This window comes from Stenotrophomonas sp. ISL-67, assembly GCF_018612915.1.
GTDB lineage: Bacteria > Pseudomonadota > Gammaproteobacteria > Xanthomonadales > Xanthomonadaceae > Stenotrophomonas.
Genome location: NZ_JAGGRL010000001.1, coordinates 1 through 448584 on the forward strand (window position 1 = coordinate 1; position 448584 = coordinate 448584).

A 448584-nucleotide genomic window follows, 5' to 3' on the forward strand; every position below is an offset into this window, starting at 1 on the left:
GCGCTTCGCGATTCGTGAAGGTGGCCGTACCGTCGGCGCCGGCGTGGTCTCCAAGATCATCGCGTAATCTGCTAGACTCTGCGCCCCGATGTTGCCTGGGTAGGGCATCGGGGTTGCAAAAAAACGGGAAAAGAGGCGCAGGACGCACCTCGTGTTCCCCAGACCAGGAAGGGTCGCGCCATTCAGGCAGTGTCAACAGGTCCCCTGTTGACCGCCGCGTTGTATGCGCGCTATACTTTTTGTCTGGGCAGATCGGGAGACCGGTCTGCCTCGATTTTTGAGGTCTACGGAAAGATCTTGTCGCCGCGCAGGAATGTGCGGCGTCTGCATTCAGGATTTTCATGGGACAAGGCAACCCAGAGGCCTTGTCCGTCGCTCTTTTAACGAAGGAACCTACCGCCATGGCGGACCAAAAGATCCGGATTCGGTTGAAGGCGTTCGATCATCGTTTGATCGACCGTTCGGCCAGCGAGATCGTTGAAACGGCAAAGCGGACCGGCGCGCAAGTGCGTGGCCCGATCCCGCTGCCGACCAAGATCGAGCGTTACACCATTCTCGTCTCGCCGCACGTCGACAAGGACGCGCGTGACCAGTACGAGACCCGCACGCACAAGCGCGTGCTCGATATCGTCGATCCGAACGACAAGACCGTGGACGCGCTGATGAAGCTCGAACTGGCTGCCGGCGTCGACGTTCAGATCAAGCTGACCTGAGGACTACGACCATGACGAAGAAATATTCGTTGGGCTTCGTGGGCCGCAAGGCTGGCATGAGCCGCGTGTTTACCGAAGATGGCCAGGCCATCCCGGTGACCCTGATTGAAGCCACCCCGAACCGCATCGCGCAGATCAAGACCGTCGAAGCTGACGGCTACAGCGCCGTGCAGGTGACTGTCGGCGCGCGTCGCGCTGCCCTGGTCAACAAGCCGGAATCCGGCCACTTCGCCAAGGCGAAGGTGGAAGCGGGTCGCGGCTTGTGGGAATTCCGCGTTGAAGACGCGCAGCTCGGCGATTTCGCCGTTGGCGGCGAAGTCAAGGCGGACATCTTTGAAGTTGGCCAGAAGGTCGACGTCCAGGGTGTCACCAAGGGTAAGGGCTTCCAGGGCACCATCAAGCGCTACAACTTCCGTATGGGCGATGCAACCCACGGTAACTCGCTGTCGCATCGCGCGCCGGGTTCACTGGGCCAGCGCCAGACCCCGGGTCGCGTTTTCCCGGGCAAGAAGATGTCGGGCCACATGGGTGCCGTGCAGCAGAGCACGCAGAACCTGGAAGTTGTCAAGGTCGACGTCGAGCGCGGTCTGATCGCGATTCGTGGCGCCGTGCCTGGCGCTGCAGGTGGTGACGTGATCGTGCGTCCGGCTAGCAAGGCATAAGGAGAGATGACGATGGAACTCGTTATCACGGGTAGCAACAACAAGGTCTCGGTCTCCGATGCCGTGTTCGGTCGCGATTTCAGCGAAGATCTGGTCCACCAGGTCGTCGTCGCCTATCGCAACGCCGGCCGCGCCGGCACCAAGGCACAGAAGACTCGCTCTGAAGTGGCTGGTACCACCAAGAAGTCGAAGAAGCAGAAGGGCGGCGGTGCGCGTCATGGCGCGCTGACGGCTCCGATCTTCGTCGGCGGCGGTGTCACCTTCGCGGCCAAGCCGCGCAGCTTCGAGCAGAAGGTCAACCGCAAGCAGTACCGTGCCGCCATGTGCGCGATCCTGTCCGAGCTGAACCGTCAGGGCCGTCTGACCATCGTGGAGTCCTTCGATGTCGAAGCGACCAGCACGAAGGCTCTGATCGCCAAGCTGGCCGGCCTGGAAGTGGGCAAGCGCCCGCTGATCGTCACCGAGGAAGCCACCGAGCACCTGTACCTGTCGGCCCGCAACATTCCCTACGTGGAAGTGCGTGACGTGCAGGGTCTGGACCCGGTGTCGCTGGTCGGTGCCGACACGGTCGTCATCACCGCTGACGCGGTCAAGAAGGTCGAGGAGTGGCTGGTATGAACAGCAACGAAAAAATCTTCAGCGTGCTGCGTGCTCCGCGAGTCTCCGAAAAGACCGCGCGCCTGCAGGAACATTCCAACCAGTATGTCTTCGAGATCTCGAACGAAGCGACCAAGGCCGACGTGAAGGCCGCGGTAGAGCAGTTGTTCGACGTCAAGGTCGAAGCGGTCAACGTGCTGAACGTGAAGGGCAAGAACAAGTCCTTCCGTAACCGCACCGGCCGCCGCGGCGATTGGCGCAAGGCGTACGTGCGTCTCGCCGATGGCCAGTCCATCGATGTAACGGCCAAGGCCTGAGGTACATCCCATGCCATTGATGAAATTCAAGCCCACTTCCCCCGGCCGCCGTTCGGCCGTGCGCGTGGTTACGCCCGATCTGCACAAGGGCGCACCGCACGCAGCGTTGCTGGAGCCGAAGAGCAATACCGGTGGTCGTAACCACCACGGTCGCATCACCACCCGTCACGTGGGCGGTGGTCACAAGCAGCATTACCGTCTGATTGACTTCAAGCGCAACAAGGAAGGCATTCCGGCGCGCGTGGAACGCATCGAATACGATCCGAACCGCACCGCCCATATCGCCCTGCTGTGCTACGTCGACGGCGAGCGCCGCTACATCATCGCACCGAAGGGCCTGAAGGCCGGTGACCAGGTGATCGCGGGTTCGGATGCGCCGATCAAGACCGGCAACACCCTGCCGCTGCGCAACATCCCGGTCGGTACCACCATCCACGGCATCGAACTGAAGCCGGGCAAGGGTGCCCAGATCGCGCGTGCCGCCGGCGCTGCCGTGCAGCTCGTCGCTCGTGAAGGCGTCTTCGCCACCCTGCGCCTGCGCTCGGGTGAAATGCGCAAGGTGCCGGTCGAGTGCCGCGCCACCATCGGTGAAGTCGGCAACGACGAACACAACCTGGAAAAGCTGGGCAAGGCTGGCGCGAAGCGCTGGCGCGGTGTCCGCCCGACCGTTCGTGGTGCTGCCATGAACCCGGTTGACCACCCGCACGGTGGTGGTGAGGCGAAGGCCGGCCAGGGTAATCCGCATCCGGTCACCCCGTGGGGTGTTCCGACCAAGGGTTACAAGACGCGCAAGAACAAGCGCACCCAGCAATTCATCGTCCGCGATCGTAGGGGCTAATCGACCATGGCACGTTCACTCAAGAAGGGCCCGTTCGTCGATCACCACCTCGTCAAGAAGGTGGAGGCCGCTGCGGGTAGCAAGAAGCCGATCAAGACCTGGTCGCGCCGTTCGATGATCCTGCCGGAAATGGTAGGCATCACCATCGCCGTTCATAACGGTAAGAACCACGTTCCGGTGCTCGTCAACGAGAACATGGTCGGCCACAAGCTCGGCGAATTTGCCATCACCCGGACCTTCAAGGGTCACGGTGGTGACAAGAAGTCGGGCAAGTAAGGAGAGATGACAATGGAAGCGAAAGCAATCCTGCGCTCCGCGCGCATCTCTGCGCAGAAAGCCCGCCTGGTCGCTGACCAGGTGCGCGGCCTGCCGGCCGAGCGTGCGGTAAACCTGCTGAAGTTCTCGGACAAGAAGGCTGCCCACCTGATCAAGAAGGTGGTGGAGTCGGCTATTGCCAATGCCGAGAACAACCAGGGCGCCGACGTCGACGAGCTGAAGGTTCAGACCATCATGGTAGATGAAGGTCCGACCCTGAAGCGTTTCATGGCGCGGGCGAAAGGCCGCGGCACCCGCATCCTCAAGCGCACCAGCCACATCACTGTGGTTGTGGGCGCCGGCAAGTAAGCGGAAAGGAAAACACCATGGGTCATAAAGTTCATCCGATTGGTATCCGCCTCGGCATCTCCAAGGACTGGAACTCCAAGTGGTACGCCAACAAGGCCGAGTTTGCTGGTTATCTGGCAGCCGACCTGAAGGTGCGGGAAATGCTGCGCAAGAAGCTCGCGCAGGCCGGCATCAGCAAAATCCTCATCGAACGTCCGGCGAAGACCGCCCGCGTGACGATCCACACCGCCCGTCCGGGCGTGGTGATCGGCAAGCGTGGTGAGGACATCGAGAAGCTGCGCAAGGAAGTGAGCGAAATGATGGGCGTCCCGGCGCACATCAACGTCACCGAAGTGCGCAAGCCCGAGCTGGACGCACAGCTGGTTGCCGAGTCGATCGCGCAGCAGCTGGAGCGTCGCATCATGTTCCGCCGCGCCATGAAGCGCTCGGTCGGCAACGCGATGCGCCTCGGTGCCCTGGGCATCAAGGTCAACGTGGGTGGCCGCTTGAACGGTGCTGAAATCGCCCGTTCGGAGTGGTACCGCGAAGGCCGCGTGCCGCTGCACACGCTGCGTGCCGACATCGACTATGGCTTCGCTGAAGCCAAGACGACCTACGGCATCATCGGCATCAAGGTCTGGATCTACAAGGGCGAGGTTTTCGATTTCTCCCAGGTTGGCCAGGAAAAGCAGGACGACTCCCCGTCGCGCAACGATCGTAACGATCGCGGCGACCGCGGTGACCGTCAGCGCCCGGCTCGTGAAGCGAGGTAACGACAATGTTGCAACCCAAGCGAACCAAGTACCGCAAGGTACACAAGGGCCGTAACGATGGCCTGAGCTGGAGCGCCAACGCTGTCAGCTTCGGCGAGTACGGCCTCAAGGCAACCGCCCACGGTCAGCTGACCGCGCGCCAGATCGAAGCGGCTCGCCGTTCGATCAGCCGCTACGTCAAGCGCGGCGGCAAGATGTGGATCCGAGTGTTCCCCGACAAGCCGATCACCAAGAAGCCCATCGAAGTCCGAATGGGTTCTGGTAAGGGCAACGTGGAGTACTGGGTAGCCCAGATCCAGCCCGGCCGCATGATCTATGAAATTGAAGGTGTGGGCGAAGACGTGGCACGCGAGGCGTTCCGCCTGGCAGCTGCCAAGCTCTCCGTGACCACCACTTTCGTGACCCGGACGGTGATGTGATGGATATCAAACAACTTCGCGAAAAGTCGGCTGACGATCTGAAGTCCCACCTGACCGATCTGCGTAAGGAGCAGTTCTCGCTCCGCATGCAGCAGGTCACCGGGCAGCTGCCGAAGACTCACGAAACCCGCCGGGTCCGCCGCGAGATTGCTCGCGTCAAGACCCTGCTCGGCAGCAACAAGTAAGGATGGCCGCGATGAGCGAAACTACTGAAAACAAGACGCTGCGCACGGTCCAAGGCCGTGTCGTCAGCAACAAGATGGACAAGACGGTCACCGTGCTGGTGGAACGCCTGGTCAAGCATGCCCTGTACGGCAAGTACCTGAAGCGTTCGACCAAGCTCCACGCGCATGATGCCGATAACGCCTGCAACGAAGGCGACGTCGTGCTGGTGACCGAGATTGCTCCGATGTCCAAGACCAAGAACTGGCGCGTGGTGGAAGTCATCACGCGTGCGGCTCAATAAGGAGATCTGAATCATGATCCAGATGCAGAGCTACCTCGAGGTCGCGGACAATTCCGGTGCCAAGGAAGTGATGTGCATCAAGGTGCTGGGCGGCTCCAAGCGTCGCTACGCGCACATCGGTGACATCATCAAGGTCACCGTGAAGGATGCAATTCCGCGCGGCAAGGTCAAGAAGGGTGAAGTGTTCGACGCCGTCGTGGTGCGTACCCGCAAGGGTGTGCGTCGCGCCGATGGCTCGCTGATCCGTTTCGACGCCAATGCCGCTGTCCTGCTCAACAACAAGCAGGAGCCGATCGGCACCCGCATCTTCGGACCGGTGACGCGTGAACTTCGCAACGAGAAGTTCATGAAGATCGTCTCGCTCGCTCCCGAAGTGCTGTGAGCGACAGGAGATAATCATGGCTAACCGTATCAAGAAGGGCGACCAGGTCGTCGTCAACACCGGCAAGGACAAGGGCAAGCAGGGCGAAGTCGTCCGCGTCGACGGCGATCGTGTGATCGTTGCCAACGTGAACATCGTCAAGCGCCACACCAAGCCGAACCCGCAGGCAGGCGTTGCCGGCGGCGTGGTCGAGCGTGAAGCGTCGATCCATATCTCCAACGTGAATGTGCTCAACCCGGCTTCGGGCAAGGGCGAGCGCGTTGGCTTCAAGGTGCTGGAGGATGGACGCAAACTGCGTGTGTTCCGCTCCAGCGGTGAGGCGCTCGACGCCTGAGGAATGAGAAGATGAGTTCCCGTCTCGAAAAGTTCTACCAGGAAGAAGTGGTGCCGGCGCTGATGAAGCAGTTCGGCTACACCAATCCGATGCAGGTCCCGAAGCTGGTCAAGGTCACCCTGAACATGGGTGTCGGCGAAGCGGCGACCAACAAGAAGATCCTGGAAAATGCCGTCGCCGACATGGCCAAGGTCTCCGGCCAGAAGCCGATCGTGACCAAGTCCCGCGTCTCGGTGGCTTCGTTCAAGATCCGCGATGGTTGGCCGATCGGCTGCAAGACCACGCTGCGTCGCGCCAAGATGTATGAGTTCCTGGATCGCCTGATCAACGTCTCGCTGCCGCGCGTGCGCGACTTCCGTGGTGTCTCGGGTCGTTCCTTCGACGGTCGCGGCAACTTCAACATGGGTGTGAAGGAACAGATCATCTTCCCGGAAATCGACTTCGACGCTGTCGACGCGATCCGCGGCATGGATATCGCCATCACCACCACCGCCAAGACCGATGCGGAAGCAAAGGCGCTGCTCGCAGCGTTCAAGTTCCCGTTCCGTAACTGATACGTCGAGGAATCCGAAATGGCAAAGACCTCCATGGTCAACCGCGACCTGAAGCGTGCGAAGCTGGCCGTCAAGTACGCCGGCAAGCGTGAAGAGCTGAAGAAGATCATCTCCAGCGCGACCGCTTCGTACGACGAAAAGGCCGAGGCAGTGGTCAAGCTGCAGAAGCTGCCGCGCGATTCGTCGCCGAGCCGTCACCGCAACCGTTGCGAGCTCTCGGGCCGCCCGCGTGGCGTGTACAGCAAGTTCGGCCTCGGTCGCAACAAGCTGCGTGAAGCCACCATGCGTGGCGACGTGCCGGGCCTGCGCAAGGCCAGCTGGTAAGGGATTCGTCCCTGCAGCACGGGGTGGGCCTGTTCAGGTCACCCCGACGTGAAGAGTCCGACCCCGGTCGGGCTCTTTTTGTCGTATACTCCCGCGTCTCACCCGGCGGCAAGGGGTGGGGTAGGGCGCTGTAATAACTAGAACGTCGGGCCGCAAGGCCCATTCCAAAAAGCAAGATTTTCGCGAAAGCGGATATCGGTGCACTCAAAGGTATCGACTATGAGCATGACTGATCCCATCGCCGACCTGCTGGTACGCATCAAGAATGCGGCCGCGGTTGGCAAGCAGACGGTGAAGGCACCGTCCTCCAAGATCAAGGTTGCAATCGCAGAAGTGTTGAAGGCCGAAGGCTACATCACCGACCTGCGCGTGACCCCGATCGAGAACAACAAGGCCGAGCTTGAAATCGTCCTGAAGTATTTCGAGGGCAAGCCGGTCATCGAGACCCTGAAGCGCTTCTCGCGTTCGGGTCTGCGCCAGTACCGTGGCAAGTCCGAGCTGCCGAAGGTCCTCAACGGCCTGGGCATCTCCATCATTTCCACCTCCAAGGGCATCATGACTGATGCGCAGGCGCGCCAGTTGGGCGTCGGCGGCGAAGTCCTGTGCTTCGTGGCCTAAGGCGAGAAGGAGAAACTTATGTCCCGCGTAGCCAAGAAGCCGGTCAACCTGCCCAAGGGCGTTGAACTGAACATCCAGCCGGAATCCGTCAGCGTGAAGGGCCCGAAGGGCACCCTGGTGCTGCCGAAGGTTGCTGGCGTTGAAATCTCCGTTGCAGACGGCGTTGCAAGCCTGTCCGCCAGCAATGACGACCTGCTGGCCCTCACCGGCACGGTGCGCGCCATCCTGGCCAACATGGTCAAGGGCGTCACCGATGGCTTCGAGCGCAAGCTTGAGCTGGTTGGCGTGGGTTACCGCGCTGCCATGCAGGGCAAGGACCTGAACCTGTCGCTCGGGTTCTCGCATCCGGTTGTTTACGTGGCGCCGGAAGGCATCACGCTGTCGACCCCGACCCAGACCGAAATTCTGGTCCAGGGCACCGACAAGCAGCTGGTGGGCGAAGTTGCCGCCAAGATCCGCGCTTACCGCAAGCCGGAGCCCTACAAGGGCAAGGGTGTGAAGTACGCCGGCGAAGTCATCATTCGTAAGGAAGCCAAGAAGGCGTAAACGCGAGTCCCTCGCAAGAGCCCGCACATCCATGTGCGGACTTTCAACGGGAAAAGCCAAGCCTTCAGCTTTCAAGGAAAAAGATCATGAACAAGAACATTGCTCGCCTGCGTCGCGCCAAGTCCACCCGTGCACACATCCGTGTCCTCGGCGTGCCGCGTCTGTCGGTGCTGCGCACCGGTCAGCACCTGTACGCCCAGGTCTTCACCGCCGACGGCTCCAAGGTGCTGGCTGCCGCCAACACCACCCAGGCCGACGTCAAGGAAGGCCTGAAGAACGGCAAGAACAGCGACGCCGCCGCCAAGGTCGGCAAGCTGGTTGCCGAGCGCGCCAAGGCTGCGGGCATCGAGAAGGTCGCTTTCGACCGCTCGGGCTACCGCTACCACGGCCGCATCAAGGCACTGGCCGATGCAGCCCGCGAAGGCGGCCTGCAGTTCTAAGGGATAAGGAAGCGGGGCTGGTCCCCGCTTCCGCCTGCCTGCCGGCACGGGTTGTGCCGGGCGACGTCCCTCTTCTGCAGGGGCTCTCGATCCACCGCGTCATTCCACAGCTATAAGCGGCCCTGAGCCGTACATACCCAATCAATCAAGGAATCAACATGGCAGAAGAACGTCAGCAGCGGGGTCGCGATCGCGACCGTAACCGCGAAGAGAAAGTCGACGACGGCATGATCGAGAAGCTGGTCGCGGTAAACCGCGTCAGCAAGACCGTCAAGGGTGGTCGTCAGTTCACCTTCACCGCACTGACCGTGGTCGGTGACGGCGCAGGCAAGGTCGGTTTCGGTTACGGCAAGGCGCGTGAAGTGCCGGTCGCCATCCAGAAGTCGATGGAGCAGGCTCGCAAGAACCTGGCCGACGTCGATCTGAACAACGGCACCCTGTGGCACCCGGTCAAGTCCGGCCACGGTGCAGCCCGCGTGTTCATGATGCCGGCTTCGGAAGGTACGGGCGTCATCGCCGGTGGTGCCATGCGCGCCGTGCTGGAAGCCGTTGGCGTCAAGAACGTGCTGGCCAAGGCCGTCGGTTCGCGCAACCCGATCAACCTGGTTCGCGCCACGCTGAAGGGTCTGTCGGAAATGCAGTCGCCGGCCCGCATCGCGGCCAAGCGCGGCAAGAAGGTGGAGGATCTCAACCATGGCTGATGACACCGTCAAGACCGTCAAGGTCCGTCTGGTTGGCGGCCTGCGTGGCACCCAGTCGCGTCACCGCCTGTCGGTGCGTGCCCTGGGCCTGAACAAGCTCAACGATGTGCGTGTCCTGAAGGACAGCCCGCAGGTTCGCGGTCTGATCAACAAGGTCCACTACCTCGTCAAGGTTGAGGAATAATCCAATGACCCTGCATCTCAATGAACTGAGCCCGGCACCGGGCGCGCGCAAAGAGCGCACCCGCGTCGGCCGTGGTATCGGCTCCGGCCTGGGCAAGACCTGTGGCCGCGGCCACAAGGGTTCTTTCGCCCGTAAGGGTGGCGGCAAGATCAAGGCAGGCTTCGAAGGCGGCCAGACCCCCATGCAGCGTCGTCTGCCGAAGGTCGGTTTCCGTTCCAAGATTGCCAAGGACACTGCCGAAGTGCTGTCGTACCACTTGGATCGCCTGGAAGCTGGCGAGATCGATTTCGCCGCGCTGCGCGCTGCGAAGCTGGTCCCGAGCACGGCCAAGCAGGCCAAGATCGTCATGAAGGGTGGCCTGACCAAGGCCTTCACCCTGAAGGGCATCGCAGCAACGGCCGGTGCCAAGGCCGCGATCGAAGCTGCCGGCGGCAGCGTACAGGAGTAAGACATGGCGCAAGCTGGCATTGGTAACCTGGGCGGCGGGCTCGGCAAGTTCACGGAACTTCGCCAGCGTCTGCTGTTCGTCGTCGGGGCGTTGATCGTCTACCGCATCGGCTGTTATGTGCCGGTGCCGGGCGTCAATCCCGATGCCATGCTTGCGCTCATGCAGGCGCAGGGCGGCGGCATCGTGGACATGTTCAACATGTTCTCGGGCGGCGCCCTGCACCGTTTCAGCATTTTCGCGCTGAACGTGATGCCGTACATTTCGGCATCCATCGTGATGCAGCTGGCGGTCCACATCTTCCCGGCGCTCAAGGCGCTGCAGAAGGAAGGTGAGTCCGGCCGTCGCAAGATCACCCAATATTCCCGCATCGGCGCCGTGTTGTTGGCGGTGGTGCAGGGCGGCAGCATCGCGCTGGCGCTGCAGAACCAGCTGTCCCCGACTGGCGCGCCGGTCGTTTACGCGCCGGGCATGGGCTTCGTGCTCACCGCCGTGGTCGCGTTGACCGCCGGTACCATCTTCCTGATGTGGGTCGGCGAGCAGGTCACTGAGCGCGGCATCGGCAACGGTGTGTCGCTGATCATCTTCGCCGGCATCGTGGCGGGCCTGCCGACTGCGGTCATCCACACCTTCGATGCCTTCCGCGAAGGCAACCTGCAGTTCATCCAGCTGCTGCTGATCGCGCTGGTGGTGTTGGCCTTCACCTTCTTCGTGGTGTTCGTCGAACGCGGCCAGCGCCGCATCACGGTGAACTACGCACGTCGCCAGGGTGGCCGCAACGCGTACATGAACCAGACCTCGTTCCTGCCGTTGAAGCTGAACATGGCGGGCGTGATCCCGGCCATCTTCGCCTCCAGCATCCTGGCGTTCCCGACCACGCTGGCCATGTGGTCCGGCCAGGCCAGCTCGGCCACCTGGCTGCAGAAGGTGGCCAACGCCCTGGGTCCTGGCGAGCCGCTGCACATGATTGTGTTCGCTGCGCTGATCAGTGGTTTCGCGTTCTTCTACACCGCGCTGGTATTCAACTCGCAGGAAACCGCCGACAACCTGAAGAAGTCGGGCGCGCTGATTCCGGGCATCCGTCCGGGCAAGGCTACTGCCGATTACATCGACGGCGTGCTGACCCGCCTGACCGCAGCCGGCTCGGCCTACCTGGTGATCGTCTGCCTGCTGCCGGAAATCATGCGCACGCAGCTGAACGCGTCCTTCTACTTCGGCGGCACCTCGCTGCTGATCGTGGTGGTGGTGGTGATGGACTTCATTGCGCAGATCCAGGCGCACCTGATGTCGCACCAGTACGAGAGCCTGTTGAAGAAGGCCAACCTGAAGGGCGGCAACCGCGGCGGTTTTGCCCGCGGCTGATTGGCCTGTTACACTATCGTCTTCCTGACGTGATGGTCCTCCGCTTCGCGGACCTGGCCACACAAACGAAGGGCGGCCCCCGCAGCGGTTCCGGGTGGGGGTGAGATCGGGTCGTCCCGCGCGGGAGTAGCGCGGGCGGCGCCGGAAGAAGGCTCGAAAGGGTCGTTTTCCGGAGTCAACCTGATCCGGCGCCGGAGCCTGGGCACACTCCCTGGGCCGGGTCCATGAAACCTTTCAGGTTTCACGGGCTTCCATGTAAACCGGAACCTTGTTAGTATCGCTAGTTCACTTTTTTGATCCATCCTGCCGGATCGGCGCGCCTTGGGTGCGCTGTCGGCCATCACTCAGCTGGAGAACCGCGTCATGGCGCGTATTGCAGGCGTCAACCTGCCAGCCCAGAAGCACGTCTGGGTCGGGTTGCAAAGCATTTACGGCATCGGCCGTACCCGTTCGAAGAAGGTCTGCGACGCTGCAGGCGTGACCTCGACCACCAAGATCCGCGATCTGTCGGAGCCGGAAATCGAGCGTCTGCGCTCGGAAGTGGCCAAGTACATCGTGGAAGGCGATCTGCGCCGTGAAATCGGTATCGCGATCAAGCGCCTGATGGACCTGGGCTGCTACCGCGGTCTGCGTCACCGCCGCGGCCTGCCGCTGCGTGGTCAGCGCACCCGTACCAACGCCCGCACCCGCAAGGGCCCGCGCAAGGCGATCAGGAAGTAAGGGACCTAAGAAATGGCTAAGCCCGTCGCTAAGACCAAGAAGAAGATCAAGCGCGTCGTCACTGACGGCGTTGCCCACGTCCACGCTTCTTTCAACAACACCATCGTGACCATCACCGACCGCCAGGGCAACGCTCTGTCGTGGGCGACGTCCGGTGGCGCTGGCTTCCGCGGTTCGCGTAAGTCCACCCCGTTCGCTGCCCAGGTGGCTGCCGAGAAAGCCGGCCGCGCCGCGCTGGATTACGGCGTCAAGTCCCTGGAAGTCCGCATCAAGGGCCCGGGTCCGGGTCGTGAGTCGGCCGTGCGCTCGCTGAACAACGTGGGCTACAAGATCACCAACATCATCGACGTGACGCCAATCCCGCACAACGGGTGCCGTCCGCCGAAGAAGCGTCGCGTCTAAAGGAGCGATAAGAAATGGCTCGTTATATCGGTCCTACCTGTAAGCTCGCCCGCCGCGAAGGCGCCGACCTTTCCCTCAAGAGCCCGGCCCGTGCGCTGGACTCCAAGTGCAAGCTGGAGCAGAAGCCCGGCCAGCACGGCGCGACCGCCCGCAAGGGCAAGCTGTCCGACTACGCCACCCAGCTGCGTGAAAAGCAGAAGGTCAAGCGTATCTACGGTCTGCTGGAGCGTCAGTTCCGCAACTACTACAAGAAGGCCTCGACCAAGAAGGGCAACACCGGCGAGAACCTGCTGCAGCTGTTGGAAACCCGCCTGGACAACGTCGTCTATCGCATGGGCTTCGCTGTGACCCGTCCGGCTGCGCGTCAGCTGGTCTCGCACCGCGGTGTCACTGTGAACGGCAAGTCGGTCAACCTGGCTTCGTACCAGGTCAAGGCTGGCGACGCTGTCGCTCTGTCCGAGAAGGCTGCCAAGCAGCTGCGCGTTCAGGAAGCCCTGACCGTGTCCAAAACGCATGACCTGCGCCCGACGTGGATCGAAGTGGATGCCGACAAGTTCGCTGGCATCTTCAAGGCCGTGCCGGATCGTTCGGACCTGCCTGCGGATATCAACGAAGCGCTGATCGTCGAGTTGTATTCGAAGTAATTCACATTGGAGAGCCCCCGGCGACGGCCGGGGGTTCACTAGGAGAACCCGCAACATGACGGTTACCGCCAACCAGGTTCTGCGTCCTCGTGGTCCGCAGATCGAACGCCTTACCGACACCCGCGCCAAGGTCGTTATCGAACCCTTGGAGCGTGGTTACGGGCATACGCTGGGCAACGCCCTGCGTCGCGTGCTGCTGTCGTCCATCCCGGGCTTCGCCATCACGGAAGTTGAGATCGACGGCGTACTGCACGAGTACACCACGCTCGAAGGCCTGCAGGAGGACGTTCTCGAAGTCCTGCTCAACCTGAAGGACGTGGCAATCCGTATGCACACCGGTGACAGCGCAACCCTGTCGCTGTCCAAGCAGGGTCCGGGTGTCGTGACTGCTGCCGATATCAAGGTCGACCACAACGTCGAGATCCTCAACACGGATCATGTCATCTGCCACCTGACCAAGGACACGGCAGTCAACATGCGTTTGAAGATCGAGCGTGGTTTCGGCTATCAGCCGGCGGCTGCGCGTCGTCGTCCGGATGAAGAAACCCGTGCCATCGGTCGTCTGGTCCTGGACGCCTCGTTCTCGCCGGTCCGTCGCGTCGCCTATTCGGTGGAAGCGGCCCGCGTCGAACAGCGTACCGACCTGGACAAGCTGGTGCTGGACATCGAAACCAACGGCACGATCGATGCCGAGGAAGCCGTGCGCACCGCCGCCGACATCCTCAGCGATCAGCTGTCGGTCTTCGGTGACTTCACCCACCGCGACCGCGGTGCAGCCAAGCCGGCCAACAACGGTGTGGATCCGGTGCTGCTGCGCCCGATCGACGATCTGGAACTGACCGTGCGTTCGGCCAACTGCCTCAAGGCCGAGAGCATCTACTACATCGGCGATCTGATCCAGAAGACCGAAGTGGAACTGCTCAAGACCCCGAACCTCGGCAAGAAGTCGCTGACCGAGATCAAGGAAGTCCTCGCCCAGCGCGGTCTTTCGCTCGGCATGAAGCTGGAGAACTGGCCGCCGGCCGGTGTCGCCCAGCACGGCATGCTCGGCTGATCCAGCGCCACAGTTTTACCCCGCACCTTCGGGTGCGGGGGCTTTACCCGCAGTACCTCGCATCGACAGGCGCCAGCCTGCGGTGACGGTCGGCCAGGAGGGCCGGCACCGGACCATCCGCAGTCCAAGCAACAACGCCGGGAAGGCGACAGCGATACCCAACCGATCCAACATTCTTTCAAGGAACATCCGTCATGCGTCACATGAAATCCGGCCGCAAGTTCAGCCGTACCAGCGCTCACCGCGAAGCAATGTTCAAGAACATGGCCGCGTCGCTGTTCAAGCACGAGCTGATCAAGACCACCCTGCCGAAGGCCAAGGAACTGCGCCGCGTCGCCGAGCCGCTGATCACCCTGGCCAAGGTCGACTCCGTCGCCAACCGTCGTCTGGCCTTCGCGCGCCTGCGTGACAACGAAGCCGTCGGCAACCTGTTCACCACCCTGGGCCCGCGTTACGCGAACCGTCCGGGCGGCTACCTGCGTCTGTTGAAGTGCGGCTTCCGCGCCGGCGACAACGCGCCGATGGCCTACGTCGAACTGGTCGACCGTCCGGCCGCCGTGGCTGAAGCCGTCGAAGAATAATCGACGCGCTTTACCAGAGATTCTTCAGAGAACCCGGCCTTGTGCCGGGTTTTTTGTTGGGTTTGGTTTGGCATCCACGTCAACGTCAACGGCGCAGGTTGCTCGCTGCTCACTGCGGGGCCCCGGCCGGTGTGGGTTTGCGGGGGGCGCCGTGAACCCGTCCATGGGGGCTCTTACCAAACATCCATGTTTGGTAAAGCCCCCGCAAACCCACCCCGGCCGGTGCCCCCGACACCGGGTCGGTGGCCAAAGGGCCCATCGGCCGGGCGTGGGAGGCTGGCGCCTGAGATAGGCCGGGCACGCCCGGCCCGGCTTCGCCAACGGTAGAGCCGGGCCTTGCCCGGCTGCTGTTGCCCCCATGCGCACCGACCCACCGTCGGGGTCGCGACGGGGGCGGGTTTGCGGGGGCTTTGCGAAACATGGATGTTTCGCAAGAGCCTACACGGACGTATTCACGGCGCCCCCCGCAAACCCGCACCCGGCGCGGCCGGGCAGTGGACGTCTCAGCCGTGCAGCTGTTAGCGCAAACCCTGAAACACACCATATGGCCTACTAAGCCGATGTACGGCAAACGGCCGCAGCCAACACCGCACGGCTCCCTGTTAATCTTGGCGCCTGGACTAACAAGAGTGTTGGCAATGAATCCATTGCGCTGGAATTACCGCGCCCAGTTCCTGCTGGGGTTCCTGGTGTGTGCTGGCCTGCTGGGCTATGCGATCTTCCTGCAGCTGAAGATGGGGCTGGAGCCGTGCCCGCTGTGCATCTTCCAGCGCATCGCCTTCGCCGCCCTGGGCTTGTTGTTCCTGATCGGCGCGCTGCATGGCCCGCGGGATCGGCCCGGGCGGATCACCTATGGCGTGCTGGCCTTCATTGCCGCCGCCGTGGGCATCGGCATTGCCGGGCGCCATGTGTACGTGCAGCTGCTGCCGCAGGACATGGGCTCCAGCTGCGGCCCGCCGCTGTCGTTCCTCAGCGAGACCATGGGACCGTTCGAAGTGTTCCGTACCGTTCTGACCGGTACCGGCAACTGCGGCAACATCGACTGGCAGTTCCTGGGCCTGACCATGCCCATGTGGAGCCTGGTGTGGTTCACCCTGCTGGGCCTCTGGGCGCTGGTGGTCTCGTTCCGCCGTCCTGCCCGTCGCTACTGATCTTTTTTCTGCTGATTTACTGGATATTCCGATGACTGCCTCCGACCGTGCCACCCCCTCTGCCTCGCTGCCGACCGACTGGTCGCCGGAGAGCTGGCGCGGCCGGCCCGCGCTGCAGATGCCGACGTATCCCGATCCGGTGGCGCTGGATGCGTCCTTGCACGAGCTCAAGCGGCTGCCGCCGCTGGTGACGTCCTGGGAGATCCTTTCGCTCAAGCAGCAACTGGCCGACGCCCAGGAAGGCAAGCGTTTCCTGCTGCAGGGCGGCGACTGCGCCGAGAACTTCAGCGACTGCGAATCCGCCACCATCTCCAACCGGCTCAAGGTGCTGCTGCAGATGAGCCTGGTGCTCGTGCACGGCATGCGCAAGCCGGTGATCCGCGTCGGCCGCTTCGCCGGCCAGTATGCCAAGCCGCGTTCGGCCGATACCGAGACCCGCGATGGCGTGACCCTGCCCAGCTACCGCGGCGACGTGATCAACGCGCCCGAATTCACCGAGGCCGCGCGCCTGCCCGATCCGCGCCGCATGCTGCAGGCCCACGCGCACTCGGCCATGACCATGAACTTCGTGCGTGCCCTGATCGACGGTGGCTTCGCCGACCTGCACCATCCCGAGTACTGGAACCTGGAGTGGGTGCGGCATTCGCCGCTGGCCACCGATTACCAGAAGATGGTGTCGTCCATCGGCGATGCGGTGCGCTTCATGGAAACCCTGTCCGGCGCGCAGGTGTACAACCTCAACCGTATCGATTTCTATACCTCGCACGAGGCGCTGCTGCTCCCGTACGAGCAGGCACTTACCCGCCAGGTGCCGCGCCAGCATGGCTGGCTGAACCTGAGTACCCATTATCCGTGGATCGGCATGCGCACCGCCGCACTGGATGGTGCGCACGTCGAGTACCTGCGCGGCGTGCGCAATCCGATTGCGATCAAGGTCGGTCCTTCCGTGCAACCCGACCAGTTGCTGCGCCTGATCGACGTGCTCAACCCCGACGACGAGCCGGGCCGCTTGAGCTTCATCCATCGCATGGGCGCGGCGCAGATCGCCGACAAGCTGCCGCCGCTGCTGGATGCGGTCAAGCGCGATGGCCGTCGCGTGCTGTGGGTGTGCGACGCCATGCATGGCAATACCGAAAGCACCAGCAATGGGTACAAGACGCGGCGCTTCGACAACGTGCGCAGTGAAGTGGAGATGTCGTTCGACCTGCATGCCGCGGCCGGTACGCGGCTGGGCGGCGTGCACCTGGAGCTCACCGGTGAGGATGTCACCGAGTGCACCGGCGGCGCGCGCGAGTTGACCGAACGCGACCTTGAGCGCGCCTATCGTTCTTCGGTCGATCCGCGCCTGAACTATGACCAGTCGTTGGAGATCGCCATGGCGATCGTACGCAAGCAGGGCGGGGCGACCTGACAACCGTCGCGCAGGGTGTGGCTCTACGCCATGGTCATGTCGCCTTTGGCATGCTGGAACTCCTTTGTGATGAACACGGGAGCGTGCATGCACGTGGACTGGCAGATGGCCGCCGCCTACCTTTGGCCGATTGGAATCGCGCTTGCGATAGGCATTACAGGCTGGTGGGCGTTGATGGCGCTCACCCATCGTCTCAAAGGCCGCGATTACCGCCGCGCCCGCATTGCGCGCGTCATCAGCCGGCCGCTGGCGTTCGCGCTGCCGATGCTGGTGCTGATTCCCGCACTGGAAGCCACCCCGCTGGATGGGCGCTGGCTCGACCAGTCGCTGCGCCTGCTGCATATCGGCCTGACGGCGTGCTTCGTCTGGCTGCTGGTGCGCGCGGTCGCCGCCGGCGAACAGGCCATCCTGCGCGACAATCCGATGGAAGTGGCCGACAACCTGGCCGCGCGCCGCATCCAGACCCAGACCCGTGTGCTCAGCCGCGTGCTGATGGGCGCCATCATCCTGGTCGGCGCCTCGATGGTGCTGCTGACCTTCCCGATGGTGCGCCAGATCGGTACCGCGCTGCTGGCCTCGGCCGGCATCATCGGGCTGGTCGCCGGCATCGCGGCCAAACCCGTGTTCGGCAACCTGATCGCCGGCCTGCAGATTGCGTTGACCCAGCCGATCCGGCTCGATGACGTGGTGATCGTCGAAGGCGAATGGGGAAGGGTGGAGGAGATCGGCAGCAGCTACGTGGTGGTGCGGATCTGGGATGAGCGGCGGATGGTGGTGCCGCTGACCTGGTTCATCGAGAACCCCTTCCAGAACTGGACCCGGCGCAGCGCCGATCTGCTCGGTACCGCGTTCCTGTGGCTGGACTACCGCGCGCCGATCGTGGCGATCCGGGGTGAGCTGGAGCGCATCTGCAAGGGTGAAGCGCTGTGGGATGGTCGCGTCTGCGTGACCCAGGTGACCGAAACCACCGAGCACACCCTGCAGGTACGGCTGCTGGTCAGCGCGCGCAATTCAGGCGATGCGTTCGACCTGCGCTGCATCGTGCGCGAACGCATGCTCGACTTCCTCGCGCGCGAACATCCACAGGCGCTGCCGCGTACCCGCGCCGAACTGCTCGAGCGCTCCGATCCGCCGGCCCGCACCCCGCGCTCGCAGCCGGCCGACGACGTGCGCTCGCCCGGCGCAGAGGATGGCCCACCCGCGGTGGTGCCGGTCGACGACCCCGGGCAATCCCAGTAATGCCTGGGCCGGCCAACGGCCGGTGCTACCGTCAGGCATGCGAAGCCCATGGTTGATTGATCCGGATCCCGATGGGCCTGTAATAATTCGTAGCCCCGGCCGTTGGCCGGACACCGCGCGCAGCGCGGCCCAAGCATCCGGAACCGGTTCTTCAACGCTCGCGACCAACACCCCGGCGTTTACACCCAACCGAAGCCAACCCCGCCTACGGCAACAGCGCCTCGGTCCCGAACCGGGGCGGGCGGCGTGCAGCGGTGCGCTGCTCGTAACCATAGGCCAGCTCGATCAACTTCGGCTCGCTCCACGCAGTGCCCATGAACAACAGCCCCAGCGGCAGCCCGTTCACGTGCGCCATCGGCACCGTCAGGCTCGGGTAGCCGGCCACGGCGGCGGCGCTGTAGCTGCCACCCGGGAAGTCATCGCCCTTGCCGGTACGGATCGCCCATGCCGTGCCCGTGGTGGGTGCCACCAGTGCGTCCAGGCGCTCGGCCTTGAGCACCGCGTCGATCCCTTCGGGGCCAGCCAGGCGGCGCGCCTGGGTGCGTGCAGCGATGTACCCGGGGTTGCCCAGGCCGTCTGCCTGCGCGGCCGTTTCCATCAGGTCCTGGCCGAACAGCACCAGCTCCTTGTCGGCATGGGTGCGGTTGAAGGCGATGATCGCGTCCAGGTCGCGCACTGGCGCCTGGTGGCTGGTGAGGTAACGCTGCATGCCGGCCTTGAACTCGTGTAGCAGCACCACGCGTTCGGCGTCTTCCCATTGCCCCTGGGTGGGCAGTTCCACCGGCACTACCACGGCACCGGCATCGCGCAGCACGCCGATCGCGTGCTGCAGGGCCGGGGCCACGCCCGGCTGCTGGTCCAGGGGGCCGTGCAGCACCCCGATGCGCGCGCCGCGCAGGCCGTCCGGGTTCAGGCGCGAGGTGTAGTCATACACGGCCCGCCCGGGCATGGTCGCGGTGGCCGGGTCGGCATCGTCGCGCCCGGCCATCGCGGTCAGCAGGGCGGCGGCGTCTGCCACGTTGCGGGTGATCGGGCCGGCGGTGTCCTGGCTGAAGGAGATCGGCACGATGCCATCGCGGCTGACCAGCCCGACCGTGGGCTTGAGCCCGACCACGCCGTTCACCGCCGCCGGGCAGACGATGCTGCCGTCGGTTTCGGTACCCACTGCAGCGGTCGCCAGGTTGGCCGACACCGCCACCGCGCTGCCGCTGCTGGAGCCGCAGGGGGTGTGGCTGAGCCGGTACGGGTTGCGGGTCTGGCCGCCACGTGCGCTCCAGCCGGAGATGGACTGGCTGGAGCGGAAATTGGCCCATTCGCTGAGGTTGGTCTTGCCCAGGATCAGCGCACCGGCGGCGCGCAGGCGGGTGACCAGGAACGCGTCATCGGGGCGGAAACCGGCCAGCGCCAGCGAGCCGGCGCTGGTGCCCATCGGGCGGGCGCCGATGTTGTCCTTGAGCAGCAGCGGGATGCCGTGCAGCGGGCCTCGCAGTTGGCCGCGGCGGCGCTCGGCGTCCAGCGCTTCCGCTTCCTTCAGCGCATCGGGGTTGAGTTCCAGTACCGCGTTGAGGCGCGGACCGGCCCGGTCCAGCCGGGCAATCCGCTCCAGGTAGGCGCGGGTGAGGGTGACGCTGTCCAGTTCGCCGGCGGCCATCGCGGCCTGCAACTGGGTGATATCGGCTTCGGCGTAGGCGAAGGGGGTGTCGCGCGGAGCCGCACGGGCAGCCGCCTGGGCCTGGTTGAACAAGGGCACCGGCGAAGGCGTGCAACCCAGCAATGCGAAGGCCAACACGAGCGTTGTCAGTGGCGCGCGCATCTGTGTATCCCCGGAACGAGCGCTCAGGCTAACCAGCGCCGCACACGCTTGGCAACTCACGCCGGCGGTTGGGCCGGGCCGTGGCGCTTGCGGATGTCGCGGGCGAGTACGCCGACCACGATGAGGTTGATCACCAGCACCGACCACGAGGCCCAGCCCGGGTGGCGGATGATCGCGAAAATGTCGAACGGCAGGTAGATGCCAGCGGTGACGCAGCCCAGCCAGGAGGCCCAGGCTTTGGCGCGCCAGAGGCCCCAGGCCTCGAACAGATGCAGGATGCCGTACGCCACCATGGCCGCAGCGGCCAGGTGGACGGCATCGGGGCTGATCATGTTGAGCAGCGAGGGCAGGGTGCCGTGATCCGGGTCCAGGCTGAAACGCCGGATCAGGGCATTGACCCCATCGCGCAGTGGCTGCGGGCCGAGCACTTCCAGCCCGGTGGCTGCCAACAGCGCCAGGACCGCCTTGCTGGCTTCCAGCAAGGCGATCAGGTGAAGCCCCGGATGCTTGTGAGGATCCGGGTTGTAGGGCGTGTCGGTCACAAGGGTCCGATCAGCCGCCGCGCGAAGCCTTCTTGCGATCGCTTTCGGTCAGCCCCTTCTTGCGCAGGCGGATTTCCTTCGGGGTGATCTCGACCAGCTCGTCGTCTTCGATGAAGTCCAGGGCCTGTTCCAGCGAGTACTTGATCGCCGGGGTCAGCTGGATCGCGTCGTCCTTGCCCGAAGCGCGCATGTTGGTCAGCGGCTTGGTCTTGATCGCGTTGACGGTCAGGTCGTTGTCCTTGGAATGGATACCGATCAGCTGGCCTTCGTACACGTTGTCGCCTTCGGCGGCGAACAGCTTGCCACGCTCCTGCAGCGGCCCCAGCGAGTAGGCGGGGGTGGCGCCCGGGGCATTGGCGATCATCACGCCGTTCTGGCGCTTGGCGATGGCGCCCTGTTCCTTCGGGCCGTAATGGTCGAACACGTGGAACAGCAGGCCCGAACCCTGGGTCAGGGTCTTGAACTCGTTCTGGAAGCCGATCAGGCCACGGGCCGGGATCTGGTATTCCAGGCGCACACGGCCCTTGCCGTCCGGTTCCATGTTCTTCAGCTGGCCTTTGCGGGTGCCCAGCTTTTCCATCACGCCGCCCTGGTGCTGTTCTTCGATGTCCACCACCAGCTGTTCGATCGGCTCCATGGCCTGGCCGTCGATCTGCTTGATGATCACTTCCGGACGCGACACGGCCAGCTCGTAGCCTTCACGACGCATGTTTTCGATCAGCACCGACAGGTGCAGTTCGCCACGGCCCGAGACCAGGAACTTGTCGGCGTCTTCCAGCTGTTCGACCTTCAGGGCCACGTTGTGGACCTGTTCGCGGTCCAGGCGGTCCTTGATCTGGCGGCTGGTCAGGAACTTGCCACCGGACAGGTCCTTGTTGCCGGCGAACGGCGAGTTGTTGACCTGGAAGGTCATCGAGATGGTCGGTTCGTCGACGGTCAGTGCCGGCAGTGCTTCCGGGGTTTCCGGGTGGCACAGGGTGTCGGAGATGGTCAGTTCCTGGATGCCCGAGATGGCGACGATGTCGCCGGCTTCGGCCGTGTCCTGCTCGATGCGTTCCAGGCCCAGGAAGCCCAGCACCTGCGCGACCTTGCCGTTGCGCTTCTTGCCTTCACGGTCGATCACCGCGACCTGCATGTTCTTCTTCAGGGTGCCGCGCTGGATGCGGCCGATGCCGATCACGCCCACGAAGTTGTTGTAGTCCAGCTGGCTGATGCGCATCTGGAACGGACCTTCCGGGTCCACTTCCGGCTTCGGCGCGTGCTGCATGATCGCTTCGTACAGCGGGGTCATGTCGCCGTCGCGCACGCTGTCTTCCAGACCGGCGTAGCCGTTCAGGGCCGAGGCGTAGACGATGGGGAAGTCGAGCTGTTCATTGGTGGCGCCGAGCTTGTCGAACAGGTCGAAGACCTGGTCGATCACCCAATCCGGACGCGAGCCCGGGCGGTCGACCTTGTTGACCACCACGATCGGCTTGAAGCCCATCGCGAAGGCCTTCTGGGTGACGAAGCGGGTCTGCGGCATCGGGCCGTCCATCGCGTCGACCAGGATCAGCACGGTGTCCACCATCGACAGCACGCGCTCCACTTCGCCGCCGAAGTCGGCGTGTCCGGGGGTGTCGACGATGTTGATGCGGTTCTTGACGCCGGTGCGCTTGTCTTCCCAGGTGATGGCCGTGTTCTTGGCCAGGATCGTGATGCCACGCTCCTTTTCCTGGTCGTTGCTGTCCATCACGCGCTCGGCGAGCACGGTGCGCTCGGAGAGGGTGCCAGACTGCTTGAGCAGCTGGTCCACAAGGGTGGTCTTACCGTGGTCGACGTGGGCGACGATGGCGATGTTGCGAAGATTTTCGATAGACATGCGAAAGGGGGCCAGTCGGCGCCGGATTTGGAAAAAGAAGTCCATCATTATACGGCCAACATGTCCAAACGCGAAAACTGCGGTTGGCGGGAGGCAAATGCCCATTCAGCGAAGAGGCGGTAGCGCCGAGGAGAACGGCCTGGAGCTGTTCTCAACGTCGCCTGGCGACGGCCCGGAGGGTGCCTGCCAGGACGGCCAGGCATAACGTTGGCCGCACGGGATCCTGAGGGCCGGCCAACGGCCGGCGCTACTGGAGGTCTGCGGCCATGGTCGAAGCCTCGTCTCCGGCAGGGGAGGTGTATCCTTATCGGCTGACAACAACCCCGTATAGCAAGGATCCACATGTCCCTCATTGCCACTTTCGACACCACCCAGGGCCCGATCAAGGTCGAGCTGTTCGCCGACAAGGCGCCGCTGACCGTGGCCAACTTCGTCAACCTGGTCCAGAAGGGCTTCTATGACGGCCTGATCTTCCACCGCGTCATCCCCGATTTCATGATCCAGGGCGGTTGCCCCAAGGGCCAGGGCACCGGCGGCCCGGGCTACAAGTTCGAAGATGAAAAGAACGGCGTGAAGCACCAGATCGGCTCGCTGTCGATGGCCAATGCGGGCCCGGCGACCAACGGCAGCCAGTTCTTCATCACCCACATCAAGACCGACTGGCTGGACGGCAAGCACACCGTGTTCGGCCAGGTCCTGGACGGCCAGGCGATCGTGGATTCGGTCAAGCAGGGCGATGTGATCCATTCCATCACGCTGGAAGGCGACGCCGACGCCGTATTGGCTGCACAGGCCGACCGCGTGGCCGAGTGGAACAAGATCCTCGCCGCCTGATCCCCCTCCAACGGCCTCCTGTCATGGGAGGCCGTTTCGCGTTTCCGGCCGCCCCGCCAGGTTTCTCCCCGCCCGGTGGCCACTCCCACACCGCTTCTAAGCAGAGGAAATCCCCATGAAAGCACCTGTTCGTGTTGCCGTGACCGGCGCCGCCGGCCAGATCGGCTACGCCCTGCTGTTCCGCATCGCCTCCGGCGAAATGCTGGGCAAGGACCAGCCGGTCATCCTGCAGCTGCTCGAGCTGCCGGTCGACAAGGCCCAGGCCGCGCTGCGCGGCGTGATGATGGAACTGGAAGACTGCGCGTTCCCGCTGCTGGCCGGCATGGTCGGCACCGATGACGCCGAAGTGGCATTCAAGGATGCCGACATCGCCCTGCTGGTCGGCGCGCGTCCGCGCGGCCCGGGCATGGAGCGCAAGGACCTGCTGCTGGAAAACGCCAAGATCTTCACCGCGCAGGGCGCGGCGCTGAACAAGGTCGCCAGCCGCAACGTGAAGGTGCTGGTGGTCGGCAACCCGGCCAACACCAATGCCTACATCGCCATGAAGTCGGCGCCGGACCTGAACCCGCGCAACTTCACCGCCATGCTGCGCCTGGACCACAACCGTGCGCTGAGCCAGCTGTCGTCCAAGCTGGGCAAGCCGATCGGTGGCATGGAGAAGCTGGTCGTGTGGGGCAACCACAGCCCGACCATGTACCCGGATTACCGCTTCGCCACCGCCGACGGTGCGTCGATCGCCGATGCGATCAACGACCAGGAATGGAACGCCACCACCTTCATCCCGACCGTGGGCAAGCGCGGCGCGGCGATCATCGAAGCCCGCGGCTCGTCCTCGGCCGCGTCGGCCGCCAATGCCGCCATCGACCACGTGCGTGACTGGGTGCTGGGCAGCAACGGCAAGTGGGTCACCATGGGCGTGCCGTCCGACGGTTCCTACGGCATTCCGGAAGGCGTGATCTTCGGCTTTGCGGTGACCACCGAAAACGGTGAGTACACCCTGGTCAAGGACCTGCCGGTGGACGACTTCAGCCAGAAGTACATCGACAAGACCCTGGCCGAGCTGGAAGAAGAGCGCGCCGGCGTCGCCCACCTGCTGGGTTGATCGCGCACCGTGACAGGTAGGTGTCGACCGCTGGTCGGTACGTATTGAAAGACGCCGGGCTTGCCCGGCGTTTTTTTTGCTCTTCGATCCCCCTCATTGCGAGCGTTGAGGGCCCCGCCGCGGCCGGCAGGCCCCTGCGCAAATGTCCCCCGGCCGACGCCTCGCGGCGACGGCCTCCTCCTTTACTTTGCCAGGAGCCTACCGGCCGCGACGGGGCTCGGCTTGCGGTTCGCGATGGAAAAACGGAAGTCAGGGGCGACGCCGGTGGATCGAGTGCCGGGGCGCCATACCCTTGAAGGCGAAGTAAAGGAGGAGGTGTCGGCCACAGGCCGACGCCGGGGGACATTCGCCGGAAAGGGTATGGCGCCCCGGCGCTCGATTCATCGGCACCCGCGTTTGGTTCACAGCGCGCGCTCCGTACGACCAAGGTCGGACAGTTCGGCCGCCGCCATCGGACTATGCTCGAAGGCATGATCTTGTCTGGGAGGGCTGTCATGCGTTACGAAGATGTCTACCGGCGATCGGTGGAGGAACCCGAAGCGTTCTGGGCCGAGGAAGCGCACCGGATCTATTGGCATGTACCGCCGCAGCAGATCCTGGATTACAGCAACCCGCCGTTCCGCCGCTGGTACGTGGGTGGCCAGACCAACCTCTGCTACAACGCGGTGGACCGGCACCTGGTCGACCGCCCCGACCAGCTGGCGCTGGTGGCCATCTCCACCGAAACCAATGTCACCCGCGAAATCACCTACCGTGAACTGCATCGCGAGGTGAACGCGTTCGCCGCGGTACTGCAGCGGCTCGATGTGCAGCGTGGCGACCGCGTGGTCATCTACATGCCGAACATGGCCGAAGCCGTGTTCGCGATGCTGGCCTGCGCGCGCATCGGTGCGATCCATTCGGTGGTGTTCGGTGGCTTTGCCGCGCACAACCTGGCGCTGCGCATCGATGATGCCGCGCCCAAACTGCTCATCGCCGCCGATGCCGGCAAACGCGGTGGCAAGGTGATTCCGTACAAGGCCATGGTCGATGCGGCGTGCGCCGAAGCGCAGTCGCCGCCCCCGCACGTGCTGATCGTCTCGCGCGGGCTGGACCCGGCCGAACCGAAGGTGCCGGGCCGCGACGTCGACTACGCCACGATGCGCGAGGAGGTTGGCGACCAGGATGTACCGGTGGTATGGCTGGAATCGAGCGAGCCCAGCTACCTGCTGTATACCTCCGGCACCACCGGCAAGCCCAAGGGCGTACAGCGCGATGTGGGCGGTTACGCGGTGGCCATGGCGCAGTCGATGGTAACGGTGTTCGACTGCAGACCCGGCCAGGTGATGTTTTCCACCTCCGATGTGGGCTGGGCGGTCGGGCATTCGTACAACGTGTACGGCCCGCTGATCGGCGGCTGCACGTCGCTGTTGTACGAGGGCCTGCCGACCCACCCGGATCCGGGCATCTGGTGGGCGTTGTGCGAGCAGTACGGCGTACGCACGCTGTTCTCTTCGCCGACCGCGATCCGCGTGCTGAAAAAACACGACGCCGACTTCATCCGTCGCCACGACCTGGATTCGCTCAAGTACGTGTTCCTGGCCGGCGAGCCGCTGGACGAACCGACCGCGCACTGGATCAACGATGCGCTGGGCAAGCCGATCATCGACAACTACTGGCAGACCGAAACCGGTTGGCCGGCGCTGACCTTGTTGCCCGGCGTGGACCTCAAGCCGGTGCGCTTCGGCTCGCCGGGCTTCCCCAACCTCGGTTACCGCATGAAGGTGATCGACGAGAACACCGGCGCGGAAGTACAGGCCGGGCAGAAGGGCGTGCTGGTGATGGTGCCGCCGCTGCCGCCGGGTTGCATGAGCACCGTGTGGAATGACGACGAGCGCTTCCTCAAGAGCTACTTCAGCCACTTCAAGGAGCTGCTGTACAGCTCGCTGGACTGGGCGATCCGCGACGAGGAGGGCTACACCTTCATCCTGGGCCGCACCGACGACGTGATCAACGTGGCCGGGCACCGGCTGGGCACGCGCGAGATCGAGGAATGCATTTCCGGCCACCCGCTGGTGGCCGAAGCGGCGGTGATCGGGGTCAAGGACGAACTCAAGGGCCAGGTGCCGCTGGTGTTCGTCACCCTCAAGCAGGCGGTCGAGGGCGACGGCAGCGCGGTGGTGGCGGAGATGATGCAGCGGGTGACCCAGAGCCTGGGCGCCGTGGCACGCCCGGCGCACATCCACCTGGTCAACGCGCTGCCCAAGACCCGCTCGGGCAAGCTGATGCGCCGCTCGCTGCAGGCGCTGGCCGAACAGCGGGACCCGGGCGACCTGTCCACCCTGGACGACCCGGGCGCGTTGGACGAGATCCGCCGGGCGCTGGGGCGGTAGCTATCACCGGGTGTCCGGCTGCCGTCTCCCATGCTGCAGTGCATTACCCGGCGCAGGAGACCTCGGTTAAGCTGCGGGGGTGATCGTTGTGGGCCAGATGCGCGCCGCGCCGGGGATGGCGCGCGCGGGCGGGGCCGATGTCTGGACGAACGCAAGGGGCGTACGCGTTCCGGTTGCTGCCGGGGCGTGCGTGCAGGGGGACCAGGTAACAGGGGGAAACACATGGCGTACATCCATGCCAAGACGGCCGCTGGCCGTCAGGAAATCGAAGACCGTGCGCGGCGGCTGCCGCCGGGGTTGCGCTCCATTCTGCTGATGGTCGATGGTCAGCGCGATGACAATGAATTGACCGGGATGTTGCCCGGGCTGCGCGCGCCGGACGACGCGCTGGCGCAGCTGGCAGAGATGGGCCTGATCGAAGTGGTTGGCGGGGCGCTGGCGCCGTCGGCGCCGCGCGCGTTCACCTCGGGCCGCGAACAGGATCCGGTGCTCTACAAACAACTGTACGAATGGATGAGCGAGTCGGTCCGGAAGTACCTCGGTCTGAAGGGCTACTTCATGCAGCTCAAGATCGAGCGCTGCACCGATGCGGCCAGCCTGGAAAAGCTGTGGCCGGAAATGGCCACGGCGGTGTCCAAGGCGAAGAGCCCGGCGCTGGCCACCCGCTGGCTGGAGGAAACCCGCGCGCTGCTGGCCAGCCAGCCCGAAACGGTCTGACCACCTTCGGGCGGGTGGGCAATCGTAGGGCCACGCCCTGCGTGGCTTCGCGGTGCTGGACGAAGAGCAGCCACGCAGGGCGTGGCGCTACGTCTGGCCGGGCAGAGCCCGGCGCTACGCCATTCTCAATTCAGGCCTTCGGCCTTTAGTGCCGCCTGCACGCCGGTGTCGGCTTCCATTCGGGTCTTGAATGCGGCCAGGTTGTCCAGGCCGCTCAGGTCGAGCTTGGCACCGGCCGCCCAGCGCAGGGTGATGTAGAAGTACGCATCGGCGTAGCTGCGGAAACCGGCCAGCCAGGGCTTGTCGGCGAGCTGGCGGTTGGCCGTTTCGAACAGGCCACGCAGGCGCTTGCGGGCAGCGTCGCGGATCGCGTCGTACTGGCTTTCGTCGGCGATGAACTTGGCCGGCGCGAACAGCGGCGAGAACGCCGGGTGCAGGTCCGAGTTGACGAAGGCCAGCCAACGGTTGGCTTCGGCGCGCTGCTGCGGGCTGCCGTCGCCGCCCAGGCCGGCCTGCGGGTAGCTGTCGGCGATGTAGCCCATGATGGCCGCGTTCTGGGTCAGCACGAAGCTGCCGTCGACGATGGTGGGCACCGAGCCGGCTGGATTGATCGCAAGATACGCCGGAGCCTTCAGGGTGACCTTGTCGAGCAGTTCCACTTCGTACGGCTGGCCGGTCCACTGCAGGGCGATGTGATCGGCAGTGGAGCAGGCACCGGGCTTGCTGTACAGCTTCATGGGGAACTCCGTCGGGATGGAAGTAAGGTGAGCCACCCACTATCCCAGAGCCGGCCCCGCATCCTCAACGGTATGGCCGTAACAGATCGTTACGACGCGCGTGGCTTGAGTTTCTGCACGCGATAGAACGTGTGGTCGCCGATGGTGGCCACCTGATAGGCATTGCGCCAGCTGGGGCTGGCGATGGCCAACGCGGCGAAATGGCTGGCGCCCGGCACGATTTCCTTGCGCTCGCCTTCCGGCAGCGCCCAGTTGCGCTCGGCGTCGAAGGCCACCGTCATGGCTTCTTCCCAGGCATCGGTGTTGCCCAGCTGGGTGCCGGGCGCCACGATGGTTGGCGCGAACTGCTTGCGCGCGGTGACCACCTTGCACATCGAGTCACCCCACAGCCCACTGTCCAGGCGGCGCAGCGCCACTTCCGCAACGGCTTGCTGGCCGCGCAGGGTCTGGTCACGCGCTTCGAGGTAAACGGTCGTGCTCAGGCACAACGAATCGGCGGCCGGCTGGGGCAACAACTGCGACAGCCAGAGTATCCAGGCCAGTTTCATAAATCTCCTTGCTCCGTATGGGCCGCACCTGACTGCTCCGTCCGATTGTGGGGACGGGGGCGTGAAGGCACTGCTTGGCGTCATGGGGAGGCGGCCATCGGGGCCGCCCGGGAGCGGCACCCGAAAGACGTGGGGGCCGCGCGCTCACTCGAACTGGGTGGTGAGCGGGAAAGTTGGCGCACGATAGGGGGGGATTTCGCAACGCATCCTGAACCGGAGAGCTTGACATTCAGCTTCGCTGGGAGGTCGGGAAGCCGCATTCAGGTGTCTTCGGCGGCACTGTCTGGGCCGGCCGTTGGCCGGCACTCCGGTTACAGGGCAGCCGCGAGGCGGCTGCCCTGCTTGATGGCGCGCTTGGCATCCAGCTCGGCAGCCACATCGGCGCCGCCGATCAGGTGGGCGTCCACGCCGGCTGCAAGCAACGCGGCGTGCAGGCCGCGGCGCGGTTCCTGCCCCGCGCAGACCACCACGTGGCTCACCGGCAGGGTCTGCTCCTGGCCATCAATGCGGATGTGCAGGCCATCGTCGTCCACGCCGAGGTACTCCACGCCGCCAAGCATCTTCACACCCTTGGCCTTGAGCGTGGCGCGGTGGATCCAGCCGGTGGTCTTGCCCAGCCGTGCGCCCGGCTTGCCCGGGCTGCGCTGCAGCAGCCAGACCTTGCGCGCGGGGGCTTCGGGCTGCGGCCGTGCCAACGCGCCGCGTGCCTCGAAGTGGGGGTCCACGCCCCATTCGGCCATCCAGCGCGCCGGGTCCAGCGCGGGCGAAGGGCCTTCATGCACCAGGAACTCGCCCACATCGAAGCCGATGCCGCCGGCACCGATGATTGCCGCTTCCGCGCCCACCTCCACCCTGCCCAGCAGTACGTCGAGATAGCTGACTACCTTGGGATGGTCGGCCCCGGGGAAATCGACCTGGCGCGGGATGATGCCGGTGGCGACCACCACCGCGTCGAAGCCGGCCAGCGTGGCAACGTCGGCCATCGTGCCGAGCTTCACGCTGACGCCGGTTTCCTCCAGCTTGTGCCGGAAGTAGCGCAGCGTCTCGTGGAATTCTTCCTTGCCGGGAATGCGCTTGGCCACGTTGAACTGGCCGCCGATCTCGCTGCCGGCATCGAACAGGGTGACCGCATGGCCGCGTTCGGCGGCAACGGTGGCGCAGGCCAGGCCGGCCGGACCCGCGCCCACCACCGCGATCTTTCTGGGGGCGGTCGTCGGACGATAGACCAGCTCGGTTTCATGCACGGCGCGCGGATTGACCAGGCAGCTGGCGGTCTTGTTCTCGAACACGTGGTCCAGGCAGGCTTGGTTGCAGGCGATGCAGGTGTTGATCGCGTGCGCGCGGCCGGCGCGCGCCTTGTTGGCCCACTCCGGATCCGCAAGCAGCGGACGGGCCAGCGACACCATGTCCGCGCCGCCGCCTGCCAGGATGTGTTCGGCCACATCGGGCATGTTGATGCGGTTGGTGGCGATCACCGGTACGCGGACATGTGGCTTGAGCTTGGCGGTGACCCCGGCGAATGCCGCGCGCGGTACCGAGGTCGCAATGGTGGGCACGCGCGCTTCATGCCATCCGATACCGGAATTGATCAGGGTTGCGCCGGCTGCTTCGATCGCCTTGGCCTGCTGCACGATTTCGACCCAGTTGCTGCCGTCCTCGACCAGATCAACCAGCGACAGCCGGTAGATGATGATGAAATCCGGTCCGCAGGCCTCGCGGATGCGGCGGACGATTTCCACCGCGAACTGCATGCGCTGGGTGGCGTCGCCGCCCCAGCGGTCGCGGCGCAGGTTGGTGCGCGGGGCGATGAATTCGTTGATCAGGTAGCCTTCCGAGCCCATGACTTCCACGCCGTCGTAGCCGGCCTCGCGAGCAAGCCGCGCGCTGCGCGCGTAATCGGCGATATGCCGTTCCACGCCGCGCGCCGACAGCGCGCGCGGGGTGAACGGATTGATCGGCGCCTTCTTCTTCGACGGCGCCACCGACAAGGGGTGGTAGGCGTAGCGGCCGGCATGCAGCAACTGCAGGCAGATCTTGCCGTCATGGGCATGCACCGCCCCGGTCAGCTGGCGGTGCGGGCCGACTTCCCACGGCCAGGACAGCTTGCCGCCGAACGGCTTGAGCCAGCCCACCACGTTGGGCGCGTAGCCGCCGGTGACGATCAGCCCGACCCCGCCCGCCGCGCGTTCGGCGAAGTACGCCGCCAACCGCGGGAAGTCGCGCGCGCGGTCTTCCAGCCCGGTGTGCATGGACCCCATCAGGATGCGGTTGCGCAGGGTGGTGAAGCCCAGGTCGAGCGGGGCGAACAGATGGGGGTAAGCGGGGGAATCGGCGGCTGGCGACATGAAGATACGCTTGCGTACGGTAGGTGTGAAGGGTGCCGCGTATCGCCTTTGCACGCAAGGGTCACCGCAGGGCGGGCGCCGGCTCGGGTTTGCGGACACCAAAGAGGGGGAGGGTATAACCGCAGAGGGGGCCGATCAGCAGGGCGAAGGCGAGGGTGCCCAGGCCGACGTTGCCGCCCAGGTACCAGCCGATGACCAGCACGGTGCCCTCGATCAGGCTGCGCACCAGCCAGATCGGCCAGCCGGTGCAGGCGTGCAGGCCGGTCATCAGCCCATCGCGCGGGCCCGGCCCGAACCGGGCGCCGATGTAGAGGCCGGTGGCCACCGCCACCAGCAGCAGCCCCAGCACGAACATCGGTACCTGCCACACAAGCCCGTGCACCTCCGGCAACAGCCACAGGCCGAACTGCGCGCTGGGGCCGATCAGCAGCACGTTCAATACCGTGCCCAGGCCCGGCTTCTGCCGGATCGGCCACCACAACAGCAGCACCAGCGCGCCGATCACATTGGTGGCCACGCCGAACGACAGCGGCGTCTGCAGCGCGATGCCCTGGGGGAGTACGTCCCAAGGCGCCACGCCGATCGCGGCGCGGATCATCACTGCCGCGCCCATGCCGTACAGGAACAGGCCGATCAGCAGTTGCAGCAGGCGCAGGGGCAACGAGGTGGGCATGGCGGCGTCATCGACAGGGCGTTTGACTGTAGGGCGTGCGCTGCCGCGCCGCCAGATGCAGATACGCACGAAAGCGCGCGCACCCGGCGCGCCCTGGCGTTCAATCCCAGCCGGACAACACCAGCTTGCCGGTGACCCCGCCACCTTCAAGCAGGCGATGGGCCTGCCGCAGGTTGGCAGCATTGATGCTGCCCAGCGAGGTATGCGCGGTGCTGCGCAGTTCACCGGCGTCGACCAGGCTGGCCACCCGGCTGAGGATGCGGTGTTGCTCAATCATGTCCGCCGTCTGGAACCGCGAACGCGCGAACATGAATTCCCAATGGATGCCGATGCACTTGGCCTTGTAGGGGTCGCCGATGCGCAGCGGCCCGCGCGGCTCCACGATGAGGCCAACATGCCCCTGCGGTGCCAGCAGCTCGCCCAGCACTTCCCAGTAGTAGTCGGTGTCGGCCAGGTTCAGCGCCACCTCGACCTGGGCGATGTCCAGCGCCTGCAACTGGGCCGGCAGGGGTTGGCGGTGATCGACCACATGATCGGCACCCATCCGGCGACACCATTCCGCCGAGTCCTCGCGCGAGGCGGTGGCCACTACGGTGAAGCCGGCATGGCGTGCCAATTGAATCGCCATGGAACCCACGCCACCGGCGCCGCCGATGACCAGCAGGGTCTGGCCAAGGTGGCGACGATCGTCGAAATGCAGCGGCATGCGCTCGAACAGCAGCTCCCATGCGGTCAGCACCGTCAGCGGCAGGGCGGCGGCCTCGGCGAAATCGAGCGTGGCCGGCTTGCGTCCCACCAGGCGTTCATCGACCCATTGCCGCTGCGCATTGCTGCCGGATCGGGTCACATCGCCGGCGTAATACACCTCATCACCGGGCGAGAACGCGGTCACCTGCGGGCCCACGGCCTCGACAATCCCGGAAGCGTCATAGCCCAGGATGCGCGGCGGCGACACTTCGCCCGCGCGTGGCGCGCGTTGCTTGGCATCGACCGGATTGACGGAAACGGCCTGTACACGCACCAGCAGGTCGGTTCCCTGCGGCGCGCCCGGTTCTGGCAACTCAAGGTCACGCAGTGAATCGGGGTCGTCGATGGGCAGGTAGTGAGTGAGGCCTACGGCTTTCATGGCGGCTCCTGTGGAGGTGAACACCTTCATCATAAGGTCGCTTCTGAACCTGTTCTGCAGCTGAATAACGGCCTGCGACAAACTGCATCAAATACTGTGGCGAAGCCTTGGAAACTCTGGGAAAGTGCCGAAAACCCTTGTCATTGTTGGGTCTTGCGGAAGTTCACCAACCTGTATAGGGTTCGTCCAGCTGGACCCGGTGGAGGTCTGGTCGCCGATTTCACATGTTACGTGACCGTTAACATCGCCTTCACTCGCCTGAGCATAATGTTCGCGGCGGTGGCGTGCTGAATCGGCAGTCTTAAACGACGCAGTAGTGCTGGCCCATGCCTCTACCGGTTTCATACCCCCGAAATAGGAGCTGTATTACATGAACAAGAAGATCCTCACTGCCGCGCTGCTGGGCGGCCTGGCCATGGCCCAGGCAGCTTCGGCGCAGGAGTTCGATGACCGCTGGTACCTGACCGGTTCTGCCGGCTTCAACTTCCAGGATAGCGACCGTCTGACCAACGACGCTCCGTTCGTTACCCTGGGTCTCGGTAAGTTCATCAGCCCCAACTGGTCGCTGGACGGCGAGCTGAACTACCAGAACCCGAACTTCGACGCCAACCAGGACCTGAACTGGAGCCAGTACGGCGCGTCGATCGACCTGCGTCGCCACTTCATCCAGGAAGGCCGTGGCTGGAACCCGTACATCGTCGGCGGCCTGGGCTACCAGAAGTCCGAAGAAGAGTTCGACAACAACCCGTCGCCGAACAGCCCCGGTGAGCGCAAGGACGGCAACTTCGCCGCCAAGCTCGGCGTCGGCCTGCAGACCACCTTCGAAAAGCGCGTTGCCGTGCGTGCCGAAGTGGCCTACCGCGGTGATTTCGACGACAAGAGCTACCACGCTCCGGACGAAAGCTGGTTCGGCGACGTGCTGGCCTCGGTCGGCGTCGTGATCCCGCTGGGCCCGCCGCCGGCTGCCCCGGTCGTTGCTCCGCCGCCGGTTGCCCCGAGCTGCGCAGACCTGGATGACGACGGTGACGGCGTCAACAACTGCGACGACAAGTGCCCGGATTCGCAGCCGGGTCAGACCATCGGTCCGGACGGTTGCCCGGTGCCGGTCTCCATCGACCTGAAGGGCGTCAACTTCGACTTCGACAAGTCGAACCTGCGTCCGGACGCCGTGGCGATCCTGCAGGAAGCCTCGCAGATCCTGGTCCGTTACCCGGATATCCGCGTCGAAGTCGCTGGCCACACCGACCTGTGCGGCAAGGACGACTACAACCAGAAGCTGTCCGAGCGTCGTGCGACCGCCGTGTACAACTATCTGACCCAGAACGGCGTGGATGCTGGCCGTCTGGCCGGTCCGATCGGTTATGGCGAGAGCCGTCCGCTGGAGCAGACCCCGCAGACCTTCCCGGCCTGCAAGAGCGAGAAGAACCGTCGTACCGAGCTGAACGTCCAGAACTAAGCCGTCTGGTAGTACAGCCTCAGAACGGGGCCCGGCATTGCCGGGCCCTGTTTTTTTGTGCCTTCTGTCCGAAATCGGCAATAAATCCAACAAGTTGCCGTATTCATTGAATGTGGGATCTTGAAAGCCGTTGTGGCGCTGTTAAACTCGGCGCGTCGACCTCTTTCCTGGATGCATCCCATGCTGCGTATTGCACTGGCCGCCGCGCTTGGCCTGGCCCTGGTTCCCACCGCCTACGCAGCCGTGGATTGCTCCGCTTCGGCCACCAGCGTCAAGCCGCTGCCGTTGCCGGCCACCGCGATCGCCCCGGTCGCGTCCGAGCTGTACATCCGCAATGTGCAGCTGGGCATGCCTGCGGGCGTGCTGACCTCCAATTTCGACCAGCAGCAGTCGCTCGACCGCGTGCTGCAGCGCCTGCGCATCGACGGCTGCCAGAACATCGCCAAGGCGATGCCGGGCACCCCGGCGATCAAGCCCAACGATCCTGCCGCGTACAAGCCGCAAACCGAGTTCGACAACACGCCGTGGCGTTTCGACATGAGCCAGAACGGCAAGCGCATGACGGCCGATGAGTTCGACGCCTGGATGAAGTCGCGCGGCGTGCGCGTGGTCAAGGCGCGTCCGGCAGCGGCTGCTGCACCGGCGCCTGCCGCCGAAGCACCGGCTGAAACCAAGCCGGGCGGCAAGAAGTAAGCAACGCGCGCGGCGCCCGATGAGTACCCGTCGCCCCCCAGCCGCGCCATCCACTCGACCACGCCGCGATCCGCGGCGTGCGTCTGCTGCCGCCAAACCCGCTGGCCAAGCTGCCGATGCGCCGCGCCATGGGCTGGCGCGCGTGCTGTCCAAGGCCGGCCTATGCTCACGCACCGAAGCCGCGCGCTGGATCGGCGAAGGCCGGGTCACGGTCGACGGCCGCACCATCAACAACCCCGAATTCCCGATCATCGACGGCCGCCACGTGGTGCGCGTCGATGGCCAGCCGCTGGATGCACCGCGGCGCCTGCATATCGTGCTCAACAAGCCGCGCGGCCTGGTCACCACCGCGCAGGATGAGCGCGGCCGCGACACGGTGTACCGGTGTTTCGATGGCGCCGGCTTGCCGTGGCTGGCCCCGGTCGGGCGACTGGACAAAGCCAGCGAAGGGCTGTTGTTGTTCAGCAACGACCCGCAGTGGGCTGCACACCTGACTGACCCGGTCACCGGGCCGGACAAGACCTATCACGTGCAGATCGACGCCATTCCCGATGCCGCGCAGCTGGCCGCGCTGTGCGCCGGCGTGGACGACGCAGGCGAATTCCTGCGTGCCCGCCAGGCACGCCTGCTGCGCAGCGGCGACAAGACCGCCTGGCTCGAAGTGGTGCTGGAAGAAGGGCGCAACCGCCACATCCGCCGGTTGCTGGCCGCGTTCGACATCAACGTGCTGCGCCTGGTGCGCGTGGCCATTGGCCGCTTGCCACTGGGCACGCTGGCCAAGGGTGCCTGGCGCGAACTGGAGCCGCACGAACTGAACCTGCTGACCGCCACGGCCGACGCGGCCGCGGCCGATACCTGAGACTGGGCAAGGGATGGCCTGCTACCGAGATTTCGTCCACTACCGGGAGTAATGCCATGCACGCCCACCCGTTCCCCCGTTCCCTCCTGCGCACGGCCTGGCTGCTGCTGCCGGCCGCATTGCTCAGCGCCTGCGGTGGCCATAAGGAGGTCGCGAAGTCGACCCCGCCGGTGACCGACAAGGTCGTGGAAATCAAGCCGGCCGAGCGCGATGGGCGCGGCGCCTATCGCTTTCATATGACCAACGGCGAAAAGCGCATGACCGCCGACGAGTTCGACGCGTGGATGAAGGCCAACGGCATCCGCGTGGCCAAGGGCAATCCCAATGCAGCGCCTGCGGCCAAGCCGGTGGTGGTGGCGAGCAAGGGCGAGGCGAAGGGCAAGAAGAAAAAGAAATGACGCGCGGCGCGCGTCATTCCGGATGTTGCATCGTGAACGTCAGCGGGGCAGAGCCCCGCTCTACGCTTTGATGACGCCCAGCTCAAGGCCGATGCGGGTGAACGCATCAATCGCGCGGTCCAGGTGCTGGCGGGTGTGTGCGGCGCTGATCTGGGTGCGGATGCGCGCCTGCCCCTTGGGGACGACCGGGAAGAAGAAGCCGATCGCGTAGATGCCTTCCTCGAGCAGGCGTTCGGCGAACTTCTGCGCCAGCGGCGCGTCGTACAGCATCACCGGGCTGATCGGGTGCACGCCCGGCTTCACGTCGAATCCGGCAGCGGTCATCTTTTCGCGGAAGTAGGCGGTGTTGTTGGCCAGCGTGGTGCGCAGGTCGTCGGCGCTGGCCAGCATGTCGAACGCCTTGATGCCGGCGGCGACCACGTGCGGCGGCAGCGAGTTGGAGAACAGGTACGGGCGCGAGCGCTGGCGCAGCAGCTCGATCACTTCGGCGCTGGCGGTGGTGAAGCCACCCAGCGCGCCGCCCATCGCCTTGCCCAGGGTGCCGGTGATGATGTCGATCCGGTCCAGCACGCCCTTGACCTCGGCCGAGCCGCGGCCGGTGGCGCCGAGGAAGCCGGTGGCATGGCATTCGTCGATATGCACCAGCGCGTTGTACTTCTTCGCCAGCGCCGTGATCTCGTCCAGCGGGGCGATGAAGCCATCCATCGAGAACACGCCGTCGGTGGTGATCAGCTTGGTGCGGCAGCCGGCAGCATCGGCCGCCTGCAGCTGGGCTTCCAGGTCGGCCATGTCGCAGTTGGCGTAGCGGAAGCGCTTGGCCTTGCACAGGCGCACGCCGTCGATGATCGAGGCGTGGTTGAGCGCGTCGGAAATGATCGCGTCGTTCTCGCCCAGCAGCGGTTCGAACAGGCCGCCGTTGGCGTCGAAGCAGGCGGCGTACAGGATGGTGTCCTGCTTGCCGAAGAAGCCGGCGATCTGCTGCTCCAGCTGCTTGTGCAGGTCCTGGGTGCCGCAGATGAAGCGCACCGACGCCATGCCGAAGCCATGGCTGTCCAGCGCGTCCTTGGCGGCCTGGATCAGGTCCGGGTGGTCGGCCAGGCCCAGGTAGTTGTTGGCGCAGAAGTTCAGCACCGTGCGGCCGTCGTCCAGGGTGATCTCGGCCGACTGCGGGCTGGTGATGATGCGCTCGGACTTGAACAGGCCCTGGGCGCGGATCGCCTCCAGTTCTTCAACGTAGTGCTGGGTGAGCGGGGCGGTCTGGGCGTTGGTCATGGCAGGCGGTCATCGGCACGGGAAAACCGGGATTTTACCCGTCGCGGCCGGCCGCAGGGCGCCCCTGCGAGCGGCGGGCCATTACGGGGCACGGAAACGGTTGCGCATGAGATTGTTGCATCGCAATATCAATCAGGTTAAAAAACCGTAAAACCCGCGTTGCATCCACCCCCACGTCCGGAGACCCCGCATGAACCACGCCACGCGCTGTACCGCCGCCGCTGTGCTCTGCGCCGCCCTGCTTGCCCCGTTTGCCGCCAGCGCCCAGGACGAGGCCGAATCGCCGTTCAGCTGGAACGTCACCGGCGTATCCGACTACGTGTTCCGGGGCGTTTCCCAGACCGACGAAGATCCAACCCTGCAGGCCGGCTTCACCTATACCTCGCCCGTGGGCCTGTACGCCGGTGTCTGGGGCTCGGGCGTGGATTTCGGCGACGGCGGGCCGGATGCCGAAGTCGATTACTTCATCGGCTATGGCGTGGACGTCACCGACAGCGTCAACGTCGACGTGATGCTCAACCACTACAGCTACCCCGGTTCCAGCGAACTGGCCTACACCGAGCTGATCACCAAGACGAGCTTCGCCGAGCACTACAACGTGACCGTGGCCTACACCAACGATGTCTGGAACACCGACACCGATGGCTGGTACTTCGCCGCCGGCACCGAGTGGGCGCTTCCGCAGGACTTCGTGCTGACCGCCAACGTTGGCCGCAACACGTTCAAGGATGAGGTCGCCAAGGATTACACCGACTGGAACATCGGCGTGAACCGCACCTGGGGCCTGTTCACGCTGGGCCTGGGCTACTACGGCACCGACGGCAACGGCCGCGACAACAGCGGCAAGCTGGCCGACAACCGCGTCGTTTTCACCGTCGCGGTAGGGCAATAAGCGGCGCTCGCGCCGCTTCTGCCCACGCATTCCACCTTAACCCCGCGCCGTTGGCGCGCCCCCTTCAACAAGAAGGGGGCTCTCCTCCAGGCAGTGCCGGAACGAAGAAGGCGCCCAATGGGCGCCTTCTCTTTAATTCCAGCTCAGGACCACCTTGCCCGCCTTGCCCTGTTCCATCAGGTCGAAGCCCTTCTGGAACTCGTCGATCGGCAACTGGTGGGTCATCACCTTGCCGAGCGGGAAGCCGGACAGCACCAGCTGGGTCATCTTGTACCAGGTCTCGTACATCTTGCGGCCGTAGATGCCCTGCACGGTCAGGCCCTTGAAGATGATCTTGTCCCAGTCGCAGCCGGCGCCGCGCGGCATGATCCCGAGCATGGCGATCTTGCCGCCGTGGTACATGCAGTCGAGCATGTCGTTGAACGCGCGCGGGTTGCCGCTCATTTCCAGGCCCACGTCGAAGCCCTCCATGTGCAGTTCCTTCATCACGTCCTTCAGCGAGGTGTTGGCCACGTTGACCACGCGGGTGGCGCCCATGTCGGCGGCCAGCTTCAGGCGGAAGTCGTTGACGTCGGTCACCACCACGTTGCGCGCACCGATGTGCTTGCAGATGCCGGCGGCGATGATGCCGATCGGACCGGCACCGGTGATCAGCACGTCTTCGCCGATGACGTCGAATTCCAGCGCGCAGTGCGCGGCATTGCCGTACGGGTCGAAGAAGGCGGCCAGTTCCGACGGGATCTGGTCGGGGATCGGCCACAGGTTGCTGGCCGGCATCACCATGTATTCGGCGAAGGCGCCGTTGACGTTGACGCCGATGCCCACGGTGTTCGGGCAGAGGTGCGGACGGCCGCCACGGCAATTGCGGCAGTGGCCGCACACGATGTGGCCTTCGGCCGACACGCGCTGGCCGATCTCGTAACCGGTCACGCCCGGGCCGATGCCGGCAATGCGGCCGACGAACTCATGGCCGATGGTCAGGCCCGGCTTGATCGTGCGCTGGCTCCATTCGTCCCACAGGTAGATGTGGAGGTCGGTACCGCAGATGGCGGTCTTTTCCAGCTTGATCAGGACCTCGTTCGGGCCCGGCACCGGCACCGGCACTTCTTCGAGCCAGATGCCCTTGGCGGCTTCGCGCTTGACCAGGGCCTTCATTGTTTGCTGCGCCATCGGGGTGGAACTCGTCTGGGGGAAAGCGGAATTATAGGGCCCGCGGGGAGTTTTCCATGTTGCGGTGCCGTACCTGCCGGTAGCGCCGGCCGTTGGCCGGCTGCTCTTCGTTCAGGGGTCATGAACGCCTGACGGTTGGCTTCGGTGGGTCTAAACGTCGGACGGATGGCGTTGATCGGGTGGAACGCGGTTTTGGACGCTTGTGCCGCGCTGCGCGCGGTTTCCGGCCAACGGCCGGGGCTACGAACCGTTACGGGCCCATCGGGATCGGGATCAATCAACCATGGGCCCATCGGATCGGGATCAATCGACCGTTGGCCCATTGGGATGTGGATCCGCTGGCGTCCATCCCGGTAGCGCCGGCCGTTGGCCGGCCCTCGTGACTTCCGGGGGGGCGGGGGGCGTCGGGTTGCCGGTACACTCGGCGGTTCTTTCACCAGGGGCCGCTCATGCGCTCGAACCTGCTTGCTTTCTCCGTCGTCGCCAGCCTTGGGCTGGTCCAGGCCGCCCATGCCGCTGAGGGCATGTGGGTGCCGCAACAGCTGCCGGAGATTGCCGGGCCGCTCAAGCAGGCCGGCCTGAAGCTGTCCCCTGAACAGATCTCGGACCTGACCGGCGACCCGATGGGCGCGGTCGTGGCGCTGGGCGGCTGCACCGCCAGCTTCGTCTCCCCGCAGGGCCTGGTGGTGACCAACCACCACTGCGCCTACGGTGCGATCCAGCTCAATTCCACCGCCGAAAAGAACCTGATCAAGGACGGCTTCAACGCGCCCACCCTGAAGGATGAACTGAGCGCCGGCCCCAACGCGCGCGTGTTCGTGCTCGACCAGATCACCGATGTCACCGACCAGGCCAAGGCCGCCATCGCGGCCGCCGGCAAGGACCCGCTGGCCCGCACCCGCGCGCTGGAAGCCTTCGACAAGGCGCAGACCGCTGCATGCGAGGCCGATGCCGGCTTCCGCTGCCGCCTGTACAGCTTCTCCGGTGGCAATACCTATCGCCTGTTCCGCAACATGGAAATCAAGGACGTGCGCCTGGTCTACGCGCCCCCGGGCAGCGTGGGCAAGTTCGGCGGCGACGTCGACAACTGGATGTGGCCGCGCCACACCGGCGATTTCTCCTTCTACCGCGCCTATGTGGGCAAGGACGGCAAGCCGGCCGCCTTCTCGGCCGACAACGTGCCGTACCAGCCGAAGCACTTCCTCAAGTTCGCCGACCAGCCGCTGGGCGCCGACGACTTCGTGATGGTGGCCGGCTACCCGGGCCGCACCAACCGCTACGCGCTGGCCGGTGAGTTCAACGAAACCGCCAGCTTCACCTACCCGACCATCGCCCGCCACTACAACGCGGTGCTGGACCTGATCGACAAGGCCGGCAAGGCCGATGCGGACGTGAAGGTGAAGTACGCCGCCACCGCCGCCGGCATGAACAACGTGGCCAAGAACTATGCCGGCCAGCTGGAAGGCTTCAAGCGCATCGACGCGGCCGGCCAGAAGCAGGCCGAAGAAGCGGCCGTGCTGGCCTGGTTGAAGAAGCAGGGTGCCGCCGGCAAACCGGCGCTGGCCGCGCACGCGCAGCTGGTCAAGCACCTGGACACCAGCAAGAGCACCCGCGAGCGCGACCTGTTCGTGGGCCAGTTCAACAATACCTCAGCCGTGGGCGCCGCCCTGTCCCTTTACCGCCTGTCGATCGAACGCGCCAAGCCCGACGCGCAGCGCGAAGCCGGTTACCAGGAGCGCGACCTCACCACGATCGAAGGCAGCCTGCGCCAGATGGACCGCCGCTACGTGGCGAAGATGGACCAGCAGTTGCAGCAGTACTGGCTGAACCAGTACGTGGCGCTGCCGGCGGAACAGCGCAACAATGAGGTGCTGAACCAGTGGCTGGCCGGCAGCGATGCCGCTGCCGTGGATGGCCTGGTGAAGAAGCTGTCGGGCACGAAGTTGGGCAGCCTGGACGAACGCCTGAACTGGTTCAAGGCCGACCGCGCCGCGTTCGAAGCCAGCACCGACCCGGTCATCCAGTACGCAGTGGCGACCATGCCGGCGCTGCTGAAGCTGGAAGAGCAGAAGAAGACCCGCGAAGGCGAATCGCTGCTGGCGCGCCCGGCCTACCTGCAGGCGCTGGCCGACTACAAGAAGAGCAAGGGCGAATTCGTCTATCCAGACGCCAACCTGTCGCTGCGCATCACCTTCGGCAACGTGATGGGCTATGGCAAGGACGGCGTGAATTACACCCCGTTCACCACGCTGGAAGGCGTGGCGGCCAAGGAATCCGGCGAAGACCCGTTCGATTCGCCCAAGGCGCTGCTGGATGCGGTCAAGGCCAAGCGCTACGGCGGCCTGGAAGACAAGCGCGTGGGCTCGGTGCCGGTGAACTTCCTGTCCAACCTGGATATCACCGGCGGCAACTCCGGCTCGCCGGTACTGGATGCCCATGGCAAGCTGGTTGGCCTGGCCTTCGACGGCAACTGGGAATCGGTCAGCTCCAACTGGGTGTTCGACCCGATCATGACCCGCATGATCGCGGTGGACAGCCGCTACATGCAGTGGATCATGCAGGAAGTGGCGCCCGCGCCGCAGTTGCTCAAAGAGCTGAACCTCACGAAGTGAGGCGCGGTTCCTGATTGCCGGCCATCGGCCGGCGCTACCGTTAACGAACCCCGCGGCAATGCTGCGGGGTTTTTTGTAGGCTCATCTCTCATCTGAGGGGAGCGCCCGCTGCAGCAGACGCAGCTGCCGGTGGATCGAGCGCCGGGCCCCATACCCTTTCCGGCGAATGTCCCCCGGCGTCGCCCTGACTCCCGCTTTTCCGTCGCGAACCGCAAGCCGAGCCCCGTCGCGGCCGGTAGGTCCCTGGCAAAGTAAAGGAGGAGGGGGCGGCCGCAGGCCGACGCCGGGGGACATTTGCATAGGGGCCTGCCGGCCGCGGCGGGGCCCCACACGCTCGCGATGAACCTGATCGAAGACCCTGCACCAAGCTTCCAAGGCCCTCGAAATGAAACGCTTCACTCCGACGGAAGAAGAACCTTTTGTTTGGCGAGGTATGATGGCCGCTTCCCCCCGATCATTCACATCACGTGAACGATTGCGACTGTTCTCCTCTCCCCCAAGGACCTCTAGTTCGCATGCGCATCCTGCTTGCCCGTCACGGTGAAACCCCGTGGAACGCCGAAGGCCGTTACCAGGGCCAGATCGATATCCCGTTGTCGCCGATCGGCGAAGCCCAGGCCCAGGCCCTGGGTGAGCGCTTGAAGTCGGTGGACATCACCCGTGCCGTCGCCTCGCCGCTGTCGCGCGCGCAGCGCACCGCGCAGCTGGCACTCGGTGCCGGCCGCGCCGACATGCTGCTGACCGAACCGGACCTGCAGGAAATCGCCCACGGTGAATGGGAAGGCCTGCTGGCCAGCGAAATCAATGACAAGGACCCGTCGCGCCTGCAGGCGTGGCGCGACGAACCCGATACTGTGCTGATGCCGGGTGGCGAATCGCTGCGGCTGGTGCTGGACCGCAGCTGGCGCGGCCTGGCCCGCGCCGCCGAAGGACTGGGCGAACACGACACGCTGCTGGTGGTTGCCCACGACGCGGTCAACCGGGTGATCCTGTGCCGGATCCTGGGCCTGCCGCTGTCGCGGCTGTGGACCTTCCGCCAGGCGCCGACCACGTTGAACCTGCTGGAAGGTGCCGATCTGGACAGCCTGGAGGTGGTGCGGTTGAACGATTGCGCGCATCACACGCCGTTTTTTGGTGAGGCGAAGCATCGGGCGTTGTGATTCTTCCTGCGGTTGCCGACTGACAGTCGGCACTACACGTCGGCCGCTACCTCGTTTTCATTGTTCCGCTATTACCACTTTTTTTGCCATGACGAACATCCGCCCGCGCTCATTTGCCGACTGGCTCACCTACATCGAGCAGCAGCACCCGGCCACCATCGACATGGGGCTGGAACGCGTGCGCGCCGTCGCCACCGCGATGGGCCTGGGCCAGCCTGCGCCGCACACCATCGTGGTCGGCGGCACCAACGGCAAGGGTTCCACCGTGGCCTTCATCGAGGCCATCGCGCGCGCGGCCGGCTGGAAGGTGGGCGCGTATACCTCGCCGCACCTGCTGCGCTACAACGAGCGGGTGCGCATCGACGGTGAAGAGGCCTCCGACGAGGCGCTCGTCGCCGCCTTCAATGTCATCGAAGGCGCACGCGGCAGCACCACGCTGACCTACTTCGAGTACGGCACGCTGGCCGCGCTGCACCTGTTCGCGCAGGCGGGGCTCGACCTGGCCGTGCTGGAAGTGGGGCTCGGCGGGCGCCTGGATGCGGTCAACATCGTCGATGCCGACGTCGCGGTGATCACCACCGTGGACATCGACCATGCCGACTGGCTGGGCGAGGACCGCGAAGCGATCGGCGTGGAAAAGGCCGGCATCATCCGTGGCTGGAAGCCCGTGATCCTGGGCGAGACCGATCCGCCGTCTAGCGTACTGGCGCGCGCCTACCTGCTGGGTGCCAACGCGATCCGGGGGGGCAGCGATTTCTTTGCCGACATCATCGATGGCCAGCACTGGGCCTGGCGTGACGTGGGCTTCCATATCGAATTGCCGATGCCGGCGCTGCGTGGCCCGATCCAGCTGCGCAATGCCGCTTCGGCCATTGCCGCACTACGCGCGCTGGACAAGCCGTTGCCGCGCGCGGCCATCGTCGATGGCGTCGCCCAGGCCCGCATCCGTGGCCGCCTGCAGGCATTCGAGCGCGATGGCGTGGAGGTGCTGGTCGACGTGGGCCACAATCCGCAGGCCGCCCGCGAGCTGGCCGCTGCATTGAAGGCAACGCCCATCGCCGGACGCACGGTGGCCGTGTTCGCCGCGCTGCAGGACAAGGATGCCGCCGGCGTCGTCGAGGCGCTGGCCGAGCGCGTCGATGGCTGGCACCTGGCCGGGCTGGAAGGGGCTCGTGCGCAGAGCGCGGCGGCGTTGCAGGCGCGCCTGTCCGGCACCGCCGCGGCCGACGTGCCCGCCCATGCCGATGTGGACACGGCGCTGCAGCAGGCGCTGTCGGCCGCCAAGGCCGGCGACCGCGTGCTGGTCTTCGGGTCCTTCCATACCGCCGCGCAGGCCTTGCTGTGGCTGGAAAGCGCCCGCTGAGCCGGGCAGCAAGCGACAACGTTCAGCCGTCTTCGACGCCGCACGCGCGCGCGCCCGTATAATCGCCGTGGCATTCCGCCGCGCCGCCCTGCCTGCCTTCCGTGGATACTCCTCTGAAACAGCGACTGATTGGTGCCATCGTCCTGGTGGCGTTGGCCGTGATTTTCCTGCCCATGCTGGTCAAGGGTCCTGCCCCTGACAGTGGCGTCGCCAATGTGCCGATCACGGCGCCGGACGCACCGGCCGACGGCCAGTTCCAGACCCGTGAACTGCCGCTGGTCGCCCCCACCGGTGGCGCCACCGGCCTGCAGAGCGGGGTGTCCACCACCCAGCCGCTGCAGCAGGACGCGGCCGCACCGGCTGAGACCGGCGTTGCCGATCCCTCGCCGGCCGTGGCCGCCGGCAACTACGCGGTCAGCTTTGGCGCCTACGGCAGCCAGGCCGACGCCAGCGCCGTGATCGCCTTCCTGAAGAAGGCCCAGCTGCCGGGCTTCAGCGAGCCAGCCACGATCAACGGCCGCCAGGCCTGGCGCGTGCGCGTGGGGCCGTACGCCGATCGCGCCCAGGCTGAAGCGGCACGCCTGGAAGCAGTGAAGGTACGCAACGACGTCAAGGCCGAAGTGGTGACCCTGGACGCGCGCGCCGACACTGCCGTGGCCGCCGCCCCGGCGCCGACCCGGGCTGCGTCCACGCCCTCCACCACCTCCAGTGCTGCCGCCGCGCCGGCCGCTGCCACGATCAAGACCGAAGCGCTGCCGCCCGAACCGGTGGCAGCGGTCAAGCCGGCGCCGAAGCCGGCGCCGGCCAAACCCGAACCGGCCGCCACCGCCGCTGCGGCCAAACCGGTGGCAGTGCCGACAGCACCGGCCGCCAGCAGTGTCGGCTTCGCCGTGCAGCTGGGCGCATTCGGCCAGGCGACCGAAGCCAACGCCTTGCGCGACAAGGTGCGCGCCGCGGGTTTCAGCGCCTTCGTGGAGCAGGTACGTACCGACAAGGGCACGCTCAACCGCGTGCGCGTCGGCCCGGTCGCCAACCGTGCCGAGGCGGAGAACCTCAAGGCCCAGGTTGCGTCCAAGGTCGGCGTGGCCGGCATGGTCCGGCCGCATCCCTGATGCGGCCGCCCGCACATGATTGATTTCGTGCTGCTGGCGGTGATCGGCATCTCGACCCTGCTCGGGGTGATGCGCGGTTTCGTCAGCATCATCATCAGCACCTTGTCGTGGCTGCTGGGCGGCTGGGCCGCGCTGATGTTCGGGCGCAGCGCCGCCGCCTGGTGGTCGGCCCCGGCCGCGCCGGGCACCGGGCACTACTTCGCCGGCTACCTGACCGTGTTCCTGCTGGTCATGGTCTCGGTCTGGGCGATCGGCCTGGTGATCCGCCAAGCCGTGCGTTCCACCAGCCTGAACGGCGCCGACCGCATGCTGGGCGGCGGCCTGGGCCTGGCCCGTGGCGGCCTGATTGCCTGTGCGCTGCTGTTGCTGGGCTCGTACACGCCGCTGACCCGCGAAGCGGCCTGGCGTGACTCGAACCTGCGCGCCATGCTCGACCCCGGCGTGGGCTGGATGCAGGCCAGGATGCCGCGCATGCCCGACCTGCCGCAGATGCCCAACCTGAAAGACATGCAGGGCCTGCAGGGCATGCCGATGGCATTGCCGGAGGTGAACATGGCGCAACTGCCCATCGGAGAGTTGGGCAAGCCGGGCGCGACAGGCGATAATGGCGTACTTGGCCAGTTGCTGGGTGGGCGCGGATGGCCGCGACCGCTGGATGAGACCCCGCAGCAGGCGGTGGACCCCGCCGATGTGTGGGCCAACCAGGCACGGCCAGGCTCCCCCCAGACCATCGACCCGGCGCTCGTGCGCCCGGACGACCCCGCTCCGGCACGGAACGGTTCCCCCGGCCAGGCACGGCCACCTTCACAGTAGATGGGCCCAGCCCAGCGGAGATTCGCACCATGTGTGGCATCGTCGGTATTGTCGGCAACCAGAACGTCGCCGGGCAGTTGTATGACGGCCTGACCGTCCTCCAGCATCGTGGCCAGGACGCGGCAGGCATCGCCACGGCCGATGGCACCCGGCTGCGCGTGCAGAAGGCCAACGGCCTGGTGCGCGACGTGTTCGACGCCAAGCGCATGTCCACCCTGGAAGGCCGCGTCGGGATCGCCCACGTGCGCTACCCGACCGCCGGTTCCGAAGGCATGGACGAAGCGCAGCCGTTCTACGTCAATTCGCCCTACGGCATCGCGCTGGCCCACAACGGCAACCTGATCAACACCGAGGCGCTGCGCCAGCAGGTGTTCGAACAGGACCGCCGCAACGTCAACACCGATTCGGACAGCGAAGTGCTGTTGAACGTGTTCGCCTTCGAACTGGACGCGCAGCGCCAGCTGACCCCGGAGGCGGCGATCCGCGCCGTGGCCGGCGTGCACCGCCGCTGCAAGGGCGGCTATGCGGTGATCAGCGTGGTGCTGGGCCTGGGCCTGGTCGCCTTCCGCGACCCGCACGGGATCCGCCCGCTGGTGCTGGGCAAGCGGGCCCATGCCGAGGGCGATGAATACATCGTGGCCTCCGAATCCTCGGCGCTGGACGTGCTGGGTTTCCAGCGCGTGCGCGACGTGCGCCCGGGCGAAGCGCTGGTGATCACCGCGCGTGGCGAACTGTTCTCCGAAGTGTGCGCCGAGCCGGCCGAGCACAGCCCGTGCATCTTCGAATACGTGTACTTCGCACGCCCCGATTCGATGATCGACAACGTGTCGGTGCACAAGGCGCGCATGCGCATGGGCATCAAGCTGGGCGAGAAGATCCTGCGCCTGCGCCCGGACCACGACATCGACACCATCATCCCGATCCCGGATACCTCGCGCGACGCCGCGCTGGAAATCTCCAACGTGCTCGGGGTGAAGTACCGCGAAGGCTTCATCAAGAACCGCTACATCGGTCGTACCTTCATCATGCCGGGGCAGGGCGAGCGGGTGAAATCGGTGCGCCGCAAGCTCAACCCGATCCACCTGGAGTTCCGCAACCGCGTGGTACTGCTGGTGGACGATTCGATCGTGCGCGGCACCACCAGTCAGCAGATCGTGCAGATGGCGCGCGACGCCGGTGCGCGCAAGGTGTACCTGGCCAGCGCGGCACCGCCGGTGCGTTACCCCAACATCTATGGCATCGACATGCCGGCGGCCGAAGAGCTGGTGGCGCACAACCGCAGCGTGGAAGAAATCGAGGCGCACCTGGGGTGCGACTGGTTGATCTACCAGGACATCGAGGACATGGAAGCGGCGGTGCGCGAAGGCAACCCCGAGCTGAAGTCGTTCGATTCCTCGTGCTTCAACGGCGTCTACCCGACCGGTATCGAGCCGGGCTATTTCGAACGCATCCAGCAGCTGCGTTCGGACGATGCCAAGCACAAGCGCCGCGCCTGAGGCCTGCCGGTGAGCGCGACGTTGCCGCAGGATGAAGCGGCCGGTGACCTGCTGCGCGCCGCGCAGCAGTGCATGGCCGAAGCGGATCCGCTGCGCAAGGTCGCGCTGACCCGGCATTACGCTGCGCAGTACCGCGCCGGGCAGTTGAAGGTGCGTCCGGATGCACCGCCGCCGGAGCCGATCCGCATGCCGGGGCGGCCGCCGCAGTTGCAGCTGGTCCACCCGCGGGATGTGCCGCGGCGCGGGTTGGGCAATGCGGAAGGGCGCGCGGCGTTCATCCACGCGATCGCGCATATCGAACTCAATGCAATCGACCTGGCGTGGGATGCGGTGTACCGCTTCCGCGGGTTGCCGGCGTCGTTCCATGCTGACTGGGTAGGGGTGGCCGATGATGAGTCGAGGCACTTCCTGCTGCTGCACGGACGCCTGCAGGCCCACGGCCACGACTACGGCGATTTCGCCGCGCACAACGGGCTGTGGGAAATGTGCGAGAAGACGGCGCACGATGGTCTGTCGCGGATGGCGTTGGTGCCGCGCGTGCTTGAAGCGCGCGGGCTGGATGTCACGCCGGGGATGATCACCAAGCTGCGCTCGGCCAACGATCATGCGACGGCCGATGTGCTGGAGATCATCCTGCGCGAAGAAGTCGCGCACGTTGCCGCAGGCACGCGCTGGTACTGCGAACGCGCCGGCGTTGAGCCGCGCGCACGCTTCATCGCACTGTTGAAGGAATACGCCAACGGCTTCCTGTATGGCCCGTTCAATCTCGAAGCGCGCCTGTTGGCCGGCTTCGAGCAGGACGAGCTGGCAGACCTGATCGAGCAGGCGGGTCGGTGCGGCCCCCATCGCGGTAGGGTCGAATCCCAATCGACTGCCGATACCGGTGAAACACGCGATGGCGCATGGAAATGAACCAGATCGCCGCAACGCGAAACGCCGTTACACGTTCCGCAACACCACGCGCTTCCCGTCTTCCGTTGGCCGGTTGATGTAAAACAACCCCGGCCCCGGCCGGTACGGCAATTCGCGCGTTGCATCATCGGCGGCATACAACAACGCGGTGTCGCCGAGCGCATCGAAATTCCAATGCGCCGATTGCATCAGGTAGCGCTGTCGCAGCAGTAATTCCTGCGCTGCATCGAGTGCTTGGCCTGCCACCAGGCGCGCCGCGATCGGCTGCAGCTCGTCAGGCACCGCCATCGCCGGATCCGCATCTGGCGTGCGTGCCCACATCACACCTGCGGCCGCCGCGCGCTGATGGATCAGCCGCAGTGCCACCAGCTGGTAGCGCCAGTCGATCTCGCGTTTCAGCACCACCGCTGCGTGTGCGAACAGCACCCACTGTGGCAGTACGCTGTCGCTGCCAGCCACGCGCAGCTGCTGCCAGCGATGCCATACATCGACCCAGACGTTGTGTTCGCCCAGGCCCAGTGCGGCTTGCCATTGCCGGCAGGCGGCCTGCGCGCGAACGTAAACCTCGGTGCTGCGCAGCAGCGCCAGCGGCGGGGTGGCGGTGTCGGGCACGTCGTGCCTGCGAATGCGCTGGCCCTGCGGGCGGGTCAGCAGCTTGGGTCCTTCGATGCGCTGGTCGTAACCACCGCCGATGTTGGCGTGCACGCCGGGCAGTGCGATTTCTTCATACTCGGGCGCAACAGTCGTCAGTGCGAAGTAATGCCGGTGTTCGTCGCGCGCCACGACCTGCACCACCTTGTCGGCGCAGCCCGCTGCCAGTTTGATCTCGGGTAGTTCATCGCGCTGTCGCGCATCGATGGCCACCACGGTGTCAAACAGGCCAACGAAGCGCACCGGACGGATCGCAGGTGCCGACGCCAGCGTCCAGCCAGTACGACGCAGCTGCTCCTGCAGCCAGAGTCGCCCATCGGCTGCGTTGAGCCGGTTGATCGCATCGCGCGCCGAGGCCGCGCCGCGCGAGAAGCCGAACAGGTCCAGGCGAACCTCGGTCAGCAGGTGCGGCGGCAGGGTGCGTGCCAGCGCCCGCAGCGCCTCGGGCAGGCGTACATCGAGCGCGCCGTGGACCTTCGCCTTCACCCCACTGGGCCCGATGCCGAACGCCAGACCCATCAGGTCGTCTTCCTTGCCGGTGCGGGTACCGGCCCCTTCGATGTAGATCGCCAGCGACTGCCGGCCCGGAACCGGCGGTACGGTCCGCCGGTGGTCGGGGTAGAGCGCGTGCAGCCGCGCGATGTTGGTCAGCCCGTTGTTGAAACTGCTGGTCAGGCGGCTCTGGTAGGGTGAGGCATCGTCGGCCAGCACTGCCGGTGCGGGGCGGCGTGGTGTCGGCGTGGTGCTGCCGGGCGGGCGCGCGGCATGCAGCAGGTTGTCCGCGTTGTTGCGCGTGCCGTCGAAAAACAGGCCGATCTGCAGCGTCACCGGCACTATGTTGGTCGGAGTGAGCTGCCCTGCCATGACCCCGGTTCCCTTGTCGATGCGCGTTCAAGGTAGCGCGAAACCGAGGCCGATTCACTACCTGGTCATTCCCGCGCCAGCGACTCCAGCGTCCAGCCCTGCGGGGTGACACGCAGCACCGACCCCTGCTCGTACCAGTCGCCCAGAACGATGCGCGTACAGGTGCGGCCACCGGCCTGCAGGCTGTGGATGGCCGGACGATGGGTATGGCCATGGATCATCGTGTCAACGCCGTGGCGAACGAACGTGGCGCTGACCTCGTCCGGCGCGACATCGGTGACCGTCTCGAACGTGGCGCGGTCGCCCTGTTTCATTTCCGCCTGGCGTGCCTGGCTGGCATCGCGCGCCTTCTGCGCGAAGGCGATGCGTGCGGCCAGCGGCTGCGCCAGGAACTGGGCCTGGAACACCGGGTCGCGGGTCTGCGCGCGGAACTGCTGGTAGGCCACGTCATCGGTACACAGCAGGTCGCCGTGCTGCAGCAGCACCGGCGTGCCGTACAGGTCGATCACGCTCGGGTCGGGCAGGATGCGGAAGCCGGCGCGGCGGGCGTAGTCCTCGCCCACCAGGAAATCGCGGTTGCCGCGGATGAAGTACACCGGCACGCCAGCGGCAACGACCGCCTTGAGCGCATCGGCTACCGCATCGGCGGCGGGCGCGGGGGTGTCATCGCCGATCCAGGCCTCGAACAGGTCGCCCAGGATGTACAGGGCATCGGCCTGCATCGCCTCGCGGCGCAGGAAATCCAGGAACAGATCGGTAATGGCTGGACGGCTCGGGTCCAGGTGCAGGTCGGAGATGAACAGCGTGGTCATGCCCGCATTGTATTCGGTTCGTCCGGAGACCGCGTGGACACGCATGGCGTGTCCCAACGCATCGGGCACCCCGTGCCCCATCCCGCGCGCGCCCATCCCGGGCGACCAAGGATCGTAGTGACACGCCATGCGTGTCAAAGCCATGATCCTGTGCACGTAAACCGCCATGCGTGTCCCACCGGTACCCGCAGAAAACCATCACACCGGCAGGGGCAACCATTGCAGGCTGGCGCCTGCCAACGCCGTGGCAATCGCCGTTGCCGCCAGCACATCGGTCGGATAATGCAGTCCCAACACCACCCGCGACACCCCGACCGCCATCGCGAACGGCACCAGCACCGGGGCCAGCCACGGGTAATAGGCCAAGGCCACGATGGTGAACGACACCGCATGCAGGGTGTGCCCGGACGGGAAGCTGAATTCGTCCAGCGGCGCCACCCAGGCGCGGATGCGCAGGTCCGCCGCATACGGGCGCGGGCGCCGCGTCCAGCGCTTCAGGCCCTTGTACAGCAGCAGCGCCATCAACCCGGTGGCGGCCATGTGCAGCGACGCGCGCAGGCCATCGAAGCCATCCAGCAGCACCAGCGCGCCCATCAGCGCATACCAGAACACGCCATCGCCCAGCCGGCTGACCACGGAGAACGCGCGGCGCACGCGGCGGTGCCGGCAGTAGTGATTGGCGCGCCGGCACCAACGGGTTTCGCGCCCGCGCAAGGCATCAAGCGGCGTGGTCCGCATGGGCCCTCCGGGCATTGGCCAGTTCGGCAAGCAGGGTGTCGAATTCGGCGACTACCTGCTGCGGGTGCAGGCGTTTCATCGCCACGGCCGCATTGCGGCCCAACCGCTCGCGCGCCGCGTCGTCGCCGGCCAGGCGCACCGCCGCATCAATGAAGGCGGTGTCATCGTCCACGGCCACCCCGTTGTCATCGGTGCGCAGGTGCTCGCGTGCCGCGCCGTAGTCGAACGCCACGGTGGTCACGCCGCTTGCCATCGCTTCAAGCGTGACATTGCCGAACGTCTCGCTGCGGCTGGGGAACAGGAACAGGTCGCCGCTGGCGAAGTGGCGGGCCAGCGCATCGCCGCGCTGTACGCCACAGAAGATGAAATCCGGGTTCTCATGGGCCAGTTTTTCGCGTGCCGGGCCATCGCCCACCCACACGAAACGCGCCTTGGGCCGCACCTGCTGCAGCCGGCGGAATGCTTTCACCGCCAGTGCCAGGTTCTTCTCGGCGGCGATACGGCCCACGTAGATTGCCGCGAAACCGGTGCCGTCGATGCCCCATTCCTCGCGCAGTGCCGGGTCGCGCCGCAGGGGTTCGAACTGGCTGCTGTCCACCGCGCGCGCCAGCAGGCGCACGCGGTCGAAGCCCTGGCCGCTGAGGAACTGCTGCAACTCCTGGGTGGGTACCAGGGTGGCATCGGCCTGGTTGTGGAAGCGGCGCATCCAGCGCAGGGCGGCGGCCTGCAGCCAGGCCACGCCGTAGTCGGGCAGGTATTCGTCGAAGCGGGTGTGGAAGCCGGTGGCCACCGGGATGCCCAGGCGCCGCGCGGTGCGCAGCGCCGACCAGCCCAGCGGGCCTTCGGTGGCGATGTAGATGGCATCCGGGCGCTGCTGCTGCCACTGCCGAGCCAGCCGCTTGGGTGCAGGCAGGCCGAAGCGCAGGCCGGGGTAGCGGGGCAGCCCGGCGCCCTGCACCAGCAGCGCGCCACCGGCGTCCATCTCGTCGGCCTGGCGCGGGCGGACCAGGTCCACTGCATGCCCGGCCGCGCGCAGTCCCTGTTGCAGCCCCTGCACGGTCAGGGCAACGCCGTTGACTTCGGGGGGGTACGTTTCAGTGACGATGGCATAGCGCATGGCGGGCCTCCGGTTTGCACGCATGCTAGGGGCTGGCGATGTAGCCGACATGACGCAGGTATGACGCCGGGATGACGCCGCCCCCGGGCACAAACGAACACGGCCCCGAAGGGCCGTCGCGGTGGACCGGGCAGGCGCGGCGGCTCAGGCCACGAAGGGGCGGAACTGCACGCCAAGCCCGGCCATGCCATCGGTTTCGCCGATCAGGTCGGCGCGCAGCAGCGGGCGGGCATCGATATAGGCCTGCGGCAGGATCAGCGACAGGCGGCTGTCGTCGGCGCTGACTTCCAGCGGCGGTACGGGGGTATCTTCATGGGCACGGTTGAGCAGCACCGCCAGGCGCAGCAGGGCGGTCATGCGCCGGGCTGGCAGCAGCAGGCGCTCGGGCAGGGCCTCGAACGCGGATTTGGAGACATTGCGGCGATGGCTGCGCACCAATGCGGCCAGCAGTTGCTGTTCCTGGCGCGAGAAGCCGGCTATGTCCGAGTTCTCCAGCACATAGCTGCCGTGCACGTGGTACCCGCTGTGGGCGATCATCAGCCCCAGCTCATGCAGGCGCGCGGCCCAGCCGAGCATCCGGGCATCGTCCGGGTCCAGCGTCCAGCTGCCTTCGACCTGGGCGAACAGGTCCAGCGCGGTGTGCTGCACGCGTTCGGCCTGGACGGTATCGATGCCGTATCGCAGGGTCAGCGCGTCGACCGATTCGTCGCGCAGGTCGTTCTCGCTGGCGCGGCCGAGGATGTCGTAGAGGATGCCCTCGCGCATGGCTGCCTTGCTGACCAGCAATTTCTGCAGGCCCAGCGCCTGGAACGCCGCTTCCAGCACCAGGATGCCGCCAGCGATGATCGGGCGCCGGTCCGGCGACAGGCCCGGCAGGTCGATATCCTCGATGCGCTTGGCCTTGAGCAGCTCGTCGCGCAGCTGCGGCAGTGCTTCGGCAGTGATCGCGCCCTTGCTCAGCTTCATGGTGGCGCAGATCTCGCTGATCGCCTTGTGCGTGCCCGACGAGCCCAGTGCCTCGTGCCAGCCCAATGAACGGTACTTGGTGGCGAACTGCTGGAACTCGGCGCCGATTTCGGTCAGCGCGTCCTTCCAGCGCCGCTTGCTCAGCTTGCCACCCGGGAAGAAGCGTCGCGTGCTGGCGATGCAACCGGCCTGCAGGCTTTCGCGTTCCAGGGTCTGCATGCCCTGGCCGATGATGAACTCGGTGGAGCCGCCCCCGATATCGATCACCAGCCGGCGCTGGTCGGGCTTGGGCGGCTGCGCGTGGGCCACGCCCAGGTAGATCAGGCGGGCCTCTTCGCGCCCGCTGACCACTTCAATGGCATGCCCCAGCGCGGTTTCGGCCGGCATCAGGAAGGCCTGCGGCGAACGCAGCTGGCGCACGGTGTTGGTGGCCAACGCGCGCACGCGCACCGACGGAATGCCGCGGATGCGCTGGCCGAAACGGGCCAGGCACTCGAGCGCGCGCTGGCGCGCCTCCGCCGACAGGCCACCCATGCCATCCAGGCCATCGGCCATGCGCACGGTTTCCCGCAGGCGGTCGACCACACGCAGCTGGCCGAGCGTGTAGCGCGCGATCACCATGTGGAAACTGTTGGATCCCAGGTCGATGGCGGCGAGCAGGTCGCCATCCTGCAGGGCGGGCGGAGTCGTGGAGTTCTGCGGCATGGGCGAATGGTAGCCGAAGCGGGGTTGCGCTCGTCACCGCAAAACGTTCACATCCCCCTACAGACCCCGCATCAACGCCATCTGTGCCGAATGCGGGGGTTCGCCATGGCCGGGCACGCACTTGCGATACTCGCCGTTGGCCTGCAGTTCCCAGGCGTTGAGGTTGTCGTCCAGGTAGTTCTGCAGCACGTCTCGGTAGACCTTGCGGGCCAGCTCCGGGTCCAGGATCGGGAAGCAGGTTTCCACCCGGCGCAGCAGGTTGCGCTCCAGCCAATCGGCGCTGGCGCAGTACAGCTCGGACGCGCCGTCGTTGCCGAACCAGTACACCCGGCTGTGCTCGAGGAAACGGCCCACGATCGAGCGTACCCGGATGTTGTCCGACACCCCGGGTACGCCTGGGCGCAGCGTGCACGCACCGCGCACGATCAGGTCGATCTGCACGCCGGCCTGTGATGCGGCATACAGCGCACGCACCACCTGCGGTTCGTTGAGGGCGTTCATCTTGGCGATGATCCGCCCCGGGCGGCCATCGCGGGCCAGGTGCATCTCGCGCTCGATCCGCTGCAGCAGCCCATCGTGCAGGGTGAACGGCGACTGCAGCAGGCGCTTCAGGCGCGTGCGCGGGGCCAGCCCGGACAGCTGCTGGAACAGCAGGTGCACGTCGTTGCCGATGTCCGCGTCAGCGGTGATCAGGCTGAGGTCGGTGTAGGCCCGCGCGGTGCCGCTGTGGTAATTGCCGGTGCCCAGGTGCACGTAGCGGCGCAGCTTGCGGCCTTCGCGGCGCACGATCAGCAGCATCTTGGCGTGGGTCTTGTAGCCCACCACGCCATACACCACCTGCACGCCGGCCTCCTGCAGGCGGTCGGCCAGGCCCAGGTTGGCTTCTTCGTCGAAGCGTGCGCGCAGCTCCACCACCACGGTGACATCCTTGCCGTTGCGTGCCGCCTGGATCAGTGCATCGACGATCAGCGAATCCTTGCCGGTGCGGTACAGGGTCTGCTTGATCGCCAGTACGTTGGGATCCACCGCGGCCTGCCTGATCAGGTCGAGCACGGCGGTGAACGCGTCGAACGGGTGGTGCAGCAGCACGTCCCTGCGTGCCACGACCTCGAAGATGCCGTCGCTGTCGCGCAGCGTGCGCGGGTTCATCGGCGGGTACTTCAGCTCCGGTCGCGCCAGCAGGTCGTACAGCTGGATCACCCGGTTGAGGTTGACCGGGCCGTCGATGCGGTACACCGCGTTCTCGGTCAGGCCGAAGTTCTGCAGCAGGGTGCGCACGATGTCACGCGGGCAGTCCTGCGCGATCTCCAGCCGCACCGCCGGCCGGTAGCCGCGGTCGACCAGCTCGTCGCGCAGCGCAAGCGCCAGGTTCTCCACTTCTTCCTCGTCCACCACCAGCTCGGAATTGCGGGTCACCCGGAACTGGTAGGCGCCCTGGACTTCCATGCCCGGGAACAGCTCGCCGACGAACGTGGACAGTACCGAGGACAGGAACACGAACGTCTGCGGGCCGCCCAGTGTCTGCGGCAGCTGGATGATGCGTGGCAGCGAACGCGGCGCGCGCACGATCGCCAGGTGACCGGCACGGCCGAACGCATCGGTGCCCTTGAGCACCACCACGATGTTCAGCGATTTGTTGAGGATCTTCGGGAACGGGTGCGACGGATCCAGGCCCAGCGGCGACAGCACCGGCATGATCTCGTTGCGGAAGTAGGCGCGCAGCCAGCGCTTCTGGCGGTGGTTCCAGGAGTGCCGGCCCAGCACGTCGACGCCGGCCTCGTGCAGCGCCGGGCGCAGCGTCTCGTTCCAGCAGCGGTACTGCTGGTCCACCAGCTCGGCGGCGCGGTCATGGATGGCGTTGAGGATGGTCTGCGGGGTCATGCCGTCCGGCGCCGGCGGCAGGCCGAATTCCTGCGCGTGGCGCACCGCGGCGGCGCGGATTTCGAAGAACTCGTCCAGGTTGGTGCAGGAGATGCACATGAAGCGCAGCCGCTCCAGCACCGGTACCTGGGGGTCCATCGCCTGGGCCAGCACGCGGAAGTTGAAATCCAGCTGCGACAGCTCGCGGTTGATGTACAGGGCCGGGTCGCGCAGCGGATCGGTTTCCGCCGGCACGGCGATGGGAACAAGGGTGCTCATGCGGAGGAGTCTTCTGCAGAGGAAAGGGTGGCAACGTCGGTGCGCTCGCGCACGTGGTCGGCGTCGAAGTGGCATGAGAACACACTGCCCTTGCCGACCTCGCTCTGTATCTCCAGGCGCGCGTGGTGCAGGCCCAGGATGTGCTTGACGATCGACAGGCCCAGCCCGGTGCCGCCGCTTTCGCGCGAGCGGCTGCTGGAGACGCGGTAGAAACGTTCGGTCAGGCGCGGCAGGTGGGTGGCGGGAATGCCGTAGCCGGTGTCACGCACCGCCAGCACCACGCCCTGGCCTTCGCGGGCCAGCTCCACCTCGACCCGGCCACCGGCCGGGGTGTAGCGCACCGCGTTGGTGACCAGGTTGGAGAAGGCGCTGTGCAGTTCCTTGTTGGACCCCTGCAGGTCCACCCCGGCGCTGTCGATCACGTTGATCTGGTGGCGGCCCTGGCTGTGCGCTTCGGCTTCGCGGCGCAGCGTGGCCAGCATCGGTGCCATCGCCACGGTTTCTTCCTCGGTATGTTCCTGCGACTCCAGCCGCGACAGGGTCAGCAGGTCTTCAACCAGCTGCGCCATGCGCTGCGACTGTTTGCGCATTTCCTCCAGCATCGGGCCGGTGCCGGGGAAATCCTCCGGCTCCATCATGTCCAGGTAGCCGTGCACCACGGTCAGCGGGGTGCGCAGCTCGTGCGAGACGTTGGCCACGAAGTCACGGCGGACCTGTTCCAGCCGCAGCAGCTTGCTCACATCGCGTGCGATCAGCAGCCAGTAGTCGGGCGAATAGGGAATCAGCCGCAGGTTCAACCGGATCGCCGGGTCGACCGGCGAGGGCACGTCGAGGATCGGTTCGGCATTGCGGCCGCCGGCCAGCCAATGGGCAAGGGGCATCGGTTGCAGGCGCGTGACCAGCGCTTCGCCAAGATCGCCGGGGTGGTGCAGGCCCAGCAGCGTGGTGGCCGATTCGTTGAACCATTGCACGCGCTGGCTGTTGCGGTCGACCACCACCACGGCATCGGGCAGTGCGGCCGCGGCGGCGCGGTAACTGCGCAGCATGTCGAGCAGGCGCCGCTTGCGCGTGCGCATTTCCAGCTGGTTGCGGTACAGCAGGTGGTCCAGTTCGTTCCAGACGCCGTTGCCGCCGCTCATGTCCCAGCGCTGGCGCGCGGTGAGCCTGCGCAGCACCTTGCGCAGCCGCCAGTAGTGCCAGGCCAGCGCGCCGATGGACGCCAGTGCGATGCACATCCACACATGCCCGATGGCAAGGCCCACCAGGCCGGCCGCGAGCAGCAGCACCGCGAGGGCGGCAAGGGTTTTCAACCAGGCGGAGCGGATGTGGCGCGGCATTGCGGTCTCATTGAAAATGCGTAGAGCGGGGCTCTGCCCCGCTGACGTTCAAAGCGAGGTAGAGAACCGGTAGCCGGCACCGCGCACGGTCTGCACCATGTTCTCGGCGCCGAAGGGTTCCAGCGTCTTGCGCAGGCGGCGGATGTGCACGTCGATGGTGCGCTCCTCCACGTACACGCTGCCGCCCCACACATGGTCCAGCAACTGGGTGCGGGTGTACACGCGTTCGGGGTGGGTCATGAAGAAGTGCAGCAGGCGGTACTCGGTCGGACCGATCGGCACCGGCTGGTCACCGGCGAACACCCGGTGCGCGGCACCGTCGATCCGGATCTTGCCGACCGCCACGCTGCCATCTTCATCATCGTCGCGCGCCCGGCGCATCACCGCGCGGATCCGGGCCAGCAGCTCGCGTGCCGAGAACGGCTTGACCACGTAGTCATCGACCCCGGCTTCGAGCCCGCCGACGCGGTCATTCTCTTCGCCGCGCGCGGTCAGCATGATGATCGGCACCTCGCGGGTGAGGGCCTCCTTGCGCCAGCGCCGGGCCAGGTCCAGCCCGCTGGTGCCCGGCAACATCCAATCCAGCAGGATCAGGTCCGGCACGCGGTCGGCGATTGCCGTCTGCGCTTCGCGGGCGTCACCGGCGTGGATCGGGTCGTAGTCACCCTTGCGCAGGGCAAAGGCGACCATTTCGCGGATCGCGGGTTCGTCATCGACGATCAGGATGCGTTTCTGCACGTGCCCACCGTATTGCTCATCAGACCGGGATTGAGCCCAGTAGACTACGGTTTCATGACACGTTTGTGACTATGTCGCCGGCGGGTTCCCTGGAGTGTCGTCTTCATGTCATCTCCCCCCAGCGCCTGGGCCGGCCAACGGCCGGCGCTACCGATGATTGCGGGTGCGTAGCACAGGGGGTAGCGCCGGCCGTTGGCCGGCCCAGGCGGTGCCAGGCCGCACGTACCCTCACCGCCGCTCGAGCTCAGGGTCATCGATGCCTTGCCGACGCATTTCCAGCACCAGCGGGGTGATGGTCTCGATCCGGGCGTCCACCCGGGCCCGGCCCACGTAGTCCAGCGCGGGCTGCTTCTTCAGCGCCTGCAGCTGCATCAGCGCCTGTTCCGGCCGGCCGTTCAGGAACGCGGCCTCGGCATAGGCCTCGCTGGCACGCAGGGTGTCGCCGGCCAGCTCGCTGGCGCGGGCGTAGCGTTGCTGGAACACCGGATCATTGCCACTTTGCGACAGCAGCGGGCGCAGCATCGCCTGGGCGCGCTGGCCGGCCTCGCGCCCGCCCTGTTCGTTCAGGATCTCGGCGTAGGTCAGCGCCACCGGGCGGCTGCCGGGGTGCTGGCGCAGCAGGGCGTCGAAGCGGGCATTGGCCTGGGCCGGCTGGCCCGAGCGCGACTCGGACTCGGCCAGCGCCAAGGCCACCCAGAGGCTGTCCGGGTGGTCCTTGAGCAGCTCGGTGAGGTCGCGCCGGGCCTCGGCCGCGCCGCTGTTGCGCAGGCGGGCCAGGGCCAGCCCATAGCGCTGGGCATCGTTCAGGCCGCTCTTCTGCGCGCGCTGCAGGTTCTGGTACTCGGTGGCCAGCTCGCCCGGGGTGTCGGCGCTGAGCACGCGCAGGCGTTCGCGCGCCCACTCGAACTGGCCGGTGCCGCCCCGGCTGAGCGAATTCACCGAGATCTGCATCGAGGCTGGCAGCAGCGGGTTGGTGCGGCGGACCAGCGGGTCGGACAGGGCCGGGTCGGCCGGGTCCACCCGTTCCTGGCGTACCCCGCCGGGCACCTCGGTGGTGAGCAGCACCGTGTCTTTCTTCATCTGCTCGGTGCGGGCCTTGGCTTCGCTGATGCGGGTGGTGTTGACCGGGTGGGTCTGCAGGAAATCCGGTACCGAATACCCACCGGCATTGCCTCGCATCGAAGCGGACATGCGTTCGAAGAAACCGGCCATCGCATCCACGTCGTAGCCGCTGCGGGCCAGGGTGCGGATGCCCAGGCGGTCGGCTTCGGATTCATTGCTGCGCGTGTAGTTGATCTGGCGCTGCTGCATCAGCCCCATGCCGGAGGTGATCGCGGCCATGGTCGCATCGCCCGACGAGTTGCCGCCGGCCTGCTGCGCGGCCACCACGGCGGCCAGCATGCCCAGCAGGATCGGGATCTGGTCGCGCTGGGCTCGTTCCACCCCGCGCAGCACGTGCTGCTGGGTAACGTGGGCGATTTCGTGGGACAGCACTGCCGCCACCTCGTCTTCGCGCTCGGCGGTCAACACCAGCCCGGCGTTGACCCCCACGTAGCCGCCCAGGGTGGCGAAGGCGTTGATCTGCCGGTCCCTGAGCATGAAGAACGTATAGGACTGGCGCGGCTGGGCGCTGTTGGATCCGAGCCGGGCGCCCATGGTCTGCAGCCAGTCGTCCACCAGCGGGTCATCCAGCAGGAAGCCGTAGTTGCGCAGCTCGCGCAGCATCATGCCGCCGTACTCGGCCTGGCGCGCCGGGGTCAGCAGTTCACCGGCCGACGAACCGATGTCCGGCAGCTTGCTGTCCTGGGCCGATGCCAACGGCGCGGCCAAGGCCAGGGTCAACGCGGCAGAGAGCAGCAAAGGGCGCAAACAGGAACTCCTGGGGGCTGCGGGTGATCCGCAGTGTTGCGGTGATGACATGGAAAATCCAGCGCAGGGCTACCATATACAGACACTCGTTCCGCTGTGGAGTTTCCCGTGAGCCAAGATGTCGCTTCCAACCCGGGTGGGAAGCCGCCCATCACCATCTATTCCACCGCCGTGTGCCCGTACTGCGTGGCGGCCAAGAACTTCCTGAAGAGCAAGGGCGAGAGCTGGACCGAGGTCCGCATCGACCTGGACCCGGTGGAGCGCGAAAAGATGATGGCCAAGACCCGCCGCACCAGCGTGCCGCAGATCTTCGTCGGTGAAGTCCACGTGGGTGGGTACGATGACATGATCGCCCTGCACCAGGCCGGAAAGCTTGAGCCGCTGCTGAACGGGCAGGGCCAGGCATGAGCGCGTCGGACGACGGCAGTAAAGACCGGATCGCCGAGTTCACCGAGTTCCGCCAGCGCATGAACCAGCGCATCCTGGGCGAGCCCAACCAGGTGGTGCGGCGCTTCTTCGCGCTCGACACCCAGACCTACCAGGCCGGCGCGCTGGATGTGAAGACCAAGGAACTGCTGGGCCTGGTCGCCTCGATGGTGCTGCGCTGCGACGACTGCATCAGCTACCACGTGGCCCAGTGCAAGGACGCCGGGGTGACCCGTGAAGAGTTCTTCGAGACCTTCTCGGTGGGCCTGGTGGTCGGCGGCTCCATCGTCATTCCGCACCTGCGCCGGGCCGTGGATTTCCTGGACCAGCTGGAAGGCGGCGCCGAGGCCCCGGCCGTTCACGAACATTGATACCCGGTAGCGCCGGCCGTTGGCCGGCCCAGGCGATCCGTGGGCCGGCCAACGGCCGGCGCTACCTTGGTCTATTTGGGGTCCGGGGACTGGCTAAGGCATAATTGCGGGTGAAACTTCCCTTGCGCCGGTGCGTTGTGCACCTGGTTGACGGCGCTCCCCCTCGGTTCGGAAACAGATCAAATGACGCAGAAAATCACGGTCATCCGCGGTGACGGCATCGGCCCGGAGATCATGGACGCTACCCTGTTCGTGCTCGGCAAGCTGGACACCGGCTTTGAATACGAAGATGCCGACGCTGGCCTGGTCGCACTGGAAAAGCACGGCGACCTGATGCCGGCGTCCACGCTGGAATCGATCGCACGCAACAAGATCGCCCTGAAGAGCCCGCTGACCACGCCGGTCGGTGGTGGCTTCACCTCGATCAACGTCAGCCTGCGCCGCCACTTCGACCTGTACGCCAACGTGCGTCCGGCGGTGTCGTTCCCGAATACCAAGTCGCGTTTCGGCGACGGCGTGGACCTGGTCACCGTGCGTGAGAACACCGAAGGCGCGTACCTGGCTGAAGGCCAGGAAGTGTCGGCCGACGGCGAGACCGCCTTCTCCGGCACCCGCATCACCCGCAAGGGCTCCGAGCGCATCGTGCGCTACGCCTTCGAGCTGGCCCGCAGCACCGGCCGCAAGAAGGTCACCGCCGTGCACAAGGCCAACATCATCAAGTCGACCTCGGGCCTGTTCCTGGCCGTGGCGCGCGAAGTGGCGGCCAAGTACCCGGACATCGAGTTCCAGGAAATGATCGTCGACAACTGCTGCATGCAGCTGGTGATGCGTCCGGAACAGTTCGACGTGATCGTCACCACCAACCTGTTCGGCGACATCATCTCCGACCTGTGCGCCGGCCTCGTCGGCGGCCTGGGCCTGGCCCCGGGCGCCAACATCGGTGAGAACGCGGCGATCTTCGAAGCCGTGCACGGCACCGCACCGGACATCGCGGGCCAGGGCAAGGCCAATCCATGCGCGTTGCTGCTGGCCGCCGCGCAGATGCTGGACCACGTCGGCCAGGCCGACAACGCCGAGCGTCTGCGCAAGGCCATCGTGGCCACGCTGGAAGCCAAGGACTCGCTGACCGGCGACCTCGGCGGCACCGGCAACACCATGGGCTTCGCCCAGGCCATCGCCAGCCGCCTGTAACCGCGCGGGTCAATGTGCAGAAAAGGCACCCGGGAGGGTGCCTTTTTTTGTGGGCGATCCGCGGGGCCCTCCTGCGGCGGCGTCTGCGACGTTGGTAGCGCCGGCCGTTGGCCGGCCCTCGGGACCGACTGGGCCGGCCAACGGCCGGCGCTACCGGTAGCCGGGCTGAGCCCGTCTACGCAACGTCGATGCCACGCATCAACGTTGCTGGATCTTCGACAGCAAACGCAGGAACTCCACGTACAGCCACACCAGCGTGACCATCAGCCCGAACGCGCCGTACCACTCCATGTACTTGGGTGCGCGCGCTGCCGCGCCGTTTTCGATGAAGTCGAAGTCCAGCACCAGGTTCAGCGCAGCCACCACCACCACGAACAGGCTGAAGGCGATGCCCAGCCAGCTGGCCTCATGGATCACCGGCACGTTGATGTTGAAGAACCCCAGCACGAACGAGGCCAGGTACAGCAGCGCGATGCCGCCGGTGGCAGCGACCACGCCCAGCTTGAAGTTCTCGGTGACCTTGATCAGCCCGCTGCGGTAGGCGAACAGCAGTGCGAACAGGGTGCCGAAGGTGAGCAGCACGGCTTGGAACACGATGCCCGGGAAGCGCGCTTCGAACACCGCCGAGATGGCGCCCAGGAAGAAACCTTCCACCAGTGCGTACATCGGTGCGGTCACCGGCGACCATTCCTTCTTGAACACCGTCACCAGTGCCAGGATCAGTCCGCCGATCGCGCCGCCGATCGCGTAGATCATCGCACCCGGTGCGATCTGGCCGTCGGCGCCCAGGGTCTGGCTCCAGGCGAAGGCAGCGGTGATGACGGTCAGCAACAGCAGGAGGCCGGTCTTGTTGACCGTGCCGTTGATGGTCATCACCTGGTCGGGCGAGCTCACGACCGAGCCGCTGGCGAGGTCGAGGAACGTCGACTCCGAAAGTGCGGGATTGCCGCTGCGCATTGCCAATCTCCTTGAAGGGGTAGGGTCCGGCCGATCCGGCCGCTGAACAAGAGCATAGCGTACGGCAACAAACCGTCTGCGCCGTGGGCAACGTCGGAACACGAATGTGAAAAACCCTGTGAAAAGCGTTGACAGACGCCTCGCTGATTCCCACAATAGGCGGCTCTTTCGGGGGGAACCTCGAGGGTTGAAACCACCGGGGTATAGCGCAGTCTGGTAGCGCGCCTGCTTTGGGAGCAGGATGTCGGGGGTTCGAATCCCTCTACCCCGACCATGTCCCGCTGCTCAAACCGGGATGGGAATGCGACAATCCGGTCAGAGCGCCCGTAGCTCAACTGGATAGAGCACCGGCCTTCTAAGCCGGCGGTTACAGGTTCGATTCCTGTCGGGCGCGCCATCGGCGCAAACGCCAGGGGATTCAACATTTGCGACGTAGGGACACGCCATGCGTGTCCAGATGTCTGAAAGGTTTCAGTGGTGGCTGTAGCTCAGTTGGTTAGAGTTCCGGATTGTGATTCCGGAGGTCGGGGGTTCGAGTCCCCTCAGCCACCCCACTGATTGAAGGAACCGGGTTCGCCGAAAGCGGGCCTGGGGTTGCAAAAAGAGGCGCAGACGTTACACTTGCCGCCTGGATTTTCAGGGCTGTTAGCTCAGTTGGTAGAGCAGTTGACTCTTAATCAATAGGTCGAAGGTTCGAATCCTTCACAGCCCACCAAGACAGAAGCCATCCGGGAAGCCGGGTGGCTTTTTTCTTGCGCGCGATCCACTGTTGCGTGGGACACGCGTGGCGTGTCGCTACCGGTGCGCCGGGCAGCCACGCAGGGCGTGGCTCTACGCATGTGCGCCGGCAGCCACGCAGGGCGTGTCTACGCTGTGAGGCCCGTGCAGAAAATGCTTGCGCATTTGTGCGGCGTTGCGTCATAATTCGCCTCCCGATTTTCGGGCTGTTAGCTCAGTTGGTAGAGCAGTTGACTCTTAATCAATAGGTCGAAGGTTCGAATCCTTCACAGCCCACCAAGACAAAAGCCATCCGGTTCGCCGGGTGGCTTTTTTCTTGTCTGCGATCGGGCGCCGCGCCGCTATAATGCTGCCCAGCGCGAAAGTGGCGGAATTGGTAGACGCCCTGGATTTAGGTTCCAGTGCCGCAAGGCGTGGGGGTTCGAGTCCCCCCTTTCGCACCAGCTGTCGGGGCAGGGGACTCCCCTGAACACGCCCCGGATTGACGTTCCCGCCCCCCTGCTGGCGGCGCTGGCCGTTATCGGCCAAACTACAGGGCTGCGGCGGGCAGGCGCGTCCACGACCCCGCGTTCTCAACCCGTTTCATCCAATCACATCGTGCCGGGGGCGTCGCCACCGGTTGGCAGGAGTCAACATGCAAGCTTCGATCGAATCCACCGGCAATCTGGAACGCCGCCTGACCTTCTCGCTGCCGGAAGACCGCCTGCAGACCCACATCAGCGGCCGCCTGGGCGAAATCGCCCGTACCGCGCGCATCAAGGGCTTCCGCCCGGGCAAGGTGCCGGCCAAGGTGATCGAGCAGCGTTTCGGCCAGCAGGTCCGCAGCGAAGCCGTCGACGGCCTGCTGCGTGAGACCTTCGATGCCGCCATCCGCGAGCACGAACTGCGCATTGCCGGCGCGCCGCGCATCGACAAGGGCGACAACGGCGAGTTCTCGTTCGTGGCCACCGTCGAGCTGGTGCCGGACTTCGGCGACGTCGACGTCAGCACGCTGACCGTCGTGCGCCACGTCGCTGAAATCAATGACGCCGACATCGACCAGATGATCACCAACCTGCGCGAACAGCGCCGCAGCTGGAGCCCGGTTGAGCGTGGTGTCCAGGACGGCGACCTGGTCGCACTGGAAACCTGGTCGCAGGCCGGCGATGAGCGCCTGCCGGCCGAAGGCACCGAGAAGGGCAGCGTGGTGGTGGGCCAGGGCATGATGTTCGAGCAGATCGAGCAGGGCCTGGTCGGCCTGTCCAAGGGTGAGGAAAAGACCCTGGACGTCGAGTTCCCGGCCGACTGGCGCGTGCCGGCGCTGGCTGGCAAGCAGGTCAAGGTCACGGTCAAGGCGGTGGACGTGTCCGCGCCGGTGCTGCCGGATGTGGATGCCGAGTTCATCAAGAGCTTCGGTGTGAAGGGTGGCGATGAGGAGCAGTTCCGCAAGGACATCCGCGCCAACCTGGAGCGTGAGCTCAAGGGCGCGCTGATGAACCGCCTGCGCCGTGAAGTGGGCGAGCAGCTCATTGCCGCCTACGCTTCGGTGGAAATGCCGCCGCGCCTGGTCGACAACGAGGCCCGTGCCATGCTGGCCCAGCAGGTCGAGCAGATCCGCCGCAGCGGCCGCAACCCGGGCGACATCCCGGCCGACGCCCATGAAGGCTTCAAGGACGCCGCCGCCAAGCGCGTCCTGGTCGGCCTGCTGGTCGGCGAAGTGGCCCGCAGGAACGACCTGCGCCTGGACCCGAAGCGCCTGAACGAAACCATGCGCCTGATCGCGTCGACCTATGAAGAGCCGGAGCAGGTCATTGAGATGTACCGCAACGACCCCCAGCTGATGAGTGGGCTGCAGAACCGCGTGATGGAAGAGCAGGTGATCGACTGGATCGCCGAGCGCGCCCAGCACACCGAGCAGTCGTTGTCGTTCCAGGATGCCATCCGCCAGTAAGCGGGCGGCGTTTCATGCCCCGCGCCCCATGGCGCGGGGTGGTTTCCCCCAAATAGGTGCCTCAGTAATGGACAACCAAACCAAAGCCCTGAACATGGTTCCGATGGTGGTCGAACAGACCAGCCGCGGCGAGCGCGCCTATGACATCTATTCGCGCCTGTTGAAGGAGCGCCTGATCTTCCTCGTGGGCCCGATCGATGATCACATGGCCAACGTGGTGGTGGCGCAGCTGCTGTTCCTGGAAGCGGACAACCCGGAAAAGGACATCAGCATCTACATCAACTCGCCCGGTGGCGTGGTCACCGCCGGCATGGCGATCTACGACACCATGCAGTACATCAAGCCGGACGTGAGCACCATCTGCGTCGGCCAGGCCGCCTCGATGGGCGCACTGCTGCTGGCATCCGGCGCGGCCGGCAAGCGTTATGCGCTGCCGAACTCGCGCGTGATGATCCACCAGCCGCTGGGCGGCTTCCAGGGCCAGGCCACGGATATCGACATCCACGCCCGTGAAATCCTGACCCTGCGTTCACGCCTCAACGAGGTGCTGGCCAAGCACACCGGCCAGTCGCTGGAGACCATCGCGCGCGACACCGAGCGCGACAACTTCAAGAGCGCGGCCGATGCGGTGGCCTACGGCCTGGTCGACTCGGTCCTCGAGCGCCGTCCGGAAGAGTCGATCACCCCGGCCTGATAGTGCCGCCAGGCCGGGAAACCGGCCTGTTTCCGCAGGGTCGGGCTGGACTGGCGTCCTCCCGACCCTGTGCTATTCTCGAATCGAACCCCCGTTCAGCGGGTGGGGTAACTGGGTAAGCGAAGCATGAGCGAAGACCGCCAAGGTCGTTCCACGGAAACCGGCAAGATCCTCTACTGCTCCTTCTGCGGGAAGAGCCAGCATGAGGTGCGCAAGCTGATTGCTGGGCCAAGCGTTTTCATCTGTGATGAATGCGTGGAGCTGTGCAACGACATCATCCGTGAAGAGCTCGAGGAAAAGGCGCAGTCGGCGCGCAGTTCGCTGCCCAAGCCGCGCGAGATCCTCGACGTCCTGGACCAGTACGTGATTGGCCAGAACCGGGCCAAGCGCACGCTGGCCGTGGCCGTGTACAACCATTACAAGCGCATCGAGAGCCGCCAGAAGAACGACGAAGTCGAACTGGCCAAGTCGAACATCCTGCTGGTCGGTCCGACCGGTTCGGGCAAGACCCTGCTGGCCGAAACCCTGGCCCGCCTGCTCAACGTGCCGTTCACCATGGCCGACGCCACCACGCTGACCGAAGCCGGTTACGTGGGCGAGGACGTGGAGAACATCATCCAGAAGCTGCTGCAGAAGTGCGATTACGACGTCGAGAAGGCGCAGCAGGGCATCGTCTACATCGATGAAATCGACAAGATCTCGCGCAAGAGCGAAAACCCGTCGATCACCCGTGACGTGTCCGGCGAAGGCGTGCAGCAGGCGCTGCTGAAGCTGATCGAAGGCACCGTGGCCAGCGTTCCGCCGCAGGGCGGCCGCAAACACCCGCAGCAGGAATTCCTGCAGGTGGACACCAAGAACATCCTGTTCATCTGCGGCGGCGCGTTCGCCGGGCTGGACAAGGTGATCCAGGCCCGTTCCAACGACTCCGGCGGCATCGGGTTCGGGGCCAAGGTGAAGAGCTCCGAGCGCAAGCAGGAAGTGGGCAAGGTGCTGGCGGAAGTCGAGCCGGAAGACCTGATCAAGTTCGGCCTCATCCCGGAATTCGTCGGCCGCCTGCCGGTCGTGGCGACCCTGGAAGAGCTGGACGAGGCTGCCCTGGTCAGGATCCTGACCGAGCCGAAGAATGCCATCACCAAGCAGTTCAAGAAGCTGTTCGAGATGGAGCACGTCGAGCTCGAGTTCCGTCCGGACGCCCTGTCGGCCATTGCCCGCAAGGCGCTCAAGCGCAAGACCGGTGCCCGTGGCCTGCGCACCATCGTCGAATCGGTCCTGCTGGACACCATGTACGACCTGCCCTCGGCCGAGAACGTCAGCAAGGTGGTGGTGGACGAATCGGTGATCGAGCACAAGTCCGAACCGTACCTGATCTACCAGACCCCGCCGGCCCCTGAACAGAAGGCGGCTGGCGCTGAATAATCCATCAAGTATTTGAATTGATGGATGTTTTTCAGAGCATCTTGCATCTGGACGCCGATGGCCCCATAACGGGGCCATCGGCTTTTTTGTATCCGGGTGAAGCTGCCCGGAGGCCATCCACACTGCTCAACTGGAGCCCACATGGCCCGTTCCCCAACTGAGACTCTCGACCTGCCGGTACTGCCGCTGCGCGACGTGGTGGTGTTCCCGCACATGGTCATTCCGCTGTTCGTCGGCCGCGACAAATCCATGCACGCGCTGGAACAGGCGATGGAAGCGGACAAGCGCATCCTGCTGCTGGCGCAGAAGTCGGCCGAGACCGACGATCCCACCGCCGCCGACCTCTACCAGGTCGGCACCCTGGCCCAGGTCCTGCAACTGCTGAAGCTGCCCGACGGCACCATCAAGGTGCTGGTTGAAGGCCTGTCGCGGGTCAACGTCACCCAGGTCAGCGAGCGCGACGGTTCGCTGCACGGCCTGGCCGAAGAAATCGAATCGGACGAATCACGCGAGCCGCGCGAGATCGAAGCCATTGCGCGTTCGCTGATGTCGCTGTTCGAACAGTACGTCAAGACCAACCGCAAGCTGCCGCCGGAACTGCTGCAGACCCTGGCCGGCATCGATGAACCGGCACGCCTGGCCGACACCATCGCCGCGCACATCAGCGTGCGCCTGGCTGACAAGCAGCGCCTGCTGGAAACCCTGCAGATCGGCGACCGCCTGGAAATGCTGGTCGGCCTGGTCGACGGCGAGATCGACGTGCAGCAGATGGAAAAGCGCATCCGCGGCCGCGTGAAGTCGCAGATGGAAAAGAGCCAGCGCGAGTACTACCTCAACGAGCAGATGAAGGCCATCCAGAAGGAACTGGGCGACCTGGACGATGCCCCGGGCGAGCTGGAAGAGCTGGCGCGCAAGATCGCCGACGCCGGCATGCCCAAGCCGGTGGAAACCAAGGCCAAGGCCGAGCTCAACAAGCTCAAGCAGATGTCGCCGATGTCGGCCGAAGCGGCCGTGGTCCGCAACTACCTGGATTGGCTGCTGGGCGTGCCGTGGAAGAAGCGCACCAAGGTGCGCAAGGACCTCAAGGCCGCCCAGGACACCCTGGATGCCGACCATTTCGGCCTGGACAAGGTCAAGGACCGCATCCTGGAGTACCTGGCGGTGCAGTCGCGGGTGAAGCAGATGAAGGGCCCGATCCTGTGCCTGGTCGGGCCGCCGGGCGTGGGCAAGACCTCGCTGGGCCAGTCCATCGCCAAGGCCACCAACCGCAAGTTCGTGCGCATGAGCCTGGGCGGCGTGCGCGACGAAGCCGAGATCCGTGGCCATCGTCGCACCTACGTCGGTTCCATGCCGGGCCGCATCGTACAGAACCTCAACAAGGTGGGCAGCAAGAACGCGCTGTTCGTGCTCGATGAAATCGACAAGATGTCGATGGACTTCCGTGGCGACCCGTCTTCGGCGCTGCTGGAAGTGCTCGACCCGGAACAGAACAACGCCTTCAACGACCACTACCTGGAAGTGGACCTGGACCTGTCCGAAGTGATGTTCGTGGCGACCTCCAACTCGCTCAACATCCCCGGTCCGCTGCTGGACCGCATGGAAGTGATCCGCATCCCCGGCTACACCGAGGATGAGAAGCTAAACATCGCCATGCGCTACCTGGTGCCCAAGCAGCTCAAGGCCAACGGCCTGAAGCCGGAGGAACTGGAGATCGAGGCCGACGCCATCCAGGACGTGGTGCGTTACTACACCCGCGAATCGGGCGTGCGCAACCTCGAACGCGAAGTGGCCAAGATCTGCCGCAAGGTGGTGAAGGAAATCGCGCTGGCCGGTCCGGTCGCACCTGCAAGGCCGGCCAAGGCAGGCAGGAAGACCGCGGCGAAGAAGAAGACGCTGGTGGTGGTCAACGGCAAGAACCTGGGGAAATACCTGGGGGTGCGCCGCTTCGACTTCGGCCGTGCCGAGGAACAGAACGAAATCGGCCTGGTCACCGGCCTGGCCTGGACCGAGGTCGGTGGCGAGCTGCTGCAGATCGAATCGACCCTGGTCCCGGGCAAGGGCGCGCTGATCCTGACCGGCCAGCTCGGCAACGTCATGAAGGAATCGGCGTCGGCCGCGCTGTCGGTGGTGCGTTCGCGCGCTGAGCGGCTGGGCATCGATGCCGAGTTCCTGCAGAAGCACGACGTGCACGTGCACGTGCCCGACGGCGCCACCCCGAAGGACGGCCCCAGCGCCGGCATCGCCATGGTGACCTCGCTGGTGTCGATGCTGACCAAGGTGCCGGTGCGCGCCGAAGTGGCCATGACCGGCGAGATCACCCTGCGCGGGCGGGTCACCGCCATCGGTGGCCTGAAGGAGAAACTGCTGGCGGCGCTGCGCGGTGGCATCACCACCGTGATCATCCCCGAAGAGAACCGCAAGGACTTGGTCGACATTCCCGTCAATGTCACCCGCGACCTCAAGATCATTCCGGTGAAGTGGATTGAAGAGGTGTTGGACCTGGCGCTTGAAACGCCGCTGAAGGCGCCCAAGCCCAGGAAGGATGGGCAGCGCGTCACAGTGCGGGGCAAGAGCAAGCCAGCATCCACCACGCGCGTCAAGCACTGACGCGCATGGTGGAATTGCCTGAAACCCGCGTCGCTATTGGCTTTTCAGCTTGCGCGGGTAGGGGTGCGCTGGTATAAAAGCAGCACTCGCACGTCAACAGAATGCTGACGGCTGCGAATCGAGAACTTCACTGGCATCCGGTCACGTCGCGGGTCGGATGCTTCACTGTCGAACATGCGGAATCCCCGCCAAAGGAGCTGTACAGAATGAACAAGACCGAATTGATCGACGCCGTTGCCGAAGCCGCTGACCTGACCAAGGCCGAGTCGAGCCGCGCTGTCGATGCCGTCATCGCTTCCGTCACCAAAGCCCTGAAGGGCGGTGATGCGGTGACCCTGGTGGGCTTCGGTACGTTCCAGGTGCGCGACCGCGCTGCCCGTACCGGCCGCAACCCGAAGACCGGCGACACCATCAAGATCGCTGCGTCGAAGAATCCGTCGTTCAAGGCTGGCAAAGCCCTGAAGGATGCCGTAAACTAAGCGGCTTGCTGGGGTGCTTAGCTCAGCGGTAGAGCGTCTCCTTTACACGGAGAGGGTCGGGGGTTCGAAACCCTCAGCACCCACCAGGCACCGCCAGTAAATGTTTGAAATGTGGAGCGGTAGTTCAGCTGGTTAGAATGCTGGCCTGTCACGCCGGAGGTCGCGGGTTCGAGTCCCGTCCGCTCCGCCAATTCTTGAAGGCCCCTGGTGCAAACCAGGGGCTTTTCTTTTTGGTTGCCGCCATGCCCCTGTTGGGGAGTGGCGCGAAGCGGGGTACACTGCCGGATTCGCCAATCGGGCCTTGATTTCTCCATGCTGCAGAAACTTCGCGACAAGACCTCGGGCTGGATCGTTACCGTGATCCTGGGGCTGCTGATGATTCCGTTCCTGTTCGTGATCGACTCCAGTTATCTGGGTGGTGTCGGTGCGCAGAACGTGGCCAAGGTGGCAGCGCCGCCGACCTGGTGGCGCTCGGCGCCGTCGTGGTGGCCGGTGTCCTTCCTGTGGCAGCACCATGAAATCAGTGCGGAAGAATTCCGTACCCGTTTCGAGCAGGCGCGCCAGCAGGCCCGCCAGCAGCAGGGCGAGAATTTCGACCCGCGCGAGTTCGAAAGCGTCGAGAACAAGCGCGCCGTGCTCGACCAGATGATCGACGAGCAGGTCGTGCGCCTGGCCGGCGAACAGTCCGGCATCGTCATCGGCGACGCCGCCGTGCGCGAAACCATCGCCTCCATCCCGGCCTTCATCGGCGCCGATGGCACGTTCAACCAGGACCAGTACCGCCTGGCGCTGAGCACCGGCAATCCGCCGCGTACGCCGGCACAGTTCGAAACGCTGGTGCGCGAGAGCCTGCAGCAGTCGATCATCCCGCAGGCCCTGCAGGAGTCGGGTTTCGTCACCAGTGCAGAGGCCGAGCGCCTGATGAACCTGCTGGGTGAAACCCGCGACGTCGAGATCGCCGCGCTGCCGGAACTGCCGGCCGATACCGCCGAAGTGACCGACGCGCAGATCAAGCAGTGGTACGACAGCCACCCGAAGGACTTCCGCCAGCCGGAATCGGTGTCGCTGGAGTTCGTGGAAATCAATGCGGCCACGTTGCCGCCGGCCGTCGCGGCCGATGAAACCACCCTGCGCAAGCGCTACGCCGATGAAAAGCCGCGGTTCTCCACGCCTGAAGCACGTCTGGCGTCGCACATCCTGATCGCCGCCGACGGCAGCGATCCGGCCAAGCTCAAGGCCGCCGAAGCGAAGGCCACTGCGCTGGCCGCGCAGGCCAAGGCGCCGGGTGCGGACTTCGCGGCGTTGGCCAAGGCCAATTCGGACGACACCGGTTCCAAGGACACCGGTGGCGACCTGGGCTGGGTCGAACGCGATGCAATGGTCAAGCCGTTTGAAGACGCGCTGTTTGGCATGAAGGCGGGCGAAGTGAGCGCGCCGGTCAAGACCGAGTTCGGTTACCACGTGCTGCAGCTGCGCGAGGTCCGTGGTGGCCAGCAGCGTCCGTTCGAGGACGTCCGCGACCAGCTCGCCGCCGAGCAGCTCAAGGCCGACAACGAAGGCGCGTTCTCCGAACTGAGCGGCCGCCTGGTCGACCAGGTCTACAAGAATCCGACGTCGCTGCAGGGCGCCGCGGATGCGCTGAAGCTGAAGGTGCAGACGATCGGTCCGTTCACCCGCGACACGGCCAGCGGCATTGCCGCCAACCCGGCGGTGCTGCGTGCGGCGTTCTCCGACGTGCTGGTGCAGGACGGTACCGTGAGCGATCCGATCGCGATTACGCCCGACCACAGCGTGATGATCCGCGTGACCGACCACAGCCCGGAGCAGGCGCTGCCGCTGGACAAGGCCCGCGACGGGGTGATCGCCGCGATCCGTGCCGACCGCAACCGCCAGCTGTCGGCCAAGGCCGCCGATGCGCTGCTGGCCAAGCTCAATGCCGGGCAGACCCTGCAGGCGCTGGCCGCCGAAGAGAAGCTGCAGGTCAGCCCGCTGCCGGGCCTGCCGCGTACCCAGCCGGTGCCGACCCCGGAAATCAACCGCGCGGTGTTCGCCGTGAAGGCGCCGGCGGAAGGCAAGCCGAGCTATGGCAAGGTCGCCCTGCAGGATCGCTACGTGGTGTTCGCGGTCAACAAGGTCACCCCGCCGACCCTGGCAGACGTGCCGGCCGAGCAGAAGCAGCAGTTCAAGGACCAGCTGGACCAGGTCGACGGCATGGCCTCGGCCAAGGCCTTCATCCAGGCCATGCGCAAGCACTACAAAGTGCAGGTCGAGGAGGCCAACCTGTAAGGTTGGCCCGGTAGCGCCGGCCGTTGGCCGGCCCTCGTTGAAAACGCAGAAGGCCCGGCAATTGCCGGGCCTTCATTTTCTGGTGCGCCGCTGGATACCCAGCCCGCCTCAATCCTCGACGCGCAACACCGCACCCGGCTTGAGCACGCTGCTGCCGCTGAGGTTGTTCAACGACAGCAGTGCCTTCAACGGCATCCCGTAGCGCTTGGCAATCGTCCACGCCGACTCGCCGCTGCGCACGGTGTGCCGACGCACCTTCGGCCGGTCGGCGCTGGCCACGCTGCGGCGGGACACCTGCGTGTCCGCGCGCGGGCTGGCCGTCCCGGTCACGGGCACATCGGCCTTGGCCACCATCACCGACGCATCCACCGGCGCATGCGTGGCCGGGGCCAGCACGGTCACCTGGCCACTCGGGCGGCCCTTGCCGCTCGCCAGGGCCGGATTGAGCCGGGCGATGCGCGCCGGATCCAGCGAACGCTGCGCGGCCCACTGCTGCACGCTGGTGCCGGCAGGCAGGGGGTGGCCCTTCAGCACCGGCACGGTGCGGTCCAGCGAGGCCATCACGGCCGGGGTGGTTTCAGCGTCTTCCAGCACGCAGGCCAGCGCGTGCAGCTTCTCCACATACGCATAGGTCACCGGTGACAGCCCCGGCAGCTCGGCCGGGCGCGCGTTCTGTGCGTTCATGCCGGCCTTGCGCAGCGACTGCAGCACCCGGTACTCGCCGGCGTTGTAGGCCATGGTGGCCAGGCGCCAGTCGCCGCCGAACATCCCGTGCAGGGTCTTGAGGTAACGCACCGCCGCCTGGGTGGAGTCGGCCGCCGACAGCCGGCCGTCATAGCCGCTGGTCATCTGCACGCGGTGGTTCTTCGCGGTGGTCGCGATGAACTGCCACAGCCCGGCGGGGCCGGCGCCATTACGCGCGTTGGGGCGGTAGCCGCTTTCCACGAACGGGATCAGTGCGAATTCGGTAGGCAGGTTGGCGTTGCGCAGTTCTTCGACCACATAGCCGAACAACACCAGCGCATCGTCATCCTGGTTGGCCAAACGCGAAGGCGCATGCGCGAACTGCTTCCGCCAGCGTGGGCTGGCCGCCTCGACATCGCAGGTGGGTTCGGCCAGGCCATCGCGGAAGCTGGCGAAGATATCCTGGCCGTTGCGGACCGAGACCGGGGGCAGGGCAGCGCCATCCAGCGGCAGCTGCGACAGCCCGGCCACGTTCTGCGACATCCCCGCACTCAACGACTGGGCGCCCGCAGTGCCGGCCAGGGCAATCGCCAGGCCTGCCGCGAGCGGCAACCATCGCCGACTCATGTTCGGAATCCGTCTTTCCAGCCCCGCAGACCTGCAAGGACATCGACTTCATCGGTGACGGGACGACCGAGGTGCTGGCTGACAGCAGCGCGGACAGCGGGAGTATCGGTTCGCAGGAACGGGTTGCATTCCAGCTCGCTGGCCAACGTAACCGGCAGCGTGGGGCGTTCATCGCGGCGCATGGCCAGTGCCTCCTTTTGGCGTCGCGCGAGCGCGGCGTTGGCGGGGTCGACATGCCGCGCGAAGACGGCATTTGACGCGGTGTACTCATGGCCGCAGCACAGCAACAGGTGCGGCGGCAGGGACGCCAGCTTGTGCAGTGAAGCCAGAAGCTGGGGGGGCGTACCTTCGAACATCCGGCCACAGCCCAGGCTGAACAACGCATCGCCGCTGAAAAGATGTTCAGCGCTGTGAAATGCGATATGCGACCGGGTGTGTCCGGGCACGGATACTACGTCCATCTCCAGCCCCAGTGCCTGAATTCGTTCACCTTCGCCGACACGGCGGGTCGCCCCGGGAATGCGCGGGTCGTCCGGGGCGATCACCGCAAGCCCCGGAAACCGGGCCTGCAGCTCGGCCACACCGCCGATGTGGTCGTCGTGGTGATGGGTGAGCAGGACCGTGTGCGGTCGCCAGTTGTGCTGCGCTGCGGCGGCCAGCACCGGGGCAGCTTGGCCGGGGTCGACCACGATGACCTGGCCGTCGTCGGCGACCAGCGCCCAGATGTAGTTGTCCGCGAATGCGGGTAGGGCGGTCAGTCGCATAGAATTGGACCATGCCCGCCGCGCCGAGCCCCCGTCAAGTTTCCGTCGCATCCTGGTTTGATACTGAACCGGCGCAAGCGCTGCGTGAGCTCGAGCGGAAAGCCCTGGAGCCGGTGCTGGCGTCGCACCCGCTCAACCCCTGGTTGTGGATTGCACCGAACCCGGCCTGGCTGGACGCGGCTGCGCTGCCAGGGCAGGGCGTGCGCCTGCACCGCAGCGAGGGCGGCTATAGCGGCGATGTCACCTGCGCGCTGCCGCTGCCGTTCCAGAGCGAGAGCCTCAACGCGATCGTGCTGCAGCATGTGACCGCCCGCGACGCCGAACAGCTCATTGCCGACTGCGCCCGGGTGTTGATGCCGGGTGGCCGCCTGTGGCTGTCCACGCTCAATCCGTTCAGCCCGTTCCGCCGCCAATGGCGCCGGCATGGGCTGGTGGTGCGCACCCCGCAGCGGCTGCGCCACATCCTGGAGCGGGCCGGACTGGCCTGCGATGACCTGGCCTGGCTGGGACCGATGTGGCGCGACCGCGCGCCCGAGCGCGGCAGTGTGGCCGCCCTGCGCGCGGCGTGCCTGTTCACCGCCGAAAAACGCACCCTGGCCCTGCCAGGACCTACGCCACTGCCGGTACGCCGTTGGCACGGCACCGTGGCGACCTGATCTGGAGTTGTATTGAAAACCATTGAAATCCACACCGACGGTTCCTGCCTCGGCAACCCCGGCCCCGGCGGCTGGGCCGCGTTGATGCGCTACAAGGGGCACGAGCGGGAGCTGAGCGGCGGTGAAGCGCACACCACCAACAACCGGATGGAGCTGATGGCGGCCATTTCCGGCCTGGAATCGCTGACCGAGCCGTGCGAGATCGTGCTGTTCACCGATTCGCAGTACGTGCGCCAGGGCCTGACCCAGTGGCTGCCGGGCTGGATCCGCAAAAACTGGAAGACCGCCGGCGGCGACCCGGTCAAGAACCGCGACCTGTGGGAGCGGCTGCACGCGGCCACCCAGAAGCACAGCATCGACTGGCGCTGGGTGAAGGGCCACTCCGGCGACCCCGACAACGAGCGGGTGGATACGTTGGCGCGCGACGCCGCGATCCGGATCCGTGCCGCCGGCCCGGTACACTGAGCCCATGCGTCAGATCATCCTCGACACCGAAACCACCGGCCTGGAATGGCGCAAGGGCAACCGCATCGTCGAAATCGGCTGTGTGGAACTGCTGGAGCGCCGCCCCAGCGGCCACAATTTCCACCAGTACCTCAAGCCGGACTGCGAGTTCGAACAGGGCGCGCAGGAAGTCACCGGGCTGACCTTGGAATTCCTGGCCGACAAGCCCGTGTTCGCGGAGGTCGCCGAAGAATTCCTGGCCTACATCGACGGCGCCGAGCTGATCATCCACAACGCCGCGTTCGATCTGGGCTTCCTGGATTACGAGCTGTCGTTGCTGGGCGACCAGTACGGAAAGATCACCGACCGCTGCACCGTGATCGATACGCTGAAGATGGCACGCGAGCGCTATCCGGGCCAGCGCAACTCGCTCGATGCGCTGTGCAAACGCCTGGGCGTGGACAACGCGCACCGCCAGCTGCACGGCGGCCTGCTCGATGCCCAGATCCTGGGCGATGTGTATATCGCGCTGACCTCCGGCCAGGAGGAGATCGGCTTTGGTTCAGCCGACGACGCCCGCCCCGGCACCGCCCACGCCCAGGCCTTCGACACCAGCCGCCTGCTGCCGCGTCCGCGCGTGGTGGCTACCGCCTCGGAGCTGGAAGCGCACGAGGCGCGCCTGGCCAAGCTGCGCAAGAAGGCCGGTCATGCGATCTGGGATGGGCCGAAGGCGGAAGAGGCGGTGGCCTGATGCCGCGGCTTCGGCGGGCATAACGTTGGCCGGCCCACGCAATCCCGCTAATGGCAGCGGACCAGAATCACCGTGATGTTGTCGGAGCCGCCGCCATCCAGCGCGGCGGCCACCAGCGTATCCACGCATTCCTGCGCGCTGGCGTCGTCGTAGGCGAGGGTGCGGGCGATGCCCGTGTCTTCCACTTCCTCGGTCAGCCCATCGCTGCACAGCAGCAGCTGCATGCCCGGGCGCAGCTCGCCGGCGGTGGTCGCCACGTTCAGGTGCGCCGGGTCGGTCACCCCCAGCGCCTGGGTCACCACGTTGCGGTGCGGGTGCGCGCGGGCCTCTTCGGCCGTGAGGTTGCCCTGCGCCACCATTTCCTGGACCACGCTGTGGTCCTGGCTCAGCTGTGCAAGCTTGCCATCGCGCCACAGGTAGGCGCGGCTGTCGCCAACCCAGGCCACTTCATAGCGATTGCCCTGCACCCGCGCGGCCACGACCGTGGTGCCCATGGGCAGGCTGTCATTGCGCCGGCGCGAGGTGCGGATGATTTCCTCATCGGCCACCCGGATCGCGTGCGCGAGCGTCGCGCCCTGGCGGATCTCGCGCACGATGGTCTCGCGCGCCAGCGCACTGGCCACCTCGCCACAGGCGTGTCCGCCCATGCCATCGGCCACCAGCCACAGCGCAAGCTCCCCGTCCCCGTAGTAGGTGTCCTCGTTGAGGTCACGGCGCAGGCCAGGATGGGTCAGGTGTCCGAATTCGATCATGAGTGGTGCGTTGGCCGGGAGTGTCGCTGGGGAATAACGGCATGATCGCGGCCCTGCGGACATCCGGCAAGGCGTCGATACAGAAGAAATTCATCGGAAGCCGGGGAATGGCTTGCCGTCTGCGTCTCCTGACCGTATTATTCGCTCCCCGGTTCGCCGGGGACCATCTGGAGAGGTGGCAGAGCGGTTGAATGTACCTGACTCGAAATCAGGCAGGCGTTTATAGCGCCTCGGGGGTTCGAATCCCCCCCTCTCCGCCAGACACGCAAAAAGGCCACCCATTGGGTGGCTTTTTTGCGTGTCTGGCGGAGAGGGGGGGATTGCAACGGCGCTTTGCGCCGTTGCCCCCGCGTGTTTCCTCTCCCCGCCCCTGTCGGGGCAGCCCCTCAACAGAGGGGCTTGTCCTCCCCGACGGCGTAAAATCACGCCCGCATGGCTGAGTGTTGGCCGGCATCGTGAACCACGCTACCTGGCGACGCGCTCAAGGGTGCGGCGCACACTTTTCATGCGGCGCGGCGTGGCTCTACGGCTAAACTGAGTGCAACAGAACAGTGGTGTGCCCCCATGAGCGCAGAAATCCAAGTCCCCGTGTCCTTTGGCGAGCTACTGGACAAGATCTCCATCCTGCAGATCAAGTCCGAGCGGGTCAGCGATCCGGGCAAGCTGGTCAACATCCGCGCCGAATTGAGCGCGCTGGAGAAAACCTGGATGGTGCACCCGGCCGGGGGCAAGGACATCGCCAAGCTGCGCACCGAGCTCAAGGACGTCAACGAAAAGCTGTGGGATATCGAAGACAACGTCCGCCTGAAAGACAGGGCAGGGGAGTTCGATGAGGCGTTCGTCGCCCTGGCCCGCAGCGTTTACCAGAACAACGATGAGCGGGCGCGCATCAAGAAGGACATCAACAAGGCGCTGGGTTCGCTGTACATCGAAGAGAAATCGTACAAGCACGCCTGACGGTAGAGCCGGGCTCTGCCCGGCTGCTGTCCGTGGCGGTCCCGCATCGCCTGGTTGCCGGGCAGAGCCCGGCACTACCGGTCATGCGTTATCGGCAACGTAGCGCTCGAAGGCGGCAATGCCGTCTTCCACGGCAATCAGCTGCATCACATCGTCGAACTCGATCTTGGTGCCCCATTTGAGTTCGCTGGCCGGCTTGCCCAGGAACTTCCGCGCGGCATCGTCATAGCGGTCCACGCAGTAGCGGCGGTCCGAATAGGGGCCGCTGCGGTGTGGGTTGCTGGCCGCGTGCAGGCCCAGCACCTTGGTGCCCATCGCGTTGGCGATGTGCATCGGGCCCGAATCCGGGGTCATCACCAGCGCCGCGCGGGCCAGCAGGGCCGGCAGCTGCTTGAGCGTGTCCTTGCCCACCAGGTCCAGCGCAGGGGTGTCCAGCTGTGCCTGGATGGCGTCGGCCATGCCACGCTCCAGCTCGCTGCGGCCGCCGCACAGCACCACCCGCCAGCCGCGCGCTACCGCGTGGTTGGCCACCGCGGCATAGCGGTCGGCATACCAGTTGCGGCGCACGTGGCTGGAGCAGGGCGAGATCATCAGCACCGGCCGGCCATCGTCCTGCCACTGGGCCTGCGCCCATTCCACGGCTGCCGGCGGCACCGCCAGGTCCCAGCTGACCTCGGTCTGGCGGATTCCCAGCGGTTCGCAGAAGCTGCCCATCGCATCGAGCACGTGGATGCCGGGCCGGTCGGGGATGCGTTCGTTGATGAAAAGGCCGTGCAGGTCCTTGGAGCGCGCCTTGTCGTAGCCAATCCGGCGTACCGCCGGGACGAACGCCGACAGCACGTTGGCGCGGAAGGCTACCTGCATCTGCAGCAGCGCCTCGAAGCGCCCCGGGGGCAGCGAAGCGCGCAGGGCGCGCATGCCGGCCAGCCCGGTCTTCTTGTCGTAGGCGTGGAACACCACCCCCGGCAGGCCGTCGAGCAGCTTGTGCCCGGCCTTGTCGATGATCCAGTGCAGTTCGGTGCCCGGCCGTGCCTGCTGCAGCGTGCGCACCAGCGGCACCACGTGGGTGACATCGCCCAGTGCGGACAAACGCAAAAGACACAAGGAAGAGGACGCTGATGCCATGGTGTTGTTAGACTCGAAGGAATGGTCGCATTCGACGCCACTGAAGCGCTGACGCCCTGCCGCGATGGACGCGGCATGGGTGCCATTCTGTTCGACCGCGAACGCCTGCGGCAAGCCGAGATGAGCCTGTTCTCCCCGGCCCACTGGGGCGACCGGGCGCGCCCGGTCGGCGATGGCGGGCGCGGCGGGGCCTGGTTCGTCGATGCGCCCTTCGGCCATTGCGTGCTGCGCCAGTACCTGCGCGGCGGCATGGCGGCCAAGCTCAGCCACGACCAGTACCTGTGGCGCGGTGCCAACCGCACCCGCAGTTTCGCCGAGTTTCGCCTGATGCGCGCCCTGCGTGCGCTGAAGCTGCCGGTGCCGCGCCCGATCGCTGCGTTCTACATGCGCGATGGCCTGCGCTACCGTGCCGCGATCCTGATGGAGCGCCTGGAAGGCGTACGTTCGCTGGCCGACCGTGCGCTGGTGGCCGGTCGCGGTGCCCCCTGGGAAGAGGCCGGCCGGCTGATCGCGCGCTTCCACCGCGCCGGGCTGGACCATGCGGATCTCAACGCCCACAACATCCTGTTCGACGCCAACGGCCACGGCTGGCTCATCGATTTCGACCGCGGCGTGCAGCGCATTCCGGCCACCGCCTGGCGCGAGCGCAACCTCAAGCGCCTGCACCGTTCGCTGGTGAAGCTGCGCGGTGAGCGCAGCCACGATGAGGTCGAGAAGGACTTCGCACGCCTGCGCCGGGCCTACGACCTGGCCTGGAACCGGGGCTACTGATGGACTGGGCACTGCGCTTCATGGGGGTCGGCAATGCGTCGGCCGTACAGCTGGGTTCGCCGATGGCGGTGATCGAGCGCGGCGGCCAGCCGTGGCTGACCATCGACTGCGGCGGCGAGGGCCTCACCGCGTTCCTCGCCCAGTACGGGCGCATGCCCGAAGCGCTGTTTGTCACCCATGTGCACCTGGATCACGTGGCCGGCTTCGAGCGCCTGTTCGTGGATGCCTATTTTTCGCCGCAGCGGCGCGGCCGCATCCGCGTGTATGTACCCGCCACGGTGGTGCCGCTGCTGCACCGGCGCGTGGCCGATTACCCCAACGTGCTGGCTGAAGGCGGCGCCAATTTCTGGGATGCCTTCCAGCTGATCGTGGTGGGCGATGCGTTCTGGCATGACGGCGTGCGCCTGGAAGTATTCCCGGTCCGCCACCACTGGCCGGAAACCGCCTACGGCCTGCGCCTGCAGGGCGCGCTGGTGTGGAGTGGCGACACCCGTCCGATTCCGGAAATGCTGGTGCGTTACGCCGCCGACAACGAACTGATCGCGCACGACTGCGGCCTGCACGGCAACCCCTCGCATACCGGCGTGGACGATCTCGAGCGCGAGTACAGCGCCGAACTGCAGGCGCGGATGATGCTTTACCACTATGCGAGCGAAGCCGACGGCGAAGCACTGCGGCAGCGTGGGCACAGGGTCGCGCTGCCGGGCGAGTGCGTGGCGTTGTCGGACCCGACGTCCCCTGTAGCAATCCCCCCGTAGAGCCACGCCGCGCCGCATGAACGGTGCGCGCCGGTCCGTTGAACGCGTCGCCACGCGCCTTTGCGCTGATCGCATCGTGACGTAGCGTGATTCAGTGCGTGGCTGCGCGGTACCGCCGAAGCCTCTTTCGCAAGCCCAAAAAGGTGGCGGCCCCGCCGGCTGACCTCGGCGCCCGCGTCGATCGATACCGTTGCTGCCTTCCGGCCCTGGCGGGATTTTCGACCTAGCGTCGCGAGGGGCCGACGGGGCCGCCATAGAGACGTGCGCAGGCAGGACAAGGTCCCGCAGTGCAGCCACGCATTCTAGCCCAACCGCGGCCAGCAACGCCAGCGTAGCGACACGCCACGCGTGTCCCACGGATAGCTGAATCCCGTGTAGCCCCAAACGTTCACCTCACGCCACCCCAACCCCCAGCGGCTAGAATGCCCCCACATCTGGAGGAACGGCCTCCCCCGCATCGGGCATCAACGACCAGGACGGCCTGGCCTCATCAAAGGAGGCCTTATGGCCTGGATCTATCTACTGGCAGCCGGTGTACTGGAAATCGTCTGGGCGTTCGCGATGAAGCAGTCCGACGGTTTCAGCAAGCTCACCCCCTCCATCATCACCATCGCCGGCATGATCGCCAGCTTTTGGCTGCTCGCCCTGGCGATGCGCACATTGCCCCTTGGCACCGCATACACGATCTGGACCGGCATCGGCGCGGTCGGCGCGTTCGTGATCGGCATCGTGTTCCTGGGCGAACACGTCAGCGCGATGCGCATTGCCGCGGCGGTGTTGATAGTGAGCGGGCTGGTGCTGATGAAAGTGTCGAGCGCGTAACTGCGGAAGGGAGCGGCGGGTTCACCCCTGAATCCGCATCTCCCGCCACGCCGAACGCAGCACCCGCGCCGTTGCGGAACGGATTCAGCAGCCACAGGCACACGCCATTGGCCGCCAGGTTCAATGCACCGGCAATGCCCATGCCTTCGAACAGTGGCACGGTCGGATGGGTCAATTGTAGAGCCACGCCCTGCGTGGCTTCGCGGTGCTGAACGGAGGGCAGCCACGCAGGGCGTGGCTCTACCCAAAGGGTCGCCCTTCGGGCGGCGTTGCTTATCTGGCAGGTTGGTCGTGCGTGGCGGGCTGGTGGCCGCTTCATTGCCGGGGATTGCGGGGCCCATCCATGGGCCCCGTCCGGTGTTTCTCGTCCCCCTCTCTCCGCCAGACAGACGCAAAAAGGCCGCCCAGTGGGCGGCCTTTTTGCGTCTGTCTGGCGGAGAGAGGGGGATTCGAACCCCCGAAGCGCGGTTTAGACGCTTACACACTTTCCAGGCGTGCTCCTTCAACCGCTCGGACACCTCTCCGGACCTGCTGCGTTAACCCGCTGCAGGGGCGCAGATTCTAGCCGGGGAATGCGATCTGCACAAGCACCGCGATGCCGGGCAGGGTGGGGCTGGACAGGCGTGGCACAATGGACGTCCCGATGAAGACGGTGGCCTGATGTCCTATCTCGTCCTTGCCCGCAAGTGGCGTCCGAAGCGTTTTGCCGAGCTGGTAGGCCAGGAACACGTGGTCCGTGCGCTCAGCAATGCGCTGGACAGCGGCCGGGTGCACCATGCATTCCTGTTTACCGGCACCCGAGGGGTCGGCAAGACCACCATCGCGCGCATTTTCGCCAAGTCGCTGAACTGCGAGCAGGGCACCAGCGCCGATCCCTGTGGCCAGTGCCCGGCCTGCCTGGATATCGATTCCGGGCGCTACATCGACCTGCTGGAAATCGATGCCGCGTCCAATACCGGCGTGGACGATGTCCGTGAGGTGATCGAGAACGCCCAGTACATGCCCTCGCGCGGCAAGTACAAGGTCTACCTGATCGACGAAGTGCACATGTTGTCCAAGGCGGCGTTCAATGCGCTGCTCAAGACGCTGGAAGAGCCGCCGGAACACGTGAAATTCCTGCTGGCCACCACTGACCCGCAGAAGCTGCCGGTCACGGTGCTGTCGCGCTGCCTGCAGTTCAATCTCAAACGCCTGGACGAAGACCAGATCCAGGGCCAGATGACCCGGATCCTGGCCGCCGAAGACATCGAATCGGACCCGACCGCGATCGTGCAGCTGGCCAAGGCCGCCGACGGCAGCCTGCGTGACGGCCTGTCGCTGCTCGACCAGGCCATCGCCTATGCCGGTGGCGCGCTGCGCGAAGACGTGGTGCGCACCATGCTGGGCACCGTCGACCGTACCCAGGTGGCGGCCATGCTCGATGCCCTGGCCGACGGCGACGGCGTGCGACTGCTGCAGGTGGTGGCTGCGCTGGCGGAGTTTTCGCCCGACTGGAGCGGTGTGCTCGAAGCGCTGGCCGAAGCCCTGCATCGCATCCAGGTGCAGCAGCTGGTGCCCGGTGCCCAAGCCGATGGCGACGGTATCGATGCCGCCACCTTCGCCCAGCGCCTGCGCCCGGAAGTGGTGCAGCTCTGGTACCAGATGGCGCTCAGTGGCCGTCGCGACCTGCACCTGGCCCCCAGCCCGCGTGCCGGCTTTGAAATGGCCGTGCTGCGCATGCTGGCGTTCCGCCCGGCCGCCGCGGTTCCGCCGGTGCCGCGTGACCCGGGCACCGGTACAGAGATGGGCAGCGGTTCGCGTGGCGCCGAACAGGGCGGCATGGCCGCCGCACCGGCTGCGGTGGCTGCGCCCGCCGCCGCCGCGCCGGTGGCCGCAGCTGCAGGGCCTGTAGTCGCCTCGGCTCCGGCCCCGGCAGCCCCCGTTGCCGCTCCCGCTGCGCAGACGCCGAAAGCGGTGCCGGTAGCGGAGGAACCCGCTGCCGACGACGATCTGCCACCGTGGCACCAAGCTGGTAGCGACGACCGCGACGAGGCCCTGGCCGTGGAACTGGCCAGCCCCGACGCCGCCATGGCCGCGCCGTGGGAAGCCCCGCCGGAACGCCCGGCCGTCGTCCAGGCTGCTGCGCCCGCGCCGCGCTCGCAGGGCATCGCCATCGGCCCGTCGCCTGCTGCCGCCACCGCCGCCCCGGTCGCGCTGGCGTCGGCTGAAACCTGGCTGGAACTGGTCGCCCAGAGCCAGCTGAATGGTCCGTCGCGGCAGCTGGCCGCGCATGCCGCCTTCATCGGCTTCCAGCACGGCGTCTTGAAACTGGCCGTATCGCCCGGATTTGAGTACCTGTGTTCGGACCGTTCGCTGGCGGCCCTGACCGAGGCGCTGTCCGGCCCGCTCGGGATGACCCCGCGTATCGTGATCGAACATGGCAACGCCGACGCCGAAACGCTGCACCAGCGTTCCGACCGCCAGCGTGGCGAACGACAACAGGCGGCCGAAACCGCCTTCCTGGCCGACCCGTCGGTGCAGCTGCTCATCCAGCAGCATGGCGCACGGGTCGTGACCGATTCCATCCGTCCTTTTGATGAGTAACACGACATGCGTGGCAACATCGCCCAACTGATGCAGCAGGCCCAGAAGATGCAGGAAAACCTGCAGAAGGCCCAGGAAGAACTCGCCAATCTCGAAGTGACCGGCAGCGCCGGCGGCGGCATGGTCAGCGTGACCCTGACCGGCGCCAAGGAGTGCCGCAAGGTGCGCATCGACCCGTCGATCCTGTCCGATGCGGAAATGACCGAAGACCTGGTCGCGGCCGCCTTCAACGACGCCTCCAACAAGATCGATGCCGAATCGAAGAACCGCATGGGCTCGGCCACGGCCGGCATGCAGCTGCCGCCCGGCATGAAGCTGCCGTTCTAAGCGTGAGCCTGCCCCTGCTCGAACAGCTGATCGAGGCCTTTCGGGTGTTGCCCGGGGTAGGCCAGAAGACCGCCCAGCGCATGGCCTACCACGTGCTGGAGCGCGAGCGCGAAGGCGGCAGGAAGCTGGCCGAGGTGCTGGCCAAGGCGATTGAACGCATCGGCCATTGCGCGCAGTGCCGCGATTTCAGCGAAACCGAGATCTGCGCGTTGTGCGCCAATGGCAGCCGCGAACGCCAGCAGCTGTGTGCGGTGGAATCGCCGGCCGACCGGCTGGCCATTGAAACCGCCACCGGTTTCCGTGGCGTGTACTTCGTGCTGCAGGGGCGTCTTTCGCCGCTGGATGGCATCGGTCCGCGCGAACTCGGGCTGGACCAGCTGGAAGCGCGGCTGGGGCAGGGCGAAGTGCAGGAGCTGATCATCGCCACCAGCGCTACGGTCGAAGGCGAAGCCACCGCGCATTACCTGGCGCAGCTGGCGCGTGCGCACAAGGTGCGGCCCAGCCGGTTGGCGCAAGGGTTGCCGTTGGGCGGTGAGTTGGAATATGTGGATCGCGGTACGTTGTCGCATGCGTTTGGTACGCGTACCGAAGCAACCTAGCAACCGGTAGCGCCGGCCGTTGGCCGGCCCACGCGGATTGCCATCATTCGGGAAGCCGGCCAACGGCCGGCGCTACCGGACAAACATTGAGGTGATGCAATGACCCAGGACACCCTGTTCGGAAAGATCATCCGCCGCGAAATTCCGGCCACCATCGTCTATGAAGATGACGACGTGCTGGCCTTCAAGGACATCGCCCCGCAGGCACCGGTGCACGTGCTCTTCATCCCGAAGAACGAAGCCATTCCCACGCTGGATGACGTGCAGCCTTCGCAGGCGCACCTGATCGGCAAGCTGGCATTGGCCGCAGCGGAGTACGCGCGCCGCGAAGGCTTCGCGCAGGATGGCTACCGCATCGTCATGAACTGCCGCGAGCATGCCGGGCAGACCGTGTTCCATATCCACCTGCACCTGTTGGCAGGCGCGCCGTTGGGCCACTTCGGTACGTCTCCGTAAAGCAAAAAAACCGCCCGAAAGGGCGGTTTTTCTTCAAGGAGTACCGACCGACGGTCGGTACCTACCTACCACCAACCCCAACCGCGGTAGCCCCAGCCGGGACCCCAGCCCGGGCCCCACGGCCCGTAGGGATAGACCGGCACCACGTCCACCTGGCGCTGTTCCGGCCACAGGTAGATCACGTCGGCCTCGAGCTTGGGCAGGCGGTAGTCGTAGTCGCCGATGCGGGTGTTCTCGTAGCCGGCGATCTTGCCGATGAAGGTCACGTCGCGGCCTTCCTCGAACACGGCCGGGTCGTAGAAACCGGCGCGGCAGGCCACGAAGCGGCCATCGCTGGCGTCATTGGAGGTGGTGTTCGGGCGGCCGCTGCCATTGAGCGGGCGCGACAGCAGCTGGAAGCAGGTCTGGCCCTGGCCCGGGGTGGTTTCGATGATGCGGCCCCCCCAGCGGACCGGCGTGCCTACCTGCTGGGTGGCGACAGAGTCGCGCGGGCTGACCACGCTGAACTGCCCCTGCAGCGGTTTGGGGGCCGTGGCACAGGCGGCCAGCGCCAGCGACGCGGCAAGGGGAAGCAGGATCTTGACGTTCATGAGGTTGCTCCGGTGGACGGGCGGTGCCTGTGCAGGTCGCGCACGAGTGAAGGGTCGAGCTCGGCGCCAGCGTAGCGCGCCTGAACGAAACGGTGGCTGAGCGAAATCAACGTCGGGTCGGGACGTTGCCGATGGACGCGCCGGGCCCAGTCCGTTGCGGCCTCCGCAGGGTCCCGGGCAAGGCCATGCCGCGCGTAACGCCGCCCAAGGCGGTGCCAGGCCCGCAGCAGGGGGTCGCGTTCGCGTTCGCCACGGGCCAGCAACCATGCCATCCAGCCTAGCGCGCCGCCCGCGAAGGCAATGAAAATGGCGACCAGCTGTGCCGGCTCCAGCGCGTCGATGCCGAAGGGGCGCAGCAGTTGCTTCTGGCGGTTGGAATCGAACGACAGCACCAGGTCGTTCCAGCCCCGGCGCAGCAGATCGCCCACCTGGCCGACCTGCAGCCAACGGCCTTCCAGCGTCGTGCCGGCGCCTTCGCCGAGGCGGTCTTCCAGGGTGTCGTAGATGCGCTCGGGCGCTACCGCTGCGGTCGGGTCCACCCGTACCCAGCCGCGCTGCGGCAGCCACACTTCGGCCCAGGCATGCGCATCCATCCGGCGCACGACGTAGTAATTGCCATAGGGATTGCGCTGGCCGCCGGCGAAGCCGGTTACCACGCGGGCGGGAATGCCGGCGTTGCGCATCAGGACCACGAACGACGAACTGAAGTGCTGGCAGTAGCCTGCCTGCTGGTCGAACAGGAAGTCGTCCACGCTGTTCCGGCCCGGTTCCGGTGTGTCGAGCGTGTAGGCAAAGCGCGAACGGATCCAGTCCAGCGCGCGTGCCACGACGGCCGCATCGTTGCTGCCCGCGTCCTGCCGCCACTGCCTGCCCAATGCCGCTGTGCGCGGGTTGAGGTTGGGGGGCAACTGCAGCGCCAGTTGGCGTTGGAACGCGCTGAGGGGTTCGGTGTACGCCGCTGCAGGTGCCGATTGCAGGCGCCAACGGGTCAGCGCCGACAGGCTGCGTTCGCTGCGCAGGCTGTAGGTGCCATCTAGGGTCGTGCCGGCCGGTGCCAGCAGCGGCAGGTCCAGCGCCACCAGCTGGCGGCGGTCGGTGGGCTCATAGTCGATCTGGTACTCCCAGCGCGTCGCCGCGCGGGTCACCTTGGGAGGCGCGCGCCGCTCGGTGTAGGGATCGCGGTCCCAACGCCGGCCATCGAAGCGGGTCATCACCGGGCCACGCCAGTAGCGCTGCTCGGGCGGCGGCGCCGCACCGAAGAAGCTCACGCGCAGCGCGGGCGCGTCATCGGCCATCAGGTCCAGCCACTCGGACGGGTCCATGTGGTCGGACAGGCCGGGCTTGCCCACGGCGCGTTCCGGCAGCCCCCACAGCGGCTCGCTCAGCCGCGGGAACAGCCAGAACGCGGCCAGGGCCAGTGGCAAGCCCAGCGCCACCAGCTTGCCCACGCCGCGCACCTGTTCGGTCAGCGTGACACCGGGGGCATGCCCTTCGGCGCGCGCCAGGCGCTGCAGCGTGAGCAGCGTGGCCAGTGCGGCCAGCACCGCCAGGCCCATCGTCAGCGGGCCCTGGTCGAGCAGGAACGCCGAGAACGGGGCAAACAGCGCAAAGCCCAGCAGGCTGCGTGCATCGCGCAGGCTGCGCAGTTCGCTGGATTTCAGCGCCAGCATTGCCGCCAGCAATGCACAGCCGGTGTCGCGCCCCGGGCGCATGCCCATCTGCCAGTAGATCGCGGCCAGCATGCCCAGTACCAGCAGCACCCGGATGGGACCGGGCAGCACGCGTTGCCCGGACACCAGCGCGGTGAGCACCGCCGCCAGTGCGAATACGCCGGCCAGCAACGGTGGCAACTGCAGCAGCAGCGGCAGCAGTGCCAGCGCAGCGCTGGCCAGGGTCCAGTGGCGGGCGGCGGGGGAAAGCAGGGAAGCGGAAAGGTCAGCCATGCGGCATCAGCGCCAGGGCGCGTTGGCAGAGGTGGTGGTGGCTGCTGCCCTGGCCGGGACCCAGCAACGGTTGGCCGGGGAGCTGCAGCGTGTAACGGCGACCCTCGCGTTCGGCCATGTCGACCCAGCGCGCCAGTCGGGCGATCTTCACTTCGCCCGGCAGCGAACCCATCTGCCTCCAGTCGAGCAGGACGTCCACGCCCACCGGCTTTTCGTACTCGCGCACCAGCAGCGTGTCGCGGCGTGCGGAGTGTTTCCAGGAAATGCTGCGCTGCGGATCGCCAGGTCGATAGGAGCGCAGTTGGTGCAGCTCATCGCCGCTGGCATGCACGCGCGTATGCAGTGGGTCGCCATCACCCTCGGGAAGCGGTGGTGGCTGCGGCTCCGGCGCGGCGTAGACCAGCAGTGGCGTATCGGGCCACACCCATGACCATGCACGCACCAGGCCCAGCGGCTGGGTGGTGGAAATGCGGATCCGCTCCAGGTCCAACCAGCCGCGACGCGTGGTCGGCAGGGACAGATCCACTTCGATCTGGTCGGTATCCACCAGGTGTCCGTACCCCTGGCTCTCGCCCAGCGCCAGCACCAGGCCGCGACGCGTGCGCGTATCGGCACGCGAAAGGTTGATGCGCAGCCTCAGCGTGGCCCCGGCCACCACGGGTTCGGCCGACACCGCATCGACCTGCAGCCCCGACAGCTGCAGGTGCGCGCTGAGCGTGCTGGCAATGGCCACCGTGGCCAGCAGCAGCGCCAGCAGCAGGGCAGGGTTGTTGTTGTAGTTCAGTGCGCCCAGCAGCATCGCGCCCAGCACCACGGCCACGAACAGGCCGAAGCGGGTCGGCAGCACGTAGATGCGGCGGCGGTGCAATCGCCGCGGCAGGCTCTCCGGCTGCCGTGGCCGGGCCATCAACGCCAGCGTGCGCCAGCGGTCTCCCCAGCCGCTGCGCACTCAGTCCACCGGAACCGTCTGGAGGATCGCGCGGGCCAGCGCCGGCCCGGTGCTGGCTTCGGCCTCGGGCACCAGGCGATGCCCGGCCACCGCGATGAAGAGGGTCTGCACGTCTTCTGGCACCACGTGGCTGCGCCCCAGCAGCAGCGCATGCGCCTTGGCCGCGCGCAACAGCGCCAGTCCGGCCCGCGGCGACAGGCCCACCCGCACGCCGGTGTGCTGGCGGCTGCGCGCCAGCAGCGACTGCACGTACTGGATCAGCGCTTCGCTGGCATGCACCTGGCTGACCGCTTCGCGCAGGGCGCGCACCTGGTTGTCATCCAGGCAGGCGGTGGCCTGCGCGATCAGGTGGCGGCGATCGGTGCCGCGCAGCAGCTCGCGTTCCGATTCGGGATTGGGGTACCCCAGTGCCAGCCGCAGCAGGAAGCGGTCCATCTGCGAATCGGGCAGCGGGAACGTACCGGAGAGGTCCACCGGGTTCTGGGTGGCGATCACGAAGAACGGATCGGGCAGCGGATGGGTCACGCCATCAAGGGTGACCTGCTGTTCGGCCATCGCCTCCAGCAGCGCGCTCTGCGTACGTGGCGGCGCGCGGTTGATTTCATCGGCCAGCAGCACATGCGTGAAGACCGGGCCGGGATGGAACTGGAACTGGCGGCTGGTGGCTTCGTAAACCGAAACGCCGAGCACATCGGCGGGCAGCAGGTCAGAGGTGAACTGCACGCGCTGGAATCCCAGCCCGAGGCTGGATGCCAACGCATGCGCCAGGGTGGTTTTGCCCAGGCCTGGCAGATCCTCGATCAGCAGGTGCCCACCGGAGAGCAGCGCAACGAACGCCAGGCGGACTTCATGGGCCTTGCCCAGCACCAGCCCATTGACCTGATCCTGCGCGTTGCGCAGGGACTGTCGCAGTTCTTCGGGTAGCATGGCGGGCACGCGGGGCGAAGTATCCATGTTCGTCTCGTGTCGATGATTCCTTCGATTCTATAGAGCAATGCAGGGCGAACAACGCGCACGCACCATTTTTTTGCTGTTGTGGACGCTCATCACGGCCGTAAAGCTCGTGGTGGCTGCGCGTCTGCCCCTGTTCGTGGACGAAGCGTTCTATTGGCAGGAAGGCCAGCACCTGGCCGCCGCCTACTCCGATCTGCCCGGTCTGACCGCGTGGCTGGCACGCCTGGGTGTCGAACTCGGCGGCAACCACGTATTGGCGCTGCGCCTGCCATTCCTGGCCATCGGGGCCATGTTGCCGTGGCAGGTCTCACGCATCGCCACCCGCTGGTTTGGCGCCGTGGCGGGCTGGCAGGCGGGCAGCCTGACCCTGTTGATGCCGCTGTCGGCCACCCTGGGCATGCTGGCCGTGCCCGATGTGCCGTTGGCGCTGGCCGCCGTGTTGTGCCTGGACGCCGGTGCACGCCTGCTGCGCAACGTCGATGCCGCGGCCGCGGTGAAACTGTCGTTGGGGCTGGTGATCGGCGCGCTCAGCCACTACCGCTTCATCGGTGTGATCGTGGTCGGTTTCATTGCCCTGCTGCTGTTGCCGCAGGGGCGGCGCACGCTGCGTGATCCACGCGTGTGGGTGGCGCTGGCAGTGGGCGTGGTGGCGTGGTTGCCCTTGCTGGCGTGGAATGCCGACAACCAGGATGCAGGCCTGAAATTCCAGGTGGTCGAACGCCACCCGTGGGCGTTCCAGTGGAGCGGCCTGTGGTTCCTGGTGATCCAGCCAATGCTGGTCACCCCCATCCTGTGCATCGCGATGTGGAAGGTGGCCTTGGCCGGCACCCGTTCCGGTGGTGGCGCGCGTGCGCAGTGGCGCTACTTCGGCCTGGTGGGGGCGGTGTCCACGCTCGCGATCTTCGCGCTGGGCTTCTTCACCGATGTGGAACGCATCAGCTTCCACTGGCCACTGCCCGGCTACCTGGCCCTGCTGGTGGCGGTGCCGGTGGTGCTCAACGGCTGGCCGCGCTGGCTGCGACGCACCGGCTGGTGGCTGGCGGGGACAGGGCTGGCGCTCGCGTTCTCCTATTACCTGGTGGCCTCCACTCCAAGCCTTCGCGGACAACTGGCTGGCGACAAGTACTACCCGCGCAATTTCGCCGGTTGGGCGCCATTGGCCGATGAGGTGCGTGCGGAACTGGCCGGCATGCCGCCGGGCACGCGCGTGCTGGCCGGCAACTTCAAGGTAGGTGCCGAACTTGGCTTCCAGCTGCGTGATCCCCGGATTGAAGTGCTGCGCCATCCGCTCAATGACAAGCACGGCCGCACCGCGCAGCTTGGGCTGTGGGGCCTGCTGCACGATGGCCAGCGCGATGCGCCGATGTTGCTGGTGCTGTCGCCCAGCGACCAGCGCTACCGCGACCTGCTGGAGCGCTACCATGACATCTGCAGGCAGGTGGGGCCGTTGCCGCCGCCGCGCGTGGTCAGCCAGGACCATGGCTACCAGCGCTTCCTGTTGTTCAAGTTGCCGGCGCAGCGCGTCGAAGGCCCCTGCGTGACCCCGGCCATGGCCTGGGTGGATGCTCCCCTGCAGGATGCGAAGGTAAGCGAGGGCATGGAAGTGCGCGGGTGGGCGTTCAAGGACGGCGTGGGGCTTTCGCGCGTCGAACTGCTGATCGATGGCCGGCCCGTGGGCGATGCGGTCTACGGCCGCGCCTATGACATCACGGCCGCGTGGAAGATTTCCACCGATCCGCAGCACCCGCACGTGGCCTTCGATGCCACGCTGGACACCCGCACGCTCGCCCCCGGCAAACATTGGTTGGGTATGACGCTGTACGGCAACGATGGCAGCGTGGAGCAGTGGCAGGAACAGTCCTTCACCGTTCCCGCGCGCTGACCGCACCGGCATTTCCGGGTGCGCTGCAGCTGCGCGGAGGGCTCAGGGCAGGGTGTAGCCGGCCTGGCGCAGCAGCCCGCTGAGCGCGATCAGGGGCAGGCCGACCAGCGCGGTGGGGTCGCGGTTGTCGATCGCCTCGAACAGGGTGATGCCCAGCCCCTCGCACTTGAAGCTGCCGGCGCAGTCCAGCGGCTGCTCGGCCGCCACGTAGCGGGCAATCTCGTCCGCATCCAGGACCCGGAAACGCACCTCGGTAAGATCGCAGGCCTCCAGCACCTGGTCATCGCGGACCAGGCAGGTCGCGGTATGGAAGGCCACCGTCTGCCCTGACATCGCCGCCAGCTGCGCGTTCGCCCCTGCTACATCGCCGGGCTTGCCCAGCGGGGTCCCGTTCAGGTCCGCGACCTGGTCCGAGCCGACCACCCAGCGCCCCGGGTGCCGGCTGGCCACCTCGGCGGCCTTTGCCCGCGCCAGCCGGATCGCCAGCCCGCGCGGCGCTTCGCCCGGGGCAGGGGTCTCGTCCACGTCCGGCCGCGCCGTCTCCAGGGGCAGGCCAAGCCGCTCCAGCAGTTCACGGCGGTAGCGGGACGTAGAGGCCAGCAGCAGGGGAAGCATGCGACAATACCGGGGTGACAGGGGTGGGGCGCACTCTACCGCACGTCTTCGTATCGCGGTAATTGACAACGGCCGGTGGCGTCCTTAACATTCAGCGGCTTATGTCCGCGAACGTGCCCGAATTGCTGGATGCCTGGCGGATGGTCGCAGCACGAAGGTGCTTCGACGGTCAGGTAGAACTGGCAGAAATGACCCGCCTGCAAGGCCTTGTTGCCGATACCGAGGGAAAGTGCACCTTTGCGCTTGAATTCGGCCACGACGACATCCTGCGGGTATCCTATGTGGACCTGGCCATCGATACCGAGCTGCCGCTGATCTGTCAGCGCAGCCTGCAGCGTTTCCTGCTGCCGGTGTCGGTCAGGCAGCGGCTCGGCCTGATCCGCAGCGAAGACGAAGAGTCGTCGCTGCCGGAGGAGTACGAAGCCATGCTGGTGCCCGAAGACGGCAACCTGCGTCCGCTGGACCTGGTCGAGGACGAACTGGTCCTGGCCGTGCCGGTGGTGCCGCTGTCGCCCGAGGGTGAAGCGGTGGACCGGGACTGGGCCCCGACCGAAGAAGAACAAAGCAAGGCCAATCCGTTTGCGGCATTGGCGGCGCTGAAGAAACAATAGCAGCCGGATTGTCGTCGGCGGCTGCGGCGAAAGCGAAGACTGTGCTGGGCGCTGGCGTCCTGCGCGACGATACGACGAAGCAAAAACGAACCGAGTTTGGAGCAATCCCATGGCTGTGCAGAAATCCCGTGTTACCCCGTCCCGCCGCGGCCAGCGCCGTTCGCATGACGCCCTGAGCGCCAAGCAGCTGTCCACCGACCCGACCACCGGCGAAGTGCATCTGCGTCACCACATCACGGCTGACGGTTTCTACCGCGGCAAGAAAGTGATCGCGACCAAGTCGAATTCGGCCGTCGAAGAAGATTGATTTGTGAGGGCCGCTGCCCGGTCGGGCAGCGGCCTTTACCCCTTTCTTCCTGGCCGCCGTTCCCGGTGGCCGCGTTACAGGAAATGCAATGAGCAAGCGGATCTACTCGAGGATCGCGGGCACCGGTAGTTATTTGCCCGAGAAAGTGTTGACCAACCAGGATCTGGAGAAAATGGTCGACACCAGCGATGAGTGGATCCAGACGCGCACCGGTATCCGCGAGCGGCACATCGCCGCCGACACGGAAACCACCAGTGACCTCGGCTATCACGCCGCGGTACGTGCGTTGGAAGCGGCCGGTATCGACGCCTCCCAGCTCGACATGATCGTGGTGGGTACCACTACCCCTGATCTGATCTTCCCGTCCACCGCGTGCCTGATCCAGGCCAAGCTCGGTGCGACCGGCTGCCCTGCCTTCGACGTCAACGCCGCCTGTTCGGGCTTCGTGTTCGCGCTGGGCGTGGCCGACAAATTCATTCGCTCCGGTGATGCCCGCCACGTGCTGGTCATCGGTGCGGAAACCCTGACCCGTATCGTCGACTGGAACGACCGCACCACCTGCGTGCTGTTCGGTGATGGTGCCGGCGCGGTGGTACTCACGGCCGACGAAGACACCGGCATCCTGAGCACCCACCTGCATTCGGATGGCAGCAAGAAAGAACTGCTGTGGAACCCGGTGGGCGTTTCGGCTGGCTTCGGCGAGGGTGAACAAGCCCGCGGCGCGATCCTGATGAAGGGCAACGACGTGTTCAAGTACGCCGTCAAGGCGCTGGACTCGGTCGTGGACGAAACCCTCGATGCCAATGGCCTGACCAAGGCCGACCTGGACTGGCTGATCCCGCACCAGGCCAACCTGCGCATCATCGAAGCCACCGCCAAGCGGCTGGACATGTCGATGGACCAGGTCGTGGTGACGGTCGATAGACACGGCAACACGTCCTCGGCCTCGGTGCCGATGGCGCTGGACGTTGCCGTGCGCGCGGGCAAGATCCAGCGCGGCCAGCTACTGCTGCTGGAAGCCTTCGGTGGCGGCTTCACCTGGGGTTCGGCGCTGCTGCGTTATTGATGGTGTGTTGATCGATTCATGCAGAACGGCCCCGATGGGGCCGTTCTGCATTTGACCCCTCAATACGCGCCAGTACAGACGAAGCGCGGTATTCCCCCTTATCATTCGCCGTTCGATTTTTGCAGGCGGATCTCCGCGTGACCGATTCCAATCTCGCTTTCGTGTTCCCGGGCCAGGGCTCCCAGTCGCTGGGCATGCTGGCTGAACTGGCTGAGCTGCACCCGCAGGTGCGTGACGCCTTCACCGAAGCCTCCGATGGCGCCGGCGTGGACCTGTGGGCGCTGTCGCAGGGCGGCCCGGAAGAGATGCTCAACCGCACCGAGTACACCCAGCCGGCCCTGCTGGCGGCCAGCATCGGCGTATGGCGCGCGTGGAATGCCGTGCACGGCGCCCAGCCGGTCGTGCTGGCCGGCCACAGCTTGGGCGAGTACACCGCCCTGGTCGCTGCCGGCGCCCTGTCGCTGCGCGACGGTGCCCACCTGGTGCGCCTGCGTGGCCAGCTGATGCAGGACGCCGCCCCGACGGGCGTCGGGGCCATGGCCGCCGTGCTCGGCGCCGACGATGCCGTGGTGAAGGACGTCTGTGAACAGGCCTCCGGCAGCCAGGTGGTGGTGCCCGCCAACTACAACTCGCCCGGCCAGATCGTCATCGGGGGCGATGCCGCCGCCGTCGACCGCGCCTTGGCCCTGCTCGCCGAAAAGGGCGTGCGCAAAGCCGTGAAGCTGGCCGTCAGCGTGCCCTCGCACACCCCGCTCATGCGCGAAGCTGCCAACCGGCTGGCCGAAACCATGGCGGGCCTGGATTGGCGCGTGCCGAGCCTGCCGGTGGTGCAGAACGTGGATGCCCGCGTGCACGACGGCATCGATGCCATCCGCAGCGCACTGGTCCAGCAGCTGTACCTGCCGGTGCAGTGGACCGGCTGCGTGGAAGCCCTGGCCGCGCGCGGCGTCACCCGTGTGGCCGAATGCGGCCCCGGCAAGGTGCTCAGCGGATTGATCAAGCGCATCGACAAGGGCCTGGATGCGCGCACACTGTCCACGCCCGCCGACTTCGAGACTGCCCGCGAGACCTGGGCCGCCTGATGACTTTCGATCGCGTTCGCCACGTGCCAGCCTCCGGGCCGGCGCTGCGGACCGGTCCCGTTCGAGGAAACTGAACATGAGCAAGCCCCTTCAGGGTGACATCGCACTGGTGACCGGTGCCAGCCGTGGCATTGGTGCCGCGATCGCCGACGCACTGGCCGCGCAGGGCGCGACCGTCATCGGCACCGCCACCACCGAATCCGGTGCGGCCGCCATTGGCGAACGCCTGGCTGCCGTGGGCGGCCATGGCCGCGCGCTGAACGTGACCGACCCGGCCGCGCTCGAGGCCGTGCTGGACGGCATCGCCAAGGAGTTCGGTGCCATCACCATCCTGGTCAACAACGCCGGCATCACCCGCGACAACCTGCTGCTGCGCATGAAGGAAGAGGACTGGCAGGCCATCCTCGACACCAACCTGACCAGCGTCTACCGCACCTCCAAGGCCGTCATCCGCGGCATGATGAAGGCGCGCAAGGGCCGCATCATCAATATCGCCTCGGTGATCGGCGTGACCGGCAATGCCGGCCAGGCCAATTACGCCGCAGCCAAGGCCGGCATCATCGCCTTCTCCAAGTCGCTGGCCAAGGAAATCGGCTCGCGCGGCATCACCGTCAACGTGGTGGCGCCGGGCTTCATCGACACCGACATGACCAAGGCGTTGCCGGAAGAACAGCGCACCGGCCTGGTCAAGTCGATCGCCCTGGAACGCCTGGGCGAGCCTTCCGACATCGCCAATGCGGTGGCGTTCCTGGCCGGTCCCTCGGCAAGCTACATCACCGGCGAAACCCTCCATGTGAACGGCGGCATGTACATGCCGTAAGCATGTGGTGCAGGGACTGCACCGCAAGTGGTTGATCCAAATGGAGTTTTGCAGCCATGCAAGGCCCCCGCGGTTTCCACTACACTATCCCACGGCCATCGCTATTTGATGGCGTCACTTTTTGAACCACTACTCCATCTGGAGCGATATCCAATGAGCACCATCGAAGAACGCGTCAAGAAAATCGTCGTCGAACAGCTTGGCGTCAAGGAAGAAGAAGTTGTCAACACCGCATCGTTCGTCGATGACCTGGGTGCCGACTCGCTGGACACCGTTGAACTGGTGATGGCGCTGGAAGAAGAATTCGAGTGCGAAATCCCGGACGAAGAAGCCGAGAAGATCAGCACCGTCCAGGCTGCAATCGACTACGTCACCTCTCACGTCAAGGCGTGATGTCAGGCGGCTTGCGCGCGGGTGTGGCCAACGCCGCCACCGCGTGCAGCAAACCCATGGGGCCGCGCTTGCGGCCCTGTGCTTTTGAGCGTTACACCGCGTCAACCCCGCAACACCCGGGTCAGGAGAATCTGCAATGAAACGTCGCGTCGTCGTTACCGGCATGGGCATGGTCTCGCCGTTGGGCAATGATATGGCCACCAGTTGGAAAGGCATCACCGAAGGCCGTTCCGGCATCGGCCCGCTGACCAACGTTTCGCAGGCTTACCTGGACCGTTTCACCACCAAGATCGCAGGTGAGGTCAGGGACTTCGACATCACCGCCGACAACGAACAGTTCGGCAGGTTCCGGGTCAGTGGCAAGGATGCCAAGAAAATGGACCCATTCATCCATTACGGCCTCGGTGCCGCCTTCATGGCCCTGCACGATTCGGGCCTGGAGATCACCGATGGCAATGCCGAACGCATCGGCGCCATCGTGGGCGCGGGCATCGGCGGCCTGCTGGGCATCGAGGAACAGACCATCGACTTCCACGAGGGCAAGAAGATCTCGCCCTTCTACGTGCCCAAGACCATCATCAACATGCTGCCCGGCCAGCTGAGCATCATCACCGGTTTGAAGGGCCCGTCGTTCTCGGCGGTGTCGGCCTGCGCCACCTCCAACCACTCCATCGGTACCGCCATGCGCATGATCCAGTACGGCGACGCGGACGTGATGGTGGTGGGCGGTGCCGAGCGCGGCTCCTCGCCGACCGCACTGGGCGGCTTCTGCGCCATGAAGGCCATGAGCACCCGCAACGACGCCCCGGCGGAAGCATCGCGCCCGTGGGACAAGGAGCGCGACGGCTTCGTGCTCGGCGACGGTGCCGGCATCCTGATCCTGGAAGAATACGAACACGCCAAGGCACGCGGCGCGCGCATCTACGCCGAGCTTGCCGGCTTCGGCGCCAGCTCGGACGCGTACCACATGACGGCCCCGAGCGAGAACGGCGAAGGCGCTGCCCGCTGCATGACCATGGCCCTCAAGGATGCGGGCGTCAGCCCGGACCAGGTGGGCTACCTCAATGCACACGGCACCTCCACGCCGCTGGGCGACCTGGGCGAAACCATGGCCATGAAGACCGCCTTCGGCGACCACGCCTACAAGATGATGGTCAGTTCCACCAAGTCGATGACCGGCCACCTGCTCGGCGCTGCCGGCGGCGTGGAAGCCATCTTCTCGGTGCTGGCACTGCGCGACAACATCATTCCGCCCACCATCAACCTGCACGAAGCGGGCGAGGGCTGCGACCTGGATTACGTGCCCAACACCGCACGCGAGGCCAAGGTGGATGTGGTGATGTCCAACGGCTTCGGCTTCGGCGGCACCAACGGCACGCTGGTGTTCAAGCGCGTCTGAGTTCCACGCCGCGACAGACGTCAACCAAGGCCGCCCACCGGGCGGCCTTGGCACATCTGCGCAATGTGCGTGATTTCATCGCCCGCGACACCCGGTAGCGCCGGCCGTTGGCCGGCCGTCACAATGTTCCCCCGGCCCCGGCCGGCCCAGACCCCTGCCGGTATCCCGATGTTCCAGACCCGCCTGCTACCCGCCACCACCGACCTGCTCGCGCTCCAGCGCCTGGCACCGCAGCGTTACCCGCTGCTGATGGAATCCACCGCCTCGGGCACCGCCCAGGGCCGCTGGGACCTGCTGCTGATGGGCAACGGTGAATCACTGGCGCTGCATGCCGATGGCGTCGTGCGCGACCACGGCGGCGCTGCGCATGAAGGCCGCTTCCTGGACGTGCTTGACGCGCACTGGCACGCACTTCGGTTGCCGCGCGAGGGCACGCCTGATTCGCCTTCGCCAGTTCCTGGCGCAGGGCCCGGCCTGCCGTTCCGCGGCGGCTGGGCACTGATGCTCGATTACGAACTGGCGGCCCAGATCGAAACCGTGCTGACGCTCCCGGCACGCGCCGACGGCCTGCCCAGCGCGCTCGCGCTGCGCTGCCCGGCCGCGGTGCTGCACGACCGCGTACTGGGCCAGTTCCACGCGGTATGCGAAACCGGCCATGCCGCCCAGCTCGACACGCTCCTGCAGGACCTGGACGCCACCGCCACGCTGCCGGCGCTGCCGCAGTGGCAGCCACCGGCCGAGATGGAAGAGGATGCGCCAACGCGGTTCACCGACGGCGTGGGCAAGGTCATCGACTACCTGCGTGCCGGCGATGTGTTCCAGGTGAACCTGTCGCGCCGCTGGGTCGCGCACTTCGATGACGCGCTCGCACCGCAGGCGCTGTACGCCCAGCTGCGCGTGGCCAACCCGGCGCCGTTTGCCGGCCTGTTCATCGCGCAGGGCAGGGCGGTGGTGAGCTCTTCACCGGAGCGCCTGGTGTCGGTGCATGGCGACGACGTGCAGACCCGCCCCATCGCCGGCACCCGCCCGCGCTTCGCAGGCGATGACGATGCCGAACGCATCCGCGAACTGGTCGGCCACCCCAAGGAACGCGCCGAACACGTGATGCTGATCGACCTGGAGCGCAACGACCTGGGCCGCATCTGCACCGCCGGCAGCGTCGAAGTGGACGAACTCATGAGCGTGGAAAGCTACGCGCACGTGCACCACATCGTGAGCAACGTGCGTGGCCGCCTGCGCCCCGGCGTGAGCCCGGGCGAAGTGATCGCGGCCACCTTCCCCGGCGGCACCATTACCGGCTGCCCCAAGGTGCGCTGCATGCAGATCATCGCCGAGCTCGAACAGACCGCACGCGGCGCCTACACCGGCGCGTTCGGCTGGTTGAACCGCGATGGCGACCTGGACCTGAACATCCTCATCCGCACCGCCGAAGTGGCCGGCACCCACGCCGCCTTCCGCACCGGTGCCGGCATCGTCGTCGATTCGGACCCGGTCAAGGAACTGGACGAAACCCGCGCCAAGGCCCGCGGCCTGATGCGCGCGCTGGGCCGCCACGACTGAGCCAAGGTATGCTGTCGGGCGGGCCGTATGTGCGGTTCGGACACCGCGGGGACACGCATGGCGTGTCTTTACCGGTCGGCGCGGACTGTACCAACGCGTAGCGACACGCCATGCGTGTCCCACGCGGAAATGAACGAAACCGTAGCGCCACGCCCTGCGTGGCTGCACCACCCCACCGAGGTACCCATGGCAGGCGTAAAACGAGGTTGTCTCACCGTTCTGGGTGTGCTGCTGCTGGGCGCACTCCTGCTGGCCGCCGCAGGCGCATGGTTCTGGCACAGCCAGAGCGGCTTCGCCGACACGCCCATCAGCCCCGAACAGGAGAGTGTTGTGATCGCCCCCGGCGATGGCCTGCAGACGGTCGTGCGCAAACTGCGCGACGCCGGCGTGGACGAAGGCAACGACACCCAATGGCAGCTGCTGGCCCGCCAGCTCGACGCCGCAGGCAAGCTCAAGGTCGGCGAATACGCGCTGGATGCCACGCTCACCCCGCGCGAACTGCTCACCCGCATGCGCCAGGGCCGCACCCTGCAGCACCGCGTCACCATCGTCGAAGGCTGGAACATCCGCCAGCTGCGCGCGGCACTCAAGCGCGCCGATCCGCTCATCCACAAGACCAACGAACTGGACGACGCCGCGCTGATGAAGGCACTTGGCTTCCCCGGCCAGCACCCGGAAGGCCGCTTCCTGCCTGAAACCTATGTCTACCAGCGCGGCGACACCGACCTGGACGTGCTCAAACGCGCCCACGCCGCCATGGAAAAAGAGTTGGCCGCCGCGTGGGAAAACCGCGCCGACGACCTGCCGCTGAACTCGCCGTACGAGCTGCTGATCCTGGCCTCCATCATCGAAAAAGAAACCGCGCTGGCCAGCGAGCGGCCGCAGATTGCCGGTGTGTTCGCGCGCCGCCTGAAGATGGGCATGCGCCTGCAGACCGACCCCACCGTCATCTACGGCATCGGCAGCAGCTACGACGGCAACATCCGCAAGCGCGACCTCACCACCGACACGCCGTACAACACCTACACCCGTGCCGGGCTCACCCCCACGCCGATCGCCCTGCCGGGCCGCGACGCCCTGCAGGCCGCCGCACGTCCCGCAGCGGGTGATGCCCTGTACTTCGTGGCCGTGGGCGATGGCAGTGGCGCGCACGTGTTCTCGGCGACCTACACCGACCACAACACGGCCGTGGCGCGGTACCTGCAGCAACTGCGCCAGCGGCGCAGCCAGGCGGCCCCGCAATGAGCCCCGCACTGCGCCGCCACCCGCGTTTCATCAGTCTGGAAGGCGGCGAGGGCGCCGGCAAGACCACTGCCCTCAATGCCATCCGCAGCGCCCTGCAGGCGCAGGGCCATGAGGTGGTGCTCACCCGTGAACCCGGCGGAACCCCGCTGGCCGAGCGCATCCGTGCGCTGTTGCTGACCCCGGACGCGGAGATCGCCGCCGAGCCGCTCAGCGCCGAAGCCGAGCTGCTGCTGGTGTTCGCCGCCCGTGCCCAGCACGTGCGCCAGGTGATCGAGCCGGCCCTGCGCCGGGGCTGCTTCGTGCTCAGCGACCGCTTCACCGATTCCAGCTACGCCTACCAGGGCGGCGGCCGTGGCCTGGAGCCGGCGTGGATCGCCGACCTGGAACGCCGGGCCGTGGGCCTGCTGCCCGGCCTGACCCTGCTGCTGGACGTGGACGTGGCCGTGGGTCGCGCCCGCGCCAACGGCCGCGACCTGTGGCCGGACCGCATCGAAAGCGAGCAGGACGATTTCTTCCAGCGTGTGCGTGCCGTGTTCCGCGAGCGCGCCACCCAGGACCCCACGCGTTTCCGCCTCATCGACGCCAGCCAGGACCAGGCCGGCGTGGCCGCCCAGGTGGTGGCCGCCATCGATGCGTGGCTGGCGCAGGAGCCGGGCAATGACTGACACGTTTTCCCCCTGGCAGCAGCGCGCCTATGACCAGACCATCGCCGCGCTCGACGCCGGCCGGCTTGGCCACGGCCTGCTGATCTGCGGCCCGGCCGGGCTGGGCAAGCGCGAGGTGGCGCTGCGCATGGCCAGCCACGTGCTGACCCGCGGCGAGCCGGCCGCTGCCCAGCGCGCCGCCCAGCTCATCGCTGCCGGCACCCACCCGGACCTGCAGCTGCTCTCGTTCATTCCGAACAAATCCGGCGACAAGCTGCGTACCGAGATCGTCATCGAGCAGGTGCGCGAGATCTCCCGGAAGCTCTCGCTCACCCCGCAGTACGGCATCGCCCAGGTGGTGGTGGTGGATCCGGCCGACGCCATCAACCGCGCCGCCTGCAACGCCCTGCTCAAGACCCTGGAAGAGCCGCAGCCCGGCCGCTACCTGTGGTTGATCAGCAGCGACCCGGCGCGGCTGCCGGCCACCGTGCGCAGCCGCTGCCAGCGCCTGGAATTCAAGCTGCCGCCGCGCGGGGAAAGCCTGGCCTGGCTGCAGGCCCAGGGCCACAGCGAAACCAGCGCCCGCGAGGCCCTGGACGCCGCGCGCGGCCACCCCGGTCTGGCTGACGACTGGCTGCGCAACGACGGCCTGGCCCTGCGCCGGCAGGTCGCCAGCGACCTGGAAGCGCTGGTGGCCGGGCGCTCGGGCGCGGTGGAACTGGCCCAGCGCTGGACCCAGGATGAGCACGCAGCGCTGCGCCTGCGCCATGCCGCCGATCTGGCGCTGGCCCAGGCCACCGGGGGTGGCTTGACCGAACCCGAGCGATTGCACAAGCTGGGCGCCTGGTTCGACGCCGCCAACCGTACCCGCGATCTGTTGCGCACCACCGTGCGCGCCGACCTGGCGGTGGTGGAATTGTTGTTGGCCTGGAACAAGGTCAACGAGCGGCACGCAAAGGGGAATAGAGCATGAGCGCCACCAACGCCCGCCAGGGCATCCTGTCGCTGGCCGTCAAGGACAAAGCGGCGCTGTACAGCGCCTACATGCCGTTCGTGAAGAACGGCGGCATCTTCGTGCCCACCCCCAAGCGCTACTTCCTGGGCGATGAAGTGTTCCTGCTGCTGAGCCTGCCCGATTCCAGCGAGCGCCTGCCGGTGGCCGGCAAGGTGGTCTGGGTGACCCCGGCCGGTGCCCAGGGCAACCGCGCGGCGGGCATTGGCGTGCAGCTGGCCGACGGCCAGGAAGGCGAGAACGTGCGCAACAGGATCGAGACCGCGCTGGCCGGCACCCTGAACTCGGACAAGCCCACGCACACGATGTGAAGAAATTCACGCAAACCCGTTGACGCGAAATTTCGCCGCCCTATAATGAGCGGCTCAGCAGCATCGGGCGGTTAGCTCAGCGGTAGAGCATTGCCTTCACACGGCAAGGGTCACAAGTTCGAACCTTGTACCGCCCACCATATAGAACCCTGATTTTTAAGGGTTAACGTCAAAGCCGGCCTTGAGCCGGCTTTTTCGTAAGCGCAGGGTAAGTGCGTCAGCCGCCAGCCGGGATGTGCTTCTCGATCCAGCCTTCCACGTCGCTCTCGAGCCAGAAGACGCTGCACCCGATCTTGATCTGCGCTGGGAAGAGACCGCGCTTCACGTGGTCGTAGATGGTGTTCTTTGGCAGGCCTGTCCGTTCGCTAACTTGGGCTCGCCGTAGCAGACGCCGAGGTTGGGGCTCGCTGCGGTTGATCAAAGGCTGCCGGACCGGCGGTGAAGCGGGTTTGGCCGTCTCGGCCTTCGCAATGGCCGTCACGACTCTGGCTGTGATGTCCTCTGCGAGGATGTCGATCAGCTCATGGATGGCGAACTGCAGGCGGGCGGCGCGGTTAACGGTCATGGGACCTCCTTGGTGAGTGGAGGTCCAGATTAAGCCGCGTTTGTAGCTCTGTTGTCAGCCTGGGGTGCCTTCGTCTTCGCGACCCTCGTTGGCCAAAAAATCATCGTGGGCGGCTTGTCTGGCTTCATTTTTCGCCTGATACGCTGCGTGCCTCTCGCGCAGCAGGCTCTCCGCGCTCCATCTTTCATGTGGCTTAGCAGGCATTCGAGTTTCCTTGCGAAGGTCCGAGGCTATGTCTGCCGCTCTCACTCCGATCTCAGCGAACCTCTCTTGTCGCGCGTCCATGTAGTCGCTGCCGTCGAAATCTCCCATCTCTGCAACGTGGTCAAGATACCCTTCCGCGTTTCGAAGCAGGAGCGGTATGGAGTGAATCGAATACATGAGTTCTGGAGAAATTGATCTCCACTCAACGTTCAGATCTGCAATCTGAAATTGGGGGGCCTCGGTCTGGGGGAAGTAGAACTCTTCGCCGCTATCACGTCTACCCGCCGCTTGGCCGAGAACAGTTCCGTTGTCTACTACCACGGCATAGCTCTCAGAGATAAATCTCTCCAGGCGCACCAGCACCAGAACCCCAAGGTGGGACGCGTCATGCTTTCTGGCGGCCTCCGATTTTCTGCGCTCACTGAAGTAAGTGGTTACCCAAACCACCAATGCACCCAGAACTGCTGCAAATACCTCCGACATGCGATTCTCCCTGTTAACGGGTGAAATATCGCATATCTGCATGCCTTCAGATTTACTGCTGATCCTCCGCCAAGGTGCCGCCGCTGATCACCGCGGAGCCCACCAGCATCCCGAGCTCGTCATGCCCGCCGAACGCATACGGCACAGGGTTTCCCTGGGCCTGCGTGTTGACGGTGCCGTTCATGCTGAAGTTTGGGCAATTCTCGACCGCGTCCTGAGATCCAAGTCCCTTAGGCTGTGGGGACAGCATTTGGCCCCCCCCGATTGCCATCGCAGCACCCATTTGGACGAAGCCGACACCAGAGCCGGGGGCCACGATGTTCATCCACACGCCCACGACTATCAGGATGATCCCCAGCACCGTCTGCAGCACACCACCGCGCTTCGCCCCGTCAGCACTGTAGGGCACAGCCGCGCAGCGGGGGGCAAGTACCGCGCGCGTGGGATATTGGCGGCTGAGCCCTTGGGGCCTAGGATGGCGGTGCGACCCAACCATCCAATCCCAAGGGGCCAACCATGAGCGATAAAAGCCAACGTCCGTCCAGTCCTCCAGGCGGCGACCACAAGCACAGCCATACGCCGCCGCCTGCGCGAAACCCGCCGCCGCCACCGCCCCCACCGCCGAAGAGATGACCCGATGACCGCTGATGCCGACTACCCGCGCTCGCTCTATGAAGTCCGGATGGATATTTGCTACTACGCAAAGCTCCACGTCCTTCACGAGCGGCTCTACGCGCGTCTGGACAAGGGCATCAAGGCAATTGAGCTGATCGCCGGCAGTGGCGCCTTCTACGCTGTCACTGCCGGCTACACCGGCGCGACCAAGATCTGCGCGCTGGTCGTGACCACTTTTGCGCTGCTGAGCCTAGTGTATGACTACGGTGGACGCGCACGCGAGATGCGCGGGGCGGTACGCAACTACCTGCAGCTCCTGTCGGAAGTGGATCGAAAAGGGGCTACCGTTGCATCGCAGGACAAGCAGCTGGCCCAGGTGGGCAAAGACGCGCCCACCACCATCAACGGTTTGGCCAAACCGGCCTACAACCAGAATCTGGCCTCGCACGGCCGCTACAGCTACGCGCTGCCGCTCAGCCGTTGGGAGCGTTTCCTGCAGGCTGTTGCCTGAGATTCGAACGGTGCTCATGCGCTGAATACCCAGCACTTGATTGGCCTTGCCTGATGCGGGCTGTTCACCGCGCGGCTGCGGTGCAGCAACCGGGGCAGGCGAGCAGTGTCCAGGTCAGCCCAGTCGATGCCGGCAGGGCTGCGCCCTGCAGCTCAGCTACGCGCCGCACCTCAGGTAGGTTGAGGGCGGCCATGCCGGGTTGCGGGCGTGGCTGTGCAGCTGCCCGGCGGCGATGCCGGCGTCGACCACGCTCCAGAAGTCGGCCAGCACACCCTCGACCCGCGAATCAGGGGCGCTGGGTACTTCTGGTACCGGCAGGCCCAGACCGAGCGACAGCTGGACGGCCTGGGCATGCAGGGCTCGACCTCCCCGCGGTACAGACGATTGACCACGCGGGCGTGGGCGTTGTGCAGGGCGGCCGAGGTGCTGACGTGTGCTGCAGGCTGGGCCTGGCCGGTGACCAGGGCGTCGTAGGCGTCGATGACGGCTAGGTGGAACTCGGACGAGATCCACATTGCGTAGGCGTAGACCAACGGTTTGACGACGAAGGTGGATGGCGTGACGCCGCCGCGCTGGCTGACCAAAGCCGGAATTCCGGCTTTGGTCATTGCGATCTTTGCCATCTCAATGGTCTTTGAGTTCTCCGCCCATCGAGATGGCCTATGCCTGCTGCTACAGGCCGGAGGCTTGGTGAAGGTCGTTCAGACAGCAGCGCCCGACCGCGTCTCGGCGGATCTGCAGGTTTCCGATGAGCAGCGGTGCGGCGGCGTTCATGCGAGGTTCCTCGGCTGGAGATTGGGTGCGGGCAAGGCGGGGTGCCGCTGGGGCTGCGATGTCAAATTAATGTGCATACAATAAATGCCGTGGAAATCACCTACGACGCCGCCAAGAACGCCCGCAACGTTGAAGAACGCGGCCTGTCCTTCGAGCTGGTGCATGCGTTCGATTTCCAGACCGCCTTGTTCGTCGTAGATGACCGAAAGGAGTACGGCGAGGTGCGTTACCGGGGGCTTGGGCTGGTAGGCGAGCGGGTACATGCGCTGGTCTTCACCGAGACCTCCAAGGGCATCATGGTCATCAGCTTCCGCAAGGCGAACAAACGAGAGGTCAAAAGCTATGAACAAGAACAAGAACAGCGACGCGCCTGACAACGACAACCCGGAATGGACCCACCGCGACACAGCACGTGCGGTAGCGTTCACTGGGTTGCCGGCTGGGCTGCAGGGCAAACTGCGTGGCCGGCCCAAGGCGGCGGAAACGAAGGAACGCATCACCATTCGGCTGTCGCCAGATGTGCTGGAAGCGTTCCGCGAAACCGGTGCCGGCTGGCAGACCAGGATTGACGCGGTGCTGAAAGATTGGGTGGTCGCTCGCCATGGCAAGCTGTCGACGACTGTCGCGAAGCGTTCGACAGTCGCAAAGCGTGCGACTGTCGCAAAGCGTCCTATGGCGGCCAAGAGATGATGCCCGGCGCGAAGCCGGGCGCACCCTTGCTGCAGGGCTTCGACGTTGGGGATCACCGGGAGATCGCCATCCGACGGCGGCCGGATCATCGCGACAGCTCAGTAGGCGGCGCCGATGAATGCCGGAAGAAGAGACAGAACTATCGATTTCCCATCTGGCTCGTCATCCGGCAGGGTGCTCCTTCCATCGCGCGATAGGGGTACATCATGATCAGCCTGTCTGGTTCAGAAGATGCGTACAGCGCTCTGGTCGAAAAGGGAGCGGAGGGCTGGATCCATGGTCTGGTGGCTTTTGCTGTTTTCGAAGAGCAGCGGTTCGAGTGGATGCGGCACATCGAGTTGAAGTCAGGTTGTCTTCCCAGCGATGAGCAGATTCGGGAATGGTACGAGCAGCAGCCTGTTTCGGCTCTGATCCGCGCGCGAGAGACTGCGAACACCATGTTGAGTGAGCATGTCCAAGCGACCCTCAAGATGCCCCGTGATGGCTCAATTGGCCGGAAAGCGACGTTTGCTTCGAGCCTGGATTCCTCTCAGCTTCGATCAAGCGGGGCGGACCATTCGCCAACAAGGTCCGCTGCATCTCGAATCCTCTGGGATTCTTCGAGAAGCAAGGCGGCCATGATTGCAGCGGAGCTTGCGCTGGGGCCACGCCCGAAGCGGTAGTTTCCGACATGTCCCCCGCGACGTACTCGATGCCTTTACGCGTGTTTGACGTGCAGCTTGAGCACTGAAGTGTGAGCTGCATTCACTGATCAATGAGTAGGCGTGGTCGCATGCGTCATCCATTAGGTTTCGTTAACCAAGATCGTTAGATCAAGAGATACAAACGATTTCCCAGCTTCCGCATCATCCTGCATGGTGTTCTACAGAGCCTAGAAACTCGAAAAAGCCACACAATGCTGGACGTTCCTTTGTCGGGAGGGCGGCTAATACAAGACCCTCGTGGAAATACGCCCGCCGGTTTCTGTGGCTTTACGGTTTCTAGCCTCCCGACGCTCTTGTCATCTCGACGAGAGCCACACGTGCCGGAGGTCCAACATGTTCAGATCGCGGGCTAACACGCCCTACGAGTACGAAGTGCGCTCCAAGCGCAAACCCTATTCCCGCCCGCCACGCACCTACAGGGTGGGTGCGCAGTGGTACGAACTGCACGCCGGAATGGGGCGCTACGAGCCCGTTCCTGGCCTCAGGCTGAGTGGCCGCTGGTTGCGGGACGCTGGCTTCGTCATCGGCGCCAAGGTCGCGGTTGAGGTGAAAGAAGGGTCCATTACCCTCACGGTGATCGAAACGCCCGCACCGGTGGCTCCAAAGGTTCCCCGCAAAGTGCAGCAAGAGCTGGCCCGCCTGGGGAGGGTGTCATGAGCAGGCGCGTACTCATGCGGGCGAAGATGGAAGACACGTTGCGGGCCAACTTCCAGGCTGCGGCAGCGCGCGACTTCCAGTCGGCAGCCACGGTGCTGCGGCAACTGATGCAGGCTTACGTAGTGGTGCAGAGCGCCCCTGCCGATTCAGTGGCAAGGCGGCCTGGCAACGCCGTGCCGGTTGCTGCTGAGGCGGTAGCTAGACTGACGCGGCCGCCGCGCGTGCAGGGCGATGAGCGGGATGTCGAAGCGCTGTTCCAGCGTCAGTATCGGTGGAAGAACAGCGTATTTGGCGCGGGCGCGGGAGGAAACACCGATGGCTGATCACGCGCGTCATGCACCTCACGTAACGCAGGCGCGAAGAGAGGCATTCCGCATCTGCGCCGGCATGCTGGTCAGGACAGTGGATGTGGTGGAAGGGTGCCACCGCCTCGCGTCGCTGCGGCGCGAGGCAGGTGTTGACGAATGGGATAAGGACTTCGCCATGTTCGCTGACATATCAAGCGAAATCGACCGCCTGTCTGCCCGGGAAGGTCGCAGGTATTGGTCGGAAGAAGAGCTTGATAGGGCGGTGCCGAACGGCAAGGACATAGCCGCTTGGGCCCGGATCATGACAGCAGACGAATGTTGGTCGGTGGTGGGGCGATTCAAGCCGAGGGTGCGTTGCTGAGTCTCGCAGGTACTGGCCCGCAGAAGCTCTCGAAGGCTTGAAGCCGGATATCCAGGCGGCCGCCGCTTGGGCAAGGGCCATGGCAACGGCCGCCTGCAGGTCGGTCGTAAAGCGGTTCAGTACTCAGATGAGCTCCTGACGGCGCTGGTCACGGAGCGCCTGTCCACGCCCAGCTTCTCAGTCAACCCGTCGCCATACGGAGATGGGCACGCTGCCATCCGCGCGCGGCGGCACGGTGTACCGCAGCTCCGCGCCATCCTGTGTGTACTTGCGCCGTTGGGTCGTGCCTTCCCAATTGGGGAAGGATGCCCCGTCGATCGAGAACACCAGTTCGCCTGCCTGTTCGTCGATGGCCAGCGCACCATAGTGGGTGCTGCTGCCCATGACCGCGGCGCGGAATTCGTCGGCGCTGGCATCGGCCTTGCTGTCGCTGCCAAACCGCTGGCGGTCGGACCGGAAGATCTGCAGCGAGTACTGCCCCGTGGCGTCTACCATCAGCGTGCCCTTCGGCTGTTCTCCATAGTCGCGGGTGATCTCGCCGTTGGGCAGCCGCTTGTCGGCGGCCACCAGTATCCAGGTTCCCTGCAGCGGAAAGGTGCGCGGCTGCGCCTGTGCATCGCGTGCACCCAGGCCGGCCAGCAGGGCGAACAGGGCTCCAGTCAGTAACTTCATCAGGTGGGTCCTCATGGCGTGGGTGGATGCGCCAAGCCTGGACCGCTTGAGTCATGCAATAAAGACATCTATAAGGATATCTGTCATTTCACAATCGAATGGTTGGACATGAGAGCCATGGACGTGGAGGCGGTCAGGGCGTTCCTGCTGGCCGGTGACCTGAAAAGCTTCACCCGGGCCGCAGAGGTGATGGGCACCACGCAGTCTGCGATCAGCCTCAAGCTGCGGCGGCTGGAGGAGCAGCTTGGCCGCCGCCTGCTGGAGCGCACCCCGCGTCATGTGCGCCTCTCGGCCGAAGGGCTGGCCTTTCTCGGCGTCGCGCGCGAGCTGGTGTTGTCCCACGACCGCGCGGCGGCGGCCTTCACGACCGAACAGCGCAGGTTGTCGATCGGGATCAATCAGCAGCTGGTTGGCAGCGAGCTGCCGGTGCTGCTGGGGAAGATGCGCGACCACGACCCCAACCTGCTGGTCGAAATACGCATTGCCGGCACGCACGAGCTCATGCAGGCCCAGCAGCGCGGGGAGCTGGATGCCGTGATGGTGCTGCGCCCTGAAGAGGGTGGCAAGCGTGGCCGGATCGCGTTCCAGGAATCCTTCTCATGGTTCGCCGCGCCGGGTTGGGAGCGGTTCGCGGGCCAGCCGTTGCCGTTGGCAACGCAGGGAGAGCCATGCCGCATCCGCCTTGAGGCCGTGCGCGCGCTCGACCGCGCAGGCATCGAGTGGCGCGAGGTCTTCATCGGCAAGGGTGCCGCGATCCTGGGTGCCGCGGCGGTGGCAGGCCTGGCGGTGGCTGTACTGGCGCGGCGCGCGGCGCCACCAGGCACGGTGGACGTGGGCGGGCCACTCTCGCTGCCGCCGATACGAGCGCAGGACGTGATGCTCTACAGCAACCTGAGCGACAGACGCACCCGTGAAGCGCTGCGCATCGTCACCTTGGCCTTCCAGTGAGATGGCTGGCTGCGACCCGCCGGCATGGACTGGCAAATGCCATCCAGGTGCTCGCCCTCAGTGGGATGAAACATAGGTTGCGCCGGGCCAGGCCTGCGCAACCGCAAAGCTGTCGCGCATGCGCCGTGCTTCCTTTGCTGGTGTCAGCCCGAACAGGCGTTTGAACTCACGGCTGAACTGCGAGCTGCTTTCGAAACCTACCGCGTGGCAGGCGGCAGCGGCCGTCATGCCTTCCCGCACCATCAGCAGGCGTGCCTGGTGCAATCGCGTTGACTTGAGGTACTGCATGGGCGAGGTGCAGGTCACGGCCTTGAAGTGACTGTGGAACGATGCTGGGCTCATGCCTGCCGCCTGCGCCAGGCGTGCAACATCCAACGGTTGGGCGTAGGTGGCATGGATGCGCTGAAGCGCTTTGGCGATCTTTCCGAACCTTCCCTGCAGCGACAGTGCCGAGCGCATGACCGGGCCCTGTGGGCCGGTAAGCACGCGGTAGTACAGTTCGCGAAGCAACTGAGGCCCGAGCAGGGCCGACTCCATCGGGTCGGCAAGCGCCCGGAGCAGGCGCTCCAGCGACATCTGCATGGCCGCGTCCAACGGGCTGGACAGCATGCTCTGTGGCTGGGCCGCGCTTGCGCTGCCGCCTTGGCGATCGATCTCCAGCGTCAGTTCGGCTGCAAGTGAAAAGTCCAGGTGCAGGTACAACGCGAGCAGTGGCGCGTCAGCCGATGCGTCCGTTTCCATGGTGAAGGGTACGGGCACGGAGACGGCCAGATACTGGTCTGCGTCATACACATAGGTGCGCGGACCGAAGTAGCCGCGCTTGCAGCCTTGGCAGACGATCACGATGCCGGGGTCGTAGAGGACCGGTGTCCGTGACAGTGGGCGGTCGGATCGGAGCACGCGGACGCTGGGCAGCGCGGTCGGGTTGTAACCCTCGACTGGCGCCAGTGCCAGCACGAGCGGTGCCAATGGAGACGGCCCACGGTCCTGAATGGTAGCGGTTGCGTCGGAGGAATTCATAGGAATAGGCAATTATCGGAGCGGAACGTGGCTTATCGGGGCGGGGTGGCAGAAGTACTGTGCACCCATCCCCATGTTGGAGTATTCCATGACGCACCCCAGGCACCTCTTCATTACCGGCGTGAGCAGCGGTTTCGGCCTTGCGCTGGCCCGCGAAGCCTTGGCTGATGGTCACAGGGTGACAGGCACGCTGCGCCAGGTTGACCGCATCGAGGCGTTCGAGGCGCTGGCGCCCGGTCGCGCCCACGCACGCCTGTTGGACGTTACCGACGAGGCGGCCATCGAGAGGGTGGTCCGCGAGGTCGAGGTGGAACGTGGTCCAATCGAGGTACTGGTCAACAACGCCGGGTATGGCCACGAAGGGGTGATGGAGGAATCGCCGCTGACGGAGATGCGCAAACAATTCGATGTGAACGTGTTCGGCGCGGTGGCGATGATGCGGGCAGTGCTGCCGGGCATGCGTAGCCGGCGCTCCGGGCGGATCCTCAACATCACCTCGATGGGCGGCATGATCACGATGCCGGGCATCAGCTACTACTGCGGCAGCAAGTTCGCGCTGGAGGGCATCAGCGAAGCGTTGGGCAAGGAAGTGCGCGACCTGGGCATTCATGTCACTGCGGTGGCGCCGGGCTCGTTCCGTACCGACTGGGCGGGGCGCTCCATGGTGCGTTCGCCGCGGTCCCTGAGCGACTATGACGCGTTGTTCGGCCCCATTCGCCAGCGTCGGCAGCAGGTCAGTGGAAAACAGCTGGGCGACCCAACCAAGGCCGCGCGCGCCATGCTGGATACCCTGGACAGCGACGCGCCTCCCGCGCATCTGCTGCTCGGCAGTGATGCCCTGACCCTGGTGCGCGAGAAGTATGTTTCCGCGCTGGATGACCTCGTGCGCTGGGAAAGCGTTACGTGCTCCACCGATGGCTGAATCAGTGCTGGCAGTGGCGAGTACCTCCAGCCTGTGGTTTCATTCGCAGCGCATGGACCTACAGAAGGAACTACTCAATATGGAAAAGCGGGTTTGCTTCGACTTTGAAATCGAGTTCAGCAATGGCGGCGGAATCCAGGGCCAGGAATTCCGGCTTGATATTGACGGCGACGACATCGCCGACGATGCGCTTGCAGACTACATCGTTCGGGACATGCGGCTGCTGATGGTGGGCGCGGTGCGCATCCTCAACAAGCGGATCATCGAAGAGCCGCACAAGCGCCCCGTGGATGCGCTTGACGGAGCGGAATGAGGACGCGGCGTTGCGGCGCAGCGAATGCTGCGGGCGGTCGCTCTCATGTACTGCCTTGCGCCCTTGGCGCTACCTCGGTACCACTGCGCTTTGGCTGAACCTGCAGACGAACTACGATCTGGAAATCGCCAGCCGTGGGCTGGTCAGTTCGATTGCACACATTCGCCCCCGGGCGACCTGACCCAACCCCGCGATGCGGCACCCGCATAAAAGGTTGCAATGACCAACGGCGGTTGCCGCCGTCCTGCGGGCAGGCCAGTATCCGGCACAGACAAGCATCCACATTGAAGGGGGCACTGTGATCGGACGCATCGGCAGTCTGTTGGTTCTGGGGCTGTGCACGGCTGGCGCACTCGCCGCGCCCGTCGGCCACACGCCCGATTTCCATCCGGACCGCCTCAAGGGGCCGCCAACTGGCCGTCCGAACGAGGTGATGGTGCTGGGTTCGCCGCACCTCTCCACATTGCCAGCTACGTTTGCGCCCGGCCAATTGGAACCTTTGCTGTCACGACTGGCAGCCTGGAAACCTGAGGTCATCGCGGTTGAGGCGGTATCCGGGCTGCAGTGTGACTTCATGCGGCGGAATCCCACGCGCTATGCGGAGAGTGTCAGCAGTTACTGCGGGGATACCGGCCCGGCGCAGCGCGCCACCGGATTGGATGTGCCGGCGGCGAACGCCGAAGCCGAGCGACTGCTTGCGTCATGGCCGACCACGCCAGGCGCGGCAGACAGGCGGCGGCTGGCGGCGGTGTTCCTGGCGGCCGGTGAGCGCAATTCCGCGCTGGTGCAGTGGCTGCGACTGCCGGAGCAGCAGCGCGTCGCCGCCGATGGACTGACACCAGAGCTGGTGGCCTACCTGGATGCGCGCTTGCAACGGCGTGACGAATCGGTGCTGGTCGCAGCGGTGCTGGCCGCCCGGCTGGGGCTGGAACGGGTCTGGGCAGTGGATGACCACACGGCGGATTCGCCCACGCCCAAGGACGCTGAAAAGGCCTCAGGCGAGGCGATCATGAAGGCTTGGGACAACCCGTATACCAAAGCGCGTGCGGATGCCGACGCTGCATTGCAGGCCAACATAGGTAAGCCCGACGCGATGTTGGCCATGTACCGCGACTACAACGCGCCCGGCACCGCTTTGCAGGTCTACCACAGCGATTTCGGCGCCGCCCTGACCGAGCCGTCGCCACAGGGCTTTGGACGCACTTACGTGGGCTATTGGGAAACCCGCAACCTGCGCATGGTCGCCAACATCCGCGACGTGCTGGGGCAGGTGCCAGGCAGGCGCCTGCTGGCCATTGCCGGCGCATCGCACAAGGGCTATTACGAGGCGTACCTCAACCTGATGCACGATGTGCAGCTGGTGGACACCGAACAAGTGTTGCGCTGACGCCCTTTTACTTCCCGGTATCGGGATCCTTGCCATGGGTTCCGGCCTGGCCACTCAGCAACAACCGCGCCTGCGACTGCCACCCGCCGATGAACAGGTCCGGCTTGCCATCACCGTCCAGATCACCACGGGCCATGCTCCAACTGCGGCCAACGGTTGCAGCGGGAATCACGCTGGCAGTGACGTCGGTGAAGTTTCCCTTGCCATCGTTCTGCCAGGCGCGGACCTGCAGCGGCTTGAAGCCGGGCACCTCGATCGCGCTCACCACCAGGTCGGGATGACCATCGTGGTTGAAGTCCACCACGGTGCCGCCCCAGCTTGAGAAGCGGTGGGCGGGCAGGCGCGCACGGGTTTCGTCCTTGAAGCGGGCGTTGCCCTGGTTGATCAGCAACCGCGTCTGCGGGTCCTTGTCCCAGTCCCGGTTGTTGCTGGTGAGGTTGAAGAACACAAGGTCCAGGCGACCATCGCCGTTGGCATCAAGGGCGTGCACTTCGCGGGTCTCGGTGGGTACTTGGGGGCCCAACCGGTCGGTGGCATCGGTGAAGCGTCCGCTGCCGTCGTTCAATAACACCCTGTTGATAGGATCCTGGCTCGCAATGGCCATGTCCAGGTCGCCATCGCCATCCAGGTCCGCCAGCACGATGCCCTGTGCCTGCACGTCGATGGCGGGCAGGTGGGTGGTGGTGGCATCGATGAACCAGCCCGGTCGCGCACGGTCATTGAGCCACAGGAAAGGCTGTGCCACCCCGTCCTTGCCCTCGGTGGTGTTGCCCACCACGATGTCGGGCAGACCGTCGCCGTTCACATCGCCGACCGCCACCGCGTTGGCCTGGCTGGTGGCGGGCAGGCGTTCGCTCACCCGGGTAAACCCGCCTTTGCCGTCGCCCAGGAACAGGTTGTGCTGTTCGGTGTCTTCGGCCACGAACACGACATCCATAGGGCCGTCGCCGTTGAAGTCGGCCACCCGCACATGCTCGTTGTCGCCGGCGATGGAACCGAATGCATCGGGCGTCTGGCTGAGCTTGCCGGTGCCGTCGTTGAGGTACAGCCGGTTGGCGCCGTTCTCCACCGCAACCGCGACATCCAGGTCACCATCTCCATCGGCATCCAGCAGGGCCGCATCCAGGGCGTGCAGTTCGGCGCCTGCAGGGACATGCGTCGCGGTCACGTCAGTGAAGACCTTGGCCGCAGGCCCGCTCTGGCCAGCGCAGGCAGCGGGCAAGGCAGCGGAAAGCGCGGTGAGCAGCAGGAACGGGGTGGATCTGGTCATGCTGAAGGACCTCCGGTCAGTCAACCAGCGCCAGCTGCCGTTTGAAACCCGGCCACAGCGCCAGCTTGTGGGTGACATAGGTGATCTTGCGCGTCGCGTCTTTCGAATCCACTTTGATGGACGACGTCGTCTTGCCCTGCCGCCACAGGCCGAACATCACGATGTCGGCACCCACCGGGAACGACTGCAGCCATGCCGCATCATCGTGCCCGACACTCACTTCGTAGAAGTCAATCTGGTCGGTGACGCCGGTGCGTTGGTACTGGGAGGTGCAGTTCAGGTAGGTGGCGCTGTAGCTGGCGCCGGGCTGCGGCGAGCGGTGCGACCGCACAGTGCCGACCAGCGCCATGGGCAGGTCCGTGGAAGAGGCACCAAGCCGTTCCCACGCTTCGTCGTAACGGTCCGGCTCGTAGAAGAAGTTGCTCCACTCGATCTTTTTCTTGCCCAGGCGCAGGGTGAGCTGCGCGGCCAGCACGGCGTCGTCGTCACACATGGCACGCAGGGTGAGCAGATCGGCGACGGTGCGCAGGTAGCTGTCCAGCCGTTGGCCGGTGCCCTGGTACGTGGTTGGGCGCCGGGTTTCCGAGGCGTTCGCGGTAGGCGCCGGTGAGGCGGGCGGATGATGGCTGCCGCGCTTCAGCCCCTGTTGGAGCAACAGCAGCCGCAGCTCATGTTTACCGTCGTCCAGCGCCTGCAGGAAATCGGGATCGGATCCAGCGGCCAGAATGGTCTGCAGGCGACCCGGGGCATCGTATCGGCAGCCACGGATATGCTCCACGCCCTTCTTCAACGCGATGTAGGCCGGCACATGGATGGGCGTGGTGCGGTCGGCGCGGGATCGGGTGTGTTCGGTCACGAACCTGACAGAAACGCCGCATCCGGGGCTGTCGCAAAGCAGCGTGGGAAGGGTCTGCTGCGCATCATGGCGCTTCTGCAGGTCCTCAACGCGATGCGGGGTGCCGAACGTTCCCAAGGCCCGGCGCATCTTGATTCCGCGACTCATCTTCGCATTCAGCCCGGATAGGCCGGGAAGCGCTCATCGGGGTGGTGCTTCTTCCACTCGGTATGCGCCACGGTGCCCTCCCACGCAAGGAAGGTGCCTGGCACGCGACCGCGACCGGACCAGGTTTCCTGGGTATGTGGGAGCCAGTAGCGCGGCGGCAGTTCTTTCCGTTCTGTCTTGGCAGGTTTGGCTCGCCTGGCCGGGCTGGCCGCTCCCTCGCTGCCCAGCAGGTCACGCAGCCTGCGCTGCTGTTCCGGGCTGAAATCGCCGAAGCTGGTGGTCAGCAGCAGGGTGACGCGCTCATACGCCTCCTTGGTGGCTGCCCGCAGCAGGGCGTGCGGGGCGGGGGAGGCGGATGATTTGCGGGGCATGGGATTCCAGAAAAAAAGGGCTGACGGCGGGCACGATAACAAATGCCGGTGTGATCAACCCGCTTTCGCCCAGCCTGTCCTCGTGTTCGACAGCCTGTGATTGACCGGGATACGGATACACCCCGCAGCATGAATTGTGAGGTGTCTCCCACTCTTGCGGCGATTACGTCGTAAAGTCGCCCCAACAGGACAGGAGGCCACGCCATGAGTGCACTGCCATCGCGCTGGTACAACGTGGCACGAACGGTATTCAGGGCCGGTTGTTGGCTGATCGTCGTGGTGGTATCGGCCGAATTCCTGCTTGCCGCCTACGGAAAGTACGGGCTTCTGGACAGCCCAGCCTATGGCCGCTTCGTTGATCGGCACGGCTGGTTGTGGCTGCACCTGGCCGGCGGCGTGGTCGCCATCGTGGCCGGGCCGGTCCAGCTGCTGGCGCGCTGGTGGTGGGAGCGTCCGGCACTGCATCGGCAGGTCGGGTACGTGTACTTTGGCGGAATCCTCACCGGCAGCGCGGCAGCGGCTGGATTGATCGCCACCACCCCCGCACCGCTGTCCATCAAGCTTGGCTTTGCGGGTACCGCGCTGGCGTGGTTGACCACGGCGCTGTTGGCAATGCTCGCAATCCACCGTGGTCGTGTGCAGCGTCACAGGACATGGATGCTCCGCAACTACGCGGTGACCCTGGCACCTGTCCTGTTCCGGTTGATGTTGCCCGTGGCCATTGCGGCGGGCCTGGCGCCAGGCGGCACGCTCATCTCATGCCTGCTGTGGGCAAGCTGGCTGGTGCCCCTGGCTGTGCTGGAGGCGTTCCGGCGGCGGCTCCCCGCCTCCACGCCTTCCCCCTACCGCTGGCGGACCGCACTCAGGCAACACCTGCCCTGGTGGTTGATCAACCGGGGCTTCGCCGGCAAAGGCAAGGATTGTGCGGCGCATGGGGGCGCGCATTCCTGGTACAACATCGACGGCGCGACGAGTGGGTGCTATCACTGCAGGGTGGTGGTGCGGCACGACCCATGACTGCGCGCTGCAGGGCATCAGGGCGAACACGCTGCATGGTGTGATACGAGGTCGGCGATCCGCCTGCCTTCCTCAACCGCCGCGACATAGCCGTCCGGACGAACCAGCACCCACTCGCCAGGCTCCAGCCCGTACGCTTGTGCGAAATGACCTTCGATGTCGCACAGGTCACCCTCCGGTCCGATGCGGTGTACGTGCAGGCCGGCGCGCGAGGGCGCAGCAGTGCGCTCGGGTGCATGGCCCAACAGCGTCCAGTGGGTGCCTCGAAGCACCTCGAACAAACGGATGGGCTGCCCTCCTGCGCCCTGCAGGGGCGCATCCGGCGCGCGATCACCGGGTACGATGCGGCCCCCGCGCGGTTCGGACGGCAGCGTAAGCGAAGACGCCCGATACCCGAGGTCGAGCTGCTGCACCTCACGTCCACGACGGTTGTCGCCGCGCTGGGCATGTTCGAGAAGTGTGGTGGCAAGGCCGAGCATCGCCGCCGCAATGGGCCTGCGTTCTTCTTCGTAGGTATCGAGCAGCACGTCCGGGGCGCCCTGCAGCACGGAGGCCAGCTTCCAGCCCAGGTTGTACGCATCCTGCGCGCTGGTGTTCAGCCCCTGGCCGCCGGTGGGCGGATGGGTGTGCGCGGCATCGCCGGCCAGGAACACCCGCCCGACGCGATAACGATCGGCCAGACGCGCGTTCATCTGATAGGCGGAGGCCCAGGAGACGCTTTCCAGGGTGAGGTCATCGCGCCCAGTCCGCTCATGCACCATGGCGGCCAGGCCTTCGACGGACAGATCCACCTCGCCCTCCAACGGCACCGGAGCCTGCAGCTGGAACAGTGCCGTGCCCATGAGCGGGCACAGCGACATGCGGCGCGTCATGTCGCTCTCGTTGAAGTTGTGCCATGCATCGCGCGGCAAACCTCGCAGCACGATGTCGGCGACCACGGCGCGCACGCCCAGGGTCTGGCCGGGGAAAGGAATCTGCAGCGTTTGGCGCACGAGGCTGCGGCCGCCGTCGGCACCGACCAGGTAGCGCGTCTGCAACTGCTGCTCGCCGGTGGGCGTGGCGATGCGGACGCAGACGCCATCGTCATCCTGATCGAAGCCAATCAACGCGTGACCAAATTCCACCGCGTGCCCCAGTTCGGCCAGCCGGTCGCGCATCACCCCTTCGGTCAGGAACTGCGGCACCATCAGCGATTGGCGATAAGGCTCGGTCGGGGTGGCCGGTGCACCTTCCAGCGTGGCGCTGTCGGTGCTGCTGCCATCGGCATGGTGGGTACGCGAAAGGGGATAGGCACCCCCGGTGGCAAACAGCCGGTTGAGCACGCCCATGTCCTCGAACATCTCCTGGCTTCGCGGCTGGATGCCCTTGCCCCGCGAACCATGGAAGGGATGGTCGCGCTGTTCCAGCAACCGGAACGTCACGCCACGGCGGGCCAGTTCGATCGCCAGGGTCAAGCCGGCGGCACCGGCGCCGCAGATCACTACATCGAGGGTACTACCCATCTCGCCATCTCCAGGTGTGTGTAATATGCACTTATATGGAGGAGATCCTATGCCTGCAAAAAAGAGAGTGCAAGATACACATATTTCGGCCGAGCTGAAGTCGCTGCACCTGTCCGTGGTCAGTCTGGTCAGCGTGATGAACCGGCCGCGCAACGACGAACGCCTGATCCAGGAAGCGGGGGTGAAGCTGGACCAGGCCCTGTTCCGGCTGCTGGTGGTGATCGAGCGGGTAGGGCCGATCGGGGTGGTCGAACTGGCAGACCGGCTGGGCCGCGATTACACGACCATCAGCCGGCAGGTGGCCAAGCTGGCGACGATGGAACTGATTACCCGGCAGGGCAACCCGCGGGACCGCCGGATTCGCGAGGCCACCATCGCGCCGAAGGGGAAGGAGATGACCGACCGCCTGGATGCTGCGCGCGAACGCATGGGCAGGACCATCTTCGAATCATGGGAGCCGCAGGAACTGTCGGACCTGGTGAGGCTGATGGCGAAATTCGCCAGCGCCATGGAAGCCGTCGAGCGCGGGCCGCCGGGGTAGAGCCACGCCCTGCGTGGCTGCGGAATGCCCGACGAAAGGCGTGGGTTCTTGTCCATTCTGGAGGTGTTACTTAAGCTTGCCGCTGCAACAGGCACATCAGCACGGAGCGTAATGCGGCCCTGCATTGCGCTACCGGTCCAGGGGGGACCATGTATTCAAAGGAATTTTTCGTAGCCCGCTTCCAGGACCTCGACACCGACGCGTTGGTGGAGAAGCTGGCGACGCAGGAGTTGACGGACGAGGCGCGCCAGGCCTTGGCCCAGGTGCTGCGCGACCGGGGCAAATGGGGCGAGGCGCTGGACGATGAGCTGCACCAGTCCCGGCGAAACCAGCACCTGAAGACCGGTGTGGACAATCGCTGCGATTTCTGCGGGAAATCCCTGCTGACCGGCGCGTTCACCATGGAAGGGCAGAAGTTCTGCGGCATCGACTGCTTCCACACGTCGCGGCTGCGCATGGTTGGCGAAGACATCAGCGACGAACGCGCCGCTGCGCATGCACATGCGCTCAAGGCTGGCAGTTGTCCGCGATGCGCCAAAGCGCAGCAGCAACCCGACATGTACAAGGCGCATTTCATTGCCTCGATGGTCTTCGTTGTCACTACCAGCACGGAAACCACGTTCTCGTGCCGTGCCTGTGCCAACCGCAGCAATCTCTGGGCCATGCTGTCGTGCGCAACGCTGGGCTGGTGGAGCTTCCCGGGCATATTCGCCACGCCGTATCGGGTGCTCTGGAACGCCAGTGAGATGCTGCGCCGCAAGCCAGCGCCGGAGCCATCAGCCGCATTGGTGGACTGGGCGCGCATGGCACTGGCGGATGTTGAATTGCGGGAAGCCGGTGCGGGTCGTTATGGGCTTCGGGCGTGAGGGCGCTGCACCGCAGGATGGCGCGGTGCTTGATCACCGCGGCTTCCTGCGCACCGCTCACGGCGCTGGCGACCAACTACACCGGCGTGTTGACGTCCGCGATTGGCATTCCTTTGCTGTTCTTCGCAGCCGGCATGCTGCTCACCTTGTTGATTGTCCGTGGGCACGGGCGAGCATGGGCCAGGTGGCTGGCGTCAATCATCGCGTGTGCACTGTTGCTGGCGGGCGTGTGGGTATTCCAGATCGATACGTGGAAGCTCTGGCCATATGCCAATGACAGCGAACGCGTAGCCAAAGGAGCGATGGTAGGCGTGTACTGCGTGCTCTGGTTGGCGGTGCTGGTGCAGACATGCCTGCTTTGGATCCTGCGACGGCCGCGGACGCATTGACTCTTCCAACTATCAGGGGCGCAATGCCCAATGCAACGAGGCAACCATGGCAGACCCCTACAACAGCGCTGCACGCCCGCCGACCGGGCCCCGTTTTGACGATTCGATGGTGACCACGGCGTTCGAGCTACCCGGCTTCCGGGTCGCGCGCAACCTGGGCGTGGTGCGCGGCATCACCGTGCGCTCGCGTTCCATCGTCGGCAACTTCCTGGGTGGTATCCAGACCCTGTTCGGCGGCAACATCACGATCTATACCGAGCTGTGCGAGCAGGCGCGCGAGGAGACCTACCGCGACATGGCCAAGCACGCACGGATGCTGGGGGCCAACGCCATCATCGGCATGCGGTATGACGCTACCGATATCATGACCGGGCTGACCGAAGTGTTGTGCTATGGCACGGCGGTAGTGGTGGAGCCGTTGCGATGAGAGAGGCACATGGCATGCGCGCCGTGCTGTCGCTGGGGGCGGTGGAGGAACGCATCTCGGTGGTGCCCGCCAGCATGGCCGGTTGATCAGCGCGTGCGTTTCACCCATGCACGCACCACCAGTCCGATCAGTGCGGCGAAGACCACCCACGACACTACGTCGAAAACGCCATCGCCGATCAGCGCGCTGACCAGGCCCAGCACACTGGCTGCCGCGATCCAGGCGGGTGCCGTGAACGGGCTGCCATTGGGCGCAGGGGTCCGGCTCATGCTTCACCCCCGGTCTTTTCGGCGCGCTCGATCTCGGTCACCCGCGCCTCGGTACTGCCGCGCTTGAACCACAGGTACAGGCCGCTGACCAGCACCGCGATGGTGAGCAGGTCCAGCAGGGCCCACAGGATCTTCAGCGGCAGCTTGCCGTAATCGCCGAAGTGCAGCGGCTGGCTGAGCAGCAGCACGCTCATGTAGGTGGGCAGCTGCGGCTGGGCGGTGAGTTCGCCGCTGGTCGCGTCGATCAATACCGGGCGATACAACCGCTCGGTGAGCGGGGTGTTGCCCTGCATGAACACGCCATAGTGGTGGTCGCCGCTGTAGCCGGTGCCGGGGAAGCTGACGAACGCCGGGCGCATGTCCGGTTCGGCGGCGCGCGCGGTGTCCACGGCGGCCTGCAACGAGGCCAGCGTGGTCGGACGCGGCTGGCCGGCGTAGCGCGCGGCAAATTCGCCCAGCTGCTGGCTCTGCCAGGCAGTTTCCAGGGGTTTGGCGATGGTGTTGATGGCCCCGGTGATGCCCACCACCAGCGCCCAGCCCAGGGTGACCACGCCGATCACGTTGTGCAGGTCCAGCCAGGCCAGCCGGCGGCTGCGGCCAGTACGCAGGGTGCCGAAACGCTGGCGGCGCATGAAGGGTCCGTACAGCACCAGGCCGGAGATGATCGCCACCGCGAACAGCAGGCCCATCGCGCCCATGAACAGCATGCCGGGCAGGCCCAGGAACAGGTCGGTGTGCAGGCGGTACAGGAAGTACATCACCCCTTCGTTGAACTGCGGCGCCGGCAGCACTTCACCGCTGCTGGCATCGAGCAGCGCGGTCTTCATCTGCGGCGGCGGCGTACCCGGCTCGGTGCCGGTGTTGACGTAGACGGTATGGCCTTCCCAGTCCCAGCCCACGAACAACGGCACGTTGCCCGGGTACTGCGCCACGGCGCTGCGTACCTGCGCATCCAGGTTGCGGTGCGCGGCTTCCGGTTGCGGGTTGTCCACGTGCGGTTCGCTGAGGTGCGCGATTTCCTCGCCGAACACCAGTGGCAGGCCGGTGATGCACAGCAGGAGCAGGAAGAGGGTGCAGATCAGGCTGGTCCACTTGTGGACCAGGAACCAGGCTTTGAGGGTGGTGCGTTGCATTGGGTTCTCTGGCGGCGGCTGGAGAAAGCTTGCCGGGCAGAGCCCGGCTGACGATCAGAAACGGTAGCTGATGGTGCCGGTCACCGTGCGCGGGTTGCCGGTGAAGCAGTCGCCGAAGTTGCGGCACGGCGCGAAGTACTTCTTGTCCGAGAGGTTGGTGATGTTCAATGCCATGGTCCAGTCGGTCACCTGGATCTCGGCCAGCGCATCGACCAGGGTGTAGCTCGGCGTGCGGATGAAACCGCCGAAGCCCAGCGATTGGGTGTTGCCGACGTAACGGCCACCCACGCCCACGCGCAGGCGCGAGACGTCGTCGATCTGGAAGCCCTTGGCCAGCCACAGCGAGGAAAGCTCCTGCGGGGTGTCGTTGAGGCGCTGGTTCACTTCCATCTCGAAGTTGCTCTTGGTCACCTTGGCACGGTTGCGCGAGTAGGCGGCGGTGAGGGTGAGGTCATGGGCGAAGGTGAACTGGCCTTCCAGCTCGACGCCCTTCGACTCGATCTCACCGGTCTGCACGACGTTGAGCGGATTTTCCGGATCATTGGTCTGGCGATTGGTTTCGGTGATGCGGTACACCGCGGCGGTGACCAGCATGTTCGCAGCAGGCTGCCACTTCACGCCGCCCTCCCACTGGTCGCCCTGCATCGGCTTGAACGCATGGCCGTAGATGTCCTGGCCGGTGACCGGCAGGAACGATTCGCTGTAACTGATGTACGGCGACACGCCAGCGCCGATTTCGCCGATCAGGCCGGCGCGCCAAGTGGTGGCGTTGTCGGTCTGGCTGGGCAGGCCTTCGGTCTTGCTGCGCGCGTGGTCGCGGCGCGCGCCGAGCACCAGCGAGACGCGGTCGGCCCAGCGGATCTGGTCCTGCAGGTACACGCCCAGCTGGGTGGTCTGCTGGTCAGGCAGGCGGTCCCAGCCGTTGATGGTCGCGCCGGCGGACACCGGGGTGTAGATATCGATGGGGGTCGGGGTGGCATTCAGTTGCAGTGCCTCTTCCCGGTAGTCGCTGTAGTCCACGCCGGCCAGCAGCAGGTGCTGGAACGCGCCGGTGGCGAAGTCGAACTGCAGCGCGTTGTCGCTGGTCAGCGACCGCACGTCCGGGCGCACGCCGTAGGCGTTGCGGTTGAGCACGCGCTTGTCGGCGTCGATGAACGGGTCCAGTGGATTGCTGTAGGCGTCCGGGTACAGCTCGCGGAACTCGGTCTTGCCGTCCAGGTAGCGCACCGACGAGCGCAGGCTCACGCTGTCGTTGAAGCGGTGGTCGAACAGCGCGGTCACGCTGTACACGCGTGAATCGAGCTTGTCGAAGTCCTTGTCGCCAAGGAACGTGGACGGGTCCAGACGCGGGCGGCCGGCCGGGGCGTTGAGGGTAGCCACCACCGGCAGGAACTGCTGGCTGGAAGCGGTCCTGTCGTGCTGGTAGCTGGTGAGCACGGTGAGGTTGCTACGCTCGCCGCGCCAGCTGAGCGAGGGCGCGATGTAGATCCGGTCGTCATCGATTTCGTCGATCTGCATGCCGCCATCGCGGACCAGGCCGACCACGCGGCCGGCCACGGTGCCGGCGTCATTCAAGGTACCGCCCACGTCCCCCTGGAACTGCTTGCGGTCGAAGCTGCCCAGCTGGACGCCGACTTCACCGCCGATCCCGGTGTAGGTGGGGCGCTTGGTCATGGCGTTGATAATGCCGCCGGTGGCACCGGCGCCGTACAGCACCGACGACGGGCCGCGCAGTACTTCCACCCGCTCCAGGCCGTAGATCTCGGTGCGCGCAAGCGGGCTGAAGCCATAGCTGCGGCGCAGGCCATCCACATACTGCACCGGGTCCAGGCCGCGCACGGTGCTGCCGTCGCTGCGGGTATCCAGGCCGTAGGCATCGGCGGTGACGCCAGCGCTGTAGCGCAGGGTTTCCTGCAGGTTGCGCGCGCCGCGGTCGGTGAACAGCTCGCTGGTGACCACGCTGATCGCCTGCGGGGTCTGGGTGAGCGGGGTATCGGTCTTGGTCGCGGTGCTGGCGCGGTCGGCGACCACGCTGACCGCGTCCAGGGTGCGGGCTGTGCCGGCGTCCTGGGCCTGGGCCTGGGCCGCGGCCAGCAGGGTGGGAACCAGCAGCAGCAAGGGCGAACGGCGCAACAGGGCAGACATGGCAAGGATCCCGGGAACTAAGGGCCCGGATTATCAGCAGATGAGGATGCGAACGCAAATGAATCTCAGGTGCAAGCCGCAACTTCCGGTTTTCATCCTTTTGCCACATCCCCTGCACGGGTCGTAGGCGCGGCCGGCATTAACGTGGACCGTCCCCACGCCGCAACTGGAGACACGCCATGAACACCCTGCAGACAGCCGCCCGGGCGGTGCGCAACGGCCTGGAGGAAATGGCGGCCCTGTTGGTGGGCGAACGCGCCGAGGACCTGCGCCGGGACGATACCGCCGCCCCCGGGGGCGGCATTCCGATGCCGCGGCGGTTGCCGCTGCGCCGCGCCCTGCCGCGCGCCCGCAAGGGCATGGCGCCCTGGCAGAAGGTGGGCGCGCCGCGCCGCTGATTGACCCTGAACAGGGGAACCTGAACGGAGGAACATGTCCCCCATACTGCAGTTATGGCTAACTAACGCCCAGACCAACCGACGGAACGATGTGTGAAGACAGCAGGACGATGGGGGCTGGCCGTATTGATGCTGGTCGCGGCGCTGTGGGTAGCCGGGCTGCTGGCGTATCAACTTCCCGGGCCGGGTTGGTTGAAGGGCGTGGTGCTGGTGGGGTGGGGCGCATTCGCGTTGACCACTGCCGTGGCTGTCGGGCGCGCCCGTGCCGGGCGTTGGCCGGGTCCGTTGTTCGTGGCCGCGCTGGTGGTGTGCGGCGTCTGGTGGCTGTTGCTCAGCCCGCGCCAGGACCGGGTCTGGGCCGATGATGTCGCCCAGCGGCTGAAGGTCCTGGAATTCGACGGCTCCAAGGTGGTGCTCGACAACGTGCGCAACTTCAGCTGGCGCACCGATGAGGACCACGACGTGCGCTGGGAGCGCCGCGAATACGACCTGGACCAGCTGCGCTCGGCCGACCTGGTGCTGTCGTACTGGATGGGGCCGATGATCGCGCACACGCTGGTGTCGTTCGGTTTCGCCGACGGCCGCCAGCTGGTGTTCTCGCTGGAGATCCGCAAGGAGCGCGGTGAATCGTTCTCGGCACTGGGGGGGTTCTTCCGCAAGTTCGAGATGACCCTGGTGGCGGCCGAGGAAAGCGACATCGTGCGGGTGCGCAGCAATGTGCGCGGCGAGGATGTGTACCTGTATCGGCTGAAGGGCATGACCCGCGAGCAGCTCAAGGGGCTGTTCGTGTCCTACCTGGGCGAAGCACGCAAGCTGGACGCCGCACCGGCGTTCTACAACACGCTGACCAGCAACTGCACCACCATCGTGTATGAGCTGGCCAGGCAGATCGCGCCGGGGCTGCCGTTGGATTACCGGCTGCTCGCCTCGGGGTACTTCGCCGAATACGCGCGTGACTTGGGCGTACTCACGCCGGGCGTGGACTTCGCCACGCTCAAGGCGCGCGGACGCATCACCGATCGCGCGCGTGCCGCCGGCGATGATCCGCGCTTCTCGCAGCTGATCCGCGCAGGCGTGCCTGGTATCGACGCGGAGGCGCAGCCGTGAGCCGGTTGATCTGGCGGAGCGCGTCGCTGTTGGCGGTGGTGCTGTCGCTGCTGCTGTCCAGCGGCTGCGCCATGGTCACCATGAAGCAGGTCTCGCCCACCGACTACCTGGCCAGCAAGCGTGGCGACGTGCTCACCTCGGGCAAGTTCAGCATGGCCTCGCAGGAAACGCTGAGCGTGATCGGGCTGGACGTATCGCTGTGCGAGAAGGATGTAGTCGCGTGCGAAAAGACCCTTAAAGACACCCGTGACCTGCCCGAGGAGCAGCGCCTGTCGGCGCTGTCCGAGCTGTGGGTGAAGAACGCACTGGCGCTCACCCCCAAGCCGAAGGACCGCGAGAAGACGCCGATGTCCGACGCGGCGCTGGATGCCTGGCTGGAAGTGGCGCGGTATGCGTATGCGTACCTGTTCTTCAGCGGCCGCACGCCCTCTGACCGGGCCTTCGAGGACCGCCAGACCCAGGTGCGTGATTACTACAACTACGCCGCCGAGCAGACCGCCACGGTGGTGTTCAAGCGCAGCCGCGAAAGCGCGCTGGAAGGGGAGGACTACAACGCCGCGGTGGCCGGTGAGCGCTGGACGCTGACCTCCGATTTCGACGAACTGCGCCTGAGCAGCATTCCCACCACGATGGTGTCGGCGTCGTCGGTGAGTTTCGCCGGCCTGCGCAGCACGTACCGCCGCGACGGCTTCGGTGCCGAGCTGGTGGTGGTGATGGACCCGCCCCGGTTGATCGCGCCGCCGGACGGTGAAAAGGCTGAGATTCCGCAGTACAGCGAGATGTCGGCGATCAATGCCACCGCGTTGCTGCGCTTCAAGGGCGACACCCTGCAGCAGGTGCTGGACACCACCCAGGTGCTGTTCGATGTGTATTCGCCCGAATCCACCGAAAGCGTGGACCTGCATGGCGGGAAGGTGCCGCTGGCCGGCAACTTCACCGCCGCCTACGGCATGTGGCTGGCCCAGTCCGGGTTTGCCAGGCAATCGCTGCGCACGCTGTTCGGGTTGAGCGAAGGCATTGCCGAGCCGCACATGTACCTGATGCAGCCGTGGGACCCGAACCGCCGCATCATCTTCATGCTGCATGGGCTGGGCAGCAGCCCGGAGGCATGGGTGAACGTGGCCAACGAGATCCTGGGCGACCCCGAGCTGCGCAGGCACTTCCAGGTATGGCAGGTGTATTACCCGACCAATGCGCCGATCGCACTGAACCGCTACGAGATCGACCAGGCATTCGACAACACGCTCAGGCATTTTGATCCGAAGGGAACGTCGCGGGCCTCGAAGGACATGGTGTTCATCGGCCACAGCATGGGCGGCGTGCTGGCCCGCCTGCTGGTCACCAGTTCCGGCGATACGTTATGGAACCAGCTCCTTGCCAACTACGATCTCAAGGGCGAGCGGCTCAAGCGGGTCCAGGCCAAGCTTGGGCCGCTGCTGCACTTTGATGCGGAACCGAACGTGGAGCGCGCGATCTTCATCGCCGCCCCGCACAAGGGCACCGATATCGCCGGCAACCGGGTAGGGCGCTTCATCGGCCGCCTGGTGCGCCTGCCGATCACGATCCTGGGCAAGTTCGAGGATGTGTTCCAGACCCTGCAGCAATCGGAAGTGCAGTCGGCGCAGGCCACCAAGCTGCAGATTCCCAACAGCATCGACAACCTCAAGGCCAGCGACCCGTTCGTCAAGGCGTCTTCCGCCCTGCCGATCATGCCTGGGCTGAAGTACCACTCGATCATCGCCCAGCGCAAAGCCAACGTGCCGTTGGAGCAGTCCGACGATGGCCTGGTACCTTATTGGAGCGCACACCTGCCCGGCGCGGTGTCGGAAAAAGTGATCATCTCCGGGCACAGCGTGCAGGAGACCCCGCAGGCGGTGCTGGAGATCCGCAGGATCCTGCGCGAGGACCTGGAGCAGGCGGAGGCGAAAACCCCGTAGAGCGGGGCTCTGCCCCGCTGCACGCGGTGCTGGCACCGCAGCCACGCAGGGCGTGGCTCTACACCCGCCGCGCCACCACCACGCTCGCGGCCGCCAGCAGCAACATGATCGCAAACGTCTGCAGGTAGCCCAGCGTCACGTCCACCGACAGCATCAGCGCAAACAGCGAACCGGAAACGGCCAGCGTGGTGGCCACGCCCAGCGCCTCGCTGAGCTGCAGCGCCGAGGTGTTCGCGCCCTGCTGCGCCGGCGGCGACAACGACAGGGTCAGCACCGACAGACTGGGGTAGATCAAGCCCATTCCCAGCCCGGTCAGCGTCCAGCCGCCCAGCGCCAGTGCCAGCGGCACGCCCGGCTGGATCGCCAGCGCGGTTCCGATGATGCCGGTGCACATCAGCAGCGCGCCGGCGGTGAGCAGCTGGCGACGCGACAGCCCCTGGCCGCCATGACCCTGGAACCACGACCCCCTGAACCAGCCCAGCGCGCCCAGGCTCAATGCCACGCCGGCCAGCAGCGGGCTCAGGCCACGCTCACGCTGCAGCAACAACGGCAGGAAGGCTTCGCAGCCGAAGAACGCCGACGCCGCGATGCCGCGCAGTGCAATCACGCTGGGCAAGCCACGCCGCAGGCGCAGGGTGCCGTGCGGAAGCAGCTTCCAGCTGCACAGCGCCAGCAGTGCCACCGCCGGCAACAGCACCGCCAGCGCCGGCCAGCCTGCCTGCTGGCCGCCGACGTACAGCAACAGCGCGCCCAGTGACGCACCCATGGCCCAGCGCACGACGGTACCGCCCGAACCGGAGGAAACCGCCAGCGGCGGCACCGCCCGCAACGCCGGGCGCAGCAGCAGCGCGGCCGGAATGGCCAACAGCGGAACGCCGAGGAACACCCAGCGCCAACCGGCATGCTGCACGATCAGGCCGCTGATGGCCGGGCCGATCAGCGAGGGCACCACCCAGCCGGCGGAGAACGCGGCAAACACACGGGGGCGCAGCGATTCGGGAAACGTGCGCCCGACCAGCACGTACAGCGCCACCGAAATCGCGCCCGCGCCCAAGCCCTGCAGCAGCCTGCCGATCACCAGCACCGGCATGTGCTGGGCCAGGCCGGCCACCAGCAGGCCGGCAATGAAGCAGCACAGGCCCAGCCACAACGGACGCGCCGGGCCCAGCCGGTCGCTCCAGCGGCCGGCCAGTGTCATGCCGATCACGCTGGTGGCCAGCGTGCCGCCGAACGCCAGCGCATACAGGCGCAGGCCATCCAGCTCACGCGCGACGGTGGGCATGGCCGCCGCCACGGCCAGCGCTTCAAAGGCGTGCAGCGAGACCAGGGCGACCATGCCGATGGTGGTGGCGCGGTAACGCGCCGAGAGGATCGACGCCGGTGCATCGGCGGGCAGTGCAGCTACATCGAAAGACATGCGGGTTCCAGGCAAGGAAGAAGCGAGGCGCTTGCGGCGCGCCGCGAGGTGTCGCAGGATGAGACCTTAACCATTGTTTAGGTCAAGCAGTGATCGCGCAGGAACTGAGTGTAGGCGACGTGGCACGTCGCAGCGGCGTGGCGGTATCGGCGCTGCACTTCTATGAGCGCAAGGGGTTGATCCGCAGCCTGCGCACGGCGGGCAACCAGCGCCGTTTCAGCCGTGACGTGCTGCGCCGACTGGCGGTGATCCGGGTCGCGCAGCGGGTCGGCATGCCGCTGGAAGCCGTGGCCAATGCGTTTGCCGCGCTGCCGGAGAACAAGACGCCGACCCGCGTCGAGTGGGCGAAGATGTCGGCGCTGTGGCGCGGCGAGCTGGACCAGCGCATCGAGGAACTGCTGCTGCTGCGCGACCAGCTCACCGATTGCATCGGCTGCGGTTGCCTGTCGTTGAAGCGCTGCCGGTTGGCGAACCCGGGCGACGCGTTGGGCGAGCAGGGCGATGGCCCACAGCGGTGGGGGTGATGCACCGCGCGAACGGCAGCCACGCAGGGCGTGGCTGAACCCACCCGACTCAATCGTTCGCCGCCGACAACGCCTTGCCACGCCGCGTCGCGGCATCGATGGCGCGCCCCACGATCGCCTCGAAATCTTCGCCCTGGAAGCTCTCGATCGCCGCCTGCGTGGTGCCGTTCGGCGAGGTTACCCGGCGCCGCAGCTCAGCGGGGGCCTCGCCCGACTCTTCGAGCATGCGACTGGCGCCCAGCAGGGTCTGCACCACCAGCGTGCGCGCGGCGTCGGCCGGCAGGCCCTGCGCGATTCCCGCCGCTTCCATGGCCTCGGCAAGCAGGAAAACGTACGCCGGGCCACTGCCGGAGACGGCGGTGACCGCATCCATGCGCGCTTCATCCTCGATCCATACCGTGCGCCCGGCGCTGGCCAGCACGGTGTCGGCCTGGGTGCGCTGTTCGGCGCTGACGCCTGCGGTGGCAAACAGACCGGTCACGCCTGCGCCCAGCAGTGCCGGCGTGTTCGGCATGGCGCGCACCACCGCGCCAGCGCCGCCCAACCAGCGCAGCAGTTGCGCACTGGTGATGCCGGCGGCGATGGATACCACCAGCGGGGCCTGGGCCTGGGCGATGTCGGCCAATGACGCACAGACATCGCGCAGCACCTGCGGTTTCACCGCCAGCACCCATACGGTGCCCTGCGCGGCCGCTTCGGTGGCGCTGGCGTAGGTCTTCACCCCGAACTCGGTGGTGAGCTGGCTGCGCAGCTCGGCAACCGGTTCTGCCACGTGGATGTTGCCCGGGGCAGTGCCCTGGCGGACCAGGCCGGCGATCAGGCTGCGTGCCATGTTGCCGCCGCCGATGAAGGTAATGGAATCGCTGCTCATGGGGTCTCCGGGTAGCGCCGGGCTCTGCCCGGCCGGTGGGTGGCAGCGGGGCAGAGCCCCGCTCTACGTGTTGCGTGCGCCAAACAAGGCGGTGCCGACGCGGACCATCGTGGCGCCGTGGGCGATGGCCTCGGGGTAGTCGCCGCTCATGCCCATCGAGAGGGTATCGGCCTGCGGGTAGCGGGTGGCGAGGTCGGCAAACAGCGCGTGCATGCGTTCAAAGGCCCGTGCACGGCGATCCGCGTCCGGCCACGGCGCCGGGATGGCCATCAGCCCGCGCAGGCACAGGCGCGGTTCGGCGGCGATGGCGGCAGCCAGCGCCTGGACAGCCTCTGGTGTGCAGCCGTGCTTGCTGTCTTCGTCATCGATATTGACCTGCACCAGCACGTTCAACGGCGGCAACGCGGCCGGGCGGTGCGCGGCAAGGGCGGTGACCAGCCTGGCCCGGTCCACGCTCTGCACCCAGTCGAAGCGCTGCGCGGCCAGGTCGGCCTTGTTGGACTGCAGGTGGCCGATCAGGTGCCACTCCAGCCCCAGTGCGGCCAGCGCGTCGATCTTGGCCACTGCTTCCTGCACGTAGTTTTCGCCAAAAGCGCGTTGGCCCTGCGCGGCCACTGCGGCCACGGCGTCGGCCGGCTGGGTTTTGGAGACCGCCAGCAGCCGGGGCGTTGGCCGCCCGGCAGCCGTGGCCGCGTTGTGCAGGTTCAGCAGGAGGGTGGACAAGGGCAGCGCGGTCACGGGCAGGGCACTCAAGGGGGCAGGGGCAGCTCTAGAAAGGGCGGTTCTAGAAAGGGATTTCCCGGTGGATCAGGGAGGCTATACTGCCGACCGGGGAAAGATCCTTCCAGTCGCAGCAGTCTATGGGGAGTAGCAGCGTATGGATATCGCCGAGCTGTTGGCGTTTTCCGTGAAGAACAAAGCGTCGGACCTTCATCTGTCGGCAGGCCTGCCACCGATGATCCGCGTGGACGGCGATGTCCGTCGCATCAACATTCCTGCCTTGGACCACAAGCAGGTGCACGCGCTCGTTTACGACATCATGTCGGACAAGCAGCGTCGCGATTACGAGGAATTCCTCGAAGTCGACTTCTCGTTCGAGATTCCCAGCCTGGCGCGCTTCCGCGTCAACGCGTTCAACCAGAACCGGGGCGCGGGTGCGGTGTTCCGTACCATTCCGTCCGAAGTGCTGAGCCTGGAAGACCTGAACACACCGCCGATCTTCCGCGAGCTGATCGACCAGCCGCAGGGCCTGATCCTGGTGACCGGCCCGACCGGTTCGGGCAAGTCGACCACGCTGGCGGCGATGATCGACTACATCAACAAGAACGAATACGGCCACATCCTCACTGTCGAGGATCCGATCGAATTCGTGCACACCTCGCAGAAGTGCCTGATCAACCAGCGCGAAGTGCACCGCGACACGCACGGCTTCAATGAAGCGCTGCGTTCGGCACTGCGTGAAGATCCGGACATCATCCTGGTGGGCGAACTCCGCGACCTGGAAACCATCCGGCTGGCGCTGACCGCGGCCGAAACCGGCCACCTGGTGTTTGGCACCCTGCACACCAGTTCGGCGGCCAAGACCATCGACCGCATCATCGACGTGTTCCCCGCCGGCGAAAAACCGATGGTGCGCTCGATGCTGTCCGAGTCGCTGCGTGCGGTGATTTCGCAGGCGCTGCTGAAGAAAGTGGGCGGCGGGCGTACCGCGGCGTGGGAAATCATGGTTGGCACCCCGGCCATCCGCAACCTGATCCGCGAGGACAAGGTGGCGCAGATGTACTCGGCGATCCAGACCGGCCAGCAGATGGGCATGATGACGCTCGACCAGCATCTGCAGGACCTGGTCAAGCGCAGCCTGATCACGCGCAACCAGGCCAAGGAATACGCCAAGGACAAGCGCATCTTCGAGTAAGGACAGCGCCGAAGAGAACGGCAGGAGCCGTTCTCAACGTCGCGAAGCGACGGCCCGCAGGGTGCCCGGCAGGATGCTGGGCATAACGTTGGCCGGCCCTCGGCAAGGCATCCGGAGCCCACCGCAATGAACACCACCAGCACCACCATCGACTTCACCTCGTTCCTCAAGCTGATGGCGCACCAGAAGGCGTCGGATCTTTTCATCACCGCGGGCATGCCGCCGGCGATCAAGGTCAACGGCAAGATCTCGCCCATCACCCAGACGCCGCTCACGCCGCAGCAGAGCCGCGACCTGGTGCTGAACGTGATGACGCCGTCGCAGCGCGAAGAATTCGAAAAAACCCACGAGTGCAACTTCGCCATCGGCCTGTCCGGCGTGGGCCGCTTCCGCGTGAGCTGTTTCTACCAGCGCAACCAGGTCGGCATGGTCCTGCGCCGGATCGAGACGCGCATTCCCACCGTGGAAGAGCTGAGCCTGCCGCCGATCATCAAGACACTGGCGATGACCAAGCGCGGCATCATCCTGTTCGTGGGCGCCACCGGCACCGGCAAGTCGACCTCGCTGGCCGCGATGATCGGCTACCGCAACCTGAACTCGACCGGGCACATCATCACCATCGAAGACCCGATCGAATTCGTGCACAAGCACGAAGGCTGCATCATCACCCAGCGCGAAGTGGGCATCGACACCGACAGCTGGGAAGCGGCGCTGAAGAACACCCTGCGCCAGGCGCCCGACGTGATCATGATCGGCGAGGTGCGTACCCGCGAAGGCATGGACCACGCCATCGCGTTCGCCGAAACCGGCCATCTGGTGCTGTGTACCCTGCATGCCAACAACGCCAACCAGGCGATGGACCGCATCATCAACTTCTTCCCGGAAGACCGCCGCAACCAGCTGCTGATGGATCTGTCGCTGAACCTCAAGGGCGTGGTCGCCCAGCAGCTGGTGCCTTCGCCGGATGGCAAGTCGCGCAAGGTGGCGATGGAAATCATGCTGGGCACGCCGCTGGTGCAGGATTACATCCGCGATGGCGAGATCCACAAGCTCAAGGAAGTGATGAAGGAGTCGGTGCAGCTGGGCATGCGCACCTTCGACCAGAGCCTGTTCGAGCTCTACCAGGCCGGCGAGATCAGCTACGAGGACGCGTTGCGGTATGCCGACTCGCAGAACGAGGTGCGCCTGCGTATCAAGCTCTCCCAGGGCGGTGATGCACGCACGCTGTCGCAGGGCCTGGACGGGGTGGAGATTTCCGAAGTCCGCTGAATCTGCGGAAGCGGAACCAGGGCGCGTACGGTGCAATGCCGGCGCGCCTTTGCTGTAAGTGGTGTTTCAAGGGGCCGGCACCGTGCCGGTAGCACTGTCACTGAAGAGAATGCACATGGAATTGCATGATCCGTACCGCGCACCGGCAACCATTCCGATGCCACCTGCTTTACCCGGCGCGCTGCCAGAGACGCGTCTCCAGCCGCAGGCGATCTCCGGCGCGGCCGAGTACTACTCGCCCTCCACGCTGAAACTGGTGCTGCTCTCACCCACCACGCTCGGGCTGTACCCGCTGTACTGGTTCTGGCGGAACTGGCAGGCGATCAAACGGGAGACCGGAGGCGACCAGTGGCCCTGGGCGCGCGCGCTGTTCTCGCCGATCTGGTCGTTCTTCTGCTTCCGCGAACTGAGTGACGCGGCCAGCAGCCGACGTCGGGAGCTGGCCTTCGCGCCGGGGCTGCTGGCGGTGACCTACTTCCTGCTCAACTTCGCCAGCCGCCTGCCCAACGCCGGCTGGATGCTGGCGCTGTTCACCTTCGTGCCGCTGTTGCCGGTCAACAGCCTGCTACGCCGCTACCACCAGGATGAGCGGGTCGACATGGGGCGCATGGACCGGTTCAACGTCTGGCACATCCTGGTGATCATCGCCGGTGGCCTGCTGCTCCTGTTCGCCCTGATCGGGACCGTGGCCGAAAGCTGAGGGGGGCAGATGGCGCCTGCCGGCGGCAGGCGCCATTGATGAAATCTGCTCATGACCACCAGCGTCTGCGCCGGTGCTATCTCCGGCGGTAACGGGCGTATCGTGGGGGACCCCACTGGAAGGAGCACCCCATGCAGACACGAACCCTTGGCAACAGCGGCCTGCGCGTTTCCGCGCTCGGGCTGGGCTGCATGGGCCTGAGCCACGCCTATGGCACCGCCCCCGATGTGAGCGACGGCGTCGCGCTGCTGCATGCGGCAGTGGAGCGCGGTGTGACCTTCTTCGACACCGCCGAGGTCTACGGCCCCTTCCGCAATGAGGAACTGCTTGGGCAGGCGTTGGCGCCGTACCGGGACCAGGTCGTCATTGCGACCAAATTCGGGTTCAAGGAGGCCAACGGGGATCTGGGGCTGGACAGCCGACCGGAGAACATCCGTGCCGTCTGCGAGGCCAGCCTGCAACGCCTCAGGACCGACCGCATCGACCTGTTCTACCAGCACCGGGTCGATCCGAACGTGCCGATCGAGGACGTCGCCGGTACCGTCAAGGACCTGATCGCCGAGGGCAAGGTGAAGCATTTCGGCTTGTCCGAAGCCGGCGAAGCCAGTATCCGCCGCGCGCATGCGGTGCAGCCGGTGGCCGCGCTGCAGAGCGAGTATTCGTTGTGGTGGCGCGAGCCGGAGCAGAGCGTGCTGCCGGTGCTCGAAGAGCTGGGCATCGGCTTCGTGCCGTTCAGCCCGCTGGGGCGTGGCTTCCTGACCGGGGCGATCACGGCCGATACCGAGTTCGCGCCCACTGACTTCCGCGCGAGCCTGCCGCGCTTTGCAGTGGAGGCGCGCCGCGCCAACCAGGCGCTGGTGGATGCCATCGGCGCAATCGCCGCCGCGCGCCAGGCCACGCCGGCCCAGGTCGCACTGGCCTGGCTGCTGGCGCGCAAGCCCTGGATCGTGCCGATTCCCGGTACCACCAGGCTGCACCGGCTGGACGAGAACCTGGCGGCTGTCGAGCTGACCCTGCGCGAAACCGATCAGCAGCAGATCTCCGCGGCGCTGGACGGTATCGCCATCGTGGGCGACCGCTACAACGCGGAGCGGCAGAAGCAGGTCACCCGCTGACGGGACGTCGATTTCATGCCCTGCCCATCGTCGTAGTGAATGTACCCATCTGCGAGGAAACGGTCATGAGCGACACCCCCCGGTCAAAGGCCCTGCGTCGTACTTCCCCTCCATCGAAAAGACCTATGGGCAGCCGGTCGGGCACTGGCTGGCCCTGTTGGCCACCCAGGGTGGGCTGAAGCACATGGCGCTGGTGGGCTACCTGAAAGACCAGCATGGCCTGGGACACGGTCATGCCAACGCGCTGGTGGCCCACCATCTGAGAGGGAGCTAGGCAGACACGCGGCGCATTCCTTGCGGGCTGAATCAATTTCACCTGCAACTGTCACGCCGATCGTGTCTAATACCGCTCCCCACGTGTCTGGCCCCACCCCCATGTCCCTTGAATCCCATGGCCCCGCGCCGTGCGACGACGCTGACGGCCATCTGGTCACCGCCGGTCCGCTGACCCCGCCGCCGGACAGCGCCGGTACCCTGGCCGATGAGAAGGCGCTGCGCCATTCCGTTGCCGAAGACGTACAGGGCATGGTCCTGGCCACGCTGGTGGCGTCGCTGGGCCTGGCGATCTTCGCCAAGGGCGGGCTGATGATCGGTGGCATGGCCGGGCTGGCCTTCCTGGCCCACTACGCGTTCGGCTGGAACTTCGGCCTGGTGTTCGTGCTGGTCAACCTGCCGTTCTACTGGGTGGCGGTGCGGCGCATGGGCTGGGAATTCACCCTGAAGACCTTCGCAGCGGTCACCGCCTGCGGCGTGCTGACCGACCTGCTGCCGCGCTGGGCCGATTTCGCCCACATCAGCTCGCTGTATTCAGCGCTGGTGGGCGGCGCGGTGGCCGGGCTGGGCATCCTGTTCTACATCCGCCACCGCGCCAGCCTGGGCGGCATTGGCATCTTGGCGGTGTACCTGCAGCGCACTCGTGGCTGGAGCGCCGGCAAGGTGCAGATGTCGTTCGATACGCTGCTGATGGGCGTGGCATTCTTCGTGCTTTCGCCGGACAAGGTGATGTATTCGGCGATCGGCGCGGTGGTGCTGAGCCTGGTGTTGATGTTCAACCATCGGCCGGGGCGGTATATGGGCGTTTGAGGCGCGGCGTACCCCGGTAGCGCCGGCCGTTGACCGGCCCAGGCGATGTCCGGCTTCACCGTACGCCTGCAGCCCACGGAGGGGCCAACTTCGCCAACCGCTTGTACACCGGGCAATCCTTGCCATGCGCCCCCGGCAGGTAGCCCAGGCTCATCAGGAACTCTCCGGTGATCTCGCCGCCGGTGAAGCGGAACGTCTTCTTGAACAGCTTCACCCAGTCAGCCTTGTCACGCGGGTGGTGCGCGTCCAGCCACGCGGCGAAACTTCCATGGCTGGCCCGCAGTTGCTGGATCACCTGCGCGTTGTGGATGGCCGCATGCACCTTGAGCCGGTTGCGGATGATGCCCGGGTCGTTGAGCAGCCGTTCCACATCGCGCTCGCCGTATGCGGCCACGGTGTCCACGTCGAACTGGCTGTAGGCCGCGCGAAACCCCTCGCGCTTCTTCAGGGTGGTTTCCCAGCTCAGGCCGGCCTGGTTGATTTCCAGCAGCAGGCGCTCGAACAGCTCGCGTTCGTCGCGCTGCGGGAAGCCATATTCGTGGTCATGGTAGTGACCGTGCACCGGGTGGCCCGGGGCGATGAGGCAGTAACCGCTCATGGGTGCGTCTTCGATGGAGGGTAGGTCGGCGCCCAGTTTACGGCCGCCGCGGCTGCGCCACAGCCCGGACTCACGCCGGTGCCTGGACGCAGCGGGTAGAATGGGCTCATGCCGATGCCGTCCATCTCTCTTGCCGATCACCTGCTGGTCGCGCTGCCGTCGCTGACCGACCCGACCTTTGCGCGCACGGTGGCCCTGATCTGCCAGCACGACGAGAACGGTGCCATGGGCGTGCTGGTCAACCAGCCGTCCGAGTACACGCTGGGCGATGTGTTGGCGCAGATGGAAATCCAGACCGACGATCCGGCCCTGCGCGACCAGTTGGTGCTCAACGGTGGGCCGGTGCATCCCGAGCGCGGCTTCGTCATCCATGACGATGCACGCGGCTGGGAATCGAGCCTGCAGGTGGGCGAGGGCGTGTACCTGACCACCTCGCGCGATATCCTCGAAGCCATGGCCCGCGGCGAAGGCCCGCGCAACACGCTGGTCACGCTCGGCTGTGCCGGCTGGACCGAGGGCCAGCTGGAGAGCGAGATTGCCGAGAACAGCTGGCTGACCGTGCCGGCCGATGCCGAACTGCTGTTCGCCACGCCGCTGGAACAGCGTTGGCAGGGGGCCGCCGCGCGGATCGGGGTGGACCTGTTCCGGTTGACGGACTACAGCGGCAATGTCTGAAGCGGCCACCATCCGCCGCGACGGTACCGTGCTTGGCTTCGATGTGGGCTCGCGCCGGATTGGCGTGGCCATCGGCAGTTCGTTCGGTACCCACGCCCGCGCCATCGCAGTGGTGGACGTGCACGGCAACGGCCCTGACTGGACCGCGGTCGAGCGCCTGATCAAGGAATGGCGGCCCGACGGCCTGGTGGTGGGCGACCCGCTCACCCTGGATGGCCAGGACCAGCCCAACCGCAAGCGTGCGCAGGGCTTCGCCCGCCAGCTGCGGGAACGTTTCAAGCTGCCGGTGGTGCTGATCGACGAGCGTTCGAGCTCGGTCGAAGCGGCCCGCCGGTTTGCCGTCGAGCGCGCCGAAGGTCGCAAGCGCCGCCGCGATGCAGCCACGCTGGATGCGGTGGCCGCGGCGGTAATCATCGAACGCTGGCTGTCCTCGCCCGACGACGCCACCCCTGTTTCCTGACCCCCAGACCCTGCCCATGACCGCCTCGCAACTCGATTCCGACGGACGCCTGCGCCACCTGCTGACCCTGGAAGGTCTGCCCCGCGAAACCCTGCTGCAGCTGCTCGACCGCGCCGGCCAGATCCGCGATGCGGCGGTGGGCCGGGTCGGCAACAAGCGCCATGTACTGGGCGGCTCGGCGGTATGCACGCTGTTCTTCGAGCCGTCCACCCGCACCCGCAGTTCGTTCCAGCTGGCCGCGCAGCGGCTGGGCGCGGACGTGCTGAACTTCGATGCCTCCACCTCGTCCACGCGCAAGGGCGAAACCGCCTGCGACACGCTGAAGAACCTGGAAGCGATGGGCGTGCGCGGGTTCGTGGTGCGCCACCCGGATGATGGTGCCGTGGCCGAATTGGCGGCGGCGGCGGGCGAGGGCACCGCACTGGTCAACGCCGGCGACGGCCGCAGCGCGCACCCGACCCAGGGCCTGCTGGACATGCTGACCCTGCGCCAGGCCAAGGGCAGCGATTTTTCCAGGATGAAGGTGGTGATCGTCGGCGATGTGAAGCACTCGCGCGTGGCCCGCACCGACCTGCATGCACTGCGCACGCTGGGCGTGGGCGAGATCCGCGTGTGCGGCCCGCAGTCGCTGCTGCCGGATGATGAGACGTTGAAGGGCTGCATCGTCGGCCAGGATTTCGACCAGATGCTGGAAGGCGTAGATGCGTTGATGATGCTGCGCCTGCAGCGTGAGCGCATGGAAGAAGGCCTGGTGCCGTCGATCGAGCAGTACCACGCCGAATACGGGTTGAACGCCGCGCGCCTGAAGCGCGCCGGCCAGGACGCGGCCGTGCTGCACCCGGGCCCGATCAACCGTGGCGTGGAAGTCACCGACGAAGTGGCCGACGGCCCGCAGTCGTGGGTGTTGCGCCAGGTGGCCAACGGTGTGGCCGTGCGCATGGCGGTGCTGGAGACGTTGTTGGGGTGAGGGGGCGGGCGGCTTCGGATGGTCTAAACGTCGGATGAAACATGGGGGCGGTGTTTTTGCCGTCTTCGGATGCTTGGGCCGCGCTGCGCGCGGTGTCCGGCCAACGGCCGGGGCTACGAATTTTTACGGGCCCATTGGGATTGGGATCAATCAACCGTTGGCTTCGGATGGTCTAAACGTTGGATGAAACATGGGCGGTGTTTTTGCCGTCTTCGGATGCTTGGGCCGCGCTGCGCGCGGTGTCCGGCCAACGGCCGGGGCTACGGATTTTTACGGGCCCATTGGGATCGGGATCAATCAACCAAAGGCCGGCATCCTGGTAGCGCCGGCCGTTGGCCGGCCCACGTAATGTCGGATCATGCCTACAGCGGCCAGCGACACCAGGCGTACTTGTACTCGCCAATGTGATCGGTCATTCCCGCGCGTATCGGGTTGCCAACGACGTAGCGCGCGTGGCGCAATAGCGCTTCGTCCGTACGCAGCGCATGATCGAAGAATCCGGGTTGCCACACCTTGCCCTGTCTACGGCTCAGGCGGTTCAGTGCCAGCGCGCTGGAAGATTTGAAGCGCCGCGCGACGTACGCAAGTGAAGGCGAGCGCAGTTCAAACATCCAGTGGATGTGGTCGGGCATGACGACCCATGCCAGGGTAAGGGTGCATCGGCTTCGGTCCATCTTTCGGAATTGGTCCACCACGATCTCGGCGGCCTCCGGACGCTCAAACCACCGGGCTTGCCCGGTGCAGCGCGTCGTCATGACGTAGATCTGCCCAGCGATGCTGTGACGTCCAATGCGGAGACGGTTGCTGCTCATCCGCCGATGGTGCGCGGATCGGCAGCAGTTGAATGTCAGGGGAACGCAGGCACGGGTATCGCCCGACACCCACACGCAGCGTAGGCAGGTTCGCGTGGGCCGGCCAACGGCCGGCGCTACCGCCATGCATCCGAAGCTCACGGTTGATTGATCCCAATCCCAATGGGCCCGCACCAATTCGTAGCCCCGGCCGTTGGCCGGACACCGCGCGCAGCGCGGCCCAAGCATCCGAAGGCATCAACATCATCGCCACCGATCATCCGTCCGGCGTTTACACGATCCGAAGCCGCCCATCAGACGTTCATGACCCCGAAACAGAAAGCAGCCGGCCAACGGCCGGCGCTACCGGGAAAACATCCATTTCCACATTGCCGCGTCCGCATACGTCGCGTCCCATGCGTTGTGGTTGCCCTGCGGGTATTCGGTATACCGCACGTCGCTGGCACCGGCGGCATCGAACGCTATCTTCAGTTGCCGGTCGTCTTCGGGCAGCACCACATCATCCAGCGCGCCATGGAACATCCAGATCGGTGTCGCCTTCAAGCGTGCGGCCATGGCCGCATACGGATCCGCTTGGCCCGCCACCGATTCCACGAACAGCGTCGCGCGCACCGCACGTGGGGCCAGCACCGCGCCGCACACCGGCACGATCGCGGCAAACCGGCCCGGGTGCTCCAGTGCGATGTTCCAGCTGCCGTAGCCCCCCATCGACATGCCGGTCAGGTACTGGCGCGAGGGGTCGGCACCGAATTCGGCGAGGGTGGCATCCAGCGCGGCCAGCGCGATGCGGTTGTTGATGCCCGACCACTCCTGGTCTTCCGGCACCTGCGGCAGCACCACCAGCGCCGGGAAATCGCGCGCGTGCGCGCGCAGGTGCGGTCCCAGCCCGGCCGTAGTCTGACGGCGCCCGTCGCTCCCACGCTCACCCGAGCCATGCAGAAACAGCACCACCGGCAGGCTCCCGCGCTGCGCCTGCGCGGCGCGCGGCACGAACACCTGGTAACGCGATTGGCGTCCTTCCACGGTGACCGTGCGCTCTACGAAGTGCCCCTTGTCGGGTGCGTGCGTTGAGGCGCACCCGCTCAGTGCGACCATCGCCACCACCCACACCCACCATCCCGCGCGCTGTCGTGCCATGTACCGTCCCCGTCTGAAGGCGTTTTCAGTCTAGGCACCGCAGGGCCGGCAGACATCTTGCAGTGCATCAGTCCGGGCGCGGCGCCGAGGCCAGGATTTCCAGCTGTTCGATCGCCTCCGGGTGCCCGTTGGCCGCAGCAGCCTGCACCTGGGCCAGGCTGGGGTGGACCACCAGCAGGATCGGGTTTTCGCATTGCGGGCAATCGAACTCCGCCTCGTCTTGGTGCAGTTCCATGCTCATCTGGCGCGCGCTGCCCCGCCATTCGCAGGCAGGGCAGGTGTGGATCTGGTCGCGCCAGCCGGCAGCGAAGTAGTTGTCGAGGGTCAAGGCCATGTTGAAGAACCGGTCAGTGCAGCAGGATCAGGGTGGCCAGGCCCAGGAAGCTGAAGAAGCCCATGACGTCGGTGACCGCGGTGACCACCACGGTGCCGGCCACGGCCGGGTCCACGTTCATGCGCTTGAGCAGCAGTGGCAGCAGCACGCCGGCCAGCGCGGCGGCGCAGAAGTTGATGATCAGCGCCAGGGTGATCACCAACGAGAGCAGGAAACTGTGGAACCACAGGTAGGCGATGATGCCGACCACGGTGCCGATCAATGTGCCGTTGATCAATGCCACCCGCGATTCCTTCCACAACAGGATGCGCGCATTGCTCTGCCCCACCTGGCCCAGCGCGATACCGCGCACCATCAGGGTCAGCACCTGCACCGCCGCGTTGCCGCCGACGCCGGCCACGATCGGCATCAGCACCGCCAGCGCGACCACCTTCTGCAGGGTCAGCTCGAACTGGCCGATCACCGTGGCGGCCAGGAACGCGGTACACAGGTTGATGCCCAGCCACACCACGCGGCCGCGCACGGCGCGCTTGATCGGCGAGAACAGGTCTTCCTCTTCGTCCAGGCCGGCCGCGCCCAGCGCCTGGTGCTCGGCCTGTGAACGGATGATGTCGACCACGTCATCGATGGTGATGCGGCCGAGCAGGATGTTGTTGTCGTCCACCACTGGCGCCGACACCCAGTCATGGTCGGAGAACTGCCGGGCTACTTCGTCGGCGCTTTCGCCCACGTCGATGGCCGGCTGCTCGTCGTCGATCAGCCGGTTGATCGGGGTGCTGTCTTCATGGGTCACCAGCGAGGCCAGCGACAACCGGCCCAGGTACTGGTGGCGGCGGCTGACCACGAACAGGTGGTCGGTGTGGTCGGGCAGTTCGCCGCGCAGGCGCAGGTAGCGCAGCACCACGTCGACGTTGACGTCGGCGCGCACGGTCACCACGTCCGGGTTCATCAGGCGGCCGGCGCTGTCCTCGGGGTAGGACAGGACCTGCTCAAGCCGTTCGCGGTTCTCGCGGTCCATCGACTTGAGCACTTCGTCGATGACCGTGTCCGGCAGGTCTTCGACCAGGTCGGCCAGGTCATCGATGTCCAGGTCTTCGACCGCGGCGATGATTTCATCCGGGTCCATGTCGGCCAGCAGGCTTTCGCGCACTTCCTCGCCGACGTGGACCAGCACCTCGCCATCGTCTTCCGGATCGACCAGGCCCCACACCACTTCGCGCTTGCCCGGCGGCAGCGATTCGAGCAGGTTGCCGATCTCGGCCGGCGCCAGCGTATTGACCAGCCGGCGCACCGGACCCAGCCGGCCGCTGTCCAGTGCATCGGACAACAGTCGCAACTGGCGCGCCGTCTTGTCGTGGCGTACGGCTTCGGCCATGCACAGCTCCCGCGGCAAAAAAGAAAAAAGGCCGCTATCCCGGACAGGATGCGGCAGTGGGGGTGGTCACGGCGTCATTATCGCTTGGATGCATGACAAACCGGTAGATCATGAAACCGGTAGCGCCGGCCGTTGGCCGGCCCACGGATCGCCTGGGCCGGCCAATGGCCGGCGCTACCGATCAGTGTTCACATGTTGTTTTCTATCCAGCGCTCGATGCCGCGCCGGTCGCGTGCGGCGAGAAGTTTCGGTGCGGCGGCCTGAAGTGCTTTCAGGTCGCTGTCGCGCACCGCACGGCGCACTTCCAGCAGCGTGCCGGGGTGCAGGCTGAACTCGGTCAGGCCGAGCGCCAGCAGCATGCGGGTCATGCGCGGGTCGCCGGCGATCTCGCCGCATACCGCCACCGGCACGTCGTGCTCGCGGCCGGTGCGCAGGATGTGCGCCAGCAGGCGCAGCACCGCCGGATGCAACGGCGAATACAGCTCGCCCACCGCTTCGTTGTTGCGGTCGGCGGCCAGCAGATACTGGACCAGGTCGTTGGTGCCGATCGACAGGAAGTCGACCAGGTCGATGAAACTCTCCAGCGCGATCGCCGCGGCCGGCACCTCGATCATCGCCCCGAACGGAATATGCCCGGCGACTTCATGCCCGTCGGCGCGCAGCAGCTCGGCCTGCTTGTTCAAGCGCCGGCGCACCGCCAGCAGTTCTTCGCGGGTGCTGACCATCGGCAGCAGGATGCGCAGCTTGCCGTAGGCCGACGCGCGCAGGATCGCGCGCAGCTGGGTATCGGCCACTTTCGGCCGCGCCAGCGACAGGCGCACGCCGCGCAGGCCCAGCGCCGGATTTTCTTCGTTGCTCAGGGTCAGGCCGGTACGGTCGGCCTTGTCCGCGCCCAGGTCCAGGGTGCGGATGGTCACCGGCCGCCCGCTCATGCCGAGCGCGGCGTCGCGGTAGGTTTCGAACTGTTCCTGTTCGTCGGGCAGCTCGTCGCGCTGCAGGAACAGGAATTCGGTGCGGTACAGGCCCAGCCCATGTGCGCCCAGGGCATGGGCCTCGGTGACGTCCTCGCGTGACTCGGCGTTGGCCAGCAGCGCGATGTCGACGTGGTCGCGGGTGCGGCTGGGTTTGCTGCGCAGCCGGCCCAGCTCGCGCTGCTCGCGGGCCTGGTCGCGCAGCCGCGTGCGGTAATCGCGCAGGTCCTGCGGTAGCGGGTTGACGGTGATCTGGCCGGTGCTGCCGTCGATGCCAAGCACGTCGCCGTCGGAGATCCTCTGCAGCAGGTTGGGAATGTTGACGATCAGCGGCAGGTGCAGGCTGCGGGCCAGGATCGCGCTGTGCGAGAGCGCGCTGCCGGCAGCGGTGACGATGCCGACCACGCCGTGCGCCTGCAGCTGGGCCAGCTCGGAGGGGGCGATGTTGTCGCAGACCAGGATTTCGCCGGCCAGCCCTTTCACGTCCGGTGGGCGCTTCTGCAGGAACGCGTGGATGCGCCCGATCACATGGTCCAGGTCGTCCATGCGGCTCTTCAGGTAGGCATCGTCCATGCCATCGAAGACCTTGGCCAGCCGGTCACGCTGCACACGCAGCGCGTAGCCGGCGCTGTACGGGCCGCTGCGGATCAGCTCATCCAGCCCGAACAGCAGCTCGGGGTCATCCAGCAGCAGGGCGTGCAGGTCGAGGAACTCGCCCGCCTCCCGGTTCAGGGCACCCTGCAGGCGCTGGCGCAGGTCGTGCATCTCGGCGCGGGCGGCATCCACCGCCTGGTGCAGGCGCTGCAGTTCCGCCCCTACCTGGGCCGGGGCGATGCGCTGTTCGGCCACTTCCAGCGCGTGCGGCAGGCGCACCCGGGCGCGGCCGAGCGCGTTGCCGCGCGAGGCACCGTGGCCGGACAGCAGCAGGGCGCCGGACGCAGTCCGTGCCGGCGTGCTGGAACCCGGTCGCGACGGTGGCCCCGGCATGCTCAGCTGTCCTCGTCGAAGCGTCGCTCGAACAGGGCCACCACGGCGTCCATGGCGGCCGCTTCGTCTTCGCCGGTGATGCGCACGGTGACCGGGGTGCCCTGGCCGGCGGCCAGCAGCATCACGCCCATGATGCTCTTGGCGTTGATCTCGCGGCCCTTGGCGGCCATGGTCACGTTGCAGCGGAAGGGGGCCAGCTCCTGCACCAGCTTTGCAGTGGCGCGGGCGTGCAGGCCCAGGCGGTTGGATACGGTGAGTTCACGTTCAAGCATCGTCGACAATCGCTCCATTGCGAGTGCCCGCCGCGGCAGTGGCGGGCAGTTGATCCAGTCCCTGTTCCGGATAATTCATCACTCGCAACAACATCGGCAGGCTCAGCGCCGAGACCCGGCGTGCCGGGGTGCCCAGGCGGGCCAGCTGCGCTGCCAGATTGCTCGGGCTGGCGCCATACAGATCGGTCAGGATCAGCACGCCCTCACCACTGTCGACCCGCCGCAGGGCGGCCGAGGCGAGCGGGAGCAGGGCATCCAGGTCTGCGTCGAACGGTACTTCGAAAGCGTCGGTCTTCAGCGGCAGGTGCCGCAGCAACCGGGTAGCCACGTCCAGCAGGGACGTACCTACACCGGGATGAGTTACAAGGAGAATGCCACAGGTCATTGTCGAACGTTAACATCCCAACATGAATTGGGGATACACCACGGTAGCAACGGACCGTTGGTCCGTTGGCGTCCGTTGACGCTAATCCAGCTCCCTGTGGAACGTGGCCACTTCCGGCCAGCCCTGGTCGCGCGCGTGCCGGGCCAGGCGCTCGGCCAGGTACACCGAACGGTGCTTGCCGCCGGTGCAGCCGAAGGCCACGGTGACGTAGCTGCGGGTGTCATTGCCCAGCCTGGGCAGCCAGGTATCGAGGAAATCGATGAGCTGGTCCACGTACTTCTGCACGTCCGGCTGGGTGTCCAGGTACTCGCGGACCGGCGCTTCGCGGCCTGACATCGGCCGCAGCTCGGGGTTCCAGTGCGGATTGGGCAGCACCCGGGCGTCGAACACGAAGTCGGCCTCGGCCGGTACGCCGCGCTTGTAGGCGAACGATTCGAACAGCAGCGACAGCTTGTTGCCATGGCTGAGCGCGAATTCGGTCACCACTTTGCGGCGCAGCTGGTGCACGTTGAGGGCGGTGGTGTCGATCACGGCGTCGGCGGCGCGGCGCAGCGGCGCGGTCAGTTCGCGTTCGCGCGCGATCGCTTCAGGCAGCGACAGCCCCAGCTGGCTCAGCGGGTGTCGGCGGCGGGTGTCGGCGTAGCGCTTGAGCAGCGCTTCATCGGTGGCGTCGAAGAACAGCAGCTGGGCGTCCAGCCCGGCGGCCTGGGCATCTTCGCGCCAGTGCGAGAGCTGGCTCAGGTCGCTCTGGCCACGCACGTCGATGCCCACGGCCAGGCGGCGCGGTGCGCCGGCATCGTGGCCGGCCAGCAGGCTGCGAACGAAGTCCGGCAGCAGGTTGATCGGCAGGTTGTCCGAACAGTAGTAGTCCAGGTCTTCGAAGGTCTTGAGCGCCACGGTCTTGCCGGAGCCGGACAGGCCGCTGACGATGATCAGGGTGGCGGCGGTCGGGGCGGGGGCGTTCATGGGGTACGGCGCTCCAGCAGGTTGCTGTGGCGGGCGATGAACATCGCGGCAGGATCGATACCCTTGGTACGCAGGATGTGCAGCCGGGTGGCCGCTTCGGTCAGCACCGACAGGTTGCGCCCGGGCATCACCGGCAGGGTGATCAGCGGCACGTCCAGGTCCAGCACGTGGCGGGTGCCGGAATCGCCGGTCAGGCGCTCATAGCCATGCGGGGTGGGTTCGGTCATGGGCTTGGTCAGGTGCACGATGAGCCGAAGGTACTTGTTCTTCTTTACCGCCGTGTCACCAAACATCTCGCGCACGTTGAGCACGCCCAGGCCGCGCACTTCCAGCAGGTCCTGCAGCAGTTCGGGGCAGGTGCCGTCCAACACGTCCGGGGCGATCTGGGTGAATTCAGGGGCATCGTCGGCCACCAGGCGGTGGCCGCGGCTGAGCAGCTCCAGCGCCAGCTCGCTCTTGCCCGAACCGGCTTCGCCGGTGATCAGCACGCCGATGGAATAGATCTCCATGAACACGCCATGCAGGATCACCCGGGGCGCCAGGGTCCGGGCCAGGTGGTAGGACAGGTGGTTGAGCAGCTCGTGGCCACGCTTGGGCGAGATCCACAGCGGCGTCTGCGATTCATCGGCCGCCGCGCGCAGGTCTTCGGGGCAGGGCTGGTTGCGGGTGATCACCAGCGCCAGCGGGTGCGACTGCATGATCCGCTCGATGGTTTCCCAGCGTTGGCGCGAATCCAGCGAATCCAGCCAGGACAGTTCTTCGGTGCCCAGGATCTGCACCTTGTTGGGGTAGATGGCGTTGAGGTAGCCGGCCAGCGATGGGCGCCGCGATACGGTATTGCCGGCCTCCAGTTCGCGCCGCTCGCCCTTCTGCCCCGCCACCCAGCGCAGGCTCAGGCGGTCACGCTGCTGTTCGAACAGTTCACGCGCGGTGATGCTGGTATTCATGCGGCGCTCGCCGGCGGGGAGAATTCGTCTATCACCTGGTGCAGTGCCGGGCCGTCGCGCGCGTCGCGCAGCGCCTGGCGGATGGCCGCTTCGGAAAACAGCTCGGCCAGCTCGGACAGCAGCATCAGGTGCTGATGGGTGTAGTGGCTGGGCACGGCGATGGCGAACACCAGGTCCACCGGTTCATCGCCGCCGAAATCCACCGGGGCCTCCAGCCGCAACAGCGCCCCGCGGGGGCGTTCCAGCTGGGGCGCGCGGCCGTGGGGAATGGCGATGCCGTGGCCGATGGCGGTACTGCCCAGCGTCTCGCGCTCGCACAGGTTCTGGTACAGCAGGTCGGCATTGGCTTCACGGCAGGCCAGCAGCCGGGCGGCTGCCTTCAGCACACTGTCGCGATCGGCGGCCGGCAGCACCTGGGTGCGCACGGCCGCCAGTAGATCAGTCAAAGGCATGGAAAGGGGAGGGCGGAGGCGTCAGACGCCATTGTCGCCTATCGGAACGCCCGGCGCGTGTTGCTGCCTTTTTTCCTTGTGCTTGACCACCAGGCGGTCGAGCTTGTCGACAAGCAGGTCGATGGCGGCATACATGGTCTGGCCGCCGGCTTCGGCGTGCAGGGTCTGCCCGGGAATGTTCGCGCTGGCATCTACGTGGTGTTCGTTCTTGCGTAGTTCCAGGGTCACCCGGATCTCGCAGTGCTGGTCGAAGTGTTTGCCGATCCGCTGCAGCTTGGTGTCCACATACTCGTGCAGGGCGGGGGTCACTTCCACGTCTTTGCCAAACGTCTCGATGCGCATCGGGTTTCTCCTTATTTCGGATGTGCCAATGAACCTTCCCGCCCGGCGCGGTGGAGCGTCAAGCGATTCGTACCCTTTCGTGCGAGGCGGAAATGTTCATGGCCTCACGATACTTCGCCACGGTGCGCCGCGCCACCGGTATTCCAGAGGTTTTGAGCAGGTCAGCCAGCTTGGCGTCAGAAAGCGGCTTGCGCGGGTTCTCGTCGTCGATCAGGCGCCGGATCATGGCCTGGATGGCGGTGCTGGAGGCTTCGCCGCCACTGTCGGTATCGATCCCGGAGGCGAAGAAGGCGCGCAGTGCGAGGGTCCCGCGCGGGGTGCGCACGTACTTGCGGGCAATGGCCCGGGAAATGGTCGATTCGTGCAGGCCCAGTTCCCCGGCCACCTCGCGCAGGGTCAGTGGGCGCAGCGCCTGGGCGCCAAACTCCAGGAAGGCGGCCTGCTGCTGCAGCAGGCAGCGCATCACCCGCAGCAGGGTCTCGCCCCGCGCCTCCAGGCCCTTGAGCAGCCAGCGCGCTTCCTGCAGGTGCGCGCGCAGGTAGCCGGCATCGCTTTCGCCACACCGGCGGATCATCTGTTCATAGCCGCGGTGAATGACCACCTTGGGGCCTGCATGGCCGGCCAGGGCGGCGCGCCAGCTGCCGTTCTGGCGCCAGACCACGCAGTCGGGCACCACGTAGCTGTCGTGGGCGAGCTCGCCGATCTGGGTGCCCGGGCGCGGGTCCAGCGAGCGCAGCAGCTGCACGGCGGTTTCTACCGCATCCACCGGCTCGCGCAGTTCATGCGCAATGCCGGTGACGCCGCTGCGCGGCAGGCGCTCCAGCGGGCCATCGGCAATGCGCCGGGCCAGGCCCAGCCCGGGGGTCTGGGGTTCCAGCACATCCAGCTGCAGCTGCAGGCATTCGCCCAGGCTGCGCGCGCCAACCCCGATCGGGTCGAAGCGCTGGATCTGGTGCAGCACGGTGAGGATCTCGGCTTCATCGGCATGAATGGCCGGCAGCAGGGTTTCGGCGATGGCCGACAGCGGCTCGCGCAGGTAGCCGTCGTCTTCGAAGGCGTCGATCAGGGCGGCGCCGATGCTGCGGTCGCGGCGCGACAGGTGCGACAGGTGCAGCTGCCACAGCAGGTGGTCGGCCAGGCTTTCGGTCTCGGCCACGCGCTCGGCGGCGCTGCCGTTGTCGTCATCGTCGAACGAACCGCCGCTGCTGCCGCTGCTCCAGTCACCTTCGCCGGGCGCCCAGTCGTCGGCGCCCGAGGGCTCGGCACCCCCTTCGCTGTTACCGTCGCGTTCGGTCGCCTCGGGCGGGCGTTCGTCCGTGTCCGGCGTGGCGTCCAGGGTCGGTTCGGCGTTCTCGGCCCAGTCCAGCAGCGGGTTGGTTTCCACCGCTTCGGCGATTTCCAGCTCCAGCTCGGCGCTGGACATCTGCAACAGCTTGATCGCCTGACGCAGTTGCGGCGTCATGACCAGTTGTTGCCCCAGCGATGTCTGCAGCCGTGCTTTCATGCCTGTGCCGAACGGAGGGAAGGCGCTGCAGCGGCCGGCGGTCAGAGCTTGAAGGTCTCTCCAAGGTACACGCGGCGGACGTCTGCGTTTTCCAGGATCGCGTCTGGTGACCCCTGCGCCAGCACGCTGCCTTCGTTGAGGATATACGCGCGGTCGCAGATTCCCAAGGTTTCGCGCACATTGTGGTCGGTGATCAGCACCCCGATGCCACGCTGCTTGAGGTGGGTGACGATCCGCTGGATCTCGCCGACCGAGATCGGGTCCACGCCGGCGAACGGCTCATCGAGCAGGATCAGGCGCGGCTTTGCGGCCAACGCACGGGCGATCTCGCAGCGGCGGCGCTCGCCGCCGGACAGGCTGGCGCCCAGCTGGTCGGCCACGTGGTTGATCTGCAGCTCGTCCAGCAGCGAATTCAGCTCCTTTTCCCGGCCGGCCTTGTCCAGGTCCTCGCGCAGCTCCAGCACCAGGCGCAGGTTGTCGGCCACGCTCAGCTTGCGGAACACAGACGGTTCCTGCGGCAGGTAGCCCACGCCCTGCTTGGCGCGGGTGTACATCGGGTCGCCGGTGATGTCCTTGCCATCCAGCACGATGCTGCCGGCGTCGGCCTCGACCAGGCCCACGATCATGTAGAAGCAGGTGGTCTTGCCGGCACCGTTGGGGCCGAGCAGGCCGACCACTTCACCGGCGTCCAGGGTCAGGCCGAATTCCTTCACCACTTCGCGCTGCTTGTAGCGCTTGCGCAGGCCTTTGGCGACGAGCATTACTTCCTGCTCCCGGCGGTGGGGACGGTGGCCTTGGCCGGGGTGGCCGGCTTGGCGGCCGGCGCGGCACCCTTGTTCTTGGGCGGGATGACGGTGCGCACGCGGCCGGCTTCGCCACCACCACCGCTGTTCATCTCGCCGGTCCGGGTGTTGTAGACCATCCGCTGGCCGCTGTTTGTGCCCTGGGCGCTCTTCACTTCGTAGTTGCCGGTGAGGGTGATGACCTCGCCCTTGATGTCGTAGTCGATCTTGTCGGCGCGGGCGTCCATCCAGCTGCCGTCATCCAGCTGCTGCTTGAGGGTGGCCTGGCTGCCGGTGAAGATGGCGCGGACGGCTTCGCCGTCCTTCATGTGGACGTCGGCCTTGGCAGCGCGGATCTCCAGCGTGCCCTGGGTGATGACCACGTTGCTGCTCAGCGTGATGACGCCGTCGCCAAGGAAAGAACCCGACTGCGCGCCGGACTCGATCGTCATTTCCTGGTTGCGGTCGGAGCTTTTCGCCTGCACGGCGACGGCGGGCACCATCAGGCTGAAGGCGAAAACAGCGGCGTAGAGAATCTTCATGACGTGGGGCTTTCCTGCCATATTCGGGGAAACGGCCAGTGCCGTCGTTGGAGTATCGGGGCGTATCATTGACGGGGCGTGTAACGCGTCTTGACCTGGCTCAGGAACTGGTAGGTCTTGTCGCTGGAATTCAGTGCGAAGCCGACGCCTGACTGGATCATGCCCGGGCGGGTCAACGTCACCAGGCCGTCGGACGTGGCGCGGTTCTCCTTCGGGAACACGTCCAGTTGTTCGGTGCGGAAGGTGGTCGGCGGAATCGCCGGCACGCGGGGGCTGTCGCCGCTGACATTACCGGTCAGGCGCAGCTTGTCGCCGGTGGCGCTGACCCAGCCGGTCTCGCTGCGCAGTTCCCAGTGGTTGCCGTCACGGTCGGGCAGCAGGAACAGCGGCGTCCGGATGGTCATGGTCTCGTCGCTGCGGGTGCGTTCGAGCAGGGGCGCGCGCAACGTGGTCGATTCACGGCCCTGCTCATCCAGTGCGATGATCTGGAAATCGTGCAGCACGTAGTCCTTGCTGGCGTCGTCGCCGACGGCCAGTGGCGCCTTGTCGCGCTCGCGCAGCAGTGACCAGCCGCTGAGCAGCGCGGCGACCAGCAGCAGGGCGCCCAGCGCGGTACGCCAGCTCATGCGCCGAACCTCGCCAGCACCGCATCCACATGGCCCTGCGCGGCCAGCAGCACGTCGCACAGCTCGCGCGCGGCACCGCGCCCGCCATCGGCACGGGTCTGCCAGTGCACGCGCTCGGCAATCCAGGGGTGGGCGTTGGCCGGCGCCACCGCCAGCCCGACCGCGCACAGCGGGGCCAGGTCGGGCAGGTCATCGCCCATGAAGGCCACCTGGTCCAGACCGATGCCGTGCTGGTCGCACAGCGCCCGCACGCTGGCCAGCTTGTCGCCGACCGCGATCTGGGTGTCGATGCCCAGGTCCGCGCCGCGCTTCTGGGCCGACAGGCTGTTGCGCGCGGTGATCAGCACGGGGTGGATGCCATGCTGCTGCAGCAGTTTCAGGCCAAGTCCGTCCTGCACGTAATACGCCTTGCTTTCGTTGCCATCACGGTCGTAGTAGAGCCGACCATCGGTGAGCGTGCCGTCCACGTCGAAACAGGCCAGCCGGATACGGCCGGCGACGGCATGCAGGTGGGACGGGAAACCGGGCAGCGGGGAATAGGGCATCAGGAGCGCAGGTTGGCTGAATGGAGGAATGTCACTGTGGTTTAAACCACCCGGGCCCGCAACAGGTCATGAATGTTGAGGGCGCCGACCGCGCGACCCTCGCCATCGACCACGATCAGGCCGTTGATCTGCTGGGTTTCCATCACCCGCGCCGCCTCCACGGCCAGCTGGTCGGCGCCGATGGTGCGCGGGGTGCGGGTCATCACATCGACGATGCGCGCGCTGCGCACGTCCAGGTCGCTGTCCAGGGCGCGGCGCAGGTCGCCGTCGGTGAACAGGCCCACCAGGCGCTGGCCGGCATCGACCACGGCGGTCATGCCCAGCCGCTTGCGGCTCATTTCGACCAGTGCCTCGCTGAGGCTGGCGTTCTCGCCCACCTGGGGCAGCTCGTCGCCGCTGTGCATGACATCGGTGATGTGCAGCAGCAGGCGCCGGCCCAGGCTGCCGGCCGGGTGCGAGCGGGCGAAGTCGTCGGCGGTGAAGCCGCGCGCGTCCAGCAGCGCCACCGCCAGCGCGTCGCCCATCGCCAGCGAGGCGGTGGTGCTGGAGGTCGGGGCCAGCGCCAGCGGGCAGGCTTCGGCCGGCACGCTCACGTCCAGGTGCACGTCGGCGGCCAGGGCCAGCGACGAACCGGGGCGGCCGGTCATGGCGATCAGCCGGTTGCCTTGGCGCTTGAGCACCGGCAGCAGCATCAGCACCTCGTCTGATTCGCCCGAATAGGACAGGGCCAGCACCACGTCGGCCTCGGTGATCATGCCCAGGTCGCCGTGGCCGGCTTCACCGGGGTGCACATAGAATGCCGGGGTGCCGGTGGAGGCCAGCGTGGCGGCGATCTTGCGCGCCACATGGCCGGACTTGCCCATCCCGGTGGCGACGACCCGGCCGCGGCTTTCCAGCACCAGCTGGCAGGCCTGGCTGAAGCCATCGCCAAGGCGCTGCGCTACTGCGGCAAGGGCATCGCGCTCGATCTCGAACACGCGGCGGCCGCTGGCAACCAGCGCGGCCGGGTCGGCAGAAGAGGGGGGCAGGGGCGATACAGCCATGCGGGCGCCACGCGGAAGAGTAGAATGAGCGCTCATTTTATTAGGAAAGCCCGTTGGACGCCGAGACCATCCGCAAATTGATCGAAGACGGCCTGCCGGGCGCCCGCGCGGACGTGCAGGGTGATGACGGCGCGCATTTCGAGGCCACCGTGGTCTCTGACGCCTTTGCCGGCAAGCTGCCGCTGGCGCGCCATCGGATGGTCTACGCCACCCTGGGCGATCTGATGGGCGGGGCGATCCATGCGCTGGCGCTGAAGACCGTGACGCCGGGTGAGATCACGGCAGCCGGTTAAAAGCAGCCGACCAACGGTCGGCTCTACCGGTTGCCATTACCCGTCTGCATCACCCCCCCCATTTTTTTTCAATCGTGGATTCCATGGCCAAGATCGTAGTGACCGGCGGCAAGCCGCTGCACGGTGAAGTGAACATCTCCGGCGCCAAGAACGCCGTCCTCCCCATCCTGTGCGCGACCCTGCTGGCCGAAGCACCAGTGGAAATCACCAACGTGCCGCACCTGCACGACGTGGTGACCACGGTGAAGCTGCTCAGCGAGCTGGGCGCCAAGGTCACCATCGACCAGGGCACGCTGTCGCACGGAAGCGCGATCGTGGTCGACCCGCGCACGGTCAACCAGCATGTGGCGCCGTATGAGCTGGTGCGCACCATGCGCGCCTCGATCCTGGTGCTGGGCCCGCTGCTGGCCCGCTTCGGGGCGGCCGAAGTGTCGCTGCCCGGTGGCTGCGCGATCGGCTCGCGTCCGGTCGACCAGCACATCAAGGGCCTGCAGGCGCTTGGGGCGGAGATCGTGGTCGAGAACGGCTTCATCAAGGCCCATGCCAAGCGCCTGAAGGGCGCGCACTTCACCTTCGACATGGTCAGCGTGACCGGCACCGAGAACGTGCTGATGGCCGCCGTGCTGGCCGAAGGCACCACGGTGCTGGACAACGCCGCCATGGAACCGGAAGTCACCGACCTGGCGCACTGCCTGATCGCGCTGGGCGCGAAGATCGAAGGCCTGGGCACCGCCCGCCTGGTGATCGAAGGCGTCGAGCGCCTGTCCGGTGGCCGCCATGAAGTGCTGCCCGACCGCATCGAAACCGGCACGTTCCTGGTCGCTGCGGCAATGACCGGCGGCAGGGTCACGGTCAACCGTGCCCGTCCGAACACGATGGACGCGGTGCTGGCCAAGCTGGTCGAGGCCGGTGCGAAGATCGACACCACCGACGACAGCATCACCCTGGACATGCAGGGCAAGCGACCGCGCGCGGTCAACCTGACCACCGCGCCGTACCCGGCGTTCCCCACCGACATGCAGGCGCAGTTCATGGCGCTCAACTGCGTGGCCGAGGGCGTGGGCGTGATCAACGAAACGATCTTCGAAAACCGTTTCATGCACGTCAACGAACTGCTGCGCCTCGGCGCGGACATCCAGGTCGAAGGCCACACCGCGATCGTGCGCGGGGCCGGGCAGCTCAGCGGCGCGCCGGTAATGGCCACCGACCTGCGCGCGTCGGCCTCGCTGATCCTGGCCGGGCTGATGGCCGAGGGCGATACCACCATCGACCGCATCTACCACCTGGACCGCGGCTACGAGAACATCGAAGAGAAGCTCTCTTCGCTGGGCGCCACCATCCGGCGCGTCGCATGATCCTGCGCGGCCAGTTCACCCGCCGCCGCAAGGCGCTGCTGATCCTGGTGCTGGTGGTGCTGAGCTGGCTGGGGTATGCCTGGTACGCCGGTATCGCCATCACCCAGGGCCTGGAACAGCAGGACATGGACTGGAACGGCGATGGCACGGTCAGCCGCAGCGAGGTGCTGCAGTCGTTCTACGCCGTGGGCGTGACCACGACCGAGGAAGGCAACCGCCACTGCAAGGCGTTTTATTGGCGTGGCAGTGGCGAACAGATCCGGATGGATTGCCGGACGGTGTTTGCGGAAGACAAGCCGGCGAAATGAACAACGCCCGCAGATGCGGGCGTATTTCATTCATCGCAGTGCCGACCCACGGTCGGCACCTGTCGGGGAGGTATCGACCGTTGGTCGATATGTCATTTGATCGATTTGATCGTCAGGTCCAGCGCGTCCTTGCCGCCTTCGCGCTGCAGCAGGCGCACCGGCACCGGCAGCTCCTTGGTCACCCAGGCGATCTGCTCCTTGTTGCCATCCACGCGCGACACCTTGGTGGCGTCGTAGGTCTTGCCGCCCACGGTGACCTGTTCCTTGCCCACCGTCTTGTAGGTCAGCGACTTGACGCGGCCTTCGTCCACCATGCGGTAGGTCAGCGGCTTGCCGTCGGCGAAGTCGCGTGCGATCGCAAGGTTGATCAGCAGGGCGTCCAGATCCCCTGTCTTCAGCGTGACCGGGCCGGCGCGCTCGGGCTTGATGTCGCCCTTCCACGTGGCCTGCTTCCTGCTCCAGTCATAGTTCGCCTGGACATTCTTCTTCTTCACGAACACCGCCGAGCGGTCCTCGCTGCTGAGCGGGCGCAGGTGGCCGTTGGCCTCATCGAACACGGTGTTCTGGGTCAGCTGCCCCAGTTGGTTCTGGACCTTGAGACTGTACTGCCACTTGTCGCCGTCCATCCTGGTCAGCGTCATCTGGCCCGGTGCCGCAAGGCCCATGTAGGTGGCCTGGTATTCCGCGGTGAACGGCTGCAGCGCCATGGCCGGCAGGCTGGTCAGCGCCAACGCGCCAGCGGCGGCCCACGACAGGGGGCGGTTGAGGATGCTCATGCTCAAACTCCTTGGTATTCGATCAGGCGCAGGTCGATCCGATCCTGGCCGTCTTCGCGTTGCAGGATGCGCACCGGGGTGGGAACCCCGTTGGCGATCCAGAGGATGGTTTCATCGTTGCCGCCGTTGGTGCGGTACACCCGCAGCGCGTTGTAGGATAGTTCGCCGACCTGGACGTTTTCGGTGTCCGACGCCGCCTGGTAGTCGTGCTGGCGTACCCGGCCCACATCGACGTAACGGTAATGCATCTGCCCGCCCGGGCGCGCGTCGCGCATGATCGCCAGGTTGATCAGCAGCGCGCTCAGATCGCCCGGCTGCAGCGGAATCGGTTGCCTGCGTTCCTTCTTCAGATCGCCCAGCCACTGTGCGGTACCCGCCTTCCAGTCGTAGGTGCCGGTGACCTTCTTGCCCAGGAACAGGCCCTTGCGCACGGTGGCCTGGCTCAGCGGCACGTACGTGGTGCCGTGCTTCTCGAACACGGTGCTCTGTTCCAGGTTCAGGCCCAGCACGCTGGCGAAGCCGCGCCGGCCCACTACCTGCATGTCCACGCGCCACTGGTCGCCACCGGCATGGGTGACGCGCATGGTCGCATCGCCCGCTTCCTTGCCCTTGTACAGGGCCTGGTAGGTGGCGGTGAACGGCTCCAGTGGCGGCGCCTCCCACGTGGTGGGCGGCGGCAGCACCGGCAGTTCGGGCGGCGTGGGTTCCTGTGCCTGCGCGATCGCCACCGTGCACAGCAGGGAGGCGATCAGCACCAGCGGTTTGGACAGAGTGGTTTTCATGCGCGCGCGGAAGCGGGGGAAGGAGGAGGATGCCAGCGGCCGGGTCAGCGGCGCGTGTGCGCCGTCGCCAGGGGGTTCAGCTGTCCGGCGCAATCTAGGCGCAGCGGACTGAACAGGGGGTGGCCGTCAACCTCCAGCTGACCGTCGCGTTCAGTTACACGGCCGGCCACGAGCCACTGCAGGCTGGCGATCAGCAGCGGGTGCTCCACCGCCAGCACGCGCTGGGCCAGGTGTTCCGGCGTATCGCCTGACAGCACCGGGACCCGCGCCTGGGCCAGTACGGTGCCGGCATCCAGTTCGGGCACCACGAAGTGCACGCTGGCCCCCGCTTCGGCATCGCCGGCTTCCAGCGCGCGGGCGTGGGTGTGCAGGCCCTTGTACAGCGGCAGCAGCGAGGGATGGATGTTGACCAGCCGGCCGCTGAAACGCTGCACGAACGCTTCGCCCAGGATGCGCATGTAGCCCGCGCAGACCACCCACTCCGGGGCGAAGGTGGCCAGCGCATCGCCGAGCGCGGCATCGAAGGCGGCGCGGTCGGCGAATTCCCTGGGCGACCGCGCCCAACGACGTTCGGGCGCGACTTTCTGCAGGGCCGACGCCTCGGGCTTGTCCGACAACACCGCTACCACCTCGGCATCCAGCGTGCCGGCGGCGATCGCATCGACGATGGCCTGCAGGTTGCTGCCACGGCCGGAGGCCAGCACCGCAATGCGACTGCGTGAGCTCATGCGGCGACGGTACCGTCTGCGGCGCTGAAGCTGGCCATTACTTCCGGGCGCAGCAGCACGATCAGGGCGTACACGCCCAGCGCGATACCGAGCGCGCCCGCCAGGCACGCCGCACCGGCGGCAATCTTGCACAGCTTGTGCGAACGGCGTTCGGCCATGCGCCGTGCACCGATGATGTTCAGGGTGCCCAGCGCGGCGAAGACCAGGCCGGCGCCGACCATGATCGCGGCCAGCAGGGCCGGCGCGGCGTCCGGGTTGGGGCTCCTGCTTTCGCTGATGTAGCCACCGGCGGCGCCCAGCAGGAGTATCGGCACCACCAACAACTCCAGCACACCCAGGATGTAGAACAGGATCTTCAGCGTATGCAGGTGCGAGGCGACCTGATGCGGTGTCCAGCCGCGCGGGAAATTCAGCGGCGGGGGCGTGGAAGACATCGGCAGGCCTCAGGTCAGCCGATCCGTACGCGTTCTGCGCCGTCGGCCGGGGTCACCTTGCCGATGGTCCAGTGGGCCAGGCCCTGGGCCTCGACGGCGGCGGTCACGCCGGCCACCTGGTCCGGGGCGACGATCAGCACGAAGCCGATGCCGCAGTTGAAAGTGCGCCACATTTCACTGTCGGCCACCGCGCCTTCGCGCTGCAGCCACTGGAACACCGGCGGCAGGGTCCAGGACGAGGCGTCGATGTCCAGCCCAAGGCCCTCGGGTACCACGCGGATGATGTTCTCGGTCAGGCCGCCACCGGTGATGTGGGCCATGCCGTGGATCGCGGCGCCGTGGGTCTTGAGCAGGGCCAGGATCGGCTTCACGTACAGGCGGGTCGGGGCCATCAGCGCGTCGACCAGCTTGACCCCACCTTCCAGTTCCAGGTCGGCCGGGCGGCCGGCGCGGTCGTAGATGCGGCGCACCAGCGAATAGCCGTTGGAATGCGGGCCGGAGGAGGCGATGCCGATCAGCACGTCACCTTCCGCCACGCTGGCGCCGTCCTTCAGTTCGCTCTTTTCCACGCCGGCCACGGTGAAGCCGGCCAGGTCGTACTCGCCCGGGGCATACATGTCGGGCATCTCAGCGGTTTCGCCACCGATCAGCGCGCAGCCGGCCTCGGTGCAGCCGTTGGCGATGCCGCCCACGACCGCCGCGGCGGTGTCGATGTCCAGCTTGCCGGTGGCGAAATAGTCCAGGAAGAACAGCGGCTCGGCGCCCTGCACCAGCACGTCGTTCACGCACATGGCGACCAGATCGATGCCGATCGTGTCGTGGCGGCCCAGCTGTTGTGCCAGCTTCAGCTTGGTGCCCACCCCGTCCGTGCCCGATACCAGGACCGGCTCGCGGTACTTGCTGGAGAGGTCGAACAGGGCGCCGAACCCGCCCAGGCCGCCCATCACCTCGGGCCGGAAGCTGCGCTTCACCAGCGGCTTGATGCGCTCGACCAGTTCATTGCCCGCATCGATGTCGACGCCAGCGTCGCGGTAGGTCAGGGGGGAGGGGTTGGACGGGGAATTGGTCACGGGCGTCGGCGCTGCGCTGGAGTGAAAGCGGGATTTTAACAGGCCACGTTGGCGCGCAGGCCCTATTCGGGCAACAATTCCCCCCGGATACGCTCAATGGAAGTCCTGATGCGCCGCAGCCTCTTTGTAATGACGATCCTCGCGCTGTGCCTGCCGGTGGCCACGATGGCCCAGAGCGGCATGCGCACCGAAGGCGACGTGGCCACGGCCAGCGGGGCCTACGAGGCCGAAGTGCCGGTCAACAGCCAGGGCGAGGCCGACCGCAACGGGGCCCTGGCCCGCGCGCTGGGCAACGTGCTGACCAAGCTGTCGGGCGACCGCAGCGTGCTGTCCCGCCCGGGCGTGATGCAGGCCCTGCGCGATGCGAAGAACTACGTGGCCAGCTATGACTACCGCCAGGACCAGAGCACCTCGGCAACCGGCGCCCCCAGCTACCGCACCATGCTGGTGGCGCGGTTCCGCCAGGACGACGTCGACGGTCTGATCGGCGCGCTGGGCCTGCCGCTGTGGCCGCAGCCGCGGCCCAAGCCGGTGGTCTGGCTGGCCATCGATGATGGTTCCGGCCCGCGGCTGGTCACCGTGCAGCAGGCCAATGCGGCCCGCCCGCTGCTGAACCGGGCCATCGAGCGCGGCTACAAGCTCGGCCTGCCCACCGGCAGTGCCGCCGAGCAGGCCGTGGTCGGCTCGATCTGGCGCCAGGACACCGCTGCCGTGGCCCGCGCCTCCTCGCGCTATGCCCCGCCGATGCAGCTGGTCGGCAAGCTCTACCGCGACACGACGGGCGGCTGGGTGGCCGACTGGGTGTTCGTGGACGGCGGCAAAGAGCTGAACAAGTGGACCGTCAAGGACAGCGACGCCCGCCGCGCGATGTCCAGCGGCGCCGACGGCGCGGCGGACGCGCTGGTCAAGCGTTACGCCAAGGCCGGTGCGGCCACCGGCGCGGCCGGCACCTACACCATCGCCGTGACCGGGGTGGACAGCGCCGAAGACTACATGCGCCTTGCCGCTGGCCTGCGCGAGAACCCGGTGGTGCGCAACATCACCCCGCTGCGCGCTTCGGGCAACCGCCTGGAGCTGTCGCTGGAAATGACCGCCGGCCTGGCCGGGCTGAACCGCATGCTGGGCGACAACGGCGTGATCGTGCCGCTGGATCCGCTGCCGGCGCCGATCGATGAGGACGCAGCACCCGGCACCCCGCCGCCGCCCGCCAGCAACGAGTACCGCCTGCGATGATCCTGACACCGGAAGCCGAGATCGCGCAGTTCCTGCGCCGCATCAAGTACATCCTGTTCGCGCTGGCGGTGGGGTGGGTGGTGTGGCTGCTGGCCCCGATCCTGACCCCGTTCGTGCTGGCCCTGGCGCTGGCCTGGCTGGGCGACCCGCTGGTGGACCGGATCGAGGCCACCGGCCGTTCGCGCAATACCGGCGTGGTACTGGTGTTCGTGGCGATGGTGCTGGTGATCACCGCCGCGCTGCTGATCCTGGTGCCGATGATCGAGCGCCAGATTTCGACCCTGATCGCGGCCGTTCCGCAGGCCCAGCTGTGGCTGATGCAGCACGGCATTCCCTGGTTCGAGCAGAAGACCGGGATGGAAATCATGCCGTGGCTGGAACCGGACCGCCTGATTGAATGGGTGCGCAGTCACTGGGAGCAGGCGGGCGGCTTCGCCAAGACCTTCTTCGGTTACGTCTCGCGATCGGGCTTTGCGATGGTGACCTGGGTGGTCAACATCCTGCTGCTGCCGATCCTGGCGTTCTACTTCCTGCGCGACTGGGACAAACTGGTCGAGCGCGTCGCCTCGACCATCCCGCGCAACCACGTGGCCACCATCACCAAGCTGGCGCGTGAGTCCAACGAGGTGCTGGGCGCGTTCATCCGCGGCCAGTTCCTGGTAATGGTCGCGCTGGGCCTGATCTACGCCATCGGCCTGTCGCTGGTGGGCCTGAAGCTGGGCCTGCTGATCGGCCTGATCGCCGGCCTGATCAGCTTCATCCCGTACCTGGGTGCGACCACCGGCATCGTCATGGCAGTGCTGGCCGCGCTGGTGCAGGCGCAGGGCTTCGACCTGAAGCTGCTGCTCCTGGTGGGCATGGTGTTCACCGCGGGGCAGTTGCTGGAAAGCTATGTGCTCACCCCACGCATCGTCGGCGACAAGATCGGCCTGCACCCGGTGGCGGTGATCTTCGCGGTGATGGCAGGTGGCCAGCTGTTCGGCTTCCTGGGCATGCTGCTGGCGCTGCCGGTGGCGGCGGTGAGCAATGTGCTGCTGCGATATGCGCACCTTCGTTATCGCGAAAGCGAACTGTATGCCGGCGAAAAGACCGCGATCGTGCTTGATTCATACATCGAGAAACCGACCCTGGTCGTCGATGCGCCCAAGGGCCCGGACCTGCAGTGAGCGTAGTGCCGCAACTGCCGCTTGCCCTGCGCTACCCGCAGGACGAGCGGCTGGAAACCTTCATCGGCGCGCCCGATGGTGCGCTGGCGCAGCTGCGCGCCATTGCCGTGGGCGAGGACCCGCATTGGGTGTACCTGGAAGGGGCGGCCGGCACCGGCAAGACCCACCAGGCGCTGGCGATGTGTTCGCTGGCCGAGCAGGTTGGGCGGCAGCCGACCTACCTGCCACTGAAGGCGGTGGTGGGGCGTGTGCGTGCGGCGCTGGAATCGCTGGAAGGACGCGACCTGGTGACGCTGGACGGGCTTGATGCCGTTGCGGGGCGGCGCGACGATGAAGTGGCACTGTTCGATTTCCACAACCGTGCGCGCAGTGCCGGCATTACCTTGATGTACACCGCGCAGCACGCGCCGGACCTGCTGGGCCTGGTGTTGCCGGACCTGCGCTCGCGCCTGCAGCAGTGCGTGCGCGTGGTACTGCAGCCGCTGGACGACGAAGGCCGCGCGGCGGTGCTGCGCGAGCGTGCGGCGCGGCGGGGGCTGTCGATCGACGAAGCGGCCATCGAGTGGTTGCTGACCCGCACCGGCCGCGAGCTGGGCAGCCTGGTCAGCCTGCTGGACTGGCTGGACCGCGAATCGCTCGCCGCGCAGCGGCGCATCACCGTGCCGTTTCTGAGGCAGGTGGTGGAAGAGGGTTCGCAAAGGTTGTGATGCTCTGACGGTAGGGTCGCATTCCGATCAACCGCCGATAACGGTGGCAACGTTCATTTGTGGCATGGCTCCGAATCGAAATCGGCTTCGGCGCAGGTCATGCGTTCGTCGCGCCGATCGGCAGGGTCGGCGGTTGATTGGGATCCAACCCTACCGGAGCGTTGCGTCGAGCGCTGCCAATCGTTCGGGTGTGCCTACGTCGGCCCATCTTCCGCGATGGTGCAGGCCGGTTACGCGGCCGTGTGCCATGGCGTGGCGCATCAACGGGGCAAGGCCGAACTGCGGCGGCGTCGTTGACGCGCCCTCGGTGTCGCCGATGACATCGCGCCATCCGTCGAGGATCGACGGACGAAACACGCCCACACCCGCATACGTCAGCCGCGGCGCATCGCCCGCATCGCTGACCGTGCCATCGCCATGCAGGATGAAATCCCCGCGCGGATGCTGCACCGGGTTGTCGACCAGTACCAGGTGCGCGTCGCCATCAGGCTGCTTCGGGAGAGCCGCAAAATCCACATCCGTCCACACATCGCCATTGACCACCAGGAACGGTGCGTCGCCCAGCAGCGGCAGCGCGTTGAGGATGCCGCCGCCCGTTTCCAACGGCACCGAACCTTCGTCGATGACGTGCAGGCGCAGGCCCCAGCGGCTGCCATCGCCCAACGCGGGTTCGAACTGATCGCCCAGCCACGAGGTGTTGATCACCACGTCGCTGAACCCCGCCGCTGCCAACTGCTCCAGGTGCCAGACGATGAGCGGTTTGCCACCCGCCACCAGCAGTGGCTTGGGCGTGGTGAGGGTGAGCGGACGCATGCGCTCGCCCTTGCCGGCGCTGAAGATGATCGCCTTCATGCGCGGCCGGATACCGGCAGCGCCAGCGCGGCCATCGCGGGTTTGATCCGCTCCTGCAGCAGGCTGTTCATCCCGGCCAGTTCCGGGTGGCGCGGCAGTACTTCATCGAGGTAGCGGATGAAACGCGGCGCGTCGGCGAAGTAGTGGCCCTTGCCATCGCGGTCGCGCAGGCGCACGAACAGGCCGAGGATCTTCAGGTGGCGCTGCACGCCCATCCAGTCGGCATCGCGCAGGAACTGCGGCCACGGCCGCACCGGCAGGCCGGCCGCCTGCGCCTGCGCGTGGTAGCGCGCCAGCCACGCATCCACACGCTCCAGCGGCCAGCTCAGGAACGCATCCTTGAACAGGCTCACCGGGTCGTAGGCGATCGGTCCGCGCACCAGGTCCTGGAAATCGAGCACGGCCGGGCCCGGTTCGACCGGCATCAGGTTGCGCGGCATGAAGTCGCGGTGGGTGAGCACCTGCGGCTGCTGCAGCGCGTTGTCCATCAGACGGCGGTGCGCCAACTGCAGCGCTTCAAGCTCACCGCAGTCCAGCTGCAGTCCCAGGTGGCGCTGCAGGAACCATTCGTCGAACAGGCCGGCGTCGCGCTGCAGCAATGCCTCGCCGAACGCCCCCATGCCCTCGGGCACCGGGATCGACTGCAGGCGGATCAGCTGCGCGAAAGCGGCATCGAACCACGCGTCGGCGTTGGCGTCGTCGATGTGCCGGGCCAGGGTCGGTCCGCCCAGGTCTTCGAGCAGCAGGAAGCCCTGTTCCTCATCGCGGGCCAGCACGCGCGGTACGCGCACGCCATTGGGTTCCAGCAGGTCGTGCATGCGCAGCCACGGGCGCACGTCTTCCAGCCCGGGCGGCGAATCCATCACGATGTGGCTGCCGCGCACGCTGGTGGCGCGCCAGTAGCTGCGGAAGCCGGCATCCACCGACGCGCGGTCCAGGTGCAGGTCGGGGTCATTCAACGCCGTGCAGGTCCACTGTCGGCGACGTTCGGCGCGCAGCGGGTCGGAAGCGGGATCGTTCATGGACAGGTACATCGAAACGGCGCCAGGTGGCGCTCGGGGAAAAGAGGGGGGAGGGTGTTCAGCGTTTGCTGCTGAAAAGGCGCAGCACGGCCAGCACCGCGATGGCCCCCAGGAGGGCGCCGATGAAGCCGGCCGGTTCACCGCGCGAGTACCAGCCCATGTACTGGCCGAACCACCCGGCGACCAGCGCGCCGACGATGCCGAGCACGATGGTCAGCAGGCAGCCCATGCGGTTGTTGCCGGGCATCACGAAGCGCCCGAGCAGGCCGACCACGAAGCCGACCAGGATGATGTAGAGCCAGCTGGAGCTGCCGAACAGACCATTCATCGCGTGATTCCTGCAGGTGATGGACGCAGCCTATCAAAAGGCTGCGTCCCTCGACGTAGCGCCGGGCTCTGCCCGGCTGTCGGCGGCCGGGCAGAGCCCGGCGCTACGCTACGCGTCCGTCAGCAGCAGCCGTGGCCGCCGTGGCGGGTGCCGCTGTCGGCAGCCACCGGCGAGCCGCTGGTTTCGCCGCGCAGGCTGGCCGCGTAATGCTCGCTGATCACCTTGGACACGCACGCGGTCACGCGCTTGCCCATTGGGATGTGCAGGAACTCGTTCGGGCCGTGCGCGTTGGAATGCGGGCCGAGCACGCCGGTGATCATGAACTGCGCACCCGGGAACTTCTCGCCCAGCATGCCCATGAACGGGATCGAGCCGCCTTCACCCATGTACATCGCCGGCTTGCCGAAGAAGGTCTGGCTGGCCGCGTCGATGGCCTGGGTCAGCCACGGCGCCATCGCCGGCGCGTTCCAGCCCGAGGAGGCCTTTTCCAGGTCCAGCTTCACTTCCGCGCCGTTCGGCGGGTCGCGCAGCAGGGCTTCCTTCAGCAGTTCGCCGCAGGCCTTGCCGTCGGCGGTCGGCGGCAGGCGCAGCGACAGCTTCACCGCGGTATGCGGGCGCAGCACGTTGCCGGCCGAGGCCAGCGGCGGCATCCCGTCCATGCCGGTCACCGACAGCGCCGGGCGCCAAGTGCGGTTGAGCACCAGCTCGGTGAGGTCGTCATTCATCGGCTTGAGCCCGTCGACCATCGGGAACTTCTCGAAGATCTCGGTATCCACCACCTCGGCGGCGCGCTTGGCCTGGGCCTGGCGCTCTTCCGGGATTTCAACGTGCATGCCGTCGAGCAGGATACGGCCGGTGTTCTCGTCCTCGATCCGCGACAGCAGCTGGCGCAGCAGGCGGAAGCTGGACGGCACCACGCCGGACGCATCGCCGGAGTGCACGCCTTCGTTGAGTACCTTCACCGAGAAGTTGCCGCCGGTCAGGCCGCGCAGCGAGGTGGTGCACCACAGCTGGTCGTAGTTGGCGCAGCCCGAATCCAGGCACACCACCAGCGACGGCTTGCCGATGCGGTCGGCCAGGTGGTCCACGTAGGCCGGCAGGTCGTAGCTGCCCGATTCCTCGCAGGCTTCGATCAGTACCACGCAGCGCGCGTGCGGCAGGTTCTGTTCCTGCAGGGCCAGCACTGCGGCCAGCGAGCCATAGATGGCGTAGCCGTCATCGGCGCCACCACGGCCGTACAGCTTGTCGCCGCGCAGCACCGGGATCCACGGGCCCAGGTCATCGTCCCAGCCGGTCATTTCCGGCTGCTTGTCCAGGTGGCCGTACAACAGGATGGTGTCGTCGCCGGTTTCGGCGCCGGTGGCGGGAATTTCCAGCAGCAGCAACGGCGTGCGGCCTTCCAGGCGCACCACCTCGACCTTCAGGCCCGGCAACGACTGGGCGTTGGCCCAGGTTTCCATCAGGGTGACGGCCTGCTCCATGTAGCCGTTTTCGACCCAATTGGCGTCGAACATCGGCGATTTGTTGGGGATACGGATGTATTCGACCAATTGCGGAACGATCTCGCTGTCCCACTTTTCACTGACGAATTGGCCGAGCTTGGCGCTGTCCATCTGGTACTCCGAGTGCATATGGCTGATCCCGCCATTCTACGCCTGCACCGGGGGTAGGGATTTCCCTACACCACGTCAGGTATTTAGCTGGCTGTGTGAAGGTGATGTGGACGATAGGCTGTGTGTATGTGGCGAGGGACACTGACTGCTCCGACGGGATGCCGGCAGGAGTCGGTCCAAAGTCACAGGGAGCTACACGGTGGGGCCTTGGTTTTCGTGGAAGGCGCTTGTGCTGGGACTGCTGTTGACCGGAACCGCCCTGGCGGCCGAACGGATCAACATCAACACCGCCGACGCGTCGACGCTGCAGCAGGGATTGGCGAACGTGGGGCCGCACAAGGCCCAGGCGATCGTCGCGTACCGGCGACAACACGGACCTTTCCTCCGGGTCGAGGACCTGGCACGGGTGAAAGGGATAGGGACAGCAACGGTCGAACGGAATCGGCGACGGATGACGGTGGGGGCCAGGGTGGCGCCCACGGCGGCACCGCCCAGGAGGGCAGTACCGGCACCCGTACCAAGGCGCTGACGTAAGGGATTCGGTCGCGACCGGCACGACGCCGGTCACGGTTGCAGGGCAGGAGCCGGCAACCACGGCAGCTGCACGGAGGCGGCACGCAGGGACGCAGCGCGGAAGGATTGGCGCGGATCCACCAGGACGGTGGCATCCAGACCCGGGAAGGGGAGGGATGGCGGAACAATATACGGCCGAGTGCATGGAGCATGGCCGGCACCCACACTGGGCAGGACGCACAGGGGGAAGGCGGGATGCCGACAAGGATGTAATGATTGCCCGGTTTTCACACGGAGGTGTGGCCGGGCAATTTTGTTTGTGGCTGTTTGGCTTCGGTGGGTTTCAACGTCGGCCAGGTCCGTGTCGCCGCGCGTGTTGCGGTGTTGGATGCTTGGGCCGCGCTGCGCGCGGTTGACACGCATGGCGTGTCACTACGAATTGTGACGTGCGCAGGACGATGGCGTTGGCCATATCGGGCATCATGCGTAGCGACACGCCATGCGTGTCCTCGACCCACCCGAAGGATGCCTACATGCTCTCGCGTCGCGCGCTGCTGACTTTCGCCGCCGGTTCCCTGATCGCCGGTTCGGCTCTCCCGGCATGGGCTGCCACAACGCCCACCAGCACCGCTGCCCCCGCCGGCCCCACCGACCTCAAGCCTGGCCAGTTCCTCTGGCATCCGGAAATCTCGCCGGCCGGTCCGATCGTGCTGGTGGTCAGTCTAGACGAGCAACGCGCCTATGTGTATCGCAACGGCATCGCGATCGGCCTGAGCACGATCAGCTCGGGCAAGGCCGGGCATGAAACGCCGACCGGGGTGTTCACCATCCTGCAGAAGGACAAGGACCACAAATCCAACCTCTACAACAGCGCGCCCATGCCCTACATGCAGCGGCTGACCTGGGATGGCATCGCGCTGCATGGCGGCAACCTGCCGGGTCACCCGGCCTCGCACGGCTGCGTACGCCTGCCGCAGGCGTTCGCGCAGAAGCTGTTCGGCGAAACCAAGCGCGGCGATACCGTGGTGGTGGCCGATGCCAAGTCTGCGCCGATGACGCTGGCCTACCCGGCGGTACTGGCCCCGGTCAACAGCACCGGCAAGACGCTGCTGGAAACCACCAACGCGCCGGACCAGTACTGGAATGACAGCGCCGCACCCTCGGGCCAGGTGGGCATCCTGGTCAGCCTGCACGACCAGCGCGTATACGTGCTGCGCGATGGCGTGCTGATCGGTGAGTCGCGACTGGAAGCCAAGGCGCTGCCGGCGTTCGAAGGCACCACCCTGTTCGTGATGCAGGACGGCTATGCGGACACCGCCAGCCCGCTCGATGCCACGCAGAAGCTGCACACGTGGACCGCCTACCCGCTGTTGGGCCAGAGCGCAGGCAACGCCAGCCCGGACCTGCTGGCCACGCCCAGCCTGCCGATGGCGCTGCCGCCGTCGTTTGCCGCGCAACTGTACAAGGCGCTGGTGCCGGGCACCACGCTGCTGGTGACCAGCCTGCCGGCGGTTCGGCCGGTCGCGGATGAACAGAACCTGCAACCTGTCTTGGAATCCGACTCGGGCGGGGCCACGTTGTAGCCATGGCTGGCCGCATTCCGCTTTCCCTGCTGATGGGTATCACCGCGCTCGCCCTCCCCGGGGGCGATGCGAGTGCCGGTAGCGCCGGCCGTCGGCCGGCCCAGGCGGTATCGGGGGTCGGCCAACGGCCGGCGCTACCGGCAGAACAGATGGTCGAGATGATGGCGCGCGCCGCGCCCAATGCGGACCGCAAGGTGCTGGAGTTGGCCGCCAACGCCATGACCTGCGCGCTGCGCCGTCCGGAGCTGGGGGTCGACCCGGGTCGCTTGAGCGTGATCGACTATTCGCGTCCCTCCACCGAGCAGCGCATGTGGGTGTTCGACCTGGCCCACCAGAAGCTCCTGTTCGAGGAGTGGGTTGCGCATGGCCGCAACAGTGGCGGCAACGCGACCGAGCATTTCTCCAACCGCGATGGCAGTTTCATGTCCAGCCTGGGCGCGTTCACCGCCAAGGAGACCTACATGGGCGGCAACGGGTACTCGCTGCGGTTGGAGGGGCTGGAGCCGGGCTTCAATGACAAGGCGCGCGACCGCGCCATCGTCATCCACGGCGCGCCGTACGTGAACCCCACCATCGCCCGGCTGCAGGGCCGGCTTGGGCGAAGCCTGGGCTGCCCGGCGGTGCGCCTGACGGTGGCGCGGCCGTTGATCGACAGCCTGCGGGGCGGGGCGATGGTATTCGCCTATTACCCCGACAATGACTGGCTGGCGCGCTCGCAGCTGCTCAGCAGCGACTGCGGCGGCAGCGTCGGCTGAGGCACAATGGTGGCATGTCGACCGCCACCGCACTGAGCGCTGCCACGCGCGTCATCCCGAGTTTCGAATACCGCCGCGAGCGTTGGCGGAATGGCCTGGGCTGGACGCGCGAGATCCTGCGCGTGCCAGACAGCGACGACTGGCAGGTGCGCTTGTCGATTGCCGAGATCGAACAGGATGCGGCGTTCTCGGTGTTCCCGGGCATCGAGCGCGAGCTGGTGCTGCTGCGCGGGGAAGGACTACGGCTGCGCTTCGCCGATGGTGCGGTGCATGCATTGATGCCGCCACACGATCGCCTGCGCTTTGCCGGCGAAGCGGAGGTCCAGGGCGAGCTGGTGGACGGGGTGACCCACGACTTCAACCTGATGTGGCGGCGCGACCAGGTGGATGCCGAACTGCTGCACCGCCCGCTGGTGGGCAGCATGTTCTTCTTCACCGAACCGGGCACGGCGTGGGCGATCCATGTGTTGGCCGGGCAGGCGCTGTTCGAAGGCGAGCCGGATCTGCCGCCGTTGCAGCAGGGAGATACCGCGTGGCTGGCGGCAGGACCGCGGCGTCGCTTTGCGTTGCGCGGTGGTGGCGAGCTGCTGGCGATTCGTGTGGACAAACGATGATGTCGACTTGCTGGTAGGGTCGCATCCCAATCGACGACGTGCATGGATGCACAAGTGGTGCGGCCGCAGGACGCGGAAGAGCACCGCCACCGATGGCGGTGCAACGTTCATTGGCGGCATTATCGTCGGCGAAAACCGTCTCCGGTGGAGGTCATGCGTTCGCCGCGGCGATGGGCCGTGCGTACGATCGATTGGGATCCGATCCTACCGGTGCGCGGCCGCTGGGGGTTCCGATGTACGCCGGTGCATGGGTGTTCCGGGATCCGCGTACATGCGGTGCGATCAATACACGTCGCGGCGGTAACGCCCGGCCACGATCAATGCTTCTTTTCCTTCGCGGCCCAGCGCCTGTTCGATCACCGCATCCACTGCCGGGGCCATGCCCTGCAGGCTGCCGCAGACCAGGATCGTGGCGCCGTCGCGGACCCAGTGGCGCAGCGTGTCCCGCTGCGCACGCAGGCGGTCCTGCACGTAACGGTGCTCGCCGCCGTCGCGGCTGAACACGGTATCCAGACGCTCGATCACGCCGTCACGCTGCCAACGCTGCAGGTCGTCGTTGAAGTAGAAATCATGCGCGGCGGTACGCTCGCCGAACAGCAGCCAGTTGCGCCCGGCGCCACGCTCGACACGTGCACGCAGGTGCGCGCGCAGGCCGGCGATGCCGGTGCCGTTGCCGATCAGGATCAGTGGCGCGCCCGGCGCCGGTGCGTGGAAATTCGGGTTGCTGCGGAAGCGAAGGTCGATGCGCCCGCCCAGCGCCGCGTGATCGCACAGCCAGCCGCTGCCCAGCCCCGGCGTGCCATCCGGGCGCAGCAGCCGGCGCAGCAGCAACAGCACCTGGCCTTCGGCCGGCATGCTGGCAATGGAATACTCGCGGTGCGGCAACGGCTTGAGCGCGGCCACCAGTGCCGCGTCGTCGGCCGGCACCGCATCGGGCAACACCGGCAGGTGCGAACGCGCCAGCCACGCGCGCAGCGATTGCCCCTCGACCACCACCGCGCCATCGCGTGCGTGCGTGGCCAGCCATGCATCGACATCGGCCGGACTGTGCTGCGGACCGATCTCCGCCACATCGCCGGCCTGCCACGCCGGCAGCACGCCATCGACCGGCACCAGGCTTACCCGCCACGTCGCCGCGCTTGGGCTGCCGGGGTTTTCCTGGCGGCGTGCGTGCAACTGCCAGGGCTGGTACTGCGCAGGCGCCCAGTCGGGCAGCTCGGTGGCATTCCCGCCGAGCTGGCCCAGCAGCTGCTGCCAGTGGCGCAGCGCGGCCGGGTCGGCGTTGTCCACCTCCACCGTGTCGAACAGGGGGTGGGCGCCGTGCTGGCGCAGCCACGCGTCGAGCTGGCGGCCAAAGGCGCAGTAATGACCGTAACTGCGGTCGCCCAGGGCCAGCACGCCGTAGTGCAACTGCGGCAGCGCCAGATCCTGTGGCATGACCCGCCGCAGGAACGGGAGGGTGTGGTCGGGTGGATCACCTTCACCGGTCGTGCTGGCGATCAGCAGTGCCCGGCTGGTCTGCTGCAACACTGCAGCGTCCACCTGGTGCAGACCGCGCACGCGCACCGGCATACCTGCCGCGCGCAGCACCTCGGCGCTGCGCTCGCACAGTTGCCGGGCGAACCCGGTCTGGCTGGCCCAGACCAGCAACAGGGGCGCTTGGCCGGATGCGCGGGCGGTATCGTCGCGGCGGCGGCCGCGCCACCCCAGCAGCGCGCACACTGCGGCGTAGGCGGCGAGGCTGCCTGCCGCCCAGCGCCAGTGCGATGCCAGTGGCGCACCCACCCACCAGTCTTCCTGCAGATGCAGGCGCAGCAATAGCCACGCCAGTATGGCCAGTAGCGCCATCACGGCGATATTGCCCAGCACCGCGCGCGAAGGGCCGCGCTTCATGTCGCGGCCTCGTGTTCGGCCAGCAGCCCGGCAAATGCCGTGCTCAGATGTTCTTCGATGCCGTGCGCACTGCGGGTGATGAAACGTGCGGCCAGGGCGTGTGCGTTGGCGAACGCAAGCCCTGCCTCCGCGCCCATCACGGTCAGTGCGGTGGCCCAGCCATCGGCGTGCATGGCGTCGCGCGCGACCACCGTTACCGCCGCCGCAGCGCGGCTGACCGGTGCGCCGGTGCGCGGGTCCAAGGTGTGGCTGTAGTGCGCGCCGTCATGGGTGAACTGATGCCAGCGGTCGCCGGAGGTGGCGATGGCCAGGTCATCCAGCGCCAGCACGCGCGGCGGATGCGAAAGCTGCGCTTCTTCTTCGGGACCGGCTTCGACCAGCACGCGCCACGGCTGCCCATCGGGCTTGCGGCCGTAGCCGTGCAGCTCGCCGCCGACTTCGACCAGTGCCGCGGCAATGCCTTGGTCGCGAAGCCAGCGGCTGACCAGATCCACGGCAAAGCCCTTGGCGATGGCCGAAAGATCCAGTTCCAGTCCACCGGGTTGCAGCAGGCAGCCGTGCTGCCAATGCAGACGTTGCCAGCCGCAGCGGGCCCGGGTCGCGGTGAGCAGTGCAGTGTCGGGCACGCGTTGCGCATGTGCCCGCGCACCAAAACCCCACAGTGCTACCAACGGGCCGACAGTGGGATCAAACGCACCATCGCTGCGCTGCGCGATATCGAGCGCGCAGTCGACGACCTCGGCAAACAGTGCGGGCAGCGGCAACGAGGTACCGGCCGCCGCGCCATTGAATACGGAGATGGCGCTGGCCGCCTCCCAGGTGCTCATCTGCGCCACCACGGCATCCAGTTGCGCCTGGATGCCCGCATGCAGCGGGTGCAGGTCGCGGCTGGGCACCACGGACAGTTTCACCTGCCAGGTGGTGCCCATGGTGTGGCCGCCGAGGCTGGCAATGTCGAGAACGGGAGCGGTCATGAGTGGGTACATTACGAAATGATCGTAGCGCCGGGCTCTGCCCGGCTGCTTTGCCGGGCAGAGCCCGGCCGATGGCCGGGCGCGCGGTTATTGCGGCAGCACTTCGAGGGTGGCGACGTAGTTCAGGCGGCGGTTCTTGGCCTGCTTGAGCGTGGTCTTCCTGTCTTCGCTGCTGGTTTCCAGCCAGTACATGCCGGCGTCGGGCCAGGTGACCGAGAACTCGCCCTTCTTGTCGCTGGTGACCTTGATCTCTTCCTGGGCGTTGCGATAACGCGTGCCGCCGCGGGTGATCTCGAAGGCCAGGCCGGCGCGCGGCTTGCCGTCGACCAGCACGCGGAATTTCGCTTCTTCACCGGCAACCAGGTCGTTGGGGTGGCCCACGGCCACCAGCTCGATGCCCGACTTGGTTGGCGCGAGCGCGGTGTCGTTGGGGGTGCCGTTGGTGACGAAGGTTTCGATGCGGTTGACCGACTGGCTCACCTGCAGCTTTTTGGCCTTCTTCGGCACTTCGGTGGCGAAGTTCGCCACGGTGCCGCGCCAGCGCTTGGGCTTGCCGTTTTCTTCCCAGCTGGCCGACAGGCCGTTGTTGACCGAGGCCAGGCGGTAGGTGCCCTGTTGGGTCAGTTCCACATCGAACACGCTGCGGAACTTGCCGGTGGAGGCGTTCTGCGGCTGCACGGTGGTGCCATCCGGCGCGGTGATGACCAGGCTTTCCAGGCGCAGCGGCACGTGGTTGAAGTAGAACAGGTCGTTGGACACCGCCGCATCGACGGTGATCCACGGGTGTTCACCGGCGATCACGGTCTGCGAGGGCTGCAGCCAGGCCTTGTGGGCCAGGGCGGAAAACGGAAGTGCGGCGGCCAGGGCGGCGGCCAGGACGAGCGAGCGCTTCATCAACAACTCCATGTACGGGTGAGGGGTGCCCTCGACGGGGAGGGCAGTGAAACATCAGGGCTTGGACGACAGCGTGACCAGGCCGAGTTCGGTGCTGCCCTGCGCCTTGCCGGTCTGCGGCGCGGTGGCCGGCCAGGTGAAGGGAATCTTGACCAGCTCACGGCCGCCGACTTCGCGCACCGCTTCGACCACCAGCGTGTAGTTGCCTGGTGCCAACGACTTCAGGGCTGGCTGCTGATCGGTGAAGGACAACGCATGGGTACCGGCCGGCTTGGTCGGCCCGGTCACGCCATCCACCGGCACCTTCAGTTCGCGGCCGCTCTTGCGCCACCACTGGCGCAGGTCGGGCAGCCACTTGGTGCCGTGGCCTTCGCTGTTGCCGGTCTGCTGGTACCAGACCGAGAGATTGGCGGCCACCTTCTGGTCGGCCCCTTCCAGCCACGCGGCCACATACGGGCGGTGGTACTCGGCCACGTTGAGCTTGGGCACCTCGACGTTGATGTCCAGGGTGGTGGCATAGGCCGGTGAGGTGGCCAGCAGGCCGCTCAGGGCGATGGTGAGGGTGACGCGCATGGATGCGGCTCCGGGAAGGGGGAAAATGAAAGGAATCAGTGGATCAGGATCAGGGCGATCAGCAGCGGCACCATCAGGCCCAGGCCGACCAGCGGCCAGGTCATGCGGCGCTGGCGGGCATGCAGGTGCAGCAGGAACAGGCCGGTGATGCAGAACACCAGGCAGGCCACGGCGAACACATCCAGGAACCAGCCCCAGGCAGGGCCCGCGTTGCGGCCCTTGTGCAGGTCGTTGAAGTACGAGACCCAGCCGCGCGAGGTGGCTTCGTACTCCACTGCGCCGCTCTCGCGGTCGATGCTCAGCCAGGCGTCGCCGCCGGGACTGGGCATGGAAAGATAGAGTTCTTCCGCGGACCATTCGGCCGGGCGGCGGCCGATGGAAATGCCCAGCTCGCGGTCCAGCCAGCGGGCGGCGGGGCGCGGCACCGGGGCGTTGCCATTGGTGCGGTCACCCAACTGGCCCAGCAACTCAGCCGGCAGTTCCAGCTGGCGGTTGACCACCTGCGGGGTGGCCTCGATCTTCGCTGCATGATTCAGGGTGATCCCCGTGGCGGCAAACAACAGCATGCCGATCAGGCACACCGCCGAACTGATCCAGTGCCACTGGTGCAGGGTACGCAGCCAGAAGCCACGGCGTTGCTGTTGCTGCACGGCAGAGGAGGGCGAAGGGGTGGTCACGGTCACGACGAAAGGAACGAATACCGAATTACACCATTGATGAGAATGGTTCGCAATTGTTGGTCGCGATGCCGTTCCACGAGGGCCGGCCAACGGCCGGCGCTACCGCTGTCTCCGGAGCCGTGTCGAGCTATCCGGATGTATCCGAAGTCGACACGACGTATCCGGATCCAAATGGGCACGTAACAATTCGTAGGTCCGGCCGTTGGCCGGACACCGCGCGCAGCGCGGCGCAAGCCCCCGAAGCCGGACATGCAATCGCCCGCACCCATCACCCCGGAGTTTAGACCCACCGGAGCCGTCCACCAGGTGTGCACACCCCAACCGGCACCCTACCCCATGGCCGGGCGCCGACAGCTCAGAACTTCGCGTTCAACGAAATCCAATGACTCCGCCGCTGATCCTTGGTCGCGTAATCATCCACACAGTTGAATTCGCTGTCGCTGATCAACACGCACGACTGCGAGACGAAATCCTTGTCGAACAGGTTGTTCACCCGCGCGTTGACAGTAAGCCACGGGTTGATGTCCCAGCTGCCGCCCAGATGGAAGATCGTGTAGTCGTCGTAATACCGCACCTGCGATGAACTCACCCCACCCACATTGCTCCCCAGCGTGTCGCGATACCGGTCATACCGCCCTTCGCCGATCAGCGACAGGCTCACCGCATCGCTGACCTGCCAGTTGAGGCTGGCATTGGCCATGTGCCTGGCCGGCGTGGTGGTACCGCCCACCGGCTTGCCCTTGTCCACGCCGCTGGTCTGCTCGGACTTCGTATACGTGTAGTTGCCACGCAGCTGCAGGCTGTCCAGCAGGTCCACGTGTGCGGCCGCTTCCACGCCACGGGTTTCCGCAGTGTCGATGTTCACGCTCTGACTGAAGGTGCTGTAGCCCAGCGCCGCCCAGCCCGGGCCGACGTCCACGCAGTAGCCGCTGCCGGCCGGCGCCACTTCGCAGTTCGGGAACGTGCCGCCGCTGGCGATCTTGTCGTCGAACCTGTTGAGGAAGCCGGTGAGGTTGAAGCCCCAGCGCTCGCCCTCGTAGTAGCTGGCGATTTCATGGTTGGTGCTGGTTTCCGGCTGCAGGTTGGGCGAACCCACCAGTGGCAGCACGCCCTGCCCACCGAAGCCGGTCACACCCGGGAACAGCTGGTCCGGGCGCGGGGTCTTGTAGCCGGTGCTCACGCCGCCCTTGAAGGTCCAGGCATCGCTGGCATTCCACACCAGGTACGCGCGCGGGCTGACGTGGCTGCCGAAGATGTTGTGGTCGTCGTAGCGCACCCCCAGGGTGGCGGTGAGCGCATCGGTCAGCGCCCAGTTGTCCTCGGCGAACACCGACCACATGCGGTGCTTCTGCCTGACGTTGTCGCGGTAACCGGCGCCGTCCATGCCGAACACGCCGTCGATCATGTCGGTGTCGGTGTACTGGCCGCCGACGGTCAGTTTGTGCGCGTCGAAGCTCATGTCCAGCATCGTGTCCAGCACGTAGCCTTCCAGCTCCATGGTGCGCAGCGGGCGTGGCAGGAAGGCTTCCAGCCGCGCCATCTCGGCCGGGTTGAGCGCGGTCAGCGCATTGGTCCGACCGGCGGCGCAGTTGTTGGCCGCGCCGGTACGCAGGCACACGTCGTTCCACAACGTCTGCAGGTCGGCGCGCTCGTCCAGGGTCAACGGCAGCGAGCGGCCCAGGTTGTTGCTCCTGGTCTGGGTCAGCGTGGTCTGCCAGGTGCCGAAGGAATAACGGCCCTGGTGGCTCAGCGCCAGCTGGTCGCGCTCGTAGCGCTGGTAGGCGGTGTAGCCCACGCGCGGCTGCACCACGCGGCGGGTGACCGTGCCGGTGCCGTTCGGGTTCGGAACGGTGGCAGTGCCCACGCGCCACAGGCTGGCCAGGCTGTCCAGGGTACCGGTCTGGCCTTCGCTGTTGTCGTACTTCTGGCGGGATACGTCGTAGTCCAACGACAGGTCGTGGTCGTCATTGATCGACCAGCTCAGGCGCACGCCGGTATTCCAGTGGGTGTTGGCCACCGCCTTGCCGCCGCCGCCGAAGCCGATGCTGCGCTCCCACAGGGTGCCGTCGGGCAGGGTCAGCGCCTCCCATTCCGGGTTGGACGCTCTGGCGTCGTAGTAGCTGCCGCGCACGGCTACGTCCAGCCGGTCCTTGACCAGTGGCCCGGTCAGGTACACGTCGGTGGTGCGCGCATCGCCGAACTGGTCGTCCTGCTGCACGGTGAAGCCCTGGGTAACCGAGCCGTGCCAGCTGTCCTGGTTGCGCCGGGTGATGATGTTGATGACCCCACCCATGGCATCGGAGCCGTACAGCGTGGACATCGGGCCGCGCACCACTTCGATGCGCTCGATCGCATCCAGCGGCGGCAGGTAGGCGAACTGGCCGCCGCCGAAGTTGTTCGGGTACAACTGGCCGACATTGCTCTGGCGGCGGCCGTCGATCAGCACCAGCGTGTATTCGGACGGCATGCCGCGCATGGAAATGGTGGCGCGGCCGTTCTTGTCGGTGGTTTCCATACCCACGTCGATGCCTTCCACGTCGCGCAGCGCGTCCACCAGGCTGGTGTAGGGGCGTTTGCTCAGTTGTTCGCGGCTGACCACGCTGATGCTGGCCGGGGCATCGGTGATCTTCTGCTCGAAGCCGGAGGCGGTAACCACCACCTGGTCCAGGGTCCGGGGGTCGCCGGCGACATTGCCTGCGGCGAAGGTGGGCGCGCTGATGGCAGTGAGCAGGGCGATGCTGAGCGTGCGGCGGGACAGGGACGTGCAACGACGATGGCGCTGGGCCATGGCGGGTTTCCTCGGAAAAGATGCGAATGCGGGAACGCCGTGGCAGGAGGCCGCAGCGGAATCAGGAAAGGGGTGGTCAGCCCGCAGCGCGGGCAGGGGCAATGCGGTCAGCCGGAACCGTGCGCGATCAAGGCGCAGGCGGTGACGCGGTCAGCCTTGCGGCGGGGCTTGTCCGCGTTGGATGCGAAGACCGGGCGGCGCGCGCAACGGCGTGGCGGGCGCCGAATCGACCGCAGGCAGCGTCTCTGGCGGCAGCTCGGTCAAGGTAGCCATCAGGGCACCGATGGCGTCCACCCGCAGTACCGGCTGCTCGCGCAGCGGTTCGACGGCAGGGCGCGCACTGGCCATGCGGCGTGGTTTCGCCGGTGATTCTTCCTGCAGCCGGTGTTCACCGGCGGGGCGTTCTTCGGCAGGCTGCTGCAGCACCAGTGCGGCGGTACCGGGCAGTTGCGCTTCAACCAACGGCAGAGTGCCGAACAGCATCGACAGCAGGGCCAGCCACGCCAGTACCGTAACCAACGCAGGCCGCTGCCCACGCATGGCGGGGGCAAAGCTGCGGTGGCGGTGCGGATGGCGCAAGGTGGGATTCCGATCCAAGGCGCGCCGGCAGGTCCGGTGCGGCGGGGATTGTAGATAGCGTTTGTCACAAACGCAAATAGGAATGATTTACAGGTGTGGGGATCCGTCAGGTCTCGCTCCAGCGCCGCAACAGGTTGTGATACACCCCGGTCAACTGCAGCACCGCCCCCGGATCGGCACCGGTCACGCGCAGCTTTTCGATCGCGCCATCCATCTCAAGCAACATCCGCCGAGCACTGTCGTCGCGGACCATGCTCTGCACCCAGAAGAACGACGCCAGCCGTGCGCCCTGCGTTACCGGGTTGACCTTGTGCAGGCTGCTGGACGGGTACAGCACCAGGTCGCCAGCGGGCAGCTTCACCTCATGCTCGCCGTAGGTGTCGCTGATGACCAGCTCGCCGCCCTCGTAGTCCTCCGGCGCGTTGAGGAACAGCGTGCACGACACATCCGAACGCAGGTGACTGCGCTGGCCGTCCGTCCCCGTGATCATCACCGCGCCATCCACATGGAAGCCGTATTCGCCGCCGCCCTGGTAACGGTTGAAACGCGGCGGCAGGATCCGCAGCGGCAGTGCGGCGGCGAAGAACAGCGGGTGCCGTTCCAGCGCCGCCAGCACGATCCGGCCCAGCTCGGCCTTCAGCGGGGACGCGTCGGGCAACTGCTGGTTGCGTTTGACCTGCGCGCCCTGCACGCCCACGGTCTCGCGGCCGTCGGCCCAGTCCGCCGCCGCAAGCGCGCGCTGCAGGTGGGCCAGTTCGTTGGCGGTGAGGACATCGGGAACGTGCAGGAGCATGTCAGGTCCTTGGCGGGTTCAGAAGCGGAAGTCCGCGCTGAACAGCACGCTGCGCGGGGTACCCGGGGTGTAACGGTAGCCGCTCTTGTTGATCGCGGCCACATAGTCCTTGTCGAACAGGTTGTAGGCGTTCAAGCGAAGCACCAGGTGCTCGTTGATCTCGTACGAGGCCACCGCGTCGTACACCGTGTACGACTTGGTGAACGCCGGGGTGCCCACCGCACCATCGGTGCCACGGTGCATCTGGCCGGCGTAACGCACGCCGCCGCCCACGGTCAGGCCGAACGGGAAGGTGTAGCTGGTCCAGCTGGTGAAGGTGGCGCCGGGGGTGTAGGTCAGGTTGCGGGTGCCGTCCGCTGCCACGTTGGCGCCTTCCTCCACTTCGGTATCCAGGTGGCTGTAACCGGCCGATACCGACCAGTTGTCGGTGATGCGGCCCACTGTGGACACTTCGATGCCCTGCACCGACTTCTTGCCGGTCTGGGTGGGGTTGCCGGCATCGTCCAGCACCTGGGTGTTGATCTCGTTGCTGACTTCGGTCTTGAACAGCGCCACGTTGAAGGCCAGCGCATCATCGAGGAACGCCCACTTGGTCCCCACTTCCAGCGTCTTTGCCTTCTGCGGGTCCAGGCTGGGGTTGTCGGCGCTGCTCACCGAACTGCTCAGCTGGAAGTTGCTGCCGCCCGGGGGCTGCTGGGACAGCGCATAGTTGCCGTACAGGCTGACGATGTCGCCGACCTTGTACACCGCGCCCAGCTTCCAGTTGAGCAGGGTGTCGGAATGCTCCAGCGACGGATTGGGAACCACGGTGCCCACCGGGTTGCTGCCGCAGGCCGGGCCGCGCCCGCCGCATACCGACGCGCTCTGGTACTCGGTTTTGTAGTGGTCTGCGCGCAGGCCGGCGGTGACCAGGAAGCTGTCGGTGAAGTGCAGGGTGTCGAACAGGTACACCGAGGAGGTGGTGGTCTTGCCGCGGCTGTCGGCGCCGTTGTGCGCCCAGGTCAGGCCGGTGGCGTTCCAGTCCGGGTTGTACAGGTTGGCCGGCGACCAGGTGGTGCCGTTGGTGGCGGCCTGGCCGAAGCTCTTGAGCTCTTCGCGGGTGAACTCCACCCCGGTGCTCAGGTTGTGCACGATGGCGCCGGTGCTGAAGTCCGCGCGCAGGTTGAGCTGGTCGGTGAGGATGGTGTTCTGCTGGTCCTTGAAGGTCGGCAGGCTGCGCGCGATGGTGTAGGTGGCCAGGTTGTCGGGGGCGGTATAGCGGATGTTGCCGCTGGGCGCGCCGTTGGCCCCGCGGGTGCCGGTGCCCATGAACGCGGTGAGCATGTAGTCCTGGTCGGTGCGGCCCCAGCGTGCGGTGTTGGTCAGGCGCACGTTGTCGTTGAAGTCGTGCTCGATGCGGAAGGTGGCCATCTTCGCGGTGACATCGTCATGGTCGGCGCGGGTGCCGTAGAAGTTCTCCGGGTTCACCGGATGGCCGGCCAGCTGTTCCAGCGAGGGCTGCGGCGTCCAGCCGGGCAGGCCCAGGGTCGGCACGCCACCGTCGGGCACATTGTCCTGGTCCACGTACAGCAGGTTGAGGATGTAGCGGGTATTGGTGCCCAGCCCGAACGCCAGCGACGGCGCGATGCCCCAGCGCGAGTTGTTGACGTGGTCACGGCCCGGCTGGTCGCTGTCCTGCCACATGGCATTCAGGCGCAGCGCGCTGGTGGCGCCCAGGGTCTGGTTCCAGTCGGCAGTGCCGCGCAGTTGGCTGTCGCTGCCGGCGGCCAGCGTGCCGCTGACCGCGTCATGCAGGTTGGCCTGCTTGCTCACCATGTTGATCGAACCGGTGGGCGCGGAGCGGCCGTTGTCGGTGCCGGCCGGGCCCTTTGAAACTTCCACCTGTTCGGTGTTGAACACATCGCGCGAGATCGAGCCGACATCACGCACGCCGTCCACGAAGATGCTGCTGGAGGTGTCGAAGCCACGCATGAAAATGCTGTCGCCGGTAGTGGTGTTGCCGTTCTCGCCGACGTAGAACGTGCCTACGCCCGGGCTGTTGCGCAGGGCGTCGGTCAGCGTGGTGGCGCCCTGCTGGGTGAACAGGTCGCGGCTGATGATCTGGATGGTCTGCGGGGTGTCCTGCAGGGACTGGGTGAACTTGGGCGAGGCGACCTTGTCGACCTTGAGGCCGCGCGAGGCCTGCACCTGCACCTGGTCCAGCGTGCGCGGCGTGTCGCTGCTCGACTCGGCCTGGGCGGCAACCGGCAGCAGGGCCAGGCTGAGGCCGGTGACAAGGCTGGCGGTGGCCAAGCTGGCGGCACTGCGGGCGGGGGAGGGATGCTTGCGGCTCTTGATCATGGTGGTGGAAGACCTGGGAACGGATGGGGAATGCAGCGGGCGCACAGGGGATGCGCGCACGCGGGAGGCATGGACGGTCGATCGGATATGGAAAGGCGTGGTGCGGACAGCGGTCAGCGGCGCGCGAGGTGGAAGACCCGCGCGGCAGCGAATGACGGTAAATTAACAGAAACGATAATGATTCGCATCCAGCAACCTGCGCTGGGCATCACAGAATCGACCATAGGCCCATTCAGGTTTTCTATCGCTTGTGCCGTGACTCAGTCGCGGTCGTCGCGGGTCCAGACCCCGCCGTGTTCCAGCTTCACCGGGAACTTCGGCACCGGTGAATAGGCCGGCGCGCACAGGGCGCGGCCGTCGCGCACGTCGAAGCGCGCGCTGTGCAGCACGCATTCGATGCTGCCTTCTTCGATATTGAAGGTGCCCGAGGACAGCTCGAATTCCTCGTGGCTGCACTGGTCTTCAAGGGCGTACAGATCGCCGTCCAGGTTGAACACCACGATCGGCGTGCCGGTGACCTCATCGAAGGTGCTCTTCATTTCGCCGGGCAACAATTCGGCCGTGGCGCAGACGAAGGTCCAGGTCTCGCTCATGCGTGGGCCGCCAGCGGCTTTTCCAGGATTTCAAAGCGCAGGTCGTCGCGCTTGGGAATGCCGAAGCGCTCATCGCCATACGGAAACGGCTTCTTGATCCCGGTGCGCTGGTAGCCGCGACGCTCGTAGAAGGCGATCAGCTCATCGCGGATGTCGATCACCGTCATCTGCATGACCGGCATGCCCCATTCGCGCGCGGCGTGGGCTTCGGCGGCCTGCATCAACTGCTTGCCGATGCCGCCGCCCTGCTGCGCCGGGTCCACCGAGAACATGCCGAAGTAGCCCTTGCCATGGTCGTCGGCGATGTGGGCACAGGCCAGCAGCTGGCCGTCGCGTTCAGCCAGCAGGACGGTGCTGCGCGGGCGCTCGATATCCGCCTGCAGGCCGGTTGCGTCAATACGCGCACCGTCCAGCATGTCTGCTTCGGTGGTCCAGCCGGCGCGGCTGGCGTCGCCACGGTAGGCCGAAGTGACCAGGGTGATCAGGGCGGGAATGTCGGCCAGCGTGGCCGCACGGAAGGTCAGGGTGGTCATGGCGTCATTCTAGAGCCGGGCGACGGTGGCGGGTAGCAGCGCACGGCCGTCGGTCGTGCGCTACCGGCAGTCAGCCCAGGAGCTTGCGGACCTTGGTCAACGCTGCGATGAACCGCTCGATTTCCGCATGCGTGTTGTAGAACGCCAGCGATGCCCGGCACGTGGCCGCCACGCCGTAGTACTGCAGCAGCGGGTGCGCGCAGTGCTGCCCCGAGCGGATGGCAACGCCTTCCAGGTCCAGCAGGGTGGCCAGGTCGTGCGCATGCGCGCCTTCGATCAGGAACGACACTACCGCTGCCTTGTCCGGCGTGGTGCCGAAGATGCGCAGGCCATCGATCCTGTTCAGTTCTTCGGTGAAGTGCGCGAGCAGTTCGCCTTCACGCGCTTCCACATGCTCCAGGCCAAGCGATTCGAGGTAGTCCACGGCTACGCCCAGGCCGATGAAGCCGGCGATGTTCGGGGTGCCGGCTTCGAACTTGTGCGGGGCGTCGTTGAACACGGTGCCGTCGAAGCTCACTTCCTTGATCATCTCGCCGCCGCCGAGGAAGGGCGGCATGGCATCGAGGTGCTCACGCCTGGCCCACAGCGCACCGGTGCCGGTGGGGCCGCACATCTTGTGGCCGGTGATGGCGTAGAAGTCACAGCCGATGTTGGCGATGTCGACCTTGCGGTGCGGTACGGCCTGCGAGCCATCCACCACGGTGACGATGCCGCGCTTGCGTGCTTCACGGCAGATCTCGCGCACCGGGTTCACGGTGCCCAGCACGTTGGAGACATGCGCTACGGCGAGCAGCTTGACCTCGGGGGTCATCGCCTTGCGCAGGGCGTCCAGGTCCAGCGCGCCTTCCGGGGTGATTTCGGCTACGCGGAGGGTGGCGCCGGTGCGCTGGGCGACCAGCTGCCAGGGCACGATGTTGGCGTGGTGCTCCATGCGCGAGACCAGGATGACATCGCCGGCCTTCAGGCGCGGCAGGGCCCACGAGTAGGCCACCAGGTTGATCGCGAAGGTGGTGCCGCTGCACAGCACCAGCTCGCTGGCGCGCACGTTGAGGAAGCGCGCCAGCTTGGTGCGCGCACCTTCGTAGGCATCGGTGGCCTCGGTGCCGAGTGCATGTACCGCGCGGCTCACGTTGGCATTGTAGCGGCGGTAGTACTCGTCCACCGCGCCGATCACCTGCACCGGCTTCTGGCCGGTGTTGGCGTTGTCGAAGTACACCAGCGGCTTGCCGTGCACTTCCCGCATCAGCAGCGGGAAGTCCAAGCGCACGCGGTCCCAGTCGGGGGCGGCGACGGTGTCGGCCACCGGGCGCGGGGTGGAGAGATTCATGCCACGCCTGCCTTGGCCAGCGCGATGTCCAGCTGGCGGCGCAGCTGCTCGGTCAGGCGCGCGTCGAGCATGTTCAGCGGCTCGTGGCAGAACGCGGCGCTGAGCAGCTGCTGGGCCTGCTGGGCCGGCAGGCCGCGCGAGCGCAGGTAGAACAGCGCATTGGCATCGAGCTGGCCGACGGTGGCACCGTGGGCGGCCTTCACTTCGTCGGCGTCGATCACCAGCGTGGGCTGGGTATCGATTTCGGCGTCGGCGGAGAGCAGCAGGTTCTTGTTGGACAGGTTGGCGTCGGTGCCATCGGCGCCGGCACGGATATGGATGCCGCCGTGGAAGACCACGCGGCTGCGGTTGGCGGCCACGCCGCGCCACACCATTTCCGAGGCGGTATCGCGCGCGATGTGTTCGATGCCCAGGCGGGTATCGACGTGGCGGCGGCCGTTGCCGAGCAGCACGCCATTGGCGGTCAGCTGGGCGTTGTCGCCTTCCAGGCGCACGTTGAGCTCGTGGCGGCTCAGTGCGGCGCCCAGCTCCAGGTCCACGCGGCGGTACTGCGCGTTTCGGGCCAGCACGGCGTCGGTGCGCAGCAGGGCGGTGGCGCGGCTGCCGTCGGCCTGCACGCGGGCATGCGAGAGCACCGCGTCCTGGGCCAGGTGCACGTGCACCAGGGTGTTGCCCAGGTGTGCGGCGTCGCCCGCATCCAGGTGATGCTCGACCACGCCGAGCGCGGCACCGGCACGCAGTTCGATCAGGTGGCGGTGATGCCAGGCCAGGTCGCTGCCACCCGCGGCGCTGATGAAGACCAGCTGCAGCGGGGTGTCGACCTGCACGCCGTCATCCACGCGCACCAGCACGCCTTCATCGGCGAGGGCGGCGTTGAGGCGGGCGAAGATCTCTTCGCTGCGCTCGAAGCGGCGGCCAAGGAAACGCAGGGCGTCGTCACCGGCGGCCAGCGCCGAGGACAGGGTCTGCACCTGCACGCCGGCCGGCAGCGCGGATACATCGCTGTGCGCGGCGGATGGGCGGCCGTTGACGAACACCAGCCGCGGCGACGGAATGTCGGCCAGCAGGGCAGGGTCGATCCCGGGCGCGGCCAGTGGCGCGGGCTGGAACGTGCGGCGTTCGAGCTGGCGCAGGGAGGTGTACTTCCAGGCTTCGCTGCGCGGACCGGGCAGGCCCGCCTGCAGGGCAGCATCGAGTTCGGCGCGGCGGGCGTCGCTGCCGCAGAAACCGGCGGCGAGGGAGTCGAGCAGGGCGCTCATCAGACCGCTGCCTCCGGCACCACGCGGTCCTTCAGGAAGTGGTAGCCGTGGGCTTCCAGTTCCAGGGCCAGCTCGGGGCCGCCGCTCTGCACGATTTTGCCATCGGCCAGCACATGCACCACGTCCGGCTTGATGTAGTCGAGCAGGCGCTGGTAGTGGGTGATGACCAGGAACGAGCGGTCCGGCGAGCGCAGCGCGTTGACGCCGTCGGCCACGCTCTTGAGCGCATCGATGTCCAGGCCGCTGTCGGTCTCGTCGAGGATCGCCAGCTTCGGCTCGAGCACGGCCAGCTGGAAGATCTCGTTGCGCTTCTTTTCGCCACCGGAGAAGCCTTCGTTGACGCCACGGTGCAGCAGTTCGTCCTTCAGGTGCAGCACGGCCAGCTTCTGGCGCACCAGCTTGAGGAACTGCATGGAATCGAGTTCTTCCTCGCCGCGCGCCTTGCGCTGGGCGTTGAGCGCGGCGCGCAGGAAGTAGGTGTTGTTCACGCCGGGAATTTCCACCGGGTACTGGAAGGCCAGGAACAGGCCGGCGGCGGCGCGCTCTTCCGGCGCCAGCTCCAGCAGGTCGCGGCCTTCGAACTGGACGCTGCCTTCGCTGACGTCATAGCCTTCGCGGCCGGCCAGCACGTTGCCCAGCGTGGACTTGCCCGCGCCGTTGGGGCCCATGATGGCGTGCACCTGGCCGGGCTTCACGTCCAGCGACAGGCCCTTGAGGATTTCCTTGTCGCCGATGCGGGCGTGGAGGTTTTCAATCTTCAGCATGGTTGTCAGTTTTCGTCGCTAATATTGGGATGGGGAGATGCGTCAGCGGTTTGCGCGGTACAGAGATCGGAGAGTCTCCTGATCGCGTCTTTTCGAGTGCTGAAGCAAAGGATGGGGCCCGTTAGAACAACAAAAGCGGAAGCAAATATGCCGACAATCAGAACGACCTTGAATTGCGGCAGTTCCAAATAGGCCTTCGTAAACGCAAACATCAATCCAAGCGCAGGGATCGAAGCGATGAATGTGCCTACCAACCACTGATTGCCTCTGGCTAAATCCACCTTGGCAAGCTCAAGCTGAACGTCGCGATTAAGATGGGTATATCGCTTGGCACGCGTCTCAATGAATCTCGCAATCATCCGACCGATCCTTCCAACGAAACGTCCAGCAGTTTCTTCGCTTCCACCGCAAACTCCATCGGCAGCTCCCGGAACACCTGCTTGCAGAAGCCATCCACGATCATCGACACCGCGTTTTCCTGGTCGATGCCGCGCGCGCGGCAATAGAACATCTGGTCATCGGAAATCTTCGACGTAGTGGCTTCGTGCTCCACCGTAGCGCTCGGGTTCTTCACCTCGATGTACGGGAAGGTGTGCGCGCCGGAGGTCTTGCCGATCAGCAGCGAATCGCACTGGGTGTAGTTGCGCGCGCCATCGGCATTGCGGTCCACCTTGACCAGGCCGCGGTAGGTGTTCTGGCCGCGGCCGGCGCTGATGCCCTTGCTGATGATCTTGCTTTTGGTGCGCTTGCCGATGTGGATCATCTTGGTGCCGGTGTCGGCCTGCTGGCGGTGGTGGGTCAGCGCCACGGAGTGGAACTCGCCCACCGAATCGTCGCCCAGCAGCACGCAGGACGGGTACTTCCAGGTGATCGCCGAACCGGTCTCGACCTGGGTCCAGGTGACCTTGCTGCGCGCGCCACGGCATTCGGCACGCTTGGTGACGAAGTTGTAGATGCCGCCCACACCGTTCTCGTCGCCGGGGTACCAGTTCTGCACGGTGGAGTACTTGATCTCGGCATCGTCCAGCGCCACCAGCTCGACCACCGCGGCGTGCAGCTGGTTCTCATCGCGCATCGGCGCGGTGCAGCCTTCCAGGTAGGACACGTACGCCTTGTCTTCGCAGATGATCAGGGTGCGCTCGAACTGGCCGGTGTGGCCGGCGTTGATGCGGAAGTAGGTGCTCAGCTCCATCGGGCAGCGCACGCCCTTGGGAATGAACACGAAGCTGCCATCGGAGAACACGGCCGAGTTCAGCGCGGCGAAGTAGTTGTCGCCGACCGGCACCACGGTGCCCAGGTACTGCTTGACCAGTTCGGGGTGCTCCTTGATGGCTTCGGACATGGAGCAGAAGATCACGCCCTTCTCGGCCAGTTCCTTGCGGAAGGTGGTGCCGACCGAAACCGAGTCGAACACCGCGTCCACGGCCACGCCGGCCAGCCTGGCGCGCTCGTGCAGCGGCACGCCCAGCTTGTCGTAGGTGTCCAGCAGTTCCTTGGGCACGTCATCCAGCGAGGCGTACTTCGGGCCCTTCGGCGCGGAGTAGTAGCTGAGCGCCTGCAGGTCGATGGCGGCGATCTGCAGCTTGGCCCAGTTCGGCATCGGCATGGTCAGGAAGTGGCGGTAGGCGTCCAGGCGCCACTGCGTCATCCACTCCGGCTCGTCCTTCTTGGCCGACAAGGCACGGATGGTGTCCTCGTCCAGGCCGGGCGGCAGCGAATCCGATTCGATGTCCGTGATGAAGCCGGCCGAATACTTGCGGCCGAGCTGCTCGTGGATCTCGCGGTTGGGGGTGTCGCCGGGGGCGACGGTGTCGAGGGTATCGGTGGCCATGGGGGCTGCCTGTGGATCAGGAGACGACATCCGCCGCGATCACGCGGCGGGTGGCATCAACAAGGGGAAGAGGGGGCAGGATCTGCGCCAGGGTGACCTTGCGCAGTGCGTCGGACACCACGTCGTTGATCAGCCGCCAGCTGCTGCGCGCGCCGCATTGCAGCTCGCGTCCGCACTGGCTGTGGTCGTGCGCGCACTCGGTCAGGCCCAGCGGGCCCTCCATGGCTTCGACGATCTCGAACAGGCTGATCTGGTCGGGGCGGCGGGTCAGCCGGTAGCCGCCGCGCACGCCGCGCAGGCCTTCCACCAGCCCGGCCTGCGCCAGCGGCTTGAGCAGCTTGCTCACGGTGGGCGGCTCGAGGCTGGCGAATTCGGCCAGTTCGGTCGCGCTGAGTACCTCGCCCGGGCGAGCGGCAAGGACGGTCAGGACGACGGTGGCGTAATCGGTAAGCTTGGTAACGCGGAGCATGGGGAGGGCAGAGCCATAAAGCGGACTGAAATTGTACGCTTTTATGCTGGCGCTTCCAACCCAGCCTGTTCAGCTGGTCACAATCACAAAGATTAAGCGAGAATCGACCATCCCAACGTAACGGCCAGCCAGATGCCCAAGAAGATCCAAGCCCGCAAGTCCACCATTCACGGCAACGGCGTGTTCGCGCTGGCGCCGCTCAAGAAGGGTGAGCGGGTCATCCAGTACAAGGGCCTGCTGCGCAGCCACGCCGACGTGGATGCCGATGATACCGGGGATGTGGAAAGCGGCCACACCTTCCTGTTCACCCTGAATGACGATTACGTCATCGATGCCAACTACAAGGGCAACGATGCGCGCTGGCTCAACCACAGCTGCGACGCCAACTGCGAGGCGGTCATCGAGGAAGCCGAGGGCGACAACCGCCGCGAGGACAAGGTGTTCATCGAGGCCATCAAGGACATCAAGCCCGGCGATGAGCTGACCTACAACTACGGCATCACCCTGGCCGAGCGCCACACCGCGCGCCTGAAGAAGATCTGGGAGTGCCGCTGCGGCTCGAAGAAGTGCACCGGGACGATGTTGCAGCCCAAGCGCTGAAGGCGCTTGGGCGGGTAGCGCCGGCCGTTGGCCGGCCCATGCATGAAATGCGTTTCCCGAGGGCCGGCCAACGGCCGGCGCTACCGATTATTTGCCCAGCACCCCGGCCGGCACCAGCGCGCCCAGATCCTGGTTGAAGGTGACCACCAGCTTGCCGTTCTGGACCTGGGCCGACTGCACCTGCAGCGCGCCGAGCAGGGCGCCTACGGTCGGGTCGATCTTGTAGATCGGCTCGCGCCGGGCGTAGTCGACCAGGAACGTGTTGAGCAGGCCGCGGGTACGCGAATCGAGCTTGCCGCCGTTGTTGGCCGGGGTGAAGTCGTCCACCGTGGGCTGGTCCAGGTGGAAGCCCTGGGTCTGCGCGTCGTAGCGCAGGCCGCTGCTCAGCTTCACTTTACCCAGCGGTGCGGGGGCGCTGCCGGCGGTGGCCAGTGCCACGTCGAAGCCAAGATCGAGGCGGTTGCCCTGTGGCAGGGTGAGCTTGGGGTGGCTCATGGTCATCGCGATCAGGCCGCCAAGGGCGTCCTGGGTGCGCGGGAAGCTGCCGTCCAGGTACTGCTGGACATCGGTGGCGCCGACCGACAGTTCGCGGCCGGAGATGCTCGGCGCCGCCTGTGCGCCGACGGCGGCGGCAATGAGAACGGTGCAGGCGGCAATGCGGGTGAGCAGGGGGCGTAGCTTCATGATGGCCGGGCGCTGGAGGGAGACGTTGACACGATAGCGCGTTGGGCTGAATCGGCGCTTCATGGGAGCGGGTACGGTTTGCGCTCAGCCACGCAGGGCGTGGCTCTACCGAGTGCGGCTGCCGCGGACGCGTAGCGCCACGCCCTGCGTGGCTGGCGCTAATCCAGCGCGGGTTGCAGCGAGGCGCTGAGTATTTCCCAGCCGCTGCCGTCGGGGCGAGGCTGCAGGCGGTACCAGCCCTGGACGCGGAAGGTTCCGGTAGCGGTGATGGCGCGGACGCGGACCGGCACTTCGCGCAGGCGTGAGGGCTGGGCAGTGTCGCGGGCAATGGGACTGTCGGTATCCACGCGCAGGTTGCGCAGGTCCTGGATGTCGCGCAGCACCGCGTCGTCGGGGCGGGTGCTGGTGCGTCCGCCGCTCCAGTAGGCGTCCGAAGCGCGGCGGTCGCTGTCCAGCAGGGCATACATGTAATTGCGTACCGTGGTTCCCTCATCGACCGCGCCCGGCGCGACCGCGCTCAGCACGGGTGTCGCCACGTTGGCCAGTTCGGCGGCCGTAGGCGACGCATCGTCGCCAGGCGGCGCGGTCGCCGTGGGCTCGGTTTCCTCATGCGCGCTGCTGGCGACCGGATCGGGCTGGCAGGAACACCCGGCAAACAGCAGCGGCAACAGGAACACGATTCGACGCATGGCACACCCTCCCCGGTGGAGGGAAGAGTGTAGCGGTGGTTCAGGGCGCGCGCTGGATCGCATCCAGGGCGCTGAGTACTTCGTCCAGTTTCGGCTGCAGTGCGGTCAGTGGGTGCGTGGGCTCTTCGGCATGGCGGCGCGCCAGGTCCTGCAGGAGCTGGGTGGCGACGATGGCCGCGGCGCGCTCGTCGCCGCTCAGGCCGGCGTGGCGGCGGGCGGCTTCCAGCAGCCGCATCCAGTCCTGCTGGGCGCGGTGTTCCAGTTCGATCGTGCAGCGTCCGCTGCACTGCAGCCCGTCCTTTTCGATCGGGGTAACGGTGATGCGATAGCGTTGCGAGGGGCTGGCCATGGCGGTGCACTGTGGGGGGATGGCCCACCTTAGGCGTGGCGACGGGGCCGGGCGACAGGCGCGGCCGCACGCAGTGTTCCACCCTGTGCGTTCCGGTGCTGGACGCACCGGCCGCGAGGGCCGTGGTGGCTGGGTTTGCGCGGGCAGGCGCGGCGCGGGGAGGGTTTGGCAACGCTGTGTTTCGCCGCCCGGGCGATGCCCAAAAAAGAACGGGACGGCCATGGCCGTCCCGTCCGGGTGCTGCAGGAAGCGCGCTGATTACAGCGCGGCGTCCTTGAGCTTCTTGAGCGGACGCACCTTCAGCTTGGTGGTGGCCGGCTTGGCGGCGAACCACTGCTCTTCCTTGGTGAACGGGTTGATGCCCTTGCGCTTCGGCTTGGCCGCAACGCTGACGGTGGTGATCTTCAGCAGGCCTGGCAGGGTGAAGCTGCCCGCGCCCTTCTTGTGTACCGAGGAGGCCACTGCGGTTTCCAGCGAGGCCAGCACAGCGCGGACGTCCTTGGCGACAACGCCAGAGGCTTCGACGATGTGTGCAACCAGGCCGGACTTGGTCAGCACTTCCTTGATCGGCTTCGGAGCTGCCGGCTTTGCGGCGGCCTTCGTAGCGACTTTCTTCACTGCCTTCTTCGGGGCAGCCTTCTTAGCGGTCTTTGCCATGGTTTCCTGTTCCGTGATCGGTTGGTTGGGTGGTCGCGCCGAACCCATCGGCAACCGAAATGTAGGGCAACAATGCGGCCGCGCCAATAGGCAATCGCATAAAAGTTCGGGTTTTCTGCGTTTTCGGTTACTGCAGTGCATCAGGACATGCCCGGAAATGTGGTCGCCGCGCACGCCCTGGACCGGGACCGGTCCGCCGGAGTCCCTGCCATCGGAGGCTGGAAATGGCTTGGAAACAGCCTCTTTCGGCGCGGCGGCGCGGAATGGCCAGGGGTGCTGCCGCGAACCGGCGCGTCCACTCGACGCAGTCCGGCCCGGCCAGACACGGTGCTAACGCCCGCCGGTCTAACCTGCAGTGGCCATTCACCCACAGAGGAAGAACCGATGGGCATTTCGCGTCACGCCACCGCGCACTGGGAAGGTGACCTCAAGACAGGCAAGGGACAATTGAGCACGCCGCAGAGCGGCCTGCTGGACAAGACCCGCTATGCCTTCAGCAGCCGCTTCGGCGATGAAAAGGGCACCAACCCGGAAGAGCTGATTGCCGCCGCGCATGCCGGCTGCTTCACCATGGCGCTGTCGGCCAAGCTCACCGAAGCCGGCTTCGTGCCCACCTCGCTGGACACCGAAGCCAAGGTCGACCTGTCGATGGAGGGCGGCCCGCAGCTTTCGCAGATCACCCTGAAGGTCAAGGCGGTCGTGCCGGGCATCGACGCCGCGCAGTTCCGCGAGATTGCAGACGACGCCAAGCAGAACTGCCCGGTGTCCAAGGCGCTGAGTGCGGTGCCGACCAGCCTGGAGGCGGAGCTGGCCGGTTGATGTCGGATGTCAGGGGGCGGGCTGCCCGCCCCCCGTAGCGACACGCCACGCGTGTCCCACGTGGTGTCATGGATCGCGCAGGACACGCGTGGCGTGTCCCTACCAGGTGATCTGCCCCGCTATCACCGTCTGCACCTGGCCGCCGGACCAGACCTCGCCTTGCGCATCCACATGCAGGGTCAGGCGTGCGTCGTGGCCTACCTCGCGACCCTGGCTGACCACATAGCTTCCATCGCGCCCGGGCAGGGCACCGCGACTGTCCAGCCACGCAGCCAGAACGGCATTGGCCGCACCTGACGCCGCATCCTCGAAGCGACGGCCATTGCCGACGAAGGCACGTACCGCCAGGTCGAACGCACCGCCCACGCTGCGCGCATAGGCGAACACGCCCATGCTGTCGGTGCCCTCGGCCAGTGCCGCGATGGCGTCCCAGTCCGGCGACAGCGCGCGCAACGCGGCTTCGTCGGCCAGTTCCACCACCCACCAGCTGCGGCCGCCGGCCATGCGTGCCGGTGGCAAGCCGCCCAGCGGCCAGCCGGCCAACGCGGCCTGCAGGCGCGGATCGCCCGCCGTAGTCACCTCGGCCACCGACGCGCGCGGTGTGCGGATGGCGATGCTGCGCGCGGCACCTTCACCCACCACCCGCAGCGGCAGGGCGCCGGCGATGCCGTCCTGCACCAACACACCGTCCACCGGCGCGGCCAGGCCGGCGTCCAGTACCGCATGCGCGGTGCCTACGCTGGGGTGGCCGGCGAACGGCACTTCCTTCTGCGGGCTGAACATGCGGATGCGGTAGCTGGCCCCTGGTGCCCGCGGGGGGAACACGAACGTGGTTTCCGGCAGGCGGGTCCAGCGGGCGATGGCCTGCATGCGCGCGTCGTCCAGGCCCTCCGCGTCCAGTACCACGGCCAGCGGATTGCCGGCGCCGGGATAAGGGGAAAACACGTCAAGCTGGAGGAAGCGGCGGGTGGTCATGGCAGGTCGGTCGGGTAGCACGGCCGGGCAGCTTAACAAGGGCGCGCCGGGCATTTCCGGCAGGGCAGCCATTGCCGCCGCGCAGGCCCTGCCGGGGCGTGGCTTGGCATAGAATCAGAGGTTCGGCCCGGCGTGCCGGGTCGATCCCCCCACTACCTACCCATTCTTACCTCCATGTCAGCTTCCCCCCTTGTCGATCGCTGGATCGTACTGAAGTTCGGCGGCACCTCCGTGTCGCGCCGTCACCGCTGGGACACGATCGGGAAGCTGGCGAAAAAACGTGCGGAAGAAACCGGCGCGCGCGTGCTGGTGGTGGTGTCGGCCCTGTCGGGGGTGACCAATGAACTGACCGCGATCGCCGATGGCGCCACCGACAGCCGCGCCCGCGTGGATGCGCTGGTGGCGCGCCACCGCGGGTTCCTGGCCGAGCTTTCGCTCGACGCCGGCGCGCTGGATGTGCGCCTGGCCGCGCTGCAGGGGCTGCTGGATGACCCGCGCGCCGCGGCGCGCCCGCTGGAATGGCAGGCCGATGTGCTGGGCCAGGGCGAACTGCTGTCCTCCACCCTCGGCGCGGCCTACCTGCATGCCAGCGGCCTGGATTTCGGCTGGATGGATGCACGCGAATGGCTGCAGGCGCTGCCGCCACAGCCCAACCAGAGCGACTGGTCGCAGCGCCTGTCGGTCAACTGCCAGTGGCGTTCGGACGCCGAGTGGGCCGCCGGCTTCCGCGCCCAGCCGACCCGGATGCTGATCACCCAGGGCTTCATCTCGCGCCACGCCGATGGCGGCACCGCCATCCTCGGCCGCGGCGGCTCGGACACTTCGGCCGCCTACTTCGGCGCGCTGCTGGGGGCCAGCCGTGTGGAAATCTGGACCGACGTGCCGGGCATGTTCAGCGCCAACCCCAAGGATGTGCCCGACGCGCGCCTGCTGACCCGCCTGGACTATTACGAAGCGCAGGAAATCGCCACCACCGGCGCCAAGGTGCTGCACCCGCGCTCGATCAAGCCGTGCCGCGATGCGGGCGTGCCGATGGCGATCCTGGACACCGAACGCCCCGAATTGCCGGGCACCAGCATCGACGGCAACGCCGCACCGGTGCCGGGCGTGAAGGCGATCAGCCGCCGCAACGGCATCGTGCTGGTGTCGATGGAAGGCATCGGCATGTGGCAGCAGGTCGGCTTCCTGGCCGATGTGTTCGGGCTGTTCAAGAAGCACGGGCTGTCGGTGGACCTGATCGGTTCGGCCGAAACCAACGTCACCGTGTCGCTGGATCCGTCCGAGAACCTGGTCAATACCGATGTGCTGGCCGCGCTGTCGGCCGACCTGTCGCAGATCTGCAAGGTCAAGATCATCGTGCCGTGCGCGGCGATCACCCTGGTCGGGCGTGGCATGCGTTCGCTGCTGCACAAACTTTCGGACGTGTGGGCGACCTTCGGCCGCGAGCGCGTGCACATGATTTCGCAGTCGTCCAACGACCTCAACCTGACCTTCGTCATCGATGAAGCCGACGCCGATGGCCTGCTGCCGATCCTGCACGCCGAGCTGATCGACAGCGGTGCGATGCCGGTGGAAGAGGGCGAGGTGTTCGGCCCGCGCTGGCGCGAAATCGCCGGCACGGTCCGCCCGCGCGAGACCGCCTGGTGGCGCGGCCAGCGTGAGCACCTGCTGCACCTGGCCCAGGCCGGCACGCCGCGCTACGTGTACAACCTGGCCACGGTGCGTGCCCGCGCCCGCGCGCTGGCCGCGATCAAGCCGATCGACCAGCGGTATTACGCCATCAAGGCCAACAGCCACCCCGCGATCCTGGAGTTGCTGGAGCTGGAAGGCTTCGGCCTGGAATGCGTGTCGCATGGCGAACTCAAGCACGTGTTCAACGTGCTGCCGACGCTGTCGCCGCGGCGGGTGCTGTTCACCCCCAGCTTCGCGCCGCGTACCGAATATGAAGCGGCGTTCGCGCTGGGCGTGACGGTCACCGTGGACAACGTGGAAGCCCTGCAGCGCTGGCCGGACCTGTTCCGCAACCGCGAACTGTGGCTGCGCGTGGATCTGGGCCGCGGCGAAGGCCACCATGCCAAGGTCCGCACCGGTGGCAAGGACTCCAAGTTCGGCCTGCCGATCGCCCGCGTGGACGAGTTCGTGCGCCTGGCCGAAGCGCTGGGTACCCGCGTGGTCGGCCTGCATGCGCACCTGGGCAGCGGCGTGGAAACGGCGCAGCACTGGCGGCTGATGTGCGATGAACTGGCCGGTTTCGCGCGCCGGATCGGCAGCGTGGAAACCATCGATATCGGGGGGGGATTGCCGATTCCGTACAGTGCCGACGACGAGCCGTTCGACCTGGACGCCTGGGCCGTGGGCCTGGCCGAGGTCAAGGCGGTACACCCGGCGTTCCGCCTGGCGATCGAACCGGGCCGTTACCTGGTGGCCGAATCGGGCGTGCTGCTCACCACCGCCACCCAGGTGGTGGAGAAGGATGGCATCCGTCGCGTGGGCCTGGATGCGGGCATGCACACGCTGATGCGCCCGGCGCTGTATGACGCCTGGCATGACATCGAGAATCTCAGCCGCCTGGGCGGATATTCCGAGGCATTGTTCGATGTGGTCGGGCCGATCTGCGAATCCAGCGATGTGTTCGGCAAGCGCCGCCGCCTGCCGGTATCCACCGCGCCCGACGACGTGATGCTGATCGCCGATGCCGGCGCCTACGGCTACGTCATGGCCAATACCTACAACCAGCGCGAGCTGCCGCGCGAGGACGTCATCGACGATGTGCCCTGAGCGCCTCCCGTTGGTTCCCTTATTGCCTCACCGGACACCCCATGACTGCTTTCGATAAACACCAGGTTGCCTGCTTCCGCTTCGTCCGCTGCGACTTCGCCGCGGATACCGGCGTGGCGCAGCTGGTCTACGCCTTCGACAACGGCCCGGAGCTGGTCGAGACGGTCAGCATTCCCGGCGCGCCGTTCGTGCTGGACGACGCCCGCGCCGACGCCGTGCAGCGGGCGCTGCGCCTGCTGCACCTGTTCGCCGGCGTCAGCTATTACAAGGCCGCCGTGCCGGAGCAGGTGCGGATCGACAGCTACAGCATCGATGCCGACACCGCTGCGCTGGTGGAAACGGTGTACCTCAACGGGCTGGGCGAATTTGCCTACCGCAACGGGCTGAACCTGCGCGGGCGGTTCCGCCTGCCGGTGGAAGGCGAGGCGGTCAAGGCGGCAGCCGTGGACCTGCGCGGGCACGCGCTGGTGGCCATCGGCGGCGGCAAGGATTCGCTGGTCAGCATTGAAGCGCTGCGCACGCTGGGCATCGCCGAAACGGTGACCTGGATCGGTGGCTCGCAGCTGATCCGCGCCTGCGCCGAGCGTACCGGCCTGCCGATGCTCAACATCGGCCGTACCCTGGCCCCGGAGTTGTTCGAGCTCAACCGCCAGGGCGCGTGGAACGGGCATATCCCGGTCACCGCGGTGAACTCGGCGATCATGGTGCTGGCCGCGCTGCTGCAGGGCGTGGACCAGGTGGTGTTCTCCAACGAGCGCTCGGCCAGCTACGGCAGCCAGATTCCGGGCACCGGTGAAGTGAACCACCAGTGGTCCAAGGGCTGGGCCTTCGAGCAGGCCTTCGGCGAACACCTTGAGAAGCATGTGGCGGCGGATCTGCAGTACTACTCCCTGCTGCGCCCGCTGTCGGAGCTGGCGGTGGCACGCCAGTTCGCCAAAACCGATTTCTACGACGCGCATTTCTCCAGCTGCAACCGCAACTTCCACATCCTGGGCGAGCGCCCGGTGAACCGCTGGTGCGGCGTCTGCCCGAAGTGCCACTTCGTGTTCCTGGCCCTGGCGCCGTTCATGCCCAAGACCCGGCTGGTGCGCATCTTCGGCCGCAACCTGCTGGACGACCTGGAACAGGCCGGTGGCTTCGACGCGCTGCTGGAATTCCAGGACCACAAACCGTTCGAATGCGTGGGCGAAGGCCGCGAATCGCGTGCGGCCATGGCGACCCTGGCCACGCGCCCGGAATGGAACGAAGACGCGCTGGTGAAGCGCTTCATCCAGGAGATCCAGCCGCAGCTGGACGGCGCCGAGCTGCAGATCGACCCGTTGCTGGTGCTGGAAGGCGAGCACCGCATTCCGGCGGCGATCTGGGAGCGCCTGCGTGCGAATTTCGCAGCTTGAAGGCAAGCGTGTAGCGCTGTGGGGCTGGGGGCGTGAGGGGCGTGCGGCGTTCGCCGTGCTCAGCCAGCGCCTGCCCGCGTTGCCGCTGACCCTGTTCTGCCCCGAGGCCGAGGCTGCCGTGGCGCGTGCCGAGGCCGGCAGTGCGCTGCAGGTGCGTTCAGATGTCACTGGCGATGCGCTGGCCGCGTTCGAGGTGGTGATCAAGTCGCCGGGCATCAGCCCTTATGGCGAGGCGGCCGTTGCGGCGGCCGGGCGCGGCACGCAGTTCATCGGCGGCACCTCGCTGTGGTTTGCCGAACATGCCGATGCCGAGGGCACCGTGCGCGACACCGTGTGCGTGACCGGCACCAAGGGCAAGAGCACCACCACTTCGCTGTTGGCCCACCTGCTGCGCGCCTCGGGTGCGCGCACCGCGCTGGTCGGCAACATCGGCCTGCCGCTGCTGGAAGTGCTGGATCCGCAGCCCGCGCCGGCGTACTGGGCGGTGGAGCTGTCCAGCTACCAGACCGGCGAGGTGGCCCGCAGCGGCGCGCACCCGCAGGTGGCGGTGGTGCTGAACCTGTTCCCTGAACATCTGGATTGGCACGGCAGCGAAGCGCGCTATATCGAAGACAAGCTGGCGCTGGTGACCGGCGCGGCACCGCGCATCGCGGTGCTCAACGCGGCCGATCCGCACCTGGCCGCGCTGACCCTGCCGGACAGCGAGGGGGTGTGGTTCAACCAGCCCGACGGCTGGCATATGCGCGGGGAGTGGGTGTATCGCGGCGGGCAGGCGGTATTCGACACGGCCCATACGCCGCTGCCGGGCCGGCACAACCGCGGCAACCTGTGCGCGGTGCTGGCGGCGGTGGAAGCGCTGGGCCTGGACGCGGTGGCATTGGCCCCGGCGGTGCAGGAGTTCCGCCCGTTGCCGAATCGGTTGCAGACCATCGGTTCGCGCGGCGGCGTGCGCTTCGTCAACGATTCGATCAGCACCACGCCCCATGCGAGCCTGGCCGCGCTGGAGTGTTTCGCCGGCCAGCGCATCGCGCTGCTGGTGGGCGGGCATGACCGTGGGCTGGACTGGCAGGATTTCGTTCAGCACATGGCGCACGACGTGCCGCCGGTGCAGATCGTCACCATGGGCGCGAATGGCCCGCGCATTCATGCGCTGCTGCAGCCGCTGGCGGATGCCGGGCGATTTGGGCTGCAGGCGGCGGCGGATCTGGATGAAGCGGTGCGCCTGGCCTGTGCCGCGCTGGGCGCGCAGGGCGGGGTGGTGTTGATGTCGCCGGGGGCACCGAGCTACGGCGTTTACCGCGATTACGTCGCCCGCGGCCGGCATTTCGCTGAACTGGCCGGGTTCGATCCGGACCAGATCACCGCGATTCCCGGCATCGGCATCGCCTGACCCATTGGACACGCATGGCGGTTCGTGGACGTGTCCGGCATGGCTTTGACACGCCATGCGTGTCAAAGCCATGATCCTGCGCACGTACACGAGCCATGCGTGTCAAAGCCACGCCGAACACGCCCGCGCACCGCCATCCGCCGGGCCCCCACGGCATCACATACCCTGTGCTTACATAAGGCCTCTTTCCGAAGGAGCAGGCGCATGAAGCAGCAATGGCAGTGGGGTGCGGCACTGGTGCTGGGCATGACGGCGTTGCCGGCGCTGGCCGCGATGCAGGCCAAACCGGTCGAATGGAAGCACGACGGCACCACCTTCAGTGGCGTGCTGGTCTACGACGACGAAGACAGCGACAAGCGCCCCGGCCTGGTGATGGTGCCGAACTGGAAGGGCGTGAACGAATCGGCCATTGCCAAGGCCAAGCAGCTGGCCGGCGACGACTACGTGGTACTGGTGGCCGATGTCTACGGCAAGGACGTGCGCCCGAAGACCGATGCCGAGGCTGGCCCGGTGGCGACCAAACTTCGGAATGACCGCCCGCTGCTGCGTGCCCGCGCGCTGAAGGCGCTTGAGGTGCTGAAGGCGCAGGCCGGCAACGCGCCGCTGGACGCCTCGAAGATCGGTGCGGTCGGCTTCTGCTTCGGCGGCACCACCGTGCTGGAACTGGCCCGCGCCGGCGCGCCGCTGGCCGGCGTGGTCAGCCTGCATGGTGGGCTGGGCTCGCCGCTGCCGGCCAAGGCCGGTGGCACGCATCCGTCGGTGCTGGTGCTCAATGGCGCCGACGACAAAGGCGTGAGCAAGGAAGACATTGCCGGCTTCGAGCAGGAAATGAACACGGCCAAGGTCGATTGGGAGTTCACCAACTACAGCGGCGCGGTGCACTGCTTCGCCGAAGCCGACGCCAACAACCCGCCGGGCTGCCTGTACAACGAGCGGGCGGCGAAGCGGGCGTGGAAGAGCCTGGATACGTTCTTCGAGGGGTTGTTCGACAAGCGGTAATCGGTGGCTGGGAATCGGTAGCGCCGGCCGTTGGCCGGCCCAGGCGGTACGTGGGCCGGCCAACGGCCGGCGCTACCGGAGGTCCCGCCTTAGTGCGAGCGCTGCACCGCGTAGCGGGCCAGGCCGCGCAGGGCGGCCACCGCATCGTTGTCGGCCAGGCCGTCGAGCGCGCGCTCGGCGGCATCGGCGTATTCCTCGGCGCGGCGGCGGCTGTATTCCAGCCCACCGGTGGCGTGGATGGCGGCCAGCACTTCCGGCATCGCCTCGGCCTCGCCGTTCTGGACGATGCCGCGCAGGCGCTCGCGGGTGGTGGCATCGGAATGGGCCATGGCGTGGATCAGCGGCAGGGTAGCCTTGCCCTCTGCCAGGTCGTCGCCCAGGTTCTTGCCCAGCTCATCGGCATTCGCCGAATAGTCCAGCACGTCGTCGGCGATCTGGAACGCGTAGCCCAGCTGCATGCCGTAGTCATACAGGGCCTGCTGGGTGGTCGCGTCCACGCCACTGGCCAGCGCACCCAGGCGGGTGCCGGCGGCAAACAGCACCGCGGTCTTGCGCTCGATCACCCGCAGGTAGGCCGCTTCGTCGGTATCCGGGTTGTGCACGTGCAGCAGTTGCAGCACTTCGCCTTCGGCGATGCGGTTGGTGGTGTCGGCCAGGATCTGCATGACCGGCATGCGGTCCAGTTCGACCATCAGCTGGAAGCTGCGCGAGTACAGGAAATCGCCGACCAGCACGCTGGGGGCGTTGCCCCACAGCGCATTGGCGGTGCTGCGGCCGCGCCGCAGGCTGGATTCGTCCACCACGTCGTCGTGCAGCAGGGTCGAGGTGTGGATGAACTCGATGATCGCCGCCAGCTGGTGGTGCTCCGGGCCGGCCTGCCCAACGGCGTGGCCGGCCAGCATGACCAGCATCGGCCGCAGGCGCTTGCCGCCGGCGGAGATGATGTGGTCGGCGATCTGGTTGATCAGCACGACATCCGAGGACAGTCGGCGGCGAATCAGCGCATCCACGGCGGCCATGTCGGGCGCGGCGAGCGACTGGATCTGGGGCAGGCCCAGCGCGGGGCGGGTGTCTTCGGTGATGGTCATGCGGTCTGACTTTCAGGCTTGGGCGGAATTATAGGCGGTGCGGACGTATTCCGCCCGCGAAGGCGTTCCGGGGGCCGGGCAGGGCGTGAATACGTATGCAAGCGGCGCCACCGCCGAGGGCGCGCCGCTAAGCTTGTCGGGTACGTTCTGGCGCCCTGGGAGGGCGCCCTGGAAGCCCGGAGGGGGGCCCTCGATGACGCAGACTCCATGGTGGCGCGGTGCCGTCATCTATCAGATTTACCCGCGCAGTTTCCTGGATGCCAACGGCGATGGCGTGGGCGACCTGCCCGGCATCATCGAGCGGCTGGACTACGTGGCTTCGCTGGGCGTGGACGCGATCTGGATTTCGCCGTTCTTCACCTCGCCGATGGCCGATTTCGGCTACGACATCGCCGACCACCGTGATGTGGACCCGCTGTTCGGCACGCTGGCCGATTTCGACCGGCTGCTGGCCAAGGCGCATGCGCTGGGCCTGAAAGTGATGATCGACCAGGTGTTCAGCCACACCTCGATCGAGCACGCCTGGTTCCGCGAGAGCCGCCAGGACCGCACCAATCCCAAGGCGGACTGGTACGTGTGGGCCGACCCGCGCGAGGACGGCACCCCGCCCAACAACTGGATGTCCATCTTCGGTGGCGTGGCCTGGCAGTGGGAGCCGCGCCGCGAGCAGTATTTCCTGCACAACTTCCTGGCCGACCAGCCGGACCTGGATTTCCACAATCCGGCCGTGCAGCAGGCCACCCTGGACTACGTGCGGTTCTGGCTGGACCGCGGCGTGGATGGCTTCCGCCTGGATTCGATCAACTTCTGCTTCCACGACAGGCAACTGCGCGACAACCCGGCCAAGCCGCTGGAAAAGCGCCTGGGCCGGGGCTTCAGCACCGACAATCCGTACGCTTACCAGTACCACTACTACAACAACACGCAGCCGGAGAACCTGCCGTTCATCGAGCGCCTGCGCGGGCTGCTGGACGAGTACCCGGGTGCGGTCAGCCTGGGTGAGATTTCCGCCGAGGATTCGCTGGCGACCACGGCCGAGTACACCGCGCCGGGCCGCCTGCACATGGGCTACAGCTTCGAGCTGCTGGTGAAGGACTACAGCGCCGCCTACATCCGCGACACCGTGTCGCGACTGGAAGCGACCATGACCGAAGGCTGGCCGTGCTGGGCGATTTCCAACCACGACGTGGAGCGCGCGGTGACCCGCTGGGGCGGGCATCCCGCGCAGCCGCGTCTGGCGCGCCTGCTGGTGGCGGTGCTGTGCTCGCTGCGCGGCTCGATCTGCCTGTACCAGGGCGAGGAGCTGGGCCTGGGCGAGGCCGACGTGCCGTTCGAGGCGCTGCAGGACCCATACGGCATCACCTTCTGGCCGAACTTCAAGGGCCGTGATGGCTGCCGCACGCCAATGCCGTGGCTGGATGCACCGCTGGCCGGGTTCACCAGTGGTGAGCCGTGGCTGCCGATTCCGCAGGAGCACCAGGCAAGCGCGGTGGCCGTGCAGGAACATGACCCGCACTCGGTGTTGAACGCGTTCCGCCAGTTCCTGGGGTGGCGGCGGACGATGCCGACGCTGTTGCGGGGCGACATCCGCTTCCTGGAGACGGCCGAGCCGGTGTTGATGTTCGAGCGCGTGCATGGTGGTGAGACGCTGCTGCTGGCGTTCAATCTGTCGGCCGAGGCGGTGCAGGTGGCGTTGCCGGAAGGGGAGTGGAAGGCGCTGCATGTGCCGGGGCCGGATGCGGGCACGGCCGAAGGCGCGCAGTTGCATTTGCCGGCGCAGGCGATGTATTGCGCGCGCCGCGCCTGATTCACGATTTCCGGTGGTGTTGATGGGCGGAGCCGTGAGGTTCCGCCCTTTTTTATGGGTGACGGTAAAAGCGGGCTGCGTTTCGGGGTCATGCCCTACAGGATGTGGCCACCGCTATCGGCGGTCGATCGGGATGCGACCCTACTGGCGCCGGCCGCTGTAGCCGCACGCCGACCGGGCGTCCGGGCGAACGTCGCCGCATGTCGACAGGCGCCTGGCTGATGCCCGGGCGAACGTCGCCGCATGTCGATAGGCGCCGGGTTGGTGCCCGGTAGTGTCGGATCATGATCGACCGCCGATAACCTCGCTACGCCCTTTAACGCATGGACGCGTGATCGAAGCGCGCTTGCGCACGTCGCCCAACAAAAAACCCGCTGCTCGCGCAGCGGGTTTTCGTTGGTGCCTGTTACACCGGGGTCAGAACTTGTAGTTCACACCCAGCATGTAGGTACGGCCCCACTCCATGTATTCCAACGGCCGATCCTTGGTGCCCGCGTAGGTGCGGTACGGTTCGTTGGTCAGGTTGCTTCCCTGCAGCAGCAGGGTCAGGCCATGCAGCGCGCTGTCGTCGGCAAAGGTGTAGCTCACCTGCGCATCGGTCACGTTCTCGCCCACCACGTAACGCAGCGTGCGGTTGCCGTTGAAGTTGCCGATTTCACCGATGAAGTCCGAACGACGACGTTGGCTCACGCGCGCTTCGAACCCATTGCGCTCGTAGTAGGCGGTGAAGTTGTACACGCGCTCGGACAGGCCCGGCAGGCTGATCGGATCGGTGCCCACGCTGGACGCGCTTTCCGGGTCCATGATCTTGATGTCGCTGTCGTTGAACGTCGCGCTGGCCTGCACGCCAAACCCACGCAGCGGGTCGGCGATCATTTCCAGCGGGAACGAGGCCGTCAGCTCCAGGCCACGCAGGGTGCCGCCTTCGCCGTTCTGCGGGGCCGAGAACGTGCCCGTGGTCAGCAACGGCGCGGTCATGCCCGGCGGGATGACGTAGCTGGCCAGCAGGTTGCTGAAATCATAGTCGTCCACCGACTGGGTGTAGACGTAGCTCTTCAGGTCCTTGTAGAAGATCGCCGCCGCCACGTACGCCTTCTCACCGAAGTACTTTTCGTACGACAGATCGATGGCGTTGGCGCGCCACGGGTCGAGCAACGGGTTGCCGCCGCTGCCGCCCGGCTTGCCGGTGGCGGTATCCACGCCGAATTCCAGGCCGGCACGCATCTGGTCGACGCGCGGACGCGCGACCTGCTTGGCCACCGCGAAACGCAGGGTCTGCTGGTGCGGGAACATGAAGGCCAGGTTCAAGCTCGGCAGCCAGTCGGTGTACTTCTTGCCTTCATCGATCGGCAGGATTTCCTGGCCGGCCGGGCGCGAACGGTCGAAGTAGTTCGACTGCGAGCTCTGGTCGGTGGTGATCATCTGCACGCCGATGTTGCCGCGTACGCCCACCTCACCGATATCGGTGTTGATGTTGGCGCGCACCCATGCGGTGGTGGTTTTCTCCTGCACCACCCACGACTTGGGAATCAGGTAGTCCAGGTTGGTGACCGGGTTGAATTCCATGTAGCGGTCGACCGCGGCCGGCACGTTCCAGGCCGGGATGTAGCCGATGCCGGCAAAACCCAGGTTGACCGGGGCGTACTGCAGGTCGTTGCCGACATTGGCGTCGCCCTGGGCGCCGAGCAGGATGTTGCCTTCGGCCTGGGTCTTTTCCTTGCGGCGGTCGGCGTAGTTCACGCCCACGTCCACGTCCTGGAACCACGACAGCGACTCGGGCATGTTGAACGTGCCCTGCAGGCGCGCGCCCTTCAGGCGGTCTTCCACCTGCGGCACCTTGCCGTAGCCCGAGCCGTAGATGGTGTTGGTCAGGTACAGCGCTTCGGGATTGGAGTAATCCAGGCCCGGGCGGATCTGCGAGAAGCCATTCGGATTGACGGTCAGCCCGATCGTATCCAGCTGCGGCATCGGGGTGAGCTGCAGGTTGTTCTCCAGGTTCAGCTCATCGCGGGTGGCCTTGGAGTAGTTCACATCGGCGGTGAGCTTGAAGCTGTCGAAGGTCAGCTCGTTGTTCCAGCCGAACGCGTCGATCTTGTCTTCGCGCTTGTTGTACATGCCGCGCACCAGCGGGTACACGCCGCTGGCGGTGCCGCCGGTGAAGGTGTTGTTGCCGTTGACCTGCGGGTTGCTGATGAACAGGCCCGGGGTGTAGCCGCCGTTGTAGTTGCTGAGGTTGACCTCGAACTGGTTGGCGGTGTCGATCTGCTCGGCGTCGGTGTGGAACAGGTCCAGGGTGCTGGTCCACACGTTCGACGGACGGAACTGCACGGTGGCCATGTAGCCGTCACGCTTGGCGTTGCCGGTACGGCGCAGCGCCTTGATGCCGTCGGAGAACGAAGTGCCCGGGGCCACGCCCGGACGGTTGCCCTGGTCGGTCTGCTCGGTGGTCCACGGCTCGTAGAGACCGACCTGGTTTTCCTGGATCGGCGTGTCGCTGTGCGCGTAGCCCAGCGCGATGCCCCAGGTGCCTTCGGCGAACTGGTCGATATAGCTGGCGCTGAAGCGGTTGCCGAAGGCATCCACGTCGGCGGCCTTGCCCAGCGAGTTCTTCGAATAGCGGCCGCTGACCGCGATCACGCGCTCGCCGAACGCCAGCGGGCGCACGGTCTGCATGTCGATGGTGCCCGACAGGCCCTGGCCGACCAGTGCCGCATCGGGCGTCTTGTACACGGTCACGCCATTGACCAGCTCGGACGGATACTGGTCGAACTCGACGCTGCGGTTGTCGCCGGTGCTGACCACTTCACGGCCGTTGAGCAGGGTGGTGGCGAAATCCGGCGACAGGCCGCGCACGCTGATCACCTGGGCACGGCCCGCCACGCGCTGCGCGGCCAGGCCGGGCAGACGGGCCAGCGATTCGGCGATGCTCACATCCGGCAGCTTGCCGATGTCTTCGGCCGAGATCACTTCGACCACCGAGGTGGCGTCCTGCTTGATCGCGATGGCGTTTTCGATACCGCGGCGGATGCCGGTGACCTGGACGGTGTCCAGGTCGGTGGCGGCGTTACCGGCCGGCGGCGCGGTGCCCGGATCAGTGGTGGTGCTCTGCGCCAACGCCAATGACGGCGTCAGGGCGACGGCCAGCGCGATACTCAGCGCGCTGCGCTTGCGATTCAACATTTTCCCCTCCCAGGCAATGTTGCCAAACATGTTGTGGTCAACGGCGATGCATTGCCGCAGGTGTCATGGCGCGGTGGCCGCTGACTGCGTGGCTATGGTAGGCAGCGCGCCTTCGCGGTGAATCACCCTGCATACGTATTCAATGGAATAGACGGTGGTTGAAAGCGGTTTCAGGCCGCCGCGTTTCCGGTAGCGCCGGCCGTTGGCCGGCCCGGGCGATCCGTGGGCCGGCCAACGGCCGGCGCTACCGAGGTGCAGCGCGCGTGTCATTTACAGCGGGATGAATCGGATCGCCTGGCCACCACCGGGTGCCAACACGATGTTCAACGTATCCGCGCTGGTCACTTCGCGGGTTTCGCGCTTGAACGCGAACGGGTTGCTTCGATAATCCGCGCCGTCGCCATCCCGGTAAATCTCGGCGCGGTAACGCACGCCCGGCTCCAGGAACGACAATGGCACGGGCAACGAACGCCCATGCTCATCGGTGATGCTGCCCAGGAACCAGTCGCGGCTGTTGCGGTCCTTGCGCGCGATGGTCACGTAATCGCCCACCTCGCCATCGAGCACGCGGGTGTCGTCCCAGTCCACGGCCACGTCCTCGATGAAGCGGAACGCTTCGCGGTGCTGTTCATAATGCTCGGGCAGGTCGGCGGCCATCTGGATCGGGCTGTAGATCACCACGTACAGCGCCAGCTGGCGGGCCAGCGTGCTGGGGATGGCCTGGCCGTGGCGGCCCTTCAGGCTGAGGATGCCGGGGGTGTAGTCCATCGGCCCGGACAGCAGGCGGGTGAATACCAGGTTGACCTCGTGCTCGGGCGGGTTCGGCGGCTGGCCCCAGGCGTTGTATTCCATGCCGCGCGCACCTTCGCGCGAGATCCAGTTGGGGTAGGTGCGGCGCAGCCCGGTGTCCTTGATCGGCTCGTGTGGGTTCACCGCGATGTGCCGCTTCGCTGCTTCCTGCACCACCTTGAGATGGTGGCGGGCCATGAACTGGCCGTCGTGCCACTCGCGCAACAGCGGGCCGCCCGCCGGATTGCGCCGGTCCACCTGGCCGTCGTCGCAGACGTAGCCGCTCTTGAACGAATCCACGCCCAGCCGCGCGTACAGGTCCAGCGCCGCGCCCAGCTGGTCTTCGTAATGCTCGATCGCGCAGCCGGTTTCATGGTGGCCGATCAGATGCACACCCTTCTTCGCGCCATGCGCCGACAACGCCTCGATGTCGAAATCCGGTGTCGCGCGGGTGAAGTCGAAGTCGTAGCCGTTGCCGACCCAGTTGCCATCCCAGCCCGGGTTCCAGCCTTCGACCAGTACGCCGCGGAAACCGTGTTTCGCGGCGAAGTCGATCACCTTCTTCGTCTTTGCGGTGGTGGCCGCATGCTTCGGGCCGGTCGCCCAGCTCTCTTCATCCAGGTGCATCGACCACCACACGCCCAGGTACTTGGACGGCTTCACCCAGCTCACATCGCCCAGCACGTTGGGCTCGTTGAGGTTGAGGATCAGGTTGGATTCCACCAGGCCCCCGGCGGTGTCGCTGATCTGCAGCGTGCGCCAGGGCGTGCTGAAGGGCAGGGTGCGGCGCACCTTCCAGCCTTCGGCCGACGGCGACAATTGCGCGCGCAGGCGCTGGCCCTCGGTGCGGCGCAGCCACATGCCGGCGTAGTCGACCAGCGCCGCTTCGTGGATCGCCACATGCAGGCCGTCATGGCTGCGCAGGGTGAGCGGGGTATGCGCCAGCGGCACCTGGTCCAGCGGCGTGCGCTGGTACAGGTATTCATAATGGATGGGCTCGCCGGCCGGAATCCACCACGCGGTGGATTCAGGGGCAATCGCGAACTCGGTCAGCTCGTCATCGATGATCGCTTCGCGCAGGCCCGGCTGCGCCGGAAAGTGGTAACGGAAGCCCAGGCCGTCATCGTAGACGCGGAACACCACGTCCAGCCGGCGCTTGGCGCCGCTGCGCTCGCCCAGGTGCACGGTGACTTCGTTGTAGTGGTTGCGCACGTTGCGGCGTTCGCCCCAAGGCTGTTCCCAGCTGTCATCGACACTGCGCGTGTCCTGCCCGAGCACCGTCAGGTCGCGGTCCAGCCGGCCGTCGCGCAGTTGGAAGCCCAGTTTCGAGTCCGCCACCACGGTCTGGCCCAGGCGTTCGACCCGGTAGCTCGGGTTGCCGCCATCGAGCTGCAGCGACACCTTCAGCACCTTGCCGGGCGAGCTGGCACTGGCCACGGTGACCGGTTCGGCCTGCACGCCGGCGGCGCCCAACAGCAATGACAGTGCCACCCACGCCAGCGGGCGGGGCGCGGCAATGGCGCGCAACAACGGCAAATCCAGTGGCATTTCCCCTCCCAGGGCAGCGCGTCTCTGCACCGGACTATAGCTACGCGTGCTGCGGCCTCACCGCGCCAGGCCATGAATACGTATGCAAGCGGGCATCGATGTTGCCCATGCGGTGCGACGGGCGACGGTCGTCGCCTACCATGGGTCCAGGCACCCTGGGAGGGGGCCGCGACGACAGCGCTCCGGCGCTGCCGAACCACACCGCGTGCAAGAAGGGAGGAAGGCCGACGGGCGCAAGCCGGTCCGCCGCTTTTCGATGCTGAAGACGATCTGCCTGACCGCCGCCCTCGGGGCGGCGCTGGTGTCCACCGCTGCGGCGGCGGACCTGACATTCGATGGCCGCACGGCGCGCGCCATTGCGGGCGCCGACGGCAGCTTCCAGCTGCTGGCCGATGGCAAACCGGTGGCGATCAGCGCCCAGCCGATGCACAGCCGCACCGACAGCGTGATGTTCGATGCGCTGTTCGCGCTGGCCCAGCAGGAAATGGCGGCCGACCGCGTGGACGCGATCCGCGACCCGGCCTTCAACTTCGGCAACCCGGTGGACTGCGAATGCTTCCAGACCGGTGAGCGCTGGCCCTACGTGTGGACGCGCGATGTGAGCTTCGCCGCCGACCTGGCGCTGGCCCGGCTGGAGCCGATCCGCACCCGGCAGTCGCTGCAGTTCAAGCTGTCCACCGCACGCGACGGCGTGACCCCCGGCCTGTTCGTGGCCCAGGACACCGGTTCGGGTGGCAGCTGGCCGATCAGCAGCGACCGCGTGGTGTGGTTCCTCGCCGCGCGCAACCTGCACGATAATTCCAGCTTCATGACCGAAACCTGGCAGGCGCTGCAGGCCACGCTGGAGCAGGACCGGGCGATGGTGTTCGACCCGCGCACCGGCCTGTACCGGGGCGAGACCTCGTTCCTCGACTGGCGCGAGCAGACCTACCCGGACTGGACCCGCCAGGACGTGCGCTTCATCGGCGAGTCCTTCGCGCTGTCCACCAACGTGCTGCATTACCAGGCGCTGCGCCTGGCCGAGACGTTCGCACGTGAGCTGGGCGATGAACGGGCCACCGGGTACGCGGCCTGGGCCGACGCGCTGGCCAAGCAGATAGACGCGCGCTTCTGGCGCGAAGACGCCGGCATGTACATGAGCTACATCGGCGAGGCCGCGCACCCGGTGCCTTACGCCAAGTACGACCTGCTGGGCATCTCGCTGGGCGTGCTGGCCAGCGTGTTCCCGGCCGACCGTGCGCGCCGTTCGCTGGCCAATTATCCCTACGTGGAGGGCGGCAGCCCGGTGGTGTGGCCGCAGGAAGCGCAGCAGCCGATCTACCACAACCGTGCGGTGTGGCCGTTCGTCAGCGCCTATTCGCTGCGTGCCGCGCGCAAGGTGGGCGATGCCACCCGCATCCAGCGCGAGATCGAATCGCTGATGCGCGGCAGCGCGCTGGCCGGCTCGAACATGGAAAACCATGAGATGCGCACGCTTGCCGTGCATGTCGACGAAGGCCCGCTGAGCGGCCCGGTGGTCAATTCGCCGCGCCAGCTGTGGTCGGTGGCCGGCTACCTGTCGATGGTGCTGGAAGGCGTGTTCGGCGTGGAGGCCGATGGAAAGGTAGACCCCAAACTTCCGGTAGCGCTGGTGCCGCAGCTGTTCGGCACGCGCACCAGCATCGAACTCAACGACGGCACCACCCGCTACATCCTCAAACGCCCGCGCAAGCTCGGCGGCGACCTGCTGGTAGCAAAGAAAACCACCCGTAAAGGCAACACCGTAACCGTCCAGCTGGAGCCGCACGCGCCGTCCGCATCGAAACCGGCGCCGGCGCTGGCACCGGCACCGGCGCTGGATCCTGGTAGAGCCACGCCCAGCGTGGCTGCTCTCCGCCCCGAAGTCGCGAACCCCAACGCGTTCGCACCCACCACCCCGGCGGCGCCGAAGCCCCTGAAACGCGGCAAGACCTGGACGTTCGCCATCCCGGCCAACCACCAGCTCTGGCAGGACGGCAACCCGGTAGGCAACGCCACCCACACCCACACCCTCACCGATGACGGCCATCAGCACTGCCTCAGCCTCACCCGCCGCGAAGGCGCACTGGAATCGCTGCACAGCCCGATGACCTGCGTCGGCCCGCAGCAACGCTTGGCCGGCGCGACCCAATGGAACTGGACGGCAACCACGCCCACCCGCGTGCGCATCCGACTGCGCTACGACAACCCCAACGGCCCGATCAACACCGGCGTCACTGCCGCGGTGAAGCAACTGGCGGTGCAGTGCCCCGGCGCACTGGCACAGCGCGCCACCGTGGTGATGCCACACAGCGTCGGGCCGCAGGACTCTACCGCCGCCGAATTCGACCTGCCCAAGGGCAACTGCCGTTTCACCCTGGAGCCGGGCTTCAACATGAGCGCACTGGAACACTTCGCCCAGTACAACGGCGGCAAAGGTGGGCGCGACGGCGTGCTCAACACGGCCAAGGTCAGTGCGCTGCTGGTCGCGCCGGTCGCCGGTGACGCGGAGGTCGCACAATGAGCCGCACCGCCAAGCCGACCCTGTCGTTCTGGCAGATATGGAACATGTGCTTCGGCTTCCTCGGCATCCAGTTCGGCTTTGCCCTGCAGAACGCCAACGCCAGCCGCATCTTCGAAACCCTGGGCGCCCCGATGGATGCCGTGCCCGGCCTGTGGATCGCCGCCCCGCTGACCGGCCTGCTGGTGCAGCCGATCATCGGCTACCTGTCCGACCGCACCTGGACCCGCTTTGGCCGCCGCCGGCCATACTTCATGATCGGCGCGGTATTCACCACGCTGGCGCTGCTGGTGATGCCCAACTCGCCCACCCTGTGGATCGCCGCCGGCACGCTGTGGGTGCTGGATGCCTCGATCAACATCTCGATGGAGCCGTTCCGTGCGTTCGTCGGCGACCAGCTGGCGCCGCGCCAGCGGCCCACCGGCTTTGCCATGCAGAGCTTCTTCATCGGCGTGGGCGCCATCGTCGCCAGCTTCCTGCCCTTCATCCTGGCGCACTTTGGCGTAGCCAACACCGCTGCTGCCGGCGAAGTGCCGCCTACCGTGCGCTATGCGTTCTACTTCGGCGCGGCGGTACTGCTGGCCTCTATCTGCTGGACCGTGTTCCGCACCCGCGAGTATTCGCCGGCCGAACTGGCCAGCTTCGACGACGTCGAACCGCCAGCCGTGCACCAGGGCGCAGCCGTTGGCGGGCCGCCGCCGCTGGCGCAGATCGTGACCTGGCTGCTGGCCGGTCTGGGTCTGGCCGTGGCGATCTTCCTGCAGCAGGGCGACAAGATGCTGTACGTGCTGGCGGGGCTGTGCGTCGCCTATGCGCTGCTGCTGGCGGTAGCCCGACTGGCGCCCGGCCCGAACATGCTGGCTACCATCGTGCACGATCTGCGCGCCATGCCACGCACCATGCGCCGCTTGGCATGGGTGCAGTTCTTCTCGTGGTTCGCGCTGTTCGCCATGTGGATCTACACCACCGCCGCCGTGGCCGGCACCCACTTCGGCTCCACCGATCCGGCGTCGGCGGCCTACAACGAAGGCGCCAACTGGGTGGGCGTGCTGTTCGGTGCCTACAACGGTTTTGCCGCGCTGGCCGCGCTGGTCATCCCGCTGCTGGTGCGCGCGCTGGGCCTGCGCTGGAGCCATCTGGTCAACCTGTGGCTGGGCGGGCTGGGTCTCATCTCGTTGATGTTCATCGACGATCCCAAATGGCTGCTGCTGTCGATGGTCGGCGTCGGCTTCGCCTGGGCCTCGATCCTGTCGCTGCCGTATGCGCTGCTGTCCGACAGCGTGCCGGCGGCCAAGATGGGCATCTACATGGGCCTGTTCAATTTCTTCATTGTCATCCCGCAGCTGGTGGCTGCCAGCGCACTCGGCTTCGCCCTGCGGGTGTGGCTGGGCGGCGAGCCGATGCACGTGCTGGTGCTGGGCGGGGTGAGCCTGTTCATTGCCGGCCTGTGCGTGCTGCGGGTGCCGTCCCATCAGGAGGTTGCATGATGCATCTGGTTTCCAGGCTGTCGTTGGGTCTTTCACTCGCACTGATTGCAGGGCAGGCCATGGCCGCGCCGCGCCCGGAGTACGTGGGCACGCTGGAGCCGTTCGCCAGTGATGCGGTGTACTTCGTGGTCACCGACCGCTTCGTCAACGGCGACCCGTCCAATGACCACCGCGACCAGGGCGGCAAGCACCGCACCTTCGACATTCCGGTGCCGTGCCCGGACAAGGTGGACGGCAACATCGGCTACCTCGGCGGCGACTTCAAGGGCGTGTTGAACAACGCCGACTACATACGCAACCTCGGTTTCGGCGCGGTGTGGATCACCCCGATCATCGACAATCCGGATGAAGCCTTCACCGGCAGCAAGCCGATCAGCTGCACCAGCACCCTGACCGACCGCGGCAAGACCGGCTACCACGGTTACTGGGGCATCAACTTCTACACGCTCGACGAGCACCTGCCGAGCAAGGACCTGAACTTTGCCGGGCTCACCCGCGGCCTGCACGATGCGAAGTTGAAGGTGGTGCTGGACATCGTTGGCAACCACGGTTCGCCGGCCTGGAGCATGCCGGTGAAGCAGCCGCAGTTCGGCCAGATCTTCGACAAGGACGGCACGCTCATCGCCGACCACCAGAACCTGCCGCCACAGCAGCTGGACCCGAAACACAACCCGCTGCATGCGTTCTACAACAACATCGGCCCGGTCGATGCGGCCAACGGGTCGATCTTCGACGGCAACCTGGCCGAGCTGGGCGATTTCAACCAGGACAACCCGGCGGTGATGGATTACCTGGTGGGCGCCTACCTGCAGTGGACCGCGCAGGGCGTGGATGCACTGCGCATCGACACCATCGGCTGGCTGCCGCACCCGTGGTGGCATGCGTTCGTCAACCGCATCCGTGCCGAGCACCCGAACATGTTCATGTTCGGCGAAGCATTCGACTACGACGCCGGCAAGATCGCCGAGCACACCTGGCCGACCAACGCCAACGTGAGCGTGCTGGACTTCCCGCTGCGCGGCGCGATGTCCAGCGTGTTCGGCCAGGAGCAGAAGGGGTTCGAAGCGCTGGCCGAACCGCTGCACCTGATCGGTGGGCCGTATGCCAACCCGTACGAGCTGATGAGCTTCTACGACAACCACGACATGGCGCGGCTGGACGCCACCGACGACGGCTTCATCGACGCCCACAACTGGCTGTTCACCGCGCGCGGCATTCCGGTGCTGTACTACGGGTCGGAAACCGGCTTCATGCGCAGCCGCGCCGAACATGCCGGCAACCGTGCCTACTTCGGGCAACCGCGCGTGGATGCCGCCCCGCAGAGCCCGATCTTCGGACCACTGCAGCGCATTGCCAAGCTGCGTGAGGCCACCCCGGCGCTGCAGCGCGGGTTGCAGGTCAACGAGCGCCTGCAGGGCGACCAAGCCGTGTTCTTCCGCGTACTCCAGCACGGCGACACCGCGCAGACCGCGCTGGTGGTGCTCAACAAGGGCGACACCGCCAGTACGTTCGAGATCAGCCGCTACCTGCAGCCGGGCATCTGGTGTGATGCGCTGGACGGTGGCAGCCAAGCGGTCAAGCGCAGCCTGAAGGCCGAGGTGCCCGCGCACGGGGTGAAGGTCTACCTGCTGGATGCGGCGGTGAACCAGAAGGCCCTGCAGGCCGAACTGGCCCGGGCAGTGGCCGACCAGCAGGCAAGGACGAAGCGATTGGACCGGTAGCCGGACGGGTAGAATGTGCCGTCTCCCACCGCACCGCCGTACCCCGCCGCATGACCGATCTGCCCCCACAAACCCCCATTGAAACGCTGCTCCAGTCCACAATGGACGGAACTACCCTGATCGGCGCGTTCATGAAGGCCTTCGTCGCCTCCGACGTGGTGCTGCTCACCGGCAGCCTGGTCACCCCCGACGGCAGCGGCTTCGATCCGCTGCTGTTCGACAAGCAGGGCACGCTGCATGTGGCGGTGTTCACCCACATGCAGCGGGTGGGCTTCCACAGCCAGCAGGCGCCGCATACGATCCGCATGCAGATGCTGGAAGTGCTCAAGCGCGTGCCCGGCGGCTACGGTGTCGTCGTCAATCCCGGCACGTCACTGGGCCTGGAGCTGTCACCCACAGGTATCGGCGAGATCCTGAAGGATTTTGCCTGAGCCCATGCGCCTCGACCGAGGGTGCGCTACACACCGCGCATTGCCTCCGACGGCGCTGCACGCTGCGCTGACCGACGCAGAGCAGGCGCTTCGGTAACGAACTCAGCGCCCGGCCAGCGACGATTCCCGCAGCACCTGCTTCACCGGAATGGTCTGGCTCTGTACCGGTTCGCCCTGGATCAGCGCCAGCAGCCGTTCCACCAGCAGCTGCCCGGCCTGCTTGGTATCCTGCTGCACGGTGGAGAGCGTCGGCGAGACAGACGCCGCCAGCGGAATGTCGTCGAAGCCGGCCAACGCCACGTCCTGCGGAATGCGCAGGCCGTGTTCGCGCAGGGCACGCATCGCGCCAATGGCGATCAGGTCGCTGGCCGCGAATACCGCATCGATGGTGTCGCCGCTGGCCAGCAACGCCTGGCAGGCGTCGTAGCCGGACAGTTCGGTGGTGATCGCATCGAACTGCAACGCCGGGTCGACCGGAACGCCGCGTTCGGCCATCGCGGCCACGTAGCCGCGGTAGCGCTCTTCGAACTCGGGGTAGTGGCTGGAGGCATGGCCGACAAAGGCGATGCGCCGGCAGCCCTGGTCGAGCAGGTGGGTGGTGATGTCGAAACCGCCCTGGAAGTTGTCGCTGCCGATCGATACCCCGGGCTGGTCGGGCAGGGCGGCCCCCCAGCGCACGAAGTGGGTGCCCTGTTCCACCAGCCGCTGCAGCCGCTCGCGCGACTCGTGGTAGTCGCCGTAGCCGAGCAGGATGATGCCATCGGCCTTGTTGCTGTCTTTGTAATCGGCCTGCCAGTCGGTGGACAGCTGCTGGAACGACACCAGCAGGTCATGGCCGCGCAGCGCGCAGGCGCGGGTGATCGAGCCGAGCATGGCGTGGAAGAACGGGTTGATCAGCGAATCGTCGTTGGTGGGGTCTTCGAAGAACAGCAGCGCCAGCGTGCCGGCATTGCGCAGGCGCAGGCTGGAGGCGTTCTTGTCCACCTTGTAGTTCAGCTCCCGGGCGATTTTCAGGATCCGCTCGCGGGTTTCCGGGTTGACCATCGGGCTGCCACGCAGCGCCCGCGACACCGTGGGCTGGGAAACCCCGGCCAGGTGGGCGATATCCAGGGAGGTGGCTTTGCCGCGGATGGTCATGAAGGGCAGGGCGGGGACGACAACATGCATGATGCCACGGCGATGCAAAGGCGGGCGCCCGTAGAGCCACGCCCTGCGTGGCTGGGGCCTTGCACGCAGACCCCGCAGACCACGCAGCCACGCAGGGCGTGGCTCTACCCGGGCCTCGGGTCCCCGCCTGAGGCCACGTCCCACAAGGATCTGGCGGAATCCTGAACCCCGTTCCCGGCATTTCCGACATGGGCCCGCCCGGCGGGGATGGTAGAATGCGCCGTTCTGCAATCCCACCCAGATCTCCCGCATGGCAGCCCCCGTATCGGCACCGAACAGAGTGTGATATCTGTCGGGCCTGCCCTCGGACAACGGAAGAGCAACCCTATGGCGCGCGGCATCAATAAAGTCATCCTGGTCGGCAACCTCGGCAACGACCCGGACGTGAAGTACACCCAAGGCGGCATGGCGATCACCCGCATCAGCCTGGCCACCACCAGCGTCCGCAAGGACAAGGATGGCAACCAGCAGGAGCGCACCGAATGGCACCGCGTGGTGTTCTTCGGCAAGCTCGGCGAAATTGCCGGCGAATACCTGCGCAAGGGCAGCTCGGTCTACGTCGAAGGCAGCCTGCGCTACGACAAATACACCGGCCAGGATGGCGTGGAGAAGTACTCCACCGACATCATCGCCGACGAAATGCAGATGCTGGGCGGTCGTGGTGAAGGCGGCGGCGGTGGCGGCGGCGAGCGCCCGCAGCGCCCGCAGGCCCCGCGCCAGGAATACGGCGGCGGTGGCGGTGGTCAGCGCGGCGGTGGCGGTGGTGGCTACGGCCAGCAGCAGCGCCCGCAGCAGCAGCCGCAGCAGTCGGCTCCGCCGATGGATGACTTCGCCGATGACGATATTCCGTTCTGACAGGCACCAATAGAAGATGTAAACAAGGGCTCTTGGCGCATTCGCCAAGGGCCTTTTTATTGTCAACGTTTTCAGCGGCGTCCGATTTCTCGTCTTGCCGATCAATCCCGGGGGGACGTCGAACCCTCACCGCGAGGCCGCACCAGGGCCACTCCGACTCCAGCCGTTCCCCTGCTTGATGAAGTTCACCATCATGTCCAGGTACCCGTTTGGCTGCCGTGTCGATACCCGCTCACCCTCCTTGTCCATTTCGAACTCGTACATGCCATGGTCGGCCTGCGGGAATACGGCCGTGGTGATGGGATGGCCGGCGCGTTTCAGCGCTTCCAGCCGACGCAGCGTCTCGAAGGGGGGCGCGTCGCGATCCTGTCCGCCGAAGATCCATAGCTGCGGCACGTCGAGGTTGGACAGCACCGGAATCGGATCGTAGTGCGCCGGCACGCCTTCCAGCAGCGATGGAAAGTCCCGGCGAGCCACCGCCTCGGGAGTGGAAAGCAGGTGCGAGGTGAAGTTTCCGCGCACGAACCGGAACCACGGCTCTTTCCCGTACTTCGTCTTCAGCGCATCGAGCCGGTCGAACCCTTCCGTGAAATTACTCTCGATGATGGCAGCCGTCGCTTCGGCCACTTCGCCAGCCTTGCGCTGCACGTCTGCACCGAAGCCGGCGCGCGTCATGTCGAACGCGATCGCCTCGCGATCTTCCTCGATCGGCGACACGGCCAAGCCGAAGCTGACGATCACGAAGTCAACGGGCTCGATCTTCGCGGCCAAAGGCGCCACCCAGCCACCCTGGCTGCCGCCTTGGTATCCGATGCGCCCGGCGCGCTTGCCGGCGAGACGACGGGCTTCGTGCATGGCGCGGATCGCGTCGGTCGCGAGAAGGAGGTAGTTCTGCGTGTAACGGCCCTCCGAGCGTCCGGTGCCTCGTTTGTCGTACGCGAAGACGCCGATGCCTTGGCTTGCCAGTTCGCGCTGCAGTGAATAGGTGTCCACCGCCGAAGTTCGTTCGGCACCGTGGATAAGCACGACGATCGGCACAGTTGCTTCCCCCGGCGGCAGCGTCAACCGCCCATTCAACATGACGCCGCTCCCCTCGAAGCGCGTGTCCCTCTGCACGAGCGACTGTCGGTGCCCCTCCACGTCGTCGAAGCGGATCTTGCCGCGGTCACACTCCATCACCGCCAATCGATGACCATCGGGACGGTCGGTCCAGCCCAGCGTGCTGACCCAGAGATCACCCCCCTGCGGCATGAGTGCCCCTGTTCGGCCATCGGGGCGTCGCCAGCGAAGTGCGCCCGGGGCGCCCGGGCCGATGTCGAGCATGCTCCCATCGGCCATGCGGTAGCTGCCTGTGTGGCAGGCGGGCACGTGTGAGCGCGGTACGTCGGGGCTGCCCGGGGTCGCCACCGCATGAAACGCGGACAGGGCAAGAATCGTGGCAAGCAAACGACTGCGCATGACCGCTCCAATTAGGTTACCATTTACGTAAATCCTGACGTAACAAGTCGGGTGCGTCAACGCTCAAGGGGACACATGAGATGAGCGACTTCATCCAGCAACAAGGCCCGGCCTTCCTTGCGCATCTATTGCGGCGACTTGCCGACGAACTGGTACAAGGTGCGGCTGACTGGTATCCATCGGTGGGTGTCACCGCTCCGCCACGCACGATATCGACGCTGTTGGCGCTCGATGAACACGGTTCGCTTGGGGTGACGGAACTGGCAGGACTGTTGCGGCAATCCCACCCACTTGTGATCGCCTGGATCAAGGAGCTGACGCGATTGTCGCTGGTGAAATCGAAGGACGACCCGGCAGACCGGCGACGAACCCTGGTGAGCCTGACGACGAAGGGACGAAGTGAGCTTGTGCGCGTGCGCAAGGCCCTGGTGACCATGGAGCGGGCCTCCACCGAACTGCTGGAGTTGGCCGGCACCGATTCCCTCCAGGTGCTGTGGGCGCTGGAACGCAATTGCCGGGCACTTCCTTTCCTGCAACGACTGCAGCAGCAGGCTTTGCACGACGAGGAGTAGATGCGCTGCGGTGTTTACAGGCCGAAAGGGCTTGGCGCATAGTGACTAGTGCCATGAATGGTCATTATTTGCTACCGCCGCCACATGACGATACAGTTGCCACATGAGCAATGCCGACATTCATGCGCCCGCACGCGGGCCAGGGGACCACAGCGTCCGCGACCAGATCGTGGCTGCGGCCACCGAGCACTTCAGCTACTACGGTTACGAGAAAACCACCGTTTCTGATCTGGCCCGCGCGATCGGCTTCTCCAAGGCCTACATCTACAAGTTCTTCGCCTCCAAGCAGGCGATCGGCGAGGCGATCTGCCACACCTGCCTGCTCGGCATCGAGCGGCAGATCGAGGCGGCCATCAGCAGTACGGATGGCGCACCGGAACAGCTGCGGCGCATGTTCCGGGCAGCGGTGGAGGCCAGCGTCGAACTGTTCAACCAAGATCGCAAGCTCTATGAGATCGCGGTCGCGGCCGCCTCCGAAGGTTGGCCCACCGCCACGGGCTACGAGGCCCGGGTGCGCGCGCACCTGCAGGCGATCCTGGAGCGGGGGCGCGCAGCCGGCGACTTCGAGCGCAGGACGCCGCTGGACGAGGCCGCACAGGCCGTCTATCTGGTGATGCGCCCCTACCTGAACCCGCTGCTGCTGCGGGAGAGCCTGCGCTACAGCGACCAAGCCCCCGGGCAGCTGTCCAGCCTGATCCTCAGAAGCCTGTCCCCCTGATCGGAGTGCGAAGTGACTGTTGACAGTTATGGTCACTAGATACAACAATGCCGGCCTGACCAGTCCCTTTGTGGGTGCGCCTCATGCTGCGGCATCGTTCTCCAGGTTTTTTCTCCCTTTCCGTTCTTTCCCTGGCCCTGACCGGTTGCGGCGGCAGCGCGCCGCCTGATCCGCGGACCGCGCCACCGCCGGTCCGGGTGGCGCTGGTCGACGAAGGCGCCGGCCAGACCCGGACTTTCACCGGCACCGTGCAGGCGCGGATCCAGAGCGACCTGGGCTTCCGGGTGTCCGGCAAGGTGCTGGAACGGTTGGTGGATGCGGGCCAGCAGGTGAAGCGCGGGCAGCCGCTGTTGCGGATGGACCCGGCCGATCTGGATCTGGCAGCGAGCGCGCAGCGGCAGGCGGTTGCGGCCGCCGAAGCGCGCGCGACCCAGGCGGCGCAGGAAGAGGTGCGCTACCGCAGGCTGGCGGCCAGCCAGGTGGTGTCGCGCTCTGCGTATGACCAGATCAAGGCGGCGGCCGATACCGCCCAGGCCGAGCTGCGCGCGGCCCGGGCGCAGGCTGCGGTGGCAGGCAACGCGAGCAGCTATGCCGTGTTGCTGGCCGATGCCGATGGTGTGGTGTCACAGACGCTGGCTGAGCCGGGGCAGGTGGTGGCCGCCGGTCAGGTCGTGGTGCAGCTGGCCCGATCCGGCCCGCGCGAGGCCGTAGTACAGCTGCCGGAAACCCTGCGCCCGGCGCTGGGTTCCACCGCCACGGCCAGCATCTTCGGTCGCGTTGGCGAACCGATCACTGCACACCTGCGGGTGCTGTCCAGCGCGGCCGATCCGGTTTCGCGTACGTTCGAGGCGCGCTACGTCCTGGATACGGCCGACGAGCCGGCGCCGCTGGGCGCCACCGTTGCGCTGGAACTTCCAACGCAGGGCAAGGCGGCAGCTGAAGGCGGCGTACGCGTGCCGCTGGCAGGAATCAACGACAGTGGCAAGGGCGCCGGTGTGTGGCTCATCCACGGGCAGCCGGCCATGGCGACCTGGCGGCCGGTGAAGGTGCTGCGCCTGGCGGATGACAGCGCGTATGTCATCGGCAACCTGAAGCACGGAGACCGCGTTGCCGCACTGGGCGCGCACCTGCTGCGCGAGGGCCAACGCGTGCGCATTCTCGACACCCGGGGCGCTGCCTCTGCCGGAGCACCATCGCCGTGAGTGGCTTCAATCTTTCCGCGCTGGCCGTGCGTGAGCGCTCCATCACGGTCTTCCTGATCCTGCTGGTATCGCTGGCCGGCATCGTCTCGTTCTTCAAGCTGGGCCGTGCGGAAGACCCGGCGTTCACCGTGAAGGTGATGACCATCGTGACCGCCTGGCCGGGCGCTACGGCCGAGGAAATGCAGGACCAGGTCGCCGAGAAACTGGAGAAGCGGCTGCAGGAACTGCGCTGGTACGACCGCAGCGAGACCTTCACCCGGCCGGGCCTGGCATTCACCACGCTGAGCCTGCTGGACAGCACACCGCCCGCGCAGGTGCAGGAAGAGTTCTACCAGGCACGCAAGAAGCTGCAGGACGAGGCGGCGACGCTTCCGGCCGGCGTGATCGGGCCCATGGTCAACGACGAGTACGCCGACGTCACCTTCGGGCTGTTCGCATTGAAAGCCAAGGGTGAACCGCAGCGGGTGCTCGCCCGCGATGCCGAAGTGCTGCGGCAGCGCCTGCTGCATGTGCCAGGGGTGAAGAAGGTCAACATCATCGGCGAACAGTCCGAGCGCATTTTCGTTGAGTTCTCGCACGACCGACTGGCCACCCTCGGCATCAGCCCGCAGGATGTGTTCGCGGCACTGAACGGACAGAACGCGCTGACGCCGGCAGGTTCGGTGGAGACCCATGGCCCGACCGTTTTCGTGCGGCTGGATGGCGCGCTGGATGAACTGGACAAAATCCGCAACACGCCGATCGTGTCTGGCGGCAAGACCATCAAGCTGGCCGACATCGCCACGGTGAAGCGGGGGTATGAAGACCCGGCCACCCTGCTCATCCGCAATGGCGGCGAGCCGGCGTTGTTGCTGGGCGTGGTGATGCGTGACGGCTGGAATGGGCTGGATTTGGGCAAGGCCTTGGACAGCGAAGTGGCGCAGATCAACGCCGAGCTGCCGCTGGGCATGTCGCTGGGCAAGGTCACCGACCAGTCGGACAACATCAGCTCCTCGGTCAACGAGTTCATGGTGAAGTTCTTCGTAGCCCTGGTAGTGGTGATGCTGGTCTGCTTCGTCAGCATGGGCTGGCGGGTCGGCGTGGTGGTGGCCGCAGCGGTGCCGCTGACGCTGGCCGCGGTGTTCCTGGTGATGGCGGCCACTGGCAAGAACTTCGACCGGATCACCCTGGGCTCCCTGATCCTGGCGCTGGGCCTGCTGGTGGACGACGCCATCATCGCCATCGAGATGATGGTAGTGAAGATGGAGGAGGGCTTCAGTCGCGTCGCGGCCTCGGCATATGCCTGGAGCCATACCGCCGCGCCGATGCTGTCCGGTACGCTGGTTACCGCCGTGGGCTTCATGCCCAATGGATTCGCGCGTTCCACCGCGGGTGAATACACCAGCAACATGTTCTGGATCGTCGGTATCGCGTTGATCGCTTCGTGGGTGGTAGCGGTGGTGTTCACGCCGTACCTGGGCGTGAAGCTCCTGCCGCAGCTGAAGCCGGTGGAGGGCGGTCACGAAGCGATGTACGACACCCCGCGCTACAACCGTTTCCGCCGCCTGCTGGGCCGGGTCATAGAACGCAAGTGGCTGGTGGCCGGTTCGGTGGTGGCGCTGTTCGTGCTGGCCATTCTCGGCATGGGCGCGGTGAAAAAGCAGTTCTTCCCGGTCTCCGATCGCCCGGAGGTGCTGGTGGAAATGCAGATGCCCTACGGCACGGCGATCGAGCAGACCAGTGCGACCACGGCCAAGGTGGAAGCGTGGCTGGCCAAGCAGAAGGAAGCACACATCGTGACGGCCTACGTCGGCCAGGGAGCCCCTCGTTTCTTCCTGGCGATGTCGCCGGAACTGCCGGACCCTGCCTTCGCCAAGGTGGTGATCCGCACCAACAGCCAGGAAGAACGCGAGGCCCTCAAACTGCGCCTGCGCGAAGCGGTCGCGGCCGGGCTGGCACCGGAGGCACAGGTACGCGTCAGCCAGTTGGTGTTCGGGCCTTATTCGCCATACCCGGTCGCCTACCGGGTCAGCGGCCCCGACCCTGACGTGCTGCGCGGCATCGCCGACAAGGTCGAGGTGCAGCTGCAGGCCAGCCCGATGATGCGTACCGTCAACCGTGATTGGGGCGTACGCACGCCCGCACTGCACTTCACCCTGGACCAGGACCGCCTGCAGTCGGTGGGCCTGAGCTCCAGCAGTGCGGCCCAGCAGCTGCAGTTCCTGCTCAATGGGGTGCCGGTCACCACGGTGCGCGAGGATATCCGCACTGTGCAGGTGCTGGCACGGTCATCCGGGTCTACCCGCCTGGACCCGGCGAAGGTGCAGGACTTCACCCTGGTCGGTGCCGCAGGTCAACGCATTCCGCTGTCGCAGATCGGGACGGTGGACGTGCGGATGGAAGAGCCGGTGATGCGCCGCCGCGATCGGGTGCCGACCATCACCGTACGCGGCGACGTTGCCGAGGGCCTGCAGCCGCCGGACGTTTCCGCGGCGATGACGGCCGCACTGCAGCCGCTGCGTGACACCCTTCCCAAGGGCTACAGCATCACCGAAGCGGGGGCGATCGAAGAGTCCGGCAAGGCAATGAAGGCGATGCTGCCGCTGTTCCCGATCATGCTGGCCATCACCCTGCTGATCATCGTGCTGCAGGTCCGCTCGATGTCGGCGATGGTCATGGTGCTGCTGACCAGCCCGCTGGGCCTGATCGGTGTGGTCCCGACCCTGCTGCTGTTCCAGCAGCCGTTCGGTATCAATGCGCTGGTGGGCCTGATCGCGCTGTCGGGCATTCTGATGCGCAATACGCTGATCCTGATCGGGCAGATCCACCACAACGAGCAGGAGGGCATGAGTGCGCGCCAGGCACTGGTGGAGGCCACGGTGCAACGCGCCCGGCCGGTGATCCTGACCGCACTGGCAGCGGTGCTGGCCTTCATTCCGCTGACCCATTCGGTGTTCTGGGGAACACTGGCCTACACCCTGATCGGCGGCACGATTGCCGGCACTGTGCTGACCTTGGTGTTCCTGCCCGCGATGTATTCCATCTGGTACAACATCCGCGCCGATGCGGCGCAGGGAGCAACGTAATGCACACCTCTGGATCGACGCGCGTGGTGGTTACCGGCATCGGCATCGTCTCTCCGCTGGGCACCGGTACCGACGTGGTGTGGTCGCGGCTGCTGCAGGGCGCCTCGGGCATCTCCACGCTGCCCGCCGACATCTGCGAAGGCGTGGAGGTGGCCGTCGGGGGCCGTGTACGCGGCGTGGACGAAGATCCGCTGAACGGCTACAACCGCCGGCGCAGCATCAGCGACAAAGATCTGCGCAAGATGGACCGCTTCATCGAGTTCGCGATCATCGCCGCCGAAGAGGCCCTGGCCCAGGCAGGATGGTCACCCGCGACCGATCTGGAGCGCACCCGGACCGCGACGGTCATCGCGTCTGGCATCGGCGGCTTTGGCGCGATCGCCGAGGCAGTGGAAACCACCGACAGGCGGGGGCCACGTCGCTTATCGCCATTTACCGCGCCGTCGTTCCTGGGCAACATGGCCGCCGGACACGTGTCCATCCGCAATGGCTTCCAGGGCCCGATCGGCGCGCCGGTCACTGCGTGCGCGGCCGGCGTGCAGGCTATCGGCGATGCGGCACGGATGATCCGCGCAGGCGAGGCGGACATCGCCATCTGTGGCGGTACCGAAGCCGCGCTGCATCGCGTATCACTGGGCGCGTTCGCTGCTGCCAAAGCACTGTCCACCGGCTATAACGACACGCCGCAATCTGCGTCGCGGCCTTTCGACCAGGGCCGGGATGGCTTTGTCATGGCAGAAGGGGCAGGCCTGCTGGTGATCGAATCGCTGTCGCATGCATTGGCCCGCGGGGCCCAGCCGCTGGCGGAACTGGTTGGGTACGGCACCAGTGCCGATGCCTACCACCTGACCGCAGGCCCCGAAGATGGCTCAGGCGCGCGGCGGGCGATGGAGCAGGCGCTGCGGCAGGCCGGTCTGCAGCCTGGCGATGTGCAGCACCTCAACGCACACGCCACCTCCACCCAGGTGGGTGACCGTGCCGAACTGGCCGCCATCCGGTCGCTGTTTGGCATGGCATCCGGGCTGCACATCACATCGACAAAGGGCAGCACCGGGCATCTGCTGGGGGCGGCCGGCGGCATTGAAGCGGCCTTTACCGTGCTCGCGCTGCGCGACCAGCGCGTGCCACCCACGCTGAACCTGCGGATGCCCGATGCCTTGGCCGAGGGTCTGGAGATCGTCGGCGGCCACGCGCGGCCATTGGCCATCGAGCATGCACTGTCAAACGGCTTCGGCTTCGGCTTCGGCGGCGTCAACGCCAGCGCACTGTTCAAACGCTGGCGCTAGAGCGAGGGGGTGGCAATGGCTCCCGAACCGCGAGCGCAACGCTGGGCACGCATCCGGGCCGAACGGCGTGAGCAGATCCTGGCCGGCGCGTCACGGGTGTTCGCCCGGCATGGCCTGGACGATTCCAGCATGGCGCTGGTGGCAGCCGAGTGCGAGTCCACGAAGGTGACCCTCTACGCGCACTTCCGCAACAAGGAGTTGCTTGCAGCGGAAGTGCTGCAGCGTTGGCTGACAGCGATTGAACATGGGGTGAGCCTGGTCGGCCTTGACACGGATGATCTCGGCGAGCTCCTCTGGTCAATTGCCGAGGGCCTCACGGCGGTCACCATGACCGATGACTACCGGTCGCTGTTCCGGGCGATTCATCACGGCAAGGGGGTTCCCGAGCCCATCCTTGCGCGATGGGAAAGGCGATTCAATCGACAGCGCACCACGCTCGCCAGCGCGTTCTCACCTTCCGGATCGCCAGATGCCGGCATACACGCCAGCGCCTTCCTGGCGTTGATCGACCAGGCCGGGTCTGCGCACCAGGCCGGCGCGATAGTCAGGCTGTTCCTCGCAAACTATCAGGCGCGAACGCGCTGACCTGGCGTGTGGGCTGCTGGATTCCACTTCAGCCACGAGACAAACGCTGAAAATGCTGGAGAGGGCTGCCGGCGGTTCGGGTAGTAGAGGTGATAGCCGGCAAAGGGTACGCACCACTTGTCGAGCACGGCAACCAGCCGGCCCTGCGCGATGTGCTCCGCCACCATCGGCTCTGGCGCATAGGCCAGGCCTAGTCCGTCCAGTGCGGCATTGATGACGTGGGTCATGCTGTTGAACACCAACGGGCCTTCGCCGCGCACGGTGAACTCCTTGCCCTTCTCCTCGAACTCCCAGGCGTAGATGGCACCGTTTGGACGATGCCGGATGTGCACGCAGCGGTGCTGGGTTATGTCCGCGGGCGTCTTCGGTTCTGGGTGTTTCTTGAAGTAGGTGGGCGAAGCCACTACTACCAGGCGCCAGTCAGGCCCGACCCTGACCCCGATCATGTCCTTGCTGAGCGCCTCGCCCAACCGGATGCCGGCGTCGAAGCGCTGTTCCACCACATTGGTGAAGCCGTAGTCGACGTAGAACTCAAGGGTGATGTCCGGGTACTCGGCAAGGAACCCCGCAAGACGAGGACGGATGATGGTTTCCATGGAATCGTCCGTGCAGGAGATCCGCAGGGTGCCTGCTGGGCGGTCGCGCAGGTCCCCCAGCGCCTCGACGCTGGCGCCAATGGCCTCGAAGTGCGGTGCGATGGAGCGCATCAGGCGCTCGCCCGCTTCCGTTGGAGAAACGTTTCGCGTGGTGCGGGCCAGCAGGCGGATGCCCAGGCGTTCTTCCAGCAGCCGCATGGAATGGCTCAACGCGGAGGGCGTGACCCCCAGGCGAGCGGCCGCCTTGGTGAAGCTCTGCTCCTGTGCCACCACCAGGAAGGCTTGCAGGTCATGGGTCTTCACAGTGCTCATGGGTCAAATTGTGAGCCAAACTCAATAATGCATCAACTTTCAGCTGGCTTATCGCGGAAGCGACCGGGGACTATCGTGGCGTCCTGAACCCCACAGAGGCCCTCCGCGCATGAAATCCACCACGCTGCTGCTGGCATTGGCCGCCAGCCATTTCGTTCCGCACGTTGCCTTGGCGGCTGACGCGCCGACGGCCGCGAGGCCTGTTGGTGCAGACAATTTCTACAAAAGCACCCGCGTTACGGGCGAGCGTGTCAGTTTCCGCAATCAATACCAGATGGAGGTGGTTGGCACGCTGTACCGCCCTCGGGGCCTGCCGCGTGATGGCCGCGCGCCCGCCGTGGTGGTTGGCCACCCGATGGGAGCTGTGAAGGAGCAGAGTTCACAGTTGTACGCCCAGAAGCTGGCTGAGCAGGGCTTCGTTACGCTGGCGATCGACCTTTCCTTCTGGGGTGAAAGCGCGGGTGCCCCACGGCACCTGGTGTCGCCGGAAATCTACGCCGACGATATCAGCGCGGCCGTGGACTTCCTGAGCACGCAATCGTTCGTCGACCCGGATCGAATTGGTGGCCTGGGTATCTGTGGAAGCGGCAGCTTTGTCATCAGCGCAGCAAAGATCGACCCGCGCATCAGGGCCATTGCTACGGTCAGCATGTATGACATGGGCGCGGCGGTGCGCCAGGGGCTGAACAACACGCAATCGTTGCAGCAGCGCAAGGAAATGATTCAGGCGGCAACGCAGCAGCGTCTGGTCGAGTTCAACGGCGGGCAGGCGGTGTATGTGCCCGGCACGGTAAACAAGCTAGGGGCCGATACGCCGGAAGTACAGCGTGAATTCTATGATTTCTACCGCACGCCCCGCGGCGCTTACGCGGCCGAAGGCGAGCGAAGCGAATGGACCACCCAGCCGCTGTTCAGTAGCTTGGTCAAGTTCATCAACTTCCATCCGTTCAATGATATCGAGACCATCTCGCCCCGGCCGATGCTGTTCATCTCCGGCGACGCCGCACACTCACGCGAGTTCAGCGAGGACGCCTACCGCAGGGCCGGTCGACCGAAGGAGGTCTACTGGGTGAAGGGTGCCGGTCACGTGGATCTGTATGACCGTATCCACCTGATTCCCTTCGACAAGCTGACGACGTTCTTCCAGCACGGCCTTGCAGGGAAATGAGTCGCTTCGACGCCACTGCAGGCCCCGCCAATTGGAGCGGTGTGCTCGCAATGACACTGTGTGTCTTCGCGTTGATCGCTTCTGAGTTCATGCCGGTGAGCCTGCTCACGCCGTTGGCTGCAGATCTTGGCGTGACCGAAGGGCTCGCCGGATATGGGATAGCCATCTCCGGCGCGTTTGCCGTGCTGACCAGCCTGTCGGTCTCCCGGTTGGCCGGGAACATCAATCGCAGAACGTTGCTTCTGACCCTGACCGGATTGATGGCGGTCTCTGGTTTGGTGGTGGCGTTGGCTCCCAACTATCCGGTCTACATGGGGGGCCGTGCGCTGATCGGCGTGGTGATTGGTGGTTTCTGGTCACTGTCCGCCGCAACGGCCATGCGGCTGGTGCCTGCGGCGCAGGTGCCACGTGCGTTGGCGATCTTCAACGGTGGCAACGCGCTGGCTACGGTTGTAGCCGCGCCGCTGGGCAGCTACCTGGGTGGCATCATCGGATGGCGCGGGGCCTTCCTGTGCCTTCTGCCGGTGGCTGGCGTTGCGCTGGTATGGCAGTGGATCTGCCTGCCGTCCATGGCGGCGGAGGGCAGGCCGCCGCAAGGCGGGGTCATTGCACTGTTCGGGCGGCGCGTAGTAGCGCTGGGCATGGTCGCGTGCGGTGCCTTTTTCATGGGGCAGTTCGCCTTGTTCACCTATGTGCGGCCGTTCCTGGAGCGGGTCACCCGCGCAGATGAATCTGCCGTCCCGCTGGTGCTGCTGGCCATCGGTGCAAGCGGCTTCGTTGGCACGCTCGCCATCGGGGCATTCCTCAGGCGCGGCCTCTACCGCACGCTCGTAACCATCCCGGCGTTGATGGCGGTCATCGCCGTGGCTCTGGTGCCGCTGGGTCCGCAGCTCTGGCCGACGGCCGCACTGTTTTCGGCATGGGGCCTGCTGGCCACGGCTGCACCGGTGGGCTGGTGGAGCTGGCTGGCACGCACCTTCACCGACAACGCCGAAGCGGGCGGGGGGTTGATGGTAGCGGTGGTGCAGTGCTCGATCGCGCTGGGCTCCACCGTCGGCGGGCTGCTGTTGGACAGCTTCGGCTTTGCCAGCACGTTCATGGCCGGTGCTGGCCTGCTGTTGATCGCGGCGCTGCTTGCCTATCTCACTGCCGCCGAATCTACGCCCGCGTGCGAGCCGGCCGTGGCTGCGCAGGCGCGTGGCTGATGGCACGCGTGACGTCGATCGTTCGGCAACTGCTATTCCTTTACCTTGCTTCTCTGGCCGTGCCCGCATGCTCTGGCGAGCGGAATGATCACACCGTCGCTCCTACAGAAGGAGCGTCCAATTCGGAGGTCCATCCCATGAAGATCAAGCTGATGATCAGCGAGCGGACGCTGTCGGCGACCTTGGAAGACAGCATCCCCGCACGCGAATTCTTCGCTCAATTGCCTCTCACGCTTCAGCTTGATGACTACGCCGCTACCGAAAAGATTGCGCAGCTCCCGCGCCGTCTCAGCGTGGCTGGCGAACCGGCGGGCATCACTCCGGTGGCTGGCGACATCACCTTCTATGCACCGTGGGGGAATCTGGCGATCTTTCACAAGCCGTTCGGCTATTCGAAGGGCCTGGTCCGGTTGGGACACATCGAGGGAGGACTGCAGGTCCTTCGTGCCAAGGGGCCGCTGGAAGTCCGTATTGAATCCGATTGATGTTCCTTATCCCGGTGTAGTGACACGCCACGCGTGTCATGCGTCCGTTCTCCAACACCTCCCACACCGCACCGTTGTGCCCTGCAACATGCATTTTCGTGCACTGCGACTTGCATTGGATCGATTTAGTACTCTATGGTGCAATCGATTGCATTGCGGTGAATTGTTGCGTTTGATACCGGTTGGGAGGCCGGAACGTGGATGTCCATCCATTCGAGCGGATCGTCCCCGGTCGCGGGGCTCACGCGGCGAGATGCGTTGCGCATGGCGATCGCCGGCAGCCTTGGCTTGGGCGTTGCAGGCGTGCTGCCTGCGGTTGCCGCCTCCGACGCGCCGCTCAAGGGCAACCTGAAGCATTCCGTCGCCCGCTGGACGTTCCCGCAGCAGTCGATCGCACAGCTCTGCCAGACGGTGAAGGGCATTGGTTTTGCCGCCATCGACCTGGTCGGTCCGGAGGACTGGCCCACGCTGAAGGCCAATGGCGTATACAGCTCCATGTGCAACGGCGCGGAGCTGGGCCTGACCAAAGGCTTTGCCGGTAGCCAGTTCCATGACCAGCTCGTGGACCGCTATACCCGGCACATCGACCTGGTGGCCGATGCCGGCTATCGCAACCTCATCTGTTTTTCCGGCAATCGCAACGGCATGGACCCGCAGGAAGGCATGGCCCATGCCGAAGCGGGACTCAAGCGCATCCTCGGGCATGCCGAGAAGCGCGGCGTCGTGCTGGTGATGGAGCTGCTGAACTCCAGGGTCGACCATCCCGACTATCTGTGCGACCACTCTGCCTGGGGGGTCGAGCTGTGCCAACGGCTCGGCTCGGATCATTTCGGCCTGCTCTACGACATCTACCACATGCAGATCATGGAGGGCGACATCATCGCCACCATCGGCAAGCACCATGCTTGCTTCAAGCATTACCACACCGCAGGCGTGCCTGGCCGGCACGAGATCGGAGATCAACAGGAACTCCACTATCCGGCCATCTGTCGCGCGATCCGCGACACCGGTTTCGATGGCTATCTGGCGCAGGAATTCATGCCTGCGGCGCCGGATCCCGTCGGCTCGCTGCGCGAGGCGATCCGCCTCTGCGATGTCTGAAACACTATCTACCCAGGTGAAGTGGAACCCATGGCAGACAATCACTATGACGCCATCGTCGTTGGCTCCGGAATCAGTGGCGGTTGGGCGGCGAAGGAACTGACCGAGAAAGGCCTCAAGGTCCTGATGCTGGAACGCGGACGCAACATCGAGCACGTCAAGGACTACGTCAACGCGATGAAGGAGCCGTGGGATTTCCCGCACCGCAACCGGCCGACCCAGGCGATGAAGGCCGACTTCCCGGTGTTGATGCGCGACTACGGTCTGGCCGAGAACCTTGAGGGCATGTGGGCCGACGAAAAGGAATCGCCGTATACCGAAACCAAGCGGTTCGACTGGTTCCGCGGCTATCACGTGGGCGGTCGCTCGCTGATGTGGGGGCGGCAGAGTTATCGCCTGTCCGACCTGGATTTCGAGGCGAACCTCAAAGACGATATCGCCACCGATTGGCCGATCCGTTACGCTGACATCGCGCCCTGGTACGACCACGTGGAGAAGTTTGCCGGCATCGCCGGCACCCGCGAGGGACTGGACGTGTTGCCGGACGGCCAGTTCCTGCCGCCGATCCCATTGAACATCGTCGAAAAGGACGTGGCCGCGCGCATCAAGAAGGCGTTTGGCGGCACGCGGCACATGATTCACTCGCGCACCGCCAACATCACCCAGCCCATGCCCGAGCAGGGCCGCGTCAACTGCCAGTATCGCAACAAGTGCATCCTGGGCTGTCCGTTCGGTGCCTATTTCTCGACCCAGTCGGCAACGCTGCCGGCGGCCATGAAGACCGGCAACCTGACCCTGCGGCCGTTCTCGATCGTCAAGGAAGTGCTCTACGACAAGGCCCGCAAGCGTGCGCGGGGCGTGGAAGTCATCGACGCCGAGACCGGGCAGACCTACCAGTACACGGCCAAGGTGATTTTCCTCAACGCGTCCTCGTTCAACTCGACCTGGCTGCTGATGAACTCGGCCACCGATGTCTGGGACGGCGGGCTGGGTTCTTCGTCCGGCGAGCTGGGACACAACGTGATGGACCATCACTTCGGTGCCGGTGCCTCCGGCCGGGTCGAGGGTTACGACGACAAGTACTACTTCGGCCGTCGCCCCTGTGGCTTCTACGTTCCCCGTTTCCGCAACGTCGCCGCCGACAAACGCGGCTACCTGCGCGGCTTCGGCTACCAGGGCGGCGCCAGCCGCAACGGCTGGTCGCGCGATATCGCCGAACTGAACATCGGCGCCGACCTGAAGGATGCACTGACCCTGCCGGGTGACTGGCGCATCGGCATGACCGGATTCGGTGAAATGCTGCCGCACCACGACAATACGATTTCCCTGGACCCGGACCGCAAGGACAAATGGGGATTGCCGGTGTTGGCGATGGACGTTGCCCTGCGCGCGAACGAAAGGAACATGCGCAAGGACATGGCCGCCGACGCCGCCGAGATGCTGGAGGCGGCCGGCGTCAAGGACGTGGAGATGCACGACAACGACTACGCCCCGGGCAAGGGCATCCACGAAATGGGAACCGCGCGCATGGGCCGTGACCGCAGCAGCTCCGTGCTGAACCAGCACAACCAGGTCTGGGATGCACCCAACGTCTATGTGACCGACGGTGCGTGCATGACCTCCAGCGCCTGCGTGAATCCCTCGCTGACCTACATGGCGCTGACCGCACGCGCAGCCGACCACGCGGTACGCGAACTGAAAGCGGGGAACCTGTGATGGAACGGCGCGACCTCCTGAAGATGATCCTCGCCGCCACGGGCGCGGCCATGGTCGGCCTGCCCGCGCTTGCGCAGGGAGCGGTTCCGGCTGCGGGCGCGAAGCACGGCTTCTCCGCCGCCGACGTGGGCACGCTGGACGACATCGCCGACACCATCCTGCCGCGGACCGGTACGCCGGGAGCGAAAGACGCCGCGACAGGGCTTTTCATGGCCCAGTTCGTCACCGACTGCTATACCGACAAGCAGCAGGCGACGTTCCGCGCCGGCCTGGCCGATATCAATACACGCGCCGGCGGCCGGTTTGCGTCGCTCACGCCGCAGGCCCGCACCGAGCTGCTGCGCACGCTGGATGCGGAAGCCAGGAAACGTGCCGTTGAGGTGGGTGAAACCGGCACCGCCGATGCGGGCGAAGCGATCCCACATTACTTCACGATGATCAAGCAGCTGGCCATTTTCGGCTATTTCACCTCGAAGGCCGGCGCGACCGAAGCGCTGCAGTACGTCGCCGTGCCGGGCCGATACGACGGCGACGTGGCCTATGTCCCCGGTACGCCCGCTTGGGCTACCGGCTGATGGAAAGGAACACGATGACCAGATCCCTCCTGATGACCGCCTGCCTGTTGGCTGCAGTACCTGTGCTCGCGCAGGCCGGTGGCGCCCCCACGCGTGATCCGACGAAGACAGAGGTGTGGAAGCCCGTGCCCGCGACCGTGGCCACGCCGCCGGGTGGCGCGCCCTCCGATGCGATCGTGCTGTTCGATGGCAAGGACGTCTCCGCGTGGGAGGCGGAGCAGGGCGGACGCGTGCCCTGGAGCGTTGCCGATGGCGCGCTGACCGTGGTGCCGGGGAGCAAGGGCATCCGCACGCGCCAGCGCTTCTGCGACATCCAGCTGCATGTCGAGTGGCGCTCGCCCACCGCGGCCCAGGGGTTTGAAGGCCAGAACCGCGGCAACAGCGGCATCTTCCTGCAGGACCTGTATGAGCTGCAGGTGCTGGACAGTTACAACAACCCGACCTATGCCAACGGCCAGGCCGCCTCGCTCTACAAGCAGGCCATTCCGCTGGTGAACGCCTCGCGGGCGCCGGGCGAGTGGCAGGCGTACGACGTCATCTGGAAGGCCCCGCGTTTCTCGCCGGGGGGCGGGCTGCTGTCACCGGCCCGCATCACCGTGCTGCACAACGGCGTGCTGGTGCAGGACGACACCGTCCTGTCGGGCAAAACCGAGTACATCGGTGCGCCTTCGTACGCGCCACACGGGTGCGCGCCGATCTCCCTGCAGGAACACGATTCCAGCGTCAGCTACCGCAACATCTGGGTGCGCGAACTTTAGCGCCACGCCCTGCGTTGGCTTAGCGGTGCCGGCCCACCTCGGCCCGGCACCGGCATCCTAGTTCGCCAGGTAGCTGGCGAGGTTGTCGATCTCCTGTTCGGACAGCTGGGCAAAGGGCGGCATCAACCCGCCGCCCTTCCTGATCTTTTCCTTGATCTGCGCCGGCTGCAGCCGCTTGCTGACATCGGTGAGTGCAGGGAATGTTGGCGGAACCCCCGCGCGGGTCGCGCCGTGGCAGGCCGTGCAGTGGGTTGCGTAGAGCTGTGCGCCGGCCGCAGGATCGTCCTTGGACCATGCCGCGGTTGCGAGCGTGGCACCCGATAGCAGCACGGCGATGGTCAGGATCGGTTTCAAACGCGTATTCAAGCGGAACTCCTTCGCGGGCTAGCGCTGCGCGCGGGCTGGCAGGGGGGCGGTCAGGTGGGTACGCAGGTAGTCCGCCCCGGTCTGGATGACCTTGGCCGGATCACGCGGCTGGTCGTGCTCGACGATGTACCACTGCACGCCGGCACCCGCCGCGGCAGGCAGGATGGCGCGCCAGTCCAGGGTCCCCTGGCCCACGGCGGCGAAGCCGCCCTCGTTTTCGGCCTGGCCCTTCGGTGCGTTGTCCTTGGCGTGTACCGCGAACACGCGGCCCTGGAACTTGCCCAGCATCACCGCCGGGTCGTAACCCGCACGCGCGACCCAGGCCAGGTCCAGCTCGGTCTGCAGGTCGGGGCCGGCCGCAGCGAACAGCAGTTCCAGTCCCGTTTTACCGTCGAAGTCGACCAGTTCGAAGTCGTGGTTGTGGTAGGCCAGGCGCATGCCCTTGGCGCGCAGCTGCGTCGACATCCGGCCCAGTTCCTGGCCCAGGGCGGTCCAGCCGGCGGCATCGGTCGGCCGATCCTTCTTGTCCAGGTACGGCACCACCAGCGTCGTGTTGCCGATCGCACGGTTGAAGGCCACCACGCCATCCAGGTCCCCGCGCAGATCGGCCAGTTGCACGTGGGACGAAATGGCCTTGATCGAATACTGGTCCAGCCGTTGCTTGAGTTCGGCGGCACTGACGTTCTGGGTGCCAACCGTTTCCACCGCGCTTACCCCCGCGTCGTGGACAATCTTCAACTGCTGGTCGAGCGAACCGGCGTCGCGCAGGGTGTACATCTGCACTGCGATGGGCTGCTGCGAACCGGCCGCTTCGCCTGCGAAAGCGGGCAGGGCGGCGAGCAGCAGGGCGAGGGTGGCGGTCGTGCGTGTAGCAGTGTTCATCAAGAACTCCTCCCAAAATTCAACCGATGGTGGTCCAGGCGCGAGACCTGGCCGATGCGATGACGCGGTCGACGATCAGCGCCGAGCGCACGCCGTCATCGAAGGTGGGCAGCCCCTCCGGCTGCTCGCCGTCGATGGCGCGATAGGTGTCGGCGACGAACGCCTCGAAGCAATGGCCGTAGCCCTGCGCGTGCCCGGCCGGCAACATGGACAGCCGGCGTTGTTCGGCACTGCCGGCGCCTGGCCCGCGTACGAAGATTTCCTCGCGCTGGTCGGGCATGCCGATCCACAGCCGCTCGGCGTCCTCCTGGTTGAACGCCACGCTGGCGTTGGCGCCATCGATCTCGAACCAGAGGCGATTATGGCGTCCCGCCGATACCTGGCTGACCGTCAGTGACGCCAGCGTACCCGCGCCGGTCCGGAACATCGCGGCAGCCACGTCCTCGCTGGATACCGCCTGCTTCGCGCCGCCCGCCGCGGGCGTGGTGAAGCTCTGCCCGGTGAGCGTGCCGCGCTCGTCGATTACGGTGGCGAATGCCGCGCTGACGTCGACGAAGCGCTCGCCGCCGACCCATTCCACCAGGTCGCACCAGTGCGAGCCGATGTCGGCGAACACGCGCGACGCGCCGCCCAGCGCGGGGTCCACCCGCCAGTTGTTGCTGGCAGGGTCCAGCAGCCAGTCCTGCAGGTAGCTGCCGTGGATCAGGTGCAGCGGCCCCAGCTCGCCCTGCGCGATGCGCGCGCGCGCCTCGCGGACCACCGGGTGGTAGCGGTAAACGAAGGGCACCGTGGCTACCCGCCCGGTCGAGGCAGCCAGCGCAGCCAACGCCTGGGCGTCTTCCAAACTGGTGGCCAGCGGCTTCTCGCAGATCACGTGCTTGCCGGCTTCCAGCGCCGCCTGCGCCATGGCGCGGTGCAGATGGTTGGGCGTGCACACGTGCACGACCTGTACCTGCGGGTCGGCGATCACGTCCTCGATGTCGCGATAGCCGCGCGGGACATTCCACGACCGCGCCACGTCCGCTGCGCGTTGCGGGGAAGAGGCGGCTACGCCGCGGACCTCGGCACCGGCCAGCAGTGCCGCGCGGCGATGCACGGCACCGATCATTCCGGTGCCGACGATGGCGATTCCAAGCTTGCGCATCGGTCAGGGTCCCCAGGGCGTGGAAGGCGCGGCCGCGACGACCGGCCGGTCGCGGAACAGCACCAGGAAGGCGACCAGCACGACCAGCGCCACGCCTGCCGGGAACAGCCAGATCCGCTGCCAGTCCGGCCCCGCCGCCGTGGTGTAGTGCTCCACCACCGCGCCGGACAGGAACGTGCCGATCAACATGCCCACGCCGTAGGTGGCCAGGGTGATGAACCCCTGCGCGCTGCTGCGCGCGGCGGGGCCGGCATGCGCATCGGTGTAGATCTGGCCGGTGACGAAGAAGAAGTCGTAGCAGATGCCATGCAGCACGATACCGATCACCAGCAGGGAGAAGCCGCCGCCCGCATCGCCAAAGGCGAACATGACGTAGCGCACCACCCACGCGGCCATGCCCACCGCCAGCATCGTCTTCACCCCCAGCCGCACGAACAGGAACGGCATGGCCAGCATCAGCAGGACTTCGGATACCTGGCCCAGCGATTGCAGACCGGCCGCGCCGCGCACGCCCAGGTCGTTGAGATACGGGTTGGTGAAGTTGTAGTAGAACGCCAGCGGGATGCAGATGGCGATGGAGGCCAGGAAGAACACCAGGTAGGAGCGCGACTTCAGCAGCCGCAGCGCATCCAGCCCCAGGATCTGGCCCAGCCCGGCATCGCGCTGCTTGGCCAGCGGCGGCGTGTGCGGCAGGGTGAAGGCGTACAGGCCCAGGGCCAGCGATGCCATCGCCGCCATCTGGAAGGTCAGCTCGAGTCGGTGCGCCTGTTCCCAGCCCAGCCAGCCGATCAGCACGCCGGCCACGATCCAGCCGATGCTGCCGGCCACCCGCACTGGCGGGAACTGCTTTTCAGGCGAGTGCATGTGCCGCATCGCCACGCTGTTGGCCAGCGCCAGGGTCGGCATGAACAGCAGCATGTAGCCCATGACGCAGGCGAAGAACGTGCTGAAGTCCGTCGCCGTGGACGCCAGCCACATCAGCACCGCGCCGGCCAGGTGCAGCACCGCGAGGATGCGCTGTGCCGCGAAGTAGCGATCCGCGATCAGGCCAACCAGGAAGGGCGCCACGATGGCGCCGATGGATTGGCTGAGGAAGGCGGTCGCCACCTGGCTCGCGCTGGCCTGGAGTGGGCCCTGCACCAGGTACGTCCCCAGGGTGACGAACCACGCCCCCCAGATGAAGAACTGCAGAAACATCATCGCGCCCAAGCGCGACATGGCGTGCGTCATGGCTTGCCCTCCCGGGCGGTAGTGGTTCAGATCCCCAACAAACGGTGCAGTGCGTCCGGATCGGCGCCGCTGTCGGCGAAGTCATCGAATGCACGTTCGGTCACGCGGATGATGTGGTCGCGGACGAAAGCGGCACCTTCCCGCGCACCGTCTTCCGGGTGCTTCAGGCAGCACTCCCACTCCACGACCGCCCAGCCCGGAAAATCGTATTGGGCGAACTTGGAGAAGATCGCCTTGAAGTCGATCTGGCCGTCCCCGAGCGAACGGAACCGCCCCGGACGGTCGATCCAGTCCTGGTACCCGCCATACACGCCACTGCGCGCACTGGCACGAAACTCCGCGTCCTTGACGTGGAAGATGCCGATGCGTTCGTGGTACCGGTCGATGAAGCCCAGGTAGTCGATCTGCTGCAGCAGCAGGTGGCTGGGGTCGTACAGGATCCGGGCGCGAGGGTGGTGGTCCACCACATCCAGGAAGCGCTCGAAGGTCGCGCCGTCGTGCAGGTCCTCGCCCGGGTGGATCTCGAAGCACAGGTCCACACCGCTGGCGTCGAAGGCATCCAGGATGGGGCGCCAGCGCCGGCCGAGTTCGGCGAAGGCTTCTTCCACCAACCCCGGCGGGCGTTGCGGCCAGGGATAGAAGTACGGCCAGGCCAGCGCGCCGGAGAAGGTGGCATGCGCGGTCAGCCCCAGGCGCTGGCTGGCCTTGGCGGCGAGCAGCAGCTGCTCCACCGCCCAGGCCTGGCGTGCGGGCGGATCGCCGCGCTTGTCCGGCGGCGCGAATCCGTCGAACAGGGCGTCGTAGGCGGGATGGACGGCGACCAGTTGCCCCTGCAGGTGGGTGGACAGCTCGGTGATCTGCAGGCCATGTCCGGCCAGCATGCCGGTGATGTCATCGCAGTACGCCTGGCTGCGCGCCGCCTCGGCCAGGTCGAACAGATGGGGCGCGCTGGTGGGTACCTGTACGCCAGAATAGCCCAGCCCCGCCGCCCAACCGGCGAGCGTGTCGAGCCGATCAAATGGAGGTGTGTCGCCGATGAACTGCGCCAGGAACAGCGCTGGACCTTTGAGCGTCTTCACAAGGGGATTCGCCCGCGATGCAATCGATTGCATTACCCTAGCAGGGTCTCCCTCAAGACCTGTTGTGCACTGCACAGCGGACGGAACAACTAAAAACCATGGCCACCATCTACGACATCGCAAAGCACGTTGGCGTCTCCGCGGGCACGGTGTCGCGGGCGCTTTCCCGGCCGGAAAAAGTCCTGCCGGCCACGCGCACGCGGATCGAGCAGGCCGCCGTCGCGCTGGGGTATGTCCCCAACACGGTTGCCCGGACGCTCAAGACCCAGCGCAGCGGCAAGATCCTGGTCACCGTGCCGGACATCGCCAATCCGTTCTTCGCCCAGATCCTGCAGGGCGCGGAGGAAGCGGCGCAGGCGGTCGGCTACGCGGTGCTGCTGGGCGATACCCAGCATCGCCCCGACCGCGAAGAGCGCTACGCGCAGATGCTCCGGCGCAACGAGGCCGACGGCCTGATCGTGCTGGGGCATCGGCTACCGCCGACGGCGCGCGACATCGTCCAGCAACTGGGTTCCGCCGCGCCGGTGGTCAATGGCTGCGAGTTCGACCCCGCGCTGGGCATTCCCAGCGTGCACATCGACAACGCGGCGGCCGCCCACGCGGTGATGGAACACCTGTATGGACTGGGGCATGAGCGGATCGCCGTGGTGGGCGGACCGCCCGACAATCCCCTGCACACGCAACGACTGGAAGGGGCCCGTGCCGCCGGCAGGGCACGCGGCCGCCTGCGCAACCTGAGCGAAGTGCCGGGCGATTTCTCGGTGGAATCCGGCCATGCGGCCGCGATGGCGCTGTTGTCGCGCGCGCCCCTGCCCACCGCGATCTTCTGCTTCAGCGACCAGATGGCGCTGGGCGCCCTGGCGGCCTGCCGGGATATGGGCATCCGGGTGCCGGATGAGGTGTCCATTGTGGGCTTCGACGACCTGGCGTCATCCCGTTACCTCACGCCCCCGTTGACGACCATCAGGCAGCCCATGCGGGAGATCGGTGTGCGCGCGGTCAACCTGCTGCTCGCCATCATCGAACGCGTGGATGTGCCGCTTCAGCAGACGCTGGATTTCAGCTTGATGCTGCGCGGCTCCACGGCTGCGCCGAGGGGTAAGTGACCGCAGGACCATCAGGCCCCCCTCAACGCGCGCTCCCCACCACCACGCTGCCTGCGCTTTCTGTCACGGCCATCGTCCGCCACCACGGCGTGCCCGCATGCGGCGCGGAAAGATCCAGGCGTTCGCCCATTTCCGGGGTGGACAGCGCGATGCCGCGCTCGGCCGCCAGCGCGCTGACCCGCTCGAACGGTTCTTCCCAGCGATGCATGGCCAGGTCGAAGGTACCGTTGTGGATGGGCACCAGCCACTTGCCGCGCAGGTCCTCGTGCGCCTGCACGGTCTGCTCCGGCTGCATGTGCACGAAGGGCCACTTGGCGTCATACGCACCGGTTTCAACGAAGGCGACATCGAACGGTCCGTAGCGTTCGCCGATGCGCTTGAAGCCGTTGAAGTAGCCGGTATCGCCGCTGAAGAACACGCGCAGGTCATCGTCCAGGATCACCCACGATGCCCACAGCGTGCGGTTGCCATCGCGCAGCCCGCGCCCGGAGAAATGCTGGGCAGGCGTAGCGGCGAAACGCACGCCATCCACCTGGGTTTCTTCCCACCAGTCCAGCTGGACCACGCGGTCCTGCGGCACGCCCCAGTCGATCAGGCGGTCGCCTACGCCCAGCGGTGCCAGGAACACCTGCGCGCGCGTGGCCAGGAACTTGATGGTGGCGCGATCCAGGTGGTCGTAATGGTCATGCGAGAGCAGCACGCCGCGGATCGGCGGCAGGTCCTGCAATGCGATCGGCGGCGCATGGAAGCGCTTGGGGCCCATCCACTGCACCGGCGAGGCGCGCTCGGAGAACACCGGGTCGGTCAGCCACCAGCCACCGCGCAGTTTGATCATCAGGGTGGAATGGCCCAGCCGGTACATGCTGCGGTCCGGCGCGTCGGCCAGCGCCTGCGCGCTCAGTGCACGCACCGGCGGCGTCTGCCCGGGCGTGGTGCCGGGCGGCCGGTTGAAGAAGAAGTCCCAGAACAGCTTGAGCGTGCTGCCCAGCGATTCACGGGGCTTGGGCGCGACGTTGGTGAACTGTTCGTCGGCGCGCTGGGGCGAGTTTTCGTAGGAAGCGATAGGCACGGTAAGGGTCATCCCGATGATCACGGTGAGGAAAATGGCGACAGCAAGAACGGGGAGGATTCTCATGCGTCGTCTCGTAGGTGAGTGCGCAGGCACTCATTTAATGGCGCGGAAAATATCAACGTTGGATTCCCTTCCAGAACAGATCAAAACCCGCCTGTTGCAGCATCTCGCGCTGCGCGGGCTGGGCGGCCATGGCTTCCAGCGTGGTTTCCAGCAGACTGATCAGTACCCGCCCCAGGTAGAAGGACACCAGTTCAGGCCGGGTATGGCTGGCGATGCGCGCTTGCAGGGTTTCCAGCATGGTGCCGAACAGGCCCGCGCACTGGGTACGGGTGCAGTCGGTGATGCGTTCGGACACTTTGAGCTGGCGCAGGGCCATCCGGTCCACGGGGCGCTGCGCGCCCCACACGATCAGCGCGTTCCAGACATGCAGCAACTGGTCGCGCACCTCGGCATCGGCCGGGAAACTACCCCCAATGGCCAGGGCCAGGCGCTCTTCTAGCTGCACGAACAGCGCGTTGAGCAGCGCGTCCTTGGTCTCGAAGTACGTGAACACGGTGCCTTCGGCGACCTTGGCGGCCTTGGCGATCTGCGCCGTGGACGCACCCACGCCCCGCGCAGCCACCTGTTCGGCGGCGGCAGCAAGGATGGCGGTGCGTTTTGCGTCGCTGAGCGGGCGGGCCATGACGTCGGGTAAATCGAGTGGTCACTCATTTAAGCCCGGGCCCGGCCGCAGCGCAAGGGCCAGCTTCGGCCTGATGCCGGCCGTTCAGGTGGGGCGGGGCAGGGCCGGCGTTTGCGGCGCCCCGCCGGTGCCATCACCTTGCTGACTCTGCGGCGACCGGGATATAAGGCGGGCAGGCACCTGTATGGGCAACGACGTGGCGACCACCCGGCGCAAAGCAGCAGCTGACCCATCCATCGGCACACCGCGCCTGTTGGCGGGTGGCAACCCGCAGATTCCGAAGGGCGAGGGCGACGCACCCGTGCAGGCGTGGATCGCGGCGATACCGGACTGGAAGCGCGAGGCGGCGCGGCAGCTCGATGCGCTGATCGTGGCGGCGGTGCCCGGTGTGCGCAAGGCGGTCAAATGGAACTCGCCGCTGTATGCGGCAGGCGATGATGGCTGGTTCCTGAGCATGCATTGCTACGCCCGCTACATCAAAGTGGCCTTTTTCCGTGGCGGGTCACTCGATCCGGTACCGCCCGAAGCCTCCAGGAGCCAGGACACCCGCTACCTGCACGTGTTCGAGGACAGGCCGGTGGACGTGAAGCAGTTCACCCGCTGGGTCAAGCAGGCCAGCCGGCTTCCTGGCGAGCGTATGTAGCGCATCGTTCTTCCTCGCGCTGATCCCCGCAACCCGGAATTCCATCACCTCGCGGTGGCACCTGTCGTCAACTTCGGCAAAGATGGTGCGCTGCACGATCGCCGCGCGCGCCCGTGCATCCCATGGAACCTGGAATTGCCTGTGCTGAGTGTTGTTGGAGTGGTACTTGCGTTGTACGTCGTGTGGCGGTTGATCTGGCCCCTGCGGGTGCCGGTTTCGTTGCGGGGTCCGTTGGGCCTGCTGGTGCTGGCACTGGCCCTGCACCACCGGATCGTGGCCCGGTTCGCCGGCACGATGGCCTCGCCGGAAATCCCCAAGGCCGCGCTGGTGGTGTTGGCCAGCGGCTTCACCGCCCTGCTGCTGGTGGCGGTATTCCTGCTGGTGCTGGATGCGCTGCTGCTTGGCGCACGCCTGCTGCGGCTGCCGCGCGTTGCCGATGCGCTGCGTCGTGGCTGGCTGCGGCCGGCGGCGGGTGGGCTCGCGCTGTTGCTGGGCGCGTGGGGCGTGCAGCAGGGCATTGCCGTGCCACAGACCCGCCAGATCGAGGTTGCCATTGCCGGCCTTCCTGAAGCGTTTGATGGCTATCGCGTGCTGCAACTCACCGACATCCACGCCAGCCGCCTGCTTACCGGCGACTGGGTGGCCAGGGTGGTTGCTGAAAGCAATGCGCTGAAACCGGACCTGGTGGTGATCACCGGCGACCTGGTCGATGGCAGCGTCAGCGCCCGCGCCAACGATGTGCGCAGCCTGGGCCAATTGCGGGCGCCGGACGGCGTGATCGCCATCACCGGCAACCACGAGTACTACGGCCAGTACGTGCAGTGGATGCAGGCCTTCCGCGCGCTGGGCATGCAGGTGCTGGAAAACAGCCACACCCAGATCGCGCGCGAGGGGGCCGTGCTGACCATCGCAGGTGTTACCGACCCGGTGGCGGCGCGCTATGGCCTGCCGATGCCCGATCTGACCGCAGCGCTGGCCGGCGCTGATCCTGGTGCACCGGTGATCCTGCTCGACCACCGCCCGCGCGAAGCGCTGGCCAATGCCGCCAAGGGCGTGAAGCTGCAGTTGTCCGGACATACCCATGGCGGCCACATCGTCGGCATGGACCAACTGGTCAAGCGCGCCAACGGCGGCTATGTGTCCGGGCGCTATGACGTCGACGGCATGACGCTGTACGTGAGCAATGGTGCCGGATTGTGGCCAGGCTTCGCGGCGCGCATCGGCGTGCCTTCCGAAATCACGCTGGTGACGCTGCGGCGCGAACCGTAAACACCAGCTCCGGTGCCAGCGCATGCGCGACGGCCATGCGCAGCATGGCCGGGCTGATGTGGCGCCGATGCACGTGGTCGATGGCTGCCATGTAGAGCCGCCCGAAGCCGTTGTGGGTACGCACCCGCGTGCCCAGTGCGATCACCGCCGCGCCATCGTCCAGCAACTGCACGCGCACGCAGGAACGGAACCGCAGGTGGCGATCATCGGCGCCAAGCAGTACGTCCGCGCTGCGGTCGGCAGCATCCACGCGCTGCGCATGGACCGGGAAGCGGCCGGCGAACAGCGTGCTGCGGTCGGTGGACAGCAACGAGGAAACCGGGCAGCCCAGCGGCGAGGTGCGCAGCTGCAACGGCGCGACGAGCACGTTGCGCAGCGCCATCATCCGGCCCACGCTCGGCGGCGGGTTGAGCATGAAACCGTCCAGCACCGCTTCCAGTATCGCACTGGCCGAACGGCTGGCCACGCTGTGTGCGGGCAGGGTGAGCGTGTTGTAGTCCTGGTGGTCGAAGTCGTCGGCCAGTGCCTGCACCAGCAGCGAATCGGCCGGTGGCACGGGCAGCGCCTGTACCGGGTGGCGGGTCGCGCGGCGGCCGATGTAGCCCTGCGCCGGGCGCAGCCTCGCCAGCATCACGCGCAGCGGGCCGACCAGGTCGCGGGTGAGCGCACACAGCCCGGCCAACGCGGACCGCGCCGGCGCCTGCAGCGACAGGCTCACCACCGGCACGCGGCTGAAATCGGCCTGCGCCAGCAGCTGCTGCAGGACCGGAGGCAGCGTGTCGGTGAGGCTGGGAATGTCGGCGCTATCGGCCTCGATCCGTGCGCGCTGGGCCTCGGTCAGCGCGCCACTGCGTTCATTGGCATGGCACGACAGCGCGAACAGCGCCGGGTGGCGTGGGTGGCGCGAGACGAACTGGTGCCAGGTGCCGCTGCCGAAGCGCACCGTGAACAGGCAATCGGGCGGGATGTCCACGCAGCGAAGGGCGTGAAGGAACACGGCCGGCTCGTCTGCCAGCTGGGCATCGGAGGCCGTCGAAAAGCGCAGCTGCGCACCGCCGCTGCCGGCGATGGCAGTGAACATGCGTGGCCCCGCATGGCGGTGGAAGGGATGCCCCTGGCGCCCGACCGAGAACGAATACAGCGACGACGCATCGTCGTGGGCAAGGTGCATGCCGCCCAGCCGTGCCGATGGCTCATCCAGTGCGTCGACGAAGGCCGGGTGCGCGGCCTGGCGCAGCCCGGCATCGCGCAGCAGCTGGTCGCCGGCACCGATGCCGAGCTGGGTGATCAGGGCGACTTCAACCGGGCTGCCATCGCCATGCGAGGGCAGGCTGATGCTGGGGAACGAACGACTCACGCGGTGGGTGTCCAGCATGCCGGTCTCCTGGTGGCAGGGGCTCAGGTCGAAGGGGTGGGTTTGCGTTTGGCGCGGGCGCGGCTTTCGCGCTGCAGCGGGCCGCCGACGGGGCAGACTTCGACGGCCCAGGCAAACAGCGTGTTGGTCAGGCGCTCGGGTACCTGCCGGAAGTACACGAACTGCCCGCGCTTTTCGCGCTCGATCAGCCCGGCATCCTCGAGGATGCGCAGGTGGCTGGACAGCGCCGGCTTGCTGAATTCAAAGCGTTCGCCGATTTCGCCCGCGCTCAGTTCGCCCCCGGCGAGGTAGGCCAGGATCTGGCGTCGGGCGGAGGAGGCCAGGGCCTCGAAGATGCGGTCCATTCTGATGGTTAATTAATTCGTTAACTAATCTTCTGCCGCCGGCACCGGGCCTGTCAAGTGCCGGATACCCGGGTGGGCCGTCACCACCCCGTAATACGCAGCGCTTACCTTGCGCCGCACTTCAGGGGTTGGGGCGGCACAGTGGCCGAGCAGGCAAGAGGGCGGCTGGCGCGGATGTTCGAGGAACATGCGCCGGTGCTTCGGGGGTTCTTCGTGCGCCGGGGGGCGCGACAGGACGCTGAAGACCTGGTGCAGGAGACGTATCTGCGTCTGCTGCGTGCGCACGAGGGGCCAGGCGAGACCATCGCCAACCCCGAGGCGTATCTGTTCACCGTTGCGCTGAACCTGGCGCGTGAACAGGCCGGCCGCAGGCGCTGGTCAACCCTGGCGATCGACGACATCGAACAACTCGGCCAGGGCCTGGCCAGCGGGGAATGCGTGGAAGACGCTGCCGAAGCCAACCAGCGCCGCCAACGCCTGCAGGCGTTGCTGGCCACGCTGCCCGAACACACCCGCGCCGTGCTGGTGATGCAGTACCGCGACGGAATGAGCTACAAGCAGATTGCCGAACGCCTGGGTGTGTCCTCGCACATGGTCAAGAAGCACGTGGTGCGGGGCCTGGCGACCTGTCGCCGCGCGATGGCCGACACCGAGGAGGCACAATGACCACGCCCTCGGTGCATCCCTCCGCGCTGACCCAGGCGGCGGCGAACTGGCACGCGCTGCAGCGCCAGGGCGACCTCGCCCCCGCGCAGCAGCGCGCCTTCATGCAGTGGCTGCTGGTCTCGCCCGACCACCTGCGGGAGTACCTGGCGATCAGCGAAGTGGCCGGCGCATTGGGCGATGCGCTGCGCAGCATGCCGATCGACCTGGAGGCGTTGCTGGCCGCGCCCGCGCCGCCCGGCAACGCCGGCAATGTAGTGCGTCTGCAGCCCCGGCCCGCGTCGACGCCGGCGCGCGCTGCGGTGCGTGCGTGGCCGCGCCGGCTTCCCGGGCTGGCCGCCGTGGCGGTCCTGCTGCTTGCGGTGGGCATCGTCACGCCGCTGGCGTGGCCGCGCAGCAGCCACCATGTGGCCCAGCACGGCGCGCCGCGCCAGATCACGTTGCCCGACGGCAGCGTTGTGCACCTCAACGCCGACAGCGAAATCTCGGTACGCATGAGCCTGTTCGGGCGCTGGGTGGAACTGGAACGCGGCCAGGCCAGTTTCGTGGTGGCACCGGCACGGCGGCCGTTCACGGTGCACGCTGCCGGGCTGCAGGTCACCGATATCGGTACCACCTTCGATGTTTCGCTGCTGCGGGAGCAGGCGCGGATCGGGGTCAGCGAGGGCAGGGTGCAGGTGCGCGGGGACAATGGGCGCGGGCGCATGCTGGCCGATCTGTCGGCCGGCAAGGTCGCGCAGGTGGATTACCGCGACCAGCGTGTGCAGGTGCGCGACGAGGACGCTGCCAGCATGACCGCGTGGTGGCACGGCCGCGTGGTGTTCCGCGACGAGCCGCTGCGCGAGGTGGCCGACCGCTTCAACCGCAGCAACACCCAACGCCTGATCGTCGGCGACGATGCCGGGGCGCTGCGCCTTACCGGCAACCTGCGCGCCAACGACCTTGCGTCGCTGCGCGTGTTCCTGGACCAGCAGCCGACGCTGGCGATCCAGCAACACAGTGACGGCATCCATGTGCGTCTGCGCGAGGCAGCACAGCACGGCGCAACGTCGCGCTGAGTACGTCTCCGACGCTGTAAAAAAAAATTCATCGAAAAGGGGTGCCCGACCCACGCGCTGGACCCTCGTAGATGGGGAAAGCAGGAACACATCCGTTCCGCGACCACCGCCATTCCCTACCTGGATCCCACGATGCGCCGCACTCTGTTCCTTTCGATCGCCCTTGCCCTGCAGGTCACCGCAGCGGCCACCGCCGCCGAACCCACCCGTGTGGCCGCCGAAGCCATCGCGTCGCAGCCGCTCGACCAGGCGCTCAACGCACTGTCGCGCCAGACCGGCCTGCAGTTCGTGTACAACACCCAGGTCGCTGGCAATCCGCGTACGCCGGCGGTGCCAGCCGGCCTGAGCGCCGACGCCGCGCTGGGCCGCCTGCTGGCCGGCACCGGGCTGCGCTATCGCTACCTCAATGCCAGCACCGTGACCATCGAGTCCGATGCCGCCGCCACCCCGGCAGCGGCACAGGTCGTACCGGGGACTGGCAACGGCGTTGCTGCCGCGCCGCTGCAGGCAGCTGCGGCGGCAGGCACCGCGGGCGTGGACGCACAGAACCTGGAAACCATCCAGGTCACTGGCAGCTACAGCCGCAGCCTGGAGCAGGCGGTGGATCTCAAGCGCACCACCATCGGGTTCTCTGATTCCATCGTGGCCACCGACGTGGCCGATTTTCCCGAGCAGAACCTGGCCGAAGCCCTGCAGCGCGTTCCCGGTGTGACCATCGAGCGCAGCAAGGGCCTGGGCACCAAGGTCAACGTGCGCGGGCTGCCGTCGGAATACACGCATGTGTCGATCAACGACCTGGCTACCGCCTCCGGCAGTGGCGGGCGTGATGTGGAATTCGACATGTTCGCTTCGGAGATCATCCAGCAGGTGACGGTGCAGAAGTCGCCGACCGCCGCCGATGAGGAGGGCGGCATCGCCGGTTCGGTCAAGATCACCACCGCGCGCCCGTTCGACTACAACGAGCGCAAGCTGGTGCTGTCGGCCGAAGGCGCGCACAACAGCATCTCCGAAGAAGTGGACCCGCGCTTTGCTTTCCTCGCTGCTGACACCTGGGGCGACTGGGGTGGCCTGGTGTCGTATTCGCAGTCCAAGCGCACCAACCGTACCGACTCCACCTCGGGCATCAACTTTCGTCCGATGTCGCGGTTTCTGAGTGCCTCCGGCACGCGCGGTACCCAGGCCCAGGACGTGCTGGCCCGGGACGCCGGGGTGAACATCACCGACCGCAACGACACCGATGAAACCAACCTGGTCGTGTTCCAGGACAAGGTCGGCGACCGTGTGTACCTCAACGAGCAGGACAAGTGGGGCGCTACCGCCTCGCTGCAGTACAAGCCCAGCAGTACCTTCAGCCTGACCTTCGATGCGATGCTGGGCGGCTACGATTCGACCGAAGACGAGTACGATGCCGCCGCCTACTCGGCATCCAGCCGCAGCACGCTCGATACCATCCACGAATACGACGCGACCACGCTGTCCGAGTACGGCATGGTGGTGCTGCGCGATGTCTCCTACACCGCTACCCAGCACGAGATGCTGAGCAAGGAGCGGATCAACAGAACCGACTACAGCCAGTACAGCGTGGCCATGGACTGGAAGGGGCAGGATTGGTACGTGGATGCGATGGCCGGCTACTCGGGCGCGGAAAAGACCTCGGACTATTCCAACCTCAAGCACGTGGCCTATGCACCGTCGCGCACGCGCTGGACCGGGCGCAGCGGCGAGACCCTTCCGAGCACGCCGGGCGGCTTCGACATGTACAACGCCTCGGACAAGTATCTGTTCGAAGCCTATGAAACCACGTTGGAGAAAGTGGACGACGACAAGTACGCCGCCCAGGTCAACGTGACCCGCATGCTCGATCTGGCGTTCCTGCCGGCACTGCGCGATGTGAAGTTCGGTGCGCGTTACACCGACCGCTCCAAGCAGCGCCAGTATGGCGAGCTCAAGATCACCGGTCCCACCGCCGGCAGCAGCGCGTGGGTGAACACCCGGACCCTGGCCGACAGCCCGTTGCAGTCGATCGGCGACATCGTCCCCGGGGGCGGCTACACCATCAAGGACCTGGACTGGCAGCAGGTCTCCAACGAATACGCGCGCAACGCGTTCCGCTACGACGGCTTCCATACGCCGTTCGATCCGGGTCAGTTCTACCAGGTCGATGAGAAGGTGATGAGCGTATACGCCATGACCGACTTCGCCTTCGACATCGGTCAGGTGCCGGTGAACATCAACGCCGGTGCGCGTTACGTGGACACCAGCGTGACCTCGTTCGGCTACCACCCGATCCAGCGCCCGGACGGCAGTACCGGCTACACCGATACCCCGGTGTCCAGGGACGGCAGTTACGACGACCTGCTGCCCAGCTTCAACATGACCGCCGAACTGGCCCAAGGCCTGCTGCTTCGGGCAGCGGCGTCCAAGGTCATGATGCGCCCGGCCCTGACCGACATCGCCTACAAGCGCACCGCCAGCTGGAGCTCGTACCGCTTCACCGACGGCAACCCGGAACTGAAGCCGACCTACGCCAAGCAGTGGGAGGTGGGTATCGAGAAGTATCTGGAGAACGGCGCGCTGTTCGCCGCCTCCTACTTCCGCAAGAACATCGATGGCGTGGTGATCAACTCCCTGACCGGCGTGGTCAAGGACGTGGCGGTGTACAACGCCAACGGTACGCTCAATGGCATCTTCGATTTCGACGTGTACCAGCCGGTCAATGCCAAGGGCTCCTACCAGGTGGACGGCGTGGAGCTGGTGGCGCAGCTGCCGCTGGGCATGTTCACTTCGGTGCTGGAAGGGTTCGGCGTGAATGCCAACTACACCGTGCTGGACAGCTCGCTGGCCGGTGAATCGGACCTGGGCATCCGCACCCCGATGCCGGGGCTGGCCGAAAAGACCTGGAACCTCACTGCGTACTACGAGAACGACCGTTTCGATGCGCGGGTGTCCTACAACCACAAGGACGAGTACGTGGAATCGATCGGCTATGACATGTACCCGATCTGGCGCGATGCCTATGGCCAGATGGATGTGTCGATCGGCTACCGGATCACCGACAACATCAAGGTCAGCCTGAAGGGCATCAACCTGACCAACGAGATCACCAGCGGCTACACCATGGACCCGTCCTTCCCGACCATGTACGAAGCCTCGGGCCGCCGCATCAGCCTGGGCCTGCGTGCTGATTTCTGATGATGCAGACACTTCTTCTGCTGGCGCTGCTCGCGGCGCCGGCGTCGACCATGGCTGCCGACGACCAGGGCCGCGACTGGCAGCCCGGCGACCACCATGTCCACAGCGAGTGGAGCGTGGACTGGGACCGCAGCACGAATCCGCCCACGCCGATCCGCGGCGGCGATTCCTCCCATACACGCACCCACAACGCACGGCGGGCGCGCCATTACGGCCTGCGCTGGATGGTGCATACCGACCACGGTGGGCCGGGACACTCGGTAGTGACCCGTGACCATGCCTACCCGGCGCTGCTGCAGGCGCGGCAGGACGTTCCGGAGGTGATCCAGTTCAACGGCATGGAGTTCGACGTGCCCGCCGGCGAACACGCATCGCTGATCATCGCGCCAGGTCCGCACGAGGGCGAGCAGCTCGTCAGGATCGAACGTGATTACAGCCGTGGTGAGCCGCTGCAGGACGGCAGTCGCGACACCCACCAGCACATGCTGGACGCGTTGGCGCATCTGCGCGGTCTGCAACCGTTGCCGTTGATGCTGATCAACCATCCGTCGCGTACCGCCACGGGAGTGGGGCAGTGGGGAGCGGTCGAGCCGTCCGAGCTGCGTGCCTGGCACGCGGCCGCGCCGCAGGTACTGGTGGGCATGGAGGGCGCGCCCGGGCACCAGGCCACCCGCACCGAGCGCGGCCTTTATCGCAACGTCGCGGCACCGACGTTCGGGGGCTTCGACCAGATGACCACGCAGGTTGGCGGCGTGTGGGACCAGATGCTGGCCGACGGCACCCGCTTCTGGATCACGGCCAGTTCCGATTCGCACGTGAACCAGCGCGATGGGGGCAGTGACTTCGACCCCGGCGAGTACAGCAGGACCTACGTATGGGCCCGTCCGGAGGCCGATGACATCCTCGGCGGCGTGCGCGCCGGACGTATGTTCGCGGTGACCGGCGACCTGATCGATGCGCTGGAGCTGACCGTGCAGGCGGCCGATGGCAGCGGCGGGGTGGGGCGCATGGGCGATGGCGTTGCATTGGCAACGGGCACGCCGATGCGGGTGCAGTTGCGGGTGCGCAGGCCCGAAAGGGCGAACGCGATCGGGCAACACCCGGCGCTGCAGCAGCTGCAGTTGATCGTCGGCAGTGGCAGCGGGCAGGCGCCGCAGATGCAGACCCGGGTTTTCACCGCAACGGAGTGGAAGCAGGATGGCGCGTGGTACCAGGTGACGTGGACGTTGCCGGCCCCGGCAGGCGGCGGGTTCGTTCGTGCACGCGGCAGCAGCACCGATGAAGCGACGCCGCTGGCCGACGTCCAGGGCGAGGATCCCTGGCAGGACCTGTGGTTCCATTCCAACCCGGTGTTCATCGGCCGGTGATGGTGCGGGTGCCGGCCCAGCGCCGGCAGCGGCGATCCGCCCATGCGCGGTTTTCATTGCAGGTATGGCCCGTCCTGTAGGATGGGTCCGTACTACGCCGTTTCGCGCGTCCTGCGCGGCCACTTCCGGTCGCCCGCTTCGCTCCCCTCTCGAGCCGTCCGCCGCCCTGGTGGGCCGGCTCTCCGTGCTTCATGGAGCGCACATGCCGGGCTATGCCACCCGCATTCTCACCATTCCCGTGAATGGCCACGACTTCCGAATTCGTGCCCTGAGCGACCTGCAGCAGTTCGCCGACCCCACCGGCCGCGCCGAGCGCGCCGGCATCCATTCCTCGCTGTGGAGCCTGTTCGGGCAGGTCTGGCCCGCTGGCCGGGTGCTGGCCGAGACCATGAGCCACTACGACGTGGCCGGCAAGCGCATCCTGGAGCTGGGCTGCGGGCTGGGCCTGTCCAGCCTGGTGCTGGCCCATCGAGGCGCCAACGTGGTGGCCAGTGACCACCATCCGCTGGCCGAATCGTTCCTGGCTTACAACGCCGGGCTCAACGATCTTCCGGCCGTGCATTACCGCGATCTGCCCTGGGAGATGCCGGATACGTCACTGGGGCGTTTCGATCTGATCATCGGCAGCGATGTATTGTACGAGCGCGGCCACGGCGTACAGATCGCCGCGATGATGGAACGCCACGCCAAGTCCACCGCCGAGCTGCTCTTGACCGATCCGGGGCGCGGCAACCTGGGCGGCTTCTCGCGCGCGATGGCCGTTCAGGGCTATGAGGCGAGCGAAGAAGGCGGCTTCGGCGACGACGAAAGCACCTCTCCCGGTCGCGGTCGCCTGCTGCGCTATGCCCGCACCGCGTAGAGCCACGAGGACACTACGTGCAGGTGATCTGTCGTAGGCTACGAAGCCATGACGGACCCAGCATCGGCCACGCCCACCCGCTCGATGATCGTCGCCGGCCTGTCCACGGTGGTGGAGTGGTACGACTTCACCCTGTACCTCTATCTGGCTACGGTGCTTTCGCGGGTGTTCTTCGGCGGCGGCGACAACGCCCTTCTGGCTACCCTGGCCGGGTTCGCGGTGAGTTACCTGATGCGCCCCCTCGGTGCGCTCTGCTTCGGCCACCTCGGTGACCGTTTCGGCCGGCGCTACATGTTGCTGGCATCGATGGCCTTGATGACCGTGGCGATGCTGGCGACGGCCATGCTGCCTGCCTTCGAGAGCATCGGTGCCACTGCTGGCGTGCTGTTGCTGCTGCTGCGTTGTGTCATGGCATTCTCGGTGGGCGGCGAATACACCGGGGTAGTGGCCTACCTGCTGGAAAGCGCGCCGCTGCGCCGGCGCGGGCTGGTGACCTCGCTGGCCTCCGCAGCGAGCGAGGTTGGCGCATTGCTGGCAGTGGCGCTGTCGGCACTGACCGTGGCGCTGCTGAGCACCGCGCAGCTGGATGGCTGGGGCTGGCGCATTCCCTTCTTCATCGGCGCTGCCTTGGCCGGGGCCATCCTGCTGGCGCGGTCGACCATGCACGAATCGCCGGAGTTCGAGCGGCAGCTTGCCGCCGGCACGGTGCCGACCTCTCCCATCCGCGATACCTGGCGCTTCCACCGCGGCGCGGTGGCGCGCACCTTCGCCATTTCCGCGTTGGGGTCGATCACCTATTACGTGGGCATCACCTACGTGCCCGCGTTCCTCGGCTCCGCCAGCGACGTTGGCGAATCGAAGGCACTGTGGCTGTCCACGATCGCCGCCGTCGCCGTGATCGGCGTGACCCCGCTGGCCGGCGCGTTGTCCGACAAGGTTGGGCGCCGGCCGGTGCTGATCGGGCTGGCGCTGCTGTCGGCCCTGCTGCCGTTGACGATGTTCGGGCTGATGGCCACGGGCAGCGCGCTGCAGATCGCACTTGCCGCCGTGGTGCTGGCCTGCCTGGCCGGCGGGGTCAGCGCGGTGGCGGCACCGGCCACTGCAGAACAGTTCCCGGGCGAAGGAAGGCTCAGCGGCCTGGCGCTGGGCGTGACCATGGCCACCGCCTTCTTCGGCGGCGCCACACCGTTGTTGGCCGAACTGCTGGTGCGACACACCGGTTGGGCGGCAGCGCCGGGTGCGATGATCGCGGCAGTAGCCCTGCTGGTATTGCCCGTGCTGTGGGGCCTGCGCGAAACCCGCCCGACATGACGCCCCCGACCTGTGCCGGCCCCGTTGCCCGCCCGCCTTCGGTGGGCAGCGGCGCGGGCACGTTCAACAATCCACCCGCCGCCACATACGCCGCCAACGCCTGCCCCTGACTCAGCAGATGCCGCTCCATGGTGCGCTCTGCGGCCTCTGCATCCCGCCGGCGGAAGCACTCCATCAGCTCGCGGTGTTCGGCCAGCGACTGCGCGGTGCGGCCCGGGGTCAACAACTGCCGGCCCCGATGCATTTTCAGGATGCGGTGCAGGTCATGGGTGATCCGGATCAGCCACGGGTTGCCGGCGTAGTGCTGCACGGTTTCGTGGATCAGGTAATTGTTGCGGTAGTAATCGGCGATGTTGCCGTCGGCAGCGGCCGCGTCCATTGCCGCATGCAATGCTTCCAGCTGCGCTACGCCGGCGTCGTCGATGTGCTTCACCGCCTCATGCGCGCAACGCCCTTCCAGCATGGCCATCACCGGGAACAGCTGGTTGAGGTCTTCCAGCGTCAGCCGCGTAACCCGCGCGCCACGCCCCGCATCGATCTGCACCAGCCCCTCGGCCGCCAACAGCTTCAGCGCCTCGCGCAGCGGCGTCCGGCTGATCCCCAGCTCCTCGCACAGTGCCGGTTCGTCGATCCACTCGCCCGGAGGCAAGCGGTAGTCGTAGATGCGCTCACGCACATGTTCGGCGACCTCTTCGTAAAGAGGCGCACGTTTCTTGGATGAACGCGGGGCGGGGGCGATGGCCATGCCGGATTGTAATCCCTTAGCGGCGCCGGCCGTGGCCGGCACCGCTACCTCACATCCAGCCCGGTACCACGAACAGCAACCACGCCAGCAGCGGCCCGAACACCACCACCAACCCGCTGTAGACCAGGAACCGGCGGAACAGCGATTCACGCTCTTCCTTGGCGGCCGATGCCACCACCAGCGCACCGTTGGTCGAGAACGGGCTGACATCCACGATGGTGGACGACACCGCCAACGCGCAGATCACGCCTGCTGCGCCCAGGTGGCCCTGCAGCAGGAACGGCACCGCCAGTGGAATGGTCGCGCCCAGCACCGCCGCCGAGGAGGCGAACGCCGAGACGATGCCTCCCACGTAGCAGACCAGCAGCGCCCCCAGCAGCGGAATGCCGATGTTGGACACGCCGTTGCCGATGAAGTCCACCGAACCGGCCTTTTCCAGCACGCCCACATAGGTCACCACGCCGCAGATCAACAGCACCGTGGACCAGCTGATGCCATCCACGGCACCCTTCTGGCTTTTCGGCGACAACAGCGCCAGCGCCACCGCCACGGTGATCGACACCAGCCCCACGTTGAGGTTGTAGATCAGTGCGGCGATACCCAGGCCGAGCAGGCCGACCAGGGTGAACAAGCGCTCGCGGGTGACGCCGACGGCCTCCAGCGCCTCCGGATCGTTCGACAGCGTGCCGCCGCCGGCCGACACCAGCGCGCCGTGGCCTTCGATCGCGAACTGCCGCGACGAGGCCTGCGGGCCGCCGGCCAGGGCCAGCTCGCCGCCGCCAACGGTCACCGCACCGCGCCGCATCAGGGCAATGCCGCCGAAGGCGAAGAAGCAGATCATGCCCATCATGACGTTGAAGCCCAGGCTGGTCAGGAACACCGCCATCTCGGTCACTTCCAGCCCGGCTTTCTGCACCACGCCATTGGTGATGCTGCCGTACACGCTGATCGGCGAGAAACCACCGGCCTGCGCGCCATGAATCACCAGCAGCCCCATCATCAGCGGGTTGATGTTGTACTGCTTGGCGAAACGCAGCGCGACCGGGCCGATGATCGCCACCGCCGCCGGGCCCAGCGCGCCGAAGGCGGTGAGCACGGCGGTAACCACGAACATCACCCACGGAATGGCCACGATCCGCCCACGCACCGCGCGGACCGCCCAGTGCACCAGCAGGTCGATGGTGCCGTTCTTCTGCGCGATGGCGAACAGGTAGGTAATGCCGACCAGGGTCAGGAACAGGTCGCCGGGGAACCCGCCGAGCACTTCCTTGCCCTCCATGCCGCCGATGATGAACGCCAGCGCGAAGGCCACCGCACCCATGTTGATGGGCAGCGCGGTGGCGATGATGAACATGATCACCAGACCGATGATCGTTGCGATTTGTGGACTCATGCGCCCTCCCAGACACGTGATGCAGCTACGGCACGGATGGAAACCCGCCATCCCCGGGCTGACGTCTTACAGGTGGAGCCAACCGCTCATTGCAAACGGTCCAGGGCGTTGTGTACCCAGTTCGCCGCACCGTCCAGGTGCTGGAATTCTTCAACCGCGCGGACCTCGCAGCACGGGTAATCGGCCGCGACCATGCGCGCCAGCGCGGTGCCAGGCCCCAGCTGCAGGAACACGCGCGCGCCGCGCTCGAACAGCTGGCGCATCACCTGTGCCCATTCGATGGTCTGCGCCAGCTGCGCCGACAGCGTGTGCACCAGCGCGGCGTGGTCGCGCACCGGGCGCGCATCGATGCCGGCAAGCACTGCAACGCGCGGCACCTGCAGCGGTGCCTGCGCCAGCACCCGTGCATAGCTGTCCGCCGCGCTGGCCAGCAACGGCGTATGCGCGGGTACATGCACCGGCAACGGGCGTATCTCGGCGCGCAGCGCACGTGCGGCGTCGGCCATTGCCAGCAGGCGTTCCAGGGTGCCACCGACGATGAAATGGTCCTGGCCGTTGGCGATGGCGATGTAGACCCCATGGGTCTGGCACAACGCCTCCAGCGGCGGGCGCTGCAACCCCAGGATGGCCTGCATGCCGGCATGGCGCGGGCTGGCGTTGTCCATCCGCTGCGCCCGCTGGGCGGCCAGTGCCAGGCAGGTGCCGGGGCCCATGCTGCCGGCGATGCAATGCGCGGCAAGCTCGCCGATGCTGTAACCGGCGATCAGCGTTGGCGTGGGCAGGCGCTCGCGCAGGGCCAGCCAGTGACCCACGCTGGCCGCGCACAACAAGGGCTGCGCCTGCGCATTGTCGAAACGGTCGTCGGCGGCGGCCGCCTCGAACGGATCGCGACCTAGTACGCGGCGGCAGGCTTCCAGCACATCGTGCGCGGCGGGCACATCGCGCAACCGGTCGAACATCGCCGGGTGCTGCGCGCCTTGCCCGGGGCAGAGCAGGGCGAGGCTCATGACGCCTCCTGCTGCAGCAGGAACCAGCTGCAGGCCAGCAGGTCGGCGCTGCCACCCGGGCTGAGCCGGCGCGCGACGAAGGCGTTGCCAAGCCGCTGCAGGTGCGCGTGCCAGTCGGGCGCGAAGGCTCCCCCGTTGGCGAGGAAGGCGGCGGCATTCGCGCGCGCCCAGCGCAGGCCCCCGGCACCGCCCCGGTGCAGCAGGTTCACATCCTCCAGTTCGGCCACCAGCGTCATCAGGGTATGGCACAACGCCGCCTCGCGCGCCAATCCCGCTGCCAGCGCGTGGCGCAGGGTCGGCAGCGCGAGCGTGCGCAGCACCGGGTAACCGGCCGCGGCCAGTTCGCGCACGCCGGCAATGCCATGCTGCGCGCGTGCGCGCTGGCCGGGACTGTCGGGATCGAGCGGTGCCGCCTGCAGCGCGTCCGACCAGGCCTGCACGGCCACGCACACCTGCTCGCCGCTGGGTGCGGCGTCGATGCGCCGGCAGGCCGCCGCCGCTGCAACCAGCAGCCCAAGATTGAAGATCGCACCGCGATGGGTATTGATGCCGCCGGTGGCGCGCAGCATCGCCGCTTCCGCAGCGACACCATGGGTGCGCAACTGCGCGAACGGGGCGTCCTGCGCACCGGCCAGCGCAACGTCGTGGAAATACTGGCGCAGCGCAGACAGGCTGCGCAGGAAGGTTTCGGCATCCATGTCCGCATGGCTGCCGCTATCGAATGGTGTCACCAGGCCTGGCTTCGGCGCCAGCGCCAGTTCCGCATGCAGGCTTGCAACGGCCAGCCGCCCGAGCCGTGCGACCACTTCACGCGGAGGCGCGGAAGCACCAGGCAGAAGCAGCGCGCTCACGTGCGCACCGCCGCACCCTGGTGGCACTGGCTGTTCTTCGGGTGGATGGCGTTGGACACGCATGGCGTGTCGCTACGTGCGGGTGATCTCCCCGCGAAACCCGGTGAACCAAATATTCGCTCCCGCGCTTCCAGCACCGCCCCATCCACGCGTTTCACCAGCACCTCCCGCGCCGCCCCGGCATATTCGCGCCAGTTCACCGCCGCGCCGCCAGGCAGGCACAACTCACCATCCACCCGCCGCGCGAACGTCTGCTCCCATGCCCGCAGCCGCTCCACCAGGTATTCGGCAGCGTCGGCATCGGCGATGTCCCACAGCAGGTCCACGTCCGAGCGCGCATGCACATATGCCAGCCCGGTAAGTGCCTGCCAGGCGAACGCACCGAACACGCGCGCCGGGGCAATCGCCGCCATCGCCTGCAGCGGCAACCGCCATTCCGCTGGCAGGTCCGGCCGCGCGATCACCTCGGCCAGCGCCAGCGGCGGCGCCTGCCGCACGATGTCCTGCACCGGCACCCGCAGTGCCAGCCGCTGCTTGCCCTCGGCGGGGGGAAGGGGAACACCGAGGCGCATGCGGGGATCAGGATCATCGGCGGCGCGGCGCGCCACCACCGCCGGCCAGCCGCGCGCGAACCATTCCACCAGGCGGGGCTCGTGCAAGGCCACGTCGGCCCGCCAATCGGCGTGCGCCGACAGCCAGACCCGCGTGTGCCGGGCGAGCCGGTCAGACATCGCCGGCGGCTACCTGGGCCGCCACGCGTGCGGCCAGCGTGCGACCGCCACGCTCTGCTCCGCGCTGCGCGCGGCGGTCGCCGTCGGCGGGCGTGCGCAGCGCCTGCAGCAGCTGGGCGGCGAGGTCGCCGTTCCACACCGACTCGACCGCACCCATCGCAACGTAGTTTTCAACGCCCGGCGCGAACACCGGCGAGCTCTGGCTGAGCGCCTGCAGTTTCTCCAGCGGCTGCTTGGTCACCCGTGCCATCGCGCGCAGATCCATCACCCGCACCTGCGCATCGGGCAGCGCGTGGATATGGTCGGCCATCAGCCCGAACGACAGGAACCCGCCGCTCACCGACTCGCCGTAGACCAGCGTGACCAGGCGCGCGCCACGCCGGCGGGCCAGGTCCAGGGTCTGCGCCAGGTGCGCGAAATACCCGTTGATGCCGAGCAGCTCGTCGCGGCGCGCAAGGCGCTGCCCGGCGGTGTCGACCAGCATCACGATCGGGTGCTGCGGGTGCGACCGGGTGCTGGCAAGCACGGTTTCGGCCAGCACCAGCGCGTGGTCCACGCCCACCTCGATCTTGTCGGTGGTGCCGATCACGGTCACCTCGCCGTCGTCGGTCGTGGCCGTGCCGGTCAGCACCGATCCGGTGACGGTAACCACATGCCCACGTGGAAACAGCGTGTCGAGCAGGGTAGCGAGCGGCGCGGTCATGGCAGGCTCCGGTCAGAGGTGGCGGCCAGAAAGTCGTCGGTGTCCAGCAGCGGCAGCCGCTGTGGATCGTCGATGCCGAGCCGCGCCCAGATCTCCAGCCCGTCGCGGCAATCGCCCCACGCCTGCGCGCGCGCCTGCAGGGCGGCGTGCCGGGCCTGCAATGCGGTCAGTGCGGTATCGGTGTCGGTGCTGGCGGTGTCCGGCTGCAGTGCGTCGAACGCGGCCTGGGAAAACGCCTCGATCGCATCGGGCACCAGCACCTGGGCCTGGTCGATCAGGTAGCGGTGCTTGCCGCCGGTGACCCGCCACACCAGGGCGCGGTCACGCGAATCGAACTCTTCCACGCCGCGCACCGTCTCGATCACCTCCGGACCGGACAGCGACAGCCGCCCTTCCTCGGACATGATCACGGTGGTGCAGCAGCGCGCGACGATGCCCATGCCGCCGAAGGCGCCGTTGCCGCTGCCGACCAGGGCCAGCACCGGCACGCCGGCGGCGCGCGTGGCGAGCACCGCGCGCATGATTTCGGAAATCGCGATCAGCCCGGCGTTGGCCTCGTGCAGGCGCACGCCGCCGGTATCGAGCAGCAGCAGCACGCCGTCGGGGCGGGTCTGCGTGGCACGCTGCAGCAGGCCGGTCAGCTTTGCCCCGTGCACTTCGCCCACGCCGCCGCCCATGAACTGGCCCTGCTGTGCGGCCACCAGCACGCGCTTGCCGCGCAACTGGCCCTCGCCGACCACGATGCCATCGTCGAACGCGGCCGGCTGGTCCAGCTGGGCCAGGTGCGGACTGGTCGCGCGCTGCGCCGGCCCGAGCAGTTCCTTGAACGAGCCGGCATCGAGCAGGGCGGCGAGACGCTCGCGGGCGTCGGCTTCGTAGTAACTGTGGCGATGGGCGAGGCTCATGCACCGTCTCCTGCGCGCAGGGTTTCCACCGCCTGGTCCAGGCGAAGGCTTACCACGGCGGGGGTGGCACCGGCGTCGTTGATCGACACCTGCACATCGCGCAGCGGGTGGCGGCGCGCGAAGTCGGCGATCACCGCTTCCCAGATCGTGCCGAAGCCGCGCGCGGCGGTGATGATGCGCACCGCCATCGCGCCGTCCAGCGCGGCCGGCTCCAGCAGGACTTCCAGGTTGCCCGAGGCGAGCACGCCGACCAGCACCGCATCGGTGGGGAAGCGCACGGGTTGGGTGCCGGTGAATCGATAGTCGAGGGTTTCCATGGCAGGTTCCCTTACCAGTTGCGGAAGCGCTTGGGCGGGTCGTACAGGCCACCGGACCAGCGCACGAGGTCTTTCACCGAACGCGCGGCCAGCAGGTCGCGGCTGGCATCGCGCACGTGGATGCCGAGGTCATCCGGGCGTTGGATCACGCCGCGGTCGCGCAGGTTCTCGACCATGGCGCGGTCGCGGCCCAGGCCGACGGCGGTGTAGCCGGCCACGCCGCGGATCGCCTGTTCGCGTTCCGCCGGGGTCCGGCACAGCAGCAGGTTGGCGATGCCTTCTTCGGTGAGCACGTGGCTGACGTCGTCGCCGTAGATCATGACCGGCGGCAGCGGCATGTCGGCGCGCTCGGCCAGCTCCCACGCGTCCAGGCGATCAACGAAGGCCGGTGCCATGTGTTCGCGGAAGGTTTCCACCATCTGCACCACCAGCTTGCGCCCGCGCGGCATCTCACCCGGCCGCGCCGCCTGTTGGCCGGCCTTGAGCCAGGCCTCGCTGGCATGGCGGCGGCCGCGTGCATCCGAACCCATGTTGGGGGCGCCACCGAAGCCGGCAATGCGGTCGCGGGTGGCCGTTGAGCTGTTGCCCTGCAGGTCGATCTGCAGGGTGGAGCCGATGAACATGTCGCAGGCATACAGGCCGGCGGTCTGCGAAAAGGCGCGGTTGGAGCGCATCGAGCCGTCGGCGCCGGTGAAGAACACATCGCCGCGCGCGGCAATGTATTTCTCCATGCCCAGCTCCGAGCCGAAGGAGTGCACCGATTTGACGAAGCCCGATTCGATCGCGGGAATCAGCGCGGGGTGCGGATTGAGCGCCCAGTGCTGGCAGATCTTTCCCTTGAGCCCGAGCGATTCGGCGTAGGTGGGCAGCAGCAGTTCGATGGCGGCGGTGTCGAAGCCGATGCCGTGGTTGAGCCGGTTGACCCCGTATCCGGCGTAGATGCCCTTGATGGCCATCATCGCCATCAGCACCTGGATCTCGGAGATCTGCGCGGGATCGCGGGTGAACAGCGGTTCGATATGGTTCGGGCGCGGCGCCTGCACCACGAAGTTCACCCAGTCGGCGGGGATGTCGACACGGGGCAGGGTATCGACGATCTCGTTGACCTGGGCGATGACGATGCCGCCGCCGAAGGCAGTGGCTTCGACGATCACCGGGGTGTCTTCGGTGTTGGGGCCGGTGTAGAGGTTGCCGTGGCGGTCGGCGGCCTGCGCGGCGACCAGCGCCACCTGCGGGGTGAGGTCGATGAAATAGCGGCCGAACAGTTCCAGGTAGGTATGGATGGCGCCGATCTGGATGCGCCCTTCGGCGACCAGGTTGGCCAGCCGTACCGATTGCGGGCCGGAGAACGAAAAATCCAGCCGGGAGGCGATGCCGCGCTCGAACACGTCCAGGTGCGAGGGCAGCGACAGTACCGACTGCACCATGTGCAGGTCGTGGACCCGTTCCGGGTCGAGGTCGGCCAGGCACTGGGCGAGGAAGTCGGCCTGCTTCTGGTTGTTGCCTTCCAGGCAGACCTTGTCGCCCGGTTCGAGCACGGCGTGCAGGAGCGTGATGACGTCCGCGGCGTCCGCGACATGGCCGCGTGTGAACGGGGCGGCACGTTCGAGCCGGGCCTGGCGGCCGCGTTCCCGGGTATCCCAGATGGGGGTCATGGCGGGGTTCCGAAGGACGTTTCGGTAATTACGCCATAATTATGATGGGCGTTGCAACTTGCGGCGCAGCAAAAAAGGCCACGCCGACGTGAGATCGGCGCGGCCTTGCTCATGCATGGGACAACAACCGTAGAGCCACGCCCTGCGTGGCTGCACGATCGGACCCCGCGCCCAGCCAGGCAGGGCCTGGCTCTACGTCATGGGGTCAGAATTTCCAGCGCAGGCTTGCCGACACGAAGCGCGGTTCGCCGTAGTTGTTGTAGTCCAGGTTGGCCCAGTAGGTCTTGTCCAGCGCGTTGCGCACGTTGAGCGATGCGGTCCAACTGTCGTTGATGGCGTAGTTGGCGTGCAGGTTGACCAGCATGTAGGCCGGCTGCTTCACGGTGCGGGTGCCGCCCAGCGGGTAGGGGATGTTGTAGCCCTCCACGTCGCTCTGCCAGGAGAACCCGCCGCCCACGGTCAGGCGCTCCAGCACGCCCGGCAGGCGCACGCTGGTGTTGAGCTGCAGCAGGTCTTCTGGCGGGTTGGCGTAAAGCATGTCGGTGGCGGCGCGGGTCACCTTGACGTGGGTGAAGCCGGCATTCACCGTCCAGCCCGGCAGCACTTCACCGTTGATGTCCATTTCCCAGCCACGCGCCTTGGTGCCGTTGACACCGATGTAGGCCGAGCTGCCGTCGCTGAGCGAACCATCGGGCAGGCTCATGTCGCGCACCGCGTAGTTGTCCTGCTTGGCTTCGAACACGGCGGCATTGGCGGTCAGCCTGCCATCGAACCACTGGGTCTTCAGGCCGGCTTCCAGGTTGGAGCCCTGCACCGGGGCCAGCAGGTTCTCGTTGCGGTCCTTGTAGTTCTGCGGATTGAAGATTTCGGTGTAGCTGGCGTAGACCGACACGTTCGGGGTGATGTCGTAGACCAGGCCGACGTACGGGGTGACCTCGTCGGTGACTTTGTACTGGCCGCTGGTGCCGGTGTAGGTGCCAGCCGCGTTGTAGGCGCGGGTCAGGGTTTCCCAGCGGCTCAGCCGCGCACCGGCAATCAGCGAAAGCGGGTCGGCCAGGCGCAGGCGGGTGGCCAGGTAGAAGCCGCTCTGGGTGGTGTGGGCGACGCGACGCGTGCCGGTGCGGGTGTAGGTGACCTCGGAGATGTCGCCGTTCCAGTTGTACACATTGGGGATGTAGTAGCAGCGTTCGCTGCCGCAGCGTGCCCAGTCGCTCGGATAGTTCAGCGCGATGGTATTGGTGGTGCCTTCCAGGTCGGCCCACTGCGCGCCGACGGTGAGGTCGTGTTCGCGGCCGAACAGGGAGAACGTGCCGCTGAGGTAGGCGTCGACATTGCGGCGGGTGTCTTCGGAATCGCCGGCGGCGGCGCGCAGGAAGATGCCGGCGCCGGTTGCCGGGTCGGGCTCGCCGGTGCCGTACAGGCGTACGTTCTGGACGTTGCCGCGGGTGTAGGCGGTGTTGATCTTCAACAGCCAGTTTTCGCCGAAACGCTGTTCGAGGTTGGCGAAGGCGGTGCTGGTTTCGCGCTGCCAGTAGCTCCACCTGGGCGAGAGGTTGGTTTCGCGCGGCAGGTGGGCGAAGTTGCCCTGGCTGTCGAAGAACGGCACGGTGCCCCAGGTGGAGCCGACCGGGTTGTTGTCCTGGGTCTGGTAGCCGACGCTGAGCGTGGTGCTGTCGGTGAGGTCGCCTTCCAGCACGGCCATGCCGGCCATCTTGTCTTCCTGGTAGCGGTCGTAATACAGCTCGCGGTCGGTATAGGCGGCAACGACGCGGCTGCGGAAGCGTCCGTCGGCGGTCAGCGGTGCGTTGACGTCAGCCTCCATGCGGCGGAAGTCCCAGCTGCCGGCGCTGACGGCAACGGAGGCGTCGAAGTCCTTGCCGGGGCGCTTGCGCAGCAGGTTGACGGTGGCGGAAGGAATGCCGGCACCGCTGAGCAGGCCGTTGGCGCCGCGGATGACCTCGATGCGGTCGTAGAAGGCGGTATCGTATTCCTGGTTGGTGGAGCCGCTGTAGGTGGGGATGCCGTCGACCTGGAAGTCGGTGATGGCAAAGCCACGGGCGTAGTACAGGGGGCGCTGGGTGTCGTAGAAGGAGACGCTGACGCCGGTGACATTACGCAGCACGTCATTGATGCTGAACAGTGCTTCGTCCTGCAGGCGCTGCAGGCCAAGCACGGTGGAGGACTGGGGGGTTTCCTGCAGGCTGATCGGCAGGCGGGTGGTGCTGGACGGCGCGCGCTGGGTGCCGACGACGTTCACCTGGTCCAGGGTCTTGGCGTCGCTGGCGGCGTCGGCGGTTTCAGCCTGCGCGAGGGGCGCGGCGAACGACAGCACGGAAAGCAGGGCCAGCCCGAGCGGGGCGCGGCGGACGGAAACGTGGGGGAGGGGACGGAAGGACATTTGCGGTCTCAGCGGCAGGTGGGGTGCACAACGGAACGCAAATGTAAATCGTTCGCATTAGAATTACAAATATTTAACGCGCTCAGAGCGCGGCTATTCGCTTCTACAAGCTGGGGGCGCGGGAAGGCAGGGGGTAGCGGGGCACGCGTGAATCCATCCATGGAGCTCTTCGCAGCTCCTGCTGCTCAAGGCCCCGCTACCCCCTGCCTTCCCGCGCCCCCCACACATTGCGATGGCGGTGGGGAAGGCAAAAAAAACCGGCCGAAGCCGGTTCTCGTAGAGCGGGGCTCTGCCCCGCTGCTCTCCGCTGCACGCTTACAACGCCTGCAATTCCTCATCCTTGTTGCGCTTCTCCACCGGCGCTGCCGGCGGCGGGGTCATCATCACCGCCGGGCTGGTCTCGGCCGGTACATCCAGGAACGGCAGGCGCAGGGCGTCGCTGGTCTGGCGGCGGATCTCGTTGGTCAGGGCCGGGCTGTCATTGAGCTTGCGCCCATAGGACGGCACGATCTGCGCCAGGCGCGCTTCCCAGCCAGCGGCCATCTGTTCGGGGAATGCTTTCTTGAGCAGGTCGAGCATGATCGGCGGCGAGGTCGAAGCACCGGGCGAAGCCCCGAGCAGGGCGGCCAGGGTGTGGTCCTTGTCGGTCACGACCTCGGTGCCGAACTGCAGCACGGCGCCCTTTTCCGGGTCGCGCTTGATGATCTGCACGCGCTGGCCGGCGGTCACCAGCACCCAGTCTTCGCGCTTGGCATTGGGGAAATACTTGACCAGTTCGGCCTGGCGGTCGTCATCGTTGAGGCGGGCCTGCCCCATCAGGTACTTCACCAGGTCCAGGTTCTCCAGGCCCACGTCGAGCATGCCGGCCACGTTGTTGTGGTTGACCGAGGAATACAGGTCGAACCAGGAGCCGTGCTTGAGGAACTTGGTGCTGTACAGAGCGAACGGCCCGAACAGGACCACCGGCTTGCCGTCCAGCTTGCGCGCATCCAGGTGCGGCACCGACATCGGCGGGGAGCCGGTTTCGGCCATGCCATAGGCCTTGACGCTGTGGCGGCTGGCGATGGCCGGGGACTTGAAGGCCAGGAACTGGCCACCGACCGGGAAGCCCGCGTAGTTCTTCGATTCGGGAATGCCCGACAGCTGCAGCAGCTTGAGCGCGGCGCCGCCGGCGCCGATGAACACGAAGCGCGACTTGAGGGTGGACTCGGTACCGGCGTTGAGGTCCTTGACCGTGACGTTCCAGGTCTTGTCGTCGTTCTGGCGCAGCGCGCGTACTTCATGTTCCAGGTGCAGGCTGAAATTCGGGTTGCGCTGCAGGCCGGCGGTCAGCTGGCGGGTGATCACGCCGAAGTTGACGTCGGTGCCCAGCGGCATCCAGGTGGCGGCGACCTTCTGCTTCGGGTCGCGGCCTTCCATCAGCAGCGGGGCCCAGGCCTTGATCTGCGCCGGGTCTTCGGAGTACTGCATGCCGTAGAACAGCGGGTTCTTGACCAATGCCTGCTGGCGCTTGTGCAGGTAGGCGATGTTGTCATCGCCCCACACGAAGCTCATGTGCGGGGTGGCGTTGATGAAATCGGTCGGCTGGCTCAGCCGGCCTTCCTTCACCTGGTGCGACCAGAACTGGCGCGAGATCTCGAACTGCTCGGCGATGCTGACCGCGCGTTTGGTCTCGATGCTGCCGTCGGGCAGTTCCGGGGTGTAGTTCAGTTCGGCGAAGGCCGAATGCCCGGTGCCGGCGTTGTTCCAGCCATCGGAGCTTTCCAGGGCCACGCCGTCGAGGCGTTCGAACACCTGGATGTTCCAGTCTGGCTGCAGTTCCTGCAGGAAGGTGGCCAGGGTAATGCTCATGATGCCGCCGCCGACCAGCACGACGTCGACCGGCTTGTCATTGCCCGCGGCCGGAACCGAACGCTGGTGCAGGGGCCAGTACAGGAACACGGCCGCTGCGATCAGCAGCAGGGCGAACAGGGCGAGGACTGTCTTTGCAATCCTGCCGCGACCGGCACGCTTGGCCGGGCGTGCTTCGGAATGCGGTGCTGCGCCGTCCGAAGGCGTTCCAGACGATCTCGTCATGGGAATTCTCTTTTATGGGGCGATGGGGGCAGGATGACGACGCTCCGGGGAAGAAGCGTGAAGAAACAGGCTCTTGGCGCATCCAGGGCTCCAATTTTAGCCCTTTCCGGTACGGATTTGGTGCAACGCAGCATCACGCTGGCCGAACCTCTCGCCTTTCCCGGATGGCTGCCCCAATCCGCACCGTAGAGCCACGCCCTGCGTGGCTGCCCCGATCAGTCCACCCCCAACGTGAAGTACTCCGCCAGGAAGTACCCACACTGATAGATCAGCGCCACCAGCGCCAAGCCAAGGTGCACCTGTCGCGAACGGCTGGCGATGCCGATGCCGGTGATCACCAGCATGATCCCGGCGTGCAACGGGTAGGCGTCCCCCAGCATCTGCCAGCGGCTGTGGCCCTTGATCGCGGTGTCGCCCAGGTCCAGCACCGTCACCAGGGCCAGCATGCCGAAGAACCCGGCGCGCCGCTGCAGCAGGTACTGCTCGTAGCTGCCGTACTCGCGCAGGTCGTCGGGGAACAGCAGCACGCACAGCATGTACCAGCTGGCGCAGTAGGCGATCACGAACAGGTACAGGCCGAAGGTCCACTGCCGCACTTCGCCCAGGCGGAATTCCCACCACCAGAAGGTCACCACCGACACCAGCGTCCACAGCACCCAGCACAGGTGGATGCCCGACCACCCGCCGCGCCGGGCCGGGTGCTCGATGATCGAGGCCAGGCCCCTGACCAGGGTGGTAATGCTCAAGCCGAGGATGATGCTGAGCACCACGCGGATATGCAGGTAGACCGGGTCCGATTCCATAGACAACCCAACAGGCGGGGATGTCCCATCCTGCAATGGCGACGGTCATCCTGTCGTGCAGACCGGTGCCGATGCCGAGCCAGGTCCCCGTCAACGCTTCCTGCGCACCAGCGTCGCAGACGCTGCCAGCACCGCCTGGGTCAACAGCGCCATGGTCTGCACATCGCCCTTCCAGTGCTGCCAGTACAGCGGCACGTCTTCCCACGCGCGCTGCTTCATCAGCACCAGCCGCCCGGCGTCCAGGTGCCGCTTCACCAGTGGCAGCGGGTTCATGGTCCAGCCCAGGCCGCCCAGGTTGGCCTGCACGAACGCACGCGTGGACGGAATCCACCAGGTCGGCGCGGTCATCGGCAGGTCTTCGCCGGCCAACCTGCGGGCGAAGCGCGCCTGCATGTCGTCCTTGCGGTTGAACACCAGCACCGGGGCCTGGGCAAGGGACTGTGCGTTGACCCCCTTGGCAAAGTACTTTTCGTGGAACGCCGGCGTGCAGGTAGCCGCATAGCGGATGCTGCCCAGCGCATGGATCTGGCAGCCCTGCACCGGTTCGTCCAGCGTGGTCACCGCGCCCAGCACGGCGCCCTGGCGCAGCAGGGCCACGGTGTGGTCCTGGTCTTCCAGGCGCAGGTCCAGGGTGGTGCCGGTCTGTCCGGCAAAGCGCAGCGCTGCATCGGTGAACCAGGTTTCCAGGCTGTCGTGGTTGACCGCCACCGGAATGCTGGCATGCGGCAGGTCCTCATCGGCAATGCCCATGCGGTGCAGGGCATCGTGCTCCAGCAGCGCGGTCTGCTCGGCCAGCTGCACCAGCACCTGGCCCTCCGGCGTGGCCACGGCGGGCGAGGACCGCTTTACCAGCAGCCGCCCGACGCGGTCCTCCAGCGCCTTGACCCGCTGCGACACTGCCGAGGCAGTGACATTGAGCGATTGCGCGGCACGGTCGAAGCTGCCCTCGCGGATCACCGCCGCCAAGGCGCGCAGCTGGGCATGGTCGATGCGCATGGGATTAAGCTCCGCTAAAGATGGTTAAGTAAGTTTAGCTCTACTTTTTCATGTTGCGGCGCGACAATACGCGCCATCCGGTGCTGTACGCCTTGGCGAGGCACCGCTCCCCCGCACGACAGGTAGCAACCATGTTCTCCTTCATTTCCGGCGGCCCCGGTCTGGCCGCGTGGTTCAGTGGCGCCGCCGCCGGCATCGGCCTGTTCGCCGTGGTCGGCGCGCAGAGCGCCTTCATCCTGCGCCAGGGCATCCTGCGCAGGCACATCGTGCCGGTCGTGGCGACCTGCGCGGCGATCGATGCGGTCTTCATCTTCGCCAGCGTGGCCGGGCTGAGCACGCTGACCCGCGCGCTGCCGTGGCTGACCACCGTGGTGCTGTGGGGCGGCGTCACCTTCCTGGCCTGGTACGCCTGGCAGTCGGCGCGCCGCGCGCTGGCCGGTACCGGTGGCATGCAGGTGGACGACACCGACAACAGCTCGCGCCGCGCGGTGCTCACCGCCGCGGTCGGCTTCTCGCTGATCAACCCGCATTTCTGGCTGGACATGATGGTGATCGGGTCGATCGCCGACAACTTCGGCAACGCGCGCATGGCCTTCGCCGCCGGCGTGGTCACCGCCAGCTGCCTGTGGCTGACCGCCCAGGGCCTGGGCGCGCGCATGCTGGCGCCGCTGTTCACCAAACCCCGTACCTGGCGGATCCTCGACGGCAGCATCGCCGTGATCCTGTCCATCCTGGCCCTGAGCCTGGCGTTCCGCGGCGTGCATTGATCTCTCTCTCTCTCCGTCAATGCATGTCCAAATGGCACCGTTCGCGGTGCCATTTTTCTTTCTGGAGTCGCAAACGTTCGGGAACGTCGCTACTGGCCCGCCCTGCGCCGAACTGTCTAGAATCGCCGGATCACGGACAAGACGTCTGGACGAAGGGGGAAGGATGCAGTACTCGAAATGGGCGGCCCTGGCCGTCGTGGCAGCGCTGTGTGCGCCGGTGGGGCAGGTGGCAGCTGCCGGCCTGGATCTGGAACACTATCTCAAGCGCGATACGTTCAACGACATCAAGCTGTCGCCGGGCGGGCAGTACTACGCCGCCACCGTGCCGATGGAAGACCGCACCGCGCTGGCCATCCTTGATCGAAAGGAAGGCAAGGTGGTCGGATCGTTCGTGCCGCCGCGCAACAACCATGCCAGCAGTTTCTACTGGGTTACCGATGACCGCGTCCTGATCGGCCTTTCCGAGAAGTTCGGTTCACTCGACCAGCCGCAGCTCACCGGCGAGCTGTACGCCATGAGCGCCAAGAGCGGCCGCGGCGAGCTGCTGGTCGGCTACCGCGTGGAAGGCAATGGCCCCGGCACCCGGATCCAGCCGAAGAAAGTCGAGGCGGTGGCCGCCTTCCTGATCGATTCCATGCCGCAGGAAGAGCGCAATGTGCTGGTGTCGGTGTGGCCGTTCTCCAATGACCCGTTTACCCGGGTTGACCGTCTGGACGTCACCAGTGGCCGCCGCCAGACCGTGGCCCGCTCGCCGGTACGCAATGCCAGCTTCGTCAGCGACCCGAGCGGACAGATCCGCTTTGCGCATGGTGCCGGCACCGACAACGTCAACAAGCTGTACTACCGCGAGGCCAGCGGCGACAACTGGAAGCTGGTCAACGACGAAGCCGTTTCCAAGCGCATCGAAACCGCGCTCGGTTTCTCCGAAGACGGCAGGACCGCCTACCTGAAGGTGCAGCAGGCCGATGGCCCGGACACGATCGTGACCTGGAACCCGACCACCGACAAGCGCGCCACCCTGCTGCGCGATCCGGTGGTGGACCCGGCAGAGCTGCTGTACCGGCCGGGTACCCGCGTTCCCGTCGGGGCGCTGTACCTCGGTGACAAGCCGCGCACCCGCTTCTTCGATGAGAACTCGGCCGACGCGCGCCTGTACCGCAGCCTGGAGGCGGCCTTCGCCGGCGAAGCGGTGCTCATCACCTCCAGCACCCGCGATGGCCGCCAGGTGCTGGTGCAGACCTGGTCGGGGCGCAACCCCGGCGATTTCTACATCTTCGATACCGTGGCCAAATCGGCCGACCACCTGATCAGCCGCAGCAACTGGGTCGACCCGGAGCGCAACGCCAAGGTGCAGCCCTTCGTGTTCAAGGCGCGCGACGGCATGGAGCTGCATGGCTACCTGACCGTACCCGCCGCCGCCGGGGCGAGGCCACCGATGGTGGTGGTGCCGCATGGCGGCCCGTTCGGCGTGTTCGACGACGGCAGTTACGACACGGAAGCGCAGATGCTGGCCGATGCCGGCTATGCGGTGTTGCAGGTCAACTTCCGCGGCTCGGGCAACTTCGGCCGTGCCTACCGCAGCGCGGGCGCGCAGCAATGGGGCGGCGCGATGCAGGATGACGTCACCGATGCCACCCGCTGGGCGATCGCCCAGGGCCACGCCGATGCCTCCCGGATCTGCATCTACGGGGCTAGTTACGGCGCGTACGCGGCCATGGTGGGGGCGGCCCGCGAGCCGGGACTGTACAAATGCGCTGCCGGCTACGTTGGCGTGTACGACCTGCCGATGATGCATACCACTGGCGACGTGCAGCGCAGCGGCTCGGGCAGCACCTATCTCAAGGAGTGGCTGGGCAGCCCCGCCCAGGTGGCGGAAGTGTCGCCGGTCAACTTCGCCGAGCGCATCAAGGTGCCGGTGTTTCTGGCCGCAGGTGGTGAAGACGAGCGTGCCCCGATCCAACACACCAAGCGCATGGAAGCGGCGCTGCTCAAGGCCGGAACGCCGGTCGAATCGCTGTATTACCCCAACGAGGGCCACGGGTTCTACACCGACCCGCACCGCCGTGAGTACTACGGCAAGCTGCTGGCCTTCCTGTCGCGCAGCTTGGGCGGCAAGACGGCGGGCGCAGTGGCTGCTGCATCGCCCTGAGCGGAGCGGCAGTGAACACGAACGGCACCTGCGGGTGCCGTTTGTCTTTATGGCGGCAGGCAGATGGCGCCGCGTGCGCGGTTCCGCCTAGAATCGGCAACCCGGACAGGGGGGCCGGACCAAGGGGGGAAGGATGCGCAGGAAACTGATGGCCGCGTTGCTGGGCGCCGGCTGTGCGTTGCTGTCGGCGGGGGCCGGCGCGGTGGATCTGGAACGCTACCTGCGCGACGATGCGTTCACCAACATCAAGATTTCGCCCGACGGCACCTACGTGGCCGCCAGCGTGCCGCTCGAAGACGCGACCGCCATCGCGATCCTGCGCACGGCCGACATGGCGCTGGTCGGCTCGTTCCGCCCGCCGCGCGACAACCACGCCGGCAGCTTTGACTGGGTCAGCAACCAGCGCCTGGTGATCGGTCTGGCGCAGAAGTGGGGCCGCCTGGACAAGCCCCGCCCGACCGGCGAGCTTTACGGCATCAACGCCGATGGCAAGGGCGGCGAGCTGCTGGTCGGCTACCGCGTCGGCGGGCTCAACGACAGCCAGGTGTCGGCCTTCCTTACCGATGAGCTGGCCGACGACGAGCGCAACGTGCTGATTGCCGTGTGGCCGTTCGCCGAGAACCCATACACCCGCATCGAACGCATGGACGCGGTCACCGGGCGACGGATCATCGTGGCCCGCTCGCCCGTGCAGGGCGCCTACTTCACCACCGACAACACGGGTGAAGTGCGTTTCGCCCTCGGTTCGGGCTCGGACAACGTGCAGAAGCTGTACTACCGGGTGCAGCGCGGCGATGACTGGGTGCTGCTCAACGACGAAGCGATCAGCAAACGCATTGAGAAGCCGCTGGGCTTCTCGGCCGACGGCAGCCTGGCCTACCTGTGGATCGAGCAGACCGATGGCCCCGATGTCATCGTGAGCTGGAACCCGCAGACCAACGAACGCCACACCCTGCTGCGCGATGACGTGGTGGATCCGGGCCTGGTGATTTACCAGCCGGGCACCCGCGTGCCGGTAGGCGCGCTGTATTACGGCGACGTGCCACGTGCGCGCTTCTTCGACGACACCTCCAGCACCGCGCGGTTGTACCGCAGCCTGCAGGCGGCATTTCGCAGCCCGGTGTACATCACTTCCAGCACCCGCGATGGGCGGGTGGTGCTGGCGCAGACTTGGTCGGGCAGTAACCCGGGCGACTTCTACCGCTACGACACCATGGAGAAAAAGGCCAAGCTGCTGGCCAGCCGCAGCAGCTGGATCGACCCGTCACAGAGCGCGCAGGTGCGCCCGGTGGCGTTGAAGGCGCGCGACGGCCTGCCGTTGCATGGCTTCCTGACCGTGCCCAACGGCAAGGACGCGCGCAGGTTGCCGATGGTGGTGGTGCCGCATGGCGGACCGATCGGTGTGTTCGATGACGGCGGCTACGAGCACGAGACGCAGCTGCTCGCGGCTGCAGGGTATGCGGTGTTGCAGATCAACTTCCGCGGCTCATCCAACTACGGGCGCGCGCACACCGCTGCCGCCAGGCACCAGTGGGGCCTGCGCATGCAGGATGACGTGACCGATGCCACGCGGTGGGCGATCGAGCAGGGCATCGCCGATGAGAAACGCATCTGCATCTATGGCGCCAGTTATGGTGCGTATGCCGCGATGATGGGCACCATCCGCGAACCCGGCCTATACCAGTGCGCGGCCGGTTACGTGGGCATCTATGACCTGCCGCTGATGTTCGAACGCGGCGACATCCAGAGCGATCGTTCCGGGCTGACCTACCTGCGCGACTGGCTGGGCACGCCGGAAGCGCTGGCTGGGCGTTCACCGGTGAACCTGGCGGGGCAGGTGAAGGTGCCGGTGTTCCTGGCGGCCGGTGGCGAAGACAAGCGCGCCCCGATCCAGCACACCAGGAAGATGGAAGCGGCGCTGCGCCGCGCCGGTAGCCCGGTCGAAAGTCTGTACTACAAGAGCGAGGGGCACGGCTTCTACACCCAGGAACACCAACGCGAGTACTACACCCGCCTGCTGGCCTTCCTGTCGCGCAGCCTGGGCGGCCAGGCCGCGTCGGCCTCGACGCCGGCACAGCCGTAACCGACACCGGGGGGCATTGCCGCCCCCCGGCGTAACACCGCGCCCGGTCAGAACGCCATGCGCACCTGCATCTGCGCCTGCACGTCGCGAACGCCCATCAGCCGCTCAGCCATCAAGGCGCCGCCAAAATCGGCACGCAGAACGCGAAGGTCCGCACCGAGCATCACCCGGTAATCCAGCCCCGAAGGTGCCAACCCCGGCACCGCGAACGCATGGTCGCCTGCGCCGTGCAGCGTCGCCTGGCGCATGTCGGCGCGATACGCCGCCGACCCGAACATCGCCGCATCACCACGCAGCGTCCAACCCTTGCCCAGGCGACCGCTGAAGGCGGTGCCCAGCTCCAGCTGCACACCGCTGCGCGTCCCCGCGCCGACCGAAAGGCCCAACGCATCGGCGCCGTACTCATGGAACGCAGCTTCGCGCGCGTGGTACGCCGTGGCCCCCAGGCGCGGCTGCCAACGCAGCCCGGCGCCGCCCAGCTCCATGCTGAGCATGCTGCCCAGCCGGGCGCGTGACAGCGCGCGCTGGCTGTGTGCGCTGACGCGCGTGCTGCCCCAGTGCAGCTGGCGCTGGCCGTCGGTCTGGTGCCATTCGTTGCCGAGCGTGTGCTGCAGGGTGAACGCCCCCATCGACTGGGCCATGCCGATACCGGCAAAGCGCGACTGCGAGCGGGTCTGGCCACCATCGGTGGAGAAGTCCGAACCGAGCAGGCCGGTGCTCAGCTGCAACTGCCGGCCGCCGCCCAGCGACATCGCCATCTGCATGCCGGTGCCCACGCCCTGCACGCCGGAGGCGCTGGCCGAGCCCGGGCCGAAGGCCACCATGCGGTAGCCGCTGGCGGGCGTGGCGCGGGCCATGCTCGACCAGAACGCGTCGCCGTTGGCGGTCAGGCGCATGCCGGCCACGGCCAGGCCGGCACCGGACAGCTGGTTCAGCGCGTGGTTGAACTCGGCGGCGCTGGCCACTTCCAGGCTGTGGTACAGCGCATTGCCTGCGTAGCCGGCTTCCAGTGCGGCGGCAATGCCATGTGTGTTGGCATCGGCCAGCTCGCGGTAGTCGTTGCGGGTCATCACCACGTCGACATTGCCTGCCGCGTCGCGCTCGGCCTGGGCCTGCCAGACCACCGTGGCGCTGCTGATGTTGTGCTCGCCGCCGTCTGCGCCCACGAACACCTTTTCCAGACGGATCTGCGAGGCGTCGGTGCCGCGGGTGAAGCCGGTATCCACGTTGACGTCGGACAGTTCGCCGCCTTCGTGCAGCACCATCTGCCCGGCGCTGCCGTCGGCGTTGGTGCCCACGGTATAGCCGCTGATGCCACGCGGCGCCTGCCAGCCCAGGTCCGGGGCTGGGTGGTCGGCGTCCTGGGTGGGCAGGTCGGCATGGATGCTGCTGCCCGTGCCGAACACGTTGACCTGCCCGTTGTTGATCAGCCGCCCGCCGCCGGTGGCGCCCATGCTGAAGGCGTGCGAGTTGTTGGCGTGGATGTTGATCACGCCGCCACGGCGGTTGTTGAGCGTGGCCGAGCCGTCGGACTGCATCGCGACCATGTTCTGGCCGTTGTTGCCGCCGGCCACGCCCAGGTTGATCACGCCGTCGTTGATCACGGTGGCACCGCGCGCGCCGGACATTGCCACTGCGCCTTCGCCGGTGACGGTCAGGGTGCCCTGGTTGAGCAGGGTGGCCTGGCCGCCTTCGGCGTGCAGCGCCGATTGATGGCGGGCGCTGCTGGTGATCCGCCCGCCCATGCGGTTGATGCCGGTGCTGGCATGGCTGTCGGCCACCAGGGTCAGCACCCGGGCATTGCCGTCCAGCGTGATCTGGCCGTGGTTGTCGAACGCTTCGATCGGATCCCGCTCATTGCCAACCCGTGCGGTCACCGCATGCACCAGCGCGCCCTGGTTGAGGGTGCCGCTGGCGGTGACGGTGCCGTGGTTGTCGAACCCGGCCATGCCGCTCAGCGCAAAGCCGCCGCCATTGACGATGAGGCTGGCGTTGCGGCGACGCTCGCCGTTGTCGAATTCGCTCTCGCCGGTGAGGGTCACCAGGGTATCGCGCAGGTCCATGCTGCCCAGGTTTTCAATCTCCGAGTCGCCGTCGACACCGATGCTGGCACCCTGCGCGGTCAGGGTGCCATGGTTTTCCAGGCTGCCGTCGCGCTGCAGGCGCAGCTCGCCCTGCAGCTCCAGCCGGCCATGGTTTTCCAACTCGCCGTCGTTTTCCAGCAGCAGGTGCGCAGCCTGGCCGATGCGCAGGGTGCCGGTGTTGCGCAGATGCCCGTCATTGCGCACGGCCAGGGTGCCGGCGGTGACATGCAGGGTGCCTTCGTTGCGTGCGTTGCCGACCACGCGGGTTTCCACGTTGCGGTCCCAGTTCACATCGCTGCCCGGGGCGGCAAGGTGCTGGTTGCCGCCGTACTGGCCGCCTTCGCTGCCGGGCGGGTTGCCACCGCCGCCGCTGCCACTGTCACCACCGCCTCCACCGCCTCCACCGCCCGCCGCTGCAGCGGCACCGCCGGCCAGGGCCAGGCCACCGATCAGCCAGCCACTCATGCCGCGCGATTCACCGTCGCTGTCGTCGCACTGCAGGTGGTCGGGCGTGGCCTCGCAATCGACGTCGTCGTCGGCGAAAGCGGGGGTGGCAAAGGAACTGCACAGGGCAAGTGCGACAAACACGGCCAGCGGCCGACGGGTGGGAACAACGGGTGACATTGAAAACTCCATGGACACATCAGGGAAGACGCGCACCTGCGTCGGGCAGGTCTGCACGTTGGGAGCGCCATGGTGGTGAGCGGTCACACGGGTGTATCTACAACTTGTTTCAACACCGGAAATGTGTGACTGGGTCGGATGGTGTTAAGAACCGTTTATATGCAAGGCAGGAGACATCTGCCGTGCTGGAAACGACCACGGCACCCGCAGGTGCCGTGGTCGTGTCGATGCGACGATGCGTTTACTTGACGCCGTGCATCATCCGTTTCAACAACGGCGAGCCGGCCAGTGCCACCGCGGCGCATCCCAGGCCGATCCACATCAGCAGCCAGAACAGGTGCTCGTAGCTGGCGGCGGCAGCGGCGATGTTCATGGATTCGCCTTCGGGTACCTCGATCGCGGCCAGCTTGCCGAACAGCGCGGCCAGGGTTTCGGAGAACGCGGTGGCCAGGAACCAGGTGCCCATCATCAGGCTGACCACGCGCGGCGCGGCCAGTTGGGTAACGGCGGACAGGCCCACCGGAGAGAGGCACATTTCGCCGATCTCCAGCACCAGGTAGGCCAGCACCAGCCACCACACGCTGGCCATCTGGCCGGTACTGCCGACCTGCTGGGCAGCCAGCGCGAGCGGGATGAAGGAGAGTGCGGCGAATACCAGGCCGAGCGAGGATTTGACCGGTTTGGAGGGGTCCAGGCGGCGCTTGTCCAGCCAGGCCCACAACACCGCGAACAGCGGCGCGAGCACGACCAGGAACAGGCCGCCCAGGTACGTCAGCGAGCCGGCGGTCTGCGGAATCACCAGGCAGTCGCGGATCAACAGTACCAGCATCAGGGCGACGATGGCGATGAACAGGTTGCGCGGCGCGGACGAGCCGGGGCGGCGCTCTGACAGGCGCGCGGCCACCACGAAGCCGAGCGGCGCCAGCAGCAGGGAGGCGATCGACCACGGGATCGGGGTGCCGCCCTGGATCACCAGCGCGGGGACCAGATCCTTGGTGAGCATGCGGTCGGTGAACGTGACCCAGGAGCCATAGGTCTGTTCGTAGAGGGTAAAGAACACCAGGGCCATGAAGATCAGGGCCATCAGGGCGATCATCTGCTGGCGTTGCACGGGCGTGCAGCGGGTGCCGGTGAACCAGGCGAACCAGAGCAGCACACCGCCAAGCACGACGACCATGAGCAGCAGGGCCAGGCTGATTTCGCCGCCGATGGCGAAGGCACCGTTGGCGGCGGACCACATCAGGGCGGCCACGGGAATGACGCCGAGCACGGCGATGCCGTAGATCAGCCCTTCGCGCGGAATGCCGGCAATGCGCTGGCGCAGGGCGGCCACGTTGGTGGGTTCGGCGTGGCCCTGCAGGTATTTCTGGCCCCACAGGAACATGGCCAGGCCGATGACCATGCCGATGCCGGCGGCGCCGAAGCCGTACTTCCAGCCATACGCTTCGCCGAGGAAGCCGCAGACCAGGGAGGCGAACAGGGCACCCAGGTTGATGCCGGCATAGAACAGGGAGAAGCCGGAATCGCGGCGCGGGTCGCCTTCGGGGTAGAGCTTGCCGACGATGGTGGAGATGTTGGGCTTGAGGAAGCCGACGCCCATGATGATCAGGGCCAGCGAGAGGTAGGTGATGCCAAGGGCGGCATCATCGCGGACCACCTGGCCATCGATGCGGGCGGCGGCGTGCCCTTCGAAGGCCATGCCGAGATGGCCGAGCACGAGCAGGACACCGCCGAATACCACGGCTTTGCGCATGCCGAGCCAGCGGTCGGCGAGCAGGCCGCCGAACACGGGAATGCAGTAGACCAGGCCACCGTAGGCACCCAGCAGGTCCAGGCCGGCCTTGTCGCCGAACAGATGGTACTTGGTGAGGTACAGCAGCAGCAGCGCCTTCATGCCGTAGAAGGAGAAGCGCTCCCACATTTCGGTGAAGAAGCAGACATAAACGCCCTTGGGGTGGCCAAGGAAGTCGTCGGTAGTGGGCAGGGCGGTGGTGGTCATCGGGTGATATGCGACAAAACTGGTCGCGATTATCACCTCATCGGCGTGTTCGGCGCGGCGGCCGCGTTGTCGTTGATCGGGCGCGCGGGGCGCGCAGGGGTAACGGGGCACGCGTGAATCCATCCATGGAGCTCTTCGCAGCTCCTGCTGCTCAAGGCCCCGTTACCCCTGCACGCCCCGGCCCCCCGGACATCGTCGTCGTCGGTACGGAAATCCAAGGCAGCCACCGCTCTACCAACCATCACCTGGCTCATAGGCGTAGGGACACGCCATGCGTGTCTGCCGTTCGCCTGCACGCGCGGAAACCGTGTCGGGGCGTTACAGATACCGCAACCACACCAGGTCCTTGCGCCGGGCCTTCAACCGCGCGAACGCGCGGGTCGGCCAGTACAGCGCCAGCGCCAGCACGGCGGTGATCACCCACAGCACCCAGACGTGATCCACGCCGAAGTACGCGCCGTGGGTATGGCCCCAGCGGGCTTCGGCGGCGACGTACAACACTTTCAGCACGTACAGGTGGACCAGGTAGAAGAACATCGGCGCGGCACCGACGTTGGCCAGCGGGGCCAGTGCCTGCGCCACGCGCGGCTGCTCGTACAGGCACAGCAGCAACAGGCCGATGCCGAGCGTGAGCAGCAGGAACAGCAGGGACGGCGGGTACTTGGTGACATTGAGGAAACTCATCGTGGCCTGCAGGGTGCTGCCGAACGACTGCCACGGCGCATCGCCATAAAGGTTCAGGGCGCGCAACAGCATGAAGCCCAGTACGGCACCCCCGCCGGCCCACACCAGGCGCCGCCGGCGCCGGGCAGGGTCGCCGTTGCGGGCGAACCACGGGCCCAGCGTGTAGCCCAAGGCGATCACGGCGATCCACGGCAGCACGGGATACGAGGTGCGCAGGCGCAGCGTGTCGCTGACGTCGATCCAGTCGCGCTGGTGCAGGACCTTCCACAGCACGGCCAAGGGGCCACCGCCGTTGACGTGCACGCCGTCCAGCAGGTTGTGCCCGGCGATCACCGCCAACGCCAGGGCGGCCAGCATGCCGCGCGGCAGCCAGAGCAGGCCGGCCAGGGCGACCATGCTGATGCCGATGGCCCAGATCACCTGCAGGTAAAGCACGCTGGGCGGGAACTGCAGGGTCCAGGCGAAGCTCACCACGGTCAGTTCCAACAGGATCAGGAACAGGCCGCGCTTGAGCAGGAACGCGGATGCGGCGCGGCGCGGGTCGGGCTGGCCGCTGCCGTACAGCCAGGCCGACAGGCCGGTGAGCAGCACGAATACCGGGGCGCACAGATGGGCGAGCAGGCGGCTGGCGAACAGCGCCGGCTCGATCTGGTCCACCGCCATCGGGTCGGGCACCTGCTGGTGCAGGTAGAAGGTTTCGCGCACGTGGTCCAGCAGCATCAGCACGATCACGGTGCCACGCAGCTGGTCGATGGAGGTCAAGCGGGTGGAGGTGGGGGCCACGGGTGCGCTGATGGGCGGTGTGACAGGATATAACATTACAAATGTGTGTGCGGCGGCGGGGTGTGGGGTTTGCCGGTTTGGGTGGTTGGTCGGCTGCTCGCGGGGGCCGGCATCGCTTGGTCCGGCCAACGGCCGGGGCTACACGGGGGGGCCGGTATCGCTTGGTCCGGCCAACGGCCGGGGCTACACGGGGGGGGGCCGGTATCGCTTCGTCCGGCCAACGGCCGGGGCTACACGGGGCGCCGTTGGCGCCCCGGTATCGCCTTTGGCGATACGCCGTGCCGATGGCACGGCTTGCCTTGCACCGGCATGAACGCTAGGTTTGACGGGATTTTTACAGCAGGGGCTTCCATGAACGACGACGCTGCGCCCAAACAGCTCACTTTCCGCGCGGTGGTGCTTGCCATCGTGCTGGCAGTGATCCTGTCGGCGGCCAACGCCTACCTGGGTCTGTTCGCAGGCCTGACCATCGCCACCGCGATTCCCGCGGCGGTGATTTCCATGGGGGTACTGCGCCTGCTGGGCGGCGGCACGATCCTGGAAAACAACATCGTGCAGACCGGCGCTTCGGCCGGTTCGTCGATCGCCGCCGGTGTGATCTTCACGATCCCCGCGCTGGTGATCATGGGCTACTGGCCGGACTTCAAGTACTGGTGGGTGCTGGGCATCGCGGGCCTGGGTGGCCTGCTGGGCGTGCTGTTCTCGGTGCCGCTGCGGCGTTCGATGATCGTTGAAGACCCGCTCCCGTTCCCGGAAGGCAAGGCTGCCGCCGAAGTGCTCAAGGCCGGTGAGAACCCGGGCCCGGGCCTGAAGATCCTGGCGGTGTCGGCGGTGATCGGTGCAGCCGTCAAGGTGGCTGCCGCCAGCGGCATGCGCCTGATCCCGGATGCGTGGGCCACCTCGGCTTACGTGGGCAGTTCCAAGATCACTGCCTTCATCGGCACCAACCTGTCGCCGGCGCTGCTTGGCGTGGGTTACATCGTCGGCCTGAATGTCGGCATCGTGGTGGTATCCGGCTCGATCCTGACCTGGCACATCGCCATTCCGCTGTACCAGGCGTTCTTCCTGGGCACCGACCCGGGGCTGGCCGCGTCGATCGCCACCGCCTCGTCCACCGATGCAGCCTTCGCCATCTGGAGCGCGAAGATGCGCTACCTGGGCGTGGGCGCGATGCTGATCGGCGGCGTCTGGACGCTGATCTCGCTGCGCAAGTCGCTGCTCAGTGGCGTGAAAAGCGGCTTTGCCGCTGCGCGCAAGAGCGGCGGTCCCGTGCTGGCGCACACCGAACGCGACCTGCCGATGAAGTGGATGCTGGTGGCGCTGGTCGCCTTCACGCTGCCGCTGTTGGCGCTGTACCAGGCCATCGTGGGTCAGTGGCACGTGTCGATCCCGATGACCCTCATCATGATCGTCGCCGGCTTCCTGTTCGTCTCGGTCTCGGCCTACCTGGCCGGCCTGATCGGTTCGTCGAACAACCCGGTCTCGGGCATCACCATTTCCACCATTCTGTTCGCCTCGGCGGTGCTGGTGCTGCTGATGGGCAAGAGCGGGCTGACCCCGGTCGGCGTGGGCGGCGCCCCGCTGGGTGCGGTGGCGGCCATCATGATCGGCGCGGTGGTCTGCTGCGCCGCTGCGGTCGGCGGTGACAACCTGCAGGACCTCAAGGCCGGCTACATCGTGGGCGCCACGCCGTGGAAGCAGCAGCTGATGCTGGGCATCGGCGCGTTCTCGTGCGCGCTGATCATGGCCCCGGTGCTGAACCTGCTGGCGACCGCCTACGGCATCGGTGCGCCAACCGCCGAGCACCCCAACGCGCTGGCGGCTCCGCAGGCCAACTTGATGGCGTCGGTGGCCAAGGGGCTGTTCGGTGGCCAGCTGCCGTGGAGCTTCATCGCCATCGGTGCGGTGATCGGTGCGGCCATCATCGCCTTCGACAGCTGGCTGAAAGCGCGCGGCTCGCGTTTCCGCGTGCCGGTGCTGGCCGCAGCAATTGGTATTTACCTGCCGCTGGAACTGATGGTGCCTATTTTCCTGGGTGGCCTGATTTCCTACCTGGTCGAGCGCTTCCACAAGGTGCGTGCCGATGACGAAGAAGGCCGCGACCGCGTGCACAAGCCGGGCGTGCTGTTCGCCGCAGGCCTGATCACCGGTGAGGCCCTGATGGGTATCGCCATCGCCATTCCGATCGTGGTCAGCGGGCGCGCCGATGTGCTGGCGGTGCCGTTCAGCCTGCCGGCCGCGCAGTGGATCGGCCTGGCGGTGCTGTTCGTGGTGGGGTGGTTGATCTACCGGACCGGGAAAAAGGCGGTCGGGTCGGTCTGACTGCGGTTGTTGATCACGGCAAAGCCCCGCTTCGGCGGCGTTTTGTCGTTTCAGGGTGTCCAGGGACCGCGTTTGCCGGGCAGAGCCCGGCGCTACGGCATGACGAGTGGCCGTAGCGCGCAGGCCATTGGCGCCATTACCATCGGCGTTTTGCCGTCCCGCGGAGAACCCGATGAAGCTTCGTTACGCCCTGTTGCCGTTGTGCCTGCTGACCGCGCTGCCGTCGCTGGCCGCCACGCGTGGCCTGGATGTGCGCGACATGATCGCGCTGGATCGGGTTTCGGCCCCGCTGCTGACAGCCGATGGCGGCAACGTGGTGTTCGCCAAGCGCGTGGTTGGCAGCGACAGCAAGGCCAGCACCGGCCTGTTCATCCGCAACCTGCGCACCCGTGACCTGGCCCCGCCCAAGCCGCTGACCCCGGCTGGCTGGAACGTCAACTCGGCTGCGCTGTCGGCCGATGGCCAGAGCGTGTTCTTCCTCAGTGCCAAGGGCGGCAGCCAGCAGCTGTATTCGATGCCGCTGGCCGGTGGCGCGCCGCGCCAGTTGACCGATTTCGCGGTGGACGTGGACAGCTTCCATATCTCGCCGCAGGGCGACCGCGTGGCGTTCAGCGCCGGCGTGTTCCAGGACTGCGGCTCGGACCTGGCCTGCACCGCGAAGAAGCTGGACGCGCACAAGGCGCGCAAGAACACCGGCGAAGTGTTCGACAGCCTGTTCGTGCGCCACTGGGATACCTGGAACGACGGCCGCCGCAACACCCTGTTCGTGGCCGCGCTCCCCGCCGCCAAGGCCGCGGCGGTCAAGGGCGCCTCGGCAATCAGTGCCACGCTGGTCGGTGATGCGCCGTCCAAGCCGTTCGGCGGCAATGACGATTTCACCTGGGCACCGGATGGCAGGAGCGTGGTGGCCAGCATCCGCGTGGCCGGCCGCGAAGAAGCCTGGTCGACCAACTTCGACCTGTACCGCCTGGATGCCGACGGCAAGCAGGCGCCGGTCAACCTGACCGCCGCCAACCCGGCCTGGGATGCCGGCCCGGTGTTCAGCGCCGACGGCAACACCCTGTATTACCGCGCGATGAAGCGCCCGGGTTTCGAAGCGGACCGTTTCGGCGTGATCGCGCTCGACCTGGCCACGGGCAAGACCCGCGAAATCGCCCCGGACTGGGACCGTTCGGCCGGCGAAGTGGTGCTGTCGCCGGATGGTGGGAGCTTCTACACCGGCGCCGATGACTTGGGCGAACACCGCCTGTTCAACATCGACATCGCTACCGGCAAGGCCACGGTGGTTGCCGAAGGCGGCAGCATCGGCTCGCCGGTGATCGCTGGCAGCACGCTGGCCTATACGAAGAACAGCCTCAAGAGCGGCGACCAGATCGTGGTGGCCCAGGCCGACGGCAGCAGCCCGCGCGAGATCACCCCGAGCGCCGGCCAGATGCTGCCGGACGTGGCCTTCGGTGATTACGAGCAGTTCCAGTTCAAGGGCTGGAACAACGAAACCGTGCACGGTTATGTGGTCAAGCCGTACAACTACCAGGAAGGCAAGCGCTACCCGGTGGCGTTCCTGATCCACGGCGGCCCGCAGGGCAGCTTCGGCAACGGCTGGAGCTACCGCTGGAACCCGCAGACTTATGCGGGCCAGGGCTACGCGGTGGTGATGATCGATTTCCACGGTTCCACCGGCTACGGCCAGGCCTTCACCGATGCGATCAGCCAGCATTGGGGCGACCGCCCGCTGGAAGACCTGCAGAAGGGCTGGGCGGCCGCGCAGAAGCAGTACTCGTTCCTCAACGGCGACAAGGCCTGTGCGCTGGGCGCCAGCTACGGCGGCTTCATGGTCAACTGGATCGCCGGCAACTGGAATGCGCCGTGGAAGTGCCTGGTCAACCATGACGGTGTGTTCGACCAGCGCATGATGGGTTACGCCACCGAAGAGCTGTGGTTCACCGAGTGGGAGCAGGGCGGCACACCGTTCGACAAGCCGCAGAACTACGAGAAGTTCAACCCGGTCAACCACGTGGCCGACTGGAAGAAGCCGATCCTGATCATCCATGGCCAGCTCGACTTCCGCATTCCGGTGGAGCAGGGCCTGGGCGCGTTCACTGCCGCGCAGCGCCAGGGCATCGAGTCGAAGTTCCTGTACTTCCCGGACGAGAACCACTGGGTGCTGAAGCCGCAGAACAGCGTGCAGTGGCATGACACGGTGAACGGCTGGCTGAAGCAGCACATCGGCGAATGATGGAATGGACGCCGCCCTTTTCGGGGCGGCGTTCCTGCATTGCGTGGGCCGGCCAACGGCCGGCGCTACCGCGCCCCGGCGGCGATGACGTACCGCGGTGATGAACGCGTCGCCACGCGCCCGGTCATTAACCCACCGATTCCCGGTAGCGCCGGCCGTTGGCCGGCCCTCGACCCACCCTAAACGGCCCTACTTCCATGCCCGCCCTGATCCAGAACGACATCGTCGTCTTCGGCCTGATCGCCGCCACCCTCGGCGCAGTGTTCTGGACCGCCTCGCGCGAGAAGGGGCTTTGGAAGCGCTTCTACACCTACGTACCGGCACTGCTGCTGTGCTACCTGATCCCCGGCATCTACAACACCGCGGGCCTGATCGACGGGCAGAACACCCGCCTGTACAACCCGATCGCCCGCGACATCCTGCTGCCCGCCGCGCTGGTGCTGCTGACGCTGGCGGTGGATATCAAGGGCATCCTGCGGCTGGGCCCGAAGCTGATCGTGATGTACCTGGGCGCTTCCTTCAGCATCATGATCGGCGCGGTGGTGGCCTTCATGCTGATGAAGTGGGCGCATCCGGAAACCGTCGCCGGCGACACCTGGGCCGGCATGGCGGCGCTGGCCGGCAGCTGGATCGGCGGCGGTGCCAACATGCTCGCGATGCGCGAAGTGTTCGACGTCAACGCGACCACGTTCGGCCAGTTCGCGGTGGTCGACGTGGGCGTGGGCTATGTGTGGATGGCCGTGCTGATCTTCATGGCAGGGCGCGCAGCGAACATCGATGCACGCACCGGGGCCGATACGTCGGCGATCGATGAACTCAAACTGCGCATCGAAAAATTCCAGGCCGAACACGAGCGCGTGGCCAGCCTGACCGACCTGATGCTGATCGTGGCGGTAGCCTTCGGCACGGTAGGCCTGTCGCACGCCATCGCCGGGCCGGTATCGGCCTGGTTCAAGGGCCACGTCGCCTGGGCCTCGCAGTTCAGCCTGGACACGCCGTTCGTGTGGGTGGTGGTGATCTCCACCACCTGCGGTCTTGCGCTGAGCTTCACCCGCGCGCGCAACCTGGAAGGGGCGGGTGCCTCGAAGCTGGGGTCGCTGCTGCTGTACTTCCTGATCGCCTGCATCGGCATGCAGATGGACCTGCTGGCCCTGCTGGAACGCCCGTGGCTGTTCCTGCTCGGCCTGATCTGGATCGCCGTGCACATCGTGCTGCTGTTGGCGCTGGCCATGGCCCTCAAGGCGCCGTTCTTCTACTTCGCCATCGGCTCGCAATCCAACATCGGCGGTCCTGCCTCTGCGCCGGTCGTCGCCGCCGCTTTCCATCCCTCGCTGGCGCCGGTGGGCGTGTTGCTGGGCACGATGGGGTATGCGACGGGCACGTATCTCGCCTACATCGTAGGCATTACATTGCGGTCGTTGGCCGGCGCGGGGTGATGGGGTTTCAACGCGGTGTCGGCCGACGCCGGTAGGGTCGCATCCCTATCGACCGCCGATGGCGGTGCAACGTTCATTGGGGCATGACCTCCGGCGAAAATCGTTCTTCGGTCAGGTGCGATGCGTCACCGTGCCGATTACCGTTATCGGCGGTCGTCTGGGGACCGACCCTACCGTCGAATGTGCGCGAAAGGCGCGCCGCATTATGCGCGTCCGGCGTCCGGTCGCGGCAATGGATGTCGCGAGTTCGGCGTTACGCCACGAGCAACCCGCGCTCGATCAGCCAGGCTTTTGCGTCTTCGGCATCCTGCTCGAACCGCGCCGAGTGAACAACAACGCGCCTTTCTGGTTGGCGCGTCGCCACGCGTCCGGGAAAGGCCGCGTTCCCGGTTTTACGCGGGCAGCAACCCGCGCTCGACCAACCAGGCTCTTGCGTCTTCGGCATCCTGCTCGAACCAAGCCCGGGTCGAACCAAGACGATACGTATACCCCCACGCATCCATGTCAGCCATCAACTGCGCGCTGCCTACGCCCGGCAATTGCCCGGCCAGCACGATCTGCAGGTAACAGGTGGCGTCTTCTTCGGGTACCGAATCGGTCGCATCGGTGTGCACCAGCGCGCGGCGCTCCGGTGGCAGCACGATCAGATGGCAGGCCTCATGCAGCATCGAGTGCACCGGCGTGTCGTTGCGCACATACACATCGCTGGCGATGATGCCCGCCTCGGGCTCGCCCCAGTAACTGCCGGGAATCGGTGCGCCATCGGCCACGTGGTGCAGCTGCAGCGCGTGGCGGGCCAGCAATGCCGCCGCATCCTGGAAGGCGATGTCGCCCACGCGGGTGACCTGCGGTTCTGCTTCTGCAACGGCGGTGTTCATGGCGTCTGCGTCCTGCGCCCCTTCCCGGCGGGGAAGGGGCCTGTACGGGTCAGGGCTGCTGCGGGCCTTCCGGCAGTGCCACCGAAATGTCCAGCACGTCGTGCTCGCCGTCCTTGACCAGGTCGACCTTGACCGCGTCGGCGTCGATGTTGACGTACTTCTTGATCACTTCCAGCAGCTCGCGCTGCAGCAGCGGCAGGTAATCCGGGCCGCCACGGTGGCTGCGTTCCTGCGCGATGATGATCTGCAGGCGATTCTTGGCGGTCTCGGCAGTGGTCTTCTTGGTCTTGAGGAAATCAAACAGGCCCATGCTTATCCTCCGAACAGCTTGCTGAAGAAGCCCTTCTTCTCAACAACGGTGAAGCGCATCGGGCGCTCTTCGCCGAGGATGCGGGCCACCGCATCATCGTAGGCCTGGCCAGCAGCCGATTCCGGATCCAGGATGACCGGCTCGCCCTTGTTGGACGCGTTCAGCACATCACCCGATTCCGGGATCACGCCGATCGCCTTCAGCCCCAGCACCTCTTCCACGTCGGTGATGCTAAGCATCTCACCGGTTTCCACGCGGGCCGGGCTGTAGCGGGTCAGCAGCAGGAACGCCGGTACGTTCTGGCCCGACTCGGCCTTGTGCGTCTTCGAATCCAGCAGGCCGATGATGCGGTCCGAGTCGCGCACCGACGACACTTCCGGGTTCACCACCACCACCGCACGGTCGGCGAAGTACATCGCCAGGAACGCGCCCTTTTCGATGCCGGCCGGCGAATCGCAGATGATGTACTCGAAACCGTCCGCGGCCAGGTCCTTGAGTACCTTGCCCACGCCTTCCTGGGTCAGCGCATCCTTGTCACGTGTCTGCGATGCCGCCAGCACGTACAGGTTGTCGAAGCGCTTGTCCTTGATCAGCGCCTGCTTGAGCGTGGCCTCGCCATGCACGACATTCACGAAGTCGTACACCACGCGGCGCTCGCAGCCCATGATCAGGTCGAGGTTGCGCAGGCCGACGTCGAAGTCGATCACCGCCACCTTCTTGCCCTTGCTTGCCAGGCCGCAGGCCAGGCTTGCGCTGGAAGTGGTCTTGCCGACGCCGCCCTTGCCGGAAGTGACTACGATGATTTCAGCCAAAGGACTTCTCCTGATGATTCTGTTGGTGCGCGGGCTCAGGCCAGCGCAGCGATCTTGATCTGGTCGTTTTCCAGCCATACCTGCACGGCCTTGCCGCGCAGGTTGTCCGGGACATCGTCCAGTACCTTGTAATGGCCGGCAATGGCGACCAGTTCAGCGTGGAAGTCACGGCAGAAAATACGCGCCGTGGTGTTGCCTTGGGCACCTGCCAGGGCACGGCCCCGCAGCGTACCGTAAATATGGATGCTGCCATCGGCGATCACCTCGGCGCCTGCGCCCACGGTGGCCATGACCGTCAGGTCGCAGTTCTCGGCATACAGTTGCTGGCCCGAGCGCACGTTGCTGGTCTGCATGCGGCCCGGCTTGGGCGCATTGCCCACCTCGACAGCCGCCGCCTGGGCCGGCGCGGCGGCGCGCGCCCGGCGTGCCGGTTCCGGCGCAGGTGCAGGCGCGACCGGTGCGGGCGCCGGTTCAGCGTCGGCGCGCTCGTACTGCGCGCGGAACTTGGCCAGCAGCGGCAGCCCGAGCTGCTGCGAGAGCAGGTCGGTGTCGGTGCTGCCGTAGGCCAGCGCCACCGGCAGCACGCCAGCGCTGCGCAGGCCATCCAGCAGCGCCTGGGCGGTAGCCACGTCGGGCATCTGGCTCAGGCCGCCGAAATCGAGAATCACCGCCGCGCGGCCGAACAGCTTCGGCGCGCGCGCCACGCGGTCGTGCATTTCACGGGTGAGGCGTTCCACATCGAGGGTGCGGATGCGCAGGTTGGCGATGCCCACCTGGCCGATCTTCAGTTCGCCGGCCTGTTCAAAATCCATGTTTGCCGCCACTTCAGGTCCCCGTCGGTCGTTGCGCGCGCAGCGGCTCGCGACGATGACCCACCCAGGGCACGTCCGGCAACGCGTCGCCGTAGGTGTCGTGCACCCACTGGTAACTGCACAGGTCCTTGAGCAGCATGCTGGCGCGCACATCCACGTGCGGCATGTTGTTCTGCCCGACCTCGCGGAAGCCGAAGCTGCCATGGAACAGCAGCGCCGCGTCGGCGCCGTGGTCCAGGAACACCTCGCAGGTCAGCTGCGGGTAGCGCAGCTCCGAGTAGCTCTGCGCATCGGCGTAGAACGCGCGGCCCACACCGCCGCCGCGGCGGCGGCTGGCCACCACGATGCGGTCGATGTAGAAGAATTTCTGGGTCAGGTGCTGCTTGAACCAGGCGAAGTTGCTGCTGTCGTGCTGGCTGTCGCTGCCGAAACCGATCAGGAAACCGGCCAGGTTGCCGTCGCGCTCGGCGACGCGGAAATACTCAGCGGTGTCAAAGAACAGGCGCAGGCGGGCGGCATCCAGCGGAAGGATGGCCAGGCCGGCATTGTTGTTCAGGGCCAGGACGGAATCGAGCTCGTGCTCGCGCACGTCGCGGATGACAATCGACATTGTGACTCCGTGGGGTAACGCGGTTGGCCCATCTAGGGGCCCTGTCGGTGATTATTGCATGGGTGGCCGGGCAGGGCACAGCCAGCCATGACTTATGTCCGGGTGCAGCGGCGCAGGTTCAGCCTAAGATGCGTCCATGTTGGGATACCTAAGCCAAACCCGAGTACTGCGACTGGCCGGCCTGTTCACCTGGGTCATGCTCGGCTTGCCGTTGGTCTATTCCCAGTACGAAGCGGTCCGCCGCAGCGGCGGCATCGACCTGCCACCCCTGCTGTTGTTCGTGTCCTACCTGGCCTTCGGCGGCGGTTACCTGTGGCTGACCCGCGGGCTGCGCAATGGCGGCCATTCGGCCTGGTACGACCGCGCCATCCTGGTGCTGCTGACCATCTCCGCCCTGGCGGTGAGCTTCCTGAGCGGCTCCGGCCTGGGCAGCATCCTGATGATGGTGGCCGCCGGGGTCATTCCGTGGATGCTGCCGGCCCGGGTCGGGGTGATCTGGCTGCTGGTCAGCCAGCTGGCGGTGGCCCCGGTGTACTACCTGTTCCTGCCGTTTTCGCTGTTCGAGGCGGTGATGCAGTCGCTGCTGTACGGCGGCTTCTCCATGTTCATCTTCGTGACCAGCCTGGTCGCGCGCCAGCAGACCGACGCCCGCGAGGAGCAGCGCCGGCTCAACACCGAACTGCGCGCCACCCGCGTGCTGCTGGCCGAGAGCGCCCGGGTCAACGAACGCACCCGGATCTCGCGCGAGCTGCATGACCTGCTTGGCCACCACCTCACCGCGCTCAGCCTGAACCTGGAAGTGGCCGGCCACATCACCGAAGGCCAGGCCCAGGAGCATGTGCACCAGGCCCATACCCTGGCCAAGCTGCTGCTCACCGACGTGCGCGAGGCGGTCAGCCAGCTGCGCGACAGTGGCGCCATCGACCTGGCCGCCGCGCTGCGCCCGCTGACCGAACAGGTGCCTTCGCTGGACATCCACCTGGAGATCGAAGAGCCGCTGAGCGTGGAAGACCCTGAACAGGCCCACGTGCTGCTGCGCTGCACCCAGGAGATCATCACCAACGCGGTGCGCCACGCGCGTGCCCGCAACCTGTGGATCCAGGTGCACCGGGAGCCGCCGGGGCAGGTGGTGGTGCAGGCGCACGACGACGGCGTGGGTGCCGATGGCATCGTGATCGGCAACGGCTTGCGTGGAATGCGTGAACGCCTGCAACAATGCGGCGGTGAGCTGCAGATTGAAACCCACCGGGGACAGGGCTTCCGCCTGCGCGCCTCGGTTCCCGGCGTGCCAGTGCTGATGCTGGGTGCCATCCTGGAAGGAGTGGATTGATGATTCGCGTCTGCCTGGTCGACGACCAAACCCTGGTGCGGCAGGGAATCCGCTCTCTGCTCGCCCTGGATGACGGGATTGAAGTGGTGGCCGAGGCCGCCGATGGCCGCCAGGCCGTCGAGGTGGTGCCGCAGATCCGCCCCGACGTGGTGCTGATGGACATGCGCATGCCGGTGATGTCGGGGCTGGAGGCGCTGCAGATGCTGTCGCGGCTCAACCAGCTGCCGCCGACCATCATCCTCACCACCTTCGACGACGACCAGCTGGTGCTGGCCGGGCTCAAGGCCGGCGCCAAGGGTTACCTGCTCAAGGACGTGACCCTGGAACAGCTGGTCGGTGCGATCCGCACCGTCGCCGATGGCGGCTCGCTGGTGCAGCCGGCCGTCACCCAGCGCCTGCTGTCGGGGCTGGAGCACATGCGCAACGAGTTCGTGAGCCTGGACCGGCCCGACCCGCTCACCGACCGCGAAACCGAGATCCTGCGCCTGATGGCCAGCGGCTTCTCCAACAAGGAGATCGCCAATTCGTTGGGCGTGGCCGAAGGCACCATCAAGAACCACGTCTCCAACATCCTGTCCAAGCTGGGGGTGCGCGATCGCACCCGGGCCGTGTTGAAGGCGTTCGAGCTGCAACTGGTGTGAACATGAACGTCAGTTGAAAGCATTGTGCGGCAAGGCCTGCGGCGGTCGCCAAAGGCCTGCCTGCCGAAACCGGCAAATAAATATGGCCAACGGCCACATGCTGGCCCGCGCGATGCGCTATCTTTCCGCTCCTTGTCCATTTCAAAACCGCTGCCGGTATGGAAACCGGTGCGCCAATCCTGATCCATAACACCCGCGAAGCCTGCTAGGATTGGCGCTTCGCTTCAATCAACCCGGCCGTGGGATCGGCCCCGGAGACTCCTGAATGACCCGTATTATCGAGTTCCTGATCGCCTTGGGGATCGTGGCTGGCCTGTTCGTCATCATTGGCGTTGTGCTGCCGGGCGAGCGTCACATTACCGAAAGCGTCGAGACCAACCGCAAGATGACGATCGTGTATGACACGGTCAACAGCCTGCGCCGCTTCAAGGACTGGAACCCGCTCCTGCTGCGCGATCCCGCCGTTGAACTCAAGCACTCCGGCCCCGCCGCTGGCGCGGGTGCCCGCCTGGACTACACCTCCAAGGATTCCACCCTGGGCCAGGGTAGCTGGGAGATCACCGCGTCCGAGCCGAACAAGCGCGTCGACATCGCCATCGAAGACGCGACCAAGGGCCACGACAAGAAGACCAGCTTCATCCTTGAGCCGACCGGCAAGGGTGGCCGCAACGTCAAGATCACCCAGGACTACAGCGTCAAGTACGGCTGGAACCTGTTTGGTCGTTACGCGGGCCTGTACGTCAGCCGTCACGTCGGTGACGACCTGAAACTGGGTCTGTCGCGCATGGCCAACATGCTGGCCACCGTGCCGAACATCGACTACCGCACCGCCGAAGCCCCGCTCACCGACCTGGCCATCATCGATGCCCCGGCCGAAGACCTGCTGGTCGTCACCGCCGGCAACGTCGACCGCGGCGAAGCGACCATCACCAAGTCCATCAAGGACAACCAGGAATGGATCAAGCGCGTGATGGAGGCCAATGACCTCGAAGCCGCCGGTCCGTTCCGCATCATCACCACTGACTTCGGTCAGGAGAAGTACGCCTTCGACGTGGCCCAGCCGGTCAAGAAGAAGGGTACCGAAGGCGCTTCGGCTGAAGCCCTGACGGTGAAGATCGACGGTGGCGCTCCGGTCAAGTACGTGCACGTGGCTCCGCACCGTACCGCCCACGCCAGGTACACCGGCCACATGGCTGGCCTGGACATCGCCCGCAACGCCCTGCGTGCCTGGGCGGTGACCGGCGGCAACGAAGTCATCGATCGTCCGTATGAGTCCTGGAACGCAGGCGTGGAGAAGTCGTTCACGCCGGAAGCGACCTACGACATCTACTGGGCCGTCAAGTAAACCGACGGCTACGCTGATGTAATGCAGAACAGAAAACGCGCCGCTTCCTGCGGCGCGTTTTTTTTTGGAGAACGAGGCAGCCATGCTCAACCTGGAACGACGCGCGCGTAAACCTTCGCTGCTGGCCTGCCTTGGCGGCCTGCTGGCCGCCACTGCGGTAGGGCTGTCGGCCTATGCCTCGCACGGCATCGCCGAACCGCTGGCGCAGTCGCACGTGAACACGGCCGCGTTCTTCGCGTTCGGCCACGGCGCGGCGCTGGCGGTGCTCGGCCCGACCCAGCAGAACAGCCTGGGCAAGCTGGCCCTGTACGTGCTGCTGCTGGGCACGCTGCTGTTCTCGGGCAGCCTGGTGGCCGGTGCACTGTGGCAGTTCAGCACCGGGCTGGCCCCGGTGGGCGGCACTGCGCTGATGCTGGGCTGGGCGGTATACGGGCTCAACGCCCTGAGGCGCTGACATGCCCCGGTTCCGTCGCGGTTTCGATGTGCAGGAGGCGCACGACTGGCTGTCGCGGCGTGACCGTCGGCTGGGCACCTGGATGAAGCGGCTCGGGCCGGTCGAGCCGCCACCCGGCTGGGCGCGCAGCTTCGATCCCGTGGATGCGCTGGCCCGCGCCATCCTGTTCCAGCAGCTCAGCGGCAAGGCCGCCTCGACGATTGTTGGACGGGTCGAGGCCGCCATCGGCAGCACCCGCCTGCATGCCGATACCCTGGCGCGCATCGACGATCCTGGCCTGCGCGTGTGCGGGGTGTCCGGCAACAAGGCGCTGGCCCTGCGCGACCTGGCCCGGCGCGAAGCGGCCGGCGAAATTCCCGACCTGCGGCGCATGTCGGTGATGGAGCACGACGCGATCATCGACGCGCTGGTGCCGATCCGCGGCATTGGCCGCTGGACCGTGGAGATGATGCTGATGTTCCGGCTCGGCCGCCCCGACATCCTGCCGATCGACGACCTGGGCGTGCGCAAGGGTGCCCAGCGCGTGGACAAGGCAGAGCTGATGCCGACCCCGAAAGCGCTGGCCGCACGCGGCGAGAAGTGGGGCCCGTTCCGGACCTACGCCAGCCTGTACCTGTGGCGCATCGCCGATTTCAGCGAGATCCCGAAGACGGCAACCAACCGTTCGCAGGATTGATATTTGCTCCTTCGTTGCTGCTATGACACGCATGGCGTGGCTCTACCCTGCGATGTCCACCTTCGGCGCAAACGCAGGGTCATCACTGAGCCGCGTGCGCGGCGGACGGCTGCGCACATCGCGCAGATGGCGGTGGTAGCGGAAGGTGGCGAGGGTGCCGCGGATGCTGACGAAGGTGAGCACCGCAAGGAAACCGATGCCGCTCAGCGAACCCTGGCCGTTCGCAATATTCGCCAATGCGCCGAGCGCGGACAAGCCGCACATCGCCAGCACCGCGCACGCTGCCACGCGGCTGCGCTTGTACACCCCGAACGCCGCCAGGAAGTAGATCCCGACGACAAAGGCGAGCGGAAGGATCATCCAGAGGCTCTGCCGCGGACCCGCGAACACCATGAAGCCGGCGGCGGTGGCGGTAAAAAGCCCCATCACCGCCACGAGAACATACATGTGCTTGATGGGGCTGGTGATCTCACGAGGCGCCTCATCGCGGCGGTCGGGGCCCGCGGTCCTGGGTGCTACGTGGCTGGCCTGGTACGGGCTCTGGTCTTCCATGACGGCGCTTCTCCTGATGGTTTCGCAAAGCTTAACGCGAGATGTATCAGTAGAGCCACGCCCTGCGTGGCTGCTTGGCGTCGGATGGGGCGCAGCCACGCAGGGCGTGGCTCTACCCGCCGGTCCAGTACCAGTGCCAGGGCTCGTAGACGATGCCGTGGGGATTGTCGCGGGGGTAACTCAGCCGGAACCCGTGCATTGCCGCGTGTGCCGTCAGCCACGCAAACGCAGGCGTGGCTTCGAAGCTCTCCTCGGCCGGCGGCTCGCCCGGGCAGCTGATATCCAGCGCCCGCCCGCTGTGATGCTCGCTGTAACCGGGCGCGGCGTTGACCTGCAGGATCTTGGCCACCTCCAGCCCGCGCGCACGTTTGCGCGCGAAGATGCCCAGCTGGTAATCGTGGCTGCGGTAGCCGGAGATGGCCTCCAGCACGATGTCGTCGCGCGCGGCCTGCTGCCGCATGCGCTGCCAGCCCAGCGCCGCACCCTGCTGCAGCCACAGCGGTCGGCGGTAGCGGTCGAAGCCGGCAAGGGCCAACCGCGCAGGCTCGGCTTCCAGCGCAAGGCCGGTGTCGCCTTCGTAGCGCCCGGCATCGATGCCCAGCGCCTGCAACCGCTGCTCCAGGCCGCTCAGCGGCAGCAGCGCATCGGGGGCGTAGGCGCGCTGCGAGCCGTGCAGCGCCTGGTCCAGTGCATCCAATGCCTGCTCGATGCCCGGCTCGCGCATCAGGTGCGGCACCAGTGGCAGCAGGCCGTGCGCGGTGGCGGCGGCCAGGTACTGCCCATCGCGCTTGCGCCGCAGCACCCAGCGCGCCCGGGCCAGTGCCCGCGCGTCGGCGTTGCTGCGCGCGCGCAGCAGGCCGCCGGGCCACAGTTCGATGTCGGCGGTGTTGATCAGCAGGGCAGGGTAGCGGCGCATGCGAACAGCTTAGCGTGTGGCCTGCGCGTTCAGCGTTACTCGGATCGCGGCTGGGCGGCTCACGGTTGGGCCCTTATCCAGACCGCCACATCGTCGACCAGCTGTGTCGAGACGTGGCCTGCGACGCTGTACTCCTGCAGCGAACCCGGGCCTTCGCCGGCGATGCCGAGGTGGTTCAGGGCCGGGTAGCGGTGGAAGCGCGCCTTCGGACCTTCCGGCAGGCCGCGCTGCCAGCGCTGCCAGTCGACATCGGTCACCTGGAAATCGCGCCCGCCCTGCAGCAGCAGGATCGGCTGCGCCAGGGCCTGGGCATCGGCCACCGGGTCGATCCGGTCGAACGCGCGCCAGTAGCTGGCGGGTTGACCGAGCGGCAGGTCTTTCGCCGCGACTGCAGCGGTGCCGCGCACGCTGGCGATCTGCGCGTCGAGGCGATCCAATGCCACTTGGTCGGCGGCGCTGATCTCGCCATCCAGGTTCAACAGGTACCGGTTCTGCTCGGGCAGCAGGGTCAGCAGCGAACGCGCCGGTGCCGACCACAGCACCAGCCCCGCGACCTTGCCTGAATGCGACGCGATGCGCGGGGCCAGCATGCCGCCCTGGCTGTGCCCCATCACGTAGACGTGCTTCGGGTCGATGCCCGGGGTGCGCGCCAGCAGGGCGACGGCGGCGACCGCATCGTCAGTGGTTTCGTCGTCCATGGTGAAGTCGCCACGGAAGTCCTGCGGACGCGCGAGGGTGCGCTTTTCATGGCGCAGCACGGCGATGCCCTGCGCGGCCAGGCCACGCGCCACGTCCAGGAACGGCCGGTTTGGGCCGACGGTTTCGTTGCGGTCGTGGGGGCCTGAGCCGTGCACCATCACCACCGCGCGGAACGGGCCGGTACCGTGCGGCACGGTCAGTGTGGCCGGCAATGGACCTTTGCCGGCGTCGATCTGCAGCTCGCGTTCGCTGTAGGGGGCATCGGTTGGCGGTGCCGGTGGCGGCGCGGCGTCGGCGTCGGCCGGCTGCAGCAGCAGGCCGGCGATGCGACCCTGAGCGTCCACCGTGATGAGGGCCTTGGCCGAGGCCGTGGCAAACCGCAATGTCTGTACCACGATCTGCATGCCCTGCTGTTCAACCACGTGCTGCGCACCACGCTCCTCCAGCGTGCCCAGCGATTGCCACAGCGCCTGCAACGACGCTGCGGGCGCAGCCTTGGCCATGTCCGGGGTGAACATGGCTTCGGCGCCGGCGATGTCGCCGGCCTCCAGGCGGTCCACGAACTGCTGGGCCGTCTGTTGCGGGGTAGCTGCGCTTGCGACCATCGCCACCGACGACAGCAGCAGCGCGATCAGGCCGTTGCTCCAGGTTGCCATCTCAGCTCTCCTTCTTGAAGAACAGGTAGGCCACGCCCATCGGCGTGGCCTGCATCACGTTCACCAGCTCCCAGCCAAGTTGGCCCTGGCGGTTGAGTTCGGCCTGCAGGTCTTCCGGCTTCAGGCCGGTCCACGACGGCTTCACTTCCACGGTCAGGTAGCTCCAGCGTTTGCTCATTCCTTGCTCTCCGGATCAGGTGCGGGTTTGGGAAGGCGTCCAGCCTTGCGCAATGCGTCGCGCAGCAAGTATTCGATCTGCGCGTTGAGGCTGCGCAGCTCGTCGTCGGCCCAGCGCTGTGCTGCCGCCAGCACGTCGGCATTGATACGCAGCGGGTAGGCTTTCTTTTCGCTCATGCTCAGTACAACGAACCGGTTTCGGAAACTGATATCAAAGTGATATCAAATTTGCAAGTAACGGTACGCTGACGGTGCGCAGCGACGCAGGGCGTCGCTCTACAATGACTTCCCCGCCTGATGTCCGGAATTCGCACGATGATCACCCTCGGCACGCCGCTCTCTCCCTCCGCCACCCGTGTCCTGCTGCTGGGATCGGGCGAACTGGGCAAGGAGGTCGCCGTCGAGCTGCAGCGGCTGGGGGTGGAGGTCATCGCCGCCGACCGCTATGCCAACGCACCGGCCATGCAGGTGGCGCACCGCTCGCACGTGATCGACATGCTCGATGCGATGGCCTTGCGCGCGCTGATCGCCGAGGAAAAACCGCACCTGATCGTGCCTGAGATCGAAGCCATCCATACCGAGACCCTGGTCCAGTTGGAGCAGGAAACCGGCCAGCGGGTGGTGCCCACCGCGCGTGCGGCGCGACTGACCATGGACCGCGAGGGCATCCGCCGCCTGGCCGCCGAAACCCTGGGCCTGCCGACGTCGCCGTACCGCTTCGTGGACACCGAGGCGGAGTACCGGGCGGCGGTGGCGGAGATCGGCCTGCCGTGCGTGGTCAAGCCGGTCATGTCCTCATCGGGCAAGGGCCAGAGCACGCTGCGCGGCGAGGCGGACATCGCGCCGGCCTGGGACTACGCGCAGACCGGCGGTCGTGCGGGTGCGGGGCGTTGCATCGTGGAGGGCTTCATCGACTTCGATTACGAGATCACGCTGTTGACGGTGCGGCACGCGGGCGGTACGTCGTTCTGCGCCCCGATCGGGCATTGGCAGAAGGACGGTGACTACCGCGAGAGCTGGCAACCGCAGCCGATGTCGCCGGCGGCGTTGGCGCGTGCCGAAGCGATCTCGCAGGCGATCACCGACGACCTGGGCGGCTGGGGCCTGTTCGGGGTGGAGCTGTTCGTGAAGGGCGACGAGGTGTGGTTCAGCGAAGTCTCGCCGCGCCCGCACGATACGGGGCTGGTAACGCTGGCGTCGCAGGAGCTGAGTCAGTTCGCGCTGCATGCGCGGGCGATCCTGGGCCTGCCGATCCCGCTGATCCGGCAGAGCGGCCCGTCGGCATCGTGCGCGATGCTGGCGCATGGCGAGGGCGTGCCGGTGTTCAGCAACGTGGAAGCGGCGCTGGTGCATCCGGACACGGCGCTGCGCCTGTTCGGCAAGCCGAGCGTGCACGGGCATCGGCGGGTGGGCGTGACGTTGGCGCGGGGCGCCGATATCGACGAGGCGCGGAAGATTGCGCGTGGGGCGGCGGAAGCGATCACCGTCGAATTACGCCAGTAGTTCGATGGCGATCGCCGGTAGCGCCGGCCGTTGGCCGGCCCTCCGGGATCCAACATCGTGCGGGCCGGCCAACGGCCGGCTCTACCCGCCGGGCAGAGCCCGGCTCTACCGCACGTCCACCCACACCAGGTGGTGGTCGCTGCCATCTGCAATCTTCGCTTCCGGCGTTTCATTCGCCGGCCAGAACACGCCGCTGCCGATGTACTCGAAACCCACCGACGGCAGCACGTAATCCAGCCGCATGGTGCCGGACTTCGGGCCGAAATCGCCGGTGGCGTGGAACGGTGCGCCTTGGCGCACGATGCCCTTTTCGGCATACGCCAGGCTGGTCTGCTCGGCACCCACGCTGCGCGGGGTGGGGTAGCGCAGCACGCGCGCGTTCTCGATCAGTTCGACAATCGCGTCATGCCGGCCATCGCCGTCCACCGGGTCGTTGTTGAGGTCGCCAAGGATCACGAAGCGCGCGTCCTGGGCCAGGCCGCCACACTGGCCACGGTCATCGCACAGCCAGGGTTTTTCGCCGGCCGACAGGTATTCCTGCCACAGCCGCAGTTCGTCGTGGTTGCGCGCGACGTTGCGCTTCTCCGGGCCGTCGAACACCGGCGGGGTGGGGTGCGAGACCAGGGCGTGCACCACGCCGTTCGGCGTGTTCACCGGCACGTCCCAATGCGATTTGGACGACAGCCGCAGCTGCGACCACACGTGGTCGTTGTAGAACGCCGTGCCGCTGCGCGGGTCGATCGGGCGCAGGGCGCCGGGCAGCGTGCTCCACTTCAGCAACTGGAAGCTGCGCACCTTGGCTTCGTCGATCGGGTAGCGCGATAGCACCAGCATGCCGTACTGGCCCGGATGCAGGCCGTAACCCCAGGCATCGTTGCCGCGGTTGCGGCCGTCGCCGCCGATCTGGCCGTTGTTGTCCAGGTCCAGCCCGCTCTGCACGCCGGTGTTGACCGGGGCCAGGTAGCGGTAGGCGAAGTGCAGCGGCTCGCCGCCGCCGGGCTGGGCCACTTCCAGGTAGCGCTGCTGGAACAGGTCGGCGGCGCGGTGGGCGTCGTCGTAGTCGAATTCGTTGAGCAGCACCAGGTCCGGGCGCACCTGCTGCAGCACGGCGGCGATCTTGCGCGCGTGCGCGCTGTCGCCTTCCAGTTCGGCGATCAGCCCGCCGGTTTCGTCGCTGTACAGCGAGGTGTTGTAGGTGGCGATCCGCAGCGGTGCGGAAGCGGAATCCGGCATGGCGGCGGTCTTGGTCGGGGTTTGGGCGCAGGCGCCGCAGAGCAGGGCCAGGGCAAGGATCAGGGGACGCGATTTCATGCCGCTATTCTGCACGGGCGCGCATTGCAATGGCGGGTCAGATGCCGTCCAGGTCGTTATCGAACGCGTGCCAGCGGCGGCCGTCGTAGGCCTCCAGGGGCCGGAAGCGGCGCTTGTAATCCATCTTGCGGTGGTCGCGGATCCAGTAGCCCAGGTACAGGTGCGGCAGCTGTTCGCGCCGGGCCCAGGCGATCTGCTGCAGGATCGCGAACGTGCCCAGGCCCCGGTGGGTGTGGTCCGGGTCGAAGAAGGTGTAGACCGCCGACAGGCCCTGCGGGGTGACATCGGTGACCGCCACCGCGAGCAGCGGGCCGCGGTGCCCGTCGGCGGACGGCCCACGGATTTCCAGGAAGCGGCCCTGCGACCACTGCCCGATTAGGAACTGGTCGAATTCGTGCGGGCCATGTTCGTCCATCCCGCCCTGGGCGTGGCGATGGGTCAGGTAACGGTGGTACAGCGCGAACTGCTCATCGGTCTGCTCGGCGGCGACGATGCGCACTTCCAGGTCGTCGTTGCGCGCCAGGCAGCGGCGCTGGCTGCGGTCGGGTGCGAACCGGGCCACCGGCACGCGCACCGACACGCAGGCATGGCAGTTGGCGCAATGCGGGCGGTAGACCAGGTCGCCGGAGCGGCGGAAGCCCCAGCTGAGCGCCATCGGGTACAGGGTGCCGAGCCGCTGGTCATGCGGGTCCAGCACCAGATCGCGTGCAGCCCGCTCCGGCCAGTAGCCACAGGGATGGTCCCCGGTCTGGAACAGGCGCAGCTCGTCGTCGCGGTCGGTGTGGATCGCCATGTCCACAGCATAGCGCCGGGGCGTCGCAGGCGCCGCGACTGTCTGGCAAATGAACACGACCGGTGGCGGTGTCAACGCCGGCAGCGTCCGCGCGTTTTCTCTCCCGTGGGTGCCAACGCACCGCACGCAGTTTCCCCCAACCACCGGAGTGACCCATGCGCAACCGCAAACCCCTTCTGCTGCTGGCCCTGCTGATGACCACCGGCGCTGCCGGCCTGGCGGTGGCTGCCGATACCCCGGCCCCGGCGGCCAAGCCGGACCGCGTGAAGCTCGATACCAACGGCGACGGTTTCATCGACCGCACCGAAGCGGCCAAGGCCCCGCGCCTGGCTGGGAAGTTCGACAGCCTGGACATCAACAAGGACGGCAAGCTGTCGCGCGGGGAAATGCCGCGCTGGCACGGCAAGCGCCATGGGCGCGGCCCCGGTGGCGGGCATGAGCGCCTGGAAACGCTGGACGCGAACAAGGACGGCCGGATCAGCCGCGAGGAAGCCAAGGCCGACCCGCGCCTGGCGGCCCGCTTCGACCAGATGGATATCAACAAGGACGGCTACCTGGACAAGGCCGACCGCGAGCTGGGAATGAAGCAGCACCGTGACGCGTGGTTTGCTGCGGCCGATACCAACAAGGACGGGCAGCTCAGCAAGGCCGAATTCGATGCGGCCAAGGGTCCGTTCGGTGGCCTGCGGAAATAACGGTAGCGCCGGCCGTTGGCCGGCTGCTTTTCGTTCCGAGGTCATGAACCCTGACGGGCGGCTTCGGATGGTGTAAACGCCGGGGCGATGGTCGTGATCGTTGCGTGACAGCTTTCGGACGCATGGGCCGCGCTGCGCGCGGTGTCCGGCCAACGTTATGCCCGCCGTCCTGGCGGGCACCCTTCGGGCCGTCGCTACGCGACGTTGAGAACGGCTCCTGCCGTTCTCTTCGGGGCTACGAATTTTTACGTGGCCATTGGGATTGGGATCAATCAACCAGCGGCCACGAACATTTCCGGTCGTTCAACCACCGGGATGGGTCGGTAGCGCCGGCCGTTGGCCGGCCCACGCGGCCTGCGATGGGCCACGAATGGATCGACACCCTTCCTCCTCAGAACATCCCGCGCGCGCGTGCCATGGCGATTACCACGCCGATCACCGCCAGGTTGGTCACCACCAATGCGGGTCGCCCGTACATGGACTGATATTTCCAGTTCGGTCCGCTGCGGCCATGGCGTGCGGCATCGCGCGCGATCATCGGGGCCATGATCCGTTGCAGTGGCACCAGGCACTGGTAGTTCACCAGGCCGGTTCCCAGCACCATCGCGATCAGCGCCCAGTACGGCGGGGCCTGCAACAGCGTCAGGGCGAGCACGGTCATGCAGACCAGCATCGCGGTGAAGGTGCTGTAGTGCACGAAGCGATGCACTGCGGCGCGCTCGGCGGGCGTTTCGGTGTAGCAGAGCAGGTAGCGTCCACCGAGGTAGCTGCCGACCACGCCGCCGATGATGCCGGCGATCGCCACCGTCCAGCCGACCCCGGGGGTGAGCAGGTGGCTCTGGGTGGCGGCGGCGCCCAACGAGCCCATGGCCGCACCGCCGGACAGGCTGGCACCGCCCAGGCCGATCTTGCTGCTGCCCACGCCCACGCTGGTGCCCAACAGGATGGCGGCGCTTGCCGTGCCCGGTGCAGCCACCATCACCATTGAAACAACCGCGGTGGCGAAGGCCGCGCTGGGCGCGCTGCCGCGCGCGAACTCGCCGAAGCGGCGCAGCATTTCCCCGCGCACGCTGGCGCGCGCCCGCGACAGGCGCTTGCGCACGGCGGCGTCGCTCAGGCCAAGCAGGTTGGCCACCTGCTGCGAGCTCTGGCCCTCGCGGTAGTACAGCAGCAGGGTTTCGCGGCCGTCCTCGGGCAACGCGGAAATGATCTCTTCGGCGGCCAGTTCTTCCTCCGCCCGCTGCAGGTACTCCGGCGCGGAGGGGCTGGGGTCGGCCGCCATGCTGATCGCGATCTCGGCCGCGTCGCCAGACAGCGGCCGGCCGCGGTTGGCGCGCAGCCAATCACGGGCCAGGTTGCGGGTGATCTGGCGCAGCCAGGGCAGGAAGCTGGCGTGGCTGTGCAGCTGGTTGAGCTGTTGCCAGCCCTTGATGAAGGCTTCCTGCGCGATGTCCTCGCTGGCCTGCACGTCGCGGGTGATCGCCAGCGCGATCGCGGTCACGGTGTTCTGGCAGGCCAGCACGATGCGCCCGTAAGACTGCTGGCAACCGCCGGCGGCGGCGGGCAGTTCGCGGTCCAGCGTGTCGGTCAGTGGCAGCGCGGTCATGGCGTCGGTCCCGGTGGGTGGTGACATCATGACGGGGTGGGGTGGGGAATGTGACCGGGGGGTGGGAACCGGACCCGTGCGGTGGGAACCGGGACCCGTGCGGTGGGAACCGGGACCCGTGCGGTGGGAATCGGGACCCGTGCGGGGCACCGTAGAGCCACGCCCTGCGTGGCTGCTCTCCGTTCAGTGGTCATGAACGCCTGAAAGAGGGCTTCGGATCCTCTAAACGCCGGACAGGTATTCGACGCGGTGGGTGGGCGTCTTCGGACCCTTGTGCCGCGCTGGCGCGCGGTTGCCGACTAACAGTCGGCACTACGAATTGTTACGTGCGCAGGGAGATCCGGATACGTCACCACGTGCGCCGGTGACGTGCCAGGCGCGTCTGGCACGCTTACGGTTGTTCGACCGGCTGGATGCGAACCCGGACCTCTTCTTCTTCCTGCGCCGGCGGCGGGGCTGCCGGGCTCTGCGGCTGTACCTGCTGCGGCGGCGTTGTCGGCGCAGTGGGGGCGCTGCGGTGGCGCATCACCACCACCATCGCCACGGCGGCGATGATCAGCAGCAGGCCGATGCGGATGCGCCAGGCCCAGTTGCGGCGCGGGGCCACGTCAGCGGCCTGGTCGCGGAAGGCGAATTCGGCGGTGGGGTGGTCGCGCCGGGTGGTTTCCAACAGGCGGGCGTCGCGCAGGATTTCGCGCGCGCGCGGCTGGTCGTTGGCGTGTACCACCCACAGGGTGGGGTGGGTGGTGGCCTTGCTGGTGTCCAGGTAACTGAACTGGCTGCCGCGCTTGCTGTGGTACGAGCGCCCGTTGGTGATGCGCACCTCGATGCCGGCATCGCGCAGCAGCTTGGCCACGCCTTCCACGGTTTCCACGCGCTGGCTGGTGAAGATCTGACGCATATCGAATTATTCCCTGGCCGGTACGGCGGCGGCCGCGGCACTGTCATCCACCACGCGGATCAAGCCTTCCTGCGCGGTGCTGGCAACGAGCATGCCGTTGCGGGTGAAGAACTGGCCACGCGCGAGCCCGCGCGAATCCTGTGCGCTGGGACTATCCAGCGAATACAGCAGCCAGTCGTCGGCACGGAACGGGCGATGGAACCAGATCGCATGGTCCAGCGAGGCCATCTGCACGTGCGGCTGGTAGTAGCTGATGCCGTGCGGGAAGGTCGCGGTGCCGAGCAGGTGGAAGTCCGACGCATAGGCCAGCAGCGCCTGGTGCAGTTCGGGCGCATCGCCGACTTTTTCATTCAGGCGCAGCCACACCTGGTGGTAGGGCGGGCGCTTGGGCGGGTGCAGTTCATCGCGCGGGTACACGTGGCGGAACTCGAACGGGCCGCCACGCGACAGCCAGCGCTGCACCTTGATCGGCAGCCGCTCCAGCACTTCCGGCGGCAACGGGCGGTTCGGTTCGATGTCTTCCGGCTGTGGCACCTCCGGCATCTTGTGCTGGTGTTCGGCACCGGTTTCGGCCTGCTGGAACGAGGCCGCGCAGAAGAAGATCACCTTGCCGTGCTGGATCGCGGTGACCCGGCGCACGGAGAAGCTGCCGCCATCGCGGGTGCGGTCCACGTCGTACACGATCGGATGGTCGATGTTGCCGGCGCGCAGGAAATAGGCGTGCAGCGAATGCACATGCCGGCCGTTCTCGACCGTGGCCTGCGCCGCGGACAGCGCCTGGCCCAGCACCTGGCCGCCAAAGACATATTTGGTGCCGATGTCGCGGCTCTGCCCCCGGAACAGGTTGTCTTCCAGGCGCTCGAGCGTGAGCAGGTCGATCAGCTCGGAAACGACGGGTTCGTGCGGCTGGGACAAGGGGATGGCCAGAGGGTTTGACGGAAGCGAATTATACCGGGGCGATCACGGGTTCATGCGGGCCGGCCAACGGCCGGCGCTACCAGGATTTCTGGCCTGCGGATGGATCGGTAGCGCCGGCCGTTGGCCGGCCCAGGCGGTGCGTCGGGTGGAGAGCCCCCGGAGTCCGGGGGCGGCCGCGAAGCGGCGGGGGTGTGGAAGCAACATAAGAGGGGCCCACGATCCGCCGTGCGGATTGTGGGGCGGCAGCGCGCATGCGATGACGCGTACCCGCCGGCCGTTGGCCGGCCCTGGGAAACCGTCCGGGCCGTCACCCTTTCCCCAGCCGTGCCGCCAGCGCGTGCAACGCATTCTGCGCATCCGGCGCGAACCACGCGTCCACGAACCGATGCAGCTGGATCAGCTCCGGGTCCAGCGCTTCATGCAGGTCGGCCCGGGCCGTGGCTCGGGTCAGCAGCATCGGCTGGCGCGGCTGGGCCAGCAGCCGCTGCAGCCAGGCCAGTGCCCGTGGCACCACCTGGTCGCCGTCGGCCAGCTCGTCCACCAGCCCGATCTGCAGCGCCTGTTCGGCGGGCACCAAGGCCCCCGTGGTCAGCAGGACCCCGGCCCGGTGTGGCCCGACCGCGCGGCGCAACAGCCGCTGGATGCCCTCCGGCGCCACCAGCCCAACCTGCACCTCGTTCAGCCCGATCGCATATGGCTTCGCCGGATCCACGCTGCGCGCCATCACCCGGTAATCGCAGCACAGCGCCAGCACGCAGCCGCCGGCCGGGGAATGCCCGGTCAACGCGGCCACCACCGGAATGCGGCTCTGCGCGATGGTGCGCACCGCGCCGAAGAACGCATTCCAGCTGTCCAGCAGCTTGTGCTTGTCGTCGCCGTGCGAGAGCAGGTGTGGCACGTCCATGCCGCCGGTGAAGACCCGTTCGCTGCCCGAGAGGATGATCCCGTGCGCGTCTTCGGTCATGGCCAGATCGACCTCGTGGATCAGCTGCCGGCACAGCTCGGTATCCAGCGCATTGACTGGCGGGCGTGCCAGCCGCAGCTCACGGATGTCGCCGTGGTTGATCACCTCGATAAGCGTCGTCATGCTGGGATCTCATTGCGGGCAGGGAGCTGGAACGATGATAACCAAACCATTCGTGTGCGTATTGTTGATGGTGTGTGCGGGTGCAGCATCCGCGGCCGAACCGGCCTGCGTCACCGTGGAGCAGGGCTGGGTGCGGGTGTCGCAGGGGCCGATGCCGATGTCGGCCGGCTACGGGGTGATCCGCAACAACTGCAAGGCCCCGGTAGTGGTGGTGGCGGCCGACAGCACGGCGTTCGGCGATGTATCGCTGCATCAAACCACGCTGGTGGACGGCATCAGCCGCATGCGCGCGGTGGAGCGGCTGCCGATCGCGCCCGGCGCCAGCGCAGAACTCAAGCCCGGCGGCCTGCACCTGATGCTGATGCAGCCGCAGGCACCCCTAAGCGCCGGTGCGGTGGTTCCCCTGCAGCTGCGCCTGGAAGACGGCCGCAAGGTAGACGGCACGCTCACAGCACGCACCCCTTGAGCCAACGCGGTAGTGCCGGCCGCTGGCCGGCAGCTCGAAACGCGTAACGTCGGCCTATGGCCAGCCGTCAGCCCAGATCCACGCAGGCATTGGACAGCCGCGTTCTCTGCCCGTCCTTGGACCAGCTGAACAACACCGTCCAGGCCACGCCATCGGCCAGGCCGGTGGTATCGAAGCGGTACTCCTTCAGCGCATGCAACACGCCCATATCCACATTGCGCAGCCGCGATGAGCGGACAATCCCCGTCTCGCGCGGCCGGCCGTCCGCATCCAGCATCACCGCCAGCTCCATGCAGCCACCCGACGGGAGTTCCCCCGCCGGGCCGCGATTTATCTGGATCTTGAACGCTGAAGTGAAGGCGCTGGCGGGCATCGGCGCGGTCGGCGTGGACACACCGATGGCCATCATCAACAAGGGCATCATGCCGGCCACGTCGTCGCGTCCGTCAGCTGCAGGCGGCGCGCAGTGCGCCCGGCAATGGGGCGCTCTTGCCGGTCTGGGTATCCATCCACACCACCACCACGTTGCCGTCCGAATACAGCGTGCTGTCGTTCTTCTGGTCCACGATGCGGTGGCCGATGGTCACGCTGCTGTTGCCCAGGCGTTCGACGAACAGCTCCACCACGATGTCGTTGGGCCACACGATCGGCAGGCGGTAGTTGACGTTGGTGGCCGCCACCACCGGCGCGATCCGGTCGGTCATCGCCACGCCTTCCACGCCCAGCATCCAGCGCACGCGCGCCTCTTCCAGGTAGGAAATGTACTTGGCGTTGTTGACGTGGCCCATGCTGTCCATGTCGCGCCAGCGCACGCTGATCGGTACGCGGGCAATGATCTTGTGTTCGCTGCTCATTGCTTCTTCTTCGCCTTCGTGGTCTTGGCTGGGCTGGTCTTGCTGGGGGTGGCGGCACGCTTGGCGACGACCGCCTTCTTGGCGACCTTGGCCGGCTTTTCCGGCTTGGCCTTGCGCGGCGGGCGGGCGTCGGGCTTGTTGGCCATCGCCGCCGGCCGTTCCGGGCGCGCGCTGATCGACGGCAGCATCTTGGCCAGGAACTGGCCGGTGTACGAATCCGGATGCGCGGCCACGTCTTCCGGCGTGCCGGTGACCAGGATGGTGCCACCGCGGTGGCCACCTTCCGGCCCCAGGTCGACGATCCAGTCGGCGGTCTTGATCACGTCCAGGTTGTGTTCGATCACCACCACCGTATTGCCCTCGTCGCGCAGCTTGTGCAGCACGCCAAGCAGCGCTTCGATGTCATGGAAGTGCAGGCCGGTGGTCGGCTCGTCCAGGATGTACAGCGTGCGCCCGGTATCGCGGCGCGACAGTTCCTTGGACAGCTTCACACGCTGCGCTTCACCGCCCGAAAGCGTGGTCGCGCTCTGGCCCAGCTTGATGTAGCTCAGGCCCACGTCCACCAGCGTTTCCAGCTTGCGCGCGATGCTCGGTACCGGTTCGAACAGCTTCAGCGCATCTTCGACGGTCATCTGCAGCACGTCGTTGATGTTGTAGCCCTTGTACAGGATCTCCAGCGTTTCGCGGTTGTAGCGCTTGCCGTGGCAGACATCGCAGGGCACGTACACGTCCGGCAGGAAGTGCATTTCCACCTTGATCAGGCCATCGCCCTGGCACGCTTCGCAGCGGCCGCCGCGCACGTTGAAGCTGAAGCGGCCCGGCGAATAGCCGCGTGCACGTGCTTCCGGAACCTGCGCATACAGCTCGCGCAGCGGGGTGAACAGACCGGTGTAGGTGGCCGGGTTCGAACGCGGGGTGCGGCCGATCGGCGACTGGTCGATGTCCACCACCTTGTCGAACAGGTCCAGGCCGTCCACCGACTTGTACGGCGCGATCGGGTGCGAGGAGCCGTTGATCTCGTTGGCGGCCAGCGAGAACAGGGTGTCGTTGATCAGCGTGGACTTGCCCGAGCCGGACACGCCAGTGATGCAGGTCAACAGGCCCGAGGGAATGTCCAGGTCCACGCCCTTGAGGTTGTTGCCGCTGGCCCCGCGCAGGTGCAGCGTCATCTTCGGGTTGGGGGTGTGCCGGCGCGCGGGAATCTCGATCGCACGCTTGCCCGACAGATACTGGCCGGTAAGCGAACGCGGCGCGTCCAGGATGTCCTGCAGGGTGCCCTGGCCGACGATCTCGCCGCCGTGCACGCCCGCGCCTGGGCCGATGTCCAGCACGTAGTCGGCCAGGCGGATCGCGTCTTCGTCATGCTCGACCACGATCACCGTGTTGCCCAGGTCGCGCAGGCGGGTGAGGGTGCCGAGCAGGCGTTCGTTGTCGCGCTGGTGCAGGCCGATGGACGGCTCGTCGAGCACGTACATCACCCCGACCAGGCCGGCGCCGATCTGGCTGGCCAGGCGGATGCGCTGGGCTTCGCCACCGGACAGGGTGTCGGCCTTGCGCTCCAGGGTGAGGTAATCCAGGCCGACGTCGACCAGGAAGCCCAGCCGCTCGCCGATCTCCTTGACGATCTTGCCGGCGATCTCGCCGCGCCACCCGGGCAGGGTCATGCCGCTGAAGAACTTCAGCGCTTCGTCGATCGGCAGCACCACCAGTTCCGGCAGCGCACGGTCGGCCACGAACACGTTGCGCGCGGCACGGTTCAGGCGCTGGCCCTGGCATTCCGGGCAGTTGCGTTCGCTGATGTACTTGGCCAGCTCTTCGCGCACCGCCGCCGATTCGGTTTCCTTGTAGCGGCGTTCCAGGTTCGGAATGATGCCCTCGAAGCGGTGCTTGCGCTGGGTGCGGCCACCGGCTTCGGTGAAGTAGGTGAAGGTGATGGTTTCATCGCCGCTGCCGTACAGCACCGCCTGGCGCACGCTTTCGGACAGGCTCTGCCACGGCGCGTCCACGTCGAATTTGTAGTGCTTGGCCAGCGAGGCAATCAGCTGGAAGTAGTACGCATTGCGGCGGTCCCAGCCGCGCACGGCACCGGCCGACAGCGACAGCTCCGGGTGCACCACCACGCGCGAGGGATCGAAGAATTCGGCCATGCCCAGGCCATCGCAGCCCGGGCAGGCGCCCACCGGCGAGTTGAACGAGAACAGGCGCGGTTCCAGCTCCGGCAGCGAGTAATCGCAGACCGGGCAGCTGTACTTGGACGAAAACAAGTGCGCGGGCGCATCTTCCACATCCAGCGACTGCACCGACACCATGCCGTCGCCCAGCTTCAGCGCGGTTTCAAAACTTTCGGCCAGGCGCTGCTTGATGTCCTCGCGCGGACGGAAGCGGTCGATCACCGCCTCGATGGTGTGCTTCTGGCGCAGCGCCAGCGGCGGCACCGCATCGATTTCATGCAGCGCACCGTCCACCCGCACGCGCACGAAGCCCTGCGCGCGCAGCTGGTCGAACACCTGGGCATGCTCGCCCTTGCGCTCGCGGATCACCGGGGCCAGCAGCATGTAGCGCTGTTCCGGGTCCAGGGTCAGCACGTGGTCGACCATCTGGCTCACGGTCTGCGCTTCCAGCGGGTAGCCGTGGTCCGGGCAGCGCGGGCTGCCCACGCGGGCGTACAGCAGGCGCAGGTAATCGTAGATCTCGGTGATGGTGCCCACGGTTGAACGCGGGTTGTGCGAGGTCGACTTCTGCTCGATCGAGATCGCCGGGGAAAGGCCTTCGATATGGTCCAGGTCCGGCTTTTCCATCACGCTCAGGAACTGCCGGGCATAGGCCGACAGCGACTCCACGTAACGGCGCTGGCCTTCGGCGTAGATCGTGTCGAAGGCCAGCGAGGACTTGCCCGAACCGGACAGGCCGGTGATGACAATCAACTTGTCGCGGGGCAGGTCGAGATCGATGTTCTTGAGGTTGTGCGTCCGCGCGCCGCGGATGCGGATGAAATCCATCGCCATGGGGGATCCGTTGTAGGTGGGGCAAGCGGAGACGGCAATCGGTCAGCCTACCGAGCTTGGGATTTGGGGGCAATCGGCCACATTGCCAGCCCTGCGTCTCACCTTCTGCGACTGGCCGGCCCTGAACCTGAACAGGGTTCAGCCTATCTGGCCCCGGGGCAGGGGGTGGGTTGACCCGGGCCGGGTGGAGTCATTAAAATCCCGCTTCTGTCCGCCCTCGATGGCGGCAGTCCATAGACCACAATAACTACAGAGGAAGTCTGGTCATGTACGCAGTACTGGTAACCGGCGGTAAGCAATACCGCGTGGCGCAGGGCGAAACGCTCCGCGTTGAAAAGCTCGAAGTCGAAGTGGGCAACGAGATCAAGTTCGAAGAAATCCTGATGCTGGGCGACAGCGATGGCATCAAGCTGGGCGACGCGCTGAGCGGCGCTTCGGTCACCGCCAAGGTCGTGTCCCAGGGTCGTGCCGACAAGGTCCGGATCATCAAGTTCCGTCGCCGTAAGCACCACATGAAGCGCCAGGGTCACCGTCAGTACTACACCGAAATCGAGATCACCGGCATTGCCGGTGGCAGCAAGTAAAAAGGAGAAGCAGTCATGGCACATAAGAAGGGCGTAGGCTCATCGCGCAACGGTCGCGACTCCAACCCGAAGTACCTCGGCGTCAAGATCTTCGGTGGCCAGGCCATCGATGCCGGCAACATCATCGTGCGTCAGCGCGGCACCCAGTTCCACCCGGGTACCGGCGTTGGCCTCGGCCGTGACCACACCCTGTTCGCGCTCGTCGACGGCAAGGTGGAGTTCTCGGTGAAGGGCCCGAAGAAGCGTCGTACCGTCAGCGTCGTCGCCGAAGCCTGAGCTTCGCGACACCTGGGCGTCGCCCCCGCCGTGGCGTGGGGCCGCTGACGAAAGCCCCGCTCCGGCGGGGCTTTTGTTTTTCACGTTAGACTCTGCGGTCGGGCGCTTTCGTTGCCCACCGCCTCCAGTTGGCATCCAGAATCATGAAACTTGTAGACGAAGCAGAAATCCAGGTCACCGCTGGTAATGGCGGTAACGGCTGCGTCGGTTTCCGTCGCGAGAAGTTCATTCCGCTGGGCGGCCCGGACGGCGGCGACGGCGGCAATGGCGGCAGCGTGTACATCCGCGCCGACGAAAACCTCAACACCCTGGTCGACTTCCGCCACGAGCGCATTTTCAAGGCGCAACGCGGCGAGAACGGCATGGGCCGCCAGGCCTATGGCAAGGGCGGCGAAGACCTGGTCATCACCGTGCCGGTCGGCACCGTGGTGATGAACGTGGCCACCGATGAAGTCATCGGCGATCTGACCCAGCACGGCGACATCCTGCTGGTGGCCAAGGGCGGCAAGGGCGGCCTGGGCAACATGCACTTCAAGAGCTCCACCAACCGCTCGCCGCGCCAGTCGCTGCCGGGCGAAGAAGGCGAGGAGCGCCTGCTCAAGCTGGAGCTGAAGCTGCTGGCCGACGTCGGCCTGCTGGGCTTCCCCAATGCCGGCAAGAGCACCCTGATCCGCGCCGTGTCCGCTGCCACCCCCAAGGTGGCCGATTACCCGTTCACCACCCTCTACCCCAACCTGGGCGTGGTGCGCGTGGAGAACTACCGCAGCTTCGTGATCGCCGACATTCCCGGCCTGATCGAAGGCGCGGCCGACGGCGCCGGCCTGGGCGCGCAGTTCCTGCGCCACCTGCAGCGCACCCGCCTGCTGCTGCACCTGGTGGATATCTCGCCCATGGAAGGCGGCGTGGAAATCTCGCCGATCGAGCAGGTCCGTGCGATCGAGCGCGAGCTGGAAAAGCACGACCCGGAGCTGCTGGATAAGCCGCGCTGGCTGGTCCTGAACAAGGCCGACCTGATGTTCGAGGGCGAGGCCAGGGCCGCGGCCGAGAAGATCATCGCCGAACTGGGCTGGACCCAGCCGTGGTACCTGGTTTCGGCACTGGGCCGTGAAGGCACCTGGCCGATCATGACCAACATCATGGCGTTCTTCGACCGCCAGAAAGAAGACGAAGCGGATGCGCGCAACGCGCTCTGACGCTGTTCGTGCTTCAAAGGGGAACCCGGCTCCGGCCGGGTTTTTCCGTTCTGCCGTAGAGCCACGCCCTGCGTGGCTGCCGTTGGCACAGGGTCCTGGATCGCAGGCAGCCAGCCACGCAGGGCGTGGCTCTACGTGGGGTGCTTTCTGCGTCTGGTCGGCCAACGCAAAAAACGGCCTGGAGCCGTTTTTGACATCGCTTGCCGATGGCCCGAAGGGCGCCCGCCATGGATGGACGGGCGCAAAAAACCCGGCCGGGGCCGGGTTTTTGTACCGCACACCGCGCCAGGCGCGGCGTTGCAGCGCCGTATCAGGCAGCCTTGATGGCCTTGATGCGCGCGGTCAGGCGGCTCTTGTGGCGAGCGGCCTTGTTCTTGTGGATCAGACCACGCGAGCTGAAACGGTCGAGGATCGGCTGGGCGACGGCAAAGGCTGCCTCGGCGCCGGCGGCATCGTTGGCGTCGAGCGCCTTGATCACCTTCTTGACAGCGGTGCGCAGCATCGAACGCTGAGCCGTATTGCGCGCGTTGCGCACGACGGTCTGCTTGGCGCGCTTCTTGGCGGACTTGATATTGGCCACAGTGGTGGTTTCCTGAAAAATCGGTGTAATGGGAACAGCAAGCTGGAAAGTATGATGGCTCGAAAAATGTACGTCAAGTCAATTGTCAAGAGGAAACACGGGTGAGTTCACCAAGGATGTTGCGCGGGCTGCTGTCCTTCAGCAGCATGACCATGATTTCGCGGGTGCTGGGGCTGGTCCGCGACCTGGCCGTCACCACCACGTTCGGCACCAACGCGGTGACCGACGCCTTCTGGGTCGCCTTCCGGGTGCCCAACTTCCTGCGCCGGCTGTTTGCCGAGGGCTCGTTCGCCACCGCCTTCGTGCCGGTGTTCACGGAAGTGAAGGAAACCCGATCACACGAAGAACTGCGCGAGCTGATGTCGCGCGTGGCCGGCACCCTGGGCGCGGTACTGCTGCTGGTCACCGCGCTGGCGCTGATCTTCGCGCCACAGCTCGCCACGCTGTTCTCAAGCGGGGTGGAGACCGACCCGGCCAAGCACGGCCTGCTGGTGGACCTGTTCCGGCTGACCTTCCCGTTCCTGCTGTTCGTCTCGCTCACCGCCTTGGCCGGTGGAGCCCTGAACAGCTTCCAGCGCTTCGCGATGCCCGCGCTCACCCCGGTCATCCTCAACCTGTGCATGATCGCCGGCGCGTTGTGGCTGGCGCCGCGGCTGGGCGGCACGCCTGAGAAGCAGATCCTGGCGCTGGGCTGGGCGGTGCTGGCGGCCGGCGTGCTGCAGTTGTTGTTCCAGCTGCCCTCGCTGAAGGGGATCAACCTGCTCACCCTGCCGCGCTGGGGTTGGAAACACCCGGGCGTGCGCAAGGTGCTGACCCTGATGGTGCCGACCCTGTTCGGCTCGTCGGTGGCGCAGATCAACCTGCTGCTGGACACGGTGATCGCGGCCAAGCTGACCGACGGCTCGCAGTCCTGGCTGTCGCTGGCCGACCGCTTCCTGGAGCTGCCACTTGGCGTGTTCGGGGTGGCGCTGGGCACGGTGATCCTGCCCGCGCTGGCCCGCCACCATGTCAGTACCGACAAGGCCGGCTTCTCCAGCGCGCTGGACTGGGGCCTGCGCACCACGCTGCTGATCGCCGTACCGGCCATGCTTGGCTTGATGCTGCTGGCCGAGCCGCTGATCGCCACGATCTTCCAGCATGGCCAGTTCACCGCGTTCGATACCCGCATGACCGCGCTGTCGGTGTACGGCCTGAGCTTCGCCCTGCCGGCCTTCGCCCTGCTCAAGGTGGTGCTGCCGGCGTTCTACGCCCGCCAGGACACCCGCACCCCGGTGCGTGCCGGCCTGGTCGCGCTGGTGGCCAACATGGTCTTCAACTTCATCCTGCTGGCCGTGCTGTACCACGTGATGGTGCCCGAGGCGCTGAAGGCGCAGGGCGTGTGGGTGGCACTGGGCAAGCAGCCAGGGCTGCACCTGGCGCTGGGCATTGCCAGCGCGCTGTCCAGTTACCTGAATCTTGGCCTGCTCTGGTACTGGCTGGGCAAGACCGACGTCTACCAGCCGAAGGCCGGCTGGGGCGGCTACGTGACCCGGCTGGGCCTGGCCTGCGCGGCCATGGTGGCGGTGCTGCTGGGCCTGCTGCAGTTGATGACCGACTTCACCGACATGGATAAATGGCACCGCATCGGCAACCTAGCGCTGCTGGTCGGTGGTGGCGGCCTGACCTACCTGCTGGCCCTGGTGGCCATGGGCTTCCGCCCGCGCCACCTGCGCGAGCATTGATCCACGCGGTTTCAGTCCCAATCTTCTGGGAATCGCCGGCCATTGCCGGCGCCGTTGTCGTCACCGACCGTGCTTCAAGGCCGCCGTAGAGCCACGCCCTGCGTGGCTGCCACGGACACCCGGCTATACTTGCCGGTCATGCATTGCACATGGGCCTTCACCGGTCGGACCCCCATCAAATGAGCAGGTTGTTCAGAAGCATCGAAGGCGGGCGTTTGTTCCCGCACGGAAGCGTGGTCTGCATCGGCGCATTCGACGGCCTGCACCTGGGCCATCGTGCGCTGGTGCGGCATGCGGTGGCGCGTGCCCGCGCCCTGGGCGTGCCCGCCGTGGCCGTGGCGTTCGAGCCGCAGCCGCGCGAATTCTTCGCCAAGGGCGAGCCGCCGCCGCGCCTCACCCTGGCCCGCGACAAGGTCGGCATCCTGCGCGACCTAGGCATTGACGCGGTTGGCCTGCTGCGTTTCGACGCCACGCTGGCGGCGATGCCGGCCGAAGCCTTCGTCGAGCAGCTGCTGGTGCACCGGCTGGGCGCGCGCGAAGTGTGGATCGGGCCGGAGTTCTGCTTCGGCAACCGTCGCCGTGGCGACCTGGCGCTGTTGCAGGCCATGGGCGCCGAACGCGGCTTCACGGCCGGCGAAATCGAACCGGTGGACCTGCATGGCGAGCGCATCTCCAGCACCCGCATCCGCCAGCTCCTGCGCGAGGGCGATTTCGCCCGCGCCAACGACCTGCTCGGCCGCCCGTATGCAATCGGGGGCAGGGTAGTGCGCGGGCGCCAGCTCGGCCGCACCCTCGGCTTCCCCACCGCCAACCTGCGCTTCCCGAAAACGCCGGCGCTGTCGGGCATCTACGCCACCTGGGTGCACGGCGTGTTCGACCAGCCGTGGCCGTCGGTGTCCAGCTTCGGCACCCGCCCCACCGTAGACGGGGTGGAGCCCCTGCTGGAAGCGCATCTGTTCGATTTCCAGGGCGACCTGTACCGTCGGCACATTCAAGTTGAATTCGTCGCCAAACTGCGCGACGAAGAAAAGTTCCATGATCTGGCGGCGTTGACCGACCAGATGCACCGTGACGCCGATCAGGCCCGTCACATCCTTTCCGAACACAGATTGCGAGCCACTGCGTGAGCCAGGACTACAAAGCCACCCTTCATCTGCCGGCAACCGAATTCCCGATGCGCGGCGACCTGCCCAAGCGCGAGCCGGGCATTCTGTCGCGCTGGGAAGACGAGGGCCTGTACGCCCGCCTGCGCGAAAACGCGCAGGGTCGCCCGCTGTTCGTGCTGCACGACGGCCCGCCCTACGCCAATGGCCAGATCCACCTGGGCCATGCGGTCAACAAGATCCTCAAGGACATCATCGTCAAGTCGCGCTACCTGGCCGGCTTCGATGCGCCCTACGTGCCGGGCTGGGACTGCCACGGCCTGCCGATCGAAATCGCGGTCGAAAAGAAGTGGGGCAAGGTGGGCGTCAAGCTGGATGCCGTCGCGTTCCGCCAGAAGTGCCGCGAGTACGCCGAAGAGCAGATCGAGCTGCAGCGCCGCGACTTCAAGCGCCTGGGCGTGGTCGGCGATTGGGACAACCCGTACAAGACGCTGAGCTTCGACTTCGAAGCCAATGAAATCCGCGCGCTGTCCAAAATCTTCGCCAATGGCCACATCGTGCGCGGCGCCAAGCCGGTGCACTGGTGCTTCGACTGCGGTTCGGCACTGGCCGAAGCGGAAATCGAATACCAGGACAAGACCTCGCCGGCCATCGACGTGGCCTACGTGGCGCGCGACGCGGCGCAGCTGGCCGCGCGCTTCGGCGTGAGCCTGCCGGCCGATGTCGAGGTCGCCGTGCCGATCTGGACCACCACCCCGTGGACGCTGCCGGCCTCGCTGGCGGTGTCGCTGGGCGCGGACATCCAGTACGCCCTGGTGGAAGGCCCTGCCCACAACGGCAAGCGCCGCTGGCTGGTGATCGCCGCCAGCCTGGCCGAGCGCGCGCTGCGCCGCTATGGCGTGGAAGAGGTGCTGGCCCATGGCCATGCCGCCGGTGCCGCGCTGGAAAACCTGCTGCTGGCCCATCCGTTCTACCCGCAGCGCGACATCCCGCTGCTCAACGGCGCGCACGTGTCCGATGAAGACGGTACCGGTGCGGTGCATACCGCTCCCGGCCACGGCCAGGAAGATTTCGTGGTCAGCCAGCAGTACGGGCTGATGGACACCTACACCGCCGCCCAGATCAACCCGGTCGACGGCCGTGGCGTGTACCTGCCGTCCACCCTGCCTGCCGGCGACGTTGTGCTGGCTGGCGTGCACCTGTGGAAGGCGCAGCCGCTGATCGTGGACGTGCTGCGCGATTCCGGCGCGCTGCTGGCGTTCGTGGAAATCGTGCACAGCTACCCGCATTGCTGGCGCCACAAGACGCCGGTAGTGTTCCGCGCCACCCCGCAGTGGTTCATCTCGATGGACAAGGCCAACCTGCGCAGCGACGCGATGGCCGCCATCGACAACGTCGGCTGGTTCCCGAGCTGGGGCAAGGCACGCATCGGCAGCATGGTCGATGGCCGCCCGGACTGGTGCATCAGCCGCCAGCGCACCTGGGGCGTGCCGATCGCATTGTTCACCCACCGCGAAACCGGCGAGCCGCATCCGCGCACGGTTGAACTGATGCAGCAGGTCGCCGACCGCGTGCAGGCCGGCGGCATCGACGTCTGGTACGCGCTGGATGCGGCCGAACTGCTGGGCGACGAAGCGGCGCACTACGAGAAAGTCACCGACATCCTCGATGTCTGGTTCGACTCCGGCGTCACCCACGAAGGCGTGCTGCTGGAGCGTGGCTTCGGCAAACCGGCCGACCTGTACCTGGAAGGCTCCGACCAGCACCGCGGCTGGTTCCAGTCCTCGCTGCTCACCGGCGTGGCCATCGACAAGCATGCGCCCTACAAGCAGTGCCTCACCCACGGCTTCACCGTGGATGAGAAGGGCCGCAAGATGTCCAAGTCGCTGGGCAACGGCATCGAGCCGCAGGACATCATGAAAACCCTGGGCGCGGACATCCTGCGCCTGTGGATCGCCTCGGCCGATTACAGCAACGAAATGTCGCTGTCGCAGGAAATCCTCAAGCGCAACGCCGATGCCTACCGGCGCCTGCGCAACACCGCGCGCTTCCTGCTCGGCAACCTGGACGGCTTCGACCCGGCCCAGCACCTGGTGGCGCCCGCCGACATGGTCGCGCTGGACCGCTGGATCGTGCATCGCGCCTGGGAAGTGCAGGAGAAGATCAAGGCCGCCTACACCGGCTACAACATGGCCGAGATCGTGCAGCTGCTGCTGAATTTCTGCAGCGTGGATCTGGGCTCGCTGTACCTGGACGTGACCAAGGACCGGCTGTACACCATGCCGACCGACTCGCGCGGCCGCCGTTCGGCGCAGAGCGCGATGTACCACATCGCCGAAGCGTTCACCCGCTGGATCGCACCGATCCTGAGCTTCACCGCCGATGAGCTGTGGGGCTACCTGCCGGGCGAGCGCAAGCAGAACGTGCTGTTCGCCACCTGGTATGACGGCCTGGTGCCGCTACCGGCCGATGCCGCGATCAACGCCGCCGACTTCGACCAGTTGCTGGCCCTGCGCGAGCAGGTGGCCAAGGTGCTTGAGCCGATGCGCGCCAACGGTGCCATCGGTGCCGCGCTGGAAGCGGAGATCACCGTTGCCGCCAGCGAGGAAACCGCTGCGCGCTGGCAGCCGCTGGCCGAGGAACTGCGCTTCCTGTTCATCAGTGGGGATGTCAGCGTGCGCGCGGCCACCACCGATGAAGTGTTCGTCAGTGCCCAGCCGACCACCAAGCAGAAGTGCGTGCGCTGCTGGCACTACCGTGCCGACATCGGCAGCGTGGCCGCCCACCCGGAACTGTGCGGTCGTTGCGCCAGCAACGTCGACGGTGCCGGCGAAGACAGGAAGTGGTTCTGATGAGCGCCGCACGTCCGCGTCCCAGCGCACTGGTCTGGCTGCTGCTGTCGGCCGCCATCATCGGCCTGGACCAGTGGAGCAAGGTCTGGGTGCTCTCCAGCCTGCCCGAATACCAGCCGGTGGCCGTCATCGACGGCTTCTGGAACTGGTACCGCACCTACAACACCGGCGCAGCGTTCAGTTTCCTGAGCGACGCCGGTGGCTGGCAGCTGTGGTTCTTCACCGCGTTGGCGGTGGGCATCAGCGGGCTGATGGCCTTCTGGCTCTCGCGCACCCCGCGTGCCCACTGGCGCAGCGCCGTGCCGTACGCGCTGGTGATCGGCGGGGCCATCGGCAACGTCATCGACCGCCAGGTGCACGGCCACGTGGTCGATTTCATCCAGTGGTACGTGGGTGAGCACTACTGGCCGGCGTTCAACATCGCCGACGCGGCGATCGTGGTGGGTGCCATCGGCATCGCAGTGTTCGGCCTGTTCGACGGCAAGACCGAGAAAAAAGCGGGATAATTCCCTCCAGTTCCCTGTATCAACCGGCCCCGGCCGGCCGGAGTATCTGACCGATGGATGTGTTGCTCGCCAATCCGCGTGGTTTCTGTGCCGGTGTCGATCGTGCGATCGAGATCGTCAAGCGCGCGATCGAGACCCTGGGTGCGCCGATCTACGTGCGTCACGAGGTCGTGCACAACCGTTTCGTGGTCGATGATCTCAAGCGCCGGGGCGCCATCTTCGTCGAAGAACTGGACGAGGTACCCGATGGCAACACCGTTATTTTCAGCGCCCACGGCGTTTCCCAGGCCGTGCGCCAGGAAGCCGAGCGGCGCGGGCTGAAAGTGTTCGACGCCACCTGCCCGCTGGTGACCAAAGTCCACCTGGAAGTGGCCCGGCACTGCCGTGCCGGCCGCGACGTGGTGCTGATCGGCCACGCCGGGCACCCGGAAGTGGAGGGCACCATGGGCCAGTGGAGCCGCGAGCGCGGCACCGGCAGGATCTACCTGGTGGAAGACGTTGAAGACGTTGCCACCCTGGTGCTGGACCAGCCGGAAAACTTCGCCTACACCACCCAGACCACGCTGTCGGTGGATGACACCCGCGGCATCATCGAAGCCCTGCGCACCCGCTTCCCGGCCATGCAGGGGCCAAAGAACGACGACATCTGCTACGCCACCCAGAACCGCCAGGACGCCGTGCGCGACCTGGCCAAGCGCTGCGACCTGGTGCTGGTGGTGGGTTCGCCGAACAGCTCCAACTCCAACCGCCTCAGTGAGCTCGCGCGCCGTGACGGCGTGGAGAGTTACCTGATCGACGGTGCCGACGAGATTGACCCGGCGTGGGTGCTGGGCAAGCAGCACATCGGCCTCACCGCTGGTGCGTCCGCGCCGCAGGTGCTGGTGGATGGCGTGATTGCGCGCCTGAAGGAGCTGGGTGCCGGCAGCGTCGGCGAACTGGACGGCGAACCGGAATCGATGGTGTTTGCGTTGCCGAAGGAACTGAGGCTGCGCCTCATCTCCTGACGGTGACGGTCCGGTAGCGCCGGCCGTTGGCCGGCTGCCTTTCGGTCGGGGGGCATGAATACCTGACGGATGTCTTCGGATCGTTTAAACGTCGGAACAATCGCGGCAACCGATGCGCAGCGGTTTCGGACGCTTGGGCCGCGCTACGCGCGGTGTCCGGCCAACGGCCGGACCCACGAATTGTTACGTGGCCATTGGGATCGGGATCAATCGACCATGCGCGCTGACGGTGGCACGAATGTTGGCCACCCTCGCCGGTAGGGTCGCATCCCAATCGACCGCCGATAACAACCATCCGTGCGACGAAGGCATGACCTTTGGCCATGGGGCTGTACGCCACGCAGGTCTAGCATCGATCAATTCGAATGCCGGAACCCACCCCGATGAAACTGCGTGCCGCCGTCCTCTCCGTGCTTCTCGCCGCCACCGCCACCGGCGTGCACGCGCAGACACCCCCGCCGCAGGACATCGCCTTCCCCGGCCTGCTGCGCATCGACGTGGACGCCCGCGACATCGCCCACCGCATCTTCAAGGTCAAGGCCACGGTCCCCGCGCAACCCGGCCCGCTCACCCTGCTGTACCCGCAGTGGCTGCCCGGCGCGCATTCCCCCAGCGGCCCCATCGACAAACTCGCCGGCCTGGTGGTCACCGCCAACGGCACACCACTGGCCTGGAAACGCGACCCCTACAACGTTTACGCCTTCACCGTGGACGTACCGCAAGGCGCCAGTAACGTCGTAGCCGAATTCAAGTTCCTCTCGTCACAGGGCGCAGGGCAGGGCCGGGTAGTGATGACCCCGGAAATGCTCAACCTGCAGTGGAACGCCAACTCGCTGTACCCGGCGGGCGTGATCACCCGCAACATCCAGGCCCAGGCCAGCGTCACCCTGCCGCCGGGCTGGGCTTACGCCACCGCGTTGGACACAGAGCGCCGCGACGGCGACACCGTGGTGTTCAAGCCGATCAGCTACGACCACCTGGTGGATTCGCCGCTGTTCGCCGGTCGCCATTACCAGCAGTTCGACCTCGACCCCGGCGCCAAGGTGCCAGTGCACCTCAACGTCTTCGCCGACGATGCCAAATCGCTGGTCGCCAAGCCCGAACAGCTGCAGGCGCACCGCGCGCTGGTGCGGCAGATGTACAAGCTCTACGGTGCGCGACACTTCGACCGCTACGAATTCCTGCTTGCACTCACCAGCAAGCTCGGCGGCATCGGCCTGGAACACCAGCGTTCCAGCGAAAACAGCGGCGACACCGGCTACTTCACCGACTGGGACAAGACCTGGCTCGGGCGCGACCTGCTGCCGCACGAATTCAACCACTCCTGGAACGGCAAGTACCGCCGGGGCGCCGACCTGATCACCGCCAACTTCAACGTGCCCATGGGCGACAGCCTGCTGTGGGTGTACGAAGGCCAGACCCAGTTCTGGGGCCACGTACTGGCCGCGCGTTCGGGGCTGTGGAGCACCGACCAGACCCGCGACATGCTGGCGAATGTCGCAGCCACCTATGATCGCGGTCGTCCCGGCCTGGCCTGGCGCAACGTGCAGGACACCACCAACGACCCCACCATCGCCCAGCGCCGCGCATTGGCGTACCGCAACTACCAGATGAGCGAGGACTACTACTCCGGCGGGCAGATGGTGTGGCTGGACGTGGAAGGCAAGCTGCGCGCCTTGACCGGCAACAAGCGCAGCATCGATGATTTCGCCAAGGCCTTCTTCGGCATGCACGACGGCGACTGGAACGTGAACCCCTATACGTTCGAAGAAGTGGTCAGCACCTTGAACGGCATTGCCCCGTTCGATTGGGCCAGCTTCCTGCGCGAACGCCTCGACGGCCACGGCCCGCTCACCGGCGGGCTGGAAGCGGCCGGCTGGAAACTGGTCTACACCGACACCCCGAACGACGCCTTCAAGGCGCAGGAAACCCGCGCCAAGAACACCAACCTGTTGTACTCGGTGGGCGTGACGGTGACCGAAGCGGGTGCCATCACCGACGTACTGTGGGACAGCCCGGCCTTCAACGCCGGCCTGGCCCCGGGCATGACCGTACTCGCGCTCAACGGCCGCGTGTTCAAAGGCGAAGACCTGAAGGACGCCGTGGCCGCCGCCAAGACCGACAAGGCGCCGCTCACCCTGCTGGTGCGCAACTTCGACCGCATCGACACGGTGAAGCTCGATTACCACGGCGGCCTGCAGTACCCCTCGCTGCAGCGCATCGCCGGCAAACCGGACCGCCTCGCCGAGTTGTGGAAAGCGCGATGAGCCTGCGCCGCGACGTGCCGATCCTGCTGGCGGCGGTGGCCGCCATCATCGGCGCGTCGTTGGACGGCGACGGCCGCTGGCTGCATTGGATCGCCAAGCCGCTGGCCACGTTGTTGATTGCCGGCATGGTCCTACGTAGTGCCGGCCTCTGGCCGGCAACCGACGCACCCTCCGCCAACCGCACCTACGCCCGCGCCATCCTGCTCGGCATGGCGTTCTCCTGCATCGGCGACATCGCCCTGATGCTGCCGTTCGACGCGTTCGTCCCGGGCTTGATCGCCTTCCTGCTCGCGCACCTGTGCTACATCGTCGCCTTCCGCGCCGGCTTCAGGGCTGGGCGTGGGTTGCTGTTCGCAGCTGCATTACTGGCCGTATTCGCCGGCATCAACCTGTCCGGCCTGTGGCCGCTGCTCCCCAACGAGCTGCGCATCCCGGTAGTGGTTTACGTGATCGTGCTCGCGCTGATGGCAACACTCGCATTGGCGCGCGCATGGACGAAGCGCGCATCAACGTCATCCGTACCGGCAAGCGCCCGATGGGCCGCAATCGGCGCCGTCCTCTTCGTAATCAGCGATTCCGTACTAGCCTGGGACCGCTTCGGAGGCGGCCTCCCAGCCGCAACACTGTGCGTACTAAGCACCTACTACGCGGCGCAATACTGCATAGCCCGCTCGGTGCGATAACGGCTCACGCGCGCCTGGTGGGATGACTGGGGTTGGACGACTGGCGTTGCTGTCTGCATGGCGCGGCTGTGGTGGCGGCTTTACCTGGGCTGTTGGCATGGCACGGCTCTGGTAGGGGCGGTTCCCAAACGACTGCCGACCTTGCCGGTCACTGCGGTAACGCATGACCCCGGCCGGAGATGCGCTCTTGGCTCTCGCTCACTCCCCGACATCCCCCGCCGACTCACACCGCTTCCCTTCCACACACAACCGATCCAACAACGCCAACGCCACCCCATTGCTCCACCCAAACCCATCCTGCAACGGATACTCACCGCCGCCACCACCCCCAGCTGACCCATCCACCACATACTTCTCCACCAACTTCCCCTCACGGTCATAAACCGTCTGCACCGTCCGCAGGAACCGCACGCCAATCTGCCGCGCCAACGCATCCTGCCGGTACCGCTGCAACCCATCCACCGCCACCCACTGCAATGGTGCCCACCCATTCGGCGCATCCCACTGCTGCCCGGTATTCTCGGTGGTGGTCAACAACCCACCCGCACGGACCAACTGCGTCTCCACCGCTTCGGCAGTACGCCGCGCCTGCACCGGGCTCGCCACCTCCAGCCACAACGGAAACAACGCCGCAGCCGTGAGCGCAGGGCGGGGCGTACCACGTTCAAGATCCCGATCCGCATACCACCCCTGCCGTTCGTCCCACAGCAGCACGTTGATCGCCCGCTTGCGTTGCTCCGCCTGCCGCGCGAAATCCCGCGCCGCCGAACGTTCCCCCGCTGCGCGACTCGCCCGCGCAATCGTCGTCTCCAGATGGAACAGCAGGCTGTTCAGATCCACCGGCACGATCTCGGTGGTGTGGATACTGCCCAGTTCCGCCGGATGCACCAACCACCGCGAACTGAAATCCCATCCCGACTCCGCCCCGGCGCGCAGATCCCGGTACACCTGCGAAGGCGCCCGGTCCGGCACCGTTGCCGCCGTCGCCAGATCATCCGTCCACGACTCCGTACGCGGCACCGCCCGCGCATCCCAATACCGGTTGAGCAGGCTGCCATCATTCATCCGCACAACCCGCTCACTGGCCGCCCCCGGCGCCAGCCCTTCCGCTCCACGCATCCAGAACGCATGCTCGGTGTGCAGCTGCGGCAGATACCGGCGATACGCGTCATCGCCCTCATGGGTAGCGAGCAGATCCACCATCAAGCTGAAGAACGGCGGCTGCGAACGGCTCAGGTAGTAGCTGCGGTTGCCATTCGGAATATGCCCGTACTGGTCCAGCTGCCAGGCAAAGTTGTCCACCATGTCGCGCACCTGCTGCCAGCGCCCACTGGAGGCCAGGCCAAGCAGGGTGAAGTAGCTGTCCCAGTAATACACTTCGCGGAAGCGCCCGCCTGGCACCACATAGGGTTTGGGCAGCGGCAGCAGCGAACCGCGCGGGTCCACCGTCTGGGTGGTGCGGGTCAGCACCGGCCACAGGCCCTCGATATGGGCGCGCAGGGTCTCGCCTGCGGGCGGCACGTAGGCCGCACCTTCGACGGGCGCCGTGAAGTTCGCGGCGACAAACGCCTCCAGCGAGAAGCCCGGCTGCATCCGCTCAAGTTGCCACTTGTCCAGGATCACCCGGGGATCGGCCGTGGGAACGGCGTCCGCGAAGGTCTTCTGGTCCTTGAACAGGTGCGCGCCCTGGACCTGCTGGAACAGCGGCTGCCATTGCTGGTCCGGTGGCGCGGGCGGTGGCGCCGGGGCGGCTGATTCGGCCGCCGTCGGGGCAATACACAACAGGGAGGCAAACAGCAGGCTGGCCAGGCGGGTGCAGGGGCGCATGGGGCTCTCCAAAGGGCAACGGGCCCACTGTAGGGCCGGACGCGTCAACGCCCGGTGCCCCGAACGTCAAGCAGGCCGGGCGTTGCCGGGGCAGGGGTGCCCGCAATTGACCACCTGCGCCGCGCACCTTAGAATTGCCTGCTCAGCCGGAATAGCTCAGTTGGTAGAGCGGCGCATTCGTAATGCGTAGGTCGTAGGTTCGATTCCTATTTCCGGCACCAGATGCAGCGAAATGCCCCGGCCTTGGTCGGGGCTTTTTGTTTGCAGTGTTTCGACTCCTATCGGGATGAGGTCGGAATCGGTCCCTGCACAAACGCAAAGTCGCATTTGACCGGTCGAACGCGCCGCGTTCCCTGAAGTCAACGGGGGTGGTTGACTGTTAGGCCCGCCTGACATAGTATCCCGGCCAACAGAGCCAAATCCCCTCCTGACCCAGCGTCAGTGACGGTTTGGCCTTTTTTTTGCCTGAAAATCGGATCACCGGGACGTGACAGAAGCCGAGAAACCCACCATTGCGGTAAAGCCGTTCAAGGACTATCCCGATCTGGTCGACATCCTTGAATCGAGAGGGATGATCATCGGCGACAGAGACAGGGCGATACGTAAGATCGCACAGGTAGGCTATTACCATCTGTCGGGTTATTGGCACTCTTCCCGGCGTTTCTGGATAGAGCGCCACGAGCGGGGAAAAGTATTTCATCAGCTTGATGAGTTTCAGGCCCATACTTCATTCGAGGCCGTGTTCCAGTTCTACCTGATGGATAAATCGCTCAGGATGCTGATGGGAGATGCATTGGAGCGCATCGAGATCCATCTGCGGACCATCATTTCGCATGAATTGGGGCGACATGATCCTCTTGCCCATCTGAATCGTGCCAACGTCGTGAAGTCGGCGTTGGTGGCAAGACCGGGCGACCCCGCGGGCACGCTGCCGCTGTATGCGGGCTGGTTGGCGCGGCACGAAAAGTTGATAACGCAGAGTCACGAGGAAAGCATCCGTTCGCATCTCAAGGCGAACAAGCCAATGCCGATATGGGTTGCCAGCGAAGCGTGGGACTTCGGAGCGATCTCAAAGTTTTACAGCATATTGAGCCCAAATCACCAAGACAGCATCTGCGCACGCCTTGGCATCGTCGAGAGAAATGTTGTCGACAACTGGTTGATCAATTTGAATGTTGTGCGGAACCGCTGCGCGCATCACGCACGCTTGTGCAATCGGCCCAATCCGCGGGTACTCATGCTGCCTCGACGTGGCTATTTCAATGAGCTGCGTCTGGATCAGCGAGCGAAGGAGCGCTTCTACGGATTGATCGCGGTAGTCTGGTATCTGTTGAAGGCGATCGGGCCTGGCTCCCAGTGGTTGGCAAAGGTCGCGGATGTGATCGACGCGATGCCGCGCTTGCCCGGTCTGACGCCAAAGTCCATGGGCTTCCCTGACGAGGGTTTTCCGCGAGGCAAGTTTCCGATTACTTCAGGCCCAAGCGTAGTAGAGCCTGGGCTGGACCACGTCTGTGCTGCCACGCTGGAGGCGTTCGCTGTTTCGCGGGAGACGATCCTTGCATTTTCAGACAGTCCAAACGCATCTGAAACGAGGAAGCGCTTCGCGGACGGTATGCTGGACCTGATGACGGATATCTGAGCCAAACCACATTTTCAGTCAGAACATCGGAGTAGAACCCGTACGTGATGCAGTGTATGCGTTGCACCGGCTGAGCACCTTCGTCAGCCACGCGTGACTTACGGCACTACAGGGTGCCTATGCGTGTAGCCATGCTGCAGCGGCATTCATTGGAAGAAGTGCTCATGACCGCAGTCCGCGTATTGTTCTTCGCCATGACTCTGGCGCTGGTCGTCCCCGGCATGGCCCGCGCGACCACGGCCTCCGAAGCGGTCGCCAATGTCGAGCGCAATGCCCGCGCGGCGCATTCTGATGCCGTGCTCCTGAGGCAAGACGGAAAGAAACTGCTTGAGCTCAAGCCGGCCGCAGGACAGGAGCGGGTTCACCTGATGTCGGCGACCAAGTCTGTGCTGGCATTCGCCATCGTCCTGCTGCTGGACGATGAAAAACTTGCCTCCATCGACGAACCGGTCAGCAGCCTTTACCCCGAGTGGAAACAGGGGCGAAAGAAGGACATCACGGTACGCATGTTGCTTGACCACACCTCCGGCCTGCAGAACGTGGCAAACGCCGGCCAGGAGCTGGAAGGTGCGCCGGACCTGGTCAAGCTGGCGCTTGCCGCGGAACTGAGCGGCGAGCCGGGTGCCGTGTTTTCTTACAACAACAAAGCCACCAACCTGCTGCCTGGCATCGTCCAGCATCTGGCAGGGCAGCCGGTGGATGTCTACCTGGCATCAAGGCTGTTCGAGCCATTGGGCATCACGCAGTACGAGTGGATGAAGGACGACGCCGGCACGCCCTTGGGCATGGCAGGCTTGTCACTGAGCGCGCCGGATCTGGCAGCGATCGGGCAGATGCTGCTCGACCGCGGTGTAACCCCGCTCGGGAAGCGGGTGCTCAGCGAGCAATCGGTTGCGTTGCTCATGGCAGAAAGCGCGCGCTCGGCGGACGTGGGGCTGTTGTGGTGGCGAATACCCGCCTCGGAGCGATACCAGGCGAACGAGCGGATGAGCGGCGTGCTTGCCCAGCATGGTGTCAGCGCCCCGGTCCAGCAGGCACTATTGGCTACCCAAGGCAGGGTATTCGACAGCAAGGCCGCATTGATCGCCTTCCTGGCCGAGAGTCTGGGTCCCGACTGGCCGCAGCAGTACGGCAGCGAGGTCACCGGTCGCGGGCTCAAACTCGGCGATCTGTTCGATATCCAGCGTGGCCCGACCGTTGCCTACGCTGCCAACGGCTACCTTGGGCAATATCTGGTGATCGTTCCGGACAAGCGATTGGTGGCGGTGCGCTTGATCCATCAGCGCGACAGCCACACGGCGCCGGTGGACGATTACGCATCGTTTACTGCAGACGTCCTGAAGGTGGCCAGTACCCTGCGGTGAACCGCGCCATCAAATCCCTCAGAGAATATCGGCCTCGCGCGCGGCATGCTTGAATCGTTGTCGGCCGAACCGGCAGCCCTGCATCAGGCGAATGCCGAGATCGGACAGGCAACGCGCATCGATATCCAGCGGGTCGCACAGGGTTGTGATGGTTCGTACGCGATGCGTCGGTCGTAGCCTGTGCTAATGGGGCAGAGCGTTCTGCCGTCCAGCGTCACAGGTTGAGACAGGCGATGTCGTCACCCACGCCGGTGTACAACCAGCAATGTTCCTTGCCCAAAGCCAACCTGCAACTGCCGCAGGTAGCCACCCACGAATCCCGCGATTACTGCGCCCGCAGCGAGACGTGCCAAGCGGAGCGCGCCAGGCGCATGGGCGCGCAACCAAGGCAGCGTTGCAGCCATCTGCGCGCCCAGCAACAGCACCAGCACATCCAGGCCCACGGCATCCAGCACTGGAACCAGGGGCAGCAGCTGCGGGTTGCATGCCATCAGCACGATCAGCACGGTGGTTGCGGCGGTCAGTAGTCTGGCGCGTGACAGGGGGCGCATGATGGATATTCTCCGGGGCGGCATTCTGGTTTACTGGGGATCACGTCTGGCCAAGGCTACCCCATGAAGACCGCCGTTTTCAGTGCCCGTCCCTACGACCGCCATTTTCTGGATGAGGTCAATGCCCGCGACCATGCGGGGCAGGGCTTCGAGCTGGCCTACTTCGATGTGGCGCTGGATGGGTCGACCGCCGCGCTAGCCAAGGGCTTCGATGCCGTCTGCGTGTTCGTCAATGACCGCCTGGATACGCCGGTCCTGCAGGCCCTGCACGCGCATGGCGTGCGGGCGGTGCTGCTGCGCTGTGCGGGGTTCAACAATGTGGATATCGCGGCTGCGGAGAAGCTGGGTCTTTTCGTGGCGCGGGTGCCGGCGTACTCGCCCGAAGCCGTGGCCGAGCACGCGCTGGCACTGATCATGACCCTCAATCGGCAGACCCACCGCGCCTACAACCGGGTGCGCGAGGGCAACTTCATGTTGGATGGGCTGCTGGGCCGTACGCTGCATGGCAAGACGGCGGGAATCGTGGGTACCGGCAAGATCGGTCTGGCGACGGCGCGCATTCTTGAAGGCATGGGCTGCACGGTGCTGGGCTTCGATCCGTACCCGTCACCGGCATTCGATGCCTTCGGCGAAAGCGTATCGCTCGAAACGCTGCTTGCCCGTTCGGACATCGTCTCCCTGCATTGCCCGCTTACCCCGCAGACCCATCACCTGATCAACGAGGAATCGTTGGGGCTGATGAAGCCCGGCGCGATGCTGGTCAATACCTCGCGCGGCGCGTTGGTCAACACCGATGCGGTGGTGCGCGCGCTGAAGTCGCGGCATCTCGGCCACCTGGCCATTGATGTGTACGAGCAGGAAAGCGCGCTGTTCTTCCAGGATCTGTCTGGCGAGATCATCGATGATGATCTCTTCCAGCGCCTGATGACCTTCCCGAATGTGCTGGTCACTGGGCACCAGGGTTTCTTTACCGTTGAGGCGCTGCAGGAGATCTGCAGCATCACCCTGCGCAACCTGTGCGATTTCGCCAGTGGGGCGGAATGCCAGAACAGGGTGGTGGCTGCCTAGGCTGGCCCTGCAGGGCTCAGGCCAGCTTGTCGGGACACGTAGCAACCATCGTCGCGCTGTTCTGCACCGGTACCCAGGAGCGTGAACTGCCGTTTCGCGTGGTTTCCATGTACTTCTCTGTCACCTGGTAGACACGGAGGTAGCCACTTTTGGTTCCGCACCACTGGCTTACCCGGGTCGATCCCGGCTGCCACCGCGCATCCGTGGTTTTCGGCGGGTAGGAGAACTGCTCGATAAGGCCAGTAATGCCGGGCTGTTTGATGGCGTCCAGATACTGGATGCCTGCGGCACGTGCCTCGGTGGATTCCGAGGCGGCCATCGTCTGGAAGGTCGTGGTAAGCCGTTCGACAAAGGACGCCCTGTCGACGTCCGTTGAAACCTGAGTTACTGCGAGCGAGGTCTGTTCAACCGGTGCGGCTGCCGTGGCTGCCTCCGGAATAGAGGCCAGCAGAATCGTTCCAATCAATAGAGAGTTGCCAATCAACTTTACGTTCATTGAGACTTCCTGGTGTCTGGACGCGGGAACGGCAGCTCGGACGCTAGGTCAGTAACCGGGGGCTGTCAAATGGTCCCCGGTTACCGATCTTCCACTTCGACATACCGCACGACGGGCTTCTTGGGATTCTCGTGGACGGGCGGATCGTCGTTCCAAAGCGGGCGCAGGAGAATCTGGCCGGGAGTGGCTTCGATTCGTACGTGCACGCCCACCTCGAAGCCGAACTTGCGCAGCCAGGCCCCGCGCAGGGTGACCATGGGGTAGGGGCCGAAGTGGTCGCGGTCGTGCTCGCCCAGCTGGGGCACGGCGCGTACGTTGTGGTGATAGCTGGGGGTGTAGCGGGGTGTGCAGCGGGGTAGCAGCAGGACGACTTCGTCTTCGTCTTCGGGCCACTGGACGGGTTTGGGTTTCATCTTCGCTCCTCCAACAGGGAATGGCCCTCGCCGGTGAGGGCGAGGGCGTCGGGAGGTCAAAACCGTGCAAGTCATACGGCGGGCATATTCCCCGTGAAGGGTCTTGTATTAGCCGCCCTCCCGACATGGGACACCACTATTTTCGACTTGCGGAGTTTTGAGCTCCGGGGAGAACCTTGCCCATCGATGATGAAGACGCGAAATCGATTGTGTCTGTTGGGTTTGCGATTTCAGTAGGCTGTATCTACTGGTTGTCGGGTGTGGCACGGAAACGCGGGAATTGCGGCGTTCGTGTGTGAGCCAGGGCACAAAAATTGTTGGGTGCCGACGTGCATCATTTGGTTTGGAAGGTGTTTCGGCGCGTCGTAATCGGTCCGGTGGGTGCCGCGTGCTGGGTATGGCGGGCAAGATCAAGAGCGGTTTTGATCAGTTTTCATGCGTTACCGGGTGTGGGTGGTGCAAGGGCAGTCGTTTGGGAGCCGACCCTACGGCGCCGACGGCCCGGTTTCCGACGGCCGTGTGCCCGGCCCGGCAGTCCGGTGTTCGTTCGCGGTGTACCCGGCGGCGCGCGAGGGCGGGTTCGGGTGGGGCGGGCGGCCGGGGAGGGCCGGTGGTGCCGATTACTGCCGTGAACGATTCATGTCTATACATGATGCCCAAGCTGTGCCGATCCGGGCGGTCTGCGCGCAGTGCGACAACGTGTCGCAGCCATTTGCAGGCCTTTCCTGCGCCAGATCATTGTCAATGCCTTTCTTAAATGGTGCGTGACGGCATAAAATTAGGGGGCTGACATGAACGTCCTCCGTGCCGCCCCCCTGGGACCGGTACACCCGGCTTTGGCTGGCGGGGCGCGCGTGAGAAGGCATTCCCTACGCAATTGGATCGACCGATGATTCCGTTGAAATCCCTTGGGCGCTGGCTGCGCCCGGGCCTGCTGTTCGCGTTGTCCGTGTTCTTGACGGGCTGCAGCTCGGCCATTCTGGCCCCGAAAGGCCAGGTCGGCCATGACCAGAAGACCCTTCTGATCACGGCCACCGTGCTGATGCTGCTGGTCGTCGTGCCGGTCATCATCATGACCCTCGCCTTCGCCTGGAAGTACCGTGCCAGCAACACCAAGGCCCGTTACGAGCCGAAGTGGTCGCACTCCACCGCGATCGAAGTGGTCGTCTGGTCGATCCCGTGCATGATCGTGCTGGTGCTGGCGGTGCTGACCTGGCGCTCCTCGCACTCGCTGGATCCGTACCGTCCGCTCGAGTCCGAGGCCAAGCCGGTGGTGATTGAAGCCATTTCGCTGGACTGGAAGTGGTTGTTCATCTACCCGGAAGAGAACATCGCGACGGTCAACGAAATCACCTTCCCGGTGAACACCCCGCTGAACTTCAAGATCACGTCCGATACGGTGATGAATGCCTTCTTCATCCCGCACCTGGGGAGCATGATCTACTCGATGACGGGGATGGAGACCAAGCTCCACCTGATCGCCAACGAGACCGGCACCTTCCCGGGCATGTCCTCGCACTACAGCGGCGCGGGCTTCAGCAAGATGCATTTCGACGCCAACTCGGTAACCGAAGCCGAATACCAGGCGTGGCTGGCCAAGGTGCGTGCGCAGAGCACCCCGATGGACCAGGCCGCCTTTGGCACGCTGGCGGCCGACAAGAACCACGACTGGCATCCGGTGACCTACTTCGGTACCACCGAAACCGGTCTGTTCGATTGGGTGGTCGCCCGCCACATGGGTGACAACCAGCACTACGGCATGGACCACAAGGCCATGGACCACAAGGGGATGTCGCACGGTGCCGCTGGCGAAAGCCACGAAGGCCACGACATGCCGGCCGCTGCCCATGAAGGCCACGACGCAGCGGCGGCTCCGGCCGACGCCGCGGCTGCCGACCATGCCGAACACACCGCAGACGAGCACGCCGCCGCCGGTCACGCCGGTCACGCAGGCTCGGGAGAATAAGCATGAATCTGTTGGGTAAACTGACATTCGCTGACATCCCGCACGACCCGATCATCATCACCACGCTGATCGGCGCGGGGATCGGTGGCCTGCTCGTGCTGGCCCTGATCACCAAGTTCAAGTTGTGGGGCTATCTCTGGAAAGAGTGGTTCACCTCGGTCGACCACAAGAAGATCGGCGCGATGTACCTCATCGTCGCCTTCGTCATGCTGCTGCGCGGCTTCGCCGACGCCATCATGATGCGTGTCCAGCAGGCCACTGCCGCCGGCGGTGCCGAAGGCTTCCTGCCGCCGCACCACTACGACCAGATCTTCACCGCCCACGGCGTGATCATGATCTTCTTCGTGGCGATGCCGCTGATCACCGGCCTGATGAACGTGGTGGTGCCGCTGCAGATCGGCGCGCGCGACGTGGCCTTCCCGTTCGTCAACTCGCTCAGCTTCTGGCTGTTCGTGGCGGGCGCGGGCCTGGTGATGATCTCGCTGGGTGTGGGTGAGTTCGCGCAGACCGGTTGGCTGGCCTTCCCGCCTTTGTCGGGCAAGGAGTTCAGTCCAGGGGTAGGTGTCGACTACTACATCTGGGGCCTGCAGGTTGCAGGCCTGGGCACCACACTGAGCGGTATCAACTTCTTCATCACCATCTTGAAGATGCGTACCCCGGGCATGAAGCTGATGCACATGCCGGTGTTCACCTGGACCGCGCTGGTCACCAACGTGCTGATCATCGCCGCCTTCCCGGTGCTGACCGTCACCTTGGTGCTGCTGACCCTGGACCGTTACCTGGGCACGCACTTCTTCACCAATGACGGTGGCGGCAACGCCATGCTGTACATCAACCTGATCTGGATCTGGGGTCACCCGGAAGTCTATATCCTGGTGCTGCCGGCCTTCGGCGTGTTCTCCGAAGTGATCGCCACGTTCTCGCGCAAGGCGCTGTTCGGCTACAAGGGCATGGTCTACGCCACGGCCACCATCGGCGTGCTGTCGTTCATCGTGTGGCTGCACCACTTCTTCACCATGGGTTCGGGTGCCAACGTCAATGCCTTCTTCGGCATCACGACGATGATCATCTCCATTCCCACCGGCGTGAAGATCTTCAACTGGCTGTTCACCATGTTCCGCGGCCGCGTGCAGTTCACCAGCCCGGTGCTGTGGACGATCGGCTTCATGGTCACCTTCACCATCGGCGGCATGACCGGCGTGATGCTGGCGATCCCGGCCATCGATTTCGTGCTGCACAACAGCCTGTTCCTGATCGCGCACTTCCACAACGTCATCATCGGCGGCGTGGTGTTCGGCATGTTCGCCGGCATCACCTACTGGTGGCCCAAGATGTTCGGCTTCCGCCTCAATGAGTTCTGGGGCAAGGCCGCGTTCTGGTGCTGGTTCATCGGCTTCTACGTGGCCTTCATGCCGCTGTACATCCTGGGCTTCATGGGCATGACCCGCCGCATGCAGAGCTACCCGAACCCGGAATACCAGCCGCTGCTGGTCATTGCGATGCTCGGTGCGTTCATCATCGGCGCCGGCATCCTGTGCCACATCATCCAGGTGGCCGTGTCGATCCGCGACCGCAAGAAGACCGCCGACCTGACCGGCGATCCGTGGGACGCCCGTACGCTGGAGTGGGAAACCTCTTCGCCGCCGTCGTTCTACAACTTCGGTTCGCTGCCCAAGGTCACCGAGCTGGACGATTTCTGGGAACGCAAGCAGCGTGGTGAGGCGTGGGAACGCCCGGTGAAGTACACCGACATCCACATGCCGCGCAACACCGGCACCGGTGTGGTGATTGGTGCCTTCAGCCTGGTGTTCGGCTTCGCGATGATCTGGCACATCTGGTGGCTGGCCATCATTGGCCTGGTCGGCATGATCGGTACCTTCATCTGGCGCACCTTCGACAAGGACGTGGATTACTACGTGCCGGCTGCCGAAGTGGAGCGGATTGAAAATGAGCACCGCCGTCACCTGCAGGCGCAGGGTCTGGTGAAATCGGAGTTGCAGGCATGAGCAGCACTATCGCCAACACCGTGAACCACGGGCACGCCGCGCACGCGGCGGCCCATGGCCATGACGACCACGAGCACCACGACACCGGCGAGAACACCGTTTTCGGTTTCTGGGTGTACCTGATGAGCGACTGCCTCATCTTCGCCAGCCTGTTCGCGACCTTTATCGTGCTGGCCGGCGGCACCAACGGTGGCCCGGGTCCGAAGGACCTGTTCGACCTGACCTTCGTTGCGTGGGAAACCACGCTGCTGCTGGTGTCCTCGCTGACGTTCGGCCTGGGCATGATCGCCCTGCACAAGCACAAGGTTGGCCAGATGTACCTGTGGCTGGCCCTGACCTGGCTGCTGGGCTTCGGCTTCATGGTCATGGAAGTGTGGGAGTTCAACCACCTCATCCATGAGGGCTTCGGTCCGGACCACAGTGCGTTCCTGTCGGCGTTCTTCGCGCTGGTGGGCACCCACGGCCTGCACGTGAGCGCCGGCCTGCTCTGGCTGCTGATCATGTTCATCCAGATCAAGCAGAACGGCCTGACCCCGACCAACAAGACCCGCATGGCGTGCCTGAGCCTGTTCTGGCACTTCCTGGACCTGATCTGGATCGGCGTGTTCTCCGTCGTCTACCTGAAGGGAGCGCTGTAATGGCACATGACAATCACGCACACGACCACGGTCATGGCGCCGCTGGCGAAAGCCACGGCAGCGTCAAGTCGTACCTGGTGGGTTTCCTGTTGGCTGCGGTGCTCACCATCATTCCGTTCTGGGCGGTGATGAAGGGCGGGCTGCCGGTGTTCACCACCGGTGTGATCATCGTGGTGGCGGCGATCCTGCAGATCTTCGTGCACCTGATCTTCTTCCTGCACCTGAACCGCTCGTCGGAACAGCGCTGGAACGTCAGCGCGGCGGCCTTCACCGTGGTGGTGATCGGCATCATCGTCGCCGGCACGCTGTGGGTCATGCACAACATGAACGTGCACATGATGCATTGACGTCTGCGGACGTCATGCATGCAGAAAGGCCACCTTCGGGTGGCCTTTTTGCTGGGCGGCCGCTGCCGGCGGGCGAACCGCGTCTCGGTTGTTGCGACGCGGCTCGGCTATCCTGCCGCACAGACGACGAGATGGAAGTGGACATGGCCAAGCGGCTTACCGCCTACGTGTGCAGCGAATGCGGCGCGGAATACAGCAAGTGGCAGGGGCAGTGCACCGAGTGCGGCGCCTGGAACGTGCTGAGCGAGATCACGCTGGAAAGCGCGACGGCCGCCAAGTCACCGGCGGCGCGCCGCTCGGGCTGGGCCGGCAAGGTCGATGCACCGAAGATCATGGCGCTCAAGGACGTGCAGCAGACCGAACACCTGCGGGTGAGCACCGGCATCGGCGAGTTCGACCGCGTGCTCGGTGGCGGCCTGGTGGAAGGCGCGGTGGTGCTGGTGGGCGGCGATCCGGGCATCGGCAAATCCACCCTGCTGCTGCAGGCGGTGGCGAAGATGGCAGCGACACTCCCGGTGCTGTACATCACCGGCGAGGAATCGCTGTCGCAGGTGGCCGGCCGCGCGGTGCGGCTGGACCTGCCGCTGGACAACGTCAACGCACTGGCCGAAACCCAGGTGGAAGCAATCCTGCAGCACGCCAGCGCGGCGCGGCCGAAGCTGATCGTGGCCGACTCCGTGCAGACGCTGTGGACCGAATCGCTGACCGCCGCCCCGGGCTCGGTGAGCCAGGTGCGCGAGAGTGCCGCACGGCTGGTGCGCTTTGCCAAGGAAACCGGCACGGCCGTGTTCCTGGTCGGGCACGTGACCAAGGAGGGCGGCATTGCCGGCCCACGCGTGCTCGAGCACATGGTGGATGCGGTGCTGTATTTCGAAGGCGAGAGCGGCAGCCGCTTCCGCCTGCTGCGCGCGTTCAAGAACCGCTTCGGCGCGGTGAACGAGCTGGGCGTGTTCGCGATGGGCGAGAAGGGATTGAAGGAAGTGTCCAACCCTTCGGCAATCTTCCTGTCCGGCGGCAGCACCCGTCAGCCGGGCAGCTGCGTGATGGTCACCCGTGAAGGCACCCGGCCGCTGCTGGTGGAAGTGCAGGCGCTGGTGGATGCCTCGCCGCTGTCCAACCCACGCCGGGTGGCGGTGGGCCTGGAGCAGAACCGGCTGGCGATGCTGCTGGCGGTGCTGCACCGCCACGGCGGCGTGCTGGTGGGCGACCAGGACGTGTTCGTGAACGTGGTGGGCGGTATCCGTGTGCAGGAAACCGCTGTGGACCTGCCGGTGCTCCTGGCGGTGCTGTCCTCGCTGCAGGACCGGCCGCTGGCGGAGAAGACGATTGCCTTTGGCGAAGTGGGCCTCTCCGGCGAGATCCGCCCGGTGCCGAACGGCGAGGATCGCCTGCGCGAAGCAGCCACGCATGGTTTCAAGCGCGCCATCGTGCCGAAGGCGAACGCGCCGAAGACCGGGAGTGTGAAGGGGATGGAGGTGATCGCAGTGGAGCGATTGTCCGAGGCCATCGACGCGATCTGAGGTGGTGAATCAGGTGCCGGCAGTTCTCATCGGTCGGCGAACCCCGTTGGTAGGATCGGTTCCCGAACGATCGCACTTGGTGTTGATCGGTGCTGGGACGCATGACCTCTACCAGAGAGGCGCCCTTCGTTCCGGGGTCATGCGTTACTGGACGTTGCACGCTCCATGGCAGTGGTGCTCCTTCGCATCCTGCGAACGCACCACTTGTGCATCCATGCACGTCGTCGTTTGGGAACCGCCCCTACCAACAGCGTCCCGCCTTACCGCGTATGCCCGAACACCAGTTCAATCGCGAACTGGCTGCCAAAAAACGCCAGCAGCAGCAGCGCCATCGCCGTCAGCGTCCAATGCACCGCTTTGGCGCCCCGCCAGCCATACCGGCGGCGGCCGATCAGCAGGGTGCCGAACACGATCCACGACAGCACGCTCAGCACCGTCTTGTGCACCAGCTTCTGCGCCAGCAGGTCATCCACAAACAGCACGCCGGTGACCAGGGTCAGGGTGAGCAGTGCAAAGCCCACCGCGATTACCCGGAACAGCAGCGATTCCAGGTCCGCCAGCGGCGGCAGGGCGCGCAGCCACGGGCGGAAATCGCGGCGGCGCAGGGCGCGTTCCTGCAGCCACAGCATGATTGCCAGCAGCGCGGCCACGCTCAGGGTGGCGTAGGCCAGCAGCGCCATCCAGGCGTGGGTGGCCAGCTGCCAGCCCAGCGGGCGGCTCGGCGCATGCCCGTAGCCGTGATAGACGCACAGCACCGCGGCGGCCATCGGGAACACCAGCACGCCCAGCGCGGCCATGCGCCCGCGCGCGGCCACCAGCGAGGTCAGCCAGGCCATGCCGAGACCCACCAGCGACAGCGCCGCGAAGAAGTGCATGTCCGGCCCGCCGCTGGTGTGCATGGCCACCAGCGCGTGGTAACTGCCATGCAGGACCATGGCCGGAAGCGCCGGCCACAGCCAGGTGGGCGTGCGGGCGGCGTCATCGCGCACCACCGCGCGCACCAGCAGGGCGGTGGCGGCCAGGTAGAGCAGGGTCGCGATGAGAACGATTGTCATCGTGTCAGTTTCGCACACCACGGGCCGGTAGTGCCGGGCTCTGCCCGGCAACGCGGACCCCGGCCGAACCGAAGGAGCACCTGCGGGACCCGCTATACTGTAGATCTCATTGTCTTTCGTTCTGAACAGGTTGCCTCCATGTTCGAGTCCCTGACCCAGCGCCTCTCCGGCACCATCGAGCGGCTGCGTGGCCGCGGTCGCCTCACCGAGGAAAACATCCGCGAGGCCACCCGCGAAGTCCGCATCGCGCTGCTGGAGGCCGACGTCGCCCTGCCGGTTGTGCAGGCGCTGGTCGAGCGCATCAAGGTGCGCGCGGTCGGTCAGGAAGTGCTCAAGTCGCTGACCCCGGGCCAGGCGCTGATCAAGGTGGTGCGCGACGAGCTCACCGCCGTGATGGGCTCGGCCGCCTCGGACCTGAACCTCAATGTGCCGGCCCCGGCCATCATCCTGATGGCCGGCCTGCAGGGTGCGGGCAAGACCACTACGGTGGGCAAGCTGGCCAAGCACCTGAAGGAAAAGCGCAAGAAGAAGGTGATGGTGGTGTCGGCCGACGTCTACCGTCCGGCCGCGATCGAGCAGCTCAAGACCCTGGCCGCCCAGGCCGGCGTGCTGTTCTTCCCGTCCAGCGCCGACCAGAAGCCCGACGCCATCGTGCGCGCGGCCATCGATGATGCGCGCAGGTCGTTCGTGGACGTGCTGCTGGTCGATACCGCCGGCCGCCTGGCCATCGACGAAGCGATGATGGCCGAGATCAAGGCCCTGCACGCGGCGGTCAACCCGGCCGAAACGCTGTTCGTGGTCGATGCCATGACCGGCCAGGACGCGGCCAATACCGCCAAGGCCTTCGGTGAAGCGCTGCCGCTGACCGGCGTGGTGCTGACCAAGACCGACGGCGACGCCCGTGGCGGTGCCGCGCTGAGCGTGCGTTACATCACCGGCAAGCCGATCAAGTTCGTCGGCGTCAGCGAAAAGCTCGACGGCCTGGACGTGTTCCACCCGGACCGTATCGCCAGCCGCATCCTGGACATGGGCGACGTGCTGTCGCTGGTGGAACAGGTCGAGCAGCAGGTCGACAAGGACAAGGCGCAGAAGCTGGCCGAGAAGGTCGCCAAGGGCAAGAAGTTCGACCTGAACGACATGCGCGACCAGCTGGAGCAGATGCAGAACATGGGCGGCATCGGCGGCCTGATGGACAAGCTGCCGGGCCTGGGCCAGATCCCCGAGCACCTCAAGCAGCAGGTCAGCCAGGGCAAGGAAGTGCCGCGCATGATCGCCATCATCAATTCGATGACCAGGAAGGAACGCCGCAACCCGGGCCTGCTCAACGGCTCGCGCCGCGCCCGCATCGCGCGCGGTTCCGGCCTGACCCCGGCCGACGTCAACAAGCTGATGAAGCAGTACCAGCAGATGGAAAAGATGATGAGCAAGATGGCCGGCGGCGGCATGAAGGGCATGATGCGCAGCATGAAGGGCATGAAGGGCATGATGGGCGCCATGGGTGGCCGCGGCGGCCTGCCCTTCCGCTGAGCCCGCGCCACGCGCGTCATGGCCGGGATGGCGATGACGCGTAGGGACACGCCATGCGTGTCAACGGAACCCTGAGCGTAGACTGTAATCAGTCGACCCCAAGGTACGCCGCATGACCGACCCGCGAATCCTGGAACGCGCCGACAGTTTCTGTCGGCGTTTTTCATTGCAGACACCCATCCTGCTCGCGCCCATGGCCGGCGCCTGCCCGGTGCTGCTTTCCGCCGTACTGGCCAACGCAGGCAGCATGGGCGCCATGGGTGCGGTGCTGTCGCAGCCGCAGGACATCGTGGCGTGGATGGACGCGTTCCGCGCCCAGTCCAGCGGCCCGGCGCAGGTCAATGTGTGGATTCCCGATCCTGCGCCCGAGCGCGATGCCGCTGCTGAAGCCGCCAGCCGGGCGTTCCTTGCGCAGTGGGGGCCGGCAGTACCGGCCGATGCCGGCGATGCCGGCCCGGCCGATTTCGACGCCCAGTTCGATGCCTTGATCGCTGCAACGCCCGCAGTGGCCTCGACCATCATGGGCGTCTTCAGCGCCTCCCAGGTGCAGCGCCTGAAGAGCGCCGGCATCGCCTGGTTCGCCTGCGCTACCACGTTGGCCGAAGCACTGGCCGCCGAGGCAGCGGGCGCGGATGCGGTGGTCGCGCAGGGCTTCGAGGCCGGTGGCCATCGTGGCGCCTTCGATCCGGCGGCTGCCGAGCGCCAGCTGGTCGGCCTGTTCGCACTGCTGCCACGCCTGGCCGACCGCCTGCGGGTGCCGGTGATCGCAGCAGGCGGCATCGCGGACGGGCGCGGCATTGCCGCTGCCTTGATGCTCGGCGCCAGCGCGGTGCAGATCGGCACTGCGTTTCTGCGCACGCCCGAGTGTGCGATTGATCCGGCGTGGTCGCGGGCGCTGGCTGCAGCTGAGCCTGAAGACACCTGGCCGACCCGTGCCTTCAGCGGCCGCCTGGGTCGTGGCCTGGCGACGCCCTATGTGCGTGCGGCGGCCGACCCGACCGCGCCGTCGCCGCGCCCGTACCCGGTGCAGCGTGGCCTGACCGCGCCGATGCGGGCCCAGGCCAACCGCGAGCACCGCATTGATGCGATGCAGGCGTGGGCGGGGCAGTCTGCGTGGATGGCGCCGGACAAGCCGGCCGCCGACGTGCTGCAGGCGCTGTGGTCCGGCGCGCGCGGGTTGCTGGGATGAGCGTGTACTGCAACGGCCACCGCGCCAGCGCCGATGAGCTGGCGGCCGCGCTGGTGAACTACGGTCATTTCACCTCGCTGCAGGTGCGTGGCGGTGCAGTGCAGGGACTCGATCTGCACCTGCGGCGGCTGCGCCAGGGCACCGAAGAACTGTTCGGCAGCCGCCTGGAGGGCACCCAGGTGCAGGCATGGATGCAGGTGGCGCTGCAGGCCGAGGGCGTCACCGACGCATCGCTGCGGGTGACGGTGTTTTCCCGCGCGTTCGATTTCCGCCAGCCCTTGCAGCCGGTGCCGGTGGATGTGCTGGTGGCGGTGGCGCCACCTGCGTCCGCACCTGCATCGCCGCGGCGCATTTGCAGCGTGCGGTACCAGCGCGAGCTGCCTCATCTGAAGCACGTGGGTACGTTCCCGTTGTTTGAGCACCGCCGCCAGGCCCTGCAGGCGGGTTTCGACGATGCCCTGTTCGCGGATGCGCAGGGGCTGGTCAGCGAAGGCACCACCTGGAACGTGGCATTCGCGCGCGACGGCAGGGTGGTCTGGCCGCAGGCGCCGGCGCTGCGCGGCACCCATGAGCGGCTGCTGCAGGCGGGGTGGGGCGGCGAGCTGCAGCTGGCGCCGGTGCGGTTGGACGATCTGGCGGGGTTTGATGCGGCCATTGCCTGCAATGCGGCAGGGGTGTGGCCGATCGGAAGGGTCGATGGGGCGGTGCTGCCGGCGTCGGAGGCGTTGTGCCAACGGGCAAAGGCGGTGTTGATGCAGGTGCCTTGGGATTCCTTGGCGGTTTGAGACCGCTTGGGCCGGCCAACGGCCGGCGCTACCGGTGTTCAGGCACGCCGACATTCCGGCATTCCGGCAGTGCGTCCCTCGGTAGCGCCGGCCGTTGGCCGGCCCAGGCGATGTCCGCAACTTCGTCAAGGCGCGCCAAGCAGCCCATTCAGGTTCATCCGCCCCAGCAGGCTTGGAATGCCCCGGCCCCGCCGCTATAATCGCCGGCTTACCGCGCCATCCTGGCGACTGGGCAATAGAGGAAGCAACACCATGGTCAAGATTCGACTGACCCGCGGCGGCGCCAAGAAGCGTCCGTTCTACCACATCATCGTGACCGACTCGCGCAGCGCGCGCGACGGCCGCAACATCGAGCGCGTGGGTTACTACAACCCGGTTGCCCAGGGCGCCGAAGCCCGCATCGTGCTGGATATCCCGAAGGTCGACGCATGGGTTGCCAACGGCGCCCAGCTGACCGACAAGGTTCGCAACCTGTACAAGGAAGCGACCAAGGCCCAGGCCGCTGCGGCCTGATCCTGAAGGGCCGCGCCTGACGCGGCCCACCGGTCTATTCAGATGAAAGATACCGAGCGCCGCATCCTGCTGGGCAGGATTGTCGGCGCTTTTGGTGTGCGAGGCGAGATAAAGCTCGAGTCCTGGACCGAGCCGCGTACCGCCATCTTCAACTATCAGCCCTGGATCCTGCGCTCGCCCGCCGGCCAGGAGAGCACCCTCACCGGCGCGCGCGGACGTCAGTCCGGCAAGCACCTGGTAGCGGTGTTTCCCGATATCACCGACCGCGACGTGGTCGAGTCGATGTACGGGACCGAAGTCTATGTAGCACGCAGCGCACTGCCGCCGCCGAAGGCCGACGAGTATTACTGGGTCGACCTGGAAGGTTTACGGGTGCGTACCGTTGATGGCGTCGAACTGGGGCGGGTTTCGCACCTGTTCTCGACCGGCTCCAACGACGTGGTGGTGGTACAGGGCGACCGTGAGCGGATGATTCCGTTCGTGCAGCCGGATTTCGTGAAGTCGGTGGATTTCGAGGCCAACCTGGTCGTCGTTGATTGGGACCCGGAGTTCTGATCGATGCGTATTGACGTCATCACCCTGTTCCCCGAATTCATGGCGCAGTCGGCCGCGCTGGGCGTGGTCGGCCGTGCGGCCGAACGCGGCCTGCTCGACCTGCATGGCTGGAATCCGCGTGACTACGCCGAGGGCAACTATCGCCGGGTGGACGACCGTCCGTTCGGCGGTGGCCCGGGCATGGTGATGCTGATCGAGCCGCTGCGTGCCTGCCTGGCGGCGGCCAAGGCGGCCGATCCGGTGCCGGCGCCGGTGATCTACCTCAGCCCGCAGGGGCGGCCGCTGACCCAGGCCAAGGCCCGGGAGCTGGCCGCACTGCCGCGCATGATCCTGTTGTGCGGGCGCTATGAAGGCGTGGACGAGCGCTTCCTGGCGGCTGAAGTCACCGAGGAAATCTCGATTGGCGATTACGTCCTGTCTGGCGGCGAGCTGGGCGCGGCGGTGATCGTTGATGCCGTCACCCGGCTGCAGGATGGCGCCTTGAACGACGCCGAATCGGCCGCCCAGGACAGTTTCGAGGGCCCGCAGGGGCTGCTGGACTGCCCGCATTTCAGCCAGCCGGCGCAACATGAATGGGGCGATGTTCCGGACGTGCTGCGCTCTGGCAACCACGCGGCCATCGCCCGCTGGCGCCGCCAGCAGTCGCTGCTGCGGACCTGGCTGCGGCGCCCGGACCTGCTCGACGAGGCCAGCCTGTCCAAGGCCGACAAGCAGTTGTTGGCCCAAGCCCGGGATGAAGGCGATTCACCCCGGTAGCGCCGGCCGTTGGCCGGCCCACGGATCACTTGGGCCGGCCAACGGCCGGCGCTACCGGGTGGTATCGGTCCCGAAAAATGGTTAGAATTGCGGATTCCCATCAGGTTTTTCATGCCCGATGGTGGAAACCCTACAAAAAACGTGCAGCACAGTCCGGTGACTGCATGAGCCTACGTTGTCGAAACGACACGACCACCCGAACGAACACAATCGGTGCACCCATGAGCAAGCTGAACAAAACCATCCTCTCGGACTTCGAATCCGCCCAGATCACCCGCGAGCTGCCGAAGTTCAGCCAGGGCGACACCATTGTCGTGAACGTGAAGGTGAAGGAAGGCAACCGCGAGCGCGTCCAGGCGTACGAAGGCGTCGTGATCGGCACCAAGAACGCCGGCCTGAACTCCGCGTTCACCGTCCGCAAGATCTCGCACGGCTACGGCGTCGAGCGCGTCTTCCAGACCCACAGCGCCATCATCGACTCGGTCGAAGTGAAGCGTCGTGGTAAGGTCCGCGCCGGCAAGCTGTACTACCTGCGTGGCCTGGAAGGCAAGGCTGCCCGCATCAAGGAAGATCTGGCTGCTGCTGCGCAGGCCAAGGCCGCGCGCCTGGCTGCCAAGGCTGCCCAGTAATTCCGGAGTGGTGTACCGACCACGGTCGGTACCTGCCCAGCAAACGGCCACCTTCGGGTGGCCGTTTGCGTTTTGGATTCCGTGGGACACGCATGGCGTGTCGCTACGCGGTGGTCGGTACGCAACGGTTGCGTAGTGACACGCCATGCGTGTCAAAGCCATCTACGGTCGCCCGACGCGTTTCAACGCCATCTAACCGCGTTCGACCCCGGCAACCCGCGGGTCCGGGTCGGCGACCGGCGAGGGCGGCGCCGCCGGAATTTCCGCCGGGGCTGCCATCTCCTCGCGGTGGCTCGGCAACATCCGTGCTTTGCGCCAGCCGCCCCAGCGGTAATACGCCAGCGACAGGATCATCGCGCAGAACGAGCTGACCGGGAAACTCCACCACACCGCGTCGGCCCCCAGCCGGTTCTGCAGCAGTTCGGCGAACGGCACGCGGATGCCCCACAGCGATACCGCCAGGATCAGCAGCGGTGGAATCACCGCGCCGGTGGAGCGCACTACGCCGGAAATCACGAAGTTCACGCCGAAGAACAGGAACGACCACACCGCGATGTGGTTCAGATGGCGCGCCACGTCCAGCGCTTCGCTGCCGCTGGGCAGGAACAGCGCCAGCGTGTACCGGTCAAGCAGGATCAGCGGCGCAATCAGCACGCCGGTGAGCAGGAAGTTGTACAGCACGCCGCTGCGCGCGGTGCCCCGCACGCGCGACCAGTTGCCCGCGCCCACGTTCTGCGCGGCCATCGAAGAACACGCCGCACCGATCGCCATCGCCGGCATCTGCACGTACGTCCACAACTGCAGCGAGGCGCCGTAGGCGGCTGCGGTATCGGTGCCGTAGCTGTTGACCATGGTCATCATCATGATCATCGACAGCGAGATCAGCACCATCTGCAGGCCCATCGGTACGCCCTTGACCACCAGCGCGCGCAGGATCTCCAGATCCACCTTGAACAGGTGCATGTCCTTGCGCCCCAGCCACAGCACGTGGCGCTTGTTGCGCATGTACCAGAGCAGGCCGGCCAGCGACAGCGTCTGCGCGATCAGCGTGGCCCACGCCGCGCCGGCAATGCCCAGTTGCGGAAACGGACCGATGCCGAAGATCAGCAGCGGATTGAAGCCGATATCCAGCACCACCGACAGCAGCAGGAAGCGGAACGGCGTGCGTGAATCGCCCACGCCGCGCAATGCCGAACTGAGGAAGGCAAACGCATACAGCGTCGGCATCGCCAGGAAGATCACCTTCAGGTACGCCTCCGCCAGCGGCAGCGATGCCGCCGGTGTACCCATCGCCGCCAGCAGCGGATGCGACAGCCACCAGCCGGCGATGGCGATCACCACCGACAGCCCGATGAAGAAGGTGGCACTGGTGCCCATCACGCGCCGCGCCTGGGGGATATCGCGCGCGCCCATCGCCTGGCCGATCAGGATGGTGGCGGCCATGCCGATGCCGAACACCGACCCGATCAGGAAGAACATGATGTTGTTGGCGTTCGCGGTGGCGGTCAGCGCCGCCTCGCCCAGGAAGCGGCCCACCCACACCGCATTCACCGAGCCGTTCAACGACTGGGCGATGTTGCCTGCCAGGATCGGCAGGGCGAACAGGAACAGATTGCGCCCGATCGGGCCGGTGGTCAGGTCAAGCGGCGCTTTGGCCATGTGCTCTGGAGATCAAGCCCGGAGAGCGGCACACTAACACCAACCCCGTAACCGGGATATCGCGATGCACACGTTGGTAGCGCCGGCCGTTGGCCGGCCCCGTGAAACCGGCCCTGACCGGTTCATCCCCGCACTTGCGGCACTCTTGATTGCGGCCGTCCTGCCCGCATGTTCGAGTACAGACGACCGCCTGCGCGATGCGCAGGTACGGCCGATGGACCGACCGGAATGCCAGGTCGGCAGCCAGCGCCGCGATCTGGATGCGGGGGTACCCGTGCTGATCGGGGGCACCGGTTGCCGAGGCAACCCGTCGGCGCCGCAACCGCTGAACCGACGACCGGCAGAGCCGGGGAGCTGAACCACCCGCATGACTGAAGCACAACCGTTGGTCGCCGCCGCCGTGCGGCTGGACGTGTGGCTGTGGGCCGCACGCTTCTTCAAAACCCGCAGCCTGGCCAAGCAGGCCGTGGAAACCGGCAAGGTGGACGTCGCCGGGCAGCGGCCGAAATCCTCGCGTGCGGTGCGCGTGGGTGAGCAACTGCAGATCAGCCGAGGCGATGAGGTGTATGACGTACAGGTGCGCGGGCTGAGCGACCTGCGTGGCCCCGCGCCGGTGGCGCAGCAGCTGTACGAAGAAAGCGAGGCATCACGCGCGCGGCGGGCGGAGCAGCGGGCGCAGCGCGCCGCCATGAAGAACGGCTACCTGCCGCCGGAACACCGGCCAGACAAACGCGCGCGGCGGTTGATCAAGGCGTTGGGCGATCTCGACGCGTTGTAATGCGTAGAAGAGACGTCACCCGGTAGCGCCGGCCGTTGGCCGGCCCAGGCGGTCCCAAGGCCGGCCAACGGCCGGCGCTACCGAGCCAAATCCCCTCGGGTAGCGCACGACCGTTGGTCGTGCGCCTCCTGAGCCCGCCTCACCGGTGCAGGTCGTACCGGTCCAGCTCCATCACCCGCGCCCAGGCGGCCACGAAGTCGTTGACGAACTTCTTCTCGCCATCGGCACTGGCATACACCTCGGCCACCGCGCGCAGCACCGAGTTCGAACCGAACACCAGATCGGCACGGCTGCCGGTCCAGCGCTTGCCGGTGCCGTTGCGGTCACTGCCTTCATAGTCGTCGCCGTTGGCCTTCCACTGCGTGCCCATGTCCAGCAGGTTGACGAAGAAGTCGTTGCTTAGCGTGCCCGGGCGTTCGGTCAGCACGCCCTGGGTGTTGCCGTCCACGTTCGCGCCCAGTACGCGCAGGCCACCGACCAGTGCGGTCAATTCCGGCCCGGTCAGGGTCAACAGCTGCGCCCTGTCGATCAGCAGCGCTTCGGCCGGCACGCTGTAGCGGCCCTTCACGTAGTTGCGGAAACCATCGGCATACGGCTCCAGCACCGCGAAGGATTCCACATCGGTCTGTTCCTGGCTGGCATCGGTACGGCCCGGGGTGAACGGCACGCTGACCGTGTGGCCACCAGACTTCGCCGCCTGCTCCACGCCGACCGCACCGGCCAGCACGATCAGATCGGCCAGCGACACCTGCGCGCCGCCATCGCCCTTGAAGCCGCTCTGGATCTTCTCCAGTGCGGCCAGCACCTTGGCAAGCTGCCTGGGCTGGTTCACCGCCCAGTCCTTCTGCGGGGCCAGGCGGATGCGTGCACCGTTGGCACCACCGCGCTTGTCCGAGCCACGGAAGGTGGAGGCCGACGCCCATGCGGTGGACACCAGTTCAGCCACGCTCAACCCGGCGGCTGCGATCTGCTGCTTCAGTGCGGCCACGTCGCCCGCGCTGATCGCGGTCTTCGGCGCTTCCGGCACCGGGTCCTGCCAGATGAAGGTTTCGGTCGGCACTTCCGGGCCGAGGTAGCGTGCACGCGGGCCCATGTCGCGATGGGTCAGCTTGAACCAGGCACGCGCGAACGCATCGGCGAATGCCTGCGGGTCGTCCAGGAACCTGCGCGAGATTTTTTCGTACGCAGGATCCAGGCGCAGCGAAAGATCGGTGGTGAGCATGGTAGGGCGATGCTTTTTCGACGGATCGTGCGCGTCGGGAATCACCGCCTCGGCATTCTTGGCCACCCACTGGTGCGCGCCGGCCGGGCTCTTGGTCAGTTCCCACTCGTTGCCGAACAGGATCTGGAAGAAGTCGTGGCTCCACTGCGCCGGGGTGCGCGTCCACGTCACTTCCAGGCCGCTGGTGATGGTGTCGCCGCCCTTGCCGCTGCGGAATTTGTTGGCCCAGCCCAAGCCCTGGTGTTCCAGCCCCGCCGCTTCCGGCTCGACGTCGACGTTGTCGGCCGGGCCGGCACCATGGGTCTTGCCGAAGCTGTGGCCGCCGGCGATCAGTGCCACGGTTTCCTCGTCATCCATGGCCATGCGGCCGAAGGTGTCGCGGATGTCTATGGCGGCCTTGATCGGGTCCGGGTTGCCATCCGGGCCTTCGGGGTTCACGTAGATCAGGCCCATCTGCACGGCGGCCAGCGGGTTTTCCAGGTTGCGCGAGTGGATGTCGCCGTCGGCGTTGTCATCGGACACCAGCACGCCATGGTCTTCGACCACGCCTTCGGAGCCGTGCGCGTAACGCACATCGCCGCCCAGCCAGGTGGTCTCGCGGCCCCAGTACACGTCCTGGTCCGGTTCCCACGTATCGGGGCGACCACCGGCAAAGCCGAGCGTCTTGAAGCCCATCGATTCCAGCGCGACGTTGCCGGTGAGGATCAGCAGGTCGGCCCAGGAAATGGCCTGGCCGTACTTCTGCTTGATCGGCCACAGCAGCCGGCGCGCCTTGTCCAGGCTGACGTTGTCCGGCCAGCTGTTGAGCGGTGCGAAGCGCTGCTGGCCACGGCCGCCGCCGCCGCGCCCGTCGCCGATGCGGTAGGTGCCGGCGCTGTGCCAGGCCATGCGGATGAACAGGCCACCGTAGTGGCCGAAGTCGGCCGGCCACCAGTCCTGCGAATCGGTCATCAACGCCTTCAGATCAGCCTTGAGCGCGGCGTAATCGAGCTTGGCGAACGCCTCGGCATAGTCAAAGCCGGCATCGAGGGGGTGCGAACGCGAGGAGTGCTGGTTGAGCAGGTCCACGCGGAGCTGGTTGGGCCACCAGTCGCGGTTGGTGGTGGCATCGCCGACAAGGGCGTGGTTGAACGGGCACTTCGCTTCGCTTTTCATGGGTCGGTTACCTGTGGACTGGCGAATGTGGAATGGGCCTCGCCGGAGGGCGCGAGGGCAGCCCATCCACCCTATGCGCCGGTCGGCATTTGGTAAATTCAATTGAATCAACCGAAACAATAGGTATGGACTATCGATGTGTCGCCGGCCCCATAGGACCGGCGACCTGGGGCGGGTCAGCGTTTGGTGAGAATGGACATCACGTCGCTAAGCCCGAACTGGCGGTCGCCATCCTGATCGAACGCGTTGAGCAGGCTCCCGATGCCGCCGGCGGCTGCAGGCGGGGCCTCGGCGCCGAGCGCTTGGCCGAGCTCGTTGGCATTGCCCTGCTGGGCAAACCGCTGGGCCAGGAACGACATGACGATAGGCGCCAGGATCGCCAGCAACTGGCTGGCGCGGCCGCTGTCCAGCCCCGTTTTGTTACCGAGCACCTGGGCGGCCTGGTCGGACTGGCCGCCGAAGACATGGCCCAGGATGCCAGCGCCGTTGGTGGCCGCGCCGCCGCCTCCCCCCCCCAGTACGGCGCCGAGGATGCCGCCAAGGTCGAAGCCGCCACCGCCCCCGCCGCCCAGGTGGTCCTTCTGGAGGGCATTGAGCAGCGACTGCGCACCCTGCGGCTGGCTGGCGTTGCTGCCCAGTGCGCCCATCAGCAAAGGCAGCGCGGCGCTGACCGCCTGGGTGGCCTGGTTCTGGTCCAGGCCGAGCTGCTGGGAGACCTGCTGGACGCCGGTGCCCTGCAGCTGTGACAACAGGGATGCGGTGAGCGAATTGGTATTCACGATCGACTCCTTCGACCCGGGATGGGACCGGCGGAGGATAACGCCGCGTATACGAAGGGAATGCGAAGGCTTCACGCGAAGACGTGAAGCCCGGTAGCGCCGGCCGTTGGCCGGCCCACGGATTGCCTGGGGCTGGCCAACGGCCGGCGCTACCGGAACGGCGGTGCTGTTACACCAGCGCCTTCAACCGATACAACGCCTCCAGCGCCTGCTTCGGGGTCAGCTCGTCCGGGTCGATCGCCGCCAGCGCCTCCTGGGCCTTGCTCGAGGGCGCAGTGAACAGCCCGAACTGCTGCGGCGCATCCAGCGCCTGCGGGGCCATGCTGGCGGCCACGGTCTCACCGCCGCGCTGCTCCAGCTCGGCCAGCCGCCGCCGTGCCTGGGCCACGGTGGCCCGGGGCAGGCCGGCCAGTGCCGCCACCTGCAGGCCGAAGCTGCGGTTGGCCGGGCCGTCCTTCACCGCGTGCATGAATACCAGCGCCTCGCCATGTTCGACCGCGTCCAGGTGCACGTTCGCGATGCCGCTGGGACCGCCTTCGTGCTGCTCATCGGCCAGCGCGGTCAGTTCGAAGTAGTGGGTGGCGAACAACGTGTAGCAGCGGTTCTCATGGGCCAGATGGCGCGCCACCGCATCGGCCAGGGCCAGGCCGTCGTAGGTGGAGGTGCCGCGGCCGATCTCGTCCATCAACACCAGCGACTGCGCCGTGGCGTGGTGCAGGATGTAGCTGGTCTCGCTCATCTCCACCATGAAGGTCGACTGCCCGCGCGCCAGGTCGTCGCCGGCACCGATGCGGGTCAGGATGCGGTCGATCGGGCCGATCACCGCACGGCTGGCCGGCACGAAGCTGCCGATGTGGGCCAGTAGCACGATCAGCGCGTTCTGGCGCATGTAGGTGGATTTACCGCCCATGTTCGGGCCGGTGATGACCAGCATGCGGCGGTCCGGATGCAGGTCCAGGTCGTTGGGTTCGAACGGCTGTTCGCGCACGGCTTCCACCACCGGGTGGCGGCCACGCTCGATGCGCAGGCACGGCGCGGTTTCCAGTTCCGGGCGGGCCCAGTCCAGCGCCTGCGCGCGCTCGGCGAAGCCGGCCAGCACGTCCAGCTCGCTGAGTGCGGCGGCACACTGCTTGAGCGGCTCCAGCTCGCCGGCCAGCGTGTCCAGCAGCTGTTCGTACAGCAGCTTCTCGCGCGACAGCGAACGTTCGCGCGCCGACAGTACCTTGTCTTCGAACGACTTCAGTTCTTCGGTGATGTAGCGCTCGGCATTGGTCAGGGTCTGGCGGCGGGTGTAGTGCACCGGCGCCTTCTCACTCTGGCCCTTGCTGATTTCGATGTAGTAGCCATGCACGCGGTTGTAGCCGACCTTGAGCGTGGCGATGCCGCTGCTGGCGCGCTCGCGCTGCTCCAGGTCGATCAGGAACTGGTCGGCATGGGTGGACAGCCGGCGCAGCTCATCCAGTTCGGCGTCGTAACCTTCGGCGATGACGCCGCCGTCGCTGAGCTTCATCGGCGGGGCAGGGGCGATGGCCGAGGCCAGCAGGTGCGCGCATTCGTCATGCGAGCCCAGCGCGTCGCGCAGCGCGACCAGGCGCGGCGAATCCAGTGGTGCCAGCACCGTGCGCACCTCCGGCAGCAGGCCCAGGCCGTCGCGCAGCGTGGAGAAATCGCGCGGGCGTGCCGAACGCAGCGCCACGCGGGTGAGGATGCGCTCCAGGTCACCCAACGCACGGAACGCCTCGCGCACGTCGCCATCGGCGCCACGGTCGACCAGGGTGGCCACCGCGTCATGGCGCTGCACCAGTACCTCGCGCAACCGCAGCGGGCGGTGCAGCCAGCGGCGCAGCAGGCGCCCGCCCATCGGGGTGACGGTGGTATCGAGCACGCCGAGCAGGGTGTTGCGGGTATCGCCATCCACGCGCGTATCCAGCTCGAGATGGCGGCGGGTGGCCGCGTTCATCGCGATGGCCTCGCTCGCCGTTTCGGTGGAGATCGAGGTCAGGTGCGGCAACCGTTGTTTCTGGGTTTCTTCGACATACCCGAGCAGTGCGCCGGCAGCGGCGGTGGCGCGCGGCTTGTCGTCGATGCCGAAGCCGCTCAGGTCATGCAGCTTGAAGAAGGCGAGCAGCTGGCGGCGGCCGCTGTCGGCATCGAACAGCCACGGCGCGCGGCGACGGATGCCGCTGCGGTGCTTGAGGAAGTCCGGCCAGTTCTCTTCATCCGGTACCAGCAGTTCAGCTGGCTCCAGGCGGGCCAGTTCGGCTTCCAGCGCGTCGTCGGAATCCACCTCATTGACCAGGAAGCGGCCGCCGGCCAGATCGGCCCAGGCCAGGCCGTAGCCGTTCTTTCCACGTGAGAGTGCCATCAGCAGGGTATCGCGGCGCTCGTCCAGCAGGGCCTCGTCGGTGACGGTGCCGGGGGTGACGATGCGCACCACCTTGCGCTCGACCAGGCCCTTGGCCAGCGCCGGGTCGCCGATCTGCTCGCAGATTGCCACCGATTCGCCCAGCGCCACCAGCCGCGCCAGGTAACCCTCGTAGGCATGCACCGGCACCCCGGCCATGGGGATCGGCGCGCCGCCGGAGCTGCCGCGCTGGGTCAGGGTGATGTCCAGCAGCCGCGCCGCCTTGCGCGCGTCGTCGTAGAACAGCTCGTAGAAGTCGCCCATGCGGAAGAACAGCAGCAGGTCCGGGTAGCCGGACTTGGCGGCGAAGAACTGCTTCATCAGCGGGGTGTGTTCAGCGGGCTTCTGGGTCACGCGGGGTCCATCGGTGGCGAGGCCCTGGGCAGGCCGGACTCCACATTGTAGGGGAGGGCCGCACCTGCGGCTGCCGCCTGCGCCGAACTGAACGGTTGCGCCGACCTAAACGGTTGGCCGACTGAATGGTAGGGGCGGTCGCAAGACGACTGCCGATGGTAAATCCACGCCCGGTGACGCATGACCTTGAACGGACAGGCGCCTCCGTTCGTGGCCCATGCGCCACCGGGTGTTGATTGTCTGCGTGCAGTCGTTTGGGAATCGACGCTACCAGGCGGGGCCCTGTAGTCAGGGGGCTCAGCGACCTTCCAGCTGGATCCGGAGATGGGCCGCGAAGATCTCCATGACGATCTGGAAGTAGGTCTGGCCTTCGCCGGCGTCCAGCGCCTTCAGCTGAGCCGCGATGTTGGCCTCGTTGAACTTGCCACTTCCTGCAAGCTTGCCCTGCAGCCATGCGCGGGTCGCATCCACACCGAGCGCGCTGCGGGTGTGCTCCATGTCCTGCCAGATCACCTTTGCGCTTTCGTGCCCGGCCAACACGCCATAGCCGCCGTACAACATGTCATCCAGCGCATCCAGGCTGTGCCCGAGCTGCCAGTCCTCGTCGGCCATGAAGACCCGGTTGATCTCGGCGTAGAAGCTGGGGATGTCGTTGATCGCGCTGCCGGCCAGCATCAGCACGAGTGAGTCATGGGTAGTCATACCTGTGTGTCTCCATGCACCTTGCCAACGGGACAAGAGCGGCGCTGCTCGATGAGTGATGGTGACGCATCCATCCCACTTGCACGACCGAAAAGCGCGAAATCCATACGCCAGCCGTGAACGCGGTCGCAGGATGGAGACCAACCTGCTCACGCGCTTCCATTGGCTCGTAGACTCGAAAAACAGGCAAAAAAAACCCCGGAACCCGTCACTCACTTACAGCATGTGAGGAGAGGAGCCGGCCCGGGGTGTGTGGCGGCAATATAGAGGATGCAGAACCGGTGTTCAACAACCCAGAGTGGGCAGCGCTTATAGATGTGAAGACCGCAGGTGGGGTGGCTTCCGCACTGTCGCATGCCCGGCTGGGTGCCTTCGGGTTGGAGCAGCAACACGTGGCGGGCGACGCCGCGGTGCATTCCACGGCGGATCTCGTAGGTGCAGTGTCCAGGCACGGGATCAACATGGTGCTGTGTGAAGCGCCATACCCCGTCATGCATATGATGGAGCTGGTGCTGCGCAATCGCGTACACGAAGCATTTTCCGCGCACTTCAATTCCTCCCAATGGTTTGAGGACGGCTGGCTCAAGGCATCGCACCAGCGGCTGATTGAGGAGGCCAAAACAGAGCTTAGGCAGCGCGGTGTCGCGCGGGACGCCAATCGGGTCATTGCCGAGCTCAGCTTCGGGTTCTGGTGCGGCATGTTTCATGCCGGCTACGAGCGGGGAGAAGGACCATGGCCGGCATTGTTGCGTGCGGTGTTCCCCAGGGTGCCCAAGTCGTGGGCAACCCGCGAGAAGATCCGAGTTCGATTGGAATCGGCGCGCCTGCTACGCAATCGCGTGTTTCATCATCACCCGATTTCCCAGTTCCAAGACCTGCATGCCAGGCATCGAGCGTTGGTCGAGCTCCTGGGGTGGATGTCTCCCGACGCCAGGGCCCACGTTGAGTCGGTCTGCCGTTTCAACAGAGTGCACGCCAATCGCCTTCAGTTGGCGGTTTAGTGGGCCGCTTCGGAATCGCCGAGCGACTGCTATATGGGAATTGCCAACGGTTATTTAAATGCGGCGATGCGACATGAAAGAGTGGGCTTCTATTCACGAACTACTCCGGAGGCCGTTCGCCCATGTCCATCGCACGCTGCACGACGCCGTTCAAGGTAATCGGCACCACCGCATTGTCCGCCATGCTGCTGCTGGCCCCGCTGGTTTCCTCGGCTGAGGATCAGGCCTCGCCGCTGCGCACCTACCTGTTCGCCAAGCGCGAGGCCATCCAGGCCCAGTCGGCCAAACCCGGCACGCCCACCGCCATCCATGCCAAGGTCACCGCCGAAAGCCGCTCCGGCGTGCGCCGCCTGCGCATCGGGCCGACCGGGGAGTTCCAGTACATCAGCGACAGCGGCCGCAATTACGCCGGCTACAACCTTGGCGCCGGTTCCTGGGATTCGCTGGTGGGTACGCTGGCCAGCTCGGTGGCCGACGAATACATCGTGCAGGCGGCGGTGCAGGGCGTGCCGCTGGATGGCCTGGACGTGGTGTTCACCAGCATTCCCGAGCGCAAGAGCGAAACCCTCGCTTACCCCAACAATCTCTCCTATGTGGCCTATATCGATTCCCCGGCCACCGATGCGCAGCTGCAGGAACTCAAGCGGGCGGTGCACGAGAACTCTTCGGCCATCGACCTGGTCACCCGTCCGCAACAGGTCAGCCATGCCGATGTGGAGTACATCCATAGCGCGGCCGAGCGCGATCCGACGTTGCCGCCGGGCCTGCGTGACTTCATCACCGAGGAGAAACGCCCGGCCGTGCTGGCCAGGCAGGTGAAGCCGGGCGCCGCCAAGGCCAAGCCGGCCGAGCCGGAAACGCTGGTTGCCCGCGCCCACGTCGAGCCGCGTACCGGGCTGCGTCGGGTGTTCCTGGGCAAGGACGGTTACCACCAGCAGCTGCATGACAGCGCGCCGGGACTGCTCGGCCATGGCCTTGCCCCGACGGTGGAGGAACACCTGCTCGGCGTGACCGGTACCTGCCTGACCCACATCTTTGAAGTGCAGGCAGCCTCGCGCAATGTGCTGCTGGATTCGCTGGAGCTGACCGTTGATGGCCAGGTGAGCCCACGCTTCGGCAGCAACGTGCGTTCGCCGGCGCGGTACAGCGACATCCGTTACAAGGTGCGGATTGAATCGCCGGCCTCGAAACAGGAGATCGACGCGCTGCGCCAGTCGGTCGAGGCGACCTGCCCGCTATACAACCTGGTGAAGGACGAGCAGAAACTGGAAGGCAGCATCGTGCGAGGCGCATATGCGGAAGCTACGCGCTAAGCGCAGTCATCTGGCGCTTGCCCTGTGCACGCTGCTTGCGCCGGCCGGGGAGGCTGCGGAGGCCGCCGAGACTGCGGAGGAGGCCGCTGCAGCGGCGTCGCAGACATCCGGTTCCAACGCACGGACGCTGGACAAGGTTTCGGTGCTGGGCTCGCAGATCGCCGGTGGCGGCGCGCAGGCGGCACTGCCGGTGGTGGCGGTGGACCGCGAGCAGATCGATGCCACCCTTGCCACCAACGGCAACGAGCTGTTCCGCAGCCTGCCTCAGTTTGGTGATGTGGCCATTACTGAAAAGGGCACCACCAACGCAGGCCGGAACTCCAACGTCGCACGCGGTGACGTTGGCTCCATCAACCTGCGCAACCTGGGCTCGAAGTACACGCTGCTGCTGGTCAATGGCCGCCGCACCGTGCAGCACCCGATCAGCAACAGCGGCGATGACACGACCTACAACGCCAACGCCATCCCGGTCTTCGGCCTGGAGCGGGTCAACCTGCTGCTGGACGGCGCCGCCTCCATCTACGGTTCCGATGCGGTGGCCGGCGTGGTCGACCTGGTGATGCCGAGCAACCTGGCAGATGGCGGCGGCGTTCGCCTGAACTACGGCAAGGTGGCCGATGGCCATCGCGAAGAGGTATCGCTGGACGGGTACTTCGGCAGCGACTTCAGCGAGGGTCGCGGCAACCTCTCGGTGCTGTATGGGTTCTCCAAGCGAACCTCGCAGCTCAACTCCGATGCCTGGTTCACCGCTACCGACGGCCGCCGCCCGCTGGGCGATGGCACCAGCGTGTCGGACCCGAACGGGACCACTGGCTTCAGCACCAGAACGCCATGGGGGCATTTCGATACCTATACCGGCGGTCGCCGCACGGGCAGCTGGTACGTCAATCCCGCCACGGGTGCGTTGACCTCCGGCACGGTGCCCACGCGCTATCACTACGATTCGGCGGCCGAACCGGGCATCACCACGTCACCGGCCATCCGCAAGGGCAATGTGTTTGCCACTGGCCGCTTCGACGTCAACGACAACCTGCAGCTATTTGGTGAGCTGGGCTATTACCGTGCCACTTCCGAATCCTGGGTGAGCAGCGAGTCTGGCTTCGGTGGTGACGGCTTCCTGCTGCATATCCGCCCGGACGCGTACTGGGTTCCGGAAGCGCTGCGCGGTGCCGATGCGATCCGGCTGCTCAATTACCAGTTCGCCGATTCCGGCATCCGCCGGGTCAAGGTGGACAACGACCAGTCGCGGGTGCTGCTGGGCGTGCGTGGCTGGACCGAGGGCGGCTGGAACTGGGAAACCGCGTTGCTGTACTCACGCGCGCGCAGCACCGATACGCAGCAGGGCGGCCTGACCGATGCCTTCATCGAAGCGGTAAACCGTACCGACGCCAGTGCCTACAACCCGTTCAGCGGTGGCGACCCCGCCAGCATCCGGGTGGGGGATGCCACGCCCTACGACACCTCGTCATTCATCGGCGAGGCGACCCGCGAAGGTACGACGGAACTGGCGCTGTGGGACTTAAAGGTGAACCGCTCCGACCTGCTGACCTGGTATGCCGGCGACATCGGCATGGCGGCGGGGGTGGAGTACCGCTATGAAAGCCGCAGAGATGATCGCGACGAGAACATCGATGGCAGCAACCCCTACACCGACTGGTATACCGGCACGGTCGCGGCCAGCAACTTCTTCACCCACAGCCCGCGGCCGGATGTGCGCGGCAGCCGCAACGTCAAATCGGCGTTGATCGAATTCGCCGTGCCGCTGGTGTCTCCGGCGCAGGGTATTCCGCTGGTGCAGTCGCTGGACCTGCAGATTGCGGGCCGCTGGGAGGATTACAGCGATGCCGGCAAGGTCGGCAAGCCGAAACTGGCGGCGGCCTGGAAGGTGAGTGACAGCGTGCTGTTGCGCGGCTCGGTAAGCGGCGGCTTCCGTGCGCCGGGACTGGAGCTGGTGAACTCGCCGCCGACCTATGGCTTTGGCTTCAACAACGATGCGGTCCGCTGCCATGCGTTGGTTACCAAGGGCGCACAGCCCGATTACAGTGCCTGCTTGAATGCCTTCAGCAGCGGTTCGTCGGTGAAACCGTCGGTGAGCGCCGTGACCTCGTACGGCGACGACGTCAAACCGGAAACCACCCGGCAATCGTCGTGGGGCGTGGTGTTCGAGCCGCAGTTCCTGCCCGAACGGCTCGGGGCGATCAGCCTGAGCGTGGATGCGTGGCGCGTGCAGGTGGAGAACCCCATCAGCACCATGGGCGAGGAACTGCTGTACGACGCTTACCTGCGCGTGGTGGAAGGCAGCAGCAACCCGAACGTGGTGCGGGCGGCGGTGACGGCGGAGGATGTCGCGCAGTTCGAAGGCTCCGGCCTGGCACCGGCGGGCGTGGTGACGCACGTCTACAACCGTTACCAGAATCGCCGGCCGCTGACCGCGTCGGGCGTGGACTACAACGTCGGCTGGCGCCTGCCGGACACGGCGTGGGGCAATTTCTCGTTGCTGGTCAGTGCCAGCCAGCTCAAGGAATACACCCAGCAGAAGCCTGCCGAGGTGCAGCGGGTGGCTGCGGCCATCGCCAGCGGGCAGCTGAACATCCTCGTACCCGACCTGGGGGCGGCCAACGAGGTGGGCATCAACGGCGCGAAGCCGGAGTGGCGGGCCAGCGCGACCTTGATCTGGAACCTGCAGGACTGGACGGTGCGGCTGCGCGATGACTACATCGACAGCGTGACCGCCGGCGCTTACTCCGATCGCACACCGTTCGTGGTCGGCTCCACGCAGCGCGGGGCGCTGTCGGTAAAGAAGGAGTTCACCCGCGGGCGGCTGAGTGGAACCGCGGTGGAAGTGGGGGCCCGCAACCTGTTCGACAAAGAGCCACCGCTGAGTGCCACGGGCAGCTATCTGAGCGCGCTGCACGAATCCTACGGACGTTACCTCCACCTCGGCATTTCCAGGAACTGGTGAACACCATGAAGACGCATGCATTCGTTTCCCTGTTCGTGGTTACCCTGCTCGCCACCGCGTGCAGTCCGCAGGACAAGGCCACCGGGGTGCCAGCCGCGGCCGCGGCCGCGGCGCTGGATTTCCAGGACGAACACACGCAGTGGGTACGTCAACGCAGCGCGGACCTGAGCAAGCCTGATGGCTGGACCAGCCTGATCGGGCTGCACTGGATCGAAGCAGGCAAGCGCAGCGTGGGGGGCGGCGCGGAGAACGCCATCCGCCTGTCCATCGCGCCGGATCGATTGGGCGAGGTGGAGCAGCGCGCCGATGGCCTGTACTTCCAGGTCGCCGCAGGCGTGCCGGTCACCGTTGACGGCAAGCCGGTACAGGGCGAAGTTCGTCTGGATCCAGAGGGGGCCGGCGGTGGTACAAAGCTGGCCTATGACCAGGGCAGGGGCCAGATCACCGCGATCAAGCGTGGTCAGCGCCTTGCCCTGCGCGTGCGCCACGCGGACGCGCAGGCACGGCGGGACTTCGCGGGCCTGGACTTCTTCCCGGCCGATGAAGGCTGGCGTGTGCAGGCACGGTTCGTGCCGCACCCGGCCGGCAAGACCCTGCCGATCGTGAACGTACTCGGCGAGGTCGCCGACAACCCCAATCCGGGGTATGTGGTGTTCGACCGGGACGGGCGCGAGTGGCGGCTGGAAGCATTGGGCGACCCGGCCAAAGGCTTGAACCTGATGTTCCAGGACCAGAGCACCGGCCGGCTCACCTACGGGGTAGGCCGCTACCTGCGCACCGATCCCATCGCGGCGGACGGTACGGTCGTCGTGGACTTCAACCGCTCCCACAACCCGCCCTGTGCCTATACGGCGTTTGCCACCTGCCCGCTGCCGCCGCCGGAGAACCGCTTGGTCCTGCAGGATGCCGACGGTCAACGTGTGCGGTTGGCGGTGCTTGCCGGGGAGAAGAAATACGCGGGGGGCAACCACTGACGCTCTGCCGGTTCCGCTCCAATTGCTGCGGGCTGAACGGAGCGTCCGGCATTGACGTGACATCCACGGTTTTTCACAGGGGGTTCCCAGCGCCGCGCCGACACTGGCCGCATGTCATGACGCCAGGAGCCAACCATGAATCTCTCTACCCGAAACGTGCTGTGTGCAGCTGCCCTGATGGCATCGGTGTTCAGCGCCAGCGCCCAGACCTACGGGCCGAAGGACGAAGGGCGCCGCTTCAATGACGGTACCAAGGTGGTCTGCAAGAACGTGGAAGTGCAGCGCAACAGCAGGGACCCGAACCGCATTGCCGGTACCGCTACGGGCGCGGTGGTCGGTGGCCTGCTCGGCAACCAGGTGGGTGGCGGCAGCGGCAAGAAGATCGCCACCGTGGCGGGCGCGGTAGCGGGCGGTGCGGCCGGTCGCCAGATCCAGGGCAACCAGCAGAACAAGAACGGCGACCGCGTGGTGGAGCGCCAGTGCTACCGCCGTTGATGCGAACGCGCGTGAGGCGCACGAAGCTGAATGAAAGGGCTGGCCATGGGCCGTAATGCTGTTCACTTAAGAAAACGGCGCTGACCCTAATGGGGTAAGCGCCGTTTTTCATTGGCGCGGCGACTGAAGCGAATGGCACAAACCATCGATCAGAAGCTCAAATGAGCAGCGTCATGCATCTGAGCGCCAAGCGGAGTCAGCCAGGTGTATCCCTGACTCCGTAGAGCGACGCCATGCGTCGCTGCTTTCCTCACCGCAAACGATCGCCAGCAAGGGCGTGTGACCTACAGAACCGGATATGGCGGGTTTTCGCAGCCAACTTCAACCGTCACTTGCTCCAGTAACAGGATTCGAATGCGATTGCGACGACATTGGGTCGTTCCCCCGTAGGCCATTGTCCTTCCGGACAGTCGCTCGATGGCTGCCACCATGGTGCCACTGGAGAGGCTGTGGTGAGAGTCCAGTGTTGCGAGCGACACGACGATCCCCCTGCGTCTCCCGGAACGCCCGCACCGCGCGCGAATCTTTATTTGACCCGGCTCACGCTCAAGGAGCAGGGAGACTGCATCGATGATGGTCCGATAGGCCGCCAGCTGCAGGCCGACACTCAATCTGCATGGATCGCCGATCAGTCGGTGCGGTGCCAATCGATCTGTCGCCTTCCATGACTCATCGATTCCACCGATCTGAAGGGCAAGGTAGAGCCCTACGTGTTCCAGCGAGGTTGGGTAGACCATCGTGATCTGCTCGCGGAACTTGCGGGAGTGCAGAACGGTGATCTTGAGGAGTCCTCCTGCGAGATCAGGTGCCCTTTGGTCTTGAGCCATTCCGCGACGTCACTGAGTGAGGCATCGAAGCCATCGCTGAGCTGTCGTATGTTCAACGCTCGCGAGCGGAGCTCCTTCTCAGTGGCGGCATGGGCCGCTCTGGAGTGGGAAAGGGCCCGCTCCCTTTCATGTTTGTGGGTTCTGAGCTCCTGGTAATAGTGCGAGACGCATGCGCCGACAGCCAGCAGCGCTATTCCAACCAGCGCCAGACTCTGCTGGGCCGAGAAAGCAGCTGGATCAAAGGAGTCCGCCATACCCGACGCAGGCATGGTCAGGCGCACGATCAAGCTCCAGATGGGCACGCTGATGGCTGCGCCCTTCCAGCCATGCATGCAGGTCAAGGCGATGGCAGGCAGGGCGAGCAGTAACAGGATGTTGGTCTTGGCCGCGCCAGGTGCAGCGGGGATCCAGAGCGCCGCGAAGCCGACGACGGTCATCAAGACGAGACAGATCACTGTCGGCACCATCAGCCCGGTTCGGGAGCTGAATCCCTCCTTCCTCCTCGTCCAAAGCAGCGCCAGCGGCGCGATTGTGAGGATTCCGATGAAATCTCCTACCAGGAAGCGGACCGCGTCCGTCCCTACACCTGCGGCCGGAGGAGTCGCCCACAGCAGGTACGGGATCACGAGGTTCAGCGTTGTCACCGTGATGGTTGACGCTGCGGCAACACAGATGAGCCAGGCACCTGCTCTGGAACTCATGAATCGGCGATGGAGATGCGCGATGAACATGACGGCGGGCATCAAAACGGCTGAGCTGACTACGAACCATGTCCATCCATAGCGGGCGATCATGGGATATCGCGAAAATGCGAAGTAACAATATTCGCCGAGGAGCAGATAAGGCCAGAGCCGCAGCGGAGTGAGCAGGAGCGCTGCCACCCGGACACCGGCTGGCAGATAGAACTGATCCATCGACACCTCGCGTGCTGCCCAGTACGCGAACGCATAAAGAAGGGCGACGGCCAGTCCGATGGGACGAATGCGGAAGTTCAGGTGCAGCCCGGTCTTCAGCCATTCCGTTTGCATGCGTTTCTCCGATTTTGCCGAAGACGACACCCTGACAATGCAGGTATGCGTCGGGGCCGGACGGTATCGGTGAAATTACCGCGATGCAATGGCTGTTTCGAATTATAGGAAAGATACGAGACTTGCAGAATTCGCGCGTTCTTGCGGGATGTCACGCGTTACTAGTGAGGTCCGTCCCATCTTGAATTCAAGCGCGCCAATGGAGTTTTTGGCTGCTGCCGCGCATCCGAATCAGAGAATTTTCAGCGAAACTGTCGGCTGCCCCCACTACGATTCATGCGGCACTGTTGCCAGCCACCAATTGGAGGTCGAAGTGAGGTTCTTGTCCGTCTGCAGCGTGGCTCCCGTGCTGCTTCTCGCCATGGCGCCGATGTCGGCCAAGGCTCAATTGAGCGACCACCATGGAGTGGAGCTGGCATCCCACGGACTGGGACAGTCTTACCCGATGGCAAGCGACGTGAGCCAGGATCCAAACTGGCAGGTATACGGGTTTGAACGCGATGGAATCTCGTACTACCAGGTGAATGACCTCTCCGGTCGAGTTCACCTTATCGTTGGTCGAGCGGGCGGTTCGTACTGGGCGTTGCCTGCTGGCGACATGCGGGTACGCGCATCTGTCCCATCGCGACGTGAGCCTGCACCTGAGGGCGCTGACAGCGCTGTGGTGTACAGGCATCAGGATTTCTTGATCCTGCGTTATGGCGTTGGAGATGAGGCGATGTGGTCTGTGGAGCTTCCCTGAGTCCTGCATGGAAAGGCTACATCGCAGGCTGGTGCTGTGACTCTGGCTGATGCGTGTATCCGGAGAGTCCCATGGCCGGCCAACGGCCGGCGCTACCGGGATCGGGGTGGTCGGCTCTGTCCCGCCGTTGCGCGTTAAACGTAGCCGGGCAAGGCCCGGCTCTACAGCTTAAGTGAACAGCATGATGGCCATGGGCCGGCCCTTTTTCTTCAGCGCGTGGGCGGGTAACCCGCGATCGTGCGCGCCCCGGTGATGATCATGCGCAGCATCTGCGCGGTCTGCTCGATCATTTCCGGGTCGCGTTCGGGCGGCTGGTCCAGCGCCGTGCCGCCCATGGCGAAGACCAGTCGCGTGATTGCCTTGGCCACCAGGTGCGGCTCATGCAGCAGCGCGCCGTTGTCGGCATGGGCCAGCCGGATCAGATCCACGCAGAGTTCTTCTTCGAAGTAGTTCAGTTCGCGCTCGACGGCCTGCTTGAACGCATCCGAGCCGGCGCTGCCTTCGCGCAGCAGCACGTGCAGCAGGCGGTCGTCAGCGCGCAGCTGTTCGAAAAACGTTTCCACCGACAGGCGGATGACGCTGCGGTCCGAAGATGCCGCGCGCTGGCGTGACTCGCCGATGATGGTACGCAGCGAACGGCCCGCCAGGTCGATCAGGGCCACGGTCAGCTCGTCCATGTCGCGGAACTGGCGATAGAACGAGTTCGGGGCGATGCCGGCTTCACGGGCGACCTCGCGCAGACTCAGGGTCGACACGCTGCGGTGCGGGCCGATCAGGGTCAGGGCGGCCGCCAGCAGATCCTCGCGTGAAATCGAGGCCTTACGGGCCGGCAGGGGGTCGTCGTGGACGGTCAGGTGCGAATCGGGCGGGGTCATCCAGAGGCCAGACGGTCAAGTCCCTGAATCATAGCCGGTCTGGGCAATATACAAGTGTATACACACCTGTATGCTCGGCCGTATAGTGACGGCATGAGCGCTCTTCCTCGTCCTGCCACCCGCCGTTCGCCCCTCTCACCCCGCCAGTGGGTGTCCGAAGCGCTTTTCGACTTCTGGGCCGGCCGGGTGCACCCGCTGTGGACCCTGCGCCGGGCGCGGGCGCGGCTGGTATCGCGCCACGCTGCCAGCGCCGATGCGATGACCCTGGTGCTGCGCCCGAACCGGCATTTCCATGGGGTGGCGCCCGGTCAGCATGTGAACCTGGGGGTGGAGCTCGATGGCCGCCGGCTGTCGCGCAGCTACAGCCCGACCCTGCTGGATGACGGCTGCCTGGCGATTACCGTCAAGACGGTGGCCGGCGGCAAGGTCAGCCAGCACCTGGCGCAGCACGCGCAGGTGGGCGAGGTGTTCGAGCTGGGCCAGGCGTTTGGCGAGATGACCTTGCCGGCTGCCTTGTCCACGCGCATGCTGCTGCTCGCTGCGGGCAGCGGCATCACCCCGATGCGCGCGCTGGTTCGCCAGTTGGAGGCCGCCGGCATGCCGGTGCAGGTCGATCTGGTGTACTGGGCGCAGCAGCGCGAGGCGGTCTGCTTTGCCGACGAACTGGCCGACATTGCCGCGCGTCATCCCGGATTCCGCCTGCACCTGGCGCTGACCCGCGATCCGGCCGCGCCGGCCGCGCGCGTGCATGACTACGATTTCAACCCGCTGGGCGACCTGTCCGGCGTGCACGTGATGGCCTGCGGCCCCGGTGGCTTCGTGGAAGGCGCGCGCGCGCGGCTGCACGGGCAGGTGGGGGCGCTGCAGTCCGAAGCGTTCACCCCGCCGGTGCTTTCCGATGCCGAGACCGGCACGGTGCAGGTCGAACTGCGCCGCAGCGGCCGCACCCTGGAACTGCCGCGCGGCACCTCGCTGCTGCAGGCGCTGGAAGCCGAAGGGCTGCGCCCGGCCAGTGGCTGCCGCATGGGCATCTGCAATACCTGCGTGTGCGGCAAGGCCAGTGGCGTGACCCGCCACACCCTGACCGGCGAGTACGCGACCGAACCGGCCACGCAAGTGAAGCTGTGCGTGAACAGCGCCAGCACCGACCTGATCCTGGAGCTCTGAGCATGCCTGCCGTGCAGAACCGCGTGTTGTCCGCCACCGAACTGGAATCGTTCGGCAATGAACTCGACGCCTTGCGTGCCCGCCATCTGGATACGCTGGGTGCGGCGGATGCGCGCTACATCCGCCGCGTGGTTGCCGGCGTGCGTTGGACCGGCGTGGCCGGCCGCGCGCTGTTGTTCCTGGGCGCATTCGTGCACAGCGCACTGATCCCGGCCTGGATAGCGGGCGTGGCGCTGCTGGCGCTGTCCAAGATCCTGGAGAACATGGAGCTGGCGCACAACGTCATCCACGGCCAGTACGACTGGATGGGCGACCCGCAGCTGCAGGGCAGCACCTACGAATGGGACATCGTCGGTACCGCCGACAACTGGCGCAAGACCCACAATTTCCGCCACCACACCTACACCAACGTGCGCGGGCTGGATGACGACATCGGCTACGGCCTGCTGCGGATCTTCCCCGAGCAGCGCTGGCGCCCGTTCTACCTGACCCAGCCGGTGGTGGCGGTGGTGTTCGCGCTGCTGTTCGAATGGGGTATCGCCATCCAGGACCTGCGCGTGGGCCGCTGGTTCGCCGGCAAGATCACCTTCCGCCAGCTGCTGGCGCAGGCACGCCCGGTCGGTCGGAAAATGGGCAGGCAGATGTTCAAGGACTACCTGCTGTTCCCGGCGCTGGCCGGCCCGTTCTTCCTGCCGGTGCTGCTGGGCAACGTGGTGGCCAACATGATCCGCAACGTGTGGACCTACGTGGTGATCTTCTGCGGCCACTTCACCGCCGACGCGGAAACCTTCCCGAAGGAATGCGTGCGCGATGAAACCCGCGGCCACTGGTACCTGCGCCAGCTGCGTGGCTCGTCCAACATCGCCGGCGGCAAGGTGATGAACCTGATGACCGGCAACCTCAGCCACCAGATCGAGCACCACTTCTTCCCGGACGTGCCGGCCAACCGCTACGCCGCCATCGCGGTGGACGTGCGTGAAATCTGCGCGCGCTACGGGCAGCACTACAACACCGGGTCGATGCCGAAGCAGTTCGGCCAGGTAATGTGGCGGATCGTGCGGCATGCGTTCCCGAGCCGGCCGCGTCGCGTACGCCCGCTGGTGGCGTCCACGCACAACGCGTAGAGCCACGCCCTGCGTGGCTGTGCGGGGTTGCCACGCAGGGCGTGGAACTACGTAGTTTTACCGGTTGCGATGTTTGTTTGACACGGATCAAACGCCTTCACGGCTGGGGTGGGTACCATCGCTGCATGCAGCGGTACGTCCCATCCCCCAGAAGGAGTGCTGATATGGCTGTCGAGAGAAACGGCGCGCGCCGCGCGCCGGCGATCGAAAAAGAGCCCGATGCCACGGCCGGCTACTGGTCCAACCGACCCGAGAACACCCTGCCGCCGCCCGATACCATGGGTGCCTACATGCGCAACCGCCCCGTGGCCCCGGAAGGAGTGGCCACGCGCAAGGCCTGGATCATCGGCACCGGCATCGCAGGGCTGGCCGCCGCCTTCTACCTGATCCGCGACGGCGGCATGCCGGCGGCCAACATCACCCTGATCGACAGCCTGGACATCGAAGGCGGTTCGCTCGATGGCGCCGGCAACCCCGAGCAGGGTTACCTGATCCGCGGCGGCCGTGAGATGAACTGGAACTACGACAACTTCTGGGACATGTTCCAGGACGTACCGGCGCTGGAATTGCCCGAGGGCTACAGTGTGCTGGACGAGTACCGGGCGGTGAACGACGCCGACCCGAACTACTCCAAGGCCCGGCTGATGCACCAGCAGGGAAAGATCAAGGACTTCTCCAGCTTTGGCCTGAGCAGGCCGCAGCAGTGGGAGCTGGTCAAGCTGCTGCTCAAGCGCAAGGAAGACCTCGATGATGCGACCATCGAGGACTACTTCAGCGAGGGCTTCCTGCAGACCAACTTCTGGTTCTTCTGGCGCTCGATGTTCGCCTTCGAAAACTGGCAGAGCCTGCTGGAAATGAAGCTGTACATGCATCGCTTCCTGGATGCGCTGGACGGCTTCAACGACATGTCCGCGCTGGTGTTCCCCAAGTACAACCAGTACGAGAGCTTCGTAAAGCCGCTGGTGAACATGCTGCGCGGGCAGGGCGTGCAGGTTACCTTTGGAACGCGCGTGGTCGACATGGAGATGTGCGTCGATGGCGGATCACGCACCGTCACGGGGCTGCGCTGTCGCGTAGGCAGCAAGGACACGCTGCTGCCGGTCGCCGACGGCGACCTGGTGTTCGCGCTGACCGGCTCGATTACCGAAGGTACTGCTTACGGTGACCTCGACACGGCCCCGGTGCTGAAACGCGGGCCCAGCACCCCGGGCGAGGACAGCGACTGGACGTTGTGGCGCAACCTGGCCGCCCAGTCGCCGATTTTCGGCAAGCCGGAAAAGTTCTACAGCGATGTGGACGGCTCGATGTGGGAATCGGCCACGCTGACGTGCAGCCCGTCACCGCTGACCGACAAAATCCGGGAACTGTCGGTCAATGACCCGTATTCGGGAAAGACGGCTACCGGCGGGGTCATCACCTTCACCGACTCCAACTGGGTACTCAGCTTTACGGTCAACCGCCAGCCGCACTTCATCGGCCAGCCCGGCGACGTCCTGGTGGTCTGGGTCTACGCGCTGCTGATGGACCAGGACGGCAACCACGTGGCCAAGCCGATGCCGGCCTGTACCGGGCGCGAGATCCTCGCCGAGCTCTGTTACCACCTCGGCATCGTCGACCAGCTCGATGCGATTGCGGCCAACACCAAGGTGCGCACCGCGCTGATGCCGTACATCACCGCGCAGTTCATGCCGCGCGCGGCCGGCGACCGCCCGCACGTGGTGCCGAAGGGTTGCACCAACCTGGGTCTGCTCGGCCAGTTCGTGGAGACTCGCAACGATGTGGTGTTCACCATGGAAAGTTCGGTGCGTACCGCGCGGGTGGCGGTGTACACGCTGCTGGATCTGGCCAAGCAGGTACCCGACCTGAGCCCGGTGCAGTACGACGTGCGCAACCTGATCCGGGCGGCCCGCGCGCTCAACAACGGCGAGCCGTTCCCCGGCGAGCGGCTGCTGCACCGGGTGCTGGACAAGACTTACTTCGCGCACATCCTGCCGCCGTTGCCCGACAAGGAGCGCCACCTGGGGGCGGTGCTGGAAGACGAAGCATCCTGGCTGGTGGGCAAGGGCAGCAGCGCCCTGAAGGACCTGCACGGCCGGCTGGAAACACTGCGCGAGAACCTGGCCAAGCGCAGTAAATAAGGCGCATGACTGACCGGTCTGCGAAGGCTGGTCAGTCCTCCAGGCCCATCTTCCCTTCGGCCAGCGGCACCCGCGAGCCATCCAGCAGGCCGCGGCTGACCGCGCCGTTGTCGATGAACAGCAGTTCGCCGTTTTCGCCGTTCTTGATGCTGCTGTCGATGGCGATGATGCGGCCGCCGTGGAAGCTGCTCACGTGTGGCATCGAGGTGTGGCCGACCACGATGCGCTTGAGCTCCAGCGCGTCGAGCAGGGCGCCCACCTGGTCGGTGTCCATTTTTCCGTCGAAGTAGCCACGGAACCAGATCGGGCTGGTCTTGCCGTCGAACAGGCGCGCCGTGTCCGGTGCGGTCTTGACCTGGTCTTTGGGCAGGCCGACCGAGGCTTGGTAAAGCGTGTTCGTGGCGTCCAGGCCGCGCACCAGGTCGAGGTTCTCCGGGGCGATGCCGCCGTGCAGGAACAGCGTATCGCCGATCTGCAGCATCACCGGGCGGGTACGCAGCCATTGGCCGATCACCGAGTCGGCGCCGTACAGCCCCGGGTAGCTGCGGCCAAGCAGCTGGGCACTTTTGAGGTACTTCGGGTTGACGTAGCGCAGGTCGTCGTAGAGCACCATGGTTTCATGGTTGCCCAGCACGAAGTGCATCGCGCCGCCGGCGGCAGTGGCCTGCTGTTGCAGGCTGTAGAGCAGCCAGAACGCCTCGGTCACCTGCGGGCCACGGTCGAACACATCACCGGCCACCACCAGCGTAGCGGTGCCCAGCGACCAGTGGTCGTCGTTGTCGATCACATGATGTGCGCGCAGCAGTTTGACCAGCAGACCGTACTGGCCGTGGATGTCCGACAGCGCCACGATGCGCGGGGTGGCCGGGTAACGAGCGGTGGCGGCTCGCTGTGGGGCGGCCACCGTGAGCGGATGCGGGTAGCCGCATTCGGGCAGCACCACGGTGCTGTCGCCGCGTGCGGGCAGGTCACGCTCGACCACGTGGTCATTGCAGACCCACTGCGCCTGGTGGCCCTTGCTGGTCATGAACACGTAGGGGCCATCGGCCTCCACATGCTCGGCCGGCGCGGGCACCTCGCGGGCAACAGCCAGCAGCGGGGCAAGGACGAGTCCCGCCAGGATCAGGCGGATGGCAGCAGAACGGAGGCGAAGCGGCATCGGAGGCATCCAGCAAGGCGGGCAGGGCGGCCAGGCGCCGCCCATCCGATCCTACCTGCAGGCAGCGTCGGCAGGTATGCCCCATCGGGCGGCTGATGGGGGGGTAGAGCCACGCCCTGCGTGGCTGCGTGGCTGCCCGGCTGCGCAGTCTGCAATGTTATAAACAGCGTAATAGTCTCCCCGATGGTTGCAGCAGTAGGCTTTTCCGCATTGCACAGGAGCCGTTGCCATGGGCCACGACCACGATCACCTGCCCAGCGAAATCCGCCACGAGAAACCCCTGTGGTGGGCGCTGGGCCTGACCACCACCTTCCTCATCGTCGAAGTGGCGGGCGCATTCTGGACCAACAGCCTGGCGCTGCTGTCCGATGCGGCGCACATGGCCACCGACACGCTGGCATTGATGATCGCGCTGGTAGCGGTGCGGCTGAGCCGGCGCCCGCCGGATGCGCGGCGCACCTACGGCTATGCGCGGCTGGAAGCGTTGGGGGCGATGATCAACGGCGGCATGCTGTTCGTGGTGGCCGGTTACATCCTGTGGGAAGCGGTGGCGCGGTTCCGCCAGCCGCAGGAAATCGCCTCCACCGGCATGCTGGTGATCGCCGCGTTCGGGCTGCTGATCAATCTGATTTCGATGCGCCTGCTGCGTGCAGGCAGTGGCGAAAACCTCAACGTGAAAGGCGCTTACCTGGAAGTGTGGGCCGACATGCTGGGTTCGGTGGCGGTGATCATCGGCGCGTTGCTGATCCGCTGGACCGGCTGGAAGCCGATCGATCCGATCCTGGCGGTGCTGATCGGCCTGTGGGTGCTGCCGCGCACGTGGGTGCTGATGCGCGAGGCGATCAACGTGCTGCTGGAAGGCGTGCCCAAGGGCATCCAGGTGGACGCCGTGCGCGCGCGGTTGTGCGCGCACGAGGGGGTGCAGGACGTGCATGACCTGCACGTGTGGGCGCTGGCGTCGAGCACCCCGGCGCTGACCGCGCACGTGGTGGTCGCCGAGGGCGTGGACGCGGACGGCCTGCGCCGCCGGCTGGGCTCTGCGCTGCACGAGGATTTCGGCATCGATCATGTGACCCTGCAGATCGAGGCGGATCATTGCGGCGATGATTGCGGCGACGGCACCCCGGCGTCGCACGCGCCGCATGGCGACCACGACCACGCCGGGCATGCGCATGCCCGGGTCCACGAGCCGCGCCGCAGTGGCCCCGATGCGCAGGGCCACCACGGCCATCCGCATCCCTGAGTCGGCGGTTGCGGTCGGGCGGGGCAGGGGCGGCGGGGTTGCCGCTACAATGTCGGCCTGCCTTGCCATCCCCTCGGAGAAACCGCAGTGACCCGGAAACTCGTACTGTTGCGCCACGGCCAGAGCCAGTGGAACCTGGACAACCGTTTCACCGGTTGGGTGGACGTGGAACTGACCGAGCAGGGCAGGAGCGAAGCTGCTGCCGCCGGCCGTCTGATGCGCGAAGAAGGGTTGCAGTTCGATGTGGCGCACACCTCGGTGCTCAAGCGCGCCATCCACACGCTGCAGGGGGCACTGGCCGAGCTGGACCAGGACTGGCTGCCGGTGAGCAAGAGCTGGCGCCTGAACGAGCGTCACTACGGTGGCCTGCAGGGGTTGGACAAGGCTGAGACGGCGGCGAAGCACGGCGAGGACCAGGTCAAGATCTGGCGGCGGTCCTACGACATCCCGCCGCCGGCGATGGACCGCGAAGACCCGGGCCACCCGATCCACGACCGCCGTTACGCCGGCCTGGACCGCAACGCGCTGCCGGGCACCGAGTCGCTGGCGACCACGCTGGAACGCGTGCTGCCGTACTGGTTCGATGCGATCGCCCCGCAACTGAAGGACGGCAAGACCGTCCTGGTCACCGCCCACGGCAATTCGCTGCGCGCGCTGTACAAGTACCTCAACAAGGTGTCGCAGGAAGCCATCCTGGAGTTGAACATCCCCACCGGCATTCCGTTGCTGTTCGAGTTGCACGAAGACCTGACCGTGCAGTCGTTCCGCTACCTGGGTGACCCGGAAGCGGCGCGCAAGGCGGCCGAGGCCGTGGCGAACCAGGGCAAAGCGCGGTAGATACCCACCTTGGGTGGGTATTCCTCAGCGATTCATTGATTGCCTGACGCCGTAGAGCCGGGCTCTGCCCGGCTGCTGTTGGATTCGGCGAACAGCCGCAGGCTCACGGCATCTGCGGGTTGGCGGGACGGTGCGGGTTTGCGGGGTCGACGCAAGTTCCCCTCCGGGGCCCGGCCCTCCCCAGCTCGTAACAACTGATACGCCAACACGGTCAGCGCACACCAAGGGCGCTCCTGTGACCTTTGGCCGGTCCCACGCCCCCGCTCCCGCGCTACGCTGCCGGATTGTCCGCATTGCGGGCGATGCTTCCCTGTAGCCGGAGAGTCGAATGAAGTATTCCAAGCTGGCCCCGCTGGGCCTGACCATTGCCATCGCTGCCTCGCTGGCCGCGTGCGGCAAGACCGGGACCGCTCCGGCGGCCACTGCGGATGCCGCCAAGCCGGCGTTCGATCTGTCGCAGATCAAGACCCCGCTGATCTCGCTCAACAGCGCCGACCTGGACCCGGCCATCGCCGCGTGTACCGACCTCAACGGCTTCGTCAACAGCAGCTGGCTGAAGGCCAACCCGGTGCCGAACGACCAGACCACCTGGGGCAGCTTCGAGATCCTGCGCGAACGCTCGCTGGAAGTGCAGCACGCGCTGGTCGAGCAGGCCGCGGCCAGCCAGGCCAAGGCCGGCTCGGTGGAAGCCAAGATCGGCGATATCTGGAAGACCGGTTCGGACGAGGCGAAGATCGAAGCCGCCGGCATCGCGCCGCTGCAGCCGCAGCTGGACAGGATCGCCGCGCTGAACGACACCGCCGCGATCACCCAGTACCTGCGCGACAGCCAGGCGCAGGGCCAGGGCGTGCTGTTCTCGCTGTTCGCCAATGCCGATTACAAGGATTCGGGCAACGTCATCGCCTATGTCGGCCAGGGCGGCCTGGGTCTGCCGGAGAAGGGCTACTACTTCGATGCATCGCAGGCCAAGATCCGCGATGCCTACGTGGCCTATATCGAACAGGCGTTGACCCTGTCCGGCGTGGATGCCGCGCAGGCCAAGACCGACGCCAAGGCGGTGATGGACTTCGAAACCCGCCTGGCCAAGGCGTCGCTGTCGCGCATCGAACTGCGTGATCCGGCCAAGCGCTACAACCCGGTCAGTGCTGCGGAAGCCGACAAGCTCACCCCGAACTTCAGCTGGACCGCGCTGTTCGACACGCTGAAGGTACCGGCCGCGCAGAAGTTCTCGCTGGCCCAGCCGGCCTTCTTCGGCGAAGTGGACAAGATGCTCACCGAGGTGCCCGCTTCAACCTGGCAGGCCTACCTGCGCTTCCACACCGTCGATGATGCCGCCCCGTACCTGAGCAGCGCCTTCGAGAAGGCCAACTTCGATTTCTACGGCACCACCCTGCGTGGCCAGAAGGAAATGCAGCCGCGCTGGAAGCGCGTGCTGGAGTCGGTCAACACCTCGATCGGCGAAGGCCTGGGCCAGCTGTACGTGGACGCGGTGTTCCCGGCCGAGTCCAAGGAACAGATGCAACACCTGGTCGAGAATCTCTCGGTGGCGCTGAAGGCGCGCCTGGAGAAGCTGGAATGGATGGGCGAAGACACCCGCAGGAAGGCGCTGGAGAAGTGGGCCAGCTTCACCCCGAAGATCGGCTACCCGGACAAGTGGCGCGACTGGTCGGGCTTTGAGACCAACGCCGACAGCTACCTGGGCAACATGCAGGCCGCGCGCGCGTTCAACTACCGCTATACGCTCGACAAGATCGGCAAGCCGGTCGACAAGACCGAGTGGGGCATGACCCCGCAGACCGTCAACGCCTACTACAACGCGACCAAGAACGAGATCGTGTTCCCGGCGGCGATCCTGCAGGCGCCCTTCTTCGACGCCAAGGCCGATCCGGCGCTGAACTACGGTGGCATCGGTGCGGTGATCGGCCACGAAATGATGCACGGCTACGATGATTCGGGCAGCCAGTTCGCCGCCAACGGCAACTTCGACAACTGGTGGACCGACAGCGACCGCAAGGCCTTCACCGGCCGCACCGACCAGCTGGTGGCACAGTTCGATGGCTATGAATCGCTGCCGGGGGTGAACGTGAAGGGCAAGCTGACCCTGGGCGAAAACATCGGCGACCTGGGCGGTTTGACCGTGGCCTATGACGCGCTGCAGATGGCGTTGAAGGAGAACCCCAAGGCCAATGTCGCCGTTGACGGCCACAGCCAGGACCAGCGCTTCTTCATGAACTGGGCCACCGTGTGGCGCCGCAACTTCACCGACGGTGAGCTGCGCGTGCGTTTGAACACCGACCCGCATGCCCCGGCCAACTTCCGTGCCAACGGTGCGCCGTCGAACATGCCGGCGTTCGCGCAGGCGTTCGAGTGCAAGCCGGGCGACGCGATGGTGCGCGCCGACGACAAGCGCGTGGTGATCTGGTAACGGTTTGATTCATCTGCGAACAAGAAGGCCCGGCAACTGCCGGGCCTTCCTGTATCCGACACTGCGTGGGCCGGGCAGAGCCCGGCGCTACCGGTGGTGGGTTGCCTGCGGTAGCGCCGGCCGTTGGCCGGCCCAGGCGGTGCGGGTTGCGCGCGTTATCCAGGGGTCAACGTCGTCAACAACGCCTTTGCCGCATTGAACCGGTCCTCCGGCAGCGGCAACGGCACCTTGATCCGCAGCTTGTCCGGCCCATCCATCATGTACAGCTTGGGCTGCTTCTGGATCATCTGGATCACCGCCATCGGGTCGATGGACGGCTTGGCCTCGAACACGATGCGGCCGCCGTTCTCGCCCAGTTCCAGCTTGCGGATGCCCAACGCATTGCACTGCAGTTTCAGCTCTGCCACTGCGAACAGATGCTTGGCGGCATCGGGCAGCAGGCCGAAGCGGTCGATCATCTCCACCTGCAGTTCGCGCAGCTCGCCACTGTCGCGCGCGCTGCTGATCCGTTTGTACAGGGTCAGGCGGGTGTGCACGTCGGGCAGGTAGTCGTCCGGGATCAACGCCGGCACATGCAGTTCCACTTCGGCGCCGCGCACTTCCTCGCCCGAATCCAGGTCGGGCAGCTTGCCCAACCGGATGCTGCGCACCGCGCGTTCGAGCAGTTCGGTGTACAGGCTGAATCCCACCTCGGCCATCTGTCCGCTCTGGTCTTCGCCCAGCAGCTCGCCGGCGCCACGGATTTCCAGGTCGTGGGTGGCCAGGGTGAAGCCGGCGCCGAGCTCGTCCATGGAGGCGATCGCTTCCAGGCGCTTCTCGGCATCGGGGGTCATCGAGCGCTTGTCCGGCACCACCAGATACGCATACGCGCGGTGGTGCGAGCGACCGACGCGGCCACGCAGCTGGTGCAGCTGGGCCAGGCCGAAACGATCGGCGCGGTTGATGATGATGGTGTTGGCGTTGGGGATGTCGATGCCCGATTCGATGATCGTGGTCGACAGCAGTACGTTGTAGCGCTGCTTCTGGAAATCCAGCATCACCCGTTCCAGCTCGCGTTCGGGCATCTGGCCGTGGGCGATGCCAATGCGTGCTTCAGGCACCAGCTCGGCCAGGTCGCGTTGCATGCGGCCGATGCTTTCCACGTCGTTGTGCAGGAAGTACAGCTGGCCACCGCGCGCCAGTTCGCGCTGGAATGCTTCGCGCAGCAGTGCGTTGTCCCATGCGGTGATGAAGGTCTGCACCGCCAGCCGGTTCGGCGGCGGGGTGGCGATGATCGACAGGTCGCGCAGGCCGGCCATGGCCATGTTGAGCGTGCGCGGAATCGGTGTGGCGGTGAGCGTCAGCAGGTGCACGTTGGCGCGCATCGCCTTCAGCGCTTCCTTCTGGCGCACGCCGAAACGCTGCTCCTCGTCCACCACCACCAGGCCCAGATCCTTGAACTTCATGTCCGGCTGCAGCAGGCGGTGGGTGCCGATGATGACGTCGATGGTGCCGGCAGCCACCTTCTCCAGCTCGGCCTTGATCTCCTTGGTGCTCTTGAAGCGCGACAGCACTTCAACCTTGAGTGGCCAGTCGGCGAAGCGGTCGCGGAAATTGCGGTAGTGCTGTTCGGCCAGCAGGGTGGTCGGCACCAGCACGGCGACCTGCTTGCCGGCGCTGGCGGCGGCGAAGGCGGCGCGTACGGCCACCTCGGTCTTGCCGAAGCCCACGTCGCCGCAGACCACGCGGTCCATCGGCTGGCTGCTGGCCAGGTCGCGCAGGGTGGCGTCGATGGCGGCGAGCTGGTCGGGGGTTTCCTCGAACGGGAAGCCGGCCGCGAATGGCTCGTACATCGCGCGGTCCACCTGCAGCGCCAGACCGGCACGCGCGCGGCGACGGGCCTGGATCTCCAGCAGTTCGGCGGCCACGTCGCGGACCTTTTCGGCCGCCCGGCGCTTGGCCTTGCTCCACTGTTCGCCACCGAGCGAATGCAGCGGCGCGGTTTCCGGCGAGGCGCCGGAGTAGCGGCTGATCAGGTGCAACTGGGCCACCGGCACGTACAGCCGGTCGCCCTTGGCGTACTCGATTTCCAGGAACTCCCCAGGCATGCCGCCAGCATCGAGCACGATCAGCCCGCGGTAGCGGCCCACGCCGTGGTCTTCATGGACGATCGGCGCGCCTTCGGTCAGCTCGCCCAGGTCGCGGATGATCGCTTCGGGTTCGCGCCCGACGCGGCGGCTGCGCCGGGTCGTGCCGGCGCGCTCGGGGAACAGCTGGCGTTCGGTCAGCACCGCCAGCGGCGGTGCGTCCAGCGCGAAGCCGTCTTCCAGCGGCGCCACGGTGATGGCGAAACGCAGGGTCGCGTCGGCCAGGAACGTTGGCAGGTCGGCCACCACCGGCGGCTTCAGCTCCGCCGCCAGCAGCACTTCCAGCAACGCTTCGCGGCGTCCCGGTGAATCGGCGGCAATCAACACCCGGCCGGGGTAATGACCGAGGAACGACTTCAGTGCTTCACCCGCAGGTGCATCGCGCGCGGCCACCGGCAGCGGCGGCAGCGGCTGGTCGCCCAGCGGTTTGGCTTCGTCGACGCGCGGGTGGTCGGCGCTCCAGACCTCGACGCGGGGCAGCGTGTTCAAGCGCGCGCTGAGCCCTTCGGGGCTGAGGTACAGTTCGGTGGGCGCCAGCAGCGGTCGCTCCACGTCGTGGCGGCGCTGTTCAAAGCGGTTCTGGGTCTGCGCCCAGAACGAAGCGGCCGCTTCACCCACGCCTGGCGCGATCACCGGCAGTGCGTTGGGTTGCAGGTAGTCGAACAGCGTGGCCGTCCCGTCGAAGAACAACGGCAGGTAATACTCCACCCCGGCCGGTGCCAGCCCGGATTTGAGATCCTGGTACAGCGCACTGCGGCGGGTATCCACGTCGAAGCGCTCGCGCAGGGTGGCCAGCACCCGCGACACGCTCAGCTCGTCCAGCGGCACTTCGCGGCCGGGCAGCATGCGAATGGCATCGACCTTGTCCAGCGAACGCTGGCTTTCCGGATCGAACGCGCGGATCGAGTCGATGTCCTCATCGAGCAGCTCGATCCGCAGCGGCGCCTCGGCGCCCATCGGGAACACGTCGAGCAGGCCACCGCGTACCGCGAAATCGCCCGGGTCCATCACCTGCGGCACATTGCGGTAGGCGGCGGCCTCCAGCCGGCGTTTCTCCGCATCCAGGTCCAGGCGCTGGCCGACCTTCAGGTCGAAACTGCCGCCGATGATGTATTTGAGCGGTGCCAACTGCTGCAGCAGCGTCTGCACCGGCACCACCACGATGCCGCGGCGCAGTGTGGGCAGCTGGTGCAGGGCCGCCAGGCGCTGCGAAATGATGTCCGGGTGCGGGCTGAACGCGTCGTAGGGCAGCGTTTCCCAATCCGGGAACGCCACCACCGGCAGATCCGATGCGCTGCCCAGCAGGGTGCGCAGGTCGGACTCGACCTGATTGGCGCCGTGGTTGTCGCGCGCGATGACCAGCAGCGGCCCGTCATGGGCCTCTGCGGCACGGGCGATGTACCACGCCAGCGCGGTCGGCGATGCAGGAGCGCGCCACCAGGCGCGGAGCTGGCCGGAACGGGGCAGCGGCGGTACGGGGGATGAGGTGCGTGACATGAACCGCCGATTTTACCAGACCGGCCGCGTGATGAACGCTGTGGAGTGCCTCCGGCCCACGTGGCCTGGACAAACGGGGCTGTCCATTGGGTGGAAGTGACCTGGCAGTTGGCGGCGTCCCGCCAAGCTGGGCGACCTCAGGGTCCAGGCCACCGGCAGGGGGCGAGATTCGAGGCGGTGCTGCGCTGGCGATTGAAGCTATGAATCGAATAAAACAAATGTATTAAAAATGCGCCGCATGATTTGTTGGTAGCGTGACGCGCTGCTCATATCTCAACCTGCTTGAAGTTGCCAGATACGACATCCGATTGCGGCGTGTGTTTCTTTCGAGCTCATTTGCGGGCATTAACGACGTGCGTCGTGAATGGCAAGTGTAAATCGAGGTGATTGCGTCATCATCAATGCTCTACGTTGTGACCACAAAAACGTCATGGATACGTCACCACCATGACGCCTCCACAACGAAAGAGGGTCACCCGATGCAGAACCGCCTCAAGGGCAAACACATCGCGTTCATCGCCGGTCACGGCGTCGAGCATTCGCATCTTGCCAAGCCGATGCAGGAGTTGCGCGGCATGGGCGCGCAGATAAGTGTCGTTGCGACAAGCCCTGACCTGCTCGTCACCGACACCAAGGAGACGTACAAGGTCGACACGGCACTGGCGGCTGCCGATCACACGAATTACCACGCAGTGGTGGTCAGTGGCGGCGGCGAAATCGCATCGTTGACGCCGGTGTTGGAGTTCCTGCGCACGATCGAGCGTTCGGGCAAGCCGGTCGGCGCGACCAGCCAGGGCGTTCCGGTGTTGGTCGCGGCCGAGCTGGTCAAAGACCGCAAGGCCACGTCCGACCCCAAGCACCAGACGCTGGTGGCCGCGGCAGGTGGTACTTGGGTGGATCGTGAGGTCGTCGTGGACGATCTCATCATCACCAGCAGGCACACCAAGGATCTTCCCGCGTTCAGCGAAGCGCTCGCCGTCGCGTTGGTGGACTGACCCGCAGTTGCAGTAAGGGTGCGCGGTACCGGGCGCGGTGCCTGGTATCGCGTACTTCTGCGCGGCGGTGGCGTCCTGCGCGCTCGGAACAGATCTACGGCCCGTCACATCGAATGCCTGCGCAATGTCTCCCCCGTCATTGCAGGGAGCGGTGGGGCGGGCCACCTGCCAGATTTTTGATGGAGATGATCCTGATGACAGTAGTCGGGACCTTGATTGAGGACGTCGCGCGGGTGTCCGGATTGGGCGACAAGGCCGGAACGCTCATTGGTGTCCTGGCTGGATTCATGTTTGCCGAGCCCGGCGGATTCATGGCGTTTCGGGAGAAATTCTGCGCCATTGGCCTGGGGGATGTGTTCGACTCCTGGATCGGCGGGCACCCCAACATGCGTTACACCAACGGCAATGAAATGAAGCACGCGGTTGGGTTCGCCAACATGCGGGTCATCGCGGAGCAGACAGGACTGCCGGAATCCGTGGTTGGGGGCGTCATGGCGACGGCAGTACCGCTGCTGGTCCGGGCGGTCACGCCCGCTGGCGTACTTCCGGCCTTCCTGCCGGCGGAACTGGAATACCTCGTGCGCGCCAGTGAGCGGGCGGCGGCTCCCGTAACGCAGGCGTGCGATGCTGCGCGGAGCAGGTTTCCCCGCCGGTGGCGCTGGTTGTTGCCGCTGTCAGCACTGGCGCTGTTGACCTACTGTGGGTTGCAGGGCCTGGATACCCTGTCGCCAACCTCCGGGCCGGGGAACGACGAGCATTCGCCGGCCGGGTAATGGCCCGGTATGCGCGGCAAGTGTCAGCGCTCGGGGTCCAGCTCCAGCTCCATGCGTAACAGCCCCGGCGTGCCCTGCGGGTGAGGTACCGCCTTGAAGCCCAGCGACGCGGCCAGCTGCTTCATCGGTTCGTTTTCTTCAAGCACGTCGCCGTACAGGCGGTCGAGATACTTGCCGCGGCCCCACTTTACCAGCTTGCGCATCAACTGCCGGCCCAGGCCCTGGCCGATCAGGAACCGGCTGATCAGGATGGCGTACTCCGCTTCGCGGGTGCCCGGGTTGATGGACGCGCGCGCAATGGCCCCGACCACCGCCTCACCGGCCTGCTGGTTCTCTGCGGCAACCAGCACGATCTCGGTCTTGGCGTTGGGATGGGTCAGCCGTTGCAGCGCTATGTCGGACAGCTCGGTGACGGATTGCAGCAGGCGGTCGCGGATTTCTTCCGGCCCGAACAGGCTGAAGGCGGCCTGCAAGGGTGCGCCGTCCTCGGGACGGATCGGGCGGATCAGCAGTTCATGGCCGCTGGGCGCCTTGAAAATTTCGTGCCAGGGCGGCATGCGATTACGGGTAGCCATACCGGTGATTCCTTGGTGGTCTTCGGATTCTCGCATCCCGGGGGGCGCGTTCCGTGAACGAAACGCTCACACCGTTCAGCGGGTGGGCGTGGCGTTACTCGGCCTGCTTGAGCCACTGCAGGCGGGTACTGGCGCCGGCTTCACCCAGGTACTGCTTGAGCGCGGGCATCGCCGGGGCCAGCACCTGGTCGAACTGCCAGGGCGGGTTGAGCAACAGCATGCCACTGCCGTTGAGCCGAAGGGGAGAGTCGTCGGGCCGAATCAGTAGTTCTACTGTAAGCACCGACTTCACCGGCAGGGCGCAGGCCTTGCGCAGGAAGTGCAGGATCGTGCGGCGCTGCTTGATCGGGAACCAGATGGCGAAGCTGGCCTGCGGCCAGCGCGCCAGGATCTCGCTGACCGAGGCGAGGATGCGCTGGTACTCGGCATCCTGGCCCTCATAGGGCGGGTCGATCAGGACCAGGCCGCGGCCGATCTTCACCCCATTGGCCTTGGGCGGCAGCAGCGCCTTGTTCTGGGCGTAGCCGTCGGCATGCAGCACCGCCACCCGGCTGTCGTGGGCGAACAGTGCCTTGAGCGAGGCGGCCTCGGCATCCTGCAGCTCGCACACCGCCATACGGTCCTGCTCGCGCAGGGTCTGCGCGCTGAGCAGCGGCGAGCCCGGGTAGTTGATCATCGCCCCGACCGGATTGTCGGCCTGCACCGCCTTGAGGTAACGCTCGACCACGGCCGGCAGCCTGGGCTGGGCCATCAGCCGCATCACCCCTTCCTCCGCCTCCAGGGTCTTGCGGCTTTCCTCGCTGGCCAGCAGGTAGCGGCCAGCGCCGCCATGGGTGTCGAGCACGAAGAACGGGCTGTCCTTGCGCTTGAAAGTGTCGAGCAGGGCAAGCTGGACGATGTGCTTGAGCACATCGGCGTGGTTGCCGGCGTGGAAGGCGTGGCGGTAATTCATCGGCGCAGTGTACGGGGCGGCGGCCCCAGCGGCTATGCTGCGCGCATGAACCGCCCCCTGCACAACGTCCTGGTCGTCGAAGACGAAGCTGCCATCGCCGATACCGTTCTGTACGCGCTGCGCAGCGAGGGCTACGGGGCACGCCATTGCCTGCTGGGCGGGCACGCGCTGCAGCTGCTGCGCCAGGAACCGGTGGACGTGGTGGTGCTGGACGTGGGCCTGCCGGACATGAGTGGCTTCGAGGTGTGCCGCACGCTGCGCACCTTCAGCGATGTGCCGGTGATCTTCCTGACCGCCCGGAATGATGAAATCGACCGCGTACTGGGCCTGGAGCTGGGCGCGGACGACTACGTGGCCAAGCCGTTCTCGCCGCGCGAGCTGGTGGCGCGGGTGCGGGCGCGGTTGCGCCGCAGCGGGTCGGCGGCCGAGTCCGAGGCAGTGGGCTGGCAGCCGCACGGCCGCTTCGCGATCGACCGCGAGGGGCGCCGCATCCGCTTTGACGACCAGGCGCTGGACCTCACCCGCTACGAATACGCGCTGCTGGCCGCGCTGCTGCAGCGCCCCGGCGCGATCCTCAGCCGGGCCCAGTTGATGGACCGCGGCTGGGACACCAATGCCGACAGCGCCGACCGCACCGTGGACACCCACGTGAAGACCTTGCGTGCCAAGCTGCGTGCCGCCGGCGCCGATCCCGACCCGATCCGCACCCACCGCGGCGTGGGTTACGCGCTGGAGGTGTAGCGTGCGGCTGGGGCTGAAACTGTTCCTTGGCTTCTTCCTGATCGTGGGTATCGCCGCGTTCTTCGTGATGCGCGTCTTCGTCAACGAAGTGAAGCCCGGGGTGCGCCAGGCGATGGAGTCCACCCTGGTGGATGCGGCCAACGTGCTGGCGGAGATGGCCGCGGCCGATCTCAAGGCCGGGCACATCGGCAATGGCCCGTTCGTGGCCAACCTGGCCCGCGCGCAGCGGCGCGACCCCAAGGCGATGGTCTGGCGCTTTCCCAAGCGCACGCTCGATTACCGCGTGACCATCACCGATGCGCGCGGCATCGTGGTGTACGACTCCACCGGGCAGGACATCGGCCGCGACAACTCGCGCTGGAACGATGTCTACCGCACCCTGCGTGGCGAGTACGGCGCACGCTCCAGCCCGGAAACACCGGGCGATGCGGTGCATTCGGTGATGCACGTCGCTGCCCCGATCCATGACCCCGCCGACCCGACTCGGCTGATCGGCGTGCTCAGCCTGGCCCAACCCAACCGCAGCATCGATCCGTTCATCGCCGCCAGCCAGCGCGCCATCCTGCAGCGCGGCGCCTGGCTGATCGGGTTGTCGGCGCTGGTCGGGCTGCTGATGACCGCCTGGCTGATGCACGGGGTGAACCGGCTCAACCGCTATGCCAAGGCGGTCAGTGCCGGCGAGCCGGTGCCACCACCCAAGCCGCGCCGGGATGAGATCGGCGACCTCGGCCAGGCGCTGGAAACCATGCGTCGCAAACTGGAAGGCAAGGCCTACGTGGAGCAGTACGTGCAGTCGCTGACCCACGAGATGAAAAGCCCGTTGGCGGCGATCCGCGGTGCGGCCGAGCTGCTGCAGGAACCACTGCCCGACGCCGACCGCATGCATTTCGCGCGCAGCATCCAAGGCCAGGAGCAGCGCCTGACCGAAACCATCGACAAGCTGCTGGCACTGGCCGAAGTAGAGCAGCACGGCTGGCTGCAGAAGCGCGAGCGCATCGCGCTGGCGCCGCTGCTGCAGGCGGCGGCCGAGGCGGTGGCGATGCGCGCGCAGGCCGCAGAGGTTGGCGTGGACGTCGAGGTTGCCGCAGACCTGGAGGTACAGGGCGACACCTACCTGCTGCGGCAGGCACTGAACAACCTGCTGGAGAATGCGTTGGCCTTCTCCAGCCCCGGCAGCCGGATCCAGCTGGGCGCATCGCGCAAAGGCGATGGCGTGGTGCTGCAGGTGGCCGACCGCGGCAGTGGCGTGCCGGAATACGCGCTGGGGCGGGTGTTCGAACGCTTCTATTCGCTGGCGCGGCCAGCGACCGGGCTGCGCAGCTCCGGGCTGGGGCTGTCGTTCGTGCAGGAAGTGGCTCGCCTGCACGGCGGCCGGGTAGGGTTGAACAACCGCGAAGGCGGTGGCGCGGTGGCAACGCTTCACATTGGCTTCAAATACAACACAAACCCCGCACACCGGCGGGGCTGAAGCTGGCACCCTTCCCAACCGAGGACGGGTGATGAAATCCCTGAAGATGCTGTTGCGGTTCGCCATCGTGGGCGGACTGATCCTGTTGCTGCTGATTCCGTTGATGATGATCAAGGGCGTGATCAGCGAACGTGAGGCGTATCGCGACCAGGCCTACCTGCGGGTATCGCAGAGCCGGGCGGGCGCGCAGACCCTGACCGGTCCGATCCGGGTGGTGCCGTGGACGGATACGCGCCAGGTCGAAGTGGTCGACGCTGCCGGCACAAAGAAGGTCGAAACCCAGGTCGAACCGGGCTACTGGCTGCAGATGCCGGCGAAGCTGGTGGTCGATGGCGGCATGCAGCCCGACGAACGCCGGGTCGGTCTGTTCCGGGTGCCGGTGTACACCTGGACGACCAAGGTCAGCGCGGCGTTCAATGATGACGATTACCCGGTCAAGGCCGGTCGCGTCTACGGGACCCCCTACCTGGCGGTCGGTATCGCCGACGTGCGCGGCCTCGTCGGTTCGCCGGATCTCAAGGTCGACGGCGAAGCGCTGACCCTGCAGCCCGGCATCGGTGATGTCAGTGGTATCGGCAAGGGCCTGCATGTGCCGCTCCATGGCTTCGACGACACTGCCGGTGGCGTGCTGAAGGGTACCCAGGTAGAGCTGTCGCTGGTACTCGATGGCACCCGTTCGCTGGCGGTAGTGCCGGTAGGCGATGACAGCCGCATCGCGATCCGCTCGCCGTGGCCGCACCCGTTGTTCGGCGGCAGCTTCCTGCCCAACGAACGCAAGGTGGACGACAAGGGCTTCGACGCGCAGTGGGCGGTGTCCTCGCTGGCCTCCGAAGCACAGCGCCAGCTGCGCGAGGGGCGCGACGTGGCGCCGGAAACGGTCAGCGTGGAGCTGGTCAACCCGGTCGACATCTACACCCAGGCCGACCGCGCCAGCAAGTACGGCATTCTCTTCATCGTGCTGACCTTCGTCGGCTTCATCCTGTTCGAGCTGATCAAGCGCCTGCGCATCCATCCGCTGCAGTACCTGATGGTGGGCCTGGCGCTGGCGATCTTCTTCCTGCTGCTGCTGAGCCTGTCCGAACACATTCCGTTCTGGGTGGCCTATGTGGTGTCGGCGCTGGCCTGTATCGGTTTGCAGGCGGTGTACCTGTCCGGCGTACTGCGCAGTGGGGTGCGCGGCCTGGGCTTCGCGGGCATGCTGACCGTGTTGTATGGCGCCCTGTATGGGTTGCTGGTGTCGGAGAACAACGCGTTGCTGATGGGGTCGCTGCTGTTGTTCGCGGTGCTGGCTACGGCGATGTGGATCACCCGACGGATCGACTGGTACGAGCTCGGCGCGAGCCTCAAGTAGAGCCAACGCGAGGCATTGACCGCGCTGACGCAAACAACCGATGCCGACGTCGTTTCCGGCATATGGTTGCAGGGAGGGCAGCAGGCGGCACAAGGGCAGGCTGGTATTGGTAGCGAATCCCGTTAGGTTTCACCCCCTCGTTACCTCACTTCAAGACCATGGCGAACCTGACCCCGCCTTCATCGGGCCGAGCCGATAGCGCCTACGTGCGTGCGGCGACGCTGCCCACCGGCAGCGCCGACAACGGCGCTGCCGTGCTGTCGATCTGCAACATGACGCCTTCTGCAATCGAACGCACCCTGTGGCTGTCGAACGTACCCCGGCAGGAGCTGGACGCCCTGTCGGTGGCGTTGCGCCAGGGACCGCTGGATGGGCACTTCTTTCTGTCGCTGGAATCGGGCTTTCACCGCACGCCGTTGGCCGCGCCCATGGCACAGGCGCTGGTGCAGGATGCGTTGCATGGCCTGCTGCCGGCGTGGCTGCCGCCCGCACAACGCGCGGCGTGGCGCACCTGCCTCATGGGTCTGTTGACCCTGCCAAGGGCGGCCTGGGAAGTGGAGTGCGTGCCATTGCGCGCGCAGTTGACCGATGCGGTGGCAAAGCAGGATTCCCTGCTCGCCGCCATGCGCGCCGCGCTGTACCGGCCGATGCACATGTCCCGGCGTGACTGGACTGCCGCGCTGGACACGCACCGCGCCCGCGGTGTGCAGGATTGCCGCGAGGTGGCGCTGAACCTGCAGAGGGGCACGCGCGCGCTCCAGCACGACATTGCACGCCGGCAACTGCTGCACTGGTTGCCGGCGCTGCCGGTGGCGCAGCTGGATCGTGCGCTGGCGCAGGCAGGGGCGTGCGCCGCAGCCGATGGGGCGGCCATCGATGCGCGCAGCGCATTGCCTGTACTGTTCGACGCGCTGGGAAGCGACCGCTGCGCGCTGGTCGCAGACGGGCAGCGGGCGGGCGTGTTGGCGGCACTGGAACGGCTTGCCGGCGGGCACGCCGAGCCGCTGCTGGCGACCGGTGGCGGCAACGGCGACCGGTTGGGTCGCTGGTTGTTGTCGGTTGCCGAGCGCGCTGACCCGTCGGCGCGGCCGCCGCCCAGCCTGCGGGCGGCGCTGGCCGATGCGTTGCTGTTTGCGGTGTCGGCGGCCCCGGGTCTGCACGCGTACCTGAGCGGTGCAATGTCCAGCGGGCAGGGCAGCAGCCCGATGCGGGTACGTGCGCCTGTGGAGCCCGGCCCGGTCGCCTCGGCGGCGGCCGCGCGCGGCGGGCGTAGTCTGCTGGCGCTGGCCGGTGGTTTGGTCGGTGGTGGCCTCGGACTGGCCAGCCTGGGCTGGCGATGGGCCTTTGGAGATACGCCTTCCGCTGCGCCGAACGCAGTGGCGAAAACGGTTGCACTGCTCGACGAGCTGATCGAACGCGACGGTATGGGGTCCATATGGCAGGCGATCCGGCATCAGGTGCAGGTCGCCGATGACAGTGACGCGGCACTGGTCCTCGCCGTCGCCGACACGTTGGAAGCCAATGATGTCGCCGGTCCGATACTCGCGGCGCTTGCGCCGGCAGCAGAGCGCGACAGCCCTGCTGGCATCCAACGGCGCCGCCGCTCGGCTGACCGGCTGTTCGCACCGATAGCGGATCGGTGCACGTTGAACCCGGAAGAGCGCGCGCACCTTGAAGCGATGGGCAGGGCGTTGATCGATGCGGCCCGCCAGGAACCGGCGCCGGACGTGCGCGATGTGGGTGCCCCCGCAGACCTGGATGTCGCGTTGACCCGTTCGCGGATCCTGACCTGGGTACAGGCGATGGGGCACAACGCCAGCGTGCAGCACCCCCGGCTGACGGCTGCGTGGCAGGATATCGCCGCGTCCGAACGGGCGCTGACCCTGGCCTATGCGGCGCTGCCGCAACTGGATGCGCACCTGGCCCAGCAGCTGACGGCCGACCTGCGCGCGGTGACCGGGCAGTCCATCGATCCGGCGCAGATCTACCTCAACACGTTCCAGTCCAGCCAGAGCTGGCCGGCATGGGAGGCGCGGCAGTTGCGCCCGCCCGGGACGACCTTCCGCAACCAGCATCGCCTTGTCCCCCCTGACCGACAGGTGCGCAGCGGGCTGGTCAGCGCCCACACCCTGATCGGCGCGGCGCTGCTGCCGGAGGCGGACCCGGTGACGTCCGGGTTGTACTACCGCAGTACGCCGGAAACCTACTTCCCGGTACAGGAGTGCAGGGAGCTCACGCTTGGGCAGTACCGCCAGGCCGTACGCGGGCGCGACTACCTGGGCGCGTTCCGCCGTCGTTACGACAGCTGCCTGGAACAGGCCTGGCACGAACGTTCCACCGCTGTCTCGGACCCGTACCTGAGCGGGATCTCGCGGCGTCTGTCAGGGGCCGCGACCCTGTTGAATGCAGCAGGGCAGCTCAGTGATGACGCGGCGGCGGTGGTGCAGGTGCTGGTCAGTTTCCCGGCCCGGTTCGACGCCAGCGAAGCCTCCAATGGTCGGGCGCTGGCGCTGCCGGGGCGGCAGATCGACGTGCATGCACTGGCGGCCAATGCCACCGGCCACGCAGTGCCACTGCATGGCGTACTGCTGGTGACGGCCGACGCGGCGGCCGAACACGCCGAGCCCATCACCCTGGTCATCAGCGACACGCGAACGCCGATGGTGGAAGCGTTCGGCTCCTGCGATGCCGCGTTGCAACGACTGTCCTCGGAACTTCCGCACCAGCTGCATGCGCGCGTGACGGTCGGTGAGCACGCGCGCTGGCAGCAGGGCCGCCTGCCGGTGGTGCGGGCGTATGTGATCGATGGTGATTTCCGCTGGGCATTGTTCATGCAGGCACTGGAACTCAGGCACGCCCAGTTGCGTGCCCCGGCGGTACGCTCGCCGGCCCAGGTACGCGCGGCGTTCAACGCGCTGGATGCCGAGTTGGCCAGGTTGCACCTGCCCGTGCCGGTGCCGGTACTGGCGGCGGCCGGCGAACTGGCTGCACTGGATGTGGCCGGCCTGACCGCGCGCAGTACGGCGCACTGGATGGCGCGGTTTCCGCCGGACACGCCGGGAGCGCTGCGCAATGCCGGCCTGGATGGCGCACGCTGGCTGCACGCGCTGAGCGTTGGCCGCAGCCTGGTCGAACGCGATTACCCCCTGCTGGTGCCCTTCGTGCAGCAGCGCCTGGATGAGGAGATCATGCGTCGCTATCGCATCGCCTTCGATAGCAGTTGTTGCTACGTGGTGACCTTCAGCGACGGACAACCCAGCGAGCAGGCCGCCAGCGGCTGGGTCCACAACCGTGCGCAACGCCAGCAGGCGGCCAGCTTCGCCGATTGCGCGATGACCCGGGCCGCCGGGTTCGAGGATGCGCCGGCACGATTGCTGGGGCTGTATACCGCCAGGGACAGCGCGTTCTTCGATGAAAACAGTGAAGTGGTGGGACTGGAGCCCGGCCAGCTGCTATCGGTGGCCCGCGAGCACGACGTGCAGGGCGACTACCTGGCGGCGTTGGACGGGTTCTGGCAACGCCACGAAGCCGATGTATTGACCACGCTTCGCGGCGGGTATCTGTATTCCTGCTGGCAGCAACATGCCGAAGGGTCGCTGTCGGTGCGCGGCATGCAGTTGGCGCTGGGCGTGTTCGGCAACATGGATGCCGGGCAATCGCAGGACCCGGGCTACCGGCCGGTGCCGCGCAACGGCACGCACGCTGGCTGGCTGGAGATCCACGGCACCGCATCGACCGTGCTGCATATCGCCGACGATCAGGGGCCAGAAGTGCTGTTGTATTTCGTGCACGATCGCAACCGCTTCCACGAGTTTGCCAACCCGGCGGACATGATGGGCTGGATCGAGCGGGCCGCTGCCACCGACGTGGGCCGCCAGTGGCTCGAAGCCGCGTTCGACCTCGCAGATCTGCAGGACGGCTGGATCTCCAACGGCGTGCACACCGCGTTGGGCAATGGTGCGCAGGCGATGTTCGGGCAGGGGCGTTGGGGCGTGCCGATCGAGGGCGAACCATCGCAGCCACTGGTACGCCGCCTGCGCGAGCGCGCGCGCCGCGACGCGCAGACCCTGATGACCTCGCCGTGGGAGGCGTTCCGCCGCCGCTGGCTTCCGCGGCTGGAACAGTTCGACGCGGCGATGGGCGTGGCCGGTATCGTGCTCCCGGCGTTGCTGCCGGTGGTGGCGATCGGCTCGGCGGCCGAGCTGGGGCTGGGCCTGGAGCAGGCCCTCGATGGCGACAGCGTGCAGCAGCGCCATGCCGGGGCTGGTGCGGCGGCGGGTGGTCTGTTCGGCCTGGCGCTGTCGGCGCCGTTGGGCACCGCCCGCCTGGCCGCGCTGGCCGCACGCGATGGCGCGCGCCTGCAGCCGGCGATGCAGGCCGCGGCGTTCGAGCAGGTCGCCGACCCCCTGCAACACCTGGCCGAACGCTATGCGCAACCGGTGGTGCTGGCCGGTTCGCGTTCGGCCGACAACGGCGTGCACGATTATCTGGGCCGGCAGTACATCGACCAGGGCGGCCACGCCTACGAGGTGGCGTTCGACCGGCCCCACGGCACCTGGCGCCTGCAGAACCCGCAGCCGGGAAGCTTCTACCACCAGCCGGTGCGCCTGAACGCCGACGGCCAGTGGGAGCCGCACAGCGACGTGGGGCTGCGCGGCGGCGCGCCCAACAGCCGTTCGCACTCATTGTCGGTGGAGCGCAGCTATCGCGGTTCGCTGAACTCGCTGGTTGAGCGGTCGCGTTCGCCTTCGCTGGACGGCAGCGCGCTGGATTTCAAGTGGGGCGTGGACCACTGGGAACGGGTGATGACTCCCGAGCAGGCGCGCGAAAACATGTCGCTGCAGCAGATGAAGGAACTGTTCGTGTCCGGTCACCTCGACCCCGTACAGCAGGGCGCGCTGTCGGTGATCATCGAGCGGTTGGACAACACCCTGCGTGCGGAACGCTACATCGTGGTCAACGAGGTGGTGCAGGACGCGGTCTACGTGGCCGGCGGTGAATTCATTCAAGCCTCACAGACCCTGCTCGGTGAAGGCACCGGGCTGGCCACTTCGGGCATGTGCACCGGGCTGTCGCGGATCATGGCCACTGCGATGGGGCAGGGAGAGGAAGGGCACGTACTCGATCACCTGCGCCAGGCGATCAGCGATCCCGACAGCCGGCACGCCGCCGCACTGCGCGCGCTGGTTCGGGACGCACAGGGCGCGGCCCTGCAACCGGGTTCGATGTCGGCGGCATCGCCCATCGGCATTGACGGGCTGGGCGATTTCCTGGCCAATACCGCGCGCAACAGTCAGTTCATCCTCAGTGGCACCCGGCACAGCATGGCCTGTGGCGTGAATGTACTGGAGAGCGCGCAGCGCGAGTACCTGCTCTACGACCCCAACTTCGGGCTGATGGTGTTCACCAGGCTGTCCCGGTTCAACCAGTGGGTGAACAACCTGTTCGGGTCGCGCTATTTCAGCCGGCTCTCCCGGGCCGTGGACGACAGCAGTGCCGAAACCCTGGCCGAAATGTATGGGGCGGTGACGACACCTGGCAGTACGCGCATGCAGTTCCACCTGCGCCAGATTCACGCTGCCCGGATGCAGGAGCAGGCGGCCGCACGTGGCTGGAACGCCCTGTTCGAGCACATCCGCTGGTCACCCGGCAGCGAGGGCAGGGCGTCGGCCCCGCTGGCCGGCCGGGACAGGTAAAATTGCCCCGAATCCTGTACCCCGAGCCCCCCATGACCTGCCGCACCCGTTTTGCCCCCAGTCCCACCGGCTACCTGCACATCGGTGGCGCCCGCACCGCACTGTACTGCTGGCTGGAGGCGCGCCACCGTGGCGGCGAGTTCGTGCTGCGTATTGAAGACACCGACCGCGAGCGCAGCACCCAGGGGGCGATCGACGCAATCCTGGAGGCCATGGCGTGGCTGGGCCTGAACTACGACGAAGGTCCGATCTACCAGACCCAGCGCGTGGCGCGGTACAAGGAAGTAGCCGAGCAGCTGATCGCCGACGGCAAGGCCTACTACGCCTACGAAACCCGCGAAGAGCTCGATGCCATGCGCGAGGCCGCGATGGCCCGCCAGGAAAAGCCGCGCTACAACGGCGCCGCGCGCGAGCAGGGCCTGCCGTACCGCGACGACCCGAACCGGGTGATCCGCTTCAAGAACCCGCAGGGAGGCACAGTGGTGTTCGAGGACCTGATCAAGGGCCGCATCGAGATCGCCAACAGCGAACTGGATGACATGGTGATCTTCCGCCCGGACGGCTTCCCCACCTACAACTTCGCGGTGGTGGTGGACGACTGGGACATGCGCATTTCCGAGGTGATCCGCGGCGATGACCACATCAACAACACCCCGCGCCAGATCAACCTGTACGAAGGGATCGGCGCGCCGGTACCGAAGTTCGGCCACATGCCGATGATCCTGGACGAGCAGGGTGCCAAGCTGTCCAAGCGCACCGGCGCGGCCGATGTGATGCAGTACAAGGACGCCGGCTACCTGCCCGACGCGCTGCTGAGCTACCTGGCCCGGCTGGGCTGGTCGCATGGCGACCAGGAGCTGTTCAGCCGCCAGGAACTGATCGACCTGTTCGACGTGACCCACTGCAATTCCAAGGCCTCGCGCCTGGACATGGCCAAGCTGGGCTGGGTCAACCAGCACTTCCTGAAGAGCGAAGACCCGGCGGGCATTGCCCCGCACCTGGTCTACCAGCTGAACAAGCTGGGCCTGGACCTGGCCGCCGGCCCGGCCCCGGCGGACGTGGTGGTGGCCCTGCGCGACCGGGTGCAGACGCTGAAGGAAATGGCCGAAAAGGCGGTGGTCTGGTACCAGCCGCTGGTCGAATACGACGAGGCGGCCGTGGCCAAGCACTTCAAGCCGGGCGCGGAACTGGCGCTGGGCAAGGCGCGCGAGCTGCTGGCGGCCAGCGGCAGCTGGACCGTGGAGAGCGTGTCGGCGGCGCTGCACGACGTTGCCACCGCGCTGGACATCGGCATGGGCAAGGTGGCGCAGCCACTGCGCGTGGCCATCACCGGCACCCAGGTCAGCCCGGACATTTCGCAGACGGTGTTCCTGGCCGGGCGTGAAGAGGCCTTGAAACGTATCGACGTCGCACTTACTAAAGTAGCGACGGCCTGACCACAGGAGACCGCGCATGTCCGCCAAGACCGCTTGTACCGCCCCGCATCACCACGTTCACGACGCTTCGGACTTCGTGAAGGTGGTGGAACGCGTGTGCGCCGAGCGCGGGTTGCGGCTGACCCCGATCCGCGCCAACGTGCTGCGCCTGATCGCCGAGGCCGGCAAGCCGGTCAAGGCCTACGAGCTGCTGGAATGGGTGCGCAGCGGCAAGGGCGTGGGCGCCGACGCCCCGCCCACCGTGTACCGCGCACTGGACTTCCTGATGGCCAACGGCTTCGTGCACAAGCTGGAATCGGTGAATGCTTTTGTAGCCTGCCACCATCCGAGCAGCGCGCAGCACTCGGTGCCGTTCCTGATCTGCAACAGCTGCCACAGCGCGGTGGAGCTGGAAGACCGCGACATCGTCAGCCAGCTGGAAAAGCGCGCCAAGGAGCTGGGCTTCCAGCCGCAGGCGCAGACCCTGGAAGTGCACGGCCTCTGCGCCCGCTGCGCGGGGTGATGCAACTGCCGATGGGTCGATCGGGAATACGGGGCCGGTCGCACTGATAATGAAAGAGGCCGCGTGGCTGATGGTAGGGGCGGTTCCCAAACGCCCGCCGATAACAGTGCAACGTCCGGTTACGCATGACCTGCAACGGGAGCGGAGCTCCGGCAGAGGTCATGCGTCCCAGTGCCGATCAACAGGGTCGGCGGTCGTTTGGCAATCGACCCTACCGCTCCGGATTCTGCTGTTTTACAGGGGTTGAGGCCGTGTTCACCCTCACCACCACCGACATGCCCGGGCGCAGGCGCGGCGCCAGGTCCTGGTCGGGATCGATAGCGATGCGGATCGGCAGTCGCTGCACGACCTTGGTGAAGTTGCCGCTGGCGTTGTCCGGGCGCAGCACGCTGAACTCCGCGCCGGTGGCCGGCGCGATCTGCTCGACCCGTCCGGTCAGCCGCTGGCCGTCGAAGGCGTCCACCGAGAAGCTGGCCGGTTGGCCAATGCGCATCTTCCAGGTCTGGCCTTCCTTGAAGTTGGCTACCACCCACAGGGTGTCCGGCACCAGGAACAGCAGCTGCGACCCCGCTGTGACGTATTGGCCCAGACGCACCGAGGCTTCGCTGACCTGGCCATCGCGCGGGGCATGGATCACCGTGTTGGCCAGGTCGATGCGGGCCAGCTCAAGCTGTGCCTGCGCGGTTTCCACCCCGGCTTCCAGGCCCTTGCGTGCCACCTGGGTGGAGGTGAGGGTTTCCTCGGCGATGCGGATCTGCGCCTGTGCCTGCTGCACGGACGACTGCGCGGCCTGCGCGCTGGTGCGGAACTTGTCGCGGTCGTTGAGTGCCACCAGCTGCTGCGCGGCCAGTTCCTCGTAGCGTTTCAGCTCGCTGCGCGAGCGCGACAGTTCCGATTGCCCGGCCGACAGGGTCGCCTGCGCGGCGCCGATCTGCGCGCGGTTCTGCGCCTGTGCCTGGTCGGAGTTGGCCAGCGCGGCCTTGGCGCTGTCCAGGTTGGCCTGCGCCTGCGCTACTTTTTCGTTGTAGATGCGGTCGTCGATGCGCAGCAGCGGCTCGCCCTGCTTCACGTGCTGGAAGTCCTTCACCAGCACGTCGGTGACATAGCCGTTGACCTGCGGCGCCAGCACCGTGATCTGGCCGCGAACGTACGCGTTGTCGGTGCTCACCCAGGTGCTGTTGAACGGCCACAACGACCATGCGCGCAGGATCAACGCGATGCCCAGCAGGGCCACCACGATCATCACCACCACGCTGCGGGCGCTGGGCTTGAGGTACTTCGGCGCGCTGGGCGCGGCAGGCGCCGCCGCAGCGTTGGCCGACGCCGGGGCGGCATCGGTGGGCGGTGGCGGGTTGACGTCTTCGGGCGCGTCGTCGCGCGGCGGGGTCGTGGGCATATCGGGGCTCATCGGGGGGACACGCCGGCGGGCGTGGGCGGTGTGGGGGTGGGTGGGTGGCGTTTTCGCCATTGCTTGAGCACGGCGGTGCGCACCGACAGCAGCAGCAGCCAGCACAGGAAGCCCAGCGCGACCCGGCCGCTGAGCGAGAACACATCGTTGAAGCCGCGCACGTTGGCCTCGCGGCGGGTGATCTGGGCCAGTTGCGCGGTGCCCTGCGCACTGCGTTGCACCGGGTCGGTAAGCAGCGATGCGTACAGCTGCTGCTGCAGCTTCAGGCGCTGCGCGACCACCCCGTCAGCGGGGTCGAGCTGGCTGACCAGCGCGCTGGAATACACCTGTTCGCGATGCAGCTGGTAGGTGCCCAGCACGGCCGAACCGGCCAGCCCGCCCAGGGTCTGGGTGATCGACAGCGTGACCAGGAAGGTGATCATGTGGTCCACGCCCTGTTTCAACGCCTGGGTGATGCCCAGCATGATCAGTGGGCCCATGAACATGCCGGCGCCCATCGAGGCCAGAAACTGGCTGACGAAGAAATCCTGCGGGCGGTCCTGGCTGGTGCGGCTCTGGTCGAGGAAGGCGGCGCTGCCCAGCAGCAGGATCGCCATCAGCAACTGCGGGATGATCCGCTTCTGGCCGAAGGTGAGCGAACTGACCGCGATACCGCAGATCACCCCGGCCAGGATCACCGCGAACAACGGCCGCATCTGGTCCGGTCCCATGCCCAGCTGGCGCATCAGCCCGACCACGCCGTAGGACTGTTCGGTGGTGAGGAAGCGGATCATGAACGCACCGACGATGAAGTGCAGCACGGGCAGGCTGGTCAGCCAGCGGGTCTGCAGCAGCGGGTTGCGCCGGTAGTGTTCGATCACGAAGCCGGCGGTGGCCAGTGCGATCGAGGCGACCAGTGCCCAACCCAGCCACGGGGTGTCCAGCCACCAGCGCACGTAGCCCTGCGCCAGCACCACCACCAGCAGCCCGACCGCCGGCGCCAACAGTGCGAAGGTCAGGAAGTCCATCGGCTCGAAGGCCTTGATCTGCACCCCGGGCGGCAGCTTCAGCAGCACCACCGCCGCGAACGCGCACAGCGCCAGGCCGGCCTCGAACAGGTACAGGTTGTGCCACTGCCCGGTGTCCACCAGCCCGGCCGAAACCAACCACGCGATCGGCACGGCCATCTGCGAAATGCCGACGCCGATCACCAGCAGGTTGCCGGTGTAGCGGCGCGGCAGCGACTGCAGCATGTACAGGGTGCCCAGCGTGCTGCACGCCGCGCCGGCAAAGCCGCTGGCCGCGCGCACCATCACCGTGGTCTCGAAGCTGCCCACGGCCAGGTGCAGCAGCGCCAATGCGGCGTACAGGCCCAGGCCGATCTCGGCGAACAAACGGATGCCGTACTGCTGCCGGAACTTGAACGCGAGCAGGTTGGCGGTGACGTTGACCATTGCGTAGGCGGCCACCAGCCAGCTGCCCTGCGCCGGGGTGAGCCCGAGCTGCCCCTGCAGGTAGGGCAGGTTGGCGCTGACCAGTGCATTGCCCAGGCCACCGGTGATGCCGACCAGAAGCGCCACCAGGGCGTAGGCGACGCGCCGATGCGGCGGGTGCCAGGGCATCGACGCGGAGCCGGGCAGGGTCGGCCTTTCATGCTCTTCCCAGTCGGGAATGGGCTTGAGGTAGTCGGCCATCAACCGGCCCCGTCGGCAGGTCCCTGCAGTCCGGCGCGCAGCAGTGTCAGGCCGCGCGTGGCCAACCGGGCACGTTCTTCGCGGGTTTTGCCGCGCAGGGCGGCGCCGAGCATGCTGGAAATGAGCGAGATGTCGGCCGGCTGCAGGTCCGCCCGGCACAGTCCTGCGTCGATCGCGCGCTGGATCGGTGCCTTCAGCAGGGCCTGCACGGTCTGCCGCGCGGCCTTGATGGTGGGTTCGTCGGGGTCCACGGCGCGCCAGTAGTCGGCCAGCGCCGGCGACTGCACGATGCGCGAGGCCATCCCCTGCAACACCTCGAACAGTGCGTCATCGCGATCGCCCAGCGTTTCGACCTGGCGCGCGATGCGGGCCACGGTGCGCTCGAGCAGCGCTTCGATCAGCGCAGTGCGGTCCGGGAAGTTGCGGTACAGGGTGGCGCGCCCGACCTGGGCCTTTTCGACCACAAGGTCCAGCGGTGCGGTGACGCCATGCTGGCCGAACACGCTGTCGGCGGCATCCAGGATCAGGGCGCGGCGGGCAGCCGCATCGGCTCGTTGACTTTGCATGGGCCATTTTCGGACAGGAATGTCCGCAAGGGAAGCCGTGGCGGGTATACGGGTATGAGGCCGCTGGGGTTGGTCAACGAGGTGTGAAGCCGGGTTGTCCTGGATATGGAGTATCGCTGTGGTCGTTACCGCGCAGCCACGCCGGGCGTGGCTCTACGCCGGTTGTGGCCCGGCGGTTTGTAGCGCCACGCCCTGCGTGGCTGCAAAAAAACGGGGGCCTTGCGGCCCCCGAAGGTCAAACAGGGACCCCAGCGGGGATCAGAAGTACGCGCGGATGCCGAATGCCACGCCACGGCCCGGCAGCGGCGAGTAATCGCGCAGCAGCGAGGTGTGCGCGCGCGCTTCGCGGTTGGTCAGGTTGTTGCCGTCCAGGAACACTTCGTAGCTGTTGCTGTCGCTGCGGTCCCAGCGGTAGGCGAAGTGCGCGTCGACCAGGGTGTAGCCGGCGCTCGGGTCTTCATTCTGCGCAGTGTCCTTCTGGCTGCTGTACCGCACCGCGCCCACCGACGCCCGCCAGCCATCGCGTGACCAGCGCAGGTCGGCGCCGACGCGCGCTGGGGCGATGCGCGGCAGGTAACCGCTGTTGGCCAGGTCCACGGTGTAGTTGTGGTCGTGGTCGCCATGCGGCACGGCAATGTCGACGCTGCGGCTGCCGCTGCCATCCAGTTCGGCCTTCACGTAGTCGCCGAACACGCGCAGGTCCCAGTCGCCGCTGTTGCCTTCGAACAGGTGTACCAGGGCTTCGGCTTCGGCGCCCTTGAAGGTGGCGTCCTGCTGGGTCCACAGGCGCACCGGCAGGCTTTCCACCACGCCGGTGTCTGCCAGGTAGATGAAGTCCTTGAACGTCGTCTGGTAGATCGACGCGGAGAAATCGAGGCGGTCGCTGTGGGTGTGGATGCCCAGCTCGACGCGCTGGCCGCGCTCGGTCTTCAGGTTGGCGTTGCCGATCTCCAGCGAGCGGGTGGCGATGTGCGCACCGGCGGCATACAGCTCTTCGTTGGTCGGCGCGCGCTCGGAACCGTCCACGCCAAAGCGCAGGTCGACCGCATCGTTGAGCTTCCAGATGCCGGCGGCCGACAGGTTGGTGGCGTCGAAGGTGCGCGCCCGGTAATCGCCGGTCGGGTCCAGTTTGACCTGGTCGTGGCGGCCGCCCAGTTCGAGCTTGAACGGGCCGAACTGCTTTTCCTGCAGCACGAACAGGCCGACGTTGCGGGTACCGGTATCGGGCACGAACGCTTCTTCGCCCCTGGCGCCGAAGTCACTGTTGCCGAACTGCAGGCCGAACGCGCCGTCCCAGCCGCCGATCTGCTGCTGCACGGCTTCGAGGCGGGCTTCGATGCCGCGGTTGGTGAAGCGGGTGGACGGCGTGCCGGCCTCCAGCTCCACGTGCTCGTAGTCGGTGTAGGCGGTGCGCAGGTTGATGTTCTTCAGGAACGAGACCGGGTTGTAGATGCCGCCCTTGGCTTCGAAGCGGTTCTGCACCATGTCGATGCGCACGTCGTGCTCGTCGCCTTCCTCTTCGTCGCCATGGTCGTGATCGTGGTCATGGTCGTCGTCGGCATGCACGTGGGCGCCGTTGGGAATGCCGTAGTTGGTGCGGTAGGTGCTGGCCGACGCGCCGAAGTAGCCGCCTTCGCCGAGCCAGGTCGCACCGACGCCACCGGCGCGGGTGCGGATCGAGCTGTTGTCCAGGGTGCCGCGACGCGGTTCGTCGGTGTCGCCTTCTTCGTGGTCATGGCCGCTGTGGTCTTCCAGGCCATCGATCACGGCGTAACCGGGAATGCGGTAGTCATCGCCGTTGCGCACCAGGCCGTCGACATGCAGCACCCAGTTGCCGTTCACGCCATCAAGCCGGAACATGCCGCTGCGCTCGTCGTTGACCGAGTTGCCGCGCACTTCGGCGCGGCCGCTGAGCGGTCGGTCGGGCAGGTCGCGGGCGATGCGGCCATCGACCACGTTGACCGCGCCACCGATCGCGCCGCTGCCGAACAGCAGCGTGGCCGGCCCCTTGAGTACTTCGATCTGATCGGCCAGGAACGGTTCGATGCTGGTGGCGTGGTCGGCGCTGACGGTGGAGGCATCCATGTTGCCCATGCCATTGGACAGCACGGCCACGCGCGGGCCTTCCTGGCCACGAATGATCGGCCGGCCTACGCCGGGACCGAAGAAGGTGCTCTGCACGCCGGGCAGCTTGGCCACGGTATCGCCGAGGGTGCCGGCCTTCTGTTCGTCCAGGCGCTCGCCGGCGAGCACGTCCACCGGGCGCGCCAGCGATTCGGCGTCGCCCTGCAGCGGGGTGGCGGTGACCTTCACTGCGGACAGTTCGGTCAAGTGGTGGTCACGTTGGCCGGCATCATCGGCGGCGAGGGCCAAGGAAGGAATGAGAGCTGCGGCAAGCGCCAGGGACAGGGCGTGCGGCTGAAGTGAACGGGGAGAGCGCATGGGCATGGGTCCGTCGGTCTGATTGTTACAATGTATCAATGGTGGGGCGCGCCAATCCCATCGGAGCGGGGGGATGGAGCCAGGTGAGGCAGGGGAGGGAGTGCGCGTCGGGATTGATGTTATATTATTCCATAACGATTCTTCGACCCTGCTGGAAGTCATGCCCCTGTTCCCCCGCCTTCGTCATCTGTTGGATCGCTTTGGTGCCACCGGCTCGCTGCTGTGCGCGGTGCACTGCGCCGTGCTGCCTGTCCTGCTGGCGGCGGCGCCGTCGCTGGGGCTGTCGGTGTGGTTGGGCGACGGGGTGGAACTGGCGCTGGTCAGTTTCGTGACCCTGCTGGGGCTGTTCAGCCTGGTGTGGGGCTATCGCCGCCATGGGGCGCTGCGTGCGCTGGGTTTCCTGGTGCCGGGGCTGACGGCGTTGTGGGCGGGGCTGCTGTATGGGCCGCTGCACCATTCGCCGGTGCCGCACGCGGTGGTGATGACGTTGGGCGGCGTGCTGGTGGGCGTGGCCCACCTGGTCAACCTGCGCCTGAACCACGGCCACGTACATGACGCGAGCTGTGCGCACTGAGGCGCTGTGGTAGGCTTTCTGATCGTGCGCGGGGGCGTCTGCAAGGGCGGGCCCGCCGAACCCGTGTCAGCACGGGGTAATCAGATTTCAGACTAAGGAGTTGACGACATGGGTAAGGGTGACCGCAAGACCGCCAAGGGCAAGCGCTACAACGCCAGCTACGGCAATTCGCGTTCGCACGCGGTGAGTAAGGTGGCCGTGGGCGCAGCTGCGCCGGTCGCCAAGAAGACCGTGGCCAAGGCCCCGGCAAAGAAGGCCGTGGCCAAGAAGGCTGTTGCCAAGGCCGGCTGAGTTTCGCCAGGCCTGACGAAAAAACGCGGCGCTTGCGCCGCGTTTTTTTATGGGGCGGTTTCGATCGGGGATAAACGTCGGAGGCGCCGTTGTGGTCTGGATTGGATCGGTTTCGGATGCTTGGGCCGCGCTGCGCGCGGTGTCCGGCCAACGGCCGGGGCTACGAATTTCTACGTGCCCAATGGGATCTGGATCAATCAACCAAGGCTTCGGATACATGCGGTAGCGCCGGCCGTTGGCCGGACACCGCGCGCAGCGACGCGCCGGCATCTGTCACTTCAACGCAGGAACCAGCGTCTCCGGATTGCCATCGTTCGGGGCCATCGGGATGCCCAGCAAACGCGTCATCAACGGATAAACGTCAACGTTGTCGAAGCCCGGCAGGGTGGCGCCTTGTTTGAAGGCAGGTCCACGGGCGATGAAGATCGCGCGCATGGAGGGCAGGGCGTTGTCGTAGCCGTGCGAACCGCGGTCGCCCGGCTCGCGCTTGGCCAGGCGCGAGCGGCTCAGTGCGTTCCAGCCTTCGTGCATCTGGCACACGATCGGCGGGATGCGTGGGTTGCTGCCGTATTCCCAGCGGGCGGGCAGGGTCTGGCGGGTCCAGCAGTCGTAGGTCGCGTGTGCGCCCAGCAGGATATTCTCTGCCTGTTGCTGCTTGCCGGGCAGCGGCGCGAAGCCGATCGACTGGCCTAGCGATACATCCTTGGCAATGGACGGATCGACCATGTCTTCAACCGCGATGGTCTGGCCGTCCGGCACGCCTGCCATGCCGTGGTCGGACAGCACGATCAGGTTGGTGCCGGCGTCCAGCCCGCGTGCCTCCAGGCCATCCAGCAGGTGCCCGATGGCGGTGTCCACGTCGACGATGGCTGCAGCGTACTCAGGCGAATCGGGACCGTTGTGGTGGCCGGCCTTGTCGACCTGCTCCATGTACAGCGTGACCAGGCGCGGTGCGTCCGGGCCGGTCTGGCCCAGCCAGCCCAGCACCTCGCCCACGCGGGCGGACAACGACACGTTCGGATCGTAGGCCCGCCATTGGCTCGGCCGCACCCCCTGGATCGCCGCTTCGCTACCCGGCCACGACCACGTCGCCGAACGCACGCCGGCCTTCTCCGCGCCCACCCAGATCGGCTCGCCGCCCCACCAGCGCGAATCCGTTACTGCCGCCGGCAGGTTCACCTGGAATCGGCCCAGCGCCGCTTCCTGCATGCTGTTGTGGATGATCCCGTGATGGTCCGGGCGTAGTCCGGTCACGAGGGTGTAGTGGTTGGGGAAGGTCAGCGAAGGGTACGACGGCGTCATCCACTGCGCGCGCACGCCGTCGTGCGCGATGCGCGACAGGTTCGGGGTGATGCCACGGTCCAGCATGTCCGCGCGCAGGCCATCGATCGACACCAGCAGCAGCTTCGGTGCAGTGGCCGTGACGGTCCCGGTACCCGCAGGCGGTACGGTTGGCGCGGTGGGCGGGGCGCTGGCACAGCTGGTCAGCGCGAGGGTGGCGGCAAGCGCCAGCGAAAGGCGGACGGAAATCATCCATGCATCATAGTTCGCCGCAGTGACGCGGCGAAGACAACCTATGGCACGGTCAGGCGAACAGCGGCTGTGTGCGCGATTCGAGTTCGAGCAACGCCGCCTTGGTTTCCAGGCCGCCGCCGAAGCCGGTGAGTGCGCCGCTGCTGCCGATCACGCGGTGGCAGGGCAGCACGATCGGCAACGGGTTGCGTCCGTTGGCAGCACCCACTGCGCGGCTGGCGGTGGGCTGGCCGATGTAGCGCGCCAGCTGCACATAGCTCCAGGTGTCGCCGAAGGGAATGTCGGCCAGCGCCTTCCATACCCGCAGCTGGAACCCGGTGCCGTGCGGGGCGAGCGGCAGCGCGAAGCTGCTGCGTTGGCCCCTCAGGTACTGCAGCAGCTGCGTGCGCGCATCGCGCAGCGCATGCGCATCACGCTGCCACTGCGCGCGGCCCTTGGCGTCGTGGCGGTTGGTCTCGAACAGGATGTGGTGAATGCCCTGGCTGTCGCCGGCCACGGTCAGCGCGCCGATGGGGCTGTCGAAGGTGTCGTAGAGCAGGTTCATGCGGTTACTCCGAAACGGACGTGGCCAGATGCCACAGGTGCAGCACGGCGTAGGCACGCCAGGGCCGCCAGGCCTGCGAACGGGCCTCGGTGGCGCGTTCGCTCAAACGGGTATCGCCACCCAGCACCTGCTGCAGCACCAGGTCGCCGGCGGGGAAGGCATCGGGCAGCGCCAACGCGCGCAGCGCGATGTAGTGCGCGGTCCACGGCCCGATCCCGGGCAGCGCCACGCAGCGTTCGATGAAACTGTCCAGACGCTGGCCTGCATGGAAATCGAGGCGGCCGTCGGCCACGGCGGCGGCCACCGCGCGTACCGTTGCCGCGCGCGTGCGTGGCAGGCCGATGCCTTCCAGCGGGGCGTCGGCCAGTTGTGCCGGACTCGGGAACTGGCGGTCCAGCCCCTCGGGCATGCCGTCCAGCGGGGTGCCGAAACGGTCGACAACGCGACGTGCCAGGGTGATGGCTGCCGCTACGCTGACCTGCTGCCCGAGTACTGCCCGCACCGCCACCTCGAAACCGTCCCAGCCGCCGGGCACGCGCAGGCCGGGGCGCTGCGCGATGCCGCGCGCGAGCAGCGGGTCCTGGCCAAGGGTGGCGTGCACGATGCGCAGGTCCGCGTCCAGGTCGAAGATGCGCCGCACCCGGCGCACGATGCCGGGAATCGCGCGCGGATCGACCTGGCCCAATTGCAGCAGCAGCTCGGATCGGCGCGGATCGGCGGTGACCCGGATCACCGACGGGCGCTCGACCGGGCCAATCACGCGCTGGTAGCTGGTCGCGTCGATCTGCTCGATGCCCGGAATGCAGCGGCGGCGCAGGAAGCCCAGCATCGCGGCGAAATCCAGCGGCGGGCGGTACCCCAGGCGCAGGGTCAGTGCGCCGCCGGCCAGTGCGCCACGCTGGCGCCGGATGGCGGTGGGCGGCATGCCGCAGCCTTCCACGAAGGCGGCATTGAAGCGGCGCAGGCTGTTGTAGCCGGCGGCCATGGCCACGTCGGTGACCGGCAGCGCGGTTTCGGTCAGCAGCTGCTTGGCCAGCAGCAACCGGCGGGTGGCGTGGATCTGCGCCGGGGCCGCGCCCAGCCGCGCCACGAACAACCGCTGCAGCTGGCGGGCGCTCAGGCCCAGCCGGCCGGCCAGGTCGCCCACCGCCGCATCCTGCAGGAAGCCATCCTGGATCAGCGCCAGTGCGCGCTGCAGGGTTTCGTTGCTCAGGGCATCCTGCGCCTCCGGGGCCAGCTCCGGCCGGCAGCGCAGGCACGGACGGAAGCCAGCGGCGGACGCAGCGGCGGCGGTGGGGTAGTAATCCACGTTGGCCGGTTTCGGCGCCGGGGCCGGGCACACCGGCCGGCAGTAAATGCCGGTGCTGCGCACGGCGGTGAAGAAAACGCCGTCGAAGCGCGCATCGCGGGCCAGGCGGGCGCTTTCGCAGGCGGCGTAGTCAAGGGGCAGGGCGGTGTCCATGGGGCCCAGTCTATGCGCCTGGACGGGGCTCGGCTCGCCGTTTTCGGACAGCAATGCCGACGGCGCCCGGCGTGGTTCAGGGCAGGTTGCCGCAGCGCCGGCCGGGCACACTAGACTGTGTATTCACGTGCCGTTTTCGGGCACGCCCTCTGTCGGGAAGCCGGGTGTCCATGCTGCTCAAGTCGTGCTGGTTGTCGCTGTTGTGCCTGGGGCTGGCCGCCTGCAGCCAACTGGAGAATCCCGGTAACGTCACCGCCGCCGACAAGGCCGTGCGGGCGCAGACCGCCGACGGCGACCACATGGTGTCGTTCAACGCCGCCGATGCGCCGCCTGCGCCGGCACCACCGCCGCGCAAGGGCGAGCAGGGCTGGCCAACGGTGGCCCTGGACAACGGCAAGGCCTGGCTGAGCTGCACCACCGGGTACGCGGAGGAAGGCGGCGATGGCGCCCCGCTGGAGGCGCTGGACCGTGCCAGCCTGGAAGCGGCCATCGCCCCCTGCGTTGAACGCGGCCTGCTGCGGGTTCGCTACGTGGGCAAGATCAATCCCGGCTTCGCCGAACTGGTGACGCGGATCGCGCTGGTGGCCGACGCGCAGCGCGTCTCGCGGCGCATCCTGGACCTGGATTCCAGCGGCGGCCAGGTCGAAGCGGCCATCGTGGCCGGCGATCGCATCGGCGAATCCAACTGGACCATCTGGGTGCGCGAAGGTTCGGTCTGCCACAGCGCCTGCGTGTTCGTGCTGGCGGCCGGCGACAACCGGCTGGTGTCGGGCAGGGTCGGCATCCACCGCATGATGCGGATCAGTTCCAAGGCCACCTCGCGCGCCGAGCTCAACCTCGAACTCCACGAGGTCTACGACAACGTCAAGGATTACCTGCAGCGCAACGGCGTGGCGGTGGGCGTGGCCGACCTGATGATGACCGTGCCCAACCGCAGCCTGCGCCTGCTCAGCAGTGAAGAGCTGCGTCAGTTCGGCCTGGACGGCACCAATGCGGTGCAGGACGACCTGGAGCGGATCAAGCAGATGCGCAAGTGCGGCGATGATTTCGTACGCCGCAAGGATGCGTTCCTGGTTGCCTTCGACCAGGAGTGCAAGCGCGAGGGCAGCGAGCTGGACGTCATTACCCGCTGCGGGCAGACACTCAAGCAGCGCTTCGGCTTCCCGGATGTGGCCTGCCCGGACGAAAGCCCGTTGTCGGAAATCGATGTGTCCACGCTGTTGCCGAAAAGCGGGAAGCCGGGCGATGCGGTGGCCGAACGTACCGCCAGCGATGCCGAGCAGCCGGCAGATGAGGCGGCCGAGCGCAACTGACGGCCTGCTCACGGCATTCCCGTAGACTGCAACGCAGCCCACTGCTGCCTACGGTGTCCCGATGCGCGTTCCGCTGCTGCTGTCGCTCCTGCTTCCCGCCGTTGCCATGGCCCAGGCGCCAGCCCCGGCCCCGGCCACCCCGGCACCGGCCCCCGCGCGCCCGGCACCCACCGCACCGGCTGCGCCGGCACGCCCGGCGCTGACCCCGGCCCAGCAGGCGCAGGTGCAGAAGCAGGACCAGGAGATGGCCGCTGCCGGCTTGAAAGTGGCCACGCTCGTGGACACTGGGCGCGCGGGCGAGGCCTGGAAGGGCGCTTCCGGAGTGGCCCGAAGATCGGTCACCGAGCCGGCGTTCGTAGCCCAGCTCGACAGCGATCGCAAGCGCCTCGGCGCGCTGGTCTCGCGCGGCCAACCGGTGGTGACCCGGGTCAAGTACAAGTCGGGCGCCCCGGTGCCCGAAGGGCTGTACATCAACGTCAGCTTCCCTACCCGGTTTGCCAACAGCGCGCAGCCGGTACGTGAGCTGGTCTCGTTCCGTTTCGATGAAGACAGGGTCTGGCGCCTGGCCGGTTACAGCGTGCGCGCCGCCGCTCCCTGATTGCAGGAGGAACATCGCATGAGTATCGAAATCCAGATGCTGGGCTGGGCCATCGTGCTCGGTCTGCTGCAGGTGATGTTGGCCGCCGGTGCGGTGACCCGCGAACGCGGGTTGGCGTGGAATGCCTCGGCACGCGATGGCGTACCGCCGCCGCCGGGGCCGCTGGCCGCGCGCCTGCAGCGCGCGCAGGCCAATTTCCTGGAAACCTTCCCGTTCTTTGCCGCCGCCGTGCTGGCGGTGGTGCTGACCCAGCGCCAGGACGCCACCACCGCGCTGGCCGTGCAGCTGTATTTCTGGGCGCGGCTGGTTTACGTGCCGCTGTATGCCGCCGGCATTCCCTACCTCCGCAGCCTGGTCTGGGTGGCGTCGCTGCTGGGCATCGTGCTGCTGTTGTGGCGGTTGTTGCACGGCCTGGCGTGAACCGCCGCCGACGCGCCTGATCCAGATCAAGAGCGGGTCCGTCCGCGAGCGGTAAGCTCGATCGTGGACAAGCAACGGGAACGGATCATGCCGGACGCTCGCGCGATGAATGTGAATGTGGAGGTGGATGTGCTGGTGGTGGGCGCTGGACCGGCCGGGCTGTGTTTCGCCCGTGCGCTGGCCGGCAGCGGCCTGCGCGTGGTGGTGGTGGAGCAGCAGCCGCGCGCGGCACTGGCCGAGCCTGGCTTCGATGGGCGCGAGATCGCGCTCACCCATGCGTCGCGGCACATCCTGGAGCAGCTGGGCCTGTGGGAGCGCCTGGACTCCCATGAAATATCGCCATTGCGCGATGCCAAAGTCATGGACGGCGGCTCGCCGTTCGCATTGACCTTCGCCGCACGCGACGCGCAGGGCGGCGACCTGGGCTGGCTGGTCCCCAATCACCTGATCCGCCGCGCGGCATGGGACAGCGTGCAGGGCCAGGCCGACCTCGACATTCTCGACGCGTGCAGCGTGCGTGGCATCGTGCCCGGTGCGCGGCACAGCGAGGTCACCCTCACTGATGGCCGTCGGCTGCAGGCGCGGCTGGTGGTGGCTGCCGACAGCCGGTTCTCGTCCACCCGGCGCATGCTGGGCATCGGTGCGCGCATGCGCGACTTCGGCAAGTCGATGCTGGTATGCCGCATGCAGATCGAGGTGCCACACCAGCACACCGCGTGGGAATGGTTCGGCTATGGCCGCACCATGGCACTGCTGCCCCTCAACGGCGGGCAGGCCTCGGCAGTGATCACCCTGCCGCCGCGTGACATCGAGGCGCTGCTGGCGCAGGACGAAGCGAGCTTCGGGCGCAGCATCAGTACCTGTTTCGAACACCGGCTGGGCGCGATGACGCCGGTGGCGCGCGCCCTCGCGTACCCGCTGGTGGGGGTGTATGCCAATGCGTTCGTGGGCGAGCGCTGCGCGCTGATCGGCGATGCGGCGGTGGGCATGCACCCGGTCACCGCGCACGGTTTCAACCTGGGCCTGCAGAGCCAGGACCGGTTGGCGGCGGTGCTGTGCCGGGCGGCAGGGCGGGGTACCGATATCGCCGCCCCCGCTGGCCTGGCCACCTACGAGCGCGGGCACCGGCTGGCCTCGCGGCCGTTGTACGAGGCGACCAACGCGATCGCCACGCTCTATACCGACGACCGCCTGCCGGCGCGGGTGCTGCGCCGGGCGGGGTTGCGGCTGGCCCATGGGGTGGCGCCGTTCCGGCAGTTGATTGCCGCGCACCTCACCCAACATTGACGCCTTACGGGGCGTCGGAATCGGCGATGACGTTGATGACGGTGTCGCCGAACTGGACCTGCTGGCCGCCGCGGATCTTGCAGGCCTTGCGCAGTTCCACCTCGCCATCGACCCGCACCTGGCCGTCGCCGATCACGGTCTTGGCTTCGCCGCCGCTGGTGACCAGGTCGGCCAGCTTGAGCAGCTGCTTGAGCTCGACGTACTCGCGGTCCAGTTCAAATTCGAGGGTCTGCATGGAGCGGGGTATCCTGGGAAGGGGCGCGGACGGTGGGCCGGGCCGAAAGAGGGCGCGTATTGTGCGCCAGCACGCGCCAGAACGGCATACATGCCGGAATCTGTACACGATGTTCAGGATCCATGCGGTATCATCGCGCCCTGAGCGAGTGAATTCTCCTCCGACCGAGCAGCGCCAGGGCACGCGATAAGAAAGGGCGCCCAAAGCGCGGACCATCCCCTTTTTTATGTCACTGCCAAGTTTACCGGTAGTGCCTTCGGAGTTCCCCATGTCCCAAGAATCCCCCGCGCCGCTGCTGTTTGCAGACCTCGGCCTGTCCGACGCTGTGATGAAGGCCGTTGCCGCCGTCGGTTATGAAACCCCGTCGCCGATCCAGGCCGCCACCATCCCGGCGATGCTGGAAGGCCGCGACGTGCTCGGCCAGGCCCAGACCGGCACCGGCAAGACCGCCGCCTTCGCGCTGCCGGTCCTGTCCAACCTCGATTTCAACCAGACCAAGCCGCAGGTGCTGGTGCTGGCACCTACCCGCGAACTGGCCATCCAGGTCGCCGAGGCGTTCCAGACCTACTCCTCGGGCATCCCCGGGTTCCGCGTGCTGCCGGTTTACGGCGGCCAGCCTTACGGCCAGCAGCTGCAGGCCCTGCGCCGTGGCGTGCACGTCATCGTCGGCACCCCGGGCCGGGTGATCGATCACCTCGAACGCGGCACCCTGGACCTGTCCGAGCTGAAGACGCTGGTCCTGGACGAAGCCGATGAAATGCTGCGCATGGGCTTCATCGACGATGTCGAAACGGTCCTGAAGAAGCTGCCGGAGACCCGCCAGGTCGCGCTGTTCTCGGCCACCATGCCGTCGCAGATCCGCCGCATCGCGCAGACGTACCTGAAGAACCCGGCCGAAGTCACCATCGTCAGCAAGACCACCACGTCGGCCAACATCCGCCAGCGTTACTGGTGGGTGAGCGGCATGCACAAGCTGGATGCACTGACCCGCATCCTGGAAGTGGAACCGTTCGACGCGATGATCATCTTCTCGCGCACCAAGGCGGCCACCGAAGAGCTGGCCGAGAAGCTGCAGGCGCGTGGCCTGGCCGCTGCCGCCATCAACGGCGACATGCAGCAGGCGCAGCGCGAGCGCACCATCGGCATGCTGAAGGAAGGCAAGCTGGACATCCTGGTGGCCACCGACGTGGCCGCGCGCGGCCTGGACGTGGAGCGCATCAGCCACGTGCTGAACTACGACATCCCGTACGACACCGAAAGCTACGTGCACCGCATCGGCCGTACCGGCCGTGCCGGCCGCACCGGTGATGCGATCCTGTTCGCCACCCCGCGCGAGAAGGGCATGCTGCGTGCGATCGAACGCGCCACCCGCCAGCCGATCGAAGAAATGCAGTTGCCGAGCGTGGACGCGGTCAACGACACCCGCATCAACAAGTTCATGAGCCGCATCAGCGATACCCTCGATGCCGGTGGCACCGAATTCTACCGCGACCTGCTGCAGAAGCTGGAAGGCGAGAAGAACGTGCCGGCGATCGACATCGCCGCCGCGCTGGCCAAGCTGCTGCAGGGCGACGCGCCGTTCCTGCTGACCCCGCCGGTGCGTGGCGCGCGTGAAGAGCGCGCCCCGCGCAGCAATGACCGCAATGATCGTGGCGAGCGTCCGGCCCGTTTCGAACCGCGCTTCGAGCGTGGCCCGCATCGTGAAGACGACCGTGGCCCGCGTCCGCCGCGTCCCGAAGGCGATTTCGGCAACAGCGACGGGGGCTTCGAGCGCGCCCCGCGCCGTGACATCGCCCCGCGCGGTGCCGCCGAGCCAGGCATGGAAACCTTCCGCATCGAAGTGGGCCATGTGCATGGCGTCAAGCCGGGCAACATCGTCGGCGCGATCGCCAACGAAGCCGGGCTGGAAAGCCGCTTCATCGGCCGCATCGACATCCACGACGATTTCTCGGTACTGGACCTGCCCGCCGAAATGCCGGCCGACCTGCTCAGCCACCTGAAGAAGGTGTGGGTGTCGGGCCAGCAGCTGCAGATGCGCAAGGTCGAGCCGGGTGAAGACCTCACCCCGTCGGCACGCCCGCCGTTCAAGCCGAAGTTCGGCCGTGGCGGCAAGCCGGGTGGCCCGGGTGGCCACCGTGGTCCGGGCGGCCCGGGCGGCCCGGGCGGCAACGATCGTCCGCCGCGTCGTGACGGCTTCAAGCCGCGCGGTCCGCGCAACGGCTGATCGCGCCGCGATCGCGTAAAGCACAACGCCAGCCTTCGGGCTGGCGTTGTTGTTTCAGCTTCCTGAGCGGGCACGGGAGAAAACTTCGCGCCGTATCAACAGTGCTGGTCCTAGCCTGAGTTGGCAGGACACATTGCAGGGCAGAACTGGCCGTCGGAGATCCGTGATGGTGGGAGGCAGCAAGGACGTTGGCAGTACCGCCGTACCGCATGGAACGCGGGGCTTGACCCTGCGGTTCGTGCTGCTCACCGGGATGGCGGTTGGCCTGGTCGCGCTGTCTGCCTTGATCCAGGAGCTGCAGGGCGCTTCCACCGCATGGATCGTCGGGCAGAGCCACTGGTCGCGGGGCCAGCAGCACGCGTCGTTCGCGCTGGAGCGTTACCTCACCTCCGGCAACCCTGCCGCGCTGGCCGAAGCGCGCGCGGCACTGCAGGTGCCGCTGGGCGACCTGGACGCGCGTCGCGCGCTGGAGCAGGACGACATGGACCTGGCGCGGGCGCGACGCGGCTTCCTGCAGGGCGGCAATCAACCCGGCGACATCAACCGGCTGATACTTTCCTTCCGTTACCTCGGCGGCGTGGACTACTTCCGCGACGCGGTGCAGCTGTGGCGACAGACCGACCACGGCCTGGCCCAGCTGCAGGCACTGGCCAACCGGGCAGAAGCGCTGCACGCCAACGGCGGTCCAACGCCGGCAGTGCGCGAGGCGCTGCTGCGGCAGCTGCAGGCACTGGACCGCAGCCTGCAGGCGCAGGCGCGGGCTTTTTCGTTGGCCCTGCTCAACACGGCGGCCATTGTACGCATCGCCACGCTGGTGGTCGGCGGTTTGTCGGTCCTGTTCATCACCCTGGTGGCGGTACTGCTGGCGCGGCGCGTGCGAAACGACCTGATCGATACCGAAAGCCGCTTCCGCGCCGCGTTCTACCAGGCCACCGTCGGCATGCTCAAGCTCGACCACGCCGGCGGCATCGTCGAGGCCAACCAGGCCATCGCCGACATCCTGGGTTACCGCCGCGATGCGCTGCTGGGCATGGAACTGCCGGAGCTGCTGGTCGACGGCGAGCTGGTGCTGGACGCGGCCGGCGACATCGACTGGACCCGCCAGCTGCGTCCCGGCGAACTGCGCTTCCGGCATGCCGACGGCGGGCTGCTGTGGGGGCGCTGGAGCGGCACCCTGGTGCGCAGCCCCGGCCGCGAACTGTCCGTGTTCGCGATCATCGAAGATGTGTCGCAGAACCACGCACTGGCGCGCGAAGTCGAGCACCACGCAAGCCACGATCCGCTGACCGGGTTGATCAACCGCCGCGAAATCGAGCGCCTGCTGGAGCTGGCACTGCTTGACGTGCGCACCCACGGCGGCACCCACAGCCTGTGTTACCTGGACCTGGACTATTTCAAGCTGGTCAACGACGGTCTCGGCCACGCGGCCGGTGACCAGTTGCTGCGCGGCTTTGCCGGGTATCTCGTCGGTGCGGTGCGCGAGGATGACTGGGTGGGCCGGATGGGCGGGGACGAGTTTGCGATGTTCCTGTCCGGGGCGCGACAGGAGGAAGCCAAGCAGGTCCTGCAGCGGATCGCGCGCACCCTGGGCCAGGCCGGGTTCCAGCGCGATGACGGGCTGCCTCGGCTCAGCTGCAGCATCGGGGTGGTGGAAATCACTGCCGACGTCGCCGACGTGAACTGGTTGATGAGCGCGGCCGACAGTGCCTGCTACGCGGCCAAGCAGGCCGGCCGCAATCGCGTCCACTGCTTCAACGAGAACCGGATGGCGCTGGAGGAACGCCTGCTCGAAGCCGAGCGGTTGGCGCATGTCTCCAACGCGATTGCCGAGAACCGCATGCTGCTGTACGCCCAGCGCATCGATCAGGTCGGCGATCCGGACTTCCTGCACTACGAAGTGCTGGTGCGCATGCGCGGTACCGACGGCCAGTTGCAGGGCCCGGGCGATTTCATGCCGGCGGTGGAGCGCTACGGCATGGGCATGGCCTTGGACCGGCACGTGCTGGGGCTGCTGTTCCGCCACCTGCAGCTGTGCCCGGCGCACGTGCAGCGGCTGGGCCTGTGCAATGTGAACGTGTCGGCCCAGTCGATCGCCGAGCCCAGTTTCCTGGCCTTTGTCTGCGACCTGCTGGAGCGCAACCGCGGGCTGGCGCACAAGCTGTGTTTCGAGATCACCGAAACCGCGGCGATCAGCAACCTGGACCAGGCGCGCAGCTTCGTGGAAGGGGTCAAGGCCCGTGGCTGCCGCGTGGCACTGGACGACTTCGGCGCCGGGCTGTCCTCCTTCGGTTACCTGCGCCAGCTGCCGGCGGACATGCTCAAGATCGACGGCGTGTTCGTGCGCGACATGGACATCGACCCGGTCAGCCGCGCGACGGTACGTGCCATCACCGAGATCGGGCGGGAGCTGCACATGAGCGTGGTCGCCGAATGGGTGGAGTCGGAGGGGATCGTCGCGCAGCTGCAGGCACTGGGCGTGGACGGCCTGCAGGGCTATGCCATCGAACGGCCGATGGCGCTGGAAAAGCTCACCCAGCCGTCGCTGTGGCGAGAACCATCGGCGCAGTCCAGCCGCCTTTCCTGGCCATGACGTGCAGCGCGCGGGCCACGCCCCCGGGTGAACAGCCGCTGCCGGCAGGTGGGCCGCTGATCGCCTGATCCCGCGCCGGGCGGGGTTTTGCCGGATAATGGCGCAATGACAACCCGACTCAACAAGTTCATTGCCGAAACCGGCTTCTGTTCCCGGCGTGAAGCCGACCGCCTGATCGGCGGGCGCTGCGTCACCGTCAACGGCCACCCGGCCGGCACCGGTGCGGTGGTCGGCGAGGGCGACGTGGTGCTGGTCAACGGCCAGCCGCTGCGCGCGCGTGAAGCCAGGAAGGCAGGCGGCCGCCGCCATGTCTACATCGCGCTGAACAAACCGGTGGGCATCACCTGCACTACCGAAAGCGCGGTCAAGGGCAACATCGTCGACTTTGTCGGCCATGAGCAGCGCATCTTCCCGGTCGGCCGCCTGGACAAGGATTCGGAAGGGCTGATCCTGATGACCAGCAATGGCAACATCGTCAATCAGATCCTGCGCGCCGAAAACAACCACCAGAAGGAGTACCTGGTGGCGGTGAACAAGCCGGTCACCGACGAATTCCTGCGCGGCATGGCCCGCGGCGTGCGCATCCACAATGAAACCACGCTGCCGTGCCGGGCCTCGCGCATCGCCAAGTTCGGTTTCCGGATCGTGCTGCAGCAGGGCTTGAACCGGCAGATCCGGTTGATGGCGGCGGCGTTCGATTACCGGGTCACCCAGCTGCGTCGGGTGCGCATCGACAACGTCAAGATCGGGGCGCTCAAGCCGGGCCAGTGGCGCAACCTGACCGATGCGGAGTTGAAGGGCCTGCTGCCCCAGCAGTTGGACTGGTAGCGGCCGGACGGGAACCCGCTCGGGTGGAAACCGCCCCGTAGCGCTGGACTCTGCCTGGCAACCCGTCATCGATCGACGCATTCGCACCCCCTGCGACCTGTCCTTGGCATCCTGCGTGCTGGTTCTTCGATGCGGCCCTCCCATGCTCCAGACCCTGGCCATTTCCCGTTACCGCTCGCTCCACGACCTGGTCGTGCCGATGGGGCGACTGAACCTGGTGACCGGTGACAACGGCAGCGGGAAATCCAGTCTGTATCGCGCGCTGCGGCTGCTGGCCGATACCGCGCGGGGTGGGGTGGCGCCAGCGCTGGCGCGCGAAGGCGGGCTGGGCTCGGCGCTGTGGGCGGGGCCGGGGCAGCCCAGCCGGGCCATGCGCCGGGGCGAGGTGCCGGTGCAGGGCACGGCGCGGAGTGAACCGGTGGCGTTGCGGCTGGGCTTTGCCGCCGCCGACTTCGGCTATGCCATCGATCTCGGGTTTCCGGTACCCAGTGCGTCGGCATTTGCACTGGACCCGCAGATCAAGTGCGAGAGCCTGTGGGCCGGGCCCTTCCTGCGCAGCAGCACTGTGCTGGTGGAGCGGCGCGGGCCGCTGGTGCGGCGCCGCCATGGCCGCCAGTGGGAGGTGGTGGAAGAGCATCTGTCGGTATTCGACAGCGTATTCTCGCAGCTGGCGGATCCGCAGCGCATGCCTGAGGTGCTCAGTCTGCGTGAGGCGATCCGGGCGTGGCGCTTTTATGATCACTTCCGTACCGATGTGGATGCACCGGCGCGGCAGTCGCCGCTTGCCACGCGGACGCCGGTGCTGGCGCAGGATGGCCAGGACCTGGCGGCGGCGTGGCAGACCATCGTGGAAGTGGGCGATGCCGATGGCCTGGCCCGCGCGGTGGAAGATGCGTTTCCCGGTGCACGGGTGCAGATCGATGGCAGCGAGGGTCGCCTGCACCTGAAGTTCCAGCAGCCCGGGCTGTTGCGTCCGTTGAGCGCATCGGAGCTGTCCGACGGCACGCTGCGCTACCTGCTGCTGATCGCAGCATTGCATACGCCACGACCGCCGCCGCTGATGGTGCTCAACGAACCGGAAACCAGCCTGCATCCGGATCTGCTGCCAGCGCTCGGGCGGTTGATCATCGCGGCTACGGCACGCAGCCAGCTGTGGGTGGTGTCGCACGCCACGCGGCTGGTGGCGGCACTGCGCGAATCGCCGTTGTGCAACCCGATTGCGCTGGAAAAGCAGATGAGCCGGACCACGCTGGTGGGACAGGGGCTGCTGGACGCGCCAGCGTGGTATTGGCCGGAGCGATGATGGGTGGAAGCCAGTAGAACGGCGGTGCTCTTCTGATCGATCAATCGGCGATGTTGCGCGCTTCGGATGTGCCCAGGATCTCGGGGTGCTGCACTTTCTTCCACCGGTTCAACAGCGGGTGCAGGAACACCGCGCCGACGATGATCGCCACGCCGGCATAGAACAGCGGGGTCAGTTCACGCTGTTCGCTCAGCAGCACCATCGCCAACAGGATCGCGTAGACCGGTTCGAGGTTGGTCACCAGCTGCACGGTGTAAGCGCTGAGGTGGCGCAGTGCGACCAGCGCCAGGGCGAAGGGCAGCAGCGTGCATGCGCCGGCGAGGGCCAGCAGCAGCATTCCGTCGCGCAGATCGGGAACAACCCACAGCGGGCTGGCCAGCGCCGGCAGCAGGAACGGCAGTGCGGGTGCCAGCAGGGTCAGGGTGAGGGTGCCGGCACCGAGTTCTACGGCGGTGACGGTCAGGGGATCGGCATGGCTGACCAGGCGCTTGTTGAGCGAGCCGAAGATGGCAACCAGCAGCGCGGACATCGCACCGACCAGGACACCCAGGCGCATGCCGTCGGGTACGCCGCCAACCACCATGCCAACGCCGGGCAGCACGGCAATGCCGAAGGCCAGTTCGCGCAGCTGGAAGGGTCGCTTGGCCACCCAGGGTTCGATCACGGCGGTGAACACCGGCGCCAGCGCGATGCAGGTGGCGGCCACCGAGGCGTTGGCCAGCTTCACCGCGCCGTAGAAGGTGAGCCAGTGCAGTGCGACCAGCGCGCCCACCCCGCAGTACCCGGCAAACAGGGCGGGGGGAAGCTGGCGAAGCCCGCGCCAGACCCGCGGCAGCAGGGCCAGCATGGCCACCACCAGCAGCATCCGCCACCACACCAGCGGCAATGCCGGCAGGGAAATGAGCTTGCCGAGGATGGCGGTGACCCCCCACAGCAGCACGCAGAAGTGGATCTGCAGGAGGGCCCTGCGGGTATCGGTAATAGGCATCCGATCATTCTGGGCCAACCCAACGCGTAGTGCCACGCCCTGCGTGGCAAGCAGGCGATGCCGCAACATCCAGCCACGCAGGGCGCGGCTCTACGCCTCTATCTCTTCCAGTTGTTTCCGCAATGCCACCGCAGCGCCCGGGTTGCGATGCTTGGCCGCGCCAATGAACAGCACATACACCTCGCGCGGGGCGGTCGGCGTGGCGTCGGCGACCATATGCGGCAGATCGGGGTTGTCCTCACCGCGCGCCCAGCGCATCGCGCGCAGGCACCACTGCTCCAGGGTGCGCTCGGGGTAGCCGGAGCGCAGGTTGGCACGCGACTGCATCAGCCGTGCGTAGATGAAGCCGGCGGTGGGGTCGGCGAAGCTGGGGTAATCGGCCGAGCCACTGAACACCAGCGCGGCATCGTGCGCGCGCGCCACCGCGATCAGCTCGGGCGTCCACGCGTCGGCATTGCGCACCTCCAGCGCGTGCTGCAACGCGCGACTGCCCACCTTGCGCGGCAGCGCAGCCAGGAATCGATCGAACTCCTGCGCGCCAGCCGGGTGCTTTTCGCCGAACTGCCACACCAGCGGCCCCAGCCGGTCTTCCAGTGCACTGATGCCCTGGATGAAGCCGTCGGCGCGCGCCCCGGCGGCGGCCAGGTCGTGGCTCTGGGTGATCGTGCGCGGCGCCTTGGCCGAGAAGCGGAACCCCGGCGGCGTCTGCTCGCGCCATTGCGCATACACCGCGGGCTTCTGCGCCCGGTAGAAAGTGCTGTTGATCTCGATGCAGCCCAGCTGCCGGCTGGCATGGGCCAGCTCTTCGCGCTGTGGCAGCCCGGCCGGGTAGAACGTGCCCCCGCGCCAACCCGGGAACACCCAGCCGCCGATGCCGGTGAAGATCGGCCCGGGCGCTGCGCGCCTCAAAGACCGGCCTCGCGCCACGGGTCGTAGCTGCCAAACCACCACAGGTGGCCTTCCAGGTCGCGGCAGGCATAGCCGCGGCCGCCATAGTCCTGGTCGGCGATGTCGATGACCAGCTCGGCACCGGCGGCGACCGCGCGCGCGTAGTGGGCGTCGGGGTCGGTCACGATCACGCAGGCGCTCTGGGTTTCGCGGCCGTCGATCTCATCGGGTTGCACCATCCGCTTGCCCCACTCGCTGCCGTTGTCGACGGAGCCGAGCATGATCATGCCGGTCCCATAGACCAGCTGCGCGTGGTACACGAGGTCGCCTTCGGCATGGACGGCCTGCGCGCGGAACCCGAACGCCCGCTCCAGCCAGGCGATGGCCGCACGGGCATCGCGGTAGCGCAGGCAGGGAATGATGGTGGAACCGGTGTCGCTGGACGCGGTCATGCGGGTGCTCCGGGATGGGCGGCTTCTGGCACAGGCGAGCCTGCAACCGGCCGCGTTACCATCGCGCGAAACCTGGCGCAACGGCCCCCTGGCGGCCTCCACGCCCCTGCAACACGCAACTGGAGACACTGATTGAACACATCCTGGATGGGAGGCCTTGTGCTGCTGGCGTGCGCACCCCTGGCGTCGGCAGCCGTGCCGACCGAACTGCAGCAGCTGGATGCCACGGTTGAACGCGTGCGCAGCCAGTTCGACATTCCCGGCATTGCCGTGGCCGTGGTCAAGGACGGGCAGATCGTCTACGAACGCGGTTACGGGGTGCGCGAGCTGGGCAAGCCGGCGCCGGTCGAGGCCGACACGCTGTTCGCCATCGCCTCCAACACCAAAGCATTCACGGCCACGTCGCTGAACCTGCTGGCCGAGCAGGGCAAGCTGAAGATGGACGACCGGGTGATCGACCACCTGCCGTCGTTCCGCATGTCCGACCCGTACGTCACCGGCGAGATGCGCATCCGCGACCTGCTTTCGCACCGCAGCGGGCTCAGCCTGGGCGCGGGCGACCTGCTGTTCTGGCCCACCACCCGCTACAGCAACGCCGAGGTGGTGCAGCGGCTGGGCAAGGTGCCGCTGAAGGCGGGCTTCCGCGACCGCTACGCCTACGACAACATCCTGTATGCGGTGGCGCAGCAGGTGATCGAACATGTCTCCGGGCAGTCCTATGCGGACTTCCTGCAGCAGCACATCTTCACCCCGGTGGGCATGGCAGGCACCCGCTTCAATGCCGACCACCTCAAGCCCGGCGACAAGGCCGCAACCGGGCATGCCAAGTTCGATTTCACCGAGCTGCGCACGGTGGCGCCGCTGACCTGGTCCAACAACGCCGGCGCCGGTGGGGTGTATTCCAGCGTGCACGACATGGCGCGCTGGATGAACGTGCAGTTGGCCCAGGGCACGCTGGAAAACGGCACGGCGCTGTTCAGCCCCAAGAGCCAACAGGCCATGTGGCAGATGATCACCCCGCAGGTGGTGCCGGAGCCGAGCGTCCCCGCACTGGCTGCCGCGCGTCCCAACTTCGCCGGCTACGGCGAAGGCTGGAGCCTGAGCGACTACCGCGGGCAGAAGCTGGTGTGGCATACCGGCGGCTGGCCGGGCATGGTTTCGCGCGTGACGTTGGTACCGGAGCAGAAGCTGGGCATCGTAGTGCTGACCAACCAGGAAGTGGGTGCGGCCTTCAACGCGATCACCATGGACGTGCTCGACGCCTATCTCAAGGCGCCGGCGACTGATTGGGTGGCCGCGTATGCCGCTGCGGTAGCCAAGGCGCAGGACAAGGCCGACGAAGGCTGGGCCGCGCACCAGGCTGCTCGCGATCCGAAGTCCACCCCCTCGCTGCCGCTGGCCCGCTATGCCGGCACCTACCGTGACCCGTGGTATGGCGAGGTGTTCGTCGAACAGCAGGCAGGCAAGCTGCGCCTGCGCTTCGGCAAGACCGCGCAGCTGGTGGGCACGATGGAACACTGGCAGCACGATACGTTCATCGTGCGCTGGGACGATCGCTCGCTCAACGCCGATGCGTTCGTGAACGTCAGCCTGGATCCGGATGGCAAGGTGCGCGAGGTGCGCATGCAGGCGGTGTCGTCGCTGACCGACTTCAGTTTCGACTTCCAGGACCTGGTGCTGACCCCGGCGGTTGCCGACGACGCAAAATAAGCAGCGCGTGAAAACAAACGGCAGGCTGCGGTGGGATAATCGCAGCCTGTTTGTTTACGGGGGTTGGAATGTTCCGCTGGTTCGAGTCGCTGATTCCGGTGTTTCCGCCGATCGACGCGCGCATGCCACCGCGTCGGGTGTTGCCGTTCTACATCCACTACCTGCGCCCGGTCTGGCCGGTGCTGTTGGCCACGCTGATCGCGGGCCTGCTGCTGGCGCTGGTGGAAGTGGCCATGTTCGATTTCCTGGGCCGCATCGTCGACATGGTCAGCGAACAGCCGGACGCCGGCTTCTTTGCCCGCCACGCCGATACGCTGCTGTGGATGGCGGCCATCACCCTGGTCGCGCGGCCGGTGCTGGTCGGCCTGCACAACCTGCTGGTCAACCAGGCCATCGTGCCGGGCCTGAGCAACCGCTCACGCTGGCTGATGCACAACTACGTGGTGCGCCAGAGCCTGTCGTTCTTCCAGAACGACTTCGCCGGCAGCATGGCCAACCGGGTGATGCAGACCGGCACCTCGCTGCGCGAGTCGGCGGTGCAGATGGTCGATTCGCTGTGGTACATCGTGGTCTACACCGGCACGGCGCTGTACCTGTTCGCGCAGGCCGACTGGCGGCTGATGATTCCGCTGGTGCTGTGGCTGGTCGCCTACGTGGTGATCATGGTGTACTTCGTGCCGCGCGCGAAGGAGCGCGCCTGGATTGCTTCTGAAGCGCGCTCCAAGGCCATGGGCCGGATCGTCGATGGCTACACCAACATTCCCACGCTGAAGCTGTTCGCCCACGGCGGGCGCGAGCAGGCCTACGTGGCCGAGGCGATCGAGGAACTGGCGGTCAAACACCGTCGCCAGACCCGGGTCACGACCAGCCTGGACCTGACCATTTCGATCGTGAACGGCTTCCTGATCACCGGCACCTGCGGGCTGGCGCTGTGGCTGTGGAGCCACGGCAACATCACCGTGGGTGCGATCACCCTGGCCACCGGCCTGGTGATCCGCATCCACAACATGTCCGGCTGGATCATGTGGACGATCAACGGCATCTTCGAGGACATCGGTACGGTGCAGGACGGCATCACCACGATCGCGCAGCCGTTGAGCGTGCAGGACCGTGAGGGCGCGGTGCCGCTGCTGGTGCGCGAAGGCGGGGTGCAGTTCGATCACATCCACTTCCACTATGGAAAGCAGGGCGGGGTGATCGCCGGGCTGGACCTGACGGTGAAGCCGGGCGAGAAGATCGGGTTGGTCGGCCCTTCGGGCGCCGGCAAGTCCACGCTGGTGAACGTGTTGCTGCGGCTGTACGACCTGGAAAGCGGGCACATCCGCATCGATGGGCAGGACATCGCCGAGGTCACCCAGGAAAGCCTGCGCCGGCAGATCGGCGTGGTCACCCAGGACACCTCGCTGCTGCACCGTTCGATCCGCGACAATCTGCTGTACGGGCGGCCGGATGCCACTGACGAACAACTGCGTGCCGCAGTCGCCAAGGCGCGCGCGGCCGGCTTCATCGACACCCTGCGCGACGGCGAGGGCCGGCAGGGGTATGACGCGCACGTGGGCGAGCGGGGAGTGAAACTGTCCGGCGGCCAGCGCCAGCGCATCGCCATCGCGCGGGTGCTGCTCAAGGACGCGCCGATCCTGGTGCTGGATGAGGCTACTTCGGCGCTGGATTCGGAAGTGGAGGCCGCCATCCAGGACAACCTGGACGAGCTGATGGCGGGCAAGACGGTCATTGCCATCGCCCACCGCCTGTCCACCATCGCGCGCATGGACCGGCTGGTGGTGATGGACCAGGGCCGCATCGTGGAAACCGGCAGCCACGCCGAATTGGTCGCTGCTGGTGGGCTCTATGCACGTTTGTGGGCACGGCAGACGGGTGGGTTCGTGGCGGCGGATGCTGGTTAGAGCAACAGCAACAGCAACAGCTGCGGCGTTTCTGTTGTTACGTGCAGGGAAGGCCGGCGGGCAGCCCTCTACGGGACACGCCGTGAACCCATCCATGGGGGCTTGTCAAAAACATCCATGTTTTTGACAGTCCCTACGAGGGCTGCCCGCCGTCCTTCCCTTCACGCTCTGCGTCGCTGCTCTTTCCTTCCGAGAAACGCAATGCATGAGGGGAAGCCGGCGGGTAACAACTGAAACGCTGCTCTACGCGAGAAACGCAAAACGGCCCGGTAACACACCGGGCCGTTCGACGTCGTGTACCGACCAACGGTCGGTACCTACCGATGGGCATCCTTCACTCGATCGGCTGGTCCAGCATCAGCTGGCGTGCGAAGCGCACCGGCGGGGCGCCGTAGGACAGCATCTGGTCGTGGTAGGCCTTCAGGTTGAACTTCTCGCCCTGCTTCTCCTGCACCGCCTTGCGCGTGTCGAAGTGCTCCTGCGCGCCGACGAAGTAGGTCGGCAGCTGTGCCGAGGTCAGCTGCGCGCGCACCCACTTGCCCGAGGCTTCGCTTTCCTGCTGGAACGCATCGTGGGTCATCAGGTGCATGGCCTGTTCGCGGGTCCAGTTGTCCACGTGCACGCCCTGGTCCAGGATCGCGTTGGAAATGGTGCGCAGGTAGAACTTGAGCTGCACCAGGTGGAACAGCGGATCGTTGTCCAGGTAACCCTGCTCCTGCATCATCCGCTCGGTGTAGACCGCCCAGCCCTCGGCGAACAGACCCGAACGCAGTACCGCGCGCAGCGTCGACGGGAACTTGCCCGAGTGCCAGCCTTCCAGGTAATGCCCCGGCGTGCCCTCGTGGATGCTCAGCAGGTGGATCATGCGGCTGTTGTATTCGCGCAGGAACGAGTCGACCTGCTTGTCGGTCCAGTCGTCCGGAATCGGCGATACCGCGTAGAAGGTCTTCAGGTTCTTGTCGAGCGGACCCGGCGAATCGCAGTAGGCCACGGCCACGCCACGCTGGAATTCCGGCATCAGGATGATGTCCACCGGCGCATCGGGCAGGGTCATCAGGTCGTGCTTGCGCACGAATTCGGTGGACTGGGCCAGCGCGGCCTTGGCGTCGTCGACCACCTTGTCGCGGGCCGGCTTGTCGGCGTAGGCCAGTTCCAGCGCCGCTTCGATCGCCGCCTGCTGCTGCTCGTCACTCGGGTTGGCCGGCAGCGCCGGCGCGCCCGGCTTGTCCTTGAGCACGGTCTGCGCGATGCCGTACATGTCCTGGCGCACGCGCTTGAGTTCGGCACGCGCGCGTTCGCCAATCTCGGCGCGCGACAGCGAGGAGTTCAGCGCGAACTTCAGCTTCTGGTCGTACAGCTCGGCACCGATGCGGAAGTCGCCCTTGGCGTTCGGCACCAGGGTCTTGTCCAGCCAGGTCTGCTGTTCGTCGACCGCCTTCTTCAGGCCATCGATGGCGGCCTGCAAGCGCTTGCCGTCTTCGGCCGGCAGCTCGCCGATATGCGGGGTGATGAAGGTATCGACGATGCTGAGGATGCCCTTGTTCTGCTTGGCCACCGTTTCGGCATGGATCTTCGGCACGCGCGCCGGGTCCAGGTTTTCGCGGGCCTGGGCGAAGATCTGCGGCAGCTTCTCCATGCGGGCGGTGGCCGACTTCAGGCGCTCGGGCAGCGGCGCGAATTCACGTGCCATCAGGCCGTACAACGCGCTGCCGGCGGTGCCGTTGTAGATCTGCGGGTCCCACTTGGAGGCCTGCAGTACCTCGGCGTTCCAGATTTCGGACTGCAGCTGGTTGCGCAGGATCGCCGCGTCGACCTGGTTCTCGCGCGAGAGCTTGCTCACGTCGACCTTGTCCAGCTCGCCGAGCAGGCCCTTGTACGCTGTCAGCATCTTCTGCTGGCCGGCGGCGCTCAGGTCGTCGATCTCGCTGTCGTAGCGGTGATCGCCGATCTGGGTGGCGCTGATCGGCGACAGTTGCATCCAGGTGTCCAGGGCGCGCTTGGACAGGTCGGCGAAGGCGGCATCCACGGCCGCATCGGCGGCGGGGGCGGTCGCGGAGGTGCCGGCCGGGGCGGAGGGGGCGTCGGCCTGCTGGCAGCCACCCAGGGCGGCGATCAGGGCGAGGGCAAGAAGATGCTGGCGCATCGGCGATCCTGTGCTGTGGACAATTGCCCAGCATAGGCGGTGCCGCCGGGGTGCCGCCCGTGCCATTGGATTACCATGGGGCTTTCCCACCGGGAGGTGTGCCATGCAGTACGAAGGGAGCTGCCATTGCGGGCAGATCGCGTTCGTGGTCCAGTCCGATGCCCCCATCACCGAGGTACTGGACTGCAACTGTTCCCTGTGCCGGCGGCGCGGCGGCCTGCTCTGGTTCGGTCCACGCGCGGCGTTGACCCTGAACACCGACCCTGCCCAGCTGGCCACCTACCAGTTCAACCAGCACCACCTGCAGCATCATTATTGCCGCGACTGCGGCATTGCCCCGTTCAGCGAGGGGGTCGACCCGCGCAGCGGACAGGCGATGGTGGCGGTGAACGTGCGTTGCCTGCCCACGCTGGACCTGGCCGGGTTGAAGATCAATTTCTACGATGGCGCAAGCGTGTGACGACAGGGACGATATAGCGCGGATCAGCCCTCGTCGGTTTCGTACTCGACGAACACATCCAGTTCCAACGCAAGTACCTGCACCGCCTCGCGCACCTTCTGCGCGGTGCTTGCATTGCCCACCTCGACCTCCAGCTCATGCGTTCCCGGTCCGATGTCGTCGGATAGCCCTGCCGAGCTCGAATCGTCGTCGTCCATGTGCGGCATCAGGTCGTCGGTTTCCTCGACGTGCTCGATGCCCTCGATGCCCTGGAGCAGGTCGCTGATGGCGCGCGCATCGTCTTCGGTGCCGGTGATCCTGAGTCGCAGCATGGCCATGGGAAGGTCTCGCGGGGAGGGGGATTCCACCGTAGCGAGCGGCCGGGCAAAAGCGGGTGAATGTTGCCCGGCCGGCGGTCGGGCGACATTCACCCGCGGGTAGCTCACGACCGTTGGTCGTGAGGCCGACCGAGCAGTTCATCCGGCAACGCCGGCACCGGCGTGCGTTCGTCCTGCGCTTCGCGCTTGAGCCAGTCCATGAACGCAACGGCGGTCGGGCTGAGCGGGCGATGTTCGGCGTGCACGATGTAATAGGCATAGCGCGCCTTCAACGCCGGCCCGGGCAGGCGCACCAGTTCATAGCGCTGCAGGTACGGCTGGGCGATGTGCTTGCGCGCCAGCACCGCACCGATGCCATAGACCGCCGCGCGCATGGCATCGGTGCTGTCGCTGAAGATGTGCTGCGCAGCCAGGTCCAGCCCACGTACGCCTGCAGCGCGGAACCAGTCGCGCCAGCCCTGGGGCGACATGTCGCTGACCAACGGCAGCGCAGCGATCTGCCCGGGTTCCCGCAACCCGGAAACGCCGGGCAGGGCCGGCGACGCCACCGGACACAGTTCGTCGTCCATCAGATGGTGGGCGGCGAGGCCTGGCCACTGGCCCAGCCCGTAGCGGATGCCCAGCTCCGGGCCGTTTTCGTCAAAACGCACCAGTTCGCTGCTGGTCTGCAGCTCGATGCGCATGCGCGGATGCAGGCGGGTGAAACGCGTCAGCCGGGGCACCAGCCAGCAATACGACAGTGAGCGCAGGGTGGTGATCCGCAGCGGCACCACGCCGGCCTGCGGGTGCAGGTTGCCGGCCACCGCATTGATATCGCTCAGCGCTGCGGCCGCGGCATCGGCCAGCTGGCGGCCTTCGGCGGTCAGGCGTACACCACGGGCGTGGCGCTGGAACAGCACCGTGCCCAGCAGCGCTTCCAGGCGACGCACGTGGTGGCTGACCGCGCTCGCGGTGAGATGCAGCTCTTCGGCGGCATGGGCGAAATTCTGGTGGCGCGCGGCAACCGCGAACACCCCCAGCGCGGGCAGCAGGGCAGGGCGCAGGATCATGGCGAGACCCAAATGAGATTTGTGGCTTGCAGGGATACTACGCGCTTGTCGGGGCTCGGCGGCAGGGGGATGCTGTGTCCCTCTTTCCTGGAGCCCGCGCCATGTTGCTGCCCGTCCGCGTTGCCATCGCTGCCTGTTACCGCCGTGCCGGGGGGCGCCCGTGAGCGGCACACCGGTGAGCGCCGGGGTGATCGAACGCGACTGGCGCACCCCGCTGGAGCTGACCGTGCTGGGTGCGATCTGGGGCTGTTCGTTCCTGTTCATGCGCGTGGCGGTGCCGTCGTTCGGACCCTATGCGCTGGTGGAAGTGCGGCTGCTGCTGGGCGCGCTGGTGCTGCTGCCGTTCCTCTGGCAGGCACGCGCGCAGTTCCCGGCCAGGCGCTGGCTGTGGCTGGTGCCGATCGGCCTGATCAACTCGGCGATTCCGTTCGTACTGTTCGCCTGGGCTGCGCAGCGCGCACCGGCCGCGATCGGTGCGATCTGCAACGCGATGACCGTGCTGTTTGCCGCGCTGATCGCGTTCCTGTTGTTCGGTGAGAAAATAGGCATGCGCCGGGCGATCGCGCTGTTGGTGGGCTTTACCGGCGTGGTGGTGCTGGCAACGGCCAAAGTGTCGGGGTTGAGCATCGGCGCGGCGGTGATCGCCGGTTCGCTGGCGGCGCTGTTGTACGGGCTGGGGGTGAACCTGGTCAAGCGCCACATGACCGGGCTGCCGCCGGCGGCAGCCGCGGGCGCAACGCTGGGCAGTGCGGCGCTGGTGATGTTGCCGATGGCGTTGACCCATTGGCCCGAGGCACCGATCCCGACCGTTTCGTGGGCGTGCGCGATCGCGTTGGGGGTGGTCTGCACCGGCTTCGCGTTCCTGATGTTCTACCGCCTGATCGCCCGCATCGGCCCGGCGCGCGCCTCGACGGTGACCTATCTGGTGCCGATGTTCGGCGCGCTGTTCGCCTGGCTGTTCCTGGGCGAGCCGGTGACCTGGGCAATGGTGGTCGCCGGCGTGTTGATCCTGGGCAGCGTAGCCGCCAGCCAGAAACGCTGACGCGCTGCGGGCTTCGGCATCTCCAACGTAAATCGGCGGCCAATGGGTAGGGGCGGTTCCCAAACGCCCGCCGATAACGTTGCAGCGCCCGGTGACGCATTGCGTCGAATGGCGAAGCGGCTTCCTCCGACGATGTTCATGCCGGCATCGAACGCGGGGCATTTCACGGCGGTCGATTGGGATTCGACCCTACCACTGCGGTTGACCCGGTTACCGCACCGGCACCGGAATGTTGCACAGGTCGATATGGCCTGCGGCACGCTTGTAGAAATCATCGACGCGGTTGCGGCGCGCTTCCACGGTGTCGGTGAAGGTCTTCGAATCGGTGCGCAGCACCTGCAGCGTCGGGCGCTGCGCTTGGGGCAGATCGCTCACGCGCTGGATCGAGGTGATCGCGGTGCGCTGCGCGGCATCCGCATAGAAGCCCATCGGCGCCGGCCCGCGCGGTAGCGCGCTGAGCAGTTCCATGCCTTTGAGTACTCGCCCCACTACCGTGATGTTGCGGTCCAGCTGGCGCGGCGATTGCCCGGTGACCACATACAGTTCGGCACCGATGCTGCTGTCTTCCTCATTGTTGCGACCTGCACCCAGCGCGCCGTAGCAGTGCGCCAGCCAGGTCTTGCCGTCCGCCTTGTCCTGGCCCACCGCAAACCCGTCCACGAAACCGGTCTGGTCAGCCCAGCCATCGTGATCGGGCAGCACACTGACCTTCAGCCCCTTGCTGTCGCGCTGGAACTCCGCCGGCAGCTTGCGCTTGGCCGAGCCCAGCGGCCTGGCCTTGGCCGCATCGTCGGCATCGGCATCGCCGAACTGCACCACGAAGTTGTCCTGCGCGCGGTAGATGGTTTCGCCGTCCCAGAAGTGCTCATGGGCCAGGGTCTGGATATTGGCCACATGCTGCGGCGCGAAGGCCGGAGCCAGCTCGATCACCACCTGGCCGGCATCCAGGTTCATCAGCAGCAGGTTGGCCGGGTCCGGCGTGCGCCAGTCGCTGGCAGGCGAGGCGTCCAGAATCTGCTGGGCGCTGCGGTAGGGCGTGGCTGCAGAGGCAAGGCCGGGCAGCAGGCAGGTCAGGGCGAGGGCGAGCAGGGCAGGACGGCGAGGCGACATGGCGGACCCTTGGCGGAAGTTGTCCCGATTCTGGCGCAGAAGCTTCCCGGCCAGGTAGTGCCGGCCGCTGGCCGTCTTTTGGTGCTGCCGGCACTGCCAGGAGCCGGCCAGCGGCCGGCACTACGCGTCACCCACCCGGCAGGGTGACTAACGGCACGTTCGCTATACCCAACTTCGCACTAGTGTTGACTCCACGCTAGCTGGAGATCGTCATGAGCGACCACGAGCCCCACCTGAAGAAGTTCCAGAAGGAGCTCAGTGCCGGTACCGTCTCGCTGGCGCTGCTGGCGGTGCTGGCCCGTACCGGCGAGCCGCTGTACGGCTACCTGATCGCCAAGGAGCTGGAACGGGTGGGCGACGGCGTGCTGAGCGGCAAGCAGAGCGCGCTGTACCCGGTGCTGCGCAACCTGGAAGCGGGCGGCCTGCTGGAAAGCCAGATCGAACCGTCCGTGGCCGGGCCGCCGCGCCGTTACTACCGCATCAATGAACGCGGCCGCGAGGTGCTGGAGCAGTGGACCCAGGCCTGGCGTGCCACCCGAGATTCCGTTGATTCCGTGCTGGAAGGGGTACTGCAATGAACGAAGAAAGCATGAGGGGCGGTGGCTTGCCCACCACCATCGGACAGTACCTGGCGCAGCTGCGCGCGGCCCTGCACGACGCCGATCCGGCGATGGTGCAGGACGCCCTGTACGACGCGGAGGAATACCTGCGCTCGGAACTGGCTGCCCAGCCCGGGCGCAGCGAGGCCGAGGTGATCGCCGACGTGGCCGGCAGCTATGGCGCGCCGGAGGAAGTGGCCGAGATCTACCGCGAAACCGAGATCACCGTGAACCGCGCGCTGCGTACGCCCAGTGCCAGCGTGCGGCCGATCACGCGGGTGGTGCCGGCGCAGGTTGCCGTTGGCGCAGCGGAGATTGCAGCGGCCACGACGGGAGGGCCGCTGCCGCCCGCAGACCGGGTGCCGCCGCCGCGTTCGGCGCTGGCCCGCTTCTTCGGCGTTGCCGTGGAACCGCGCACCTACGGCGCGCTGTTCTACATGCTGCTGTCGCTGGCAACCGGCACTTTCTTCTTCACCTGGGTCGTCACCGGGCTGTCGCTGTCGGTGGGGCTGCTGGTGCTGATCGTCGGTATTCCGCTCACCGTGCTGTTCTTCGGTTCGGTGCGCGGCCTGGCCCTGCTGGAAGGGCGGCTGATCGAAGTGCTGCTGGGCGAGCGCATGCCGCGCCGGCCGCGCTATGCCGACCGCAGCCGCAGCTGGCTGCAGCGCATCGGCGACATGTTCACCGACGGGCGTACCTGGCTGACCCTGCTGTACTTCGTGTTGATGCTGCCGCTGGGCATCCTGTACTTCACCGTTGCGGTCACGCTGCTGTCGATCTCGCTGGCCTTCATCTGGGCACCGGTGGCGGCGATGTTTGTCCCGAGCTACGGCATCTACCTCAATGGCGACCAGATGCTGCCGATCTGGGCGACTCCCGTGCTGGCCGCAGTGGGCGTGCTGCTGCTGTTCCTCACCATGCACCTGGCGCGCGCCATCGGCCACCTGCACGGGCAGATGGCAAAGCATCTGCTGGTGCGGTTGTAGCCTACCGAGGGCCGGCCAACGGCCGGCGCTACCGGTCGTTACCCCGCCTTCTTGCGGATCGGGGTGACGTTGCTGGCGGCTTTGGCCGCCTTCTTCGGCTTCACCGCCGCCTGCGCGTTCGCGGCAAAGAAATCGCGCACCTTCGGGTACACGGTTTCGCGCCAGCGGCGGCCGCTGAAGATGCCGTAGTGGCCGGCGCCTTCGACGATGAAGTGCTCACGGTGCCTGGCCGGAATACCGGTGCACAGTTCCTGCGCGGCTTCGGTCTGGCCCAGGCCGGCGATATCGTCGAGCTCGCCTTCGATGCTCAACAACGCTGTGCCGGTGATCGCGCCTGGATCGACACGCTCGCCCTGCACGTACCACTCACCGCGCGGCAGCAGGAATTCCTGGAAGACCACGCGGATGGTGTCGAGGTAATAGCGCGCCGGCATGTCCAGCACTGCGTTGTATTCGTCGTAGAAGCGGCGGTGCGCGTCGGCATCTTCCATGTCGCCCTTCACCAGGTCGGCATAGAAATCCCAGTGCGAACTGAAGTGCCGGCTGGGGTTCATCGACAGGAACCCGGCGTGCTGCAGGAAGCCGGGGTAGACGCGACGACCCGCACCCGGGTAGCCCGGCGGCACGGTGTGGATCACGTTGTTCTCGAACCACGACAGCGGGTTCTGGGTGGCCAGGTTGTTCACCGCGGTCGGGCTGCAGCGTGCATCGATCGGGCCGCCCATCATCACCAGCGAGCGCGGCGTGGTTTCACCGCGGCTGGCCATCAGCGAAACGGCGGCCAGCACCGGCACGGTCGGCTGGCACACGCTGACCACGTGCAGTTTTTCCGCACCGAGGTGGCGGATGAATTCCTGCACGTAGGCAATGTAGTCGTCCAGGCCGAACTCGCCTTCGCTGCCCGGCACCATGCGCGCGTCCACCCAGTCGGTGACGTACACGCGGTGGTCGCGCAGCAGGGTGCGCACGGTGTCGCGCAGCAGCGTGGCGTGGTGGCCCGACAGCGGCGCCACCACCAGCACGAACGGCTGGTTGAGCATGGTGTTGAGCTGGTCGGCCTCGTTGCTGTGGCGCTTGAAGCGCAGCAGCTTGCAGAACGGCTTGCTGACTTCTTCGTGCACCACGATCGGTACGCGCTCGCCATCGACCTCGATTTCGTTGATGCCCCACTCAGGCTTCTCGTAATCCTTGCCGATGCGGTGGAACAGCTCGTTCACCGCCGACAGGCGGTCCGCGCCGGGCATCTGCGACCACCAGTGGCCCTGGTTGGCGAAGAACCTGGCGTTGGCCTGGGCCTGGTGCACCCAGGGGGCGAGCAGGTTGCGGGTCAATTCATGCAGCTGATAGAGCATGACGTCCGAATATGTATGGTCTTATGTTGCCGCGCAGCATATAGGAACCGTTGGCCGCGTGCGTTAATACGTTCGGTTTCATGGGGAAATGAGACGCGTAGAGCCACGCCCTGCGTGGCTTCGCGGTGCCGGATCGTGGAGCAGCCACGCAGGGCGTGGCTCTACGCCCCGCGCTCCAGCGCTGCCGCATGTCCAACCAGCGCGGGGGAGAGCCAACAGTGGGAACCCAGCGGGGTGAAACCCTCGGCCTTGAGCTGTCGGCGGTACCAAGCGGCCGGACGGCCCTGGAATCCCTCATGGTCGCCCTCGAACTCGTCCTCGGCGGTGAATGCCTCCAGGAAGGCGACACCGCCGGTAAGCTCGGCAAAGCCGGCCAGGGCCGGGCGCAGCTCGCGGGTGGGCACGTAGTGCATCACGTCCGAGCAGACCAGCAGGTCGACCGGCGCGCAGGGCCGCAGCCAGGCGAAATCGCCGACTTTCGCCGGGTGCAGGTTGCGGCTGCGCCCGTAACGCTGCACGGCGTAGCCGCTGCTGTCGAAGCCCATGTACTGCACGCGCGGGCGCAGCTTGAGCAGCGGCGCGCGCCAGGCGCCTTCACCGGCACCGATGTCCAGCACGCTGCGGATCGGGCGTTCCAGGTAGTACTCGGCACTGGCCACGGCCAGTGCGACCTTGCGCGCCAGGCGCGCCGCGCCGCCGGTCTGGTCGGGCTGGTACCAGCGCTGGAAGTAGGCCTGGTCGTAGGTCTTGGACATGAAAGGAAGGCGGGCAGAGTGGAAGCGGCTGCCATGGTACCGCGCTGCGTCAAACCGTCGCGCATGCGGTGACGGTGCGAATCGGCCAGAATGAACGACATCCCAAGCCAGCCGCCGGAGCAAGCGCATGCAGTCTTACTACTGGGTCAAGACCTTCCACCTGGTGTTCGTGGTGGCATGGATGGCGGCGGTGTTCTACCTGCCACGGATCCTGGTCAACCTGAGCGAGACCGCCGGCCAGCTGCCGGTGATCGAGCGGCTGCAGTTGATGGGCCTGCGCCTGTACAGGTTCGGGCACATGATGTTCGGCATTGCGCTGATCCTGGGGCTGGTGCTGTGGCTGGGGTACAAGGTGATTCCCGATTTTCCGACCATGGTCGCGCCGGGCGCGGCCGGTTGGCTGCACGCCAAGCTGGGGCTGGTGGTGCTGCTGCTGGTGTACTTCACCTGGACCGGGCGCCTGCTCAAGGGCGCGGTGAAGGGCAGGGTGCTGCCGTCGTCGCGCGCGCTGCGCTGGTTCAACGAGCTGCCGCTGGTGCTGTTCATCGGCGTGGTGTGGCTGGTATTGGCCAAGCCGTTCTAAGGCGCCGGGACGGCGCAGCCACGCAGGGCGTGGCTCTACCACGTTGGGCGCGTCGCGCGCCCAACGTGGTGGCAGAAAGGCGGTAGAGCCACGCCCTGCGTGGCTGCGCCATCCGGACGAAGATAAAAAAACCGGGCCAAGGCCCGGTTTTTTTGCACGCTGCAGAACCCGATCAGGCCGCTTCGTACGCACCATAGCTGCGCAGGCGCTCGTAACGCTTCTGCAGCAGGTCTTCGGTGGACAGCTTCTCCAGCGCGTCCAGCTCGTTGAGCAGCACGGCCTTCAGGCGTTTGGCCATCTGCGCCGGATTGCGGTGCGCGCCGCCGGTCGGCTCGCGCACGACCTTGTCGACCAGGCCCAGGCCCTTCAGGCGCGGGGCGGTCAGGCCCAGCTGTTCGGCCGCATCCTTGGCCTTGCCCGCGTCCTTCCACAGGATCGAGGCGCAACCTTCGGGGCTGATGGTGGAATACACGCTGTATTCGAGCATCACGGTGCGGTCGCCCACGCCCAGTGCCAGCGCGCCGCCGGAGCCGCCTTCGCCGATCACGGTGCAGATCACCGGCACCTTCAGCTCGGCCATCTCCATCAGGTTGCGCGCGATCGCTTCGGACTGGCCGCGCGATTCGGCATCGATGCCCGGCCAGGCGCCGGCGGTGTCGATCAGGGTCAGCACCGGCAGGCCGAAGCGTTCGGCCATCTTCATCAGGCGCAGCGCCTTGCGGTAGCCCTCCGGCTTGGGCATGCCGAAGTTGCGCTTGATCTTTTCCTTGGTATCGCGGCCCTTCTGGTGGCCGATCAGCATCACCGAACGGCCGCCGATGCGGGCCAGCCCGCCCATGATGGCCTTGTCGTCGGCAAAGGCGCGGTCGCCGGCCAGTTCCTGGAACTCATCGCAGAAGATGCGGATGTAGTCGGCGGTATACGGGCGCGAAGGATGGCGGGCCAGCTGCAGCACCTGCCACGAGGTCAGGTTGCGGAAGATCTGCGCGGTGCGCAGCCGCAGCTTGTCCTGCAGGGTGCGCACTTCGGCCTCGACATTGACCGCCGGGCCGGCGCTTGCGCTGCGCAGCTCCTGGATCTTTGCCTCCAGATCAGCGATGGGTTGCTCGAAGTCGAGGTAGTTCGGATTCATCGGAAGCCGTCGTAAAGAAAAGAGGGAAAGTGTAGCCGAATGCGTCTAAATGCCCCGTACGGGGTCGTCTGGTGATCCAGCCGGGCAGAGCCCGGCTCTACGTGGCCCATGGCGGGCTGTACCGGACTTTAAGCGTCCGGACCGCCGGGTCGGCCCGCAGCGCGTCCACCAGCTGACTGTCCACGCGCACGGCGGTATCGCCGGCCACGTCCAGCATGCCGGCCACCGGGCCCTGCTCGGTACCCAGCAGCAGATCCAGGCGCAGGGGGGTGCGGCCGGGACGATGGCGGTCGAGCAGGCCGTTCACCCGCGCCCACACCGGGTCGCCCTGGCGCAGGTCCAGGCGCAACGACAGGCGGGTGGCGTAATTGGCGCAGATCTCCTCGAAGTCCCAGCACTGGCGGATGCGCAGCGCATAGCCGCCGTTGAACTCGTCCTCGCGCAGGCCGCCCTTGACCACCAGGATGCGGTCCTTGGTCATCAGGTGGCCGAATTCTGCCAGGCCGTCGGTGAAGGCGCTGCACTCGACCCGGCCCTTGCCGTCTTCAAGTTGCATGAAGACCTGGCTTTCGCCCTTGCGGCGCACGCCGACCACCAGCCCGGCCAGGATCACCGGGGTTTCCTGGCGCCAGGCGCGCTTCTCGCCGTCCTTGCTGGGGCGGGCAGGGGGAATGAGCTTTTCCAGCATGCCCAGGTCGGTGCCGACCAGTTCCTTGACGTCGTCGGCGTGCGGGTCGAACGGATGGCCACTGAGGTAGAAGCCCAGCGTTTCGCGTTCGCCGTCGAGCAACTGGCCCAGCGCCCATTCCTTTGCTTCGGGCAGGTCCAGCTGCAGCGCGGTGCTGACCGGGTCGGGCGCGCCGAACAGCGAGTTCTGCCCGGAGGCCTTCTCGCGCGACATCTGGTCGGTGGCCTTGAGCACTTCGGGCAGCTGCAGCATGAGCGAGGCGCGGTTCTTGCCGAGGCCATCGAGCGCGCCGCAGTTGATCATCGCCTCCAGCGTGCGCCGGTTGAGCTTGCCGGACTCGATGCGCATGCAGAAATCCAGCAGCGACCCATAGCGGCCCTTGGCCAGGCGCTCGTCGACCACCGCTTCACACGCGCCCTGGCCAACGCCCTTGATGGCGCCCAGCCCGTACTGGATGGTGTCGGCGCTGGAGGCTTCGAACATGTACGCCGATTCGTTCACGCGCGGCGGCAGCACGGTCAGGCCAAGGTTGCGCACTTCGGCCAGGAAGCCCACCACCTTGTCGGTGTTGTCCATGTCCGACGACAGCGTGGCGGCCATGAACTCCGCCGGGTAATGGCGCTTGAGCCAGGCGGTCTGGTAGCTGACCAGCGCGTAGGCGGCAGCGTGCGATTTGTTGAAGCCGTAGCCGGCGAACTTCTCCATCAAGTCGAAGATTTCGTCAGCCTTGGGGCCGCTCACACCGCCCTTGGCCGCACCTTCGCGGAAAATCTCGCGGTGCTTGGCCATTTCCGCCGGCACCTTCTTGCCCATCGCACGGCGCAGCAGGTCGGCGCCACCGAGCGAGTAATCGCCGACGATCTGCGCCATCTGCATCACCTGCTCCTGGTACACCATGATGCCGTAGGTGTCCTTCAGGATCGCTTCGGTGCGCGGATCGGGGTAGATGATTTCTTCCTGGCCGTGCTTTCGCGCGTTGAAGGAAGGAATCAGGTCCATCGGGCCGGGGCGGTACAGCGACACCAGGGCGATCAGGTCTTCGAAGCGGTCGGGGCGCGCGTCCTTCAGCAGGCGGCGCATGCCCGAGGATTCGAACTGGAACACCGCGCCGGTGTTGCCGTTGGCGAAGATGTCCTTGTAGGTCGGGGCGTCGTCGAGCGGCAGTGCGGTGATATCCACCGGCGGAATGCCGGCGCGCGCATGCCGCTTGTTGATCGCCTTGACCGCCCAGTCGATGATCGTGAGCGTGCGCAGGCCGAGGAAGTCGAACTTCACCAGGCCGATTTCTTCGACGTCGTTCTTGTCGAACTGAGTGACCGGGTTGCGGCCACGGCCGCCTTCATCGTGTTCGGCGAACAGCGGGCAGAACTCGGCCAGCGGTTCGGGTGCGATCACCACGCCACCGGCATGCTTGCCGGCGTTGCGGGTAAGATCTTCGAGCTGGCGCGCCAGGTCGATCAGGTCGCGCACGTCGTCTTCGTTCTGGTAACGCTGGATCAGCTCCGGCGATGCCATTTCCGAATCCTTGCCTTCGCCCATTGCGTCCTTGAGCGAAATGCCCAGGATGTTGGGAATCAGCTTGGAAACGCCGTCGACCAGGCCGTACGGGAAACCGAGCACGCGCCCGGAGTCGCGCACCACGGCCTTGGCGGCCATGGTGCCGTAGGTGATGATCTGGCTGACGCGTTCGCGACCGTACTTGCGCGCGACGTAGTCGATGACTTCGTCGCGGCGGTCCATGCAGAAGTCGATGTCGAAGTCGGGCATCGACACGCGTTCGGGGTTGAGGAACCGCTCGAACAGCAGGTTGTACGGAATCGGGTCCAGATCGGTGATCTGCAGCGCCCAGGCCACCAGCGAGCCGGCGCCGGAACCACGGCCGGGGCCGATCGGAATACCCTGGTTCTTGCCCCACTGGATGAAGTCGGCCACGATCAGGAAGTAGCCGGGGAAGCCCATCTTGATGATGGTGGCGAGCTCGAATTCGAGACGCTCGACGTAATCTTCGCGGGTCTTGCCTTCGGCAACCGGGTTCTTTTCCAGGCGCGCGTCCAGGCCCTTGCGCGATTCGCTGCAGATCCAGCTGTCCAGCGTTTCGTTTTCCGGCACCGGGTAGTCGGGCAGGAAGTAGGTGCCCAGCCGCATTTCCATGTTGCAGCGTTCGGCCAGCGCGAGCGTGTTGTCGATCGCATCGGGGATGTCGGCGAACAGTGCGCACATCTCTTCGGGCGATTTCAGGTACTGCTGGTCGCTGTAATCGCGCGGGCGCTTGGGATCGTCCAGCACGCGGCCGGAGGAAATGCAGACGCGCGCTTCATGGGCGCTGAAATCGTCCGGGCGCAGGAAGCGCACGTCATTGCTGGCCACCACGGGCAGGCCACGCTGGCCGGCGGCGACCAGGGCAAACTGGTTGAAGGCTTCCTCGCCCTCCCTGCCGGTGCGGGTCAACTCGAGGTGCAGGCCATCGCCGAACACGCGTTGCCAGTCGGCGAGCTGCTGCTCGGCCAGGTCATGGCGGCCTTCGCCGGCCAGGCGCCCGGCCAGGCTGTCGCGGCCGGCCAACGCAAACAGGTTGTGGCAACCGGCCTTGAGCCAGTCGGGGTGCACGGCCACGCCGCCTTCGGGGCGGTGGCCTTCCATCCAGGCGCGGGTGAGCAGGCGCGAAAGACTGAGATAGCCTTCGCGGTCGCGGCACAGCAGGGTCATGCGCCAAGGGGTCATGCCCTCTTCGGCGATCATGATGTCGGCACCGGCGATCGGCTTGATGCCGACGGTTTCAGCGGCCTTGTAGAACTTGACCAGCGCGAACAGGTTGTTCAGGTCGGTAACCGCCAGCGCAGGCAGCTGGAGTTCCACCGCGCGGCTGAGCAGGTTGGCCTGCTTGGCCTTCTTCGGGTCAGCCTGATCCGGTTTCGCCGGGACACGGATGGTCGAATCCGCCAGCGAAAATTCGGTGTGGACGTGCAGATGTATGAAACGGGAAGTGGTCATGCCGGGCCAATGTAATGCCCGGTCAGGGTAGCGGCGGGGGGGAGTACGGACAAGCCTTGACATCACGCCCCTGCGGCGCGTGATGTCCGGGCATTCATCCTCAACCCCGCGCCGGTGGCGCGCCCCCTTCAACAAGAAGGGGGCTCTTCCCATACGGCTTCACGTGGCGCGGATCGGTGAGCGGCCGGGCAGAGCCCGGCTCTACGCGAGGCTGGCGACTCCGCACTCACGCACCGGCGCGAAGCTGCGGCGGTGATGCGGGCAGGGGCCGTGCTCGCGCAGGGCGGCCAGGTGGGCGGGGGTGCCGTAGCCCTTGTGCTGGTCGAAACCGTATTCGGGGTGCTGCTCATGCAGCTGCAGCATGTAGCGGTCGCGGCTGACCTTGGCCAGGATCGAGGCGGCCATGATGGCGCGGTCGAGGGCGTCGCCGCCGATCAGGGCTTCGGCCGGGCAGGGCAGGCCCTTGGGGACCTTGTTGCCGTCGATGCGCGCGAACTGGGCCACATGCGACACCGCGTCGACGGCGCGACGCATGCCGAGCATGGTGGCCTGGAAGATGTTGAGGGTGTCGATCTCGTCCACATCCACCATCACCACATGGAAGGCCAGCGCCCGCTGCTGGATCCTGTCGAACAGCTGGTCGCGGCGGAGCGCGGTGAGCTGCTTGGAATCGTCCAGGCCGTTCAGGCGCGGTCGGTCGGGGCAGAACACCACCGCCGCCACCGCCACCGGACCGGCCAGCGGGCCGCGCCCGGCTTCGTCAACGCCGGCCACATAGCGGGGCGCAACCGTGGCCAGCGCCGCGCCGTCGAACAGCGCCAGCGATGCTGCCGCGGCGTGGCGGCGGCTCATGCCGCCGCGTTCCCGCGCGGCTTGCGTGCCACCAGTTCCGCCACTGCGTCGGCAGCGCGTGCCGAGGCGTCCTGGCGCAGCTGCAGGTGCAGTTGGTCGTAGGTGGCCTGGATGTCGATACCGCGTTGCGGATGGTCGAACCACTGCAGGATCGCCGCGGCCAGTTTGTCCGGCACGCAGTCGTGCTGGATCAACTCCGGCGCCAGGTCCTTGCCCGCCAGGATGTTGGGCAGCGCGAAGCGGTCGACCTTGATCAGGCCGAGCGCCTTCACGATGCGGTAGGTCAGCTCCGCCACGCGGTAACCGACCACCATCGGACGCTTGACCAGCATCGTTTCCAGCGTTGCCGTGCCCGAAGCGAGCACCACCACGTCGGCGGCGATCATTGCCGTGCGCGCCTGGCCATCGAGCAGGTGCGAGTACGCCACCGGCAGCGCCGAGCGCGACAGCTGTTCCTGGATCAACGCGCGGCAGGCCGGGTTGGCCGCCGGGACCACCACGTGCAGGCCCGGAATGCGCTCGGAGACCTGCCATGCCGCTTCGAAGAACGCGCCGCCCAGCTTGCTGATCTCGCCCAGTCGGCTGCCGGGAAGGACCGCCAGCACCTTGGCGTTGGCCGGCAGGCCCAGGGCCACGCGGGCTTCTTCGCGGTCACTGTGCAACGGGATGTCGTCGGCCATCGGGTGGCCGACGAAGCGCGCGTCGATGCCATGCCGGGCGTAGATCGGCGGTTCCATCGGGAACAGGCACAGCACCAGGTCGGCACTGGCGCCGATCTTCTCGGCACGCTTCTCGCGCCAGGCCCAGACCGACGGGCTGACGTAGTGCACGGTGGTGATGCCGCGTTCCTTCAGCCAGCGCTCCACGCCCAGGTTGAAGTCAGGGGCGTCGATGCCGATGAACACGTCCGGCTGCCACTCCAGCACGCGCGTGCGGAACTCGCTGCGCAGCTTCAACAGGCGCGGCAGGTGGCGCAGGATTTCAGCCAGGCCCATCACCGCCAGCTCGCTGGCGTCGAACCAGGTCAGGCAACCGGCGTTGCGCATGGCATCGCCGCCGATACCGGCGAATTCGGCGTTCGGGAAACGCTGCTGCAGTTCGCGCACCAGGCCCGCACCGAGCAGGTCGCCGGAGGCTTCGCCGGCGACCAGCGCAATCCGCAACGGTCGCGATGAGCCCGTCCCCGTCATCGCAGCAGGGGCCTCTCGGCGTGCTCGATGAAGTCCAGCATGTCCTTGACGTCTGCGCTGTGCGTAGCCTGTTCGGCCAGCTGTACCTTGGCTTCGGCCAGCGGCAGGCCGGCCACGTACAGGGTGCGGTAGGCGCGCTTGATGCTGGCGATGCGCTCGGCATCGAAGCCGCGGCGCTTGAGGCCTTCGCTGTTGATGCCACGCGGGCGGCCCAGCGAATCGCTGCCGACCATGGTGAACGGCGGCACGTCGCCGTTGGTCAGCGCGCCCATGCCCAGGAAGGCGTGGGCACCGATGCGGCAGAACTGGTGCGCACCGGCGAAGCCGCTGATGATCACGTAGTCGCCCACGCTCACGTGGCCGGCCAGGGTGGTGTTGTTGGAGAACACGCAGTGGTTGCCCACGTGGCAATCATGGGCGACGTGGGTGTAGGCGAGCATCCAGTTGTCGTTGCCGACCGTGGTGATGCCACCGCCGCCGGCAGTGCCGCGGTTGATGGTGACGAACTCGCGGATCACGTTGTCGTCGCCGATCACCAGTTCGGTGCGTTCGGCGTTGTACTTCTTGTCCTGCGGCTCGCCACCGATCGCGGCGTGGCCGATGAAACGGTTGTTGCGGCCGATCCGGGTCGGGCCGTGGATCGAGCAGTGCGGACCGATCTCGGTGCCTTCGCCGATCTCGACATCGGCACCGATCAGGCAGAACGCACCGACACGTACATCCGCCGCCAGTTTCGCCGACGGGTCGATGAACGCGGTGGGGTGGATGAGCGGGCCGTTCATTCGCGGGTGCCGGCGCAGAGCACTTCGGCGCAGGCGACGACTTCGCCGTCGACCTTGGCCACGCAGTCGTACACCGCCATGTTGCGGATCACGCGCTTGATCTCCACGTGCATTTCCAGCACGTCGCCAGGCACCACCTGCTTGGTGAAGCGGGCCTTGTCGACCTTCACCATGTAGAACAGCTTGGACTGCGCGTCGCGGCCCAGGGTGAGCTGGGTCAGCACGCCGCCGGCCTGGGCCATGGCTTCGATGATCAGCACGCCGGGCATGATCGGCTGGCTGGGGAAGTGGCCCTGGAAGAACGGTTCGTTGATGCTGACGTTCTTGGTGGCAACAATGGTGCGCTTCTCGTAATCGATCGCGACGACCTTGTCGACCAGCAGGAAGGGGTAGCGGTGCGGGATCAACGCCTGGATCTGGGTGATGTCCGGCAGCTTCTGTTCGTGGCTCATTCCTTCTCCTTGCTCACAGACAGGATGCGACGGGCCAGGGCATCGAGCTGCTTGAAGCGCGCGGCGTTCTTGCGCCACGTGCGGTTGTCGGTCAACGGGGTTCCGGACGAGTACTCGCCCGGTTCGGTAATGGAGTTGCGCACCACGGATTTGCCGGTGATCACCACCTTGTCGCAGATCTCAAGGTGGCCGACGACGCCGACGGCGCCGCCGAGCAGGCAGTAACGGCCGATCTTGGCGCTGCCGGCAATGCCGGTGCAGCCAGCGATGGCCGAGTGGGCGCCGATCTGGACGTTGTGGGCGATCTGGACGAGGTTGTCCAGGCGCACGTCGTTGTCGAGCACGGTATCTTCGAGGGCGCCGCGGTCCACGCAGGTATTGGCGCCGATCTCGCAGTCATCGCCGATGCGCACGCCGCCCAGCTGCGGCACCTTGATCCAGTGGCCAGCGTCCATCGCCAGGCCGAAACCATCGGCGCCCAGCACGGCGCCGGGATGGATGCGCACGCGCTTGCCGATCCTGACGCGGGTGACCAGGGTGACGCGGGCGATCAATTCGCAGCCGCTGTCCAGGCTGCAGTCTTCGCCGATGATGCTGCCGGCGCCGATGATGCAGTTCTCGCCGATCACGCTGCGCGCACCGATGGTGACGAACGGGCCGACATGGGCGCTTGCTGCGACCTGGGCGTCGGGGTCGATGATGGCGCTGGGGTGGATGCCCGGCGGGCGGGTCGGGGCGATGTCGAACAGCGCGCCGATCTTGGCGAAGGTGGTGTACGGATCCTTGGCGATCAGTGCGGTACCGGGCGCCGCCTCGGCGTCCTCGGCGCGCAGCACGACGATGCCGGCCTGGCTGTCGACCAGCTGGGCGCGGTAGCGCGGATTGGCCAGGAAGGTCAGCTGGCCGGGGCCGGCATGGGCAAGCGTGGCCACGCCACGGATGGCGGTGCTGCCATCACCATGGACCTGCAGGCCAAACTGCTCGGCGAGTTGCTGGGCGGTATAGGAAGGAGTATTCACGCCGGGAGTTTACCGTGTGCCGTGACTTCGGTCATGTTGGGCTGCTCGGTCCCCCTCTACCGTTGGCATTCGACAGGCTGCGTAGAGCCGGGCTCTGCCCGGCTGCTGTTGGATCCAGGCGAACAGCCCTGGTCTGCAGATGTCCGTGGCGTGGGCCGGCGGGTATGGGGGTACGGGGGCGCCGTGAATACGTCCTTGTAGGCTCTTGCGAAACATCCATGTTTCGCAAAGCCCCCGTACCCCCACACCCGCCGACCCTCCGACGGTTGGCCGGTGGCCACGGGAAACGCGGGTGCCGACCTTCGGCCGGCCTGCCATGCCGATCAATTTGGTGCGTTACCGGGCGTTGACGGGTTCACGGCAGTCGTCTGACGACCGACCCCACCTCGCAACAGCGTAGAGCCAGGCCCTGCCTGGCTGCTCTTCTCACCGCACACGACCATATGTGGGGGCGGCCGGCGGGTAGCCCCCGGAGGGACGCTAGAAAACATGGATGTTTTCTAGCAGCCCCCATGGATGGGTTCACGGCGTGTCCCGGAGCGGGGCTGCCCGCCGGCCGCCCCTGCACGTATAAACCGAAACGCTGCCTTTCGCCTTTCGCCTTTCGCCAAAAACAAAAACGCCGGGCATGCCCGGCGTTTCTGCAACGTGGCCGGTTCGTCAGAACTGACCGCCGAAGGTAAATTGCAAGCGTTCGATTTCGTCGCCATCTTCCTTCTTCAACGGGAAGGCGTAGCTGATCGAGATCGGGCCGACCGGGGCGCGCCACAGCAGGGCAACACCGGCCGAGGCACGCAGTTCGTTGGCATCGAAGTTGTTCGTGCCGCTGTACACGTTGCCGATGTCGAAGAACGCCGAAACGCGCGCCGACGGGCTGTCGAACAGGCGCGGGAAGTAGGCTTCGACCGAACCGACGGTCTTCAGCGAACCACCCAGCGGCTGGCCGCGGCTGTACGACGCGGTCGGCTCCGAACGCGGGCCCAGGGTGTTGTCTTCGAAACCGCGCACCGAGTTGGTGCCGCCGGCGTAGAAGTTCTCGAAGAACGGCAGGCCCGAGGCGGTCACCACGCGGGTGGTGCCATCCGGGTTGGTCAGCACGCGCGAGACATCATTGCCGTACGAGTCGCCGTAGCCGACTTCGGCGCGGGTATTGATGACCAGCGACGGAATGATCGGCCAGTACTTGGAGACCTGGTAATTCAGCTTGTAGTACTCCACCGTGGAGCCGGGCAGGGTGGTTTCCAGTCCCACGCGCTGGTACATGCCGCGGGTGGGCATGAAGTAGTCGTTGCGGGTGTCGCGCGCCCAGCCCAGCTCGGTGCGCCAGGAGTGGAACGTCCGGCTGCCGATGGCATCGATGTAATCGATGATCGACTGCGGCGTAGCGCCTTGATAAGTGGTGATCTGGTTGCTGTCGATACCCACCATCAGCGAGACGGTGTCGTTCTCGGTAATCGGCACGCCGAACACCACCTGCGCCGCACCGTTGGTGCTGTTGTACTGCGCGGTGTTGAAGTCGGAGTAATCCAGCTCGCGCCAGGACAGGTTGTAGCCCAGCGACACGCCGTCATCGGTGAAGTACGGGTTGGTGTAGGAGAAGCCGTAACGCTGCAGGTAGCTGCTGCGCGAGGCTTCGACCGACACGCGGTTGCCACCGCCCAGGAAGTTGTTCTGCGACAGCTGCACCGAGGTGGTCATGCCGTAGGACTGCGAATAGCCCAGGCCGAACACGAAGCTGCCCGAGGTGGTTTCCTTGACGTTGTAGACCACGTCGACCTGGTCGTTGCTGCCGGTGACCGGCGGCGTTTCGACATCGACCGATTCGAAGTAGCCCAGGCGCTGCAGGCGGATCTTGGAGCGGTCGATCGCGGCCTGCGAGTACCAGCTGTTTTCGAACTGGCGCATTTCACGGCGCAGCACTTCGTCGGACGTGCGGGTGTTGCCCTTGAATACGATGCGGCGCACGCCCACGCGCGGACCCGGCACGACCTGCATGTTGATCGCCACGGTACGGTCGGCGCGGTTGCTGGTCGGGATCGGGTTCACCTTGGCGAACGCGTAGCCGATGTTGGACAGCGAATTGGTGATGGCATCCGAACTGAACTCCAGCAGCGCGCGCGAGAACGTGTCGCCCGCCTTCTGGATCAGCATGCGCTCCACGTCTTCCTGCGGAAGGATGGTGTCGCCGGTGACCTTGATCTCCGAGATCTTGTACTGCTCACCCTCGGTCACGCCGGCCGTGATGAACATGTCGCGCTTGTCGGGACTGATCGAGACCTGGGTGGAATCGATGCTGAAATCCACGTAGCCGCGGTCCAGGTACCAGGCATTGAGCTTCTCCAGGTCACCGGACAGCTTTTCCTTGGAGTACTGGTCATCGCGGCGGTACCACGAGGCCCAGTTGTGCTCCTTGGATTCCCAGGTTTCCAGGATGTCCTTGGATTCGAATTTGTCCGTGCCCACCAGGTTCACGTGCTGGATCTTGGCGGCCTTGCCTTCCTTGATCGCGATGGTGACGTCCACGCGGTTGCGGTCAAGCGGGCTGACGGTCGGGGTGATCTCGACGTTGTATTTGCCGCGGTCGTTGTACTGGCGACGCAACTCCTGGGTCACGCGGTCCAGGCTCAGGCGGTCGAAGGTGCCACCTTCGGTCAGGCCGATGTCGCTCAGGCCCTTGAGCAGCTGGTCGCTCTTGATGTCCTTGTTGCCGGTGACGGTCAGCTTGTTGATCGCCGGGCGTTCCTTGACCGTGACCACCAGGATGTCGCCCTGCCGCTGGAGCTGGACGTCTTCGAAGAAGCCGGTCTTGTACAGGGCACGGATGGACTCGCCGACCTTGTTGTCGGTCAGCGTCTCGCCGCGTTCCACCGGCAGGTAGGTGAACACGGTACCGGAGGTGATGCGCTGCAGACCGTCGACACGGATGTCGCTGACGGTGAAGGGCTCGGCTGCCTGGGCCAGGGCGGGCGCGCCGAAACCGGCGGCGAGTGCGAGGGCAAGCAGGCGGCGATTGGGGAGTCGCGTCATGTCACGTCCGGTTGGAGTCGAATACGATGTTGCGGGATGCCGGCGCATAAGACGACGACAAAAGGGTAAAAGTTCATCGCGGGAACAGACCGAGGATGTCGTTGTAGAACGCCAGTCCCATCAGTCCGGCCAGCATGGCCAGGCCGATGTACTGGCCCGCCGCCATGGCACGCTCGCTAAGCGGGCTGCCCTTGACCAACTCGATAAGGTAATACAGCAGGTGCCCGCCGTCCAAGATGGGGATGGGCAACAGGTTGATGATGCACAGGCTGAGCGACAGCACCGCCAGGAACCAGAGGAACCAGTCCAGCCCCCGCTGGGCGGTCTGGTTGGCCACGCGGGCGATGGTGACCGGGCCGGAAACGTTCTGCAGCGAGGCATTGCCGGTGACGATGCGGCGCATCATGCCCAGCGAATCGCCGGCCGCGCGCGCGGTTTCGCGCAGCGCCGCCGGGATCGCGGCCAGTGGGCCGTACTGCAGGGTGGTGTCGTAGGCTGGCGCGCTGGCCTGCGGGAAGCCGATGCCGATCTGCCAGGTGGGCTGGCCGCGGCCATCCTTGCCCTGGCGCGGGGTGACATCCAGCGCCAGGCGGTCATCGCCGCGCAGGACCTCGATCATGCCCGGGCCACCCCGCTTGCCCAGTGCAAGGATGGCCGGGGAGACCTGGTCGGCCGCATCGATACGCTGGCCATCGACGGCCAGTACCAGGTCGCCCGGCAGCAGCACGCCCTGGGCGGCAGAATCAGGCACCACCTGTTCGACCAGCGCCGGCTGCAGGTGGAACTGCCAGGTCAGGCCGGCGAGCGAGGCCACCCAGCGTTCATCGAAGCCCGCTGGCAGCTGCGACAGCGGCAGGGTGCGGGTGCGCACCTCGTCCTGCGCGTCGCGCACCTCCAGCTGGGCGTCATGGCGGTCCATGGCCGCCGTGGTCAGGGCCATGCTGGCCTGGCCGGCGGTGACCACGCTGCGCCCATCCACGCTCAGCACGCGGTCGCCGGTCTGCAGCCCGGCCACCTGGGCCATGCCGGTGGTACGGCCGATGGTGGCGGAATAGTCCTGCTTGCCCAGCACGAACATGGCCCACAGCAGGACCACGCACAGCACCAGGTTGGCGAGCGGGCCGGCTGCCACGATCGCGATGCGCTGCCAGACGCTCTTGTGGTTGAAGGCCAGGCCGCGCTCGGCCGGGTGCACCTCGACCTCGCGTTCATCCAGCATCTTCACGTAACCGCCGAGCGGAATCGCCGCGATCGCGAATTCGGTGCCGTTGCGGTTGCGGCGCATCCACAGCGGCTTGCCAAAGCCCACGGAGAAGCGCAGAACCTTCACCCCACAGCGCCGCGCGACCCAGTAGTGACCGAACTCATGGAAGGTCACCAGCAGGCCAAGGCTGACGATCATCCACCAGACGGAGCCGATGAATTCACCCATGGTGGACGTCGCGGGAAAGGAGCGGGAAGGGCATTCAGGCGTGGTCGATGGCGGCTTGGGTGATCTGGCGGGCGTGCTGGTCGGCAGCCAACAGGCCCTCCAGTGTATCGGCGGACGCCGAAGGCAGTGTTGAAAGAGCGTTAGCGACCAGGTTCGGAATGGCTAGGAAAGCGATCCGCCCCTGAAGAAACGCTGAAACGGCCACTTCATTGGCTGCATTGAGCACGGCGGGGGCGGTGCCGCCGGCGGCCATGGCCTCCCAGGCCAGGCCCAGGCAGGGGAAAGCCTCGATGTCTGGCGCTTCGAAATCCAGCCGGCCCTGGGTGAGCAGGTCCAGCCCGCTCACCCCCGATTCGATCCGGTGCGGCCAGCCCAGGCCCACCGCCAGCGTGGTGCGCATGTCCGGCAGGCCCATCTGGGCCAGGGTGGAGCCGTCGACGAACTCGACCAGCGAGTGCACCAGGCTCTGCGGGTGCACCAGCACGTCGATGCGCTCGCCGGGGATGTTGAACAGGTGGTGGGCCTCGATGACTTCCAGCCCCTTGTTCATCAAAGTCGCCGAATCCACCGAGATCTTCGGGCCCATCGACCACTTCGGGTGGGCAACCGCCTGCGCCGGCGTGACCTCGGCCAGCTCGGCCCGGGTGCGCCCGCGGAAGGGGCCGCCGGACGCGGTAAGCAGGATCCGGCGCACGCCCGCCGGGTCCAGGCTGGCATCGCGCGAGCGCAGGCACTGGAAAATGGCGCTGTGCTCGCTGTCGATCGGGATGATCTCGGCGCCCGCAGCGGTGGCACGCTGCATCAGCAGCTCACCGGCCAGAACCAATGATTCCTTGTTGGCCAGCAGGATCCGCTTGCCGGCTTCGGCGGCGGCCAGGGTCGACGACAGCCCGGCCGCGCCGACGATGGCGGCCACCACGGTGTCGCAGGCATCGCTGGCGGCCAGCTGGTCCAGCGCGTCCGCACCGGCATGTGGCTGGGTGTCCAGGCCGGCTGCATGCAGGCCGTCGCGCAGCTCGGCGTACAGCGCCTCGCTGGCGATCACCGCGTGTGCGGGCCGGTGGAGGACGCACAGGGCGACCAGCGCCTGCACCTGGGTGCCGGCCGCCAGTACCGTCGCGCGGTAACGGTCGGGATGGCGGGCGATCACATCCAGCGCGGATGCGCCGATCGAGCCGGTGGCACCGAACACGGCGACCCGGCGGGGGGCGGTGGTGCTCTGCATGCTCAGAATCCGAAGATTTCCTTGCCCAGCGCGAACACCGGCAGCGCGGCCAACACGCCGTCGATGCGGTCCAGCACGCCGCCGTGGCCCGGGATGATGTGGCCCGAGTCCTTGGCGCCGGCATGGCGCTTGAGAAGGCTTTCGTACAGATCGCCCAGCACCGAGGCGAACACGGCGACCACCGTGGTGATGACCAGGCCGACCACATGGTCTGGCGAGACCCCGGCGATCCAGCCGAACACCAGTGCCACCAGCAGGCCGGCCAGCATGCCGCCGCCCAGCCCTTCCCAGGTCTTGTTGGGGCTGATGCGCGGGGCCAGCTTGGTGCGGCCCAGGGTGCGCCCGGCGAAGTAGGCGCCCGAATCGGCGGCCCAGACCACAGCCAGCGCGGTCAGCAACCACAGGTGGCCCTTGCCGCTGCTGGCGTGGATCAGCACCAACGAGGCCCAGGCGGGCACGATCGCCAGGCTGCCGGCCAGCAGCTTGAGCGCGCGTGCGCGGCTGCCCGGCTCGGCGCCGAAGGTGAAGAAACGCAGCCACAACAGGGCCAGCAACCACCAGCCGATGCCGACCAGCGCGGCAATCTGGTACAGCACCAGGGTGCCGGCATCGGCCCACACGATGAGCACCATCAGCACCAGGTTGAGCACCAGCAGCACGGTGCGGGCGAGGGTGTCTTCGACGTCGGCCAGCTTCAGCCATTCCCACAGGCCGATCAGGAACACGGCGGCGGCGGCGGCGGCCAGCCATTGGGTGGGCAGCAGCAGGATGGCGGCGATGGCGACCGGCGCCATGATCAGCGCGGCGATGACTCGGGTTTTGGTCATGGGGTGGGCGTCTCGGTGGCCAGGGCGGCGATCTGGGCGCTGGTCAGCCCGAAGCGGCGTTCACGTACAGCGTAGGCGTCCAGCGCCTGCTGCAGGATGGCGGCGTCGAACTCCGGCCACAGCACCTCGGTGAACCACAGTTCGGTGTAGGCCAGCTGCCACAGCAGGAAATTGCTGATGCGGGTGTCCCCGCCGGTACGGATGAACAGATCCGGTGCCGGCAGGTCGGCCAGCGCGACGCGGCTGCCAAGCAGCGCTTCGTCGATCTGTTCGGGCAACAGGCGCCCGGCCGCGACCTCGGCGGCCAGTTCGCTTGCAGCACGGGCGATATCCTGGCGGCCACCATAGCTGGCGGCGATGCTCAGGGTCATGGCGGTGTTACCGGCGGTGCGTTGTTCGGCCAGCTGCATGCGGCTGACCAGGCCGGCACCGAAGCGCTCGCGTTCGCCAATGAAGCGCACGCGCACGCCGCGCCGGTGGAGTTCATCCACCTCGCGGTCCAGGGCGTTGAGGAACAGCTTCATCAGCGCGTCGACTTCCTCGCTCGGCCGGCCCCAGTTTTCGCTGGAGAAGGCGAACAGCGTGAGCGCGGCAATGCCGCGCTCCAGGCAGAAATCGATGGTGCGGTTGACCGCGCGCGCACCGGCCCGATGGCCGATGACGCGCGGGCGACGGCGCTTCTGTGCCCAGCGTCCGTTACCATCCATGATGATGGCAACGTGGCGGGGCACGGCGGCGGTGGAGCTGCTGGTCGGGGCCTGGGTCATGGCGCTCAGACCGACATCAGTTCCTTTTCCTTTTCGGCTACGACACTGTCGACGTCCTTGATGGATTTGTCGGTCAGCTTCTGGATGTCGTCTTCGCCGCGCTTCTTGTCGTCTTCGCTGATCGCCTTGTCCTTGAGCAGGGCGGCGATGGCCTTGTTGGCGTCCTGGCGGATGTTGCGGACGGCGATCTTGGCGCCTTCGCCTTCCTTCTGCACCTGCTTGCCCAGCTCGCGTCGGCGCTCTTCGGTCGGCGGCGGCAGGTTGAGGCGGATTACGGTGCCGGACACGTTCGGGGTCAAGCCCAGGTCGGAGGCATAGATGGCCTTCTCGACGTCCTTGATCATGCCCTTGTCGAACAGGTTGATGACCAGCGAAATGCCTTCCGACACGGAGATCTGCGCGACCTGGCTCAGCGGCACTTCGCTGCCGTAGGCCCGGACCACGACGCGGTCGAGCAGGGACGGCGACGCACGGCCCGTACGGATGGAGGTGAGGGTGTGCTTCAGAGCATCAATGCTCTTTGCCATGCGCGTCTGCGCGTCCTGCTTGATATCGTTGAGCATCGCCCGAATCCTGGATGTCACTGGGAATCGGGCGATTATATCCCCTCTCAGGCGTTGTCGCGGCCCCGGACCAGGGTGCCGATGTTCTCGCCGTGCAGGATCTTCAGCAGTTCGCCCGGCTGGCCCATGTCGAATACGCGCAGCGGCAGGTCGCTGTCGCGGGCCAGGGCGAAGGCAGCGGTGTCCATCACTTCCAGCCCGCGACGGATCACTTCGTCGTAGGTCAGGGAGTCGAAACGGACCGCGTCGCTGTACTTGTTGGGGTCCTTGTCGTAGACGCCGTCGACCTTGGTGGCCTTGAGCAGCAGGTCCGCGCCGATTTCGATGGCCCGCAGCGCGGCACCCGAATCGGTGGTGAAGAACGGGCTGCCGACGCCGGCGGCGAAGATCACCAGGCGGCCCTTTTCAAGGTGGCGGATGGCACGGCGGCGGATGTAATCCTCGCACACGTCGTTGATTTTGATCGCGCTCATCACGCGCGCCTTGGCGCCGAGCTTCTCCAGTGCATCCTGCATGGCCAGCGCGTTGATCACGGTGGCCAGCATGCCCATCTGGTCGCCGGTCACGCGGTCCATGCCGCCTGCGGCCAGGCCGGCGCCGCGGAAGATGTTGCCACCGCCGATGACCAGCGCCACTTCGGCGCCGGCCTGCTGGGCTTCGATCACCTCGCGCGCCAGGCGGTTGATGACCTTGGGGTCGATGCCGTAGTCCTCATCTCCCATCAGTGCCTCCCCGGAAACTTTCAGCAGGATGCGGCGATAGGTGAGATTGGACATGGTGGCCTCTGGATGCGTGGAAAACGCGGGAATTCTACTGGAAGCGGCGGCACTCGGCGTGGAAAATCTGCTGCACTGCGGCGCAGCCCTGCCACGGCGTGGAATTGCCGGTTCCTGACTCCATTCAGGCCGTGGCAGTTCCCGGTGAACGCGCAATCACGCGGTTGCGGCCCAGGTTCTTGGAACGGTAAAGCACGTCGTCAGCGGCCTTGAGCAGGTCCTGAACATCGGCGAAACGCTCATAACCGCCCTGGGTGGCCACGCCGGCGGAAAAGGTGACGAACAGCGGGCCATCGGCCACTTCCGCCATCGGCGTGTTGACGATGCTGGCCAGCACCCGCCGCACCACGTCCAGGGCCACCCCTTCGGTGGTGTTGGGGAGCAGGGCGATGAACTCTTCGCCGCCGAAGCGGGCCACGGTGTCGCTGTTGCGCAGGTGCTCCTGCAGCTTGGTGGCGAACTGGCGCAGGACCTGGTCGCCGAGCAGGTGGCCGTGGGCGTCGTTGATCTTCTTGAAGTCGTCCAGGTCGATGAAGGCCACCGAGAGCGGCCAGCCATGCCGGGTGGCGCGCAGGAACTCCTGTTCCAGCACGGCCTCGAGCTGGCGGCGGTTGAGTACGCCGGTGAGGGCATCGCGGTGCGCCTGCTCGGCCAGCCGGTTGGCGCGCGCTTCGAACTCGTCGGCACGCTGGCGGGCCAGGGCGGCATCCTGCATTTCACGCAGGTTGCGCAGGGTCGCCAGCTCTTGGGCGTGGTCGATCAACTGCTGCACGCGCGCCGGTGAGATCAGGGTGGTCTCGAACAGCGCGCTGATCTCGGGCAGGGCTTCACGGATGCGGGCCAGCACCTGGTCAAACTGGGCGCTGTCCAGCTTCAGGGTTTCATTGACCTGCTGCAGGGCGTGTTCGCGGGCAGCGTCGGCATCGGTGCTGAGCCAGATGTCGGCCACGGCGCCGGAGAGGGCGACGCAGGCCTGGAAGTTGTCTTCGGCCGCAGCCGGGGATTCACTGCGGGCAATGGCCTCCACCAGGTAGCGCGGCAGGTCCCACTGCTCGGCCATCCAGGCGCCGACCTCGGCATGGGTGCACTCCAGGTGCTCGCGCTCGAGGGCGACCAGGCCATCGTTGTCGCGGGCCTGGCGCAGCAGCGGCAGGTAGCGTTCGGGCTCGCTCTGGGCCAGCACGAGCACGCCGATGTCCTGCAGCAGGCCGGCCAGCATGAGTTCCTCGGCCTTGCGCAGGCCGCGGGCCTGGCCGAGCAGGCTGGCAGCAAGCGCGCTGAGGATGCTGCGCCGCCATGCGCGCTCGCGCACGTCCTGGCCCTGGCCCTGGTCGGGGGCGGTCAGGTGCTGGATGACAGTGAAGCCCAGGGCGAGGCTGATGGTGGCGTTGAGACCCAGCATGGTCAGCGCCTGGCCGAGGTTCTCGATCCGGCGGCGGCTGGCATACAGCGGCGAATTGGCAATGCGCAGCATGCGCGCGCTCAGCGCCATGTCGATGGCGATGACGTCGGCGGCGGTGGTGATGTCGGTTTCCGGGTCCTGCGCCAGTTCGATGATGCGCAGGGCAATACCGGGAGGCGAGGGTAGGTTGCGGCAGAGCGCCAGGGCGGCTGTCAGCTCGGGAG

Annotated in this window: 420 protein-coding genes, 12 tRNA genes, 1 other RNA gene and 3 pseudogenes (1 of these 436 only partly in view); 241 read left to right on the forward strand and 195 right to left on the reverse strand. The window is 66.5% G+C overall.

Annotated elements, in window-relative coordinates:
- Positions 1-401 precede the first annotated feature (401 nt).
- From rpsJ to J7J08_RS00155, 30 genes are all read left to right on the forward strand, one after another.
- The gene (gene rpsJ, locus J7J08_RS00010) at positions 402-713 is read left to right on the forward strand and encodes a 30S ribosomal protein S10 (protein ID WP_010341589.1); all 312 of its coding nucleotides are present in this window, start codon (positions 402-404) and stop codon (positions 711-713) included.
- A gap of 11 nt (positions 714-724) precedes the next feature.
- A complete protein-coding gene (gene rplC, locus J7J08_RS00015; protein WP_214900299.1) occupies positions 725-1375 on the forward strand; it encodes a 50S ribosomal protein L3 in 651 nt (216 codons plus the stop codon).
- 12 nt (positions 1376-1387) lie between these two features.
- Complete coding sequence (gene rplD, locus J7J08_RS00020) at positions 1388-1993, forward strand: 50S ribosomal protein L4 (RefSeq protein ID WP_214900301.1); 606 nt, start codon at positions 1388-1390, stop codon at positions 1991-1993.
- A complete protein-coding gene (rplW, locus tag J7J08_RS00025) occupies positions 1990-2289 on the forward strand; it encodes a 50S ribosomal protein L23 (RefSeq protein ID WP_068854553.1) in 300 nt (99 codons plus the stop codon). Before rplD ends, rplW begins: the two co-directional genes overlap by 4 nt.
- A gap of 10 nt (positions 2290-2299) precedes the next feature.
- Positions 2300-3127, forward strand: coding sequence for a 50S ribosomal protein L2 (gene rplB / locus J7J08_RS00030; RefSeq protein ID WP_214900304.1), 828 nt, complete (start codon positions 2300-2302; stop codon positions 3125-3127).
- Positions 3128-3133: 6 nt separating this feature from the next.
- On the forward strand, positions 3134-3403 hold the full coding sequence (rpsS, locus tag J7J08_RS00035; RefSeq protein ID WP_017355409.1) for a 30S ribosomal protein S19: 270 nt from the start codon (positions 3134-3136) through the stop codon (positions 3401-3403).
- Positions 3404-3415: 12 nt separating this feature from the next.
- Positions 3416-3751, forward strand: coding sequence for a 50S ribosomal protein L22 (rplV, locus tag J7J08_RS00040; RefSeq protein ID WP_017355410.1), 336 nt, complete (start codon positions 3416-3418; stop codon positions 3749-3751).
- 17 nt (positions 3752-3768) lie between these two features.
- Positions 3769-4503, forward strand: a complete 735-nt coding sequence (rpsC, locus tag J7J08_RS00045; protein ID WP_214900307.1) for a 30S ribosomal protein S3 — start codon at positions 3769-3771, stop codon at positions 4501-4503.
- A gap of 5 nt (positions 4504-4508) precedes the next feature.
- Positions 4509-4922, forward strand: coding sequence for a 50S ribosomal protein L16 (gene rplP / locus J7J08_RS00050; protein WP_068849463.1), 414 nt, complete (start codon positions 4509-4511; stop codon positions 4920-4922).
- The gene (gene rpmC / locus J7J08_RS00055) at positions 4922-5107 is read left to right on the forward strand and encodes a 50S ribosomal protein L29 (RefSeq protein ID WP_214900310.1); all 186 of its coding nucleotides are present in this window, start codon (positions 4922-4924) and stop codon (positions 5105-5107) included. The genes rplP and rpmC overlap by 1 nt, the downstream gene beginning before the upstream one ends.
- 11 nt (positions 5108-5118) lie before the next feature.
- A complete protein-coding gene (gene rpsQ / locus J7J08_RS00060; RefSeq protein WP_214900320.1) occupies positions 5119-5388 on the forward strand; it encodes a 30S ribosomal protein S17 in 270 nt (89 codons plus the stop codon).
- Positions 5389-5401: 13 nt separating this feature from the next.
- Positions 5402-5770 carry a 50S ribosomal protein L14 gene (gene rplN, locus J7J08_RS00065; RefSeq protein WP_214900331.1) on the forward strand — a complete coding sequence of 123 codons (369 nt, stop codon included), beginning with the start codon at positions 5402-5404 and terminating at the stop codon, positions 5768-5770.
- Positions 5771-5786: 16 nt separating this feature from the next.
- Positions 5787-6104 (forward strand): 50S ribosomal protein L24, encoded by a 318-nt coding sequence (gene rplX / locus J7J08_RS00070; RefSeq protein ID WP_017355416.1) that lies wholly within the window; start codon positions 5787-5789, stop codon positions 6102-6104.
- An 11-nt stretch (positions 6105-6115) separates the two neighbouring features.
- A complete protein-coding gene (gene rplE, locus J7J08_RS00075; protein ID WP_214900341.1) occupies positions 6116-6658 on the forward strand; it encodes a 50S ribosomal protein L5 in 543 nt (180 codons plus the stop codon).
- 18 nt (positions 6659-6676) lie between these two features.
- Positions 6677-6982: a 30S ribosomal protein S14 gene (rpsN, locus tag J7J08_RS00080; RefSeq protein ID WP_214900344.1), complete on the forward strand. Its 306-nt coding sequence runs from the start codon at positions 6677-6679 to the stop codon at positions 6980-6982.
- Positions 6983-7201: 219 nt separating this feature from the next.
- Positions 7202-7600, forward strand: coding sequence for a 30S ribosomal protein S8 (gene rpsH / locus J7J08_RS00085; protein ID WP_214900347.1), 399 nt, complete (start codon positions 7202-7204; stop codon positions 7598-7600).
- Between the two features lie 18 nt (positions 7601-7618).
- The gene (rplF, locus tag J7J08_RS00090; RefSeq protein WP_214900353.1) at positions 7619-8146 is read left to right on the forward strand and encodes a 50S ribosomal protein L6; all 528 of its coding nucleotides are present in this window, start codon (positions 7619-7621) and stop codon (positions 8144-8146) included.
- 86 nt (positions 8147-8232) lie between these two features.
- On the forward strand, positions 8233-8586 hold the full coding sequence (rplR, locus tag J7J08_RS00095; protein ID WP_019186158.1) for a 50S ribosomal protein L18: 354 nt from the start codon (positions 8233-8235) through the stop codon (positions 8584-8586).
- 158 nt (positions 8587-8744) lie between these two features.
- Complete coding sequence (rpsE, locus tag J7J08_RS00100) at positions 8745-9287, forward strand: 30S ribosomal protein S5 (protein WP_038690276.1); 543 nt, start codon at positions 8745-8747, stop codon at positions 9285-9287.
- On the forward strand, positions 9280-9471 hold the full coding sequence (rpmD, locus tag J7J08_RS00105; protein WP_214900355.1) for a 50S ribosomal protein L30: 192 nt from the start codon (positions 9280-9282) through the stop codon (positions 9469-9471). Before rpsE ends, rpmD begins: the two co-directional genes overlap by 8 nt.
- A gap of 4 nt (positions 9472-9475) precedes the next feature.
- Positions 9476-9919, forward strand: coding sequence for a 50S ribosomal protein L15 (rplO, locus tag J7J08_RS00110; RefSeq protein ID WP_068849476.1), 444 nt, complete (start codon positions 9476-9478; stop codon positions 9917-9919).
- A 3-nt stretch (positions 9920-9922) separates the two neighbouring features.
- Complete coding sequence (secY, locus tag J7J08_RS00115) at positions 9923-11278, forward strand: preprotein translocase subunit SecY (RefSeq protein ID WP_214900357.1); 1356 nt, start codon at positions 9923-9925, stop codon at positions 11276-11278.
- Between the two features lie 363 nt (positions 11279-11641).
- Positions 11642-11998, forward strand: a complete 357-nt coding sequence (gene rpsM / locus J7J08_RS00120) for a 30S ribosomal protein S13 (protein ID WP_017355426.1) — start codon at positions 11642-11644, stop codon at positions 11996-11998.
- Positions 11999-12010: 12 nt separating this feature from the next.
- The gene (rpsK, locus tag J7J08_RS00125; protein WP_017355427.1) at positions 12011-12400 is read left to right on the forward strand and encodes a 30S ribosomal protein S11; all 390 of its coding nucleotides are present in this window, start codon (positions 12011-12013) and stop codon (positions 12398-12400) included.
- 14 nt (positions 12401-12414) lie between these two features.
- Positions 12415-13044 carry a 30S ribosomal protein S4 gene (rpsD, locus tag J7J08_RS00130; protein WP_068849480.1) on the forward strand — a complete coding sequence of 210 codons (630 nt, stop codon included), beginning with the start codon at positions 12415-12417 and terminating at the stop codon, positions 13042-13044.
- A gap of 55 nt (positions 13045-13099) precedes the next feature.
- Positions 13100-14098, forward strand: a complete 999-nt coding sequence (gene rpoA / locus J7J08_RS00135; protein ID WP_068849481.1) for a DNA-directed RNA polymerase subunit alpha — start codon at positions 13100-13102, stop codon at positions 14096-14098.
- A 194-nt stretch (positions 14099-14292) separates the two neighbouring features.
- Complete coding sequence (gene rplQ / locus J7J08_RS00140) at positions 14293-14679, forward strand: 50S ribosomal protein L17 (protein WP_068849483.1); 387 nt, start codon at positions 14293-14295, stop codon at positions 14677-14679.
- Positions 14680-15317: 638 nt separating this feature from the next.
- Positions 15318-15830 carry a disulfide bond formation protein B gene (locus J7J08_RS00145; RefSeq protein WP_214900364.1) on the forward strand — a complete coding sequence of 171 codons (513 nt, stop codon included), beginning with the start codon at positions 15318-15320 and terminating at the stop codon, positions 15828-15830.
- A 19-nt stretch (positions 15831-15849) separates the two neighbouring features.
- Positions 15850-17241 carry a 3-deoxy-7-phosphoheptulonate synthase class II gene (locus J7J08_RS00150; RefSeq protein WP_214901532.1) on the forward strand — a complete coding sequence of 464 codons (1392 nt, stop codon included), beginning with the start codon at positions 15850-15852 and terminating at the stop codon, positions 17239-17241.
- Positions 17242-17328: 87 nt separating this feature from the next.
- Positions 17329-18480 carry a mechanosensitive ion channel domain-containing protein gene (locus J7J08_RS00155; RefSeq protein ID WP_214900366.1) on the forward strand — a complete coding sequence of 384 codons (1152 nt, stop codon included), beginning with the start codon at positions 17329-17331 and terminating at the stop codon, positions 18478-18480.
- Between the two features lie 205 nt (positions 18481-18685).
- Here the strand turns inward: J7J08_RS00155 and J7J08_RS00160 are convergent, their stop codons facing one another.
- The 3 genes from J7J08_RS00160 to typA are packed head-to-tail and all read right to left on the reverse strand — an operon-like array spanning position 18686 to position 22693.
- Positions 18686-20293 carry an amidase gene (locus tag J7J08_RS00160; RefSeq protein ID WP_214900368.1) on the reverse strand — a complete coding sequence of 536 codons (1608 nt, stop codon included), beginning with the start codon at positions 20291-20293 and terminating at the stop codon, positions 18686-18688.
- A 56-nt stretch (positions 20294-20349) separates the two neighbouring features.
- Positions 20350-20835, reverse strand: coding sequence for a DUF2127 domain-containing protein (locus J7J08_RS00165; protein WP_214900370.1), 486 nt, complete (start codon positions 20833-20835; stop codon positions 20350-20352).
- A gap of 10 nt (positions 20836-20845) precedes the next feature.
- Positions 20846-22693: a translational GTPase TypA gene (typA, locus tag J7J08_RS00170; protein WP_214900376.1), complete on the reverse strand. Its 1848-nt coding sequence runs from the start codon at positions 22691-22693 to the stop codon at positions 20846-20848.
- A gap of 342 nt (positions 22694-23035) precedes the next feature.
- Here typA and J7J08_RS00175 point away from each other — a divergent pair, with 342 nt between their 5' ends.
- From J7J08_RS00175 to J7J08_RS00190, 4 genes are all read left to right on the forward strand, one after another.
- Positions 23036-23527, forward strand: coding sequence for a peptidylprolyl isomerase (locus J7J08_RS00175; RefSeq protein WP_214900378.1), 492 nt, complete (start codon positions 23036-23038; stop codon positions 23525-23527).
- 115 nt (positions 23528-23642) lie between these two features.
- Positions 23643-24629 (forward strand): malate dehydrogenase, encoded by a 987-nt coding sequence (locus tag J7J08_RS00180; protein ID WP_214900380.1) that lies wholly within the window; start codon positions 23643-23645, stop codon positions 24627-24629.
- Between the two features lie 494 nt (positions 24630-25123).
- Positions 25124-27001 (forward strand): propionate--CoA ligase, encoded by a 1878-nt coding sequence (gene prpE, locus J7J08_RS00185; protein ID WP_214900381.1) that lies wholly within the window; start codon positions 25124-25126, stop codon positions 26999-27001.
- A gap of 222 nt (positions 27002-27223) precedes the next feature.
- The gene (locus J7J08_RS00190) at positions 27224-27718 is read left to right on the forward strand and encodes a hypothetical protein (RefSeq protein ID WP_214900382.1); all 495 of its coding nucleotides are present in this window, start codon (positions 27224-27226) and stop codon (positions 27716-27718) included.
- A 125-nt stretch (positions 27719-27843) separates the two neighbouring features.
- Here J7J08_RS00190 and J7J08_RS00195 read toward each other — a convergent pair whose 3' ends face one another.
- The 5 genes from J7J08_RS00195 to J7J08_RS00215 form a co-directional block, all read right to left on the reverse strand.
- Positions 27844-28455 carry a glutathione S-transferase N-terminal domain-containing protein gene (locus J7J08_RS00195; protein ID WP_214900383.1) on the reverse strand — a complete coding sequence of 204 codons (612 nt, stop codon included), beginning with the start codon at positions 28453-28455 and terminating at the stop codon, positions 27844-27846.
- An 89-nt stretch (positions 28456-28544) separates the two neighbouring features.
- The gene (locus J7J08_RS00200; RefSeq protein WP_214900384.1) at positions 28545-29003 is read right to left on the reverse strand and encodes a cell wall hydrolase; all 459 of its coding nucleotides are present in this window, start codon (positions 29001-29003) and stop codon (positions 28545-28547) included.
- Between the two features lie 311 nt (positions 29004-29314).
- Positions 29315-31348: an NADPH-dependent 2,4-dienoyl-CoA reductase gene (locus J7J08_RS00205; RefSeq protein ID WP_214900385.1), complete on the reverse strand. Its 2034-nt coding sequence runs from the start codon at positions 31346-31348 to the stop codon at positions 29315-29317.
- A 61-nt stretch (positions 31349-31409) separates the two neighbouring features.
- Entirely contained in the window at positions 31410-32021 is a 612-nt protein-coding gene (locus tag J7J08_RS00210) for a hypothetical protein (RefSeq protein ID WP_214900386.1), read from the reverse strand.
- 100 nt (positions 32022-32121) lie between these two features.
- The gene (locus J7J08_RS00215) at positions 32122-33147 is read right to left on the reverse strand and encodes a zinc-binding alcohol dehydrogenase family protein (RefSeq protein ID WP_214900387.1); all 1026 of its coding nucleotides are present in this window, start codon (positions 33145-33147) and stop codon (positions 32122-32124) included.
- Between the two features lie 370 nt (positions 33148-33517).
- Here J7J08_RS00215 and J7J08_RS00220 point away from each other — a divergent pair, with 370 nt between their 5' ends.
- From J7J08_RS00220 to J7J08_RS00235, 4 genes are all read left to right on the forward strand, one after another.
- Positions 33518-34603: an OmpA family protein gene (locus tag J7J08_RS00220; RefSeq protein ID WP_214900389.1), complete on the forward strand. Its 1086-nt coding sequence runs from the start codon at positions 33518-33520 to the stop codon at positions 34601-34603.
- 180 nt (positions 34604-34783) lie between these two features.
- Entirely contained in the window at positions 34784-35296 is a 513-nt protein-coding gene (locus tag J7J08_RS00225; RefSeq protein WP_214900391.1) for a hypothetical protein, read from the forward strand.
- A gap of 19 nt (positions 35297-35315) precedes the next feature.
- Positions 35316-36155: a pseudouridine synthase gene (locus J7J08_RS00230; RefSeq protein WP_214900394.1), complete on the forward strand. Its 840-nt coding sequence runs from the start codon at positions 35316-35318 to the stop codon at positions 36153-36155.
- Between the two features lie 56 nt (positions 36156-36211).
- Complete coding sequence (locus J7J08_RS00235) at positions 36212-36553, forward strand: hypothetical protein (RefSeq protein ID WP_214900396.1); 342 nt, start codon at positions 36212-36214, stop codon at positions 36551-36553.
- Between the two features lie 60 nt (positions 36554-36613).
- On the opposite strand, the gene kbl is transcribed toward J7J08_RS00235, so the two are convergent.
- Positions 36614-37825 carry a glycine C-acetyltransferase gene (gene kbl / locus J7J08_RS00240; RefSeq protein ID WP_214900398.1) on the reverse strand — a complete coding sequence of 404 codons (1212 nt, stop codon included), beginning with the start codon at positions 37823-37825 and terminating at the stop codon, positions 36614-36616.
- A 190-nt stretch (positions 37826-38015) separates the two neighbouring features.
- Between kbl and J7J08_RS00245 the strand changes: the two genes are divergently transcribed.
- Positions 38016-38717 (forward strand): TorF family putative porin, encoded by a 702-nt coding sequence (locus J7J08_RS00245; RefSeq protein ID WP_214900401.1) that lies wholly within the window; start codon positions 38016-38018, stop codon positions 38715-38717.
- 132 nt (positions 38718-38849) lie between these two features.
- On the opposite strand, the gene tdh is transcribed toward J7J08_RS00245, so the two are convergent.
- Complete coding sequence (tdh, locus tag J7J08_RS00250) at positions 38850-39872, reverse strand: L-threonine 3-dehydrogenase (protein ID WP_214900403.1); 1023 nt, start codon at positions 39870-39872, stop codon at positions 38850-38852.
- Positions 39873-40336: 464 nt separating this feature from the next.
- Between tdh and J7J08_RS00255 the strand changes: the two genes are divergently transcribed.
- The 7 genes from J7J08_RS00255 to J7J08_RS00285 all read left to right on the forward strand — a co-directional run bounded on the left by J7J08_RS00255 (position 40337) and on the right by J7J08_RS00285 (position 49355).
- Positions 40337-42499 carry a S46 family peptidase gene (locus J7J08_RS00255; protein ID WP_214900405.1) on the forward strand — a complete coding sequence of 721 codons (2163 nt, stop codon included), beginning with the start codon at positions 40337-40339 and terminating at the stop codon, positions 42497-42499.
- Between the two features lie 515 nt (positions 42500-43014).
- Positions 43015-43659, forward strand: a complete 645-nt coding sequence (locus J7J08_RS00260) for a histidine phosphatase family protein (protein ID WP_214900408.1) — start codon at positions 43015-43017, stop codon at positions 43657-43659.
- 88 nt (positions 43660-43747) lie between these two features.
- The gene (gene folC, locus J7J08_RS00265; protein WP_214900414.1) at positions 43748-45022 is read left to right on the forward strand and encodes a bifunctional tetrahydrofolate synthase/dihydrofolate synthase; all 1275 of its coding nucleotides are present in this window, start codon (positions 43748-43750) and stop codon (positions 45020-45022) included.
- 101 nt (positions 45023-45123) lie between these two features.
- The gene (locus J7J08_RS00270) at positions 45124-46134 is read left to right on the forward strand and encodes an SPOR domain-containing protein (protein WP_214900417.1); all 1011 of its coding nucleotides are present in this window, start codon (positions 45124-45126) and stop codon (positions 46132-46134) included.
- A gap of 15 nt (positions 46135-46149) precedes the next feature.
- Positions 46150-46947, forward strand: a complete 798-nt coding sequence (locus J7J08_RS00275; RefSeq protein ID WP_214900418.1) for a CvpA family protein — start codon at positions 46150-46152, stop codon at positions 46945-46947.
- A 29-nt stretch (positions 46948-46976) separates the two neighbouring features.
- The gene (gene purF / locus J7J08_RS00280) at positions 46977-48443 is read left to right on the forward strand and encodes an amidophosphoribosyltransferase (protein ID WP_214900420.1); all 1467 of its coding nucleotides are present in this window, start codon (positions 46977-46979) and stop codon (positions 48441-48443) included.
- Positions 48444-48515: 72 nt separating this feature from the next.
- The gene (locus tag J7J08_RS00285; RefSeq protein ID WP_214901534.1) at positions 48516-49355 is read left to right on the forward strand and encodes a ferritin-like domain-containing protein; all 840 of its coding nucleotides are present in this window, start codon (positions 48516-48518) and stop codon (positions 49353-49355) included.
- A gap of 27 nt (positions 49356-49382) precedes the next feature.
- On the opposite strand, the gene J7J08_RS00290 is transcribed toward J7J08_RS00285, so the two are convergent.
- From J7J08_RS00290 to J7J08_RS00330, 9 genes are all read right to left on the reverse strand, one after another.
- Positions 49383-50870, reverse strand: a complete 1488-nt coding sequence (locus J7J08_RS00290) for a DUF2235 domain-containing protein (RefSeq protein WP_214900422.1) — start codon at positions 50868-50870, stop codon at positions 49383-49385.
- A gap of 65 nt (positions 50871-50935) precedes the next feature.
- On the reverse strand, positions 50936-51682 hold the full coding sequence (lpxH, locus tag J7J08_RS00295; protein ID WP_214900424.1) for a UDP-2,3-diacylglucosamine diphosphatase: 747 nt from the start codon (positions 51680-51682) through the stop codon (positions 50936-50938).
- 198 nt (positions 51683-51880) lie between these two features.
- Complete coding sequence (locus J7J08_RS00300) at positions 51881-52420, reverse strand: phosphatase PAP2 family protein (RefSeq protein ID WP_214900425.1); 540 nt, start codon at positions 52418-52420, stop codon at positions 51881-51883.
- Positions 52401-53537 carry a glycosyltransferase family 1 protein gene (locus J7J08_RS00305; RefSeq protein ID WP_214900426.1) on the reverse strand — a complete coding sequence of 379 codons (1137 nt, stop codon included), beginning with the start codon at positions 53535-53537 and terminating at the stop codon, positions 52401-52403. The genes J7J08_RS00300 and J7J08_RS00305 overlap by 20 nt, the downstream gene beginning before the upstream one ends.
- Positions 53538-53681: 144 nt before the next feature.
- The gene (gene ppx / locus J7J08_RS00310) at positions 53682-55208 is read right to left on the reverse strand and encodes an exopolyphosphatase (RefSeq protein ID WP_214900427.1); all 1527 of its coding nucleotides are present in this window, start codon (positions 55206-55208) and stop codon (positions 53682-53684) included.
- Positions 55209-55265: 57 nt separating this feature from the next.
- A complete protein-coding gene (ppk1, locus tag J7J08_RS00315; RefSeq protein ID WP_214900428.1) occupies positions 55266-57347 on the reverse strand; it encodes a polyphosphate kinase 1 in 2082 nt (693 codons plus the stop codon).
- Complete coding sequence (phoR, locus tag J7J08_RS00320) at positions 57344-58684, reverse strand: phosphate regulon sensor histidine kinase PhoR (protein WP_214900429.1); 1341 nt, start codon at positions 58682-58684, stop codon at positions 57344-57346. Before phoR ends, ppk1 begins: the two co-directional genes overlap by 4 nt.
- Before the next feature lie 48 nt (positions 58685-58732).
- On the reverse strand, positions 58733-59422 hold the full coding sequence (phoB, locus tag J7J08_RS00325; RefSeq protein ID WP_214900430.1) for a phosphate regulon transcriptional regulator PhoB: 690 nt from the start codon (positions 59420-59422) through the stop codon (positions 58733-58735).
- Positions 59423-59650: 228 nt separating this feature from the next.
- On the reverse strand, positions 59651-61342 hold the full coding sequence (locus J7J08_RS00330; RefSeq protein WP_214900438.1) for a M48 family metalloprotease: 1692 nt from the start codon (positions 61340-61342) through the stop codon (positions 59651-59653).
- A gap of 57 nt (positions 61343-61399) precedes the next feature.
- On the opposite strand from J7J08_RS00330, the gene grxC reads away from it, so the two are divergent.
- From grxC to J7J08_RS00345, 3 genes are all read left to right on the forward strand, one after another.
- Entirely contained in the window at positions 61400-61699 is a 300-nt protein-coding gene (gene grxC, locus J7J08_RS00335; RefSeq protein WP_214900440.1) for a glutaredoxin 3, read from the forward strand.
- Positions 61696-62088: a carboxymuconolactone decarboxylase family protein gene (locus J7J08_RS00340; RefSeq protein ID WP_214900442.1), complete on the forward strand. Its 393-nt coding sequence runs from the start codon at positions 61696-61698 to the stop codon at positions 62086-62088. Before grxC ends, J7J08_RS00340 begins: the two co-directional genes overlap by 4 nt.
- A 183-nt stretch (positions 62089-62271) precedes the next feature.
- Complete coding sequence (locus J7J08_RS00345; protein WP_214900444.1) at positions 62272-63279, forward strand: isocitrate dehydrogenase; 1008 nt, start codon at positions 62272-62274, stop codon at positions 63277-63279.
- Between the two features lie 198 nt (positions 63280-63477).
- Here the strand turns inward: J7J08_RS00345 and J7J08_RS00350 are convergent, their stop codons facing one another.
- Positions 63478-64236: a Bax inhibitor-1/YccA family protein gene (locus J7J08_RS00350; protein ID WP_214900446.1), complete on the reverse strand. Its 759-nt coding sequence runs from the start codon at positions 64234-64236 to the stop codon at positions 63478-63480.
- A gap of 197 nt (positions 64237-64433) precedes the next feature.
- On the opposite strand from J7J08_RS00350, the gene J7J08_RS00355 reads away from it, so the two are divergent.
- The 14 genes from J7J08_RS00355 to J7J08_RS00420 all read left to right on the forward strand — a co-directional run bounded on the left by J7J08_RS00355 (position 64434) and on the right by J7J08_RS00420 (position 74386).
- A tRNA-Pro gene (locus J7J08_RS00355) sits at positions 64434-64510 on the forward strand.
- 46 nt (positions 64511-64556) lie between these two features.
- A tRNA-Arg gene (locus tag J7J08_RS00360) sits at positions 64557-64633 on the forward strand.
- A gap of 80 nt (positions 64634-64713) precedes the next feature.
- A tRNA-His gene (locus J7J08_RS00365) sits at positions 64714-64790 on the forward strand.
- An 85-nt stretch (positions 64791-64875) separates the two neighbouring features.
- A tRNA-Lys gene (locus J7J08_RS00370) sits at positions 64876-64951 on the forward strand.
- A 226-nt stretch (positions 64952-65177) separates the two neighbouring features.
- Positions 65178-65253, forward strand: a tRNA-Lys gene (locus tag J7J08_RS00375).
- A gap of 79 nt (positions 65254-65332) precedes the next feature.
- A tRNA-Leu gene (locus J7J08_RS00380) sits at positions 65333-65417 on the forward strand.
- 191 nt (positions 65418-65608) lie between these two features.
- Positions 65609-66904, forward strand: a complete 1296-nt coding sequence (tig, locus tag J7J08_RS00385; protein ID WP_214900451.1) for a trigger factor — start codon at positions 65609-65611, stop codon at positions 66902-66904.
- A gap of 67 nt (positions 66905-66971) precedes the next feature.
- Positions 66972-67598 (forward strand): ATP-dependent Clp endopeptidase proteolytic subunit ClpP, encoded by a 627-nt coding sequence (gene clpP / locus J7J08_RS00390; protein WP_214900454.1) that lies wholly within the window; start codon positions 66972-66974, stop codon positions 67596-67598.
- A gap of 126 nt (positions 67599-67724) precedes the next feature.
- Complete coding sequence (gene clpX, locus J7J08_RS00395; RefSeq protein WP_214900456.1) at positions 67725-69014, forward strand: ATP-dependent Clp protease ATP-binding subunit ClpX; 1290 nt, start codon at positions 67725-67727, stop codon at positions 69012-69014.
- A gap of 141 nt (positions 69015-69155) precedes the next feature.
- Positions 69156-71621: an endopeptidase La gene (lon, locus tag J7J08_RS00400; protein ID WP_214900458.1), complete on the forward strand. Its 2466-nt coding sequence runs from the start codon at positions 69156-69158 to the stop codon at positions 71619-71621.
- Between the two features lie 206 nt (positions 71622-71827).
- Positions 71828-72100, forward strand: coding sequence for an HU family DNA-binding protein (locus J7J08_RS00405; RefSeq protein ID WP_019185801.1), 273 nt, complete (start codon positions 71828-71830; stop codon positions 72098-72100).
- Positions 72101-72111: 11 nt separating this feature from the next.
- Positions 72112-72186: transfer RNA gene (locus tag J7J08_RS00410), tRNA-Val, on the forward strand.
- A 27-nt stretch (positions 72187-72213) separates the two neighbouring features.
- Positions 72214-72290 (forward strand) — tRNA-Asp (locus J7J08_RS00415).
- Positions 72291-72412: 122 nt separating this feature from the next.
- Entirely contained in the window at positions 72413-74386 is a 1974-nt protein-coding gene (locus J7J08_RS00420) for a peptidyl-prolyl cis-trans isomerase (RefSeq protein ID WP_214900460.1), read from the forward strand.
- Between the two features lie 108 nt (positions 74387-74494).
- Here J7J08_RS00420 and J7J08_RS00425 read toward each other — a convergent pair whose 3' ends face one another.
- A complete protein-coding gene (locus tag J7J08_RS00425; protein ID WP_214900463.1) occupies positions 74495-75697 on the reverse strand; it encodes a lytic transglycosylase domain-containing protein in 1203 nt (400 codons plus the stop codon).
- The gene (gene gloB / locus J7J08_RS00430) at positions 75694-76461 is read right to left on the reverse strand and encodes a hydroxyacylglutathione hydrolase (RefSeq protein WP_214900466.1); all 768 of its coding nucleotides are present in this window, start codon (positions 76459-76461) and stop codon (positions 75694-75696) included. Before gloB ends, J7J08_RS00425 begins: the two co-directional genes overlap by 4 nt.
- 11 nt (positions 76462-76472) lie before the next feature.
- Between gloB and J7J08_RS00435 the strand changes: the two genes are divergently transcribed.
- From J7J08_RS00435 to dnaQ, 3 genes are read left to right on the forward strand one after another with little or no spacing between them, the layout of a single operon-like run.
- Positions 76473-77117, forward strand: coding sequence for a hypothetical protein (locus J7J08_RS00435; RefSeq protein WP_214900467.1), 645 nt, complete (start codon positions 76473-76475; stop codon positions 77115-77117).
- 12 nt (positions 77118-77129) lie between these two features.
- Positions 77130-77582 carry a ribonuclease HI gene (gene rnhA / locus J7J08_RS00440; protein ID WP_214900475.1) on the forward strand — a complete coding sequence of 151 codons (453 nt, stop codon included), beginning with the start codon at positions 77130-77132 and terminating at the stop codon, positions 77580-77582.
- Between the two features lie 4 nt (positions 77583-77586).
- Complete coding sequence (gene dnaQ / locus J7J08_RS00445; RefSeq protein WP_214900476.1) at positions 77587-78312, forward strand: DNA polymerase III subunit epsilon; 726 nt, start codon at positions 77587-77589, stop codon at positions 78310-78312.
- Positions 78313-78359: 47 nt separating this feature from the next.
- On the opposite strand, the gene J7J08_RS00450 is transcribed toward dnaQ, so the two are convergent.
- Entirely contained in the window at positions 78360-79064 is a 705-nt protein-coding gene (locus J7J08_RS00450; protein ID WP_068854556.1) for a protein phosphatase 2C domain-containing protein, read from the reverse strand.
- A gap of 169 nt (positions 79065-79233) precedes the next feature.
- Between J7J08_RS00450 and J7J08_RS00455 the strand changes: the two genes are divergently transcribed.
- Positions 79234-79324, forward strand: a tRNA-Ser gene (locus J7J08_RS00455).
- A gap of 304 nt (positions 79325-79628) precedes the next feature.
- On the forward strand, positions 79629-80021 hold the full coding sequence (locus tag J7J08_RS00460; protein WP_214900477.1) for a DUF6165 family protein: 393 nt from the start codon (positions 79629-79631) through the stop codon (positions 80019-80021).
- A gap of 81 nt (positions 80022-80102) precedes the next feature.
- On the opposite strand, the gene J7J08_RS00465 is transcribed toward J7J08_RS00460, so the two are convergent.
- Entirely contained in the window at positions 80103-81146 is a 1044-nt protein-coding gene (locus J7J08_RS00465) for a glycosyltransferase family 9 protein (RefSeq protein WP_214900479.1), read from the reverse strand.
- A gap of 21 nt (positions 81147-81167) precedes the next feature.
- Here J7J08_RS00465 and J7J08_RS00470 point away from each other — a divergent pair, with 21 nt between their 5' ends.
- A complete protein-coding gene (locus J7J08_RS00470) occupies positions 81168-81917 on the forward strand; it encodes a 3-deoxy-D-manno-octulosonic acid kinase (protein ID WP_214900481.1) in 750 nt (249 codons plus the stop codon).
- Positions 81917-82675 (forward strand): MBL fold metallo-hydrolase, encoded by a 759-nt coding sequence (locus tag J7J08_RS00475; RefSeq protein ID WP_214900483.1) that lies wholly within the window; start codon positions 81917-81919, stop codon positions 82673-82675. The genes J7J08_RS00470 and J7J08_RS00475 overlap by 1 nt, the downstream gene beginning before the upstream one ends.
- A gap of 149 nt (positions 82676-82824) precedes the next feature.
- Here the strand turns inward: J7J08_RS00475 and ffs are convergent.
- An RNA gene (ffs, locus tag J7J08_RS00480) (signal recognition particle sRNA small type) lies at positions 82825-82921 on the reverse strand.
- 258 nt (positions 82922-83179) lie between these two features.
- Between ffs and J7J08_RS00485 the strand changes: the two genes are divergently transcribed.
- Entirely contained in the window at positions 83180-83497 is a 318-nt protein-coding gene (locus tag J7J08_RS00485; RefSeq protein WP_214900485.1) for a multidrug efflux SMR transporter, read from the forward strand.
- Positions 83498-83564: 67 nt separating this feature from the next.
- On the opposite strand, the pseudogene J7J08_RS13460 reads toward J7J08_RS00485, so the two are convergent.
- Positions 83565-83672: pseudogene (locus tag J7J08_RS13460) on the reverse strand (cation transporter); the annotation flags it as partial.
- A 256-nt stretch (positions 83673-83928) separates the two neighbouring features.
- Positions 83929-84021: transfer RNA gene (locus tag J7J08_RS00490), tRNA-Ser, on the reverse strand.
- A gap of 136 nt (positions 84022-84157) precedes the next feature.
- On the opposite strand from J7J08_RS00490, the gene dnaX reads away from it, so the two are divergent.
- From dnaX to J7J08_RS00510, 4 genes are all read left to right on the forward strand, one after another.
- Positions 84158-86080, forward strand: a complete 1923-nt coding sequence (gene dnaX, locus J7J08_RS00495; protein WP_214900494.1) for a DNA polymerase III subunit gamma/tau — start codon at positions 84158-84160, stop codon at positions 86078-86080.
- 6 nt (positions 86081-86086) lie between these two features.
- Complete coding sequence (locus tag J7J08_RS00500; protein ID WP_214900496.1) at positions 86087-86407, forward strand: YbaB/EbfC family nucleoid-associated protein; 321 nt, start codon at positions 86087-86089, stop codon at positions 86405-86407.
- Between the two features lie 2 nt (positions 86408-86409).
- Complete coding sequence (recR, locus tag J7J08_RS00505; protein WP_214900498.1) at positions 86410-87006, forward strand: recombination mediator RecR; 597 nt, start codon at positions 86410-86412, stop codon at positions 87004-87006.
- A gap of 99 nt (positions 87007-87105) precedes the next feature.
- Complete coding sequence (locus tag J7J08_RS00510) at positions 87106-87462, forward strand: histidine triad nucleotide-binding protein (protein ID WP_214900500.1); 357 nt, start codon at positions 87106-87108, stop codon at positions 87460-87462.
- A 65-nt stretch (positions 87463-87527) separates the two neighbouring features.
- On the opposite strand, the gene J7J08_RS00515 is transcribed toward J7J08_RS00510, so the two are convergent.
- The 4 genes from J7J08_RS00515 to J7J08_RS00530 are packed head-to-tail and all read right to left on the reverse strand — an operon-like array spanning position 87528 to position 91898.
- Positions 87528-88052, reverse strand: a complete 525-nt coding sequence (locus J7J08_RS00515; protein ID WP_214900502.1) for a Slp family lipoprotein — start codon at positions 88050-88052, stop codon at positions 87528-87530.
- Positions 88049-89995: a transglutaminaseTgpA domain-containing protein gene (locus J7J08_RS00520; RefSeq protein ID WP_214900504.1), complete on the reverse strand. Its 1947-nt coding sequence runs from the start codon at positions 89993-89995 to the stop codon at positions 88049-88051. Before J7J08_RS00520 ends, J7J08_RS00515 begins: the two co-directional genes overlap by 4 nt.
- On the reverse strand, positions 89988-90902 hold the full coding sequence (locus J7J08_RS00525) for a DUF58 domain-containing protein (protein WP_214901536.1): 915 nt from the start codon (positions 90900-90902) through the stop codon (positions 89988-89990). Before J7J08_RS00525 ends, J7J08_RS00520 begins: the two co-directional genes overlap by 8 nt.
- A gap of 42 nt (positions 90903-90944) precedes the next feature.
- Complete coding sequence (locus J7J08_RS00530) at positions 90945-91898, reverse strand: MoxR family ATPase (protein WP_214900506.1); 954 nt, start codon at positions 91896-91898, stop codon at positions 90945-90947.
- A gap of 40 nt (positions 91899-91938) precedes the next feature.
- On the opposite strand from J7J08_RS00530, the gene J7J08_RS00535 reads away from it, so the two are divergent.
- Complete coding sequence (locus tag J7J08_RS00535; RefSeq protein ID WP_214900508.1) at positions 91939-93780, forward strand: glycosyltransferase family 39 protein; 1842 nt, start codon at positions 91939-91941, stop codon at positions 93778-93780.
- Between the two features lie 42 nt (positions 93781-93822).
- Here the strand turns inward: J7J08_RS00535 and J7J08_RS00540 are convergent, their stop codons facing one another.
- Positions 93823-94395, reverse strand: a complete 573-nt coding sequence (locus J7J08_RS00540; RefSeq protein ID WP_214900510.1) for a Maf family nucleotide pyrophosphatase — start codon at positions 94393-94395, stop codon at positions 93823-93825.
- Positions 94396-94496: 101 nt separating this feature from the next.
- On the opposite strand from J7J08_RS00540, the gene J7J08_RS00545 reads away from it, so the two are divergent.
- The 13 genes from J7J08_RS00545 to J7J08_RS00605 all read left to right on the forward strand — a co-directional run bounded on the left by J7J08_RS00545 (position 94497) and on the right by J7J08_RS00605 (position 104985).
- Positions 94497-95006: a YceD family protein gene (locus J7J08_RS00545; RefSeq protein ID WP_214900512.1), complete on the forward strand. Its 510-nt coding sequence runs from the start codon at positions 94497-94499 to the stop codon at positions 95004-95006.
- A gap of 109 nt (positions 95007-95115) precedes the next feature.
- On the forward strand, positions 95116-95313 hold the full coding sequence (gene rpmF, locus J7J08_RS00550) for a 50S ribosomal protein L32 (protein WP_070207941.1): 198 nt from the start codon (positions 95116-95118) through the stop codon (positions 95311-95313).
- An 88-nt stretch (positions 95314-95401) separates the two neighbouring features.
- Positions 95402-96379 carry a beta-ketoacyl-ACP synthase III gene (locus tag J7J08_RS00555; RefSeq protein ID WP_214900514.1) on the forward strand — a complete coding sequence of 326 codons (978 nt, stop codon included), beginning with the start codon at positions 95402-95404 and terminating at the stop codon, positions 96377-96379.
- Between the two features lie 137 nt (positions 96380-96516).
- The gene (fabD, locus tag J7J08_RS00560; RefSeq protein WP_214900516.1) at positions 96517-97461 is read left to right on the forward strand and encodes an ACP S-malonyltransferase; all 945 of its coding nucleotides are present in this window, start codon (positions 96517-96519) and stop codon (positions 97459-97461) included.
- Positions 97462-97537: 76 nt separating this feature from the next.
- Entirely contained in the window at positions 97538-98281 is a 744-nt protein-coding gene (gene fabG, locus J7J08_RS00565; RefSeq protein ID WP_214900517.1) for a 3-oxoacyl-ACP reductase FabG, read from the forward strand.
- A gap of 153 nt (positions 98282-98434) precedes the next feature.
- Positions 98435-98674: an acyl carrier protein gene (acpP, locus tag J7J08_RS00570; protein WP_214900519.1), complete on the forward strand. Its 240-nt coding sequence runs from the start codon at positions 98435-98437 to the stop codon at positions 98672-98674.
- A 136-nt stretch (positions 98675-98810) separates the two neighbouring features.
- Positions 98811-100073, forward strand: coding sequence for a beta-ketoacyl-ACP synthase II (fabF, locus tag J7J08_RS00575; RefSeq protein WP_214900521.1), 1263 nt, complete (start codon positions 98811-98813; stop codon positions 100071-100073).
- 168 nt (positions 100074-100241) lie between these two features.
- Complete coding sequence (locus J7J08_RS00580; RefSeq protein WP_214900523.1) at positions 100242-101633, forward strand: aminodeoxychorismate synthase component I; 1392 nt, start codon at positions 100242-100244, stop codon at positions 101631-101633.
- Positions 101634-101819: 186 nt separating this feature from the next.
- Positions 101820-102878, forward strand: coding sequence for an endolytic transglycosylase MltG (mltG, locus tag J7J08_RS00585; RefSeq protein WP_214900525.1), 1059 nt, complete (start codon positions 101820-101822; stop codon positions 102876-102878).
- The gene (gene tmk / locus J7J08_RS00590) at positions 102875-103543 is read left to right on the forward strand and encodes a dTMP kinase (protein ID WP_214900527.1); all 669 of its coding nucleotides are present in this window, start codon (positions 102875-102877) and stop codon (positions 103541-103543) included. The genes mltG and tmk overlap by 4 nt, the downstream gene beginning before the upstream one ends.
- The gene (locus J7J08_RS00595; RefSeq protein WP_214900529.1) at positions 103536-104495 is read left to right on the forward strand and encodes a DNA polymerase III subunit delta'; all 960 of its coding nucleotides are present in this window, start codon (positions 103536-103538) and stop codon (positions 104493-104495) included. Before tmk ends, J7J08_RS00595 begins: the two co-directional genes overlap by 8 nt.
- Entirely contained in the window at positions 104492-104845 is a 354-nt protein-coding gene (locus J7J08_RS00600) for a PilZ domain-containing protein (protein ID WP_214900535.1), read from the forward strand. The genes J7J08_RS00595 and J7J08_RS00600 overlap by 4 nt, the downstream gene beginning before the upstream one ends.
- 65 nt (positions 104846-104910) lie before the next feature.
- Positions 104911-104985, forward strand: a tRNA-Val gene (locus tag J7J08_RS00605).
- Between the two features lie 77 nt (positions 104986-105062).
- Here J7J08_RS00605 and J7J08_RS00610 read toward each other — a convergent pair.
- From J7J08_RS00610 to J7J08_RS00620, 3 genes are read right to left on the reverse strand one after another with little or no spacing between them, the layout of a single operon-like run.
- Positions 105063-105410 (reverse strand): AlpA family phage regulatory protein, encoded by a 348-nt coding sequence (locus J7J08_RS00610; protein WP_214900536.1) that lies wholly within the window; start codon positions 105408-105410, stop codon positions 105063-105065.
- A 54-nt stretch (positions 105411-105464) separates the two neighbouring features.
- A complete protein-coding gene (locus tag J7J08_RS00615) occupies positions 105465-106097 on the reverse strand; it encodes a hypothetical protein (RefSeq protein ID WP_214900537.1) in 633 nt (210 codons plus the stop codon).
- Between the two features lie 52 nt (positions 106098-106149).
- On the reverse strand, positions 106150-106470 hold the full coding sequence (locus J7J08_RS00620) for a hypothetical protein (protein ID WP_214900539.1): 321 nt from the start codon (positions 106468-106470) through the stop codon (positions 106150-106152).
- 264 nt (positions 106471-106734) lie between these two features.
- On the opposite strand from J7J08_RS00620, the gene J7J08_RS00625 reads away from it, so the two are divergent.
- The 8 genes from J7J08_RS00625 to J7J08_RS00660 all read left to right on the forward strand — a co-directional run bounded on the left by J7J08_RS00625 (position 106735) and on the right by J7J08_RS00660 (position 110717).
- The gene (locus tag J7J08_RS00625) at positions 106735-107223 is read left to right on the forward strand and encodes a hypothetical protein (RefSeq protein ID WP_214900541.1); all 489 of its coding nucleotides are present in this window, start codon (positions 106735-106737) and stop codon (positions 107221-107223) included.
- Between the two features lie 537 nt (positions 107224-107760).
- Positions 107761-108081 (forward strand): hypothetical protein, encoded by a 321-nt coding sequence (locus J7J08_RS13325; protein ID WP_251006330.1) that lies wholly within the window; start codon positions 107761-107763, stop codon positions 108079-108081.
- A gap of 5 nt (positions 108082-108086) precedes the next feature.
- A complete protein-coding gene (locus J7J08_RS00635; protein ID WP_214900543.1) occupies positions 108087-108371 on the forward strand; it encodes a BrnT family toxin in 285 nt (94 codons plus the stop codon).
- The gene (locus J7J08_RS00640; protein WP_214900545.1) at positions 108340-108687 is read left to right on the forward strand and encodes a BrnA antitoxin family protein; all 348 of its coding nucleotides are present in this window, start codon (positions 108340-108342) and stop codon (positions 108685-108687) included. The genes J7J08_RS00635 and J7J08_RS00640 overlap by 32 nt, the downstream gene beginning before the upstream one ends.
- A gap of 206 nt (positions 108688-108893) precedes the next feature.
- Positions 108894-109349: a hypothetical protein gene (locus J7J08_RS00645; protein WP_214900547.1), complete on the forward strand. Its 456-nt coding sequence runs from the start codon at positions 108894-108896 to the stop codon at positions 109347-109349.
- 414 nt (positions 109350-109763) lie between these two features.
- Entirely contained in the window at positions 109764-110048 is a 285-nt protein-coding gene (locus J7J08_RS13430) for a SymE family type I addiction module toxin (protein ID WP_214900549.1), read from the forward strand.
- Positions 110045-110371: a hypothetical protein gene (locus J7J08_RS00655; RefSeq protein ID WP_214900551.1), complete on the forward strand. Its 327-nt coding sequence runs from the start codon at positions 110045-110047 to the stop codon at positions 110369-110371. The genes J7J08_RS13430 and J7J08_RS00655 overlap by 4 nt, the downstream gene beginning before the upstream one ends.
- Positions 110364-110717, forward strand: coding sequence for a hypothetical protein (locus J7J08_RS00660; RefSeq protein WP_214900553.1), 354 nt, complete (start codon positions 110364-110366; stop codon positions 110715-110717). The genes J7J08_RS00655 and J7J08_RS00660 overlap by 8 nt, the downstream gene beginning before the upstream one ends.
- 177 nt (positions 110718-110894) lie before the next feature.
- On the opposite strand, the gene J7J08_RS00665 is transcribed toward J7J08_RS00660, so the two are convergent.
- A complete protein-coding gene (locus J7J08_RS00665; protein ID WP_251006331.1) occupies positions 110895-111389 on the reverse strand; it encodes a lipocalin-like domain-containing protein in 495 nt (164 codons plus the stop codon).
- A gap of 117 nt (positions 111390-111506) precedes the next feature.
- Between J7J08_RS00665 and J7J08_RS00670 the strand changes: the two genes are divergently transcribed.
- Positions 111507-112337, forward strand: a complete 831-nt coding sequence (locus J7J08_RS00670; protein ID WP_251006332.1) for a LysR family transcriptional regulator — start codon at positions 111507-111509, stop codon at positions 112335-112337.
- A gap of 57 nt (positions 112338-112394) precedes the next feature.
- On the opposite strand, the gene J7J08_RS00675 is transcribed toward J7J08_RS00670, so the two are convergent.
- Positions 112395-113357, reverse strand: coding sequence for an AraC family transcriptional regulator (locus J7J08_RS00675; protein ID WP_214900559.1), 963 nt, complete (start codon positions 113355-113357; stop codon positions 112395-112397).
- Positions 113358-113445: 88 nt separating this feature from the next.
- Here J7J08_RS00675 and J7J08_RS00680 point away from each other — a divergent pair, with 88 nt between their 5' ends.
- The 3 genes from J7J08_RS00680 to J7J08_RS00690 all read left to right on the forward strand — a co-directional run bounded on the left by J7J08_RS00680 (position 113446) and on the right by J7J08_RS00690 (position 115979).
- Positions 113446-114279, forward strand: a complete 834-nt coding sequence (locus J7J08_RS00680) for an oxidoreductase (RefSeq protein WP_214900561.1) — start codon at positions 113446-113448, stop codon at positions 114277-114279.
- Positions 114272-114592, forward strand: a complete 321-nt coding sequence (locus J7J08_RS00685; protein ID WP_251006333.1) for a hypothetical protein — start codon at positions 114272-114274, stop codon at positions 114590-114592. The genes J7J08_RS00680 and J7J08_RS00685 overlap by 8 nt, the downstream gene beginning before the upstream one ends.
- Positions 114593-114890: 298 nt before the next feature.
- On the forward strand, positions 114891-115979 hold the full coding sequence (locus tag J7J08_RS00690; protein ID WP_214900567.1) for a DUF5694 domain-containing protein: 1089 nt from the start codon (positions 114891-114893) through the stop codon (positions 115977-115979).
- Positions 115980-115986: 7 nt separating this feature from the next.
- Here the strand turns inward: J7J08_RS00690 and J7J08_RS00695 are convergent, their stop codons facing one another.
- The 3 genes from J7J08_RS00695 to J7J08_RS00705 are packed head-to-tail and all read right to left on the reverse strand — an operon-like array spanning position 115987 to position 118623.
- Entirely contained in the window at positions 115987-117249 is a 1263-nt protein-coding gene (locus tag J7J08_RS00695) for a VCBS repeat-containing protein (protein ID WP_214900571.1), read from the reverse strand.
- Between the two features lie 16 nt (positions 117250-117265).
- Complete coding sequence (locus tag J7J08_RS00700) at positions 117266-118252, reverse strand: hypothetical protein (protein WP_214900572.1); 987 nt, start codon at positions 118250-118252, stop codon at positions 117266-117268.
- A gap of 8 nt (positions 118253-118260) precedes the next feature.
- Positions 118261-118623 carry an H-NS family nucleoid-associated regulatory protein gene (locus J7J08_RS00705; protein ID WP_214900573.1) on the reverse strand — a complete coding sequence of 121 codons (363 nt, stop codon included), beginning with the start codon at positions 118621-118623 and terminating at the stop codon, positions 118261-118263.
- Positions 118624-118827: 204 nt separating this feature from the next.
- Here J7J08_RS00705 and J7J08_RS00710 point away from each other — a divergent pair, with 204 nt between their 5' ends.
- Positions 118828-119640, forward strand: a complete 813-nt coding sequence (locus J7J08_RS00710; RefSeq protein ID WP_214900574.1) for a DUF2306 domain-containing protein — start codon at positions 118828-118830, stop codon at positions 119638-119640.
- A gap of 17 nt (positions 119641-119657) precedes the next feature.
- Here J7J08_RS00710 and J7J08_RS00715 read toward each other — a convergent pair whose 3' ends face one another.
- Positions 119658-121142 carry an FAD-dependent oxidoreductase gene (locus J7J08_RS00715; RefSeq protein WP_214900576.1) on the reverse strand — a complete coding sequence of 495 codons (1485 nt, stop codon included), beginning with the start codon at positions 121140-121142 and terminating at the stop codon, positions 119658-119660.
- A 67-nt stretch (positions 121143-121209) separates the two neighbouring features.
- Between J7J08_RS00715 and J7J08_RS00720 the strand changes: the two genes are divergently transcribed.
- The 4 genes from J7J08_RS00720 to J7J08_RS00735 all read left to right on the forward strand — a co-directional run bounded on the left by J7J08_RS00720 (position 121210) and on the right by J7J08_RS00735 (position 123365).
- Positions 121210-121683: a MarR family winged helix-turn-helix transcriptional regulator gene (locus J7J08_RS00720; protein WP_343237684.1), complete on the forward strand. Its 474-nt coding sequence runs from the start codon at positions 121210-121212 to the stop codon at positions 121681-121683.
- Between the two features lie 206 nt (positions 121684-121889).
- Entirely contained in the window at positions 121890-122549 is a 660-nt protein-coding gene (locus J7J08_RS00725; protein ID WP_214900578.1) for a hypothetical protein, read from the forward strand.
- A gap of 29 nt (positions 122550-122578) precedes the next feature.
- A complete protein-coding gene (locus J7J08_RS00730) occupies positions 122579-122938 on the forward strand; it encodes a hypothetical protein (protein WP_214900580.1) in 360 nt (119 codons plus the stop codon).
- A 46-nt stretch (positions 122939-122984) separates the two neighbouring features.
- The gene (locus J7J08_RS00735) at positions 122985-123365 is read left to right on the forward strand and encodes a YbjQ family protein (protein WP_214900582.1); all 381 of its coding nucleotides are present in this window, start codon (positions 122985-122987) and stop codon (positions 123363-123365) included.
- Positions 123366-123451: 86 nt separating this feature from the next.
- Here the strand turns inward: J7J08_RS00735 and J7J08_RS00740 are convergent, their stop codons facing one another.
- The 3 genes from J7J08_RS00740 to J7J08_RS00750 are packed head-to-tail and all read right to left on the reverse strand — an operon-like array spanning position 123452 to position 126912.
- On the reverse strand, positions 123452-123634 hold the full coding sequence (locus tag J7J08_RS00740; RefSeq protein WP_214900584.1) for a hypothetical protein: 183 nt from the start codon (positions 123632-123634) through the stop codon (positions 123452-123454).
- Positions 123631-124767, reverse strand: coding sequence for a PepSY-associated TM helix domain-containing protein (locus tag J7J08_RS00745; RefSeq protein ID WP_214900585.1), 1137 nt, complete (start codon positions 124765-124767; stop codon positions 123631-123633). The genes J7J08_RS00740 and J7J08_RS00745 overlap by 4 nt, the downstream gene beginning before the upstream one ends.
- Before the next feature lie 54 nt (positions 124768-124821).
- A complete protein-coding gene (locus J7J08_RS00750; RefSeq protein ID WP_214900587.1) occupies positions 124822-126912 on the reverse strand; it encodes a TonB-dependent siderophore receptor in 2091 nt (696 codons plus the stop codon).
- Between the two features lie 179 nt (positions 126913-127091).
- On the opposite strand from J7J08_RS00750, the gene J7J08_RS00755 reads away from it, so the two are divergent.
- The 3 genes from J7J08_RS00755 to J7J08_RS00765 all read left to right on the forward strand — a co-directional run bounded on the left by J7J08_RS00755 (position 127092) and on the right by J7J08_RS00765 (position 130354).
- Complete coding sequence (locus tag J7J08_RS00755) at positions 127092-127310, forward strand: hypothetical protein (protein ID WP_214901621.1); 219 nt, start codon at positions 127092-127094, stop codon at positions 127308-127310.
- A 129-nt stretch (positions 127311-127439) separates the two neighbouring features.
- Complete coding sequence (locus J7J08_RS00760) at positions 127440-128417, forward strand: DUF4105 domain-containing protein (protein ID WP_214901542.1); 978 nt, start codon at positions 127440-127442, stop codon at positions 128415-128417.
- Entirely contained in the window at positions 128414-130354 is a 1941-nt protein-coding gene (locus J7J08_RS00765; protein WP_214900589.1) for an alpha/beta fold hydrolase, read from the forward strand. The genes J7J08_RS00760 and J7J08_RS00765 overlap by 4 nt, the downstream gene beginning before the upstream one ends.
- A 58-nt stretch (positions 130355-130412) precedes the next feature.
- Here J7J08_RS00765 and J7J08_RS00770 read toward each other — a convergent pair whose 3' ends face one another.
- Positions 130413-131771 carry an MFS transporter gene (locus tag J7J08_RS00770; RefSeq protein ID WP_214900591.1) on the reverse strand — a complete coding sequence of 453 codons (1359 nt, stop codon included), beginning with the start codon at positions 131769-131771 and terminating at the stop codon, positions 130413-130415.
- 89 nt (positions 131772-131860) lie between these two features.
- Between J7J08_RS00770 and soxR the strand changes: the two genes are divergently transcribed.
- Complete coding sequence (soxR, locus tag J7J08_RS00775; protein WP_214900593.1) at positions 131861-132295, forward strand: redox-sensitive transcriptional activator SoxR; 435 nt, start codon at positions 131861-131863, stop codon at positions 132293-132295.
- A 49-nt stretch (positions 132296-132344) separates the two neighbouring features.
- Here soxR and proC read toward each other — a convergent pair whose 3' ends face one another.
- The gene (gene proC, locus J7J08_RS00780; protein ID WP_214900594.1) at positions 132345-133166 is read right to left on the reverse strand and encodes a pyrroline-5-carboxylate reductase; all 822 of its coding nucleotides are present in this window, start codon (positions 133164-133166) and stop codon (positions 132345-132347) included.
- 63 nt (positions 133167-133229) lie between these two features.
- Positions 133230-133889: a YggS family pyridoxal phosphate-dependent enzyme gene (locus J7J08_RS00785; RefSeq protein WP_251006367.1), complete on the reverse strand. Its 660-nt coding sequence runs from the start codon at positions 133887-133889 to the stop codon at positions 133230-133232.
- Positions 133890-134043: 154 nt separating this feature from the next.
- Here J7J08_RS00785 and J7J08_RS00790 point away from each other — a divergent pair, with 154 nt between their 5' ends.
- The 6 genes from J7J08_RS00790 (at position 134044) to J7J08_RS00815 (ending at position 139248) form a co-directional block, all read left to right on the forward strand.
- Positions 134044-135081, forward strand: coding sequence for a type IV pilus twitching motility protein PilT (locus J7J08_RS00790; protein WP_214900595.1), 1038 nt, complete (start codon positions 134044-134046; stop codon positions 135079-135081).
- A 126-nt stretch (positions 135082-135207) separates the two neighbouring features.
- Positions 135208-136350 carry a PilT/PilU family type 4a pilus ATPase gene (locus tag J7J08_RS00795; protein WP_214900596.1) on the forward strand — a complete coding sequence of 381 codons (1143 nt, stop codon included), beginning with the start codon at positions 135208-135210 and terminating at the stop codon, positions 136348-136350.
- 115 nt (positions 136351-136465) lie between these two features.
- Positions 136466-137050: a hypothetical protein gene (locus J7J08_RS00800; RefSeq protein ID WP_214900597.1), complete on the forward strand. Its 585-nt coding sequence runs from the start codon at positions 136466-136468 to the stop codon at positions 137048-137050.
- Between the two features lie 131 nt (positions 137051-137181).
- A complete protein-coding gene (locus J7J08_RS00805) occupies positions 137182-138165 on the forward strand; it encodes an aldo/keto reductase (RefSeq protein WP_214900598.1) in 984 nt (327 codons plus the stop codon).
- Between the two features lie 49 nt (positions 138166-138214).
- Positions 138215-138439, forward strand: a complete 225-nt coding sequence (locus J7J08_RS00810; RefSeq protein WP_214901546.1) for a DUF4287 domain-containing protein — start codon at positions 138215-138217, stop codon at positions 138437-138439.
- Positions 138440-138540: 101 nt separating this feature from the next.
- A complete protein-coding gene (locus J7J08_RS00815; protein ID WP_214900599.1) occupies positions 138541-139248 on the forward strand; it encodes a YitT family protein in 708 nt (235 codons plus the stop codon).
- A 55-nt stretch (positions 139249-139303) separates the two neighbouring features.
- Here J7J08_RS00815 and J7J08_RS00820 read toward each other — a convergent pair whose 3' ends face one another.
- On the reverse strand, positions 139304-139846 hold the full coding sequence (locus tag J7J08_RS00820) for a DNA-3-methyladenine glycosylase I (protein ID WP_214900600.1): 543 nt from the start codon (positions 139844-139846) through the stop codon (positions 139304-139306).
- 108 nt (positions 139847-139954) lie between these two features.
- On the opposite strand from J7J08_RS00820, the gene J7J08_RS00825 reads away from it, so the two are divergent.
- The 3 genes from J7J08_RS00825 to J7J08_RS00835 are packed head-to-tail and all read left to right on the forward strand — an operon-like array spanning position 139955 to position 141948.
- Positions 139955-140521: a YqgE/AlgH family protein gene (locus J7J08_RS00825; RefSeq protein WP_214900602.1), complete on the forward strand. Its 567-nt coding sequence runs from the start codon at positions 139955-139957 to the stop codon at positions 140519-140521.
- Positions 140514-140981: a Holliday junction resolvase RuvX gene (gene ruvX, locus J7J08_RS00830; RefSeq protein ID WP_214900604.1), complete on the forward strand. Its 468-nt coding sequence runs from the start codon at positions 140514-140516 to the stop codon at positions 140979-140981. Before J7J08_RS00825 ends, ruvX begins: the two co-directional genes overlap by 8 nt.
- 16 nt (positions 140982-140997) lie before the next feature.
- On the forward strand, positions 140998-141948 hold the full coding sequence (locus tag J7J08_RS00835) for an aspartate carbamoyltransferase catalytic subunit (protein WP_214900606.1): 951 nt from the start codon (positions 140998-141000) through the stop codon (positions 141946-141948).
- 362 nt (positions 141949-142310) lie between these two features.
- Here the strand turns inward: J7J08_RS00835 and J7J08_RS00840 are convergent, their stop codons facing one another.
- The 17 genes from J7J08_RS00840 to J7J08_RS00920 form a co-directional block, all read right to left on the reverse strand.
- Positions 142311-142760: a transposase gene (locus tag J7J08_RS00840; protein ID WP_214900608.1), complete on the reverse strand. Its 450-nt coding sequence runs from the start codon at positions 142758-142760 to the stop codon at positions 142311-142313.
- Between the two features lie 342 nt (positions 142761-143102).
- Positions 143103-143897 carry an alpha/beta hydrolase-fold protein gene (locus J7J08_RS00845; protein ID WP_214900610.1) on the reverse strand — a complete coding sequence of 265 codons (795 nt, stop codon included), beginning with the start codon at positions 143895-143897 and terminating at the stop codon, positions 143103-143105.
- Positions 143898-143964: 67 nt separating this feature from the next.
- Entirely contained in the window at positions 143965-144231 is a 267-nt protein-coding gene (locus J7J08_RS00850; protein ID WP_214900613.1) for a hypothetical protein, read from the reverse strand.
- 13 nt (positions 144232-144244) lie between these two features.
- Positions 144245-145606, reverse strand: a complete 1362-nt coding sequence (gene mgtE, locus J7J08_RS00855) for a magnesium transporter (RefSeq protein ID WP_068849782.1) — start codon at positions 145604-145606, stop codon at positions 144245-144247.
- A gap of 188 nt (positions 145607-145794) precedes the next feature.
- Positions 145795-147564, reverse strand: coding sequence for a phosphoenolpyruvate--protein phosphotransferase (ptsP, locus tag J7J08_RS00860; RefSeq protein WP_214900614.1), 1770 nt, complete (start codon positions 147562-147564; stop codon positions 145795-145797).
- Positions 147565-147566: 2 nt separating this feature from the next.
- Positions 147567-147836: an HPr family phosphocarrier protein gene (locus J7J08_RS00865; RefSeq protein ID WP_214900616.1), complete on the reverse strand. Its 270-nt coding sequence runs from the start codon at positions 147834-147836 to the stop codon at positions 147567-147569.
- Entirely contained in the window at positions 147829-148221 is a 393-nt protein-coding gene (locus J7J08_RS00870) for a PTS fructose IIA subunit family protein (RefSeq protein WP_214900618.1), read from the reverse strand. The genes J7J08_RS00865 and J7J08_RS00870 overlap by 8 nt, the downstream gene beginning before the upstream one ends.
- A gap of 81 nt (positions 148222-148302) precedes the next feature.
- Entirely contained in the window at positions 148303-149187 is an 885-nt protein-coding gene (gene rapZ / locus J7J08_RS00875) for an RNase adapter RapZ (RefSeq protein ID WP_214900620.1), read from the reverse strand.
- Positions 149184-150134, reverse strand: a complete 951-nt coding sequence (hprK, locus tag J7J08_RS00880; RefSeq protein WP_068849794.1) for an HPr(Ser) kinase/phosphatase — start codon at positions 150132-150134, stop codon at positions 149184-149186. The genes rapZ and hprK overlap by 4 nt, the downstream gene beginning before the upstream one ends.
- The gene (locus tag J7J08_RS00885; RefSeq protein WP_214900622.1) at positions 150131-150586 is read right to left on the reverse strand and encodes a PTS sugar transporter subunit IIA; all 456 of its coding nucleotides are present in this window, start codon (positions 150584-150586) and stop codon (positions 150131-150133) included. The genes hprK and J7J08_RS00885 overlap by 4 nt, the downstream gene beginning before the upstream one ends.
- Positions 150587-150607: 21 nt before the next feature.
- Positions 150608-150928: a ribosome-associated translation inhibitor RaiA gene (gene raiA, locus J7J08_RS00890; protein WP_214900624.1), complete on the reverse strand. Its 321-nt coding sequence runs from the start codon at positions 150926-150928 to the stop codon at positions 150608-150610.
- Between the two features lie 58 nt (positions 150929-150986).
- On the reverse strand, positions 150987-152432 hold the full coding sequence (locus J7J08_RS00895) for an RNA polymerase factor sigma-54 (protein ID WP_214900626.1): 1446 nt from the start codon (positions 152430-152432) through the stop codon (positions 150987-150989).
- Between the two features lie 41 nt (positions 152433-152473).
- Positions 152474-153193, reverse strand: a complete 720-nt coding sequence (gene lptB / locus J7J08_RS00900) for an LPS export ABC transporter ATP-binding protein (protein ID WP_214900627.1) — start codon at positions 153191-153193, stop codon at positions 152474-152476.
- Positions 153193-153756 carry a lipopolysaccharide transport periplasmic protein LptA gene (gene lptA, locus J7J08_RS00905; protein ID WP_214900628.1) on the reverse strand — a complete coding sequence of 188 codons (564 nt, stop codon included), beginning with the start codon at positions 153754-153756 and terminating at the stop codon, positions 153193-153195. Before lptA ends, lptB begins: the two co-directional genes overlap by 1 nt.
- Positions 153757-153821: 65 nt before the next feature.
- Positions 153822-154382: an LPS export ABC transporter periplasmic protein LptC gene (gene lptC / locus J7J08_RS00910; RefSeq protein WP_214900629.1), complete on the reverse strand. Its 561-nt coding sequence runs from the start codon at positions 154380-154382 to the stop codon at positions 153822-153824.
- Entirely contained in the window at positions 154379-154927 is a 549-nt protein-coding gene (locus J7J08_RS00915; protein ID WP_214900630.1) for an HAD hydrolase family protein, read from the reverse strand. The genes lptC and J7J08_RS00915 overlap by 4 nt, the downstream gene beginning before the upstream one ends.
- 41 nt (positions 154928-154968) lie before the next feature.
- The gene (locus J7J08_RS00920) at positions 154969-155970 is read right to left on the reverse strand and encodes a KpsF/GutQ family sugar-phosphate isomerase (protein ID WP_214900631.1); all 1002 of its coding nucleotides are present in this window, start codon (positions 155968-155970) and stop codon (positions 154969-154971) included.
- A gap of 53 nt (positions 155971-156023) precedes the next feature.
- Here J7J08_RS00920 and J7J08_RS00925 point away from each other — a divergent pair, with 53 nt between their 5' ends.
- The 3 genes from J7J08_RS00925 to J7J08_RS00935 all read left to right on the forward strand — a co-directional run bounded on the left by J7J08_RS00925 (position 156024) and on the right by J7J08_RS00935 (position 157926).
- On the forward strand, positions 156024-156263 hold the full coding sequence (locus J7J08_RS00925) for a BolA family protein (RefSeq protein WP_214900633.1): 240 nt from the start codon (positions 156024-156026) through the stop codon (positions 156261-156263).
- Between the two features lie 83 nt (positions 156264-156346).
- A complete protein-coding gene (murA, locus tag J7J08_RS00930; RefSeq protein ID WP_214900635.1) occupies positions 156347-157618 on the forward strand; it encodes a UDP-N-acetylglucosamine 1-carboxyvinyltransferase in 1272 nt (423 codons plus the stop codon).
- Entirely contained in the window at positions 157615-157926 is a 312-nt protein-coding gene (locus tag J7J08_RS00935) for an EF-hand domain-containing protein (protein WP_214900637.1), read from the forward strand. The genes murA and J7J08_RS00935 overlap by 4 nt, the downstream gene beginning before the upstream one ends.
- Before the next feature lie 92 nt (positions 157927-158018).
- Here the strand turns inward: J7J08_RS00935 and J7J08_RS00940 are convergent, their stop codons facing one another.
- Genes J7J08_RS00940 through purM form a run of 5 tightly spaced genes read right to left on the reverse strand, consistent with a single transcriptional unit; the run spans position 158019 to position 161686 of the window.
- A complete protein-coding gene (locus tag J7J08_RS00940; protein ID WP_214900639.1) occupies positions 158019-158702 on the reverse strand; it encodes a DUF3108 domain-containing protein in 684 nt (227 codons plus the stop codon).
- A gap of 2 nt (positions 158703-158704) precedes the next feature.
- Complete coding sequence (locus tag J7J08_RS00945; protein WP_214900641.1) at positions 158705-159484, reverse strand: DUF3108 domain-containing protein; 780 nt, start codon at positions 159482-159484, stop codon at positions 158705-158707.
- Between the two features lie 44 nt (positions 159485-159528).
- A complete protein-coding gene (gene purN, locus J7J08_RS00950) occupies positions 159529-160212 on the reverse strand; it encodes a phosphoribosylglycinamide formyltransferase (RefSeq protein WP_214900643.1) in 684 nt (227 codons plus the stop codon).
- Positions 160209-160646: a hypothetical protein gene (locus J7J08_RS00955; protein WP_214900645.1), complete on the reverse strand. Its 438-nt coding sequence runs from the start codon at positions 160644-160646 to the stop codon at positions 160209-160211. The genes purN and J7J08_RS00955 overlap by 4 nt, the downstream gene beginning before the upstream one ends.
- Before the next feature lie 14 nt (positions 160647-160660).
- Positions 160661-161686, reverse strand: coding sequence for a phosphoribosylformylglycinamidine cyclo-ligase (purM, locus tag J7J08_RS00960; protein ID WP_214901549.1), 1026 nt, complete (start codon positions 161684-161686; stop codon positions 160661-160663).
- A 138-nt stretch (positions 161687-161824) separates the two neighbouring features.
- Between purM and J7J08_RS00965 the strand changes: the two genes are divergently transcribed.
- The 3 genes from J7J08_RS00965 to hda are packed head-to-tail and all read left to right on the forward strand — an operon-like array spanning position 161825 to position 164822.
- Entirely contained in the window at positions 161825-162949 is a 1125-nt protein-coding gene (locus tag J7J08_RS00965; protein ID WP_214900647.1) for a DUF2066 domain-containing protein, read from the forward strand.
- Entirely contained in the window at positions 162946-164115 is a 1170-nt protein-coding gene (locus J7J08_RS00970) for an AI-2E family transporter (protein WP_214900649.1), read from the forward strand. The genes J7J08_RS00965 and J7J08_RS00970 overlap by 4 nt, the downstream gene beginning before the upstream one ends.
- Positions 164112-164822 (forward strand): DnaA regulatory inactivator Hda, encoded by a 711-nt coding sequence (hda, locus tag J7J08_RS00975; RefSeq protein ID WP_214900658.1) that lies wholly within the window; start codon positions 164112-164114, stop codon positions 164820-164822. Before J7J08_RS00970 ends, hda begins: the two co-directional genes overlap by 4 nt.
- A 150-nt stretch (positions 164823-164972) precedes the next feature.
- On the opposite strand, the gene murU is transcribed toward hda, so the two are convergent.
- The 4 genes from murU to J7J08_RS00995 all read right to left on the reverse strand — a co-directional run bounded on the left by murU (position 164973) and on the right by J7J08_RS00995 (position 168637).
- On the reverse strand, positions 164973-165674 hold the full coding sequence (gene murU / locus J7J08_RS00980) for an N-acetylmuramate alpha-1-phosphate uridylyltransferase MurU (RefSeq protein WP_214900660.1): 702 nt from the start codon (positions 165672-165674) through the stop codon (positions 164973-164975).
- Positions 165671-166696 carry a phosphotransferase gene (locus J7J08_RS00985; protein WP_214900662.1) on the reverse strand — a complete coding sequence of 342 codons (1026 nt, stop codon included), beginning with the start codon at positions 166694-166696 and terminating at the stop codon, positions 165671-165673. Before J7J08_RS00985 ends, murU begins: the two co-directional genes overlap by 4 nt.
- Before the next feature lie 58 nt (positions 166697-166754).
- On the reverse strand, positions 166755-167024 hold the full coding sequence (locus J7J08_RS00990; protein ID WP_214900664.1) for a GlsB/YeaQ/YmgE family stress response membrane protein: 270 nt from the start codon (positions 167022-167024) through the stop codon (positions 166755-166757).
- A 119-nt stretch (positions 167025-167143) separates the two neighbouring features.
- Positions 167144-168637 (reverse strand): M20 family metallopeptidase, encoded by a 1494-nt coding sequence (locus tag J7J08_RS00995; RefSeq protein ID WP_214900665.1) that lies wholly within the window; start codon positions 168635-168637, stop codon positions 167144-167146.
- Positions 168638-168962: 325 nt separating this feature from the next.
- Here J7J08_RS00995 and J7J08_RS13330 point away from each other — a divergent pair, with 325 nt between their 5' ends.
- The 4 genes from J7J08_RS13330 to J7J08_RS01015 all read left to right on the forward strand — a co-directional run bounded on the left by J7J08_RS13330 (position 168963) and on the right by J7J08_RS01015 (position 172102).
- Entirely contained in the window at positions 168963-169166 is a 204-nt protein-coding gene (locus tag J7J08_RS13330; RefSeq protein WP_343237694.1) for a helix-hairpin-helix domain-containing protein, read from the forward strand.
- Between the two features lie 517 nt (positions 169167-169683).
- Positions 169684-170733, forward strand: coding sequence for a L,D-transpeptidase (locus J7J08_RS01005; protein ID WP_214900669.1), 1050 nt, complete (start codon positions 169684-169686; stop codon positions 170731-170733).
- 149 nt (positions 170734-170882) lie between these two features.
- A complete protein-coding gene (locus tag J7J08_RS01010; RefSeq protein WP_251006370.1) occupies positions 170883-171488 on the forward strand; it encodes a murein L,D-transpeptidase catalytic domain family protein in 606 nt (201 codons plus the stop codon).
- Between the two features lie 14 nt (positions 171489-171502).
- Complete coding sequence (locus tag J7J08_RS01015; RefSeq protein WP_214900670.1) at positions 171503-172102, forward strand: HutD family protein; 600 nt, start codon at positions 171503-171505, stop codon at positions 172100-172102.
- A gap of 282 nt (positions 172103-172384) precedes the next feature.
- Here J7J08_RS01015 and J7J08_RS01020 read toward each other — a convergent pair whose 3' ends face one another.
- The 17 genes from J7J08_RS01020 to J7J08_RS01100 all read right to left on the reverse strand — a co-directional run bounded on the left by J7J08_RS01020 (position 172385) and on the right by J7J08_RS01100 (position 190392).
- Positions 172385-173995: a sulfite reductase subunit alpha gene (locus J7J08_RS01020; protein WP_214900672.1), complete on the reverse strand. Its 1611-nt coding sequence runs from the start codon at positions 173993-173995 to the stop codon at positions 172385-172387.
- Complete coding sequence (locus J7J08_RS01025; protein WP_214900674.1) at positions 173992-174969, reverse strand: FAD:protein FMN transferase; 978 nt, start codon at positions 174967-174969, stop codon at positions 173992-173994. Before J7J08_RS01025 ends, J7J08_RS01020 begins: the two co-directional genes overlap by 4 nt.
- Positions 174970-175056: 87 nt before the next feature.
- Complete coding sequence (locus J7J08_RS01030) at positions 175057-175863, reverse strand: DUF4198 domain-containing protein (protein ID WP_214900676.1); 807 nt, start codon at positions 175861-175863, stop codon at positions 175057-175059.
- A gap of 54 nt (positions 175864-175917) precedes the next feature.
- Positions 175918-176436 (reverse strand): DUF2271 domain-containing protein, encoded by a 519-nt coding sequence (locus J7J08_RS01035; RefSeq protein ID WP_214900677.1) that lies wholly within the window; start codon positions 176434-176436, stop codon positions 175918-175920.
- A gap of 35 nt (positions 176437-176471) precedes the next feature.
- Positions 176472-177113: a PepSY-associated TM helix domain-containing protein gene (locus tag J7J08_RS01040; protein ID WP_214901553.1), complete on the reverse strand. Its 642-nt coding sequence runs from the start codon at positions 177111-177113 to the stop codon at positions 176472-176474.
- A gap of 358 nt (positions 177114-177471) precedes the next feature.
- Positions 177472-179904, reverse strand: a complete 2433-nt coding sequence (locus J7J08_RS01045) for a TonB-dependent receptor (RefSeq protein WP_214900678.1) — start codon at positions 179902-179904, stop codon at positions 177472-177474.
- A 150-nt stretch (positions 179905-180054) separates the two neighbouring features.
- A complete protein-coding gene (locus tag J7J08_RS01050; RefSeq protein ID WP_251006334.1) occupies positions 180055-180483 on the reverse strand; it encodes a hypothetical protein in 429 nt (142 codons plus the stop codon).
- 106 nt (positions 180484-180589) lie between these two features.
- Positions 180590-181276: a Fe2+-dependent dioxygenase gene (locus tag J7J08_RS01055; RefSeq protein ID WP_214900679.1), complete on the reverse strand. Its 687-nt coding sequence runs from the start codon at positions 181274-181276 to the stop codon at positions 180590-180592.
- A gap of 18 nt (positions 181277-181294) precedes the next feature.
- Complete coding sequence (locus J7J08_RS01060) at positions 181295-183616, reverse strand: catecholate siderophore receptor Fiu (RefSeq protein ID WP_214900682.1); 2322 nt, start codon at positions 183614-183616, stop codon at positions 181295-181297.
- 260 nt (positions 183617-183876) lie between these two features.
- Positions 183877-184209, reverse strand: a complete 333-nt coding sequence (locus J7J08_RS01065) for a non-heme iron oxygenase ferredoxin subunit (protein ID WP_214900683.1) — start codon at positions 184207-184209, stop codon at positions 183877-183879.
- Positions 184206-184742 (reverse strand): GNAT family N-acetyltransferase, encoded by a 537-nt coding sequence (locus J7J08_RS01070; RefSeq protein WP_214900684.1) that lies wholly within the window; start codon positions 184740-184742, stop codon positions 184206-184208. Before J7J08_RS01070 ends, J7J08_RS01065 begins: the two co-directional genes overlap by 4 nt.
- 70 nt (positions 184743-184812) lie before the next feature.
- Positions 184813-186069, reverse strand: coding sequence for a cysteine desulfurase (locus J7J08_RS01075; protein WP_214900685.1), 1257 nt, complete (start codon positions 186067-186069; stop codon positions 184813-184815).
- Complete coding sequence (gene sufD / locus J7J08_RS01080) at positions 186066-187328, reverse strand: Fe-S cluster assembly protein SufD (protein ID WP_214900686.1); 1263 nt, start codon at positions 187326-187328, stop codon at positions 186066-186068. The genes J7J08_RS01075 and sufD overlap by 4 nt, the downstream gene beginning before the upstream one ends.
- A complete protein-coding gene (gene sufC, locus J7J08_RS01085; protein ID WP_214900687.1) occupies positions 187328-188092 on the reverse strand; it encodes a Fe-S cluster assembly ATPase SufC in 765 nt (254 codons plus the stop codon). The genes sufD and sufC overlap by 1 nt, the downstream gene beginning before the upstream one ends.
- Before the next feature lie 5 nt (positions 188093-188097).
- Positions 188098-188451 carry a hypothetical protein gene (locus tag J7J08_RS01090; RefSeq protein WP_214900688.1) on the reverse strand — a complete coding sequence of 118 codons (354 nt, stop codon included), beginning with the start codon at positions 188449-188451 and terminating at the stop codon, positions 188098-188100.
- Complete coding sequence (gene sufB, locus J7J08_RS01095; protein ID WP_214900690.1) at positions 188448-189923, reverse strand: Fe-S cluster assembly protein SufB; 1476 nt, start codon at positions 189921-189923, stop codon at positions 188448-188450. Before sufB ends, J7J08_RS01090 begins: the two co-directional genes overlap by 4 nt.
- Before the next feature lie 16 nt (positions 189924-189939).
- Positions 189940-190392 carry an SUF system Fe-S cluster assembly regulator gene (locus tag J7J08_RS01100; protein ID WP_214900692.1) on the reverse strand — a complete coding sequence of 151 codons (453 nt, stop codon included), beginning with the start codon at positions 190390-190392 and terminating at the stop codon, positions 189940-189942.
- 132 nt (positions 190393-190524) lie between these two features.
- Between J7J08_RS01100 and J7J08_RS01105 the strand changes: the two genes are divergently transcribed.
- The gene (locus J7J08_RS01105; protein WP_214900694.1) at positions 190525-190992 is read left to right on the forward strand and encodes an SET domain-containing protein-lysine N-methyltransferase; all 468 of its coding nucleotides are present in this window, start codon (positions 190525-190527) and stop codon (positions 190990-190992) included.
- 87 nt (positions 190993-191079) lie between these two features.
- Here J7J08_RS01105 and J7J08_RS01110 read toward each other — a convergent pair whose 3' ends face one another.
- From J7J08_RS01110 to J7J08_RS01125, 4 genes are all read right to left on the reverse strand, one after another.
- Complete coding sequence (locus J7J08_RS01110) at positions 191080-191676, reverse strand: DUF1439 domain-containing protein (protein ID WP_214900696.1); 597 nt, start codon at positions 191674-191676, stop codon at positions 191080-191082.
- 158 nt (positions 191677-191834) lie between these two features.
- Positions 191835-192365 carry a hypothetical protein gene (locus J7J08_RS01115; RefSeq protein ID WP_214900698.1) on the reverse strand — a complete coding sequence of 177 codons (531 nt, stop codon included), beginning with the start codon at positions 192363-192365 and terminating at the stop codon, positions 191835-191837.
- Between the two features lie 40 nt (positions 192366-192405).
- Entirely contained in the window at positions 192406-192714 is a 309-nt protein-coding gene (locus tag J7J08_RS01120) for a DUF3861 family protein (RefSeq protein WP_214900700.1), read from the reverse strand.
- Positions 192715-192972: 258 nt separating this feature from the next.
- Positions 192973-193371 (reverse strand): HU family DNA-binding protein, encoded by a 399-nt coding sequence (locus J7J08_RS01125; RefSeq protein ID WP_068854576.1) that lies wholly within the window; start codon positions 193369-193371, stop codon positions 192973-192975.
- Between the two features lie 384 nt (positions 193372-193755).
- Here J7J08_RS01125 and J7J08_RS01130 point away from each other — a divergent pair, with 384 nt between their 5' ends.
- Positions 193756-194190 (forward strand): OsmC family protein, encoded by a 435-nt coding sequence (locus tag J7J08_RS01130; RefSeq protein WP_214900702.1) that lies wholly within the window; start codon positions 193756-193758, stop codon positions 194188-194190.
- Positions 194191-194289: 99 nt separating this feature from the next.
- Here the strand turns inward: J7J08_RS01130 and J7J08_RS01135 are convergent, their stop codons facing one another.
- Positions 194290-195165 (reverse strand): PhzF family phenazine biosynthesis protein, encoded by an 876-nt coding sequence (locus J7J08_RS01135; RefSeq protein WP_214900705.1) that lies wholly within the window; start codon positions 195163-195165, stop codon positions 194290-194292.
- Positions 195166-195339: 174 nt separating this feature from the next.
- On the opposite strand from J7J08_RS01135, the gene J7J08_RS01140 reads away from it, so the two are divergent.
- The 4 genes from J7J08_RS01140 (at position 195340) to J7J08_RS01155 (ending at position 201726) form a co-directional block, all read left to right on the forward strand.
- Positions 195340-197943 (forward strand): bifunctional aspartate kinase/diaminopimelate decarboxylase, encoded by a 2604-nt coding sequence (locus J7J08_RS01140; protein WP_214900707.1) that lies wholly within the window; start codon positions 195340-195342, stop codon positions 197941-197943.
- Between the two features lie 41 nt (positions 197944-197984).
- Positions 197985-199337 carry a UDP-N-acetyl-alpha-D-muramoyl-L-alanyl-L-glutamate epimerase gene (gene murL / locus J7J08_RS01145; protein WP_214900709.1) on the forward strand — a complete coding sequence of 451 codons (1353 nt, stop codon included), beginning with the start codon at positions 197985-197987 and terminating at the stop codon, positions 199335-199337.
- Positions 199318-200727, forward strand: a complete 1410-nt coding sequence (gene murD / locus J7J08_RS01150; RefSeq protein WP_214900711.1) for a UDP-N-acetylmuramoyl-L-alanine--D-glutamate ligase — start codon at positions 199318-199320, stop codon at positions 200725-200727. The genes murL and murD overlap by 20 nt, the downstream gene beginning before the upstream one ends.
- A gap of 204 nt (positions 200728-200931) precedes the next feature.
- Positions 200932-201726: a dienelactone hydrolase family protein gene (locus J7J08_RS01155; protein WP_214900713.1), complete on the forward strand. Its 795-nt coding sequence runs from the start codon at positions 200932-200934 to the stop codon at positions 201724-201726.
- Positions 201727-201815: 89 nt separating this feature from the next.
- Here J7J08_RS01155 and J7J08_RS01160 read toward each other — a convergent pair whose 3' ends face one another.
- On the reverse strand, positions 201816-202814 hold the full coding sequence (locus tag J7J08_RS01160) for a polyprenyl synthetase family protein (protein WP_214900715.1): 999 nt from the start codon (positions 202812-202814) through the stop codon (positions 201816-201818).
- Positions 202815-203007: 193 nt separating this feature from the next.
- On the opposite strand from J7J08_RS01160, the gene J7J08_RS01165 reads away from it, so the two are divergent.
- A complete protein-coding gene (locus tag J7J08_RS01165) occupies positions 203008-204621 on the forward strand; it encodes an alpha-glucosidase family protein (RefSeq protein WP_214900717.1) in 1614 nt (537 codons plus the stop codon).
- A 417-nt stretch (positions 204622-205038) separates the two neighbouring features.
- On the opposite strand, the gene J7J08_RS01170 is transcribed toward J7J08_RS01165, so the two are convergent.
- Together J7J08_RS01170 and J7J08_RS01175 are read right to left on the reverse strand one after the other, a co-directional pair.
- Positions 205039-207801 (reverse strand): TonB-dependent receptor, encoded by a 2763-nt coding sequence (locus J7J08_RS01170; protein ID WP_214900719.1) that lies wholly within the window; start codon positions 207799-207801, stop codon positions 205039-205041.
- Positions 207802-208071: 270 nt separating this feature from the next.
- Entirely contained in the window at positions 208072-210138 is a 2067-nt protein-coding gene (locus J7J08_RS01175) for a glycoside hydrolase family 97 protein (RefSeq protein WP_214900721.1), read from the reverse strand.
- A gap of 256 nt (positions 210139-210394) precedes the next feature.
- On the opposite strand from J7J08_RS01175, the gene J7J08_RS01180 reads away from it, so the two are divergent.
- The 4 genes from J7J08_RS01180 to J7J08_RS01195 are packed head-to-tail and all read left to right on the forward strand — an operon-like array spanning position 210395 to position 216295.
- Positions 210395-212659, forward strand: coding sequence for a Six-hairpin glycosidase-like protein (locus J7J08_RS01180; RefSeq protein WP_214900723.1), 2265 nt, complete (start codon positions 210395-210397; stop codon positions 212657-212659).
- Positions 212656-214143 (forward strand): MFS transporter, encoded by a 1488-nt coding sequence (locus J7J08_RS01185; protein ID WP_214900725.1) that lies wholly within the window; start codon positions 212656-212658, stop codon positions 214141-214143. The genes J7J08_RS01180 and J7J08_RS01185 overlap by 4 nt, the downstream gene beginning before the upstream one ends.
- A gap of 5 nt (positions 214144-214148) precedes the next feature.
- The gene (locus J7J08_RS01190; RefSeq protein WP_214901557.1) at positions 214149-215864 is read left to right on the forward strand and encodes an alpha-amylase family glycosyl hydrolase; all 1716 of its coding nucleotides are present in this window, start codon (positions 214149-214151) and stop codon (positions 215862-215864) included.
- A gap of 50 nt (positions 215865-215914) precedes the next feature.
- Positions 215915-216295, forward strand: a complete 381-nt coding sequence (locus J7J08_RS01195) for an SseB family protein (protein WP_214900727.1) — start codon at positions 215915-215917, stop codon at positions 216293-216295.
- Between the two features lie 102 nt (positions 216296-216397).
- Here the strand turns inward: J7J08_RS01195 and J7J08_RS01200 are convergent, their stop codons facing one another.
- Positions 216398-217432: a LacI family DNA-binding transcriptional regulator gene (locus J7J08_RS01200; RefSeq protein ID WP_214901559.1), complete on the reverse strand. Its 1035-nt coding sequence runs from the start codon at positions 217430-217432 to the stop codon at positions 216398-216400.
- 357 nt (positions 217433-217789) lie between these two features.
- Here J7J08_RS01200 and J7J08_RS01205 point away from each other — a divergent pair, with 357 nt between their 5' ends.
- Positions 217790-218317 carry a single-stranded DNA-binding protein gene (locus J7J08_RS01205; RefSeq protein WP_214900729.1) on the forward strand — a complete coding sequence of 176 codons (528 nt, stop codon included), beginning with the start codon at positions 217790-217792 and terminating at the stop codon, positions 218315-218317.
- A 126-nt stretch (positions 218318-218443) separates the two neighbouring features.
- Here J7J08_RS01205 and J7J08_RS01210 read toward each other — a convergent pair whose 3' ends face one another.
- On the reverse strand, positions 218444-219775 hold the full coding sequence (locus J7J08_RS01210) for an alpha/beta fold hydrolase (protein ID WP_214900731.1): 1332 nt from the start codon (positions 219773-219775) through the stop codon (positions 218444-218446).
- A gap of 80 nt (positions 219776-219855) precedes the next feature.
- Here J7J08_RS01210 and J7J08_RS01215 point away from each other — a divergent pair, with 80 nt between their 5' ends.
- The 6 genes from J7J08_RS01215 to J7J08_RS01240 all read left to right on the forward strand — a co-directional run bounded on the left by J7J08_RS01215 (position 219856) and on the right by J7J08_RS01240 (position 227203).
- The gene (locus tag J7J08_RS01215; RefSeq protein ID WP_214900732.1) at positions 219856-220347 is read left to right on the forward strand and encodes a MarR family winged helix-turn-helix transcriptional regulator; all 492 of its coding nucleotides are present in this window, start codon (positions 219856-219858) and stop codon (positions 220345-220347) included.
- 103 nt (positions 220348-220450) lie between these two features.
- The gene (locus J7J08_RS01220) at positions 220451-221065 is read left to right on the forward strand and encodes a TetR/AcrR family transcriptional regulator (protein ID WP_214900733.1); all 615 of its coding nucleotides are present in this window, start codon (positions 220451-220453) and stop codon (positions 221063-221065) included.
- Positions 221066-221148: 83 nt separating this feature from the next.
- Positions 221149-222267: an efflux RND transporter periplasmic adaptor subunit gene (locus J7J08_RS01225; RefSeq protein WP_214900735.1), complete on the forward strand. Its 1119-nt coding sequence runs from the start codon at positions 221149-221151 to the stop codon at positions 222265-222267.
- Positions 222258-225332 carry an efflux RND transporter permease subunit gene (locus J7J08_RS01230; protein ID WP_214901561.1) on the forward strand — a complete coding sequence of 1025 codons (3075 nt, stop codon included), beginning with the start codon at positions 222258-222260 and terminating at the stop codon, positions 225330-225332. Before J7J08_RS01225 ends, J7J08_RS01230 begins: the two co-directional genes overlap by 10 nt.
- Complete coding sequence (gene fabF / locus J7J08_RS01235) at positions 225332-226618, forward strand: beta-ketoacyl-ACP synthase II (RefSeq protein ID WP_214900737.1); 1287 nt, start codon at positions 225332-225334, stop codon at positions 226616-226618. The genes J7J08_RS01230 and fabF (J7J08_RS01235) overlap by 1 nt, the downstream gene beginning before the upstream one ends.
- 15 nt (positions 226619-226633) lie before the next feature.
- A complete protein-coding gene (locus tag J7J08_RS01240) occupies positions 226634-227203 on the forward strand; it encodes a TetR/AcrR family transcriptional regulator (protein WP_214900739.1) in 570 nt (189 codons plus the stop codon).
- On the opposite strand, the gene J7J08_RS01245 is transcribed toward J7J08_RS01240, so the two are convergent.
- Positions 227185-228111, reverse strand: a complete 927-nt coding sequence (locus J7J08_RS01245) for a LysR family transcriptional regulator (RefSeq protein ID WP_214900741.1) — start codon at positions 228109-228111, stop codon at positions 227185-227187. The two genes, J7J08_RS01240 and J7J08_RS01245, sit on opposite strands and share 19 nt — an antisense overlap.
- 109 nt (positions 228112-228220) lie before the next feature.
- Between J7J08_RS01245 and J7J08_RS01250 the strand changes: the two genes are divergently transcribed.
- From J7J08_RS01250 to J7J08_RS01280, 7 genes are all read left to right on the forward strand, one after another.
- Entirely contained in the window at positions 228221-229279 is a 1059-nt protein-coding gene (locus J7J08_RS01250) for an alpha/beta hydrolase (protein ID WP_214900743.1), read from the forward strand.
- A 50-nt stretch (positions 229280-229329) separates the two neighbouring features.
- Positions 229330-230484 carry an MFS transporter gene (locus J7J08_RS01255; protein WP_251006335.1) on the forward strand — a complete coding sequence of 385 codons (1155 nt, stop codon included), beginning with the start codon at positions 229330-229332 and terminating at the stop codon, positions 230482-230484.
- 137 nt (positions 230485-230621) lie between these two features.
- A complete protein-coding gene (locus J7J08_RS01260; protein ID WP_214900747.1) occupies positions 230622-230969 on the forward strand; it encodes a cyclophilin-like fold protein in 348 nt (115 codons plus the stop codon).
- A gap of 201 nt (positions 230970-231170) precedes the next feature.
- Positions 231171-232070, forward strand: a complete 900-nt coding sequence (locus J7J08_RS01265) for a TIM barrel protein (RefSeq protein WP_214900749.1) — start codon at positions 231171-231173, stop codon at positions 232068-232070.
- Positions 232071-232100: 30 nt separating this feature from the next.
- Positions 232101-233786: a GMC family oxidoreductase gene (locus tag J7J08_RS01270; RefSeq protein WP_214900751.1), complete on the forward strand. Its 1686-nt coding sequence runs from the start codon at positions 232101-232103 to the stop codon at positions 233784-233786.
- On the forward strand, positions 233786-234361 hold the full coding sequence (locus tag J7J08_RS01275; protein WP_214900753.1) for a gluconate 2-dehydrogenase subunit 3 family protein: 576 nt from the start codon (positions 233786-233788) through the stop codon (positions 234359-234361). The genes J7J08_RS01270 and J7J08_RS01275 overlap by 1 nt, the downstream gene beginning before the upstream one ends.
- A 14-nt stretch (positions 234362-234375) precedes the next feature.
- Positions 234376-235119 carry a DUF1080 domain-containing protein gene (locus J7J08_RS01280; RefSeq protein WP_251006336.1) on the forward strand — a complete coding sequence of 248 codons (744 nt, stop codon included), beginning with the start codon at positions 234376-234378 and terminating at the stop codon, positions 235117-235119.
- A 57-nt stretch (positions 235120-235176) separates the two neighbouring features.
- Here the strand turns inward: J7J08_RS01280 and J7J08_RS01285 are convergent, their stop codons facing one another.
- From J7J08_RS01285 to J7J08_RS01305, 5 genes are read right to left on the reverse strand one after another with little or no spacing between them, the layout of a single operon-like run.
- A complete protein-coding gene (locus J7J08_RS01285) occupies positions 235177-235473 on the reverse strand; it encodes a cytochrome c (RefSeq protein ID WP_214901563.1) in 297 nt (98 codons plus the stop codon).
- Positions 235474-235503: 30 nt separating this feature from the next.
- Positions 235504-236367: a sugar phosphate isomerase/epimerase gene (locus J7J08_RS01290; RefSeq protein WP_214900757.1), complete on the reverse strand. Its 864-nt coding sequence runs from the start codon at positions 236365-236367 to the stop codon at positions 235504-235506.
- A 19-nt stretch (positions 236368-236386) separates the two neighbouring features.
- Complete coding sequence (locus J7J08_RS01295) at positions 236387-237511, reverse strand: Gfo/Idh/MocA family oxidoreductase (RefSeq protein ID WP_214900759.1); 1125 nt, start codon at positions 237509-237511, stop codon at positions 236387-236389.
- 3 nt (positions 237512-237514) lie between these two features.
- Positions 237515-238741, reverse strand: coding sequence for a nucleoside permease (locus J7J08_RS01300; RefSeq protein WP_214900761.1), 1227 nt, complete (start codon positions 238739-238741; stop codon positions 237515-237517).
- Between the two features lie 26 nt (positions 238742-238767).
- Positions 238768-239820, reverse strand: a complete 1053-nt coding sequence (locus J7J08_RS01305; RefSeq protein ID WP_214900763.1) for a sugar phosphate isomerase/epimerase family protein — start codon at positions 239818-239820, stop codon at positions 238768-238770.
- A gap of 98 nt (positions 239821-239918) precedes the next feature.
- On the opposite strand from J7J08_RS01305, the gene J7J08_RS01310 reads away from it, so the two are divergent.
- Entirely contained in the window at positions 239919-240926 is a 1008-nt protein-coding gene (locus J7J08_RS01310; protein WP_214900765.1) for a LacI family DNA-binding transcriptional regulator, read from the forward strand.
- A 22-nt stretch (positions 240927-240948) separates the two neighbouring features.
- Here the strand turns inward: J7J08_RS01310 and J7J08_RS01315 are convergent, their stop codons facing one another.
- Complete coding sequence (locus tag J7J08_RS01315) at positions 240949-242007, reverse strand: MBL fold metallo-hydrolase (protein ID WP_251006374.1); 1059 nt, start codon at positions 242005-242007, stop codon at positions 240949-240951.
- A 106-nt stretch (positions 242008-242113) separates the two neighbouring features.
- Positions 242114-242683 (reverse strand): TetR/AcrR family transcriptional regulator, encoded by a 570-nt coding sequence (locus J7J08_RS01320; protein ID WP_214900768.1) that lies wholly within the window; start codon positions 242681-242683, stop codon positions 242114-242116.
- A gap of 184 nt (positions 242684-242867) precedes the next feature.
- Between J7J08_RS01320 and J7J08_RS01325 the strand changes: the two genes are divergently transcribed.
- On the forward strand, positions 242868-243326 hold the full coding sequence (locus J7J08_RS01325; protein ID WP_214900770.1) for a DUF1801 domain-containing protein: 459 nt from the start codon (positions 242868-242870) through the stop codon (positions 243324-243326).
- Between the two features lie 141 nt (positions 243327-243467).
- Positions 243468-244595, forward strand: a complete 1128-nt coding sequence (locus tag J7J08_RS01330; protein WP_214900772.1) for a metallophosphoesterase — start codon at positions 243468-243470, stop codon at positions 244593-244595.
- Here the strand turns inward: J7J08_RS01330 and J7J08_RS01335 are convergent.
- On the reverse strand, positions 244564-245970 hold the full coding sequence (locus J7J08_RS01335; RefSeq protein ID WP_214900774.1) for a DUF2867 domain-containing protein: 1407 nt from the start codon (positions 245968-245970) through the stop codon (positions 244564-244566). The genes J7J08_RS01330 and J7J08_RS01335 overlap by 32 nt on opposite strands.
- Positions 245971-245993: 23 nt before the next feature.
- The gene (locus J7J08_RS01340; RefSeq protein WP_214901565.1) at positions 245994-246320 is read right to left on the reverse strand and encodes a metalloregulator ArsR/SmtB family transcription factor; all 327 of its coding nucleotides are present in this window, start codon (positions 246318-246320) and stop codon (positions 245994-245996) included.
- 168 nt (positions 246321-246488) lie between these two features.
- Between J7J08_RS01340 and J7J08_RS01345 the strand changes: the two genes are divergently transcribed.
- The 6 genes from J7J08_RS01345 (at position 246489) to J7J08_RS01370 (ending at position 254764) form a co-directional block, all read left to right on the forward strand.
- Positions 246489-246980 carry a sigma-70 family RNA polymerase sigma factor gene (locus tag J7J08_RS01345; RefSeq protein WP_214900776.1) on the forward strand — a complete coding sequence of 164 codons (492 nt, stop codon included), beginning with the start codon at positions 246489-246491 and terminating at the stop codon, positions 246978-246980.
- Positions 246977-248035: a FecR domain-containing protein gene (locus J7J08_RS01350; protein WP_214900778.1), complete on the forward strand. Its 1059-nt coding sequence runs from the start codon at positions 246977-246979 to the stop codon at positions 248033-248035. The genes J7J08_RS01345 and J7J08_RS01350 overlap by 4 nt, the downstream gene beginning before the upstream one ends.
- Positions 248036-248167: 132 nt before the next feature.
- Positions 248168-251227 (forward strand): TonB-dependent receptor, encoded by a 3060-nt coding sequence (locus J7J08_RS01355; protein WP_214900780.1) that lies wholly within the window; start codon positions 248168-248170, stop codon positions 251225-251227.
- A gap of 2 nt (positions 251228-251229) precedes the next feature.
- Complete coding sequence (locus J7J08_RS01360; protein WP_251006340.1) at positions 251230-252594, forward strand: hypothetical protein; 1365 nt, start codon at positions 251230-251232, stop codon at positions 252592-252594.
- A 202-nt stretch (positions 252595-252796) separates the two neighbouring features.
- Complete coding sequence (locus J7J08_RS01365) at positions 252797-253453, forward strand: methyltransferase domain-containing protein (protein WP_214900783.1); 657 nt, start codon at positions 252797-252799, stop codon at positions 253451-253453.
- A gap of 48 nt (positions 253454-253501) precedes the next feature.
- A complete protein-coding gene (locus J7J08_RS01370; RefSeq protein ID WP_214900784.1) occupies positions 253502-254764 on the forward strand; it encodes an MFS transporter in 1263 nt (420 codons plus the stop codon).
- A 43-nt stretch (positions 254765-254807) separates the two neighbouring features.
- Here the strand turns inward: J7J08_RS01370 and J7J08_RS01375 are convergent.
- The 13 genes and pseudogenes from J7J08_RS01375 to J7J08_RS01435 form a co-directional block, all read right to left on the reverse strand.
- Positions 254808-255509: pseudogene (locus J7J08_RS01375) on the reverse strand (GntR family transcriptional regulator); the annotation flags it as partial.
- Between the two features lie 49 nt (positions 255510-255558).
- A complete protein-coding gene (locus tag J7J08_RS01380; protein ID WP_214900786.1) occupies positions 255559-256902 on the reverse strand; it encodes an SLC13 family permease in 1344 nt (447 codons plus the stop codon).
- Positions 256903-256988: 86 nt separating this feature from the next.
- On the reverse strand, positions 256989-257909 hold the full coding sequence (mdcH, locus tag J7J08_RS01385) for a malonate decarboxylase subunit epsilon (protein ID WP_214900788.1): 921 nt from the start codon (positions 257907-257909) through the stop codon (positions 256989-256991).
- Positions 257906-258760: a triphosphoribosyl-dephospho-CoA synthase MdcB gene (gene mdcB, locus J7J08_RS01390; RefSeq protein ID WP_343237685.1), complete on the reverse strand. Its 855-nt coding sequence runs from the start codon at positions 258758-258760 to the stop codon at positions 257906-257908. The genes mdcH and mdcB overlap by 4 nt, the downstream gene beginning before the upstream one ends.
- Entirely contained in the window at positions 258757-259491 is a 735-nt protein-coding gene (mdcG, locus tag J7J08_RS01395) for a malonate decarboxylase holo-[acyl-carrier-protein] synthase (protein ID WP_214900794.1), read from the reverse strand. Before mdcG ends, mdcB begins: the two co-directional genes overlap by 4 nt.
- Positions 259484-260194, reverse strand: coding sequence for a biotin-independent malonate decarboxylase subunit gamma (mdcE, locus tag J7J08_RS01400; RefSeq protein WP_214900796.1), 711 nt, complete (start codon positions 260192-260194; stop codon positions 259484-259486). The genes mdcG and mdcE overlap by 8 nt, the downstream gene beginning before the upstream one ends.
- Positions 260191-261099 (reverse strand): biotin-independent malonate decarboxylase subunit beta, encoded by a 909-nt coding sequence (locus J7J08_RS01405; RefSeq protein ID WP_214900798.1) that lies wholly within the window; start codon positions 261097-261099, stop codon positions 260191-260193. The genes mdcE and J7J08_RS01405 overlap by 4 nt, the downstream gene beginning before the upstream one ends.
- A complete protein-coding gene (gene mdcC, locus J7J08_RS01410) occupies positions 261096-261416 on the reverse strand; it encodes a malonate decarboxylase acyl carrier protein (RefSeq protein ID WP_214900800.1) in 321 nt (106 codons plus the stop codon). The genes J7J08_RS01405 and mdcC overlap by 4 nt, the downstream gene beginning before the upstream one ends.
- Positions 261417-261427: 11 nt before the next feature.
- Positions 261428-263071 (reverse strand): malonate decarboxylase subunit alpha, encoded by a 1644-nt coding sequence (gene mdcA / locus J7J08_RS01415; RefSeq protein WP_214900802.1) that lies wholly within the window; start codon positions 263069-263071, stop codon positions 261428-261430.
- A gap of 205 nt (positions 263072-263276) precedes the next feature.
- A complete protein-coding gene (locus J7J08_RS01420; protein ID WP_214900804.1) occupies positions 263277-265469 on the reverse strand; it encodes a TonB-dependent siderophore receptor in 2193 nt (730 codons plus the stop codon).
- Positions 265470-265784: 315 nt separating this feature from the next.
- Complete coding sequence (mqo, locus tag J7J08_RS01425; protein ID WP_251006341.1) at positions 265785-267545, reverse strand: malate dehydrogenase (quinone); 1761 nt, start codon at positions 267543-267545, stop codon at positions 265785-265787.
- 215 nt (positions 267546-267760) lie between these two features.
- Positions 267761-268348, reverse strand: a complete 588-nt coding sequence (locus J7J08_RS01430; RefSeq protein WP_214900806.1) for a hypothetical protein — start codon at positions 268346-268348, stop codon at positions 267761-267763.
- A 90-nt stretch (positions 268349-268438) separates the two neighbouring features.
- Complete coding sequence (locus J7J08_RS01435) at positions 268439-269344, reverse strand: LysR family transcriptional regulator ArgP (protein WP_214900808.1); 906 nt, start codon at positions 269342-269344, stop codon at positions 268439-268441.
- Between the two features lie 131 nt (positions 269345-269475).
- Between J7J08_RS01435 and J7J08_RS01440 the strand changes: the two genes are divergently transcribed.
- From J7J08_RS01440 to J7J08_RS01450, 3 genes are all read left to right on the forward strand, one after another.
- Positions 269476-270111 (forward strand): LysE family transporter, encoded by a 636-nt coding sequence (locus tag J7J08_RS01440; protein WP_214900810.1) that lies wholly within the window; start codon positions 269476-269478, stop codon positions 270109-270111.
- Positions 270112-270274: 163 nt separating this feature from the next.
- Positions 270275-272260, forward strand: coding sequence for a prolyl oligopeptidase family serine peptidase (locus J7J08_RS01445; protein WP_214900811.1), 1986 nt, complete (start codon positions 270275-270277; stop codon positions 272258-272260).
- 133 nt (positions 272261-272393) lie between these two features.
- Entirely contained in the window at positions 272394-274343 is a 1950-nt protein-coding gene (locus J7J08_RS01450) for a S9 family peptidase (protein WP_214900813.1), read from the forward strand.
- Positions 274344-274390: 47 nt separating this feature from the next.
- Here J7J08_RS01450 and J7J08_RS01455 read toward each other — a convergent pair whose 3' ends face one another.
- The 3 genes from J7J08_RS01455 to J7J08_RS01465 form a co-directional block, all read right to left on the reverse strand.
- The gene (locus J7J08_RS01455; protein WP_214900815.1) at positions 274391-277051 is read right to left on the reverse strand and encodes a hypothetical protein; all 2661 of its coding nucleotides are present in this window, start codon (positions 277049-277051) and stop codon (positions 274391-274393) included.
- Between the two features lie 241 nt (positions 277052-277292).
- Positions 277293-279050, reverse strand: coding sequence for an oligopeptide:H+ symporter (locus tag J7J08_RS01460; protein ID WP_214900817.1), 1758 nt, complete (start codon positions 279048-279050; stop codon positions 277293-277295).
- Between the two features lie 318 nt (positions 279051-279368).
- Complete coding sequence (locus tag J7J08_RS01465; RefSeq protein ID WP_214900819.1) at positions 279369-280553, reverse strand: heparan-alpha-glucosaminide N-acetyltransferase domain-containing protein; 1185 nt, start codon at positions 280551-280553, stop codon at positions 279369-279371.
- A 315-nt stretch (positions 280554-280868) separates the two neighbouring features.
- Between J7J08_RS01465 and J7J08_RS01470 the strand changes: the two genes are divergently transcribed.
- The 3 genes from J7J08_RS01470 (at position 280869) to J7J08_RS01480 (ending at position 286511) form a co-directional block, all read left to right on the forward strand.
- A complete protein-coding gene (locus J7J08_RS01470) occupies positions 280869-282839 on the forward strand; it encodes an oligopeptide transporter, OPT family (protein ID WP_214900822.1) in 1971 nt (656 codons plus the stop codon).
- 172 nt (positions 282840-283011) lie between these two features.
- Positions 283012-285075, forward strand: coding sequence for a S9 family peptidase (locus J7J08_RS01475; protein WP_214900824.1), 2064 nt, complete (start codon positions 283012-283014; stop codon positions 285073-285075).
- A gap of 197 nt (positions 285076-285272) precedes the next feature.
- Positions 285273-286511, forward strand: a complete 1239-nt coding sequence (locus tag J7J08_RS01480; RefSeq protein WP_214900826.1) for a DUF819 family protein — start codon at positions 285273-285275, stop codon at positions 286509-286511.
- Positions 286512-286903: 392 nt separating this feature from the next.
- Here the strand turns inward: J7J08_RS01480 and J7J08_RS01485 are convergent, their stop codons facing one another.
- The 5 genes from J7J08_RS01485 to J7J08_RS01505 are packed head-to-tail and all read right to left on the reverse strand — an operon-like array spanning position 286904 to position 289933.
- Entirely contained in the window at positions 286904-287389 is a 486-nt protein-coding gene (locus J7J08_RS01485; protein ID WP_214900828.1) for a hypothetical protein, read from the reverse strand.
- Positions 287390-287438: 49 nt separating this feature from the next.
- Positions 287439-287699, reverse strand: coding sequence for a cell division topological specificity factor MinE (gene minE / locus J7J08_RS01490; RefSeq protein ID WP_068850125.1), 261 nt, complete (start codon positions 287697-287699; stop codon positions 287439-287441).
- Positions 287700-287701: 2 nt separating this feature from the next.
- Complete coding sequence (minD, locus tag J7J08_RS01495) at positions 287702-288511, reverse strand: septum site-determining protein MinD (RefSeq protein WP_214900830.1); 810 nt, start codon at positions 288509-288511, stop codon at positions 287702-287704.
- A 35-nt stretch (positions 288512-288546) separates the two neighbouring features.
- Complete coding sequence (gene minC, locus J7J08_RS01500; RefSeq protein ID WP_214900832.1) at positions 288547-289323, reverse strand: septum site-determining protein MinC; 777 nt, start codon at positions 289321-289323, stop codon at positions 288547-288549.
- 13 nt (positions 289324-289336) lie between these two features.
- The gene (locus tag J7J08_RS01505) at positions 289337-289933 is read right to left on the reverse strand and encodes a GNAT family N-acetyltransferase (protein WP_214900839.1); all 597 of its coding nucleotides are present in this window, start codon (positions 289931-289933) and stop codon (positions 289337-289339) included.
- Between the two features lie 136 nt (positions 289934-290069).
- Between J7J08_RS01505 and J7J08_RS01510 the strand changes: the two genes are divergently transcribed.
- The 5 genes from J7J08_RS01510 to J7J08_RS01530 all read left to right on the forward strand — a co-directional run bounded on the left by J7J08_RS01510 (position 290070) and on the right by J7J08_RS01530 (position 294379).
- Positions 290070-291263, forward strand: coding sequence for a sensor histidine kinase (locus J7J08_RS01510; RefSeq protein WP_214900841.1), 1194 nt, complete (start codon positions 290070-290072; stop codon positions 291261-291263).
- Positions 291263-291904 carry a response regulator transcription factor gene (locus tag J7J08_RS01515; protein ID WP_214900843.1) on the forward strand — a complete coding sequence of 214 codons (642 nt, stop codon included), beginning with the start codon at positions 291263-291265 and terminating at the stop codon, positions 291902-291904. The genes J7J08_RS01510 and J7J08_RS01515 overlap by 1 nt, the downstream gene beginning before the upstream one ends.
- 265 nt (positions 291905-292169) lie before the next feature.
- Positions 292170-293249, forward strand: coding sequence for an SRPBCC family protein (locus tag J7J08_RS01520; RefSeq protein ID WP_214900845.1), 1080 nt, complete (start codon positions 292170-292172; stop codon positions 293247-293249).
- 82 nt (positions 293250-293331) lie between these two features.
- Positions 293332-293703 (forward strand): DUF423 domain-containing protein, encoded by a 372-nt coding sequence (locus J7J08_RS01525; RefSeq protein ID WP_214900847.1) that lies wholly within the window; start codon positions 293332-293334, stop codon positions 293701-293703.
- Between the two features lies 1 nt (position 293704).
- Positions 293705-294379 (forward strand): DNA-3-methyladenine glycosylase, encoded by a 675-nt coding sequence (locus J7J08_RS01530; protein ID WP_214900849.1) that lies wholly within the window; start codon positions 293705-293707, stop codon positions 294377-294379.
- Between the two features lie 42 nt (positions 294380-294421).
- Here J7J08_RS01530 and J7J08_RS01535 read toward each other — a convergent pair whose 3' ends face one another.
- The 5 genes from J7J08_RS01535 to J7J08_RS01555 form a co-directional block, all read right to left on the reverse strand.
- A complete protein-coding gene (locus J7J08_RS01535) occupies positions 294422-294931 on the reverse strand; it encodes a hypothetical protein (protein WP_214900851.1) in 510 nt (169 codons plus the stop codon).
- Between the two features lie 112 nt (positions 294932-295043).
- Complete coding sequence (locus J7J08_RS01540; protein WP_214900853.1) at positions 295044-295847, reverse strand: M15 family metallopeptidase; 804 nt, start codon at positions 295845-295847, stop codon at positions 295044-295046.
- 59 nt (positions 295848-295906) lie between these two features.
- Positions 295907-297202, reverse strand: coding sequence for an alpha/beta fold hydrolase (locus J7J08_RS01545; protein WP_214900855.1), 1296 nt, complete (start codon positions 297200-297202; stop codon positions 295907-295909).
- A 1-nt stretch (position 297203) separates the two neighbouring features.
- Positions 297204-297380: a DUF4177 domain-containing protein gene (locus J7J08_RS01550; RefSeq protein ID WP_214900857.1), complete on the reverse strand. Its 177-nt coding sequence runs from the start codon at positions 297378-297380 to the stop codon at positions 297204-297206.
- Complete coding sequence (locus J7J08_RS01555; protein ID WP_214900859.1) at positions 297377-297556, reverse strand: Arc family DNA binding domain-containing protein; 180 nt, start codon at positions 297554-297556, stop codon at positions 297377-297379. The genes J7J08_RS01550 and J7J08_RS01555 overlap by 4 nt, the downstream gene beginning before the upstream one ends.
- Positions 297557-297694: 138 nt before the next feature.
- Between J7J08_RS01555 and purT the strand changes: the two genes are divergently transcribed.
- Positions 297695-298882, forward strand: a complete 1188-nt coding sequence (gene purT / locus J7J08_RS01560; RefSeq protein ID WP_214900861.1) for a formate-dependent phosphoribosylglycinamide formyltransferase — start codon at positions 297695-297697, stop codon at positions 298880-298882.
- Positions 298883-298987: 105 nt separating this feature from the next.
- Here the strand turns inward: purT and J7J08_RS01565 are convergent, their stop codons facing one another.
- Positions 298988-300193: an endonuclease/exonuclease/phosphatase family protein gene (locus tag J7J08_RS01565; protein ID WP_214900863.1), complete on the reverse strand. Its 1206-nt coding sequence runs from the start codon at positions 300191-300193 to the stop codon at positions 298988-298990.
- A 37-nt stretch (positions 300194-300230) separates the two neighbouring features.
- A complete protein-coding gene (locus J7J08_RS01570) occupies positions 300231-300986 on the reverse strand; it encodes an arginyltransferase (protein WP_214900865.1) in 756 nt (251 codons plus the stop codon).
- 155 nt (positions 300987-301141) lie between these two features.
- Here J7J08_RS01570 and J7J08_RS01575 point away from each other — a divergent pair, with 155 nt between their 5' ends.
- Complete coding sequence (locus J7J08_RS01575) at positions 301142-301681, forward strand: EF-hand domain-containing protein (RefSeq protein ID WP_214900866.1); 540 nt, start codon at positions 301142-301144, stop codon at positions 301679-301681.
- Between the two features lie 391 nt (positions 301682-302072).
- Here the strand turns inward: J7J08_RS01575 and J7J08_RS01580 are convergent, their stop codons facing one another.
- The 4 genes from J7J08_RS01580 to J7J08_RS01595 form a co-directional block, all read right to left on the reverse strand.
- On the reverse strand, positions 302073-303287 hold the full coding sequence (locus J7J08_RS01580; protein ID WP_214900867.1) for an RNA polymerase sigma factor: 1215 nt from the start codon (positions 303285-303287) through the stop codon (positions 302073-302075).
- A gap of 391 nt (positions 303288-303678) precedes the next feature.
- Complete coding sequence (locus tag J7J08_RS01585) at positions 303679-304188, reverse strand: DUF2007 domain-containing protein (protein WP_214900868.1); 510 nt, start codon at positions 304186-304188, stop codon at positions 303679-303681.
- 6 nt (positions 304189-304194) lie between these two features.
- Positions 304195-305115: an acyl-CoA thioesterase II gene (gene tesB / locus J7J08_RS01590; protein ID WP_214901569.1), complete on the reverse strand. Its 921-nt coding sequence runs from the start codon at positions 305113-305115 to the stop codon at positions 304195-304197.
- Between the two features lie 298 nt (positions 305116-305413).
- Positions 305414-306193 (reverse strand): enoyl-CoA hydratase/isomerase family protein, encoded by a 780-nt coding sequence (locus J7J08_RS01595; protein ID WP_214900869.1) that lies wholly within the window; start codon positions 306191-306193, stop codon positions 305414-305416.
- 34 nt (positions 306194-306227) lie between these two features.
- Between J7J08_RS01595 and J7J08_RS01600 the strand changes: the two genes are divergently transcribed.
- Positions 306228-306659: a copper chaperone PCu(A)C gene (locus J7J08_RS01600; protein ID WP_214900870.1), complete on the forward strand. Its 432-nt coding sequence runs from the start codon at positions 306228-306230 to the stop codon at positions 306657-306659.
- A 67-nt stretch (positions 306660-306726) separates the two neighbouring features.
- On the opposite strand, the gene J7J08_RS01605 is transcribed toward J7J08_RS01600, so the two are convergent.
- The 3 genes from J7J08_RS01605 to uvrA are packed head-to-tail and all read right to left on the reverse strand — an operon-like array spanning position 306727 to position 310518.
- Positions 306727-307083 carry a hypothetical protein gene (locus J7J08_RS01605; RefSeq protein ID WP_214900872.1) on the reverse strand — a complete coding sequence of 119 codons (357 nt, stop codon included), beginning with the start codon at positions 307081-307083 and terminating at the stop codon, positions 306727-306729.
- A gap of 22 nt (positions 307084-307105) precedes the next feature.
- Positions 307106-307513: a thioesterase family protein gene (locus J7J08_RS01610; protein WP_214900875.1), complete on the reverse strand. Its 408-nt coding sequence runs from the start codon at positions 307511-307513 to the stop codon at positions 307106-307108.
- On the reverse strand, positions 307510-310518 hold the full coding sequence (gene uvrA / locus J7J08_RS01615) for an excinuclease ABC subunit UvrA (RefSeq protein WP_214900884.1): 3009 nt from the start codon (positions 310516-310518) through the stop codon (positions 307510-307512). Before uvrA ends, J7J08_RS01610 begins: the two co-directional genes overlap by 4 nt.
- Before the next feature lie 266 nt (positions 310519-310784).
- Here uvrA and rplU point away from each other — a divergent pair, with 266 nt between their 5' ends.
- From rplU to cgtA, 3 genes are all read left to right on the forward strand, one after another.
- Positions 310785-311102, forward strand: a complete 318-nt coding sequence (rplU, locus tag J7J08_RS01620) for a 50S ribosomal protein L21 (RefSeq protein ID WP_214900886.1) — start codon at positions 310785-310787, stop codon at positions 311100-311102.
- 15 nt (positions 311103-311117) lie between these two features.
- Entirely contained in the window at positions 311118-311378 is a 261-nt protein-coding gene (gene rpmA / locus J7J08_RS01625; protein WP_019184517.1) for a 50S ribosomal protein L27, read from the forward strand.
- Between the two features lie 143 nt (positions 311379-311521).
- Positions 311522-312571 (forward strand): Obg family GTPase CgtA, encoded by a 1050-nt coding sequence (cgtA, locus tag J7J08_RS01630; protein ID WP_214900888.1) that lies wholly within the window; start codon positions 311522-311524, stop codon positions 312569-312571.
- A gap of 310 nt (positions 312572-312881) precedes the next feature.
- On the opposite strand, the gene rpsT is transcribed toward cgtA, so the two are convergent.
- Entirely contained in the window at positions 312882-313151 is a 270-nt protein-coding gene (rpsT, locus tag J7J08_RS01635) for a 30S ribosomal protein S20 (RefSeq protein WP_019184515.1), read from the reverse strand.
- A gap of 116 nt (positions 313152-313267) precedes the next feature.
- Between rpsT and murJ the strand changes: the two genes are divergently transcribed.
- From murJ to J7J08_RS01670, 7 genes are all read left to right on the forward strand, one after another.
- A complete protein-coding gene (gene murJ / locus J7J08_RS01640) occupies positions 313268-314872 on the forward strand; it encodes a murein biosynthesis integral membrane protein MurJ (protein ID WP_214901571.1) in 1605 nt (534 codons plus the stop codon).
- 179 nt (positions 314873-315051) lie between these two features.
- Positions 315052-315999, forward strand: coding sequence for a bifunctional riboflavin kinase/FAD synthetase (locus J7J08_RS01645; protein ID WP_214900890.1), 948 nt, complete (start codon positions 315052-315054; stop codon positions 315997-315999).
- Complete coding sequence (gene ileS, locus J7J08_RS01650; protein WP_214900899.1) at positions 315996-318827, forward strand: isoleucine--tRNA ligase; 2832 nt, start codon at positions 315996-315998, stop codon at positions 318825-318827. The genes J7J08_RS01645 and ileS overlap by 4 nt, the downstream gene beginning before the upstream one ends.
- Complete coding sequence (lspA, locus tag J7J08_RS01655; RefSeq protein WP_214900901.1) at positions 318827-319333, forward strand: signal peptidase II; 507 nt, start codon at positions 318827-318829, stop codon at positions 319331-319333. The genes ileS and lspA overlap by 1 nt, the downstream gene beginning before the upstream one ends.
- Before the next feature lie 53 nt (positions 319334-319386).
- On the forward strand, positions 319387-320337 hold the full coding sequence (ispH, locus tag J7J08_RS01660) for a 4-hydroxy-3-methylbut-2-enyl diphosphate reductase (protein WP_214900903.1): 951 nt from the start codon (positions 319387-319389) through the stop codon (positions 320335-320337).
- Positions 320338-320720: 383 nt separating this feature from the next.
- Positions 320721-322604, forward strand: coding sequence for a peptidase M61 (locus J7J08_RS01665; RefSeq protein WP_214900904.1), 1884 nt, complete (start codon positions 320721-320723; stop codon positions 322602-322604).
- The gene (locus tag J7J08_RS01670; RefSeq protein WP_214900906.1) at positions 322601-323287 is read left to right on the forward strand and encodes a lysoplasmalogenase; all 687 of its coding nucleotides are present in this window, start codon (positions 322601-322603) and stop codon (positions 323285-323287) included. The genes J7J08_RS01665 and J7J08_RS01670 overlap by 4 nt, the downstream gene beginning before the upstream one ends.
- Before the next feature lie 198 nt (positions 323288-323485).
- Here the strand turns inward: J7J08_RS01670 and treA are convergent, their stop codons facing one another.
- A complete protein-coding gene (treA, locus tag J7J08_RS01675; RefSeq protein ID WP_214901573.1) occupies positions 323486-325114 on the reverse strand; it encodes an alpha,alpha-trehalase TreA in 1629 nt (542 codons plus the stop codon).
- Between the two features lie 145 nt (positions 325115-325259).
- Between treA and J7J08_RS01680 the strand changes: the two genes are divergently transcribed.
- The 3 genes from J7J08_RS01680 to J7J08_RS01690 all read left to right on the forward strand — a co-directional run bounded on the left by J7J08_RS01680 (position 325260) and on the right by J7J08_RS01690 (position 328117).
- A tRNA-Thr gene (locus J7J08_RS01680) sits at positions 325260-325335 on the forward strand.
- A 266-nt stretch (positions 325336-325601) separates the two neighbouring features.
- A complete protein-coding gene (locus J7J08_RS01685) occupies positions 325602-326753 on the forward strand; it encodes an Abi family protein (protein ID WP_214900908.1) in 1152 nt (383 codons plus the stop codon).
- 164 nt (positions 326754-326917) lie between these two features.
- On the forward strand, positions 326918-328117 hold the full coding sequence (locus tag J7J08_RS01690; protein ID WP_251006342.1) for a serine hydrolase: 1200 nt from the start codon (positions 326918-326920) through the stop codon (positions 328115-328117).
- 239 nt (positions 328118-328356) lie between these two features.
- Here J7J08_RS01690 and J7J08_RS01695 read toward each other — a convergent pair whose 3' ends face one another.
- The gene (locus J7J08_RS01695) at positions 328357-328668 is read right to left on the reverse strand and encodes a hypothetical protein (protein WP_214900910.1); all 312 of its coding nucleotides are present in this window, start codon (positions 328666-328668) and stop codon (positions 328357-328359) included.
- Between the two features lie 63 nt (positions 328669-328731).
- Between J7J08_RS01695 and J7J08_RS01700 the strand changes: the two genes are divergently transcribed.
- Positions 328732-329736, forward strand: a complete 1005-nt coding sequence (locus tag J7J08_RS01700) for a 2-hydroxyacid dehydrogenase (protein WP_214900912.1) — start codon at positions 328732-328734, stop codon at positions 329734-329736.
- Positions 329737-329752: 16 nt separating this feature from the next.
- On the opposite strand, the gene J7J08_RS01705 is transcribed toward J7J08_RS01700, so the two are convergent.
- Together J7J08_RS01705 and J7J08_RS01710 are read right to left on the reverse strand one after the other, a co-directional pair.
- Complete coding sequence (locus J7J08_RS01705; RefSeq protein ID WP_214900914.1) at positions 329753-330232, reverse strand: hypothetical protein; 480 nt, start codon at positions 330230-330232, stop codon at positions 329753-329755.
- An 80-nt stretch (positions 330233-330312) separates the two neighbouring features.
- Positions 330313-330645 (reverse strand): SymE family type I addiction module toxin, encoded by a 333-nt coding sequence (locus J7J08_RS01710; RefSeq protein ID WP_214900921.1) that lies wholly within the window; start codon positions 330643-330645, stop codon positions 330313-330315.
- A gap of 889 nt (positions 330646-331534) precedes the next feature.
- Between J7J08_RS01710 and cyoA the strand changes: the two genes are divergently transcribed.
- The 5 genes from cyoA to radA all read left to right on the forward strand — a co-directional run bounded on the left by cyoA (position 331535) and on the right by radA (position 337122).
- Positions 331535-332611: a ubiquinol oxidase subunit II gene (gene cyoA, locus J7J08_RS01715; RefSeq protein WP_214900922.1), complete on the forward strand. Its 1077-nt coding sequence runs from the start codon at positions 331535-331537 to the stop codon at positions 332609-332611.
- An 8-nt stretch (positions 332612-332619) separates the two neighbouring features.
- Positions 332620-334617 (forward strand): cytochrome o ubiquinol oxidase subunit I, encoded by a 1998-nt coding sequence (gene cyoB, locus J7J08_RS01720; protein WP_214901577.1) that lies wholly within the window; start codon positions 332620-332622, stop codon positions 334615-334617.
- Entirely contained in the window at positions 334614-335255 is a 642-nt protein-coding gene (gene cyoC / locus J7J08_RS01725) for a cytochrome o ubiquinol oxidase subunit III (protein ID WP_214900923.1), read from the forward strand. The genes cyoB and cyoC overlap by 4 nt, the downstream gene beginning before the upstream one ends.
- Positions 335255-335602, forward strand: a complete 348-nt coding sequence (gene cyoD / locus J7J08_RS01730; protein WP_214900924.1) for a cytochrome o ubiquinol oxidase subunit IV — start codon at positions 335255-335257, stop codon at positions 335600-335602. The genes cyoC and cyoD overlap by 1 nt, the downstream gene beginning before the upstream one ends.
- A 143-nt stretch (positions 335603-335745) precedes the next feature.
- The gene (gene radA, locus J7J08_RS01735) at positions 335746-337122 is read left to right on the forward strand and encodes a DNA repair protein RadA (RefSeq protein ID WP_214900925.1); all 1377 of its coding nucleotides are present in this window, start codon (positions 335746-335748) and stop codon (positions 337120-337122) included.
- Between the two features lie 260 nt (positions 337123-337382).
- On the opposite strand, the gene ccsA is transcribed toward radA, so the two are convergent.
- A complete protein-coding gene (gene ccsA, locus J7J08_RS01740; protein WP_214900930.1) occupies positions 337383-338177 on the reverse strand; it encodes a cytochrome c biogenesis protein CcsA in 795 nt (264 codons plus the stop codon).
- 138 nt (positions 338178-338315) lie between these two features.
- On the opposite strand from ccsA, the gene ffh reads away from it, so the two are divergent.
- The 7 genes from ffh to rplS all read left to right on the forward strand — a co-directional run bounded on the left by ffh (position 338316) and on the right by rplS (position 344131).
- On the forward strand, positions 338316-339704 hold the full coding sequence (gene ffh / locus J7J08_RS01745; RefSeq protein WP_214900932.1) for a signal recognition particle protein: 1389 nt from the start codon (positions 338316-338318) through the stop codon (positions 339702-339704).
- A 112-nt stretch (positions 339705-339816) separates the two neighbouring features.
- Positions 339817-340893: a nitronate monooxygenase gene (locus J7J08_RS01750; protein ID WP_214900934.1), complete on the forward strand. Its 1077-nt coding sequence runs from the start codon at positions 339817-339819 to the stop codon at positions 340891-340893.
- Positions 340890-341678 (forward strand): aminotransferase class IV, encoded by a 789-nt coding sequence (locus tag J7J08_RS01755; RefSeq protein ID WP_214900936.1) that lies wholly within the window; start codon positions 340890-340892, stop codon positions 341676-341678. The genes J7J08_RS01750 and J7J08_RS01755 overlap by 4 nt, the downstream gene beginning before the upstream one ends.
- 252 nt (positions 341679-341930) lie before the next feature.
- Entirely contained in the window at positions 341931-342191 is a 261-nt protein-coding gene (gene rpsP, locus J7J08_RS01760; protein WP_068850278.1) for a 30S ribosomal protein S16, read from the forward strand.
- Positions 342192-342233: 42 nt separating this feature from the next.
- On the forward strand, positions 342234-342746 hold the full coding sequence (gene rimM, locus J7J08_RS01765) for a ribosome maturation factor RimM (RefSeq protein ID WP_214900938.1): 513 nt from the start codon (positions 342234-342236) through the stop codon (positions 342744-342746).
- A gap of 3 nt (positions 342747-342749) precedes the next feature.
- The gene (trmD, locus tag J7J08_RS01770; RefSeq protein WP_214900939.1) at positions 342750-343502 is read left to right on the forward strand and encodes a tRNA (guanosine(37)-N1)-methyltransferase TrmD; all 753 of its coding nucleotides are present in this window, start codon (positions 342750-342752) and stop codon (positions 343500-343502) included.
- 221 nt (positions 343503-343723) lie between these two features.
- Entirely contained in the window at positions 343724-344131 is a 408-nt protein-coding gene (rplS, locus tag J7J08_RS01775) for a 50S ribosomal protein L19 (protein WP_068850284.1), read from the forward strand.
- Positions 344132-344323: 192 nt separating this feature from the next.
- Here the strand turns inward: rplS and J7J08_RS01780 are convergent, their stop codons facing one another.
- The gene (locus J7J08_RS01780; RefSeq protein ID WP_214900940.1) at positions 344324-345790 is read right to left on the reverse strand and encodes an MATE family efflux transporter; all 1467 of its coding nucleotides are present in this window, start codon (positions 345788-345790) and stop codon (positions 344324-344326) included.
- A gap of 367 nt (positions 345791-346157) precedes the next feature.
- Here J7J08_RS01780 and J7J08_RS01785 point away from each other — a divergent pair, with 367 nt between their 5' ends.
- Complete coding sequence (locus tag J7J08_RS01785) at positions 346158-346568, forward strand: RNA-binding S4 domain-containing protein (protein WP_214900941.1); 411 nt, start codon at positions 346158-346160, stop codon at positions 346566-346568.
- A 139-nt stretch (positions 346569-346707) separates the two neighbouring features.
- Here the strand turns inward: J7J08_RS01785 and katG are convergent, their stop codons facing one another.
- From katG to J7J08_RS01805, 4 genes are all read right to left on the reverse strand, one after another.
- Positions 346708-348945: a catalase/peroxidase HPI gene (gene katG / locus J7J08_RS01790; RefSeq protein WP_214900943.1), complete on the reverse strand. Its 2238-nt coding sequence runs from the start codon at positions 348943-348945 to the stop codon at positions 346708-346710.
- 176 nt (positions 348946-349121) lie between these two features.
- Entirely contained in the window at positions 349122-349727 is a 606-nt protein-coding gene (locus J7J08_RS01795; protein ID WP_214901579.1) for a DUF937 domain-containing protein, read from the reverse strand.
- A gap of 166 nt (positions 349728-349893) precedes the next feature.
- The gene (gene mutS, locus J7J08_RS01800; protein WP_214901581.1) at positions 349894-352449 is read right to left on the reverse strand and encodes a DNA mismatch repair protein MutS; all 2556 of its coding nucleotides are present in this window, start codon (positions 352447-352449) and stop codon (positions 349894-349896) included.
- A 330-nt stretch (positions 352450-352779) separates the two neighbouring features.
- Positions 352780-353184 (reverse strand): barstar family protein, encoded by a 405-nt coding sequence (locus tag J7J08_RS01805; protein WP_214900945.1) that lies wholly within the window; start codon positions 353182-353184, stop codon positions 352780-352782.
- A 281-nt stretch (positions 353185-353465) separates the two neighbouring features.
- Here J7J08_RS01805 and J7J08_RS01810 point away from each other — a divergent pair, with 281 nt between their 5' ends.
- The 5 genes from J7J08_RS01810 (at position 353466) to J7J08_RS01830 (ending at position 359929) form a co-directional block, all read left to right on the forward strand.
- Positions 353466-354185 (forward strand): hypothetical protein, encoded by a 720-nt coding sequence (locus J7J08_RS01810; protein WP_214900947.1) that lies wholly within the window; start codon positions 353466-353468, stop codon positions 354183-354185.
- A 122-nt stretch (positions 354186-354307) separates the two neighbouring features.
- The gene (locus J7J08_RS01815; protein WP_214900949.1) at positions 354308-355498 is read left to right on the forward strand and encodes an OsmC family protein; all 1191 of its coding nucleotides are present in this window, start codon (positions 354308-354310) and stop codon (positions 355496-355498) included.
- Positions 355479-358460 (forward strand): TonB-dependent receptor, encoded by a 2982-nt coding sequence (locus J7J08_RS01820; RefSeq protein WP_214900955.1) that lies wholly within the window; start codon positions 355479-355481, stop codon positions 358458-358460. Before J7J08_RS01815 ends, J7J08_RS01820 begins: the two co-directional genes overlap by 20 nt.
- Before the next feature lie 5 nt (positions 358461-358465).
- The gene (locus J7J08_RS01825) at positions 358466-359434 is read left to right on the forward strand and encodes a DUF1684 domain-containing protein (protein ID WP_214900957.1); all 969 of its coding nucleotides are present in this window, start codon (positions 358466-358468) and stop codon (positions 359432-359434) included.
- 177 nt (positions 359435-359611) lie between these two features.
- Positions 359612-359929: a glycine zipper 2TM domain-containing protein gene (locus tag J7J08_RS01830; protein ID WP_251006379.1), complete on the forward strand. Its 318-nt coding sequence runs from the start codon at positions 359612-359614 to the stop codon at positions 359927-359929.
- Positions 359930-360635: 706 nt separating this feature from the next.
- Here the strand turns inward: J7J08_RS01830 and J7J08_RS01835 are convergent.
- Positions 360636-361784 (reverse strand): MASE1 domain-containing protein, encoded by a 1149-nt coding sequence (locus tag J7J08_RS01835; protein WP_214900961.1) that lies wholly within the window; start codon positions 361782-361784, stop codon positions 360636-360638.
- A 199-nt stretch (positions 361785-361983) separates the two neighbouring features.
- On the opposite strand from J7J08_RS01835, the gene J7J08_RS01840 reads away from it, so the two are divergent.
- A complete protein-coding gene (locus J7J08_RS01840; RefSeq protein ID WP_251006343.1) occupies positions 361984-362526 on the forward strand; it encodes a hypothetical protein in 543 nt (180 codons plus the stop codon).
- 209 nt (positions 362527-362735) lie between these two features.
- Here the strand turns inward: J7J08_RS01840 and fabR are convergent, their stop codons facing one another.
- On the reverse strand, positions 362736-363401 hold the full coding sequence (fabR, locus tag J7J08_RS01845) for an HTH-type transcriptional repressor FabR (protein ID WP_214900963.1): 666 nt from the start codon (positions 363399-363401) through the stop codon (positions 362736-362738).
- Positions 363402-363494: 93 nt separating this feature from the next.
- Here fabR and J7J08_RS01850 point away from each other — a divergent pair, with 93 nt between their 5' ends.
- The 3 genes from J7J08_RS01850 (at position 363495) to J7J08_RS01860 (ending at position 367830) form a co-directional block, all read left to right on the forward strand.
- Positions 363495-364568, forward strand: a complete 1074-nt coding sequence (locus tag J7J08_RS01850) for a ferredoxin reductase (RefSeq protein ID WP_214900965.1) — start codon at positions 363495-363497, stop codon at positions 364566-364568.
- Positions 364569-364570: 2 nt separating this feature from the next.
- A complete protein-coding gene (locus tag J7J08_RS01855; protein ID WP_214900967.1) occupies positions 364571-365692 on the forward strand; it encodes an acyl-CoA desaturase in 1122 nt (373 codons plus the stop codon).
- 164 nt (positions 365693-365856) lie between these two features.
- A complete protein-coding gene (locus tag J7J08_RS01860; RefSeq protein WP_214900969.1) occupies positions 365857-367830 on the forward strand; it encodes an oleate hydratase in 1974 nt (657 codons plus the stop codon).
- 31 nt (positions 367831-367861) lie between these two features.
- Here the strand turns inward: J7J08_RS01860 and J7J08_RS01865 are convergent, their stop codons facing one another.
- On the reverse strand, positions 367862-368989 hold the full coding sequence (locus tag J7J08_RS01865) for a metallophosphoesterase (RefSeq protein ID WP_214900971.1): 1128 nt from the start codon (positions 368987-368989) through the stop codon (positions 367862-367864).
- Between the two features lie 229 nt (positions 368990-369218).
- On the opposite strand from J7J08_RS01865, the gene J7J08_RS01870 reads away from it, so the two are divergent.
- The 3 genes from J7J08_RS01870 (at position 369219) to J7J08_RS01880 (ending at position 373494) form a co-directional block, all read left to right on the forward strand.
- Positions 369219-370232, forward strand: coding sequence for a cation diffusion facilitator family transporter (locus tag J7J08_RS01870; RefSeq protein ID WP_214900973.1), 1014 nt, complete (start codon positions 369219-369221; stop codon positions 370230-370232).
- Between the two features lie 87 nt (positions 370233-370319).
- Positions 370320-371069: a 2,3-diphosphoglycerate-dependent phosphoglycerate mutase gene (gene gpmA / locus J7J08_RS01875; RefSeq protein WP_214900975.1), complete on the forward strand. Its 750-nt coding sequence runs from the start codon at positions 370320-370322 to the stop codon at positions 371067-371069.
- A 328-nt stretch (positions 371070-371397) separates the two neighbouring features.
- Complete coding sequence (locus J7J08_RS01880) at positions 371398-373494, forward strand: M13-type metalloendopeptidase (protein ID WP_214900977.1); 2097 nt, start codon at positions 371398-371400, stop codon at positions 373492-373494.
- A gap of 155 nt (positions 373495-373649) precedes the next feature.
- Here the strand turns inward: J7J08_RS01880 and mfd are convergent, their stop codons facing one another.
- Positions 373650-377117 (reverse strand): transcription-repair coupling factor, encoded by a 3468-nt coding sequence (gene mfd, locus J7J08_RS01885; RefSeq protein ID WP_214900979.1) that lies wholly within the window; start codon positions 377115-377117, stop codon positions 373650-373652.
- A gap of 479 nt (positions 377118-377596) precedes the next feature.
- Between mfd and J7J08_RS01890 the strand changes: the two genes are divergently transcribed.
- Together J7J08_RS01890 and J7J08_RS01895 are read left to right on the forward strand one after the other, a co-directional pair.
- Positions 377597-378112 (forward strand): DJ-1/PfpI family protein, encoded by a 516-nt coding sequence (locus tag J7J08_RS01890; protein WP_214900981.1) that lies wholly within the window; start codon positions 377597-377599, stop codon positions 378110-378112.
- Positions 378113-378291: 179 nt separating this feature from the next.
- Positions 378292-378885, forward strand: a complete 594-nt coding sequence (locus tag J7J08_RS01895) for a YidB family protein (RefSeq protein WP_214900982.1) — start codon at positions 378292-378294, stop codon at positions 378883-378885.
- 23 nt (positions 378886-378908) lie between these two features.
- Here J7J08_RS01895 and J7J08_RS01900 read toward each other — a convergent pair whose 3' ends face one another.
- Together J7J08_RS01900 and rlmJ are read right to left on the reverse strand one after the other, a co-directional pair.
- Positions 378909-379460, reverse strand: coding sequence for a GNAT family N-acetyltransferase (locus tag J7J08_RS01900; RefSeq protein ID WP_214900984.1), 552 nt, complete (start codon positions 379458-379460; stop codon positions 378909-378911).
- Positions 379461-379554: 94 nt separating this feature from the next.
- The gene (gene rlmJ / locus J7J08_RS01905; RefSeq protein ID WP_214900986.1) at positions 379555-380412 is read right to left on the reverse strand and encodes a 23S rRNA (adenine(2030)-N(6))-methyltransferase RlmJ; all 858 of its coding nucleotides are present in this window, start codon (positions 380410-380412) and stop codon (positions 379555-379557) included.
- A gap of 45 nt (positions 380413-380457) precedes the next feature.
- Between rlmJ and creB the strand changes: the two genes are divergently transcribed.
- The 6 genes from creB (at position 380458) to J7J08_RS01935 (ending at position 391606) form a co-directional block, all read left to right on the forward strand.
- The gene (gene creB / locus J7J08_RS01910) at positions 380458-381153 is read left to right on the forward strand and encodes a two-component system response regulator CreB (RefSeq protein ID WP_214900994.1); all 696 of its coding nucleotides are present in this window, start codon (positions 380458-380460) and stop codon (positions 381151-381153) included.
- 1 nt (position 381154) lies between these two features.
- Entirely contained in the window at positions 381155-382621 is a 1467-nt protein-coding gene (gene creC / locus J7J08_RS01915) for a two-component system sensor histidine kinase CreC (protein WP_214900996.1), read from the forward strand.
- 31 nt (positions 382622-382652) lie between these two features.
- Positions 382653-383972 (forward strand): cell envelope integrity protein CreD, encoded by a 1320-nt coding sequence (gene creD / locus J7J08_RS01920; RefSeq protein ID WP_214900998.1) that lies wholly within the window; start codon positions 382653-382655, stop codon positions 383970-383972.
- A gap of 158 nt (positions 383973-384130) precedes the next feature.
- Positions 384131-389668: a DUF6543 domain-containing protein gene (locus J7J08_RS01925; protein WP_214901000.1), complete on the forward strand. Its 5538-nt coding sequence runs from the start codon at positions 384131-384133 to the stop codon at positions 389666-389668.
- 32 nt (positions 389669-389700) lie between these two features.
- Complete coding sequence (gene gltX, locus J7J08_RS01930) at positions 389701-391104, forward strand: glutamate--tRNA ligase (RefSeq protein ID WP_214901002.1); 1404 nt, start codon at positions 389701-389703, stop codon at positions 391102-391104.
- Between the two features lie 16 nt (positions 391105-391120).
- Entirely contained in the window at positions 391121-391606 is a 486-nt protein-coding gene (locus J7J08_RS01935) for a Fur family transcriptional regulator (protein ID WP_214901004.1), read from the forward strand.
- Positions 391607-391817: 211 nt separating this feature from the next.
- Here the strand turns inward: J7J08_RS01935 and J7J08_RS01940 are convergent, their stop codons facing one another.
- From J7J08_RS01940 to J7J08_RS01955, 4 genes are all read right to left on the reverse strand, one after another.
- Entirely contained in the window at positions 391818-393002 is a 1185-nt protein-coding gene (locus J7J08_RS01940) for an HlyD family secretion protein (RefSeq protein WP_214901007.1), read from the reverse strand.
- A gap of 8 nt (positions 393003-393010) precedes the next feature.
- Positions 393011-394690 (reverse strand): MFS transporter, encoded by a 1680-nt coding sequence (locus J7J08_RS01945; RefSeq protein WP_214901009.1) that lies wholly within the window; start codon positions 394688-394690, stop codon positions 393011-393013.
- Positions 394687-395253 (reverse strand): TetR/AcrR family transcriptional regulator, encoded by a 567-nt coding sequence (locus tag J7J08_RS01950; RefSeq protein ID WP_214901011.1) that lies wholly within the window; start codon positions 395251-395253, stop codon positions 394687-394689. The genes J7J08_RS01945 and J7J08_RS01950 overlap by 4 nt, the downstream gene beginning before the upstream one ends.
- A 258-nt stretch (positions 395254-395511) precedes the next feature.
- Positions 395512-397701 carry a TonB-dependent receptor gene (locus J7J08_RS01955; protein ID WP_214901013.1) on the reverse strand — a complete coding sequence of 730 codons (2190 nt, stop codon included), beginning with the start codon at positions 397699-397701 and terminating at the stop codon, positions 395512-395514.
- 154 nt (positions 397702-397855) lie between these two features.
- On the opposite strand from J7J08_RS01955, the gene J7J08_RS01960 reads away from it, so the two are divergent.
- The gene (locus tag J7J08_RS01960; protein WP_214901016.1) at positions 397856-398269 is read left to right on the forward strand and encodes a MerC domain-containing protein; all 414 of its coding nucleotides are present in this window, start codon (positions 397856-397858) and stop codon (positions 398267-398269) included.
- 108 nt (positions 398270-398377) lie between these two features.
- Positions 398378-398560, forward strand: coding sequence for a 30S ribosomal protein THX (locus J7J08_RS01965; RefSeq protein ID WP_068850363.1), 183 nt, complete (start codon positions 398378-398380; stop codon positions 398558-398560).
- Positions 398561-398833: 273 nt separating this feature from the next.
- Here the strand turns inward: J7J08_RS01965 and J7J08_RS01970 are convergent, their stop codons facing one another.
- Genes J7J08_RS01970 through J7J08_RS01980 form a run of 3 tightly spaced genes read right to left on the reverse strand, consistent with a single transcriptional unit; the run spans position 398834 to position 402099 of the window.
- The gene (locus J7J08_RS01970) at positions 398834-400093 is read right to left on the reverse strand and encodes an ectonucleotide pyrophosphatase/phosphodiesterase (protein ID WP_214901018.1); all 1260 of its coding nucleotides are present in this window, start codon (positions 400091-400093) and stop codon (positions 398834-398836) included.
- A gap of 52 nt (positions 400094-400145) precedes the next feature.
- Positions 400146-400637 (reverse strand): methylated-DNA--[protein]-cysteine S-methyltransferase, encoded by a 492-nt coding sequence (locus J7J08_RS01975; RefSeq protein WP_214901020.1) that lies wholly within the window; start codon positions 400635-400637, stop codon positions 400146-400148.
- 4 nt (positions 400638-400641) lie between these two features.
- Complete coding sequence (locus tag J7J08_RS01980; protein WP_214901022.1) at positions 400642-402099, reverse strand: DNA-3-methyladenine glycosylase 2; 1458 nt, start codon at positions 402097-402099, stop codon at positions 400642-400644.
- 173 nt (positions 402100-402272) lie between these two features.
- Between J7J08_RS01980 and J7J08_RS01985 the strand changes: the two genes are divergently transcribed.
- From J7J08_RS01985 to ubiM, 4 genes are all read left to right on the forward strand, one after another.
- A complete protein-coding gene (locus J7J08_RS01985; protein ID WP_251006382.1) occupies positions 402273-403412 on the forward strand; it encodes a hypothetical protein in 1140 nt (379 codons plus the stop codon).
- Positions 403413-403473: 61 nt separating this feature from the next.
- Complete coding sequence (locus tag J7J08_RS01990) at positions 403474-404010, forward strand: DUF4019 domain-containing protein (protein ID WP_214901024.1); 537 nt, start codon at positions 403474-403476, stop codon at positions 404008-404010.
- 18 nt (positions 404011-404028) lie between these two features.
- Positions 404029-404430 carry an MAPEG family protein gene (locus J7J08_RS01995; protein ID WP_214901026.1) on the forward strand — a complete coding sequence of 134 codons (402 nt, stop codon included), beginning with the start codon at positions 404029-404031 and terminating at the stop codon, positions 404428-404430.
- Positions 404431-404517: 87 nt separating this feature from the next.
- Positions 404518-405717, forward strand: coding sequence for a 5-demethoxyubiquinol-8 5-hydroxylase UbiM (ubiM, locus tag J7J08_RS02000; protein ID WP_251006345.1), 1200 nt, complete (start codon positions 404518-404520; stop codon positions 405715-405717).
- Between the two features lie 4 nt (positions 405718-405721).
- On the opposite strand, the gene J7J08_RS02005 is transcribed toward ubiM, so the two are convergent.
- Complete coding sequence (locus J7J08_RS02005) at positions 405722-405952, reverse strand: RNA-binding S4 domain-containing protein (protein ID WP_214901028.1); 231 nt, start codon at positions 405950-405952, stop codon at positions 405722-405724.
- A gap of 268 nt (positions 405953-406220) precedes the next feature.
- On the opposite strand from J7J08_RS02005, the gene J7J08_RS02010 reads away from it, so the two are divergent.
- The 4 genes from J7J08_RS02010 (at position 406221) to J7J08_RS02025 (ending at position 412897) form a co-directional block, all read left to right on the forward strand.
- The gene (locus tag J7J08_RS02010) at positions 406221-408176 is read left to right on the forward strand and encodes a DEAD/DEAH box helicase (protein WP_214901031.1); all 1956 of its coding nucleotides are present in this window, start codon (positions 406221-406223) and stop codon (positions 408174-408176) included.
- Between the two features lie 166 nt (positions 408177-408342).
- Positions 408343-410766 (forward strand): EAL domain-containing protein, encoded by a 2424-nt coding sequence (locus J7J08_RS02015; protein WP_214901033.1) that lies wholly within the window; start codon positions 408343-408345, stop codon positions 410764-410766.
- A 105-nt stretch (positions 410767-410871) separates the two neighbouring features.
- The gene (locus tag J7J08_RS02020) at positions 410872-411594 is read left to right on the forward strand and encodes a pseudouridine synthase (protein ID WP_214901034.1); all 723 of its coding nucleotides are present in this window, start codon (positions 410872-410874) and stop codon (positions 411592-411594) included.
- A gap of 142 nt (positions 411595-411736) precedes the next feature.
- Positions 411737-412897 carry an AAA family ATPase gene (locus J7J08_RS02025; protein ID WP_214901035.1) on the forward strand — a complete coding sequence of 387 codons (1161 nt, stop codon included), beginning with the start codon at positions 411737-411739 and terminating at the stop codon, positions 412895-412897.
- Positions 412898-412937: 40 nt separating this feature from the next.
- Here the strand turns inward: J7J08_RS02025 and J7J08_RS02030 are convergent, their stop codons facing one another.
- The 3 genes from J7J08_RS02030 to J7J08_RS02040 form a co-directional block, all read right to left on the reverse strand.
- Complete coding sequence (locus tag J7J08_RS02030; RefSeq protein WP_214901036.1) at positions 412938-413885, reverse strand: DMT family transporter; 948 nt, start codon at positions 413883-413885, stop codon at positions 412938-412940.
- Between the two features lie 90 nt (positions 413886-413975).
- Positions 413976-414794 carry a DUF72 domain-containing protein gene (locus tag J7J08_RS02035; RefSeq protein WP_251006346.1) on the reverse strand — a complete coding sequence of 273 codons (819 nt, stop codon included), beginning with the start codon at positions 414792-414794 and terminating at the stop codon, positions 413976-413978.
- On the reverse strand, positions 414791-415225 hold the full coding sequence (locus J7J08_RS02040) for a VOC family protein (RefSeq protein WP_214901038.1): 435 nt from the start codon (positions 415223-415225) through the stop codon (positions 414791-414793). Before J7J08_RS02040 ends, J7J08_RS02035 begins: the two co-directional genes overlap by 4 nt.
- Before the next feature lie 147 nt (positions 415226-415372).
- Here J7J08_RS02040 and J7J08_RS02045 point away from each other — a divergent pair, with 147 nt between their 5' ends.
- Together J7J08_RS02045 and smrA are read left to right on the forward strand one after the other, a co-directional pair.
- A complete protein-coding gene (locus J7J08_RS02045; RefSeq protein ID WP_214901039.1) occupies positions 415373-416935 on the forward strand; it encodes a serine hydrolase in 1563 nt (520 codons plus the stop codon).
- A 68-nt stretch (positions 416936-417003) separates the two neighbouring features.
- Entirely contained in the window at positions 417004-418839 is a 1836-nt protein-coding gene (gene smrA / locus J7J08_RS02050) for a multidrug efflux ABC transporter SmrA (protein ID WP_214901041.1), read from the forward strand.
- A gap of 334 nt (positions 418840-419173) precedes the next feature.
- Here the strand turns inward: smrA and J7J08_RS02055 are convergent, their stop codons facing one another.
- Complete coding sequence (locus J7J08_RS02055) at positions 419174-420982, reverse strand: DUF885 domain-containing protein (protein ID WP_214901042.1); 1809 nt, start codon at positions 420980-420982, stop codon at positions 419174-419176.
- A gap of 103 nt (positions 420983-421085) precedes the next feature.
- Between J7J08_RS02055 and J7J08_RS02060 the strand changes: the two genes are divergently transcribed.
- Complete coding sequence (locus J7J08_RS02060; RefSeq protein WP_214901044.1) at positions 421086-421442, forward strand: GFA family protein; 357 nt, start codon at positions 421086-421088, stop codon at positions 421440-421442.
- Between the two features lie 23 nt (positions 421443-421465).
- Here J7J08_RS02060 and J7J08_RS02065 read toward each other — a convergent pair whose 3' ends face one another.
- Together J7J08_RS02065 and J7J08_RS02070 are read right to left on the reverse strand one after the other, a co-directional pair.
- Positions 421466-421759: a hypothetical protein gene (locus tag J7J08_RS02065; protein WP_214901046.1), complete on the reverse strand. Its 294-nt coding sequence runs from the start codon at positions 421757-421759 to the stop codon at positions 421466-421468.
- 104 nt (positions 421760-421863) lie between these two features.
- Positions 421864-422808, reverse strand: a complete 945-nt coding sequence (locus J7J08_RS02070; protein WP_214901047.1) for a LysR substrate-binding domain-containing protein — start codon at positions 422806-422808, stop codon at positions 421864-421866.
- A gap of 160 nt (positions 422809-422968) precedes the next feature.
- Between J7J08_RS02070 and J7J08_RS02075 the strand changes: the two genes are divergently transcribed.
- A complete protein-coding gene (locus tag J7J08_RS02075) occupies positions 422969-423850 on the forward strand; it encodes a DMT family transporter (protein WP_214901048.1) in 882 nt (293 codons plus the stop codon).
- 210 nt (positions 423851-424060) lie between these two features.
- Here J7J08_RS02075 and J7J08_RS02080 read toward each other — a convergent pair whose 3' ends face one another.
- The gene (locus J7J08_RS02080) at positions 424061-424960 is read right to left on the reverse strand and encodes a peptidylprolyl isomerase (protein ID WP_214901049.1); all 900 of its coding nucleotides are present in this window, start codon (positions 424958-424960) and stop codon (positions 424061-424063) included.
- 212 nt (positions 424961-425172) lie between these two features.
- On the opposite strand from J7J08_RS02080, the gene J7J08_RS02085 reads away from it, so the two are divergent.
- Positions 425173-425538, forward strand: a complete 366-nt coding sequence (locus J7J08_RS02085) for a PadR family transcriptional regulator (protein WP_214901050.1) — start codon at positions 425173-425175, stop codon at positions 425536-425538.
- Complete coding sequence (locus tag J7J08_RS02090; RefSeq protein WP_214901051.1) at positions 425535-426545, forward strand: sensor domain-containing protein; 1011 nt, start codon at positions 425535-425537, stop codon at positions 426543-426545. The genes J7J08_RS02085 and J7J08_RS02090 overlap by 4 nt, the downstream gene beginning before the upstream one ends.
- Before the next feature lie 38 nt (positions 426546-426583).
- Here J7J08_RS02090 and phaZ read toward each other — a convergent pair whose 3' ends face one another.
- Together phaZ and J7J08_RS02100 are read right to left on the reverse strand one after the other, a co-directional pair.
- Positions 426584-427897, reverse strand: a complete 1314-nt coding sequence (gene phaZ, locus J7J08_RS02095) for a polyhydroxyalkanoate depolymerase (protein ID WP_214901053.1) — start codon at positions 427895-427897, stop codon at positions 426584-426586.
- 161 nt (positions 427898-428058) lie between these two features.
- The gene (locus J7J08_RS02100) at positions 428059-428652 is read right to left on the reverse strand and encodes a class I SAM-dependent methyltransferase (protein ID WP_214901056.1); all 594 of its coding nucleotides are present in this window, start codon (positions 428650-428652) and stop codon (positions 428059-428061) included.
- Between the two features lie 127 nt (positions 428653-428779).
- Between J7J08_RS02100 and J7J08_RS02105 the strand changes: the two genes are divergently transcribed.
- Positions 428780-429235 carry a CopD family protein gene (locus tag J7J08_RS02105; RefSeq protein ID WP_214901058.1) on the forward strand — a complete coding sequence of 152 codons (456 nt, stop codon included), beginning with the start codon at positions 428780-428782 and terminating at the stop codon, positions 429233-429235.
- A gap of 172 nt (positions 429236-429407) precedes the next feature.
- Here the strand turns inward: J7J08_RS02105 and J7J08_RS02110 are convergent, their stop codons facing one another.
- The 15 genes and pseudogenes from J7J08_RS02110 to J7J08_RS02180 all read right to left on the reverse strand — a co-directional run.
- Positions 429408-430367 carry an acetyl-CoA carboxylase carboxyltransferase subunit alpha gene (locus J7J08_RS02110; protein ID WP_214901060.1) on the reverse strand — a complete coding sequence of 320 codons (960 nt, stop codon included), beginning with the start codon at positions 430365-430367 and terminating at the stop codon, positions 429408-429410.
- A gap of 97 nt (positions 430368-430464) precedes the next feature.
- Positions 430465-434046: a DNA polymerase III subunit alpha gene (gene dnaE / locus J7J08_RS02115; protein ID WP_214901062.1), complete on the reverse strand. Its 3582-nt coding sequence runs from the start codon at positions 434044-434046 to the stop codon at positions 430465-430467.
- A gap of 201 nt (positions 434047-434247) precedes the next feature.
- The gene (locus J7J08_RS02120) at positions 434248-434898 is read right to left on the reverse strand and encodes a ribonuclease HII (protein ID WP_214901064.1); all 651 of its coding nucleotides are present in this window, start codon (positions 434896-434898) and stop codon (positions 434248-434250) included.
- Positions 434895-436076: pseudogene (lpxB, locus tag J7J08_RS02125) on the reverse strand (lipid-A-disaccharide synthase); the annotation flags it as partial. The gene J7J08_RS02120 and the pseudogene lpxB, both read right to left, overlap by 4 nt.
- Before the next feature lie 8 nt (positions 436077-436084).
- Positions 436085-436870, reverse strand: coding sequence for an acyl-ACP--UDP-N-acetylglucosamine O-acyltransferase (gene lpxA / locus J7J08_RS02130; RefSeq protein ID WP_214901069.1), 786 nt, complete (start codon positions 436868-436870; stop codon positions 436085-436087).
- Positions 436867-437322, reverse strand: coding sequence for a 3-hydroxyacyl-ACP dehydratase FabZ (fabZ, locus tag J7J08_RS02135; RefSeq protein ID WP_214901071.1), 456 nt, complete (start codon positions 437320-437322; stop codon positions 436867-436869). The genes lpxA and fabZ overlap by 4 nt, the downstream gene beginning before the upstream one ends.
- Entirely contained in the window at positions 437319-438341 is a 1023-nt protein-coding gene (lpxD, locus tag J7J08_RS02140; protein WP_214901073.1) for a UDP-3-O-(3-hydroxymyristoyl)glucosamine N-acyltransferase, read from the reverse strand. Before lpxD ends, fabZ begins: the two co-directional genes overlap by 4 nt.
- 660 nt (positions 438342-439001) lie before the next feature.
- Positions 439002-441368: an outer membrane protein assembly factor BamA gene (gene bamA, locus J7J08_RS02145; protein WP_214901075.1), complete on the reverse strand. Its 2367-nt coding sequence runs from the start codon at positions 441366-441368 to the stop codon at positions 439002-439004.
- Positions 441369-441441: 73 nt separating this feature from the next.
- Positions 441442-442800: an RIP metalloprotease RseP gene (rseP, locus tag J7J08_RS02150; protein ID WP_214901077.1), complete on the reverse strand. Its 1359-nt coding sequence runs from the start codon at positions 442798-442800 to the stop codon at positions 441442-441444.
- A gap of 34 nt (positions 442801-442834) precedes the next feature.
- Positions 442835-444025, reverse strand: a complete 1191-nt coding sequence (locus tag J7J08_RS02155; RefSeq protein WP_214901080.1) for a 1-deoxy-D-xylulose-5-phosphate reductoisomerase — start codon at positions 444023-444025, stop codon at positions 442835-442837.
- A gap of 2 nt (positions 444026-444027) precedes the next feature.
- On the reverse strand, positions 444028-444852 hold the full coding sequence (locus J7J08_RS02160) for a phosphatidate cytidylyltransferase (RefSeq protein WP_214901082.1): 825 nt from the start codon (positions 444850-444852) through the stop codon (positions 444028-444030).
- Complete coding sequence (uppS, locus tag J7J08_RS02165; RefSeq protein WP_214901083.1) at positions 444849-445619, reverse strand: polyprenyl diphosphate synthase; 771 nt, start codon at positions 445617-445619, stop codon at positions 444849-444851. The genes J7J08_RS02160 and uppS overlap by 4 nt, the downstream gene beginning before the upstream one ends.
- A gap of 5 nt (positions 445620-445624) precedes the next feature.
- Positions 445625-446182, reverse strand: coding sequence for a ribosome recycling factor (gene frr, locus J7J08_RS02170; RefSeq protein WP_214901085.1), 558 nt, complete (start codon positions 446180-446182; stop codon positions 445625-445627).
- Between the two features lie 47 nt (positions 446183-446229).
- Positions 446230-446958 carry a UMP kinase gene (gene pyrH, locus J7J08_RS02175; protein ID WP_102946686.1) on the reverse strand — a complete coding sequence of 243 codons (729 nt, stop codon included), beginning with the start codon at positions 446956-446958 and terminating at the stop codon, positions 446230-446232.
- A gap of 124 nt (positions 446959-447082) precedes the next feature.
- A protein-coding gene (locus J7J08_RS02180; protein WP_214901087.1) for a GGDEF domain-containing protein crosses the window boundary here: on the reverse strand, positions 447083-448584 show its 3' portion. Its footprint extends 4 nt past the window's final position; only the last 1502 of its 1506 coding nucleotides appear in the window; its start codon lies beyond the right edge, outside the window; it ends in the stop codon at positions 447083-447085.

Bases quoted from the DNA above. Each gene is read 5' to 3' on its own strand.
- rpsJ (WP_010341589.1), top strand. From the start codon at position 402: ATGGCGGACCAAAAGATCCGGATTCGGTTGAAGGCGTTCGATCATCGT.
- rplC (WP_214900299.1), top strand. From the start codon at position 725: ATGACGAAGAAATATTCGTTGGGCTTCGTGGGCCGCAAGGCTGGCATG.
- rplD (WP_214900301.1), top strand. From the start codon at position 1,388: ATGGAACTCGTTATCACGGGTAGCAACAACAAGGTCTCGGTCTCCGAT.
- rplW (WP_068854553.1), top strand. From the start codon at position 1,990: ATGAACAGCAACGAAAAAATCTTCAGCGTGCTGCGTGCTCCGCGAGTC.
- rplB (WP_214900304.1), top strand. From the start codon at position 2,300: ATGCCATTGATGAAATTCAAGCCCACTTCCCCCGGCCGCCGTTCGGCC.
- rpsS (WP_017355409.1), top strand. From the start codon at position 3,134: ATGGCACGTTCACTCAAGAAGGGCCCGTTCGTCGATCACCACCTCGTC.
- rplV (WP_017355410.1), top strand. From the start codon at position 3,416: ATGGAAGCGAAAGCAATCCTGCGCTCCGCGCGCATCTCTGCGCAGAAA.
- rpsC (WP_214900307.1), top strand. From the start codon at position 3,769: ATGGGTCATAAAGTTCATCCGATTGGTATCCGCCTCGGCATCTCCAAG.
- rplP (WP_068849463.1), top strand. From the start codon at position 4,509: ATGTTGCAACCCAAGCGAACCAAGTACCGCAAGGTACACAAGGGCCGT.
- rpmC (WP_214900310.1), top strand. From the start codon at position 4,922: ATGGATATCAAACAACTTCGCGAAAAGTCGGCTGACGATCTGAAGTCC.
- rpsQ (WP_214900320.1), top strand. From the start codon at position 5,119: ATGAGCGAAACTACTGAAAACAAGACGCTGCGCACGGTCCAAGGCCGT.
- rplN (WP_214900331.1), top strand. From the start codon at position 5,402: ATGATCCAGATGCAGAGCTACCTCGAGGTCGCGGACAATTCCGGTGCC.
- rplX (WP_017355416.1), top strand. From the start codon at position 5,787: ATGGCTAACCGTATCAAGAAGGGCGACCAGGTCGTCGTCAACACCGGC.
- rplE (WP_214900341.1), top strand. From the start codon at position 6,116: ATGAGTTCCCGTCTCGAAAAGTTCTACCAGGAAGAAGTGGTGCCGGCG.
- rpsN (WP_214900344.1), top strand. From the start codon at position 6,677: ATGGCAAAGACCTCCATGGTCAACCGCGACCTGAAGCGTGCGAAGCTG.
- rpsH (WP_214900347.1), top strand. From the start codon at position 7,202: ATGAGCATGACTGATCCCATCGCCGACCTGCTGGTACGCATCAAGAAT.
- rplF (WP_214900353.1), top strand. From the start codon at position 7,619: ATGTCCCGCGTAGCCAAGAAGCCGGTCAACCTGCCCAAGGGCGTTGAA.
- rplR (WP_019186158.1), top strand. From the start codon at position 8,233: ATGAACAAGAACATTGCTCGCCTGCGTCGCGCCAAGTCCACCCGTGCA.
- rpsE (WP_038690276.1), top strand. From the start codon at position 8,745: ATGGCAGAAGAACGTCAGCAGCGGGGTCGCGATCGCGACCGTAACCGC.
- rpmD (WP_214900355.1), top strand. From the start codon at position 9,280: ATGGCTGATGACACCGTCAAGACCGTCAAGGTCCGTCTGGTTGGCGGC.
- rplO (WP_068849476.1), top strand. From the start codon at position 9,476: ATGACCCTGCATCTCAATGAACTGAGCCCGGCACCGGGCGCGCGCAAA.
- secY (WP_214900357.1), top strand. From the start codon at position 9,923: ATGGCGCAAGCTGGCATTGGTAACCTGGGCGGCGGGCTCGGCAAGTTC.
- rpsM (WP_017355426.1), top strand. From the start codon at position 11,642: ATGGCGCGTATTGCAGGCGTCAACCTGCCAGCCCAGAAGCACGTCTGG.
- rpsK (WP_017355427.1), top strand. From the start codon at position 12,011: ATGGCTAAGCCCGTCGCTAAGACCAAGAAGAAGATCAAGCGCGTCGTC.
- rpsD (WP_068849480.1), top strand. From the start codon at position 12,415: ATGGCTCGTTATATCGGTCCTACCTGTAAGCTCGCCCGCCGCGAAGGC.
- rpoA (WP_068849481.1), top strand. From the start codon at position 13,100: ATGACGGTTACCGCCAACCAGGTTCTGCGTCCTCGTGGTCCGCAGATC.
- rplQ (WP_068849483.1), top strand. From the start codon at position 14,293: ATGCGTCACATGAAATCCGGCCGCAAGTTCAGCCGTACCAGCGCTCAC.
- J7J08_RS00145 (WP_214900364.1), top strand. From the start codon at position 15,318: ATGAATCCATTGCGCTGGAATTACCGCGCCCAGTTCCTGCTGGGGTTC.
- J7J08_RS00155 (WP_214900366.1), top strand. From the start codon at position 17,329: ATGCACGTGGACTGGCAGATGGCCGCCGCCTACCTTTGGCCGATTGGA.
- J7J08_RS00160 (WP_214900368.1), bottom strand. From the start codon at position 20,293: ATGCGCGCGCCACTGACAACGCTCGTGTTGGCCTTCGCATTGCTGGGT.
- typA (WP_214900376.1), bottom strand. From the start codon at position 22,693: ATGTCTATCGAAAATCTTCGCAACATCGCCATCGTCGCCCACGTCGAC.
- J7J08_RS00175 (WP_214900378.1), top strand. From the start codon at position 23,036: ATGTCCCTCATTGCCACTTTCGACACCACCCAGGGCCCGATCAAGGTC.
- J7J08_RS00180 (WP_214900380.1), top strand. From the start codon at position 23,643: ATGAAAGCACCTGTTCGTGTTGCCGTGACCGGCGCCGCCGGCCAGATC.
- prpE (WP_214900381.1), top strand. From the start codon at position 25,124: ATGCGTTACGAAGATGTCTACCGGCGATCGGTGGAGGAACCCGAAGCG.
- J7J08_RS00190 (WP_214900382.1), top strand. From the start codon at position 27,224: ATGGCGTACATCCATGCCAAGACGGCCGCTGGCCGTCAGGAAATCGAA.
- J7J08_RS00195 (WP_214900383.1), bottom strand. From the start codon at position 28,455: ATGAAGCTGTACAGCAAGCCCGGTGCCTGCTCCACTGCCGATCACATC.
- J7J08_RS00200 (WP_214900384.1), bottom strand. From the start codon at position 29,003: ATGAAACTGGCCTGGATACTCTGGCTGTCGCAGTTGTTGCCCCAGCCG.
- J7J08_RS00205 (WP_214900385.1), bottom strand. From the start codon at position 31,348: ATGTCGCCAGCCGCCGATTCCCCCGCTTACCCCCATCTGTTCGCCCCG.
- J7J08_RS00210 (WP_214900386.1), bottom strand. From the start codon at position 32,021: ATGCCCACCTCGTTGCCCCTGCGCCTGCTGCAACTGCTGATCGGCCTG.
- J7J08_RS00215 (WP_214900387.1), bottom strand. From the start codon at position 33,147: ATGAAAGCCGTAGGCCTCACTCACTACCTGCCCATCGACGACCCCGAT.
- J7J08_RS00220 (WP_214900389.1), top strand. From the start codon at position 33,518: ATGAACAAGAAGATCCTCACTGCCGCGCTGCTGGGCGGCCTGGCCATG.
- J7J08_RS00225 (WP_214900391.1), top strand. From the start codon at position 34,784: ATGCTGCGTATTGCACTGGCCGCCGCGCTTGGCCTGGCCCTGGTTCCC.
- J7J08_RS00230 (WP_214900394.1), top strand. From the start codon at position 35,316: ATGAGTACCCGTCGCCCCCCAGCCGCGCCATCCACTCGACCACGCCGC.
- J7J08_RS00235 (WP_214900396.1), top strand. From the start codon at position 36,212: ATGCACGCCCACCCGTTCCCCCGTTCCCTCCTGCGCACGGCCTGGCTG.
- kbl (WP_214900398.1), bottom strand. From the start codon at position 37,825: ATGACCAACGCCCAGACCGCCCCGCTCACCCAGCACTACGTTGAAGAA.
- J7J08_RS00245 (WP_214900401.1), top strand. From the start codon at position 38,016: ATGAACCACGCCACGCGCTGTACCGCCGCCGCTGTGCTCTGCGCCGCC.
- tdh (WP_214900403.1), bottom strand. From the start codon at position 39,872: ATGAAGGCCCTGGTCAAGCGCGAAGCCGCCAAGGGCATCTGGCTCGAA.
- J7J08_RS00255 (WP_214900405.1), top strand. From the start codon at position 40,337: ATGCGCTCGAACCTGCTTGCTTTCTCCGTCGTCGCCAGCCTTGGGCTG.
- J7J08_RS00260 (WP_214900408.1), top strand. From the start codon at position 43,015: ATGCGCATCCTGCTTGCCCGTCACGGTGAAACCCCGTGGAACGCCGAA.
- folC (WP_214900414.1), top strand. From the start codon at position 43,748: ATGACGAACATCCGCCCGCGCTCATTTGCCGACTGGCTCACCTACATC.
- J7J08_RS00275 (WP_214900418.1), top strand. From the start codon at position 46,150: ATGATTGATTTCGTGCTGCTGGCGGTGATCGGCATCTCGACCCTGCTC.
- purF (WP_214900420.1), top strand. From the start codon at position 46,977: ATGTGTGGCATCGTCGGTATTGTCGGCAACCAGAACGTCGCCGGGCAG.
- J7J08_RS00285 (WP_214901534.1), top strand. From the start codon at position 48,516: ATGGCCGAAGCGGATCCGCTGCGCAAGGTCGCGCTGACCCGGCATTAC.
- J7J08_RS00290 (WP_214900422.1), bottom strand. From the start codon at position 50,870: ATGGCAGGGCAGCTCACTCCGACCAACATAGTGCCGGTGACGCTGCAG.
- lpxH (WP_214900424.1), bottom strand. From the start codon at position 51,682: ATGACCACGCTGTTCATCTCCGACCTGCACCTGGACCCGAGCCGTCCA.
- J7J08_RS00300 (WP_214900425.1), bottom strand. From the start codon at position 52,420: ATGCGGACCACGCCGCTTGATGCCTTGCGCGGGCGCGAAACCCGTTGG.
- J7J08_RS00305 (WP_214900426.1), bottom strand. From the start codon at position 53,537: ATGCGCTATGCCATCGTCACTGAAACGTACCCCCCCGAAGTCAACGGC.
- ppx (WP_214900427.1), bottom strand. From the start codon at position 55,208: ATGCCGCAGAACTCCACGACTCCGCCCGCCCTGCAGGATGGCGACCTG.
- ppk1 (WP_214900428.1), bottom strand. From the start codon at position 57,347: ATGAGCACCCTTGTTCCCATCGCCGTGCCGGCGGAAACCGATCCGCTG.
- phoR (WP_214900429.1), bottom strand. From the start codon at position 58,684: ATGCCGCGCCACATCCGCTCCGCCTGGTTGAAAACCCTTGCCGCCCTC.
- J7J08_RS00330 (WP_214900438.1), bottom strand. From the start codon at position 61,342: ATGTCATCACCGCAACACTGCGGATCACCCGCAGCCCCCAGGAGTTCC.
- J7J08_RS00340 (WP_214900442.1), top strand. From the start codon at position 61,696: ATGAGCGCGTCGGACGACGGCAGTAAAGACCGGATCGCCGAGTTCACC.
- J7J08_RS00345 (WP_214900444.1), top strand. From the start codon at position 62,272: ATGACGCAGAAAATCACGGTCATCCGCGGTGACGGCATCGGCCCGGAG.
- J7J08_RS00350 (WP_214900446.1), bottom strand. From the start codon at position 64,236: ATGCGCAGCGGCAATCCCGCACTTTCGGAGTCGACGTTCCTCGACCTC.
- tig (WP_214900451.1), top strand. From the start codon at position 65,609: ATGCAAGCTTCGATCGAATCCACCGGCAATCTGGAACGCCGCCTGACC.
- clpP (WP_214900454.1), top strand. From the start codon at position 66,972: ATGGACAACCAAACCAAAGCCCTGAACATGGTTCCGATGGTGGTCGAA.
- clpX (WP_214900456.1), top strand. From the start codon at position 67,725: ATGAGCGAAGACCGCCAAGGTCGTTCCACGGAAACCGGCAAGATCCTC.
- lon (WP_214900458.1), top strand. From the start codon at position 69,156: ATGGCCCGTTCCCCAACTGAGACTCTCGACCTGCCGGTACTGCCGCTG.
- J7J08_RS00405 (WP_019185801.1), top strand. From the start codon at position 71,828: ATGAACAAGACCGAATTGATCGACGCCGTTGCCGAAGCCGCTGACCTG.
- J7J08_RS00420 (WP_214900460.1), top strand. From the start codon at position 72,413: ATGCTGCAGAAACTTCGCGACAAGACCTCGGGCTGGATCGTTACCGTG.
- J7J08_RS00425 (WP_214900463.1), bottom strand. From the start codon at position 75,697: ATGAGTCGGCGATGGTTGCCGCTCGCGGCAGGCCTGGCGATTGCCCTG.
- gloB (WP_214900466.1), bottom strand. From the start codon at position 76,461: ATGCGACTGACCGCCCTACCCGCATTCGCGGACAACTACATCTGGGCG.
- J7J08_RS00435 (WP_214900467.1), top strand. From the start codon at position 76,473: ATGCCCGCCGCGCCGAGCCCCCGTCAAGTTTCCGTCGCATCCTGGTTT.
- dnaQ (WP_214900476.1), top strand. From the start codon at position 77,587: ATGCGTCAGATCATCCTCGACACCGAAACCACCGGCCTGGAATGGCGC.
- J7J08_RS00450 (WP_068854556.1), bottom strand. From the start codon at position 79,064: ATGATCGAATTCGGACACCTGACCCATCCTGGCCTGCGCCGTGACCTC.
- J7J08_RS00460 (WP_214900477.1), top strand. From the start codon at position 79,629: ATGAGCGCAGAAATCCAAGTCCCCGTGTCCTTTGGCGAGCTACTGGAC.
- J7J08_RS00465 (WP_214900479.1), bottom strand. From the start codon at position 81,146: ATGGCATCAGCGTCCTCTTCCTTGTGTCTTTTGCGTTTGTCCGCACTG.
- J7J08_RS00470 (WP_214900481.1), top strand. From the start codon at position 81,168: ATGGTCGCATTCGACGCCACTGAAGCGCTGACGCCCTGCCGCGATGGA.
- J7J08_RS00475 (WP_214900483.1), top strand. From the start codon at position 81,917: ATGGACTGGGCACTGCGCTTCATGGGGGTCGGCAATGCGTCGGCCGTA.
- J7J08_RS00485 (WP_214900485.1), top strand. From the start codon at position 83,180: ATGGCCTGGATCTATCTACTGGCAGCCGGTGTACTGGAAATCGTCTGG.
- dnaX (WP_214900494.1), top strand. From the start codon at position 84,158: ATGTCCTATCTCGTCCTTGCCCGCAAGTGGCGTCCGAAGCGTTTTGCC.
- J7J08_RS00500 (WP_214900496.1), top strand. From the start codon at position 86,087: ATGCGTGGCAACATCGCCCAACTGATGCAGCAGGCCCAGAAGATGCAG.
- J7J08_RS00510 (WP_214900500.1), top strand. From the start codon at position 87,106: ATGACCCAGGACACCCTGTTCGGAAAGATCATCCGCCGCGAAATTCCG.
- J7J08_RS00515 (WP_214900502.1), bottom strand. From the start codon at position 88,052: ATGAACGTCAAGATCCTGCTTCCCCTTGCCGCGTCGCTGGCGCTGGCC.
- J7J08_RS00520 (WP_214900504.1), bottom strand. From the start codon at position 89,995: ATGGCTGACCTTTCCGCTTCCCTGCTTTCCCCCGCCGCCCGCCACTGG.
- J7J08_RS00525 (WP_214901536.1), bottom strand. From the start codon at position 90,902: ATGGCCCGGCCACGGCAGCCGGAGAGCCTGCCGCGGCGATTGCACCGC.
- J7J08_RS00530 (WP_214900506.1), bottom strand. From the start codon at position 91,898: ATGGATACTTCGCCCCGCGTGCCCGCCATGCTACCCGAAGAACTGCGA.
- J7J08_RS00535 (WP_214900508.1), top strand. From the start codon at position 91,939: ATGCAGGGCGAACAACGCGCACGCACCATTTTTTTGCTGTTGTGGACG.
- J7J08_RS00540 (WP_214900510.1), bottom strand. From the start codon at position 94,395: ATGCTTCCCCTGCTGCTGGCCTCTACGTCCCGCTACCGCCGTGAACTG.
- J7J08_RS00545 (WP_214900512.1), top strand. From the start codon at position 94,497: ATGTCCGCGAACGTGCCCGAATTGCTGGATGCCTGGCGGATGGTCGCA.
- rpmF (WP_070207941.1), top strand. From the start codon at position 95,116: ATGGCTGTGCAGAAATCCCGTGTTACCCCGTCCCGCCGCGGCCAGCGC.
- J7J08_RS00555 (WP_214900514.1), top strand. From the start codon at position 95,402: ATGAGCAAGCGGATCTACTCGAGGATCGCGGGCACCGGTAGTTATTTG.
- fabG (WP_214900517.1), top strand. From the start codon at position 97,538: ATGAGCAAGCCCCTTCAGGGTGACATCGCACTGGTGACCGGTGCCAGC.
- acpP (WP_214900519.1), top strand. From the start codon at position 98,435: ATGAGCACCATCGAAGAACGCGTCAAGAAAATCGTCGTCGAACAGCTT.
- fabF (WP_214900521.1), top strand. From the start codon at position 98,811: ATGAAACGTCGCGTCGTCGTTACCGGCATGGGCATGGTCTCGCCGTTG.
- J7J08_RS00580 (WP_214900523.1), top strand. From the start codon at position 100,242: ATGTTCCAGACCCGCCTGCTACCCGCCACCACCGACCTGCTCGCGCTC.
- mltG (WP_214900525.1), top strand. From the start codon at position 101,820: ATGGCAGGCGTAAAACGAGGTTGTCTCACCGTTCTGGGTGTGCTGCTG.
- tmk (WP_214900527.1), top strand. From the start codon at position 102,875: ATGAGCCCCGCACTGCGCCGCCACCCGCGTTTCATCAGTCTGGAAGGC.
- J7J08_RS00595 (WP_214900529.1), top strand. From the start codon at position 103,536: ATGACTGACACGTTTTCCCCCTGGCAGCAGCGCGCCTATGACCAGACC.
- J7J08_RS00600 (WP_214900535.1), top strand. From the start codon at position 104,492: ATGAGCGCCACCAACGCCCGCCAGGGCATCCTGTCGCTGGCCGTCAAG.
- J7J08_RS00610 (WP_214900536.1), bottom strand. From the start codon at position 105,410: ATGACCGTTAACCGCGCCGCCCGCCTGCAGTTCGCCATCCATGAGCTG.
- J7J08_RS00615 (WP_214900537.1), bottom strand. From the start codon at position 106,097: ATGTCGGAGGTATTTGCAGCAGTTCTGGGTGCATTGGTGGTTTGGGTA.
- J7J08_RS00625 (WP_214900541.1), top strand. From the start codon at position 106,735: ATGACCGCTGATGCCGACTACCCGCGCTCGCTCTATGAAGTCCGGATG.
- J7J08_RS00640 (WP_214900545.1), top strand. From the start codon at position 108,340: ATGAACAAGAACAAGAACAGCGACGCGCCTGACAACGACAACCCGGAA.
- J7J08_RS00645 (WP_214900547.1), top strand. From the start codon at position 108,894: ATGATCAGCCTGTCTGGTTCAGAAGATGCGTACAGCGCTCTGGTCGAA.
- J7J08_RS00655 (WP_214900551.1), top strand. From the start codon at position 110,045: ATGAGCAGGCGCGTACTCATGCGGGCGAAGATGGAAGACACGTTGCGG.
- J7J08_RS00660 (WP_214900553.1), top strand. From the start codon at position 110,364: ATGGCTGATCACGCGCGTCATGCACCTCACGTAACGCAGGCGCGAAGA.
- J7J08_RS00665 (WP_251006331.1), bottom strand. From the start codon at position 111,389: ATGAAGTTACTGACTGGAGCCCTGTTCGCCCTGCTGGCCGGCCTGGGT.
- J7J08_RS00670 (WP_251006332.1), top strand. From the start codon at position 111,507: ATGGACGTGGAGGCGGTCAGGGCGTTCCTGCTGGCCGGTGACCTGAAA.
- J7J08_RS00675 (WP_214900559.1), bottom strand. From the start codon at position 113,357: ATGAATTCCTCCGACGCAACCGCTACCATTCAGGACCGTGGGCCGTCT.
- J7J08_RS00680 (WP_214900561.1), top strand. From the start codon at position 113,446: ATGACGCACCCCAGGCACCTCTTCATTACCGGCGTGAGCAGCGGTTTC.
- J7J08_RS00685 (WP_251006333.1), top strand. From the start codon at position 114,272: ATGGCTGAATCAGTGCTGGCAGTGGCGAGTACCTCCAGCCTGTGGTTT.
- J7J08_RS00695 (WP_214900571.1), bottom strand. From the start codon at position 117,249: ATGACCAGATCCACCCCGTTCCTGCTGCTCACCGCGCTTTCCGCTGCC.
- J7J08_RS00700 (WP_214900572.1), bottom strand. From the start codon at position 118,252: ATGAGTCGCGGAATCAAGATGCGCCGGGCCTTGGGAACGTTCGGCACC.
- J7J08_RS00705 (WP_214900573.1), bottom strand. From the start codon at position 118,623: ATGCCCCGCAAATCATCCGCCTCCCCCGCCCCGCACGCCCTGCTGCGG.
- J7J08_RS00710 (WP_214900574.1), top strand. From the start codon at position 118,828: ATGAGTGCACTGCCATCGCGCTGGTACAACGTGGCACGAACGGTATTC.
- J7J08_RS00715 (WP_214900576.1), bottom strand. From the start codon at position 121,142: ATGGGTAGTACCCTCGATGTAGTGATCTGCGGCGCCGGTGCCGCCGGC.
- J7J08_RS00735 (WP_214900582.1), top strand. From the start codon at position 122,985: ATGGCAGACCCCTACAACAGCGCTGCACGCCCGCCGACCGGGCCCCGT.
- J7J08_RS00740 (WP_214900584.1), bottom strand. From the start codon at position 123,634: ATGAGCCGGACCCCTGCGCCCAATGGCAGCCCGTTCACGGCACCCGCC.
- J7J08_RS00745 (WP_214900585.1), bottom strand. From the start codon at position 124,767: ATGCAACGCACCACCCTCAAAGCCTGGTTCCTGGTCCACAAGTGGACC.
- J7J08_RS00750 (WP_214900587.1), bottom strand. From the start codon at position 126,912: ATGTCTGCCCTGTTGCGCCGTTCGCCCTTGCTGCTGCTGGTTCCCACC.
- J7J08_RS00755 (WP_214901621.1), top strand. From the start codon at position 127,092: ATGAACACCCTGCAGACAGCCGCCCGGGCGGTGCGCAACGGCCTGGAG.
- J7J08_RS00760 (WP_214901542.1), top strand. From the start codon at position 127,440: ATGCTGGTCGCGGCGCTGTGGGTAGCCGGGCTGCTGGCGTATCAACTT.
- J7J08_RS00770 (WP_214900591.1), bottom strand. From the start codon at position 131,771: ATGTCTTTCGATGTAGCTGCACTGCCCGCCGATGCACCGGCGTCGATC.
- proC (WP_214900594.1), bottom strand. From the start codon at position 133,166: ATGAGCAGCGATTCCATTACCTTCATCGGCGGCGGCAACATGGCACGC.
- J7J08_RS00790 (WP_214900595.1), top strand. From the start codon at position 134,044: ATGGATATCGCCGAGCTGTTGGCGTTTTCCGTGAAGAACAAAGCGTCG.
- J7J08_RS00795 (WP_214900596.1), top strand. From the start codon at position 135,208: ATGAACACCACCAGCACCACCATCGACTTCACCTCGTTCCTCAAGCTG.
- J7J08_RS00800 (WP_214900597.1), top strand. From the start codon at position 136,466: ATGGAATTGCATGATCCGTACCGCGCACCGGCAACCATTCCGATGCCA.
- J7J08_RS00805 (WP_214900598.1), top strand. From the start codon at position 137,182: ATGCAGACACGAACCCTTGGCAACAGCGGCCTGCGCGTTTCCGCGCTC.
- J7J08_RS00815 (WP_214900599.1), top strand. From the start codon at position 138,541: ATGTCCCTTGAATCCCATGGCCCCGCGCCGTGCGACGACGCTGACGGC.
- J7J08_RS00820 (WP_214900600.1), bottom strand. From the start codon at position 139,846: ATGAGCGGTTACTGCCTCATCGCCCCGGGCCACCCGGTGCACGGTCAC.
- J7J08_RS00825 (WP_214900602.1), top strand. From the start codon at position 139,955: ATGCCGATGCCGTCCATCTCTCTTGCCGATCACCTGCTGGTCGCGCTG.
- ruvX (WP_214900604.1), top strand. From the start codon at position 140,514: ATGTCTGAAGCGGCCACCATCCGCCGCGACGGTACCGTGCTTGGCTTC.
- J7J08_RS00835 (WP_214900606.1), top strand. From the start codon at position 140,998: ATGACCGCCTCGCAACTCGATTCCGACGGACGCCTGCGCCACCTGCTG.
- J7J08_RS00840 (WP_214900608.1), bottom strand. From the start codon at position 142,760: ATGAGCAGCAACCGTCTCCGCATTGGACGTCACAGCATCGCTGGGCAG.
- J7J08_RS00845 (WP_214900610.1), bottom strand. From the start codon at position 143,897: ATGGCACGACAGCGCGCGGGATGGTGGGTGTGGGTGGTGGCGATGGTC.
- J7J08_RS00850 (WP_214900613.1), bottom strand. From the start codon at position 144,231: ATGGCCTTGACCCTCGACAACTACTTCGCTGCCGGCTGGCGCGACCAG.
- mgtE (WP_068849782.1), bottom strand. From the start codon at position 145,606: ATGGCCGAAGCCGTACGCCACGACAAGACGGCGCGCCAGTTGCGACTG.
- ptsP (WP_214900614.1), bottom strand. From the start codon at position 147,564: ATGCCGGGGCCACCGTCGCGACCGGGTTCCAGCACGCCGGCACGGACT.
- J7J08_RS00865 (WP_214900616.1), bottom strand. From the start codon at position 147,836: ATGCTTGAACGTGAACTCACCGTATCCAACCGCCTGGGCCTGCACGCC.
- J7J08_RS00870 (WP_214900618.1), bottom strand. From the start codon at position 148,221: ATGACCTGTGGCATTCTCCTTGTAACTCATCCCGGTGTAGGTACGTCC.
- rapZ (WP_214900620.1), bottom strand. From the start codon at position 149,187: ATGAACGCCCCCGCCCCGACCGCCGCCACCCTGATCATCGTCAGCGGC.
- hprK (WP_068849794.1), bottom strand. From the start codon at position 150,134: ATGAATACCAGCATCACCGCGCGTGAACTGTTCGAACAGCAGCGTGAC.
- J7J08_RS00885 (WP_214900622.1), bottom strand. From the start codon at position 150,586: ATGCCTTTGACTGATCTACTGGCGGCCGTGCGCACCCAGGTGCTGCCG.
- raiA (WP_214900624.1), bottom strand. From the start codon at position 150,928: ATGCGCATCGAGACGTTTGGCAAAGACGTGGAAGTGACCCCCGCCCTG.
- J7J08_RS00895 (WP_214900626.1), bottom strand. From the start codon at position 152,432: ATGAAAGCACGGCTGCAGACATCGCTGGGGCAACAACTGGTCATGACG.
- lptB (WP_214900627.1), bottom strand. From the start codon at position 153,193: ATGCTCGTCGCCAAAGGCCTGCGCAAGCGCTACAAGCAGCGCGAAGTG.
- lptA (WP_214900628.1), bottom strand. From the start codon at position 153,756: ATGAAGATTCTCTACGCCGCTGTTTTCGCCTTCAGCCTGATGGTGCCC.
- lptC (WP_214900629.1), bottom strand. From the start codon at position 154,382: ATGAGCTGGCGTACCGCGCTGGGCGCCCTGCTGCTGGTCGCCGCGCTG.
- J7J08_RS00915 (WP_214900630.1), bottom strand. From the start codon at position 154,927: ATGCCCTATTCCCCGCTGCCCGGTTTCCCGTCCCACCTGCATGCCGTC.
- J7J08_RS00920 (WP_214900631.1), bottom strand. From the start codon at position 155,970: ATGGCTGTATCGCCCCTGCCCCCCTCTTCTGCCGACCCGGCCGCGCTG.
- murA (WP_214900635.1), top strand. From the start codon at position 156,347: ATGGCCAAGATCGTAGTGACCGGCGGCAAGCCGCTGCACGGTGAAGTG.
- J7J08_RS00935 (WP_214900637.1), top strand. From the start codon at position 157,615: ATGATCCTGCGCGGCCAGTTCACCCGCCGCCGCAAGGCGCTGCTGATC.
- J7J08_RS00940 (WP_214900639.1), bottom strand. From the start codon at position 158,702: ATGAGCATCCTCAACCGCCCCCTGTCGTGGGCCGCCGCTGGCGCGTTG.
- J7J08_RS00945 (WP_214900641.1), bottom strand. From the start codon at position 159,484: ATGAAAACCACTCTGTCCAAACCGCTGGTGCTGATCGCCTCCCTGCTG.
- purN (WP_214900643.1), bottom strand. From the start codon at position 160,212: ATGAGCTCACGCAGTCGCATTGCGGTGCTGGCCTCCGGCCGTGGCAGC.
- J7J08_RS00955 (WP_214900645.1), bottom strand. From the start codon at position 160,646: ATGTCTTCCACGCCCCCGCCGCTGAATTTCCCGCGCGGCTGGACACCG.
- J7J08_RS00965 (WP_214900647.1), top strand. From the start codon at position 161,825: ATGCGCCGCAGCCTCTTTGTAATGACGATCCTCGCGCTGTGCCTGCCG.
- J7J08_RS00970 (WP_214900649.1), top strand. From the start codon at position 162,946: ATGATCCTGACACCGGAAGCCGAGATCGCGCAGTTCCTGCGCCGCATC.
- murU (WP_214900660.1), bottom strand. From the start codon at position 165,674: ATGAAGGCGATCATCTTCAGCGCCGGCAAGGGCGAGCGCATGCGTCCG.
- J7J08_RS00985 (WP_214900662.1), bottom strand. From the start codon at position 166,696: ATGAACGATCCCGCTTCCGACCCGCTGCGCGCCGAACGTCGCCGACAG.
- J7J08_RS00990 (WP_214900664.1), bottom strand. From the start codon at position 167,024: ATGAATGGTCTGTTCGGCAGCTCCAGCTGGCTCTACATCATCCTGGTC.
- J7J08_RS00995 (WP_214900665.1), bottom strand. From the start codon at position 168,637: ATGGACAGCGCCAAGCTCGGCCAATTCGTCAGTGAAAAGTGGGACAGC.
- J7J08_RS01005 (WP_214900669.1), top strand. From the start codon at position 169,684: ATGCTCTCGCGTCGCGCGCTGCTGACTTTCGCCGCCGGTTCCCTGATC.
- J7J08_RS01010 (WP_251006370.1), top strand. From the start codon at position 170,883: ATGGTCGAGATGATGGCGCGCGCCGCGCCCAATGCGGACCGCAAGGTG.
- J7J08_RS01015 (WP_214900670.1), top strand. From the start codon at position 171,503: ATGTCGACCGCCACCGCACTGAGCGCTGCCACGCGCGTCATCCCGAGT.
- J7J08_RS01020 (WP_214900672.1), bottom strand. From the start codon at position 173,995: ATGAAGCGCGGCCCTTCGCGCGCGGTGCTGGGCAATATCGCCGTGATG.
- J7J08_RS01025 (WP_214900674.1), bottom strand. From the start codon at position 174,969: ATGACCGCTCCCGTTCTCGACATTGCCAGCCTCGGCGGCCACACCATG.
- J7J08_RS01030 (WP_214900676.1), bottom strand. From the start codon at position 175,863: ATGAAGCGCTCGCTCGTCCTGGCCGCCGCCCTGGCCGCCGCACTTCCG.
- J7J08_RS01035 (WP_214900677.1), bottom strand. From the start codon at position 176,436: ATGCGCGTCACCCTCACCATCGCCCTGAGCGGCCTGCTGGCCACCTCA.
- J7J08_RS01045 (WP_214900678.1), bottom strand. From the start codon at position 179,904: ATGGCCCAGCGCCATCGTCGTTGCACGTCCCTGTCCCGCCGCACGCTC.
- J7J08_RS01055 (WP_214900679.1), bottom strand. From the start codon at position 181,276: ATGCTCCTGCACGTTCCCGATGTCCTCACCGCCAACGAACTGGCCCAC.
- J7J08_RS01060 (WP_214900682.1), bottom strand. From the start codon at position 183,616: ATGATCAAGAGCCGCAAGCATCCCTCCCCCGCCCGCAGTGCCGCCAGC.
- J7J08_RS01065 (WP_214900683.1), bottom strand. From the start codon at position 184,209: ATGAGCGAGACCTGGACCTTCGTCTGCGCCACGGCCGAATTGTTGCCC.
- J7J08_RS01070 (WP_214900684.1), bottom strand. From the start codon at position 184,742: ATGACCACCCTGACCTTCCGTGCGGCCACGCTGGCCGACATTCCCGCC.
- J7J08_RS01075 (WP_214900685.1), bottom strand. From the start codon at position 186,069: ATGAATCTCTCCACCCCGCGCCCGGTGGCCGACACCGTCGCCGCCCCC.
- sufD (WP_214900686.1), bottom strand. From the start codon at position 187,328: ATGAGCGCCCTGCTCGACTCCCTCGCCGCCGGTTTCTGCGGCAGCGAC.
- sufC (WP_214900687.1), bottom strand. From the start codon at position 188,092: ATGCTGAAGATTGAAAACCTCCACGCCCGCATCGGCGACAAGGAAATC.
- J7J08_RS01090 (WP_214900688.1), bottom strand. From the start codon at position 188,451: ATGATTGCGAGATTCATTGAGACGCGTGCCAAGCGATATACCCATCTT.
- sufB (WP_214900690.1), bottom strand. From the start codon at position 189,923: ATGGCCACCGATACCCTCGACACCGTCGCCCCCGGCGACACCCCCAAC.
- J7J08_RS01100 (WP_214900692.1), bottom strand. From the start codon at position 190,392: ATGCTCCGCGTTACCAAGCTTACCGATTACGCCACCGTCGTCCTGACC.
- J7J08_RS01105 (WP_214900694.1), top strand. From the start codon at position 190,525: ATGCCCAAGAAGATCCAAGCCCGCAAGTCCACCATTCACGGCAACGGC.
- J7J08_RS01110 (WP_214900696.1), bottom strand. From the start codon at position 191,676: ATGAAGCTACGCCCCCTGCTCACCCGCATTGCCGCCTGCACCGTTCTC.
- J7J08_RS01115 (WP_214900698.1), bottom strand. From the start codon at position 192,365: ATGCGTCGAATCGTGTTCCTGTTGCCGCTGCTGTTTGCCGGGTGTTCC.
- J7J08_RS01120 (WP_214900700.1), bottom strand. From the start codon at position 192,714: ATGGCCAGCCCCTCGCAACGCTATCGCATCACCGTTACCCCGATCGAA.
- J7J08_RS01125 (WP_068854576.1), bottom strand. From the start codon at position 193,371: ATGGCAAAGACCGCTAAGAAGGCTGCCCCGAAGAAGGCAGTGAAGAAA.
- J7J08_RS01130 (WP_214900702.1), top strand. From the start codon at position 193,756: ATGGGCATTTCGCGTCACGCCACCGCGCACTGGGAAGGTGACCTCAAG.
- J7J08_RS01135 (WP_214900705.1), bottom strand. From the start codon at position 195,165: ATGACCACCCGCCGCTTCCTCCAGCTTGACGTGTTTTCCCCTTATCCC.
- J7J08_RS01140 (WP_214900707.1), top strand. From the start codon at position 195,340: ATGTCAGCTTCCCCCCTTGTCGATCGCTGGATCGTACTGAAGTTCGGC.
- murL (WP_214900709.1), top strand. From the start codon at position 197,985: ATGACTGCTTTCGATAAACACCAGGTTGCCTGCTTCCGCTTCGTCCGC.
- J7J08_RS01155 (WP_214900713.1), top strand. From the start codon at position 200,932: ATGAAGCAGCAATGGCAGTGGGGTGCGGCACTGGTGCTGGGCATGACG.
- J7J08_RS01160 (WP_214900715.1), bottom strand. From the start codon at position 202,814: ATGACCATCACCGAAGACACCCGCCCCGCGCTGGGCCTGCCCCAGATC.
- J7J08_RS01165 (WP_214900717.1), top strand. From the start codon at position 203,008: ATGACGCAGACTCCATGGTGGCGCGGTGCCGTCATCTATCAGATTTAC.
- J7J08_RS01170 (WP_214900719.1), bottom strand. From the start codon at position 207,801: ATGTTGAATCGCAAGCGCAGCGCGCTGAGTATCGCGCTGGCCGTCGCC.
- J7J08_RS01175 (WP_214900721.1), bottom strand. From the start codon at position 210,138: ATGCCACTGGATTTGCCGTTGTTGCGCGCCATTGCCGCGCCCCGCCCG.
- J7J08_RS01180 (WP_214900723.1), top strand. From the start codon at position 210,395: ATGCTGAAGACGATCTGCCTGACCGCCGCCCTCGGGGCGGCGCTGGTG.
- J7J08_RS01185 (WP_214900725.1), top strand. From the start codon at position 212,656: ATGAGCCGCACCGCCAAGCCGACCCTGTCGTTCTGGCAGATATGGAAC.
- J7J08_RS01195 (WP_214900727.1), top strand. From the start codon at position 215,915: ATGACCGATCTGCCCCCACAAACCCCCATTGAAACGCTGCTCCAGTCC.
- J7J08_RS01200 (WP_214901559.1), bottom strand. From the start codon at position 217,432: ATGACCATCCGCGGCAAAGCCACCTCCCTGGATATCGCCCACCTGGCC.
- J7J08_RS01205 (WP_214900729.1), top strand. From the start codon at position 217,790: ATGGCGCGCGGCATCAATAAAGTCATCCTGGTCGGCAACCTCGGCAAC.
- J7J08_RS01210 (WP_214900731.1), bottom strand. From the start codon at position 219,775: ATGCGCAGTCGTTTGCTTGCCACGATTCTTGCCCTGTCCGCGTTTCAT.
- J7J08_RS01215 (WP_214900732.1), top strand. From the start codon at position 219,856: ATGAGCGACTTCATCCAGCAACAAGGCCCGGCCTTCCTTGCGCATCTA.
- J7J08_RS01220 (WP_214900733.1), top strand. From the start codon at position 220,451: ATGAGCAATGCCGACATTCATGCGCCCGCACGCGGGCCAGGGGACCAC.
- J7J08_RS01225 (WP_214900735.1), top strand. From the start codon at position 221,149: ATGCTGCGGCATCGTTCTCCAGGTTTTTTCTCCCTTTCCGTTCTTTCC.
- fabF (WP_214900737.1), top strand. From the start codon at position 225,332: ATGCACACCTCTGGATCGACGCGCGTGGTGGTTACCGGCATCGGCATC.
- J7J08_RS01240 (WP_214900739.1), top strand. From the start codon at position 226,634: ATGGCTCCCGAACCGCGAGCGCAACGCTGGGCACGCATCCGGGCCGAA.
- J7J08_RS01245 (WP_214900741.1), bottom strand. From the start codon at position 228,111: ATGAGCACTGTGAAGACCCATGACCTGCAAGCCTTCCTGGTGGTGGCA.
- J7J08_RS01250 (WP_214900743.1), top strand. From the start codon at position 228,221: ATGAAATCCACCACGCTGCTGCTGGCATTGGCCGCCAGCCATTTCGTT.
- J7J08_RS01255 (WP_251006335.1), top strand. From the start codon at position 229,330: ATGACACTGTGTGTCTTCGCGTTGATCGCTTCTGAGTTCATGCCGGTG.
- J7J08_RS01260 (WP_214900747.1), top strand. From the start codon at position 230,622: ATGAAGATCAAGCTGATGATCAGCGAGCGGACGCTGTCGGCGACCTTG.
- J7J08_RS01265 (WP_214900749.1), top strand. From the start codon at position 231,171: ATGTCCATCCATTCGAGCGGATCGTCCCCGGTCGCGGGGCTCACGCGG.
- J7J08_RS01270 (WP_214900751.1), top strand. From the start codon at position 232,101: ATGGCAGACAATCACTATGACGCCATCGTCGTTGGCTCCGGAATCAGT.
- J7J08_RS01275 (WP_214900753.1), top strand. From the start codon at position 233,786: ATGGAACGGCGCGACCTCCTGAAGATGATCCTCGCCGCCACGGGCGCG.
- J7J08_RS01280 (WP_251006336.1), top strand. From the start codon at position 234,376: ATGACCAGATCCCTCCTGATGACCGCCTGCCTGTTGGCTGCAGTACCT.
- J7J08_RS01290 (WP_214900757.1), bottom strand. From the start codon at position 236,367: ATGAACACTGCTACACGCACGACCGCCACCCTCGCCCTGCTGCTCGCC.
- J7J08_RS01295 (WP_214900759.1), bottom strand. From the start codon at position 237,511: ATGCGCAAGCTTGGAATCGCCATCGTCGGCACCGGAATGATCGGTGCC.
- J7J08_RS01300 (WP_214900761.1), bottom strand. From the start codon at position 238,741: ATGACGCACGCCATGTCGCGCTTGGGCGCGATGATGTTTCTGCAGTTC.
- J7J08_RS01310 (WP_214900765.1), top strand. From the start codon at position 239,919: ATGGCCACCATCTACGACATCGCAAAGCACGTTGGCGTCTCCGCGGGC.
- J7J08_RS01315 (WP_251006374.1), bottom strand. From the start codon at position 242,007: ATGACCCTTACCGTGCCTATCGCTTCCTACGAAAACTCGCCCCAGCGC.
- J7J08_RS01320 (WP_214900768.1), bottom strand. From the start codon at position 242,683: ATGGCCCGCCCGCTCAGCGACGCAAAACGCACCGCCATCCTTGCTGCC.
- J7J08_RS01325 (WP_214900770.1), top strand. From the start codon at position 242,868: ATGGGCAACGACGTGGCGACCACCCGGCGCAAAGCAGCAGCTGACCCA.
- J7J08_RS01335 (WP_214900774.1), bottom strand. From the start codon at position 245,970: ATGCTGGACACCCACCGCGTGAGTCGTTCGTTCCCCAGCATCAGCCTG.
- J7J08_RS01345 (WP_214900776.1), top strand. From the start codon at position 246,489: ATGTTCGAGGAACATGCGCCGGTGCTTCGGGGGTTCTTCGTGCGCCGG.
- J7J08_RS01350 (WP_214900778.1), top strand. From the start codon at position 246,977: ATGACCACGCCCTCGGTGCATCCCTCCGCGCTGACCCAGGCGGCGGCG.
- J7J08_RS01355 (WP_214900780.1), top strand. From the start codon at position 248,168: ATGCGCCGCACTCTGTTCCTTTCGATCGCCCTTGCCCTGCAGGTCACC.
- J7J08_RS01360 (WP_251006340.1), top strand. From the start codon at position 251,230: ATGCAGACACTTCTTCTGCTGGCGCTGCTCGCGGCGCCGGCGTCGACC.
- J7J08_RS01365 (WP_214900783.1), top strand. From the start codon at position 252,797: ATGCCGGGCTATGCCACCCGCATTCTCACCATTCCCGTGAATGGCCAC.
- J7J08_RS01370 (WP_214900784.1), top strand. From the start codon at position 253,502: ATGACGGACCCAGCATCGGCCACGCCCACCCGCTCGATGATCGTCGCC.
- J7J08_RS01380 (WP_214900786.1), bottom strand. From the start codon at position 256,902: ATGAGTCCACAAATCGCAACGATCATCGGTCTGGTGATCATGTTCATC.
- mdcH (WP_214900788.1), bottom strand. From the start codon at position 257,909: ATGAGCCTCGCCCTGCTCTGCCCCGGGCAAGGCGCGCAGCACCCGGCG.
- mdcG (WP_214900794.1), bottom strand. From the start codon at position 259,491: ATGTCTGACCGGCTCGCCCGGCACACGCGGGTCTGGCTGTCGGCGCAC.
- mdcE (WP_214900796.1), bottom strand. From the start codon at position 260,194: ATGACCGCGCCGCTCGCTACCCTGCTCGACACGCTGTTTCCACGTGGG.
- J7J08_RS01405 (WP_214900798.1), bottom strand. From the start codon at position 261,099: ATGAGCCTCGCCCATCGCCACAGTTACTACGAAGCCGACGCCCGCGAG.
- mdcC (WP_214900800.1), bottom strand. From the start codon at position 261,416: ATGGAAACCCTCGACTATCGATTCACCGGCACCCAACCCGTGCGCTTC.
- mdcA (WP_214900802.1), bottom strand. From the start codon at position 263,071: ATGACCCCCATCTGGGATACCCGGGAACGCGGCCGCCAGGCCCGGCTC.
- J7J08_RS01420 (WP_214900804.1), bottom strand. From the start codon at position 265,469: ATGTCCTTCCGTCCCCTCCCCCACGTTTCCGTCCGCCGCGCCCCGCTC.
- mqo (WP_251006341.1), bottom strand. From the start codon at position 267,545: ATGACGAGATCGTCTGGAACGCCTTCGGACGGCGCAGCACCGCATTCC.
- J7J08_RS01430 (WP_214900806.1), bottom strand. From the start codon at position 268,348: ATGGAATCGGACCCGGTCTACCTGCATATCCGCGTGGTGCTCAGCATC.
- J7J08_RS01435 (WP_214900808.1), bottom strand. From the start codon at position 269,344: ATGCGCATCGACCATGCCCAGCTGCGCGCCTTGGCGGCGGTGATCCGC.
- J7J08_RS01440 (WP_214900810.1), top strand. From the start codon at position 269,476: ATGTTCTCCTTCATTTCCGGCGGCCCCGGTCTGGCCGCGTGGTTCAGT.
- J7J08_RS01445 (WP_214900811.1), top strand. From the start codon at position 270,275: ATGCAGTACTCGAAATGGGCGGCCCTGGCCGTCGTGGCAGCGCTGTGT.
- J7J08_RS01450 (WP_214900813.1), top strand. From the start codon at position 272,394: ATGCGCAGGAAACTGATGGCCGCGTTGCTGGGCGCCGGCTGTGCGTTG.
- J7J08_RS01455 (WP_214900815.1), bottom strand. From the start codon at position 277,051: ATGTCACCCGTTGTTCCCACCCGTCGGCCGCTGGCCGTGTTTGTCGCA.
- J7J08_RS01460 (WP_214900817.1), bottom strand. From the start codon at position 279,050: ATGACCACCACCGCCCTGCCCACTACCGACGACTTCCTTGGCCACCCC.
- J7J08_RS01465 (WP_214900819.1), bottom strand. From the start codon at position 280,553: ATGTTATATCCTGTCACACCGCCCATCAGCGCACCCGTGGCCCCCACC.
- J7J08_RS01470 (WP_214900822.1), top strand. From the start codon at position 280,869: ATGAACGACGACGCTGCGCCCAAACAGCTCACTTTCCGCGCGGTGGTG.
- J7J08_RS01475 (WP_214900824.1), top strand. From the start codon at position 283,012: ATGAAGCTTCGTTACGCCCTGTTGCCGTTGTGCCTGCTGACCGCGCTG.
- J7J08_RS01480 (WP_214900826.1), top strand. From the start codon at position 285,273: ATGCCCGCCCTGATCCAGAACGACATCGTCGTCTTCGGCCTGATCGCC.
- J7J08_RS01485 (WP_214900828.1), bottom strand. From the start codon at position 287,389: ATGAACACCGCCGTTGCAGAAGCAGAACCGCAGGTCACCCGCGTGGGC.
- minE (WP_068850125.1), bottom strand. From the start codon at position 287,699: ATGGGCCTGTTTGATTTCCTCAAGACCAAGAAGACCACTGCCGAGACC.
- minC (WP_214900832.1), bottom strand. From the start codon at position 289,323: ATGGATTTTGAACAGGCCGGCGAACTGAAGATCGGCCAGGTGGGCATC.
- J7J08_RS01505 (WP_214900839.1), bottom strand. From the start codon at position 289,933: ATGTCGATTGTCATCCGCGACGTGCGCGAGCACGAGCTCGATTCCGTC.
- J7J08_RS01510 (WP_214900841.1), top strand. From the start codon at position 290,070: ATGTTGGGATACCTAAGCCAAACCCGAGTACTGCGACTGGCCGGCCTG.
- J7J08_RS01515 (WP_214900843.1), top strand. From the start codon at position 291,263: ATGATTCGCGTCTGCCTGGTCGACGACCAAACCCTGGTGCGGCAGGGA.
- J7J08_RS01520 (WP_214900845.1), top strand. From the start codon at position 292,170: ATGACCCGTATTATCGAGTTCCTGATCGCCTTGGGGATCGTGGCTGGC.
- J7J08_RS01525 (WP_214900847.1), top strand. From the start codon at position 293,332: ATGCTCAACCTGGAACGACGCGCGCGTAAACCTTCGCTGCTGGCCTGC.
- J7J08_RS01530 (WP_214900849.1), top strand. From the start codon at position 293,705: ATGCCCCGGTTCCGTCGCGGTTTCGATGTGCAGGAGGCGCACGACTGG.
- J7J08_RS01535 (WP_214900851.1), bottom strand. From the start codon at position 294,931: ATGGAAGACCAGAGCCCGTACCAGGCCAGCCACGTAGCACCCAGGACC.
- J7J08_RS01540 (WP_214900853.1), bottom strand. From the start codon at position 295,847: ATGCGCCGCTACCCTGCCCTGCTGATCAACACCGCCGACATCGAACTG.
- J7J08_RS01545 (WP_214900855.1), bottom strand. From the start codon at position 297,202: ATGGCAACCTGGAGCAACGGCCTGATCGCGCTGCTGCTGTCGTCGGTG.
- J7J08_RS01550 (WP_214900857.1), bottom strand. From the start codon at position 297,380: ATGAGCAAACGCTGGAGCTACCTGACCGTGGAAGTGAAGCCGTCGTGG.
- J7J08_RS01555 (WP_214900859.1), bottom strand. From the start codon at position 297,556: ATGAGCGAAAAGAAAGCCTACCCGCTGCGTATCAATGCCGACGTGCTG.
- purT (WP_214900861.1), top strand. From the start codon at position 297,695: ATGATCACCCTCGGCACGCCGCTCTCTCCCTCCGCCACCCGTGTCCTG.
- J7J08_RS01565 (WP_214900863.1), bottom strand. From the start codon at position 300,193: ATGAAATCGCGTCCCCTGATCCTTGCCCTGGCCCTGCTCTGCGGCGCC.
- J7J08_RS01570 (WP_214900865.1), bottom strand. From the start codon at position 300,986: ATGGCGATCCACACCGACCGCGACGACGAGCTGCGCCTGTTCCAGACC.
- J7J08_RS01575 (WP_214900866.1), top strand. From the start codon at position 301,142: ATGCGCAACCGCAAACCCCTTCTGCTGCTGGCCCTGCTGATGACCACC.
- J7J08_RS01580 (WP_214900867.1), bottom strand. From the start codon at position 303,287: ATGACCGCGCTGCCACTGACCGACACGCTGGACCGCGAACTGCCCGCC.
- J7J08_RS01585 (WP_214900868.1), bottom strand. From the start codon at position 304,188: ATGCGTCAGATCTTCACCAGCCAGCGCGTGGAAACCGTGGAAGGCGTG.
- J7J08_RS01595 (WP_214900869.1), bottom strand. From the start codon at position 306,193: ATGACGACGCTTATCGAGGTGATCAACCACGGCGACATCCGTGAGCTG.
- J7J08_RS01600 (WP_214900870.1), top strand. From the start codon at position 306,228: ATGATAACCAAACCATTCGTGTGCGTATTGTTGATGGTGTGTGCGGGT.
- J7J08_RS01605 (WP_214900872.1), bottom strand. From the start codon at position 307,083: ATGATGCCCTTGTTGATGATGGCCATCGGTGTGTCCACGCCGACCGCG.
- J7J08_RS01610 (WP_214900875.1), bottom strand. From the start codon at position 307,513: ATGAGCAGCGAACACAAGATCATTGCCCGCGTACCGATCAGCGTGCGC.
- uvrA (WP_214900884.1), bottom strand. From the start codon at position 310,518: ATGGCGATGGATTTCATCCGCATCCGCGGCGCGCGGACGCACAACCTC.
- rplU (WP_214900886.1), top strand. From the start codon at position 310,785: ATGTACGCAGTACTGGTAACCGGCGGTAAGCAATACCGCGTGGCGCAG.
- rpmA (WP_019184517.1), top strand. From the start codon at position 311,118: ATGGCACATAAGAAGGGCGTAGGCTCATCGCGCAACGGTCGCGACTCC.
- cgtA (WP_214900888.1), top strand. From the start codon at position 311,522: ATGAAACTTGTAGACGAAGCAGAAATCCAGGTCACCGCTGGTAATGGC.
- murJ (WP_214901571.1), top strand. From the start codon at position 313,268: ATGTTGCGCGGGCTGCTGTCCTTCAGCAGCATGACCATGATTTCGCGG.
- J7J08_RS01645 (WP_214900890.1), top strand. From the start codon at position 315,052: ATGAGCAGGTTGTTCAGAAGCATCGAAGGCGGGCGTTTGTTCCCGCAC.
- lspA (WP_214900901.1), top strand. From the start codon at position 318,827: ATGAGCGCCGCACGTCCGCGTCCCAGCGCACTGGTCTGGCTGCTGCTG.
- ispH (WP_214900903.1), top strand. From the start codon at position 319,387: ATGGATGTGTTGCTCGCCAATCCGCGTGGTTTCTGTGCCGGTGTCGAT.
- J7J08_RS01665 (WP_214900904.1), top strand. From the start codon at position 320,721: ATGAAACTGCGTGCCGCCGTCCTCTCCGTGCTTCTCGCCGCCACCGCC.
- J7J08_RS01670 (WP_214900906.1), top strand. From the start codon at position 322,601: ATGAGCCTGCGCCGCGACGTGCCGATCCTGCTGGCGGCGGTGGCCGCC.
- treA (WP_214901573.1), bottom strand. From the start codon at position 325,114: ATGCGCCCCTGCACCCGCCTGGCCAGCCTGCTGTTTGCCTCCCTGTTG.
- J7J08_RS01690 (WP_251006342.1), top strand. From the start codon at position 326,918: ATGACCGCAGTCCGCGTATTGTTCTTCGCCATGACTCTGGCGCTGGTC.
- J7J08_RS01695 (WP_214900910.1), bottom strand. From the start codon at position 328,668: ATGCGCCCCCTGTCACGCGCCAGACTACTGACCGCCGCAACCACCGTG.
- J7J08_RS01700 (WP_214900912.1), top strand. From the start codon at position 328,732: ATGAAGACCGCCGTTTTCAGTGCCCGTCCCTACGACCGCCATTTTCTG.
- J7J08_RS01705 (WP_214900914.1), bottom strand. From the start codon at position 330,232: ATGAACGTAAAGTTGATTGGCAACTCTCTATTGATTGGAACGATTCTG.
- J7J08_RS01710 (WP_214900921.1), bottom strand. From the start codon at position 330,645: ATGAAACCCAAACCCGTCCAGTGGCCCGAAGACGAAGACGAAGTCGTC.
- cyoA (WP_214900922.1), top strand. From the start codon at position 331,535: ATGATTCCGTTGAAATCCCTTGGGCGCTGGCTGCGCCCGGGCCTGCTG.
- cyoC (WP_214900923.1), top strand. From the start codon at position 334,614: ATGAGCAGCACTATCGCCAACACCGTGAACCACGGGCACGCCGCGCAC.
- cyoD (WP_214900924.1), top strand. From the start codon at position 335,255: ATGGCACATGACAATCACGCACACGACCACGGTCATGGCGCCGCTGGC.
- radA (WP_214900925.1), top strand. From the start codon at position 335,746: ATGGCCAAGCGGCTTACCGCCTACGTGTGCAGCGAATGCGGCGCGGAA.
- ccsA (WP_214900930.1), bottom strand. From the start codon at position 338,177: ATGACAATCGTTCTCATCGCGACCCTGCTCTACCTGGCCGCCACCGCC.
- ffh (WP_214900932.1), top strand. From the start codon at position 338,316: ATGTTCGAGTCCCTGACCCAGCGCCTCTCCGGCACCATCGAGCGGCTG.
- J7J08_RS01750 (WP_214900934.1), top strand. From the start codon at position 339,817: ATGACCGACCCGCGAATCCTGGAACGCGCCGACAGTTTCTGTCGGCGT.
- J7J08_RS01755 (WP_214900936.1), top strand. From the start codon at position 340,890: ATGAGCGTGTACTGCAACGGCCACCGCGCCAGCGCCGATGAGCTGGCG.
- rpsP (WP_068850278.1), top strand. From the start codon at position 341,931: ATGGTCAAGATTCGACTGACCCGCGGCGGCGCCAAGAAGCGTCCGTTC.
- rimM (WP_214900938.1), top strand. From the start codon at position 342,234: ATGAAAGATACCGAGCGCCGCATCCTGCTGGGCAGGATTGTCGGCGCT.
- trmD (WP_214900939.1), top strand. From the start codon at position 342,750: ATGCGTATTGACGTCATCACCCTGTTCCCCGAATTCATGGCGCAGTCG.
- rplS (WP_068850284.1), top strand. From the start codon at position 343,724: ATGAGCAAGCTGAACAAAACCATCCTCTCGGACTTCGAATCCGCCCAG.
- J7J08_RS01780 (WP_214900940.1), bottom strand. From the start codon at position 345,790: ATGGCCAAAGCGCCGCTTGACCTGACCACCGGCCCGATCGGGCGCAAT.
- J7J08_RS01785 (WP_214900941.1), top strand. From the start codon at position 346,158: ATGACTGAAGCACAACCGTTGGTCGCCGCCGCCGTGCGGCTGGACGTG.
- katG (WP_214900943.1), bottom strand. From the start codon at position 348,945: ATGAAAAGCGAAGCGAAGTGCCCGTTCAACCACGCCCTTGTCGGCGAT.
- mutS (WP_214901581.1), bottom strand. From the start codon at position 352,449: ATGAAGCAGTTCTTCGCCGCCAAGTCCGGCTACCCGGACCTGCTGCTG.
- J7J08_RS01805 (WP_214900945.1), bottom strand. From the start codon at position 353,184: ATGACTACCCATGACTCACTCGTGCTGATGCTGGCCGGCAGCGCGATC.
- J7J08_RS01815 (WP_214900949.1), top strand. From the start codon at position 354,308: ATGTCCATCGCACGCTGCACGACGCCGTTCAAGGTAATCGGCACCACC.
- J7J08_RS01820 (WP_214900955.1), top strand. From the start codon at position 355,479: ATGCGGAAGCTACGCGCTAAGCGCAGTCATCTGGCGCTTGCCCTGTGC.
- J7J08_RS01825 (WP_214900957.1), top strand. From the start codon at position 358,466: ATGAAGACGCATGCATTCGTTTCCCTGTTCGTGGTTACCCTGCTCGCC.
- J7J08_RS01830 (WP_251006379.1), top strand. From the start codon at position 359,612: ATGGCATCGGTGTTCAGCGCCAGCGCCCAGACCTACGGGCCGAAGGAC.
- J7J08_RS01835 (WP_214900961.1), bottom strand. From the start codon at position 361,784: ATGCAAACGGAATGGCTGAAGACCGGGCTGCACCTGAACTTCCGCATT.
- J7J08_RS01840 (WP_251006343.1), top strand. From the start codon at position 361,984: ATGGAGTTTTTGGCTGCTGCCGCGCATCCGAATCAGAGAATTTTCAGC.
- fabR (WP_214900963.1), bottom strand. From the start codon at position 363,401: ATGACCCCGCCCGATTCGCACCTGACCGTCCACGACGACCCCCTGCCG.
- J7J08_RS01850 (WP_214900965.1), top strand. From the start codon at position 363,495: ATGAGCGCTCTTCCTCGTCCTGCCACCCGCCGTTCGCCCCTCTCACCC.
- J7J08_RS01855 (WP_214900967.1), top strand. From the start codon at position 364,571: ATGCCTGCCGTGCAGAACCGCGTGTTGTCCGCCACCGAACTGGAATCG.
- J7J08_RS01860 (WP_214900969.1), top strand. From the start codon at position 365,857: ATGGCTGTCGAGAGAAACGGCGCGCGCCGCGCGCCGGCGATCGAAAAA.
- J7J08_RS01865 (WP_214900971.1), bottom strand. From the start codon at position 368,989: ATGCCGCTTCGCCTCCGTTCTGCTGCCATCCGCCTGATCCTGGCGGGA.
- J7J08_RS01870 (WP_214900973.1), top strand. From the start codon at position 369,219: ATGGGCCACGACCACGATCACCTGCCCAGCGAAATCCGCCACGAGAAA.
- J7J08_RS01880 (WP_214900977.1), top strand. From the start codon at position 371,398: ATGAAGTATTCCAAGCTGGCCCCGCTGGGCCTGACCATTGCCATCGCT.
- mfd (WP_214900979.1), bottom strand. From the start codon at position 377,117: ATGTCACGCACCTCATCCCCCGTACCGCCGCTGCCCCGTTCCGGCCAG.
- J7J08_RS01890 (WP_214900981.1), top strand. From the start codon at position 377,597: ATGCAGAACCGCCTCAAGGGCAAACACATCGCGTTCATCGCCGGTCAC.
- J7J08_RS01895 (WP_214900982.1), top strand. From the start codon at position 378,292: ATGGAGATGATCCTGATGACAGTAGTCGGGACCTTGATTGAGGACGTC.
- J7J08_RS01900 (WP_214900984.1), bottom strand. From the start codon at position 379,460: ATGGCTACCCGTAATCGCATGCCGCCCTGGCACGAAATTTTCAAGGCG.
- rlmJ (WP_214900986.1), bottom strand. From the start codon at position 380,412: ATGAATTACCGCCACGCCTTCCACGCCGGCAACCACGCCGATGTGCTC.
- creB (WP_214900994.1), top strand. From the start codon at position 380,458: ATGAACCGCCCCCTGCACAACGTCCTGGTCGTCGAAGACGAAGCTGCC.
- creD (WP_214900998.1), top strand. From the start codon at position 382,653: ATGAAATCCCTGAAGATGCTGTTGCGGTTCGCCATCGTGGGCGGACTG.
- J7J08_RS01925 (WP_214901000.1), top strand. From the start codon at position 384,131: ATGGCGAACCTGACCCCGCCTTCATCGGGCCGAGCCGATAGCGCCTAC.
- gltX (WP_214901002.1), top strand. From the start codon at position 389,701: ATGACCTGCCGCACCCGTTTTGCCCCCAGTCCCACCGGCTACCTGCAC.
- J7J08_RS01935 (WP_214901004.1), top strand. From the start codon at position 391,121: ATGTCCGCCAAGACCGCTTGTACCGCCCCGCATCACCACGTTCACGAC.
- J7J08_RS01940 (WP_214901007.1), bottom strand. From the start codon at position 393,002: ATGCCCACGACCCCGCCGCGCGACGACGCGCCCGAAGACGTCAACCCG.
- J7J08_RS01950 (WP_214901011.1), bottom strand. From the start codon at position 395,253: ATGCAAAGTCAACGAGCCGATGCGGCTGCCCGCCGCGCCCTGATCCTG.
- J7J08_RS01955 (WP_214901013.1), bottom strand. From the start codon at position 397,701: ATGCCCATGCGCTCTCCCCGTTCACTTCAGCCGCACGCCCTGTCCCTG.
- J7J08_RS01960 (WP_214901016.1), top strand. From the start codon at position 397,856: ATGCCCCTGTTCCCCCGCCTTCGTCATCTGTTGGATCGCTTTGGTGCC.
- J7J08_RS01965 (WP_068850363.1), top strand. From the start codon at position 398,378: ATGGGTAAGGGTGACCGCAAGACCGCCAAGGGCAAGCGCTACAACGCC.
- J7J08_RS01970 (WP_214901018.1), bottom strand. From the start codon at position 400,093: ATGATTTCCGTCCGCCTTTCGCTGGCGCTTGCCGCCACCCTCGCGCTG.
- J7J08_RS01975 (WP_214901020.1), bottom strand. From the start codon at position 400,637: ATGAACCTGCTCTACGACACCTTCGACAGCCCCATCGGCGCGCTGACC.
- J7J08_RS01980 (WP_214901022.1), bottom strand. From the start codon at position 402,099: ATGGACACCGCCCTGCCCCTTGACTACGCCGCCTGCGAAAGCGCCCGC.
- J7J08_RS01990 (WP_214901024.1), top strand. From the start codon at position 403,474: ATGCGCGTTCCGCTGCTGCTGTCGCTCCTGCTTCCCGCCGTTGCCATG.
- J7J08_RS01995 (WP_214901026.1), top strand. From the start codon at position 404,029: ATGAGTATCGAAATCCAGATGCTGGGCTGGGCCATCGTGCTCGGTCTG.
- ubiM (WP_251006345.1), top strand. From the start codon at position 404,518: ATGCCGGACGCTCGCGCGATGAATGTGAATGTGGAGGTGGATGTGCTG.
- J7J08_RS02005 (WP_214901028.1), bottom strand. From the start codon at position 405,952: ATGCAGACCCTCGAATTTGAACTGGACCGCGAGTACGTCGAGCTCAAG.
- J7J08_RS02010 (WP_214901031.1), top strand. From the start codon at position 406,221: ATGTCCCAAGAATCCCCCGCGCCGCTGCTGTTTGCAGACCTCGGCCTG.
- J7J08_RS02015 (WP_214901033.1), top strand. From the start codon at position 408,343: ATGGTGGGAGGCAGCAAGGACGTTGGCAGTACCGCCGTACCGCATGGA.
- J7J08_RS02020 (WP_214901034.1), top strand. From the start codon at position 410,872: ATGACAACCCGACTCAACAAGTTCATTGCCGAAACCGGCTTCTGTTCC.
- J7J08_RS02025 (WP_214901035.1), top strand. From the start codon at position 411,737: ATGCTCCAGACCCTGGCCATTTCCCGTTACCGCTCGCTCCACGACCTG.
- J7J08_RS02030 (WP_214901036.1), bottom strand. From the start codon at position 413,885: ATGCCTATTACCGATACCCGCAGGGCCCTCCTGCAGATCCACTTCTGC.
- J7J08_RS02040 (WP_214901038.1), bottom strand. From the start codon at position 415,225: ATGACCGCGTCCAGCGACACCGGTTCCACCATCATTCCCTGCCTGCGC.
- J7J08_RS02045 (WP_214901039.1), top strand. From the start codon at position 415,373: ATGGGAGGCCTTGTGCTGCTGGCGTGCGCACCCCTGGCGTCGGCAGCC.
- smrA (WP_214901041.1), top strand. From the start codon at position 417,004: ATGTTCCGCTGGTTCGAGTCGCTGATTCCGGTGTTTCCGCCGATCGAC.
- J7J08_RS02055 (WP_214901042.1), bottom strand. From the start codon at position 420,982: ATGCGCCAGCATCTTCTTGCCCTCGCCCTGATCGCCGCCCTGGGTGGC.
- J7J08_RS02060 (WP_214901044.1), top strand. From the start codon at position 421,086: ATGCAGTACGAAGGGAGCTGCCATTGCGGGCAGATCGCGTTCGTGGTC.
- J7J08_RS02065 (WP_214901046.1), bottom strand. From the start codon at position 421,759: ATGGCCATGCTGCGACTCAGGATCACCGGCACCGAAGACGATGCGCGC.
- J7J08_RS02070 (WP_214901047.1), bottom strand. From the start codon at position 422,808: ATGATCCTGCGCCCTGCCCTGCTGCCCGCGCTGGGGGTGTTCGCGGTT.
- J7J08_RS02080 (WP_214901049.1), bottom strand. From the start codon at position 424,960: ATGTCGCCTCGCCGTCCTGCCCTGCTCGCCCTCGCCCTGACCTGCCTG.
- J7J08_RS02085 (WP_214901050.1), top strand. From the start codon at position 425,173: ATGAGCGACCACGAGCCCCACCTGAAGAAGTTCCAGAAGGAGCTCAGT.
- J7J08_RS02090 (WP_214901051.1), top strand. From the start codon at position 425,535: ATGAACGAAGAAAGCATGAGGGGCGGTGGCTTGCCCACCACCATCGGA.
- phaZ (WP_214901053.1), bottom strand. From the start codon at position 427,897: ATGCTCTATCAGCTGCATGAATTGACCCGCAACCTGCTCGCCCCCTGG.
- J7J08_RS02100 (WP_214901056.1), bottom strand. From the start codon at position 428,652: ATGTCCAAGACCTACGACCAGGCCTACTTCCAGCGCTGGTACCAGCCC.
- J7J08_RS02105 (WP_214901058.1), top strand. From the start codon at position 428,780: ATGCAGTCTTACTACTGGGTCAAGACCTTCCACCTGGTGTTCGTGGTG.
- J7J08_RS02110 (WP_214901060.1), bottom strand. From the start codon at position 430,367: ATGAATCCGAACTACCTCGACTTCGAGCAACCCATCGCTGATCTGGAG.
- dnaE (WP_214901062.1), bottom strand. From the start codon at position 434,046: ATGACCACTTCCCGTTTCATACATCTGCACGTCCACACCGAATTTTCG.
- J7J08_RS02120 (WP_214901064.1), bottom strand. From the start codon at position 434,898: ATGAGCCGCCGCCACGCCGCGGCAGCATCGCTGGCGCTGTTCGACGGC.
- lpxA (WP_214901069.1), bottom strand. From the start codon at position 436,870: ATGAACGGCCCGCTCATCCACCCCACCGCGTTCATCGACCCGTCGGCG.
- fabZ (WP_214901071.1), bottom strand. From the start codon at position 437,322: ATGAGCCACGAACAGAAGCTGCCGGACATCACCCAGATCCAGGCGTTG.
- bamA (WP_214901075.1), bottom strand. From the start codon at position 441,368: ATGACGCGACTCCCCAATCGCCGCCTGCTTGCCCTCGCACTCGCCGCC.
- rseP (WP_214901077.1), bottom strand. From the start codon at position 442,800: ATGGGTGAATTCATCGGCTCCGTCTGGTGGATGATCGTCAGCCTTGGC.
- J7J08_RS02155 (WP_214901080.1), bottom strand. From the start codon at position 444,025: ATGCAGAGCACCACCGCCCCCCGCCGGGTCGCCGTGTTCGGTGCCACC.
- J7J08_RS02160 (WP_214901082.1), bottom strand. From the start codon at position 444,852: ATGACCAAAACCCGAGTCATCGCCGCGCTGATCATGGCGCCGGTCGCC.
- uppS (WP_214901083.1), bottom strand. From the start codon at position 445,619: ATGACCCAGGCCCCGACCAGCAGCTCCACCGCCGCCGTGCCCCGCCAC.
- frr (WP_214901085.1), bottom strand. From the start codon at position 446,182: ATGCTCAACGATATCAAGCAGGACGCGCAGACGCGCATGGCAAAGAGC.
- pyrH (WP_102946686.1), bottom strand. From the start codon at position 446,958: ATGTCCAATCTCACCTATCGCCGCATCCTGCTGAAAGTTTCCGGGGAG.